At 38.8% G+C, this 455,784-nt stretch carries 553 protein-coding genes, 7 tRNA genes, 3 rRNA genes and 92 pseudogenes (1 of these 655 running past the window's edge); 356 read left to right on the top strand and 299 right to left on the bottom strand.

The window, feature by feature from the left end:
* Positions 1-790: the 5' portion of an MFS transporter gene (locus tag KUH03_RS21085; protein ID WP_257096298.1), read on the bottom strand. The gene continues 44 nt to the left of window position 1, outside the view; 790 of the gene's 834 nt are visible here — the first part of the coding sequence; its start codon is at positions 788-790; its stop codon lies beyond the left edge, outside the window.
* Positions 791-916: 126 nt separating this feature from the next.
* Between KUH03_RS21085 and KUH03_RS21080 the strand changes: the two genes are divergently transcribed.
* Together KUH03_RS21080 and KUH03_RS21075 are read left to right on the top strand one after the other, a co-directional pair.
* Complete coding sequence (locus KUH03_RS21080) at positions 917-1,291, top strand: hypothetical protein (RefSeq protein WP_257096297.1); 375 nt, start codon at positions 917-919, stop codon at positions 1,289-1,291.
* Positions 1,292-1,380: 89 nt separating this feature from the next.
* Positions 1,381-1,821 (top strand): AraC family transcriptional regulator, encoded by a 441-nt coding sequence (locus tag KUH03_RS21075; RefSeq protein ID WP_257096296.1) that lies wholly within the window; start codon positions 1,381-1,383, stop codon positions 1,819-1,821.
* 102 nt (positions 1,822-1,923) lie between these two features.
* Here the strand turns inward: KUH03_RS21075 and KUH03_RS21070 are convergent.
* The 34 genes and pseudogenes from KUH03_RS21070 to KUH03_RS20905 all read right to left on the bottom strand — a co-directional run bounded on the left by KUH03_RS21070 (position 1,924) and on the right by KUH03_RS20905 (position 26,191).
* Positions 1,924-2,651: pseudogene (locus KUH03_RS21070) on the bottom strand (enoyl-CoA hydratase/isomerase family protein).
* Between the two features lie 144 nt (positions 2,652-2,795).
* On the bottom strand, positions 2,796-4,004 hold the full coding sequence (locus KUH03_RS21065) for a hypothetical protein (RefSeq protein WP_257096294.1): 1,209 nt from the start codon (positions 4,002-4,004) through the stop codon (positions 2,796-2,798).
* A complete protein-coding gene (locus KUH03_RS21060; protein ID WP_257096292.1) occupies positions 3,910-4,365 on the bottom strand; it encodes a hypothetical protein in 456 nt (151 codons plus the stop codon). The genes KUH03_RS21065 and KUH03_RS21060 overlap by 95 nt, the downstream gene beginning before the upstream one ends.
* Before the next feature lie 53 nt (positions 4,366-4,418).
* On the bottom strand, positions 4,419-4,676 hold the full coding sequence (locus KUH03_RS21055) for a hypothetical protein (protein WP_257096290.1): 258 nt from the start codon (positions 4,674-4,676) through the stop codon (positions 4,419-4,421).
* Between the two features lie 196 nt (positions 4,677-4,872).
* The gene (locus KUH03_RS21050; RefSeq protein WP_257096288.1) at positions 4,873-5,265 is read right to left on the bottom strand and encodes a carboxypeptidase-like regulatory domain-containing protein; all 393 of its coding nucleotides are present in this window, start codon (positions 5,263-5,265) and stop codon (positions 4,873-4,875) included.
* 125 nt (positions 5,266-5,390) lie between these two features.
* Complete coding sequence (locus KUH03_RS21045) at positions 5,391-6,449, bottom strand: NADH-quinone oxidoreductase subunit N (RefSeq protein WP_306429679.1); 1,059 nt, start codon at positions 6,447-6,449, stop codon at positions 5,391-5,393.
* A gap of 23 nt (positions 6,450-6,472) precedes the next feature.
* Positions 6,473-6,766, bottom strand: coding sequence for a hypothetical protein (locus KUH03_RS46355; RefSeq protein WP_306429678.1), 294 nt, complete (start codon positions 6,764-6,766; stop codon positions 6,473-6,475).
* Between the two features lie 122 nt (positions 6,767-6,888).
* Positions 6,889-7,620 (bottom strand): annotated as a pseudogene (locus tag KUH03_RS21040) (NuoM family protein).
* A complete protein-coding gene (locus KUH03_RS21035) occupies positions 7,583-8,221 on the bottom strand; it encodes a proton-conducting transporter membrane subunit (RefSeq protein ID WP_257096287.1) in 639 nt (212 codons plus the stop codon). The pseudogene KUH03_RS21040 and the gene KUH03_RS21035 overlap by 38 nt, the downstream one beginning before the upstream one ends.
* A 15-nt stretch (positions 8,222-8,236) precedes the next feature.
* A pseudogene (gene nuoL, locus KUH03_RS48885) lies at positions 8,237-10,159 on the bottom strand (NADH-quinone oxidoreductase subunit L).
* Positions 10,160-10,178: 19 nt separating this feature from the next.
* Positions 10,179-10,507 (bottom strand): annotated as a pseudogene (nuoK, locus tag KUH03_RS21020) (NADH-quinone oxidoreductase subunit NuoK).
* Positions 10,507-11,001, bottom strand: a pseudogene (locus tag KUH03_RS21015) (NADH-quinone oxidoreductase subunit J). The pseudogenes nuoK and KUH03_RS21015 overlap by 1 nt, the downstream one beginning before the upstream one ends.
* Positions 11,002-11,012: 11 nt before the next feature.
* A pseudogene (locus tag KUH03_RS21010) lies at positions 11,013-11,521 on the bottom strand (NADH-quinone oxidoreductase subunit I).
* 11 nt (positions 11,522-11,532) lie between these two features.
* A pseudogene (gene nuoH, locus KUH03_RS21005) lies at positions 11,533-12,575 on the bottom strand (NADH-quinone oxidoreductase subunit NuoH).
* Positions 12,576-12,584: 9 nt separating this feature from the next.
* A pseudogene (locus KUH03_RS21000) lies at positions 12,585-13,602 on the bottom strand (2Fe-2S iron-sulfur cluster-binding protein).
* Positions 13,603-13,632: 30 nt separating this feature from the next.
* A pseudogene (nuoF, locus tag KUH03_RS20995) lies at positions 13,633-14,986 on the bottom strand (NADH-quinone oxidoreductase subunit NuoF).
* A 1-nt stretch (position 14,987) separates the two neighbouring features.
* Positions 14,988-15,508 (bottom strand): annotated as a pseudogene (nuoE, locus tag KUH03_RS20990) (NADH-quinone oxidoreductase subunit NuoE).
* Positions 15,501-16,736: an NADH-quinone oxidoreductase subunit D gene (locus KUH03_RS20985; RefSeq protein WP_257097179.1), complete on the bottom strand. Its 1,236-nt coding sequence runs from the start codon at positions 16,734-16,736 to the stop codon at positions 15,501-15,503. The pseudogene nuoE and the gene KUH03_RS20985 overlap by 8 nt, the downstream one beginning before the upstream one ends.
* A gap of 111 nt (positions 16,737-16,847) precedes the next feature.
* Positions 16,848-17,123, bottom strand: a pseudogene (locus KUH03_RS20980) (NADH-quinone oxidoreductase subunit C); the annotation flags it as partial.
* 119 nt (positions 17,124-17,242) lie between these two features.
* Positions 17,243-17,794, bottom strand: a complete 552-nt coding sequence (locus KUH03_RS20975; protein WP_077437314.1) for an NADH-quinone oxidoreductase subunit B — start codon at positions 17,792-17,794, stop codon at positions 17,243-17,245.
* 61 nt (positions 17,795-17,855) lie between these two features.
* Positions 17,856-18,229: pseudogene (locus KUH03_RS20970) on the bottom strand (NADH-quinone oxidoreductase subunit A).
* A 118-nt stretch (positions 18,230-18,347) separates the two neighbouring features.
* The gene (locus tag KUH03_RS20965) at positions 18,348-18,935 is read right to left on the bottom strand and encodes a hypothetical protein (protein ID WP_257096282.1); all 588 of its coding nucleotides are present in this window, start codon (positions 18,933-18,935) and stop codon (positions 18,348-18,350) included.
* Between the two features lie 73 nt (positions 18,936-19,008).
* A complete protein-coding gene (locus KUH03_RS20960) occupies positions 19,009-19,818 on the bottom strand; it encodes a hypothetical protein (RefSeq protein ID WP_257096281.1) in 810 nt (269 codons plus the stop codon).
* Positions 19,800-20,153 (bottom strand): M48 family metallopeptidase, encoded by a 354-nt coding sequence (locus tag KUH03_RS20955; RefSeq protein ID WP_257096280.1) that lies wholly within the window; start codon positions 20,151-20,153, stop codon positions 19,800-19,802. Before KUH03_RS20955 ends, KUH03_RS20960 begins: the two co-directional genes overlap by 19 nt.
* 25 nt (positions 20,154-20,178) lie before the next feature.
* Entirely contained in the window at positions 20,179-20,709 is a 531-nt protein-coding gene (locus KUH03_RS20950) for a PstS family phosphate ABC transporter substrate-binding protein (RefSeq protein WP_257096279.1), read from the bottom strand.
* 35 nt (positions 20,710-20,744) lie between these two features.
* On the bottom strand, positions 20,745-21,116 hold the full coding sequence (locus tag KUH03_RS20945; protein WP_257096277.1) for a substrate-binding domain-containing protein: 372 nt from the start codon (positions 21,114-21,116) through the stop codon (positions 20,745-20,747).
* A gap of 318 nt (positions 21,117-21,434) precedes the next feature.
* Positions 21,435-22,325: an energy transducer TonB gene (locus KUH03_RS20940; RefSeq protein ID WP_257096276.1), complete on the bottom strand. Its 891-nt coding sequence runs from the start codon at positions 22,323-22,325 to the stop codon at positions 21,435-21,437.
* Positions 22,326-22,358: 33 nt separating this feature from the next.
* On the bottom strand, positions 22,359-22,517 hold the full coding sequence (locus KUH03_RS20935; RefSeq protein ID WP_257096274.1) for a hypothetical protein: 159 nt from the start codon (positions 22,515-22,517) through the stop codon (positions 22,359-22,361).
* Entirely contained in the window at positions 22,514-22,915 is a 402-nt protein-coding gene (locus tag KUH03_RS20930) for a biopolymer transporter ExbD (RefSeq protein ID WP_257096272.1), read from the bottom strand. The genes KUH03_RS20935 and KUH03_RS20930 overlap by 4 nt, the downstream gene beginning before the upstream one ends.
* Before the next feature lie 104 nt (positions 22,916-23,019).
* Positions 23,020-23,601, bottom strand: a complete 582-nt coding sequence (locus tag KUH03_RS20925) for a biopolymer transporter ExbD (RefSeq protein ID WP_257096270.1) — start codon at positions 23,599-23,601, stop codon at positions 23,020-23,022.
* A 100-nt stretch (positions 23,602-23,701) separates the two neighbouring features.
* A pseudogene (locus KUH03_RS20920) lies at positions 23,702-24,527 on the bottom strand (MotA/TolQ/ExbB proton channel family protein).
* Positions 24,528-25,036: 509 nt separating this feature from the next.
* On the bottom strand, positions 25,037-25,309 hold the full coding sequence (locus KUH03_RS20915) for a translation initiation factor (protein WP_306429677.1): 273 nt from the start codon (positions 25,307-25,309) through the stop codon (positions 25,037-25,039).
* Between the two features lie 5 nt (positions 25,310-25,314).
* Entirely contained in the window at positions 25,315-25,722 is a 408-nt protein-coding gene (locus tag KUH03_RS20910) for a diacylglycerol kinase family protein (protein ID WP_257096268.1), read from the bottom strand.
* Between the two features lie 35 nt (positions 25,723-25,757).
* Positions 25,758-26,191 (bottom strand): annotated as a pseudogene (locus tag KUH03_RS20905) (diacylglycerol kinase family protein).
* Positions 26,192-26,499: 308 nt separating this feature from the next.
* Here KUH03_RS20905 and metK point away from each other — a divergent pair.
* Positions 26,500-27,752, top strand: a pseudogene (gene metK, locus KUH03_RS20900) (methionine adenosyltransferase).
* Between the two features lie 83 nt (positions 27,753-27,835).
* A complete protein-coding gene (locus KUH03_RS20895; RefSeq protein ID WP_257096266.1) occupies positions 27,836-28,240 on the top strand; it encodes a Dabb family protein in 405 nt (134 codons plus the stop codon).
* Here the strand turns inward: KUH03_RS20895 and KUH03_RS20890 are convergent.
* From KUH03_RS20890 to KUH03_RS20835, 13 genes are all read right to left on the bottom strand, one after another.
* Positions 28,233-28,628: a hypothetical protein gene (locus KUH03_RS20890; protein WP_257096265.1), complete on the bottom strand. Its 396-nt coding sequence runs from the start codon at positions 28,626-28,628 to the stop codon at positions 28,233-28,235. The two genes, KUH03_RS20895 and KUH03_RS20890, sit on opposite strands and share 8 nt — an antisense overlap.
* A complete protein-coding gene (locus KUH03_RS20885) occupies positions 28,625-29,140 on the bottom strand; it encodes a DUF58 domain-containing protein (RefSeq protein WP_257096263.1) in 516 nt (171 codons plus the stop codon). The genes KUH03_RS20890 and KUH03_RS20885 overlap by 4 nt, the downstream gene beginning before the upstream one ends.
* Positions 29,128-29,463, bottom strand: coding sequence for a hypothetical protein (locus KUH03_RS20880; protein WP_257096261.1), 336 nt, complete (start codon positions 29,461-29,463; stop codon positions 29,128-29,130). The genes KUH03_RS20885 and KUH03_RS20880 overlap by 13 nt, the downstream gene beginning before the upstream one ends.
* A 93-nt stretch (positions 29,464-29,556) precedes the next feature.
* A complete protein-coding gene (locus KUH03_RS46350; protein WP_306429676.1) occupies positions 29,557-29,742 on the bottom strand; it encodes a hypothetical protein in 186 nt (61 codons plus the stop codon).
* A complete protein-coding gene (locus tag KUH03_RS20875; RefSeq protein WP_306429675.1) occupies positions 29,712-30,419 on the bottom strand; it encodes a MoxR family ATPase in 708 nt (235 codons plus the stop codon). The genes KUH03_RS46350 and KUH03_RS20875 overlap by 31 nt, the downstream gene beginning before the upstream one ends.
* Positions 30,420-30,540: 121 nt before the next feature.
* Positions 30,541-30,879: a hypothetical protein gene (locus tag KUH03_RS20870; protein WP_257096259.1), complete on the bottom strand. Its 339-nt coding sequence runs from the start codon at positions 30,877-30,879 to the stop codon at positions 30,541-30,543.
* Positions 30,866-31,732, bottom strand: a complete 867-nt coding sequence (locus KUH03_RS20865) for a DUF4350 domain-containing protein (RefSeq protein WP_257096253.1) — start codon at positions 31,730-31,732, stop codon at positions 30,866-30,868. Before KUH03_RS20865 ends, KUH03_RS20870 begins: the two co-directional genes overlap by 14 nt.
* The gene (locus KUH03_RS20860) at positions 31,729-32,139 is read right to left on the bottom strand and encodes a DUF4129 domain-containing protein (protein WP_257096252.1); all 411 of its coding nucleotides are present in this window, start codon (positions 32,137-32,139) and stop codon (positions 31,729-31,731) included. The genes KUH03_RS20865 and KUH03_RS20860 overlap by 4 nt, the downstream gene beginning before the upstream one ends.
* Before the next feature lie 5 nt (positions 32,140-32,144).
* Positions 32,145-32,609: a hypothetical protein gene (locus tag KUH03_RS20855; protein WP_257096251.1), complete on the bottom strand. Its 465-nt coding sequence runs from the start codon at positions 32,607-32,609 to the stop codon at positions 32,145-32,147.
* Positions 32,602-33,138: a hypothetical protein gene (locus tag KUH03_RS20850; protein WP_257096250.1), complete on the bottom strand. Its 537-nt coding sequence runs from the start codon at positions 33,136-33,138 to the stop codon at positions 32,602-32,604. The genes KUH03_RS20855 and KUH03_RS20850 overlap by 8 nt, the downstream gene beginning before the upstream one ends.
* A 140-nt stretch (positions 33,139-33,278) precedes the next feature.
* Positions 33,279-33,512 carry a hypothetical protein gene (locus tag KUH03_RS20845; RefSeq protein ID WP_257096248.1) on the bottom strand — a complete coding sequence of 78 codons (234 nt, stop codon included), beginning with the start codon at positions 33,510-33,512 and terminating at the stop codon, positions 33,279-33,281.
* A gap of 112 nt (positions 33,513-33,624) precedes the next feature.
* Positions 33,625-34,110 (bottom strand): stage II sporulation protein M, encoded by a 486-nt coding sequence (locus KUH03_RS20840; RefSeq protein WP_257096247.1) that lies wholly within the window; start codon positions 34,108-34,110, stop codon positions 33,625-33,627.
* Positions 34,111-34,148: 38 nt separating this feature from the next.
* Positions 34,149-34,403, bottom strand: coding sequence for a hypothetical protein (locus KUH03_RS20835; RefSeq protein WP_257096245.1), 255 nt, complete (start codon positions 34,401-34,403; stop codon positions 34,149-34,151).
* A gap of 88 nt (positions 34,404-34,491) precedes the next feature.
* On the opposite strand from KUH03_RS20835, the gene KUH03_RS20830 reads away from it, so the two are divergent.
* Together KUH03_RS20830 and KUH03_RS20825 are read left to right on the top strand one after the other, a co-directional pair.
* Positions 34,492-34,716 carry a hypothetical protein gene (locus tag KUH03_RS20830; protein ID WP_257096244.1) on the top strand — a complete coding sequence of 75 codons (225 nt, stop codon included), beginning with the start codon at positions 34,492-34,494 and terminating at the stop codon, positions 34,714-34,716.
* 43 nt (positions 34,717-34,759) lie between these two features.
* The gene (locus KUH03_RS20825) at positions 34,760-35,221 is read left to right on the top strand and encodes an RDD family protein (protein ID WP_257096242.1); all 462 of its coding nucleotides are present in this window, start codon (positions 34,760-34,762) and stop codon (positions 35,219-35,221) included.
* Positions 35,222-35,438: 217 nt separating this feature from the next.
* On the opposite strand, the gene fabD is transcribed toward KUH03_RS20825, so the two are convergent.
* From fabD to KUH03_RS20805, 5 genes are all read right to left on the bottom strand, one after another.
* Positions 35,439-36,329: an ACP S-malonyltransferase gene (gene fabD / locus KUH03_RS20820; RefSeq protein WP_257096240.1), complete on the bottom strand. Its 891-nt coding sequence runs from the start codon at positions 36,327-36,329 to the stop codon at positions 35,439-35,441.
* 99 nt (positions 36,330-36,428) lie between these two features.
* Positions 36,429-36,689: a hypothetical protein gene (locus KUH03_RS46345; RefSeq protein WP_306429674.1), complete on the bottom strand. Its 261-nt coding sequence runs from the start codon at positions 36,687-36,689 to the stop codon at positions 36,429-36,431.
* A complete protein-coding gene (locus KUH03_RS20815) occupies positions 36,656-37,657 on the bottom strand; it encodes a pitrilysin family protein (protein WP_306429673.1) in 1,002 nt (333 codons plus the stop codon). Before KUH03_RS20815 ends, KUH03_RS46345 begins: the two co-directional genes overlap by 34 nt.
* A gap of 279 nt (positions 37,658-37,936) precedes the next feature.
* A complete protein-coding gene (locus tag KUH03_RS20810; RefSeq protein WP_257096237.1) occupies positions 37,937-38,965 on the bottom strand; it encodes an outer membrane beta-barrel family protein in 1,029 nt (342 codons plus the stop codon).
* Positions 38,937-40,769, bottom strand: a complete 1,833-nt coding sequence (locus KUH03_RS20805; protein ID WP_257096232.1) for a carboxypeptidase-like regulatory domain-containing protein — start codon at positions 40,767-40,769, stop codon at positions 38,937-38,939. Before KUH03_RS20805 ends, KUH03_RS20810 begins: the two co-directional genes overlap by 29 nt.
* Before the next feature lie 225 nt (positions 40,770-40,994).
* Between KUH03_RS20805 and KUH03_RS20795 the strand changes: the two are divergent.
* Positions 40,995-41,589: pseudogene (locus KUH03_RS20795) on the top strand (ribonuclease HII).
* Between the two features lie 4 nt (positions 41,590-41,593).
* Here the strand turns inward: KUH03_RS20795 and KUH03_RS20790 are convergent.
* The 11 genes and pseudogenes from KUH03_RS20790 to KUH03_RS20745 all read right to left on the bottom strand — a co-directional run bounded on the left by KUH03_RS20790 (position 41,594) and on the right by KUH03_RS20745 (position 49,196).
* The gene (locus KUH03_RS20790) at positions 41,594-43,612 is read right to left on the bottom strand and encodes a YfhO family protein (protein ID WP_306429672.1); all 2,019 of its coding nucleotides are present in this window, start codon (positions 43,610-43,612) and stop codon (positions 41,594-41,596) included.
* 94 nt (positions 43,613-43,706) lie between these two features.
* Positions 43,707-44,012, bottom strand: coding sequence for a hypothetical protein (locus KUH03_RS46340; RefSeq protein ID WP_306429671.1), 306 nt, complete (start codon positions 44,010-44,012; stop codon positions 43,707-43,709).
* Between the two features lie 332 nt (positions 44,013-44,344).
* A pseudogene (locus tag KUH03_RS20785) lies at positions 44,345-44,661 on the bottom strand (YbjQ family protein).
* A 56-nt stretch (positions 44,662-44,717) separates the two neighbouring features.
* Complete coding sequence (locus KUH03_RS20780; RefSeq protein WP_257096230.1) at positions 44,718-45,110, bottom strand: hypothetical protein; 393 nt, start codon at positions 45,108-45,110, stop codon at positions 44,718-44,720.
* On the bottom strand, positions 45,107-45,349 hold the full coding sequence (locus tag KUH03_RS20775; RefSeq protein WP_257096228.1) for an NAD-binding protein: 243 nt from the start codon (positions 45,347-45,349) through the stop codon (positions 45,107-45,109). Before KUH03_RS20775 ends, KUH03_RS20780 begins: the two co-directional genes overlap by 4 nt.
* Positions 45,350-45,404: 55 nt before the next feature.
* A pseudogene (locus KUH03_RS20770) lies at positions 45,405-46,249 on the bottom strand (potassium transporter TrkG).
* A pseudogene (locus KUH03_RS48880) lies at positions 46,228-46,757 on the bottom strand (potassium transporter TrkG). The pseudogenes KUH03_RS20770 and KUH03_RS48880 overlap by 22 nt, the downstream one beginning before the upstream one ends.
* A gap of 73 nt (positions 46,758-46,830) precedes the next feature.
* Entirely contained in the window at positions 46,831-47,175 is a 345-nt protein-coding gene (locus KUH03_RS20760; RefSeq protein ID WP_257096226.1) for a hypothetical protein, read from the bottom strand.
* Between the two features lie 193 nt (positions 47,176-47,368).
* On the bottom strand, positions 47,369-48,268 hold the full coding sequence (locus KUH03_RS20755; protein ID WP_257096225.1) for a hypothetical protein: 900 nt from the start codon (positions 48,266-48,268) through the stop codon (positions 47,369-47,371).
* Positions 48,265-48,693, bottom strand: coding sequence for a hypothetical protein (locus KUH03_RS20750; RefSeq protein WP_257096224.1), 429 nt, complete (start codon positions 48,691-48,693; stop codon positions 48,265-48,267). The genes KUH03_RS20755 and KUH03_RS20750 overlap by 4 nt, the downstream gene beginning before the upstream one ends.
* Entirely contained in the window at positions 48,690-49,196 is a 507-nt protein-coding gene (locus KUH03_RS20745; RefSeq protein WP_257096222.1) for a hypothetical protein, read from the bottom strand. Before KUH03_RS20745 ends, KUH03_RS20750 begins: the two co-directional genes overlap by 4 nt.
* Positions 49,197-49,539: 343 nt before the next feature.
* Here KUH03_RS20745 and KUH03_RS20740 point away from each other — a divergent pair, with 343 nt between their 5' ends.
* The 7 genes from KUH03_RS20740 to KUH03_RS20710 all read left to right on the top strand — a co-directional run bounded on the left by KUH03_RS20740 (position 49,540) and on the right by KUH03_RS20710 (position 52,768).
* Positions 49,540-50,250 carry a hypothetical protein gene (locus tag KUH03_RS20740; RefSeq protein WP_257096221.1) on the top strand — a complete coding sequence of 237 codons (711 nt, stop codon included), beginning with the start codon at positions 49,540-49,542 and terminating at the stop codon, positions 50,248-50,250.
* A gap of 202 nt (positions 50,251-50,452) precedes the next feature.
* Complete coding sequence (locus tag KUH03_RS20735; protein WP_257096219.1) at positions 50,453-50,752, top strand: hypothetical protein; 300 nt, start codon at positions 50,453-50,455, stop codon at positions 50,750-50,752.
* Between the two features lie 115 nt (positions 50,753-50,867).
* Positions 50,868-51,044 (top strand): hypothetical protein, encoded by a 177-nt coding sequence (locus KUH03_RS20730; RefSeq protein ID WP_257096218.1) that lies wholly within the window; start codon positions 50,868-50,870, stop codon positions 51,042-51,044.
* A gap of 107 nt (positions 51,045-51,151) precedes the next feature.
* Positions 51,152-51,523, top strand: coding sequence for a hypothetical protein (locus KUH03_RS20725; RefSeq protein WP_257096217.1), 372 nt, complete (start codon positions 51,152-51,154; stop codon positions 51,521-51,523).
* 23 nt (positions 51,524-51,546) lie between these two features.
* Entirely contained in the window at positions 51,547-51,807 is a 261-nt protein-coding gene (locus KUH03_RS20720) for a hypothetical protein (protein WP_257096216.1), read from the top strand.
* The gene (locus KUH03_RS20715; RefSeq protein WP_257096215.1) at positions 51,804-52,433 is read left to right on the top strand and encodes a hypothetical protein; all 630 of its coding nucleotides are present in this window, start codon (positions 51,804-51,806) and stop codon (positions 52,431-52,433) included. The genes KUH03_RS20720 and KUH03_RS20715 overlap by 4 nt, the downstream gene beginning before the upstream one ends.
* On the top strand, positions 52,382-52,768 hold the full coding sequence (locus KUH03_RS20710; protein WP_257096214.1) for a hypothetical protein: 387 nt from the start codon (positions 52,382-52,384) through the stop codon (positions 52,766-52,768). Before KUH03_RS20715 ends, KUH03_RS20710 begins: the two co-directional genes overlap by 52 nt.
* 86 nt (positions 52,769-52,854) lie before the next feature.
* Here KUH03_RS20710 and rsgA read toward each other — a convergent pair.
* Positions 52,855-53,774, bottom strand: a pseudogene (gene rsgA / locus KUH03_RS20705) (ribosome small subunit-dependent GTPase A).
* Positions 53,775-53,880: 106 nt separating this feature from the next.
* On the opposite strand from rsgA, the pseudogene polA reads away from it, so the two are divergent.
* The 13 genes and pseudogenes from polA (at position 53,881) to KUH03_RS20640 (ending at position 67,361) form a co-directional block, all read left to right on the top strand.
* A pseudogene (gene polA, locus KUH03_RS20700) lies at positions 53,881-56,677 on the top strand (DNA polymerase I).
* An 8-nt stretch (positions 56,678-56,685) separates the two neighbouring features.
* Positions 56,686-57,816 carry a toxin-antitoxin system YwqK family antitoxin gene (locus KUH03_RS20695; protein WP_257096213.1) on the top strand — a complete coding sequence of 377 codons (1,131 nt, stop codon included), beginning with the start codon at positions 56,686-56,688 and terminating at the stop codon, positions 57,814-57,816.
* A 24-nt stretch (positions 57,817-57,840) separates the two neighbouring features.
* Positions 57,841-58,494, top strand: coding sequence for a phosphatidylserine decarboxylase family protein (locus tag KUH03_RS20690; protein ID WP_257096212.1), 654 nt, complete (start codon positions 57,841-57,843; stop codon positions 58,492-58,494).
* 244 nt (positions 58,495-58,738) lie between these two features.
* On the top strand, positions 58,739-58,882 hold the full coding sequence (locus KUH03_RS20685; RefSeq protein WP_257096210.1) for a hypothetical protein: 144 nt from the start codon (positions 58,739-58,741) through the stop codon (positions 58,880-58,882).
* Between the two features lie 25 nt (positions 58,883-58,907).
* Positions 58,908-59,590: pseudogene (locus tag KUH03_RS46335) on the top strand (sensor histidine kinase).
* Positions 59,591-59,680: 90 nt separating this feature from the next.
* A pseudogene (locus KUH03_RS20675) lies at positions 59,681-60,327 on the top strand (DUF47 domain-containing protein).
* A 37-nt stretch (positions 60,328-60,364) separates the two neighbouring features.
* Positions 60,365-61,373 (top strand): annotated as a pseudogene (locus tag KUH03_RS20670) (anion permease).
* A 198-nt stretch (positions 61,374-61,571) separates the two neighbouring features.
* Positions 61,572-63,017, top strand: coding sequence for an OmpA family protein (locus tag KUH03_RS20665; protein WP_373564769.1), 1,446 nt, complete (start codon positions 61,572-61,574; stop codon positions 63,015-63,017).
* Between the two features lie 171 nt (positions 63,018-63,188).
* Positions 63,189-64,613, top strand: a pseudogene (locus KUH03_RS20660) (tetratricopeptide repeat protein).
* A 90-nt stretch (positions 64,614-64,703) separates the two neighbouring features.
* Positions 64,704-65,447: a shikimate dehydrogenase gene (locus tag KUH03_RS20655; protein ID WP_257096208.1), complete on the top strand. Its 744-nt coding sequence runs from the start codon at positions 64,704-64,706 to the stop codon at positions 65,445-65,447.
* 43 nt (positions 65,448-65,490) lie between these two features.
* Complete coding sequence (locus tag KUH03_RS20650) at positions 65,491-66,132, top strand: MBL fold metallo-hydrolase (protein WP_257096206.1); 642 nt, start codon at positions 65,491-65,493, stop codon at positions 66,130-66,132.
* A gap of 251 nt (positions 66,133-66,383) precedes the next feature.
* On the top strand, positions 66,384-66,632 hold the full coding sequence (locus KUH03_RS20645) for a hypothetical protein (protein ID WP_257096204.1): 249 nt from the start codon (positions 66,384-66,386) through the stop codon (positions 66,630-66,632).
* A 315-nt stretch (positions 66,633-66,947) separates the two neighbouring features.
* Entirely contained in the window at positions 66,948-67,361 is a 414-nt protein-coding gene (locus KUH03_RS20640; RefSeq protein ID WP_257096203.1) for an ABC transporter permease, read from the top strand.
* Here KUH03_RS20640 and KUH03_RS20635 read toward each other — a convergent pair.
* From KUH03_RS20635 to KUH03_RS20625, 3 genes are read right to left on the bottom strand one after another with little or no spacing between them, the layout of a single operon-like run.
* Positions 67,358-67,699: a hypothetical protein gene (locus KUH03_RS20635; RefSeq protein WP_257096201.1), complete on the bottom strand. Its 342-nt coding sequence runs from the start codon at positions 67,697-67,699 to the stop codon at positions 67,358-67,360. The two genes, KUH03_RS20640 and KUH03_RS20635, sit on opposite strands and share 4 nt — an antisense overlap.
* Positions 67,680-68,012: a hypothetical protein gene (locus tag KUH03_RS20630; protein WP_257096199.1), complete on the bottom strand. Its 333-nt coding sequence runs from the start codon at positions 68,010-68,012 to the stop codon at positions 67,680-67,682. Before KUH03_RS20630 ends, KUH03_RS20635 begins: the two co-directional genes overlap by 20 nt.
* 50 nt (positions 68,013-68,062) lie before the next feature.
* Positions 68,063-68,338: a NifU family protein gene (locus KUH03_RS20625; RefSeq protein ID WP_028070934.1), complete on the bottom strand. Its 276-nt coding sequence runs from the start codon at positions 68,336-68,338 to the stop codon at positions 68,063-68,065.
* A 327-nt stretch (positions 68,339-68,665) separates the two neighbouring features.
* On the opposite strand from KUH03_RS20625, the gene KUH03_RS20620 reads away from it, so the two are divergent.
* Genes KUH03_RS20620 through coaBC form a run of 3 tightly spaced genes read left to right on the top strand, consistent with a single transcriptional unit; the run spans position 68,666 to position 71,042 of the window.
* Entirely contained in the window at positions 68,666-69,493 is an 828-nt protein-coding gene (locus tag KUH03_RS20620; protein ID WP_373564768.1) for an outer membrane protein assembly factor BamD, read from the top strand.
* Positions 69,490-69,819, top strand: coding sequence for a DNA-directed RNA polymerase subunit omega (locus tag KUH03_RS20615; protein WP_075990346.1), 330 nt, complete (start codon positions 69,490-69,492; stop codon positions 69,817-69,819). Before KUH03_RS20620 ends, KUH03_RS20615 begins: the two co-directional genes overlap by 4 nt.
* A gap of 14 nt (positions 69,820-69,833) precedes the next feature.
* On the top strand, positions 69,834-71,042 hold the full coding sequence (gene coaBC, locus KUH03_RS20610) for a bifunctional phosphopantothenoylcysteine decarboxylase/phosphopantothenate--cysteine ligase CoaBC (protein ID WP_257096191.1): 1,209 nt from the start codon (positions 69,834-69,836) through the stop codon (positions 71,040-71,042).
* 42 nt (positions 71,043-71,084) lie between these two features.
* Here coaBC and KUH03_RS20605 read toward each other — a convergent pair whose 3' ends face one another.
* Genes KUH03_RS20605 through KUH03_RS20590 form a run of 4 tightly spaced genes read right to left on the bottom strand, consistent with a single transcriptional unit; the run spans position 71,085 to position 72,449 of the window.
* Complete coding sequence (locus tag KUH03_RS20605) at positions 71,085-71,402, bottom strand: hypothetical protein (protein WP_257096190.1); 318 nt, start codon at positions 71,400-71,402, stop codon at positions 71,085-71,087.
* A complete protein-coding gene (locus KUH03_RS20600; RefSeq protein WP_257096189.1) occupies positions 71,399-71,599 on the bottom strand; it encodes a hypothetical protein in 201 nt (66 codons plus the stop codon). Before KUH03_RS20600 ends, KUH03_RS20605 begins: the two co-directional genes overlap by 4 nt.
* Positions 71,596-72,186 carry an RsmB/NOP family class I SAM-dependent RNA methyltransferase gene (locus tag KUH03_RS20595; RefSeq protein WP_257096187.1) on the bottom strand — a complete coding sequence of 197 codons (591 nt, stop codon included), beginning with the start codon at positions 72,184-72,186 and terminating at the stop codon, positions 71,596-71,598. The genes KUH03_RS20600 and KUH03_RS20595 overlap by 4 nt, the downstream gene beginning before the upstream one ends.
* Entirely contained in the window at positions 72,177-72,449 is a 273-nt protein-coding gene (locus KUH03_RS20590; protein WP_257096185.1) for a hypothetical protein, read from the bottom strand. The genes KUH03_RS20595 and KUH03_RS20590 overlap by 10 nt, the downstream gene beginning before the upstream one ends.
* An 88-nt stretch (positions 72,450-72,537) precedes the next feature.
* Between KUH03_RS20590 and KUH03_RS20585 the strand changes: the two genes are divergently transcribed.
* Entirely contained in the window at positions 72,538-72,816 is a 279-nt protein-coding gene (locus KUH03_RS20585; protein WP_306429669.1) for an SRPBCC domain-containing protein, read from the top strand.
* A 1,212-nt stretch (positions 72,817-74,028) separates the two neighbouring features.
* Here the strand turns inward: KUH03_RS20585 and rrf are convergent.
* The 5 genes from rrf to KUH03_RS20560 form a co-directional block, all read right to left on the bottom strand.
* A 5S ribosomal RNA gene (gene rrf / locus KUH03_RS20580) occupies positions 74,029-74,140 on the bottom strand.
* A gap of 157 nt (positions 74,141-74,297) precedes the next feature.
* Positions 74,298-77,172, bottom strand: a 23S ribosomal RNA gene (locus KUH03_RS20575).
* Between the two features lie 263 nt (positions 77,173-77,435).
* A tRNA-Ala gene (locus KUH03_RS20570) sits at positions 77,436-77,509 on the bottom strand.
* Between the two features lie 11 nt (positions 77,510-77,520).
* Positions 77,521-77,594, bottom strand: a tRNA-Ile gene (locus tag KUH03_RS20565).
* Positions 77,595-77,714: 120 nt separating this feature from the next.
* Positions 77,715-79,241 (bottom strand): 16S ribosomal RNA (locus KUH03_RS20560).
* Together the 16S, 23S and 5S rRNA genes with 2 tRNA genes alongside form the textbook arrangement of a ribosomal RNA operon.
* A 502-nt stretch (positions 79,242-79,743) precedes the next feature.
* Here KUH03_RS20560 and KUH03_RS20555 point away from each other — a divergent pair.
* The 18 genes and pseudogenes from KUH03_RS20555 (at position 79,744) to KUH03_RS20475 (ending at position 90,413) form a co-directional block, all read left to right on the top strand.
* Positions 79,744-80,094 carry a hypothetical protein gene (locus KUH03_RS20555; protein WP_257096183.1) on the top strand — a complete coding sequence of 117 codons (351 nt, stop codon included), beginning with the start codon at positions 79,744-79,746 and terminating at the stop codon, positions 80,092-80,094.
* Between the two features lie 524 nt (positions 80,095-80,618).
* Positions 80,619-80,870: an HD domain-containing protein gene (locus tag KUH03_RS20550; RefSeq protein ID WP_257096181.1), complete on the top strand. Its 252-nt coding sequence runs from the start codon at positions 80,619-80,621 to the stop codon at positions 80,868-80,870.
* A 107-nt stretch (positions 80,871-80,977) separates the two neighbouring features.
* The gene (locus KUH03_RS20545; protein WP_257096180.1) at positions 80,978-81,271 is read left to right on the top strand and encodes a hypothetical protein; all 294 of its coding nucleotides are present in this window, start codon (positions 80,978-80,980) and stop codon (positions 81,269-81,271) included.
* 31 nt (positions 81,272-81,302) lie between these two features.
* The gene (locus tag KUH03_RS20540; RefSeq protein ID WP_257096178.1) at positions 81,303-81,800 is read left to right on the top strand and encodes a Pycsar system effector family protein; all 498 of its coding nucleotides are present in this window, start codon (positions 81,303-81,305) and stop codon (positions 81,798-81,800) included.
* Positions 81,701-82,276 carry a hypothetical protein gene (locus KUH03_RS20535; RefSeq protein WP_306429775.1) on the top strand — a complete coding sequence of 192 codons (576 nt, stop codon included), beginning with the start codon at positions 81,701-81,703 and terminating at the stop codon, positions 82,274-82,276. Before KUH03_RS20540 ends, KUH03_RS20535 begins: the two co-directional genes overlap by 100 nt.
* 45 nt (positions 82,277-82,321) lie before the next feature.
* Positions 82,322-83,223 (top strand): annotated as a pseudogene (locus KUH03_RS20530) (phospholipase D-like domain-containing protein); the annotation flags it as partial.
* Entirely contained in the window at positions 83,215-83,856 is a 642-nt protein-coding gene (locus tag KUH03_RS20525; RefSeq protein ID WP_373564832.1) for a phospholipase D-like domain-containing protein, read from the top strand. The pseudogene KUH03_RS20530 and the gene KUH03_RS20525, both read left to right, overlap by 9 nt.
* Positions 83,857-83,860: 4 nt before the next feature.
* The gene (locus KUH03_RS20520; protein ID WP_257096172.1) at positions 83,861-84,487 is read left to right on the top strand and encodes a hypothetical protein; all 627 of its coding nucleotides are present in this window, start codon (positions 83,861-83,863) and stop codon (positions 84,485-84,487) included.
* Positions 84,488-84,515: 28 nt separating this feature from the next.
* Positions 84,516-84,755, top strand: coding sequence for an SdiA-regulated domain-containing protein (locus KUH03_RS48875; protein ID WP_373564831.1), 240 nt, complete (start codon positions 84,516-84,518; stop codon positions 84,753-84,755).
* 5 nt (positions 84,756-84,760) lie between these two features.
* Positions 84,761-85,078 (top strand): hypothetical protein, encoded by a 318-nt coding sequence (locus KUH03_RS20515; protein WP_257096171.1) that lies wholly within the window; start codon positions 84,761-84,763, stop codon positions 85,076-85,078.
* Positions 85,054-86,235 carry a hypothetical protein gene (locus KUH03_RS20510; protein WP_257096169.1) on the top strand — a complete coding sequence of 394 codons (1,182 nt, stop codon included), beginning with the start codon at positions 85,054-85,056 and terminating at the stop codon, positions 86,233-86,235. Before KUH03_RS20515 ends, KUH03_RS20510 begins: the two co-directional genes overlap by 25 nt.
* Before the next feature lie 41 nt (positions 86,236-86,276).
* The gene (locus KUH03_RS20505) at positions 86,277-86,594 is read left to right on the top strand and encodes a hypothetical protein (RefSeq protein ID WP_257096167.1); all 318 of its coding nucleotides are present in this window, start codon (positions 86,277-86,279) and stop codon (positions 86,592-86,594) included.
* Between the two features lie 310 nt (positions 86,595-86,904).
* Positions 86,905-87,366, top strand: a complete 462-nt coding sequence (locus KUH03_RS20500; RefSeq protein WP_257096165.1) for a BamA/TamA family outer membrane protein — start codon at positions 86,905-86,907, stop codon at positions 87,364-87,366.
* Positions 87,367-87,379: 13 nt separating this feature from the next.
* Positions 87,380-87,781, top strand: a complete 402-nt coding sequence (locus KUH03_RS20495) for a hypothetical protein (protein WP_257096163.1) — start codon at positions 87,380-87,382, stop codon at positions 87,779-87,781.
* Positions 87,782-87,798: 17 nt separating this feature from the next.
* Positions 87,799-87,969, top strand: a complete 171-nt coding sequence (locus KUH03_RS20490) for a hypothetical protein (protein WP_257096162.1) — start codon at positions 87,799-87,801, stop codon at positions 87,967-87,969.
* 223 nt (positions 87,970-88,192) lie between these two features.
* Positions 88,193-89,503 (top strand): hypothetical protein, encoded by a 1,311-nt coding sequence (locus tag KUH03_RS20485; RefSeq protein WP_257096160.1) that lies wholly within the window; start codon positions 88,193-88,195, stop codon positions 89,501-89,503.
* A 350-nt stretch (positions 89,504-89,853) separates the two neighbouring features.
* Positions 89,854-90,240 carry a trimeric intracellular cation channel family protein gene (locus KUH03_RS20480; RefSeq protein ID WP_306429774.1) on the top strand — a complete coding sequence of 129 codons (387 nt, stop codon included), beginning with the start codon at positions 89,854-89,856 and terminating at the stop codon, positions 90,238-90,240.
* On the top strand, positions 90,237-90,413 hold the full coding sequence (locus KUH03_RS20475; RefSeq protein ID WP_257096158.1) for a hypothetical protein: 177 nt from the start codon (positions 90,237-90,239) through the stop codon (positions 90,411-90,413). The genes KUH03_RS20480 and KUH03_RS20475 overlap by 4 nt, the downstream gene beginning before the upstream one ends.
* Positions 90,414-90,469: 56 nt before the next feature.
* Here the strand turns inward: KUH03_RS20475 and def are convergent, their stop codons facing one another.
* A complete protein-coding gene (gene def / locus KUH03_RS20470) occupies positions 90,470-91,051 on the bottom strand; it encodes a peptide deformylase (RefSeq protein WP_257096156.1) in 582 nt (193 codons plus the stop codon).
* A gap of 394 nt (positions 91,052-91,445) precedes the next feature.
* On the opposite strand from def, the gene KUH03_RS20465 reads away from it, so the two are divergent.
* From KUH03_RS20465 to KUH03_RS20445, 5 genes and pseudogenes are all read left to right on the top strand, one after another.
* On the top strand, positions 91,446-91,721 hold the full coding sequence (locus KUH03_RS20465; RefSeq protein WP_257096155.1) for a hypothetical protein: 276 nt from the start codon (positions 91,446-91,448) through the stop codon (positions 91,719-91,721).
* A 14-nt stretch (positions 91,722-91,735) separates the two neighbouring features.
* Positions 91,736-91,915 carry a hypothetical protein gene (locus KUH03_RS20460; RefSeq protein WP_257096154.1) on the top strand — a complete coding sequence of 60 codons (180 nt, stop codon included), beginning with the start codon at positions 91,736-91,738 and terminating at the stop codon, positions 91,913-91,915.
* A gap of 66 nt (positions 91,916-91,981) precedes the next feature.
* Positions 91,982-93,151: pseudogene (locus KUH03_RS20455) on the top strand (Gfo/Idh/MocA family protein).
* The gene (locus KUH03_RS20450) at positions 93,148-93,738 is read left to right on the top strand and encodes a tRNA (adenosine(37)-N6)-dimethylallyltransferase MiaA (RefSeq protein ID WP_257096153.1); all 591 of its coding nucleotides are present in this window, start codon (positions 93,148-93,150) and stop codon (positions 93,736-93,738) included. The pseudogene KUH03_RS20455 and the gene KUH03_RS20450 overlap by 4 nt, the downstream one beginning before the upstream one ends.
* Positions 93,644-94,099 (top strand): tRNA dimethylallyltransferase, encoded by a 456-nt coding sequence (locus KUH03_RS20445; RefSeq protein ID WP_257096152.1) that lies wholly within the window; start codon positions 93,644-93,646, stop codon positions 94,097-94,099. The genes KUH03_RS20450 and KUH03_RS20445 overlap by 95 nt, the downstream gene beginning before the upstream one ends.
* Here the strand turns inward: KUH03_RS20445 and KUH03_RS20440 are convergent.
* The 7 genes and pseudogenes from KUH03_RS20440 to KUH03_RS20405 all read right to left on the bottom strand — a co-directional run bounded on the left by KUH03_RS20440 (position 94,094) and on the right by KUH03_RS20405 (position 99,771).
* Positions 94,094-95,646, bottom strand: a pseudogene (locus KUH03_RS20440) (ribonuclease E/G). The gene KUH03_RS20445 and the pseudogene KUH03_RS20440 sit on opposite strands and share 6 nt — an antisense overlap.
* A gap of 310 nt (positions 95,647-95,956) precedes the next feature.
* Positions 95,957-96,172, bottom strand: a complete 216-nt coding sequence (locus tag KUH03_RS20430) for a tol-pal system YbgF family protein (RefSeq protein WP_257096151.1) — start codon at positions 96,170-96,172, stop codon at positions 95,957-95,959.
* A gap of 20 nt (positions 96,173-96,192) precedes the next feature.
* On the bottom strand, positions 96,193-96,783 hold the full coding sequence (locus KUH03_RS20425) for a hypothetical protein (protein ID WP_257096150.1): 591 nt from the start codon (positions 96,781-96,783) through the stop codon (positions 96,193-96,195).
* A 17-nt stretch (positions 96,784-96,800) separates the two neighbouring features.
* Positions 96,801-97,085 (bottom strand): HU family DNA-binding protein, encoded by a 285-nt coding sequence (locus tag KUH03_RS20420; protein WP_257096149.1) that lies wholly within the window; start codon positions 97,083-97,085, stop codon positions 96,801-96,803.
* Positions 97,086-97,331: 246 nt separating this feature from the next.
* Positions 97,332-97,574 (bottom strand): hypothetical protein, encoded by a 243-nt coding sequence (locus tag KUH03_RS20415; RefSeq protein WP_257096148.1) that lies wholly within the window; start codon positions 97,572-97,574, stop codon positions 97,332-97,334.
* Between the two features lie 148 nt (positions 97,575-97,722).
* On the bottom strand, positions 97,723-98,286 hold the full coding sequence (locus KUH03_RS20410; protein WP_257096147.1) for a hypothetical protein: 564 nt from the start codon (positions 98,284-98,286) through the stop codon (positions 97,723-97,725).
* A 366-nt stretch (positions 98,287-98,652) separates the two neighbouring features.
* Complete coding sequence (locus KUH03_RS20405) at positions 98,653-99,771, bottom strand: D-2-hydroxyacid dehydrogenase family protein (RefSeq protein WP_257096146.1); 1,119 nt, start codon at positions 99,769-99,771, stop codon at positions 98,653-98,655.
* A gap of 21 nt (positions 99,772-99,792) precedes the next feature.
* Here KUH03_RS20405 and KUH03_RS20400 point away from each other — a divergent pair, with 21 nt between their 5' ends.
* From KUH03_RS20400 to KUH03_RS20375, 7 genes and pseudogenes are all read left to right on the top strand, one after another.
* Complete coding sequence (locus tag KUH03_RS20400; protein WP_257096145.1) at positions 99,793-100,008, top strand: carboxypeptidase-like regulatory domain-containing protein; 216 nt, start codon at positions 99,793-99,795, stop codon at positions 100,006-100,008.
* A gap of 247 nt (positions 100,009-100,255) precedes the next feature.
* On the top strand, positions 100,256-101,179 hold the full coding sequence (locus KUH03_RS20395; protein WP_257096144.1) for a hypothetical protein: 924 nt from the start codon (positions 100,256-100,258) through the stop codon (positions 101,177-101,179).
* Positions 101,176-101,937: a hypothetical protein gene (locus tag KUH03_RS20390; protein ID WP_257096143.1), complete on the top strand. Its 762-nt coding sequence runs from the start codon at positions 101,176-101,178 to the stop codon at positions 101,935-101,937. Before KUH03_RS20395 ends, KUH03_RS20390 begins: the two co-directional genes overlap by 4 nt.
* Positions 101,938-102,129: 192 nt before the next feature.
* On the top strand, positions 102,130-102,693 hold the full coding sequence (locus KUH03_RS20385) for a tetratricopeptide repeat protein (RefSeq protein ID WP_257096142.1): 564 nt from the start codon (positions 102,130-102,132) through the stop codon (positions 102,691-102,693).
* A gap of 7 nt (positions 102,694-102,700) precedes the next feature.
* The gene (locus tag KUH03_RS20380) at positions 102,701-103,264 is read left to right on the top strand and encodes a hypothetical protein (RefSeq protein WP_257096141.1); all 564 of its coding nucleotides are present in this window, start codon (positions 102,701-102,703) and stop codon (positions 103,262-103,264) included.
* A 2-nt stretch (positions 103,265-103,266) separates the two neighbouring features.
* Positions 103,267-103,655 (top strand): annotated as a pseudogene (locus KUH03_RS48870) (histidine kinase).
* Between the two features lie 302 nt (positions 103,656-103,957).
* Entirely contained in the window at positions 103,958-104,707 is a 750-nt protein-coding gene (locus KUH03_RS20375) for a LytTR family DNA-binding domain-containing protein (RefSeq protein ID WP_257096140.1), read from the top strand.
* Positions 104,708-104,822: 115 nt separating this feature from the next.
* Here KUH03_RS20375 and KUH03_RS20370 read toward each other — a convergent pair whose 3' ends face one another.
* From KUH03_RS20370 to KUH03_RS20345, 6 genes are all read right to left on the bottom strand, one after another.
* On the bottom strand, positions 104,823-105,287 hold the full coding sequence (locus KUH03_RS20370) for a hypothetical protein (protein WP_257096139.1): 465 nt from the start codon (positions 105,285-105,287) through the stop codon (positions 104,823-104,825).
* Between the two features lie 10 nt (positions 105,288-105,297).
* Positions 105,298-105,774, bottom strand: a complete 477-nt coding sequence (locus KUH03_RS20365; protein ID WP_257096138.1) for a hypothetical protein — start codon at positions 105,772-105,774, stop codon at positions 105,298-105,300.
* A 140-nt stretch (positions 105,775-105,914) separates the two neighbouring features.
* Complete coding sequence (locus KUH03_RS20360) at positions 105,915-106,166, bottom strand: hypothetical protein (RefSeq protein ID WP_257096137.1); 252 nt, start codon at positions 106,164-106,166, stop codon at positions 105,915-105,917.
* Complete coding sequence (locus tag KUH03_RS20355) at positions 106,166-107,044, bottom strand: hypothetical protein (protein ID WP_257096136.1); 879 nt, start codon at positions 107,042-107,044, stop codon at positions 106,166-106,168. Before KUH03_RS20355 ends, KUH03_RS20360 begins: the two co-directional genes overlap by 1 nt.
* 151 nt (positions 107,045-107,195) lie before the next feature.
* Positions 107,196-107,753 (bottom strand): CPBP family intramembrane glutamic endopeptidase, encoded by a 558-nt coding sequence (locus KUH03_RS20350; protein WP_257096135.1) that lies wholly within the window; start codon positions 107,751-107,753, stop codon positions 107,196-107,198.
* 333 nt (positions 107,754-108,086) lie between these two features.
* On the bottom strand, positions 108,087-108,539 hold the full coding sequence (locus tag KUH03_RS20345) for a LytTR family DNA-binding domain-containing protein (protein ID WP_257096133.1): 453 nt from the start codon (positions 108,537-108,539) through the stop codon (positions 108,087-108,089).
* 904 nt (positions 108,540-109,443) lie between these two features.
* Here KUH03_RS20345 and KUH03_RS20340 point away from each other — a divergent pair.
* The 8 genes and pseudogenes from KUH03_RS20340 (at position 109,444) to KUH03_RS20305 (ending at position 114,363) form a co-directional block, all read left to right on the top strand.
* On the top strand, positions 109,444-109,947 hold the full coding sequence (locus tag KUH03_RS20340; RefSeq protein ID WP_257096131.1) for a hypothetical protein: 504 nt from the start codon (positions 109,444-109,446) through the stop codon (positions 109,945-109,947).
* A 332-nt stretch (positions 109,948-110,279) separates the two neighbouring features.
* Positions 110,280-111,044 (top strand): methyltransferase domain-containing protein, encoded by a 765-nt coding sequence (locus tag KUH03_RS20335; protein ID WP_257096130.1) that lies wholly within the window; start codon positions 110,280-110,282, stop codon positions 111,042-111,044.
* Between the two features lie 215 nt (positions 111,045-111,259).
* Positions 111,260-111,574, top strand: coding sequence for a 7TM-DISM domain-containing protein (locus KUH03_RS20330; RefSeq protein ID WP_306429773.1), 315 nt, complete (start codon positions 111,260-111,262; stop codon positions 111,572-111,574).
* A gap of 127 nt (positions 111,575-111,701) precedes the next feature.
* Positions 111,702-111,953: pseudogene (locus KUH03_RS20325) on the top strand (7TM diverse intracellular signaling domain-containing protein); the annotation flags it as partial.
* Complete coding sequence (locus KUH03_RS20320; RefSeq protein WP_257097159.1) at positions 111,953-112,837, top strand: 7TM diverse intracellular signaling domain-containing protein; 885 nt, start codon at positions 111,953-111,955, stop codon at positions 112,835-112,837. The pseudogene KUH03_RS20325 and the gene KUH03_RS20320, both read left to right, overlap by 1 nt.
* A gap of 53 nt (positions 112,838-112,890) precedes the next feature.
* Entirely contained in the window at positions 112,891-113,199 is a 309-nt protein-coding gene (locus KUH03_RS20315; RefSeq protein WP_257096128.1) for a sensor histidine kinase, read from the top strand.
* A gap of 80 nt (positions 113,200-113,279) precedes the next feature.
* On the top strand, positions 113,280-114,164 hold the full coding sequence (locus KUH03_RS20310; RefSeq protein ID WP_257096123.1) for a hybrid sensor histidine kinase/response regulator: 885 nt from the start codon (positions 113,280-113,282) through the stop codon (positions 114,162-114,164).
* Positions 114,165-114,246: 82 nt separating this feature from the next.
* A complete protein-coding gene (locus KUH03_RS20305) occupies positions 114,247-114,363 on the top strand; it encodes an ATP-binding protein (protein ID WP_257096122.1) in 117 nt (38 codons plus the stop codon).
* Between the two features lie 102 nt (positions 114,364-114,465).
* Here KUH03_RS20305 and KUH03_RS20300 read toward each other — a convergent pair whose 3' ends face one another.
* Both KUH03_RS20300 and KUH03_RS20295 read right to left on the bottom strand, forming a co-directional pair.
* Positions 114,466-114,855, bottom strand: coding sequence for a response regulator (locus KUH03_RS20300; protein WP_306429668.1), 390 nt, complete (start codon positions 114,853-114,855; stop codon positions 114,466-114,468).
* Positions 114,856-114,958: 103 nt separating this feature from the next.
* Positions 114,959-115,615: a family 16 glycoside hydrolase gene (locus tag KUH03_RS20295; RefSeq protein ID WP_257096117.1), complete on the bottom strand. Its 657-nt coding sequence runs from the start codon at positions 115,613-115,615 to the stop codon at positions 114,959-114,961.
* Between the two features lie 125 nt (positions 115,616-115,740).
* Between KUH03_RS20295 and KUH03_RS20290 the strand changes: the two genes are divergently transcribed.
* The gene (locus KUH03_RS20290; protein WP_257096115.1) at positions 115,741-116,607 is read left to right on the top strand and encodes a hypothetical protein; all 867 of its coding nucleotides are present in this window, start codon (positions 115,741-115,743) and stop codon (positions 116,605-116,607) included.
* An 80-nt stretch (positions 116,608-116,687) separates the two neighbouring features.
* Positions 116,688-116,984, top strand: coding sequence for a hypothetical protein (locus KUH03_RS20285; RefSeq protein ID WP_257096113.1), 297 nt, complete (start codon positions 116,688-116,690; stop codon positions 116,982-116,984).
* Positions 116,985-117,103: 119 nt separating this feature from the next.
* On the opposite strand, the gene KUH03_RS20280 is transcribed toward KUH03_RS20285, so the two are convergent.
* The 4 genes and pseudogenes from KUH03_RS20280 to KUH03_RS20265 form a co-directional block, all read right to left on the bottom strand.
* The gene (locus KUH03_RS20280) at positions 117,104-117,880 is read right to left on the bottom strand and encodes a serine hydrolase (protein ID WP_257096111.1); all 777 of its coding nucleotides are present in this window, start codon (positions 117,878-117,880) and stop codon (positions 117,104-117,106) included.
* Positions 117,877-118,155 (bottom strand): annotated as a pseudogene (locus KUH03_RS20275) (serine hydrolase); the annotation flags it as partial. The gene KUH03_RS20280 and the pseudogene KUH03_RS20275, both read right to left, overlap by 4 nt.
* Positions 118,156-118,184: 29 nt before the next feature.
* Positions 118,185-118,466, bottom strand: a complete 282-nt coding sequence (locus KUH03_RS20270; protein WP_257097157.1) for a serine hydrolase — start codon at positions 118,464-118,466, stop codon at positions 118,185-118,187.
* Positions 118,463-118,663 (bottom strand): hypothetical protein, encoded by a 201-nt coding sequence (locus KUH03_RS20265; RefSeq protein ID WP_257096109.1) that lies wholly within the window; start codon positions 118,661-118,663, stop codon positions 118,463-118,465. Before KUH03_RS20265 ends, KUH03_RS20270 begins: the two co-directional genes overlap by 4 nt.
* A gap of 424 nt (positions 118,664-119,087) precedes the next feature.
* Between KUH03_RS20265 and KUH03_RS20260 the strand changes: the two genes are divergently transcribed.
* The gene (locus KUH03_RS20260; RefSeq protein WP_257096107.1) at positions 119,088-119,447 is read left to right on the top strand and encodes a hypothetical protein; all 360 of its coding nucleotides are present in this window, start codon (positions 119,088-119,090) and stop codon (positions 119,445-119,447) included.
* 409 nt (positions 119,448-119,856) lie between these two features.
* On the opposite strand, the gene KUH03_RS20255 is transcribed toward KUH03_RS20260, so the two are convergent.
* Positions 119,857-119,929, bottom strand: a tRNA-Lys gene (locus KUH03_RS20255).
* Positions 119,930-120,149: 220 nt separating this feature from the next.
* On the opposite strand from KUH03_RS20255, the gene KUH03_RS20250 reads away from it, so the two are divergent.
* The 12 genes from KUH03_RS20250 (at position 120,150) to KUH03_RS20195 (ending at position 127,713) form a co-directional block, all read left to right on the top strand.
* Positions 120,150-120,764 (top strand): hypothetical protein, encoded by a 615-nt coding sequence (locus KUH03_RS20250; protein WP_257096105.1) that lies wholly within the window; start codon positions 120,150-120,152, stop codon positions 120,762-120,764.
* 26 nt (positions 120,765-120,790) lie between these two features.
* A complete protein-coding gene (locus KUH03_RS20245; protein WP_257096104.1) occupies positions 120,791-121,282 on the top strand; it encodes a site-specific integrase in 492 nt (163 codons plus the stop codon).
* A 120-nt stretch (positions 121,283-121,402) separates the two neighbouring features.
* Positions 121,403-121,573: a hypothetical protein gene (locus KUH03_RS20240; protein ID WP_257096102.1), complete on the top strand. Its 171-nt coding sequence runs from the start codon at positions 121,403-121,405 to the stop codon at positions 121,571-121,573.
* A complete protein-coding gene (locus KUH03_RS20235) occupies positions 121,570-122,346 on the top strand; it encodes a hypothetical protein (protein ID WP_257096100.1) in 777 nt (258 codons plus the stop codon). The genes KUH03_RS20240 and KUH03_RS20235 overlap by 4 nt, the downstream gene beginning before the upstream one ends.
* A gap of 32 nt (positions 122,347-122,378) precedes the next feature.
* Positions 122,379-122,744, top strand: a complete 366-nt coding sequence (locus KUH03_RS20230) for a hypothetical protein (protein WP_257096098.1) — start codon at positions 122,379-122,381, stop codon at positions 122,742-122,744.
* Positions 122,745-122,785: 41 nt separating this feature from the next.
* Positions 122,786-122,980, top strand: coding sequence for a hypothetical protein (locus KUH03_RS20225; protein ID WP_257096096.1), 195 nt, complete (start codon positions 122,786-122,788; stop codon positions 122,978-122,980).
* A gap of 57 nt (positions 122,981-123,037) precedes the next feature.
* Positions 123,038-123,346, top strand: coding sequence for a hypothetical protein (locus tag KUH03_RS20220; protein ID WP_257096094.1), 309 nt, complete (start codon positions 123,038-123,040; stop codon positions 123,344-123,346).
* Positions 123,347-123,869: 523 nt separating this feature from the next.
* Positions 123,870-124,631 (top strand): hypothetical protein, encoded by a 762-nt coding sequence (locus KUH03_RS20215; RefSeq protein ID WP_257096092.1) that lies wholly within the window; start codon positions 123,870-123,872, stop codon positions 124,629-124,631.
* Complete coding sequence (locus tag KUH03_RS20210; RefSeq protein ID WP_257096090.1) at positions 124,628-124,894, top strand: hypothetical protein; 267 nt, start codon at positions 124,628-124,630, stop codon at positions 124,892-124,894. Before KUH03_RS20215 ends, KUH03_RS20210 begins: the two co-directional genes overlap by 4 nt.
* Positions 124,895-125,287: 393 nt before the next feature.
* A complete protein-coding gene (locus tag KUH03_RS20205) occupies positions 125,288-125,755 on the top strand; it encodes a RadC family protein (protein ID WP_075990389.1) in 468 nt (155 codons plus the stop codon).
* Positions 125,756-127,040: 1,285 nt separating this feature from the next.
* Positions 127,041-127,379, top strand: a complete 339-nt coding sequence (locus KUH03_RS20200; RefSeq protein ID WP_257096088.1) for a hypothetical protein — start codon at positions 127,041-127,043, stop codon at positions 127,377-127,379.
* Between the two features lie 10 nt (positions 127,380-127,389).
* Complete coding sequence (locus KUH03_RS20195) at positions 127,390-127,713, top strand: hypothetical protein (RefSeq protein ID WP_257096086.1); 324 nt, start codon at positions 127,390-127,392, stop codon at positions 127,711-127,713.
* 257 nt (positions 127,714-127,970) lie between these two features.
* Here the strand turns inward: KUH03_RS20195 and KUH03_RS20190 are convergent, their stop codons facing one another.
* From KUH03_RS20190 to KUH03_RS20140, 11 genes and pseudogenes are all read right to left on the bottom strand, one after another.
* Positions 127,971-128,726 (bottom strand): hypothetical protein, encoded by a 756-nt coding sequence (locus KUH03_RS20190; protein WP_257096084.1) that lies wholly within the window; start codon positions 128,724-128,726, stop codon positions 127,971-127,973.
* A 511-nt stretch (positions 128,727-129,237) separates the two neighbouring features.
* The gene (locus tag KUH03_RS20185; RefSeq protein WP_257096082.1) at positions 129,238-129,888 is read right to left on the bottom strand and encodes a hypothetical protein; all 651 of its coding nucleotides are present in this window, start codon (positions 129,886-129,888) and stop codon (positions 129,238-129,240) included.
* Positions 129,889-131,315: 1,427 nt separating this feature from the next.
* Positions 131,316-131,447, bottom strand: a complete 132-nt coding sequence (locus KUH03_RS20180) for a hypothetical protein (RefSeq protein WP_257096080.1) — start codon at positions 131,445-131,447, stop codon at positions 131,316-131,318.
* A 146-nt stretch (positions 131,448-131,593) separates the two neighbouring features.
* Complete coding sequence (locus tag KUH03_RS20175; protein WP_257096078.1) at positions 131,594-131,965, bottom strand: hypothetical protein; 372 nt, start codon at positions 131,963-131,965, stop codon at positions 131,594-131,596.
* Between the two features lie 21 nt (positions 131,966-131,986).
* A complete protein-coding gene (locus tag KUH03_RS20170) occupies positions 131,987-132,418 on the bottom strand; it encodes a hypothetical protein (protein ID WP_257096076.1) in 432 nt (143 codons plus the stop codon).
* A 271-nt stretch (positions 132,419-132,689) separates the two neighbouring features.
* A pseudogene (locus KUH03_RS20165) lies at positions 132,690-133,013 on the bottom strand (S41 family peptidase); the annotation flags it as partial.
* Positions 132,992-133,177: a S41 family peptidase gene (locus KUH03_RS20160; protein ID WP_257096074.1), complete on the bottom strand. Its 186-nt coding sequence runs from the start codon at positions 133,175-133,177 to the stop codon at positions 132,992-132,994. The gene KUH03_RS20160 and the pseudogene KUH03_RS20165, both read right to left, overlap by 22 nt.
* Positions 133,138-134,145 (bottom strand): PDZ domain-containing protein, encoded by a 1,008-nt coding sequence (locus tag KUH03_RS20155; RefSeq protein WP_257096073.1) that lies wholly within the window; start codon positions 134,143-134,145, stop codon positions 133,138-133,140. Before KUH03_RS20155 ends, KUH03_RS20160 begins: the two co-directional genes overlap by 40 nt.
* Positions 134,146-134,209: 64 nt before the next feature.
* Positions 134,210-134,740 carry a hypothetical protein gene (locus KUH03_RS20150; RefSeq protein WP_257096071.1) on the bottom strand — a complete coding sequence of 177 codons (531 nt, stop codon included), beginning with the start codon at positions 134,738-134,740 and terminating at the stop codon, positions 134,210-134,212.
* On the bottom strand, positions 134,737-135,114 hold the full coding sequence (locus KUH03_RS20145) for a DPP IV N-terminal domain-containing protein (protein ID WP_257096069.1): 378 nt from the start codon (positions 135,112-135,114) through the stop codon (positions 134,737-134,739). Before KUH03_RS20145 ends, KUH03_RS20150 begins: the two co-directional genes overlap by 4 nt.
* Positions 135,115-135,236: 122 nt before the next feature.
* Positions 135,237-135,869, bottom strand: a complete 633-nt coding sequence (locus KUH03_RS20140; RefSeq protein ID WP_257096067.1) for a hypothetical protein — start codon at positions 135,867-135,869, stop codon at positions 135,237-135,239.
* Positions 135,870-136,059: 190 nt separating this feature from the next.
* Between KUH03_RS20140 and KUH03_RS20135 the strand changes: the two genes are divergently transcribed.
* Both KUH03_RS20135 and KUH03_RS20130 read left to right on the top strand, forming a co-directional pair.
* The gene (locus tag KUH03_RS20135; RefSeq protein WP_257096065.1) at positions 136,060-136,365 is read left to right on the top strand and encodes a hypothetical protein; all 306 of its coding nucleotides are present in this window, start codon (positions 136,060-136,062) and stop codon (positions 136,363-136,365) included.
* 92 nt (positions 136,366-136,457) lie between these two features.
* On the top strand, positions 136,458-137,576 hold the full coding sequence (locus KUH03_RS20130) for an MFS transporter (RefSeq protein WP_306429772.1): 1,119 nt from the start codon (positions 136,458-136,460) through the stop codon (positions 137,574-137,576).
* 183 nt (positions 137,577-137,759) lie between these two features.
* Here KUH03_RS20130 and KUH03_RS20125 read toward each other — a convergent pair whose 3' ends face one another.
* The 3 genes from KUH03_RS20125 to KUH03_RS20115 form a co-directional block, all read right to left on the bottom strand.
* The gene (locus KUH03_RS20125; RefSeq protein ID WP_257096063.1) at positions 137,760-138,494 is read right to left on the bottom strand and encodes a phosphatase PAP2 family protein; all 735 of its coding nucleotides are present in this window, start codon (positions 138,492-138,494) and stop codon (positions 137,760-137,762) included.
* Positions 138,495-139,375: 881 nt separating this feature from the next.
* Positions 139,376-139,447: transfer RNA gene (locus KUH03_RS20120), tRNA-Arg, on the bottom strand.
* Positions 139,448-139,764: 317 nt separating this feature from the next.
* Positions 139,765-139,845, bottom strand: a tRNA-Tyr gene (locus KUH03_RS20115).
* Positions 139,846-140,243: 398 nt separating this feature from the next.
* Between KUH03_RS20115 and KUH03_RS20110 the strand changes: the two genes are divergently transcribed.
* From KUH03_RS20110 to KUH03_RS20075, 9 genes are all read left to right on the top strand, one after another.
* On the top strand, positions 140,244-140,762 hold the full coding sequence (locus KUH03_RS20110; protein WP_257097154.1) for a peroxiredoxin: 519 nt from the start codon (positions 140,244-140,246) through the stop codon (positions 140,760-140,762).
* 84 nt (positions 140,763-140,846) lie between these two features.
* On the top strand, positions 140,847-141,161 hold the full coding sequence (locus KUH03_RS20105) for a co-chaperone YbbN (RefSeq protein ID WP_257096061.1): 315 nt from the start codon (positions 140,847-140,849) through the stop codon (positions 141,159-141,161).
* Positions 141,142-141,354 carry a hypothetical protein gene (locus KUH03_RS20100; protein WP_257096059.1) on the top strand — a complete coding sequence of 71 codons (213 nt, stop codon included), beginning with the start codon at positions 141,142-141,144 and terminating at the stop codon, positions 141,352-141,354. The genes KUH03_RS20105 and KUH03_RS20100 overlap by 20 nt, the downstream gene beginning before the upstream one ends.
* 412 nt (positions 141,355-141,766) lie before the next feature.
* A complete protein-coding gene (locus KUH03_RS20095) occupies positions 141,767-142,078 on the top strand; it encodes a PIG-L family deacetylase (protein ID WP_257096057.1) in 312 nt (103 codons plus the stop codon).
* Complete coding sequence (locus tag KUH03_RS20090) at positions 142,045-142,458, top strand: PIG-L family deacetylase (RefSeq protein WP_306429771.1); 414 nt, start codon at positions 142,045-142,047, stop codon at positions 142,456-142,458. Before KUH03_RS20095 ends, KUH03_RS20090 begins: the two co-directional genes overlap by 34 nt.
* 2 nt (positions 142,459-142,460) lie before the next feature.
* Positions 142,461-144,218, top strand: coding sequence for an LmbE family protein (locus KUH03_RS20085; protein ID WP_257096054.1), 1,758 nt, complete (start codon positions 142,461-142,463; stop codon positions 144,216-144,218).
* 32 nt (positions 144,219-144,250) lie between these two features.
* Positions 144,251-144,460 carry a hypothetical protein gene (locus tag KUH03_RS20080; RefSeq protein ID WP_104384789.1) on the top strand — a complete coding sequence of 70 codons (210 nt, stop codon included), beginning with the start codon at positions 144,251-144,253 and terminating at the stop codon, positions 144,458-144,460.
* A gap of 97 nt (positions 144,461-144,557) precedes the next feature.
* Positions 144,558-144,929 carry a hypothetical protein gene (locus tag KUH03_RS46325; RefSeq protein ID WP_306429667.1) on the top strand — a complete coding sequence of 124 codons (372 nt, stop codon included), beginning with the start codon at positions 144,558-144,560 and terminating at the stop codon, positions 144,927-144,929.
* The gene (locus KUH03_RS20075; RefSeq protein ID WP_306429770.1) at positions 144,929-146,149 is read left to right on the top strand and encodes a hypothetical protein; all 1,221 of its coding nucleotides are present in this window, start codon (positions 144,929-144,931) and stop codon (positions 146,147-146,149) included. Before KUH03_RS46325 ends, KUH03_RS20075 begins: the two co-directional genes overlap by 1 nt.
* Before the next feature lie 324 nt (positions 146,150-146,473).
* Here the strand turns inward: KUH03_RS20075 and KUH03_RS20070 are convergent, their stop codons facing one another.
* From KUH03_RS20070 to KUH03_RS20025, 10 genes and pseudogenes are all read right to left on the bottom strand, one after another.
* Positions 146,474-147,328 carry an N-acetylmuramoyl-L-alanine amidase gene (locus KUH03_RS20070; protein ID WP_257096052.1) on the bottom strand — a complete coding sequence of 285 codons (855 nt, stop codon included), beginning with the start codon at positions 147,326-147,328 and terminating at the stop codon, positions 146,474-146,476.
* Positions 147,329-147,339: 11 nt separating this feature from the next.
* Positions 147,340-148,401, bottom strand: a complete 1,062-nt coding sequence (locus tag KUH03_RS20065) for a DUF3078 domain-containing protein (protein WP_257096050.1) — start codon at positions 148,399-148,401, stop codon at positions 147,340-147,342.
* A 22-nt stretch (positions 148,402-148,423) separates the two neighbouring features.
* Complete coding sequence (locus tag KUH03_RS20060) at positions 148,424-148,795, bottom strand: hypothetical protein (protein WP_257096048.1); 372 nt, start codon at positions 148,793-148,795, stop codon at positions 148,424-148,426.
* Positions 148,744-149,058 carry a hypothetical protein gene (locus KUH03_RS20055; protein WP_257096046.1) on the bottom strand — a complete coding sequence of 105 codons (315 nt, stop codon included), beginning with the start codon at positions 149,056-149,058 and terminating at the stop codon, positions 148,744-148,746. The genes KUH03_RS20060 and KUH03_RS20055 overlap by 52 nt, the downstream gene beginning before the upstream one ends.
* 185 nt (positions 149,059-149,243) lie before the next feature.
* Positions 149,244-149,543, bottom strand: coding sequence for a LysM peptidoglycan-binding domain-containing protein (locus KUH03_RS20050; protein ID WP_257096044.1), 300 nt, complete (start codon positions 149,541-149,543; stop codon positions 149,244-149,246).
* A gap of 5 nt (positions 149,544-149,548) precedes the next feature.
* Positions 149,549-150,055 (bottom strand): glycoside hydrolase family 73 protein, encoded by a 507-nt coding sequence (locus KUH03_RS20045; RefSeq protein ID WP_257096041.1) that lies wholly within the window; start codon positions 150,053-150,055, stop codon positions 149,549-149,551.
* A 17-nt stretch (positions 150,056-150,072) separates the two neighbouring features.
* A complete protein-coding gene (locus tag KUH03_RS20040) occupies positions 150,073-150,615 on the bottom strand; it encodes a glucosaminidase domain-containing protein (RefSeq protein ID WP_257097150.1) in 543 nt (180 codons plus the stop codon).
* A gap of 87 nt (positions 150,616-150,702) precedes the next feature.
* Positions 150,703-151,022 (bottom strand): annotated as a pseudogene (locus KUH03_RS46320) (O-methyltransferase); the annotation flags it as partial.
* Between the two features lie 485 nt (positions 151,023-151,507).
* Entirely contained in the window at positions 151,508-152,137 is a 630-nt protein-coding gene (folE, locus tag KUH03_RS20030; RefSeq protein WP_104384782.1) for a GTP cyclohydrolase I FolE, read from the bottom strand.
* Positions 152,138-152,165: 28 nt separating this feature from the next.
* A pseudogene (locus tag KUH03_RS20025) lies at positions 152,166-152,577 on the bottom strand (6-pyruvoyl tetrahydropterin synthase family protein).
* A 386-nt stretch (positions 152,578-152,963) separates the two neighbouring features.
* Between KUH03_RS20025 and KUH03_RS20020 the strand changes: the two are divergent.
* The 4 genes and pseudogenes from KUH03_RS20020 to KUH03_RS20005 all read left to right on the top strand — a co-directional run bounded on the left by KUH03_RS20020 (position 152,964) and on the right by KUH03_RS20005 (position 155,353).
* Positions 152,964-153,104, top strand: coding sequence for a hypothetical protein (locus tag KUH03_RS20020; RefSeq protein WP_257096039.1), 141 nt, complete (start codon positions 152,964-152,966; stop codon positions 153,102-153,104).
* Between the two features lie 59 nt (positions 153,105-153,163).
* The gene (locus KUH03_RS20015; RefSeq protein ID WP_257096037.1) at positions 153,164-153,322 is read left to right on the top strand and encodes a hypothetical protein; all 159 of its coding nucleotides are present in this window, start codon (positions 153,164-153,166) and stop codon (positions 153,320-153,322) included.
* Between the two features lie 187 nt (positions 153,323-153,509).
* A pseudogene (locus KUH03_RS20010) lies at positions 153,510-154,494 on the top strand (pyruvate dehydrogenase complex E1 component subunit beta).
* A 103-nt stretch (positions 154,495-154,597) separates the two neighbouring features.
* Positions 154,598-155,353: a DUF6263 family protein gene (locus KUH03_RS20005; protein ID WP_257096035.1), complete on the top strand. Its 756-nt coding sequence runs from the start codon at positions 154,598-154,600 to the stop codon at positions 155,351-155,353.
* Positions 155,354-155,410: 57 nt separating this feature from the next.
* On the opposite strand, the gene gcvH is transcribed toward KUH03_RS20005, so the two are convergent.
* Positions 155,411-155,791: a glycine cleavage system protein GcvH gene (gene gcvH, locus KUH03_RS20000; RefSeq protein WP_120261313.1), complete on the bottom strand. Its 381-nt coding sequence runs from the start codon at positions 155,789-155,791 to the stop codon at positions 155,411-155,413.
* A gap of 165 nt (positions 155,792-155,956) precedes the next feature.
* Between gcvH and KUH03_RS46315 the strand changes: the two genes are divergently transcribed.
* Together KUH03_RS46315 and KUH03_RS48865 are read left to right on the top strand one after the other, a co-directional pair.
* A complete protein-coding gene (locus KUH03_RS46315) occupies positions 155,957-156,148 on the top strand; it encodes a hypothetical protein (protein WP_306429666.1) in 192 nt (63 codons plus the stop codon).
* Positions 156,094-157,084, top strand: a pseudogene (locus KUH03_RS48865) (anhydro-N-acetylmuramic acid kinase). Before KUH03_RS46315 ends, KUH03_RS48865 begins: the two are co-directional and overlap by 55 nt.
* A 1-nt stretch (position 157,085) precedes the next feature.
* On the opposite strand, the gene KUH03_RS19990 reads toward KUH03_RS48865, so the two are convergent.
* The 16 genes and pseudogenes from KUH03_RS19990 to KUH03_RS19920 form a co-directional block, all read right to left on the bottom strand.
* On the bottom strand, positions 157,086-157,757 hold the full coding sequence (locus tag KUH03_RS19990; RefSeq protein ID WP_120261311.1) for a DUF2461 domain-containing protein: 672 nt from the start codon (positions 157,755-157,757) through the stop codon (positions 157,086-157,088).
* A 7-nt stretch (positions 157,758-157,764) separates the two neighbouring features.
* Positions 157,765-158,232 carry a CDP-archaeol synthase gene (locus tag KUH03_RS46300; RefSeq protein WP_306429665.1) on the bottom strand — a complete coding sequence of 156 codons (468 nt, stop codon included), beginning with the start codon at positions 158,230-158,232 and terminating at the stop codon, positions 157,765-157,767.
* A complete protein-coding gene (locus KUH03_RS46295; protein WP_306429664.1) occupies positions 158,184-158,774 on the bottom strand; it encodes a putative signal transducing protein in 591 nt (196 codons plus the stop codon). Before KUH03_RS46295 ends, KUH03_RS46300 begins: the two co-directional genes overlap by 49 nt.
* Positions 158,749-159,263: pseudogene (locus KUH03_RS48860) on the bottom strand (lysostaphin resistance A-like protein). The gene KUH03_RS46295 and the pseudogene KUH03_RS48860 overlap by 26 nt, the downstream one beginning before the upstream one ends.
* Positions 159,264-159,893: 630 nt before the next feature.
* Entirely contained in the window at positions 159,894-160,223 is a 330-nt protein-coding gene (locus KUH03_RS19970) for a S41 family peptidase (RefSeq protein ID WP_257096031.1), read from the bottom strand.
* On the bottom strand, positions 160,220-161,365 hold the full coding sequence (locus KUH03_RS19965) for a PDZ domain-containing protein (RefSeq protein WP_257096029.1): 1,146 nt from the start codon (positions 161,363-161,365) through the stop codon (positions 160,220-160,222). The genes KUH03_RS19970 and KUH03_RS19965 overlap by 4 nt, the downstream gene beginning before the upstream one ends.
* A 120-nt stretch (positions 161,366-161,485) precedes the next feature.
* The gene (locus tag KUH03_RS19960; protein WP_257096027.1) at positions 161,486-162,988 is read right to left on the bottom strand and encodes a hypothetical protein; all 1,503 of its coding nucleotides are present in this window, start codon (positions 162,986-162,988) and stop codon (positions 161,486-161,488) included.
* Complete coding sequence (locus KUH03_RS19955; protein WP_257096025.1) at positions 162,954-163,211, bottom strand: hypothetical protein; 258 nt, start codon at positions 163,209-163,211, stop codon at positions 162,954-162,956. The genes KUH03_RS19960 and KUH03_RS19955 overlap by 35 nt, the downstream gene beginning before the upstream one ends.
* Positions 163,212-163,349: 138 nt before the next feature.
* Positions 163,350-164,101: pseudogene (locus KUH03_RS19950) on the bottom strand (zinc ribbon domain-containing protein).
* Positions 164,101-164,328: a Nif3-like dinuclear metal center hexameric protein gene (locus tag KUH03_RS46290; protein WP_306429663.1), complete on the bottom strand. Its 228-nt coding sequence runs from the start codon at positions 164,326-164,328 to the stop codon at positions 164,101-164,103. The pseudogene KUH03_RS19950 and the gene KUH03_RS46290 overlap by 1 nt, the downstream one beginning before the upstream one ends.
* Before the next feature lie 100 nt (positions 164,329-164,428).
* Entirely contained in the window at positions 164,429-165,154 is a 726-nt protein-coding gene (locus KUH03_RS19945) for a YqfO family protein (RefSeq protein ID WP_306429662.1), read from the bottom strand.
* A 33-nt stretch (positions 165,155-165,187) separates the two neighbouring features.
* Positions 165,188-165,334: a hypothetical protein gene (locus KUH03_RS19940; RefSeq protein ID WP_257096023.1), complete on the bottom strand. Its 147-nt coding sequence runs from the start codon at positions 165,332-165,334 to the stop codon at positions 165,188-165,190.
* The gene (locus tag KUH03_RS19935) at positions 165,316-165,672 is read right to left on the bottom strand and encodes a hypothetical protein (protein ID WP_257096022.1); all 357 of its coding nucleotides are present in this window, start codon (positions 165,670-165,672) and stop codon (positions 165,316-165,318) included. The genes KUH03_RS19940 and KUH03_RS19935 overlap by 19 nt, the downstream gene beginning before the upstream one ends.
* A gap of 19 nt (positions 165,673-165,691) precedes the next feature.
* Entirely contained in the window at positions 165,692-165,913 is a 222-nt protein-coding gene (locus KUH03_RS19930) for a hypothetical protein (RefSeq protein WP_257096021.1), read from the bottom strand.
* 5 nt (positions 165,914-165,918) lie between these two features.
* Positions 165,919-166,446: an alpha/beta fold hydrolase gene (locus KUH03_RS19925; RefSeq protein ID WP_257096020.1), complete on the bottom strand. Its 528-nt coding sequence runs from the start codon at positions 166,444-166,446 to the stop codon at positions 165,919-165,921.
* Between the two features lie 217 nt (positions 166,447-166,663).
* Positions 166,664-167,371, bottom strand: a pseudogene (locus tag KUH03_RS19920) (SAM-dependent methyltransferase).
* A 148-nt stretch (positions 167,372-167,519) separates the two neighbouring features.
* Here KUH03_RS19920 and apaG point away from each other — a divergent pair.
* From apaG to KUH03_RS19900, 7 genes and pseudogenes are all read left to right on the top strand, one after another.
* A complete protein-coding gene (apaG, locus tag KUH03_RS19915; protein WP_223584040.1) occupies positions 167,520-167,906 on the top strand; it encodes a Co2+/Mg2+ efflux protein ApaG in 387 nt (128 codons plus the stop codon).
* A gap of 361 nt (positions 167,907-168,267) precedes the next feature.
* A complete protein-coding gene (locus tag KUH03_RS46280; RefSeq protein WP_306429659.1) occupies positions 168,268-168,612 on the top strand; it encodes an ATP-binding cassette domain-containing protein in 345 nt (114 codons plus the stop codon).
* A gap of 126 nt (positions 168,613-168,738) precedes the next feature.
* Positions 168,739-168,795: pseudogene (locus KUH03_RS46275) on the top strand (hypothetical protein); the annotation flags it as partial.
* Between the two features lie 179 nt (positions 168,796-168,974).
* On the top strand, positions 168,975-169,427 hold the full coding sequence (locus KUH03_RS46270; RefSeq protein ID WP_306429658.1) for an ATP-binding cassette domain-containing protein: 453 nt from the start codon (positions 168,975-168,977) through the stop codon (positions 169,425-169,427).
* A 52-nt stretch (positions 169,428-169,479) separates the two neighbouring features.
* Positions 169,480-170,127 carry an ATP-binding cassette domain-containing protein gene (locus KUH03_RS46265; RefSeq protein ID WP_306429657.1) on the top strand — a complete coding sequence of 216 codons (648 nt, stop codon included), beginning with the start codon at positions 169,480-169,482 and terminating at the stop codon, positions 170,125-170,127.
* A 93-nt stretch (positions 170,128-170,220) separates the two neighbouring features.
* A pseudogene (gene mnmG, locus KUH03_RS19905) lies at positions 170,221-172,079 on the top strand (tRNA uridine-5-carboxymethylaminomethyl(34) synthesis enzyme MnmG).
* A gap of 426 nt (positions 172,080-172,505) precedes the next feature.
* Positions 172,506-173,834 carry a carboxypeptidase-like regulatory domain-containing protein gene (locus KUH03_RS19900; RefSeq protein ID WP_257096019.1) on the top strand — a complete coding sequence of 443 codons (1,329 nt, stop codon included), beginning with the start codon at positions 172,506-172,508 and terminating at the stop codon, positions 173,832-173,834.
* Positions 173,835-173,886: 52 nt separating this feature from the next.
* Here the strand turns inward: KUH03_RS19900 and KUH03_RS19895 are convergent.
* Positions 173,887-174,391 (bottom strand): annotated as a pseudogene (locus KUH03_RS19895) (gamma carbonic anhydrase family protein).
* A gap of 5 nt (positions 174,392-174,396) precedes the next feature.
* Positions 174,397-175,985, bottom strand: a pseudogene (gene nadB / locus KUH03_RS19890) (L-aspartate oxidase).
* Between nadB and KUH03_RS19885 the strand changes: the two are divergent.
* The 3 genes and pseudogenes from KUH03_RS19885 to thiL all read left to right on the top strand — a co-directional run bounded on the left by KUH03_RS19885 (position 175,876) and on the right by thiL (position 181,611).
* On the top strand, positions 175,876-176,229 hold the full coding sequence (locus KUH03_RS19885; protein WP_257098126.1) for a hypothetical protein: 354 nt from the start codon (positions 175,876-175,878) through the stop codon (positions 176,227-176,229). The pseudogene nadB and the gene KUH03_RS19885 overlap by 110 nt on opposite strands.
* Positions 176,230-179,408: 3,179 nt before the next feature.
* Positions 179,409-180,401, top strand: a pseudogene (nadA, locus tag KUH03_RS19880) (quinolinate synthase NadA).
* A gap of 158 nt (positions 180,402-180,559) precedes the next feature.
* Positions 180,560-181,611, top strand: a pseudogene (thiL, locus tag KUH03_RS19875) (thiamine-phosphate kinase).
* 119 nt (positions 181,612-181,730) lie between these two features.
* Here the strand turns inward: thiL and KUH03_RS19870 are convergent.
* The gene (locus tag KUH03_RS19870; RefSeq protein WP_257096017.1) at positions 181,731-182,519 is read right to left on the bottom strand and encodes a ScpA family protein; all 789 of its coding nucleotides are present in this window, start codon (positions 182,517-182,519) and stop codon (positions 181,731-181,733) included.
* A gap of 161 nt (positions 182,520-182,680) precedes the next feature.
* Here KUH03_RS19870 and KUH03_RS48855 point away from each other — a divergent pair, with 161 nt between their 5' ends.
* The 4 genes from KUH03_RS48855 to dnaA all read left to right on the top strand — a co-directional run bounded on the left by KUH03_RS48855 (position 182,681) and on the right by dnaA (position 186,569).
* The gene (locus KUH03_RS48855) at positions 182,681-183,376 is read left to right on the top strand and encodes a 1-deoxy-D-xylulose-5-phosphate synthase N-terminal domain-containing protein (RefSeq protein ID WP_373564766.1); all 696 of its coding nucleotides are present in this window, start codon (positions 182,681-182,683) and stop codon (positions 183,374-183,376) included.
* 49 nt (positions 183,377-183,425) lie between these two features.
* A complete protein-coding gene (locus tag KUH03_RS48850) occupies positions 183,426-184,373 on the top strand; it encodes a 1-deoxy-D-xylulose-5-phosphate synthase N-terminal domain-containing protein (RefSeq protein WP_373564765.1) in 948 nt (315 codons plus the stop codon).
* Positions 184,374-184,428: 55 nt separating this feature from the next.
* Positions 184,429-184,617, top strand: a complete 189-nt coding sequence (locus KUH03_RS48845) for a hypothetical protein (RefSeq protein WP_373564764.1) — start codon at positions 184,429-184,431, stop codon at positions 184,615-184,617.
* Positions 184,618-185,144: 527 nt separating this feature from the next.
* Positions 185,145-186,569 carry a chromosomal replication initiator protein DnaA gene (dnaA, locus tag KUH03_RS19860; RefSeq protein ID WP_077436883.1) on the top strand — a complete coding sequence of 475 codons (1,425 nt, stop codon included), beginning with the start codon at positions 185,145-185,147 and terminating at the stop codon, positions 186,567-186,569.
* Between the two features lie 336 nt (positions 186,570-186,905).
* Here the strand turns inward: dnaA and KUH03_RS19855 are convergent, their stop codons facing one another.
* From KUH03_RS19855 to KUH03_RS46255, 11 genes and pseudogenes are all read right to left on the bottom strand, one after another.
* Positions 186,906-187,121 (bottom strand): hypothetical protein, encoded by a 216-nt coding sequence (locus KUH03_RS19855; RefSeq protein WP_257096015.1) that lies wholly within the window; start codon positions 187,119-187,121, stop codon positions 186,906-186,908.
* A gap of 141 nt (positions 187,122-187,262) precedes the next feature.
* Complete coding sequence (locus KUH03_RS19850) at positions 187,263-187,577, bottom strand: hypothetical protein (RefSeq protein WP_257096013.1); 315 nt, start codon at positions 187,575-187,577, stop codon at positions 187,263-187,265.
* Positions 187,578-187,965: 388 nt separating this feature from the next.
* Positions 187,966-188,334 carry a hypothetical protein gene (locus tag KUH03_RS19845; protein WP_257096011.1) on the bottom strand — a complete coding sequence of 123 codons (369 nt, stop codon included), beginning with the start codon at positions 188,332-188,334 and terminating at the stop codon, positions 187,966-187,968.
* An 81-nt stretch (positions 188,335-188,415) separates the two neighbouring features.
* Positions 188,416-189,107: pseudogene (locus tag KUH03_RS19840) on the bottom strand (tetraacyldisaccharide 4'-kinase).
* Positions 189,059-189,463: a tetraacyldisaccharide 4'-kinase gene (locus tag KUH03_RS19835; protein WP_257096008.1), complete on the bottom strand. Its 405-nt coding sequence runs from the start codon at positions 189,461-189,463 to the stop codon at positions 189,059-189,061. The pseudogene KUH03_RS19840 and the gene KUH03_RS19835 overlap by 49 nt, the downstream one beginning before the upstream one ends.
* Entirely contained in the window at positions 189,463-189,927 is a 465-nt protein-coding gene (locus KUH03_RS19830) for a gliding motility lipoprotein GldH (RefSeq protein ID WP_257096006.1), read from the bottom strand. Before KUH03_RS19830 ends, KUH03_RS19835 begins: the two co-directional genes overlap by 1 nt.
* 54 nt (positions 189,928-189,981) lie before the next feature.
* Positions 189,982-190,452 carry a hypothetical protein gene (locus KUH03_RS19825; RefSeq protein WP_257096004.1) on the bottom strand — a complete coding sequence of 157 codons (471 nt, stop codon included), beginning with the start codon at positions 190,450-190,452 and terminating at the stop codon, positions 189,982-189,984.
* A pseudogene (locus KUH03_RS19820) lies at positions 190,449-190,972 on the bottom strand (stage 0 sporulation family protein). The gene KUH03_RS19825 and the pseudogene KUH03_RS19820 overlap by 4 nt, the downstream one beginning before the upstream one ends.
* 124 nt (positions 190,973-191,096) lie before the next feature.
* Entirely contained in the window at positions 191,097-191,357 is a 261-nt protein-coding gene (locus KUH03_RS19815) for a hypothetical protein (protein WP_257096003.1), read from the bottom strand.
* Positions 191,358-191,367: 10 nt separating this feature from the next.
* A complete protein-coding gene (locus KUH03_RS19810) occupies positions 191,368-192,183 on the bottom strand; it encodes a hypothetical protein (protein ID WP_306429654.1) in 816 nt (271 codons plus the stop codon).
* Between the two features lie 11 nt (positions 192,184-192,194).
* Positions 192,195-192,509: a hypothetical protein gene (locus KUH03_RS46255; RefSeq protein WP_306429653.1), complete on the bottom strand. Its 315-nt coding sequence runs from the start codon at positions 192,507-192,509 to the stop codon at positions 192,195-192,197.
* Positions 192,510-192,717: 208 nt separating this feature from the next.
* On the opposite strand from KUH03_RS46255, the gene dnaN reads away from it, so the two are divergent.
* The 14 genes from dnaN to KUH03_RS19745 all read left to right on the top strand — a co-directional run bounded on the left by dnaN (position 192,718) and on the right by KUH03_RS19745 (position 200,517).
* The gene (gene dnaN / locus KUH03_RS19805) at positions 192,718-193,839 is read left to right on the top strand and encodes a DNA polymerase III subunit beta (protein WP_104384747.1); all 1,122 of its coding nucleotides are present in this window, start codon (positions 192,718-192,720) and stop codon (positions 193,837-193,839) included.
* Positions 193,840-193,853: 14 nt separating this feature from the next.
* On the top strand, positions 193,854-194,492 hold the full coding sequence (locus KUH03_RS19800; protein ID WP_257096001.1) for a DedA family protein: 639 nt from the start codon (positions 193,854-193,856) through the stop codon (positions 194,490-194,492).
* A 46-nt stretch (positions 194,493-194,538) separates the two neighbouring features.
* Complete coding sequence (locus tag KUH03_RS46250) at positions 194,539-194,772, top strand: hypothetical protein (protein WP_306429652.1); 234 nt, start codon at positions 194,539-194,541, stop codon at positions 194,770-194,772.
* A complete protein-coding gene (locus tag KUH03_RS46245) occupies positions 194,709-195,104 on the top strand; it encodes a VTT domain-containing protein (protein ID WP_306429651.1) in 396 nt (131 codons plus the stop codon). Before KUH03_RS46250 ends, KUH03_RS46245 begins: the two co-directional genes overlap by 64 nt.
* A gap of 122 nt (positions 195,105-195,226) precedes the next feature.
* Positions 195,227-195,577: a CAP domain-containing protein gene (locus KUH03_RS19790; protein ID WP_257096000.1), complete on the top strand. Its 351-nt coding sequence runs from the start codon at positions 195,227-195,229 to the stop codon at positions 195,575-195,577.
* A gap of 55 nt (positions 195,578-195,632) precedes the next feature.
* Positions 195,633-195,800 carry a hypothetical protein gene (locus KUH03_RS19785; protein ID WP_257095998.1) on the top strand — a complete coding sequence of 56 codons (168 nt, stop codon included), beginning with the start codon at positions 195,633-195,635 and terminating at the stop codon, positions 195,798-195,800.
* Between the two features lie 93 nt (positions 195,801-195,893).
* Positions 195,894-196,769, top strand: a complete 876-nt coding sequence (locus KUH03_RS19780) for a YicC/YloC family endoribonuclease (RefSeq protein ID WP_257095996.1) — start codon at positions 195,894-195,896, stop codon at positions 196,767-196,769.
* 2 nt (positions 196,770-196,771) lie between these two features.
* Positions 196,772-197,341 (top strand): guanylate kinase, encoded by a 570-nt coding sequence (gene gmk, locus KUH03_RS19775; RefSeq protein WP_120261277.1) that lies wholly within the window; start codon positions 196,772-196,774, stop codon positions 197,339-197,341.
* A gap of 8 nt (positions 197,342-197,349) precedes the next feature.
* Positions 197,350-197,553, top strand: coding sequence for a nicotinate-nicotinamide nucleotide adenylyltransferase (locus KUH03_RS48840; protein WP_373564763.1), 204 nt, complete (start codon positions 197,350-197,352; stop codon positions 197,551-197,553).
* A gap of 606 nt (positions 197,554-198,159) precedes the next feature.
* Complete coding sequence (locus tag KUH03_RS19765; RefSeq protein ID WP_257095994.1) at positions 198,160-198,408, top strand: hypothetical protein; 249 nt, start codon at positions 198,160-198,162, stop codon at positions 198,406-198,408.
* The gene (locus KUH03_RS19760; RefSeq protein WP_257095993.1) at positions 198,372-198,914 is read left to right on the top strand and encodes a hypothetical protein; all 543 of its coding nucleotides are present in this window, start codon (positions 198,372-198,374) and stop codon (positions 198,912-198,914) included. Before KUH03_RS19765 ends, KUH03_RS19760 begins: the two co-directional genes overlap by 37 nt.
* Positions 198,895-199,140, top strand: a complete 246-nt coding sequence (locus KUH03_RS19755) for a hypothetical protein (protein ID WP_257095991.1) — start codon at positions 198,895-198,897, stop codon at positions 199,138-199,140. The genes KUH03_RS19760 and KUH03_RS19755 overlap by 20 nt, the downstream gene beginning before the upstream one ends.
* A gap of 260 nt (positions 199,141-199,400) precedes the next feature.
* Positions 199,401-199,679, top strand: a complete 279-nt coding sequence (locus KUH03_RS19750) for a hypothetical protein (protein ID WP_257095990.1) — start codon at positions 199,401-199,403, stop codon at positions 199,677-199,679.
* A gap of 109 nt (positions 199,680-199,788) precedes the next feature.
* Complete coding sequence (locus KUH03_RS19745) at positions 199,789-200,517, top strand: formylglycine-generating enzyme family protein (RefSeq protein WP_257095988.1); 729 nt, start codon at positions 199,789-199,791, stop codon at positions 200,515-200,517.
* Between the two features lie 26 nt (positions 200,518-200,543).
* Here KUH03_RS19745 and KUH03_RS19740 read toward each other — a convergent pair.
* From KUH03_RS19740 to kduI, 4 genes and pseudogenes are all read right to left on the bottom strand, one after another.
* Positions 200,544-201,307, bottom strand: a pseudogene (locus tag KUH03_RS19740) (SDR family NAD(P)-dependent oxidoreductase).
* Between the two features lie 5 nt (positions 201,308-201,312).
* On the bottom strand, positions 201,313-201,528 hold the full coding sequence (locus tag KUH03_RS19735) for a DUF4861 family protein (protein ID WP_257095986.1): 216 nt from the start codon (positions 201,526-201,528) through the stop codon (positions 201,313-201,315).
* 16 nt (positions 201,529-201,544) lie between these two features.
* Entirely contained in the window at positions 201,545-202,438 is an 894-nt protein-coding gene (locus tag KUH03_RS19730) for a DUF4861 domain-containing protein (protein WP_257095984.1), read from the bottom strand.
* 34 nt (positions 202,439-202,472) lie between these two features.
* A pseudogene (kduI, locus tag KUH03_RS19725) lies at positions 202,473-203,317 on the bottom strand (5-dehydro-4-deoxy-D-glucuronate isomerase).
* A 155-nt stretch (positions 203,318-203,472) separates the two neighbouring features.
* Between kduI and surE the strand changes: the two are divergent.
* From surE to KUH03_RS19670, 9 genes and pseudogenes are all read left to right on the top strand, one after another.
* Entirely contained in the window at positions 203,473-204,282 is an 810-nt protein-coding gene (gene surE / locus KUH03_RS19720; protein WP_120261270.1) for a 5'/3'-nucleotidase SurE, read from the top strand.
* Positions 204,272-204,481 (top strand): hypothetical protein, encoded by a 210-nt coding sequence (locus tag KUH03_RS19715; protein WP_257095982.1) that lies wholly within the window; start codon positions 204,272-204,274, stop codon positions 204,479-204,481. The genes surE and KUH03_RS19715 overlap by 11 nt, the downstream gene beginning before the upstream one ends.
* 131 nt (positions 204,482-204,612) lie before the next feature.
* Positions 204,613-205,480, top strand: a pseudogene (locus KUH03_RS19710) (menaquinone biosynthesis family protein).
* A gap of 324 nt (positions 205,481-205,804) precedes the next feature.
* A pseudogene (secA, locus tag KUH03_RS19705) lies at positions 205,805-209,089 on the top strand (preprotein translocase subunit SecA).
* 20 nt (positions 209,090-209,109) lie between these two features.
* A complete protein-coding gene (locus KUH03_RS19690) occupies positions 209,110-209,457 on the top strand; it encodes a hypothetical protein (RefSeq protein ID WP_257098124.1) in 348 nt (115 codons plus the stop codon).
* Positions 209,403-209,567, top strand: a complete 165-nt coding sequence (locus KUH03_RS19685; protein WP_257095976.1) for an SPOR domain-containing protein — start codon at positions 209,403-209,405, stop codon at positions 209,565-209,567. The genes KUH03_RS19690 and KUH03_RS19685 overlap by 55 nt, the downstream gene beginning before the upstream one ends.
* A gap of 36 nt (positions 209,568-209,603) precedes the next feature.
* Positions 209,604-210,769 (top strand): annotated as a pseudogene (locus KUH03_RS19680) (M20 family metallopeptidase).
* A 9-nt stretch (positions 210,770-210,778) separates the two neighbouring features.
* Entirely contained in the window at positions 210,779-211,351 is a 573-nt protein-coding gene (locus KUH03_RS19675) for a thiamine diphosphokinase (RefSeq protein ID WP_257095974.1), read from the top strand.
* Positions 211,348-211,848 carry a GNAT family N-acetyltransferase gene (locus tag KUH03_RS19670; RefSeq protein ID WP_257095972.1) on the top strand — a complete coding sequence of 167 codons (501 nt, stop codon included), beginning with the start codon at positions 211,348-211,350 and terminating at the stop codon, positions 211,846-211,848. Before KUH03_RS19675 ends, KUH03_RS19670 begins: the two co-directional genes overlap by 4 nt.
* Here the strand turns inward: KUH03_RS19670 and KUH03_RS19665 are convergent.
* From KUH03_RS19665 to KUH03_RS19655, 3 genes are read right to left on the bottom strand one after another with little or no spacing between them, the layout of a single operon-like run.
* On the bottom strand, positions 211,845-212,228 hold the full coding sequence (locus KUH03_RS19665) for a M28 family metallopeptidase (RefSeq protein ID WP_257095970.1): 384 nt from the start codon (positions 212,226-212,228) through the stop codon (positions 211,845-211,847). The two genes, KUH03_RS19670 and KUH03_RS19665, sit on opposite strands and share 4 nt — an antisense overlap.
* Before the next feature lie 2 nt (positions 212,229-212,230).
* On the bottom strand, positions 212,231-212,467 hold the full coding sequence (locus tag KUH03_RS19660; protein WP_257097147.1) for a M20/M25/M40 family metallo-hydrolase: 237 nt from the start codon (positions 212,465-212,467) through the stop codon (positions 212,231-212,233).
* Entirely contained in the window at positions 212,467-213,147 is a 681-nt protein-coding gene (locus KUH03_RS19655; RefSeq protein ID WP_257095968.1) for a hypothetical protein, read from the bottom strand. The genes KUH03_RS19660 and KUH03_RS19655 overlap by 1 nt, the downstream gene beginning before the upstream one ends.
* A 90-nt stretch (positions 213,148-213,237) precedes the next feature.
* Here KUH03_RS19655 and KUH03_RS19650 point away from each other — a divergent pair, with 90 nt between their 5' ends.
* The 3 genes from KUH03_RS19650 (at position 213,238) to KUH03_RS19640 (ending at position 214,495) form a co-directional block, all read left to right on the top strand.
* Complete coding sequence (locus KUH03_RS19650; protein ID WP_257095966.1) at positions 213,238-213,360, top strand: hypothetical protein; 123 nt, start codon at positions 213,238-213,240, stop codon at positions 213,358-213,360.
* Between the two features lie 154 nt (positions 213,361-213,514).
* A complete protein-coding gene (locus KUH03_RS19645) occupies positions 213,515-213,829 on the top strand; it encodes a rhodanese-like domain-containing protein (RefSeq protein ID WP_223584073.1) in 315 nt (104 codons plus the stop codon).
* 126 nt (positions 213,830-213,955) lie between these two features.
* Positions 213,956-214,495: a DUF6358 family protein gene (locus tag KUH03_RS19640; RefSeq protein WP_257095965.1), complete on the top strand. Its 540-nt coding sequence runs from the start codon at positions 213,956-213,958 to the stop codon at positions 214,493-214,495.
* Here the strand turns inward: KUH03_RS19640 and gcvT are convergent.
* The 8 genes and pseudogenes from gcvT to KUH03_RS19595 all read right to left on the bottom strand — a co-directional run bounded on the left by gcvT (position 214,450) and on the right by KUH03_RS19595 (position 218,844).
* A pseudogene (gene gcvT, locus KUH03_RS19635) lies at positions 214,450-215,482 on the bottom strand (glycine cleavage system aminomethyltransferase GcvT). The gene KUH03_RS19640 and the pseudogene gcvT overlap by 46 nt on opposite strands.
* A gap of 130 nt (positions 215,483-215,612) precedes the next feature.
* Positions 215,613-216,430, bottom strand: a pseudogene (locus tag KUH03_RS48835) (hypothetical protein).
* A pseudogene (locus KUH03_RS19620) lies at positions 216,424-217,113 on the bottom strand (pseudouridine synthase). Before KUH03_RS19620 ends, KUH03_RS48835 begins: the two co-directional pseudogenes overlap by 7 nt.
* Position 217,114: 1 nt before the next feature.
* Positions 217,115-217,318 (bottom strand): hypothetical protein, encoded by a 204-nt coding sequence (locus KUH03_RS19615; protein WP_257095960.1) that lies wholly within the window; start codon positions 217,316-217,318, stop codon positions 217,115-217,117.
* Positions 217,294-217,440, bottom strand: coding sequence for a hypothetical protein (locus KUH03_RS19610; protein WP_257095957.1), 147 nt, complete (start codon positions 217,438-217,440; stop codon positions 217,294-217,296). The genes KUH03_RS19615 and KUH03_RS19610 overlap by 25 nt, the downstream gene beginning before the upstream one ends.
* 186 nt (positions 217,441-217,626) lie before the next feature.
* Complete coding sequence (locus KUH03_RS19605) at positions 217,627-218,124, bottom strand: DUF4112 domain-containing protein (protein ID WP_257095955.1); 498 nt, start codon at positions 218,122-218,124, stop codon at positions 217,627-217,629.
* Positions 218,125-218,126: 2 nt separating this feature from the next.
* Positions 218,127-218,369 (bottom strand): SIMPL domain-containing protein, encoded by a 243-nt coding sequence (locus KUH03_RS19600; RefSeq protein WP_257095952.1) that lies wholly within the window; start codon positions 218,367-218,369, stop codon positions 218,127-218,129.
* Positions 218,370-218,499: 130 nt separating this feature from the next.
* Positions 218,500-218,844 carry a hypothetical protein gene (locus KUH03_RS19595; protein ID WP_257095951.1) on the bottom strand — a complete coding sequence of 115 codons (345 nt, stop codon included), beginning with the start codon at positions 218,842-218,844 and terminating at the stop codon, positions 218,500-218,502.
* Positions 218,845-219,004: 160 nt separating this feature from the next.
* Between KUH03_RS19595 and KUH03_RS19590 the strand changes: the two genes are divergently transcribed.
* Both KUH03_RS19590 and KUH03_RS19585 read left to right on the top strand, forming a co-directional pair.
* The gene (locus tag KUH03_RS19590; protein WP_046672593.1) at positions 219,005-219,196 is read left to right on the top strand and encodes a cold-shock protein; all 192 of its coding nucleotides are present in this window, start codon (positions 219,005-219,007) and stop codon (positions 219,194-219,196) included.
* A gap of 116 nt (positions 219,197-219,312) precedes the next feature.
* Complete coding sequence (locus tag KUH03_RS19585) at positions 219,313-219,570, top strand: hypothetical protein (RefSeq protein WP_257095949.1); 258 nt, start codon at positions 219,313-219,315, stop codon at positions 219,568-219,570.
* Positions 219,571-219,624: 54 nt separating this feature from the next.
* Here the strand turns inward: KUH03_RS19585 and KUH03_RS19580 are convergent, their stop codons facing one another.
* The 3 genes from KUH03_RS19580 to KUH03_RS19570 all read right to left on the bottom strand — a co-directional run bounded on the left by KUH03_RS19580 (position 219,625) and on the right by KUH03_RS19570 (position 221,345).
* Positions 219,625-220,095 (bottom strand): DUF805 domain-containing protein, encoded by a 471-nt coding sequence (locus KUH03_RS19580; protein WP_257095947.1) that lies wholly within the window; start codon positions 220,093-220,095, stop codon positions 219,625-219,627.
* 408 nt (positions 220,096-220,503) lie between these two features.
* Complete coding sequence (recO, locus tag KUH03_RS19575; protein WP_257097145.1) at positions 220,504-221,028, bottom strand: DNA repair protein RecO; 525 nt, start codon at positions 221,026-221,028, stop codon at positions 220,504-220,506.
* 38 nt (positions 221,029-221,066) lie between these two features.
* Positions 221,067-221,345 (bottom strand): signal peptidase, encoded by a 279-nt coding sequence (locus KUH03_RS19570; RefSeq protein WP_257095945.1) that lies wholly within the window; start codon positions 221,343-221,345, stop codon positions 221,067-221,069.
* Positions 221,346-221,562: 217 nt separating this feature from the next.
* Here KUH03_RS19570 and rpmB point away from each other — a divergent pair, with 217 nt between their 5' ends.
* The 12 genes and pseudogenes from rpmB to KUH03_RS19520 all read left to right on the top strand — a co-directional run bounded on the left by rpmB (position 221,563) and on the right by KUH03_RS19520 (position 230,133).
* Complete coding sequence (gene rpmB, locus KUH03_RS19565; protein ID WP_046672597.1) at positions 221,563-221,796, top strand: 50S ribosomal protein L28; 234 nt, start codon at positions 221,563-221,565, stop codon at positions 221,794-221,796.
* A gap of 84 nt (positions 221,797-221,880) precedes the next feature.
* Positions 221,881-222,054 (top strand): annotated as a pseudogene (gene rpmG, locus KUH03_RS19560) (50S ribosomal protein L33); the annotation flags it as partial.
* 54 nt (positions 222,055-222,108) lie between these two features.
* Positions 222,109-222,276, top strand: a complete 168-nt coding sequence (locus tag KUH03_RS19555; RefSeq protein WP_257095943.1) for a DUF4295 domain-containing protein — start codon at positions 222,109-222,111, stop codon at positions 222,274-222,276.
* 132 nt (positions 222,277-222,408) lie between these two features.
* Positions 222,409-223,425 carry a signal recognition particle-docking protein FtsY gene (gene ftsY / locus KUH03_RS19550; protein WP_257095941.1) on the top strand — a complete coding sequence of 339 codons (1,017 nt, stop codon included), beginning with the start codon at positions 222,409-222,411 and terminating at the stop codon, positions 223,423-223,425.
* Between the two features lie 90 nt (positions 223,426-223,515).
* Positions 223,516-224,852, top strand: a pseudogene (rimO, locus tag KUH03_RS19545) (30S ribosomal protein S12 methylthiotransferase RimO).
* A 323-nt stretch (positions 224,853-225,175) separates the two neighbouring features.
* Positions 225,176-225,358 carry a hypothetical protein gene (locus tag KUH03_RS46240; RefSeq protein WP_306429650.1) on the top strand — a complete coding sequence of 61 codons (183 nt, stop codon included), beginning with the start codon at positions 225,176-225,178 and terminating at the stop codon, positions 225,356-225,358.
* On the top strand, positions 225,346-226,344 hold the full coding sequence (gene bshC / locus KUH03_RS46235) for a bacillithiol biosynthesis cysteine-adding enzyme BshC (RefSeq protein WP_306429649.1): 999 nt from the start codon (positions 225,346-225,348) through the stop codon (positions 226,342-226,344). Before KUH03_RS46240 ends, bshC (KUH03_RS46235) begins: the two co-directional genes overlap by 13 nt.
* Positions 226,345-226,376: 32 nt before the next feature.
* The gene (gene bshC / locus KUH03_RS46230; protein WP_306429648.1) at positions 226,377-226,763 is read left to right on the top strand and encodes a bacillithiol biosynthesis BshC; all 387 of its coding nucleotides are present in this window, start codon (positions 226,377-226,379) and stop codon (positions 226,761-226,763) included.
* A 187-nt stretch (positions 226,764-226,950) separates the two neighbouring features.
* Positions 226,951-227,799 carry a carboxypeptidase-like regulatory domain-containing protein gene (locus tag KUH03_RS19535; protein ID WP_257095939.1) on the top strand — a complete coding sequence of 283 codons (849 nt, stop codon included), beginning with the start codon at positions 226,951-226,953 and terminating at the stop codon, positions 227,797-227,799.
* A gap of 489 nt (positions 227,800-228,288) precedes the next feature.
* Positions 228,289-229,305, top strand: a complete 1,017-nt coding sequence (locus KUH03_RS19530; protein WP_257095937.1) for a TonB-dependent receptor — start codon at positions 228,289-228,291, stop codon at positions 229,303-229,305.
* 2 nt (positions 229,306-229,307) lie between these two features.
* Positions 229,308-229,928 carry a hypothetical protein gene (locus KUH03_RS19525; RefSeq protein ID WP_257095935.1) on the top strand — a complete coding sequence of 207 codons (621 nt, stop codon included), beginning with the start codon at positions 229,308-229,310 and terminating at the stop codon, positions 229,926-229,928.
* Complete coding sequence (locus KUH03_RS19520; RefSeq protein ID WP_257095928.1) at positions 229,921-230,133, top strand: hypothetical protein; 213 nt, start codon at positions 229,921-229,923, stop codon at positions 230,131-230,133. Before KUH03_RS19525 ends, KUH03_RS19520 begins: the two co-directional genes overlap by 8 nt.
* 148 nt (positions 230,134-230,281) lie before the next feature.
* Here the strand turns inward: KUH03_RS19520 and KUH03_RS19515 are convergent.
* Together KUH03_RS19515 and KUH03_RS19510 are read right to left on the bottom strand one after the other, a co-directional pair.
* Positions 230,282-230,961: pseudogene (locus KUH03_RS19515) on the bottom strand (arginine deiminase-related protein).
* Positions 230,910-231,233: an arginine deiminase-related protein gene (locus KUH03_RS19510; protein WP_257095926.1), complete on the bottom strand. Its 324-nt coding sequence runs from the start codon at positions 231,231-231,233 to the stop codon at positions 230,910-230,912. Before KUH03_RS19510 ends, KUH03_RS19515 begins: the two are co-directional and overlap by 52 nt.
* Before the next feature lie 555 nt (positions 231,234-231,788).
* Between KUH03_RS19510 and gcvP the strand changes: the two are divergent.
* From gcvP to KUH03_RS46220, 5 genes and pseudogenes are all read left to right on the top strand, one after another.
* Positions 231,789-234,660 (top strand): annotated as a pseudogene (gene gcvP / locus KUH03_RS19505) (aminomethyl-transferring glycine dehydrogenase).
* A gap of 397 nt (positions 234,661-235,057) precedes the next feature.
* On the top strand, positions 235,058-235,210 hold the full coding sequence (locus KUH03_RS19500) for a hypothetical protein (RefSeq protein WP_257095924.1): 153 nt from the start codon (positions 235,058-235,060) through the stop codon (positions 235,208-235,210).
* Between the two features lie 25 nt (positions 235,211-235,235).
* Positions 235,236-235,715: a hypothetical protein gene (locus KUH03_RS19495; protein WP_257095922.1), complete on the top strand. Its 480-nt coding sequence runs from the start codon at positions 235,236-235,238 to the stop codon at positions 235,713-235,715.
* 188 nt (positions 235,716-235,903) lie between these two features.
* Positions 235,904-236,326 carry an N-acetylmuramoyl-L-alanine amidase gene (locus KUH03_RS46225; protein WP_306429647.1) on the top strand — a complete coding sequence of 141 codons (423 nt, stop codon included), beginning with the start codon at positions 235,904-235,906 and terminating at the stop codon, positions 236,324-236,326.
* The gene (locus KUH03_RS46220) at positions 236,305-236,826 is read left to right on the top strand and encodes an N-acetylmuramoyl-L-alanine amidase (RefSeq protein ID WP_306429646.1); all 522 of its coding nucleotides are present in this window, start codon (positions 236,305-236,307) and stop codon (positions 236,824-236,826) included. Before KUH03_RS46225 ends, KUH03_RS46220 begins: the two co-directional genes overlap by 22 nt.
* On the opposite strand, the gene KUH03_RS19485 is transcribed toward KUH03_RS46220, so the two are convergent.
* From KUH03_RS19485 to KUH03_RS19435, 12 genes and pseudogenes are all read right to left on the bottom strand, one after another.
* Entirely contained in the window at positions 236,707-237,336 is a 630-nt protein-coding gene (locus KUH03_RS19485; protein ID WP_257095920.1) for an isopentenyl-diphosphate delta-isomerase, read from the bottom strand. The genes KUH03_RS46220 and KUH03_RS19485 overlap by 120 nt on opposite strands.
* 179 nt (positions 237,337-237,515) lie before the next feature.
* A pseudogene (locus KUH03_RS19480) lies at positions 237,516-238,827 on the bottom strand (nicotinamide mononucleotide adenylyltransferase).
* 78 nt (positions 238,828-238,905) lie between these two features.
* Positions 238,906-239,448 (bottom strand): NUDIX hydrolase, encoded by a 543-nt coding sequence (locus KUH03_RS19475; RefSeq protein ID WP_257095911.1) that lies wholly within the window; start codon positions 239,446-239,448, stop codon positions 238,906-238,908.
* Positions 239,449-241,182: pseudogene (locus KUH03_RS19470) on the bottom strand (phospho-sugar mutase).
* A gap of 63 nt (positions 241,183-241,245) precedes the next feature.
* On the bottom strand, positions 241,246-241,407 hold the full coding sequence (locus KUH03_RS19465) for a hypothetical protein (protein ID WP_257095909.1): 162 nt from the start codon (positions 241,405-241,407) through the stop codon (positions 241,246-241,248).
* 126 nt (positions 241,408-241,533) lie between these two features.
* A complete protein-coding gene (locus KUH03_RS19460) occupies positions 241,534-241,785 on the bottom strand; it encodes a hypothetical protein (protein ID WP_257095907.1) in 252 nt (83 codons plus the stop codon).
* Between the two features lie 131 nt (positions 241,786-241,916).
* Positions 241,917-242,384 (bottom strand): enoyl-CoA hydratase-related protein, encoded by a 468-nt coding sequence (locus KUH03_RS46215; RefSeq protein WP_306429768.1) that lies wholly within the window; start codon positions 242,382-242,384, stop codon positions 241,917-241,919.
* Positions 242,385-242,431: 47 nt separating this feature from the next.
* On the bottom strand, positions 242,432-242,632 hold the full coding sequence (locus tag KUH03_RS46210; RefSeq protein WP_306429645.1) for an enoyl-CoA hydratase-related protein: 201 nt from the start codon (positions 242,630-242,632) through the stop codon (positions 242,432-242,434).
* An 86-nt stretch (positions 242,633-242,718) separates the two neighbouring features.
* Positions 242,719-243,180 carry a TonB-dependent receptor plug domain-containing protein gene (locus KUH03_RS19450; RefSeq protein ID WP_257095905.1) on the bottom strand — a complete coding sequence of 154 codons (462 nt, stop codon included), beginning with the start codon at positions 243,178-243,180 and terminating at the stop codon, positions 242,719-242,721.
* On the bottom strand, positions 243,165-243,398 hold the full coding sequence (locus KUH03_RS19445; protein ID WP_257095903.1) for a hypothetical protein: 234 nt from the start codon (positions 243,396-243,398) through the stop codon (positions 243,165-243,167). Before KUH03_RS19445 ends, KUH03_RS19450 begins: the two co-directional genes overlap by 16 nt.
* Positions 243,380-243,682, bottom strand: coding sequence for a hypothetical protein (locus KUH03_RS19440; protein WP_257095901.1), 303 nt, complete (start codon positions 243,680-243,682; stop codon positions 243,380-243,382). The genes KUH03_RS19445 and KUH03_RS19440 overlap by 19 nt, the downstream gene beginning before the upstream one ends.
* Positions 243,683-243,696: 14 nt before the next feature.
* Positions 243,697-243,846 carry a hypothetical protein gene (locus tag KUH03_RS19435; RefSeq protein ID WP_257095899.1) on the bottom strand — a complete coding sequence of 50 codons (150 nt, stop codon included), beginning with the start codon at positions 243,844-243,846 and terminating at the stop codon, positions 243,697-243,699.
* Between the two features lie 151 nt (positions 243,847-243,997).
* Between KUH03_RS19435 and KUH03_RS19430 the strand changes: the two genes are divergently transcribed.
* Positions 243,998-244,147 (top strand): hypothetical protein, encoded by a 150-nt coding sequence (locus KUH03_RS19430; protein ID WP_257095898.1) that lies wholly within the window; start codon positions 243,998-244,000, stop codon positions 244,145-244,147.
* A gap of 16 nt (positions 244,148-244,163) precedes the next feature.
* Here the strand turns inward: KUH03_RS19430 and KUH03_RS19425 are convergent, their stop codons facing one another.
* Positions 244,164-245,315 carry a hypothetical protein gene (locus KUH03_RS19425; RefSeq protein WP_257095896.1) on the bottom strand — a complete coding sequence of 384 codons (1,152 nt, stop codon included), beginning with the start codon at positions 245,313-245,315 and terminating at the stop codon, positions 244,164-244,166.
* A 277-nt stretch (positions 245,316-245,592) separates the two neighbouring features.
* Here KUH03_RS19425 and purD point away from each other — a divergent pair.
* From purD to KUH03_RS19380, 9 genes and pseudogenes are all read left to right on the top strand, one after another.
* A pseudogene (gene purD / locus KUH03_RS19420) lies at positions 245,593-246,865 on the top strand (phosphoribosylamine--glycine ligase).
* A gap of 91 nt (positions 246,866-246,956) precedes the next feature.
* Positions 246,957-247,028, top strand: a tRNA-Glu gene (locus KUH03_RS19415).
* 196 nt (positions 247,029-247,224) lie between these two features.
* Complete coding sequence (locus tag KUH03_RS19410) at positions 247,225-247,455, top strand: hypothetical protein (protein WP_257095894.1); 231 nt, start codon at positions 247,225-247,227, stop codon at positions 247,453-247,455.
* Positions 247,456-247,739: 284 nt separating this feature from the next.
* Positions 247,740-248,411, top strand: coding sequence for a histidine kinase (locus KUH03_RS19405; protein ID WP_257095892.1), 672 nt, complete (start codon positions 247,740-247,742; stop codon positions 248,409-248,411).
* A 29-nt stretch (positions 248,412-248,440) separates the two neighbouring features.
* Complete coding sequence (locus tag KUH03_RS19400; RefSeq protein WP_257095890.1) at positions 248,441-248,683, top strand: hypothetical protein; 243 nt, start codon at positions 248,441-248,443, stop codon at positions 248,681-248,683.
* Positions 248,684-248,768: 85 nt separating this feature from the next.
* Positions 248,769-249,482, top strand: a complete 714-nt coding sequence (locus KUH03_RS19395) for a LytTR family DNA-binding domain-containing protein (RefSeq protein WP_257095888.1) — start codon at positions 248,769-248,771, stop codon at positions 249,480-249,482.
* An 897-nt stretch (positions 249,483-250,379) separates the two neighbouring features.
* A complete protein-coding gene (locus KUH03_RS19390; protein WP_257095886.1) occupies positions 250,380-250,520 on the top strand; it encodes a hypothetical protein in 141 nt (46 codons plus the stop codon).
* Between the two features lie 290 nt (positions 250,521-250,810).
* Positions 250,811-251,173, top strand: coding sequence for a hypothetical protein (locus tag KUH03_RS19385; protein ID WP_257095884.1), 363 nt, complete (start codon positions 250,811-250,813; stop codon positions 251,171-251,173).
* A 389-nt stretch (positions 251,174-251,562) separates the two neighbouring features.
* Complete coding sequence (locus KUH03_RS19380) at positions 251,563-251,895, top strand: hypothetical protein (protein ID WP_257095883.1); 333 nt, start codon at positions 251,563-251,565, stop codon at positions 251,893-251,895.
* Between the two features lie 380 nt (positions 251,896-252,275).
* Here the strand turns inward: KUH03_RS19380 and KUH03_RS19375 are convergent, their stop codons facing one another.
* Together KUH03_RS19375 and KUH03_RS19370 are read right to left on the bottom strand one after the other, a co-directional pair.
* Complete coding sequence (locus tag KUH03_RS19375) at positions 252,276-252,773, bottom strand: DUF6266 family protein (RefSeq protein WP_257095881.1); 498 nt, start codon at positions 252,771-252,773, stop codon at positions 252,276-252,278.
* Positions 252,770-252,934: a hypothetical protein gene (locus KUH03_RS19370; RefSeq protein ID WP_257095880.1), complete on the bottom strand. Its 165-nt coding sequence runs from the start codon at positions 252,932-252,934 to the stop codon at positions 252,770-252,772. The genes KUH03_RS19375 and KUH03_RS19370 overlap by 4 nt, the downstream gene beginning before the upstream one ends.
* Positions 252,935-253,917: 983 nt before the next feature.
* On the opposite strand from KUH03_RS19370, the gene KUH03_RS19365 reads away from it, so the two are divergent.
* From KUH03_RS19365 to KUH03_RS19310, 14 genes and pseudogenes are all read left to right on the top strand, one after another.
* Entirely contained in the window at positions 253,918-255,375 is a 1,458-nt protein-coding gene (locus KUH03_RS19365; protein ID WP_257095878.1) for an IPT/TIG domain-containing protein, read from the top strand.
* Positions 255,376-255,493: 118 nt separating this feature from the next.
* Positions 255,494-256,474, top strand: coding sequence for a SusC/RagA family TonB-linked outer membrane protein (locus KUH03_RS19360; RefSeq protein ID WP_306429767.1), 981 nt, complete (start codon positions 255,494-255,496; stop codon positions 256,472-256,474).
* 97 nt (positions 256,475-256,571) lie between these two features.
* Positions 256,572-257,009: a hypothetical protein gene (locus KUH03_RS19355; RefSeq protein WP_257095876.1), complete on the top strand. Its 438-nt coding sequence runs from the start codon at positions 256,572-256,574 to the stop codon at positions 257,007-257,009.
* Positions 256,961-257,461 (top strand): hypothetical protein, encoded by a 501-nt coding sequence (locus tag KUH03_RS19350; RefSeq protein WP_257095874.1) that lies wholly within the window; start codon positions 256,961-256,963, stop codon positions 257,459-257,461. The genes KUH03_RS19355 and KUH03_RS19350 overlap by 49 nt, the downstream gene beginning before the upstream one ends.
* A 59-nt stretch (positions 257,462-257,520) precedes the next feature.
* On the top strand, positions 257,521-257,961 hold the full coding sequence (locus KUH03_RS19345) for a TonB-dependent receptor (protein WP_257095873.1): 441 nt from the start codon (positions 257,521-257,523) through the stop codon (positions 257,959-257,961).
* 29 nt (positions 257,962-257,990) lie between these two features.
* Positions 257,991-258,542, top strand: coding sequence for a hypothetical protein (locus KUH03_RS19340; protein WP_257095872.1), 552 nt, complete (start codon positions 257,991-257,993; stop codon positions 258,540-258,542).
* Positions 258,543-258,667: 125 nt separating this feature from the next.
* Complete coding sequence (locus tag KUH03_RS19335) at positions 258,668-260,611, top strand: RagB/SusD family nutrient uptake outer membrane protein (protein ID WP_257095871.1); 1,944 nt, start codon at positions 258,668-258,670, stop codon at positions 260,609-260,611.
* 15 nt (positions 260,612-260,626) lie between these two features.
* The gene (locus tag KUH03_RS19330; RefSeq protein WP_257095870.1) at positions 260,627-261,064 is read left to right on the top strand and encodes a DUF4973 domain-containing protein; all 438 of its coding nucleotides are present in this window, start codon (positions 260,627-260,629) and stop codon (positions 261,062-261,064) included.
* A 67-nt stretch (positions 261,065-261,131) separates the two neighbouring features.
* Positions 261,132-261,386 (top strand): annotated as a pseudogene (locus KUH03_RS48830) (BT_3044 domain-containing protein); the annotation flags it as partial.
* Positions 261,387-261,424: 38 nt separating this feature from the next.
* Positions 261,425-261,607 (top strand): hypothetical protein, encoded by a 183-nt coding sequence (locus KUH03_RS19325; RefSeq protein ID WP_257095869.1) that lies wholly within the window; start codon positions 261,425-261,427, stop codon positions 261,605-261,607.
* Positions 261,608-261,666: 59 nt separating this feature from the next.
* Positions 261,667-262,413 carry an aspartate/glutamate racemase family protein gene (locus KUH03_RS19320; RefSeq protein ID WP_257095868.1) on the top strand — a complete coding sequence of 249 codons (747 nt, stop codon included), beginning with the start codon at positions 261,667-261,669 and terminating at the stop codon, positions 262,411-262,413.
* 97 nt (positions 262,414-262,510) lie between these two features.
* Positions 262,511-262,708 carry a hypothetical protein gene (locus KUH03_RS46205; protein WP_306429644.1) on the top strand — a complete coding sequence of 66 codons (198 nt, stop codon included), beginning with the start codon at positions 262,511-262,513 and terminating at the stop codon, positions 262,706-262,708.
* Between the two features lie 37 nt (positions 262,709-262,745).
* On the top strand, positions 262,746-263,222 hold the full coding sequence (locus KUH03_RS19315) for a pirin family protein (protein ID WP_306429766.1): 477 nt from the start codon (positions 262,746-262,748) through the stop codon (positions 263,220-263,222).
* A gap of 166 nt (positions 263,223-263,388) precedes the next feature.
* Positions 263,389-264,033: an MgtC/SapB family protein gene (locus KUH03_RS19310; RefSeq protein WP_257095867.1), complete on the top strand. Its 645-nt coding sequence runs from the start codon at positions 263,389-263,391 to the stop codon at positions 264,031-264,033.
* On the opposite strand, the gene xseB is transcribed toward KUH03_RS19310, so the two are convergent.
* From xseB to KUH03_RS19295, 3 genes are read right to left on the bottom strand one after another with little or no spacing between them, the layout of a single operon-like run.
* Complete coding sequence (xseB, locus tag KUH03_RS19305; RefSeq protein ID WP_257095865.1) at positions 263,987-264,256, bottom strand: exodeoxyribonuclease VII small subunit; 270 nt, start codon at positions 264,254-264,256, stop codon at positions 263,987-263,989. The two genes, KUH03_RS19310 and xseB, sit on opposite strands and share 47 nt — an antisense overlap.
* A 43-nt stretch (positions 264,257-264,299) precedes the next feature.
* A complete protein-coding gene (gene xseA / locus KUH03_RS19300; protein ID WP_257097134.1) occupies positions 264,300-265,160 on the bottom strand; it encodes an exodeoxyribonuclease VII large subunit in 861 nt (286 codons plus the stop codon).
* Positions 265,109-265,471, bottom strand: coding sequence for an exodeoxyribonuclease VII large subunit (locus KUH03_RS19295; RefSeq protein ID WP_257095863.1), 363 nt, complete (start codon positions 265,469-265,471; stop codon positions 265,109-265,111). The genes xseA and KUH03_RS19295 overlap by 52 nt, the downstream gene beginning before the upstream one ends.
* Before the next feature lie 298 nt (positions 265,472-265,769).
* Between KUH03_RS19295 and KUH03_RS19290 the strand changes: the two genes are divergently transcribed.
* The 7 genes and pseudogenes from KUH03_RS19290 to radA all read left to right on the top strand — a co-directional run bounded on the left by KUH03_RS19290 (position 265,770) and on the right by radA (position 270,039).
* On the top strand, positions 265,770-266,174 hold the full coding sequence (locus KUH03_RS19290) for a hypothetical protein (protein ID WP_257095861.1): 405 nt from the start codon (positions 265,770-265,772) through the stop codon (positions 266,172-266,174).
* Positions 266,171-266,395 (top strand): hypothetical protein, encoded by a 225-nt coding sequence (locus tag KUH03_RS19285; RefSeq protein ID WP_257095859.1) that lies wholly within the window; start codon positions 266,171-266,173, stop codon positions 266,393-266,395. Before KUH03_RS19290 ends, KUH03_RS19285 begins: the two co-directional genes overlap by 4 nt.
* Positions 266,395-266,688 (top strand): serine hydrolase, encoded by a 294-nt coding sequence (locus KUH03_RS19280; RefSeq protein ID WP_257095857.1) that lies wholly within the window; start codon positions 266,395-266,397, stop codon positions 266,686-266,688. Before KUH03_RS19285 ends, KUH03_RS19280 begins: the two co-directional genes overlap by 1 nt.
* 47 nt (positions 266,689-266,735) lie before the next feature.
* Positions 266,736-266,909 (top strand): annotated as a pseudogene (locus KUH03_RS46200) (hypothetical protein); the annotation flags it as partial.
* Between the two features lie 146 nt (positions 266,910-267,055).
* Positions 267,056-267,469 carry a serine hydrolase gene (locus KUH03_RS19270; protein ID WP_257097131.1) on the top strand — a complete coding sequence of 138 codons (414 nt, stop codon included), beginning with the start codon at positions 267,056-267,058 and terminating at the stop codon, positions 267,467-267,469.
* A pseudogene (locus KUH03_RS48825) lies at positions 267,466-268,624 on the top strand (dipeptidase). Before KUH03_RS19270 ends, KUH03_RS48825 begins: the two are co-directional and overlap by 4 nt.
* 31 nt (positions 268,625-268,655) lie before the next feature.
* Positions 268,656-270,039: pseudogene (gene radA / locus KUH03_RS19255) on the top strand (DNA repair protein RadA).
* Between the two features lie 189 nt (positions 270,040-270,228).
* Here radA and KUH03_RS19250 read toward each other — a convergent pair.
* Positions 270,229-270,372 (bottom strand): hypothetical protein, encoded by a 144-nt coding sequence (locus KUH03_RS19250; protein WP_257097129.1) that lies wholly within the window; start codon positions 270,370-270,372, stop codon positions 270,229-270,231.
* 65 nt (positions 270,373-270,437) lie between these two features.
* Positions 270,438-270,635: pseudogene (locus tag KUH03_RS19245) on the bottom strand (TlpA family protein disulfide reductase); the annotation flags it as partial.
* Positions 270,636-270,897: 262 nt separating this feature from the next.
* On the opposite strand from KUH03_RS19245, the gene KUH03_RS46195 reads away from it, so the two are divergent.
* The 5 genes and pseudogenes from KUH03_RS46195 to KUH03_RS48820 all read left to right on the top strand — a co-directional run bounded on the left by KUH03_RS46195 (position 270,898) and on the right by KUH03_RS48820 (position 276,747).
* A complete protein-coding gene (locus tag KUH03_RS46195) occupies positions 270,898-271,212 on the top strand; it encodes a hypothetical protein (protein ID WP_306429643.1) in 315 nt (104 codons plus the stop codon).
* On the top strand, positions 271,197-271,907 hold the full coding sequence (locus tag KUH03_RS46190) for an aminotransferase class I/II-fold pyridoxal phosphate-dependent enzyme (RefSeq protein WP_306429765.1): 711 nt from the start codon (positions 271,197-271,199) through the stop codon (positions 271,905-271,907). The genes KUH03_RS46195 and KUH03_RS46190 overlap by 16 nt, the downstream gene beginning before the upstream one ends.
* Before the next feature lie 277 nt (positions 271,908-272,184).
* Positions 272,185-273,987 carry a glucosamine-6-phosphate deaminase gene (gene nagB / locus KUH03_RS19235; protein WP_373564761.1) on the top strand — a complete coding sequence of 601 codons (1,803 nt, stop codon included), beginning with the start codon at positions 272,185-272,187 and terminating at the stop codon, positions 273,985-273,987.
* A gap of 266 nt (positions 273,988-274,253) precedes the next feature.
* Positions 274,254-275,711, top strand: a complete 1,458-nt coding sequence (locus KUH03_RS19230) for a TonB-dependent receptor (protein WP_257095853.1) — start codon at positions 274,254-274,256, stop codon at positions 275,709-275,711.
* A 17-nt stretch (positions 275,712-275,728) separates the two neighbouring features.
* Positions 275,729-276,747, top strand: a pseudogene (locus KUH03_RS48820) (TonB-dependent siderophore receptor).
* 155 nt (positions 276,748-276,902) lie between these two features.
* Here KUH03_RS48820 and KUH03_RS48815 read toward each other — a convergent pair.
* From KUH03_RS48815 to KUH03_RS19205, 4 genes and pseudogenes are all read right to left on the bottom strand, one after another.
* On the bottom strand, positions 276,903-277,070 hold the full coding sequence (locus KUH03_RS48815; RefSeq protein ID WP_373564830.1) for a chitobiase/beta-hexosaminidase C-terminal domain-containing protein: 168 nt from the start codon (positions 277,068-277,070) through the stop codon (positions 276,903-276,905).
* A 184-nt stretch (positions 277,071-277,254) separates the two neighbouring features.
* Positions 277,255-278,805, bottom strand: a pseudogene (locus KUH03_RS19215) (family 20 glycosylhydrolase); the annotation flags it as partial.
* Complete coding sequence (locus KUH03_RS19210; protein WP_257095847.1) at positions 278,745-278,951, bottom strand: hypothetical protein; 207 nt, start codon at positions 278,949-278,951, stop codon at positions 278,745-278,747. The pseudogene KUH03_RS19215 and the gene KUH03_RS19210, both read right to left, overlap by 61 nt.
* Before the next feature lie 127 nt (positions 278,952-279,078).
* A complete protein-coding gene (locus KUH03_RS19205; protein WP_257095844.1) occupies positions 279,079-279,375 on the bottom strand; it encodes a carbohydate-binding domain-containing protein in 297 nt (98 codons plus the stop codon).
* Between the two features lie 176 nt (positions 279,376-279,551).
* Between KUH03_RS19205 and KUH03_RS19200 the strand changes: the two genes are divergently transcribed.
* Positions 279,552-279,621, top strand: a tRNA-Glu gene (locus KUH03_RS19200).
* Between the two features lie 258 nt (positions 279,622-279,879).
* On the opposite strand, the gene KUH03_RS19195 is transcribed toward KUH03_RS19200, so the two are convergent.
* The 7 genes and pseudogenes from KUH03_RS19195 to KUH03_RS19170 form a co-directional block, all read right to left on the bottom strand.
* On the bottom strand, positions 279,880-280,095 hold the full coding sequence (locus tag KUH03_RS19195; protein WP_257095842.1) for a discoidin domain-containing protein: 216 nt from the start codon (positions 280,093-280,095) through the stop codon (positions 279,880-279,882).
* A gap of 5 nt (positions 280,096-280,100) precedes the next feature.
* The gene (locus KUH03_RS19190; protein ID WP_257095840.1) at positions 280,101-280,274 is read right to left on the bottom strand and encodes a discoidin domain-containing protein; all 174 of its coding nucleotides are present in this window, start codon (positions 280,272-280,274) and stop codon (positions 280,101-280,103) included.
* Positions 280,268-280,519, bottom strand: a complete 252-nt coding sequence (locus KUH03_RS19185) for an FN3 associated domain-containing protein (protein WP_257097117.1) — start codon at positions 280,517-280,519, stop codon at positions 280,268-280,270. The genes KUH03_RS19190 and KUH03_RS19185 overlap by 7 nt, the downstream gene beginning before the upstream one ends.
* Before the next feature lie 477 nt (positions 280,520-280,996).
* Positions 280,997-281,883: pseudogene (locus KUH03_RS19180) on the bottom strand (alpha-L-fucosidase); the annotation flags it as partial.
* A 375-nt stretch (positions 281,884-282,258) separates the two neighbouring features.
* Complete coding sequence (locus KUH03_RS19175) at positions 282,259-283,728, bottom strand: glycoside hydrolase family protein (RefSeq protein WP_257095838.1); 1,470 nt, start codon at positions 283,726-283,728, stop codon at positions 282,259-282,261.
* A gap of 676 nt (positions 283,729-284,404) precedes the next feature.
* Positions 284,405-284,572, bottom strand: a complete 168-nt coding sequence (locus KUH03_RS48810; protein WP_373564760.1) for a substrate-binding domain-containing protein — start codon at positions 284,570-284,572, stop codon at positions 284,405-284,407.
* Positions 284,573-284,577: 5 nt separating this feature from the next.
* A complete protein-coding gene (locus KUH03_RS19170) occupies positions 284,578-285,168 on the bottom strand; it encodes a substrate-binding domain-containing protein (protein WP_257097115.1) in 591 nt (196 codons plus the stop codon).
* Positions 285,169-286,253: 1,085 nt separating this feature from the next.
* Between KUH03_RS19170 and KUH03_RS48805 the strand changes: the two genes are divergently transcribed.
* The 8 genes and pseudogenes from KUH03_RS48805 to KUH03_RS19135 all read left to right on the top strand — a co-directional run bounded on the left by KUH03_RS48805 (position 286,254) and on the right by KUH03_RS19135 (position 289,655).
* Complete coding sequence (locus tag KUH03_RS48805) at positions 286,254-286,559, top strand: aldo/keto reductase (RefSeq protein ID WP_373564759.1); 306 nt, start codon at positions 286,254-286,256, stop codon at positions 286,557-286,559.
* 36 nt (positions 286,560-286,595) lie between these two features.
* Positions 286,596-286,898 carry a hypothetical protein gene (locus KUH03_RS48800; RefSeq protein WP_373564757.1) on the top strand — a complete coding sequence of 101 codons (303 nt, stop codon included), beginning with the start codon at positions 286,596-286,598 and terminating at the stop codon, positions 286,896-286,898.
* A gap of 29 nt (positions 286,899-286,927) precedes the next feature.
* Positions 286,928-287,122 carry an alcohol dehydrogenase catalytic domain-containing protein gene (locus KUH03_RS19160; protein WP_257095837.1) on the top strand — a complete coding sequence of 65 codons (195 nt, stop codon included), beginning with the start codon at positions 286,928-286,930 and terminating at the stop codon, positions 287,120-287,122.
* Between the two features lie 40 nt (positions 287,123-287,162).
* Positions 287,163-287,252, top strand: a pseudogene (locus tag KUH03_RS19155) (hypothetical protein); the annotation flags it as partial.
* Positions 287,253-287,939 (top strand): zinc-binding dehydrogenase, encoded by a 687-nt coding sequence (locus KUH03_RS19150; protein WP_257097113.1) that lies wholly within the window; start codon positions 287,253-287,255, stop codon positions 287,937-287,939.
* A 254-nt stretch (positions 287,940-288,193) separates the two neighbouring features.
* Positions 288,194-288,481, top strand: coding sequence for a hypothetical protein (locus KUH03_RS19145; protein ID WP_257095835.1), 288 nt, complete (start codon positions 288,194-288,196; stop codon positions 288,479-288,481).
* Positions 288,478-288,642 carry a hypothetical protein gene (locus KUH03_RS19140; RefSeq protein WP_257095834.1) on the top strand — a complete coding sequence of 55 codons (165 nt, stop codon included), beginning with the start codon at positions 288,478-288,480 and terminating at the stop codon, positions 288,640-288,642. Before KUH03_RS19145 ends, KUH03_RS19140 begins: the two co-directional genes overlap by 4 nt.
* A gap of 14 nt (positions 288,643-288,656) precedes the next feature.
* Positions 288,657-289,655 (top strand): hypothetical protein, encoded by a 999-nt coding sequence (locus KUH03_RS19135; protein WP_257095832.1) that lies wholly within the window; start codon positions 288,657-288,659, stop codon positions 289,653-289,655.
* Positions 289,656-289,787: 132 nt separating this feature from the next.
* Here the strand turns inward: KUH03_RS19135 and KUH03_RS19130 are convergent, their stop codons facing one another.
* The 24 genes and pseudogenes from KUH03_RS19130 to KUH03_RS48785 all read right to left on the bottom strand — a co-directional run bounded on the left by KUH03_RS19130 (position 289,788) and on the right by KUH03_RS48785 (position 303,864).
* Complete coding sequence (locus KUH03_RS19130) at positions 289,788-289,997, bottom strand: PQQ-binding-like beta-propeller repeat protein (RefSeq protein ID WP_257095830.1); 210 nt, start codon at positions 289,995-289,997, stop codon at positions 289,788-289,790.
* A complete protein-coding gene (locus KUH03_RS19125) occupies positions 289,982-290,293 on the bottom strand; it encodes a hypothetical protein (protein WP_257095827.1) in 312 nt (103 codons plus the stop codon). The genes KUH03_RS19130 and KUH03_RS19125 overlap by 16 nt, the downstream gene beginning before the upstream one ends.
* Entirely contained in the window at positions 290,217-290,840 is a 624-nt protein-coding gene (locus tag KUH03_RS19120; RefSeq protein WP_257095825.1) for a PQQ-binding-like beta-propeller repeat protein, read from the bottom strand. Before KUH03_RS19120 ends, KUH03_RS19125 begins: the two co-directional genes overlap by 77 nt.
* A gap of 40 nt (positions 290,841-290,880) precedes the next feature.
* Positions 290,881-291,105, bottom strand: coding sequence for a hypothetical protein (locus tag KUH03_RS19115; RefSeq protein WP_257095824.1), 225 nt, complete (start codon positions 291,103-291,105; stop codon positions 290,881-290,883).
* A gap of 29 nt (positions 291,106-291,134) precedes the next feature.
* Positions 291,135-292,160, bottom strand: coding sequence for a metallophosphoesterase N-terminal domain-containing protein (locus tag KUH03_RS19110; protein WP_257095823.1), 1,026 nt, complete (start codon positions 292,158-292,160; stop codon positions 291,135-291,137).
* A 350-nt stretch (positions 292,161-292,510) separates the two neighbouring features.
* On the bottom strand, positions 292,511-292,993 hold the full coding sequence (locus tag KUH03_RS19105; RefSeq protein WP_257095821.1) for a RagB/SusD family nutrient uptake outer membrane protein: 483 nt from the start codon (positions 292,991-292,993) through the stop codon (positions 292,511-292,513).
* On the bottom strand, positions 292,936-293,970 hold the full coding sequence (locus KUH03_RS19100; RefSeq protein WP_257097111.1) for a RagB/SusD family nutrient uptake outer membrane protein: 1,035 nt from the start codon (positions 293,968-293,970) through the stop codon (positions 292,936-292,938). The genes KUH03_RS19105 and KUH03_RS19100 overlap by 58 nt, the downstream gene beginning before the upstream one ends.
* Before the next feature lie 123 nt (positions 293,971-294,093).
* Positions 294,094-294,657: a hypothetical protein gene (locus KUH03_RS19095; RefSeq protein WP_257095819.1), complete on the bottom strand. Its 564-nt coding sequence runs from the start codon at positions 294,655-294,657 to the stop codon at positions 294,094-294,096.
* A complete protein-coding gene (locus KUH03_RS19090; RefSeq protein WP_257095817.1) occupies positions 294,579-295,064 on the bottom strand; it encodes a hypothetical protein in 486 nt (161 codons plus the stop codon). The genes KUH03_RS19095 and KUH03_RS19090 overlap by 79 nt, the downstream gene beginning before the upstream one ends.
* Positions 294,992-295,372, bottom strand: a complete 381-nt coding sequence (locus KUH03_RS19085) for a hypothetical protein (RefSeq protein ID WP_373564756.1) — start codon at positions 295,370-295,372, stop codon at positions 294,992-294,994. The genes KUH03_RS19090 and KUH03_RS19085 overlap by 73 nt, the downstream gene beginning before the upstream one ends.
* A gap of 26 nt (positions 295,373-295,398) precedes the next feature.
* Complete coding sequence (locus KUH03_RS19080; protein ID WP_257095815.1) at positions 295,399-295,905, bottom strand: TonB-dependent receptor; 507 nt, start codon at positions 295,903-295,905, stop codon at positions 295,399-295,401.
* A 74-nt stretch (positions 295,906-295,979) separates the two neighbouring features.
* Positions 295,980-296,900 carry a TonB-dependent receptor plug domain-containing protein gene (locus tag KUH03_RS19075; protein ID WP_257095813.1) on the bottom strand — a complete coding sequence of 307 codons (921 nt, stop codon included), beginning with the start codon at positions 296,898-296,900 and terminating at the stop codon, positions 295,980-295,982.
* Between the two features lie 19 nt (positions 296,901-296,919).
* The gene (locus tag KUH03_RS19070) at positions 296,920-297,504 is read right to left on the bottom strand and encodes an STN and carboxypeptidase regulatory-like domain-containing protein (RefSeq protein WP_257095811.1); all 585 of its coding nucleotides are present in this window, start codon (positions 297,502-297,504) and stop codon (positions 296,920-296,922) included.
* Between the two features lie 233 nt (positions 297,505-297,737).
* Positions 297,738-297,908, bottom strand: a complete 171-nt coding sequence (locus tag KUH03_RS48795) for a DUF4974 domain-containing protein (protein WP_373564829.1) — start codon at positions 297,906-297,908, stop codon at positions 297,738-297,740.
* On the bottom strand, positions 297,866-298,786 hold the full coding sequence (locus KUH03_RS19065) for a FecR family protein (RefSeq protein WP_257095809.1): 921 nt from the start codon (positions 298,784-298,786) through the stop codon (positions 297,866-297,868). Before KUH03_RS19065 ends, KUH03_RS48795 begins: the two co-directional genes overlap by 43 nt.
* A gap of 157 nt (positions 298,787-298,943) precedes the next feature.
* Positions 298,944-299,480, bottom strand: coding sequence for an RNA polymerase sigma factor (locus KUH03_RS19060; RefSeq protein WP_257095807.1), 537 nt, complete (start codon positions 299,478-299,480; stop codon positions 298,944-298,946).
* A gap of 222 nt (positions 299,481-299,702) precedes the next feature.
* Entirely contained in the window at positions 299,703-300,554 is an 852-nt protein-coding gene (locus tag KUH03_RS19055; RefSeq protein WP_306429642.1) for a nucleotide sugar dehydrogenase, read from the bottom strand.
* Positions 300,551-300,955, bottom strand: coding sequence for a hypothetical protein (locus KUH03_RS46185; protein WP_306429641.1), 405 nt, complete (start codon positions 300,953-300,955; stop codon positions 300,551-300,553). The genes KUH03_RS19055 and KUH03_RS46185 overlap by 4 nt, the downstream gene beginning before the upstream one ends.
* 86 nt (positions 300,956-301,041) lie before the next feature.
* Entirely contained in the window at positions 301,042-301,308 is a 267-nt protein-coding gene (locus tag KUH03_RS19050) for a hypothetical protein (protein ID WP_257095805.1), read from the bottom strand.
* Entirely contained in the window at positions 301,269-301,709 is a 441-nt protein-coding gene (locus KUH03_RS19045) for a hypothetical protein (protein ID WP_257095803.1), read from the bottom strand. The genes KUH03_RS19050 and KUH03_RS19045 overlap by 40 nt, the downstream gene beginning before the upstream one ends.
* Complete coding sequence (locus KUH03_RS19040; protein WP_373564828.1) at positions 301,703-302,098, bottom strand: glycosyltransferase family 2 protein; 396 nt, start codon at positions 302,096-302,098, stop codon at positions 301,703-301,705. The genes KUH03_RS19045 and KUH03_RS19040 overlap by 7 nt, the downstream gene beginning before the upstream one ends.
* 65 nt (positions 302,099-302,163) lie before the next feature.
* Positions 302,164-302,484 carry a hypothetical protein gene (locus tag KUH03_RS19035; protein ID WP_257095802.1) on the bottom strand — a complete coding sequence of 107 codons (321 nt, stop codon included), beginning with the start codon at positions 302,482-302,484 and terminating at the stop codon, positions 302,164-302,166.
* A 409-nt stretch (positions 302,485-302,893) separates the two neighbouring features.
* Positions 302,894-303,430 carry a peptide chain release factor-like protein gene (locus tag KUH03_RS48790; protein WP_373564755.1) on the bottom strand — a complete coding sequence of 179 codons (537 nt, stop codon included), beginning with the start codon at positions 303,428-303,430 and terminating at the stop codon, positions 302,894-302,896.
* A pseudogene (locus KUH03_RS48785) lies at positions 303,318-303,864 on the bottom strand (PCRF domain-containing protein). The gene KUH03_RS48790 and the pseudogene KUH03_RS48785 overlap by 113 nt, the downstream one beginning before the upstream one ends.
* Positions 303,865-304,258: 394 nt before the next feature.
* Between KUH03_RS48785 and pgi the strand changes: the two are divergent.
* Positions 304,259-305,903: pseudogene (gene pgi / locus KUH03_RS48780) on the top strand (glucose-6-phosphate isomerase).
* A gap of 179 nt (positions 305,904-306,082) precedes the next feature.
* Here pgi and KUH03_RS46175 read toward each other — a convergent pair.
* The 3 genes from KUH03_RS46175 to KUH03_RS19010 form a co-directional block, all read right to left on the bottom strand.
* Positions 306,083-306,334 (bottom strand): hypothetical protein, encoded by a 252-nt coding sequence (locus KUH03_RS46175; protein ID WP_306429639.1) that lies wholly within the window; start codon positions 306,332-306,334, stop codon positions 306,083-306,085.
* Positions 306,328-307,926: a heavy metal translocating P-type ATPase gene (locus tag KUH03_RS19015; protein WP_306429638.1), complete on the bottom strand. Its 1,599-nt coding sequence runs from the start codon at positions 307,924-307,926 to the stop codon at positions 306,328-306,330. The genes KUH03_RS46175 and KUH03_RS19015 overlap by 7 nt, the downstream gene beginning before the upstream one ends.
* Positions 307,927-308,119: 193 nt before the next feature.
* Positions 308,120-308,461 carry a phage holin family protein gene (locus tag KUH03_RS19010; RefSeq protein ID WP_257095798.1) on the bottom strand — a complete coding sequence of 114 codons (342 nt, stop codon included), beginning with the start codon at positions 308,459-308,461 and terminating at the stop codon, positions 308,120-308,122.
* Between the two features lie 467 nt (positions 308,462-308,928).
* On the opposite strand from KUH03_RS19010, the gene KUH03_RS46170 reads away from it, so the two are divergent.
* The 6 genes and pseudogenes from KUH03_RS46170 (at position 308,929) to typA (ending at position 314,093) form a co-directional block, all read left to right on the top strand.
* Positions 308,929-309,129, top strand: coding sequence for a hypothetical protein (locus KUH03_RS46170; RefSeq protein ID WP_306429637.1), 201 nt, complete (start codon positions 308,929-308,931; stop codon positions 309,127-309,129).
* Positions 309,114-309,347: pseudogene (locus KUH03_RS46165) on the top strand (DUF2147 domain-containing protein); the annotation flags it as partial. The gene KUH03_RS46170 and the pseudogene KUH03_RS46165, both read left to right, overlap by 16 nt.
* Before the next feature lie 151 nt (positions 309,348-309,498).
* The gene (locus KUH03_RS46160; RefSeq protein ID WP_306429636.1) at positions 309,499-310,134 is read left to right on the top strand and encodes an ABC transporter permease; all 636 of its coding nucleotides are present in this window, start codon (positions 309,499-309,501) and stop codon (positions 310,132-310,134) included.
* Between the two features lie 37 nt (positions 310,135-310,171).
* Entirely contained in the window at positions 310,172-310,744 is a 573-nt protein-coding gene (locus KUH03_RS46155) for an ABC transporter permease (RefSeq protein ID WP_306429635.1), read from the top strand.
* 275 nt (positions 310,745-311,019) lie between these two features.
* Positions 311,020-312,210 (top strand): glycine C-acetyltransferase, encoded by a 1,191-nt coding sequence (gene kbl, locus KUH03_RS18995; protein WP_257095796.1) that lies wholly within the window; start codon positions 311,020-311,022, stop codon positions 312,208-312,210.
* A gap of 78 nt (positions 312,211-312,288) precedes the next feature.
* Positions 312,289-314,093: pseudogene (gene typA / locus KUH03_RS18990) on the top strand (translational GTPase TypA).
* A 278-nt stretch (positions 314,094-314,371) separates the two neighbouring features.
* Here the strand turns inward: typA and KUH03_RS18985 are convergent.
* The 10 genes from KUH03_RS18985 to KUH03_RS18940 form a co-directional block, all read right to left on the bottom strand.
* On the bottom strand, positions 314,372-314,707 hold the full coding sequence (locus tag KUH03_RS18985; RefSeq protein WP_257095794.1) for a SusD/RagB family nutrient-binding outer membrane lipoprotein: 336 nt from the start codon (positions 314,705-314,707) through the stop codon (positions 314,372-314,374).
* Positions 314,668-314,931 carry a hypothetical protein gene (locus KUH03_RS18980; RefSeq protein WP_257095792.1) on the bottom strand — a complete coding sequence of 88 codons (264 nt, stop codon included), beginning with the start codon at positions 314,929-314,931 and terminating at the stop codon, positions 314,668-314,670. Before KUH03_RS18980 ends, KUH03_RS18985 begins: the two co-directional genes overlap by 40 nt.
* Positions 314,907-315,461 carry a SusD/RagB family nutrient-binding outer membrane lipoprotein gene (locus KUH03_RS18975; RefSeq protein WP_257095790.1) on the bottom strand — a complete coding sequence of 185 codons (555 nt, stop codon included), beginning with the start codon at positions 315,459-315,461 and terminating at the stop codon, positions 314,907-314,909. The genes KUH03_RS18980 and KUH03_RS18975 overlap by 25 nt, the downstream gene beginning before the upstream one ends.
* A gap of 113 nt (positions 315,462-315,574) precedes the next feature.
* The gene (locus KUH03_RS18970) at positions 315,575-316,195 is read right to left on the bottom strand and encodes a hypothetical protein (protein ID WP_257095788.1); all 621 of its coding nucleotides are present in this window, start codon (positions 316,193-316,195) and stop codon (positions 315,575-315,577) included.
* Between the two features lie 35 nt (positions 316,196-316,230).
* On the bottom strand, positions 316,231-317,175 hold the full coding sequence (locus KUH03_RS18965; protein ID WP_257097105.1) for a TonB-dependent receptor: 945 nt from the start codon (positions 317,173-317,175) through the stop codon (positions 316,231-316,233).
* A 21-nt stretch (positions 317,176-317,196) separates the two neighbouring features.
* Complete coding sequence (locus KUH03_RS18960) at positions 317,197-317,556, bottom strand: hypothetical protein (RefSeq protein WP_257095786.1); 360 nt, start codon at positions 317,554-317,556, stop codon at positions 317,197-317,199.
* Positions 317,553-317,735, bottom strand: coding sequence for a hypothetical protein (locus tag KUH03_RS18955; RefSeq protein ID WP_257095784.1), 183 nt, complete (start codon positions 317,733-317,735; stop codon positions 317,553-317,555). The genes KUH03_RS18960 and KUH03_RS18955 overlap by 4 nt, the downstream gene beginning before the upstream one ends.
* A gap of 1 nt (position 317,736) precedes the next feature.
* The gene (locus KUH03_RS18950) at positions 317,737-318,582 is read right to left on the bottom strand and encodes a TonB-dependent receptor plug domain-containing protein (protein ID WP_257095782.1); all 846 of its coding nucleotides are present in this window, start codon (positions 318,580-318,582) and stop codon (positions 317,737-317,739) included.
* A gap of 411 nt (positions 318,583-318,993) precedes the next feature.
* Positions 318,994-319,251 carry an ecotin family protein gene (locus KUH03_RS18945; protein ID WP_257095780.1) on the bottom strand — a complete coding sequence of 86 codons (258 nt, stop codon included), beginning with the start codon at positions 319,249-319,251 and terminating at the stop codon, positions 318,994-318,996.
* Positions 319,217-319,501, bottom strand: a complete 285-nt coding sequence (locus tag KUH03_RS18940; RefSeq protein ID WP_257095771.1) for an ecotin family protein — start codon at positions 319,499-319,501, stop codon at positions 319,217-319,219. Before KUH03_RS18940 ends, KUH03_RS18945 begins: the two co-directional genes overlap by 35 nt.
* A gap of 232 nt (positions 319,502-319,733) precedes the next feature.
* Here KUH03_RS18940 and KUH03_RS18935 point away from each other — a divergent pair, with 232 nt between their 5' ends.
* The 25 genes and pseudogenes from KUH03_RS18935 (at position 319,734) to KUH03_RS18800 (ending at position 339,485) form a co-directional block, all read left to right on the top strand.
* Positions 319,734-319,877, top strand: a complete 144-nt coding sequence (locus KUH03_RS18935) for a hypothetical protein (protein WP_257095769.1) — start codon at positions 319,734-319,736, stop codon at positions 319,875-319,877.
* Positions 319,878-319,955: 78 nt separating this feature from the next.
* Positions 319,956-322,740 (top strand): annotated as a pseudogene (uvrA, locus tag KUH03_RS48775) (excinuclease ABC subunit UvrA).
* 233 nt (positions 322,741-322,973) lie between these two features.
* The gene (gene pafA, locus KUH03_RS18910; protein WP_257095761.1) at positions 322,974-324,563 is read left to right on the top strand and encodes an alkaline phosphatase PafA; all 1,590 of its coding nucleotides are present in this window, start codon (positions 322,974-322,976) and stop codon (positions 324,561-324,563) included.
* A gap of 151 nt (positions 324,564-324,714) precedes the next feature.
* Positions 324,715-325,154: pseudogene (locus KUH03_RS18905) on the top strand (Rrf2 family transcriptional regulator).
* Positions 325,155-325,393: 239 nt separating this feature from the next.
* The gene (locus tag KUH03_RS18900) at positions 325,394-325,843 is read left to right on the top strand and encodes an RNA polymerase sigma factor (RefSeq protein ID WP_257095759.1); all 450 of its coding nucleotides are present in this window, start codon (positions 325,394-325,396) and stop codon (positions 325,841-325,843) included.
* Positions 325,818-325,979 (top strand): RNA polymerase sigma factor, encoded by a 162-nt coding sequence (locus tag KUH03_RS18895; protein ID WP_257095757.1) that lies wholly within the window; start codon positions 325,818-325,820, stop codon positions 325,977-325,979. Before KUH03_RS18900 ends, KUH03_RS18895 begins: the two co-directional genes overlap by 26 nt.
* A gap of 150 nt (positions 325,980-326,129) precedes the next feature.
* Entirely contained in the window at positions 326,130-326,633 is a 504-nt protein-coding gene (locus tag KUH03_RS18890) for a hypothetical protein (protein ID WP_257095755.1), read from the top strand.
* 30 nt (positions 326,634-326,663) lie between these two features.
* The gene (locus KUH03_RS18885; protein WP_257095753.1) at positions 326,664-326,897 is read left to right on the top strand and encodes a FecR family protein; all 234 of its coding nucleotides are present in this window, start codon (positions 326,664-326,666) and stop codon (positions 326,895-326,897) included.
* Entirely contained in the window at positions 326,878-327,024 is a 147-nt protein-coding gene (locus KUH03_RS18880; protein WP_257095751.1) for a hypothetical protein, read from the top strand. Before KUH03_RS18885 ends, KUH03_RS18880 begins: the two co-directional genes overlap by 20 nt.
* A 1-nt stretch (position 327,025) precedes the next feature.
* Positions 327,026-327,307, top strand: coding sequence for a DUF4974 domain-containing protein (locus KUH03_RS18875; protein WP_257097101.1), 282 nt, complete (start codon positions 327,026-327,028; stop codon positions 327,305-327,307).
* 82 nt (positions 327,308-327,389) lie between these two features.
* Positions 327,390-327,878 (top strand): STN domain-containing protein, encoded by a 489-nt coding sequence (locus tag KUH03_RS18870; RefSeq protein WP_257095749.1) that lies wholly within the window; start codon positions 327,390-327,392, stop codon positions 327,876-327,878.
* Positions 327,809-328,450 (top strand): TonB-dependent receptor plug domain-containing protein, encoded by a 642-nt coding sequence (locus KUH03_RS18865; protein WP_257095747.1) that lies wholly within the window; start codon positions 327,809-327,811, stop codon positions 328,448-328,450. The genes KUH03_RS18870 and KUH03_RS18865 overlap by 70 nt, the downstream gene beginning before the upstream one ends.
* Positions 328,447-329,349 carry a hypothetical protein gene (locus tag KUH03_RS18860; RefSeq protein ID WP_257095746.1) on the top strand — a complete coding sequence of 301 codons (903 nt, stop codon included), beginning with the start codon at positions 328,447-328,449 and terminating at the stop codon, positions 329,347-329,349. Before KUH03_RS18865 ends, KUH03_RS18860 begins: the two co-directional genes overlap by 4 nt.
* Positions 329,350-329,501: 152 nt before the next feature.
* Positions 329,502-330,008 carry a TonB-dependent receptor gene (locus KUH03_RS18855; protein WP_257095745.1) on the top strand — a complete coding sequence of 169 codons (507 nt, stop codon included), beginning with the start codon at positions 329,502-329,504 and terminating at the stop codon, positions 330,006-330,008.
* Positions 329,981-330,943 carry a hypothetical protein gene (locus tag KUH03_RS18850; RefSeq protein WP_257095744.1) on the top strand — a complete coding sequence of 321 codons (963 nt, stop codon included), beginning with the start codon at positions 329,981-329,983 and terminating at the stop codon, positions 330,941-330,943. The genes KUH03_RS18855 and KUH03_RS18850 overlap by 28 nt, the downstream gene beginning before the upstream one ends.
* A 196-nt stretch (positions 330,944-331,139) precedes the next feature.
* The gene (locus tag KUH03_RS48770; RefSeq protein WP_373564754.1) at positions 331,140-331,676 is read left to right on the top strand and encodes a RagB/SusD family nutrient uptake outer membrane protein; all 537 of its coding nucleotides are present in this window, start codon (positions 331,140-331,142) and stop codon (positions 331,674-331,676) included.
* A complete protein-coding gene (locus KUH03_RS18840) occupies positions 331,652-332,332 on the top strand; it encodes a RagB/SusD family nutrient uptake outer membrane protein (protein WP_373564827.1) in 681 nt (226 codons plus the stop codon). The genes KUH03_RS48770 and KUH03_RS18840 overlap by 25 nt, the downstream gene beginning before the upstream one ends.
* A gap of 97 nt (positions 332,333-332,429) precedes the next feature.
* Positions 332,430-333,356, top strand: a complete 927-nt coding sequence (locus KUH03_RS18835; RefSeq protein ID WP_257095740.1) for a hypothetical protein — start codon at positions 332,430-332,432, stop codon at positions 333,354-333,356.
* 247 nt (positions 333,357-333,603) lie between these two features.
* Positions 333,604-334,620, top strand: a complete 1,017-nt coding sequence (locus tag KUH03_RS18830; protein WP_257095738.1) for a TlpA disulfide reductase family protein — start codon at positions 333,604-333,606, stop codon at positions 334,618-334,620.
* 1 nt (position 334,621) lies between these two features.
* Positions 334,622-335,662: a TlpA disulfide reductase family protein gene (locus tag KUH03_RS18825; protein WP_257095737.1), complete on the top strand. Its 1,041-nt coding sequence runs from the start codon at positions 334,622-334,624 to the stop codon at positions 335,660-335,662.
* 312 nt (positions 335,663-335,974) lie between these two features.
* The gene (locus KUH03_RS18820; RefSeq protein ID WP_257095735.1) at positions 335,975-336,526 is read left to right on the top strand and encodes a carboxypeptidase-like regulatory domain-containing protein; all 552 of its coding nucleotides are present in this window, start codon (positions 335,975-335,977) and stop codon (positions 336,524-336,526) included.
* Positions 336,527-336,560: 34 nt separating this feature from the next.
* A complete protein-coding gene (locus KUH03_RS18815; protein WP_257095733.1) occupies positions 336,561-336,962 on the top strand; it encodes a hypothetical protein in 402 nt (133 codons plus the stop codon).
* Complete coding sequence (locus tag KUH03_RS18810) at positions 336,920-338,764, top strand: outer membrane beta-barrel family protein (RefSeq protein ID WP_257095730.1); 1,845 nt, start codon at positions 336,920-336,922, stop codon at positions 338,762-338,764. The genes KUH03_RS18815 and KUH03_RS18810 overlap by 43 nt, the downstream gene beginning before the upstream one ends.
* Positions 338,761-339,324 carry a GLPGLI family protein gene (locus tag KUH03_RS18805; protein WP_257095728.1) on the top strand — a complete coding sequence of 188 codons (564 nt, stop codon included), beginning with the start codon at positions 338,761-338,763 and terminating at the stop codon, positions 339,322-339,324. Before KUH03_RS18810 ends, KUH03_RS18805 begins: the two co-directional genes overlap by 4 nt.
* A 17-nt stretch (positions 339,325-339,341) precedes the next feature.
* Positions 339,342-339,485 carry a hypothetical protein gene (locus KUH03_RS18800; protein WP_257095726.1) on the top strand — a complete coding sequence of 48 codons (144 nt, stop codon included), beginning with the start codon at positions 339,342-339,344 and terminating at the stop codon, positions 339,483-339,485.
* 201 nt (positions 339,486-339,686) lie between these two features.
* On the opposite strand, the pseudogene metG reads toward KUH03_RS18800, so the two are convergent.
* Positions 339,687-341,726, bottom strand: a pseudogene (gene metG, locus KUH03_RS18795) (methionine--tRNA ligase).
* Between the two features lie 561 nt (positions 341,727-342,287).
* Between metG and KUH03_RS46145 the strand changes: the two are divergent.
* Positions 342,288-342,500 (top strand): hypothetical protein, encoded by a 213-nt coding sequence (locus KUH03_RS46145; protein ID WP_373564753.1) that lies wholly within the window; start codon positions 342,288-342,290, stop codon positions 342,498-342,500.
* Positions 342,422-342,876: pseudogene (locus tag KUH03_RS48765) on the top strand (hypothetical protein). The gene KUH03_RS46145 and the pseudogene KUH03_RS48765 overlap by 79 nt, the downstream one beginning before the upstream one ends.
* 95 nt (positions 342,877-342,971) lie before the next feature.
* Here KUH03_RS48765 and KUH03_RS18785 read toward each other — a convergent pair.
* Together KUH03_RS18785 and KUH03_RS18780 are read right to left on the bottom strand one after the other, a co-directional pair.
* A complete protein-coding gene (locus KUH03_RS18785; protein WP_257095724.1) occupies positions 342,972-343,577 on the bottom strand; it encodes a universal stress protein in 606 nt (201 codons plus the stop codon).
* Positions 343,535-343,774, bottom strand: a complete 240-nt coding sequence (locus tag KUH03_RS18780; protein ID WP_257095722.1) for a hypothetical protein — start codon at positions 343,772-343,774, stop codon at positions 343,535-343,537. Before KUH03_RS18780 ends, KUH03_RS18785 begins: the two co-directional genes overlap by 43 nt.
* 497 nt (positions 343,775-344,271) lie before the next feature.
* Here KUH03_RS18780 and KUH03_RS18775 point away from each other — a divergent pair.
* A pseudogene (locus tag KUH03_RS18775) lies at positions 344,272-344,678 on the top strand (DoxX family protein).
* Between the two features lie 154 nt (positions 344,679-344,832).
* Here KUH03_RS18775 and KUH03_RS18770 read toward each other — a convergent pair.
* The 7 genes and pseudogenes from KUH03_RS18770 to KUH03_RS18740 all read right to left on the bottom strand — a co-directional run bounded on the left by KUH03_RS18770 (position 344,833) and on the right by KUH03_RS18740 (position 349,419).
* Positions 344,833-345,165: a hypothetical protein gene (locus KUH03_RS18770; protein ID WP_257095720.1), complete on the bottom strand. Its 333-nt coding sequence runs from the start codon at positions 345,163-345,165 to the stop codon at positions 344,833-344,835.
* Positions 345,166-345,186: 21 nt separating this feature from the next.
* Positions 345,187-345,579 (bottom strand): universal stress protein, encoded by a 393-nt coding sequence (locus KUH03_RS18765; RefSeq protein ID WP_257095719.1) that lies wholly within the window; start codon positions 345,577-345,579, stop codon positions 345,187-345,189.
* A gap of 311 nt (positions 345,580-345,890) precedes the next feature.
* Positions 345,891-346,391, bottom strand: a complete 501-nt coding sequence (locus tag KUH03_RS18760; RefSeq protein WP_257097100.1) for a carboxy terminal-processing peptidase — start codon at positions 346,389-346,391, stop codon at positions 345,891-345,893.
* Positions 346,386-346,894, bottom strand: a pseudogene (locus tag KUH03_RS18755) (S41 family peptidase); the annotation flags it as partial. The gene KUH03_RS18760 and the pseudogene KUH03_RS18755, both read right to left, overlap by 6 nt.
* Positions 346,895-346,955: 61 nt before the next feature.
* Positions 346,956-348,017, bottom strand: coding sequence for a PDZ domain-containing protein (locus KUH03_RS18750; protein ID WP_257095717.1), 1,062 nt, complete (start codon positions 348,015-348,017; stop codon positions 346,956-346,958).
* Between the two features lie 305 nt (positions 348,018-348,322).
* The gene (locus KUH03_RS18745) at positions 348,323-349,156 is read right to left on the bottom strand and encodes a lipopolysaccharide assembly protein LapB (RefSeq protein WP_257095716.1); all 834 of its coding nucleotides are present in this window, start codon (positions 349,154-349,156) and stop codon (positions 348,323-348,325) included.
* Entirely contained in the window at positions 349,153-349,419 is a 267-nt protein-coding gene (locus KUH03_RS18740; protein ID WP_257095714.1) for a hypothetical protein, read from the bottom strand. The genes KUH03_RS18745 and KUH03_RS18740 overlap by 4 nt, the downstream gene beginning before the upstream one ends.
* Positions 349,420-349,805: 386 nt before the next feature.
* Here KUH03_RS18740 and KUH03_RS18735 point away from each other — a divergent pair.
* The 4 genes and pseudogenes from KUH03_RS18735 to KUH03_RS18720 all read left to right on the top strand — a co-directional run bounded on the left by KUH03_RS18735 (position 349,806) and on the right by KUH03_RS18720 (position 352,736).
* Positions 349,806-351,084: pseudogene (locus tag KUH03_RS18735) on the top strand (replication-associated recombination protein A).
* Between the two features lie 90 nt (positions 351,085-351,174).
* Entirely contained in the window at positions 351,175-351,453 is a 279-nt protein-coding gene (locus tag KUH03_RS18730; RefSeq protein ID WP_257095712.1) for a hypothetical protein, read from the top strand.
* Between the two features lie 204 nt (positions 351,454-351,657).
* Positions 351,658-352,524 carry a S41 family peptidase gene (locus KUH03_RS18725; RefSeq protein ID WP_257095710.1) on the top strand — a complete coding sequence of 289 codons (867 nt, stop codon included), beginning with the start codon at positions 351,658-351,660 and terminating at the stop codon, positions 352,522-352,524.
* A 62-nt stretch (positions 352,525-352,586) separates the two neighbouring features.
* Positions 352,587-352,736: a hypothetical protein gene (locus KUH03_RS18720; protein ID WP_257095708.1), complete on the top strand. Its 150-nt coding sequence runs from the start codon at positions 352,587-352,589 to the stop codon at positions 352,734-352,736.
* A 117-nt stretch (positions 352,737-352,853) separates the two neighbouring features.
* Here the strand turns inward: KUH03_RS18720 and KUH03_RS18715 are convergent, their stop codons facing one another.
* From KUH03_RS18715 to KUH03_RS18660, 12 genes are all read right to left on the bottom strand, one after another.
* The gene (locus KUH03_RS18715; protein ID WP_257095697.1) at positions 352,854-353,537 is read right to left on the bottom strand and encodes a hypothetical protein; all 684 of its coding nucleotides are present in this window, start codon (positions 353,535-353,537) and stop codon (positions 352,854-352,856) included.
* Positions 353,483-353,767 (bottom strand): hypothetical protein, encoded by a 285-nt coding sequence (locus KUH03_RS18710; RefSeq protein ID WP_257095695.1) that lies wholly within the window; start codon positions 353,765-353,767, stop codon positions 353,483-353,485. The genes KUH03_RS18715 and KUH03_RS18710 overlap by 55 nt, the downstream gene beginning before the upstream one ends.
* 121 nt (positions 353,768-353,888) lie before the next feature.
* Complete coding sequence (locus KUH03_RS18705; RefSeq protein ID WP_257095692.1) at positions 353,889-354,389, bottom strand: ATP-binding cassette domain-containing protein; 501 nt, start codon at positions 354,387-354,389, stop codon at positions 353,889-353,891.
* On the bottom strand, positions 354,386-354,631 hold the full coding sequence (locus tag KUH03_RS18700) for a hypothetical protein (RefSeq protein WP_257095690.1): 246 nt from the start codon (positions 354,629-354,631) through the stop codon (positions 354,386-354,388). The genes KUH03_RS18705 and KUH03_RS18700 overlap by 4 nt, the downstream gene beginning before the upstream one ends.
* Entirely contained in the window at positions 354,628-354,807 is a 180-nt protein-coding gene (locus tag KUH03_RS18695) for a hypothetical protein (RefSeq protein ID WP_257095688.1), read from the bottom strand. The genes KUH03_RS18700 and KUH03_RS18695 overlap by 4 nt, the downstream gene beginning before the upstream one ends.
* Before the next feature lie 2 nt (positions 354,808-354,809).
* Positions 354,810-355,364 carry an ABC transporter transmembrane domain-containing protein gene (locus KUH03_RS18690; RefSeq protein ID WP_257095686.1) on the bottom strand — a complete coding sequence of 185 codons (555 nt, stop codon included), beginning with the start codon at positions 355,362-355,364 and terminating at the stop codon, positions 354,810-354,812.
* Between the two features lie 170 nt (positions 355,365-355,534).
* Entirely contained in the window at positions 355,535-355,804 is a 270-nt protein-coding gene (locus KUH03_RS18685; RefSeq protein ID WP_257095683.1) for a PqqD family protein, read from the bottom strand.
* Between the two features lie 304 nt (positions 355,805-356,108).
* A complete protein-coding gene (locus KUH03_RS18680; RefSeq protein ID WP_257095681.1) occupies positions 356,109-356,741 on the bottom strand; it encodes an SDR family oxidoreductase in 633 nt (210 codons plus the stop codon).
* Positions 356,729-357,022: a hypothetical protein gene (locus KUH03_RS18675; protein WP_257095679.1), complete on the bottom strand. Its 294-nt coding sequence runs from the start codon at positions 357,020-357,022 to the stop codon at positions 356,729-356,731. The genes KUH03_RS18680 and KUH03_RS18675 overlap by 13 nt, the downstream gene beginning before the upstream one ends.
* A gap of 748 nt (positions 357,023-357,770) precedes the next feature.
* A complete protein-coding gene (locus KUH03_RS18670; protein WP_257095677.1) occupies positions 357,771-358,076 on the bottom strand; it encodes a S24/S26 family peptidase in 306 nt (101 codons plus the stop codon).
* A gap of 3 nt (positions 358,077-358,079) precedes the next feature.
* Positions 358,080-358,727 carry a DUF5106 domain-containing protein gene (locus tag KUH03_RS18665; protein ID WP_257095675.1) on the bottom strand — a complete coding sequence of 216 codons (648 nt, stop codon included), beginning with the start codon at positions 358,725-358,727 and terminating at the stop codon, positions 358,080-358,082.
* Complete coding sequence (locus tag KUH03_RS18660) at positions 358,709-358,867, bottom strand: DUF5106 domain-containing protein (protein WP_257095673.1); 159 nt, start codon at positions 358,865-358,867, stop codon at positions 358,709-358,711. The genes KUH03_RS18665 and KUH03_RS18660 overlap by 19 nt, the downstream gene beginning before the upstream one ends.
* Positions 358,868-359,334: 467 nt before the next feature.
* On the opposite strand from KUH03_RS18660, the gene KUH03_RS18655 reads away from it, so the two are divergent.
* From KUH03_RS18655 to KUH03_RS18320, 74 genes and pseudogenes are all read left to right on the top strand, one after another.
* Positions 359,335-360,963, top strand: coding sequence for an SLBB domain-containing protein (locus KUH03_RS18655; RefSeq protein ID WP_257095671.1), 1,629 nt, complete (start codon positions 359,335-359,337; stop codon positions 360,961-360,963).
* 17 nt (positions 360,964-360,980) lie between these two features.
* Positions 360,981-361,160 carry a hypothetical protein gene (locus tag KUH03_RS18650; RefSeq protein WP_257095669.1) on the top strand — a complete coding sequence of 60 codons (180 nt, stop codon included), beginning with the start codon at positions 360,981-360,983 and terminating at the stop codon, positions 361,158-361,160.
* A 96-nt stretch (positions 361,161-361,256) separates the two neighbouring features.
* Positions 361,257-361,826, top strand: coding sequence for an SLBB domain-containing protein (locus tag KUH03_RS18645; protein ID WP_257095667.1), 570 nt, complete (start codon positions 361,257-361,259; stop codon positions 361,824-361,826).
* A 79-nt stretch (positions 361,827-361,905) separates the two neighbouring features.
* On the top strand, positions 361,906-362,289 hold the full coding sequence (locus tag KUH03_RS18640) for a hypothetical protein (RefSeq protein ID WP_257095665.1): 384 nt from the start codon (positions 361,906-361,908) through the stop codon (positions 362,287-362,289).
* Between the two features lie 61 nt (positions 362,290-362,350).
* Positions 362,351-362,923, top strand: coding sequence for a hypothetical protein (locus KUH03_RS18635; protein WP_257095664.1), 573 nt, complete (start codon positions 362,351-362,353; stop codon positions 362,921-362,923).
* A 556-nt stretch (positions 362,924-363,479) separates the two neighbouring features.
* Positions 363,480-363,845 carry an oligosaccharide flippase family protein gene (locus tag KUH03_RS18630; protein WP_257097099.1) on the top strand — a complete coding sequence of 122 codons (366 nt, stop codon included), beginning with the start codon at positions 363,480-363,482 and terminating at the stop codon, positions 363,843-363,845.
* 81 nt (positions 363,846-363,926) lie between these two features.
* On the top strand, positions 363,927-364,232 hold the full coding sequence (locus KUH03_RS18625; protein ID WP_257095662.1) for a hypothetical protein: 306 nt from the start codon (positions 363,927-363,929) through the stop codon (positions 364,230-364,232).
* Positions 364,233-364,238: 6 nt separating this feature from the next.
* The gene (locus tag KUH03_RS18620) at positions 364,239-364,481 is read left to right on the top strand and encodes a hypothetical protein (protein ID WP_257095659.1); all 243 of its coding nucleotides are present in this window, start codon (positions 364,239-364,241) and stop codon (positions 364,479-364,481) included.
* A 17-nt stretch (positions 364,482-364,498) separates the two neighbouring features.
* Positions 364,499-364,954 carry a hypothetical protein gene (locus KUH03_RS18615; RefSeq protein WP_257095657.1) on the top strand — a complete coding sequence of 152 codons (456 nt, stop codon included), beginning with the start codon at positions 364,499-364,501 and terminating at the stop codon, positions 364,952-364,954.
* A gap of 1 nt (position 364,955) precedes the next feature.
* Complete coding sequence (locus tag KUH03_RS18610; protein ID WP_257095655.1) at positions 364,956-365,552, top strand: glycosyltransferase family 2 protein; 597 nt, start codon at positions 364,956-364,958, stop codon at positions 365,550-365,552.
* An 805-nt stretch (positions 365,553-366,357) separates the two neighbouring features.
* On the top strand, positions 366,358-367,017 hold the full coding sequence (locus KUH03_RS18605) for an O-antigen ligase family protein (RefSeq protein ID WP_257095653.1): 660 nt from the start codon (positions 366,358-366,360) through the stop codon (positions 367,015-367,017).
* Between the two features lie 21 nt (positions 367,018-367,038).
* Positions 367,039-367,323 (top strand): glycosyltransferase, encoded by a 285-nt coding sequence (locus KUH03_RS18600; RefSeq protein WP_257095651.1) that lies wholly within the window; start codon positions 367,039-367,041, stop codon positions 367,321-367,323.
* A gap of 349 nt (positions 367,324-367,672) precedes the next feature.
* A complete protein-coding gene (locus KUH03_RS18595; protein ID WP_257095649.1) occupies positions 367,673-368,089 on the top strand; it encodes a glycosyltransferase family 4 protein in 417 nt (138 codons plus the stop codon).
* The gene (locus tag KUH03_RS18590; RefSeq protein ID WP_257095648.1) at positions 368,082-368,483 is read left to right on the top strand and encodes a hypothetical protein; all 402 of its coding nucleotides are present in this window, start codon (positions 368,082-368,084) and stop codon (positions 368,481-368,483) included. Before KUH03_RS18595 ends, KUH03_RS18590 begins: the two co-directional genes overlap by 8 nt.
* A 454-nt stretch (positions 368,484-368,937) precedes the next feature.
* Positions 368,938-369,306 carry a glycosyl hydrolase family 28-related protein gene (locus KUH03_RS18585; protein ID WP_257095646.1) on the top strand — a complete coding sequence of 123 codons (369 nt, stop codon included), beginning with the start codon at positions 368,938-368,940 and terminating at the stop codon, positions 369,304-369,306.
* A complete protein-coding gene (locus KUH03_RS18580; protein ID WP_257095644.1) occupies positions 369,300-369,944 on the top strand; it encodes a NosD domain-containing protein in 645 nt (214 codons plus the stop codon). Before KUH03_RS18585 ends, KUH03_RS18580 begins: the two co-directional genes overlap by 7 nt.
* A gap of 90 nt (positions 369,945-370,034) precedes the next feature.
* Positions 370,035-371,112: pseudogene (gene gmd, locus KUH03_RS18575) on the top strand (GDP-mannose 4,6-dehydratase).
* 18 nt (positions 371,113-371,130) lie between these two features.
* Positions 371,131-372,056: pseudogene (locus KUH03_RS18570) on the top strand (GDP-L-fucose synthase family protein).
* Positions 372,057-372,061: 5 nt separating this feature from the next.
* Positions 372,062-372,616 carry a glycosyltransferase gene (locus tag KUH03_RS18565; protein ID WP_257095642.1) on the top strand — a complete coding sequence of 185 codons (555 nt, stop codon included), beginning with the start codon at positions 372,062-372,064 and terminating at the stop codon, positions 372,614-372,616.
* Positions 372,562-372,873 carry a glycosyltransferase family 2 protein gene (locus tag KUH03_RS18560; RefSeq protein WP_306429631.1) on the top strand — a complete coding sequence of 104 codons (312 nt, stop codon included), beginning with the start codon at positions 372,562-372,564 and terminating at the stop codon, positions 372,871-372,873. The genes KUH03_RS18565 and KUH03_RS18560 overlap by 55 nt, the downstream gene beginning before the upstream one ends.
* A 116-nt stretch (positions 372,874-372,989) precedes the next feature.
* A complete protein-coding gene (locus KUH03_RS18555; protein WP_257095638.1) occupies positions 372,990-373,397 on the top strand; it encodes an exonuclease domain-containing protein in 408 nt (135 codons plus the stop codon).
* Between the two features lie 252 nt (positions 373,398-373,649).
* Positions 373,650-374,090 carry an adenylyltransferase/cytidyltransferase family protein gene (locus tag KUH03_RS18550; protein WP_257095636.1) on the top strand — a complete coding sequence of 147 codons (441 nt, stop codon included), beginning with the start codon at positions 373,650-373,652 and terminating at the stop codon, positions 374,088-374,090.
* 6 nt (positions 374,091-374,096) lie between these two features.
* Positions 374,097-375,323, top strand: a complete 1,227-nt coding sequence (locus KUH03_RS18545) for a sugar phosphate nucleotidyltransferase (RefSeq protein WP_257095634.1) — start codon at positions 374,097-374,099, stop codon at positions 375,321-375,323.
* Entirely contained in the window at positions 375,308-375,511 is a 204-nt protein-coding gene (locus tag KUH03_RS18540) for a hypothetical protein (RefSeq protein ID WP_257095633.1), read from the top strand. The genes KUH03_RS18545 and KUH03_RS18540 overlap by 16 nt, the downstream gene beginning before the upstream one ends.
* Before the next feature lie 480 nt (positions 375,512-375,991).
* Entirely contained in the window at positions 375,992-376,213 is a 222-nt protein-coding gene (locus KUH03_RS18535) for a hypothetical protein (protein WP_257095631.1), read from the top strand.
* Between the two features lie 978 nt (positions 376,214-377,191).
* The gene (locus KUH03_RS18530) at positions 377,192-377,665 is read left to right on the top strand and encodes a hypothetical protein (RefSeq protein ID WP_257095629.1); all 474 of its coding nucleotides are present in this window, start codon (positions 377,192-377,194) and stop codon (positions 377,663-377,665) included.
* Between the two features lie 484 nt (positions 377,666-378,149).
* Complete coding sequence (locus KUH03_RS18525; RefSeq protein ID WP_257095627.1) at positions 378,150-378,419, top strand: hypothetical protein; 270 nt, start codon at positions 378,150-378,152, stop codon at positions 378,417-378,419.
* Positions 378,420-378,655: 236 nt separating this feature from the next.
* Positions 378,656-379,243 (top strand): polysaccharide biosynthesis protein, encoded by a 588-nt coding sequence (locus KUH03_RS18520; protein ID WP_257097098.1) that lies wholly within the window; start codon positions 378,656-378,658, stop codon positions 379,241-379,243.
* 29 nt (positions 379,244-379,272) lie between these two features.
* Positions 379,273-379,533, top strand: a complete 261-nt coding sequence (locus tag KUH03_RS18515) for a hypothetical protein (protein ID WP_257095625.1) — start codon at positions 379,273-379,275, stop codon at positions 379,531-379,533.
* Between the two features lie 320 nt (positions 379,534-379,853).
* Positions 379,854-380,411 carry a DegT/DnrJ/EryC1/StrS family aminotransferase gene (locus KUH03_RS18510; RefSeq protein WP_257097096.1) on the top strand — a complete coding sequence of 186 codons (558 nt, stop codon included), beginning with the start codon at positions 379,854-379,856 and terminating at the stop codon, positions 380,409-380,411.
* 20 nt (positions 380,412-380,431) lie between these two features.
* Positions 380,432-380,755, top strand: coding sequence for a DegT/DnrJ/EryC1/StrS family aminotransferase (locus KUH03_RS18505; RefSeq protein WP_257095623.1), 324 nt, complete (start codon positions 380,432-380,434; stop codon positions 380,753-380,755).
* Positions 380,756-380,880: 125 nt separating this feature from the next.
* Positions 380,881-381,498, top strand: a complete 618-nt coding sequence (locus tag KUH03_RS18500; protein ID WP_257095614.1) for an acetyltransferase — start codon at positions 380,881-380,883, stop codon at positions 381,496-381,498.
* Positions 381,498-382,024 (top strand): annotated as a pseudogene (locus tag KUH03_RS48760) (N-acetylneuraminate synthase family protein). The gene KUH03_RS18500 and the pseudogene KUH03_RS48760 overlap by 1 nt, the downstream one beginning before the upstream one ends.
* A gap of 19 nt (positions 382,025-382,043) precedes the next feature.
* On the top strand, positions 382,044-382,511 hold the full coding sequence (locus KUH03_RS46115) for an N-acetylneuraminate synthase family protein (RefSeq protein WP_306429628.1): 468 nt from the start codon (positions 382,044-382,046) through the stop codon (positions 382,509-382,511).
* Positions 382,512-383,672: a UDP-N-acetylglucosamine 2-epimerase gene (gene neuC / locus KUH03_RS18490; RefSeq protein ID WP_257095612.1), complete on the top strand. Its 1,161-nt coding sequence runs from the start codon at positions 382,512-382,514 to the stop codon at positions 383,670-383,672.
* A gap of 2 nt (positions 383,673-383,674) precedes the next feature.
* Positions 383,675-384,079: a CBS domain-containing protein gene (locus tag KUH03_RS18485; protein WP_257095610.1), complete on the top strand. Its 405-nt coding sequence runs from the start codon at positions 383,675-383,677 to the stop codon at positions 384,077-384,079.
* Positions 384,067-384,596: pseudogene (locus KUH03_RS18480) on the top strand (sugar phosphate nucleotidyltransferase). Before KUH03_RS18485 ends, KUH03_RS18480 begins: the two are co-directional and overlap by 13 nt.
* 17 nt (positions 384,597-384,613) lie before the next feature.
* The gene (locus tag KUH03_RS48755; RefSeq protein ID WP_373564826.1) at positions 384,614-384,721 is read left to right on the top strand and encodes a hypothetical protein; all 108 of its coding nucleotides are present in this window, start codon (positions 384,614-384,616) and stop codon (positions 384,719-384,721) included.
* Between the two features lies 1 nt (position 384,722).
* Complete coding sequence (locus KUH03_RS18475; RefSeq protein ID WP_257095607.1) at positions 384,723-385,154, top strand: hypothetical protein; 432 nt, start codon at positions 384,723-384,725, stop codon at positions 385,152-385,154.
* The gene (locus KUH03_RS18470) at positions 385,112-385,615 is read left to right on the top strand and encodes a sialidase family protein (RefSeq protein ID WP_257095606.1); all 504 of its coding nucleotides are present in this window, start codon (positions 385,112-385,114) and stop codon (positions 385,613-385,615) included. Before KUH03_RS18475 ends, KUH03_RS18470 begins: the two co-directional genes overlap by 43 nt.
* A gap of 29 nt (positions 385,616-385,644) precedes the next feature.
* The gene (locus KUH03_RS18465; RefSeq protein ID WP_257095604.1) at positions 385,645-385,908 is read left to right on the top strand and encodes an exo-alpha-sialidase; all 264 of its coding nucleotides are present in this window, start codon (positions 385,645-385,647) and stop codon (positions 385,906-385,908) included.
* Between the two features lie 139 nt (positions 385,909-386,047).
* Positions 386,048-386,233 carry a cytidylyltransferase domain-containing protein gene (locus KUH03_RS48750; RefSeq protein WP_373564752.1) on the top strand — a complete coding sequence of 62 codons (186 nt, stop codon included), beginning with the start codon at positions 386,048-386,050 and terminating at the stop codon, positions 386,231-386,233.
* Positions 386,230-386,664, top strand: coding sequence for a hypothetical protein (locus KUH03_RS18460; protein WP_257095602.1), 435 nt, complete (start codon positions 386,230-386,232; stop codon positions 386,662-386,664). Before KUH03_RS48750 ends, KUH03_RS18460 begins: the two co-directional genes overlap by 4 nt.
* A 138-nt stretch (positions 386,665-386,802) precedes the next feature.
* Positions 386,803-387,432 carry an oligosaccharide flippase family protein gene (locus KUH03_RS18455; protein ID WP_257095594.1) on the top strand — a complete coding sequence of 210 codons (630 nt, stop codon included), beginning with the start codon at positions 386,803-386,805 and terminating at the stop codon, positions 387,430-387,432.
* A complete protein-coding gene (locus KUH03_RS18450; RefSeq protein WP_257095592.1) occupies positions 387,371-388,102 on the top strand; it encodes a lipopolysaccharide biosynthesis protein in 732 nt (243 codons plus the stop codon). Before KUH03_RS18455 ends, KUH03_RS18450 begins: the two co-directional genes overlap by 62 nt.
* Positions 388,092-388,361, top strand: a complete 270-nt coding sequence (locus KUH03_RS18445) for a hypothetical protein (RefSeq protein ID WP_257095591.1) — start codon at positions 388,092-388,094, stop codon at positions 388,359-388,361. The genes KUH03_RS18450 and KUH03_RS18445 overlap by 11 nt, the downstream gene beginning before the upstream one ends.
* Positions 388,362-388,850: 489 nt before the next feature.
* Positions 388,851-389,015: a hypothetical protein gene (locus tag KUH03_RS18440; protein WP_257095589.1), complete on the top strand. Its 165-nt coding sequence runs from the start codon at positions 388,851-388,853 to the stop codon at positions 389,013-389,015.
* A complete protein-coding gene (locus KUH03_RS18435; protein ID WP_257095587.1) occupies positions 389,012-389,881 on the top strand; it encodes a hypothetical protein in 870 nt (289 codons plus the stop codon). The genes KUH03_RS18440 and KUH03_RS18435 overlap by 4 nt, the downstream gene beginning before the upstream one ends.
* 54 nt (positions 389,882-389,935) lie before the next feature.
* Positions 389,936-390,739, top strand: coding sequence for a hypothetical protein (locus KUH03_RS18430; protein WP_257095585.1), 804 nt, complete (start codon positions 389,936-389,938; stop codon positions 390,737-390,739).
* A gap of 534 nt (positions 390,740-391,273) precedes the next feature.
* Positions 391,274-391,846 (top strand): glycosyltransferase, encoded by a 573-nt coding sequence (locus tag KUH03_RS18425; RefSeq protein WP_257095583.1) that lies wholly within the window; start codon positions 391,274-391,276, stop codon positions 391,844-391,846.
* Complete coding sequence (locus tag KUH03_RS46110; protein WP_306429627.1) at positions 391,830-391,967, top strand: polysaccharide biosynthesis protein; 138 nt, start codon at positions 391,830-391,832, stop codon at positions 391,965-391,967. The genes KUH03_RS18425 and KUH03_RS46110 overlap by 17 nt, the downstream gene beginning before the upstream one ends.
* A pseudogene (locus KUH03_RS18420) lies at positions 391,948-392,798 on the top strand (polysaccharide biosynthesis protein). Before KUH03_RS46110 ends, KUH03_RS18420 begins: the two are co-directional and overlap by 20 nt.
* A 73-nt stretch (positions 392,799-392,871) precedes the next feature.
* On the top strand, positions 392,872-393,294 hold the full coding sequence (locus tag KUH03_RS18415) for a WxcM-like domain-containing protein (RefSeq protein ID WP_257095582.1): 423 nt from the start codon (positions 392,872-392,874) through the stop codon (positions 393,292-393,294).
* A complete protein-coding gene (locus KUH03_RS18410) occupies positions 393,291-394,103 on the top strand; it encodes an NAD-dependent epimerase/dehydratase family protein (RefSeq protein WP_257095580.1) in 813 nt (270 codons plus the stop codon). Before KUH03_RS18415 ends, KUH03_RS18410 begins: the two co-directional genes overlap by 4 nt.
* Positions 394,085-394,354: a hypothetical protein gene (locus tag KUH03_RS18405; protein WP_257095578.1), complete on the top strand. Its 270-nt coding sequence runs from the start codon at positions 394,085-394,087 to the stop codon at positions 394,352-394,354. The genes KUH03_RS18410 and KUH03_RS18405 overlap by 19 nt, the downstream gene beginning before the upstream one ends.
* 67 nt (positions 394,355-394,421) lie before the next feature.
* Complete coding sequence (locus KUH03_RS46105; RefSeq protein ID WP_306429625.1) at positions 394,422-395,030, top strand: UDP-N-acetyl glucosamine 2-epimerase; 609 nt, start codon at positions 394,422-394,424, stop codon at positions 395,028-395,030.
* A gap of 53 nt (positions 395,031-395,083) precedes the next feature.
* The gene (locus KUH03_RS46100) at positions 395,084-395,560 is read left to right on the top strand and encodes a UDP-N-acetylglucosamine 2-epimerase (RefSeq protein ID WP_306429624.1); all 477 of its coding nucleotides are present in this window, start codon (positions 395,084-395,086) and stop codon (positions 395,558-395,560) included.
* On the top strand, positions 395,542-396,036 hold the full coding sequence (locus tag KUH03_RS18395) for a hypothetical protein (protein ID WP_257095576.1): 495 nt from the start codon (positions 395,542-395,544) through the stop codon (positions 396,034-396,036). Before KUH03_RS46100 ends, KUH03_RS18395 begins: the two co-directional genes overlap by 19 nt.
* The gene (locus tag KUH03_RS18390) at positions 396,033-396,737 is read left to right on the top strand and encodes a glycosyltransferase family 4 protein (RefSeq protein ID WP_257095575.1); all 705 of its coding nucleotides are present in this window, start codon (positions 396,033-396,035) and stop codon (positions 396,735-396,737) included. The genes KUH03_RS18395 and KUH03_RS18390 overlap by 4 nt, the downstream gene beginning before the upstream one ends.
* A gap of 71 nt (positions 396,738-396,808) precedes the next feature.
* On the top strand, positions 396,809-396,949 hold the full coding sequence (locus KUH03_RS48745; RefSeq protein WP_373564751.1) for an NAD-dependent epimerase/dehydratase family protein: 141 nt from the start codon (positions 396,809-396,811) through the stop codon (positions 396,947-396,949).
* Positions 396,919-397,530: an NAD-dependent epimerase/dehydratase family protein gene (locus KUH03_RS18385; protein WP_257095573.1), complete on the top strand. Its 612-nt coding sequence runs from the start codon at positions 396,919-396,921 to the stop codon at positions 397,528-397,530. The genes KUH03_RS48745 and KUH03_RS18385 overlap by 31 nt, the downstream gene beginning before the upstream one ends.
* Positions 397,531-397,995: 465 nt before the next feature.
* A complete protein-coding gene (locus KUH03_RS18380) occupies positions 397,996-398,238 on the top strand; it encodes a hypothetical protein (RefSeq protein WP_257095571.1) in 243 nt (80 codons plus the stop codon).
* Entirely contained in the window at positions 398,207-398,701 is a 495-nt protein-coding gene (locus tag KUH03_RS18375) for a hypothetical protein (protein WP_257095569.1), read from the top strand. The genes KUH03_RS18380 and KUH03_RS18375 overlap by 32 nt, the downstream gene beginning before the upstream one ends.
* Positions 398,702-398,962: 261 nt before the next feature.
* Entirely contained in the window at positions 398,963-399,184 is a 222-nt protein-coding gene (locus KUH03_RS18370) for a hypothetical protein (RefSeq protein WP_257095567.1), read from the top strand.
* A gap of 78 nt (positions 399,185-399,262) precedes the next feature.
* The gene (locus KUH03_RS18365; protein ID WP_257095565.1) at positions 399,263-399,469 is read left to right on the top strand and encodes an SLBB domain-containing protein; all 207 of its coding nucleotides are present in this window, start codon (positions 399,263-399,265) and stop codon (positions 399,467-399,469) included.
* Positions 399,470-399,661: 192 nt separating this feature from the next.
* On the top strand, positions 399,662-400,081 hold the full coding sequence (locus tag KUH03_RS18360) for a Wzz/FepE/Etk N-terminal domain-containing protein (protein WP_257095563.1): 420 nt from the start codon (positions 399,662-399,664) through the stop codon (positions 400,079-400,081).
* Positions 400,082-400,247: 166 nt separating this feature from the next.
* Complete coding sequence (locus KUH03_RS18355) at positions 400,248-401,777, top strand: polysaccharide biosynthesis tyrosine autokinase (RefSeq protein WP_257095561.1); 1,530 nt, start codon at positions 400,248-400,250, stop codon at positions 401,775-401,777.
* 2 nt (positions 401,778-401,779) lie between these two features.
* Positions 401,780-402,031 (top strand): hypothetical protein, encoded by a 252-nt coding sequence (locus KUH03_RS18350; RefSeq protein WP_257095560.1) that lies wholly within the window; start codon positions 401,780-401,782, stop codon positions 402,029-402,031.
* Positions 402,032-402,214: 183 nt separating this feature from the next.
* Positions 402,215-402,880 carry a hypothetical protein gene (locus tag KUH03_RS18345; RefSeq protein WP_257095558.1) on the top strand — a complete coding sequence of 222 codons (666 nt, stop codon included), beginning with the start codon at positions 402,215-402,217 and terminating at the stop codon, positions 402,878-402,880.
* Between the two features lie 33 nt (positions 402,881-402,913).
* Positions 402,914-403,390 (top strand): formylglycine-generating enzyme family protein, encoded by a 477-nt coding sequence (locus tag KUH03_RS18340; RefSeq protein WP_257095556.1) that lies wholly within the window; start codon positions 402,914-402,916, stop codon positions 403,388-403,390.
* A complete protein-coding gene (locus KUH03_RS18335; RefSeq protein WP_257095554.1) occupies positions 403,333-404,211 on the top strand; it encodes an SUMF1/EgtB/PvdO family nonheme iron enzyme in 879 nt (292 codons plus the stop codon). The genes KUH03_RS18340 and KUH03_RS18335 overlap by 58 nt, the downstream gene beginning before the upstream one ends.
* Before the next feature lie 36 nt (positions 404,212-404,247).
* Positions 404,248-404,571 (top strand): hypothetical protein, encoded by a 324-nt coding sequence (locus KUH03_RS18330; protein WP_257095545.1) that lies wholly within the window; start codon positions 404,248-404,250, stop codon positions 404,569-404,571.
* Between the two features lie 11 nt (positions 404,572-404,582).
* The gene (locus KUH03_RS18325; RefSeq protein ID WP_257095543.1) at positions 404,583-404,987 is read left to right on the top strand and encodes a hypothetical protein; all 405 of its coding nucleotides are present in this window, start codon (positions 404,583-404,585) and stop codon (positions 404,985-404,987) included.
* The gene (locus KUH03_RS18320) at positions 404,927-405,268 is read left to right on the top strand and encodes a hypothetical protein (RefSeq protein ID WP_306429622.1); all 342 of its coding nucleotides are present in this window, start codon (positions 404,927-404,929) and stop codon (positions 405,266-405,268) included. Before KUH03_RS18325 ends, KUH03_RS18320 begins: the two co-directional genes overlap by 61 nt.
* Positions 405,269-405,485: 217 nt before the next feature.
* Here the strand turns inward: KUH03_RS18320 and KUH03_RS18315 are convergent, their stop codons facing one another.
* Complete coding sequence (locus tag KUH03_RS18315) at positions 405,486-405,971, bottom strand: nucleotidyltransferase family protein (protein ID WP_257097094.1); 486 nt, start codon at positions 405,969-405,971, stop codon at positions 405,486-405,488.
* Positions 405,956-406,324 (bottom strand): annotated as a pseudogene (locus tag KUH03_RS18310) (nucleotidyltransferase family protein); the annotation flags it as partial. The pseudogene KUH03_RS18310 and the gene KUH03_RS18315, both read right to left, overlap by 16 nt.
* 801 nt (positions 406,325-407,125) lie before the next feature.
* On the opposite strand from KUH03_RS18310, the gene KUH03_RS18305 reads away from it, so the two are divergent.
* On the top strand, positions 407,126-408,796 hold the full coding sequence (locus KUH03_RS18305; RefSeq protein WP_257095541.1) for a nucleoside-diphosphate sugar epimerase/dehydratase: 1,671 nt from the start codon (positions 407,126-407,128) through the stop codon (positions 408,794-408,796).
* Positions 408,797-409,301: 505 nt separating this feature from the next.
* Here KUH03_RS18305 and KUH03_RS18300 read toward each other — a convergent pair.
* Both KUH03_RS18300 and KUH03_RS18295 read right to left on the bottom strand, forming a co-directional pair.
* Complete coding sequence (locus KUH03_RS18300; RefSeq protein WP_257095540.1) at positions 409,302-409,832, bottom strand: hypothetical protein; 531 nt, start codon at positions 409,830-409,832, stop codon at positions 409,302-409,304.
* A 908-nt stretch (positions 409,833-410,740) separates the two neighbouring features.
* On the bottom strand, positions 410,741-411,241 hold the full coding sequence (locus tag KUH03_RS18295; protein ID WP_257095539.1) for an NAD(P)-binding protein: 501 nt from the start codon (positions 411,239-411,241) through the stop codon (positions 410,741-410,743).
* A gap of 537 nt (positions 411,242-411,778) precedes the next feature.
* Between KUH03_RS18295 and KUH03_RS18290 the strand changes: the two genes are divergently transcribed.
* Together KUH03_RS18290 and KUH03_RS18285 are read left to right on the top strand one after the other, a co-directional pair.
* Complete coding sequence (locus KUH03_RS18290; RefSeq protein ID WP_257095537.1) at positions 411,779-412,399, top strand: hypothetical protein; 621 nt, start codon at positions 411,779-411,781, stop codon at positions 412,397-412,399.
* 109 nt (positions 412,400-412,508) lie between these two features.
* Positions 412,509-412,676 carry a hypothetical protein gene (locus KUH03_RS18285; RefSeq protein ID WP_257095535.1) on the top strand — a complete coding sequence of 56 codons (168 nt, stop codon included), beginning with the start codon at positions 412,509-412,511 and terminating at the stop codon, positions 412,674-412,676.
* Here KUH03_RS18285 and KUH03_RS18280 read toward each other — a convergent pair.
* Positions 412,673-413,059 (bottom strand): OmpA family protein, encoded by a 387-nt coding sequence (locus KUH03_RS18280; protein ID WP_257095533.1) that lies wholly within the window; start codon positions 413,057-413,059, stop codon positions 412,673-412,675. The genes KUH03_RS18285 and KUH03_RS18280 overlap by 4 nt on opposite strands.
* The gene (locus KUH03_RS18275; RefSeq protein WP_257095531.1) at positions 413,056-413,571 is read right to left on the bottom strand and encodes a hypothetical protein; all 516 of its coding nucleotides are present in this window, start codon (positions 413,569-413,571) and stop codon (positions 413,056-413,058) included. Before KUH03_RS18275 ends, KUH03_RS18280 begins: the two co-directional genes overlap by 4 nt.
* A gap of 203 nt (positions 413,572-413,774) precedes the next feature.
* Between KUH03_RS18275 and KUH03_RS18270 the strand changes: the two genes are divergently transcribed.
* From KUH03_RS18270 to KUH03_RS18260, 3 genes are all read left to right on the top strand, one after another.
* The gene (locus KUH03_RS18270; RefSeq protein WP_257095530.1) at positions 413,775-413,960 is read left to right on the top strand and encodes a CsbD family protein; all 186 of its coding nucleotides are present in this window, start codon (positions 413,775-413,777) and stop codon (positions 413,958-413,960) included.
* Between the two features lie 255 nt (positions 413,961-414,215).
* A complete protein-coding gene (locus tag KUH03_RS18265; RefSeq protein ID WP_257095528.1) occupies positions 414,216-414,584 on the top strand; it encodes a DUF4625 domain-containing protein in 369 nt (122 codons plus the stop codon).
* A complete protein-coding gene (locus KUH03_RS18260) occupies positions 414,503-415,123 on the top strand; it encodes a DUF4625 domain-containing protein (protein WP_373564825.1) in 621 nt (206 codons plus the stop codon). Before KUH03_RS18265 ends, KUH03_RS18260 begins: the two co-directional genes overlap by 82 nt.
* A 145-nt stretch (positions 415,124-415,268) precedes the next feature.
* Here KUH03_RS18260 and KUH03_RS18255 read toward each other — a convergent pair whose 3' ends face one another.
* The 3 genes from KUH03_RS18255 to KUH03_RS18245 all read right to left on the bottom strand — a co-directional run bounded on the left by KUH03_RS18255 (position 415,269) and on the right by KUH03_RS18245 (position 417,131).
* Positions 415,269-415,691, bottom strand: a complete 423-nt coding sequence (locus KUH03_RS18255) for an RICIN domain-containing protein (RefSeq protein ID WP_373564824.1) — start codon at positions 415,689-415,691, stop codon at positions 415,269-415,271.
* 142 nt (positions 415,692-415,833) lie between these two features.
* Positions 415,834-416,211, bottom strand: coding sequence for a hypothetical protein (locus tag KUH03_RS18250; RefSeq protein ID WP_257095524.1), 378 nt, complete (start codon positions 416,209-416,211; stop codon positions 415,834-415,836).
* The gene (locus KUH03_RS18245) at positions 416,154-417,131 is read right to left on the bottom strand and encodes a M60 family peptidase N-terminal accessory domain-containing protein (RefSeq protein ID WP_257095522.1); all 978 of its coding nucleotides are present in this window, start codon (positions 417,129-417,131) and stop codon (positions 416,154-416,156) included. Before KUH03_RS18245 ends, KUH03_RS18250 begins: the two co-directional genes overlap by 58 nt.
* A gap of 431 nt (positions 417,132-417,562) precedes the next feature.
* On the opposite strand from KUH03_RS18245, the gene KUH03_RS18240 reads away from it, so the two are divergent.
* Together KUH03_RS18240 and KUH03_RS18235 are read left to right on the top strand one after the other, a co-directional pair.
* Positions 417,563-418,063: a DinB family protein gene (locus tag KUH03_RS18240; protein ID WP_257095520.1), complete on the top strand. Its 501-nt coding sequence runs from the start codon at positions 417,563-417,565 to the stop codon at positions 418,061-418,063.
* Positions 418,064-418,110: 47 nt separating this feature from the next.
* Entirely contained in the window at positions 418,111-418,578 is a 468-nt protein-coding gene (locus tag KUH03_RS18235; protein ID WP_257095514.1) for a DUF1579 domain-containing protein, read from the top strand.
* A 361-nt stretch (positions 418,579-418,939) separates the two neighbouring features.
* Here KUH03_RS18235 and KUH03_RS18230 read toward each other — a convergent pair whose 3' ends face one another.
* On the bottom strand, positions 418,940-419,248 hold the full coding sequence (locus KUH03_RS18230; RefSeq protein WP_257095513.1) for a hypothetical protein: 309 nt from the start codon (positions 419,246-419,248) through the stop codon (positions 418,940-418,942).
* 1,048 nt (positions 419,249-420,296) lie between these two features.
* Here KUH03_RS18230 and KUH03_RS18225 point away from each other — a divergent pair.
* The 10 genes and pseudogenes from KUH03_RS18225 to KUH03_RS48735 form a co-directional block, all read left to right on the top strand.
* The gene (locus tag KUH03_RS18225; RefSeq protein ID WP_257095511.1) at positions 420,297-420,890 is read left to right on the top strand and encodes a TlpA family protein disulfide reductase; all 594 of its coding nucleotides are present in this window, start codon (positions 420,297-420,299) and stop codon (positions 420,888-420,890) included.
* A gap of 228 nt (positions 420,891-421,118) precedes the next feature.
* Positions 421,119-421,331, top strand: a complete 213-nt coding sequence (locus tag KUH03_RS18220; protein ID WP_257095509.1) for a hypothetical protein — start codon at positions 421,119-421,121, stop codon at positions 421,329-421,331.
* Entirely contained in the window at positions 421,306-421,635 is a 330-nt protein-coding gene (locus tag KUH03_RS18215; RefSeq protein WP_257095507.1) for a TonB-dependent receptor plug domain-containing protein, read from the top strand. The genes KUH03_RS18220 and KUH03_RS18215 overlap by 26 nt, the downstream gene beginning before the upstream one ends.
* A gap of 26 nt (positions 421,636-421,661) precedes the next feature.
* Positions 421,662-422,993, top strand: a complete 1,332-nt coding sequence (locus KUH03_RS18210; protein WP_257095505.1) for a hypothetical protein — start codon at positions 421,662-421,664, stop codon at positions 422,991-422,993.
* A gap of 34 nt (positions 422,994-423,027) precedes the next feature.
* Positions 423,028-423,243: pseudogene (locus KUH03_RS48740) on the top strand (TonB-dependent receptor domain-containing protein); the annotation flags it as partial.
* Between the two features lie 50 nt (positions 423,244-423,293).
* On the top strand, positions 423,294-423,656 hold the full coding sequence (locus tag KUH03_RS18205) for a hypothetical protein (protein WP_257095503.1): 363 nt from the start codon (positions 423,294-423,296) through the stop codon (positions 423,654-423,656).
* Positions 423,613-424,023, top strand: coding sequence for a hypothetical protein (locus KUH03_RS18200; RefSeq protein WP_257095501.1), 411 nt, complete (start codon positions 423,613-423,615; stop codon positions 424,021-424,023). Before KUH03_RS18205 ends, KUH03_RS18200 begins: the two co-directional genes overlap by 44 nt.
* Positions 424,024-424,106: 83 nt before the next feature.
* On the top strand, positions 424,107-424,535 hold the full coding sequence (locus KUH03_RS18195) for a RagB/SusD family nutrient uptake outer membrane protein (protein ID WP_257095499.1): 429 nt from the start codon (positions 424,107-424,109) through the stop codon (positions 424,533-424,535).
* Positions 424,532-424,972, top strand: a complete 441-nt coding sequence (locus KUH03_RS18190; RefSeq protein ID WP_373564750.1) for a RagB/SusD family nutrient uptake outer membrane protein — start codon at positions 424,532-424,534, stop codon at positions 424,970-424,972. The genes KUH03_RS18195 and KUH03_RS18190 overlap by 4 nt, the downstream gene beginning before the upstream one ends.
* A gap of 169 nt (positions 424,973-425,141) precedes the next feature.
* Positions 425,142-425,279 (top strand): annotated as a pseudogene (locus KUH03_RS48735) (RagB/SusD family nutrient uptake outer membrane protein); the annotation flags it as partial.
* 211 nt (positions 425,280-425,490) lie between these two features.
* Here KUH03_RS48735 and KUH03_RS18185 read toward each other — a convergent pair.
* The 6 genes from KUH03_RS18185 to KUH03_RS18160 form a co-directional block, all read right to left on the bottom strand.
* Positions 425,491-425,865 (bottom strand): hypothetical protein, encoded by a 375-nt coding sequence (locus KUH03_RS18185; protein WP_257095495.1) that lies wholly within the window; start codon positions 425,863-425,865, stop codon positions 425,491-425,493.
* 233 nt (positions 425,866-426,098) lie between these two features.
* Positions 426,099-426,764, bottom strand: coding sequence for an AraC family transcriptional regulator (locus tag KUH03_RS18180; RefSeq protein WP_257095485.1), 666 nt, complete (start codon positions 426,762-426,764; stop codon positions 426,099-426,101).
* The gene (locus KUH03_RS18175) at positions 426,715-427,071 is read right to left on the bottom strand and encodes a hypothetical protein (protein ID WP_257095483.1); all 357 of its coding nucleotides are present in this window, start codon (positions 427,069-427,071) and stop codon (positions 426,715-426,717) included. Before KUH03_RS18175 ends, KUH03_RS18180 begins: the two co-directional genes overlap by 50 nt.
* 310 nt (positions 427,072-427,381) lie before the next feature.
* Positions 427,382-428,350 (bottom strand): hypothetical protein, encoded by a 969-nt coding sequence (locus tag KUH03_RS18170; protein ID WP_257095481.1) that lies wholly within the window; start codon positions 428,348-428,350, stop codon positions 427,382-427,384.
* 2 nt (positions 428,351-428,352) lie between these two features.
* On the bottom strand, positions 428,353-428,538 hold the full coding sequence (locus tag KUH03_RS18165; RefSeq protein ID WP_257095479.1) for a hypothetical protein: 186 nt from the start codon (positions 428,536-428,538) through the stop codon (positions 428,353-428,355).
* A 14-nt stretch (positions 428,539-428,552) separates the two neighbouring features.
* A complete protein-coding gene (locus KUH03_RS18160; RefSeq protein WP_257095477.1) occupies positions 428,553-428,771 on the bottom strand; it encodes a hypothetical protein in 219 nt (72 codons plus the stop codon).
* 45 nt (positions 428,772-428,816) lie between these two features.
* Here KUH03_RS18160 and KUH03_RS18155 point away from each other — a divergent pair, with 45 nt between their 5' ends.
* The 7 genes from KUH03_RS18155 (at position 428,817) to KUH03_RS18125 (ending at position 432,947) form a co-directional block, all read left to right on the top strand.
* Complete coding sequence (locus KUH03_RS18155) at positions 428,817-429,047, top strand: hypothetical protein (protein ID WP_257095474.1); 231 nt, start codon at positions 428,817-428,819, stop codon at positions 429,045-429,047.
* A gap of 20 nt (positions 429,048-429,067) precedes the next feature.
* Complete coding sequence (locus KUH03_RS18150) at positions 429,068-429,547, top strand: response regulator (protein WP_257095472.1); 480 nt, start codon at positions 429,068-429,070, stop codon at positions 429,545-429,547.
* A 191-nt stretch (positions 429,548-429,738) separates the two neighbouring features.
* Positions 429,739-430,128 (top strand): hypothetical protein, encoded by a 390-nt coding sequence (locus tag KUH03_RS18145; protein WP_257095470.1) that lies wholly within the window; start codon positions 429,739-429,741, stop codon positions 430,126-430,128.
* A gap of 61 nt (positions 430,129-430,189) precedes the next feature.
* The gene (locus KUH03_RS18140) at positions 430,190-430,456 is read left to right on the top strand and encodes a histidine kinase (RefSeq protein WP_257095468.1); all 267 of its coding nucleotides are present in this window, start codon (positions 430,190-430,192) and stop codon (positions 430,454-430,456) included.
* A 1,352-nt stretch (positions 430,457-431,808) separates the two neighbouring features.
* Complete coding sequence (locus KUH03_RS18135; protein WP_257095466.1) at positions 431,809-432,204, top strand: hypothetical protein; 396 nt, start codon at positions 431,809-431,811, stop codon at positions 432,202-432,204.
* 261 nt (positions 432,205-432,465) lie between these two features.
* Positions 432,466-432,684: a DUF5675 family protein gene (locus KUH03_RS18130; protein WP_257095464.1), complete on the top strand. Its 219-nt coding sequence runs from the start codon at positions 432,466-432,468 to the stop codon at positions 432,682-432,684.
* Positions 432,681-432,947, top strand: a complete 267-nt coding sequence (locus KUH03_RS18125; RefSeq protein WP_257095463.1) for a DUF5675 family protein — start codon at positions 432,681-432,683, stop codon at positions 432,945-432,947. Before KUH03_RS18130 ends, KUH03_RS18125 begins: the two co-directional genes overlap by 4 nt.
* Positions 432,948-433,208: 261 nt before the next feature.
* Here the strand turns inward: KUH03_RS18125 and KUH03_RS18120 are convergent, their stop codons facing one another.
* Positions 433,209-433,697, bottom strand: coding sequence for a hypothetical protein (locus tag KUH03_RS18120; protein WP_257095461.1), 489 nt, complete (start codon positions 433,695-433,697; stop codon positions 433,209-433,211).
* 3 nt (positions 433,698-433,700) lie between these two features.
* Here KUH03_RS18120 and KUH03_RS18115 point away from each other — a divergent pair, with 3 nt between their 5' ends.
* Positions 433,701-434,075 carry a hypothetical protein gene (locus tag KUH03_RS18115; RefSeq protein WP_257095459.1) on the top strand — a complete coding sequence of 125 codons (375 nt, stop codon included), beginning with the start codon at positions 433,701-433,703 and terminating at the stop codon, positions 434,073-434,075.
* A gap of 312 nt (positions 434,076-434,387) precedes the next feature.
* On the opposite strand, the gene KUH03_RS48730 is transcribed toward KUH03_RS18115, so the two are convergent.
* Genes KUH03_RS48730 through KUH03_RS48725 form a run of 4 tightly spaced genes read right to left on the bottom strand, consistent with a single transcriptional unit; the run spans position 434,388 to position 436,733 of the window.
* Positions 434,388-434,669 carry a GldM family protein gene (locus KUH03_RS48730; RefSeq protein ID WP_373564749.1) on the bottom strand — a complete coding sequence of 94 codons (282 nt, stop codon included), beginning with the start codon at positions 434,667-434,669 and terminating at the stop codon, positions 434,388-434,390.
* The gene (gene gldM, locus KUH03_RS18110; RefSeq protein ID WP_373564748.1) at positions 434,651-435,925 is read right to left on the bottom strand and encodes a gliding motility protein GldM; all 1,275 of its coding nucleotides are present in this window, start codon (positions 435,923-435,925) and stop codon (positions 434,651-434,653) included. The genes KUH03_RS48730 and gldM overlap by 19 nt, the downstream gene beginning before the upstream one ends.
* Positions 435,926-435,955: 30 nt before the next feature.
* Positions 435,956-436,504 carry a gliding motility protein GldL gene (gene gldL / locus KUH03_RS18105; RefSeq protein ID WP_257095457.1) on the bottom strand — a complete coding sequence of 183 codons (549 nt, stop codon included), beginning with the start codon at positions 436,502-436,504 and terminating at the stop codon, positions 435,956-435,958.
* The gene (locus tag KUH03_RS48725) at positions 436,434-436,733 is read right to left on the bottom strand and encodes a hypothetical protein (RefSeq protein WP_373564747.1); all 300 of its coding nucleotides are present in this window, start codon (positions 436,731-436,733) and stop codon (positions 436,434-436,436) included. The genes gldL and KUH03_RS48725 overlap by 71 nt, the downstream gene beginning before the upstream one ends.
* Positions 436,734-437,219: 486 nt before the next feature.
* Between KUH03_RS48725 and KUH03_RS18100 the strand changes: the two are divergent.
* Positions 437,220-438,202 (top strand): annotated as a pseudogene (locus KUH03_RS18100) (endonuclease/exonuclease/phosphatase family protein).
* 8 nt (positions 438,203-438,210) lie between these two features.
* Here KUH03_RS18100 and KUH03_RS18090 read toward each other — a convergent pair.
* The 8 genes and pseudogenes from KUH03_RS18090 to KUH03_RS18055 all read right to left on the bottom strand — a co-directional run bounded on the left by KUH03_RS18090 (position 438,211) and on the right by KUH03_RS18055 (position 441,314).
* Entirely contained in the window at positions 438,211-438,516 is a 306-nt protein-coding gene (locus KUH03_RS18090) for a DUF4249 family protein (RefSeq protein WP_373564823.1), read from the bottom strand.
* A 35-nt stretch (positions 438,517-438,551) separates the two neighbouring features.
* Entirely contained in the window at positions 438,552-438,989 is a 438-nt protein-coding gene (locus KUH03_RS18085) for a DUF4249 domain-containing protein (RefSeq protein WP_257095451.1), read from the bottom strand.
* Positions 438,990-438,994: 5 nt separating this feature from the next.
* A complete protein-coding gene (locus KUH03_RS18080; RefSeq protein ID WP_257095449.1) occupies positions 438,995-439,363 on the bottom strand; it encodes a TonB-dependent receptor in 369 nt (122 codons plus the stop codon).
* A gap of 107 nt (positions 439,364-439,470) precedes the next feature.
* A complete protein-coding gene (locus KUH03_RS18075; RefSeq protein ID WP_373564822.1) occupies positions 439,471-440,010 on the bottom strand; it encodes a hypothetical protein in 540 nt (179 codons plus the stop codon).
* Entirely contained in the window at positions 439,935-440,630 is a 696-nt protein-coding gene (locus KUH03_RS18070; protein WP_257095445.1) for a hypothetical protein, read from the bottom strand. The genes KUH03_RS18075 and KUH03_RS18070 overlap by 76 nt, the downstream gene beginning before the upstream one ends.
* Before the next feature lie 7 nt (positions 440,631-440,637).
* A complete protein-coding gene (locus KUH03_RS18065; RefSeq protein ID WP_257095443.1) occupies positions 440,638-440,943 on the bottom strand; it encodes a Plug domain-containing protein in 306 nt (101 codons plus the stop codon).
* A gap of 99 nt (positions 440,944-441,042) precedes the next feature.
* A pseudogene (locus KUH03_RS18060) lies at positions 441,043-441,141 on the bottom strand (hypothetical protein); the annotation flags it as partial.
* Between the two features lie 17 nt (positions 441,142-441,158).
* Entirely contained in the window at positions 441,159-441,314 is a 156-nt protein-coding gene (locus KUH03_RS18055; RefSeq protein ID WP_257095441.1) for a hypothetical protein, read from the bottom strand.
* A 482-nt stretch (positions 441,315-441,796) separates the two neighbouring features.
* Between KUH03_RS18055 and KUH03_RS18050 the strand changes: the two genes are divergently transcribed.
* The 6 genes from KUH03_RS18050 (at position 441,797) to KUH03_RS18025 (ending at position 444,789) form a co-directional block, all read left to right on the top strand.
* On the top strand, positions 441,797-442,315 hold the full coding sequence (locus KUH03_RS18050) for an acyltransferase family protein (protein ID WP_306429761.1): 519 nt from the start codon (positions 441,797-441,799) through the stop codon (positions 442,313-442,315).
* Between the two features lie 48 nt (positions 442,316-442,363).
* Entirely contained in the window at positions 442,364-442,735 is a 372-nt protein-coding gene (locus tag KUH03_RS18045) for a hypothetical protein (protein ID WP_257095439.1), read from the top strand.
* 10 nt (positions 442,736-442,745) lie between these two features.
* Positions 442,746-443,099, top strand: a complete 354-nt coding sequence (locus tag KUH03_RS18040; RefSeq protein WP_257095437.1) for a hypothetical protein — start codon at positions 442,746-442,748, stop codon at positions 443,097-443,099.
* Positions 443,100-443,189: 90 nt separating this feature from the next.
* Positions 443,190-443,747 carry a C1 family peptidase gene (locus KUH03_RS18035; protein WP_257095436.1) on the top strand — a complete coding sequence of 186 codons (558 nt, stop codon included), beginning with the start codon at positions 443,190-443,192 and terminating at the stop codon, positions 443,745-443,747.
* Positions 443,729-443,929 (top strand): C1 family peptidase, encoded by a 201-nt coding sequence (locus tag KUH03_RS18030; RefSeq protein ID WP_257095434.1) that lies wholly within the window; start codon positions 443,729-443,731, stop codon positions 443,927-443,929. The genes KUH03_RS18035 and KUH03_RS18030 overlap by 19 nt, the downstream gene beginning before the upstream one ends.
* 71 nt (positions 443,930-444,000) lie before the next feature.
* The gene (locus KUH03_RS18025) at positions 444,001-444,789 is read left to right on the top strand and encodes an HAEPLYID family protein (protein WP_257095432.1); all 789 of its coding nucleotides are present in this window, start codon (positions 444,001-444,003) and stop codon (positions 444,787-444,789) included.
* 124 nt (positions 444,790-444,913) lie between these two features.
* Here the strand turns inward: KUH03_RS18025 and KUH03_RS18020 are convergent, their stop codons facing one another.
* Together KUH03_RS18020 and KUH03_RS18015 are read right to left on the bottom strand one after the other, a co-directional pair.
* Positions 444,914-445,816: a site-specific integrase gene (locus KUH03_RS18020; protein WP_257097087.1), complete on the bottom strand. Its 903-nt coding sequence runs from the start codon at positions 445,814-445,816 to the stop codon at positions 444,914-444,916.
* Positions 445,817-445,845: 29 nt separating this feature from the next.
* Positions 445,846-446,151: a hypothetical protein gene (locus tag KUH03_RS18015; protein ID WP_257095430.1), complete on the bottom strand. Its 306-nt coding sequence runs from the start codon at positions 446,149-446,151 to the stop codon at positions 445,846-445,848.
* A 523-nt stretch (positions 446,152-446,674) separates the two neighbouring features.
* Between KUH03_RS18015 and KUH03_RS18010 the strand changes: the two genes are divergently transcribed.
* From KUH03_RS18010 to KUH03_RS18000, 3 genes are all read left to right on the top strand, one after another.
* Positions 446,675-447,064 (top strand): response regulator transcription factor, encoded by a 390-nt coding sequence (locus tag KUH03_RS18010; RefSeq protein WP_257095428.1) that lies wholly within the window; start codon positions 446,675-446,677, stop codon positions 447,062-447,064.
* A 444-nt stretch (positions 447,065-447,508) separates the two neighbouring features.
* The gene (locus KUH03_RS18005; RefSeq protein WP_257095426.1) at positions 447,509-447,940 is read left to right on the top strand and encodes a helix-turn-helix transcriptional regulator; all 432 of its coding nucleotides are present in this window, start codon (positions 447,509-447,511) and stop codon (positions 447,938-447,940) included.
* A gap of 31 nt (positions 447,941-447,971) precedes the next feature.
* Positions 447,972-448,307: a hypothetical protein gene (locus KUH03_RS18000; protein ID WP_257095424.1), complete on the top strand. Its 336-nt coding sequence runs from the start codon at positions 447,972-447,974 to the stop codon at positions 448,305-448,307.
* A gap of 33 nt (positions 448,308-448,340) precedes the next feature.
* Here the strand turns inward: KUH03_RS18000 and KUH03_RS17995 are convergent, their stop codons facing one another.
* The 4 genes from KUH03_RS17995 to KUH03_RS17980 all read right to left on the bottom strand — a co-directional run bounded on the left by KUH03_RS17995 (position 448,341) and on the right by KUH03_RS17980 (position 451,475).
* Positions 448,341-448,991 (bottom strand): helix-turn-helix domain-containing protein, encoded by a 651-nt coding sequence (locus KUH03_RS17995; protein WP_257095422.1) that lies wholly within the window; start codon positions 448,989-448,991, stop codon positions 448,341-448,343.
* 424 nt (positions 448,992-449,415) lie between these two features.
* Positions 449,416-449,748 (bottom strand): hypothetical protein, encoded by a 333-nt coding sequence (locus KUH03_RS17990; protein ID WP_257095420.1) that lies wholly within the window; start codon positions 449,746-449,748, stop codon positions 449,416-449,418.
* Positions 449,739-451,247, bottom strand: a complete 1,509-nt coding sequence (locus KUH03_RS17985; RefSeq protein WP_257095418.1) for a fimbrillin family protein — start codon at positions 451,245-451,247, stop codon at positions 449,739-449,741. Before KUH03_RS17985 ends, KUH03_RS17990 begins: the two co-directional genes overlap by 10 nt.
* 81 nt (positions 451,248-451,328) lie before the next feature.
* Positions 451,329-451,475 (bottom strand): hypothetical protein, encoded by a 147-nt coding sequence (locus KUH03_RS17980; RefSeq protein WP_257095416.1) that lies wholly within the window; start codon positions 451,473-451,475, stop codon positions 451,329-451,331.
* Between the two features lie 1,186 nt (positions 451,476-452,661).
* Between KUH03_RS17980 and KUH03_RS17975 the strand changes: the two genes are divergently transcribed.
* Together KUH03_RS17975 and KUH03_RS17970 are read left to right on the top strand one after the other, a co-directional pair.
* Complete coding sequence (locus tag KUH03_RS17975; RefSeq protein WP_257095414.1) at positions 452,662-452,835, top strand: hypothetical protein; 174 nt, start codon at positions 452,662-452,664, stop codon at positions 452,833-452,835.
* A gap of 129 nt (positions 452,836-452,964) precedes the next feature.
* A complete protein-coding gene (locus KUH03_RS17970; protein ID WP_257095412.1) occupies positions 452,965-454,461 on the top strand; it encodes a hypothetical protein in 1,497 nt (498 codons plus the stop codon).
* Between the two features lie 214 nt (positions 454,462-454,675).
* On the opposite strand, the gene KUH03_RS17965 is transcribed toward KUH03_RS17970, so the two are convergent.
* Positions 454,676-455,338, bottom strand: coding sequence for a tyrosine-protein phosphatase (locus tag KUH03_RS17965; protein ID WP_257097086.1), 663 nt, complete (start codon positions 455,336-455,338; stop codon positions 454,676-454,678).
* Positions 455,339-455,784: the final 446 nt, after the last annotated feature.

Genomic DNA, 455,784 nt, shown 5'->3' with positions numbered 1-455,784 from the left:
CCGAGCAGCAACAACTGCAATAATTTCCCCTAAATAGATTTCTTTTCTTTAGTTTATTATGGTTTTTATTGGCAGCGTCAATGGTGGCCATGTTTTCGTTAGCATAATAATCACCACCCATCCGCAAAAAGATACGTCTGGCCTCTTCATGTTTTCCTTTGTTGTATAGCCATCTTGGACTTTCCGGGATCAGGAAAAGCAGTAATAAAAAAATAACTGCTGGAATCGCTCCTGCCCAAAACATCCACCGCCAGCCCTGCTGTCCATTCCATGTTGTCGCGATAATCTCGTCAGGTAACACAGGTTTTGCAATTAGCCAATTGACAATTTGCGCAGCGAGTATTCCCAATACGATCGTCAGTTGGTTGATCGAAACAAATTTTCCACGACTCTCCGCAGGTGCTATCTCGGCAATATACATTGGTGCCAAATTGGAAGCTACGCCTATACCTATTCCGCCGAGCACCCGATAGATAATAAAGATGTTAAGGTCAGCAGCCATACCCGTCCCCACCGAAGAAATAATAAATAGAATTGCGGCGGTATAGATCAATGGTTTTCTTCCATAACGATCTGCCAAGCCTCCTGAAAGTAATACGCCGATAAAACTGCCTACAATCGCTGACGACATCGCCCAACCTTGAAGTGCTGGGTCAGATTCCAAATGAAAATATGCCTCATAGAAAGGCTTCGCCCCTCCAATAACAACCCAATCGTAGCCAAAAAGAAACCCACCAATAGCGGCCACAAAAGTGATTAACAGCAAATACGTCGTCGCGGTCTTTTGCATAAGAATTTACATATTTAGATTTATTGACGTAAAATTACAGGAATACTGCGTGAGAATCATGTAAGTGAGCACGATAAACATGTAAAATATTATTATTTTTACAGCATATACCAAATTTCCTAACTTATGATTCGAGATACGGATGTAATTGCAGAAGGATTTAAAGGAGAGAAGGCTATTGTGCTTCCCTATTCCGTGTGCAACTATCAAGCACTGAATAATATCACTTCAAAATTGCACATCACACATATCGGCTACTATCCGACAGCAAAAAAGCATTACCGCGATCGACAGGAAGGCTGTACAGAATATATTTTGATCTATTGTGAGAAAGGACGCGGTTGGATCAAACAGGATGAAATGCTATATAATCTTTCTAGGAACGACCTTTATATCATTCCAAAAATACAACACATTCCTATGGATCCAAAGCCAATGATCCCTGGAGTATTTATTGGATCCACTTTCAGGGCACGGAGGCTTCCCTTTTTGAGAACATAATCGGGCAGATCATTCATATCAATGATACTGACTCAAACAAACATACTGATCGTTTTCAGCTGTTCGAAAGTATTTACAAAAATTTGGAAATGGGGTATAGTCCGGAAAATTTAGAATACACGAGCTTCTGCCTTCAATATTTTTTGGCATCTATCAAATATTCAGCGCAATACGAGGAGAGTAATCGAATTAAACATGATAATATCATTCAGGATATCATCATGTTTATGAAGGACAATCTGGAGAGCAACATTAGTTTAGATGAAATTTCAGCTCATTTCAATTATTCAAAATCCCACTTGATTAACCTCTTCAAGCAAAAAACATCCTATCCTCCCATGGTATACTACAATCAGTTACGCATGCAAAGGGCCTGCTCCTATTTACAATTTACGCTACTGAAAATTAAAGAGATCGCTTTCAAATTGAATTTCTATGATCCATTTCATTTTTCCAAAGCTTTTACCAAAGAAATGAAGATGTCCCCCAAGATTACCGGAAAAAGTATCAGAAATAGTGTTGATTTCTGATAGCCCCATTTAGCATGGGTCTATTTCAGATAGGTTCCTATCTATAGTCTACCTTAGGTGAAAGAAGATCAGCCTAACAATTTATAGCGTTGCTACGTCGCGTTACCCCACAGGTAGGGCTACTTTTACAGAGGAAATTTGGGGATCTTTTTTCAAGAAAAGCGGAAACTCCTTCTTTGAAGTCGTCTGTGCCGAACAAATGACCAAATGCATCCATCTCCACCTTACTACCATCCCGTTTTTTATCTCCGGCGGCATTGATAGCATCAATGGCATTGGCAACCGCAACACGTGACCGTGTAAATATTTTTGAAGGATTTCTTCTGCTCTAGCGATTAGCTTTTCTTGCGGGACCACTTCGTTAACCATGCCCATTTCATAAGCTTTTTGCGCATCAATCATATCGCCGATCAGGATCATCTGCATCGCTCGTCCCTTTCCTATTAACGCGGGCAGGCGCTGTGTACCTCCGTAACCCGGTATTAATCCCAGTGAAACCTCCGGAAGTCCCATTTTTGCATTTTCAGAAGCGATACGTATATGACAGGCTAATGCCATCTCAAGTCCGCCCCTAACGCATAACCATTGATAGCGGCTATAACAGGTTTCGGAGCTGCCTCGATAAGATCTGTAAATATAATATGGCCGCGCTCGCTCAACCAACGGGCCTGAACGACAGACAGGTCGGTAAACTCTTTGATATCTGCACCGGCCACGAAAGCTTTGTGTCCAGCTCCTGTCAAAATAATACCACGCACATGATTATCCGCATTAAAGTGCCTAAAAATCTCCTGTAACTCATCGAGTGTCTCCTGATTCAGGGCATTCATTTGAGGTTCGCGATCGATTATAATATAGCCAATGCTATCTTTAACCTCATATTTTAAGTTCGAATATTGGATCATAAAGCTAAAAATTAAAATGTATGGATGCGGTGAAGGTATCTGAAGGAACCCCATCTCCACCTTTGTAGCTCAATCTTTTTTATACTCTAATCTAAGCAATTTAAATATATTATCCACGCCTACCAAACCTTCAACATAGGGTCTATCGCGGTCTGCTTTAGTTTGAATGATACCATCTTTATCCGCCTCAAACTGAATATTTTCAGGGGTAACAAAAGGATTATTCACGTCGCTTAATTTTCCATAGAAAGCCTTAAAGCCAGTAACTTCACGCCATTTCAGTCTTTTAAACAAAGGGATTCTATTGAAGAAAAAACCGTTCCAATTGTGATAATAGGTCAATTTTAAAAACTGATCCGATGCAAATTCCGAAGTGGCCATCAAATCAAAATTTACCAAAGGCCCAGATTTATCTCTAGTGACTTCGGGAAGCTCTAATAGGGTATATGGCAAATGTTTCTTAGATCCTTCCACCTGAAAACTGAAGATCGGCCTGACCTGCCGGAGATAGAAATAATCTTTTGAACACACTAAATCGCAAAGCATCATAACTATAATCTGCCCCCAAAAGCCTTTTAAACCCTTGTTATATTGAAGAGTAAAAATTGGATATTTGTTTTCTACCGTTCCACGATCCAGATTATGATAAGTAAAATCTTCATTTGGAGCCCAGCGCAAAATGACTTGTAGATCGTTGGTATTTACGCGACGGATAGTGTCTGGATTAGGTAAACTATTCACATAAAATAAATCGCCCCTAGGCTGTCTACGGGTATGTGTAAATGCAGTTCCAATACTAACATGGTTACCGAATTCGATCAGATGATCAAGGCGATAGATATCATTGAATTGCCACTTATTCGGTCTGTTCTTTCCAAAGGACCTGAAAAATCCGTCCCCTTTTAGGAAGCCTAAATTGCGCCCCGGCTCCATGACATCGTGCTGGACGGTAAAGCGCAGGTAGTTCGCGGGGAATTGAACAATACGTTCGCCATTTAATGTAAATGCTGTACTCAGATAATACTTTATTTCCTTGTCTTTATCTCCATAGGCGGTATAACCCTCTATAAATGCTTTCTCGGAAAATAAACGCGTTGTCCGACCACTCAATCGAATACGATTGCCTTCATAGTTATTCCGACTATAGAGATACTCTAATGGTCCGAACTCAACCTTCCCTGCATTATAATATCCCTTGGCCAATAGATAGCCTAATGCTACTAACTGATTGAAAGAACGCATGTTTTGAACGGAGTCGACTTTCTGATAGGCTCCCAATTCTGCCTTGCTTAGTGGTGTAGGTCTGACTTGAACTATTGGGACTTTTGTTGCAGACTGCAGCAGGTACCTTTTTTTCAACAGGGACACCAACAAAATTCTCATTTGAGATTGAATCTGTCCGATGCCCCAGATATTGCGTTTCGCGCCGGCCATATAAAACGTCGGATTTACTTCCTCCAATCAACATTTTCAAATCGGTATGTACCGGAAGCATACTACCATTTTTAAATTCGCTGTACCCCAGATCAATCTGTACATCATTAATCCAGTTGATATTTGCAGTCTTTCCAATATTCAGTGTCGCCTGATGAACAGCATAACGTGTATCATCTGATATCAAAAGTACACCGTAGAACAATAAATCAATCTTTGACTTACCCTCAAAATGAAGTTCGATATAGTCTTTACCAGCTATTTGAATGGTATCCTGTATACGATATTTGTAAAGGCTGTTGCGCCGCTGGCTATTGGACTCAATATACCCTTATTCGTAACCTGTATGGTATTGTCATAGAGATCGACATCTCGAAGTATTGTTTGAAAACGGGTCTGCCAATTGTCGTTATTAAAAAAACGGGGATTTAGTTCGGTTTGATTATGGCTGATAACGATCTTCTTGCTTCGGTTAGGATCATATGAAGAATAAACATTCGCATAATTTTCCTCCAAATAGAATGGTGCTATTGTTACCCCCTAAATACAGCTGAATCTATATTCTCAAAAAGAAACCGAAACGGCTTTGGAAATTTCTTGGCTTTATCTTCAGGGTTTACAAAGCCAAATTGCGTCTTCTCATATTCGTCAAAACGAATTTCAGGGATACGACTATAATGATTTTGTGAGCGATGGGCAATTACCTGCTCTATTAAAGCAATCGCAGGATCTTTCGGCTTCTTATTTTTCTATTAATAACAACCATATCCAAGGTATTATCTTTCGCCGTTAACCGGACAGTCATCAAAGAATCACGCCCACGACGGACATCAACTGTCCTTCGTTCATAAGCCACAGCCCCAAATACCAATTGCTTGTATTGTTTTTTATCCAGAATCTTAAAATAACCAAGCGTATCGCTGACGCCACCGCCATCCTCCCCAACCCAGTTGATGGAGACGCGACTAATCCCCTTTCCTGTCTGTGCGTCAACAACCTTTCCACGGATAAATTCTTGTGCAATTGCTTCTCCTCCCATCAGTAGGAACAGCAACACACTCAAAAAGCTTATTGAAAAATATTTAACACACACTTTAAACACCATCTGCAAACTGATAGGATTTCTTTTTTACAATATACAATTTGTATTCAAGAGTTATATCAATAAATATAAAAAAGCATAGCGAAATCGCTATGCTTTATTAAACAACAAGTATTTTAACAGAAACTTTATATTAATTTTAAAAGACAGTCCGGATATACTCCGATAAGAATTGTCAATCCCACTGCAAGTAGTAGAACAAATGAATAATTCCACTGCACATTTACACAGGATTCTTCACTATCTCGAAAGTACATTGCAACCACCACTTTCAAATAATAGTAAACTGCGATAGCAGCATTAATCACGGCCAAAATCAGCAATACAATGTGGTAATCCTCCATAACCGAAGAGAACATCATAAACTTACCAATAAATCCGGCGGTTAAAGGAATACCTGCTAGTGAAAGCATAGCCACTGTCATAGCAAATGCTAACATTGGATTTCGTTTTCCTAGTCCATTGAACGCCTCAAAATGTTCGGATCCCGTTGTCTTCTTTACAAGGATCAGCCCTGTAAATGCTACAATTGTTGCGAGTGAATAGGCCAGCCCATAAGCAAAGATACTGTTTGCTGAACTCGCTCCGACGGCGATAATTGCAAACAACATATAACCCGCATGAGAGATACTGGAATAAGCCAACATACGCTTGAAAGAAGATTGCATGACAGCCGAAATATTTCCGATAAACAATGTGATAATCGCTATAATCAAGAATACAGGCTCCCAAAAATCTTGTAAAGGAAGTAGACTGTAACTAAATAAGCGTAATAAACCTGCAAAAGAAGCCACTTTGACCACAGTACTCATATAACTTGTTATCAAAATAGGCGCTCCATCATACACATCTGGCGTCCAAAAGTGAAATGGTGCTGCCCCAACTTTGAATGTCAGGCCAACGATAAGCAATAGGATACCACCATAAAATAAGGGTGAGATCGCATGTGGATTATTCACAACATAGGCTTTTATCTCATCCAAATCGAATGAACCTGTGGCTCCATATAATAACGCAATACCAAACAATAAAAATCCGGTCGAAAATGCGCCCATTAAAAAGTATTTCAGTGCAGCCTCATTTGACGCTTTATCCCGTTTACGGATACCGACTAAAATATAAAGCGCCACGGACATGATTTCTATACCCAAAAAGAGCATGGAGAAATTATGATAGCTATTTACCAAAACAGCCCCGGTCAAAGAAAATATCAGTAATGAATAATACTCTGCAACCTGTCCCCTTCATCAAAATACCCTTTTGAAATAATAAATATGCACAAAGTAACGACGATACATAAGACCGAAAAAGCAATCGCGTAATGATCGAAATGAACCATCCCACTGAAAAGAGGTCCCTTGTCAGCTGTCCAATCGTTCAATAGAAAACCAATCGCTACCAAGAATCCAAGGATGGAAACCGGCAAAAGCAAGGCTTTCGCTTTGAACAAGCCAAGATAAAGAACAACTAATGCTAATATTGAAAGTGTAATTATAGCTCCCATACAAATTGATATATCTATTTATCTGCCTAAAAATGTGCTTAAAACTTCCACTGAACCCGCAGAAAGATTCAATAGGAAATTCGGGAATATACCGATATAAAGAATCAAGAAGGAGATCAAACTCAATACAACGAGTTCTCCCCTTTTACATCTTCAAACTGCATCGTCTTGTCCGTTGCTTCTCCCAACATTGTCTGCTGATAAAGGCGCAGCGTATATACAGCCCCTAATATCAGCGTTAGTCCGCCGAAAACCGCAAACCAGAATCCATATTGAAATACACCTTTCAATAACAGAAACTCACCAATAAAACCGTTCGTTAGGGGCAGTCCAACTGCTCCCATACAGATAATCATAAAAAGATCGCTAATTTCGGAGCCTTGCTCGCGATTCCGCCAAGTTCTGAAAGACTGCGTGTTTGTGTACGTTGCTGCACGATATCCAGTACATAAAAAGTCCAATGACCGAAATACCGTGATTTAACATTTGTATCGTTGCACCGCTTACACCATTTGTATTCCAAGTGAAGACCCCCGCACTGATCAATCCAACGTGCGCAATAGAGGAGTACGCGATCAATCGTTTAGCATCGTCCTGTTTAATAGCGATGATAGAGGCATAAACAATTCCAATGACACATAAGATCATGGCAAATTGCCCATACAAAGCTACGCCCGTAGGAACCACAGGCAATAACCAACGCATTAAACCATATACCCCATTTTCAACATAATACCAGCTAACAACATCGTTCCGGCCGCCGGGGCATTTGTATATGTATTCGGCTGCCAAGTGTGAAACGGAAAGATGGGAATCTTAATCGCAAAGGCGATAAAAATGCCCAGAATAACCAACGTTGTGTGTTATCCCCAGCTCCAAAGCGATAAAAGAAGTCCATTCAAAATCGTGGTTTGGTACCTGTTGATAGAGATAAAGAATTCCAATCAACATCAAAAGGCTTCCCAAAAAAGTATAAATGAAAAACTTTAGATTAACCTGAATACGGTCACCTTCGCCCCATAGTGCGCAGATAAAATAAATTGGAATCAAAGCGATTTCCCAACCCACATAGAATGTAAAAGCATCCAATGCCATAAACACAAGCAGTAATCCAGCTTGCATAAAAGCCATCAATGCATAAAAATTGCCCTTATAGTCTTTAGAAAAAGTCGTCGCAATAATGAAAGGCATCAATCCATTGGTCAATAGTATCAGCGGCAAGCTAATCCCGTCTACCCCAAGATGAAAATGAATATGCAAGGCAGAAATCCACTCCCAATTTTTTTCGAATTGCATTCCGCCATTTGGATCAAATTGACAAAGGAATGGGATAGTCAATGCGAGCGATACGATTGATAAAATCAATGCTATTGACTTGGCAGCATTGGTCTTTAATAAAGCTAAAATCAATGCGCTGATTAACGGCAATAAAATAAGTAAGAAAAGGTTATCCATCGATTATACTAAATATTAAAGACTCAAAAATCCATAAACGAAAATAGCAATCACTCCAATTACCATCATCAATAAATAAAACCCAACATTTCCATTTTGAAGCAAGCGAAGTACTTTTCCGGTATCAAATGTTGCTTTACCAGCTCCATTAACAATACCATCAATACCCCGTTGATCCACGACCTGACCAAAGAAAGTCGATAGCCAGTTGATCGGGCGTACAACGACTGCATCATAAAGTTCATCCACATAAAATTTATGGTAGGAAAGATTTGCCAGAAAGCCCCGTGGAGCTTCATCTCCAGCAGGTATCTGCTGACGCTTCACATAAACGTTGTAAGCAAGGCCAACCATAATTAATACACCGACTATAGAAACAGCCATTAACATATATTCGGTGCTATGCTCCAAATGATGTGCCGCAGGAATCAATGCTTTCCCCTCAGCAAATACCGGTGCAAGAAAATTCTCCAACCAATGGTTTCCACCTAGCGCCGCAGGCAAATTAATTGCTCCACCAACAGCAGAAAGCACGGCTAATACCATTAAAGGAATTGTCATGCTTTTTGGTGATTCATGCAGGTGATGTTTTTGCTCGTCAGTACCTCTAAATGAGCCGGAAAATGTCATGAATAACATTCTGAACATATAGAAAGCTGTCATTAACGCTCCCAAAAATCCGAGCCCCATAAGAGCGGGTTGGCAGCAAATGCATTGGCCAATATTTCATCTTTAGAGAAAAATCCGGAAAACGGAGGGATACCTGCAATTGCTATTGTTCCAATTAGCATGGTGATATAAGTAATCGGCATCGCTTTCCTTAATCCACCCATTTTTCGCATATCTTGCTCATCACTCATACCATGAATAACTGATCCTGCACCAAGAAATAATAAGGCTTTGAAGAATGCATGAGTCAATACGTGAAAAAATGCACCCGTAAATGCTCCCACGCCTAGACCGAGAAACATATAACCTAGTTGTGAAACTGTAGAATAAGCCAGTACTTTCTTAATATCATTTTGCGTTATTGCAATTGCAGCAGCCAACAAAGCAGTACAAATCGCTATAATGGAAATCAGCTGTAATGTAATCGGTGAGAGTACAAACAATACATTGGATCGAGCGATCATATAGATCCCCGCTGTAACCATAGTCGCTGCGTGTATCAAGGCCGATACGGGTGTAGGACCAGCCATGGCATCTGGCAACCAAGTAAATAGTGGAATTTGTGCGGATTTACCTGTTGCAGCGATAAATAGCAGTATGGTGATACTCACCACAGCGATGTCACCAACAGCAAAATTCTTTGCCCCTGCAAATACCGTAGAAAATTCAAGTGACCCGAAAGTTCCCAGGATCAAAAATACCGCCAACAAGAATCCTAAATCACCAATTCTATTCATCACAAATGCCTTTTTCGCAGCATTTGCATAGGAAGTGTTTTTATACCAAAATCCGATGAGTAGGTAAGAACAAAGTCCGACACCTTCCCAACCAATAAACATGACTAGATAATTAGAGCCCAACACCAAGAGCAGCATGAAAAAGATAAATAGATTCAAATAGGCGAAAAACTTACCGAATCCGTTATCATGATGCATATACCCAATAGAATAAATATGGATCAAAAAGCCGATACCTGTCACAATCAACAACATAATCGCACTCAATGGATCCACTAAAAAGGAAAGACTTATTTTTAGATGCCCCACTGAGATCCAGTCAAATAGATGTTGTTCGATAACTCCTGCTTGTCCAGCCTGTCTTGATTGATATACTTCAGAAAAAAAGGATACAACTGCAGATAAAAGAAATAAAAACCACGGCACTGCCCAAAGTACCAATCATACCTTTGGAAAATGCATTTCTGCCCAATCCATTTACTATAAACCCGATCAAGGGCAAAAGGGGAATCAACCAAATTAATTCACTCATCGTATTTATTTCTTAAGTTCTACCAACGAAGTTTATTTAAGGAATCGATATCCACAGACTTCGTATTCCGATATACCATAATAATAATAGCCAGACCGACGGCTACTTCCGCGGCTGCAAGTGCCATAATAAAGAAGACAAACACCTGTCCTGATGAATCGCCATGCTGCACCGAAAAAGCTGCTAATAGCAGGTTGACGGCGTTAAGCATCAATTCGATGGACATCATAATAATAATTACATTACGACGGATCAATACGCCGATCACACCAATAGCAAAAATAATAGTGCAAAAATCAAATAATGATTTATCGGTACGCCTTGCAACTGTTGAACAACTGTTTCCATTAGATTTGTTTAGGTTCTTTCTTAGCTAATAAAATCGCTCCTATCATGGCTGTCAATAATAATAAAGAGGACAACTCAAAAGGAAGCAAAAATTCGTTAAACAATACCTTGCCCAGATTTTTCACCAATCCAATTTCAGGATTAACGACAGTCAAGGGGTTGGAGATCTCAAACACACGATATACTCCAAAAAGGTCACCAAAAGACAACAACCGGCAATTACCCCATAAATTTAACCAGATTGGATTTCATCGGTTCGGTATCCTTATTTAAATTGAGCAACATGAGCACAAATAAAAAGAGTACCATGATCGCCCCCATATAGACAATAAAATTGACCACAGCCAAAAACTGGGCATTCAATAAAATGTAATGCACTGTAAATGTGAAAAAGTAATGACCAGGTACAAAACACTATGTACAGGGTTCTTTGTAAAGATGGTCATCAGCGCAAAGAAAATAGACAAGAAGGCTACTAAATAAAATACTGTCATAATTTCTTGAATTAGCTCTTTAATTTGGTAATATCAAAGGTCGGCTCGACCAACTTATCCTTCCCATATATAAAATCCTTACGTAGGTAATCTGCTGTGACATGTGGACCATCCAAATAAATAGCTTCTTTTGGACAGGCTTCTTCACAAAGACCGCAGAAAATACAACGCAACATATTAATTTCATAAACTGATGCGTACTTTTCTTCGCGATAAAGGTGTTCTTCACCTTTTTACGCTCGGCAGCAGTCATAGTAATGGCCTCCGCAGGACATGACAACGCACATAATCCACATGCGGTACAGCGCTCACGTCCCTCCTCATCTCGCTTCAGCGAATGTTGCCCTCTAAAATTCTTCGAATAAGGTCTTATTTCCTCAGGATACTTGACAGTAGGGATTTTCTTGAAAAAATGTCTCAATGTAATCCGTAACCCTCTAACAATTGCCGGAAAATAGATTCTTTCCGAAAAGGTCATTGGTTTTTGTTCGATTACTTTCTTACGATTGCTTAGTTGCATAAAAATCCTTTTTATGATGAGAAATAAGTATCTTTTATCAATGTAAATACACCTGTAAGTACAATATTGGCAATAGCCAACGGAATCAGCATCTTCCAGCCCAGATTCATCAATTGATCATAACGGAACCGTGGTAATGTCCAGCGGACCCACATAAAGAAAAAGATAAATCCAAATATTTTAAGGAAGAATACGATGACACCAATAATTGTGATCCAATTTGCTGACAGCCCTAGGTCATTCATAAAAGGGAAATTATACCCTCCAAAGTAAAGAGATGCCATCAATGCCGAAGAAACAAACATATTAATGTATTCAGAGAACATATAGAGCCCCAATTTCATGGAAGAATACTCTGTATGATAACCGCCAACCAATTCAGTCTCACATTCTGGTAAATCAAAGGGAACACGGTTACACTCCGCAAATGCACAAACCATGAAAATAATAAATCCAAGTGGTTGTGCCCAGATATTCCAATTGACGAAACCAGATTGTTGGGCTACAATCTCTTTAAGGGAGAGACTTTGTGTCACCATCAATAACGCGATAATGGAAAGGCCCATAGCTATCTCATAGCTAATACTTTGTGATGCCGCACGAATTGCTCCCATTAAAGAAAATTTATTATTGGATGCCCATCCGCCCAACATGATACCATATACCCCTAAAGCGATCACACCAAACATGTACAATATACCGACATTGACATCTGCAACCTGTAGAGAGACCACACGATCTCCAATCTGCAATTCCTGCCCCCAAGGGATAACAGCCGAACTGATACAGGCGGTAATGATTGCGATGGTCGGTCCGACAATAAAAAGCACCTTATGTGCACCCGCAGGGATAATCTCCTCCTTAAAAAGAACTTTCCTCCATCACATAATGGTTGCAAGATCCCAAATATACCAGCCCGATCTGGACCATATCGATCCTGCATAAAACCTGCTATTTTACGTTCCGCTAGCGTTGAATACATCGCAATCACCAAGGTAATCACGAAGATCACAGACACCAATATTAATTTTTCTATAACAAAAGACCACTCCATGATTCCTGTTTATTTCAATTTTTCTGTTCTAGCCAACTGTTCGCGATTTTGCTGTTGAAGTATAGGATTTTCCTTCACGACTTTTGGCGGGTTAAATAGTTCATAATGATTGGCCGAGATAACAGATTGCGGATCAATTTCCGTCGGTTCATCCAGGATCCAATCACTTGTTTTTTTCTGATCAAAGCGACAGGTATTACAGATAAATTCTTCTACCTCACCAAATTCATCTTTCCGTGCAGTTACACGGATAACTTCTTCCCCTTATACCATAAAGTCACTTTACCAGAACATGTCGGACAGTCACGATGCGCATCTACCGGTTTTGTAAACCAGACCCGATTTTTGAAACGGAACGTTTTATCTGTAAGTGCTCCAACTGGACATACATCAATAACATTTCCAGAAAAATCATTGTCAATGATATTTTCGATATAAGTAGATATTTCAGAGTGATCCCCACGGCCCAAAATACCATGCACGCGTTGATCTGTCAATTGGTTAGCCACATAAACACAACGATAGCATAGGATACAGCGATTCATGTGCAATTGGATTTTGTCACCTAGATCAATTTGTTCAAACGTTCTTCGATCAAATTCATATCTTGTATCAGCGCTGCCATGTTCATACCCTAGATCTTGTAATTTACATTCCCCGGCCTGGTCGCATATCGGACAATCCAGTGGATGGTTGATCAAAAGGATCTCAACAACACCCTTTCTCGCCTCTACTACTTCTGGTGAAGTGATATTTTGACCTCCATGCCATCCATAACAGTAGTCCGGCAGGATGCCACTAATTTTGGCATTGGCCGAGGATCCTTCTCAGACCCTTTCGAAACCTTCACTAAACAAGTCCGACACTTTCCGCCACTCCCTTCCAATTTTGAGTAATAGCACATTGCTGGCGGAACGATGTCGCCACCAATTTGCCTTGCTGCATTCAATATGGTTGTCCCCGGTGATACCTCCACTGGTATACCATCGATTGTGACCTTAAACTTTACATCTTCCGCTTCTGCCATGATATTTATAATTTATCGTTACAGCTTTTATTATGATACAATTGGTTGCAATGGATCTGCGTAATGTGCCAATCCATAATTTCTTGTTTGTGATTCTTCAGGATGTAGTATATGCCATTCAAACTCATCCCGGAAGTGCCTGATAGCCGCTGCTACTGGCCAAGCGGCAGCATCGCCCAATGGACAGATTGTATTTCCCTCGATCTTGCGCTGTACATCCCAAAGCAAGTCAATATCGGACATCGATCCATGCCCACTTTCAATTTTATGTAACACTTTTTCCATCCATCCGGTTCCCTCACGACATGGCGAACATTGCCCACAACTTTCATGATGATAGAACCGAGCAAAATTCCAAGTGTTGCGGACCACGCATTGATCCTCATCAAATACGATAAAACCACCCGAGCCAAGCATGGTTCCCGTTTGAAAGCCCCATCAGACAACGACTCATAAGTCATCAAGCGACTGTTTCCAGCAGCTGTTTTGAGGATAAGGTTTGCTGGAAGAATCGGTACGGATGAACCTCCAGCCACAACAGCTTTCATCCGTTTTCCGTTAGCTATACCGCCACAGTATTCGTCCGAATAAATAAATTCTTCTACAGGTAGTCCTAATTCAATTTCATATACCCCAGGTTTAACGATATTACCACTGGCCGAAATCAATTTAGTTCCTGTACTACGCTCGACACCGATTTTTGCATACTCATCCCCACCCAAATTAATAATGGGAACGGTTGCCGCAATAGACTCCACATTATTCACGACTGTAGGACAGTTATATAATCCTGCTATAGCTGGGAAAGGTGGTTTAATACGTGGATTTCCGCGCTTTCCTTCCAAAGATTCCAACAAAGCGGTCTCTTCCCCACAGATATATGCACCACCACCTGGTTGGACATAAATCTCCAGATCATAGCCTGAACCCAATATATTTTTACCTAAAAATCCTTTCTCCTTTGCTTCAGCAATAGCACGTTCCAAGATCCTGATCTGTGGCATCATTTCCCCTCTCACATAGATATATGAAGTATGTGCACCCAACGCAAAACTGGCAACAATCATCCCTTCAATCAACGCATGTGGGATATAAGTCATTAAATAGCGATCCTTAAATGTCCCCGGTTCAGACTCATCAGCATTACAAACCAAATAACGTGGTACCCCTTCCGGCTTGGCCAAAAAGACCATTTCATTCCCGTAGGGAATCCCGCGCCACCTCTTCCACGTAATCCAGATTTTTTCACTTCCTCGACCACATCCTCAGGAGACATCGTTTTTATTGCCTTCTCAACAGCAGCGTACCCTCCTTTTTGACGATACACTTCAAAGGTATTAATGCCAGGAACATCGATATGTGTCAGCAAAAGTTTACGTGCCATATTATTCCGTTTTAGCTTTTAAATTATCAATCAATTCATCCACCTTGTCTTCATTCAAATTCTCATAGAATGTATACTCAGGACCAATTTGTAGCACCGGACCAAAACCACAGGCGGCCAAACATTCAACACCACGCCAGGAGAAAAGCCCATCTGCTGTAACCTGTCCCTCTTTTACCCCAAGTTTCTGTTCCAAATGTGTATAATTCGTTCCGCCCCAACTAAGCAACAAGGCCCAGTACGACAGATCTCTAGAACATACTTACCTTTAGGCTCCAACAAAAACATGGTATAGAAAGTTGCAACCTCATAAACCTCTATCGGTAAAATATGGAGATAAACCGCTACCTGATCCATTGCATCGGCGCTAACCCAACCAAATTCTGCTTGGACCAAATGCAAAATAGGCAATAGACCAGATTTTTGCTTCCCTTCCGGATAACGGCTCACGACCTCTCCAAACTTGGCCAATAGTTCTGGGGAAAACGTTACATTTTCATTATGTTGTTTTACACTAAGCATCTAATTCTCCTGCTATAACGTTAAGACTACTCATATTTAAAATTGCATCTGATATTAGCATTCCCGCACTCATCGGTGCAAACATCTGATAATTGACGAAAGAAGGTCGTCTAAAATGAAGACGGTAAGGTGAACGGCCACCATCATGAATCAAATAAAATCCCAATTCGCCATTTGCTCCCTCTACGGAATGATACACTTCAGCTTTAGGTGTATCAACTTCACCCATAACGATTTTAAAGTGATATATAAGTGCTTCCATATTGGTATAAACCTGCTCCTTTGGGGGCAAATAAAAATCGGGCACTTCCGCATGAAACACACCTTTAGGCTCCTTTTCGATTTTTTCCAAAGCTTGCTCAATGATGCGGAGCGATTGCCACATTTCCTCATTTCTGACCATAAATCGATCATATACATCTCCCGTTGCTCCAACAGGCACATCAAAATCAAACTCCTCATACGAACAGTAGGGATTTTGTACCCGAACATCATAATCTACACCTGTTGCTCTTAAAATAGGTCCAGACCAACCATAATCTAATGCCTCCTCTGGAGTAACAGCGGCAACACCTGAAGTTCGCTCGATAAAGATTCTGTTTCGCACAAACATCTCCTCAAATTCTTTCAATACGGGCGGATACCGTTTTATAAATTCACGAATTTTCTCAAAAGCAACTGCATTAAAATCGCGCTCAAATCCACCGATACGCCCAATATTTGTTGTCAGGCGTGCACCACAGATTTCTTCGAAGATCTCATAGATAAATTCGCGTTCTTGCATTACGTATAAGAATCCAGAAAAGGCTCCAGTATCAACACCCAAAATTCCATTACAAATGATATGATCAGCTATACGCGCAAGCTCCATCACAATGACACGCATATATTGTACACGCTTCGGGATTTCGATTTTTAACAGCTTTTCAACTGTCATATGCCAGCCCATATTATTGATAGGCGCCGAACAATAATTTAAGCGGTCCGTCAGCGGAGTGATCTGATAAAAAGGCCTATGTTCAGCAATTTTCTCAAAAGCACGATGAATATAGCCAATAGTGGAGACACCACTTACAATACGCTCCCCATCTATCTGCACTACATTCTGGAATACACCATGTGTAGCTGGGTGAGTCGGGCCAATATTCAGGGTGATTAGCTCATCCTGTGGATCGTTATCATCGAAAACGGGCTGATTAGGTGTTATCTTGCTTATAAACTCGCTCATATCATATAAATTAACGGCCGAAATACAAATCTTTTTATCTACTCGGTTTGGATCCTCCAAAGGATATTCTTTTCGCATTGGAAATACGTCCATATCGTCAACGTTTAGAATTCTTCTTAAATCTGGATGACCTATAAAGTTCACTCCAAAAAAATCAAATGTTTCACGTTCCATCCAATTTGCGCCCTTCCAAACAACTGTTGCCGTCGGAATTTCGGGATTTGGACCATACAAATACACTTTTACGCGTATACGGATATTGTGAATCAAACTATGAATATGATACACAACGGCAAATTCTTTCTCCAGATGAGGATAGTGTACAGCAGTAATATCAGTTAAATGAATAAACTGTAACTCCCTATCTGTCTTTAGAAAACTCAGCACATCGATTATATCATCCACATTTACAAGGATAGTTAGTAAATCATGCGCATCTGGAATTTCTACAATCTTGGCAGGAAAATTTCCTGGAGTTTCTCCAATAAAAAACTGTTCTCCATCCTCTACTTATTAGTATGTATACCGTATTTTTCTAATAGTGCTTTATACTCCGGTGTGTTTCGCCTATTTAACGATTCATTTTTGACAATATCCTGCAAACGCAATACACCATCCAAAATTGCTTCTGGACGCGGAGGGCAACCTGGCACATAAACGTCCACGGGAATCACCTCATCTATACCCTGCAATACAGAATAGGTATCGAAGATCCCGCCGCTGGAGGCACAGGCCCCTACAGCAATCACCCAACGCGGTTCGGCCATTTGCACATAGACCTGTCTCAAGACAGGAGCCATTTTCTTTGCAATAGTTCCCATGACCAATAACATATCCGCCTGACGCGGAGAAAAACTTGGTCGTTCTGCACCGAATCTAGCCAAATCGTAGGTAGAACCCATCGTAGCCATAAATTCAATACCACAACAGGATGTCGCAAAAGGCAAGGGCCACAATGAATTTGCACGCGCCAACCCGATCGCTTTATCCAAGCTTGTCGCAAAGAAACCTGCGCCTTCTACTCCCGGAGGAGCTTCTGCCAATTTTATATCACTCATGAAAAGACGATTTATAAGGTTTAAGTACAATCGGCCATTACAGCCAATGTTACAGGACAATTTAGTCCCAGTTTAATGCTTTTTCTTAATGACATAGATAAAGCCCAACAAGAGCATTCCCATGAAAATAAACATCTCGATCAAGCCTTGAAAGCCCATTTCCCTAAAGTTGACAGCCCATGGATACATGAAAATAACCTCAACATCAAAAATGACAAACAAGATTGCTACCAGAAAATATTTAATTGAAAAAGGTTGCCTAGCATTCCCTATGACTTCAACACCGGATTCAAATGCTCCAAGTTTATTTTCCGTCCTGACTTTCGGTCCGATAAGGTGTGTAATAATTATGGTACCTACTCCGAATCCTACTGCTACGATAAGCTGTATGAATATAGGGAAGTAGTCTATCGGCATACTATTGGCGTGCTCCATCTGAATCAAAATTTATATTGGTAACTGTCTTTAAATATAGAGATTCCAAGACTAAAATCAAAACAAAAAGGCGCAGATCGTACGATCTGCGCCTAATTTAGAATCATTTTACTTAAGCTTATTTGATAGCATCCAAATATGCTTTCGCTCCTTCATTCGTCGGATCGATTTCCAATACTTTCTGCAAATTTTGCTTCGCTTTTGGCATATCTTGCTTCATATAATGGAAAAGACCAATATAGGTATAGGCATCAACTAAATAGCTTTTGTTTTTTTCTTGCGTACCACGTTGGTTGATCGTATCAATCAATTTTTGGAACATTGGCACGAAATCACCTTTTGGACTTTCCAAATTATCAGCAGTTAATGCGGAGAAAGCTTTATAATAAAGGGCATTGACTAAATATTTATCTTGTGCTTCTTTATTATCTGTTGTCTCAATTACCGTTAAGAACCCAATCGCCTTATTCAATGTTGCAATTGCTTTATCTTTTTGTGCTTGATCAACAATTGCGCCTTCTTCATTTTTACTAGCCGCTTCCTCTTTAGATCCTATTTGGAAATAAGCCTCACCAGCATAGTAGTTAGCATCGTATAAGTAAGTTGGATTGTCTTTATATTGACCAACTAACTCAAATAGAGAAGCTGCAGTTTGTAATTCTTGCTCTTGGTATTTCGCAAATGCCAATTCAGCAACCTCACCCAACAACTCCTTATCACCATCAATTGCTTTTTGATATCCGCAATTCCTTTTTGGATATTAGCCGTATTTTCAGGAGTCAAAACAGGCGCAGCAACTGTCGCAGTGCTATCCGCACCAGCGGCTGGTGCTGCAGGTTTCGACTATTAGCAGCAATCTGAGCCATACCCAAATACATATAATCCAAAGGAATCACACGGTCTTTTTCCATCTTGCTGAACATTTGATTCAAATACTCCAGTGCTTTCGAATAATCCTTCGTTTTTTGGAAAGCGATATATCCCAAATAACGATAGATCTTAGGATCAACTGATGGATTCTTTGCTAATTCCTCTGAAACAGTCTTTAGTTCATCATATTGACGTGAATAAACCAAGAAATCCGCATAACGAATTTTTGCTTCCAATGTATTATCACCAGCTGCCTCCAAATATTTCTTATATTGAGCAACACCTTTCTTGTTTAACTCAAGGTATTTCTCATCCGTAGTTCCGGGCATTCTTGACCATTGGTAGTATGTTTCAGCTAACTCACGGTAAGTCGGTGCGTAAGCTGGAGTTTCGGCCGCAATAGCTTCCAATTGTGTTACAGCTTCGTCATAAGCTTGCGCTCCACGAACGATAATTGCCTGACCAACTTTCGCTTTAACCGAGTTTTGATCAATATCCATCGCATCACCATAGCTGGTATACGCCAATGAACCTTCTCTCAAGCCACGGTATGCATCACCTAAAGCTAAAGGAATCGCAATATCTTTTGTATTTTTCGCTTTCGCTTGTGTCAGATATTCTAGAGCTTTCGCATAATCTGGCTCCGGCGTTTCAATATATGCACGACCGATTTCCAATAATGGCTCATAATCTTTTTTACCTAATTTTGCTGTTGCCAAAGCAAACTTGGATTCAGCGCTAGCTTTATCTTTTTCAATAAGTCAACATAACCCAAACCTACATTGTTGATAGTGGCTTTTGGATCAGCAGTCAAACCTTGGTTGAAAATCGCAGCGGCAGAGTCCGCTCTGTCGTTTACCAAATAAACTTGACCCAAATAGAAATAATTATCTCCATTCTTAGGTTGCTTAGTCACTAATTGTTGAAGAATAGTTTTCGCTTTACCATAGTTTTCAGCCTCGATAGCTGCTCTAGCATCTTTCAAACTTTGCGCACTTACTGTGCCCACAGATCCAGCCAATAAAAGACTAAATAATAATTTACTGTTTGTCATAATCTATTTTTGTACTATTTATTATCTATTTAATATAACTCTCATCTCTAATAATGATCTCGCGCCCAGGCATTGTCACAGGGACTAACCCTGCTTTTAATACGATCCGTTGCCCGCGATCTCCTGTCAAAAACGCACTAAAGCCCAAGCCTAGTCCCATGTTCGGCTGGTAATTCATGATGTAAACCGGTCTGATGAACGGATACACTCCGTCGGCTATGGTTGACTGTGATGGCTTATAAAAATGTGCCTTGTCTGCCCCCGCACTAACATTTTCGATGCTCAATGTACGAATTTTATCCAATAATTGCGAATTTTTTTCAACCGCTTTCAAGTACCAATTATAACCGATAACTCCCACTGCATTAGCATTTTCACTAATATACTTCATCACATCCTCACTATCTCTCATTGCTGAAACAGCCTTCGGATCAATTTTATCTATTTTGAAGTAGTCCTTCAAAAAGCGTAAGGTACTTGAATTAGCATTGTCAAAAATCAATCGCTGACCTCCTAAATTACCCTCCAACAAAGACTTAACGTTATTTTGGGACATTATAGTATCAGTACTGTTACGATTATTAATTAGTACTACGGCATCGGAAGCCATCTGGAATATTTTAGGCTGAATCCCCGCTTCTTAAAATAGTCTTCTTCTTGGCTATTTAATTTCCTAGTTAATACAATCACATAGGCTGAGTCTGACAATAAAGCATTAACAGCTTTGATCTCTGGTCTCGCCATAATTTCAAGACTGGAATTCGGATAGGAACTTTCAAACACATCAGCAGATTCCTTAATGATCGGCAGTAATGTCTGATCAACCAACACGGGTAATTTACCGGTTAGAATATCCTCGCTCCCCTTATTACTTTTTGCTCGATCTTTGCAGGACAGCAACAGTCCAACACAAAGGCTAAACATCACAAGAATTACACTATATTTTCTCATACGATACATCATATAATAAGACAATTAAAATAAAAGAATAGTTTAATTTTTGAAGAGAGTTTAATGAAATTTAAAAAGACCGCTAGCAGCTAATTAAAATTGTTTTGCCAAAGTCGGACAAACCGCATAAAAGAATAAAGGATCAGCACGACACCGAAGACTGTTTTGTAAGCTGAATTAATTTCAATGGGAAAATTGTCCCAAAAAATAATCAGCAGGCCCAAAACAAAATAAAAACCAAACATAAATAGTCCTAAAATAGACAGAAACCGCTTTAAAGGCGATTTCTGTCTATAATTAGAATTATTATTCGAATTAAAATCTGTCATTCTATTGTGACTGAAGATTCAAACGAATTGGTAAGGTGTAAGCCACACGAACTGGACGACCATTTTGAATACCCGGTTTCCATTTCTTAGCTTTCTTCAACAACTTAACAGCTGCATCCCCTGTACCATATTTCAAATCGCGTTTTACACTAATATCTGTCAGACTACCATCTCTTTCCACGACAAAGGAAACTTCCACCACACCATTAACTCCACTTTCCTGTGCCGCTTGGGGATAATCATAGTTAGAGGATACCCATGACATAAATGCTTTCATACCGCCTATTGGCTCAGGATTAACCTCTACCGCAGTAAAGATTTTATCTCCATTCGGATCTCCATTTGGATCTCCTTTTGAAACACCAGTGATTCCACCATCTTGTTTCTTGGAACCAAACTCACCACGCGCTACTGAAGTACCTGTTGGACTACCTTTCAAAGTAATACGTGCAGGAGTTTTATTTGGATCCTTCAATTCTTCCTGCGAAGCCACTTCTTCTACAACTTTATTTGCAGGAGCCACTTTCGGCTCAGGAAAACGAATCAAATCCTCTTTCGGCACATCCATTGCCACTTGTTGAGGTTTTTCTTCCGGTTCTTGTGGAAGAGGCTCCTCTTCTGGTGGTTCTGGTGGTTTGATCTCTTCAAGGTCTTCCAAGGTAACTTCTGTTACCTCTGGAGGTGCTTCAACAGGTTTCTTTGGAAAAAGCTTATTTCCATAAACACTAAGGAGACTGGCTATGACTACGATGCCGATAACGACAACAAGCCCTCTATTGGTCGCTTTAGGGGCAAGTTTACGTAGCTCATACGCTCCGTATTCCTTGTTACGTCCCTGAAAAACGACCTCAAGCCATTCTTTCTTAAAAATATCTAATTTTGACCCTATCATATTTTTATACTTTATCGTGCTATCTAATAATGATTAATCATTGTAGATATTATCACGTTTTAAAACCTCCACTTCTTCTGGACTGATTTTAGCAATCATGTAACGTTTGATATCCACGATTTTCATTTCGTCAAGAATGTCAACTAAGTTACGTTGCGTGCTTTTATCACTCGGTCTAATGATAACGATCAAATCCTTGCCGCCAGCAACGCGAGGTACATAGGCTTTTTCTCCATCAATACCTTACGAATACCATCAGCTCCGAAACCAACTGTAGTTGGTCCTTCGATAGGATTTTTTACTTGTCCGTAAATCACAGAGACTTTGTTATCAGATCCCAATAAAACTGTCAATGAACGGTTATCAGCTGTCAATAAATCTGGCTGAGGCTCATCCTTAACTTTATTTTTATCTGGCATCGCCACGTCCATCGCTTGTGGTTTATTTAAAGATGTGGTCAACATGAAAAAGGTAATCAATAGGAAGGCCAAATCCACCATGGCTGTAAGGTCAACCTTACCACCATTCTTCTTGGACCGTACTTTCCCGCCTTTGCCTTTTTTACCACTATCCTGATTTAATTCTGCCATTTTTTGTTCTTATTAAATCGTCAATTATTTTTCCTCAGCACGCATGCCAGTGATGAAACTAAATTTGTTTTGCTTTTGATTACGCAATGTTTCAATCACCTGGTTTACAGAAGGATATTTTCGTTTGCATCAGCTTTGATTGCAATCTTCAAAGGTCCTGGGTGAACAAAGTTCTTATCCGAAGACTCTTTTTCTTTATTTACTTCCTCAGCAGCTAAACGTGTATTTTGAACCCAGTAGTACAACTCATTCGATGTGTTCTCTGTACTGTCAATTGGAATACCAGTCTGTACACCTTTTTCAGTACGCTTGCTACCATCCAAAGCCAACAATCCTTTCAACTTAGACATTGGTACACCGAAGTTTTCCATCAGTTTGAAATGATCATAGTCTTCTTGTGAAAAGCCAATGCCATATTTTGCTGACATTCTTTCTAATGCTTTTACGCGAACTTGCTGATCTGTCGTTCCGAAGAAAACTTTTCCACCATCACCGATCGTAATCATACCCACATTAGAGTCAGGTAATTTATCTTTCGTAGTTGATGCTGGGGTATCCACCGTCAATGCTTCCGGTTGGCGCGCTGTCGCCGTTAATACGAAGAACGTAAGCAGCAAGAACGATACGTCACACATCGCTGTCATGTCGATTGACGTACTGGCTCTTTTTACTTTTGCTTTACCCATTTTAAATTCTTCTTTTTAAATTAAAAACTCAATCTTCTATCCTATGATGCTTTAGTTTTTGATTTCCATAAAATAAAATCAAAAATTTTCATCATAGTTCTTATTTGTGGTTTGCAGCGTATGTTTGTACGATTGAGAAACCAGCTTCGTCGATAGAGTAAGTTAATTTATCGATTTTTGCAGTAAAGATGTTATACAATACGATAGCGAATGTAGAGGTCGCGATACCTGTTGCTGTATTGATCAAGGCCTCAGAGATACCGTTCGCTAATTTAGCTGAATCTGGAGCGCCACCGGTTGCCAATGCCGAGAAGGCTTTGATCATACCTGTTACTGTACCTAATAGACCACATAATGTACCGATAGAAACTAATGTTGCGATTACGTTTAAGTTTTTTCTCTAACATTGGCATTTCTAATGCTGTAGTTTCTTCGATTTCTTTTTGAATTGCAATAGCCGCTTTTTCAGTATTCACTTCAGGGTCTGCTGATACTGCTTTGTATTTCAATAAACCAGCTTTTACTACGTTTGCAACTGAACCTTTTTGTTTGTCACACTCAGCGATAGCTGAATCGATGTTTCCACCATTAATCAAAGATTGGATTTTTCTAACAAAGTTTCCAACGTTTCCTGTACCAGAAGCTTTGTTAATAACGATAAAACGTTCTACGGAGAAAACCCATACCATCAAGAATAAACCAAGCAAAACAGGTACGATAGCCCCAGCGTGGTAAACCATTCCTAAATAGTTACCAGGATTAGGAGCATTTTCAGGATTGTTATCAACGAAGTTAGTTGGATTACCCATTACAAATTTCCATAAACAGAAACCAACGATGAAACAGATGATGATTGCAGCTTGAGCGAAGAAAGATCCTCCGTTGTTGCTTTCTTGTTTTGCAGCAGTTTTAGGTGCGTTTGCCATTTTTCTAATTTTTAGTTTTTTACTGTTGTTTAAATATATAATGTTGTTTAAATTATATGCACTCTTATTCGCTTTCGAAATCAATTTTGCAAAGCAAATTTAATATTTAATGTCAAATTTAAAATATTCATCTCAAATATATAAAAAAATCAAATTTGTTTTTTCAAACTGAACACACCATTCATAGTGTTATTTTTCTCAGCAGTTCCCGTTATATAATCCTTATTACAATGAGCTAAATCGCTTATTAGCAATAATTATTTTACAATGAAAACCATTTTTTTTTTTGATATGCAAGAAAAACGAGGATTTTCAGCGACAAAAAGTAAGTGATTACTCATGTTTTTCATTCCATTCTCATCTCTTTTTTACATCATATTTATCTAATAAACAATTCATTAGATTTACTACAATTAGTACAGATATAGTTGTTTAACCACCAACCAATTTCACACGATACCCTTCTTTAAGTAACAACTCATAGATCTTTTGCTTAAATTCACCTTGGATCACAATCTCCCCATCTTTAACTGTCCCCCTACTCCACACTTCTGTTTCAATAATTTCCCTAAGGCTTCCAAATCTTCTATTTGTCCCACAAATCCAGTGATTAAGGTAACAACTTTACCCTTCCTCATTTTGCGATCGAGTTGTACTTTAAGGTTTTGCTGATTCACTGGCAATGTCTCCAATTCCTGAAAAGAATCAGCAAGCTGATAGTTATAACTGTCATCCGTTGAATATACAACGCCTTCGTAAGACTGTTTCTTATTTTTACTCATGATTTTTAACAAATAATTTTTATCGCCTTTGGCATGATCGAAATATTAAGCTTATCACCGAGCTCGATCGGTTCACCATCCACATGTACTGGTGAAATAGAATCCATTTCAATTTCGATATTCCTTCCCGGTATAATCTCCACATAACTTGACTGGTCAGCAGATTTATTAAACAAATGAAAAATCATCTTAGGCAAGATATATAAAGGGAATTTATGTACAATACAAACATCTAGTATACCATCATTAACCGAAGCCTGAGGTGCGATATACGCATTATTTCCATACTGGGGTGAATTGGCTACGCTAATCATAAAGGCTTGCCTTTCATAAACCTGGCCATCTATCGTTAATTTATAATTCGCTGGTTGATATTTGCTTAGCACATTAAAAACAGATTTCATATAACCCAAAGGTCCACGGATATTTTCGTTGGCAAAATTCTCACTTACTGATGCGTCGAACCCCAGTCCTGCGATATTAAAAAACGACGATCATTAATGACACCACAATCGACCTCAATGGATTCAAAACGATTTATACGGCGGATAGCCGCAGCCTCATTCATCGGAATACCTAAATAAAGTGCCAGACCATTACCTGAGCCCTCAGGAATAATACCCAAAGGTATGCCTGAGCCAACCAAAGCAGATCCTAATTCATTGATTGTCCCATCTCCCCAACGGCAATTACCGCATCATAGCCCTCCTGAATAGCCTTTAAGCCAATTTCGTAGGCATGATTGGGTCTCGCTGTTTGCTGAAATGTAGGATCAAATTTCTGCAAATCCAGCACATCCAATACCTGCTTTTTAAAGGACGTTTTACGCTTTCCTCCTGAAATAGGGTTAATAACAAACAATATTTGTTTACGTTCTGACATATCCAAAGATAGCGGAAATTACCAATTTCTTAAAATAATGTAATCTTTATACCGTTTTAGCATCGCTTTCTACGCTTTTTAAAATTAAAAGACAAATTTGATTTTAAATATCCCACAAAGTATCGTAGCTTTGTCGCAACAAAAAATAGAATGTGGACTGATTTGCGTGCTGTTGCATACACAAAGCAACGACAAGGAGATTGCAACCACAGTAAAAAAGTGCTAAAAACCCTTCGCTATCACGGCTCTTATCACTTTGCTGTAATTTCATTTCTAGCGCGAATCCAATATTAAAATTACGTAAAAGCATGGCTTATTTATTTACGTCAGAATCTGTTTCTGAAGGACATCCAGACAAAGTTGCGGATCAAATTTCAGATGCACTAATAGACAATTTTCTAGCATGGGATGAAGACTCTCGTGTTGCTATTGAGACTTTAGTAACGACTGGTCAGGTCGTTCTTGCAGGTGAGGTTAAATCAAACATATATTTGGATGTCCAGAAAATAGCCCGCTCTGTTATCCAAAAAATCGGCTATACCAAGTCTGAATATATGTTTGAAGCAAATTCCTGTGGTGTGTTATCTGCAATCCATGAGCAATCTGCGGATATTAATCAAGGTGTAGACCGCAAGACAAGACAAGAGCAGGGAGCTGGAGACCAAGGTATCATGTTTGGATACGCAAATAATGAAACCGAAAACTTCATGCCTTTAGCATTAGACCTTTCCCATCGTCTTTTATATGAACTAGCGGAATTGCGTAGAGAAAACAATGAAATAAAGTACCTACGACCAGATGCAAAGTCACAAGTAACATTGGAATATGGCGATGACCATAAACCAAAAAGGATTGATACCATCGTAATTTCGACACAACATGATGATTTCGACAGTGAGCCTGTCATGTTAGATAAAATCACACAGGATATAAAAACAATTTTAATTCCGCGTGTTAAAGCACAATTGAAACCAGAACTTCAGTTGTTATTTAATGATGAAATTAAATTCCATATCAACCCCACGGGAAAATTTGTTATCGGCGGCCCACACGGGGATACTGGGCTTACTGGCCGTAAGATCATCGTAGATACTTATGGAGGTAAGGGTGCACATGGCGGCGGGGCTTTCTCTGAAAAGATCCATCAAAAGTAGATCGTTCAGCGGCTTACGCAACCCGTCACATAGCCAAAAACTTGGTTGCTGCGGGTGTGGCAGACGAACTACTCGTTCAGATATCCTATGCAATTGGAGTGAAAGATCCGATGGGAATTTATGTAAATACCTATGGTACGAGTAAAGTAAACCTGACAGATGGCCAGATTGCTGATAAAATAGCGCAATTGTTTGATATGACTCCTTATGGCATTGAAACCCGTCTTGGTCTTAGAAACCCAATCTATTCTGAGACCGCCGCTTATGGTCACATGGGAAGAACACCAAGAAAAGTAACCAAAGAATTCGAAAGTTCCACTGGAGAAAAGAAACAAATCGAGGTGGAGTTATTCACTTGGGAAAAGTTAGATTACATCGAGAAGGTGAAAGAAGAATTCGGTCTGTAAAGGACTCACCTATCAAAATATAAAAGGGATATAGCAAATGTATCCCTTTTTTTGTACCTTACTATCTCTAAACCGCATCATAAATGAAAAGACGCAATTTTTTGCTTGCACCTATGGTGCTCGCCTCCGCACCAGCATGGGCAAATTCGGCGCAGTCAGATAACGACATGCACCCTAACACAATTATCCACGTTGTCAATTTTTGGCTGAAGGAAGATATCAGTGAAGAACGTAAAAAGGATTTTGTCGGATTTTTTGAAGAACTCAGAAAAATTGAAACAATTAAAACACTCAATTATGGAGTTCCTGCACAAACAACCGCGAGGCCCGTTGTTGATAATAGCTTCGATTATACATTAATTGTAACATTTAAAGACCTTAAAGATATTGGTATTTATGAAACCCACCCAATTCATCTAAAAGCCATTGAGAAATACCAACACTTTTGGACAAAAGTCATGGTGAAAGACACAACCATTATTAAATAAGTCCACGTGCCTTTATTTCTAAATATTTATTGATGGAATTTATAGTCAAATTTTCCGGAGCAGTGTAAATGGTCTGAAACCCATTACGGATCAGTTCCTGTACAATAAGTTGTTTCTCATAGATAAATTTTTCAGCAATAATTTGATTATAGATCTCAATCGTTTTTTTAGGTGAACTTTTAGCCAAATCTTCAACTTCAACATTTTTGAAGACCACCACAACAATGATATGACTCCTGTTTAACATCGACAGATAATTCATCTGTCTTCTTAGCGAGTCTAGCGTTTCAAAATTTGTATAGAGAAAGACCAACGAACGTTTATTAATATGTGCATTTGCATAACTATAAAGTTTCCCATATTCAGGCTCGTCAAATTTTGTAGTCACCTGATATAAAGCTTCCGAAATCTTGAGCATCTGATTATTCCTTTTTCAGCCGGAATAAAAACGTTCACATCTTTTGAAAAGGTCAATAATCCAGCGCGATCTTGCTTTAGTATTGTTGCATTTGAAAGAACCAGGGAGGCATTGATTGCATAGTCCAATAGTGTCAACCCATCAAAGGGCATTCGCATGGCTCGCCCCAAGTCAATAAATGAATAGATCGGCTGTGACTTTTCCTCTTCATACTGATTGACCATTAGCTTTTTGGTTTTTGCTGTTGCCTTCCAATTCATACGACGATAATCATCGCCTTGAACATACTCACGAACATGGTCAAACTCCATTGCAGAACCGATACGGCGGATTCGCTTTATCCCCAATTCATTTAACCGATTGCTCGTTGCTAAGAGCTGATACTTTCTCAACTGAATATACGATGGATAACAAGGAATTTCTTGAACCTGGTTGGTCACAAATCTCCGTTTGAAAAACCCAAAACGTTTCACGAGTGCCATACATCGCCCAAACTGATATATCCCCTTTGTGTTGGCCGCATCAAATAAGAGATTTCCGAACTTTGATACGCAGACAAACGGGTAGAAAATTCATTGTTACGAATTTGAAGTTGTATTGGAAATTCCTCTAGGATCTCTATAATAGTTGGAAATGGATAGAAGGAATTGACGATTAACTTCATCGGATTTTCATCCCCATTGGACAACTTCTCGGGGTATGCCCTTGTGATTTCAATACGGCCCTTGCCTGCAAATAATACAACGAAATCAAAAATCAACACAGCTAACCATAGCCAAAAGACAATCCATGCAACAATAAACAATCCCTTAATAAAAAGGAAATTGCAAAAGTGTTGCTATCCCCAATAGAGAATAGAAAAACTGATTGGTCAGAAAAAGCTGCTTTAATCTTCTCATTATCTTGGAATTTCTACCGTATTAATGATTTGGTCAATAACATAAGAAGTTGTAAAACCCTCCATTTCCCGTTCAGGAGTCAGCATAACACGATGTCCCAAGACCGCGGATGCAACCCTTCTAATATCTTCAGGTGTAACAAAATCTCTTCCACTTAATGCTGCAGACGCTTTGGCAGATTCCATAAGGCAATAGAAGCCCGCGGTGAGGCTCCTAAAGTTAAGCTTGGATTGGTACGCGTCTTTATGATCACCTGAGCAATGTAGCTTAACAATTCTTCGTGTACGAAAATTGATTTGATAAGTCGTTGAAATGAAAAAATTTCTTCCGCTGAAACCACACTATTTACTTGATCCTCTTTATTGGATGCTTTCTGCGCATGATGCTCTTTCAAGATCTCCAGCTCCTGCTCAAGTTCTGGATAATTCACATTGATCTTAAAAAGAAAACGATCTAGTTGTGCTTCAGGCAATCGATAGGTTCCTTCGTGTTCGATCGGATTTTGCGTAGCAAATACAATAAATGGAACTGGCAAAATATAGGTATTTCCATCAACAGAAACTTGATGCTCAGCCATACTTTCGAAAAGTGCAGCTTGTGTTTTTGCTGGAGCACGATTGATCTCGTCAATCAAAACAATATTGGCAAAAATAGGACCTTTGCGAAATTCAAATTCGTTGCTTTTTAGATCCAAGATAGATGATCCCGTCACATCTGAAGGCATCAAATCTGGGGTGAACTGAATACGTTTAAAGTCACTGCTGATTGTCTTAGCTATTAATTTTGCTGATAAAGTCTTCGCTACACCAGGTAACCCTTCTATTAGCGAGTGCCCAGAAGCCAAAATCGAAATCAGTAACATATCAATCAGTTGATCCTGTCCGACAATAACCTTTTTACCTCCAACTTTACTTGAGCCATTTTATCATACAAAACCGAAATATCAATTCGGTTTTCGAAAGATATATATTTATCGAAGTCACTCATATCATTTTTGCTTTATGTTTAAAATCTTCTATAATTTCATTAATCTGCCTTAATCCTGCCACATCATTCTGCTGTATTCCTTGCATGTGAATGATTAATCTGATTAGCTGTTGTGTTTCAGCTAGAGAGACTCCCGATCTCTCTGCCAATTCTTCACAGAAGCCCTCTTCTCTTAACGCTAAGGTATCCATATGAAAACGGGTTCGTATATCGTGTAAGAAATAATCTATTTTCTTATCAACCATATTGGCTGGTGTGCCGTTTTCGTAATATAATGTTGCAATTGTCTCACAAAACTCTTTGGAAAGATTGGGTTCCGGCTTAGCAATTTCCACTGCACGCTGCTCCTTTTGCTCTTAAACGCAAGCAAAAGAACAAGTCCCCCAAAAGCACATACCATGCTTGCCTTAATCCCGGATTGGTCAACAGAACCCGCAATGGAGTACGGTACTGAGCCGTATTCGCCTTAAAATCATACCATACAATAGGTTTATCATTTAAGTAAGATAATGATTTTGCGGCATACGCATATTGAGAGGCTGAATTCAGTAGATAATAATTTCCAAATAAATCTGGGGTCAGGTGCAAATAAAGTCTGCCCTTGCCAATCTGTACCTCAACAAAATTAGGTAGTAAATATTCCTGATAAGTGACCCCGCCCAGAATGGTTACATTCTTGGGTAGCTTACTAAAGACAGTACTTAAATCCGATTTTGCATAATGAATTTTACTATTATCGTTAGTCAGCTTGACTCTTAAATGGCTTTTAATATCAACGCCTTTTTTATAACCATAAAAATCAAATACCTTAATGGCCAAGGAATCCAAAAGATAATAATCAATCGTTTCAGCAATAATCATCGCCTTTCCTCCTCGAGACACATAGTCAAGTAATTTATTTTCCGCTGCTTCACCCAAGGAAAAATATGAAGTATAAAATAGAAGGTTCTTATCCGTTCCTTTCGTACTATCTAGATATTGATATAATGGACGCTTGAGATCCTCATTATGCTCATCAATAATATGTTTTAATTCATTTCTGAGCACGTATCCTCCAAAAGGATTTTTATCTTTCGCATCGAAAGTCCGATCCCAAATAATCGGTTTCTTGCTCGTCATGTCGATGATACCAATCAGTAACAGGACGATTCCCAATAATATCAATCCAAATTTTACTGATCCCTTCATGTAATTTGATTTTGATATTGGTTAAACAATTGTTCATACTGACTGAAATCTGAGGCATTTAATTCAAATTGCCCAAACCAGACATAGTCAAATATTCTGGTACATTCCTCGAATCCCTCACGTAAGGTATTATTCTGTATCTCATTAGCAAATTCAGCATTTGTTTTACTATGCTTCCACTTAATGTAACCTGTTTGCGCCAGTTTTTGAATATTCAATAATTGTAGATAGCGAATGCCCAGAGCATAATTTTTCTGTTCAACAGCATCATTAATATATTGTCTGAGATCGCTGTTCATCAAGTTCCTCTCCACATAAGCCAATGTATCCAAGACATCTTCTTCCCGCTCATGTTTAATGAAATATTGATTTTTATTATATAGCACTTTATAGAGAACAAAAGCCAATGCGATTAACGCAAAAAAGCAAAAACATAACCAAATTCTTTATCAAATTTATACGGATTATCAGGCATTATATCTCCCAGCCATTCCGAAATGCGGGATAAAATACGTTGCAATACGCTTATCTTATCTTTGATATTCTCGGAATACACAAAATCATCACGTTCATATCGTTTGATAATTTCTGGATAGGGATCCATCTTAAATACCCTCTCCTGACTATATTTAGGAATAGAATCAAATAAATGGGGATCCCAAAGTGCATTGTCACTATTGTCAGCTTTTGTCATTGCAACAGAATCCATTGCTGCAGAGTCTAGGGCGATACCCACAGAATCCAACAGGGAGGCAATAGAATCAACTGCCACCGAGTCCACGGTATAAGTTTCCGATTTCTCAGTTGTCGGTTTCGGATCGCAGCCGCCTAGTGACAGCATAAATACAAAAGAAACAACGAATAATATTCTATTCATTCTTGCCTCCAATCTGATCAATTATACCATAAATACGTTCACCAAATTTGAGATCCTTTGCCGTTTCATAAATTATACCATTGGCCAATACACCTGCCATATATAAGAAAAGGGTAAACAATGTAATAAACATCCCTCCCAAAGTCATTAACAGTTTTCCCCAGGACGAATCAAAGAAAGCTGCGTCCAATCCCAAAAAATTGTAAGATATAAGGGAAATAATTATCATGGGAATTATAGAAATCATCATGATGGCCATCTGGAAGATAAAATTGACGATATAGGTCGCAACCCCATATTGGATCAGCTTTTTACTCAGCATAACATAGGAATCAGTAAAACAGCTTCCCAATTCAGAATACCCCTCACGGTAGAACAAAAATGAGCTAAACAACCAGATTCCTACGATTGACATCAATATACCAATCGCAAAACTCCCAATAAACGGAATAAAAGCGGAGAGGATCGCAACAATTGCGAGTGGTATCGAAACAACGATCAACGCCAAAACCATCGCAAATAAAAACATAAAATACCGACCTATATTTGCTCTAAAATTTTGTAGGACCTCTTTTCCTGTAAATAATGTGTTTTTACGTTCTTTCAGAAGAATAAAATATTCAATAGAAATACCATAAACATATAAACCAAGCCCAATTAATGCTAGAATCAGTAATCCGGCCCAAGTGAATCCATCAATATCTTCGAATGAGCTACTGCTTGCAGAAAAGGTGATTTTGTAGAAAGAAAATAATATACCAATGCTATTCCAGCTAACGGCAATGCAGACAGGCCAAATATTGTCGTCACAAAATGTTTATAGATCAATTTAAAAAGGTCTATAAAGTTCTGGACAAAATCGCCTATCTTTCGTTCTTTCTGAAACTCAAATTCTACTTCCATTGAAACCGTTTTGCTAATCGATAGGGGTTAATAACATAAAAGAATAAGATAGCGATCAATGATAGGAGTATGATGAATAGACTAAGCCATATCGACACATCATAGTATCTAGTTACAAAGCCCTCCAATGTGCCCGCGACAATAAAAAGGGTATTGTACTAACCAGTACTTTCATAGCAATCTTTGCTGTCTGAACAAAAGAAGCCATCCGAGTATAAGATCGTGGGAACAAGATACTATTTCCAATCGCCAGTCCACAGCCTCCTGCAACGATGATCACCGAGATTTCGATAGTTCCATGAATCCAAATAGCTGACATTGCTTTTCCCATTACACCATATTGGAAGAACATCTGATGAAAAGCACCCAGCATAATACCATTGCTAAACAATATATAACCCGTGCCAATACTCAGAAACAACCCCAATGCAAAAGCCATAAAAGCGACACGCACATTATTGATCGTAATCCAGATCGCCGAACCGAAATTACTTCCTTTACCATAAACTGCGGCAGGATCACCGGCTTTAATGCTCTCGATCGTTGAATCAACATAAAAATCGCCTAAGATCAGCCGAATAAAATCTATATCATACATCGCTGAAAGAAAGCCAATCGCCGATGCGAGTATAAAAATCAATAAGGAGTAACAAAGCTGCCGACGTATAGACCAAATTGCCTGAGGAATCTCTTCGTTAATAAAAGATTTAAATTTATTGTTAGAGGCCTTGCGATCTTTATAGATTTTTGATGAGCTGTTACAGCAAGTTCATTTAAGTAACTTCGAACCTTACTATCGGGATAAAATGTTTGTGCGTAAGCCAGATCATTTGTCAGCTCAATATAATTTGAAGCCAGTTCGTCTGGATCAACCTGCATATTAATTGACAAATTATTTTCAATTAACGTCCATTTTCTTTATTTCGTTCTACAAATGATGCTTCTCTCATTAATTTTTTTAACTGGCTAAACCAAATATATGAATAAGCTTGAGATAAACACAGCACAAAATGTAAAAATCCAGTATAATCTTGCTAGCCTAGGTTCGAGGATGATCGCATTTGCAATAGATTACTTTATTATCGTGTGTTACTTTTTCTTTTGCATGTTTCTGTTGGATGCATTAGATATCACGAGTAGAGACCCTTATCTTTTCTACGGTATTATTATGGGGATGACGCTACCTGCATTTTTTACACCTTGATTACTGAAACGGCATTTGGCGGTCAAACCATTGGTAAAAGATCATGAAAATAAAAGTAGTGAAGCTCGATGGCTCTCGTGCTGACTTTTATCAGTATCTATCACGATGGACATTATCAATAGTAGATATATGGATGACAATGGGTGGTATTGCGATTACTGCTATTGTCCTATCCAAAAATGGTCAACGCATTGGAGATATCGCCGGAGAAACATCTGTCATTAGTTTGAAGCCTAGTTTGAAGCTCAGTGATACGATTTATGAAGAGACATTTGAAAATCATCCTATTTTATTCCCTCAAGTCATTAAGTTGAGCGACAAAGATGCGAACGCGATCAAAGAGGTTTATCAAACAGCATTTGAAAGAAGAGATGTAGGAATACTGACAGCCTTGGTGCAGCGTCTCGAAACGGTTATGGAAGTTAAACATCCTGAAAAAATGACACCTAATGATTTCGTTTTACAGGTTATGAAAGATCATTACAGCATGTTTAAGGACAAATAGACTTAATAATTTGCTATATAAACTTTGCTTTTAATTAAGCAATTGGTATTAACCAGAAGTACTACGACTTTTATACCCTAGCAACCGAAGAAGCACCTTAGAAGGCAAAGTTTATGCGCCCTCAATTCATGTTTTGTAAAGAAGAAACGGTGAGATTTTAAGTATAAGAAAAGGGCCGAATAATCGGCCCTTGATATCCTTTTAGCTAGGACAACTCTTAAGCTGTTACCGAAGCAGCAGAAGTTTGTACCTGACGATCTACTTTCTTAACTAAACCTTGCAAGACATTTCCCGGTCCGACCTCTACAAATGCAGTAGCACCGTCCGCAAGTATATTTTGTACAGTCTGTGTCCAACGGACGGCCCCGGTCAACTGTGCAATCAGATTTTGCTTAATAATAGCGGGTTCCGTTTGTGGCTTTGCGTCAATATTTTGATAAATAGGGCATCTTGGCGATAAAATATCAGTCGCTTCAATGGCAGCCTGTAATTCTACTTTTGCAGATTCCATCAATGGCGAGTGGAATGCACCACCTACATTTAATTTTAAAGCTCTTTTCGCTCCTGCTTCAGTCAATAAGGCACAAGCTTTATCTACACCCTCAATTGATCCTGAAATAACCAATTGTCCTGGACAATTGTAATTTGCAGCTACAACCACTTCATCCACTTTAGCGCAAATTTCTTCCACAACAGCATCTTCTAAACCCAAAATAGCCGCCATTGTTGAAGGTTGCAATTCACATGCTTTTTGCATAGCATTCGCACGTTGTGACACCAATTTCAATCCATCTTCGAAACTCAAAGCTCCTGCTGCAACCAATGCCGAAAACTCACCTAAGGAGTGTCCTGCCACCATATCTGGCTGAAATGAGTCTCCCAAAGCTTTGGCTAAAATAACAGAATGCAGAAAAATTGCAGGTTGTGTTACATTGGTTTGTTTCAACTCTTCGTCCGTACCGGAAAACATAATATCCGTGATACGAAATCCTAAAATATCATTAGCCTTTTCGAACAAAGCTTTTGTTTCTTCATTTAAGTTATACAGGTCTTGTCCCATCCCAACAAATTGGGCTCCTTGACCGGGAAATACATATGCTGTTTTCATCTGTTATATTTTTTTTTTTAATGGCTGATGAGAGCTCGCAAGCTCGGTTTCATATTTAAGAATTACTGCAACCGCAAATATATAGAATTCTATCAAATATTAATCTTCGGGAACAAAACTCAATGACAGCATCTTCCTGGGATCAAAGACATCCTGGGCAATGGCTAAAAGACTAGTGTTATCTAAATGCTGGATTTTTTCGATCACTTCATCCAATAATATAACACGATTATAATCCATCACATTTTTAGCCGCCGAAATAATCATACTCATCCGATTTTCTTCTGTTAAAGCAATTTGACCGATAAACTTCTGTTTTGCTTTCTTCAGTTTAACATCGGATAGGGATTGATCGCACATTTTAAATAGCTCTTTAAACACCAACTTTTTGCTTTTTCAACCTTTTCTTCATCGGTTCCAAGATAAATACTAAATAACCCTGTATCCGAAAAGATCGTGTAATTAGATTCGATGGTGTAGGCAATTCCATATTTTTCCCGAATGGAGAGATTAAGGATAGATCCCATCCCCATTCCTCCCAACATATTATTCAGAAGTAACAATCCTGTTTTGCGTTCGTCACGATAGTCATAGGCCAATGAGCCCAGCATATAGTGCACTTGATTAATTGGTTTGGGAATTTCAATATGCTGTTCTATAATTGGACTAACATCATTTCTCGTACGCGAAATAGTATTTTGCGTTATTCCTCCAAAGACTTTATGCAATAACTTTTCGACCTCTTTAAGCCTGTAATTACCAGTAATACCGATAACCATTTCATGAGTATCGTAATTAGATTTCATAAAATCTGTAATATCATTCTTTTGTAATGCTAGAAGTTGATCTTCAAGCCCCAGGATGTTATGTCCCAAACCCGATCCTCGAAATACAAGATCTTCAAAATCATCGACGATAGATTCTTCCGGACTATCCAGATAAGATGCCATTTCATCGACAATAACCGATTTTTCCTTGTCCATCTCCACCTCAGGAAAAGTAGAATGAAAGAAAATATCCTCAAATAGATCCAGCGCTCTATTGAGATAAGGCTGTAGTATAGATGCATGAACACAAGTATATTCTTTTGTTGTATAAGCGTTCAGATCTCCTCCGACAGACTCCAAATAATCAATAATCTGTTGCGTTGAACGTTTCTCGGTTCGTTTAAATAAAAGATGTTCAATAAAATGAGCTACACCAAACTTACCCTCGGATTCGTCCCGTGACCCTGCATTAATAACCATACACACATGGGTTATTGGCAAATTTTGATATTGGAACACCACACGGATTCCATTTGAAAGTCTAATGATTTCGTACTCCATTCAGTTTATGAAATTTCTTTAATTGATCTATTCTCACTTCTCTAATGCATTTCCCCCTCACAAACCGGCCAAGCTTTCCTTATTTATGATAATTGGCGAAAAGATCGTCCATCTATATTTACAGTCAGCCCGTTATTGCAACAATAGCGCAAACATATTGTATGCCATAGGTCAAACTTAACCATTTTGGTGAATTTTCAGCAAAACTAGGGATTTTTAAACGCAAAACGGTCATAGCGAAATCACTATAACCGTTTTTTAGCTAGCTTTTTGTTCGGCTTACATACGGGGTCTTCTCATACCTCCATGAAAGTCATCTCCTTGTGGTGTCCCCATTGCAAACTTCTGGAATTTATAGGTGAATAACAGCATGAAATAACGTCCGAGGCGATTCGTGCGACTATCCATGATCATGGATTCGTTCACTGTTCTAGATACATTGGTCTGTTCGTTCAGCAAATCAAATGCCTGCAGACGTATAGTACCGCGTTGTTCCTTTAAGAACTTTTGCTCAACATAAGTATTGATAACAAATGGATTTGCATTGATTCCCGCACCATAACCACTATTAAACTGTTTTGATAGATCTGCCCCAAAAATTGTTGTCGGTGTAATATTTATTGAACCAATCAAAGTCGGTGTCCAAGAAGAAACATTGGTTGTTCGATTTGTCAATGAATTTTCCGTATGATTGTATTGATAACGAACACCAGGATTTATTTCTAGATTTTCGGAAGGATTATACCGAAACATCAAACCCTGATTAAATACAATATTGCGGGCAATATTTTTTTGACCAATATTATCATCCTTCTCCGTAGAAATATAACCTATGTTTTTGTTATAAGAAACTCCTCCCATCAACATAATATTGTAGGTTTTTTCTTTCAGTGATTTCCCATAGTGATAAAAAGAACTAACATTAAATGGTTTGTCATTAGTTTCATTCAAATACCGTGTTTCGGAAATTAAGGTGGAATTTGTTTGTCCCGTCTGATAATCTATTAAATCATCAAAATAACTCTTGCTAAGGCTCACAATTTTATTATTTGTCAGGCCAGCATTGACAAAAGCGAAGAAGTTATTCCCTTTCTGAAAATCATTTTTGCGAAAACGCATATTCAATTGGTGGCTAAACTCGGGATTTAGATTTGCATTACCGATTACTATACTCGTACGATTTGTACTCATATCAAAGGGTAGAATCTGGGTAACTGACGGTTCATTTGGCGTGCCGGAATAGTTCACAGAAATATTGGATTGACGAGAGAACTTATACTCAAATCGCGCAATTGGCATCCAATTCATATTGTTGCGATGTATTGGAACAATTAATCCCGAACTGATTGCATCCCCGCAATTGAGACGGTTGTGCAGCTGCCCCAATGGAATAGGTGATTTTATCGCCATTGTATAAATAATTCGCACCTACTTTATGTGTTGAGAAAGAATAATCATAATTATAGTCAAAATTCAATTTAGGATCATCAGCAATTAGCTCCCCAGCCATATTACGACCTTCCTGTCTATTGGAATTATCATATTTATTCTTGTTGAAATCATAGGTAAACTCTAATCTTCCTTTTTCTGAAAGTGGCTCTGTATAGTTCAATGAAGCCCCTGCGTTCCAGCTTTTATTGCTGGCCTCTAAAATCGTTTTCTCATAAATCGAACTTAAAGGAGCATCTGCATTATTGGGATCTGCCAATAACCTATCCAAGATTGCGTTTTGATCTTTTTCTGTTTTTGCGTTATTGAAGTTCATATTTACAAAAACATTTCTTCCTTTATCATTCAGTTTACGATTGTATAATCCGCTGACACCAAATCGAGGAGCCGTCGAATTAGCGATAATATCCTGTTTTTGTGAATTGTTAAATGCGTTATTGCGATAGGTAGTTGATTCAGAAAATGTTGTTACATCACTTTTATCATAACCAAACTGTGGTGAGATTTTAATATAGTCATTGGCTGAGGGCTTCCACTCCACATTTGCCTCGAAGCGATGACTACCACCAATCGTATTGCTATTAGAAGTAACACTATCTGTTTGCATGATATTGGGAAGCGTATTTTCCTGAAATCGCTGTGACAATGTTGTATTATTGCTGTGGCTATAGCTATAGCTACCATAAGCAGTCAGCTTATCAGAAAAATCTTTGCGAAAATTAAGGCCAATGGAACCTATCTTAGTCAGGCCATCTGAACCACCAAACATACCACCACCACGGCGTCCACCGCCACCTTGACCCCGTCGAGCACCACCACCTGTTGTGTTGAAATCAAACAAGGGTGCATTGGTATTGTTTAAGTTTCCTAGTACAGAAATCTGCTCTCCTTCGCGCATCCCCATCCACATTCCTGTTGCCTGATAACGATCCTCTGTACCATAACCGGCACGGAGCGTTGTCATATGACCTTGGTTATATTTGGGATCGATCTGAATGTTTAGTACTTTTTCGGAATCGCCGTTCTTGTTCCCTGTAATATTGGCCATATCACCATAATCATCGATGATCTGCATTTTCTGGATAATATTTGCGGGAAGATTTTGCGTAGCCGTTTTTACATCGCCACCGAAGAAGTCCTTTCCATTGATACGAACACGCTTCACCGATTCGCCCTGTGCGGTAACATTCCCATCTTTATCTACCTCCACGCCCTGCAATTTTTTTAATGCGTCTTCCGCAACGGATCCCTCGCGCAACTTCAGATCCTTCATCGTGTACTCCAGCGTATCACTTTTCACAACAACGGTAGGCACCCCATCCACAACAACCTCCTCAAGCATCTGCGAATTCTGCTGCAAGGTCAAACTTGGGATAATGTATTTTACCTCTCCCTTAGGAAAATCAAACTCCTTTTCAAAACGTTCAAATCCTAAATTAGAAACGGTAATCTTAAACGTATCCGCCTTGATCTTATCAAAGATAAAAATACCGGCCATATTTGAACCTGCTACCATAGAATCCAATTTTGAAGTCAACTTAACTGTTGCTCCAGCGACAACTCGGTTCTTGTCGTCTTTCAACATTCCTTGTACGCTTCTCGTCTGGCCATATACAGTCCATCCAGTTAACATACTCAACAAAAAAAGCATAAAGCCTCTCATAACATCTATTTTTATATTTCTATAGTTGACAAATTATTTGACCGAATGCCCCAGTTTAAGTTTAACCAAGCCCTCTTCATTTCTATTCACAACAGCGCATTCTAAATCTTTACAAAAGAAGATATTATTAGTGTTAATTAATGTAAAAGGGCATTATTCACACAGAAGTTACAATGCATAACTCTAAATTTATTTGTACTTTCGTTCATTTACAGAACTAGAAAGATGCTATTATCATATTATCAAGATCAACAGGTTGAAGCTGGATGTGACGAGGCTGGCAGAGGCTGTTTGGCAGGCCCAGTCTTCGCTGCAGCAGTAATTTTCCCAGCTGATTATCATCATGAGTTGCTCAACGATTCGAAAAAATTAAGCGAAAAAAACGGATGGCATTGCGTCCGATTATTGAACGGAAGCACTGGCCTATGCTGTAGCGAGTGTTTCAGCGGAAGAAATTGACCGCATCAATATTCACAATGCCAGTTATCTTGCCATGCACAAAGCTTTAGATATGCTACAGATAAAAGCGGAATATATTATTGTGGACGGGAACAGATTTATTCCTTACCAAGAAACACCCCATGCGTGCATCGTAAAGGGCGATGGAAAATATCTTTCTATTGCAGCAGCCTCCATCTTGGCCAAAACCTACCGCGACGAATACATGGACAATATTGCTTCGGATTATCCCGCTTATGATTGGCTTAATAACAAAGGCTATCCGACCATAAAGCATCGGACTGCAGTGCTCGAATATGGTTCGACACCACATCATAGAAAAAGCTTTAGAATAACTGACCCACAGCTCAAATTATTCTAAAGCTTCAACTTTGAAAAAGAAACAGCTTCCTATGCGGCTGTTTCTTTTTTGTCTCCCGTAGTGAGAAGTATGCTGCAGCAGCTATTCCTAATCCGAGGATAATCGATGATATTAAAGTCAAAAGATTACCCATCTTATGTGATTCTGGATCAAAGACAAATTCGACTTTATGTGTTCCTGATGGCAACTGTAAGGCTCTCAACAAATAATCTGCACGGATAATTGGTATTTCCTTTCCATCGACATAAGCCTTCCATCCTTTATCATAAAACACTTCAGAGAATACCGCAAATGCGTCATTGGTAGCCGTATATTCATACTGCATTTTATCAGGATGATACGATGTCAGTTTAATTTCCCCTGTTGTAGCCGCGCTCGAAGTTTTTGCTTTGATTTCATTCTGGTATTGCTGATTCACAAAAGCTTCTTTACGTGGATCAAAAGAGCTGATCGCTTGCATTTCCTCCGCATTTCCTTTTACAAAAGTCACCTTGTCTACAAACCAAGCATTTCCAGCCGCAGTGCTCCGTCGCACAATACGCTGCGATTGATTCTGAGGATCTGTTGTGATCAAATAACGCACATTGAACATATCCAGCACGTCTTCATTAAGCGCCCCATTGAATTGGTTCTCTAAAATCTCCTGAAAACGCATTAATTTAGCAGCATGATAGCCTCCTAACGATTTATGGAAATACGAAGGGCGGGCATCAGAGAATGGATCAGTCGTCAAGTCAAGGACGCGATAACTTGGATCCTTATCCATCAAAATTAATTGATCAACTTCGCGTTGCTGAAATACCTGCTGGGCAGTCGCGCCTTTCTCCATAAACGACTTATCATTCAAAAAGCGTTTATCTACGCTCCACAAATCGAATAAGAATAAGATAAGCAAGGTCCCCAATAAAACGCCTTCATTAAGCTTTTTCTTAAGGTAAAACCAAATAAGTCCGAATGTAAGCAAAATAATCACAAAGGAACGGTAAGCATCTTTACTCGCGATATCCTTACGATCCAAAACCAATTGATTCACCAACTCTGTTGCTATAGATTTATCGCCAATTTGCTGGGGTTGAGCATAGTACTCTATTAAATTATTATGACCTGCATTTCTGAAGTTCAAGAACAAATCCGGCATCAAACCAATCAGCAGACAAACACCCCCCACACCTGCAAAAGTATATAGTACTTTCTTATCCAGATTTGGAATTTCTTTGGCTCGTGTCAGCAGTTCATTCACTGTCATAATGGCCATCAATGGTACCGTGATTGAAACAAGAACCAAGATGGATTCAACAGCCCTAAACTTGTTGTACATCGGGAAATAATCAAAGAATAAATCAGAGACCAATGTAAAATTCTTTCCAAATGACAAAAGTAATGCTAATACCGTGGTCGTTAATATCCACCATTTGAAACGGTCTTTAACAATGACAAGGCCCAATATGAACAGGAAGAAAACACCAGCTCCAAAATACCAAGGCCCCGAAGTAAAACGTTTGTCACCCCAATATGTTGGCATACTTTGCGCTATCTGTCCAGCTTGCACAGTTGACATCCCCTTGTCCGTAAAAAATTTGGCAACATGTGATTTTTCGTCCAATTGACCACCACTAGCTCCGCCATAAGCATTAGGAATCATAAAAGTCATGGTCTCGCCAACACCTTGGCTCCATTCATAAGCATATTCTTTATCAAGTCCTTTTGCTTTTGCATTATTATTGTCAACCTTCGTAATATTCGCATGGCCACGTGTACTTAGCTTACTGTACTCCCAAGTAGGCAATAAAATGGAAGCGTTGACCATTAAAGCAATGATAACCGCAATCACCTGTCTGCCGGAGGCAATAGAGAACTCCTTTATTTGTTTTTGTTTGATTGCATCTACTAAGGCAAAAATAACGTAGACCATCAGCGCCATTAACAAGTAATAAGTCGTCTGTAAGTGATTGACACGTATTTCCAAGGAAAGAAATAACGCCAACAGTACTGGTCCCCATAACTTACTCCCGCGATAACACATAATCACCGCTGCAATAACAGGCGGTATAAAGGCGATTGCATTTGCCCTGGTAATATGTCCAGCTTCAATATAATAAAGTTGTAGGAAGTAAAGGCTATTGCAACTGCGCCCACCGCAGCAAGCCAGGGTTTGATGCGTAATACGCTAAAAAGAAAGTAGGCCCCAATAGATAAAACAACACCGTGTCCATCGGACTTGGAAAGGCAAACTTCACCGCTTTCAACAAGTAGGTACCAATATTATTTTCATTTGCCTGCCAGATTTGATAGGTAGGCATTCCTCCAAACATAGAATTCGTCCATAAAGGCGCCTTTCCATCTTTGGCTTTATAATCAAATAATTCTTTTGTCCAGCTTGCGCCTGTACTACATCTGATTGGGCAAGTGTCTTTCCCTGCCAAACGGGTGTGAAATAAAAAAATACGAGCGCAATAAATACCGCAATAACGATCAAATGTGCTGAATTCGCCTTAAACCAATTTTTCATTTATCCTCTTAGGTTGTTTAAAAGTCTTAAAAGCCAAACTTAGATAAATTTGTTTTTATATACAATTATAATTACGCGCAATCTATTAAATACAGTTCTCTGAGATGATGAAAAGAAAATAAACCTCAAATTGCTATGATTTATCAAAGACAGTCTAGCCTAAAAACGCATGGAAATTGAATAACGATGGATTCGCTCCTGCCTTTTATAAAAAAATGCCCTAATTATATTAGGGCTATCTTGAGTTTATTTCATTTTAACGGCTGTCCCCGTGGCGCCTACCATCATCATTCCCCTGTTCCAACAGTTTGGAAATCCAATCGTACGCCAACGACCGCGTCAGCTCCCAATGCTTTCGCGCGATCTTCTAGTTCACGCAATGCAGCCTCACGAGTCTCCTGAAACGCCCGCTCATAGGAATTGGATCGACCGCCAAAAAAATCTCTAAATCCAGCCATCATATCCTTAATGGCATTTGCTCCCAAAACAACCTCTGAAGAAACAATCCCCAAATAACGCTCGATTTGGTGTCCCTCGATAACACTTGTTGTTGTTAATAACATAATTTTATTCTCCTTTTGAATTAACTTATTGATGTTGGATAATTCACCAAAAACAACTAAGATATCCCCTTCCGCCATGACTGTTTCAGAAGTGGCAATACCAGATGCTTCCTTTTGTTCTTTGGTGATTCCGTCTTTTTCGTTTCTGTAATTTTTACTGTCGTCAGTACAATAATTTTATAAAGATTCGTCAGATTAGCCTCACGTAGCGTCATGCCAACATAACGTTGTGGAACCTTTGTTTCAACAATAGAATACCGATCTGAAACCTTAAAGGAATCAACAATATCGATATTGTCCAACCGCATCGCCAAACGCTCTGCAGCCTCTTCTTCTGGCATAATATACTCATTGATCTCCATCGCTTCCAGAACTGTTTTCTGCAAATCGGATACAATACGGCCGATTATACGCTTGACTTTTAATTGTTTTAGGAGCGCTACAGTCATAAGAGATGCTCCTCATCTTCCCCAATAGCGACAATGACAGCATGCGCATCTTTCAAAGGCAATGAAGATACAGCCTCCCGATCTGTTGTATCCAAACATACGGTATGTGTGATCTTATCTTTGAGCTGCTCCACTATATTTAAACTTTTATCTGCTCCAATCACTTCATGACCGAGTTCAGTAAGATGAACACCCAATGAACGCCCAAAATGCCCTAATCCTAAAACAATATACTTCATAACTCAAACTAAGATAAATTTATTGTATTTACAAGCACAATCACATCCCAGACTATTAAATCAACCTCTTCTCCTCAGCTCCAAATTTATGCTTCAAAAAAATGCTTTTAAAACAGAATCTTTTCTTCTGAAATATGATATTCCGACGTGTCGTATTTTTGATAAAGGCAACCAATAATGTTAACATACCTACACGACCGACAAGCATGGTCACCACAATGATCAGTTTTCCTCCCATACTTAAAGAAGGTGTAATACCCAAACTCAAGCCACAGGTCGTATATGCCGATAACGACTCAAACAACAAATCTTTCATACTTTTATCTGGATCAGTAAATATAAGGACAAAAAAACTGAGCCCAACGACTATAAACGATAATAAAATGATTGCAAAAGCCTTATTGACGGATTCGCCTGCTATTCTTCGTTTAAAAATTTCAATATATTCCTTACCCTTTGCTAAAGAAATAATATTTATAAAAGAAAGCGCTACTGTTGTCACTTTAACTCCACCCCAGTAGACCCCGGAGAGGCTCCTATCCACATCAGTAACATGATCAGAAAAATAGTAGGAGCTCCGACAAAACTCAAATCAATACTATTGTAACCAGCGGAACGAGCGGCATTTGCCATAAAAAAAGACGTAGCCCATTCGCCATCTAAGCCCTTTTCTAAGGAAAGCGTATTCTTCCGTTCTAAAAAGTAAAAGAATAGTGTTGCCACAACAATAATAATCGCATTACAGAGTAGAACTAACTTGGAGTTGAAGCTAAAACTCCAGGCTTTATGTTTGTATTTTTTCTTCGTGATCAAACGGTGGTACCACAGGAATATCGATTCCTTTATATAGGTATAAAAGTTGAGCACGATTCCAAAACCTAATCCTCCAAGAATAAACAACGAGGAAAGAGCCAATTGAAATGGATAGTTGAACTTATACGCATCATTGGTAATTCCCCAGACAAAATAGAAAATCCGGCATTACAGAAAGAAGAAATGGAATGAAAAATTGAAAAGAAAATCATACTACCCATATTCGGGAAGTTAACCCTTTCCAAGGTACTGAAAATTAATAACGCACCAAGAAATTCAAACAACAGTGTTATAAATATCATGGTCAACAATGTCTTAATGACTGATGCCACTTTATTTTCACCCAATATCTCACCAAACATCAGTTGGTTTTTGAATGAAAATCCACCAGAAAAAAAATAACCAAAAATCCTGTAAACGTCATAATTCCCAATCCTCCAACCTGTATCAATACAATAATAACTGTCTGACCAAACATGCTAAAGTTGGTGGAAATATCTGCTACGGACAATCCCGTTATACAAACAGCACTAGTGGCCATAAATAAGGCATCGACAAAACTGAGCGGAGCTTCAATCGTTGTTCGCGGAAGCATCAATAGGACTGTCCCTATTAGGATAAGCACAAGAAAGCTAATAACAAATAGGATGGTAGGATTAAAATAAAAATTATCGAAAAAAAAGTGTGCTTTTCGATAATTCCGCAATAAAAATAATATAGATCCCTAAATAAATCCACTGTTCGCGTGAAAAGACCGATAGTGCATCAATCCTGGCGAAACGAGCAATCAAAATAAAAATAAAATAAATCAGGATAAACAAGCCTGAATAATGTTCAACAGCAATTTTCTTCAGTGCATAGATGGATGAAGATTCCCGCAATGCAATCATAAAGAAAAGCACAAAAAATAGGTAGTGAATGGTTTTACCGAGCAGAGTCCCCAACGTTGGATCTGTTACATAACCAACATTGAAAATAACTATTGCAGCACAAATCATGCTCACATAGAACATGATCTTATCTACAAGACCGTTTTTATATTTGAAAACAAATCGAACAAAACTTAATATAGAATCTACCATTATAAAACGCAAACTAAGATAAATTTGCCTTTATTCAAAAATCTACCAACATCTTATCCCCTAAAAGCACTTTATTTTCACGTGAAACGGAATCTACCAGCGTCTTTCACTACATCTCCTCTTCTTAATCTCCAGGCTTTTCTTTCTCTAATTCCTTTTCAGCCTTCTCTCGATCCCGCTTTCGCTTTTCCTCTATTTTGGCCGCCGCTTTTGCTTCTTCCTCCTTCTCCTCTTTTAGCAACTCTTCAGCGGTTTTATGCTTTTTAAATATCCCTGAAAATAATTTCTTCGCTTTCTCCACACCACTCACGACCTTCTCAACACGATCCGCTGTGTTCATCAATTTCGCCTCCCGCTCTGGCCCTAAACCGACACATTGTTTAATTCCCATCAGCAAACTTTGCCACATCGCCTTAAAGAAAGGATGGGAGGGATCACGATGTTTGTTAATATGCCCAACAGTATATTTACCATAAAGGTCTGGGTTCCCAGGATTAAATAAAACCTGATTGACCATAAATGAAAGGAAGCCCTTCTTTTCTCGACGTCCGTCTTCACCTGTTTCAGAGAGTATGTTGACTTTCAAATCGTTATAATCCATTTTAAAAGTCCCTTTACTCCTGTAGTCATTAGCCCAGACATCAAATACGATTTGTTTTAGATGACCAGATTTAACCTCAACATTCAGCAATGGTCGAATCATTTTATTGACAGCGGTTAAATCCATCTCCCCAAGACTACCTTTATATGTATATGCTCCAACCTTGGAGGTCATATCAAAGACAAAATTGGTCAATAGCTTTCCTGAATTCATAAAATTGGTGCTCAGATTAGCACGCATAAGCTTCTGCTTCAACAGCTTTGTCGAATCATTTGTCACATTCAAAATGGTACCATAGGTATGATCAAAAGTAATAGTTCCAATTTGGCTATATTGATCACTCATCTCAGAATAGGAAATACCAATATTATCCAGAATCAGCGAATCAATTCCCATTCTAGTTGACATTTGCATCAATTTCATGTGCGGTGCATTTCCAATCTGACGGGTAGCAGGACTCTTATAGTGCTTATCGCTATAGATGGAAAGTTGTCCATTTTTAAGAATGCTTTTTGTGCATAAACCTTTTTATCTCTGGAAAGTTGCCCAAAATTGAACCCGGCCAGTTGTAAGGTGTCCATTTTAAAGACGATATAACTTCCTCCTTCCCCTTTCTTCTTATAATAGGCCGCCTTGTTTAATGTCGGCTGATAAGCGACCTTGGTCAGGAGAACATTCCTGTCTCTACTATTGATATTAAGTTTATCAAAATTGATTTTATAAAAACCATCCGGAGTTTTATAAGTAAAGCCAGGCACTTCGATATCGATCATCTTCGTATGATAAAAACGTTGCCTGTCTTGTTCCGAAGTTGAATCAATAAGGACATCATCAATCCGCACTTTCACTTTTTTATCTCAAAATCCTGATGTACACCCTTTTGTACCTGCGTATATTTAAAATCAATATTATTCAAATTGACCGCCTCAACATGAATCTTCTTTAAATTATCTTTTATTTTTTTTTCGTACAAAGGTTTCTTAGGCCCCTGGCTTACAGTATCGTTATAACTATGCACCTCATTGATAATATGTATCATTGGCGTATCTACAGTGACATCGTGTAGGAAAAGCTCTTTATCCATTAATACCTTACGGATGCCAAAGCTTTTAATCTTAAGCTTGTTAATGATTATTGCATATCGATTATCAGGAGCCTTTTTCATAAGCTCTAATTTTTTATACACGACACTATCCGGAATTAAATGAAGGTTATCTATGGTTAGATTTCCAAGTGCAAGATTAACATGAATATCGTCATAGTGAACTGTATACAGACTATCTGTAGCTTGCAAAACCAGCTGTTTTATTTTGGTATCCAACAGCGGTTTCCATTTATTGCTAAAATACATAATGCTCCCAGTCAGAGCCAGGAGGATAAACACAACAATTCCAATGATCCACTTAAAAATAGGCTTCATAAAGTCACAATCTCTTTGTAATTTAGTCTTTATTTATTGAATAGCAAACAAGATCAATTCCCCTTTTGTTTCAAATACTACTAAATAAAGCAAATATGCAGCTCGAATACGACTTTTCTTATTTCTTGTACCGTTTTGGCTACTTATATTCAATTCCTGTTCAAATTCCAAACCCGAAACAGGCTTCTATTTTTGGAAAACAGTCTTTCAACTTGATACTGTCGAAAACCGTGCGCTAAAAGAAGTCGATGCGAAGTCCATATATACTCGAATTATGGATATAGACTTCGATCCTTCCGGTATTCAGGCTGTTCCCATTAGCCCCATTACCTTCTCCCAGCCTGTGCCTAAAGAACAAGCTTTAATACCAGTGGTATTTATCAATCAGCGCATTTTTTCAGAAATGGACAGCCTACAGATAAGGGCCTTAGCCAATAAGATTGTCCCATTTGTCTCTGCAAAAATTAAGCAGGCCGGCAAAGAAAAATTCAACGAATTGCAATTGGACTGTGACTGGACACAATCCTCTCGAGACAAATTCTTCTACCTACTCAATTACCTTCAAGAATTACCTGATTTAAAAGATATTATTATCAGCTCAACCTTAAGATTACATCAAGTTAAGAATACTGTGACAAGCGGTATTCCTCCAGTAAAGAAAGTGACTTTAATGTGCTACAATATGGGCAATTTACGCCAGTTTGGAAACCAAAACTCCATTCTGAATCAACATGATCTAAAGACATATTTAAGTGGTACATTACGCAATTATCCAATGCAAATGGATATTGCACTCCCTCTATTTCAATGGTTTGTGGTTTTTAGAAACAATAGTTACATTGGTATTTCAAAATATATCAGTGAACAGGATATCAATAATAAAGCCCTATTTACACGCAACCCAAAAACTAATTTATATATTTTAATTAACGACCTTCCAAAAGCAAACCTCAAAAAGGAGATGTTGTCCGATTTGAACAGGTAACTCAAGATGATCTTTTGCAAACGGCAAAATTTTTGAGGGGAGAACTGAAAGGAAAAAACATCAGATTATTTTTTATCATTTAGATCAAGCTACATTAGCAAATCATGGCAATGCCGAGTTACAAGAAATTATTCGTGCTTTCTAGCACCACGCTTGCTTTCTTTTTGGAGAGATTGCAACAAATATCGCTTGCGGGCCCGAAGTGGATCCCTATGACAACCAAACAACTTACTATCTTCCGAATCTTGAAGACAATGGATTTTCTGCATTTCAATACATCCCCTATCAATTTCTTTATACCGAAGAAGCTCCAGTCAAGGAAAGCATCGTCAACAGTGAAGCTTGGGCGAAATACCTCGGGTCAGCTGTCAATGTAAAAGATATCGAACAATTGATGTACTACAGCGACTCAGCTACCGCTGATTTGGTCAGTAATCAAAAAGATCATCCTGGAGCAATCTTCCGGATTCTATCAAAGGAAATACATTTTTACAAACTTTAGTTGATGGTAAACATGAATCTGAGCGAGCTTACTTTGTTTTCACAAAAAGCAAGAGCCCATTACAAATGTTCAACACAGTTATTGGGATCCCGATACACGGAATTTTAAAGAGATCGTGCAATATGCTGAATTCGCCGAAGCACAGATCAACAAACATAAGAAAAACAGCTTCCTTTTTGTGCGTTACGCTTATCAAGCCGCACGTTTATATCTATTCGGCCAGGAATATGCCAAAAGTATTGCTGTCTATGAAAAGTATTTAAAGCCTATAAAAGGAACGAAGCTATCTTAAATTGGGCACTTTCCAACTACGCTGGTGCTGTCCGTAAAAATGGTGATGGGGCTAAAGCCGCCTATCTTTTCTCCAAGCTATTTACAGCAAGCCCCGAAAGACGGGTTTTGGCGTACGCTAATTTTCATTATATCACAGCTTCTGACACCGAGATTTTTCAATACGCCAACACGGATGCAGACAACTTTAACATTAATGCCATTATTGGTTTCGGTACAGGAGATCGTACCATGAAATATCTGAATGCCTGTTACAAGCTTGACCCGGCCAATAATGTAAATGCGGTTCTGCTGGGAAGGGAAGTCAACAAAATAGAAGGCGATATGAACGAGTCTTTTTATATCGGTTATGGCGAAAACTACAACTATTATGCTAGGAATGAAGACAAAAGCACCGTTAAACAACATTTGGATTCACTTCGCGATTTCGCATTAAACCTCTATCAAGACAAAAATACGTTCAGCCACAGCTTGGCCTGATTACAGCAGCCTATTTAAGCTGGATGAATAGAGAAAATGATCTAGCAAAAAAATATCTTGCTCAGGTAAAGGAAAATGAATTGAATCCTAGGTTGGGCGATCAGTATCAGATTACAGTGCTGCTTACGCAATTAGCCGATTGGCAAACCAGTAAACAGATTGACCAGCCAAAGCTGGTCAAAACATTAGCGTGGCTGGAGCAGAAAGCCAAACAGGATGGCAAAAATTCAAGTAACAAAAAGAATGGAGCTATAGTGCTTTCGAATACAGCAATTACAGTTTGATTGCTAGAAATATCCTCCAGAACCTTGTCGTCAAACATTATCTCAACACTCAAGATACGGCGATGGCAAGTTTAGCTGCTGTTAAAGCCGACATCTTCTATAATTATGGTGTCGCCAAAGATTCTCTTGAAGACAACATGCAGTGGTCTACCATGCATTTTTGGGAAAATAGCCTCACGCCTAAAACATTATTAAAAATAAGGGCACTCCTGTCAAACAACACACAACAAAATACATTATCCCGCTTTTTATTGGAAGATATCAAGCATTTTAATAGAGATTATTTGACAGAATTACTAGGCACTGCATACCTACGGGAGCTTGATTTTCAAAAAGCAGCTACAACATTACAGGCACTTCCTAAAGATCACAAAGTAAAGGAAATAAGGAATTCGTACAATGAAGATGAAACGGATGTTATCCCCAGTCCATTTATTGTCACCATCAATGACTATCCAAAGAAATATGGAAAAGAGAATACAACTAAATTAAAATATGCTGAGCGTATGGCCCGATTGGAGAATGCCATAAAAAGCGAAAAAAACAATCAGAAAAAGCCGACTATTACTTTCAGATGGCCACAGGCATTTATCAGACCAGCACCTACGGAAACGCCTGGTCGCTAGTGGCGTACGATTGGTCATCCTCAGACAACCATGCTGCCACAACAATTCACTGGCAACGGAATTACTTACAGACAAAATCAGCAAAAGATTGGTATAACAAAGCCCGTTCACTAAGCTCCGACAAAGAGTTTAAGGCCAAATGTACCTTCATGCTCGCAAAATGTGAACAGAAAGATTTTGTTTATACGGATGAAACACGCTGGCAATATTATGACTCCCCATTGAAAAATCCGTTTTACCGCTTTTCACTACAGAATAAATACTTTAAAGAATTAAATACACAATATAAGGATACGCCTTTTTCAAGATGGCTTCAAAGGAATGTACCTACTTGAGAGACTACATAAATCTGACCCAGGCTATAAAATAAAGACGTCTTGCTTAATACAAACAGGGCTTCCATATGGAAGCCCTGTTTGTATTAAGCTCTGCTATCTTCATTGTGATATATACTGAGATAACTATCATAACGTGAAGATTCAATCTCTCCCTCCTCGACGGCTTGCATAATCACACAGCCGGGCTCATTGATGTGCCGACAGTTATTGAACCGGCATTGGTTCATCAACGCACGCATCTCAGGAAAAAAATGGGACAGTTCCTGTTTTTCAATATCCACAATTCCCAGCTCGCGAATACCGGGTGTATCAATCAGTTTACCCTCAAAAGGTAAGTCAAACATCTCTGCAAACGTAGTGGTGTGCTTCCCCTTATCTGACCAATCCGAAATTTCTCCTGTTTTCAAACCATATTCAGGTACAATAGCATTAATCAAAGTGGACTTACCAACACCTGAGTGACCGGACACTAATGTAATTTTATTCTGAAGTAGCCCCTTGACAACATCAATATTCTTTCCCGTCAAAGCCGAGATCTCATAGCATGGATAACCGATTCGTTCATAAATCGCCTTATAGTCGGCCAATATTTCCAAACCTTCATCACTGAAAAGATCAAGTTTATTAAAAATAAGTACTGCAGGTATCCCATAGGCTTCGGTCGTTACCAAAAAGCGGTCAATAAAACCCAAAGATGTTGGCGGGGAAGCCAACGTAACAACCAAAAAGCCTGATCTAGATTCGCACCGATAATCTGCGTTTGCTTGGAAAGGTTCACCGATTTTCGGATAATATAGTTGCGACGGGGTTCAAGTTCTCGAATAACAGCACTTTCAAGATCTGGCTCCACATCAAAATGCACCCAGTCTCCTACAGCCACCGGATTGGTCGTTTTAATTCCTTTGGTACGAAATTTCCCTTTGATCCGGCAATCATATCTCTTGCCATCTTCGCCCAAAACCTGATACCAACTACCTGTGGACTTTGTTACCAATCCTCTCATAGAACCTGTTGCATTAAATGTGTCATAGCACAAAAATCGGAAAAATTTATTAAACTTACGGTTTGATGAATTTCTTACCTTTGTAAGGAGACTAAAATTCAATTTTGTGAAAAAACTATTTCTTTTAGATGGCATGGCTCTTATATATAGAGCATATTTTGCTTTGAGCAAGACCCCACGCATCACCTCGACAGGGTTGAATACTGGGGCGATCATGGGTTTTACCAATACACTGTTGGAGGTATTGAAAAATCAGCAACCTTCTCATATAGCAGTAGTGTTCGACACGGCGGCTCCTACAGCACGCCATATTGAATTTGAAGCCTATAAAGCGCATCGTGAAAAAATGCCCGAAGACCTTTCAGCTTCTATTCCTTATATCTACCGCCTGATTGAGGGATTCAATATCCCCATTATCACAATGGACGGTTATGAAGCGGATGATATCATCGGAACATTAGCGAAAAAAGCAGAACAAGAAAACTTCCAAGTCTATTGTATGACACCGGATAAAGATTTTGGTCAGCTTGTCTCAGACAATATTTTTATTTACAAACCAGCCCGTATGGGGAATGGGGCTGAAGTACAAGGTGTCAAAGAAATCCTCGAAAAATGGGAAGTCACAGATGTGAACCAAGTTATTGATATCTTAGGATTATGGGGTGATGCTGTAGATAATATCCCAGGAATTCCAGGTATTGGTGAGAAAACCGCAAAAAAACTTGTTCAGGAATTTGGGTCAGTCGAAGGAATTATTGCCAATGCGGATCAGCTAAAAGGAAAAATGCGCGAAAACGTTGAAAATTTCGCAGAACAGGGGTTAATTTCAAAAAAATTAGCAACAATTTTGTTGGATGTGCCCGTTGAGTTTAACGAAAAAGCGCTAGAACTTGAGGATCCAAATAAAGACATGCTCGAACCCCTCTTTGCTGAATTGGAATTTAGAACATTGGGAAAAAGAGTTTTTGGAGATGATTTCTCTATACTTGAAAAGAATTCACCTGTAAATGGACAGATGGATTTATTTGCTACAGAGATAACAGCAAATACAACAAGTACAGTAATAGAAGTTTCAAATGAAAATATTGTTCTAAAAAATATTCATAATACAACACACGAATACACACTGGTAGATACAACCGAAGAACAAGAAAAACTCGCCAAGGAACTCAACTCAAAACGCAGCTTTTGTTTCGACACAGAAACAACAGGGTTAGACGCGAATCTTGCTGATATTGTCGGACTTTCATTTTCGTTTGAAACTGGGAAAGCATACTATATCCCTACACCAGCAAATCGGGAAGAAGCCCAACGCATCGTCGATATCTTTAAGTCTGTACTGGAAAATCCAGCAATTGAAAAGATAGGTCAAAATATCAAATACGATATCCTCTTATTGGCAAGATATGGTGTTAAGGTGCAGGGAGCCTTATTCGATACCATGTTAGCGCATTACCTCATTGACCCTGATACGCGACATGGCATGGATGTCCTTGCGGAGAACTATCTGAATTACACGCCAGTCTCCATTACAGAACTCATTGGAGAAAAAGGAAAAAACAAGGAAATATGCGGGATGTTGATTTCGAAAAAATCAAAGAATACGCTGCTGAAGATGCTGATATTACATTACAGCTAAAAAATATATTCCACCCCTTTTGGTAGAAACGGATACATTACAATTGGCCCAGGAGGTCGAATTTCCACTTGTGTATGTACTTGCTGAAATAGAACGCAATGGCGTAAAAGTGGATGTCCCCGCTCTTGGCGAATTTTCCAAAACATTGGAACAGGACATCAAGGATCTAGAGAATGCCATATTTGAAAAAGCTGGAGTGAACTTTAATATTGCCTCGCCAAAACAGTTAGGCGAAGTCTTATTCGACAAGCTCCAACTGGATCCGAAAGCAAAGAAAACAAAAACAGGGCAGTACAAAACCGGTGAAGATGTTTTATTGGCGCTGGCGCACAAATCAGATATTGTCCAGGACATCTTGAATTTTAGGCAGTTACAGAAATTAAAGTCAACTTACGTAGATTCATTACCTGAATTGATCAATCCAGAAACCGGTCTGATCCATACTTCCTATAATCAAGCTGTCGCCGCAACAGGTCGTTTGAGCTCTACCAATCCTAATCTGCAGAATATTCCGATCCGTACGGAAAGAGGTCGGGAAGTGCGGAAAGCATTTATCCCGCGTTCGGAAGATCATGTGATCTTATCCGCCGATTATTCACAGATCGAATTACGCTTAATAGCAGAGTTGAGCAAAGATCAAAATATGTTAGAAGCCTTTACTCAAGGACATGATATTCATCGTGCCACCGCTGCCAAAGTGTATAATATGGCTTTTGAGGAGGTTACATCAGAACAGCGTCGCAACGCGAAAGCAGTAAATTTTGGTATTATATACGGTCAATCCGCCTTTGGTTTATCTCAAAATCTAGGTATCTCGCGTAAAGAAGCTGCTGACATCATCAACGAATATTTCAACCAATATACCGGTATAAAGAAGTATATGAGCGACGCCGTTGAATCTGCTAAAGAGAAAGGCTACGTTGAAACAATTTTAAAGCGTAGACGTTATTTGAGAGACATTAATTCAGCAAACATGACTGTTCGGGGATTTGCTGAACGAAATGCGATCAATGCCCCTATTCAAGGTTCGGCAGCTGATTTAATCAAGATTGCCATGATTGCAATACAAAAGGAAATCGAGCATCAGGGATTGGTAGGGAAAATGATTATGCAAGTACACGATGAGCTGGTGTTTGATGTTCCGAAACAAGAGGTCGAAGCATTCAAAACCATTATTCTGGACAAAATGACAAATGCTATAAAAACAAACGTTCCGTTGATTGTTGAAATCGGAGAAGGTAAAAACTGGCTTGAAGCACATTAATTTTTGTTATGACTAAAAAGATCATTTATATATTGTTATTGTTTTCCTCGTTTTGCTGCCAATCTATTCAGGCGCAAGACGGTAAACCTGTATTTTACGAGAAATTAGATCAAGGCTTAATTCGTTTCTATTTTGATAAGTATTATTATCTGGCGGCAAAAGATTGCGAATTCAAATCAATTGAACGTGTAAGCAAATTTGATTTCACAAAGCAAATTTTCGAAGGCGAGTTTCGTGATTTCGCGCCCAATGGCAACCGTATACTGGTTGGCAATTATAAGGATGGTAAAAAAGAAGGTCTATTTCAAGCTTTTCATCCGAATGGTGTGTTAAAATGGGAAATAAATTTTAAGGATAACTATCCTGTCGGTGATTGCAAATATTATTATCCCGATGGTAAACCGTTATTAACGGTGGCCTATGGTGATTACGGTTATTTCATTAAAGATTATTGGGATAATCGAGGAAAACAGGAAATCGTTGGCGGTGAAGGAAACTATGAATTCGCTATTCCATTCGAAGGGTTCACAGAATTCGGGTATGATTTTTATCTACGTAAAGGCAAAGTAAAAAGTGGTAAACCACAGGGAAACTGGAACACCTACTTTTACAATGTTGGACAGCAACCCATTTACGCGATGACACAACGCTTTGTTGATGGAAAAATCGTTGCTACTTATGATGATAATGGAGAGCTTCCAAGTGAAGATTTTCAGGCTTTAAGTGTTTTGCCCTACGATTATTTTATCCGAGCTGAACTATTAAACAGCAAATCCTGTAGTTTTGATGACTTTTCAAACTTCTATGCGTTCCTTGCTAAACGGTTTACCGATAGGATCAATAAAAGCGGATTCGAAGTCGCAACTCAACTAAATTTCTCCTATGAAGTTGAAGTCAAAAAAACGGGCTTAGCCAATTTGCGAAGTCTTAAATTGAATGTAGACTCCAATAATGAAAATGATCTCACCGTTTTGAATCGAATTGCTAAAAGTGTAGATTTTTATTTTCCAACCTACAAACAAGATCAACCTCAAGACGATACGATTAAAGTTTCTGGGAGTATTGCCACAGGAAGTGATGGAAAAGTCTATACCCATTCAATTAAAATCGAAAGACAAATAGACAATTCGAGTAAATAATTATCTTTGCAGAAATAAATAGATATGAAATTCCATAAAGAAGGATATACCACATTAGCGATTGCTGTACTTTTTATCTTTATCATCAATGCCGTTGCGGACTATTATGATGCACCGCAGTTTGTAAAATGGTTTATTTATGCCCTTTCAGCATTCCTATTCATTACAGTTGTTCAGTTTTTTAGAAGTCCTAAGAAAGTAGTGATTCCACAAGATGGCACAATCTTATGTCCTGCTGACGGAAAAGTTGTAGTCATTGAAGAAACCGAAGAAAATGAATATTTTCATGACAGAAGGATACAGGTCTCTATTTTCATGTCACCCATCAATGTGCATGTGAACCGAAATCCAATCAGTGGTTTGGTGACTTTCTTCAAATATCATCCTGGGAAATTCTTGGTTGCTTGGCATCCAAAATCATCGACAGACAATGAAAGAACCACTGTTGTCGTAAAAGACAAAACAGGCAGGGAAGTTCTTTTCCGTCAAATTGCTGGCGCGTTGGCCCGTCGTATTGTTTGGTATGTAAAGGAAAATGATCAGGTTGTTCAGGGCAACGAGTTCGGCTTTATCAAATTTGGCTCACGTGTGGATCTATTCCTGCCTCTGGGAACAGAGATCAATGTGAATATTGGTGATAAAGTTACCGGAGCCAAAACCGTTATCGGAAAATTTTAACAATTTATTAATATCATTATAAGTAACTTAGGCTCCAATTAGGGGCCTTTTTTATTCAACAAATGAATTTTAGACAATTATTATTAGCAAACTCCGCTGGTGTTGGCATTGCAATATCCACTATCAGCTTTTATTATAAACATGACCTTCAGACTGCACTGATTATTTTTTTGTAGCCTTGGTCATTTGTTTTCTTCTATTCAACTACCTGTTCGAGAAATACATCTACCGCCGTCTTAATACCATGTATAAATTGATTCACAATCTAAAACTCGGTAAGGATCTTAAAGATGCGATTGGTGAACATGTCAGTGAAGATCCCATTACAGATGCAGAAAACGACGTAAAGGCTTGGGCAAAAGATAAAAAAATGAAATTGAACAGCTGAAATCGCAGGAAAAATTTAGGCGTGAATTCCTCTCAATATATCCCATGAGTTCAAAACACCCCTCTTTGCTACCCAAGGGTACATCGAGACATTACAAGATGGACTAATGGAAGAAGACATGGAAATGGCAAAGAATTTCTTAGACAAAGCTGCTCGAAACCTTGACAGATTGAATTACCTCATTCAAGATTTAGATGAAATATCCAAACTGGAATCAGGTAAAATGGTATTGAACATTGAAAAATTCGACATTGTAGATCTTATCAAAGACACCTCGTACTCATTGGAGGACAAAGCCAAACAACATAATATTAAGATTGAGTTCAAACCCAAAACTGGCACGCCACATTGGGTTAAAGCAGATCGCAATAAAATACATCAAGTATTGTATAACCTTATCGATAACTCACTCAAATACGGAAAAGAGGGAGGTACCACCAAAATCAAAATTTTTCCACTTTTTGAACAGGTCTTAATAGAAATCACGGATAATGGTTATGGTATCGAAGAAAAAATCTGAGCCGGGTATTCGAAAGGTTCTTCCGTACGGATAAAAGTCGCTCAAGAGATATCGGCGGATCGGGCTTAGGGCTTGCGATTGTCAAACATATTGTTGAAGCCCATCAACAGAATGTTAACGTACGTAGTACAGAGGGCATTGGAACCACTTTTGGCTTTACTTTGCAAAAAGTTCAGACCGGAGATTAAACAATTGATGACATTTTTGTGTTTAAACAAAACCAATGTTAACATTAACTTAACATTAGGGTATTATTTTTGCAAAAATAAATTTAAGATATGTCTTTAAATAGCATTTTTCAATACTTCGTTCCAAAGGACAAAAAATTCTTCCCTTTGTTTGAACAAGCCGGCAACAATTTGATCGAAATGTCTCAATTGTTAAAAGATATTGTTAACTCAAACAATCCGGAGAAGAAGAAAGAGTTCACTCGTAAGATGGAAGACTTGGAGCACAAAGGCGACAACATCACACATCAAATTCACTTGGAACTAGGTAAAAATTTCATTACACCTTTCGACCGCGAAGATATACACTCGTTAGCAAGCTCATTGGATGATGTAGCCGATTTTATACACGGCGCGGCTAATAGAATGGACTTATACAAGGTAGAAAAAGCTACAGAACCGATGATCGAAATCGCGGATCTATTGGTAGAAGCTACTGAGCACGTTTCAAAAGCAATCCATGAACTTCGGGATTTAAAAACATTCGCAATATCACAGATTCTTGTGTGCGTATCAATAGTGTAGAAAATAAAGCAGACTATATTTTTGATAAGGCAGTAGCTGATCTTTTCGAATTTGAAAAAGACGCTATTTCATTGATCAAACACAAAGAAGTGTTATCCGCAATGGAAGATGCAACAGACAAATGCGAGGACGTTGCTAACGTATTAGAAAGTATTCTAGTTAAAAACGCATAATCATTCGATCATAAGTGCATAAAAATTCTACGAGATTATGATGTCAACATTACTCGTTGTTGTGATTGTCTTAGCAATTGCATTTGACTACATCAATGGATTCCATGATGCAGCCAACTCTATTGCGACAGTCGTATCAACAAAAGTTCTAACACCAGCAATGGCCGTATTATGGGCTGCCATATTCAACTTTGCTGCTTATTTCTACTTTACAGACCACAAAGTAGCCAACACCATTGCCAAAACGGTATTGGAAGAATATATTACCCTAGAGGTTATCTTTGCGGGCTTGCTCGCAGCAATAGGGTGGAACTTGTTCACTTGGTACTACGGAGTACCGTCAAGTTCCTCACACCCTACCCTAATGGTTTTGCGGGGTCAGGAATGGCTTATGCCTTTATTCTCGGCGCAGATCCTATTCACGCTATCAATATCGATGCAACATTAAAAATTATTGCTTTCATCGTGCTGGCGCCAATCATCGGTATGACCATATCTATTATTATTACTTTAATAGTAATTAACCTCGCCAAAAACTCCCGACCTAGTGTCGCTGAAAAATGGTTTAAAGTATTACAATTGGTTTCATCAGCAGCCTTGAGTTTTGCGCATGGTGGTAACGATGCACAAAAGGTAATGGGTATTATCCTTGTAGCTATGGTTGCTGGTGGATATATGCAAAACACAGAACACATGCCAGAATGGATTCCTCTAACTTGTTACGCGGCTATCGCTGCTGGGACAATGAGTGGTGGTTGGAAAATTGTGAAGACAATGGGAACTAAAATCACGAAAGTAACACCATTAGAAGGAGTTTGTGCTGAATCTGCAGGAGCAGTAACATTAGGTATTACAGAGCATTTCGGTATCCCTGCATCAACCACACACACGATTACAGGAGCTATTATTGGTGTCGGAGTTGTTAAACGTGTTTCAGCAGTACGCTGGGGGTAACTATTAGTTTGTTATGGGCTTGGATATTGACAATTCCAGTATCAGCTTTGCTTGGAGGGCTCTCTTTAGTCATTGTACATTATTTACTTTAGAAAGAATTTCTTAATTTTTTTCTAAAAGCTATTGAAACAAAACAAAAATTTGGTACTTTCGTACCGGATTTTTGTTTTGTTGTTTCACATTAAATACTTAATTTAGTACGAAATATCAGGAATTTAAAAATTTAACATAATTTTAAGACTTTGGCACGGCAATTGTACTGTTCCAGATATTAAATAAGATAACAAAGTTTGAAAACAATTAAAATTAATAATAACCTTAAAAACAAGAGTATGAACTATTCTACAATTAAAAAAACAGCTGTTGCTGCTACATTAGTTGCCGCTTTAGGTTTCGCTGATACAGCACAAGCTCAACAAGTATTCGGTGGTAGATCACAATACAGAACTTGGTCTATCGGAGTTCAAGGTGGTATCACTACGCCTAATGCTTTAATTGGTGGTAACAATAACTTTGGTCAAAAAGTTGGTTACTTCCAAAACAAAGTTGGTGAGTACTATGGTTTAACAGTACGTAAACAATTCTCTCACCTATTCGGTTTAGAAGTTGAAGCTAACCGTGGTAAGATCAAAACTTACAACCACAATGAGTCTGGTCCTGCTTTCGAAAACAATTCTGGTTCAAATTTAGGTCGCGCTCAATCAGCTGAAACAAAAGTAAACTGGGCTGCTAGCTTAAATGGTGTGTTCCAATTAGGTACAATTGATTTCTTAAGAAGAGAAAATGCCGTTAACTTCTACGCTAAAGTAGGTATCGGTGCTTTCGCTTACAACCCAACTCAATTCTCTAACAATGACTTCGGTGGAACTGTTGTTTATGATCAAAAATGGGGTGAAGATATTCTTGGAGACCGCTCTCCTTCAAATCCTCGTGATAAAGACTACCGTCTAGGTATGATCGTTCCTGTAGGTGTTGGTGCTAAATTCAAATTATCTGAAGTTGTTGCATTGAACTTAGGTTACACAATGAACTTCACTGATGAGGCATTATTGTACGGACCTGGTAGAAACACTACTACTAAACAACGTTTCTCTAACGTATACGGTGGTTTAGAGTTCACTTTAGGTTCGAAAGACAAACAAAACTTGACTTTTGCTAACCCAGTAGCTACAATGTATGATGAGTTGAAAGACCCTTCATTGAGAAACGAAGTTGAAGCATTAAAACAACGCGTAAGCACATTAGAAGGTACTGTTAACACATTAAGCGCTGACGCTGATGGTGACGGTGTATCTGACAAATTTGATAAATGCCCTGGTACTCCTGCTGGTACTCCAGTAGATGGTTCAGGATGTCCAATCAAATTCCCAGAGCCAGTTGTTGACAACGTTACTTCTAACGGTTACTATGCTCCAATTCAATTCGAATTTGATAGCTCAGTATTGAAAACTTCTTCTTACTCAACTTTAGATAAATTGGCTAAAGAAGTACGTGACAACAATTCATCTGTAACTTTAGACGGTTATGCATCTGCAGAAGGTTCTGAAGCTTACAATATGACTTTGTCTAAAGACCGTGCTAACTCTGTAAAACAATACTTAGTAAATGCTGGTGTTTCTTCATCAAGCATCACTGCTAACGGTTACGGAGAGAAAAAAAACCAATCGCATCTAATTCAACTGAAGAAGGTCGTGTTCAAAACCGTCGTGTTGAGATCAAAAAATAATCGTATATAATTTATACCATTATATTAAAAGCCGGCTCTAGAGCCGGCTTTTTTATTTTGACAGTATTTATCCTTAACTTTGTGGATGATATCCAATTTGTGGAAAATTTATTCAAGCAAATTAGATAAGAAATTAGTATTTTGATTTAAGGAACAGAATACTGGTTTTAAACTTTTGAGAATGGAAGAGGATTTTGAATTTGAAAACCCCGAAGAAAGAAAAATCTCGGTGGACAGATATGAGGAAATGCTTCGAAACGAGGATCAGTATTTTTTTGACTCCAAGGCTTTCGAAGGAATAATAGACTACTATGCTGAAAAAAATGACCCTGTAAAGGCACTACAAGTAACCGAATTTGCAATCAGCCAACATCCCTTTGATATTACATTTTTGTTGAAGCAAGCTCAATTGTTTTCAACAATTCAACAGTATCAGAATGCATTAGCGGCCTTGGACAAAGCGGAACTGCTGGAAGCTTCGGAAGGAGACATATTTCTAATTAGGGGTGGTATTTTGGGGAGCATAGGGCAATTTGATGAAGCATTAGATCAATTATTCAAAGCATTACCCTTATTAGACAATAAAGATGAGGTTTATTTTCATATTGCCATGATTTTTCAAGCGCAAATGAACTACGACAAAGCTATTGTCTATTTAAAGAAGGCGCTTGAGCTCAATATGGACTATCAAGAAGCCCTCTATGAGCTTGCTTATTGTTATGATGTACTTGATAGGCAAGAAGAAAGTATATCTTTCTATAAAAATATATTGACTCAGACCCTTATTCGTACTATGCTTGGTATAATCTAGGCAACTCCTATCATAAAATAAGCAAGTTTGAAGAAGCATTAGATGCATATGACTATGCCATATTAATCAAAGAAGACTTCTCATCTGCTTATTTCAATAAAGGAAATGCACTAGTCAACTTAGATCGTTATCAAGAGGCATTGGACGTATACAAACAAACTTTTGAATACGAACAACCTAGCGCGGATACCTATTGTGCTATAGGAGAGTGTTACGAGAAACTGGAACAAATGGAAGAAGCTCGAAACTACTATAAAAAAGCCGTAAAGTTAGACGCCGAGCTTGCAGATGCATGGTTTGGTATTGGTGTCACGCTCGATTTTGAAGAACGATATTTTGAGTCGCTTCATTTCTACAAAAGGCTTTGGAACTAGAAGACACAAATCCAGATTACTGGTTTGCAATCGCAGATGCTCGGTATAAGCTACAGCAAATTGATCAGGCTGAAGATGCGTATAAAAAGTAGTTGCATTAAATCCATCAGATATAGATGCTTGGCTCGATTATTCTTCGATCTTATTTGAACAGAGTAAAATTGATGAAGCCATCAATGTCATGTCGGATGCGATTACGCAAAATCCCGAAGCGGCGGAATTATATTATCGTGTTGTGGCCTATCTATTTGCAAATGGACAATACAATGAAGCTTTAAACTTTTTGGAACTAGGCTTAGCAACGAATCCGGAAAAACATCATATTCTCTTTGATTACCTTCCTCAATTGCAAGGAAATCAAATTATCACTGAAATTGTAAAAAATATACCAAACCAAAAAATTAAAGTTGAAAATACATAATACCCCAGGCACTCTTTCGGACTTGCCTGGGGTATAAAATGCAATTAGATTAAGCTTACCTTTTCACCCAAAGAAGTACTAAACCATTTAATGAAAAAATTAGGTCTGATAGGATATCCACTAGGACACTCCTTTTCCAAGAAATATTATTTAGAGAAGTTTCAGAAAGAAAATATTCAACATATAGATTATGACTTATATCCAATTGAACGTATATCAGATTTTCCATCTATATTTAAGAATAAGGACTTTTATGGGGTAAATGTGACCATTCCATACAAGATAGAGGTCCTGGACTATTTAAACGAACTATCAGAAGAAGCTAAAGCTATACAAGCTGTAAACTGTATCCGCATTACACATCTAGCAAATGGTGCTCCATACTTGAAAGGTTATAACACTGATGCATTTGGATTTGAAGAATCATTGAAACCACTTTTAACCCATAATGACAAGAAAGCTTTAATTCTTGGAAACGGAGGAGCGGCAAAAGCAGTGATCTATACCTTAGATAAATTAGGGATCAAATACAAGCTTGTTAGCAGAACCAAACAAACGGACAACTACACCTATGATGAATTAGATGCCCTGATTTTAGCTGAATATACATTAATTATTAACTGTTCACCCGTTGGAACATTCCCCAACATAGCAGAGTCTCCGGCCCTACCATATGAACATATCAGTGCTAAGCACCTATTCTATGACCTTATTTATAATCCAGAAGAGACAGTATTCCTAAAGAAAGGTAAAGAAAAAGGTGCTCGAACTAAAAATGGCTATGAAATGTTGCTACTTCAGGCGGAGAAAAATTGGGAAATTTGGAATAGCTAGTCTTTCTCTATATACAGAACAATAAAAAATGTAATTTTACCTTATGCTAACGATCAGAACATTCACTTTCAATCCATACCAAGAAAACACCTACTTGTTGTATAACGAAGAGGGAAACGCCCTAATTATTGACCCAGGTATGTATGGAGAAAAAGAGCAGGAGGAGTTTTTAACCTTTGTCGATCTTCATAATCTCACTCCACAATTACTACTGAATACACATTGTCACATTGATCATGTCTTAGGCAATTATTTTATTCATGAGAAGTTTGATTTACTTCCTCAATTTCACGAAGGAGAACTATCTATATTGGTTGCAGTTCAGAACTATGCTCCGCAAATGGGTTTCCGTTATGACATCTCTCCTATTGGCGAAGTATTTCTAAAAGATGGAGACAAAATACAAATAGACAATGACGAATTGGAAGTGATATTGGCGCCCGGCCACTCACCGGCGCATATCTGTTTTTACTCCGCTTCTCAAAAATTCTTAATTGGTGGAGATGTCTTGTTCCGCAATAGTATTGGTCGTACGGATCTACCCGGAGGAAATCATCAGCAGCTTTTAGACAATATTAAGCAAAGACTTTATACTTTACCCGATGACACCGTTGTCTACCCAGGTCATGGCCCATCCACGACAATAGGTTTTGAAAAGAACTCCAATCCATTTATACAAGGATAAGATATGAACTTACCTTTTCTATTTGCCAAGAGATACCTATTTTCAAAAAAATCGGTCAATGCTATCAATATCATCTCCTCAATTAGTGTGATAGGTGTTACGGTAAGTAGTGCCGCATTAATCATACTCCTTTCCTCTTTCAATGGGATGGAGGAGCTTATTATATCTATGTATAGCAAATTTGCTCCCGAACTAAAGATAGAGCCAAAAAAGGTAAGCTCTTTACAACAAATAAATCAGTCTTTAATGAGTTGCGAAAGAATCCTGATGTTATCCATTATACAGAAGTATTAGAAGAGAAGGTATTACTTCAATATGCAAATCGACAGTATATTTCAACTATCAAAGGAATCGAGCCCAAATCGCTTAATAAGAGTATTGGTGATAGTATTCTTGTGGATGGCGTATATCAGCTCTCCCGTGATTCAACTAATTTGGCTATACTTGGAGCAAGTGTCCAAGCTAATCTTGGCATTTCTATGCAAAATACCCCGATTTAATCCAAGTCTATTCACCAAGAAAAGGCGTCAAAAATACATCTAATCCTGCCGAAGAATTTAATATTAGAGCTATCAGTCCAGGAGGTGTCCTCAGATACCAACAGGACTTTGACAATTTCGTTATTACACCCATTTCGTTTGCCAAAGAAGTACTCGGTGAATATGACAGAGTTTCCGCTATTGAATTTTATCTAAAGGAGGGTACTAACATCAAGCTATTTGAACAAGACCTTCAAAAAAATTAGGTGAAGAGTATCTCGTCAAAAATCGGGAAGAGCAAAACCCAACCTTATATAGAAATGTACGTGTAGAGAGATGGGTTGTGTTTTTATCTTAACATTGATTAGTATCATCGCAATTTTTAATATTGTAGGTTCATTGACGATGTTAGTGTTGGATAAACAAAAGGATATGACAGTCTTAAAAAGCTTAGGTGGTAACAATAGCTTAATTCAACGCATCTTCTTTTACGAGGGGTTGATGATTGCAATTATTGGTTGCATTTTAGGTTTATTAATTGGAGCAATATTCAATTATATTCAGTCAACCTATGGTATAATACGGGTCGAAGATGGTGCTAACGCGATCTTGGATAGCTACCCTATGCTTAGCCGCTGGAGCGACTATGTGTTAGTATTCATCACGGTAACCAGTATTTCGGGATTAGTTTCTTATTTCTCAGCAAAGATAAGTGTAAAGGAGCTGAACAAGCTCAAAGCAACAGATTAATAGCGGGAGTTTTTGGAACGGCTTTGACTTCCCTTCGTTATTTGCTGTATTAAACTTCCCCATGCAAAAGGATTTAATAGCGGGTTTGCGTAACGTTGGTTAATAACTTTATTATTCATTGTATTAAAACTTTGTGCATTATTGATTGAACGCATCTCGTTGCCATCGCGAGGTACTACAGCAGCCATAGCTGATAAAGATTCGTTGGAAAGTGTTCTTTTTGCCCGTACAATATGATCCTCAGATACATCTAAGTTCATAAATGCAATATTAAATTCCTCAATACTCGCCCAGGGATATGGAGTCACCATTGGCAATTCAGTTACTAAATTTTGCATCGATACTCGCTGTATATTTGTCGCCGGCAACTTCAGGTACAGTTACTATGAGCGGATCGAATCCTACAGAGGAAAAACGAAGTGTGTCTCCTACATGAGCTACGAAAGAAAAATAGCCTTCATTATTGGCCGCAATGGCCTCGTTACGGAAAGATAAATTGGTTACTGTAGCATATCCAACAGGAAGCCCAGACCCCACAGTAGTTACAATACCGGAATATTGGACGATCTTCCTTTCTTGCGCCTTTAAAGTCGAAGACTCAAAAATACAGATAAAACTAATAATATAGGGATCAGCAACTTCATAGAACAAATTTACACAAAAGCAGCTGAGCTAGCCGTTAAATTGTGTTAATAGATAAACTAATTGGCCGACGGCAAGGTAGCATCAGGAGAATCCGGATCAGTTAGATTAATTGCTTCAACCGCTGTTACCTCTGGCACAGCTTTTTTAATAGCTTGTTCCAATCCTGCTTTAAAAGTCATAATGCTCATTGAACATGAAGCGCAAGCGCCCAATAGTTTTAATCGCACGACATTATCTGCAGTAATCTCTTCAACACTCACATTTCCGCCATCAGTTTCCAAATAAGGTCTCAAGGTATCCAATGCTTGCTCCACTTTTTCTTTTAAAGTCATACTCTTTATTAAATTCAATGATTGTACATGTAAAGATAATCAAATATTTTAAAATCTATATTTTCCTCTCCTTGCGCAATGGAAAAACAACAAGTTCATGACAATACTGCCACCAAATTGCATCCAACGAGTTAAAGAATGTTAATAAAAAATGTTGTTTTTGGGATCAAATAATTATTAAACTATATTGCGCAGTAAAATTTAATTGATTAGTATAACAAATTCACTTATCTTTGTAAAATGTTTTTAAATAGGCGTATAGCGGCTATCTGTGCCGGCATGATGTTTCTATTGGTGTTTACTGGTTGCAAGAGTAAATTTGAGAAATTGCGCGCAAGCAATAATATCGCTCAAAAGTACGAAGAAGCCGTAAAACTTTATGAGAAAAAGAAATATACAAAGGCGTTAGTTTTGTTTGATGACTTGCGGACAAAATTCCGCGGACAAGCTGAGGCAGAAAATATCTACTATTATTTGGCATTTGCCAATTACCGTTTGAAAGATTATACTTCAGCAGCATACCACTTTAAGGACTTTGCAGATGTTTATCCCAACAGTCCACGGGCAGAAGAATGTCGTTTTATGCATGCTTACTGTTACTATTTGGATTCCCCTCGGTCAACTTTGGATCAGGCAAATACGAAGAAAGCAATCGATGCCCTACAGCTTTTTGTCAACCTCTATCCAGAATCAGAACGTTCTAAAGAGGCAGCAGATCTCATTCAAAAGCTACGGGACAAACTCGAGCTTAAAGCTTTTGCCAATGCTAGACTCTATTATGATATGGGGTTGAATGATGATTATAGAGCTGCTGTAATTGCGTTACAAAATGTTCTGAAAGAATATCCAGACACCAAATACGCTGAAGAAATTGAATTTTTGACGCTAAAGGCGCAATATATATTTGCATCAAAAAGTATTTTGCAAAAGCAAGAAAGCAGATATGACGAAACATTGGATTACTACCGTAGCTTTGCGAGTAACTACCCCAATAGCAAACATATAAAAGAAGCGGAATCTATTCGTCAAGATTCTGAAAAAGGAATTAAGACGGCCGTTTCGCACATGAAAGAATATAATAAAGCTCTTGCTGAGCAAGAAGCATATATCAAAGAACAAAAGGCGAAAAAGAAAAAGAAAATACCCAAAAGATGAGTCAAAAAAATAATAATTCAATTCCAAATTCTACAGTTACACGTGACTTAAGACAATTGGACAAAGGAACTGACAATCTCTATGAATCCATTGTAGTTATTTCTAAACGCGCGAATCAAATTGCAGTAGATATTAAGGAAGAACTAAACGGAAAACTTGCTGAGTTTGCAAGTAATAACGATAACTTGGAAGAGGTATTCGAAAACCGCGAACAAATAGAGATTTCTAAACATTACGAACGTATGCCAAAACCTACTTTGGTAGCAATCGATGAATTTCTACACGATAAAGTGTATTACAGAAATCCTTCTAAAGAGCAAGACTAATCGCAGAATCAACGATGGCTTTAGCTGGGAAAAATATTGTAATTGCTGTATGCGGCAGTATTGCCGCATACAAGATTGCAACTTTGATTCGTTTGCTCGTAAAAGCGGATGCTCAGGTTAAAGTAATTATGTCAGAGGATGCCACAGCGTTCATTACCCCGCTTACACTATCTACGCTTTCCAAAAATCCTGTTTTGGTTGACTATTATCAGCCGGATACTGGAGAATGGAATAATCATGTGGAAATTGCGCTAAATGCAGATTATATACTTGTAGCCCCAGCAACAGCAAACACCATCGCAAAGATGGCGAACGGTCTCTGTGATAACTTACTGATGGCTGTATATTTATCCGCAAAATGCCCGGTCTTCTTTGCTCCTGCAATGGATTTAGATATGTGGAAGCACCCGTCCACGCAATCGAATATCGCTAAACTAGGAGCTTATAGCAACATTATTATCCCGCCTGAAAAAGGTGAATTAGCTAGTGGATTAGTAGGAGAGGGACGTCTCGCCGAACCAGAAGAAATTTTTCATTTCCTAGAAAATTACTCCAACCAGAATCTCCCATTACTTGGTAAAAAAGCGCTTGTATCAGCAGGCCCCACTTATGAGGCAATAGACCCTGTACGCTTTATTGGAAATCATTCTAGTGGAAAAATGGGCTATGCTATTGCCCAACAATTAAAAGACCTTGGGGCTGATGTAACCTTAGTTTCCGGACCAACCGCGCTACCAAAACCTGATCAAATAACGGTTGTTCCTGTCACTTCTGCTGCAGAGATGCTTCAAGCCTGTGAAAAGTACTTTGATCATGCTGCTATAATTGTCATGAGTGCTGCAGTTGCTGACTACACTCCTATTGAAGTAGCATCTCAGAAGATAAAGAAGAAAGAGGATGAATTTTCTATTGCTTTAAAGAAAACAACAGATATTCTCGCCACTTTAGGAGGTAAAAAGAAGAAAGATCAATTACTAATCGGATTTGCTTTAGAAACCAACAATGAGTTCGAAAATGCAAAAGACAAATTGGTCCGAAAGAATCTCGATTTTATCGTTCTCAATTCCATGCAAGATCAGGGAGCTGGATTTGCTACCGATACAAATAAAGTCACAATTATCAACCGTTCAGGCGAAAGCAGCGTATTCCCATTGAAATCGAAGGAAGATGTTGCAAAAGATATCTGTTCGATTATCTTACAGTATATTCCTTCGACAATATAAATTCTCCCTAAATTTAGAGGAATATATGATTTCTATTATCTGTTATAGATTCACAATTCGTAATTCTTTAGGATAATAATTATTGATCCTATTTGGTAATAGTTTCATCCACCCAAGTGACATTCCTTTATATTTAGCAAGCGTCCAGCCTTTCATACCAAAAGATACAGTATCTAGTGTCACGTTTTCCTTTCTAAGGTAGTTTTGAGCCTCCTCAAGCGAAAGTTCAAGACTTTGGAAGCCAGGGTTTAATACATTACTTAACGCCAGTGCGTGGCTTGGAATCAATTCCTTTCGATTAAGTTTTCCAATATTGATTCCAGCATTTTTGAGATAGAGTACGTTCTGGAGATATTTCAAATCATTTTCATATTTTTTGGGAATATATACAGGTCATCATGATGGATAAATGGAAAGAACTCATCAACGTTAACTATCCAAGTGTCCAGAATTCCCTTCGGCACATCTGATTTTTCTGGTTTTATCCGTTTTCTATTAAATGTACCTTGCTCTGCAACTTTCTTCAAAACTGTAATAAAAAAACCTTCCCCACTCAATTTATGTGGATAGAAACGATAGCCATGTGCCCCATGCCCAATCGACTTTGTATGCTCGATCCCCAATTATCATCAATGACAATTTCGATAGATTCAAAATCTCCAGTTTCTATTAGCCAATCGGCAATATCCTCATTTTCCTCTTCTGAATAGGAGCAGGTTGAATAAAGGAGGTAACCACCAGTTTTCAATGCAGCAATACTTTCTGCCAATATTCTTTGTTGTCTTTCGCTACAAAGTTTGACATTAGCTTCTGACCATTCATCTATTGCATCCGAATCCTTTCTAAACATTCCTGATCCAGAGCAAGGTGCATCTACGACCATGATATCAAAATATCCTGGCAATCGGTCAAAAGCTGAAGGATCATTATTGGTAACCACCGTATTTGCATTTCCCCATTTTGTTAGATTATCCTGTAAGATATTTACACGAGTCTTAATTATCTCATTGGCGACAAGTAGACTATTGGGATGTAAGCTACTGTTTAGCAAGGTAGACTTTCCTCCAGGAGCTGCACAGAGATCCAATGCATAAACTGGTTTAGATCCTATTTCGAGCTCATGGATAATATAGTCTATAAACATAGAAGAAGCGTCTTGGGGTAATACCCTCCAGCATGAAATAAAGGATCAAGTGTGAATACGGGGCGTTCGTTTAGATAAAAGGCGTTTTCGCACCAAGGCACCCTTCCTCCACTGAAAAATGGACATTCCTTCAATTTTAGTGGGTTTAACCGTATCGCTGTTGCTCGCTTGCCCTCCTCATGTACTTTAATAAATTCAGCAGTATCGAATAATGGGTTTACACCTAATTTTTTCACTAATGAATTTGGCAGAAAATTACTCATGTCGTCCTAATAGTTTATGCTAAAAATAATATAAATAAAAATGAACTCAAAATAACTAGTAAATTACGGGAAAGAGTAAATTTGCATTATGAAAGATCTTAAGAAATACGCTATTATCCCGGCGACACCAGAAGAACTGTATCTCGCCTTAACAACCGAAATTACGGCCCGTCTGTGGACTGGCGATCTTGTATCAATAGATGCAACAGTAAATGGTGAATTTTCCTTGTGGGATGGTGCAATTACTGGTCGATTCTTGGAATTAGAACCTTCTACCAAAATTGTGCAGGAATGGTATTTCGGAGAAACTGACAGTCCTTCTATTGTTACATTAAAGCTACATGAACACAAAAAGGAACTTCATTAGAGATTAGACAGACCAATATACCAGATGAAGATTATGAAAATATTGCTGAAGGTTGGGAAGATCCCTATATCTCTTCTCTAATTGATTTTTATACTGAAGAAGATTAATTTTTAAATAAGATCAACAGAGAGCCTGGTTTTTTAAAGCTAGGCTCTTTTAATCATTATGCCATTTAACAAAGAATTCTTAAATTCTCCCTGAATTAACCATTCAATATCTTAAATTCAATAGTTTCCTTCCTTCATAATAGATTTTTGAACCACTTTAAATCTTTTCCATATATAGCAGCTATTTAGAAAAGCTGTTCTTCATCTATCTATTGCCAAAGAATCCTCACACCATATGATAATGTAGTACATTTCTATTGTTTAAGTGGTACATTTTTTCAACCTGGTTCAATCTCGAAGTATTTATTTGTAACAATAAATCTTATCGGCTCTTATCAATTCCCTATTTTAACCCTCATATCTTTAGTCCTCAAACAATATATCCTTTAACCCTATCCTCCCATAGCTTATAACTGGAAATATATATTCGAAGCTGTGCTCGAGAAATCTTCCAGCCTATAACAGGCTTAGTTATTATAGCGAATAAGATACCTTCTAAATTTACTTTTATTCATGAACGATTCACATAAAAGCAACTTCACTCGGTTAAGATCATTACAGCAAAAGCCGCAATAACATCGGCTAAGATATAGCCTTAGACGACAAGCAAGATATACACCGGCTTGATAAGGTTTGTCCTACGCCGAATTACCGTTGTGGGGGCATTGATCTGCGTGAAATATATTAAGAGGTAATAATGCAGTACCTCAGATCAGTACCTGGCAAAACCGTATTTAATGGCACCATTTCGGAATCGGATCCTTGGGCATTTGTGGCGGAACCATTGTTTTTTTGGAATCTTTTAGATAGTACCTAAACAGAGTCATAGTGCAGCACCTTAGAGCGGTGCCATACAGGCTTGCACCTGACAGTGCTATTCCTGAGCGGAGTCTTTTGTGTGGCCTTTGGGAGTGGATCCCAGTCTCGCTTTTGGGGCCAGAGCCATACAGCTTTGTACCAGACAATAGGGTTGCCGAACATATGTGCCTCTTTTCCGAGCGTCACCCAGTGGGCTTTATCCCGGCCCCATTGATCTTTGGAACCTTTTGGGAAGTATGTAAACGAAAGAAGCCCTTGACTGTTTCCAGCAAGGGCTTCCGTGTAAAAAAGGCACCGACCTACTCTCCCACCTGTTACGGCAATACCATCGGCTCTGGCGGGCTTGACTGCTCTGTTCGGAATGGGAAGAGGTAGACACCGCCGATATAGGCACCTAAAGTTTTTTTAGAGGTGAGATAGGAGATATGAGTACCGAGATCCTTTCAGGTCCCACATAGCTCTGCTCCATGCACACGTCTAACTGACATATATATTGAAAGAGTTTCGTTTCCTTTGTTTCAAAAATTAAAGAGGAAGACAACAGTGTGTCTCTGCATGAGAAAGCTTCGGGCTATTAGTACCACTTGGCTTTGGTCTCTCAACCTTTACACCTATGGCCTATCAACGTAGTCATCTTCTACGACCCTATAAGGAAGTCTCATCTCGTGGCTAGTTTCGCACTTAGATGCTTTCAGCGCTTATCTATTCCAGACGTAGCTACCCTGCCGTACACCTGGCGGCATAACAGGTTCACCAGAGGTCTGTCCAACCCGGTCCTCTCGTACTAAGGTCAGATCCACTCAAACTTCCAACGCCCACAACAGATAGGGACCGAACTGTCTCGCGACGTTCTGAACCCAGCTCGCGTGCCACTTTAATGGGCGAACAGCCCAACCCTTGGGACCTTCTCCAGCCCCAGGATGTGACGAGCCGACATCGAGGTGCCAAACCTCCCCGTCGATATGAGCTCTTGGGGAGATCAGCCTGTTATCCCCAGCGTACCTTTTATCCTTTGAGCGATGGCCCTTCCATACAGAACCACCGGATCACTATGTCCGTCTTTCGACCCTGTTCGACTTGTCGGTCTCACAGTCAAGCAAGCTTATGCCATTGCACTCCGCGTACGGTTACCAAGCGTACTGAGCTTACCTTTGAAAGCCTCCGTTACCTTTTTGGAGGCGACCACCCCAGTCAAACTACCCACCAAACAATGTCCTCCCCATTAGGGAGTTAGAAACCGAATACAGAAAGGGCGGTATTTCAAGGTTGATTCCACGTATCCTGGCGAACACGCTTCAACATCTCCCGCCTATCCTACACATCCTGTACCCAATCTCAATGTTAAGCTATAGTGAAGGTGCATGGGGTCTTTCCGTCCCGTTGCGGGTAATCGGCGTCTTCACCGATACCACAATTTCACCGAGCTCATGGCTGAGACAGCGCCCAGATCGTTACACCATTCGTGCAGGTCGGAACTTACCCGACAAGGAATTTCGCTACCTTAGGACCGTTATAGTTACGGCCGCCGTTTACTGGGGCTTCGATTCAATGCTTCTCTTGCGATGACATCCCCTCTTAACCTTCCAGCACCGGGCAGGTGTCAGGCCTTATACCTCATCTTGCGATTTTGCAAAGCCATATGTTTTTGTTAAACAGTCGCCTGGGCCTTTTCACTGCGGCTGCTCATCGCTGAGACAGCGCCCCTTCTCCCGAAGTTACAGGGCCATTTTGCCGAGTTCCTTAGCCATGACTCACTCGAGCACCTTAGGATTCTCTCCTCGACCACCTGTGTCGGTTTGCGGTACGGGTCTTCATAACCTGAAGCTTAGCGGGTTTTCTTGGAAGTCTGTTTACCTGCTCTATCAGCGCCACCGAAGCTTTGCTGTACTATTGGGTTTCAGCAGGGTCGGCGGATTTGCCTACCGTCCCTATACCTACGCCTTTCAACGAACTATTCCGTCAGTTCGCGGCAGTGTCACTACTCCGTCACCACATCGCAGTTATGAAGAGTACTGGAATATTAACCAGTTGTCCATCGGCTTGCCCCCTTCGGGTGCGCCTTAGGTCCCGACTGACCCTGATCCGATTAACGTTGATCAGGAAACCTTGGTCTTTCGGTGGGCGGGTTTCCCACCCGCCTTATCGTTACTTATGCCTACATTTGCTTTTCCATACGGTCCAACACCCATTACCAGATATCTTCGCCCCATATGGAATGCTCCCCTACCAGATGCACATAAGTGCAAATCCATAGCTTCGGTACCGTTCTTGATGCCCGTTTATTATCCACGCCCGGCCGCTCGACTAGTGAGCTGTTACGCACTCTTTAAATGAATGGCTGCTTCCAAGCCAACATCCTAGCTGTCTGGGCAACCGGACCTCGTTAGTTCAACTTAGAACGAATTTGGGGACCTTAGCTGATGGTCTGGGTTCTTTCCCTCTCGGCCTTGGACCTTAGCACCCAAAGCCTCACTGCCGGCCATATTTAATAGCATTCGGAGTTCGTCTGGATTTGGTAGGATTTGACTCCCCGCACCCAATCGGTAGCTCTACCTCTATTAAACTCGATGCCGACGCTGTTCCTAAAAACATTTCGGGAGTACGAGCTATTTCCCAGTTTGATTGGCCTTTCACCCCTACCCTCAGGTCATCCGGAAACTTTTCAACGTTTATCGGTTCGGTCCTCCATTACATGTTACTGCAACTTCAACCTGCCCAAGGGTAGATCACAAGGTTTCGCGTCTACCTCATCTGACTATGCGCCCTATTAAGACTCGCTTTCGCTTCGGCTGCGTCCCTGAAGGACTTAACCTTGCCAGACAAGAGTAACTCGTAGGCTCATTATGCAAAAGGCACGCTGTCACAGGACCTGCCTGCTCCAACCGCTTGTAAGCACACGGTTTCAGGTTCTTTTCACTCCCCTGTTCGGGGTTCTTTTCACCTTTCCCTCACGGTATGGTTCACTATCGGTCTCTCAGGAGTATTTAGCCTTACCAGATGGTGCTGGTGGATTCCCACAGGATTTCTCCGGTCCCGCGGTACTCAGGATACCACTATGTCAACATTCTTTACCTGTACGGGGCTCTCACCCTTATTGCGCAGTTTCCCACCTGCTTCCAGTTCATAGCGCTGTACAATGTCGTGGTCCTACAACCCCGACCATGCCGTAACATGATCGGTTTGGGCTCTTTCCCGTTCGCTCGCCACTACTTGGGAAATCATTGTTATTTTCTTCTCCTACGCCTACTTAGATGTTTCAGTTCAGCGCGTTCGCGTATCATACGACTATTCTTCAAATAGTCAGGTTGCCCCATTCGGAAATCTCTGGATCAAGTCGCATTTGCCAATCCCCAAAGCTTATCGCAGCTTATCACGTCCTTCTTCGCCTCTGAGAGCCTAGGCATCCCCGTGTGCCCTTATTTACTTTCTTCACCGGCATAGCCTTTTGCTACTATGCGGCTGCTTTTGATATATATACCGATATGCTACGCAAAGATTCGTTCGGCCTGGACCGAGGGTCTCCTCCCTACATCAGACACATATCAGCATTGTCTCTATACTGTTGTCTTCTCTTGTAATTTTTTTTTCTTTCAATATGTCAAAGAACTCTTTTTTTTAGATAGGAGATTTTAGATCTGAGATATCAGACCTTGTATGGTCTGTTATCTTGCTCTATCTTTCCTCCAAAAAACGTGGAGAATAACGGATTCGAACCGTTGACCCCCTGCGTGCAAGGCAGGTGCTCTAGCCAGCTGAGCTAATTCCCCTCTTTTTTTCGTAGTCCCGAGCAGATTTGAACTGCTGACCCCTACATTATCAGTGTAGTGCTCTAACCAACTGAGCTACGGGACTAGCTATTCTGTTCATCTATCTCTCTCGGTCCTGCTCCTTATAGGGGCGGGCACTTTCTTCTGATGTTTTTCTTTTATTCAATCATATGTACGTGACGAGCACCGATCTTCGATACTCTAGAAAGGAGGTATTCCAGCCGCACCTTCCGGTACGGCTACCTTGTTACGACTTAGCCCCAATTATCGGTTTTACCCTAACACGCTCCTTGCGGTCACATGCTTTAGGTACCCCCAACTTTCATGGCTTGACGGGCGGTGTGTACAAGGCCCGGGAACGTATTCACCGCGTCATTGCTGATACGCGATTACTAGCGAATCCAACTTCATGGGGTCGAGTTGCAGACCCCAATCCGAACTGTGAATGGCTTTTAGAGATTAGCATCATATTGCTATGTAGCTGCCCGCTGTACCATCCATTGTAGCACGTGTGTAGCCCCGGACGTAAGGGCCATGATGACTTGACGTCGTCCCCACCTTCCTCTCTGTTTGCACAGGCAGTCTGTTTAGAGTCCCCACCATTACATGCTGGCAACTAAACATAGGGGTTGCGCTCGTTGCGGGACTTAACCCAACACCTCACGGCACGAGCTGACGACAGCCATGCAGCACCTAGTTTCGTGTCCCGAAGGACGGATGCGTCTCTGCATCCTTCACTAACTTTCAAGCCCGGGTAAGGTTCCTCGCGTATCATCGAATTAAACCACATGCTCCTCCGCTTGTGCGGGCCCCGTCAATTCCTTTGAGTTTCACCCTTGCGGGCGTACTCCCCAGGTGGATAACTTAACGCTTTCGCTAAGACGCTGGCTGTCTATCGCCAACATCGAGTTATCATCGTTTAGGGCGTGGACTACCAGGGTATCTAATCCTGTTCGATCCCCACGCTTTCGTGCATCAGCGTCAATACCAGCTTAGTGAGCTGCCTTCGCAATCGGAGTTCTAAGACATATCTATGCATTTCACCGCTACTTGTCTTATTCCGCCCACTTCAAATGGATTCAAGCCCATCAGTATCAAAGGCACTGCGATGGTTGAGCCACCGTATTTCACCCCTGACTTAATAGGCCGCCTACGCACCCTTTAAACCCAATAAATCCGGATAACGCTCGGATCCTCCGTATTACCGCGGCTGCTGGCACGGAGTTAGCCGATCCTTATTCTTCCAGTACATTCAGCTCTCTACACGTAAAGAGGTTTATTCCTGGACAAAAGCAGTTTACAACCCATAGGGCAGTCATCCTGCACGCGGCATGGCTGGTTCAGGCTTCCGCCCATTGACCAATATTCCTTACTGCTGCCTCCCGTAGGAGTCTGGTCCGTGTCTCAGTACCAGTGTGGGGATTCTCCTCTCAGAGCCCCTAGACATCGTCGCCTTGGTAAGCCGTTACCCTACCAACTAGCTAATGTCACGCGAGCCCATCTCTATCCTATAAATATTTAATAATCCAACGATGCCGGTAGATTATATTATGCGGTGTTAATCTCTCTTTCGAGAGGCTATCCCCTGATAGAGGTAGGTTGCTCACGCGTTACGCACCCGTGCGCCACTCTCACCATCTTCGAGCAAGCTCTCCGATGGATCCCGTCCGACTTGCATGTATTAGGCCTGCCGCTAGCGTTCATCCTGAGCCAGGATCAAACTCTCCATTGTAAAATGAAGTTTTTGATTCCAACTATTTACATAATCAGAATTCTTTTTTATATCTCTGATCTTGGATCGAATTGAACGAATTGCTTGAATTTGTTCATGACTTTCGTTTTGTCTACTCGTCACGCTTACATGATTGTGTTTTCTTAAAGAACTTATCTCGCTTCAACTTCCGTATCCGCTATATTCCGATGAGCATTGCGCCCCTCTTTATCTTTTTTGTTTCCCTCCGTTTCCGTTGGGACTGCAAAGGTAGAAATCTTTTGAACTTCCAAAAAACTTTTGAAGTTTTTTTCTTTTTCTTTTCCCGATTTCCGCGTTTAACTCTCATTAAACCCTTCTTTTTTCATGGTCTCTTCTTTCGAAGTAACCGTCCCTCCCTTGCGGAGTGGTGCAAAGATAGGGAGTTTACTAACAAACTTCCAAGCCTTTTGTTCTTATTTATTTCATTTTGCCGCTAACTCGCTGTGAACTTGGTCGATTGTTTTTCTCCGGACGGGTTCCGGTGGGGTCCCGCGGGCTCCGGGGACAAAAAAGGCGGGTTATATCAGAATATGCACTGGATCTGCAGTGGATAAGCCGTGGAAAGGCGGAGCAAGGGGATGGTGGAACCGCAGCGGATACGCAGTGGAAAGGCAGGATTGCCTATGGGCTAGACTTACGCCACAGCAGCGCAGAACCGGGAATGCGGCGAAAAAGTCGCCGCAAGGCCAGCTATACGCAAAAAAACAGTGAAGGGAGAAAAGTGCATGGGCAGCGGGAATCAGAACCGGAGAATGGACATCTCAGCGAACCCCTGAAAAACAGTTGCCCGGAACAGAAAAAACCCGATGGGACGGTCTCCAAGTCGGGATGACGGACAGGCGGCGGATAGACAGGCCTAAAAACCGCAGCAAAAAAACCCACCACCATAGAAAAACAGCCCGAAAACAGGGGTCTCAGGGTAAGGACAAATCCAGAGTTTAGTTAGGGTTTGTTTAGGTTTAGTTTAGGTATTACTTAGGTTTTGTTTAGATTTTAGCTAAACTAAACCTAACTAAATGCTAGCCTAATCGTAGACTACTACTACGTTAATATTGGAACTATCCCTAAAAAATACCGGAAGTGATATCCCTGAAGGCAAAAGCATTCTGTTTCGGGGTCGTATTCACCCCTCCCTGCTATCTCCTTCGGCTTTTCTCAAACGTTTACCGTCCTTTTCCTATCTTTTGTTTAGGGAAATTCCGGACATGGGAATCGGAAGGGTAAAAACAAGGTCTTTTACTTTCTATCGGGACTATAAAGTTTGATCTAGATTAAAAAATTACGAAAAGGGATTACTTGTATATAAGATGTTAAAGATATTGAATACTTTTATTCTAAATAAACATCATATTAGTCATGATAGATTATAACGCACTTTTAAAACAGGTAGAAGAATTTTCGAACGCTTATATTATACAGAATATCTCCTCGTGTCATTGTTTTCACAACAGTATACATACACATTCAGTAGTACAAGCTGCAGAGGAGATTTCCTCGTTTTATAAGTTAAATGACGAAGATCATTTTATAGTGATCAGTGCAGCCTATTTTCACGATTTAGGTTATGTAAAATCTGACAATGCGATTGGCCATGAAAAAGAAGCGTAGAAATCGCTTTAGACTTCTTAAAGGATAAAGGCGTAACCGAGGAGGTAAAAGAAAAAATCAAAGGTTGTATCCTCGCCACCAGAATGCCCCAAGACCCCAACAATCTATTGGAACAGATCCTTTGCGACGCCGACTTGTTCCATTTTGGAGGAGAGGACTTTGAAAACAGGAATAAACTGATGAAGACCGAAGCAGAGGCTGTACTAGGTAAAGAAATTGATAAGGATGTTTGGCGTGCCGGCACTATAAAGCTCTTAGCAAGCCATCATTATCATACAGATTATGCCCAACAAAAGCTCAACACAAAGAAAGAGGAAAACTTAAAAGAACTTGAACGTAAGCAGGAAAAGTCCAAGGACAAGAAAAAGAAGACAAAAAGAAACAAAGAAAGAGAAAGATAAAAGTGTCAAACCTGAACGTGGTATAGAAACAATGTTCCGGATAACATCGTCCAACAACCAACGTTTGAGTGATATGGCTGATAATAAAGCTAATATTTTATTGACCGTTAACTCTATCATTCTATCTGTCGTTATTGCCGTATTATTCAGAAAATTAGATAGCAACGAACATCTTATATTTCCAACAATTATTCTCACTGTAATTGTTGTGGCCACCATGGTCATGGCTATACTTTCAACTATACCCAAAATACCCTCCGGAAAATTTTCAAAACAGGAGATTGATAATAAATCTGTCAATCTATTATTTTTCGGAAATTTCTATAAAATGAACCTAGATGACTATAATGAAGGAATGCAAAAAGTAATGATTGATTCCGAATTTTTATACGGCATGCTTACAAAAGATGTTTATTCCCAAGGAGTTGTATTAGGCAGGAAATACAAATTATTGCGTTATGCTTATGGCATCTTTATGTTTGGTCTGGTTATCTCTGTTATTTCCTTTGTTATTGCAACACTATTGTAAAACAGATACTCAGCATAAATTCATCATTTTTTAATTATGTTTCGGATGAAAAAGAAGACCTGTACATCAATAGAGATATCAGTTGGCTTTCCTTTAATGACAGAGTACTTACCGAGGCTGGACGTAAGGAGGTCCCGCTATTGGAAAAATTACAATTTCTTGCTATTTTCTCATCTAACCTCGATGAGTTCTACCGCGTACGGATGCCTGTATTAATGGCATGGAAAAAAATTAAAAAGAAGGCAACTGATCAAGTTGTCCCGAATCTTGACATTGGAACGTATAAAAAGGCCTCTAAAATTATCGATAAACAGCAGGAAAAATTTGGATTCCTTTTAACCGATATTATCCATCAGTTAACTGAGGAAAATATTATTCTGATCTATAACCAGGAGATTCCAGTAACGATAAAACCTCTTGTAGCCAACTATTTTTTTAATACGATAGCCTCTCTACCTGCAAATAATCCCCGTTGACGAAGAATTTTCCTTTTTCCGATCAACAACCATCTATACTTTGCAATGACAGGCAATAATACAACAGACTTGTTCATTGTCAACATACCTGCCGATCGCATCAATAGATTTTTCACTTGTCAGGTCAATTCCAAGACTTACGTTGTCTTCATCGATGATATCATTAAGCTATTTTTACCGGGTCCACTACAAAGTAAAAGTTTAAATTTTTATTCTTTCAAAATCACTCGTGATGCTGAACTCAATTTACAAGATGAATTTGATGGTGATATAGCGCAGAAAATAGAGGCAGAGGTCAAAAAGAGAGATCTTGGTTATGCAACTCGATTCTTACATCAACCAGGTTTTCCAGACCAGCTTATCGAAAGACTCGCTATTCTTTTTGACTTAAGAAAAAGTAGCATTGTCACTGGTGGATATTATCATAATTTGAAGGATTTCTTCTCTTTCCCAATAAAAAAGGGAGAATTGTCTTTTCCACCACAGCAACAACTAGAAGCACATCAGGACTTTGAGCATTCCATTTTTGACCAGCTTGATCAGCATGATATGCTAATATGTACTCCTTATGAATCTTTTGATCCTATTCTTCGTTTTTTTAATGAAGCAGCAATAAACCCTGACGTAGCAGAGATCCATACCACGCTCTATCGAATTGCCAGCGATTCGCATATTGCCCAAGCCCTAGCTACCGCAGCTAAGAATGGCAAAAAGGTGAATGTATTTGTTGAGTTAAAAGCACGTTTTGATGAAGCCAATAATATTCATTGGTCAAGAATTATGAAAGAACAGGGGTAAAGATCAGTTATAGTATCCCCAACCTTAAAGTACATGCTAAAATTGCCCTTGTCAAACGAAAAGATGGAAAAGAGAGCGCATTGTTCGGGACAGGCAACTTAAATGAGAAAACTGCCAAGGTATATACCGATTATTTCTTAATGACATCCGATCGCCTGCTGACAGAAGAACTAAGCCTACTATTTGAATTTTTACCCAACAGACAGAAACCGGATAAGCCAACAGATATTCCATTTCAAGAGCTTTTGATAGCTCAATTCAATCTAAAGCAGACTTTTGACAATTTGATTGATGAAACCATTACTCAGGTAAAGATGGGCATCGCCACCTCAATAAAAATTAAGTTAAACAATTTAGAAGAAGAATCGTTAATCAATAAATTATACGAAGCCGGTCAGGCTGGCGTGAAAGTGAAATTATTGGTCAGAGGAATCTGCAGGCTTAAACCCCAGGTAAAAGGACTAAGTGAAAACATTGAAGTAAAACGGATCGTAGGGCGATATTTAGAGCACGGAAGAATCTTTATATTCCAATATGGAGAACATACAAAGGTGTATTTAGGTTCCTCAGACTGGATGAATCGTAATATCTACCATCGGATAGAGACCTGTTTCCCCATTACGGAGCCAGTATTGTCCAACAAGATTCAGCAGCTATTTGAAATTCAATTCGCTGACGACGTTGAAGCAACTTTCCTTGATGAGATGGGGCAAAACATACCTATAGAACATCCGACTGGCAATAAATCACAACAGCAAATTGTTGACTACTTAAACAACTGAATTCATGAAAGACGCTACACAATTAACAGCTCTTGCTCTAGGAATGATTTCCTCGGTATTGCTAGCTTGTAACCCCAGTAATGCGAATAAAGAACGTACGACTAGTGTGACCGACGTTACAACAGATAAACAACAACAGACAATTCCGTATAGATTATCATCTGGCGAAAAGATAAATTTGCCCGATGAACTGCTCGAAATATCAGGTATTGCATTTCTTGAAGGACAAGACCAAGATATCTATGCCATTCAGGATGAACAGGGGCTACTTTTCAGATACAATTTGTCGACTCAAAAGCTCACATTCAATCCATTTGGAAAGGATGGTGATTACGAAGACATTGGCATTAGTAAAACACATTTCTTTATTTTAAAGAGCAATGGGGCTGTCTATTCCTTTCCCATCACGGAGAAAGATAACATACAGACGGTCACCGAACAAAAAGATATTTTACCCAAAGGTGAATATGAGGGGCTTTTTGTAGACAAAACAAGTAACCTTGCCTATATACTCTGTAAAGAATGTCGTACGGACAAAAACAGTCACAAACTACAGGATATATTTTCTCCATTGGAGCCGATGGCAAGTTCAATCCACAAGGTGAATTTGCAATTCAGATTGATGAACTGAAAAGATTTGATCCGAAAATCAAAAAAACATTCAAACCTTCAGCCCTTGCAAAGAAAAAACCGACAGCAATGAATGGTACATTTTATCCTCCATTGACAAGGCACTTGTTGTAACGGATGAAAATTTCCATGTCAAATCTATAACAGCGCTGGATCCAAAGCTATTTCCACAACCAGAAGGCATCAACTTTGATTCAAAATTCAATCTTTACATCATTAGCGAAGCTGGCGATCAAGACAAAGGAATCATTTATAAATTTGAAAAATAATAAGCATGCAACGGGTCTTACCATTCTTTTTACTTTTTCTCGCTACACAAGCTTATTCTCAGCAGAAGAATAAGTCGAATTCGACAATTGACACGCACAAAGAGAAATCGCTGATACAAGCAGTGATTAAAGACAGTACTATTGTTGTAGCAAATGCAAAGTATGGGAAGGCGAGTGGATTTAAGAAGTCATTTCTTGGAGAAAATTATCGTAGAGAATGGGCTGCAGAGACCACCTTACCCCTGTTACAGCTCTCTAGATTATATGGCGGTCTGACCCTATTAAACAGGGCGGAGGGATGCAATCCATTTCGCTCAGGTTGACAGACCCAACAGGTAGAGAATGGGCGCTGCGATCAGTAAATAAACGGACAGAGTCTTTGATTCCAGAGGAATTGCACGGCACCTTTGTACAGGATGTGTTGGACGATGCGACAAGCGCACAACATCCTTATTCCGCATTGATGATTCCAGCGTTAGCTAATGCAGTGAAGGTTCCACATGCACACCCCATTATAGGAGTCGTTGCGCCGGATACAATCCTCGGCGAGTACGCTCCTTTATTCGAAAACACTATCGCCCTATTAGAAGAACGAGAGCCTATGGGCGACTCCGACAATAGTCCAAAAGCCGTGCGCAAGCTTCAGGAAGACAACGATGATGATTTCAAACCCAAGGCATACCTAAGGGCACGTATGCTGGATGTAATCGTCAGTGACTGGGATCGTCATGAAGATCAATGGCGTTGGTATAATGAAAATCAGGATACTGATGATAAAGACAAGGATTATGTTCCGATTCCGCGGGATCGAGATCAGGCCTTACGTGTGACACAGGGTTTCTTGATGAAAGATATTTACCAACAGTTTGTCAACCCCGTTATGCAGGGTTTTACAAAAGGCATTCCAAATATCCGATACTCCCTTTTCAAATCCAGATTTTTAAATGCACATCCAAGCAATCAGCTCTCCCACAAGGAATGGACAAAAGAAGTAAATCAGTTTGTTTCCAGTCTGACAGATTCGGTACTCTGGCAATCTGTCAAAAGCTTACCCCAATCATCCATCGCTATTCGCGGGGAACAGATTTTCCGTACCCTTCAAAGCAGACGCGATGCTTTGCCGGCGGCAATGGAAGAATATTATCGTTTTATCAATAATATTGTCGACATCCATTTCAGTAATAAGAACGAAAAGGTGGAGATTGTCAACACCAAAGATGAGGGATTAAAAATCATGGTGTCCAAAATCAACAAAGATGGAAAGGTGACTAAAACCCTCATGGACAAGACTTATGAAAAGAACTTAACAAAAGAAATCCGACTATACCTTTCTGAAGGTCAGGACTCAGTGTCCATAAATAACGTAAATTCGCCGATAAAACTGCGGATTATTGGCGATAGTCTGCCAAAGACCTATATAGTTAACAATAGTAAATCAAAGATAAAGCTCTACGAAAATACGGCCGGCTCCACTTTTTAGGAGAAAAAGGTCGAATCAGGCTACATCAAGGTAAGGACAGCTTGAATACACAGTTCGTTCCCGTCAATCTATACAATTCTTGGCTCCCTTTGTTAACAGCGGGTTATAACGCTGATGATGGCTTTTCTCTCGGACTTGGTGCTGCATATACACATCAACGGGGTTTTAGAAAAACGCCTTTTACCTATAAACAACAGATTACTGTGGCAGCGGCATTCCGAACAGGGGCCTATAAAATTCATTATCGTGGCGAATGGGAAGATGTAATAGGCAATGCCGACTTTGTCCTCGATGCATTAGCAAAAGCCCCGACAACACGCAGAACTTTTTTGGCGTTGGCAACAATTCCCTATTTCTAAAAGATCAGTATGGCGCGAAATACTACCGTAGCATATTCAATATTTTCAATGTCAACCCATTACTGCGGTGGCACCCTTCGTCTACGCTGAATTATGCTATTGGTCCCCATATCCAGTTCTATCACCTGGATCCAATTGAAAATCAGGACCGTTTCATTTTAAATCCGCAAGCGCTCCATTCTTACGATAGTGTTTCTATTACCAATGATAAAGCTTTCGTTGGACTAAATGCTTTTCTGACGCAAGATACACGTAACCGCAAGATCAATCCAAGTAAAGGATTATTTATCAAGGCAGCGCTACATTCTTTTTGGGCTTAAATAAATATTCCAGAAATTCAGGCCAACTAAGCGCAGAAATGACAGGCTATTTTAGTGCACTGAATGAAGGTATCGTATTCGCAAATAGAGTAGGCGGAGGAACCGTCGTGGGCAATCCAACATTCTATCAATATCTATTTCTAGGAGGTCATGAGAATCTTCGTGGTTTTCGCCAATATAGATTTGCTGGCGAGCAAATGGTATACAACAACCTAGAAGCCCGCGTCAAGATTCATGAGGTAAAAAGCTACGTTCTCCCGGGAGAACTAGGGATCATGGGGGTGTATGATATCGGGAAAGTGTGGGCAAAAGAACATAACAGCAAGACAGTCCATCAAGGACTCGGTGGCGGACTTTATTATATCGTCGCCAATGCATTGCCCCTTCACTTTGTGATGGCCAAATCTAATGAAGGTTGGTATCCCTATTTTAGTACCGGCTTCCGTTTCTAAAAGTGTTCAATAAATGGAAATAAAGAATATACGACTAGCCAAAAGTGAAAGCAGGCTATATAATATCGAGAAGAAGCTCCATTTCGAACCTTTTTTTCGTTATCTAGAGTCATTTACCGAAGGCGATGTATCTCCAGATGGTATGATTCCATTATTTGCTCTGGAACGCATCCGGGAGATTGAGCAGGTTAGTGGCAGGCTGTGTAAGCAAAACTTAAGTGCATATAAAGATATTTTACAGCTCATTTACAGCCTTTCGGTATCGCTAATTGACACCGCCCCAAAAAAATACTGGGCACTTGCAACACCACTCGCCGAAGAAACATTTTATGGCACAGAAGCCTTTTTCGAACTCTGGAAAAATAAGCTGGAGGAACAAGATCTTCAGGATCAGATGCAAGATGGGGCATCCTGAACAATCAGGAAAAACTGATGTATGCCCTTATTTTTGAACGGTTATATGGACTTCCTGCCAAAGAAAATAATACGATCGTTTACTATCACTTAAATGAGCAGGGTGAAATCATTGATTATTATGATTTAAATATAGATTTCAAATTTGTTGATATTAAACCAAAAAGGAACTTCCACAATTTGACGTAGGGCATCTGACCAACAATGCCAATGATACCTCTTTATTCGATTGGAATATTGTTGTCAATACAATTAAGATCGAAGATTTTGAGCTATCTGGATTTACCATCCTCACTGTCAAGAAAAGCAGTTTAGAGCATACTCTTAAGCGGATACAATCTATTTTATTGGATCTCGCAACATACAATTATCACCTCTTCTTATCTGATCTCGAAAAATTATTGCTCCGATCTTGAAGGGATCAGATACAGTTTTCAGCCTGTTTCCATTGTTTCAGCTCAATGGACTACCATTTTTTGATTATTCCATTACCAATAAAAGTATTTTAATTTCGGAAGCTTACGCAAAGAACAGCTATACCAAGATCAATCCAGAAGTCGCCAATTATCTAAAACATCCGCATCTGATCTTCTACAATACAATGGATACTATTAAAAATACCACATCCATTTTTGATGAACGCATCAAGACATCCGGAGTCAAGACCTATCTATGCATTCCGTTGATACATAATCATTCTTTGTCTGGCATTCTAGAGATTTACAGTCATCAACTGGATCAATTGGATAATGAGACGATACACTCACTTCGTGAGCTTGTGCCGCTACTATCCCAATTATCACATGATATCACGACAGAATTCAAAAAACGTATTGACGAGATTATTATTAACCGGTTTACAACAATACAGCCAGCCGTACAGTGGAAGTTTAACCATATTGCAGCGCAATATATTCAGGAATTCGAAAATGATGAACAAAATGCGCATATCAAACCTGTTATTTTTGAAGAGGTATATCCACTCTATGGCGCTATTGATGTCAAAGATTCCACGGTCATCCGTAATGCGTCTATTTTAAAGGATTTTAGTTTCAAAGTAAAACAACTGGCTCTCCTTATTGACGAATTGTCTTTGGATGGCAGACATCAGCTCATTGTTGATTTTTCAAAACGTGTAGATCAGATTACCAGGTCGCTTGACCAGATCTCGTTTGATGAGTCTATGGTCAAGATCATAGAATTCTTCCGAAAGGATGTGCAACCATTTCTCGATGCGGCGAGAAGACAATTCACAACAAAGCATGCTATTATTGAGCATTATGCCCGTCACTTTTTTACCAATCGTGATACAGGTGAGTTTTATAGGAATGAATTTGAAACCTCTTTGCGTCAAGTAAACCATATTATCAGTAAAGAACTCAATCATTTCAACAGCTTCATTCAGGGCAATTACCCATCTTACTTCCAAAAATTCAGAACGGATGGTATTGAGTATGATATTTATGTTGGGGAATCTATTACGCCACAGCAAACTTTTAGCTCCGAGTTTATCAATATCTTTAGGCGGCAACAAATTATATCCATGGCCAGAATTGCATTAAAAGCATATCATGCAAAGCGCGATCTGCCACTGGCGCTAGAGACGACACAACTCATCTTCATCAATCCGCACAGTATTGACATCAGTTTTCGGGAAGATGAACGTCGATTTGACGTAGAGGGATCATTAAATATCCGTTACGAAATCATCAAAAAAGAATAGATAAGATCCGGATAAAACGTACAAAGGAGAGGCTTACTCAGACCAACAAAATAGCAATTGTCTATTTATCGGATGAGATTTTAGAAGACCTAAATCTAAGTATAAAAGCCATTTATGATATGGGAATAATTGAAAGCACTGTAGAACATCTCAAACTGGAAGATGTGCAGGGAATTGTAGGTTTGAAAGCTATTCGTCTTACAGTAAACCTAAACTACAGAGATTTCTCCTAAATTTGTCGAAATCTCTCTTTGCAGTAGAGTAAATAAATAGGAAAAATATTTTAAAAACAGGATTACGATGATAACTGATGCCAACTATTTTTATTTAAGCGATTTGCTTGGCACCTTATTTTTGCAATATCGGGGACTTTATCCGCAAAACGTAAGGATATCGACATCTTTGGAGCAGCTTTTTTGGGCTTTGTGACGGCGATTGGCGGAGGCTCCATGCGTGATGTATTTTTAAACCTGCGTCCCGTTTGGGTCAACGACAGCAATTACCTTATAGCCATATTCCTGGGCATCTTGATCGCTATCGTATTCAATCGGCAGCTCTATGGTTACTATCGCACCCTAACACTTTTTGATGCCATAGGAATCAGCTTCTTTACTATCTTAGGTGTACAAAAATCATTGAACTACGAAAGTAACGTCTATGCAGCCATCATTTTCGGTATGTTTACTGCTGTTTGTGGAGGCATGACAGAGATATTTTGCTCAATGAGACACCATTGATCTTTAAAAAGGAAGTCTATGCAACAGCCTGCTTGGCAGGTGGATTAATCTATATCTTGCTCGTTCATCTTGATCTTGACTTGTCTTGGGCAGCTTTCATTGCTGCAGGTGTTGTCTTCCTCGTTCGGATGACTGCGGTCAAATACAGATTATATCTTCCCCGATTGGATTGAGGGGTGAGATTTGGAAATTATTGCTGTTAACAGCAAAGAAAAAGCGCTAGTATGGACTAACGCTTTTTCTTTTGTTGTGGAAATTTCATTTTATAGCTCACTCGGATATTACCTTTGGCAATTGCATCCAATCTGCTTTTCAACATTGTTTTCTTCAGCGTACTTAGTTTGTCTGTAAACAATTTCCCTTCAAGATGATCATACTCATGTTGAACGACACGTGCTGCCAATCCAGTTAGATCCACCTCATGTTCTTCAAAGTTCTCATCCAAATAATTGATGCGAATATTTTTGTGACGAAGCACATCTTCATTAATATCGGGAATACTTAGGCAACCTTCACCAAAAGCCCATTTTTCACCGGATTCTTCGACCATAATCGGGTTGATGAAAACTCTTTTGAAAGACTTAAGCATTTCTTTATTCTCTTCGTCATCCTCTGCAAATGGTGTCGCATCAATAACAAACATACGTATTGGCAGACCTATCTGTGGTGCAGCAATCCCAACACCATGTGCGGCATACATGGTATCATACATATCATCAATCAATTTTTTTAAATCGGGATAGTCTTCATCTATTTCTTCAGCGACCTTTCTCAATACAGGGTCGCCATACGCCACTATCGGAAGTTTCATAGTACTATTATATTTTGCACAAAGGTACGGATAATTATTAAAAGCGAATATTTCGTCAAAACTTCCATAAAAGTTACATTTGTCTTATGACTCCATCCTTTAAAGACTTGGCTATTCGGTTAAAAATTGGCCTCGAACGACAGCTCGAAGTACAACTAACCCTGATCGAACTTGATGGATTTATACAAATCACCACTACTGAAATAACAAAAATATTTTTATTTACCCTAATGAGCGATTTTTTCGCTATCAGATCTCTGAATCTGGCATTCATATAGATGAAGATCAATTAACGCAAAAATTCGATCTCATCGTACAGCGCATCGTTGCCAAATCAAAGAATAATAGACGCATCTATGCCCGGAAAACTGTCGTTGCCCGCATTGATAAAAAAGTGAGTCAACGGTTCCTCGTGGAACATCATCTACAGACAGCTCTCCCCGGAAAATATCGGTATGGACTATATGAACAAGGTGAACTCGTTTCTATTGCTGTATTTTCTGGCGGACGCCGCATGAATGATAAAAATGAAGAATACCGCTCCTTTGAGTTATTGCGTTTTTGCAATAAATCGGGTTATAATGTGATCGGTGGGCTAAGTAAATTAATCACCGCATTCGCTAAAGATTTCCACCCGGGAGATATCATGACATATACCGACCGAGATTGAGTCAGCATTCCTCATTGGAAAAAATAGGTTTTACAACAAAAGAAATTACGTCTCCTATTAACTTCTGGGTAGCGGGACGACATCGATATACCTATCGCAGCGAAGAAGAGCTACAAGCATTAATGGAGCGAGCACCAACTGGCTTCCCAAAGGAAAACATGGGCAGCATCAAGATGATTTTATATATAAAATAAGCTAAATTGTGTATATTGTACACTGTATTAGTTTGAAAAAAATAAATAATCAAAAATAATAACGTTATGAAGAGAAAACTTCGCATGGGTATGGTCGGAGGCGGAAATGATGCCTTTATTGGAGCCGTACACCGCATCGCTGCTTTTATGGATGGCAAGATTGAGTTGGTTTGTGGTGCATTTAGCATCGATCCACAGATTTCAAAACAATCTGGAGAAGACTTATTTGTAGCCCCAGAGCGCGTCTATCTAAACTACGAAGAGATGATCGAGAAAGAATCTTTGCTTCCTGATGGCGAACGCATGGATTTTGTAACGATTGTTACTCCCAATTTTCTACACTTTGCTCCAGCTAAATTAGCCTTGGAAAATGGTTTCGATGTTGTCGTTGAAAAACCTATGACAGTATCTGTTGAAGAGGCAAAAGAATTGCAGGAGACTGTAGAGCGCACAGGCCGTACACTATGTTTGACACATACCTATTCGGGTTACCCGATGGTAAAACAAGCCAAAGCGATGGTAAAAGAAGGCCACTTTGGTAAAATAAGAAAAATTATTGTTGAATATCCACAAGGATGGTTAAGCCGTTTAACCGAACGTGAGGGCAATGCAGGTGCTGCTTGGCGTGCGGACCCAAAACGCTCAGGCAAATCTTTGGTAATGGGAGATATCGGTACCCATGCGGCTCATCTTGCAGAATATGTTTCAGGATTAAAAATCGAAGAATTATGTGCTGATTTGACAACATTTGTTGAAGGCCGTCTATTGGATGATGATGGATCGGTATTGTTACGTTTCGAAAATGGTGCAAAAGGAGTATTGATGGCATCACAGATCTCAGCAGGAGAGGAGAATGCAGTCCGTATCCGTATTTATGGTGAAAAAGGAGGGTTAGAGTGGGCCAATGAAGATCCGAACAACCTGATCATCAAAATGCTCGATCAACCTCGTCAATTATACCGTACAGGAAATGCTTATGCAGCTCCATATACTTTGAGTTCTTTTGCTACACATAATACGCGTATTCCTGCAGGTCATCCAGAAGGCTTATTGAGTCGTTTGCGAACATTTACCGCAACTTTACCTTGACTGTCACTGCAAAAAGAAGGCAGAACCCCAACGGCTGAACAACAAGATTTTCCAACTGTTTACGATGGTGTAAGAGGTATGACTTTTATTGATACTGTTGTAAAAAATAACGAAGGAACAGAAAAATGGACTAAATTTGTCGTGTGATAGACAGATTAGAACATATACTTTCTCTTTTGGAGCGGACACCTGTTCCAAAAGAGAAAGTAATCGTTATTCTAGGCCCAACAGCCTCTGGAAAAACCAAAGTGGCAGTACAGCTTGCCCAACAAATTGATGCCGAAATTATCAGTGCGGATTCCCGTCAAATTTACAGACGCATGGATATCGGCACAGGAAAAGACCTCACTGAATATCAGGACATTCCCTATCATCTTATCGATATACAAGAACCGGGCGCGAAATACAATCTTGGAAATTTTATCACTGATTTCAATCAGGCCTATCGATCCATTTTAAACAAAGGTAAACATACAATCTTATGCGGTGGGACGGGTTTATACTTGCAAAGCGTTATCCAACGGGCGCCCTATGCATTGATTCCGAGCATCGAAGGATTCAAAGAAGCGCTTTCGGAACAGACTGAATCAGCATTAATGGAACGGATAAGCTCTTATACATGTCCCCAAGACTTTCAAATTGATCATTCTACCAATAAACGTATCATCCGCGCCATCGAAATACTGGAGTTTCTCAGACAAAACAGATTTCAAACCCGAACAGCAAGCGCCTGACGCTCTTGTCATTGGACTAAATCCAGCTCTTGAAAAAAGAAGATCAAGCATCAGTAAGAGACTGAATGAGCGAATAGAAAACGGTTTTCTACAAGAAGTCGAACAACTATTAGCCGACGGAATTTCCCATGACCAACTACAATATTATGGGTTAGAGTATAAATATGCGTCTTTTTATCTACTTGGACAGCTGGATTACTCAACCTTCTTCACAAAGTTAGAAACAGAAATACATCGATATGCTAAACGTCAAATGACTTACTTCCGGAAAATGGAAAAGATGGGATCAAGATCCATTGGATATAAACAAAAAGGGCTAGTATTGCTACTAACCCTTTTCGTTAATCTCTTTCTATTATAACTTGATTTCCTCATCTTTCGCATTGAAGAAGTGGAATTCAGTTAGGTAATATGACGTCATTGGATTTACTTTAATCCATTTACCGTACTTCATAAACCATTTCATTCTTTTAGAAATCAAACCAGACTTAATGTAAGCGTCTATGTATGGGTGAACACATAAGGTCACCTTTTTCTCATTCTGTTCTTGAAGAATAAAACTCAAATTATTCTCAATATCATCCATCAGGACAATACTTGATCGGATTTCACCTGTACCATCACAAGCAGGACATTTCTCGTTTGTGACAATATTCATTTCAGGTCTTACACGTTGACGGGTGATCTGCACTAAACCAAATTTACTTGGTGGCAAAATCGTATGTCTCGCTCTGTCCGACACCATACATTCTTTTAAGAACGTATACAACTCTTTTCGATGATTGGGTTTGTGCATATCGATAAAATCGATGACTACAATTCCCCCATATCACGCAAACGCAGTTGCCGCGCGATTTCTTTTGCTGCTTCCATATTGACCAGCAATGCATTATCTTCCTGATTCTCCTTATTGGCAGAACGGTTACCGCTATTGACATCAATTACATGTAGAGCTTCGGTATGCTCGATAACGAGATACGCACCACCCGGCAATGTAACGGTCTTGCCAAAAGCTGCCTTGATTTGCTTTTCAACTCCGAAATGGTCGAAAATTGGTTCTTTATGTTTGTAAAGTTTTACAATTTTCTCCAGATCTGGAGATATATCGTGTATATATGATTTTGTTTCTTCGAAGATCGAAGGATCATTAACATAAATATGCGAAAACTCATCCGTTAGGATATCCCGTAGAATAGTGGATGCACGATCCATTTCGCCGAGAACCTTTTGCGGTGGTTCAGCATTACGAAGACGTTTGGTAAATAGCTCCCATTTTGAGATCAGGTCCAATAAGTCTCGCTGTAGTTCTTCGACACCCTTTCCTTCAGAGACTGTACGGATGATTACCCCAAAATTAGCTGGCTTAATCCCTTCGACAATCTTTTTGAGGCGGTTGCGCTCGTTACTACCTTTGATACGCTTGGAAATGGAAACAGTACTTGAGAAAGGTACCAAAACGACAAAACGACCTGCAATTGAAAGGTCTGAGCTCAGACGAGGTCCCTTTGTTGAGATGGGTTCTTTGGCGATTTGTACTGGCACGAGCATATTTTTGCTCAAGACATCAGAGATCTTACCAGCTTTATCGATATCCTTTTCAAGTTTTAAACTATTGAGCAGTTTCTCTTGATAACTGCCATTCTTTACTATACGCGTAAGCTTTAGCAAAGATTGAACTTGTGGACCCAAATCTAGATAATGTAGAAAAGCATCCTTTTCGTAGCCTACATCTACGAAAGCCGCATTCAGCCCCGGCATAATCCGCTTGATTCGTCCAAGATAAATATCTCCGACAGCGAAATTGTTATTTGCGGGCTCGCGGTTAAGTTCAACAAGCTGCTTGTCTTGTAGTAAAGCAATAGTTACCCCTTTATCAGGAGTTGAATCGATAATTAATTCCTTTACCAAAAGCTACTCATTTTTGATACCTATGCAATATCCTATCGCAATTTTTGGTATCCGATTAAACATTTAAAGAACGTTGTTACGAAAAAAACAATCTACACACCCATAAAGACATGTAGATCGTTTCGTAAAGCTATCTCAGCAAAATGGGCCAAGATGTTTAAAAGCTTAACACAAGACTATTTTTTCTTGTGTCTATTTTTTCTTAAACGTTTTTTACGTTTGTGAGTAGCCATCTTGTGTCTTTTTCTTTTTTTCCGCTTGGCATAGCTAAATTTTTTAATGATTATAAAATAATAAATTAATTACTTGCTCAATTCCCCGATCTTGCGGTCGATGAATTGTGATAGGGACGGATCAGCTGCCAGCTCTTTACTTTTTGAAAAGCAGTCACGGCCTCCTTTTTCATCCCAATATTTTCATAGCCTGTGGCTAAGTAAAAGTATGACTCTGCATCGGGTTTTTGATCGATAACGGTCTTAAAACGCTCGATGGCTTTGTCAAACTGACGGGACTGTAATGAAAACAATCCCAAAGTTTTATTCGCTTCTAAGTTTTCGGATCAGCAGCAACAACTTCACGCAATAGCGCAATACCTGCCATTGGATTGTTTGTTCCTGATACCATTGCGGCACCTAATCCTGTTTTTGCATCAAGACTACTTGAATTAGCTTTTAACGCCGCCTCATACGCATGAATCGCATTCTGATTAAGAGCTTGAGCTAAAGTAGAATCTTGCAAATTAGTATAAGCAGCACGATAAGCATTACCCGCTTTCAACCAATATTCAAATTGAGGAGAAACCTTTGCCATTTCCTCATACACAAATGCCTGAGGGGCTGGTTTTGCGACATCGTCCCACTTATTTGCCAACTGTTGCAACAGCTTTATCTTATCTTCACCAGAAGCTTTTGCAACTTGGGCCTCAATATCGGAAATTTCTTTGACTAAACTAGCATCTAAACCTTGTTTTGTCATCGAAGAGATATTTTCCAAGTTTACTTCATTGGAAGGTTTCGATTCAGATGCTGCAGCAGTTTGTTTTTCTTTGTCCACCAAACCTTTAATAGGCTGTGCAAATAGCACAGCAACCAAGGCTACTACTGCTCCTATGACTATTATTTGTTTGGTTTTTGCCATTTTAATCTATTTTAAGATTATTTATTGCCGTTTTTTACTTTCTCAACGAAAATTTTAGCTGGCTTGAAGCTAGGAACAAAGTGCTCTGGAATAATGATTGCTGTATTTTTTTGAAATGTTTCTTGCAGTCTTCTCAGCTCTTTTTTGACTACGAAGCTACCAAAACCTCTTACATATACATTTTCTCCTCCGATCATTGCGTTTTTGACAACTTTGAAGAACGCCTCTACGGTCTCTTGAACATCTACCTTCTCTAAGCCAGTTTTGTTAGAGATTTCTGCAATAATTTCTGCTTTAGTCATATCTATTTTACTGTAATTATTTATTTTTCAACCCTTAAGCCAACTAATGTTTGGGGATGCAAAAGTATTGTTTTAAAATGAGGAATGGAAATTATTTAAACACTTTTTGATAAATAAGCTTCCAAAAGCCAAACATTTACAATCAATTAACGAGATTTCACATCGATCAAACCGCTAAATAAGTTTCAAAATTAACAACAATTTCCTAATTTACAACAAGTTGATTCAATGGATGTCATAAAAAAATCAAGATATGCCAATTGCATGACTAATACGTTCCAAATCTTCCCGAGTATGGTGTGCATTGACAACAATTCTATTCAATAATGGATCCGTAGGAAGGGGATAAGGGAAACTAGAGACCAATATACTTGCTTCCATCAGCCTTGCATAGAGACTAATATCACTGGAAGAGAAGACCGGAAAATTAGCGATGGTATTTAAATATCCTTTTGAAAGCGATGCGAAATAAAGAATATTTGCCTGCAATTTCTCAAATTGCTTACGATAGATCTGCTCTCCATTTACAAAAGCATAAAGGCTCGCTGGGGAACTCGGGGAGGCTCCAGTATAAAAATTTGATTTTTAAGCTGTTCTATCCGTTTCTGGCTGGCCAAAATCAGGCCGGCGTCTGTCGCTAAGCCCTTTGCCAGGAGGCCACGACAATCAGCTCCATATTTTCTCTCAAAAAACCACGCTCCAACAGTGAAATGCCATTTTCATGCAGCACACCGATTCCGTGAGAATCATCCAGCAATAGGGTAACCCTTTTAGCATCCGAAATTTCATCAAAAACCGAAAAATCATATCTTTCAGGCTTCATGTTATCCAGGCTATTGCTAACAATAACAAAAGATGTTTCTTTGGATTTATTAATATAATCGACAGTATGGAAGCTCCAATCCCTAAAATCGCCAACTACACCTGGGTTTGCGTCAAGCCACAAGGAAGGATGGCTAGCTGGTGCATAGAGCAATTTCCCCTCTTGCGACAACGTTTTGACAACAAATTGAGTCGCCAAGTAACCGCTTGACAGCAATAATCCATACTCAAATCCAAATCGCTGCGCCGCATATTCCTCGGCTTTGTCAAATATAGCTTGCTGTACATTGTTATTGCGAGAAGTACCGTTATTAACGCCATAACGTCTTACCCCTTCGATGAAGAGTTCGGTATATTCATTATCCGTCGCCAGGCCCAAGTAGGAGGTTCCTCCAAAAAAAGGGATTCCTTTCCATCCAAGTAGATGGATCGTCCAGTCGGTTGATCAAGTTTCGTAAAATTTTTCATTTAAACACTTAGGGGTGTCCTCACAAAGGAAGGACAGTCCATTTTTCATTAATACTGCTCTTAACCCCAAACACGCTTCTTTAAATTTTCAATTACCGAGGGGAGCGCTTTTCCTTTTGGACAGTTTGATTTCAATCAATAATACACATTTGGTTTGACATCTATCCATTGCGGCGGGAACATTTATTTCCTAATCTTTTGATCTACTCATAAACAAAGGGTAGCATTTCAAGTGGCAATTTCTAGCTTACGAACCATCTGTCAATAGACATTCCCATCAGTCCTTCAAAACCTCTGGGTTGGCGATATGTTGTGGTGTTCCTTGCGCAAAAGCAACAATATTTTCAAAAGCTAACTTAAACAACTGTTCGTAGCCATTTTCTTCAACGTAGCCCAAATGGGGTGTACAAATCACATTCGGCAGCTGCAACAATGGATAATTGGCGTCTGTAATAGGTTCTGACTCGTAAACGTCAACCGCAGCTGCGCCTGGTGTCCCACTGGTCAAAGCATCCAAAAGTGCGCCTTGTTCAACCAATTCCGCACGCGAAGTATTTACGAATAGTGCTGATGATTTCATGGAACGCAGATCTTCCAACTTTACGATAGCTCTGGTTTCTGGCACCAACCTCAGGTGCAGTGTTACCACATCCGCAAAATGAAAGAAATCCGACTTACTTGATGCTGCTAAGAACCCGTCTTTTACTGCCTCTTCCCGAGAATTTTCGCTACCCCATACAATCACCTGCGCGCCAAAGGCCTTTGCATACTGGGCAACCCGGCACCCAATCTTTCCGTAGCTCCATATCCCTATGGTTTTCCCTGCCACAGACTGACCAATATTCGACTGCCATTGCCCCGCTTTCATCGCTGCAATTGCTTGTGGCAGCTTCCTCAAACCATTCATAATTAATAGCCAGGTCAGTTCGGCAGGTGCGACCGGGGATCCCATACTTTCTGCAACAGCAACTTTATAAGCACTGCAAGTCGCCAGATCAAGGTGGTTGGAAATCTTACCCGTTTGGCTGATGAGCTGGAGATTTGGAAGTCTGCTGAGCAGATCAGCAGAGATTTTCGTTCGCTCTCTAATCAGCACCAACGCTTCTGTATTTTTAAGCTTTTCGGCTAGTAGAGCCGGATCTGCATAGGATTGTTTCAATATCTGAACATCGTGACCATCAAGTATTTTGAAACAATCCAGCTGTCGGACAGCATCTTGATAGTCATCTAAAATGGTAATTTGCATCTTTCTGTGACTTAATTTACACCGCTCTTTAACACGATCGGTTCTCATTTCAAGCATTAATTTACAGCATAAAATCGGAATACGACATTTCATCATCATATTTTGACATTTCATCCACTCTTTTTCGTGGAAGCAATTGCTCTCTTCCATTTTTGGATAAAAGTCAATAAAATGAAGCTGCTATTAACCTTACTATTTTTAAGTACCACCACCGTTTTCGCACAATCTATTCTCAAAGGCAGGGTAGTAGAGAAAAATGGTAAACCTATCTATTTAGCCAATGTTTATATAGAAGGTACCTACGATGGGAGTACAACAGACTCGCTCGGAAATTTTACTTTTGAAACCAATGAGCGGGTGCCAAGACAATTAAAGCGTCCGTTGTAGGTCGCCCACTGTATAGCAAATTCATTGAATTACCATATAAGGAACTTTTGATCATTCAATTGCAGGGTAGTGAGAATCGATTGCAAGAGGTCAGTATTCAGGCAGGGGTCCTTCAAGCCAACAGCTCAGGCAAAAACACGGTGATGAGCCCCTTGGACATCGTCACGACGGCAGGAAGCATGGGCAACATCATTAGTGCTTTGGCAACATTACCGGGGCACAAGTTGCGGGAGAAAACGGACGTCTCATGGTTCACGGCGGAGATGCCTCCGAGACACAGACTTACATTAATGGAATACGGGTAGCACAGCCCTATACCGCAACCCCAAATGAAGTTCCTGTCAGGGGTCGGTTCTCGCCAATGCTCTTTAAAGGCGTCAATTTTTCTACCGGAGGTTATTCTGCTGAATTTGGTAATGCCTTATCCAGCATTTTGGCCCTTAGTACAGAAAACACCATTGAACAGCCCAAAACAGAAGTTTCCTTATCATCTGTGGGCCTTGGTCTAGGGCATACATTACAATGGGGTAAGAACTCACTGACCTTCAACAGCAGCTATACAAACTTAAAGCCCTATTCAAAAATCATAACTCCCGACATCAAATGGACCAAACCCTATGAAAACGCTTCCGGAGAACTGATCTATCGCCATCAGTTTAGAAAAGGCTTTCTAAATATTTATGGGGCGTACAATTTTGAAAATATGGGGCTTTACCAATCCGACATCAATTACGAGGAGCCTATCCCATTGAAAAAGAAGTCCAACAATAGCTACGCCAACATCACCTATAGTCAAGACTTAGGAAATCGCTGGGCATTCAATTCAGGCGTTGGAATAGGCAATCTGACAGACAAGCTCCATTACAGCGACATTTACCTGCCCAACGACGAAAAGAGCCTCCATGTAAAAGGAACCTTAAGGAAAACCTGGAAAAACAGTATAAAAAGCATTTGGGGAATAGAATATTTTGACAACAATTACAAGGAAGAATACCATCGTCAAGAACTCGCCTACAGCTATGGATACCATAGCAAAATGACTTCGCTGTTTACCGAAACCACTTTTGGCCTATTACCTAACCTTATTGGGAAGATCGGACTGCGGGGACTACCTCCAATTTACAAAACAAGAACACGATCGAGCCAAGGGCGTCCTTGGGCTACGCTTTGAACAAGTATACCCAGCTCTCGCTGGCTTATGGAACGTTTCATCAACAAGCTCCAAGCCCATTTTTAAAATATGATCCTCAGCTGGATTGGCTAGCCGCCAGACATTATATCGCAAATTACTTTTACGAGAAAGGTGGACACCTGTTGCGTCTGGAAGCCTACCATAAGACATACGACAACCTGATAAAATATAACAGCCAAACAGCGAGGTACGACAGTCAATATGACAACAATGGCAACGGCAAGGTCAAAGGCTTTGATGTATTTTACAAAAACACCAGTAGCGTAAAGAATCTTCAATACTGGATTTCATACTCCTACACAGACAGCAAAAGAAATGAAGCGAACTATCCCCATACAGTTACTCCCTCTTATGTTTATAAGCATAGCCTTTTTATTGTTGGAAAATACTGGTTTGCAGACCTCAGATCACAGCTCAGTTTGACAAATTCGTTTGTTTCAGGAAGAAATTACAATGACCCGAACCAAACCGCTTTTATGAATGGTCACACCAAAGGATATAATAATCTATCTATGAGTTGGTCATTCCTCTACAGTCAACAAAAAATTATCCATTTCTCTGTCAGCAATGTCCTCGGAGTTTCACCGATCTATGGATATCAATATGCAGACCGACCAAATACACAGGGTATTTATGATCGTAGAGCTATTGTGCCTACAGCTAAACGCTTTGTCTTTTTGGGCTATTTCTGGACAATAAGTAAAAATGAAAAAGACAATCAACTGGATAATCTATAACAATCAACAACTCATCATCAAAATATGCCGGTTCATCCAAAATTATTCCCAATTGCAAGCAACTATCCGCAATTTCACTGGAGTTCAACAAATATGAACCAGCTATAGAAGAATCAAAAATGTTAACCACTAAACGAAAAATCATGAAATCATTTATTATCGCCATTATCTGCTTCATAAGCAGCAGCACATTTGCACAAAGTAACTACGAAAAAGTATGGGGCAAGCTATGAGCTTATGGCAGTCCGGAGAGATACAGAAAGCATCTGCAGTATTGGAACGAATTGCCCAAGCCGAAAAGGACAATTGATTCCGACCTATTATCAGGCAATGATCCTGACGACAGCCGCCTTCAGGGAAAAGAACAAAGAAACACAAGCAAAATACATAGAATCTGCCGAAGACATCCTGAATAACAGCACGCAGGACAATAACTCGGAATGGCTTGTGTTGCGAGCAATGAATAAAACCGCATTAATGGTAACCGATCCCATGACAAAAGCCAAGGAGCTATCACCAATCATCATTGGTTTGTATAAAAAAGCATTGGCAATCAAACCTAGTAATCCACGCGCGATGTTGGGGCTTGCTGAATTCCAGATGAACGCAAAAAAATATTTCAATCAGGACAGCAGTAAAGAATGTGAGGATGTCAAGAAAGCACTATCTTTATTCAATGAAGAAAAAGTGACTGTTCCCTTTTCTCCTTCTTGGGGTAAAGAACGGGCAGAACAAATACTGAAAGAGTGCAAATAATATTGCTGTGAAGAGATTTCCATTTAAAGCCATTATTCAGGCCATATTAGCAAGTGTGGTTGTCTCCATCTATTTTGTAGTTGTAGCCAAACTCGATCATAAAGACATCCCTTTGTTATCGATCATCTTACACCCTAATATGGTCAGAGGTTTATTGTATGGGTTTTTTCTCTTTCTGAGTCATGGCTATCTATCAAAATGGGTGGCGGATAAGTACCCAAACAGTAAAGACTTTGGGAAAAAAATGGTTGTTTTTTATGGTATCAGCTTTATCTTGACCATACTTGTCGTTTTTTTAGTGAATGCTTTTCTTTCGGGTCTGTTTATCCCTACTGGTTCCAAAGACTTTCTCCAGCGCTTCAATCATTTTATTAATCAGCAGCGTGTTGCTTACTACTTTCAACTTGCGATTATCTCCTGGTTTATTTCAATGCTATTTTTTGGCTTCTATTTCTATAAGAGGTTCAAAGACTATCAGATTAAAGAATCGGAGCAGGAAAAACAACAGATAACAGCCCAATTCGAATCTTTAAAAACCAATTGGATCCGCACTTTCTATTCAACAGCTTAAATGTGCTGAATGGGCTGATTGAAGAGGATCCCAAAAGGCTAGCCTGTTTACAACAGACCTGTCAAGGATATACCGCTATGTACTGGAACACAAGGACAAGAGTCTTGTTAGTTTACAGGAAGAACTCAGGTTTTCAAAAGCCTATTTGAATCTTCTGGGCCTACGGTTTGAAGCAGGTATTCAGATTGATCTACATATTTCTGAAGACGAGATCCATGGTTTTATTTTACCGCTTTCTCTTCAATTGCTCATCGAAAATGTAGTGAAGCACAATGTTATTTCGTTAAAGAGCCCACTGATGTTAAAGATTTATCGTAAAAACGATTATTTGTATGTTGAGAACAATCTACAAAAAAGAAAGTGCTCAATAGCAACTCTGGCATCGGTTTAAAAATATCCAGGAGCGTTATGCATTATTGTCCGATCAACCTGTTTACATTCAGGAAAGCGCTGATTTATTCGCTGTGGGGCTGCCGATTATTGCCGAAACAGTAGCATGAAAGCCAGCTAATTCAAAAACAAGTCAATGCCAGTAGTATTTGATGACAAGGATCAATCCGGTCCAAGAGACCATTAATTAAAACAAAGGAAATACCAGTAGCAATTAAATGTCGTAAGCAGGCAGGGATGACCTGAAGGCGAAATAAATAAATCACTCAGGGATCAGACGATCAATGAGAACGAAAATACGCAATGAAAATATTAATTATAGAAGACGAACTTCCTTCTGCGAGACTGCTCCGAAGAAAATTGGAAGGGCTCGGTTACACGGTGTCAGCCACACTACAGACCGTAGAAGAATCGATTGAATGGTTTAGGTCAAATGACGAACCTGATCTACTTTTTATGGACATCCAACTTGCTGATGGCATATCATTTGAGATCCTCGAGCAGATAAAACCTAGTTCGGCCATTATTTTCACGACAGCGTATGATGAATATATGTTACGGGCATTTAAACAAAACAGCATCGACTACCTGTTAAAGCCAATTGAAGATGAAGAACTGGAAAACGCGATTGAAAAGTTTCTGCAGTTTAGGCGCCCAGTCTCTCCATTTGATCTAGCAACTTTTGAGGCATTATTTAAAAATACCACCCAAACATTTAAGGAACGTTTTACCATCAGGATCGGCCAGAGCCTCAAGGTTGTGACCACCCAACAGATCGAGTGCATTTACAGCGAAAACAAAGGCACCTATTTATATACCAATGAAAATGGGAATTATCTGTTCGACCAAACACTGGATGCCTTAACCCCACAATTATCGCCCAAAGATTTCTTTCGGATCAACCGAAGTGCTATCGTGCAATTTGATGCCATCAAAAACATTGCTGTACACTCCAATGCGAGATTAAAAATATATCTCAAGCATTATGAATCTGACGAGCTGATCGTTTCGAGGGAGAAAGTTGTTGCTTTCAAAAATTGGCTCGATAAATAAGCTCGGATTAAACACACTTTACTATCTGGAAGCTTTTAAATCACATACAAGGATCCAGCTCAATTCATCGAACGAGCACTTAGCAGCAAGGAAAAGAAGAAGATAGTGGAAGAGGTTACATATTGAGCCTATAATTCAATGGAATACTGAATCTCAGAGACACGGCAAACCCCTTCATTGGCCGATAATCTTTTTTGTCTTTGATGGAAAAACCATATCCAAAATCAATATCCAAAAGTGTCGCCAGACTAGCTCCGACTTTAGGGGTGAACGTATAAGGCGTCACTTCTGCGCGCAAAAATGGGGTCAGTACATAGCTTTGCGGATAATATGTTAGCGCCGCTTCTGGAATAACCGCAAATTTCTTTTGCGTCCAGGTGAAGTTAGCAGTGGCATCTGCCCGCAAGATGTTATCACCAATAAATGGAAATGCAAAATAAGCTCCAGTTTTGATGATACTCCCTTTTTGGAACTGGTAACTCAATGTCGGGCCAATCAAATGGTCTTGTGCTGCTGCCTTTTTTCCAAAAGCGAGCAAAATAACCATACAACCTAACCAAAGTATATTTCTATTTTGCATGACTCGCCATTTAATAGATATGAAAATTCAATGGTATATTCACTCCTATGGATACGGTAAAACCATCTATTGGCTTGAAATTTTTCTTTGTATTATAATCGAATCCATAGCCTATACCCAAGTCGACAATTGAAAACAAACTCGCTCCAACTTTAGGAGTAATGGTATAGGGTGTCAATTCAGCTTTGACAAATGGGAACAGGACAAAGTCATTCAGGTAATATGTAAACCCTACTTCCGGAATTACCGTCGTTTTGTTTTCCATCCAGCTAAAATTGGCACCAGCATCTATTTTCATATACTGAAAGTCGTTTGGTGCAAATAAGCCCCAACCTGAAACTTTCAGGAAATTTCCGCTCTGATATTGGTACCCCACAGAAGGTCCCCAGATCCATCTATTATGTTCCTGTAAAGGTTTCCTCTGAGCCTTTACAAGCGAAAATGAACAACATAGTCCGGCAATTAATGACAGTGCTTTTAGTTTCATCCAGCTAAATTACAAACTATAATCTATTTTATGGAATACAACAGGCGCACTCCAGAATAGTTTTACTTAAAACAGAAAATAGTACCTATACGGCTCGGTATCCGCAAATTAAATTAACAAAACTCTCGCTTAGGACAATTTTAATCCTCAAGCAGTTTGATTCTAATAAATTGAGACCTTTCACTCAAGGATCCTTCTTCTCCCCAATACCCATTTATATGGTTTGCCGCGGCATATATATGTCCATCTTTACCCCAAAATAGCAGTTCCTCTTTCCAGGTCGGCATCCATTCTTTAAAACTTACCGAAATCATCGGGATTACTTTCCCTTGTTTCACGTGGAAGAGTTGCAGATCACCTGTCGATTCATAGGGATCAGCGTGCAAAGTCATCAAATATTTTTGTCAGCAGAAAAGAAGGGATAATCACCACACTCCACGATAAGATGCCCATCCTTTCGGTCAAAAAGGCGTACATCAGCACTTTCCCAATAGTTTCCCGCAACGGCAAAGGCATTCAGAAAATCGTAATGACCCATGTACGAATAGCGAGACTCCAGCTCATTGTCAATATCTTTATCTGTAAAAGTCAGCTTTTTCCCATTTTCTAGCGGTAATTCCAGAATCTTTCCATTTTTAGTATAGGACAGCGTATCCTTGATCATATAATTTTTGGCCGTATTTCGGGCCGCTAAAAACGTTTGTTCATCGATCAACTCCACAAGAAGATATTTATCCAAAGGATGCCCTTTTTCGTAATAGCTTTCTTTTCCGTTCACCGTCTGTGAGACAATGATATTTAAATCCTTAGGTGATATTGTAATTTTATCCTGTTTGCCCAATTTAGATTTTGCCACATATACCTTTTCCCATCGTGTTACATCATTGGCTTCGCCGTTAGCCCCTTTATAATCCCGTTGAACACGATCCATCACAGCAATCCACTCACCTTCTTCAGCGATTACATCCAGTTTTGTACCATAAGGATACTTTCCAAGTGTCGGAGCACTTTCATCCGCGCCCTGACGTAACACCACACCAGCACGGTCGATCACATAGAGGTTTTTCAAGACCTTTGTCTGATCATAGTTGATCGGCAATGGAGGAAATTTCTCCGCTACAGCAGTATTCCTGACTGCGACCGAATCCATTTGAGTAGAATCACCCTTTTGGGTATCCGTCTTCTTCGAACCGTCACCGCAGCCTGACATTCCTATGGAAATAGTCCCACCGACCAGTATACACAGAGGTAAAAATAGCAGTCTTTTCATAAAGGTGAAGATAGCGATTCCTGTGCCGAAAAAAATACTGGTATTCAGGGTTCTTACCTCCCCGTATAAATATCAAAAAGCCAGCAGCTTTGGTTCATCGTTATTTGAGTAGCGACCATGGCAATTATTGTCTTTTTCATCCAAAATAATTTTAGCTTTTTCGCCAAAGCGTCTTACGATTCACCTGAAGACCACCATGCATTCTTTTTGCTTTAATTACTGTCAATGTGATAACGATCGCGATCGTCAAAAAGCGGAAAATATTTGCGTACCAGTTTCCTGCTGCAGTATCATCGACATTAAAGAGCATCCAAGCCAGATTCATCAGGATATGTAAAGCAATGGGAACCCAGAGATTAAACCTCCATTCCGTATACAACCAGCCAAACAATACCGATCCTAAAAATGTTGTTGTGAAAATGAGCGCCAATTCCACCGGATCCTGACTTTGATATAAATGCAGTAAGGCAAATACGAAAGACGTCGCCAGGATAGCGGGTATAAAACCCAAGCGCGTATAGCGGTAAACAAGACCAAAAAAATAAGCCCTAAAGATAAGCTCTTCAAAAAATCCAGCAGATACAGTATTAATCATCAAAGAATTGAAATCAGGTTCTTTGATCAAGGAAAACTTAAATGCATACCCGATAAACATCGGGAGTGTTGCCAGCGCACCGATAGCTAGCCCCGAAATAAATGATCCATTCAAACCAGATTTAGAAATCAGGGAGTCCTGATCTTTTGGGTGAAGTAAAAGCGCTCCTATGAACAGGGGAGTAAGCTAAGTCCATAGGTTGACATATGACCCAAGGTTCTGTTGTGAAGGAGACTGGTCATTTTGGAATGGACAGAAGCAAATAATAATTGATCCAAACCAAAGTAAACCCCGAAAAACAAAAACAAAACAAATAAATTCAAATTTGTGCGATTCATAACTTTTTGGACAAAACTATAGGACAATCTCAGGACTGAAAAAAATAAGTGGTGGATAGCAAAGATTAGGGACGAATGGCAAACAGCACCTTAGAGTTTATTAAGCCGGTTAATTCACTAAGTAGGGTTTTACCGAATGAAGCATCGAACGGGACACGAAGGCATACTCCTCCATATTTTCAAAACGCAATAGAAACCCTTGCGCATTGCCCTCTTTGCTCAGTATTCTATCGAAGTTAACTAGATATGATCTGTGACAACGGTGGATATTTGCACCTGTCAGCAGCTCGGCTAGCTTCCCCAGCGTAATACGCACGATCTCCTTTTTTACCCTATTACCTTCGTAGAAATAGACTATGCAATAATTATCCATGGATTTGGCAAATATAAAATCCTGTCGACCAAAATATAAAAACTGGCTTCCATTGGCAACACAAACAATAGCGTTGTCATCAGAAGCAACAACATGCTGCTCTGTTAAACCCACCCGAATCGGAGAAGCTGAATTCTGAGACGTGGGATTGGAGATACGCTGTTCAAGTAAGTTCGCTTGTATCGGCAAAACAGCGTCTAGAGAAACAGGATCTGGAAAAACAGGGGTGAGAGACGGAGTTCGGTATAAGCGGTTCAGATAAACCCGTCGGCACCAGAGTGGCGAGTCTCTGAGGCGCAGCGTTCGAGACTGGCACGGTGGGTTTCGTCCGATTTGTATGTATAATTGCTAAAAAATAGATCAGTCCAATGGGCACATAGAGTGATAGGGTATAAAGCCCCATATATAGCAAGTTAATCCATTGCATGGGCACTTGACTAACAACCAAACTATTGTACAGAAAATTCAATATTGAAGCTGATAGATATACCAATAGCATACGTACTAACTCCTTTCGCATAGTCCATTCCTTCCTGTCAGGTAATACAAAAGAAGCCAATAGGTAAGAAAAAGCGAAAATAACCCCATAACCGGCCAATAGTAGGTACTTGCTCGTATCTTCGAAATTGTAAGTGCCAAAAGGCTGAAAAATAATTAAAAAAGGTAACAGGATACTCCCAGCAAAAAAGCATAACTTAGCGACCGCTGGAGTGAAGATATCCCCGAATGACCTGTTGCCCCTGCCTTAACCATAACGTTAAATTGATCATAATCAGCGACAATTTACTAAAATTTCATCATTTCATATTGTATTTTTCATTCGCGCAGAGACTTTCAAGCTAATTATAACAATTACAGCACCCTGTTTTACGAAGCCCATATCCCGAAAAACCCAATTCCATCGAAGATCTGCCATGGCAGACATAACCTACCCATAACAATAGTTTATAAAACGTTGATATAGCAATTATAGCGCTGTTTAAACCTCTTTTTACATAGCCCTTCTCTGAAAGATACTCTTTTTGTAAAAGGCAGATCATAAAGCTGTTTATTTGATAAACCTATAAACAGCTTTGCTTTTTATTGATTAGTTTTGTGTTTCAACGATAAATTAGAGCATTTCGGTGGCATTATTATTCAACGAGGACGTCCGGTAGTTAGACTAAGAGCATTTCGTGCTATCGACGATCCCAAAACCTGTGAACGTTTTATAGAAGGGCATGCCCATGTCTTGACAGCAATAGGTGTCAAGAAAGTTACTTCATCCAAAAATGACTGGATGTATAATCCGGCATCATTCGTCCTTATTGTAGAGTCACTTGATGGTGAGAAGGTATATGGAGGAGTTCGGATACATGCTGCTGGAGGGAGTGAGCCACTACCGATAGAACAGGCTACAGGCGCTATGGACGCACGTATCTACGATTTGGTATACGACTACGCACTTCACGGTACCGGAGAAGGCTGTGGTCTATGGAACTCTCGTGAGATCGCAGGCTATGGCATCGGTAGTATCTTCCTCACAAGGGCGGAGCAGCAATCAGTACACAGATTGGGATCAAATCCCTGTTTGCACTATGTGCTCCATACACAGTAAAACTGGCTGAGAGTGTCGGTTATCGGATAGATACCAGCGTTGGTAACAATGGAACTTTTTACTATCCCAAATTGGATTTATTGGCAACAGTTATGATCATGAGAAATCTGGATACGTTAACCGAAGCCGATCAAGAAAACAAGGAAGCGATATTTTCGCTTCGAAACAATTCAATATTGTCCGGATAGAAACCTTGCGAAATAAAGAGATTGAAATTCACTATCAAATAGACATTCCCAATTTAGATCGTTGGGATCTTGACGAAGTCATAAAAATTTGCAACACACATCGGCAGATCTCAAAGCAGATCATCGTAATCTAAATATTTTGTAATGGATACTAAACACTATGGTGCTAATTATTTACAGGACACCGGAGACTTTCTCAAGCAACTAAAAATACATTCCTATAGCCCTTTCAACATAATCAAAGAAGGGGTTGTTGCCGATCTGGGCTGCGGTACCGGAATGGACGCTGTTAACCTTGCAAATATGTTAGGAAACAATGTACAGGTCGTTGGCGTTGACCATGACGCTGTATTGATCGATCATGCCAAGTCGGGGAGCAAAGGCGTCAGCAACGTCAATTTCGTACAGGGCGAAGTATATCAGCTTGGTTTTGAGAATGAGAGCGTTTCGGGCGTACGGATGGAGCGACTTGTTCAGCATCTGACTGCTCCGCAAAACATGTTTCAGGAGGTCTATCGCATATTACGCAAAGGGCAACCCTTGGTTATTGTAGAAACAATATGGAATAGCCTGACTTTTTATACACAACATGTGGATATAGAGGCTAAAATATGTCATTACTTGACAGAAGATAAAGTCAATAACGGTTGGGCAGGCAACAAACTGACAACGGATCTCCTTGCAAATGGATTTCAACAGGTTCAACTGCAAACATTCAATATGGTAACACGTTCTAGGGAAGAAGCTAGCCGTTATTTATTTTTGGATAAAATACTATTGGAGATGTTTGAAAAGGGTAAATTAAGTCAAGCAGAATACGACGATTTCCAGCTAACACTGAACCAATTGGATGAATCTGGCTGTTTTTTAGTCTCCATGAATTTAGTAATTGCTCAAGCTAAAAAATAGTATCCTAAAGATGAAGCGCTGGTTTTCCTGATCTGCCTTTTTATTTTCGCATGCCTGCCATCACGTGCGCAGCTCACTATTGATCAATCTGGGCAACGGTTGCTGATTGGCCATATGCTCGAGCGCTATACAGGCCCCGAAACCTCAGATTTTTCAACAGTTTCATCATCATCGGCCTTTCAACCGCTAAACAGTGAGGTGCCTAACCTAGGGACATCCCCGATGCCATCTGGTTACGCCTACCTGTTAAAAATAATACCAAACAAGATTTAGATCTTCTTTTAGAGATTGCCTATCCATTATTGGATGAGATTGAATTGTATAGTCCTAATGAGAATGGTACATATCAATCCATTAGACTGGGAGAACACCAAAATTTCTCACTAAGAAAATACAAAGTCCCCAATTACTTATTTGATATTCATCTGCACTGTCAGTCAGAAAAAGTCTTTTTCTCCGTATTAAAAGTGTTGAGCAAATCATATTGCCGATCTACCTCAGTAGCGAACGCAAATTTATGGCGCAGATGAATAACGATAGCCTCCTTAGTGGTATTTATATTGGTATCGTGTTTATTATGGCGATATATAACCTTTTTCTGTTTTTTCTGTCCGGGACAAGGGCTACCTCTATTATGTCCTATATGTTGTTTGTGCAGGGATCACCCAAATGGGTATCAAAGGCTATAGTTTTCAATATTTATGGCCGAACTGGCCCTATTTTGCGACCAAAGGTCCGATTATTTTCGGCTGTTTGTCTGGACTTAGCGCCTTGCTCTTCGCGGGTTCATTTCTCCAATTAGAGAAGAATGCTCCTCGATCAAAACGTATAATCACGATCTTTATCGTATTATTTGCCGTTGGTACCATCCTCGCATTGATCAATCTGACGCAGTTAGCATTTTTGTGATGCAAGTGACCACCGGTATAGGCTCTTTGTTTGTCCTCTATCTATCCTACCGCATCATGATCAGCGGCTATAGCCCAGCGAAATACTTTGTCTATGGCTGGACAGTCCTATTATTGGGATCCGTAGTGTTTTTGTTAAAGGACTATGGAATATTAGACTACAACAATTTTACCAGCAATTCGGTACAGATCGCTTCAGTTATCGAAATGGCTTTACTTTCATTCGGTCTGGCATACAGTATCAATATACTTAAACAGGAAAAAGATGAGTCCCAAAAACGAGAATTGGCTATTTCTTTGGAAAATCAACAACTTATCCGTGAGCAGAATACGGTTTTAGAACAAAAGGTAGATGAGCGAACACATGAACTGAAAGAATCCAATGCATCGCTGCAGACCACGCTGGCACATCTGAAAGAAGCCCAGTCACAGCTTGTTGAAGCTGAAAAAATGGCTTCTTTAGGACAGTTGACTGCAGGAGTAGCCCACGAGATTAACAATCCGATAAACTTTGTCACCTCCAATGTCGCTCCACTGAAGCGCGATATCAAGATGATCTGGGAAACATTGGACGAAGTCGAACGTGTTGCATTTAATACAGACCTTTCCGATAGCGAAAAACAGTTACAGATCAAAAAATTTAAAGATGATTTGGATATCGGATATCTAAAGACCGAAGTCGATTATCTATTGAAAGGAATGGACGAAGGAGCTCATCGAACAGCTGAAATTGTAAAAAGTTTACGTATCTTTTCTCGTATCGACGAAGACACCTTAAAATTTGCGGATATCAATGAAGGTCTAACGTCCACCATGATCATACTTAACAGTTTGATAAACAATTCGATCGAAGTAGAAAAAATCTTGGAAATCTACCAAGAATAGAATGTCATGCCGGAAAACTGAATCAGGTATTTCTGAATATTATCACGAACGCGGTGTATGCCATAGACAAAAAATTCGGCGGCAACAGTGGAGGGAAACTACATATTGAAACGGGGCTTACAGCTGATCAATCCGCTATTTATGTTAAAATAGCAGACAATGGTATTGGTATCCCAGAAAGCATTAGAGACCGAATTTTTGAGCCCTTTTTCACGACAAAAGATGTAGGTGAAGGAACAGGATTAGGTATGTCTATTGCCTATAATACCATTGCAAAACATCATGGTAAGATTATTGTAGAATCAGAAGTAGGGGAGGGAACAGCTTTTACATTACACATTCCCATACAACAAACAAATTGATGCCAAAGTAAACCCGAATAGTTCGATAAATTATCATTAATTTCGTTCATTTTGGGAAGATAAACCAGATTATAAAAATTATGCAGACGGAGATTGAAATATTATATATTGATGATGAAGCAAATAACTTGGTTGGTTTTAAAGCAAATTTTAGATACGACTATGTTATTCATACCGCATCAAATACAGCCGAAGCCGAAAAAATACTTCTTTCCAATCCAGATATCCGTGTGATCTTTTGTGATCAGCGTATGCCTGGGGAATTGGGAATAGATTTTCTCCACCGCATCAAAAAAGATTATCCGAAGCCAATCCGTATTCTATTGACCGCTTATGCTGACATGGATACGGTTATAGATGCGATCAATAAGGGCCATATATTTCGGTTCGTTCGCAAACCCTGGATGGGTGAAGAAATTATCTCTGCGATCGAAGAGGCGAATAAATTTTATGTTGCAAATTCACTATTGGAGACAAAGAACCAAGAATTGCAGAAGGCATACGATGAGCTCGATAAATTTGCCTATAGTGTGAGTCATGATTTACGTGACCCGTTGACAGGTGTACTCTCTGCGGTAAAACTAGGACTAGAATTTAACAGTATAGACCGCATTCACGAGTTGCTTACCTTGATGGATAGTTCATTGGTCAGTCTGGACGCCTACATCGATAGCTTACGGGATTATTACCTCTTGCGAAGAGGCGAACTTATGTTATCTGAAATTAATTTCGATGAGCTTTTTGACAATGTTAGACAGTTCTATAAAATGTACACACAAAATAAGGATGTAACATTTGATATCTGCGTAGAGCAGAAAGAACCATTTCATTGCGATAAAGCCATCCTGGAATTAATCTTGCACAATCTGCTGTCTAATGCTTTCAAATATCAGCAAAAGAGCAGGCAAATCCATTTGTCAAATTATCGGTTGATGTATCTGATCAACAAGCGATCATTGTTGTGAGGGATAATGGTATTGGAATTTCGCCCGAACATATTAGCGATATTTTCAATTATTTTTTAGAGGCAGTGACCAGGCCAAAGGAATGGGATTTGGCTTATACAATGTACAGAACGCTCTGCTTAAGCTACAGGGTTCAATCGATGTGCAATCGGCACCAAATACAGGAACAACATTTACAGTTAGGATACCGAGCAAATAAGGTTTGCTATCCTAAAAAAACAGCATTTTTAGGATAGCAGCTTTTGCCGTAGCATAAACTCCAATTGATCATTGGACGTTTCGAGCTGGGCATTCGTTTCAATTATTTTTGCCGTTCAGTATACACTTCATAAGCACGTTGAATTGTTTCATCGAGCTCCTTCTCACTCCAAGGCTTATTTAGGTAATGAAATATCTTTCCCTTATTAACGGCATCGACCACTGCAGCCATATCGGCATACCCCGTTAAAAGGATGCGCATTGGAGCCGCATCAATTTTTATGACTTCTTCCAAAAATTCTACACCTGTCATTTCAGGCATCCGCTGATCAGTGATAATGATATCAATGGGGTTATTTTTGACAAGTTCTATCGCCTCGGCACCACTGATGGCCGTAAACACCTTATATTTTAATCGAAATGTTGCTTTAAAGGAAAACAGGTTATTCTCCTCATCGTCAACATACAATATCGAAATCTTCTTATTTTTCATAAACTCGTTACCTCCGGTACAAATTTACGGAATAAATCTTCCGGATTAAGTAACAAGAAAGTAGTTTTATGCGATTAGCACTTCTGTCGATAGCCTCATACATTTAATTTTTAGCAGTAATCGTTAGATTTTTAAAGTCCCCGTCCGATGTATGCCCTGTCCAAAATCCCACTTTTCCATCGGTTTTTCCATGTAATGATTGAACCTGAAGTGCTGGGGTAGTATCCGAATTAAAATAAATTTTGATCGTTTGTCCGATTACAACGAGCTTTACATGAAACCAATTGTTAGGGTCCACCACAGATGTTATGGGTGCTTCGTATTTATCGGGAAACTGCTTTCTCAGATAGGGCCAGTCATTTGTTGGTAGCGCAATATACTGCACCGCATGTTTCTTTCTTATCTGATCCTTTGCATAAAAATTAAATGGGCGGAAATATACGGCTTCGTAAGTTGTATCATTAACCCCGTGAAATGCTATTCCCACAAAGCTCTGTTGCAACAGGTCTTTTCCTCTGACATCGAATTCGATATAACCATTTTTAAAAGAACTATCTTTTATCCATGCGATACCAGCATTGGGCCGACCATTCATATGGACGACAGGTGCTCCTGTACTGTCCTTTTCTACGGTCACTGTCCTGTTGACCGGATATAAATTATCCAAAGATAAATTTGTTTTGACGGGCTCCTGTCCTGATGCTAGAGACAGCAAAGAAAAGAGTAAACCCAAGCAGCATGTAATTTTAAATTTAATCATATTGTTAAAAGATTTGATGTTTATATTAGGTATTGCAAAATATACTTTGATAAAGATAGTTCACAATGGATATATCCTGAATTCATAGCTTGTTCAAATTTGTGCAAGTTTAATCGCGATTAAATATGACTGAAAATCAACACCATATCAACAAATGCAAAAAGCTCATCGAAGAAAAAGTCGGGTGGGGAAGTAGCGCAGGTTGGCAATCGCAGGATTTTGATAACCTAAGTGAATTGATTTATAAGGAAACCAATGTTGTCCTCAGCACAAGCACCCTCAAAAGAATCTGGGGAAAGGTACAATACAATAGCAATCCCAATTTAAGCACACTAGATGCTTTAGCCAAATTTTCGGGATTCTCCAATTGGCGCACACTAACATCTTCCATCCCCTTCGCTGATCAAAACAATAAAGAGGAGCTCAAGAGAAGACCTCATGCTAAAATAGTATATGGCTGCCTTATCCTGTTAATATTAACAGGATTTCTGATAGGGATCAATAGATTTCAAGGAAAATCAACGAATGAATTATCCTATCATAAAATCAGCTTTAGTAGTAAACCTGTGACGACAGGGGTACCCAATACTGTCATATTCGAGTACGATGCAAGTCATTCCAATGCAGACAGTGTCTTTATTCAACAAAACTGGGATTCAAAAAGAAGGATAAAAGTCGATAAAAACCGTCATCAACACGCCAGTACCTATTACCGTCCAGGATATTACCGGGCAAAATTGGTCCTCAATGACTCTATTGTCAAAGAGCATGATATTTTTATAGAATCCGAAGATTGGATGGGCTTCGTAACGAAGGAACCTATTCCAATGTATTTGCCCAAGGAAATGATTGATCATGGGGAGTGGCAGGGGCTGAAACAACAGGATATACCACAAAGTACCAATAACTACAATTCTGAAATACCGGAATTTGTATTAACACAGGTTTCAGGGGATGGAATATCGACAGTAAAAATTTCACTCTATCCCTAGCCATTCAGAATACATATCAGCAACTTAATGCTCCATGCCAACAAAGTGGAATAACACTCTTGGGAACGGATGGGATAATTATGATTCCACTCTCCAAACCAGGCTGTGTCGGCGAACTCCAATTGTGGATTGGAGAACAATTATTGGATGGGACCTCCAACAATCTATCTGCTTTTGGAGTTGACTTCTCTTCACCTGTATCAGTCAAATGTGTATCTAAACTGGGGAATATTAAGATAGAACTGAATGACAAACTCGCCTATCAGGGATTGTTTCCTACCGGAATCGGGAAGATTGTTGGTGTCCGAGTTTTCTTTCAGGGGTCTGGACTTATCAAATCATTTGATATCCGTGATACAGCTGTATTACCCCATTAGAACTTAACCAAACACTGAATAGTAATTATACTTAACATCCCTCTTCGTTGCATCTAAATGTAAAATTTGGACAGCTTTAGTTCTATTTCTTAAGCAAACAAATTTTCCTATTCAGTTATTTAGGGTTTACGACGAAGGTCCAGATCTTGAAAATCAAAGCTAAAATCAATATTTGGAGAAATCCCTTTCATTTTGATGCTTTCGGCCTTTCCTTCTTTATTTAAGGTGAAGGTTGCAAGTACATCACAGTTCATGTCCTGATAATCCCATCGGATAGCGAAAATATCTTTCTCATACATATGCATTACACCATTTAATTTGGGAGATCGAACACTGCGGATCCGAAGTTCCTTATCTTTTAGATAGACTTGTACTTCACCAAACCAGCGATCAGAATAGGAACCAATATATTTCTGAATATCAACCTTCTGTTTTTTTAGCGAATCTACCTTCGCCCATACTTTTGTTGTTGCCTCATCATCCTTACCTTTGTTTTGCGCAAGGAAATTGACACCCATGTCGACCCATTTCAGTTCACTTAAGCCTAAATACTTATCCAAAATAGCGTTTATTACAGCATGATTAAGTGCCCCTCCGGAGTGATCTGAATTATTTAGTATAGTAATACCCAAGTTCAGATCTGGCACCAATATCACCTCAGAATGCATTCCTGGTACATATCCAGAATGTGAAACAACCATACAACCATTTTTATCTGTAAGAAACCAACCGAGCCCATAACCTAAGAAATGTGATTTATAGCGTTTTGATTCCTCTGCCCCCAATGGTGTATGAATTGTCCACATCCGTTTGCTATTGGCTGCAGAGAATAAGGTTGAATCTAAATTATGTCCGTATTTTCCTCGATTCAATTGAACAGACATCCACTTGGTCATGTCAGCAACATTTGAGTAGATTCCCCTGCTGCTGCGGATTCACTGTTTTCGAAAAAATTTATCCTTTTCACTTTATTGGCTATCAAACTATGCGGGCTAGCAGTATTCTCATCTTTCAGCATGGACTTTTTATCCACTTTTGAGCGATTCATTCCCAAAGGCATCAAAATACGGTTTTCGACAAACGTTCCAAAAGGTTGTCCGCTCACACGATGGATTACCTCTCCAGCGACAATATAAAGTAAATTATCGTAGTCAAATTGAGTCCGAAATGCGGAAACGGGTTTAAAATATTGAAAAACTTTTACGACATCCTTTGCATCAAAATCTCCCCATCCGGAAAGAACATGAGATCGCCAACACCAAGTCCAAGTCCACTGCGATGAGTCAACAGATCAGCAATATTCATGTTTTCGGTGACATAATCGTTATACATCTTAAACTCCGGAATGTGATCCTTTACTTTATCCTCCAAGGTAATCTTTCCCTCTTCAACCAAAATTGCCAATGCGACCACGGTAAAAGCTTTGGACGTGCTAGCTATCTGAAAGTTAGTATACTCATTAACAAGGAATGGTGCATCTATATCGCGGGTTCCATATCCTTTTGAATGACTACTTTTCCATCTTTGACAATTGCGATGGCTGCACCCGTTACCTCTAACTTGGCCAATGCGGACTTCATAAGCGAGTCTACCTGAAGCGCTGTTACCTGAGCAATGATTTGCATTGATATTCCAAGGTTGATCAATGCCGTAAATAGAAATCGTTTAAAAATCTTCATGTCATATTTAATATGGATACATCCAGTTTACAATATCATGGTCAGTACTCCTTTTTTAGGAGAAATTGCAATATTCTAATTTACATTAATTATGGGTTTATTTATTATCGATCGAGGCTTACTTACGTAGAAAGTAACGGGTTTCTATTCAATTCTCGAATCTTTTTCCAGTTCTTTGGTTTGTTTTGCTGAGAAAGATTTTCCAAAATTGTAACTCTAACTAAGTTTTAGATACCTTGAGGTCAGTTTATTGATAGATTCTATTGAAAGCACATTATTATTCTTTATCGCCATAATTCCAATCAACACCGAAAAGCACTAAAAATTTTACAACTCTTTTCCATAATTATGTAATAGCACAAACCTCTAGTATACTGACCTTTACTACATATAAATTGAACAACATAACCTCCAATAGAAAAAAATGGCCAATTTATTCAATTTTAAGCCGGGTCTAACAGCGACAAAACCAGAAAAGAAGATACACAGCACTGCGATAGTATTTATTTTTATCACCCTCACAATTGATGTCATTGGTTTTGGCCTTATCATACCGGTAATGCCCAAGTTGATTGCAACGCTTAAAAATATTTCCATTAGGCAAGCCAGTCTTTGGGGCGGTTATTTACTTACAGTATATGCCATTATGCAAATTGCTTTTTCACTTCTTATACGAAACCTGAGCGACAAGTACGGTATGCGACCGATAATACTTATTGCACTACTCGGCTTTTTTGCCGATTATATGTTCCCACGATTGGGAAATGAAAAAACGTGTACTTAGGTTTACTTTTGTATGCACTAGGTATGATATTGTTAGCCATTGCTACCCAAAGTTGGATGCTTTATGCTTTTTGATCCCTTATGTACTAGGAACATTGCTTATCCCACTTTACAGTCACTAATATCGGACAGGTACCACCCAACGAACAGGGTGCGCTACAACGTGGACTGAATAGTATTATGAGCCTTGCGGCAATCTTTGGCCCCTGATGATGACGCAGACTTTTTATTATTTCAGCCAGGGCGACGCGCCAATACATTTTCTCGGCACCCCTTTTATTTGGGGGCATTGCTGATGCTGTCCAGCGCGCTATTAGCCTATTATTTTTTGCACTACAGGAAAGGAAGGCGATAATTTTCCAATAAACAAAAAAGCCATCCTACATTTGTAAAACGGCTTTTTTTGACAGTGACCCCGCTGAGGCTCGAACTCAGGACCCACAGATTAAGAGTCTGTTGCTCTACCAACTGAGCTACGAAGTCATTCGATAATCCAAATGTAAGGTTCACCGTAGAAAAGTCAAGTGGAAAAGAATATTTTTTTGACTTTTATGACATTCAAGCGAGATTTTAGTGTTTTATCAAACCTAAAAGGAGCTTCGAATTACCTGATTTGTTACAGCATTATCATAACATTTATTTATTCATATAACAAAGCGTAATAGATAACATCTATTGCGAGAACAGTGCGAGAACAGCACTCATGGATAATGCACAAATTACAATATCTAATCCCGACGATTTAAAGAAGCGTTCGTATATCTATATCAAGATTGGAGACAAAAAATATAAAGAATATACTGGTGTAAAATTGGGTTTGGACATACAGCCAAACTCTTGTTTAACAGTAAAAGAGAGGATTGAAAAATTAAAGGTTCTAGAATATGAATTTAAAAAAGCTATTGAGTTCGGGAAATACCCTATAAACAAATCGCCAACAAAAATTAAAACCATTGAAAACACCTCCTTAAGAGAATTGTTAGATATGGCTATAGAAAATAAGAAGAAGGCAAATTTGTCAAGCAAATATGTCCACCATCTAGAAAAACTAACCAATAAATTAAAAGCATTTCTAACTAGCGAAGAATTAAATGGGAATATAAACGATCTACAACGGTCGAGAATTCAAGAATTCATGAATCAATTTAATTCGAGTGCTTCCAACTATATGATTTCAAGACGTCATATTAAGGCTGTATTTGGAGAAATTGATAAAGACTTTGAATTTAACACTTCCATTGTTAATAGGACAGATCGAAGAAAGGCAACCCTAAGCTTCATAAAATTTATTCAGAAGATCAATTACCAAAAGTCCTAGAGTTTCTAAAGAGAAATCATACAGATTTGTATCTATGTTGTCTAATCAGTTATGGTTGCTTACTACGACCCCATAATGAAATTAGATTGCTCAAACGCCACCATTTCAAGAATAATGTTACTGAAATACACCTCTCGGGTAATGAGAATAAAGGGAAAAAGATTAGAATAGTACCAATACCGAATTATGTAAGGGAGTTATTGATAAATCGATTAGAAAATCTATCCCATGATGATAATCTCTTTACTGGGGCACCTGATGCCAATAATCCCTACTATTTTAGCACCGCTTGGACTAGAATGTTCAAACTAATGGAGAAAGAAGCAATTATCGAGAAGAACCAAACGATCTACTCATTCCGCCATACAGCTTCTGTAAACGTTTATAAGAAAACTAAAGACCTTCATATACTCCAACAGCTATTAGGACATTCAGATATGATTGTAACGCTTAAATACCTGCGTGGATTAGGTGTTCATAATGCGAATGAATTGAAACACGTGATGCCAGAATTATAATGAGAATTTGAGAATTCATTTTGTTAATTATACCCCTCTAATAAAATGAGTTCTCATTTTCTGTTATCATTCCGATGGTAAATCCAATGGCTTTTATATTTTTGGGTCATGATAGAAGAAATGCCATTCAATATAGATATTAAACTTAATCCATTTCGTTTAAAACAGTGTTACCAAAATGATTATAACACCAAAGACTGGACAGATAACCAACATTTTGCGTTCGAGGTATCTCCTTTGGGGCATATAGACGAAAATGGGGAAAATTCTGGCATGATGACTACTCAATGATCTATGACCTATCTTCAATGCTTTTAAATGAAGAATACGAAAATCTTGATCAATATCATAAAGAGATGATTTTAGCCCTCATCTTTGAAAGCCTATGTCTCATTAATACATATCTTGATTATGAGTGGGAATTGCATTACAAGCTACTGGATAATAAAGAGAGTGATGGAATGAACCATCAAGAATTGGTTAATTGGGAGATTGCAGATGTTGAGGAAATTGTAAAACTGTTGCGAATCCGAGAAAATATCAATCGGAGTGAAATATCCATCAAGCACAGGGACGAAAGAGGAAACTTAATCTCACAGGATAATATTCTTGTTGATCCAGAGAGTTCAAAAGAAATATTGGATAAATTAATTGATGATAGATATTCAAAATTTGACGATAGAATAAAGGGACGTTATAATACGAATTTCATCACTTCCAATTCTATTCTAAGCGTGGCAATTAATGAGGGCCTAGAATACGAATTCACATTGAAATATTTTGTCAGACTGCATGAGCAGATGTCTACTTATAAAATAAGCAAGAATAAATCCGCTAGGAGAATCTTTAGCAGTCTTGTTGCCAAATCTCTCATGAAATTCTTAGATATTTTAATTGTTGAAGCTGAACCCAAGGTTGCCCCTATGATGAAACAAAAGCATCTATATATCTTTTCTGCTATGCGCTTTTTTGGTATGATTCCAATTGATTCACCCAAGCTCATACCTCCATCCGGCAATTATTCGGAAAAGGAGGACTTTATCAAAGATTTGCTGAAAATGTAAATTCCGCCAATATTTTTTCAACCTTATTTTCAATGGGGGTGATCTTTAAAAACGAAAAGATTGCCCCCTATTTCGTTGTTTGCACCTTTGTATTGTCCGAAAGGGATAACACAAAAACAATAAGGCGCCAAGTGTTGATGTGGGAACGAACTGGGTTGACAGAGAAAAAACAAGTTAAAAGAATTCTGAACATGAATATAGTTCAATTAAAATTGAAAAATGCCTCCGTGGAGCAAAAACCACTATTCACTGGTAAAACAAAGAAAACTAGTGCGAAGAATGTGAAATATATACTATCGAATAATAATGTTTTTATTGAAAATCATGAATACTTTGGTGTCTTTACAAAAAGTATTTTAGAGAATTCCATAAAGCACTTACTAATCAACAGCGACTAGAGTTTTGGCTTTTCATTAATAATCTTACAAATGGGATAAAGATGAAAATCTCGGAAGTGCGATTTACACCAAAAGAACGGATTTCTTTTGTTGAAGTGACAACGACTCATGAAGGCAAAGATGTTAAATTCGAAATGTTCTATTTCCGTGGACTACATAAACTATTAAGCTTTGCGTCCTTTGTAAAGTATGACCTAAACCTAAAAGAGCTAATGATTATAGCTACACAAAAATAATTCTTTTCCTAAGCAGGGGGTCTTCCCCTGCTTACCCAAATATTTTCAATAGATATCATGCAAAACGAACCAAAATATATACAAAAGGGACAATTTTTACAGCATATAATGGCTGAAATCCCAACTAATACGATTCTTTTAAAAAATATTACAGGTATTGGTGCAACATATTTAGAGCTAATCTGCGAGCGCAATTCAATTATTATTGAACCTTATGTTCCAGTAATACAAGGAAAATTACTCAAACACAAAAATTGTTTTGGAGTTTACGAAGGTATAACGACCAACAGCATAATCAAATACCTTTCAAAGAACAAAAAACCTAACAAGAAGATTATCACAACACCAGAATCGTTCAAAAGGTAATTGACGCATTTAGTAAATTAAATATTGATTTCCTTAATGACTATTTTATCCTCTTTGATGAATTCGAAAAAATGGCCTCAGATGTCGATTTTAGAGAAATGATCACATACCCAATGGAATTATTTTTTAAATTCAAGGAAAAGCTCTAGTTAGCGCAACAGGGTATATGCCTATCGATCCTAGATTTCAACAACATAATTTTAAAGTCTGGAATGTAATCCCAACATATCAAATTGCAAAGAATATGAAATTGATTACCACTAACTCTGTTTTCGATGCATTTAAGAAACATTTAGATACTTTAAGAAACAGAAAAGTATTCATCTTTTTTAATAGTCCTACAAACATCTCAGATTTTATAAAAACATTAAATATTGAAAAAGAGTCGGCAATCTTCACATCCGTCGAAGAAGTCAATGATTTTTATGACAAAAGAAAAATATAAATCCTGCTCATCTTGGCCATCAATTGCTTGAGAAAAATTACAAAAATATAATTTTTAACATCAAGATATTTTTGCGCATTGGATATAGATATTAACGAGGAAGTTGATGTTGTAATTCTTAGCGATATTGTAAATGCTCCTCATACAAAAATAAATCCAGCAACGGATGCTATTCAAATTGTCGGAAGATTTAGAAAACGAAAGGTCGTAAAGTCATTTACCATAATTTCGAATATTGATCCGAGGTTAAAACACAAAAGTAAAGAGGAATCTATTGCATATTTAAGTGCTTGCAATGCTGTTGTACAATTTCTTATAGGGCTAAAAAAATCCTCTTCCGACCCACATACTGCAGAAGTCATCAACAGTATTATACAGATGTCTGGTCATAAATTATTTATTAACCAAGATTGTTCTCCGAACTACTTTATGTGGGATAATTTTATAGAAGAAAATATAGTAAACTCTTATTATAGATCATCTGATTCGCTTTTTAATGCATATAAATCTGTTTGTATTCTAGACACAGATATCAAATATTTTAATGTTGAACAAGAAAAATATTTAGTTATCAATAAATCAGAACAATTAGACAGAATTAAAACAGCACTTAGTTTTCAAGAGAAACTAGATCAAATTATTATTTTACTCAATAATATTCAAGAAACTAAGAAAAGAAATTATGAAGGCCAGTATATTATAATTGACGATTCAGATAATCTTAGCAAAATGATTCGAGAAAAACACCCTGAAATTTACGATGTATATTATGATGAAGGAGAAAAAGGACTCAGAAAAATTGCTAAAAGTCAGTTAGCCTTAAAAAGCACCATGCCTTGAACTATGGAAAAGATACTTTAGAAAATTTCCCTCTTATCAAAGCACTATATACTAAATTTGACGTTGGTAAAAGCTATAAGAAACAAGAGTTTTTAGACCAATTTATTAAAATCACACGTAATCATAATTCTGATATTAAAAGAAATATTCATGGCGTAAAATCTTTCTTCCAAATAACTGAATCTAAGCCTAGAATCAATGGTGTTCAAATTGAACACATAAAAATAACGTCATTCGTCTATGATATAAATACCAAAAATTGACCTATTAAAAATATGCCCCAAGTCTTTGAGGACGGGGCTATTTTTAATAGAAGACAGGTGTCTTGAAAATGGGTAATATAATAACCTGATCCCATCCGAAAAATATTTCTTTTTCAATTAGAGGGAATTTCTAGTCTAGAAAAGTCATCCGTTTTATTTCACTATATATCAAATAATTATACCTAACTGTTTTTTTATACACGCCGTAAACACCTATATATCTACCTTTTATAAACGCCCCTCTCTAATAGAATAAGGCACTGTCTAGCAAATTGTCCGAAGTTAATGTACAGCCATTGAATCTAATATATGTGTTTTACGCACTACAGGTGTAAATGATCATCCCCGACGTCAACCTACTTGGAAATCATTTATTAAAAACACAATCAAACCATGAAAAATCTACTAAATGTTTCAGAAATTCGGGTCGAGTTCGTTCCCGAATTTAAAATATCAGAATGTCCATTAATTACCAACTCACAGCAAGCTTATAAAATATTGATGCAGGTCTGGGACAGATCAGTTATGAGCTTTCTGGAAGAGTTTAAGGTTATCTTGCTTAACAATGCGAACAAAGTATTGGGAATTATAGACCTAGCAAGAGGAGGTAAGGATTTCGTTCCAGTGGACATGAAAGTTATATTTTCTATTGCCCTGAAAGCATCTGCTTCTAAAATAATACTGGCACACAATCATCCATCGGAGCAATTACAACCAAGTTCTGCCGATAGAGCAATCACAAAGAAAGCAATTGAAGCAGGCAAGTTCTTAGATATCGAAATCTGCGACCATCTGATAGTAACGCCTGACAAATACCTCAGTTTAAAAGATGAAGGATATTTTGACATTGATAATCAATAATTATTTATCTTTGTATTGTATTAAAATATTGAAGAAATAAAGCGTTAGCTTGAAGTTCTTGTGAAAGAGAAAACCTAGGAAATTTTCAATTGCACAACAAGAGCGGATAAGGTGACGTTCTACGCTATATATAAGCGTGGGACGTGCCTATCTGTTTGTTTGTGCAGGGTTCTCCTAGGTACCTCTCTCAGCAATCAGCTCTAGGTTACGTCCCACGCTTTTTTATTATTAACCCATCGAATCGGGACTTTCGATCCAAACACATATTGAACTTATGAAAAGGTTATTAACGCTATGCGGGGTTATTCTACTGCTTGCATTGTCCTCTTGCGCTTCCAAAGTATACTATACCATTGGGATGAGTGAAAATGATTTCCTAAAACAGAATAGAAAAAAAGGTTACAAGCATCAAACATACTCGTAACTACACCATTTATCTGCAAGGAGATGGATATCAAGGTTCGTGGTATTTCTATTTTATCAATGGTGTTCTAGATGAAGTTAATCAAGGCCGACGAAGTTCTGACTTTATCATTGAAAACCGTTAGTAAACTCGAATCGGTAACATGCATATAATAATATTATTGATCGTTTTCGCATCGGTTTTCCTATTCTTCAAATCACAAAAGACGTTAGATGAACCAAGGAACATCATTGTATTAATAATTCTTGGATTTTGTCTTCTCATATCAATTATATCACAATTTGTACAATAATGGCTATCTCATATAAATCACAAGACGAAGGAGTTCATAATGGATGGAAATACAATATTTCCTTAGACTGGAAAGACGATCTTGTTATAAGTATATCTCCATCATATTTTATTCAACTACCTCCGCAGGGTTCACCAAATTACGAGACAATTTCTGTGTTGAGGAACAAGATGATTAATATCAACATGGATAACACGCACAGGTTTACGAAGAAAATTAGGTTTCTAGGAATTTTTTCATCACCAGTTCCACAAACGCACAAAGGTCATGAATTTGCTAGGGAATACATCGATTCCAAATTGGGCAGATTTAATTTCGACCAAGTGTATAGAGCGATACTGGACGACCTTAAAAATACACTTAGTCAATAAATAGCCTTTTCATTTATTGGAAGGCTATTTTATTCCAAGCTTATGGCAGTTTATCAATCTGAAATTGTTTACTACAACAGAAGTTGCTTTTGGTCGATATATCAAGAGGACATAACAACGTCTGCAATTGCTGAAAATATAAAGGAATATTATCCAAATGTAAGTACTAGATGCTGGAAGAGATTCACCGCCACTTGGGTGATTGAAGGTCAACAACTCAATATCTTCAAATTAAGTGGTATTATCAATTATTCTGATTTCAATAATTGTTCTCCTACAAATCAAGATGAGATTATAGATATTGATTTATCACATTGTCTGAATAACTGCAGGATGCATGCTGACTGGTATACTGGCGACGTTCATTTGGTTAGAACTCGATCTCAAATAGAGGACCTAAATAAAGAACGCATTAAGGTCTATATCTTGACCTTTGTTAACGGTCAATTGATAAACGAAGAAATCCGAGTGACAAGAGGTAAGAAGTCTCTTATTACACGTCTATTTGATAAATTCCGTTTTACATTGGCCAATTAAAATAACAGATATGACAGCACAAACACCCGAAGAATTCATTTATAAAGGAAAAAGGTATCAAAGTCTCTATGCTGAACCATTGGATCAATATTTACAAAAACAAAATTTTGAATTTCAACCCATAGCATCTAGTTGTTGGAGGGGTTATAGTGGATTATGGGTTATATCAGACAATAAGCTATTTCTAACTCATTTTTCTGGAGCGATCAGAATTTATCAAACTGAAAAAATGAATTCAGTCCTGACAGATCTTACGAAATCAAAAATATTAGCCTTAATTATCTATTTCCAAATCAGCAGAATGTTTTTGCTAAATGGTTTTCAGGGGAGATAAAATTGGTAAAGCGTATAAAGCTCTCTGGTGATAATTATCACGACACAGTGTACAAAAACCTGATCCAGTTAACCTTTGAAAAGGGTATTATTGTTAACGAAGAGATAAGGGAAAATAAACGATCTTTTTTTTTTCGAAGTGGTTTTACTTTTAATAAGACAATAACTGAAACATCCTACATTTACCTTTATAACTTGCCCTATATCTATCTAAAAATCCCACTCAATTGAAACTTGGAGGGTTTCGTGAGTGGGATTCTATTTAAAAGTCTCTTTTGCATGAAAAATATATGCGATCTCTTTGCCTGTAAGTTTCGACTCCTCTTGCAACAGACTGGCATTTTTAATATTAAATTGAAATAGATCTTTGATCGAGCTTATATAATTACCTGTCGCTACGTTTGTGACAAAATTCACTGTTGCATTCACAATTACTTCCAGTTTTGAATTATTATATTTCATCTTATGGAGATTAAATTGTTTTATATATTCACTATACAAATAATCATATTCCTCCTTTATTTCGGAAATTTTTGAGTTAGAATTGGATGTTCTATTTATCCAATTTATCAATGCCAAATATTTATTTTTTATATCTTCATCAGTTCTAAATTCAATTATATGATCCCATGAGGTATCAGAACTTGGTTCGGGAATATCATTTAATATAAATTGAATTATCTGTGTTTTCTTTTCATTCGACCTTAAAGTATCAATAGTGCGAAGCAATGGGTAATATTCCGAAAATTCATCAAGTTTTCTCAAATGTAATGTGTCCAATCTAATAGATATATCATGAGTAAGGAAAAAATGATGGAAGTATTCTCTCTTCATTTCTTCTAATTCTTCCTGAGTTGGATTTGATATTTTTGAATATTTATCTATTCTCTCCTTCCTAAATAATTCCTCTAATTTCTTTGTCAACTCCAATGTTTCCTCATCTTGTTGATCGAACTTCTCTTTAAAATACGGATATACTTCAACTACATTATTATCCTTTAAAAAAATTCCCATACAGCTTGTTCATAGAATAGAGATCGATTCTCCTCATTCATCTTAGTACTAGACAGATCAGAGATTATATTAAATCGACCATCTCCGACCAGTATTTTATCATAAAATAATGCTAATTTTTTTATTAATGGCTCATCAACAAAATGATTAAAAGTTACATAAGGAAATAGAATATTTTTAGACATATTGTTTGAAATCTAAATTTCTAAATACAAGGCTATTGGATCTATAATAAACTCATAATCTGACTTTCCATTAAAGGTATTTTCGACATTTCCCATATGTTTTACCACATTAGAAATTGCTTCTTTCATACTTGGATTTTCTTTTGCATCACTAAATTTTGCAAAAGTTCTTCTTTACTTTCACGATCTAATTTCTGAGTCAATATGCCAAACAACGTGAATTTTTTTCTGTCTCTCTAGAAAATTTTTTTATCATCGTTTGTTCATTTTCTTTTAGATTCTTTCTATCGAGCTGAGCACTGAATAAATTAAGATCTAAACCATTTCTAAGTATTGGAACTTGAACTTCTAATTGCTGATGATATCCATACCTTAAAAGATATCCAAGATGCTTCAAAATCCTCATCCATCTGCAAACCCTTTTCTTTCAAATAAGTACTAAATGAGGCTTTATTTTTAAGTAAATTATTCAGATGAGCTTTTTTATTTCTGTCTTTAACATCGTTAACACTCTGTTGTATTTCGGCAACTTCATTTTTATATTCTTCCAAACAAGTTATATAACCTAATGCCTCACCTGTTTGATTAAATTGTGACATCGTTTTCTCCAATTCTTGAACGTCGTTAAAAATTATATTACCAGTAATTTTCAAAAAACTATAGTCATCTAATTTTTCGAATACATCATCATCTGTTTCAGAAGAGATTTCGAGAACTCTCCCTTCTCCTATTAAAGTTTCTTCAAAAAGATTATATGAATAATCGTGTAAAAATTTTTTCTCTGTCTGATTAGAGTTTGTTTCTATAATATCCGCTAATACTTTACCACTGAATACAGGTCCTTTTTGTTTTTCTTCTTCCTTGGAAACTGCACTTTCACTTCTTAAAATGTACTCCGTCAAACCTTCAAATAATTGAGAAGATATTGAATACATCTTGTAATTATCTAAGTATAAAAATGATCTTAATTTTTTCATTTATTTCTCTTTCTTTTAATATAATCATTGTAATGTCTTTTGCGTGTCTCCACGATGGTACTTATTGCTATATAGAGACCTACAATCGACGCGATTGCTGTTAGGATTATTATCAAATTATTCATCGTTTAACACGTTTAATTTGTTATACACAGCATAATTGAGGACAAAGTTAACTACAGCTAATAAAATTGCGCATATCTTAATTGAGTTCCTATTCAATTCCTTATTCATATTAAAATCGGAATAAGTTACAATCGCTAGTATTGCAGAAAGAATTAAAATGGAAAAGATTGAAAACCCAATCACCCTTGACTTCCAAACCTTATCTGCAACGATTTTATCCTCTAACTCGTTAATTACTGATAAATTTAATATTAATCCGAAACTGATAAAGTCAATTTCATTAAATAAATAGCCAAAAGATCCCCTTTTATCAAAAAGGACAATGAACACTCTTATAAAGAATGGCATTAAACCTATCAATACTGTATAAATAAGCCATTTAGTTTTTATCATAAGCTTGGTAATATGGCATTCCGTTTCGAATTTATGCCATTAAGATACGCCAAACTTTATAAATATGAAACCTTATTTCATAAAATTTCATATTTATAGCTTCGCTGTTTGTCATACTTAATGTTTTATAAATCCCTTCACTTCATAAAAACTCTTTTGTCTTTTGAATAAGCATTGCATGCACATTCAAAATCCAACCGTTTTTAGAGTTTGGCTCGCCTGCTGTTCTCTCAGGCTTCGCTCTTGTCACTATTTTTGATAAACCCAGGTCACAATCCTCTTTTCAAAAATACCGCCAAGAAGCTTCGTCTATTTCATAGATATCGTTGAATCATCCTTACGGACTTTTCTTCAACGACCTTCGTTCAACTCGCAGGACGGCGAGCAAAAGGGCGGGCTTAATATCTTAGAGGGTATTTAGATAACGAAAAGCTTTCTAATAGAATAGGGATATTACCCGATGGTTTACGTATCCATATTATTTTTGAGGACTATTGAGAACTCATTTCTATATTTTATACCCCTTAAAAATTTTGGGTTCTCACAACTTTCTTGTCTTATTCAATTAGAGAGCATTAGGTTCCCTACTCGTTAAAATTAAAAAAATAAAAAACCTCCTTAACTTTATACAAAGAGGAAGGAGGTTATATTATATAAATTAGCGAGAACAATTGCGAGAACAGAAGCCTGTTTAAGGCTCAAAAACAAGGTTAATTAACAATATTTTTAAACTACTGTTCTAACAATGATTTTATCTAAATGCTTTAAAATGAATATGTTAAATGGGACAATAAAGACTTTAAGTCGTTGATTAAGAGTCTGTTGCTCTACCAACTGAGCTACGAAGTCATTCGATAAATCAAATGTAAGATTCACCAAAGAGAAAGTCAAGTATAAAAGTAGATTTTTTATTCTTTGCCTTTCATTTTTTGCGCCATTGCTTCGATCGCTTTGGATGTGCGTTCGTACATTGGCTCTACAAATTCATATAACATCTTATAACTGTCAAAAACCTCCTCTGCAAAGTCTAGATTCGACATATACGGACCAGATATTTCCTGATAAGCTTCCAAAAAGCCTGCTGATCATCATCGACAGAAACAATATTGGCGGGTTCAAAATTTTCGTAAACAAATGGAGGTAAAATCGGCATACACTAATATTTATTCATCTTAGGAATGTCCTCTTACTCCATAGGAGCAGCTATCTTCCCCATGATCATCGGCCTGACCTCCATCTCTATCGGTTTTTTTATCGCTGTTTTAGCGCCCTTTTTTAAAGGGATGACAACAGTTCGATAGCCGATCATTTCTGCCCGAAGTTCCTGATTCTTGTTCAAGAGCGATTGAGGTACCCAGAGTTGAAAATTACCTTTTTCATCAGCCTGTGTATGGTAGTTTCCTATGGTCACATTGGTACCCTTCATACTTTCCCCGCCAGCAGCACATACAATTTTTCCTGCAATCTTTACTTTACTGCTATCCTGATTTGATGATACCTGCCTGTTGTTACCTCGAAGGTTTGAATTTATTTTCCCCGGCAGATTTACTTGTTCCATCTCCCTTCAATTGGACCACAATCACTTCTCCAGTCGTCTTATTATTAATACGAGGCTCTGGATTTGGTTGCTTTCCGACAGTTTTACTTGCCCCTTTGATTGTACCACAGCGACTTCTCCCGTTGTGAAGGTCTTCTGCGCCTGTGCAGTATGAAAACTCAATGAACCGATCAACATCAGTCCTGCAGCAATACCACTCCATCGATTACGCCATAGCGGATTTTTTGCAAAGGAAACACTGGCATCCAGTTCTAACAGCTGATCTTCATAAAATCGGCCACAAAGCCCTTTACTGGATTTTTTGATCTGATCTACAATTTCCTGATCGCTCATCTCCGAGAAATCAACGACTACCTTTTCACACTTGCCACAAAAGCGTCCCTGTTCCTGTGCTGTCATTTTACCCCAATCTGCTGTGCAGGATTCTTTTACTTGTAATATGATCTTTTCCATGTCTATGTCTTTATGTTTGGTAAGGGATGCACAAAAATTCAAGATTCCACAAGGGCAGAATAAAATAATTTTAAATAGCTGTAAAGAGGGAATAAGGGAAAACAAGTAAAAAAACAGGCTGCATCCGGAAAAAGGTCGGACACAGCCTGTTCACAATATATATTATCGCTTTCAAATCAACTTTGGAAGCTGTTTTTCGAAATCGCCTTTCGATATAGTCTTGCTACAAGCTGGAGCCCCCAGCATGTAGCCATTTATTCATGCTACCGCATTATTTAAGATCAGCTAGGATTTCCTTTATTGCACGCTCTAGCTGCGGATCTTTATTTTCCATACGGTCCTGCACTGTATTTTTCACAAAAATATCCGGTGCAACGCCCGTCTGCTCCAGATCTTGACCATCTAGGGTATAACATCCCCAGGAAGGTAAACGGTAAAAAGAGCCATCGACCAATCCTTTACCGGAGGTAAAAATAATCCAGCGGTAGGTTTCGTTACCGATAATTTTACCCAGTTTCAATGCTTTGAACCCCGCTGCGGTCATCTCCGCATCACTCAGCGATTGCTCATTGATCAACAGCACGATCGGCTTGGATGCAGGCGCAAAATTACTTTGCGGTGCACGCTTTCCTCCACGATATTGCCATTGTAGGTAAGGGCGCTGCGACAAAAGCGCAATACCTCATCATGCACATTTCCACCGGTATTATAACGTAAGTCTAAGATGATACCTTGCTTGTTATTTTCCTGCTCGGCCATATCGATGAGAAAACGTTGCAATTCGCCCCCGACATATTCTTCATGTGCGAATAGGCGATCTTATTATCACTCAGTTTATCCACACGACTGCGATTATCCCTGATCCATTCATCATAAATCAGTTCCCTAAAAGCCGTACTGGAAGCAGGTCGTACATTCGTTTGAACCTCTTTTCCATTACGGCTCAAAGTCAGCTGAATTTCCTCTTCCAATGATGGCCAGGTAAAATAGCTGTCCCGATCTGCTGCAGTATTCAATTTAACACCATTGACCGCAACCAGCACATCTCCTTCTTTGATATCCACCTCTTTCTTAGCCGCTGGTCCATTGGTCACAATGCGAATGATTTTATAAGGATTCTGGCTATCATATTCCACGCCGATTTCGTTGGTCACAAAACCAAATGGTTTACGCTCTTCAGCTCCCATTGAACTGAAGCCCAGGTGTGATGAGTTTAGCTCACCCAACATATCATTCAGGAGAATACGCAGGTCATTCCGATCGTTGATGCCGGGCAGATATTTTTCGTATTTCTTTTTGGTTGCCGTCCAGTCTACCCCGTGGAAATTGCTGTCATAAAAATTCTCTTCCAGATTGGCCCAAGTCTCATAAAACATCTGGTTAAACTCTTTCTCCAGATCTCTATTAAATTTATAGCTCATGGTAATTGCATCGAGTTTGTTTCCCTCCAGGCTGTATTTCTGTATGATACCACGGTTAAGCACAAAATACTTGCCCGCCGATTCCTGTACCTGTCCCATGCCGCCTTCAATTACTTTTTCTGTTTTTGGAGCAGTGAACGGTTCATATACTGTACGATAAGCACTGAACTTGCCCTCATGGTCAGACCCATAGAAGACATAGGTCTTGTCTGCCTTTTGGATCACCAAAGGGTTATATTGTGTCCCAAATGCAGGGCTGACTTGCTCAATACGATCCCGCAAACCCTCAAGATCAAGCTGTACCAAGACGGTTTTCTTTGGTTCTGCACTAGGAGCTGTCGGCTTATTCTTATCTGTATTGGCCTTGCTCTTATCCTTGGCATCGTTTTTTTTTTAGGCGCTGTCGGCTTATTTGCGACCGAATCTTTTTTACTGCCGGTTGAGCAAATAATTCATCAAACTTTGTACTGCGATAAGGTTGGTCAAAATTGGTCAGCGCCATACGGAAGATGCTCGAATTTTGCATTCCGGTAGGGTATGAGGGCTTTGTTCTATTACTTGCAAAATAAATATACTTGCCATCTGGCGACCAATAAGGGCTGGTCTCGGAGACACCGGTATTGGTCAGGTTGGTCGTTTGTCCACTCTTGAGGTTATGGACAAAGATGTCCTGCTCAAAATTACGCATTGCGGTAAATAACAAATAATTGCCGTCTGGCGAAAATGAGGGTGAAGAATTTTGGAATCCCCAGATTTCGTCTTTGACTACGGTCTGGCTCTTGAGACTACCTAGATCCAAGGTACGTACCTCATCACGGCCGCTTAGGTACACCGCTTTTGTCCGGTCGGCATTAAAGGTAATATCACGGTTGTTGCGAAGATCTTGGGTCAGCTGTTTCACTTCACCTTTTCCATCCGCAGTGCGGGAAAACCAATTTTGATAGCCTTGGAATGTTTGGCTATAGAGTAAGGTTTTGCTATCCTTAAGCCATTTGACCTCCATGACGCGCTCTCCTGCCCGGACATCTGACGGACAAACTTGCCCTCGCTATCGGAAACAAAAAGCTCTCCTCGGGATACAAAAGCTATTTTTTTGCCATCAGGCGAGACATCGAAATTACTGATATTACCCGAAATATTGAATTCCTTTAGCTTGCCGAGGACCTGATTGCGGTTTAAAGCAATATTGGGTTGTGTCGTTTTCTTTCCGTTGACATCGTAAATATAGAGCTGATAACCCTTTTCAAATACGATCTTTTCGCCGTTTGCTGACACAAAGGGTCGTTTAATGGATTCAGGAAAATTTGTCAGCGCAGTCTTGGTCTTACCGTTGAGCTGATACAGGTTGTATTCCCCGTTGTTTTCATCCGAAACGTAATATATCGTTCCTTTTTGGTCTATCGTTGGCCATAGGTCTTTTCCGACGTAGTCTGTATATTGTTGAAAGACTTTTGTTTTGGGATTATAGGAGCGGATATCTGGGTTGAACGCTCCTTTATAGCGCTTGCGGTTTGCCGAACTATATCCTTCCCAGCTATCGTTGAACAGAAGCTCTCCTGATGGTGTAGGAACGATCCCGCTGATGTAATTAAAAAATGTGGAAATAGCCTTGTTGCCGTTCCGCCATCTACTGAGACCTGGTAACCTCCCATACGATTATAACGTGTCGAAGTAAAATAGAGTGTTTTACTGTCCCAGCTCCAGCTATCCACTTCATCCGAAGCATCATGCGCGGTCAATTGACGGATGTCTCCTCCCGCTAAGGGCATGACATAGACGTCCATATTCCCGTTTTGATTGGCCGAGAATGCTAACCATTTGCCATCTGGAGAGATTCGGGGATTGATCTCATTACCTTCCATACCAGTAAGCCGGACAGCAACCCCACCTTGGCTTGCTACTTTCCAAAGATCACCTTCATAACTGAATACCATCTCTTTCCCATCGGGCGTTAATGCGGGATGAGACAAGAATGTCGGTTGCTGCGCAACAACATAAGCAGTTCCGCCATAGGCCAGAACTGCACTCAAAAGCAGTTTTTTTATCATTATATCTAGGAGGCTAATAATTGTTTGCCTTTAACAAAAATAGAATAGCTTATTGAAAAACTATTGAAGTATTGCGAATTTTACAATTTTATTGAATTTAGCACCATGTTAATCGGTCCTGTTTGAACATCTTCGTATATTTAATGTAAAGTAGGGGAGATGTGTTCAACATATGGCACCTGATCATAGTCGAGATAAGCAAGGTTTGAATCAGGTACAGACAACACATAGAACGCTGATAATAAACAATTTAAAGCAAACTTATTTATCTCGACAAATGGACGAAGATAATTATCGCGACATATCTGCACCGAAAGCAAAACGAAGGAAGATAATTAGCGTCATTCATGAAGACGATTATCACCTGACTTTAATTGCCGATGACACGCTCGCTCAGCTTAACGAGCTTTTTTCGGTTAAGGCCGGGCCGTCGAATTTCTTTATCGATCCTGTCGTAAAATGGAATACTTATCCGTAACTTCGCACGCTCAAATCAAATACTATGAACGCAACGTTAACTCTCTCAGAAGAAGATCTTTACAATAAGCGCAATCGCATACGGATTGCAGTATCACTTTTCTTTTTTGTCAGGGTATTGCTTTCGCGTCCTGGGCTAGTCGCATCCCTGTCATCAAGGAGCGCCTCCATTTGAGCGAAGGACAACTAGGAACAATCCTTTTGATGCTTCCTGTGGGACAACTGGCGACAATGGCTCTTTCCGGGAAGTTGGTTACCAAATATGGTAGCGCCAAAGTCCTAAGTATCGTGCCGATTGCTTATGCATTGGTCCTGTGCTCCATCGCTTTTGCCCAAAATGCTTGGCAACTGGGGGTTATTCTATTTCTTTTTGGTGTTACAGGTAATATGTGCAATATTTCGGTCAATACACAAGGAGTAGCTACGGAGCAGATCTATAAAAAGTCTATTATGACGTCTTTCCATGGCGCCTGGAGTATTGCTGGTTTTACAGGAGCGCTCGTTGGACTGCTGACCATGAATCTTGGTCTGGATACGCTACCCCATTTCTTGATTATATTGGCTTTCGTCACGGCCAATACATTGATTAATCAGCGGTATCTCGTTCCGGGAAAATCGCCGCAGAAAGAAAAGCGGAGTTTTTTTCCAAACCGGAGGGAAGCCTTTTGCAACTGGGCATCATTGGATTTTTTCAGTATGGCAACCGAAGGAGCCATGTTTGACTGGAGCGGGGTATACTTTAAGGAAATTGTACACGCTCCCGAAAAATTCGTTGTCGTGGGCTATGCCTCTTTTATGATCATGATGGCTATAGGCCGTTTTGTAGGTGATGGTGTAATTCGCAAACTGGGACGCAAAAGAACCTTACAATATAGTGGAATCCTGATGTTTGTGGGCATGATGACCTCGGTTGTTTTTCCTCAATTTATTGTATGTACCCTTGCTTTTATGCTTGTGGGAATCGGTGTTGCCTGTAATGTACCGTCTATCTATAGTATCGCTGGCCAAAACAAAAATGTACCATCGGGCGTGGCATTGGCCATGGTTTCCAGCATTAGCTATCTTGGTTTTTTAATGGGACCGCCGCTGATCGGTTATATCGCAGAGGTCTTTAGTCTCCGTTATTCTTACGGCGTTTTCGCCTGCTTCGGATTACTTATGTTTGGCATGGTCGGAAGACTATCGCTATTTAAGGAAACACAATCTAATTAGTAACTTTATAGACTTTAGATCGGCTATTTTTAGTATGTATCTCTGTCTTCAACCTCCGCTATTTCATTGGTGTTTTACCACCATTCCCTGTGGTGTTTTCGTCCAGCTTAACCATGTCTGCCATGGTCGAAAGATTATCGTTATTTAAGGAAAGGCAGCCAAATTCGTGCTTAACCATGTTCGCTATGGCCTTCGTTCTTGCTTTGACCTATTTCTGTTTATCATGACCGGAAGGACTGCTCCCATCAATTTGATTTGAGGGAATTTAAAGTTGGATACCGGACGTTTATTGAATGAAATCATCGGCATAAGAATAAAATAAATACAGGTAGCCCCCACACCCAATAGTGATCCAAACGCGACATCTTCAAGGAAATGCTGCCCCAAATAAATTCTGGAATAGCCTGTTAACGCGGCTAGAATAAAACAAAACAGACCTATTCTTTTGTCCTTGGAAATAATAGCAACAGTAGCTGCCATAGCAAATGCAGAAGTCGTATGCCCAGAAGGAAAGGAATTGGCGTAGGCCACAGGTAACCAAGAGACAACATGGAATGTCGGGTCCCCTTTAAACATCGCTGCCGGACGCTCTGCATGAAATATACTTTTCAAAACACAGCATACCAAGCCCGAAAAAACATAAGTTCCAAAAATTCCCTTGGCGAAATTCCATTTTTTCAGAAAGCAAAACACAAGAGCTAGGGCTATAATACAGATCCCATCCCCAACATATGTGTTCAATGTCATGAGAATATCTGCCCACAGAGCATGATGACTATTAATAAACTGAAATGATTCGCTCTTTGTAACAAAAAGTAGGATAGAGGCAATCAGTATAAACCATATACCGAAGGTTATGAAAAAGGCACGATTGGTATTATATATCCTTTTAAATTGATTCTGAATCACTTTTATCATTTCACAGGCTTTATCGGACAAATTTAGCTGCCGAATATTAGTAAGTCATTAATTTGTAATAAAATTTAAATTAAGACAATTTTTACCAATACTGAAAATATTATGACAAAAGTCCGGAAATGTTACAGAATTAATGACATAATGAGTTGATTGATGATCAATACCACTTGATATATCTCTTGTTCTCGGAGTTCGACGTTCTATAATGGGGCTATCCGCAATCTTTTTATTTTGAACTAACAGCTGATCATATTTCAGGAACACAGTATGTTTTTTATTCAAGAGCCAATTATTCAAAAGCCAAAAATGTTATTTCATATTGATGGGCGTTTCCAAAAAGTATTCCGGTAAGAATAATATCCATGCAATACTTTATAATAACATCGGTTTTTATTAAATCTGTTATGCGAACAAATTTAAAATCGAAAAGAAAATCAAAATGACAACTTTAATGTTTAACAATATGCCCGGCGGAGAGCAGGTGCAAGTCCTGCACATATCAATTCTTTTTGAGTGTACGCAGCACCGTTGGGCTACTTATTTAAAATCTTCAAAAAGTTATGCGAACACTCAAGAAGCAAATAAGCACACGACCTGAGGTCAAGAGCTTAAAAATCCAACCAACAATCAAGTTTAACCGCTGGAGCCAGAGTAGAGTACCTGTTATCAGGTTAAGCGGTCTCTGGCTAGAAAAATTAGGCTTTACCCCGAAAAGCGGGTCTCTGTCATGACCATGGACAAGCTGCTCATTATCAAATTAGAGGAATAGCACTACAGAATAGCAAAGATGATTATGTCTTAAAATAAAACAGGAGAAATACCTTTTATCGTATTTCTCCTGCATTTGAAAAGCGACACTATTGCTATCACGTATCTCTATGTAGCCCCGAGCAGAATCGAACTGCTATCAAATGTTTAGGAAACATCTATTCTATCCGTTGAACTACGGGGCCCTTTCAAAAGCCAAACTTAGGTTTATTTTATAAATAAGTCAATAGCTACATGAAAATCCGCACTATATTTTTTGCAGCCCTCCATCATTAAGAAAAAAATAGCTCGATGATGATGTTCGACAATGCCTCAACGATCATTGCATGGCCATATACATCCAAATGGTTAATTTGGAATAGCCCTAGATACCCTGAGACAGTTCACTCATAGATATAGACACAACAGTCCAAAGCAGCTATCTTAAACAAATTGCAGTCGGTGCAATGTGCTCATCTATTTAACAGGAAAATTTAAAGTGAATTTTATAAAGAAAAAAATGTGGAGGGAGAAGGATTCGAACCTTCGAAGCCGAAGCAACGGATTTACAGTCCGTCCCATTTGACCGCTCTGGAACCCCTCCAGCATTGCGCTATTTTGAAATAGAACGTCGCAAAAGTAGGTTTTGCATAGCACTTGTGCAACTATTTTGATGCATTAATCTGTAACTACCCCAGTATGAATTGCTTTATTTTTTCGAAACATCCCAGATTCCGTATAAACACATTATCAACCACATATTATTATAATAAAAACTTATTGTTATATTCTAGTCATAATAGATTTTGATGATAGTGTATTGGTAAAATCAATTCGCTTTTTGATCGCAGTTGCCTTATCTTTGTGGCAACAAAAAAGAAAGATATATTATGAGTTTCACAGGTAAAAGTTTTCCAAGCATTACGGTAGATGCAATCGATTATTTAGGCGACAATTTGCAGATCAACATTTTCGAAAAGCAGTTAAAGAAGGTAAAAAGTAATTTTATTCTGGTATCCAAAAGATTTCACTTTTGTATGTCCTACAGAATTACATGCTTTCCAAGAGGCTGCTGCTGAATTTGAAAAACGCAACACAATCTTAATCGGTGCTTCTTGCGACACAAACGAAGTTCACTTTGCTTGGTTAAACACTGCAAAAGATAATGGCGGTATCGAAGGTGTTGAATATCCTATTTTAGCTGATACTAACCGCAACTTATCTAGTGTATTGGGTATCTTAGACGTTCAAGAGGTTGAGCATCCTGAGTACGGTACATTAGCACAAGGATCTGCTGTTACTTACAGAGCTACTTATTTGATCGACGAAACTGGCCGTGTATTCCACGAGTCTGTAAACGATATGCCTTTGGGCCGTAACGTAAAAGAATATTTACGTTTGATCGACGCTTACGCGCACGTACAAAAATTTGGCGAAGTATGTCCTGCAAACTGGGAAGAAGGTAAAGATGCAATGAATGCAGACAGAAAAGGTGTAGCTGACTATTTAGCTAAACACTAACAATAAAAGACCCTAGGTCTTATCAACAGGGCCTTTATCCCGGCTCCTGTTGATTTCTCCATCAATCACCTTAATAATAAAATCATGTTACAAGAATTAGAAAACGATAATTTACAAGAAATTGTAAACAATAACGATATTGTGATGGTTCAGTATGCTGCTACCTGGTGTGGTAATTGCAAAATCATGAAACCAAAATTCAAGAAATTGTCTGGCGAAAATGAGAATGTTCCTTTTATCATCGCTGATGCAGAAAAATTTCCTGAATCACGCAAATTGGCGAACGTCAATAACCTGCCTACATTTGCTGCATTTAAAAATGGTAAATTGGTGAATCAAGTACAAACAAATAAGTTGGACGCATTAGTAGAATTATTCAATGAAGCTGCCGGTAATTAAACATCTTACAGAATTCATCGAACAGAATGATGTCGACTATGTATTGGAGACCATCGAGACATTGGAAGCGCTTACTGAAGCTCCATTGAAAGATGAGGAACTCGACGTGATCGGTGAATTAATTTCTAACCTATACGGAGCAGTAGAGGTTGATAAATTGATAAAAGAAGGCAATCCGAAAAAGATGCCTTAAATATGTTCATGAAACGTGTTTTAGGAGCAATTGACAAATAATTTTGCTTGATTAAACACACTGAAGTGAAACTTTCTTTTCATATTTTTAGTTGCCCAAAAGCTAAATTGTTGACAAAATTTAGCAATGTGGAAAACTAATTGAAGGAATCTGACAGAACTAAATATTTTCTACATATATTTACTATGTTAAAGGTTGCCACTTGGAGCGAAGCGACAAAATAACTATTCTCTAAAAATTCGTTTCAGGAAAAAATATTTTAATTGTTAAACGGAAATTTCAACTTGGTTGGAATTTCCGTTTTTTGTTTTCAGCTGGATTTTAAGCTAACTCCTTTATTTTCGTGGGGTTTCATCCACTTTATGGCGAATAATATACATTAAAATTACAATGTACAACGATGCGGTTTTGGATGAAATCTTTATCTTTAAGCATGCGAAAACCCTTTCTTTCCGTCATTATTCTATTGGCTAGTATGCTGTCAAAATCGACTGTACAAGCGCAAAACCCGCAGTGGAATGCCGCCGAGATTAAGCTTAACCTAGAAAAACTGAATGTTTTAGGCTCTGTCCTGTACTTTGCAGCACATCCGGACGACGAAAACACCCGTCTGATCGCTTGGCTGGCCCAAGAGAAAAAATATAGAACGGGTTACTTATCCCTGACCCGTGGTGACGGGGACAAAATCTTATCGGTACTGAACAGGGCATTGAACTGGGACTGATCCGTACACAGGAACTTCTTGCTGCGCGAAAGATCGACAAAGGGGAACAATTTTTCTCCTCAGCCTATGATTTTGGGTTTTCCAAAACGCCCGAAGAAACGTTTGCCTTCTGGGACAAACAACGGGTGCTCGCAGAAGCAGTATGGTTGATCCGCAAATTCAGACCTGATGTGATCATAACAAGGTTTCCTCCTGATGCTAGGGGCGGACATGGCCACCATCAAGCCTCAGCGATGTTAGCACACGAAGCTTTTAAGGCTGCCGCAGACCCCAAACAGTTTTCAGAGCAGCTGCAATACGTGAAACCCTGGCAGGCGAAACGTCTCCTTTGGAATACATTTAATTTCGGGGACAGGACAACACAAGCGAAGATCAGCTAAAAGTGGATATCGGAAACTATAATGCACTGATAGGGGCTTCCTATGGTGAAATTGCTGCGCATAGCCGTTCCTCCCACAAAAGCCAAGGCTTCGGATCTGCCGCTCAACGTGGTTCATCCATCGAGTATTTTGAATATGTCGACGGTACTCCCGCAAAAGCTTCTCCACTGGAAGGAATAGATACTTCCTGGAAAAGGGTCCCAAATAGCGGAACAGTACAGTCACTGATCGCTAAAGTCAATCAGACCTATCAAATGGACAAGCCTGAATCGGCTTTGCCCGATCTGATTCAGCTCTATAAAGCCCTGGATCAAATCAATGATACGTACTGGAAAAATGAGAAGAAAAAGGAGGAGGTAGAAAAATTAATCTTAGCCTGTGCTGGAATTTGGTTTGAAAGTATCGCAAAAAATCCAGATTATGCGGTAGGTGATCAGATCAATGTCGACAACGCCATTATTGCAAGACGTCCGGATGTTACCGTACAATTGGCAAAGCTAAATGGCAAAGAAATCCATAAAACCCTTGTCAACAACCTTCTTTTAAAAGATGCTACCACCATTAGTGCTACAAATTCAACACAGCCTTATTGGCTAAATGAACCTCACGCCAAAGGAAAATTTAATGTCAGTGATTTCAATCTCACTGGTTATCCTGAAAACCCCAACAATCCAAAAGTACGCTTTGAATTATTGATCAATGGTACTGCAATCGCATTTGACCAAAATATACAATATAAATATACCGACCCCGTTCGTGGCGAAATCTATAATCCAATAGTTGTCCTTCCACAGCTTACAGCAAGGAGTTCAAGCCCATTGGCTTTGACTCAAAATGCCCAATCTGTCAAAGTAAACCTGTTGTTCCAAAAAAATGGACAGGATCCGGCACAATCATTTAATGTAAAGACTATTGGAGCAAAAGGCTGGGAAATATCTCCCGCTTCATTTGACCTCCAGTTTGCCTCTGATGTCAGTACTCTCTCCAAAGAGATCACTATAAGCCCCTTAGATGCCACTGTTTCGTCCATTGATACACTGCTTTTTCAAGTCAATCAAAAGGATAGACTAAAAGAGATAAAAACAATAGCTTATAACCATATCCCGGAGATTGTATATTTCCCTGATGTTGCTATAAAAATGAGCAATATCAATCTAAACAATGAAGTTAAAAAAGTAGCCTATATCCATGGCGCAGGAGATCTCATTCCGGAATCGCTCAGTGCAATTGGCATCAAAGTGGATGTGTTAACAGGCGAACAGCTATTAAAAAGTGATCTCTCAGGCTATGATGCGGTCATCTTGGGCGTAAGGATCTTTAATGTCAATAAAGATATCGCACAGATTCAAAATAGACTATTGGATTATGTGAATAACGGCGGAACCGTGCTCGAGCAATACAACGTAAGCAATGGCTTAGTTTCGAAAACTTTTGGCCCCTATGCTTTTAGTCTTGGAAGGAGTCGGGTTACCGATGAACTTGCCGATGTTCATTTTGATGAAAAAGATCCGGTTTTCAATTATCCCAATAAAATTACAAAAGCAGACTTTGACAATTGGGTACAGGAGAGGGGATTGTATTTCGCTGAAAATATCGACAAGAGATACCGTACACCAATCGCCATACAGGACCCTGGTGAGCCTTTGCATAAGGGATCATTATTGATTACGGACTACGGGAAAGGAAAATTTGTCTATACATCGCTATCTTTTTTAGACAATTACCTGCTGGAATTCCTGGAGCTTACAGATTATTTGTAAATTTGTTATCAAAATCAAAATAAAATATCACAATGGAAAATCAGATTGACAACAACTGCACAACGATAGATGCTGGCAAAGCAAAAGGGATCATCCTTTTGGTCGCTGTAGTTTTTGGTGCATTAATTGGCTTCACTGCAAATGAGACATTTTTAAGCATCATTGGCGGTGCAGTTATTGGATTGATTATCGCTGCGTTTTTTAACAGTGTTATCTATCCTCAAAAGCCTTCAGACAGATAAAATACAGGATGAATAGCTGGAAACGCTACTATTGGATGGTCGTTATCTGGCTATTTATATTTATCCTTTTTCTGTACTTTTTTACGAAACATTATTCATGAGTACAGCAGATTGGGCCGTTCTATTACTAACACTTTTGTCGATTGTCGCCTACGGCATCTACAAAAGTCGAGGGATCAAAAATATTGATGGTTATCTTTTGGGCAATCGTTCTTTGCCTTGGTACCATGTCGGGCTTTCGGTAATGGCCACTCAGGCGAGTGCCATTACTTTTTTGTCTGCTCCCGGATTAGCATACTCCTCAGGAATGAGTTTTGTACAGTTTTATTTCGGTCTCCCATTGGCCATGATTGTACTCTGTATTACCTTTATCCCAATATTTCACAGACTTAAAGTTTTCACTGCCTACGAATTTCTTGAGAAACGTTTCGATGTTAAGACCCGCGGGCTTACAGCACTACTTTTTTAATCCAACGGGGTATTTCCACTGGTATTACCATTTTTGCACCAGCGCTCATCATCTCAACGATTCTCCATATTGATCTGACTTTAACAACTCTGGTCATTGGGAGTTTTGTGGTTATCTACACCACCTATGGTGGTACAAAAGCGGTATCACATACACAATTGCTCCAGATGAGCATAATATTCGGCTCTCTGCTTATTGCGGGCATGCTTGTTATCCATCTTCTTCCGGCGGACATCGGTCTTTCGAAAGCACTGCATATCGCCGGCAAATCGGGCAAAACCAATGCCCTGGACTTCACATTTGACCTGAATAACAATTATACGTTGTGGACTGGGCTGATCGGAGGATTTTTCCTCCAGCTTTCTTATTTTGGTACAGACCAGAGCCAGGTAGGCCGTTATCTCACCGGATCTTCCATAAAGGAAAGCAGAATGGGGCTAATTATGAACGGACTTCTAAAGATCCCGATGCAATTTGCCATCCTGCTGATCGGTATCCTGGTATTTACCTATTATCAATACCACCAGCCGCCGATCTTCTTTAACCAGGTCGAAGTCCAGAAGTTGAAAGAAAGTCCATATGCGGCTTCCTACCAAGAGCTTGAACAAAAACATACTCAGCTATTCCAACAACGTGAATCTCTCGTCAATGGTCTCGGTACAGCACTGGATCAGGATGATCAGGAGAACATCGAGTTCTCCCGAACAGCATTGCATCAACTGAATGCCCAAATGCAACAAGTAAAAGACAGCACACTGACACTTATCAAGAAAAACAATCCTGCAGCTGAGACAAACGACAATAACTATGTTTTCCTTTCGTTTGTAACTAAAGCTTTTCCGAAAGGTCTAATCGGTTTGCTGATCGCTGTTATTTTTCTGGCATCTATGGGCTCCACCGCTAGTGCCATAAACTCACTGGCTTCAACGACAACCATAGATATCTACAAACGTTTTATAAACCGCAACGCAACCGAAAAGCAGGATCTCCTCTGGTCTCGTATATTTACCTTAATTTGGGGCATCTTTACCGTGGTCATTGCACTATATGCTAACAAGCTGGGCAATCTTTTAGAGGCAGTGAATATCTTGGGGTCCTTATTCTATGGCACAATCCTAGGCATATTTATCGTTGCTTTCTATATGAAAAAAATTCAGGAAAGGCTGTTTTCATCGCCGCGATCCTCTCTGAAATCTTTGTCGTTGGCATCTGGTACCTAGACAAAATTCCTTTTCTCTGGCTGAATCTCATTGGCTGTCTGGCCGTCATGATAATTGCATATTTTATACAGCTTTCGCTCAGAAATAATTCGGCTGTACCAAATACAAGCAATACGCAACAGAACAACTTGGAAAAATAAAGTGACTTACTCGCAAATAAGATACCTGATTACGAGGTTGTATTTAATTAGCAGAGGTCTTCTTAATCCCCGCCAATATTAAAAAGTCCGGATTCATAGCGAACCCGGACTTTTTATTTTTATAGACTGAGATGCCAATATCTTATCTAGCATCATCTATCAAAATTCGCATTTTGACAGCTTATTAGTATTTCTTGTAAATATTGTAAAGTACGCTCTTATCATATATGGTCAGCTCGGGTGTTGTATCCCGTACAATAAATTTACGCTTAAATGCAACGATGGCTGCCTTTAGGTTGGATGTATCATACCCGATGATTTTAAGCGCGTCAATGGCATTAAAACTGTCAGGAGGAGCAACCAGTTGGCCCTCATCATACCAGATACCAAATCCTCTGCTCGCAAGCTTCTTCCAGGGGAAGAAAACGCTAGGATCATTCTTTCGTGCCGGAGCGATGTCTGCATGACCAATAAAATTATTGTCAGGTATCAGGTATCGTGATTTTAATGTATCTAAAACGGTCATCAACGAATTGATCTGAGCATCTGGGAAGGGTTCTCTACCATTATTGTCCAATTCAATCCCAATAGAACAAGAGTTCATGTCCACAATCGATCCCCACTTAGCCACACCGGCATGCCACGATCGTACATAATCATTCAACATCTGAATAATTTCACCATTTCGACCAATCACATAATGTGAACTGACCTTGGTGCGTGGAATCTGAAACGTTTTTATCGTCTGACCAACACTATCTTGTGCCGTATGGTGGATAATCACAAAATTTGGCTTACGCACATCATAGTGAATGGCTTCTGCTTGGTGCCAGTAGGGGTGAGTCCCTGTCTTTTGTAAGAAGATGACCTTTCTCTCCTGGGGTGTCAATAGATTGGTGTCGGGTTTGGCGACAACTTTTTCCTCCAGTACAACCGCAGGGGCAAAAGACGCCACCAATGGCTTGGCCACAGCAGCTTGTCCCTTGGACTTACAGCCCGCCAAAGACATAAAAACAGCAAGTATGATCCCAATTGACACTGGTCTAAACATTATTTTGGTAAACTATAAACTATTCCCATAGCCAATGACTGGCTCAATTGAACTCTTGAAATAACATCCGGATCATAGATCATAATCCCGTTTAGATTGACGTTGATTACCCGAGTTACTTTCGCTGTTATTGTGACATCAAGACGATGGGTTGGATCTGAAATTTTTTCGTAATCAGCAAACAGATTATAACGTGCTTTCACATTTAGTTTATCCGTAAAATTCTTATCCAAGTTACCTGTGATCTGGAATGCCAATGCATTGGCAAAAGAACGGTCTTCCTTGACACCAAACCGCTCTCCTGTACCCTTTCGAAGATTTCCCTCTCCCTCTGGTTTATTCATGTCCGGCAACAGATAATAACCATATTTATCATAAAAGCCATCTACCGAACGAGGTTTTACACGCTCATCCAAAATAAAGGTCTGCCGTGCGGTACCCGTACCAAAACGCAACGAAAACTCATTGCTCGGCTTATACTCAAGACCGAAAGACTCGGTCAAATAAGCTGGCGCCATAAATGCATTTTCAATATAATCGATCGTGTCCTTGCCATTCACAGTTTTATACTTATACCCAGCATCAAATTGTGACTCAAAAGTAACCGATGTAAACAAGGCCCAATTAGCGGATAGTTTATAGGATAACTTGTTATCCCAAAATATACGGTCATTATTTTTCTTCGCGATATTACCCTTATTCCTGATCTTTCCATAACGGAGGTCAACTTCAGTCACGAAATTAAAGTTGTCCCGGGTATAGTCTGATTTGTGATTGGCATTGAGACCAATAGCAGTAGAACCGACACCACCTCCTTTCCAATTATCGTTAAAGGATGCTTGGTTTAAATTGATCCCAAATTTGGTCCAATGCTTCCAGTAATCGACCTCAAGATTGAGCTTGGGTACCACCGGACGAATAGTTTTGATATTTAAAGGTTGCTCTTTTTGGACAGAAATTACGGTATCTGGTTTTGCTCTAAGATCTTTCAGATCCTGTGCCTTTATGCTTGTAAAAGAAAGGCAAAGCAAGGCCATGCCGACAAAATTGAATAACTTCATTCTGAAAACGTCTATTTTTTATTTACGGTACTAATTTATAATTAATTGTTGGAAAAGGATCAATAAAATATTGAGAAGGGTTTATTCGATAACGGGAATAGCAATCTTTGATGTAATTTGTTACTTCGTAATCGCTTGCTGCCAGAATGAAAAAATAGGAGGGCCTAAATATTCTCCTAAATCGCTCGGCCTCTTCAAAATTGAGCCCCGTGACCTTACTAATAAGTTCCTTCGTAAATTTATAATCAATTACATTTTCCTTATAATCGTTTTCTATGGTTTTAGTCAGTCTACGCGCTCTTTTAGCCTCCTTACTAAACAGGCTATAAATAGAGTTGATGCTCAGTCCCGCCCCAGTAGGTCCCACCGAAAATACATCACCATATCCTGCCAACCGGTAGGCCTTCTCATAATCTTCTTTGGCTTTTTCAGAATTTCCTCAGGATTCTTTCGTGCTGATACCTGCACCTCATCAATATAGATCGACTCCCGGATTAAATGAAACAACAATAATCCCTTATTGTCAACAGCAAGGGTATCTGAAAAATATTCTTTGCTCATTGCAACAATCTGATCACCTATCCGGGCAGAAAAGTCAAATTCACCTTTTATATTATTATAGAACACCTCTCCCGTCCTTAGATTGGCAAGTTTCACATTTCCGATACGTTGCTTGGTTTTTTTGTCAAATACGATCCCTTCAACTTTCTTTTCTTGGCAAAAAGTAGGGGGTAATGCCTAGTATGGCTACAAACAGAAAAATATAGCGTATTAGTTTCACTTTCGTAAAACTACTATATCGCCATACAAAACTGAAATATTTAACATCTTTTAAAGCGTAACTATTTAGATATAACCAATAGCTGTCCTAGGGACAATGCTTCATCTGTAAGGCCATTTAATGATTTGATCTGTTCGACAGAGACATTATAGAGCTTGCTAAGCGAATAAAGCGTTTCCTGCGCTTTCACCTCATGAATACGCATCGCTAAAGGGCTTTTGATCTCCTCAGTCTTCACAGTAGCAGGAGGGGTCTCCTGAACATTCTGGACAATTTCTTCTTTTACAACCTCTTCACGCACGACTTTCTCCTTAGGAGTCTCTCTTCGGTCATATTGATCAAGATGATATCGTTCTATCATTTCAATCAATAGATCCGGATAGCGGGGTTGGTTGCATATCCTGCAGCCTTCAGTCCCTTAGCCCAGCCCTTGTAATCATCCTTATCCAACTTAAACAAAGCTGAATAACGGGGGCGTAGCAGAAACTCGGAGTGATCCCTAAACGATTGTTGAGGATTGTCATATACACGAAAACAATCATTAATATTGTCGTCGGGACGGGTCACGGATTTACCTTTCCATACGCCGCCGCACTTAATACCAAAATGATTATTTGCTTCACGTGCCAGGTAGCTATTGCCGTTGCCAGACTCCAACAGAGCCTGAGCGAGCTTAATGCTGGCCGGAATACCATATTTGTTCATTTCTGCAATTGCTATATCTTTATATTGAGCAATGTAGTCATTTCCAGCCATGGTGGGTCGGCCTACGGAAGAAGATGAAGAAGTTTTTGAATTGGATCCGGATTTAGAAGACGATAAGGTGCCTCTCCGGCTTGAACATGATGTAATCAACATCATGAATACAATCATGCCATAAAAAAACTTCTTCATGCAATAATGTCGTGCTTATTTTTTTGTTGACGAGAATTTATTTTGCTTGGAATCGTTATCAAACATATCAAGATGATATAGTTTGATCGTTTTAAAAATACTTTCGCTGTCCAGTCTCTACTCGTAGAGTATCCCGAACGAGCTATTGCCTTGACCCAAGCTTCATATTTTTCTCCTGGATGTTTTTCAAAAAGGCTTTGAGTAGTCTTCTTTCTTTTTACTATTCCTACAAAGTCATCATATGAGTCTAATACAGACCTATAACCTTTGTAAGCTGACCGAATAACGGTACTTCTGTTCTTTCCTTTGACACCAAAGTGGTTATTCAAATTCTTTGCTATCCTGCTACCACCATTTCCGCTTTCATGCATGGCGATGGCTAAGATAACCGATGCTGGAACTCCGTGTTCCTCCATCATTTCTTTTGCTATTGGACTGTACTTATCGACATATGCCGCACTTTGAGCTGAAACTTTTGAAATTCCAAAAGTTGCCAAAGCCAGTACCAGTACAAAGCTTTTTAATTGTTTTAAATTCATGAAGAATGTTTTAGTTCTCAAATTACTTCTTGCGCAATGCAAAAGTCCGTCTCGAATCGGTAATATTACCTTTTCTACGCGCTTGTCCTGAGCTAAACGTGCATTCAAATCAATGATCTGCTTTGTTTGGTTGTCTGGTTTTGAATCTAACACCTTACCTTTCCATAAGACGTTGTCAATCAAAATAAGTCCCCAGACGGAACTTGATTTATTATCGTTTCGAAATAATATAAATTTCTCTTTTTATCAGCATCAATAAACACCAGATCAAATGTTTCATTCAATGTGGGTATAATCTCCGCTGCATCGCCAATATGATATCTGATTTTATCTGCGAATTCAGACGCATCAAAATAACTTTGGACTCTTTCCTGTTGCTCTTCATTGATATCAATGGTATGTAAAATGCCATCTTGCTGAAGACCCTCTGCGAGACATAATGTTGCATATCCCGTAAAGTTCCGATCTCCAAAATACGTTTTGGAGCAACCAATTTACTCAATAAAGAAAGAACTCTTCCTGGTAATGACCAGATAACATATGGGGCATTGTTTCCTTCAAATATGTCTCCCGATTTACCCTTTTCAGCAACGAATTTTCATCGTCTGTAGTATGTTCCAAATAGGACTCCAAATCGTTGGCAACAATTTCCATAACCACAAAGGTACCAAAAACATTTTTATGATAAAAATATTTTTTTATAAACAACTGAAAAACAGTTTAATATAATTATCGGTTTGTAAAGGAATTTTTAGTGATTTGCCTTAAAAGCTCAAAAACGCAATATCTACTTTTTTGATTTTTGTATTTATTTCCAAATTTCATCAAAAAATAAGCCCTCGAGAAGACGTGCTTTTCGAGGGACTGTTTTTATTATTTATCGATAAAAACATTAAGCAAGATCTGCTGTGATCAAACGTAAAAATTCAGATCGGGTCACGTCATTTTGAAATGCACCTGTAAATGCCGAGGTTGTTGTAACGGAATTCTGTTTTTGCACACCACGCATGGCCATACACATGTGTTTACACTCCATCACGACCGCAACGCCACGAGCGCCTAACGTTTCCTGGATACAGTCTCTGATTTCGTTGGTCAAACGCTCTTGTACCTGCAGACGGCGAGCAAAGATATCCACGACACGCGGAATTTTACTCAAACCTACAATATGTCCATTTGGAATATAAGCGATATGTGCCTTTCCAAAGAAAGGTAACATGTGATGCTCACATAGCGAGTACACTTCAATATCCTTTACAACCACCATCTGGCTATAATCTTCTTCAAACATGGCTCCTCTCAGTACTTCAGCGGCATCGATATCATATCCATGTGTCAAAAACTGCAGGGCTTTAGCGACACGCTCAGGAGTCTTTACCAGACCTTCACGCTTAGGATCCTCTCCCAGGCATTCCAATATATCTGTATAATGAGAAGCGATGCGATCTACTTTTTCAGTATTGTATTTGTCGATCTTAATATATCCATCCAACTCTTCGTTGTCAAATGAGTGTTGACTCATAGTTTCTACTATTTAAATGTATTAAAGATTAATCGCCAAAATATTCGACGTAGTTATTTTCGGTTTCGTGCAAACGAACACTATGCAATGCCACTCCTTGTTCTTCAAAAAGTGGTTTCAGGATCTTGAATATCTCAATAGCGATATTTTCTGTAGAGGCCATGACACCCTTCATAAAATCAACATCCAAGTTGAAATTACGATGATCCACTTTATCAATGATGCTGCGATTGATAATTTCTTTCATGATCTTCAAATCGATCAAAAAACCAGTTTCGGGATTTACTTCCCCTTGACTGTGACAAAAGGTCATAATTGTGCCCATGCCAATTTGGATTAGAACAAAGTCCAAACACTTGTTCGTTTTGTTCATTGCTCCAATCTTCACGATACAGCTTATGTGCTGCACAAAAACGTTCACGACGAGTTATAAATATCATAATAATACAAAGATACGGCTTTAGGCCCAATTTTAACATTTCTATTTTAGGAATGCCGTCAGAATATGGTAATATAATTAACAAGTAAAGATCACCTGCCAATTTTTATTTTAATGTGCTAAAGACCTCCGCGATAATTCGTAATTTTCGCATACTATAAAAGAAGTCTATCATGAAGATATTAATCGTAGCCGCTACGCAATTCGAAATTCAACCTTTTTGGAGGTTGCCGCCAACTACCCCAATTGTGACACAGTGATCACAGGTGTAGGGATGGTGGCAACAGCATTTGAATTGGGGAGATATTACATGAAAACAAATACGATCTCCTTATAAATATAGGTATAGCAGGATGCTTTGACCGCAACCTGAAAATAGGAGAGGTGGTGCAGGTCACCTCAGAATCGTTTGTAGAATTGGGTGCAGAAGATGATCAGCAATTTATTCCGATTGAACAGTTGGGTTTCGGAAGATCCAAATTCGAGTCTTCTTTGCTTTATGGTGAAAATGTAGTGCTCCCTTTTTAGCCCAAAGACATGGCATTACTGTAAATAAGGTTCATGGGAATACCGATAGTATCGCAAAAGTGCAACAGCTCAACCCCAACAGTTGTATCGAGAGCATGGAAGGTGCCGCTGTTTTCTTTGCCGCGGATAAGATGGATCTTCCGGTGATTGAGCTCCGTGGGATCTCCAATTACGTAGAAAAAGAAACCGTGCCACGTGGAACATTCCTCTGGCAATAATGAATAGTAATAAGGCACTTATACAAACATTGGATTTCTTGCCGGACTTATTTTCCAAAATTTAATACAAAAGTCATCTACTTATTAAAAATGACATAAAACTATACAATTAGGCTAGTCAAATCTTCAAAATATCAATTTTAAATAGTAGATTTGTAATCTAAAAATTGACACTATTTTACAACTGATGAGAGAAATACAATTCAGAGAAGCACTTCGTGAAGCAATGAACGAAGAAATGCGTAAAGACGACAAAATATTTTTATTAGGTGAAGAAGTTGCAGAGTATAACGGTGCTTATAAAGTAAGCCAAGGTATGCTTGATGAATTCGGTGCAAAACGTATCATTGATACACCTATTGCTGAACTTGGTTTTGCTGGTATCGCTGTTGGTGCAGCAATGAATGGTCTAAAACCAATCGTTGAATTCATGACGTTCAACTTTTCACTTGTTGCGATTGACCAAGTTATCAATGCTGCTGCAAAATCCACTCCATGAGTGGTGGACAATTTTCTATCCCAATGGTCTTCCGTGGCCCGACAGGAAATGCAGGTCAGCTAGCAGCACAACACTCTCAAAACTTTGAAAACTGGTTTGCAAATACACCAGGTTTAAAAGTGGTTGTTCCTTCAAACCCTTACGAAGCTAAAGGTTTATTGAAATCTGCTATTATTGATCCAGATCCTGTTATTTTCATGGAATCTGAGGTCATGTACGGTGATAAAGGCGAAGTCCCTGAAGAAGAGTACTACTTGGAAATCGGAAAAGCAAATATCATCCAAGAAGGTACCGATGTTACTGTTGTTTCTTTCGGTAAAATGCTTCCTCGTGTTGTAATTCCAGCAGTTGAAGAATTGAAAAAGAAGGTATCAGTGTAGAATTGATCGATTTGCGTTCTGTACGTCCTATTGACTACCCAACACTTATTGAATCTGTAAAGAAAACAAACCGTCTGGTTATCGTAGAAGAAGCATGGCCTTTGGCATCAATTTCTACAGATTTAGCATTTAATGTACAACGCAATGCATTTGACTATTTGGACGCTCCTGTAATTCGTGTGAATTGTGCTGACGTACCTCTTCCTTATGCGCCAACATTGATTGAAGCTGCTTTACCTAATGTAGAAAAAGTAGTTAAAGCTGTAAAAGAAGTATCTTATATCAAAAAATAATTGGATTCTTTTTTGAATCAAATAAAAATCCCTTTTACTGATTGTAAAAGGGATTTTTTTATATATTTATCTGTCCTGTTATTATTAACAAAAATTCCAATAGATGAAAACACTAAAAACAATAGCTTTGACGGCTGTATTCGCATTTGTAGTCCTATCTGTATCAGCCCAAAAGAAATATACCCTGCGGGTGAACCCTGAAGAGGGGAAGACAATAGCGCAAAATGTGATTATGGCAATGGATATCGAAACTGGCGAACAGAAGATTGTGACAGACTTAACAATGGGCTTTGATATTACAAATACAGCCAAGAAAGACAATTCCTTTCTATTTGAGCTTAAATACACTGGTATCAATATGAAAATGAGCGGAGAAGCCATGGAAATGACCTATGACTCCAAAAATCCGGAAGCAAATGAATTTTCAAAACAGATGCATGCTACAGTAGGCAAGCTAGTAGATAGTAAGATTAGCTTTTCAATAGATCAATTGGGAAAATCTTCGGATATAAAATTGCCGGAAGGCGTCAACCTTCCTTTTGATCGCAGTATGTTTGAAAATATTAGCACCGTATTGCCTGAACATGCCATTGGTATTGGAGAATCATGGAGTTCAAAATCAGAATCGGAAGAATCGGGTCTACTGGTCGAAAACAAAATGACTCTCGCCGAAGTAAATGAACAGGGTTATAAGGTAAATGTGGAAGGAAAAATGTTTGGATCGGACGCAAAACAGGTCGGTAGTATCCAAGGGTTCTATGTATTGGATAAAAAGACTTGTCTGACTAAAATAACGGAGATGACAAGTGATGTCGATATGCCTGAAGCAAAGATCAAAACAGTTATAAAATGCCAATAGATAGCAACAAAAAGGGCTTAATTTTAAAATTAAGCCCTTTTTGTTATCACAACGGTATTAAGCGTTGATTTCTTCTTTGTATTGATCTGCAGATAATAATGCATCTACGTCTGCTACATTATTCAATTTAATACGAACAATCCAGCCCTCACCATATGGATCAGAATTCACCAATTCAGGAGAAGCATCAATTGCATCATTAACTGATAAAATTGTCGCTGCTACAGGCAAAAACAAATCAGAAACTGTTTTTACAGCTTCGATTGTACCGAAAACTTCATTTGCGGCAACTTCTTCACCTACAGTGTTAATGTCAACAAAAACGATGTCACCCAATTCACGTTGAGCGAAATCGGTAATCCCTACAACTGCTTCATCACCTTCAACACGAATCCATTCGTGATCTTTGGTGTATTTCAATTCTGCTGGAAAATTCATTGTATCTAATTTTTTGATTTTTAATGCCGTGAAGTTACAAAATATCTTCAATTGTCAAAAATGATATTCATTATAAGATTTTTGTGTTTATTTTTAGATTATGAATCCTCAAATCGAAAAACTTTATCAGATAGCCCTAAAAAAGAGCGTTTTATTATTGGTTTAATGTCCGGAACTTCATTGGACGGTCTTGATATCGCATTATGCCGTATCGAAAATGCCGGAAAGACCACAAAAATAAGCTTAGAAAAGTTTATCACAATGGATTATGAGGATATATTCAGAACCAAAGTCCGTGAAATATTTGCAAAAGAACCATCGACCAACAGTTACTTTCGGGCCTCAACGCATATGTAGGGATCACCCATGCGAACCTGATCAACCAAGCCCTTGAAAGCTGGAATATTTCATCTACAGAGATAGACTGCATCGCTAGTCATGGACAGACGGTATATCATGCTCCGCAATCGTTGACGAAGGACCTCGGTTGGCCCAATAGCACACTACAAATCGGTGATGGGGATCATATTGCCATACATACCGGTATAATTACACTGTCAGATTTTAGACAAAAACACATTGCCGCAGGAGGAGAGGGGGCACCGTTAGCAGCCTATGGAGACTATCTTCTTTTTCCCATCCCACCGAAAACCGATTTTTACTGAATATAGGAGGTATTTCGAATTTCACCTTTATCCCTAGCCATCAAAGCAATCTGGAAGCCTATGCAACAGATCTAGGGCCGGGAAATACAATGATGAACCAGTATATGAAAGCTCATTTTGACCAAGAGATGGACAGAGATGCCATGATTGCAAAAAAGGGGACGGTTAATGGGCCATTATTAGAGCAGCTCCTGGCGGAAGAATTCCTAACTTTGGAGTTTCCGAAAACAACGGGTCCGGAATTATTCAATCTTGATTACCTGAAAGAGGCTCAAAAACGTTCTGAGACATTAGATCTCTCAGCAGAAGATGTCATGGCAACACTCAATCGCTTTTCGGCCCAAGCGATGATCAACGGCATACGTCGGCAAGCCCTTGGGTTAGCGAATTTCTCGGTATATATCAGTGGCGGGGACTGCATAATCCGCTACTTTTTGAGTACATCAAAGCAAATCTGCCGGACATCAAAGTAGAGAGCTTCGCCACATTAGGGGTTGATCCCGATGCGAAGGAAGCGGTATTATTCGCCTTGCTAGCCAATGAGACCCTCACTGGAAACAAATCCAATGTCGAGCATATAAAAGATTCTCCTGCGGTCTGTATGGGCAAAATTAGTCTACCAGAGTAGACTATTCGCTGTCGATCGCCTCTTGTAAAAACTCTTTGAAGGGTAACATTTTTTTATAAGAGGCGATAATATTATCCAATGCGTTTTTGTTTGACAGGTCTTTGATCGTCAAAGGTTGATCCAGAACAAAGCTTTTTAACTTGATAAAATCAATGTAGGGATTATCTTCGCCATAACCGGCAGGAGCACGTTTTAACAGATCCTCTTTGAAAAGATTTATTTTCCCCTCATCCAACAATCCATTCAGCGTCTTAGCCAATTGTTCGCCACTGTAGTCTATCTCCTGTCTTATAGCCTCCAGATGCGGCTTCTCCGGCCTCCAGTAGCCACAGGCAATAAATGAATTTTCAGCACCGATATGAATATAATATTCAGGGCCACGCAATTTTCTTCCATCAACAGATATTCCGGCTCCAAACCAGGTCTTATAGGGCGTCTTGTCATTTGAAAAACGGGTATCTCTATAGATACGGAACAGACATTTATTGGCTTGTATGGAGGTATTTATTTTAGGATCAAATTCACTCAGGGCAGCTATTAAATCCGTTAGAAAACTCCGTACATCAGCCAATGCGGACTCATATTTCTCCCGGTTATCTGCAAACCATTCTCTTGTATTATTTTCCTTTAATTCGGTCAAAAAATCAAAGGTAGATTTCTGAATGTGACTCATAATTCTTTTAACTGATTAAAATTAAGAAAATATAAACTATCGGTGCTGCCAATAATAAGCCATCAAAACGGTCCAAGAAACCTCCATGTCCCGGTAAGATACTGCCTGAATCCTTAACGTGCAAGCTCCGCTTTAACATCGATTCGACCAGATCGCCCAATGTTCCAACAATACTGATGATCATAGCAACGATAATCCATTGCCACAATGGCAAACTTCCAAAATATTTTTCAAGATTTACAGCTACCACAATAGCTAAAATGAAACCACCGAAAAATCCCTCCCAAGTCTTTTTCGGAGAGATCCGCTCAAACAATTTATGTTTACCAAAACTCCGACCTGCAAGATATGCTCCGGTATCGTTGGTCCAGAGCAATATTAAAAAACCGAGGGGAATATAATGATTATATACACCATTGATAAATCCTAGTTTCGCAAAAAGAAAGAATGGAAATGTGACATAACAGATCCCCAAAAAGTATAGGCTATATCATTAAAGGGAAAACTTCGTTTTTGAAAAAGTGAAATAATATAGGTCAAACCGACCAGTGGTGTAACGAGCCATAGAAATTTAGGTTCCAAAAGGTTCATAGCTACCATAGACCCTACAGCAAATCCCGTCAACGCTAAAATGATCCCTAAGACCTTATTAGGCGCACGTTCTTCGGATGACACAATACCGTAAAACTCATACAGACACCATGCACTCAAGAGTGTAAAAAAGATGCTGTATAGGTATGGTCCAAATAAGGTGGATGCCACCATGACAGCTACAAAAATAGCACCGGTTATCGCTCTTGTCTTCATTTTAGTTCTCTCCCCTACTTCTTCAATCAATCTTTCGGCAGTCTCAACCGAGTTTTCACTAACATATAGTTCTATTTTTCCAAACAGATAAGAAGAATCTTGCTTATTTAATATAACCGCGGGAATACCATTCTCTTCCAGCATTTGTTTTACTATTTCAGCCTGAATAGCATTTGTATATATTTTAATTTTCTTCCAATCGTTCTCCATGGTTTCCTTTTTGTGTTGACAGATAAAATAAGAATACAAAAATAGCAGTAAAAATGAAGCCTACAACATATATCCACCAAGATTGCACTTCAAATGCATTGATTTCAGCGTAACTTTTACCATTTTTTGTATAATAAAAGGCCATGATCGTAGCGCCTGCATTGTTGACGAAATGACCAAAAATAGGCAACCAAATATTTCTGCTCCATAAATAGAGATAACCAAAAATGCACCCAACAACATCCGTGGTATAAATCCAAAAAACTGCAGATGTATGGCGCTAAAAACAATAGCCACAATCCAGATAACAACGTGGGGGTTGGAAATCCATCTTCCGACAATATTTTGAAGAACACCTCGAAATAATAGTTCTTCGCCTACTGCAGGTATCAATGCCAGAACCACCAGATTAAATAGAAATCCGATAAAACTTGTTTCCACGATAATCCCCTTGATCAGATCTCCTGATTCTCGCTCACTACGTTCCATCCATACCTGCACAGATCTCATATTATCAGGCAACTGTAATGACTCGTTCCAATGCCCTATTAAGCTCATCAATGGCATAAAAGCGAGCATTGCGAAAAAAATATACGCAAACTGCTTTGCCTGTGGCGTATATTCCTGTTTAAAATAAGAGATCCCATACCCCTCTCGGGTATTCATCAGGTAGGCGGGCACAACAAAGGATCCCAAGCTACTCAACAGCAATAGAAAACGCATTTCATTCGCTGATCCTTGCATTAGGGTAGCCATTGAAAATGCCTGTCCTGTAAACTTGTAGTAGAAAAAGATGATAAGGATACCGATGACCTGTGAGAGAAAGGTAAATCCGATGACCAACAGGACCAAACGCAATAACGATTGAAAAGGGAAGTAGTTTGCTCGGGGTACATAAATCTAAAATATGCTTTAAAGATAACAATAAAAGCATGTTACTTTATAAAATCACTGCATTTCAATAGCCATTACTTCATTAAAGTAGTGGAAAAAGACCATTTACTAAAAGCCTGACCCCAGATACCTTAAAATAATTATCAAAGCAAGATAATCTGCTCCAAAAACATGCAAAAAGGCTTTGGAAATAGTTTCCAAAGCCCTTTTATCGCTATTCCTTTATTAGTTCACCCGTATTGGATCTGCAGGTTTCTGTAGATTTTTGTAAGGATAGGTTTTCATTTCTTCCAATAAAATCTTCACCGTTCTTTCCAATTGTGGATCACGTCCTTCTAGCAAATCTTTTGGTAATTGCTCAACAAAGATATCCGGAGCAACACCCTCATTTTCTATAATCCAGTTGCCTTTCAGGTCATATACACCAAAGTTTGGTGAAGTAATACGTCCACCATCCAATAACGGCGGGTACCCACTGATACCGACCAAGATTCCCATTGTTGTACGGCCAACCAATTTACCGAGGCCTTTGAAACGGAACATGTACGGCATCATATCACCTCCAAACCGGCATTTTCATTTATGATCATCGCCTTTGGTCCGTAAATACCATTACCTGGAGTCGTAAATCCCTTGCCATCGCGAATACCCCAGCCAGATATTAATTCACGGGATAGTAGGTCAATGACATAATCGGCTACCCAGCCTCCACCATTGTTTCTTTCATCCATCAGAAGGGCCTTTTTATCCATCTGGGAGAAATAATAACGGTTAAAGTAGGTATACCCCTCAGGTCCTGTATTTGGCATGTATACGTAAGCGATTTGTCCATTGCTTAGCTGATCTACTTTTTTACGGTTGCGCTCCACCCACTCCATGCTACGCAAGCTCATTTCGTCTGTAAAAGAAATCGGTTTTACAATGACTTCGCGAGCACCAACCAGAGACGGCTTGGAATTAATTTTTAAGGCTACCTGCTTGCCTACGGTATTATCAAATAGACTATAGATATCCTTATCTTCCGTTAATTCAATACCGTTTACAGCGACAATATAATCACCTTCTTTGATATTCAATCCCGGTTCTGCCAATGGTGCCTTAAAAGAAGGATTCCACTCCAAACGTGTAAATAACTTCGCTATCTGGTAATATCCATTTTTGATCGTATAGTCAGCCCCTAATACACCTACTGACACAGATGGGGTAGAAGGTTGATCACCCGGATAGATATAATTGTGTCCAACAACCATTTCGCCCATCATTTCGTTCAATAAATAGCCTAAATCAGAACGATGGTTAACAAATGGAAGAAACTTCTCATATTTGGTTTTCATGGCTTTCCAATCAGCACCATGCATATTCTCTACATAGAAATAATCTTTCTGCATTGCCCAAACTTCATTGAAGACTTGTTTCCATTCGGCAACAGGATCTACCAATTGTTGGATACCATCCAATTTTATTGCACCTGCAGTTGGAGATGCAACTTTCTGTCCGGCATTTACGATATTATAACCATTCGCTGTCTGATATAACATTTTCTTGCCATCGGCACTGATCACAAAACTGCGGGCATTCTCGACCAATGTCTTATTTTCCAGATCTTTAAAATCGTAGGCCCCAATGGTACCTCCGCGCTGATAGGTCAACTGGTTTGGAACCAAGCCATTCAGATTCCAATAGGTACCTACCGGCAAAGGTAAAGCGACAATACGGTTCTCGATACGGTCAAAATCTACCTGAATGGATTTGTCTTGAGGCTTATTAGCCGGAGCTTCTTCCTTTTTATCTTTTTCGGTGCTTTTTATCGTTTTCTTTTACGCGAGCTGTTTTGTTGTCTTCTTTTTCAGCTGGTTTGTCCGCTTTATCTTCACGAATCTGCTCTTCATCACTTTCATTCTTAAAGAACGAAGGGTTTTACTTGACAAAATAAAGGCATATACAGCATAATCAACATTACGTTGCGTAGCGGACATATGTAGACCGGAATTGGTCAATCCTGTATTGGTACTCGCCGTGAAGAAAAGATATTTGCCATCCTGTGAAAAGGCAGTACTGCGAACAGAACTCATACCATCTGTAATTTGCTGCGTTTTCTTTGTATCCAGATTGTACATAAATACAGCCGGTACGCCGTTTTCCAAAGTACGTGTAAACGAAATCCATTTTGAATCTGGAGACCAGCTCGGTTGAAAATGATTGGATACTCTACCGGTTTGTCCACTCAGCTTATCGTCTGCGACCTTTACAATAGCCTTAGATGCGATATCAATATAGTACAGATTGAGGTGAGCGTCATTATAGAATAATTTCTTCGAATCTGGAGACCAGGTAGGCTCAAAATAAAAATTGGTTTCGCCCAGATTGAAATATAAAGGCTGATCCTTTCCAAATTGATCTACTAAAACCAACTGATAGGAACCTTTTTTATCTGAGATGTAAGAAACCCATTTTCCATTGGGAGACCAATCTGGAAAACGTTCATGAGAACCTGGTGAATTCGATAAATTACGTGCCTCACCTTTCTCTTTAGGCACGGTAAAGATCTCACCCCGTGACTCAAATAGCGCCCGTTGGCCTGTAGGAGAGAGGGCCGCGTAGCGAATGTCCTCTTTGATATTTTTGTAATACGGACGCTTAAACATAGCATCCGTATTTACGCTAATATGTAGGGCGGTTACCTTATTGTTATTGTTTAAGCTTAATGTATTCAATACGCCAGCATATTCAAAAATCAGCTCATTGCCATTTCCATTGAGCGAGCGTACATCGTAGTCTTTGAAATCAGTTAGTTTTTCAACTTTCTTTGATTTGGTATCGTAACTAAAGATGTTTACTATTTTATCACGATCCGATAGAAAATAGACCTTACTGCCTAACCAAAGGGGTTTAACATCGTTGCTTTTCACCTGTGGAATTGCTTCAATTTCCTTGGTTTTTGTATCAAAAATCCAAATAGTAGGTGTACCACCACCTCGATAACGCTTGAAAGCGACACGATCGCGCTCCGTAGGATCAGTATTTTTGATATAAGCCCAATAACGCCCATCCGCAGAAGGGCTTCCTTGGTTAGCCTCAGGCATCAATAAAGCTTTGTCCATACCCAATCCTTGGATATTAGAACTATATAATCGCGGGCTCAGCGCATAGGTAAAATCACGCGATGTTGTATAAAATACCTCGTCATTATTCAACCAGCCACGCAATACATCCGAAGATGGGTGATACGTAATACGCTTGGGCTCACCTCCTTCAATAGGAAGTACATATACATCTGTATTACCATCATAATTGCCTGTAAATGCTACTTTTTTTTCCATCAGGAGAGAACATTGGGTTTTGTTCTACGCCAGGGTTTGTTGTTAGACGTTTTGGATTTGCACCGTTTTTGTCTGCGATCCAAATATCGCCGCCGTACACGAAAGCAATATTATTGGCGCTGATACTTGGATTTCGGAGCAATAAAGTTTCCTGCGCTTTGGCCTGTAGAAATGATGTTCCTACTAAAAACGCAGCAATAAACTTAAAATGAGTTTTATTCATAAATGTTTAGTGGTTAAAATTTATTATGCAAAGCTACTATTTTGTCTAGTACATTGCTTCGTATATCAACAAAGTTGCATAAAAATATCATAAAAAAAGCCCTGCTGTTGAGCAGGGCTTATATACTGTTATCAAAGATTAGAAACCGTATTCTTGTTCGATTTCCAATACAATACCTTCGTCAACCAAAACACGACCGCAATGTTCGCAGATAATGATTTTTTTACGTTGACGAATCTCAGATTGCATCTGAGCAGGGATTTTATTGTGACATCCTGAGCAGCTATCACGATCGATAGAAACGACCGCTAAACCATTTTTGAAAGAATTACGTAAGCGGTAGTAAACTTTTACCAAACGCTCTTCAATATTAGCTTCCGCTTCAGCAGCTTTTGCTAATAAAGCATCTTCTTCCTTTTGAGTTTCGGAAGTAATTGTTTCCAATTCTTTCTTTTTACCCTCAAGTTCGCCTTTGCTATATTCCAGGTTACCTACAGTAGTATCGTAGTTTTCTGTTTTGTTACGAATCTCGAACTCTGCTTCTTTGATTCTTTTTCACAAACCTGAATCTCAAGACCTTGAATTTCAATTTCTTTCGAAATAGCGTCGTACTCACGATTGTTCTTTACCTCATTTAACTGCGACTCGTATTTTTTGATAGCAGCTTGGGCATCCTTAATCATGTTTTTACGCTTAACGATCGAATCTTCTAAATCGTCTAAGTCTGTTCTGATCTTCTCAATACGAGTTTCTAAACCCGCAATCTCATCTTCAAGATCTGCAACCTCCATAGGCAATTCACCACGAACCTGGCGAATTTTGTCTATTTTAGTATGTATGGCTTGCAAAAGCCATAGTGCTTTCAATTTTTGTTCTACGGTTTGTTCCATCAACTGTAGTATTTTATAGGATTTGTATCTATTTCTGTTGTTAAGGTTGCAAAGTTAGGAAATTTTTTCGTAATAATGTCGTACAATAATTCTTGCGTAAATTGTTCGCTCTCAAAATGTCCCGTATCCGCGATGACAATTTCACCCTCGGCATCAAAAAATTCATGGTATTTATAATCAGCTGTCACAAAAAAATCAGCGCCAGATCGCTTTGCTGCACCTAACAAAAACCTCCTGCGCCACCACAGACGGCAACTCTACTGACTTTTCTGCCAAGAAGTGCTGTATGCCGAATAACGTTTAGTTTAAGGTTTTCCTTCAAATAAGCTAAAAATCCCGTTCGTCCATAGGCTCGGGTAAATTCCCGATCATCCCAGCTCCAATTTCCACTGTTGTATTCTGCAAATCGAAAAGATCATAAGCCACCTCTTCGTAAGGATGCGCTTCATAAAGTGCCAAAAGCAGCTTTCTTTCTATTGAACGTGTATAGATCACCTCTATCCGCGTTTCTTCGACACGCTCCTGTGTTCCTATTTCGCCGATAGTAGGTTCGGATCCCGCCAAAGGTCTGAAACTTCCATAACCTGCAGTATTAAAACTACATTGATCATAATGTTTCCCAATTTGGCCCGCTCCAGCATCAAATAATGCTGTCCTGACTTCTTCTACATGACTCCTTGGCACAAACACAACCATCTTGCGCAATACATTGGGTTTCGATTCCAATATCGCCTGATTAACCAATCCAAGTTTATCTGCTATCTTTGAATTGACCCCGCCAGTGACATTATCCAAATTGGTATGTATCGCGTATAGCGCAATTTTATTCTCAATAGCTTTTATGACAGTGCGTTCCACATAATTCTTTCCATTGAACTTTTTTAAGCCTTTGAAAACAATGGGATGATGTGAAATAATTAAATTGCATCCTTTTTCGATCGCCTCCTGTACAACTTCCTCTGTACAATCCAACGAAATTAATATTTTGGTAATCTCCTGATTTGCATTGCCTACGATAAGTCCGGCATTATCATAAGATTCCTGCAAATCCAAGGAGCCAGCTGCTCCAGATATTGAATAACTGCTTTAATTTTCATCGTTTATAATCACCTCCTTTTCTCTAAATTTATCGTGTTCTTCTAAAATTCTACGGTTTGCACTGATATTGAACCAATAGTTGGCCAATGTGACAAAGTGCATAATACCCAAAACACCTAGAATAGAAATCGGCAAGGGATATTTGCAGCCAAATAAATCCATGCATACAATGATCCTTTCCGATAAGTTGGGTTTTCCTCTACAGCTATCTTACGATCATAGAACTCATTGATGAGGGAATCTCTTAGGCGGGAAGCGACCTGAAAATTCCAATAAATATTGACTAATGGAATCGCCACCAACCAAGATTGATTAGGTGTCATCAATCTATTTTCCACCGCGACCAAGTTTAAAGTTTTTCGAATCGTATTCGCAAATAATAACCAAATAATGGTGCGTATAACGATTAGACCTAAAGCCGGATAGAGTATTTCGGGTTTACTTAATTCATTTAATAATTCTTCTTGCGTCATTGAAATATCTTGCTCTTATTTATTTTTCCTGTAATAACAAATCTACTAATTCTTTCAGCTTTTTTATTTGCGGATTATGATCTCCGATCAATTCAACGGTTTTAAAATGACGTTGTTTAGCTTTCGCGTAAAATGGATAAAAGTCATCTTTTTCCATTGCCTTACCTTCTTCGTAGGTCAAGATATAAGTAGCGGGAATTCTCTCCCTTTCTGGGTTTCTTAAACTGATTTTATCAGTCATCGTTTTCAAAGGGTGGGGACGTCCCGCGGAAACTTACTTTCGTCTTTTACCCAAAATGGAATAATAAAACCTTCCTTCTCAAATTTCAAAAGACCATTGTCCCCAGGCTTTACCATCAAACTCAAGACCGATTCCTGATTATCGGGAAGGATGGCGTCTAAATATACCAATTTTTTTATTCTATCCGGAAGACTATCTGCTACACCCGTTATTATCATTCCCCCATAGCTGTGTCCAACCAATACAATATCTCGAAGATCTTCAAATAATATGGTATTGACAACGTCGTTGATGTGGGTCTGTAAACGAATAGAAGTATCCGCTAAATGATAACGTTCTCCCAAACCGGTTAGTGCAGGACGATATACTTTATGTCCTTCTTTCTCTAATTCATTTGCTGTCTTTTTAAATTGCCAGGCGCCACCCCAGGCACCATGTACAACAACATAAGTAGTTTGCTGTGCATAAGCAGATTTTAAGCCTACAACTAATGAAAAAAACAATATAAAACAACCTAATTTATTAAATTTCATTACATTATGTTTATTCAAATTAACACGTCACTCCTCCTAAATCTACTCAACAATTTGCTATGTTCCAATAAGCATTTTTCATTTTGCAGTCGAAAACGATATATGTGAGTAATCACTCATAAAACTGCACCTAGCTTTATCCTTGTTTAAGGATAGATTTCATATTAAAACTGCCCTAACAGATAAAGCAGGGTAGGGGAGAACTCGACACAACTTGTTAGACATACAGCAAAAATATTGTTGGTTTTTATGGAAATCCTCTTTCTGTTTTTTCCATTCAGCAATGGTTAAACTCTTTATAGACTCGTCAGCGGAAGTGACATTACAGGCTACGCAAAGCTGGGTATTGGATTTACAGTTTTTTAGAATATCTTCGAGAAGATGATTGTTTCGAAATGGTGTTTCAATAAATATCTGAGTTTGCTTCTCACGCATAGATTGTAGCTCTAGATCTTTGATTTTCTTTGCACGCTCATTTTTATCAATAGGCAAATAACCATGGAAAGCAAACTTCTGTCCACTAAATCCTGAAGCCATAAGTGCTAATAGGATGGAACTGGGACCAACCAACGGTACCACTTTTATCCCAAGCTGATGAGCACGAGCAACCACAGAAGCACCGGGATCGGCTACTCCCGGACAGCCGGCCTCCGACATCAATCCTACATTTTTTCCTTGCTTCAAGCCTTCAAAAAAATCATTGATATTTCCCTTGTCCCGCGCATGTTTACCATAATCATGTATCGTCAATTCACTTTGAGGAATTTTTAATCCAGCCAGTTTGAGAAACTTTCGCCGTCTTTTCATTTTCCACGATATATTCGTCCAATGCATTGATTGTCTCAACCAAATAAGGAGTAAAAGATTGGAATGCAGCATCATCGCTCAAAGGAACGGGAATTAAATATAATATACCTTTTGCCATATACAAACCTACTAATTAACGACCATTTGGCTATAGTAATTTTAAACTTAGCATAATTTAACCTTTAAAAATGATTAAGTTTGCGAATTTTAAACTCATTATTAGTATTTTAGCATAAGTATTTGTTGCAACAATAAACATCATCCAAATGATCACACAAATTACAGAAGGCGTAAAAATCTCGGTTGAAACCATCTATCAATCGGAGTATTCTAATCCCGACCGTGAACATTTTATGTTTGCTTATCACATTAGCATAGAAAATTTGAGCGATTACACGGTACAATTGATCAGTCGTTACTGGAAAATATTTGATGCAAAAGGCGACTATCGGGAAGTGTCGGGAGAAGGTGTTGTAGGTGAGCAGCCTGTTATCGAACCGGGCCAGGTACATCAATATACTTCGGGATGTAATCTCAACAGTGAATTTGGTTTCATGGAAGGTCATTACAATATGATCCGTTCTTTGGATAATAGCAGTTTCCAGGTTGAAATACCTCGTTTCAATCTGATTGCGGATTATGCATTGAATTAAATTTATCAAGGTAATATCATTATTGCCGATTTATCACACAACGAAGCTTTTTCGCATCGAATAAGAAACTATTTCTTTATTTTTGCGTGCATTCTAAATCAACTTGTTACTGAGATTATGCTGAACAGGATAATTTTGTTCCTCAGCCCATAGTTAAACATAGCATAGAAAGCCATCCATTAGATTTAATTAGTCAGCAATCAAAAAAGATTATTGATTCAATATATAAATAATTGAAAATCAAAAATAATAATATAATTACTTGATTTTCAATACATTAAAAAACCGTCAGGGGTAATAAATTCTTGAATGGAATTTTATTGTATTAAAATGACTAAAATTAATTTTTGGGTGATATAACGTGAGTATTTTAGCTACAGAACAAGTAAGCCATTCCTTCCATGATAGGTGGCTTTTTAGAGATTTACACTTCGGACTCCAAAAAGGAGAGCGGGTGGCTTTGGTCGGAATAAATGGTACAGGCAAATCAACATTGCTTTCTATTTTAGCAGATCGTACCTTGCCAACATCAGGAAAAGTTGTCAAAGAAAAGGGTATAAAAATAGGATTTCTCGAACAAGATCCTGATTTCACAGGATTAAAATCAATCAATGATTTTATATATAGTGCAGACAACGATCAGCAACGTCTAATCAGGGAATATGAAGAACTTCTGGAAAGTACTGATATTGATCAAAAAAATTAGAAGATCTTACCGAAAAATAAGTTCATTGAATGCTTGGGAATATGAGCATAATATAAAGACGATTTTAAATCGTTTAAATATTATGGACTTTCAGCAGGATATAAAAAGTCTCTCCGGGGACAACGTAAAAGACTCGCACTGGCCAAACTTTTGATAGACGAGCCGGATGTATATATCCTGGATGAGCCAACCAACCACTTGGATATAGAAACCATTGAATGGTTAGAAAAGTTACTGACCACTGGCAGCAAGACGGTGCTTTTAGTTACACACGACCGCTACTTCCTCGATAATATATGTACAGAAATCAGAGAACTTGATAGGGGAATCTTTACATTTATAAAGGTAACTATTCCTATTTTTTGGAGAAGAAGTCGGATCGAGAAACGATCGATGCAGTCATGGTCGAGAAGAGCAGAAATCTACTTCGCAAGGAATTGGAATGGATGCGGCGTCAACCTCAGGCAAGAGGTACCAAATCCAAATCCCGCATCGAAGCTTTCTACGATCTAGAAGAAAAATCCAAATCAATAAAAGGAAATGACTCTGTTCAGCTTAGTGTAAAAGTAAGTAGACAGGGTTCTAAAATTCTCGAACTGGAACATGTATCCAAGCATTATGGAGCGAAAGAAATCATAACAGATTTTTCCTACACATTCAAAAAAGGAGACCGTATAGGTCTAGCTGGAAAAAACGGAACTGGTAAATCAACCTTTTTAAATCTTATCACAAAAGAAGAAACTCCAGATGCTGGAACAATAGCAGTAGGAGAGACCACTGTATATGGATACTATAAGCAAGGGGACTTGAAGTAAATGAAAATGATCGTGTACTTGATGTTGTAAAAATGTTGCTGATTATATTGAGATGGCAAATGGAGAAATGATTACAGCATCTCAATTACTCACACACTTTTTGTTTCCTCCAGAGAAGCAATTTGGTTTTGTCAACAAACTTAGTGGTGGGGAAAGAAAGCGTCTTCAATTGATGCGGGTATTAATGAAGAATCCTAATTTCCTTATACTAGATGAGCCATCCAATGACCTGGACATTGACACATTAAATGTATTAGAAGATTTCCTTGATAATTATAGGGGCGTACTTATATTGGTATCCCATGATAGATATCTATTGGATAAGTTGACAGATCAACTTTTCATATTTGAGGGAACAGGTAAGATCCGTATCTATAATGGAAACTATGCCGACTTTAAATCAGAACAAGATGAAATCCAAAAATTAGAAAAGGAAAAACAAAAGAAAAATAGCCAAGACAAAGCTAAACCCGAGGTAAAAGAGGAAAAGAAAAAGCTCTCTTACAAGGATCAACTTGAATACAATAAACTGGAAACAGAAATAGAAAATCTCGAACTACAGGTAAAGGCAAAGACTGAAGAATTAAATCAATTAACAGATCACGTCAAGCTTTCAACATTAGCAGAGGAGATTAAAACTATGCAAGAACAGATAGACCAAAAATCGGAACGATGGTTATATCTTGCAGATTTTATGTAAAATTTTCAATCGGGTTTCACGTGGAACGTAGATAAAAGAGTAAATTTGTAAATAAATAAAAAACCACGTTTCACGTGGAACAAGGATATAGAGATGTTTAAAAAATACAATGTAATTGTAGTAGGTGCAGGACATGCCGGATGTGAAGCAGCAGCAGCAGCAGCTAATCTGGGTTCTTCCACTTTGCTTATTACAATGAATATGGGTGTGATAGCTCAAATGAGTTGCAACCCTGCTATAGGTGGTGTAGCCAAAGGACAAATCGTAAGAGAAATAGATGCGATGGGAGGATACACAGGTATCATTGCAGATAAATCAACGATTCAATTCCGCATGCTTAATCTTTCAAAAGGTCCTGCGATGTGGAGTCCACGTACACAAAATGATCGGATGCGATTTGCAGAGGAGTGGAGATTACAATTAGAATCTCTGCCAAATCTAGATATGTGGCAAGATACCGTCAAGGAGGTAATCGTTAAAAACGGAAAGGCATGCGGAGTCATCACTTCTATGGGAATAGAAATTGAATCGGATGCTGTTGTCCTAACAAACGGGACATTCTTAAATGGCGTAATCCATATCGGTGATAAAAATTTGGAGGTGGTAGAACAGGAGAGAAGGCTGCTACAGGACTGACGGAGCAGCTCGTTTCACTGGGCTTCGAATCAGGTAGAATGAAAACTGGTACGCCACCAAGAATTGATGGCCGTAGTCTTAACTATGGTCTCATGGAAGAACAATGGGGTGATGAAAAGAAAGGACGATTCTCTTATACAGATGTAGAGATGCCGACAGAACAACGCTGTTGCTGGATTACATATACCAATGATAAGGTACATGAAATGCTTCGTACAGGGTTCGAAAAATCACCTATGTTTACTGGACGAATTAAGGGATTAGGTCCTCGTTATTGTCCCTCGATAGAGGACAAGATCAATCGCTTTGCGGAGCGTGAGCGACACCAGATTTTTGTGGAACCGGAGGGATTCAAAACAGTGGAAATTTATGTAAACGGATTCTCCACATCACTTCCAGAAGATGTACAATTAAAAGCGCTACAATTTATACCCGGATTTGAAAATGCAAAGATGTACCGTCCGGGATATGCAATAGAGTATGACTATTTTCCACCAATGCAGCTCGATCTAACATTGGAAACCCAATTGGTAAAACATTTATTTTTTTGCGGGCAGATCAATGGTACTACGGGGTATGAAGAAGCTGCGGCACAAGGATTCCTTGCTGGTATAAACGCTCATCAACGTATCAATGATGACAAAGAACTTATTCTAAAAAGATCCGAATCATATATTGGTGTATTAGTAGATGACCTTGTCACAAAAGGAACAGAGGAACCGTACCGCATGTTTACCTCTAGAGCAGAGCACCGCTTACTGCTGCGTCAGGATAACGCCGATATCCGTCTTACACCATTAGCCTACAAGCTAGGATTAGTCGGAGAGGAGAGACTAGAGAAAGTGCAAGATAAAATAGATAACTCCAATAACATCATTGAATACCTCAAACAGAATTCAACGAATCTTGAAAAGATGAATACGGTATTGGCAGAAGTTGGATCCAGTGCACTTGCTCAAAAAACACGTTTAAGTAATGTACTAGCCCGACCACAGGTCAGCATACAAGATATCGTCAAAGGCGATGAAGCCTTTGCTCAATATGTTTCTCAATTTGATAATGAAACAATAGAGCAGGCAGAAATTAACATGAAATACGAGAGCTATTTCGAAAAAGAAATAGAAATAGTCAATCGCATGAAGAAGATGGAAGATAGAGAAATTAATCCTGATTTCGATTATGGTTTACTAACTTCACTGTCAATTGAAGCAAGACAAAAATTAGCGAAGGTAAAACCTAGAACATTAGGTCAAGCTTCCCGAATTTCGGGTGTATCACCATCAGATATCAGTGTTTTAATGGTACACATGAGTTAATTAATTGATTTACAGATAATTATAAATAAAAATAAACAAGCTTAAAATAAGCGATTTAAGACAATATTCTATTTTTTATGACAACTTCTTTAAAAAGTAATAAAAGTAGTTCAGAAAGGCTAAAAAGTAGCTTAAAAACGAGATTACTTATTTTAAGCATGTTTATAATGCTCATTGGCTTGTCTATACAATGTGCGAGTATACAACAGCCAACAGGAGGACCTAAAGACTCTATTCCTCCAAAAATTCTGCAGGAAAGCCCTACGAACTTTTCGAAGAATTTTACCGAAAAAAAATCGTCATAACTTTTGATGAGTATGTCAAGCTGGCCAATCAGCAAAAAGAGTTTAGCATCACACCGGATATGGGAAGTAATCCCCAATTCAAAGTCAAGAAAAAAATCTGGAAATCACATTACCAGATTCATTGGAAAAAAATACGACTTATAGCATCTATTTCGGCAAGGGCCTAGTAGATTATAATGCAGGGAATGCATTGGTAAATTACGCTTATGTATTTGCAACAGGTGACAAAATTGACTCACTCAGTATATCGGGCAATGTAAAAAGTGCGATGACAAAAGAAGTATTAAAAGAGGTTAAAGTTCTTCTAATACCCACAAGCCAAGATTCTATTTTTGGAAAAAAGAAAGCCAATATTTTTACCATAACAGATACTGCTGGAAACTACAAACTAAATAACCTCCGTGAGGGAACGTATCGTATATATGCTCTTCAGGAAAAGAACAACGATCGGATCTATAATGCACCCGATGAAGAAATAGGCTTTCTAAAAGATTCCATCGTATTAGAACGGGACCTTACCAATATCAATTTAGAAGTATTCAAAGCTGTTCCAAAAAAATTCCGCACGCAAGAAAAGAAATTTGAGAAAAATGGAAGTGTGCTCCTCATTTTCAATAGAAGAGTGGATAAACCAAAGCTTAATATTCTAAACGATGAAGTCAATAATAAGGATAAAATAGTACGATTCTCGAAGAGTTCCGATTCTGCAACGTTGTTTCTTCCCAACCTAAAAATAGACTCACTCAAACTCGTTCTAACAGAAGGTGAGAAACCTTTGGACACTATTCTTGTCAGAAGAGGAAATGTGAAAATAGAGCAGGTTATAGACCCACAATTTACACCAAATAATGGTAAAGTAGATAGGATCAATCATCTTCAGGTATCAGCTTTTACTCCGATAAAAAATATAGATAAAGCGAAGTTAAAGTTCAAAGAAGATTCTCTTATAAGAACGAACTATCAATTGGCAGTGGATACAAATGACTCCAATATTTACCATATCCGTTATAATTGGAGAAAAGATAAAAAATATCAGATAGAATTTACAGAAGGTGCCATAACAGGATATTTTGGGGAACAAAATAAAGAGAAGAAATTCGATCTGACTTACGATGATAGTGAAAACTATGGGGATCTAACATTTGACTTTACGGATCTGGACAGCAATACTACCTACTTGGTCGAATTGATCAATGAGAAAAAAGATAGGATATATAGAATGGATAAGATCAATAGTGTTAATCCATCAGTAGTTTACAAACAGTTTCCAGGAGGAAAATATACCATACGTGTCATCCGCGATGACAATAATAATGGAATATGGGATACCGGAGATGTTGAGAAGAAGACTTTCCCAGAGCCTGTTGTCTACCTAAATAAGGTTTTTACGATACGTGCAAACTGGGAACAAAAAGATAGCTTTTCATTAAGTGGACTCAAAAAGGAATAAAATTGAGACTAATTGTAAAAAACAAGAAAAAAATATTGCTAATACGTTTAAGCTAAAACCAAGAGCTATATAATACATAGTTATGTGGCAGCTGCTGTAAAAGCGCTTTCTGTTCATCAGTCAGCGCTTTTATTTTTTTGCAGGAACTCCAGCATATAGATATCCTGATTCACAACGGGTATTTTCCAAAACAACAGCACCAGCAGCAATAATTACATTGGATTCCACCACTGCATTATCCATTACTATAGCGCCCATCCCGATCAGAACATGATCTTCCACGACACATCCGTGTACCATAGCCTGATGGCCAATATTAACGTAATTACCAATGGTAGTTCCGCATTTTTATAGGTACAATGGATAACAGCACCATCTTGTATATTGGTATAATGACCTATACGAATATAATTAACATCCCCGCGAATTACCGCATTGAACCAAACCGAACAATGGTGTCCAATCTCTACATCGCCAACAATAGTCGAATTGGGGGCCAAAAAGCATTCCTCAGCTATCATTGGAGACTTATCTAAAACAGGTAAAATAAGTGCCATATCTACTAAAATATCGTGTCTTGTAATATATCCGAATGCTGGGGATAATCTGTTGTATAATGCAAGCCCCTGCTTTCTTTTCTAAGCATAGCCGACTTGGTTACAATATAAGCAACCTGGATCACATTCCGCAGTTCACAAAGCTTCACAGAAAGCCGGGTGTTGCGATAGAATTCCTCTGTTTCCTCATATAGTAAATGTAGGCGTTTAAGGGCCCTTTCTAGTCTAAAATCTGATCGAACAATACCAACATAATCACTCATGATCTTCTGACACTCACGTAGATTATGACTGACTAGAATATCCTCATTGGAAAGGGAGGTCTTCGAGTCATCCCATTCGGGAACATCGGAAACATGGTTTATAGCTCCAACGGATTTTGTAGCATCCAAAAGATCCGATGAGCATATACAAGAGCCTCAAGTAAGGAATTAGAAGCCAATCGATTTGCTCCATGCAATCCAGTCGATGAACACTCTCCACAGGCATATAGATTACGTATGCTGCTTCGTCCAAAATCATCTACATAAATTCCACCGCATAAATAATGGGCAGCCGGAGTGACCGGTATAAAGTCTGTAGCCATGTCCAATCCTATAGAAAGACATTTTTCATAAATATTTGGAAAGTGCTTAATAATATCCTTCTTATCCCTATGGGTAATATCCAGATACACATAATCTATACCAGACCTCTTCATTTCGGCATCTATAGCGCGCGCAACAATATCTCTTGGAGCCAAAGAGGCTCTTTCGTCATATTCCTCCATAAAAGGCTCACCATTTATCCTTCTAAGAATCCCTCCGAAACCACGAACGGCCTCCGAAACCAAAAAAGCGGGTGAATCCTTCGGATTATATAATGAGGTCGGGTGAAATTGCATAAATTCCATATTACGCACCTTGCCTTTCGCCCGGTAAACCATCGCTATACCATCACCAGTAGCAATAGTCGGATTAGTTGTACTCGAGTACACATGTCCCGCACCACCGGATGCCATGACAGTCACCTTGCTCAAAATCTTGTCTACGAGATGCGATGAGGTATCAAATGCATAGATACCATAACAGGTAATATCTTCCCTATTCTTATCAACATACTCCCCATATGATGCTGGGTGATCAGATCGATAGCAAAATAATGAGTAACCATTTCGATATTAGGATCGTTGTGTGCTTGCACCAACAACGCTCGTTCGATTTCATACCCCGTTATATCTTTATAATGTAGAATACGATGAGCCGAGTGCCCCCTTCTTTAGCTAGATCATAAACTCCAGATTCCTCCTTGTCAAATGAGGTTCCATAAGAAATAAGTTCGGCAATCCGATCCGGAGCCTCCCGGACCACGTTTTCCACAATTTCCACATCACATAATCCATCTCCAGCTATCTGAGTATCAATGATATGCTTTTCGAAGCTATCTGACTTATCCACAACGGCAGCTACTCCCCCTGTGCGTATTTCGTGTTAGACTCATCCTCATTGGACTTAGTGACTATCAACACTTTACCAAATTTAGAAGCTTTCAATGCAAAGCTCAATCCGGCAATACCTGATCCAATGACCAAAAAATCTACTTTTCTATCTGCCATATATTTTAAAATTCACAAACTATCCCCAAAAGTGATGGTTCAAATTAACGAAAAATGTGGAAAACGTGTAAATAAAAGGTTAAATAAAAATGAAAAGTATTTAACATTCCACAAATCCCCTACTTTCACTACGAATTCCAATTATTTTTCCGCACAAAAATTGGCAGATTTCCACATTTTACAAACATTAACTATTCAACAAAAAAATATGGAAAATAAAAAACAGGAAAAATTAGAATTTTAAAAATCAGCTATTTAATACCAAATTTCTGTTGAAAAATTGTTGAAAACTCTATAAAAACCTAAAATCAAAATCGATTCAAATCAATTTATACCACTTTTCCACACCCTAATAAACAATAAGAGATTCTTTAATTTAAAATATTAGTATTTATTAAAAAAAAAAAGATTGTGGAATACGTTCGAAAATCTTTGTTTAGTTTTGTCAACATCGAATCAAACCTTTTTAGGTTACGATATTTGGAAGTGATTAACTCCCTATTGAAATATCGAAATCTAAACGGGTTTATTTTCGGAAATCAAATTCTTGAGGGATTTTTGAGCTCTTTAGAATTGAATATTTTTTTAAAAATTTAAAAACAAAATTTTATGAGATTATAAAAGAGTTTGTATTGGCATTTTTATGCTTTTTATTATGGAATTTCGTTTTTGAGGCTATTAGATTTGTTTATTTCACTTCTGATAACTTTATTCGGATTTTATCTGAATCTTAATGGGTTTAAAATCATTTTAAATGAAAAAATCTGTTTATTTAGGCCGTTTTGGTTTTAATATTTACTTTTTTTAAGAATTTTCTTGATTTACTAGGTTTAAAATAGTTTAAACGAGCATTTTTTATTGAATTTCGAAAGTAATTTTTGGTGATTTCTATATTTTGAAATTTGAAATTTTTGACCCTTTCAGAATCAGATAAACGATTCGTTAGTATACTTTCGACGTTATATCGGATTCTTACTGGGTTTAAAACAAGAAAAATTTATTTTGAGATCGAATAATTAAAAAAGATAATTTTATACGAGTGAAAATTTTGAAAAATGCAATTTAGTGGTGATTTATTATCGATTTCTTTGAGATATTAAAATTTTTGAAGCATTTATTGGTATTTATGCTATTCTCAGCGGCTTTATTATAAATTTTTGTAATATAGACGCGATTAGAATTGAATATTTACCATTGAATTTTTCTTAAAAATTGTTATTTGATTCTAAATGACATTTTGAAATATACTAATCGAATCGCATGAACCGCGCATTTGATGAGCTTAGTATAATTTCACAGCAGATACACTGAAATCGAATATGATTGTGTTATTTGAAAAAAGTTTATTGAGAAATGAACATTCTTACTATATTTGCGACCCAGTATCGACTGGGCACTTTGGAAATTTAAAATTTAAGTGCTTTAGCTTTTGATAAATGGTATTATTGGATATTGTATATTTTTATGACAATGTCAAGGAGTTTATTTTCAAAATAAGGTCTCTATGAATGCAATAGAATTATATACTTTGTAACATATAAATTTTGGTCGATTCTAAAGGAGTTTATTTGTGCTGGCAGCGGATTCTAAAGGCTTTAAGATTGGCTTATTCGAATTATTGGATTTATGTTTATAGATTATTGAATTCTTAGAGCCTATAAGAGACTTTACAAACTACAATAGTTAATTATAATAAAATTTTATAGTTTTTAAATTATATTAATAATGTTGTTGTAATATAGTTTTATATTTAATTATATAGAAATTTTTTAAATAATATTCCTTTACGCCGATAGAAAGCATAGAAATGGCTATCTTTTCTATATATTTCTGAGTTATTTTGAACGTATTAGTAGACGCTTTTTGTAGAAATACATTATTTATAAACACTTAATTCAATTCTATTCGACTAATAGTTTTTATTGGGCGTTCTAGATTCCGATATAAGCCTATTTTCTATTTATTAAATTGAATAGTTTATCCATAAGGGTCTTGTAAAATAGTAAAGCCTGCTAGACTTGAATAAATTCCGATTTACAGATTTTTCATAAGGATATCCTATTCCTACAGCCTTTATTTAGCTGAATTTTGACCTTATAACAAGACCAAAGCCTCCTAGCTTTCTATATAACTTTTTACTTTCTTATTTTATTAAAAAATTGGATTCTAAAAGACTTTTTATTCCGAATAACCAATATTTGTCTTTCGGAATCGATTTATTTTCAAAATCGATCTGGATTATTTAATCAACTACTTCTGACTGTCTAAACCTATTCATAATACAAATTTTTATTTTCGAAATTATGAGGCATAAAACACTTTACTTGAGAATTTAAAGTCTTCGAGATTTTGCTGCAGCACATTATGTTGACAATGGAGACAGATATTCAATTCTCAGCGACTTTATTTGATAATGGATAGCGTTTAGTTTACGCTTGTTTTACTCTTTTCGATTCGCACATTAAAAAAATGGCTCTATTAAAAAAATAAAGTCTTTCAGGTTTTATTAAAAATTCATCACTAGCTACCAATATGTAAATATTCAAATCTCAGCGGCTTTATTTGAGAATGAATTGTGTATAGATAATCCTTTTCCCTATTTTTTAGATTTTTATTTTTTCAAGAATTGGTTTATTTAGAATAAAGTCTTTCAGGTTTTCGTAAAACTTCAGCGTTTACTGTTAGTACGCGAATATTCAAATCTCAGCGGCCTTATTTGAGGGTGGATTCTGTATAGACAATCCTTTATCAATTTTTTAGATTTTTATTTTTTCAAAAACGGGTCGATTTAAAAATAAGTCTTTCAGATTTTCTTAAAACTTGCGGCTGACTTCCAGTATATGAATATTCAATTCTAAACGACTTTATAGCCGAGGATGCTATTCTCTTTGAAGTCGACATATTTTTATCCTCTATAGCGGCTCGATATGTTAGTTATTAGAAGGCTGGATGGTTCTTGAAGTTTCTTCCTAAATTTCCCTAGACATCAATATTTTTTCCTGCATAAATTCGTTTTTGAATAGTGGATTCTAACGGCTACAAATTTCGATCGGATAGAAAATGTTAATAAATAAAGCTTCCGTTTATGCTATATTTTTCCTTGTTTTGTATCATGCCTAAGAACGTTCATAAGGCTATAAATTTATAGAAAATCGTTTTCTGTGTTAGAAAGATTCTGAAACAAACCCGCTGAGATTTTGATATAGGATATATAGCTTGGTTATTTATAGGATATACGACTCTAAGAGGGTTTAAAATTGAATATTTCTGAAGTTATTTTGTTTTACGATAATAATTTAACTTTAGTTTTTGTATTATTTTTAAATTACGCTATCAACATATTTGATTAATTTGCTTTTTGCTGACTTTTATATATGTAACAATGCTTATTTTTGTTGCTCATAAACTGTTGAAAGTACCCGCATGGAAATTGTAAATTATGAGCTTCAGGCAAAAGGATATAATGATGCTCCGATTGACCCCTCATTGGATTTAGTAGCTGAGATCCAACGATTAAAGAAAGAAAAGAATGCTGTAATTTTAGCACACTATTATCAAGAGTCTGAAATTCAAGATATAGCAGATTATATTGGAGATAGTTTGGGCTTGTCGCAAGAAGCGGCGAAAACGGATGCAGACTTGATAGTGTTTGCTGGAGTACATTTTATGGCCGAGACAGCCAAGATACTTTCACCAACAAAAAAGTTATTTTGCCAGACGCTAAAGCTGGTTGTTCATTATCGGATTCATGTCCACCACATTTGTTTGCTAAGTTTAAAGAGCAATACCCAGATCATTTGGTGATTACTTACGTAAATTGTACCGCTGAATTGAAAGCGCTTTCGGATATCGTATGTACCTCAAGCAATGCTGTACAAATCGTCGAGAGTCTTCCGATAGACCAAAAAATCATATTTGGGCCAGATCGTAACCTTGGGGCGTATGTAAAGAAAAAAACTGGACGTGATCTAGTGTTGTGGAATGGAGCGTGTATGGTGCATGAAATTTTTCTCAGGACAAAATAGATCGTTTGAAAAGCGAATACCCTGAGGCTAAATTTATTGCACATCCAGAATGTGAAGACCATATTTTAGCTAAAGCAGATTATGTTGGTTCCACAGCCGGAATGCTTAAGTTTACACAGACAGATAATGCCCAGTCTTATATTGTTGCCACGGAATCTGGGATTCTTTATCAGATGCAGAAAGCAAGCCCTGAGAAGACTTTTATTCCTGCTCCCCGAACAATGCCTGTGCATGTAATGATTGCCCTCACATGAAGCTTAATACGCTTGAGAAGCTTTATAATTGTTTGAAATATGAATCGCCTGAAATTTTACTTCCTGAAGATGTCATACTTCGCGCACAACGGCCTATTGAACGGATGTTAGAGATATCGGCAAGTTTGGGACTGTAGTAATTTGCATAATTTTTGATAATAATCGATATGATAACAAATTGGTTTTCATATCGATTATTATTTTATAATGCTATTCATCACGTTATCTTGATGAGGATCGAGGGAATATCCTGATAAAGCATTACATGATATTTTGAAATTTTAAATTTTTTAACATGTTTGATTTTGATAATACTGAACGTACCAATTTGGAAGAAATGGGGAGTTTGGTTTAATTGACTATATAAGTAAAGCAGTAGAGCTGACCGAGAAATCGACCATTAAAGGAATTGGTGATGATGCAGCAGTATTGGATTTTGAAGGAAAGAAGACTTTAATTTCTACTGATTTGCTCCTCGAGGGAATTCATTTTGATCTGCGATATGTTCCATTAAAACACTTGGGCTATAAAGCTGTACAGGTAAATTTGAGTGATATCTATGCCATGAATGGAATTGCTTCTCAGATTACATTTTCTATTGGTTTATCTTCCAAATTTCCATTGGAGGCGGTGGAAGAGATCTATCAGGGCGCTTTGATTGCCTGTAAAAAGTATAATGTTGATCTCGTGGGTGGGGATACCTCGGCTTCAGCCCAAGGGCTCGTTATATCAATAACAAGTATAGGCTATGCCGATGCTGAAAAGATCGTTTATCGTAACGGAGCAAAAGAAGGTGACCTATTGTGTGTATCCGGAGATTTAGGAGCAGCATACATGGGATTACAGCTACTGGAGAGAGAAAAAGATATTTATTTAGAAAATCCTAATGTGCAGCCTGATCTGGAAGGTAAAGACTATATCGTGGAACGTCAGTTAAAACCAGAGGCACGAAAAGATATTGTTGAATTATTTGCAAAATTGGGCATTATACCTACGTCAATGATGGATATTTCAGATGGTTTGGCTTCCGAAGTACTTCATATTTGTCGCCAATCTGATAAAGGTTGTAGACTGTATGAGGAAAAAATTCCATTGGATCAGATGACTTATGATACTGGACGTGAATTTGGTATCGACCCAACCGTTGCAGCTCTTAATGGTGGAGAGGACTATGAACTGCTGTTTACAATAGCACAGTCAGATCACGATAAGATTAAGAATTTGCCCGATATCAGTATCATAGGCTATATGACAGCGGCTTCAGAGGGTTGTGAAATGATTTCGAAATCTGGAAATCTATATCCGATTACAGCCCAAGGCTGGAATGCTTTCAAGAAAAAGGATTAAAAAGAAGATATCTAAAAACAAGAAACGAATTTTCCACGAATAAATATTGAAAAAGTTCGATGTGGAATGTTTCGTTAAAGCAAGATAAAAAAGGCTGCCAAACTAATTTGGCAGCCTTTTTATTGCTCTAATTCTTCTTCAAGCACCAAATCTTCTTGTTGTGGATCTCGCTCACCAACATTGAAATTATTGTATCCAAGACCTACTTCTATCTGCAGTAAACGCTGTTGGAGCATCTCTAGTATGGCCAGAAAATTATATACAAACTGAATCTTGTTTTCTGAGTTTTTCAATATCTCCTGAAAATCCAATTTCTTATTGATTTCAATAAGCTCAGCTATCGCCTTTTTCTGTTGTTCGATAGTATAGGGATACTTTACAACAGTATGTGTTACTTCTGCTGGTCTATTGCGAAATTGATACATCATTTGCTCATAGATCATCATTAGTCCATAGAGATCAAAGCTGTCTAGGTTTTCACCTGTTGCATCCAATTGTAGTCGTTGTCGTATATCATATTGGATGTTGCCTCTACTAAATAACTGGAGACGATTTTCTTCCATTACCTTTAAGCCTTCACATACCTCTTTAAATTGTTTATAGAGGATAAGTTTCTGAACGAGGTCTTCTCTCAGATCTATTTCGTTTTCGTTTTCATCAAGATCTGGTCTAGGCAGTAGCATCTTCGCCTTAATACGCATCAATGTAGAGGCTACAAAAATAAATTCGCTGGCCATCTCCATATTGAGTGCCTGCATTTGACTTACGTAAGACAAAAAATCATCGGTAATTTTCGAAATAGGGATATCATGAATGTTCAATTCATCCCGCTCGATAAAAAATAGTAATAAATCAAAAGGTCCCTCAAATTGAGGAAGCTTGATTTCGTAACCTTCTTCTACTTGCATATCTAATACAAATTTACATAATAAAATCTTTTGGAATTGTTCATATAGAAACTATTGGTGCTTTTATTTGTTGTAGCTCAATATGGAAATGCGATTTATTTTAAAGATTAAATAAAATTGTCGTTACTTTGTGTAAACATTTAATGTAAAATAGCAGTACTATGCAATTTGAGGCTGGAGAACTATTAAGTAAAATAAACGATCCCTCTGATCTTAAAAAGCTAAAGGAAGACCAATTAGAACAACTAAGCCAGGAATTACGTCAATTTATTATTGATCAAGTTTCGGTGAATGGTGGTCACTTTGCAGCAAGTTTGGGAGTCGTTGAATTAACCGTGGCATTACACTATGTAATGAATACACCTTATGATCAATTGATCTGGGATGTAGGTCATCAGGCTTATGGTCATAAAATTTTGACTGGACGTCGTGAGATATTTCATACGAATCGCATAGAAAACGGAATTTCGGGTTTTCCCAACCGTTTTGAGTCCGAATACGACGCTTTTGGGGTAGGGCATTCTTCTACGTCAATTTCAGCAGCTTTAGGTATGGCTGTAGCTTCCCAAATAAAAGGAGAAAAAGATCGTCAGCATATTGCGGTTATTGGAGACGGAGCTTTAACTGGCGGTATGTCATTTGAAGCTTTGAACCATGCCGGTATTTCTAAATCTAACTTATTGGTGATTTTGAATGACAATTGTATGTCCATAGATCCCAATGTTGGCGCGCTGAAAGAGTATTTAACAAGTATTACTACATCAAAACGATATAATAGATTTCGGGATGATATAGCTGCTGTGTTGACTAAAATTTCTGAAGTGGGGCCAAATGCGCTTGGTATTGTTAAAAACTAGAGAAAAGCATCAAAGGTACCCTATTGAAGAATGCTAATCTTTTGAGTCATTGAACTTTAGATATTTTGGTCCAGTTGATGGACATGATGTAAAGAAGTTAGCTAAGACGCTTGAAGATCTTAAACATATACCTGGTCCTAAATTGCTACATGTTGTAACAATGAAAGGAAAGGGATTTGCGCTTGCTGAAAAGGATCAGACGAAGTGGCATGCGCCAGGCTTATTTGATAAAATTACTGGGGAGATAAAGAAATCTTCAAGTGAAAAACCTGTAGCACCAAAATACCAGGATGTTTTTGGACATACTATGGTGGAACTTGCTGAAGCAAATGAAAAAATTGTTGGTATCACGCCAGCAATGCCTTCTGGCTCCTCGATGAATATCATGATGAAAGCAATGCCTGACAGAGCATTTGATGTTGGTATTGCTGAACAACATGCCGTCACATTTAGTGCGGGCTTAGCGACGCAGGGCTTATTACCCTTTTGCAATATTTATTCATCGTTTATGCAACGTGCCTATGATCAGGTTATCCATGACGTCGCCCTGCAAAATTTGAATGTTGTGTTTTGCTTAGATCGTGCTGGCGTAGTGGGAGCTGATGGTGCAACACATCATGGAGCTTATGATATCGCTTTTATGCGTTGTGTTCCGAATATGACTGTTTCTGCTCCGATGAATGAAGAGGAGCTTAGAAACTTGATGTATACTGCACAGTTACCTAATAAGGGACCTTTTGTCATTCGCTATCCGAGAGGAAATGGGGTGATGCCAGATTGGCGCCGTCCATTTACGGAAATAGAAATAGGAAAAGGACGAGTGATTACTGAAGGGGAGGAACTCGCTATCTTAAGCTTCGGTGCTATTAATGAAGCCGTCAAAGCCGTACAGCAATTGAATGAATTGGGAATACATCCTGCGCATTATGATCTGCGATTTGCTAAGCCTTTGGATGAAGCCCTATTGCATCAAGTCTTTAAAAATTCAAGAAGATAATCACCGTTGAAGATGGCTGTCTGCAGGGGGCATAGGTTCTGCTGTATTAGAATTTATGGCAGACCATGGTTACAATAGTCAGATTGTACGATTAGGTATTCCTGACCGAATTGTAGAACACGCGGAACAGAATGCACAATGGCGAAGTTCTCATTACGATGCTGCTGCAATTGTCGAAGAGGGAAAAAGATGTGTGACGGAAAATTCACCCATACAATGGTTGGATAGATCCAGTCACTTATAATTTACCAAAAAGGAAATCCTCTACAGGGATTTCCTTTTTTTATGGATTGAAATCGGTTTACTTTCTCATCGACTATGTTACAAAAACGATTGTTCAATGACCCGTCATTATTATACTTTCTTATTTCACAAGGTCTTCAGAATAGAGTAGAAAGATGTTGAGTAATGTTGTTAAGTAGAGTTTAAATTCTTATAAATTTAATATTAAAAATATATGAACTAAAGGTTGTATTTCGCTTTTATTTTGGTTAATTTAGTTCTATACCTTTAAGACTGAGCTGTAGTATGTTTGCTACTTTTTTGTTCTTTTTTTTGAAATAAATTTGGAATGTTAATAATTATTTTTAGAGATCAATTTTAGCGCGAGTTTTCCACAATTTTACAAGGTAATTTGCTGATATATAAGGTTTTATTAATTATTTTATATTTTAGTTTTTTAGCTGATTTTTTTGTCATCTTCGTTCTCAGAGAAAGTTATCAACATATTTTTTGTCGCGTATTGTAAATCAACTTATTAACAATTTTAGAATGGAAAAAACGTATTCAAGTGTCTGGAATAATTGTCTTTCGATTATCAAAGATAATATCCCAGCACAAAGTTTCAAGACCTGGTTTGAACCTGTGAAAGCAGTCCGTTTGGAGGGTGACGTTTTGACTATTCAAGTACCTAGCTTATTTTTTTACGAGTGGTTGGAAGAACACTATGTAGGTATTCTTCGCAAGACCGTAAAGAAGTTTCTAGGAGAACAAGGTAGATTGGAATACAATATTGTAGTTGAGAAGTCATCGGCTTCTCATCCCTATACGACTAATCTTCCATCGAATGGCAATGGGGCAGAGGGTAAGAGACAATCTATTCCTGTGCCGGTATCTTTGAATAGAGATATCAAAAATCCATTTGTTATTCCTGGATTAAAGAAATTGCAGGTTGACCCGCAATTGAATCAAAACTACACATTTGAGAATTTTATTGAAGGTGAATGTAACCGTCTTGCTCGTTCTGCAGGCTACGCTGTAGCAAACAAACCGGGAGGTACTTCATTCAACCCTTTAATGATCTATGGTGATGTAGGTTTGGGAAAGACACACCTTGCCCAAGCTATCGGTAATGAAATCAAAAGAAATCTTCCCGATAAGTTGGTCATTTATGTGTCCTGTGAAAAATTCTGTCAGCAGTTTGTGGATTCATTGAAAAATAACACAATCAATGACTTCGTTAATTTCTATCAGGCAATGGACGTGATCATCATGGATGATGTGCACAATTTTGCTGGTAAAGAGAAAACACAGGATATTTTCTTCCATATATTCAATCATTTGCATCAATCTGGAAAACAAATCATTCTGACTTCTGACAAAGCACCTAAAGATCTAGCTGGTTTAGAAGAACGTTTGCTTAGTCGTTTCAAGTGGGGATTATCTGCAGATATTCAAATTCCGGATCTTGAAACAAGAATGGCGATTTTGAAGAAGAAGATGTATTCTGACGGCATTGAATTACCTGAAAATGTCGTGGAATATGTAGCAACGCAAATCGATAACAGTGTTCGTGAATTGGAGGGAGCAATGGTTTCGCTATTGGCTCAATCTACATTGAACAAAAAGGAAATTGATTTGGGGTTGGCTAAATCGATGTTGAAGAATTTTGTGAAGAATACACATAAGGAAATTTCAATGGATTTTATTCAAAAATTAGTTTGCGAATACTTTGAGGTTCCTGTGGATATGGTAAAGTCAAAGGTCAGAAAACGTGAAATCGTGCAGGCCAGGCAAATTTCGATGTATTTAGCAAAAAGCCACACAAAATCTTCGCTCAAATCGATTGGCGCATTCTTCGGAGGAAGAGATCATTCAACTGTCATATATGCATGTCAAACCGTTGAGGATTTAATTGAAACTGACAAGAAATTTAAAACTTATGTCAGCGACATTATGAAGAAATTGAAATCTTAATGTAGCTTGATATCAAGTTAAAGTAAAAAGGCTGTCTCGATAGACAGCCTTTTTTGTACTCATATATGATGATTGAATAAAAAACCTCTGAATATGCCTAAGCATATCCAGAGGTTTAATACATTCCTCTTAATTTGAATAGAATGATTATTGTTGTTGATTGCTGTTTTCGTTGTTATTTTCTTTTTGTTCTGTTGGCGCCGGAGTGGCAGGAATACTTACTGCAGGTCGCTCCTCAATGTATTTTTTAAAGGCCACTTTCTGCTCATCGGTCAATAGTAGAGCGATCTTGCTATCTGATTCACCTTGAAGCTTCGTAATGCTCTCTTTTTTACATCAGCTGTTGTTGTGGTATCTTGGATAACAGCTGCTATCGCTTTTCTTGATCCAATACAATTGGTGATACAGCAGTTTTTGTTCATCATTCAGTGTAAGCTTTGTTACCAACTCAGTCACAACTTTAGTTGCATTTTCTTCTGGGGTGGTTTGCTGTGCAAACAATAAGGTCATCGCTAGGAAAAAACCTATACTGGTTAAAAATAACTTTTTCATGATGTTTAATTTTAAATGAAATTATTCAATGAATTTATTAATGTCTGTTTTTAATTATTCCAATAAACTGTTAATTAGCACTGGATTCTGTTTTAGAAGGTTCAGTAGGCGTAGGGACAGCTTTTGCTGGCCGTTCAGCAATTACCTTCTGATAAATAGTTTTTGATCTTCTGTCAGTAATTGACTCACCTTGCCGTCTACTTCTGTTTGAAGTTTATTGAGGGTTTCGCCTTTCGCAGCAGCAGTGGAAGAGCTGTCTTTTAAAATCGTTTCTTCTGCCTTCGCCTGATCCAATAGAATGGAGGATACAGCAGTTTTCTGTTCATCATTCAGATTCAGCTTTTGTACCAGTTCGGTAGTAGCTTTTGCAGCGGTTTCCTCAGGTGTAGCCTGTTGAGCGAATGTTAGGCTAAGTGCCAAACACAATCCTATACCTGTTAAAATTAGCTTTTTCATATCTATTGTATTTAAAAAGTTACAACTATGATGTCTTGATATAAAAACTAATAAAGCTGATTTATATTGTATCAAGTATGTTACTTTAACAAAGTTTTAACGCTGCATATTTATGTATCTTATTTATTTTCAGTTGTATATGTATTTTAGGAGCAAGATATAATAGATAATGATTGTTTTGTTTTAAATAAAGCGCGGAGAATCGCTTTTGGTATTGAGGAAAGATATGCTTGCTTGGGAGAATAAATTGCCTTAAAAGACCTAATAATGGTATTATACGGCTTTATAGGTCTAATATGCTATAGAAAGGTACACGCTCTACTATTTTGGCCAACCATAGAATAATTCATAAAAAAGGTCGATTATTTATCGACCTTTTCCATTAAAATTAGTTTTCAGAACGTTTTTTCATTCTATCCTTCATTTTTTCTTGCTGTTCATCGAATAGTTTTACTTGATCCGGATTGAGCCATGATTTTATTTTAGTTGCCTGAGCTTCTTGGAGCTGCTTAAACTTTTCCATATTGGCTTTGCGGTCTCCGCCATCACTTTTTATTTCCGCTCGCTGTTGGGCCTGGCTTAATGTAAGATTATAAATGGAATCTTTTTGCACTTGATTAAGTGTAAGTAGTTTGTCTAGATGTTCCACACGCATCTTCGCTTGATCTTCGGGACTCCGTTGTTGACGTTGCTGGGCAAAAGCTACTGTTGTTGCCAAAAGTAGGCCGCTTATTACCATTAAAGTTTTCTTTTTCATCGCTTTATATTTTAAGTTTACTTTCCTTTTGAATATAAATTTGACGAAAAAGTTTACTAAAATATTAGCCCTTAACAAAATTTAAGGTTGATTAACACTTAATGCTATTGTATCACTTATAATATTACAAAAGTGATCTCTTTGTACTGGATCATTAAATTTAAGTCCTATCGGTAAATAGACGAGTTCTATCGTATCGAAACGATCTTTATATGGTTTTAGCCGCTGATAATCCTTTTCAGTGGTCAATACTATTTTATTGCTGCTATTTAGAGATTGGAAAGCTTTTATGATTTGGTCAATATCGGAGTCGTTAAATGTATGGTGATCTCCAAAAGAGATATGATTGACTGCGTTTGCTTTTTCTTGACATGATCCAGTAATGGCTGTGGTCTGGCTATACCAGTCACTAATATGATATCCTTATCTTCGATATCAATCGATCTCCCATCGCTATTAACAGGTTCAAAATAGTCTATATGGCTAAATGCGATCAAGGCCTCGCTGTTATAACGACGGAGCTTTTCTTCTATACGTATCTTTTCCTCACTGGAAATATTAGGCGGACATTTTGTAATGACTATGATTTGCGCTCGTTTAGATTCAGTGAGTAGGTCTCTGAAATTTCCAGCAGGAAATACAAACATAGGTTGCGAAAAGGATCTGAAATCAAATAAAAGAATATTAAATAAAGGAGATAATTTTCGATGTTGATAGGCATCATCTAGGATAATAAGCTGATGATCCCCTGAAGTTTTTCTATTCCAGTACAACGATCTTCACATACCGCTACTGTGATATTTGGAAGCTTGTTTTTGAATTGCAATGGCTCATCGCCTACATCTATCGCTGGAGAATCTGTTTGCACAGTCCGGAATCCTTTTGTTTTTCGACCATAACCTCTGCTGAGGATAGCAACCTTGTAGTTACTACTAAGATAAGAGACAACAAATTCGGTCATGGGACTCTTACCGGTACCACCAACTGCTAAATTACCAATTACGATGGTCGGAATCTGGAAAGATCGAGCTGGTAGCACATGGGAATCATATAGGCGATTCCTTAACCATACGATTAATCCAAAAATAATGGAAAAGGGAAGAAGGAGATATCGTAGGAAAGTCCACATTATTTTGGTATTACTGTCAATCCAATATCTGTAATTTCCTGCAAAGGATTATCTCGCATATTCTGTTCAATGGATATCGTATATAATCCGGTGTCTGGAAATACGTAATCTTGATGAATGATAGATTGCTGATTGTAAAGACTGCCTGATGATTTTCCAATCCACTTTCCATCTGATTTTGCCAATTTAATTTCCTTACGGAAGGTATTTGTTTTTTTATCTGGGCCCTGCTGGTAAATCAAAACAAAGAGATTAGAAAAAGCATATTCAGGTGTATGGCGTACATCTATAAGTACATCGTATTTTTTTGTCTTGTCGCTAATGTGGAATTGAAAACTAGGATGTGAGGTATATAGCCACGTCTTATTTTCGATAGGTTTATTTTCATTGATAATAGCAGTTTGGTCACAAGATGTCCATAAACCAATACATAAAATTCCAAAAAGAAAAGCCTTTAGTTTCATTTTAAATCTATATAAATAGAATATGCCTAACATTTTAAATTAGGCATATTCGTTTTATTCTGTTTTTGAGGCAGGATTGTTATTGTTGCCTTTGTTTTTATTTCTATGACGATTAAAGCGTTTTTTAGGTTTATTATTTTGACCCTCTTTATTTTCTTTGTTCGTCGTTGCAGGATTTGTATTATCCGGATTGTTTTGCTGTTTGGCCACTACTTGTTTTGGTGGATTTTGTTCAGCCTTATCACTTTTCTGACCGCTTTTGTTTTCCGGTTTAGCATTATTGCTTTTGGTTTTCCGTTTTTTCTTTCTTTTGTTGCGGTCATCCAAACGTGTTAAACTATCTTGACCGACTACATTTTCGTAATCGTAGTTAATAATTTTTTCCTCTCGGATATCTTCTGTTTCTATTGCACTTGATATGGCTTCTGGTTTAATACCCTGCTTATTCATTTCGACAAGTTCTTTGACTTGTTGAACTGGCATAGCAATCCAGTTTTCTGCTCCTGGGAAAGAAAACCACATCATTTTTTTGAAGATATCGGTTTTTTGAGATAAGCCACACCTTTTAGTGTTTCAATACGGTCAATATTGTTAGGAATGTCTTTCAATGCGTCCATATAACTATCCAATTCATAATTGAGACAGCATTTTAACTTACCACATTGTCCAGCTAGTTTTAAGGTATTCAATGATAAATTTTGATAGCGGGCAGCAGAGGTGGATACGGTTTTAAAATCCGTTAACCAAGTAGAACAACATAGTTCGCGTCCACATGATCCAATACCGCCAAGACGGCTCGCTTCCTGACGCATACCGATCTGGCGCATTTCAATCCGTATACGGAATGCTTCAGCCATTTTCTTGATCAATTCACGAAAATCCACACGGCCCTCTGCCGTATAATAAAACGTTGCTTTCGTTTTATCTCCTGATAGTCTACATCCGAAATTTTCATTAATAAGCCTAGATCCAAAGCAAGTTTACGTGCTTTATGCATGGTTTCCCATTCAAGATCTTTCGCTGCATTATACTTTTCTACATCCACTTCATTTGGCTTCCGATAGATCTTTTTGTTACCAATTCAGGGTAACATTGTTCTTTTTAATTGTAATCGAACTAACTCACCTGTCAGGGAAACGTGGCCAACGTCATATCCCCTGTTGAGGGCTCTACAACGACCATTTCCCCATTTCAAGGTAAAGGTTGTCTACATTAATAAAGAAATCTTTTCGAGATCCTTTGAATCGTACTTCTACGATATTGAATGGTTTATAGTTTGATGGCATATCCATATCGGAAAGCCAGTCATATACATCTAATTTATTACATCCGCTAGTCATGCAAGAGCCGTTATTTTGACATCCTGCCGGTGTACCACTTGCTGTGGTAGTACCGCAACCTCCGCCGGATGAGCAACTGCCACATCCCATAGTTTTCTATTTATATATATTGAGTTCCTTTCGGAAACGTTTTGTATTTGTATATTAATGTTAATTGCAAAGATAAATCTAAAAATAATATTTTAGGGTTTGCATTTCTTTCTACAAAATAATGCGTTTCCTCAAATAGATTTATTGTTTCTTCAATTTGTTCTATGCTATAATGTACTGCAAATTTTTGGACAAAATCCAATTCTTTGGCAGGTAAAAATACGAGACTGGAGAGACCTTCCTTAATCAAAATAATCTGCCGCATCATGTTGATCGCGTAAAAAAGAAAGCTCTTTTGATTTTCGCGACCCATTTTGGACAAATCCTCTTCAACTAAAGAAATCATGTTTGTTCCTGCGTCCGATACGATAAATCGTAGCCAGTTTACCAAAATGCCAAAATGATTATTGGTCTGTGTATTGAGTTGATTAAGCGCTTCCTGTAAGTTCCCATCAGCTATAAAAGCTATTTCAGATGCTTCCTGATCAGAAAGATGTTGCGCAGTCTTCAAATACTGTGCGACTTCGGTATGGTCTAGTTTCTTAATTTTGACCAGCTGTGTCCGAGAAATAATGGTATTTAAAATTTTATCTTGATTCTCTGCAACCAAAATAAATAACGTTTTTTCGGGCGGTTCTTCAATCAATTTTAATAATGCGTTGCCTTGGGTATCCAAGTATTCGGGCAACCACATGATCAACACTTTATATTCAGCCTCAAAAGCTTTAAGACTCAATTTCTTGATGATACTATGTGCTTCAGCAATATTAATATTGACCTGTTTATTATCTGCATCCAACTGATTTCGCCAGTATTCCAAACCCATATAGGGATTGGTTAAAAGGACTTTCGCCAGTTTTCAGCATAGTCTGTGGCCGTATCTTCTTTGTGTTTGGCAATAAAAGGATAAGACATGTGCAAATCTGGATGAATCAGCTTGCCATATTTTCGGCAAGAGGCACATTCGCCACAACTATCCGTAGCTTGTTTGTTTTCACAGTTTAAAAACTGAGCATAAGCATAGGCTAGAGCAAGGCTTCCGGAGCCCTCAGGGCCTAGAAATAATTGCGCATGGCTCACACGGTTTTCATGAACCGTACGAACAAGATGTTCTTTGATGTCTTTATGCCCAATGATATCTTTAAACTGCATACACTATTGCTATTATACAAATGTAATAAATATTGTGATTTATCAGGGGAATTTGCTTTCTATACTTTTGAAAGCGTGCTTATTAATTGAAATACAATCGCTTATTTAAGTGCAATAAATCTTCGTATGTGGAAAGAAAGGCATTTACAAATCTCAAAAATATTGATTAATTTGTGTATTATTGCACATAATAATTAGTAATTAGGAAATGAGATTCATTGTATCAACATCAATTTTATTAAAGCAGTTACAAGCTATCAATGGAGCATCTAGTACAAGTACTGTTTTACCAATATTGGAAAACTTTCTTTTTGAAATAAAAGACAATAACTTGACTATTTCTGCTACGGATTTGCAGACGAGTATGGTTACTTCTTTGCAGATTGAAGCAAAAGAAGAAGGAAGAGTAGCTATGCCTTCTAAGATTTTGATAGAAACACTAAAAACTCTCCCAGATCAGCCCGTTGCTTTTTCAGTAGACATGAATACATTGGCTATTGAAATCAGTGCAGGTGATGGTAAATATAAATTGAGCGGAGAAAATGCAGATGATTTTCCTAAAATTCCTTCTATTGATAACGGATCTATTATTGAAATGCCGGCTCCGGTTCTTTCGGAGGCAATCAGTAAGACTATCTTTGCGGTAAGTAACGATGAATTGAGACCAGCGATGTCTGGGGTTTTAGTGCAATTGGCTGAGAAAAATGTGACTTTTGTTTCTACAGATGCACATAAATTGGTACGTTACACAAGATCAGATATCAGTGCTGAAAAACCTGCTTCACTTATTCTACCTAAGAAGGCACTTTCTTTATTAAAATCGTCATTACCTTCGGATGATACAAAAGTATCTATCGAATATAATCAGACTAATGCTTTCTTTAGTTTTGGTAATATCAATCTGATCTGTCGTTTGATCGATGAGCGTTATCCTGACTATGCTGCGGTAATTCCTCAGGTCAATCCAAATAAGCTTACGGTTGATAGATTACTTTTCTTAAACACTTTGAGAAGAGTTGTTATTTTCGCAAATAAGACAACACATCAAGTACGTTTAAAGATATCAGGCAGCGAATTGAATATCTCTGCTGAAGATTTGGATTTCTCCAACGAAGCGCACGAGCGTTTGTCTTGTCAATTTGAGGGAGACGATATGGAGATCGGATTTAACGCTAAATTTTTGGTTGAAATGTTAAATAACCTTGAAAGCGAAGAGGTTGTTATCGAAATGAGTACACCAAACCGTGCCGGTTTATTGATTCCTGCGACGTCTGAAGATCATGAGGATATTTTGATGTTGGTTATGCCAGTGATGTTAAATAACGCTTAATCTTCTTATCGGTTTTGGAAATAATTACACATCTTATTGACTTTATTCTCCATATTGATAAACATTTGGTTGAAATTGTCAATGATTATCAATTATGGACATACCTTATTTTGTTTCTTATCATTTTTGTGGAAACGGGTGTGGTCGTAATGCCTTTTTTACCGGGAGATTCGTTGTTGTTTGCTGGCGGAATGCTTGCTGCACAGCCGAATGAACTGAATGTTTGGTTGATGATATTGATTCTGCTGATTGCTGCAATATCAGGCGACACTCTTAACTATTCCATCGGAAAGCATTTTGGGATGCGATTGACAAAATTCAAACTTTTTGGAAAACAGGTTGTCAAGGATGAACAGATTGCAAAAACACACGCTTTCTATGAAAAGTATGGAAGCAAAACGATTGTCATAGCTCGTTTCGTACCTATTGTACGTACTTTAGCACCATTTGTTGGTGGTATTGGCAAGATGAATTATGGTACTTTCATTACTTACAATATAGTAGGAGCTGTGTTGTGGGTGGGCGGCATTACATTAGCCGGCTATTTTTTGGGTAATATTCCAATTATTCGAGATAACTTTTCGAAAGTGGTACTACTGATCATTTTTATTTCAGTACTGCCTATTATATTTGAGTTGGTAAAAGAAAAATAAAAACTAAAAAGGGAGTTCAATAGGACTCCCTTTTTATTTATCAAATATGGAGATTCTTTCTCAGCTGGTCGATTTTATCCTACATATTGATCAACACCTGTTGCAGATTGTCAATACCTATGCTGGATGGACTTATTTCATTCTATTCTTGATTATCTTTGCTGAAACAGGATTTGTGGTTACACCATTCCTTCCGGGGATTCAGTATTATTTGCATTGGGAGCCATTATTGCCCGACAAGAAAGCAATCTTTCACTGTCACTTTTCCTATTTATTCTAATATGTGCGGCTATTTCTGGCGATTTTGTGAATTATGAGATAGGTAAATATTTTGGAATTCGAGTTTTTAAACCAGACTCAAAAATTTTTAAACCATCCTATCTTCAAAAAACACAAGATTTCTATGCAAAATATGGTACTAAAACCATTGTTTATGCTCGTTTTGTACCTATTGTCCGAACCTTTGCCCCTTTTGTAGCGGGTATTGGCAAGATGCCATACCGCATTTTTGGCAAATACAATATAGTAGGTGGTATATTATGGGTATCGTTATTTATTCTAGCGGGTTACTTTTTTGGGCAGATTCCTTTTTCAAGCAGAATTTTTCCCTAGTTGTATTAGCTATCATATTTATTAGCTTAATACCCATGTTGATACAGTTTTTAGCGGTTAAAAGGTCAAAAAAGATTAAACGTTAAATACTAAAGTCAGTCTTTTAAGGTTAAAGGATTGATATGAAATACTTCATTTTAGCATTTACCTTATTTGTCACACAGCTTGCTTCAGGGCAACGTGTCTCTGTCGATCGGCGTCAAGCAAAAGAGGCTTACGATCTGTTAAATAAAATTCGAACAAATCCTGAAAAATATAAAAGGGAATTAAAACTTTTCAATCTACAAAAGATTACCCGAACAAAGCTTAATTGGAACAAGCAGCTTGCCGAAGTTGCAGAGTATCGGGCTAAAGATATGGCCAAACGGTCTTATTTTGATCATGTCTCTCCTGAAGGCTATGGACCCAATTATTTTATCGAAGAAGCTGGATACGAGTTAAATCAGTCTTGGCTAAAAAAAAAGGAGCGCTAATAATTTTGAATCCATTGCTGCTAATCGTGCTAGTGCAACCGATGCTATTAAAGCATTGATTATCGGAAGAGAAGCGCCAGGTTATCATCATCGTACGCATTTATTGGGTATGGATCAATGGAACGGATCACTATATGATATTGGGATTGGTTATGTGAAGTGTAAGGGAGCCAGTCCTTATGAAAGCTATCTCGTTGTTATTATTGCAAAGCATGATTGGTAAATAAACTATCCTATTTGGAGGTAATTTGAGGAGTATCAGCAATTAATCTATGTTGCGTCTTCAACTTTTATTCGAAAAGTCATACCTTTGCATATGATAAAATCCATGACAGGATATGGCACGGCTTCCAAAGAGAACGGTAAAGTCAAATATAGTGTCGAAATAAAGTCCTTAAATTCAAAATTCCTTGAATTAAATCTTCGTCTGCCCAAAGTAGTTTCGGACAAAGAATTGACCTTGCGTACTGAATGCAGTAAGCTTATTGAACGCGGAAAAGTTAATCTGAACGTAACTGTAGAATATGCTGATCAAACAGCCAAGGCTTCATCTATCAATGCTGATTTGCTAAAAAAATATTATGGTCAATTGCAGCAGATCGCAAATGAGCTAAATGATACGAATGTCAATCTATTCGAATTGGCGTTAAATATGCCTGAAGTTGTCACTAACAATGACGATACCGTTGATGATGAAGAATCAGGAGTATTGATGGATGCTTTTTATGATGCGGTAAGACATTTCAATACATTCCGTGAAGATGAAGGAAATGTATTGGCTCAAGATCTAAAAAAGAGAGCTGAAATGATTTTGACCTATTTGGGCGAAGTGGAAGCACTTGAAGTTGAACGTATCCCTTTGATCAGACAACGTATAGAGCAATTTCTCAATGATAGCGTGGGTAAAGAGAATGTGGATCAGAATCGTTTTGAACAGGAGCTTGTTTACTATATCGATAAATTAGATGTCACTGAAGAGAAAGTTAGGTTGCGTTCCCACTGTAACTACTTTCTAAAAGCCTTTGATTCTGCCGATTCAAATGGTAAGAAACTAGGCTTTATCTCTCAAGAAATGGGCCGCGAAATCAATACCTTGGGATCTAAAGCTAATCACGCCGGTATACAGCAGATTGTGGTTAGAATGAAAGAAGAATTAGAAAAAATAAAAGAGCAGTTGCTCAACGTATTATAAGGATGAGCGGTAAATTAATTATTTTCTCAGCACCTTCGGGCGCAGGAAAAACAACTATAGTAAGAGATCTTTTAAGTAAACATGGTGATAAAATAGAATTTTCTATTTCTGCGAGTACCCGTGATCCAAGGGGACAGGAAGTCGATGGGAAAGACTACTACTTTATGTCCAAAGAAGAATTTTTGCATAAAGTGGCCAAACAAGAGTTTATCGAATTTGAAGAGGTCTATTCAGGTACATTTTATGGTACTTTGCGTTCCGAAATCGAACGCATCTGGAAAGAGGGTAAAAATGTTATTTTCGATATTGATGTCGTCGGAGGATTACGTCTGAAATCTAAATTTCCAGAGCAGGCAATCTCTATATTTGTGCAACCACCATCATTAGAAGTACTTAAAGAACGTCTGACTGGACGTGGGACAGATTCGGAGGAAAAACTACAGGAAAGATTTGCCAAAGCGGAATTGGAACTAACCTACGCGAATAAGTTTGATGTAATCCTGAAAAATTTTGATTTAGCCACAGCTTGCGCTGATGCTGAGGAAATTGTAATGGGCTTCATCAATAAATAAAGGGCGAAATGAAAAAAATTGGTTTGTTTTTTGGTTCCTTTAATCCGGTGCATGTTGGGCATTTGATTATAGCAAATTACATGGCCAATTTTACTGGACTGGATGAAGTTTGGTTTGTGGTATCTCCACAGAATCCATTTAAGAAAAAAATCTACCTTAGCGGACCCCTACGATCGTTTAGAGATGTTAAATCTGGCAGTGGAAGATTGTGAACATTTGCGTGTGAGTGATATTGAATTTCATTTACCAGTACCGTCTTATACAATAGATACCTTAACATATCTAAAAGAAAAATATCCAAATAGAGAATTTGTGCTTCTGATGGGGAGGATATCTTAGAGTCATTGGAAAAATGGAAGAATGCAGAGATTATTTTACGCGATTATCATATTTATGTATACCCTCGTCCGGGTTATGATGGGGAAAACTAAAGGATCATCCTTCCATAACCATGACAGATACACCATTAATGGAACTCTCTTCTACTTTTCTGCGAAAAGCGATCAAAGAGAATAAGAATATTCAGTTTTTACGCCGCAAAAAGTTATTGATTTTATAGATAAAAAGGGCCTTTATTCATAAGGACTGCAAAATATACAATGTGAATCCCTGGATCTCTTAGGAAGTCTGGGGATTTTTGTTTTCTATGTCGTTAGAAAGCTAATTGTGCAGCGCATAGCTTTGGAAAATGTAGGTCTATCGAAAGTGATACCTTTATAGATCAGAAGTAAATGAAATTTATGGTATTAGGTTTAACAAATGGAATTGTTTTTGGTAGGAATAATTTCTTTACTTTTAAATAGCATTATGTATACTTTATGAGAAGTTTAATTTTATTATTTATTTGCCTCGGTAGTTGGACTTGGGCTTTTGCACAGACAGAAAACGAGGAGGGAAGTAATTATATCATGGATCCCGCGGCTATTGAATTCAGGACAAAGATGACAATACCACCTTATGGTTTGGCAAAGGTGAAAGCTTTGATTGCTAAATTATCTCCTGTAGGGGATAAAGATGGGGAGAAACTAGTGTGCTTGCTCTTTCTGCAACGGATTTTAAGAATTTAAGTTTACGCGAAAAATTTACGTATACCATGATTCATGCGGAGGTATATGCCCAGAATTGCGATATACCAGAAAATCAGAAAGCTATTGACAAGAAAATATTTGGTAAGTTGCTTGGTGGTTTTAATGAAGCTTGGTGGTCGGAAAGACAGACCGATTTTTTGCAGGAAAACAGGGATTCGGTTATGAAACTGATTCAAGAGTCTGTCTTGAGAAGCAAACGAATGGGGGTGAATTATAAGGAGACGATTGAACAGATCAATGGCTGGCAAATGATTCCATTTATTATTGAATATGCAAAGAAAACCCCTAAAGATAAGGATGCATTAACTTTGCTGTTGTTACTGATGAAACGTGGCGAGTATAGCGAATTTATGAAGTCTACATCCTTCAAAAAGTTATATGGCGAGACAAGTAATTATTATGCCTATTTGGACTATAATAAGGAGAATGAAGCACTAATATATCGTAGAGCAATGGGGTATTACAATGAAAAAAAAGGTAAATAAAATATGGGCTTGCTGCCTGATCTTGCTAGGCTTTATCAGTACTCCGAGTTTTGGCCAAGAATATCAGGAATATAAAGATGTTGCCTGGAATGAACCTCGGTCAAAAGATTCAGCTTATTATGCGATGCGGGAAAAAGCGAGTATACCCCTTTTGGTCTCAAAAGGTTCAAGGCTTAGTGGAGCAACAATCAAAAAAGCTTCCGGACGGAGCATTGGTAGACTATAACGCAGGAATTTCGAGAGCTGACTTTGATAAGCTGAGCTTTGAAGAGAAGTTTACTTATACAATGATCTATCCCGAAATTTATAGTCAGGCTTGTGCGGAGCGAATGTTTGTATTTAACCCCAAAGTAAAATATTTGCGCAATTGCTTTTTGTTTATAATGGTGTCTTTTGGAGTGAACGACAGCTTCATTTTATGAAGAAAAATAAAAAAGAGTAATAGATCTGATCATAGATCAAGCGAACCGAAACAATGCACTCGGATTGAATTTTAAAACTGCATTAATAGAAATTGACGCTTGGGAAAGTATTCCCTTTTTGCTCAGTTTCTATCAAAAGAATCCAAACGATAAAGATATATTGACTACTTTGCTTCAGCTATTGAAAACGTCAAATTTTGGAACATTTGAACAGTCTAAAATATACAACAAGTTATACGGAGAAAATACGCATTCGGATAGTTGGGTGAATTTTTCAAGTGCCAACGAAGAGTATATTGTTGAATCAGCTCAAGCATTATATAAAAAACGTCAAAATAAGTGAGACAAGCACTACCCATATTGATTTTGTTTCTCTTGAGCTATATATCATTAATAGGGCAGGAGAAGGGGTATGTTTTGATTCCCGGAGGAGATTACCAACTGGGGATACAATGAGTCTGGATAATCCGAAAAGAACAGTACATATAGATCCTTTTTGGATTGCTCAATACGAACTGACCAATGCCGAATTTGAAAAATTTGTACAGGCGACGGGCTATCATACTTTGGCAGAACGATATCATAATGCGATGGTATTTGAGCCAGGGCTTGCAGAATTCAGGTGGCTACAAGACAGCACTGCTTATTGGCGTTTCCCTAATGGGGTAAGCCGTGGTGGTATAGTAGACAAAATGGATCATCCTGTCACTTGTATATCTTTTAAAGACGTATTGGCTTATTGCGCTTGGGCTGATTGCAGGTTACCCAGTTTTGAGGAGTGGGAAGTAGCTGCGCGGGCCGGTAGTGATGGACGTTATTTTGAGGGGATGAATAAAGAAAATATAGGTCAATATGCTAATATATGGCATAGCAGGGATCACCTTAAAGCAGACTATTCGGATGGTTATATGTATACTTCCCCTGTAGGGGCATTCAAACCGAATCCATGGGGACTTTATGATGTATTTGGTAATGTATTTGAATTTTGTTCGGGCAAGCTAAATAGAGATGGGGAGCGTTATGTGGCTCATGCAAGAGGAGGGTCATGGTGGTGCAGTAGAAATAGCTGTTCGGCATTCAATACAGTCTATATTGGTTCTGTTAGCCCGAATGCCTCATTCAGTAATCTTGGATTTAGGATCGTAAAAAAAGCCTTTACCCCGAAGGATAAAGGCTTTTAAAACAAAAAATCTTAAAAGGTTGATTTTTATCTTCCCATCCAGCCACCATCGACAGTAAGGATGGTGCCATGTACGTAATCTGCTGCTTTTGAAGCAAGGAATACCGCTGGTCCTTTAAAGTCTTCCGGCGTACCCCAGCGTCCGGCAGGTATACGGTCCAGGATAGATTTAGAACGTTCAGGATCGTCTCTCAATGCTTCCGTATTGTCCGTTGCAATATAACCTGGAGCAAAACCATTTACATTCACTCCCTTGGAGGCCCATTCATTTGCAAAAGCTTTTACCAATGACCCTATTGCGCCTTTGGAGGCAGCATATCCAGGAACGTTGATACCACCTTGAAAAGTCAATAACGATGCCGTGAATACAATTTTTCCAGTTCCACGTGAAATCATATCTTTTCCAATTTCCCTTGTCAGGATGAACTGCGCATTTTGATTGATTTCGATAATTTCATCCCAGTACTCATCGGGATGTTCAGCTGCTGGTTTACGCAGAATATTTCCGGCATTGTTGAAAAGGATGTCTATGGTTGGATGCTCCGATTTTACTTTTTCAATAAACTGATAGAGTTCGGTTCTTTTGAAAAATCACATTGGTAAGCATAAAAATTCCTTCCTAATGCTTGGATGGATTTTTCTACTGCCGACCCTGTTGTCTCCAGCGATGCCGAAACACCAATGATATCTGCCCCAGCTTCCGCTAATGCTTCGGCTATAGCTTTACCTATCCCTCTTTTACAGCCAGTTACCAAAGCGACCTTCCCGGTCAAATCAAAAGATTGCAGTATGGACATTATTTTGAGTATTTTATCGTTAATGGTTGATTTAAGTTATTTCTAAATTCTTTGACATAGGATTGCCATTGATCAAAACTGGTTATTTTTCCTGCTTTATTGAATGCAGCTCCAGCAAAATAGGTCAAAGGACTGTTGTTTTTGACGGTAGTTGCCAATAAAAACTGTTTTGGACTATCCTTAAATACATATTTTACTTTATTAGGTAAGATCACGGCAGTCCCAGTGATTTTATCCCCTCAGCGGGCTCCCAATAAGCCAAAATACCCTTTTGGTATCGTTTAAGAGTTGAGGTTTATCCTCTTTTCGTTTGGCAACACCAACGACTACAGGGGTGCTGCTTGAAGTCGTATTTTTGATTGCATAACGTATTTTGTTCAGTTGGCTTCCAGCGTCCAGAGAGACTGTTTTTTCAACTTGTATATTTTGACCCTTTACATTTTCTGGCTCATAGATAAGCTTAAACGTAGTGCGTAAAGGACCATTATCTAAGACTTCGTATTGACGATAATGTTTGTGATAGACGACCTGCTGATCAATAAATGGAGTTGCGTCGCCTACTCCTAGCGTTTGACCCACAGAATAGTAATCTAAACCTTTACCATGATCGGCATGATAATCCCCTGTTTTATACCATTCGTCAATAATAAGGTCATTCGTTCTCTTAGACCAAAAATCAAATCCCTGTGCATCTTCAGAGCTCCCTTCCAATGCTTTTCCATAGGCTCTGAATGCAGCAATGTCATTTTCCCAGGCAAAGTCATCTTTACGTTCGGGAACATAACGCGCAAATGTTTTGGTAGCAACGGTTTTTGGATTATTTCCAGTTACACCAAAAGTCAAAGCACTTTTAGGCGCAATAGATACTTGTATCAGTACATTTTGAGGGGTTGGCTGTCCTAGCTTTTCCAATTGGTAAGCCAGTTCCGCTTTATCCTTGCTATCAACAATCGTAAAGACATTTTTCTTCAATTCGAAATGTTTTTCGAACGTTGCATAGGGAATACTGATCAGCTCTGTTCTAGATACAGCTGAAGGATTTTTAACCGTAATCGTCTTATTGTTTTGGGCAAAGGCGATGCTTGAAAGCCCCAGCGTTAAACTTAATATGAATGTTCTTTTCATTTGATAATGGATTAAAGAAAAAGATATCTGAATACTACTTAAGCTCAGTGATAGCGCACTTATCCATATCATCGTAGTCGAGATTTTCGCCCGCCATACCCCAGATAAATGTATAGTTGGATGTTCCAGCTCCTGAGTGAATTGACCAAGGTGGAGAAATGACAGCCTGATCATTATGCATCCAGATATGACGTGTTTCGTCTATCGGTCCCATGAAATGAGATACAGCCTGACCTTCTGGTAGCTCAAAGTAAAAATAAACCTCCATACGACGGTCATGCGTATGCGATGGCATCGTATTCCACACGGATCCTGGCTTTAGCTCTGTCATTCCCATTTGTAGCTGACAGGTCTGTACAACTTTATTCAGCAGCATCTGATTGATGGTACGGCGGTTGGCTGTTTCCAGAGATCCTAATTCTATTTTATTAGCATCTTCCTTAGTGACCTTTTTGGTAGGATAACTCTGGTGCGCTGGTGTTGAGTTTAAATAAAACTTTGCCGGATTCGCACTGTCTTGGCTTGAAAAATAGATATCTTTTGCGCCTTGTCCGATATAGAGCGCTTCTTTGGTTTTAAGTTCATAGAATGTTCCATCTACTTCTACCTGCCCGTTGCCACCGACATTGATAATACCCAATTCTCTTCTAGAGAGAAAGTAAGGTTCTTTTAATAATTCAGGGATTGTTTCTAATTTAATTTTAGAATTTACGGGCATTGCACCACCAGCCATGTAACGGTCATAGTGGGTGTAGACAAAATTAACTTTATCAGTTTCAAAAACTTTTCAATGAGAAAATTATCTCTTAATCCTTGTGTATCTAATGTTTTGTATTCTTTCGGCCCGATTGCATAGCGGGATTCAAAATTAATGCTCATAACGGAATGATTTTTCTTTATTTGAAAGCTAAATTTAGGGCTAATATTTCTCAAAAACGATACAATCTTACGCAATCGATGTCGTACTTATGTAAAGGATCTATTAAGACAAATTTTCTTGCGGTTTTTATTTTTCAGATTTCCTAACTTCGTATATGGTAAAGAAGAAACCGAATATTTTAGTTGTTAATGACGATGGTATCACAGCACCGGGAATTAAGGTGTTGTTAGAAGAAATGCAAAAAATTGGCAATGTGGTTGTTGTGGCACCAGATTCGGCACAATCAGGTATGGGGCATGCGATTACGCTTGGTAGACCACTACGATTGGATAAGATCAATCTCTATGAGGGAGTTGAGATGTACCAATGTTCTGGAACACCGGTTGACTGTGTCAAGCTTGCTGTTAATAAAGTCTTCAAGGGACAGAAGCCGGATATCTGTGTGTCCGGTATTAACCATGGGCTCAACAATTCAATTAACGTGTTATACTCTGGGACAATGTCTGCTGCGGTTGAAGGAGCTATCGAGGGAATACCTTCTGTTGGCTTTTCGTTGGATAATTTTTCCCATGATGCAGACTTTAGCTACTGTAGGCCTTATGTGATTTCCATAACGGAACAAGTTTTGGCCAATGGCTTACCCAAAAATACACTGCTAAATGTCAACTTTCCACAAACACAAGGATTTAAAGGGATTAAAATCTGCAGACAGGCTGGAGGACATTGGGTAGAAGAATTTGATGAACGTATCGATCCACATAACCGTGATTATTATTGGACGACAGGAAAGTTTGTCTTACAAGACCGTGGAGAAGATACGGATAGTTTTGCGTTAGCAAATGGCTATGTTTCAGTTGTTCCTACACAATTCGACATGACTGCACATCATGCTATCCCAGAACTGAATTCATGGAGTTTTGATCATTTGGAAGGTACGACGAAACACAGCAAAGGTGAGAAATAATCTTTGGGTAGGCTCGGGCATAGGAATTGCTTTCCCGTTACTGGCATTTTTGTTGGTGCGTTTTACCGATATCGAACTTCATTTTCTGCCCGAGAAGCCAATGGCAACGTATGCCATTGCCGTATTGATCAATTTGATTTTCTTAAGGTTTGCATACCGTTCAGGTAATGATCAGGTAGGAAAGGAATTATCATCATGACATTTTTGGCCATGATATTATATTTAATTACACATAAAGTGACGGTATAAAACAAAATGTAAAGATATCCGAGCTATACAGCGAAGGTTATTTACGAGTTTTTTATTGTTTATTTTTTTAAGAGGAATAAGATGAAATTAACATTGGGGTTTTCTCCTTGTCCAAACGATACATTTATTTTTGATGCTTTGATTCACCATAAAATTGATACAAAAGGGCTGGATTTTGATGTGGAATATCAGGACGTTGAGACATTAAATTTGAAGGCATTTCAAGGAGATCTGGACATCACCAAACTGAGTTATCATGCTTTTGCTTATGCCGTTGAAGACTATGAATTATTGGATGCAGGTAGCGCCTTGGGCTTTGGTGTAGGGCCTATGCTGATCACAAAAGATGCGACTTTGGCCGAAATGCTCCAAGCGAAGTTAAAAAGTGGTGACGGTTTGGGTGAATTCGATAAGTTAAAGGTGGGATATCCGGGGAAGTTTACGACAGCAAATTTCCTGTTGGGGCTGGCATTTCCGGAATTAACCAATAAAATAGAACTGGTTTTTTCTGATATTGAAGGAGCGTTATTGGATGGTTCTATTGATTTGGGGCTTATTATTCATGAAAATCGGTTTACTTATGCAGAAAAAGGACTGTATAAAGTAGTCGATTTGGGGAATATTGGGAAAGTACGACAAAATTTCCGATTCCGCTTGGTGGTATTGTGGTAAAACGTTCGTTGCCGAAAGACGTGAAAGACACGCTTAATGCAATTTTAAAGAAAGTGTTGAATTTGCTTTTGCAAATCCAAAGTCCGGATTGGAGTTTATCCGTAGTCATGCGCAGGAGATGAGTGAGGAGGTGATGTATAAGCATATTGAACTGTATGTCAATAAATATTCCGTTGAATTGGGTGTCGAAGGACGTAATGCAATTACCAAAATGTTTGAAAAGGCTCAGGAAATGGGTTTTATCCCACATTCGGATAAAAAACTCTTTCTTTCATAACATCATCACTGATATTTAGTAGCCGTATGAGTAGGCCGCTTGTGCAGGAACGGAGTCTACCAGTTTGGTTTCAAATGCGGCTATTTTGGGTTTAGAGAGCAAATAACTCGGATACCGGGCATATGAGATACCCGATAATAGGATAAATTGAACCGTGCAGAATAAGAAGCTAATCCGATAGAAAAAAATAACGCAAAAAAAATAGTGGTAAGCTGTTAGATATCATATCTAATAACTAAATTTGCCCGATTAGTGTCAAATTGTCTGCAATTTTACTTTGGAGTCATTATTGTACAAAATCTTTAGTTGAGATAGAAAAAAATTATGTTAAAGTTTTTAAGTAAATTATTTGGAAGTAAATCCGAAAGAGATATCAAGGGGATTCAGCCAGTTGTAGAGCAAATCAAAGCTGAATATGATAAACTTTCAAATCTAACCAATGACGAGTTACGTGCCAAGACCGCTGACTTCAAAGAAAGAATTAAAAATTACCTTGCAGATATTGACCAAGAAATAGATACGCTTAAAAAAGAGGCGGATCAAGATGAGGACGATATGGCTAAAAAGACTTCTATTTACGAACAAGTAGACAAATTGTCGAAAGATCGTGATAAGAAGTTGGAAGAGGTATTGAAGGATATTTTACCAGAAGCATTTGCTGTGGTGAAGGAAACTTCAAGACGTTTGACAGAAAACGAAGAACTGGAAGTTACTGCCAACGATTTTGACAGAGAATTGGCTGTCTACAAGCCAAACGTTATTATCAATGGTGATAAAGCCATTTGGAAAAACAAATGGATGGCTGCAGGTACAGAGGTAACCTGGAACATGGTACATTATGATGTGCAGTTGATCGGTGGTATTGTATTACATAGCGGTAAGATTGCTGAGATGGCTACAGGTGAAGGTAAGACATTGGTCGGAACTTTGCCAACCTATCTGAACGCGCTTTCTGGACAAGGGGTGCATATCGTGACCGTGAATGATTATCTTGCTCGTCGTGACTCTGAGTGGAACGCTCCATTATTTGAATTCCACGGTTTATCCGTAGATTGTATTGATAAACATCAACCAAACTCACCACAACGCCGTAAAGCTTACCAATCGGATATCGTATATGGTACGAACAACGAATTTGGTTTCGACTATTTACGTGATAACATGGTTCAGACACCTGATGCATTGGTGCAAGGTAAATTACATTTTGCCATGGTCGATGAGGTTGACTCAGTTTTAATTGACGATGCCCGTACACCGTTGATTATCTCAGGCCCGATCCCTCGTGGTGATCAACACGAGTTCTATCAATTGAAACCACGTATTGAGCGTTTGGTACATGTCCAAAAAGCTTATATCAATACTGTATTAAATGATGCTAAAAAAGCGTTGGCTGCAGGTGATTCTGATGTAGAAGGTGGTGGCCTAGCTTTATTAAGAGCTTACAGAGGTCTACCTAAAAATAAAGCCTTAATCAAATTCTTGAGTGAAGGAGCTAATCGTTCTATCTTGCAAAAAGTAGAAAACTACTATATGCAAGAGCAAAATAAAAATATGCCTAAAGTTGATGCGGAGCTTTATTTTGTCATCGATGAGAAGAACAATCAGGTTGAACTGACTGAAAAAGGTATTGAATTGATCACAGCTACAGGAGAGGATCCTTCATTCTTTATTTTACCTGATGTAGGTACTGAGATCGCGGAAATTGAAAAGTCTTCATTGACTTTGGAAGAAAAAGCCGCTCAGAAAGAAGACATGTTACGCGATTACTCTATTAAGGCTGATCGTATCCACTCGATCAATCAATTATTGAAAGCATATACCTTATTCGAGAATGATGTAGAATATATCGTTGATGAGGGTAAAGTGAAAATTGTCGATGAGCAAACAGGCCGTATTATGGATGGTCGTCGTTACTCAGACGGTTTACACCAAGCGATCGAAGCGAAAGAAAATGTAAAAGTCGAAGATGCGACACAGACTTATGCGACGATTACATTGCAAAACTACTTCCGTATGTACCACAAACTTTCGGGGATGACTGGTACAGCTTCGACAGAAGCGGGAGAGCTTTGGGAAATCTACAAATTGGATGTTGTTGAAATCCCTACGAATCGTGGTATCCAACGTCATGACCAACAGGATTTTATTTATCGTACTGCACGTGAAAAATACAATGCGGTGGCGGAAGAAATCCAACGTTTGACAGAGCAAGGTCGTCCTGTATTGGTTGGTACAACATCGGTAGAAATTTCCGAATTATTGAGTCGTATGCTTCAATTGCGGAAGATCAAACACAACGTCTTGAATGCGAAGTTGCACCAGAAAGAGGCCGATATCGTTGCAGAGGCTGGTCAACCCGGCCAAGTAACCATTGCTACGAATATGGCTGGTCGTGGTACCGATATTAAATTGACCGAGATCGTTAAAAACGCTGGGGTCTTGCGATTATTGGTACTGAGCGTCATGAGTCGCGCCGTGTTGACCGTCAGTTACGTGGTCGTGCAGGTCGTCAAGGGGATCCGGGATCATCACAATTCTTTGTATCCCTGGAAGATAACCTAATGCGTCTATTTGCTTCTGAAAGAATCTCCAATATCATGGTAAAAATGGGTGTTGAAGAGGGCGAGGTGATGCAACATAGCATGTTGACCAAATCTATCGAGCGCGCACAACGTAAGGTTGAGGAGAATAACTTTGGTATTCGTAAACGTCTATTGGAATACGATGACGTCATGAACTCCCAACGTACAGTAATCTATGCAAAACGTAAAAACGCTTTGTTTGGCGAGCGTTTAGACGTGGATTTGAATAATATGATCTTTGACGTTGCTGAAGAGATTGTTGCTGAAGCCAAAGAGCAAGGTAATTTTGAAGACTTCCAAATCGAAGTAATCCGTATTTTTGCGATTACTCCAGAAATTACTGCAGAAGAGTTTGCACAAGGTAAGATTGAAGGATTGACAGATCGTCTTTTCGAACAGGCAATTAACGCTTACCATCATAAAATTGACGCTATTGGTGCATTGACTGTTCCAGTATTGAATAATGTGTATGCAGAACGTGGTCAGATTGTTGAAAATGTCGTTATTCCATTTACAGACGGTATCCGCGGTATCCAAGTTTCAGCGAATCTGAAAAAGCAATTGAGACCAATGGTAAAGAGGTTTTCAAATCGTTTGAAAAAGGAATTGTCTTGGCATTGATCGACGAGGCATGGAAAGAGCATTTACGTGAAATGGATGATCTAAAACAATCTGTTCAAAATGCTGTTTATGAACAAAAGGATCCAATTATTATCTATAAAATGGAGGCCTTTAACTTGTTCAAATCTATGTTGGCTTCTATGAACAAGGATGTCGTGAGCTTTATTTTCAAAGGTGAGATCCCTGGACAGGAAACAACTTCATTACAGGCTAGACAAGTAAATCAAGCTCCTGTAAAGACGATTGAAACAAAAGCAGAATTGGTTTCACCAACAGGAGTCAGTGAAGAAGATGTGAATGATGGACCGAAAGAACCTGTTCGTAATGAGAATACAGTAGGACGCAATGACGAATGTCCTTGTGGTTCAGGAAAAAAATAAAAAATTGCCACGGCGCAAATAACTAATCGATAAGAAAAGTTAAACTATGCTGAAGAGAGGATTGATTTTCATACATGCACTTGTGCTATTTACGATTGTTAATGTAAAGGCGCAAGAAAAGGGTGGAGTTATTGTAACCAAAGATTCTTTGATTACACAGCTTCAAAATTTTAGGGCTGCCATGGGAATCAATCCTGTCGAAAGCAAAATCACAACAGTTCCTTCTAAACCCGTTGTACGTTCTGCTGCAACAAGAGTCAAGGTGAGAGGCTTTCGTGTACAGATCTTTGCTGGATCTAGCCGAAATCAAGCTTTTTCGGAGCAAACTCGTTTTCGGGAATGTATAAAGATGTTGATACCTATATCACCTATGATGAACCCAATTATCGGGTGAAGGTGGGCGACTTTAGAAGTCGCTCTGAGGCGAATGCGTTTATGCGTGAGCTGCGTCAATATTTTAGTAACGTTTTCGTATTTTCAGAAAGCGTTTTTGTCTATCAATAAATCAAACAACCTCATGGCAAGTACGAAAGAAAAGTCCTGGCCTTAGCCCATCAATATTTTGAAGATACAGTCGCTAACCGTAGACATCTTCATCAAAACCCTGAACTTTCCTTTGAAGAGTATAATACTTCGGCATTTGTAAAGGCGCAGCTGGATCAATTAGGCATCCCTTACGAAGTAAAAGCAGATACAGGTATTGTAGCTCTAATTAAAGGTGAACTTCCTTCAGATGAAGTAATCGCATTGCGAGGGGATATGGATGCATTACCTATTCAGGAAGTCGAAGGACGACCTTATGGATCCAATAACCCAGGCGTCATGCACGCTTGTGGCCATGATGTACATACCTCCTCGCTTTTAGGAACCGCGAAGATATTACATAGCTTGAAAGCCGAATTTGGTGGTACAGTGAAATTAATCTTCCAACCAGGCGAAGAACGTTTGCCCGGCGGAGCATCCATTATGATCAAAGAGGGGCACTACAAAATCCGGCACCTTCTGCAATAATAGGTCAACATGTAATGCCGTTTATTGAAGTCGGCAAAGTCGGATTTCGTGAAGGTAAATATATGGCTTCCTGTGACGAGTTATTTATGACGGTTAAAGGAAGAGGAGGGCACGGTGCACATCCACATCAGAATATTGATCCGATTGTGATCACAGCACATATTATTACGGCTTTACAGCAGATCGCAAGCCGCTTTGCAGATCCGCGTACACCGACGGTTTTGTCTTTTGGCAAAATCATCGCTAACGGTGCAACAAATATTATTCCTGACCAAGTTTATCTCGAAGGTACATTCCGCACATTCGATGAGCAATGGCGTGCTGAAGCACATGAGAAGATGGTAAAAATGGCTGTCGGAATCGCTGAAAGTATGGATGCTACCTGTGATTTTGAGGTTCGCAAAGGCTATCCATTTTTGATCAATGAGCCAGAACTGACGAAGAGTGCGCGTACTTTTGCGGAGGAATATCTTGGAAAAGAGAACGTCGTGGATTTAGATCTTTGGCCTGCTGCCGAAGATTTTTCCTACTACTCACAAGAAATCAATGCTTGTTTCTACCGACTGGGCACAGGGAATAAAGCGAAAGGAATAACTTCTGCAGTTCATACACCAACCTTCGATGTTGACGAGTCCTCGTTGGAGATCAGCACAGGGCTAATGGCGTATATCACGTTGCGCAGATTAGGCTATTAGATCTTTAGTATGTCATCGCATCATATTGTTCGTGAGAACCAGGAACCTGCTCTGCTGATTGAAGACCTTTTTCTCATAGACGAAGAAGATTTGGGGCAATTGCTTGAATGGAGTCCAACAATTGTTATCGAAAACAATATGGTTGATCCATTGGACGCTAGAGGATACAAGTTTGATATTGTTTTTGCGCAGACCCAAGCGAATCAAGCACAGGAGAATTTAAAAGTAATTCCATATATCGATAATTTTTTGCAATCAGCCATTGGCTATCTCATTAAACATCAGTATAAGGCGGTCAATATTATTACGGATCAAATAAGTCTTGCACACTATCAACACTATTTGGATCTGATCAATGTAGTCTTGTTAGCTAAGGGGGTACGCTACTATTTTGTCACTACAGGTTTTACAAAATGGAAAACAGAGGGTGAACAGCTAAAAATAGATTCCCAAAGTGAAGAAATCACGACAGAAGGGCTTCGAAAAATTGGTGATGATCTTTATGAAACAGTAGCGGATGGCTTATTTACCCTCAGATTTTCGAAATCAAAATATATTTTAATAGGAGAGACAATCTCATGATAACAATAGAATTAGCCGAACAGACAGATATCCGCAGCATTTCTAATATGGCGCATATTATATGGCCTGACGCGTATGGAGAAATACTTTCAAAAGACCAGATTGATTTCATGCTGGAGAAAAGCTATACCATTGAGGGTTTAGCGGAAGGAATGGTCGGTGGACAGTTCTTTTATATTCTGAAGGAAGACGGTATTGGCCAAGGTTTTGTTGCATTGAAAACTCTTGCAGATAAACTTCGTATTGAAAAGCTCTATTTGATGCCCAATGTACAGGGAAAAGGTTTTGGGAAAGCATTGATTGACTTCGCTATCGAAAAAGCGAAAGTCAAAGGCAAGGATATTTTGGAACTCAATGTAAATAGAAATAACCCTGCTTACCATTTCTATTTAAAGCAGGGTTTTCAGGTTATTGAAATTGTTGATATTCCCTATTATAACTATGTGCTCAATGACTATGTCATGCAGCTGGCAATAGATCGTACAGCGTCTTCCTAGTCCTTTAATTTTTCCACACGCGAGGGAGTTTGCTTGCCTTCTACAATACCTGAAGCTCCAATCGCAATCGCTTCGATACTGGAGATAATATTTTGGACGTTTAATGTAGCTACTTCATCCTTTACCGTGTGGTAATATTCATCTTTATCCATTTGGGAAGTTGAGAATGAATGTGCAGGAACACCTTTTGCGGCTAACACAGCATTATCACTTCGATAGAATAAATTTTGCTTTATATAAGGGTCTGAATAAAATTTGAACGTTGTGTTCTTTAGGTTTTCTTGCATTAATTTGCCTAAATCGGATTGATCATATCCTGTTATATAGACCGTATTGGGACCAAATTTTGAATCTTTTCCGATCATTTCCATGTTGATCATTGCTACAACCTGGTTGCATTGATGTGATTAGAAAAATATTTTGAACCATACATGCCGAGCTCTTCTGCTGTAAATGCCACAAAAATAAGCGTCCTTTCATTATTGTTTTTCTTTTTATAGTAGTCTGCAAGCGTCAACATCGCTGTTACTCCCGAAGCATCGTCATCTGCTCCATTGGCAATCGAGTCCTGTCCGACAGCAGGTAATATGCCAATATGGTCATAATGGCCGGAGAAAATTACATATTCATTTGGTTTACTTTTTCCGGGGATAACTCCCGCAACATTAAAAAGCGGAAAGTTTTGAAGATTTCGTTCAATATGAATGTGGAATGTTTTTGGTTTTTCTTTGTCAGCAGATAAACTATTGAGGGTTTTTGTATACTCGAATCTTCAATAAACTTGGGATTGCTGAGCATTTGGCCAAAACGAACAAAAGAGGCTTCAAAGGATGGATCTACCAATACAAGCGTATTTTCCTTGGATAAGGACTGTTCCCGAAAGGCTTGGGCGAAATCCGCATCCGATGTAATATTAACGATTTTAATGGGACTCTTATCATCCCATTTGAGATCCACATGGTTTCCAAGCGATATGATATGTTCGGCAGGAATTGTCTTTTTATTTATAGCTGCAGAATTGCTTTTTGGCGAGAGTTTGTCCAGTTGGAATGACTGTCGGAAAGATTCTTCCGCATAAGGTTTGAGGCCTATTTTTTTCATTTCTCCGGCGATAAAATCTGCTGCATGCTCGATGTCTTTTGTCAAAGCCGATCGTCCACGCATATCATCCGAAGCCAAGGTATTTAAGATACGGCTCACGTCCTCACGTTGCTGGTCGGAAATTACTTGCTGTCCAAATGTCATGGAAGATAGCGCAATTAACGATAAGGCTAAAAATATTTTAGGTGCTGATTTCATAAAGTTAGTAATGTTCGGATGAAGATAATGATTTCGCCCGTAATTTTAGCGGAAATTTGTAGTGCCTTAGCATAAACCCATATCATCTTTATGCTAAAGGTCATGACAGTTGAAATGGAGATGTTAATGAGTCCGGGAAAATATGCTTTCAATAAAACTTTCGTGGCTGCCATTGAATTGGCAACAGGCATGAAAGTTCTTGATGGCCTTTGAAGAAAGACAATTCAGAAAAAAATGTAGTATATTTCCTCTATATTAAAGATTCTCAAGGGTAGAGGAGAGATCGATAAATTCGTTTTTATATGCGACACAATTAAATTGGATATCAAAACTAATTTATCTAAGTTTGGGTATAAATTATTTGACAATGAAAGAAGTATCTGTACAAGAATTAAAGAGCAAGATCGATAATAACGAAGATTTTCAATTGATTGATGTGCGTGAGTCATTTGAATATGAAGTTTCAAATTTGGAAGGTTTAAATATTCCACTTTCGGGAATTTTGATCGAGTCCGATAAGATTGCGAAGGATAAACCAGTTATCGTTCAATGTCGTTCTGGAAAACGTTCAGCACAGGCAATTATGTTGTTGGAGCAACAAGGATTTGATAATCTAGCAAATTTAAAAGGCGGTATCTTGGCCTGGAAAGAGGAAATCGATCCAGAGTTAGACGTTTATTAATATGAAAAACTTGGAGCATCAGACTAAACAAGCTTTCTTGTTTAGTCTTGCTTTTTATATCGTAGCCCTATTAACTCGGCTCTTAAACTTAGGGGTCTTCCTGTATTAGGTAGTCTCTCTATTTTATTGTCCCTCTTATGGGTGATATTGGCCTTGCGGGAAATTATGCTTTCCAGGACTATTTCCAATGGTGAGCGGATGTTGATGGCACTGGCTATTGTACTGCTTAATATTATCGGCGGAATTTTCTATTTCTTTGTGTGGCGACCGCGTGTATTGGGATTAACAAAAAGTAATATGACAAAATATTTTATACTGAATATTGTATTGAACTTGGCCATTGTATTTTTGGCGTATTGTGGATTTGAAGGGTATAAAGCCGGAAATATGTTGGTGACAGGATTGTCTATCGCATTTTTGGTCGTCCTGATTTACCTTAAGGTCGTTTTAAGCAAGCGGATAAAAGTTGTTATCCAAGAAAAGGATCGTGAAAAAAACAGGAATATGCTGCTAAGCAAGCGAAAGGAAAAAGTAAATAAGAGCGGAGTTTCTTACTTATCATATACAAAAGAGCAGAAAACGATAGTCTTCTGCTCTTTTTATATCGCCTACACCTATTCTTATTTGACAAATGGAGGTTTCGTTACCTTAGCTTTAACTTTTTGATTACGGATATGGATAAAGATATCTGTACCGTCTTTTGCGAATGCAGTATCTACGTAACCCAAACCTACCGATTTTTTCAATGTCGGAGATTGTGTTCCCGAAGTAACCCGACCGATTACATTGCCATCAGCATCTACGATTTCATAATCATGACGCGGAATACCTCTGTCGATCATTTCAAAACCAACTAGTTTCTTTTTAAGCCCAGCTTCTTTTTCAGCTTTAAGCGCTGCGGAGTTTACAAAGTCTTTTGTAAACTTCGTTACCCAACCTAAGCCAGCCTCTAAAGGAGATGTATTGTCGTCGATATCATTTCCATAAAGGCAGAAACCCATTTCTAGACGTAATGTATCACGAGCACCCAATCCGATAGGTTTAATTCCGTAAGCTTTTCCGGCTTCAAAAATAGCATCCCAAACTTTCTGCGCATCTTCATTGGCAACATAAATTTCGAAACCACCTGCACCAGTATATCCGGTTGCCGATACCAATACGTTATCTACTCCCGCAAAAGTACCTTTAGCAAAGGTGTAATATTCCATTGGTGCAAGCTCGATATCTGTCAACGATTGTAAAGCATCGGCTGCTTTAGGTCCCTGAACGGCAAATAAAGAAGTCTGGTCAGAAATATTTTTCATTTCTACACCATCAGTATTGTATTTGGAAATCCAGTTCCAGTCTTTCTCAATATTGGACGCATTGACAACCAAAAATAGGTGTTATCGTCTATACGGTATGTTAGAAAATCGTGTCTACAACACCGCCCGTTTCATTCGGAATATAAGCATATTGAACTTTGCCGTCATATAATTTCGATACATCGTTGGAAGAGATTTTTTGAAGAAGGTCCAAGGCTTTTTCACCTTTAAGGATGAATTCGCCCATGTGGCTTACATCAAAAACTCCTACACCTGTACGAACTGTTTCGTGCTCATCATTGATACCAGTATATTGCACTGGCATGTTGAAGCCTGCGAAGGGAACCATCTTTGCTCCTAAAGCAATGTGTGTCTCCGAAAGGGCAGTATTTTTAACATAAAAATTAAGTTTTAATCAGTTGCAAATTTAATAAAATATACGTGATTCCTAGCTTTGATTCTATTTTAGAACAAACGATTTAATTCGTTACTTTCAACGAATACACAGTTAGTTCAGCATCTTCTGTATCAGCATCTTCGCAGAGTAAGAAAATTAAGCCGTTGTCGGTTTTCTCCTTAAGGGTGATTCCCTCAAACTTGTGATTTTCGGGTATTTGAAATACTTCCGGTTTGGAAGACAGATCTGCAGATATTTTGCCAAGTAAAGATCCTGCGATTTCCCCATCGAGATAGGTCGATTTTGCATCTTCTGCAGTTGCGATAAAATAAATGTCATCACCAACAACTGTCGCATCGGAAAAACCAGTACTGATCCCATTTAACTTGGGTAATTCAATAGGAGTATACCGATATTTATCTTCAGCCTTACTGTTATATTCTAAAACAGCATTGATGCCTTTGGGGCCATTCCCTCTATTGAAAAACAATATCCGGTCATCAATATGTACTACACCTTCTATGTTAAAGTCCTCCTTGCTTATCCCAAATTTCTGCATAAAATGCGTATAGATCTTGCTATAGTCTTCCTGTATGACCTTTTTCCGTCCCAGATAAAGCGATTGTTTCTTTTTTCAGTTGACCCTGAGCCATAGAGATAATAACGATTGCCATCGAATGTAATAGATTCAAGGTCCATTTTATTCGCTTTGCTTATATTTTCCATGGGCTCAGCTTCCAATAAGATTGTTTTGGATAAGTGTTGCTGAGCGAGGTTATAGCTATACAGGTAATTGCTATTGTCCGAGACTATATGAAGCTCATCATTGTTGTAGACAATCCCAGATGCTGCCGCGATGCCCGATATGCTGATAAATGCTTCGAGAATTAATTTTAACATAATTCGTGTATGTTTAAGATTCCAAGGACTTTCTGGAAATCGGACTGGATTGCTGCTTTTACATGAACAGTTTCACCCGAAAGGGGATGTTTGAAGGTTAATTCAGAGGCATGCAGTAGCATGGTATCCATCTGGTAGTTCTCTTTCCAGAATTTATTTTGCTTATTACAGCCATGTGGACGGTCACCGATAATGGGATAAAAGATATGCGCAAAGTGACGTCGCAATTGATGCATGCGGCCAGTAAGTGGATTGGCTTCAACAAGACTGTAACGCGAGGTCGGGAATTTTCCGAAAGGAATATCCAGTTCACTTTTAGCTAGCAACCTGAACGATGTCTGGGCCTCCTGTATGGTGCCATTTTCTTTTTCAATGGATAATCAATCAACCCTTCTTCAGGGCGAAGCCTCTCAGTATGGCGAGGTACTTTTTGTCTATTTGATGTTCCTGAAAGCTTTTTGTAAGTATTGATCCGTTTCTTTATTTAATGAAAACAGAAGGACACCTCCAGTTTTACGATCTAAGCGATGTGCCGGATATACCGTTTTCCCTAATTGATCACGTAAGAGTTGAAGGGCGAATTCGGATGTATCACGCGCAATGGATGAGCGATGCACTAATAGACCATGTGGCTTATTAATCGCTACAATGGATTCGTCTTCGTAAAGAATTTCTAAGGACATATTAGATCTTTTTCAATGCAGCAATGATTTCATCTGCTTTTTCATCAATCTTGGGACTCAACCAAATCTGTTTAAATGCACCACCACCTATGATCTGTTCTTTACCTTGCCATTTGATCTTGGTGAGGGAAAAGAGGTAGTAATTGTCCACAACAACAGAATTTTGGACAAAATCATCGACTAATTTGTTTCCAAACAGTTGCATGCCCAATCCAAAAAGGCTTGGTCTTTTGCATGAAGCTGGCTTTTCAATAATTGTTCGGCTTTTGCACGTACAATTTTCTCATGTTCCTCTTTGCTTGGGTTTGTCAGGATGGCCGCCAGCATGATGACAACTAGAAGTAGGGCAAATATTCTTTTTTACTCATTTTTAATGCTAAAATTAGTGTTGATAGATCAGGTCAAAACAGCATATATCGCTATCAAAATTATTAAATAGATATTAGATATGCACAATTGTTTTTGCATGAGGGGATTTGTTGTGGACGGCGAGAGGAGTAAAAAGGCTGGATCTTAAAAAGAAATCCCATTTAGCAAGGAAAATGCCCAGGAAAAGAAAATCCAGATCAGGTAACAAGTGCCTCCTATTAAGATAAATAGTATCAATATGACCGTTAGGACAATACCGATGCCCGAGCCTTTGTGTCGACCCTCATAATAGTGCTCGCGTAAAAGTTTGATATTCTTTTCATTGGCTTTGCTATAGAAATCGAAGATGTTACCTAGAAAGGGGATGCTTCCTAAGATCGCATCAAGGGTGATATTGAGTAGCATACGGATGACTAACTTGGGGCTAGCTCCATTTCGCCACATAGCGATGACCAGAACCAGCGATGTGCCAAAGCCGGCGATAGCACCGCCCAAAGGAATCAGATTCAAGATTGGATCCAATCCGAACCGGAAATTGCCAATCTTGAATTGATTATCCATTAACCAAGATATTCGGTTGATCCAACCGAAATCTTGGTCTATTTGTTTCTTCTTATCTTCTGGAGATAATTCTCTATGCATGATTATAATAGTTCGAAAGAAGCGCTGATTTCGCTGGTCACTTTCATTGGTCTGATATTTAAATCAAGGCCATTTCCACCAGCATCGTCTGCTGCTTCAGCCATGGCGCCTTTAAACATTGCATTACGCATCATTGGTTGAACACCAAAGATAATTTGTTGCGGTGTCTCAGAAAGCACGATCGCTTTACCAATTTTTTGTCCTGCTGCTTCGGCAAGAATTTGCGCATTCGCTTTCGCATCCAATACAGCCTTCGTTTTTAAGGTCTTTTCTAGCTCTTTTTTTTCTTCGAATAATCATATTCACTGATGTAAGTGCTTTGAATACCTGCTTTATCAACCCCATCCAACAATTGATCTAAGTTGTTTAAGTTCGTTACTTTAATGCGGTATTGTCTAGAAAGTAAGATATCCGTATCCTTTTTCTTTTTTTCTGGTGTATTGTAACTCCAGATATTCTGGATCGTAAAATCTTCTTTTTAATACCAGCTTTTGTTGCCGAGTCAAATAAGTCTTTTTCTAATTTGTCGATAGCAACCTTTTTCTTGGTGTTTCCATTGTCATAAAACTCTTTTAGTGTAACATCTATATAGATGATGTCTGGAGTCACTTCTTCTTCTGCGCGACCCACTGTGGATACAAATTCTTTATTTACCATTTGTTGAGCGTTTAGTTTTGTCATCAAACCTAAAAAAGCCAGTCCTAATAATATTTTTTTCATGTTTTACTATCTTAAAGTTTTATAATAATACGATTGCTATTGTCGCATTGCTACAAGATTGGAGCCAAAGTAGACAAAAAGTTTAACGCATAAAAAAATAAAAACGTTAAGATTTTTAATTTTATTTCTATACCTTTAGGGAAATTAATAAAATAGTGCCATGCAAGAAGGTAAAGTAAAATTCTTTAATGAGACCAAAGGTTTCGGTTTCATCATCCCTAATTCAGGCGAGAGCGAAATTTTTGTTCACGTTTCTGGATTAGTTGACAAAGTTCGTGAGAATGACAATGTATCTTACGAAGTTGAACAAGGCCGTAAAGGTCTTAATGCGGTAAATGTAAGAGTTATCTAATTAGATTCAAGATATATTTATTGTGAAAAAGCCTATGCCATCAGCATAGGCTTTTTTATTGAGCAAATGTTTTGGACTGATAATTGTATTGACATGTATCAAATATATAGTTTAACATGAAACGTACTTTAGTATTGATCCTTTCTGTTGTGGTGGCAATTTCGATGTCTGCATGTTATTCCACGCATCATGGGCATGGGCATAGGCACAAAGGTGGATCGAAGGGAATGCCCCTGGTCAGGCAAAAAAATATTATGGAGAACAATCAGCAAAAGATTTTGCTCCTGGACAACAAAAGAAAAAGAAACATAAACATTGATCTCAGGGATTTTTCGCTTTTGCAGAAAATTCCGCAATCAACAAAAAGTGAATAAGAAAAAGAGCTTTCATTTATTAAATGAAAGCTCTTTTTTCTTATTCAGAATAATCTATGCGAATGGATCATTATCCGGAGGAGGAGTTGAAGATGAAGTAGGTGCTTGTGAACTTCCAAATGGATCCTTTGGTTGCGAAGAGCCAAATGGATCTTGGGCTTGATTGAATGGATGACTTGCTCCATTTTCCTCCGCTTTTGGATCGGGACCGTATTGATTGGGTCCCTTGTCACCCTCAATAACCATCAGATAAATCAAGTATAAATTGACTAATGGGATAAGGCCCAATAATAAAAACCAACCCGATTTATTTGTATCATGTAGCCTCCGTACTCCAACAGCAGCGATACCTGGAATCAGTAAAGCTAAGCTTACAAGATAGGAGATGTAAGAAAATAAACTTGCGATTTGTCCGAGTATTCCGAATACAACCCCAATGATAACGTTTGCCAAAAAGAACATCCAGTACTCTTTGCGACGGGCGCGGCCGTTGAAATTTGCATAATTATCCCTTACGACTTTCAAAACCAATCTTTAATTTCCATATAATTTTAAGATTTTTAGGTGAAAAATATGTGTTAGTAAATCAATGTTATTACAATTCTGTTACAATAAATGTACCAATAATTTATCTGATAAAACAATTATTATGGAATGTATCGTTGTTCAATTTCATTGTTGAATAAATAGGGGATGAAAAGACCTTTTCATTTATAGCATATAGTTCGTGCATCCTATTAGCCAGTGACGGCAGTACATGGAGGTTTTGCTTGCTGTAATTTGGGATTGGGTCACAGCACTAAGCACTACCGAAAGATCTCTTCAAGTATATAAAGCGATTTTATCTCCTTGAAATTTGTGCGGTGGAGACGGTAGAAATCCAGTAGCTTTTCCAATAAAAATTGTCGGTCTGTACTGGACATTTTGATATGATCACAATTTGAGTATTCTGCTGTTATTAAATCCCGGAAAATTGAAGTATGTGGTTCCTGGAGCACAAGGGGTGTTCGGGAGACTGTTTGAAAATGTCGCCTCGTGTAGGTTAAAATAGGGCAGAGCCTGTTTGGATGCGGCCGGATAAAAGCCAAGAAAGCGTGTCAGTTTGATTAGAAATACCAGATGAAAATTGGCCAGATTTAAATGGGTTTCATCTAACCACCGGATAGACTGATGGATGAATTCAAATAAATAAGGGTCACTCTCCTGTTCTTTCAATACTTTATACAAGATTTCATTTAAGAAGAGCGCCAGTGAGCTTTTTATAATATCGTAAGGTATTTCTTGCAATACCGGAGTTTGGCGAGCTTCCGAGATGCGCTGTAGTGAACCATTATCCTTGTGTGTTGCTATAATTTCCAACAGATGTAAAGGTTGTAAGATATTGGCTTTGATTTTTGCCTTTGGTTTACGTGCGCCAGTAATGAGATAAGATTGCATGCCAAAGGATTCGGTATATATTTGCGCAACGAGACTGCTTTCCGAATAATTTGTTGTTTTTAAGACGATACCCTAGTTTTGTTCAGCATCTTCTTCCTTATCTTTTTATGAATATCCTCTTTATGAGCCTCTCCACGCATCTCGATAATCGCATTACGGTCCACTTTTCGAATCATTCTATAAATTAATGTAAGGAAACCAATGCTGAAGGTAATCACTCCAACGAGCATTGCTAGCTTATACCAGTTGGATCGTTGTTCCATGAGGTAATAACCGAGGATAACCAATAATACACCAATGATTATTTCTCTTAGACCCTTGCGAAGATATTTGTTCATAAATGTGAATTGTTGAAAACTATTTTTCTTTACAGAGCAAATATAATACAATAAAATGCTTTATTTTTGCCCATACCATTCCTGTGTAGAACTATTTTTAAAAATAATTCCCATAATGTTGTTGCTTATCTAAAAAAAAATATAGATATTTGCAAACTCTTTGCAGAGAGTGCAAAGGATTAACATATTGTAATAAAGACAACAAAAAGATAATATCATGTCAAGAATTTGTGATTTAACAGGCAAAGCAGCGTTAACAGGAAATAACGTTTCTCACTCAAACGTTAAAACTAAACGTAAATTCTATCCAAATTTACAAACTAAACGTTTTTACATTCCAGAAGAAGATCGTTGGATTACGTTGAAAGTATCTACTTCTGCTATCAAGACTATCAACAAGAACGGTATCACAGCTGCGATCAATAAATTTATCGTTAAAGGATCAATTTAATATTGATTTATCGCCTGTTACATTAAGATTATTCATGAATTTCAATCCTATATTAGGATCAAAATAAAGTAAAACAATGGCTAAAAAGGAAATAGAGTACAAGTTATCTTAGAATGTACTGAACACAAAGAAAGTGGTCTTCCGGGAATGTCTCGTTACATCACTACTAAAAACAAAAAGAACACAACTGAGCGTTTAGAGTTGAAAAAATTCAACCCAGTATTGAGAAAAGTTACTGTTCATAAAGAAATTAAGTAATTCACCCATCTTAGCACTTGCAATAGAGGGCTGAGTAAAAATATTTAAAATACCATGGCAAAGAAAGCAGTTGCATCGTTACAAAAAGGTGGCGGTAAAGAATTTACAAAGGTTATTGTTACTACTAAATCTGCGAAAACTGGCGCGTATACTTTCAAAGAAGGTATGATTCACAACGATAAAGTGAAAGACGTAGTTGCAGAAGCTCAAAAAAATAACTAGTAGCATTTTCCTTTTTTAAAGTTTTTCTTTAAAAGAATTCGATAAAAATAGCCGTTTTGGTATCCTACCGAAAGGGCTTTTTTGTTGAGGACATTTGTTTATATTTGGACATCAATTTTCACTAAACACTCCATGGGATTATTTGATTTTTTTAAGAAAAAACCACAAACACAAGAAGAAGAACAAGCCTTAGATAAAGGTTTGGAAAAAACAAAAGAAGGATTTCTTTCCAAGATAACGAAAGCTGTAGTCGGTAAATCGACTGTGGATGACGATGTGCTTGATAATCTGGAAGAGGTTTTGGTTACTTCTGATGTCGGGGTTACAACGACTTTAAAAATCATCGACCGTATACAGGCGCGTGTTGCCAGAGATAAATATGTGTCCACATCGGAGCTGAACAATTTACTGAAAGAAGAGATTCAGACATTACTGGCAGAGAATAATAGCTCAGATTTTGAAAACTTTAATTACGGGGATCATAAACCTTATGTAATTATGGTTGTTGGGGTGAACGGTGTTGGCAAGACCACCACAATCGGTAAACTTGCCCATCAACTTAAACAGGGTGGAAGTAAAGTGGTTTTGGGGGCGGCGGATACGTTTCGTGCGGCGGCTGTAGATCAGCTTAAACTCTGGGGTGAACGTGTTGATGTGCGCGTTGTGGCACAGGCAATGGGTTCAGATCCCGCTTCGGTAGCCTATGATACCATTAAATCTGCTGTAGCGAATGGTGAAGATGTCTGTATTATTGATACTGCCGGTCGCCTACATAATAAGGTTGGTTTAATGAATGAATTGACCAAAATTAAAAATGTCATGCAAAAAGTTGTTCCCGGCGCTCCGCATGAAATTTTACTGGTCTTAGATGCTTCGACAGGTCAGAATGCGATAGAACAATGTACGCAATTCACACAAGCGACAGATGTAAACGCTTTGGCACTGACAAAATTGGATGGAACAGCCAAAGGCGGTGTTGTTATCGGGATATCCGATCAGTTCAAAATCCCCGTGAAATACATCGGTGTGGGTGAGAAAATAGGCGATCTCCAATTATTTAACAAAAAGGAGTTTGTAGACTCCTTTTCAAATAGAATACTAAAACAATTGTCAGAAATAAGGCTTTCATTCTTTACCGGGAATGATTAATGAATAGATTAAGAACATAGGTGAACATATTAATACCTGGTTTCCTTAGTCAAGTGTTCCTTTTGTTTCTCGACAAACCCTTCTAATCATATGAAGACAAAATATACGAAATCTGTCCCTTTGATCAATAAACCCCGTGTGAACGTGGTTACTTTGGGCTGTTCGAAAATATTCACGATAGTGAAGTGCTGATGGGCCAGTTGAAAGGTAATCAGATGGAGGTGGTCCATGAAGCCTCAAATATACAGGAGAATGATATTGTTGTCATTAATACCTGCGGATTTATTGACAACGCCAAACAGGAATCTATTGATGCGATTTTGCAATATTCGGAATTAAAGGATCAAGGTAAGATCAATAAGGTGATTGTTACTGGATGTCTTTCGGAACGTTATAAACCCGAATTGCAGGCTGAAATTCCGAGTGTGGATGCCTATTTTGGGACAAATGATCTGCCTGATTTGCTTTCTTCTATCGGAGCAGACTATCGCCATGAATTACTGGGTGAACGCTTATTGACCACTCCTTCCCACTTTTCTTATTTTAAGATCGCCGAAGGTTGTAACCGCCCATGTTCATTCTGTGCAATACCTTTAATGCGTGGTAAGCATGTTTCCAAATCAATTGATGATTTGGTTAAAGAAGCTAAATTTTTGGCGTCAAATGGCACCAAGGAGTTGATTTTAATTGCTCAGGATTTAACCTATTATGGACTGGATATCTACGGTAAACGTAATCTTTCTGATTTGATGCGCCATTTATCAGATGTGGATGGTATCGAATGGATCCGTTTGCAGTATGCTTATCCTTCTGGTTTTCCTATGGATATTTTGGATGCAATGAATGAGCGTTCAAATATTTGTAATTATCTGGATATGCCATTGCAGCATATCTCTGACCCGATGTTGAAGTCTATGCGTAGAGGGACGACGAAACAAAAGCAGATTGATCTTGTCAATGCCATTCGCGACAAAGTACCGAATATCGCATTGCGAACAACACTAATCTGTGGATATCCAGACGAGACCGAACAAGATTTTCAGGAGATGTTGGAATGGGTAGAGGAAACCCGTTTTGACCGTTTGGGCTGTTTTACTTATTCACATGAGGAGAAGACGCACGCACACACCTTGGCGGACAATGTGCCACAAGAAGTAAAAGAAGAACGTGTTGAAGCGATTATGGAGGTTCAACAAGGCATTTCTTATGAGATTAATCAATCTAAAGTAGGTAATACCTATAAAGTGCTTGTGGATCGTGTGGACGGAGATTATTTTATCGGACGAACAGAATATGATTCCCCAGAAGTGGATAATGAGGTGCTGATTTCGGCAGCTGATTCCTATGCACGGATCGGAGATTTTGTTCAGGTAAAAATAGATCGCGCGGAGGATTTCGATCTCTACGGCGAGATTGTTAGAAAATAATACTTGATTGACCCGCGGTGCTCATGAAGATAGTATACAGAAGAGCCTCCTAGATATAGGGAGGCTCTTTTTTTGAAATTGCTTTTTTATTTGATTTGTATTTTTTCATTGAGGTATTAAAGAGCTCGCTATGCCCAGTTTATTGGTTAGAAAGAATCTTTCGTCGATTTTCATAGTTGTTGGTGTTTGTGAAATGATAGCGGTTTCAGTTGGACATTTGTCAATAGAATGATATAATTTAAAAGTGGAATGAGCTTTTTATTAAAAATCAGTATTTTGTCTGCTCAAACTAAATACATTTGTATATCGTACAATAAGCATATATGAAAGCAACTTATATCGAATATAGTGAGACAAACAGTTTCTCCAAAACATTGCTAGCCTACCTGGCTCATGACGAGGCGCTGAAACCGTTTGTTGGACACTGGCCTACATTTGACGGTTTTGAGAAGCAATTGCACAAAAAAGGCATTTTGGCCACCGCAGCATTCTTGTGGAACGCGTAAAAGCTCAATATGCGACATTGTTGCAGGATTCTCCCACAGTAGCTGCAAATATAGATTTGTTGTTGCAGGAGAATACCTATACGATTACCACAGGCCATCAACTGAATATCTTTACAGGGCCATTATACTTTATATTTAAGATTATGACAGCGATACGTCTGTCAGAGGATCTGCGGGTCAAACATCCGGACAAAAACTTTATCCCGGTATATTGGATGGCGACTGAAGATCATGATTTTGAAGAAATTAATCATACCAAGGTCTACGGAAAGAAAATCGCATGGGAGACACCTGCGGTATCCGCTACAGGACGTATGGATACCACCTCCATTGTCGATGTAGTAAAGCAATACACCAATATTCTTGGGCTTTCAGACAATTCTGCTAAGCTTACACGTATTGTAGAGCAAGCTTATCTGAAACACAAAAGGTTGGCAGATGCGACGCGTTATATGGTGAACGAACTTTTTAAATCCTATGGTCTTTTGATTATTGATGCAGATGATAAAGAACTGAAGGAGTTATTTAAGCCGATTATCAAAACGGATATTTTATCCGAAAATAGTTTTAAGGCCATTACAGACAGATCGAAAGAACTGGAAGCGAAAGGGTTTTCTACACAGGTACATGCCCGGGAGATCAATTTCTTCTATCTGACCGATGAATTTAGAGAACGTTTGGTTCTGGCCGCAGACGGCCGATATGAGGTTTTGCATCAAAATATATATTTTACCAAGGAAGAGCTGGAAAGAGAAATAAATGCCCATCCTGAACGTTTTAGTCCAAATGTGGTGATGCGCCCAATGTATCAGGAAATTATCCTTCCTAATTTGGCCTATATTGGTGGTGGTGCTGAGATGGTCTATTGGATGCAATTAAAATCTAATTTTGATCAGTACCAAATAGATTTTCCGATCTTAATTCCGCGAAATTCAGCCATGATTACCGAAGATAACGTGGCCGCCAAGCTTTTCGTGTCGATCTAACCTTCAAAAGCATTTTTCGCCCTGCGGAGGTTTTGAAGAAAGAGTATGTGCGTCGTCATACGAAGGAAAGATTGAATCTGAATGATGAATGGATGGAACTGAATGCGATCTTTGGAAAGATAAGGTTACGTACACACAAAATTGATCCTAGTCTAGGACCTAGCACCGAGGCGATAAAAGCTCGTTTGAAAAAGGCGATGAACAATCTAGAGAAAAAGTTGATGAAAGCCGAAAAACGAAACCATCAGCATGCATTGGCAGATATTGATAACGTAAAGGAGAAGCTCTTTCCCGGAGGAGGATTACAAGAGCGATCTGAAAATTTTGCCTTGTTGTATGTAAAATATGGTGATAACCTTTTTAGAGATCTCTATAAATACTTTAATCCCTTAGATTTCAAATTCACAATCTTATATTAAAAGTCAGTATTTTACTGACTTTTTTTATGAATATCGGACCAAGCAGGAGGAAGAAACTTTGATTTTTGCTTCGTTATTTTTTTATATAATGTTTTATGATGCTTTGTTTATAATTTCATAATATTTCGTTTAGCTTCTGTTAATACGATCGAAGTAGTTTTGTTGCCGTATTACAACCAACAACTAAATGAAAGAAATATTACTTACGACTTGTGCCATTGCGATAGGAACAGGTTTGTATGCGCAAACAACCCAAGCAGGATTTTCCGGAAAGATTACGGACGAGAATAACAAAGGGGTTCAAGGGGCTTCAGTAGAGGTTCGTAACGAGTCTACAGGTTTTACCACCAAAACATCGACCAACGCCAATGGCGATTTCAATTTTAAGGAACTTCCACTCGGAGGACCATACATTATCAAAGTTACCTTTATTGGTTATGGCGAACAGATTCGTTCGGGCTTTACACTAAACCAGGGCGATATGATTCGCTTGAATATTCCGATTCAAAATGCATCTAACGTATTGGAAACGGTTGAGCTCACAGGAGTAAGTACATTGAAAAATAAAATTGAGAACCTTGGTGCTGCAACTGCGGTGACAGCTCGGGATATCGCAAAACTACCTGTCAATGGTCGTAACTTTACGTCTTTAATGGATCTGTCTCCGTTAAGCAAAGGCGATAATATTGGTGGTCAGTTAGGGTCTTCTACCAATTTTACGATAGATGGTATGAACGCGAAAAACCCAACCTCTGCGGGTTCGACAACAAGTCGGAGTGGTGCTCCCTATTCCATCTCTATCGAAGCCGTTCGTGAATTTAAAGTGGTGACAAACCAGTATGATGTAACCTATGGAAGAGCAGGTGGCGGAACGGTCAGTGCTGTGACCAAACAGGGAACAAATAAAACGCAGGGTAGTGCCTGGTTATATTCTCGAGCAGACTGGTTGTCCAGCCCATATGATATTCGGGGAAACAAACGGAGCAACGATTTTTCCACTTATCAATATGGCTTTACTTTGGGGGTCCCATTATAAAAGACAAACTTCATTATTTTGTTGCCTGGGATCATCAGCAGGACTCCCGTCCTCTGATTATTGCTGATATTAACTCTGAAGCCGATGAAAAACGATTTAATGTTACAAACGCAACATTAGATGAATTTGTCAATATCGGGCGGAAAAAGTACGGATTGGGGAACGAACGCCAATATGGTGCTTTCGATAAAAAAGAGGTTCTGACGCGATTTTTGGACGTATTGACTGGCAGATCAATGATAAAAACTTATTGACAATCCGTAATAACTTTACAAGTGATAACAATAAGCTGGGGCTGCAAGACAACAAGCCAATTACTTTATATGAATCTTACGGGAACGATAAGAATATTGATAATAGCCTATTGGCTACTTTGCGTACCACCATTTCCCTAAGGTAACCAATGAGTTAAAAGTACAACATCTCTATACCTATCAGAAAAGTAGTCCCGGAGACCTTTTACCTGGTCAGAATATTCCTCGTGCAATTGTGGAAGATGCGGTATCCAAAGTTGCAGGGGAAGATAAAAAGACCACATTGCAATTGGGAGGGCATCGTTTTGCGCAGGAATCTTTTAAAAATAATGTATTTCAGCTTGTTGATAATATCTATTACAGTACGGATAATATCAATTACACTTTTGGTGTGGACCTGATGTATACCCATGCAAATTCCATTTACGGAAGTGAGGTTAATGGTCGCTTCCACTTTAGACCAAGTGATGGAAAGACGGCTATGCAGAACTTTGACGACATGAAACCATATGCTTACTATCGTGAAGTTCCTTTGATGAGTGATCCGGCTGTGGTCGGTAAAATATTCAATGCCGGTGTGTATGGACAATTGCAAACCAAGTTAGCGCAGGGATTAGACTTGGTTGCCGGTTTGCGATTGGATTACGGACATTATCCTACTTCTCCTCTGAATGAAGAATTGTTAAAAGAAGTTGGTGTCCGTACAGATCATAAACTCAAGTCTTTTGTGGTGCAGCCGCGTTTCCAAATGACCTGGGATGTGAACGAAGAAAGAAAAGATTTCTTTCGAGTGGGCGCAGGTATATTTGCATCGGATATCAATAATTATATGACGATCAATAACCTTACTTTTGATGGAAAGCATTTTGCTACTGTTGATGTTCGCGGTGCGGATGTACCTACACCAAATTTTGTCGACTACAGAAAGGATCCGTCATCCACACCTACTTTAGCCCAGTTTCAGGTCCCGACCATCAATACTTATGGTCCCGATGCCAAAATTCCGGTCGTGTATAAGGCTAATGTATCTTATACACACTTTTTCACAGAAAAGCTGAAGGCAAGTCTTTCCGGATATATGAATTTGGGACGCAATAATTATATGTATGTCGACCGTAATATGGTGAAAGATCCTTTCTTTAGACTTGCAAATGAAGATAATAGAGGCGTATTCGTTCCTGCCGCATCCATCGTCGATGGAGCTCCGGATTGGAAAAAGGAAGGATTTCCGATAAGTTTGGTCGAGTTTTAGAATTGAATTCTGAGGGGAAAGTCAACCAATTTGCTGTCGTATTTGACGCAAGTTATCAGTATTACAAGGATGGAACGATATCGGTTAGCTATACGTGGAATGATGCAAAAGACAATACCTCCTTCAACGGAAATGTAGCCAATACGGCGACTTTATCCTTAGCTGTGAAAGATGATCCTCGTGATTTAAGCAAGATGAGCTATTCGAACAATCAATTCCGTAATAAGATTGTTATTTACGGAACTTTGCCAACGTTTTATGGTGTCAGTGTCGGCGTTCGCTACTCAGGTATCGGAGGTACACGGTATAGTTTGCTCGCCGGCGGAAATATCAATGGAGACTTTGTTGCCGGAGACAATGATCTGGCCTATATTTTTGACCCGAATAATTCCAATACTTCAAAACAGCTGGTTACCGGGCTGAATAATCTGTTGAATAACCCAGAAGCGAGTCAGAGCCTTAAAGATTATATTAAGAAATATCAGGGTAAAATAGCAGACCGTAATGGTGGAGTGAATGGTTTTTATGGTTTGATTGACCTTCGGATTGCTAAAAATTCAATTTATATAAAAACCATGCTCTGGAAATATCAGGGATCTTTTCAACGTTGCCAACTTGTTTAAGAAAACTTGGGGTGTAAATGAGTCTCTAGGCAATCAAAATCTGTATGCTTTAGGTGGGAAAGATGCTGCTGGGGAAAAGTTGATCCCCTTTGATGTTGCAAAGCAACAGTTTAATTACAATGTAAACAATTCAGGTATCGTTACTCCATCTGGTAACCCATACCAATTCCAGCTGGGATTACGTTATTCTTTTAATATGTTTTAGAAAAAGGATAAGGAGCTGTCACAAAAGTCGATTTTGATAAATGGCTCAAAATAAAATTTTAAAATTCATTAAATCAAATGGGAAAGGACCAAAATTCAGTAAGAATTTGGTCCTTTCCCATTTGATTATCTATAAAAGTGATGAATGCCTAAGCATTCATCACTTTTTCTTTTGGCAGGAATACCTCAGCCATCATATGACGGACACTGCCTCCACCACAGGTTTCAATGACATGTAAATCTTGATGAATGATTTTGCCATGTTTTTCCAATTGTGCCGTTTGGTACAGTGTCAATGAGGACAAAGCTTTATCACTTAGGACAATAAAGCGATTTCCATATTTATTTCTCACCTGAAGGCAATTTGCCGCAAAATTTTCCAGTTGATTTTCGTTGATCTCGATGATTTCCTTACCTGTTTCTTTTAATTTCTTTAGTAGTGCATCACGCTCAGATGCATTATCAATCGCAGTGGGGCATAAAATTGCAAAATCTTCTCCCACAGCCAATACCACGTTGGTATGGTAGATAGGTCTACGTTCGCCATGGACTGTCTGAAATGCATGAAAGACAACAGGGTGTAATTTTCCGTTTTACAGTACTCGTCCAACATGGCTCGATCTGCTCGTTCAGACAGGGCACAATAAGCAATACGATGTGTACGATCTAGTACAAGAGCACCTGTTCCTTCTAAATATTGTCGATTATTTTCGGACTCGCTTAGGTCTTTAATCAACTTTACATAATAACCATTTTGCTTCAATGGCCCCTCAAAGTCTAATAAATGTTCTTTTCGACGGTTGGGGGCAAACATCGGATAAAAGATAATTTTACCATCCTGATGGAAAGAGACAATATTGTTCGGAAATATACTGTCTGGGCTTTCGGATTTTCATCGTCTTGAATGACGGTCACTAAAATACCATGTGATTTCAATTCGTTGACAAGGGCATCAAATTCACCTTGTGCTTCTCTATTTACGTCTTCGCCGCTTAGATTTTCAATATCCTTTTGGAAAAAATTATTGACTGCGGTCTGTTCATTTTTGCGGAAGACAGAGGGTCTTACTAGAAGTACGCTGTCTGTTACCTGTTTTCTCATGATTTATAATCGTTATTCGCTGGTTTATATTTGTTAAAAAGAAATGATATTCTTACTTAAATGAGCCTATTGTATGAAAGAGACAGTGTTTGGTTTCGATATTTTTGAGCGAATCAGCGTATCCCAGAATATGCCTGACATTCGTTTTGAATAATAGTCTTTGTGTCAGCAATCACTTTACAATTGGTACTTATACTAATGTATTGAAAAATCAGCGCCATTGCAAAAAGAATATCTTTAAAAAGAAAAAATGGTGGTTGAAAAATAGTAGTATAATCTTTTGTTTTTTGTCATTGTGTCAATTTATTTCAGGATTGATTAGTACATTTTTAAATCTGATAGTTATTGGTTGTTTTTATTTTAATTTTAATGTAGTGAGGACAATCGATTGCACATTCGCTTGTACTTAAAACTGACTTTTTATACACTTTTTTGCTTCGTTTTCAGTCATTTATTTTACTATCTTTGCTCATCCAAAAAACGACTGTTTATAAGAGAGTTAATTACCTAATTATTATGTCGCTAACTGTCTATAAGCGTTAACTTTTTGCACACATGAGCAATATACACTTCCAAGAAAAATTCGAAAGTCGCCACAATGGCCCAAGTCCAGTTGAAGCGAATGAAATGTTGGCCAAATTGGGCGTATCGTCAATTGACCAGCTAATTGACCAAACGGTCCCTTCTCAAATCCGCGCTCCAAAACCTTTAAATCTTCCAAAAGCATTGTCTGAGGTTGCTTATTTAAAGCGGATAGCGGAAATCGCAGAGAAAAATAAAGTTTTTAAATCTTTTATTGGTCAAGGTTACTATGACGTGATCCTTCCAGGTGTAATTCAACGTAATGTGTTTGAAAACCCAGGATGGTATACACAATATACGCCTTACCAAGCAGAAATTGCACAAGGTCGTTTACAGGCACTGTTAAACTTCCAGACCGTTATTTCTGATTTTACTGGATTGAAATTGCAAACGCTTCATTGTTGGATGAAGCTACAGCTGCTGCTGAAGCCATGTTTATGCTTTACTCAGCACGTAAAAACAAAGATGCAAATGTATTCTTGGTTTCTGAAAATGCTTATCCACAGACGATCGACGTATTAAAGACGCGTGCGCTTTCTTTCGGTATCGAGCTGAAAATTACAGCTATTCAAGAATCAGAATTGACAGATGATGTTTTTGCTGCATTTGTACAATACCCAGCAGCGGACGGATCAATCATTGATTACAAATCATTTGCTGACGCTGCACACGGTAAAAATATTACAGTATGTGCGGCTGCGGATCTAATGAGTTTAGCCTTGTTGACTCCTCCGGGAGAATGGGGGCAGATGTTGTTGTTGGTAACTCACAACGTTTTGGTGTACCAATGGGATTCGGTGGTCCTCATGCAGCATTCTTCGCTACACGTGATAGCTTCAAACGTAATATTCCCGGACGTATCATTGGTGTAACTTCTGATTCAAATGGAAAGTACGCTTTACGTATGGCTTTACAAACTCGTGAGCAACATATCCGTCGTGATAAAGCATCTTCGAATATCTGTACTGCGCAAGCTTTATTGGCTATTATGGCCTCTTTCTACGCTGTTTACCATGGTCCAGAAGGAATCAAAAATATTGCATCCCGTATCAATGCTTTAGCAAATTTATTGGATCAAGCTTTACAGTCTTTGGGTTATACTCAATTGAATAACGCTTACTTTGATACATTACGTGTAGATTTAGGTGGACATGCTGGCGCTTTGAAATCTGAAGCGTTGAACAATGAATTGAACTTCTACTACAACGGTTCACAAGTTTCTATCGCTATCGATGAAACAACAACATATGAGGATATCAAAACGATCGTAAAAGTGTTTGCAAAAATTCAAGGCAAAACATTGAACGATGTAGATTTCGATACGCTAGAAGAAAACTTAAGCTCTTCGATTCCTGCGGAATTGGTTCGTACCTCAGCTTACTTAACTCATCCAAACTTTAATAGCTACCATTCTGAACATGAAATGTTACGCTATATTAAATCGTTGGAGGCGAAAGATTTATCGTTGTGTCATTCTATGATCCCATTGGGTTCATGTACAATGAAGCTGAATGCGACAGCTGAAATGACTCCAGTTACCTGGGCGAGATTTGGTGGATTACATCCATTTGCACCAACAGATCAAACTTCGGGTTACATGCAGATGATCGGTGAATTGAACGATTGGTTATCAGAGATCACAGGTTTTGCTAAAATGAGCTTCCAGCCAAATTCAGGAGCGCAAGGTGAATATGCAGGTCTAATGGTTATCCGTGCTTATCATGAGAGCCGCGGCGATCATGGCCGTAACATCTGTTTGATTCCAGCTTCTGCACACGGTACAAACCCTGCATCAGCTTCAATGGCTGGTCTGAAAGTGGTGGTAGTGAAATGTGATGAACTTGGAAATATTGATATCCCAGATTTAAGAGCAAAAGCTGAAGAGCATGCTGCTCACCTGAACTCTTTAATGGTAACTTACCCATCTACACATGGTGTATTTGAGGAATCTATCATTGAAGTTTGTGAAATCATTCACGCCAATGGTGGTCAGGTATATATGGATGGAGCAAACATGAATGCACAGGTAGGTTTGACTAGTCCGGGCCATATTGGTGCTGACGTTTGCCACTTAAACTTGCATAAAACGTTCTGTATTCCACATGGTGGTGGTGGTCCAGGTATGGGGCCGATCGGTGTTGCTAAACACTTGGTACCTTTCTTGCCAAACCATCAAGTTGTTTCTACTTCAGGAGAAGAAGGAATTACTGCTGTTTCGGCTGCACCATTTGGCTCAGCATCAATCCTGATTATCTCCCACGCTTATATTTCGATGATGGGTGGTGAAGGGTTGACTAATGCTACACGTACAGCAATATTGAATGCAAACTATATTAAAGCGCGTTTGGAGAATGCCTACCCAGTACTTTATTCTGGTAGCAATGGTCGTTGTGCGCATGAGATGATCTTAGATTGCCGTGGATTCAAAAATGTAGGTATCGAAGTTGCTGATATCGCAAAACGTTTGATGGACTACGGTTTCCATGCACCAACAGTTTCTTTCCCTGTTGCGGGAACCCTGATGGTTGAACCAACAGAGTCTGAATCTAAAGCTGAATTGGATCGTTTTTGTGATGCATTAGTTGCCATTCGTCAGGAGATTGCTGCGGTTGAATCCGGTGAAGTAGAACAAGCAAATAACGTGTTGAAGCATGCTCCACATACAGCAGCAGTCGTTACTGCAGATGAGTGGGATAGACCTTACAGTCGTCAAACTGCGGCTTATCCGTTGGAGTACGTAAGAGAGCGTAAGTTTTGGCCTTCTGTAGGTCGTGTAAACGACTCTCAGGGAGACCGTACATTGATCTGCTCATGTCCTTCTATCGAAGAATATGCCGAGGCGTAATAGTCTTAAAATAATATGCTTAAAGCCTCTCCACATCGGAGGGGCTTTAATTTTTACGGAGAATTTAGAAACGGTCATTATATTTTTGTTATACAAAATATATTGACTTTTAGCGTGAGACGAATTGGGGCTAGGCAAATAAAGCATTATACTGTAAAAGGTTTAATCCAGACGAGATTATTTGCAGGAGTCTGGGCAATATTTAAGGGGTTTAAATGAAGCCTTTATAAACCAATAGGATAGATACCAAAGAGTATATAAGTATGATGATCCCCAAACATTCTTAGATAAGTTCAGGAAAAACGAATAGGACTATTTTACGGCTATATTTTAAATAGTTGCGCCAATTAAATCATTTTTTTATCTTTCTAACGTTTTATCTAAAAAACCGATAATCATGAAAAGACAATTGAGCATAATGTCCCTATTATTAGGCGCAGCTATTTTGATCACAAGTTGCGGTAATCGCAACGAATCCAAGGATGGTGCAGGAGATGATAATGAAACAAGTGCGGGAATCTCGGATGTGGTTAAGGGGTATCTAATCTAGATAACCTGACTGATGGTGCAAAAAAATGGAAGAACTTCAGGCCAAACTAAAATCTGAAAAACCATTGAGTTCGGACGAATTAAAAGCATTTCTCCCAGAAAGTTTAGACGGTTTGAAAAGAACATCTTATTCTGCCGGCTCGATGTATGGCGTCAGTGTCGTTTCTGGCGACGCAACCTATACTGTTGATGATCAAAAGGATATTAAAATAAGCATTATTGATGGTGCCGGTGAGACCGCTTCGGCTATCGTTAGTCTTGCTCAAATGGGTTTTATGGTCGATTCAGAAAATATTACTGATACGGAAGTAGAGAAAACGGGTGATTTTGAAGGAAAGCGTGCAAAGACAATGGATAATAAAGGTGTAGAAGGTTCGACACCAAAGAGTTCCGAAATCAGTTACCTTGAAAAAGATCGTTATTTGATCACACTAAGAGGCAATGGGTATAGTTTAGATGAGCTGAAAGCATTCATGGGTAAATTGAATGTAAGCGCTTTAAAATAAAATATCGATACGTTACATCGATCTCAAAAAGTCCAGCTATTCCGTCTGGACTTTTTGATGATCAGCTCTCGTGTGCGGTAAATCGCTCAAGAACAACTGGCCATTTCATTGGAGGCGCCTCTGAAAAGGAAGATTATTGTATCATTTTAGGTACAATCACACCGATATCCTATTTTGGAAGTATATTTGTGTTGAAACATTTCGATATGAGGGTAACATCACGATTCAATCTTTTTATTATTGCAGCATTGATCACATCTTGTGCTGGCAATAAATATGCTAAGACCGAAAAGGTATATAAAAACCAAGCAAAAGAGTTTTCTAATTTGTATCGCCAGTCTCCTGTATCTGGGCAGTTGGAGAAAGTAAATGTCAAAGATCAGCAATGGATCGCCTCCATCAATTTTGGTATCCGAAAACCTAATTTTGTCGTCATTCATCATACAGCTCAGGATTCGTTAGGACAGACAATCCGTACCTTTCACTCTGCGAAAGCAGGGGTAAGTTCACATTATGTTGTGGGGCGGGATGGTAAGGTGGTACAGATGGTAAATGATCTATACCGGGCCCATCATGCAGGTTTGGGTAAATGGGGAATGATACTGATCTGAACTCCTCATCGATAGGTATCGAGTTGGATAATAATGGGACGACAGACCCCTGGACGGATGCACAGATAAATGCGTTGATTCAGCTGCTGAACTATTTGAAAAATACCTATAAGATTCCGCAGGCAAATTTTATTGGACATATGGATCTGGCACCTTCGCGTAAAAATGACCCATCACGATTCCCTTGGAAAAAATTGGCCGATCAGGGATTTGGCTATTGGTATGAGGAATTTTTAGAAACGCCACCAATCGATTTTAATCCAAAAATGGCTTTGCGTATTATTGGCTACGATGTCCGTAATCTGGATGCAGCCATAAAGGCTTTTAAAATTCACTATATTCAACAAGATGTGAATACTGCATTTTTGAATGAAAACGATCTAAAGATTATGTATTCCATCTATAAAAATACTTATAGGGGTTTCTTGATCTGTATAAAAATGAGAGGAGCAATTTATGATAGAATTGCTCCTTTTTATTTGCGGGCTAGCAGATCCTAGAGCTTGTATTAGCGTGCTGTTGATGAAGTGTAGACATGATAAGGATGGTGTCGAAGTCCTTCTATCGCCATAGGGCTTTTTGATGATCCTATTTTTGTATTTGTCCCAATAGGTTTCAAATACACGTTGATAGATGAGTTTGAACCAAGGGGTAAATTTCTCTGGAAAGTGCGCGATCTCATCTTCGATCTGCTGCTGATCCATATATTGTATGGCTGCTACTTCTGCAACATTAAAATTAGACTTACCGTTGAATTTTCCAATAAGCACGTGATCAAATTCATGTTCGGTAAGGCCATTGTCAAACTCGGCTTTGTATACAAACGAAAATGAATCATATAGGTCTGATGCCTTGATCCGGAGTTCTTCCATCAGACGACGTTCGGCAGCATCTAAGTTGCTTTCGCCAAGCCGTTGGTGAGAACAGCAGCTATTAGTCCATAAACCGCCGCAATGATATTTGTCCAAAGCCCTTTGCTGCATGAGCAACTGACCCCTGTTATTGAACAAAAAGACACTGAAAGCTCGATGTAGCAAACCCTTCTCGTGAGCTTCGTATTTTCCATACTTCCAATGACACTGTCATTGGAATCGACTAGTATTACATTTTCTTGCTTCATAAGGCTCAAACATAAATATAGTCCAATTTAACCAAATTGGACTATATAATAAATTATCGCGAAGATTTGTTATACAGTTTTTACAAATTTCTCGTCGTAATTTTCAATATCAATGATGTAACCGTTTTTAATTAAGAATTCAAATAGCGGTTTGGCTTCTTCCGAAACGGGCATATTTTGCGTTGTGATGATTTTATTTTCCTTTTTCAATAGGTATGGATAAGCATAAAGCTTTACATTCTTATTGAACATACCTGATATGTAGGATAATAATTCATTGGTGTAGAGTTCTTTATTGTAATTGTCCGAATTGAAGATGTTCTTTAAGTTATAAACGTTTGTTGCAATCCCGATATTTTTGGGTTTGAAGTTGCTTATAAACTCCGCTAAATGGTTGTTTCTACGGAAGTTGCTGACGATAATGTTATTGCCTGTGGCACATAATTCATCTGCTCTCGACGCAAATTCCTGTAGATCTTCATCCGTGATCTCATGTGTATCTTCCAATACATTACCCATTAACACCTCGATCAATACAATGGTATCGCTGTCCGTTGCCCCTGTATTTTTCTTAAACTGCTCGACGGCAAGGTTAAATAGGTCAAAGTTAGGAAGTGATTTCTGGCGGTATTTTGTGCGAAGTAAGATGATATTCTTTTTGTACAAATAATCCTTGATCTGTACTGCTTTACCATCTGGTTGGAAAATAGCAGCCTTTGCAAATCCTTTGGCAATGAGGTATAAGTTGATCAGTCGTTGGCTGACATTTTCAAACAAAGGACCGTTTAACTTAACTAAATCAATTTCGACAGATCCGACAGATAAATTATCGACCAAGGATTCAATTAAGGTCTGCACATTTTCTGTATAGTAGTAAGCCGCAAACAGCAGGTTTACACCGATAATACCCAGTACTTTTTGTTGCAGCTGATTGTCACTGTCCAAAAGTCTGACGTGGACAATAATATCATTTGTAGGGCCACCGACCTCGTGCTGAAAACGGAGACCAATCCAGCCATGAGGCTCATTGGTTTTGGTGAAGTTAAGCGTGGTAACAGTGTCCGCAAAGGCAAAGAATTTTTGTTGCAATACTTATCGCCATGTAGTCGTTGCGTCAGCAGGTTAAATTCATGGGAAAGCATCTTTTTAAGCGGGTTCTGCTGACATATCTGCCGTCTTCTTCCTCACCGTAAATCGCGTCACTAAATGCCATGTCATAAGCCGACATTGTTTTTGCAATTGTGCCGGATGCGGCCCCTGCATTGAAAAAGTTTCGTGCGACTTCCTGTCCAGCACCGATCTCAGCGAAGGTTCCATAAATCTCAGGATTTAGATTTATTTTCAGGGCCTTGCGCTTGGTTTCAAAAATTTCTCTTGCCATAGCACAAAGGTACAAAAATCAAAAGTCTAGTGAAAATTAAAGTATGAAAGAGAAAAACAGAATAAAATTAGGCTTGTTTTATAACAAGCCTAATTTATTAAAAGCATAGAATAATGCGCTGCTGTGTAATGCCTGACTAAATTTGTTTTCCAGCAACATTGTTTTCGCTTCCTCAAGTGGGATAAGAAAAACTTCAATCTCTTCGTGTTCGTCCAGATCTTGTTCCTGAACTTTCTGTCCACCTGTCATGAGGTAGGTATATGTAATGTTGCCACTTGTCGCGGGATTGGCATAGAGGCTCGCAATCTCTTCAATTTTATCGAACTGATATCCCGTTTCTTCAAGCATTTCGCGGACTGCGGCGTCTAGCGGATTTTCTCCCGGCTCAGTGGTACCAGCCGGAATTTCCAATGAAATGATACCTGCACCATGACGGTATTGCCGGATTACTAACAACTCATCTTGTGCAGTGATGCCGACCATATTGACCCAATCCGGATATTCCAGGACATAATAGTGGTCATTAATTCGCCCATCGGGTAGTTCGCAAGTATCCCTGCGTAATGTTGCCCAAGGTTCCTTACAAATATATTCGAATGATAATCGTTTCCATTTTTCCATTTATCCAACAATATCTTTCATCATACGGTCTACCTTTTCTTCCAATATATTTTGAAGGCTTAGGTAATTACTTTTATCTTGAAGCGTCCCCTTAACGGAGCAATAGAATTTGATTTTGGGCTCTGTACCCGAAGGTCTAGCTGAAATCACGTCACCATCCACAGTGATAAACTGTAATACATCCGACTTTGGAAGAGTAATTTCGCTTTTACGGCCTGTTTTCATGTCCGTTGTTTGGGAAAGCTCATAATCCCGAATTTCTTTGACTTCGATTCCGCCAAGCTTGGTAGGTAGGTTTTGCCGTAGACCAGCCATCATGGCTTGAATTTCCTCGGCTCCAGCTTTTCCTTTTTTTGTTAAGGAGATCAGCTTTTCCTGATAACAGCCAAATTCTTGATAGATATCTAACAAAACTTCATACACAGTCTTGCCTTTTGACTTAAAATATGCAGTCATTTCTGCCAAGAATGCACATGAATTAGGCGCATCCTTATCCCGGACTAAATCACCGACTAAGTAGCCATAGCTTTCCTCTCCACCCGCAAGATATTGTGCTGAATCACCTAGTTTTGTTATCAGTTCACCAATATATTTAAACCCAGTGAGTGTTTCATAATGAGAAACATGGTAATGGTTTGCAATGTCTGCTTGAAGGTTACTGGTTACAATCGTTTTCACAATATAGGGATTGTTGCCCAATTGCTTTAGATCACTTTTTGAACTCAGCACATAATAGATTAACAAACTGCCAATTTGATTACCATTGAGTAATTGAAATTGGCCTTGATTGTTTTTAACCGCGATCCCAACGCGGTCCGCATCTGGATCGGTTGCTAAAACAAGGTCTGCATCAATCTCTTCCCCTTTTTTCTTCGCTAAGGCCATGGCATCCTCCTCCTCAGGGTTAGGATAGATCACTGTAGGGAAGTTCCCATCAGGAGTCGCCTGTTCGGTGACCACAGTAACGTTTTCAAAGCCCCACGAAGCAAGCATTTTGGAACGATCGTAATTCCGGTACCATGTATCGGAGAATAAACTATTTTTAGGTCCTTCTGTGCTTGTACAGCCTCCGGATGTATACTTAATGCTTTATTGGCATCGATATAAATTGGATCAATTTCTTCACCAACAGGAATAATATTTTGGGTATTCCCTTCAAATTTGATGTCTTTGACGCTGGCGATAGCATTGACCTCATCGATCACATTTTTATCATGAGGAGCTGTCAATTGGGATCCATCGTTCCAATAAGCTTTATAGCCATTGTATTCTTTGGGATTATGCGAAGCAGTCAACATGACCCACTTTTACATCCAAAATGGCGGATGGCAAAAGATAGCATTGGTGTAGGACGTAGTTCGTTAAAAAGATAAACCTTGATACCGTTTGCTGCAAATACTTGGGCAACAAGCTGACCAAAGGACTGCGAATTGTTACGGCTATCGTAGGAAACAGCTACTTTTATTTCCTGGTTGGGGAACTGTTTTTTAGATAATTTGATAATCCCTGTGTAGCTTTTCCAATTGTATACTTATTCATACGGTTGGATCCTACACCCATAATTCCTCTTAAACCTCCTGTTCCAAACTCAAGATCCTTGTAGAATGAATCAATAAGTTCTGTCTCTGCCTGATCATCTATTAATTTCTGGACGGAGGCTCTTGTTTCCTCGTCATAACTGGAGGTTAACCAATCGTCGATTTTCTCTAGTATGTCTTTATCTAAATTTCCCATGATCGTTAAATATGGCTAAATGTAAAAAATTCTTTTATGCGTCACAACCTGCATAGGCGCGGTCTATGACTGTAATATACCACTTTTCCCCTCTTTTGTGACATGAAAAACGAAAGGTTCTTCGCTTTCGTTGGAAGTCATGATCGCACGGTAGCTTCTGGTTTCTATATTTCTCAATCGCTGTAATTCGGTTTGATTAATTTTTGCATCTAAAATCTCATTCATGAATTTGGCCGTTTGTGACAGTTCATTCGGACGGACTTCTTATCATAAAAAAACCTAGTTTGTCCCATTTCATTGTTCCACAGTCAAAAGCAGGCAATTTTCCTGCTTTTAGAGGACCTTTGTAACTCAGTTTTTCATACGAATGATATTCTGGTACTGGTTTGGAAAAGTTAAAACTACTTTGATGTACATACGAATCCAATGCCCCGGACGATAGATAATATAGATCCCTAATTTTGGATGGATATAGTTGTTGATTGTTTTACTGTCTTGATCGGTATATGCTTTGGCAATTTTTTCCAATACTTCTTCAAGTGTTTCAGTATTCTCTTTCTTCACTTCTTTTTCGATCGTGTCCGGTTTGCTTATAGTATCCAAAGGGATAGAATCCTGGGCAATTTTACTGCCTTGTCTTCTTTTTTATTGTTTCTACAGGAGATCACACCTATGGAGAGACAGATAAGAACAAAGAAAAAGAGATTTCTCATGTGATTTTCGTTTATTATATATTATTTTTTTGAAGTCAAGTTTTCGATGATCGACTTTAATATAGACCGTGTTGACGGAAGCCACCATTGCTCGAGAATAGCCTGAATGGTTTCTTCTCTATTTTCGCGCAATTTAAGAATTATTTCTTTTCTGAAGTTTAGTTTAGAAGTCTGCCAGGTATTTTGATTAAACTGCGTGATCTGTCTTATCTTCTTTGCGGCGGTATTAAAAAGTATATCCGCTGGAACGACTTCATCCACTAAGCCCTGTGATTTTGCTTCCTGGGGAGAAAGCAGTTTTCCCTCAAGGAGATTCTGATAAGCATGTCGTTTCCCGATCCAAAAAGCATAAAGTTGAAAGATACTTTCAGGAACGATAAGGCCAACAGGTATTTCATTAAGTCCTATGACAAAATTACCCTCAGCCATGATTCTATAATCGCAACATAAGGCAAATACACAACCTCCAGCAGGGCTATGGCCAGATATGGCGGCAGCTATCGGTTTAGGGAAAGAGGCCAGTAGCGAGGTTGCCTCTAAAAAAGATTCCAGAATTCCCGGATTTGATCCTCGTCATAGCCGAACAAGGTTATTAGGTCAAGACCAGCACTAAAAAAGTTCTCCTTACCAATAAGGATCGCCCCACGCACGGCATCGTTTTCTTGGCTAGATTCCAATGTCTCTATAAGCTCTTTCAATAGCAGTGTATCGATGGCGTTAGACTTACCCCGATCCAAAAAAAACTTAAAATATGGTCTTCTATTTTGGTTTTGATATGCTCCATAACGAATTTATATAAATTTATAACGGTTTGTTCGGGTTGCTATTGTGGTTTTACTTCTATTAAATATTCAAGATGGGCAATTTTACCCTCCATGTCAATTCCTTCGATGGTAATTTTATAAGTTCCGGGTTCATCAGAAGTGAAAAAATCAAATTTGGTTTTTCCATTTTTCTCTGTGACCAAATTAGGCTCCCAGGCGATGGTTGTTCTTAGGTCACGCCTAAGTTCCTGCTTTTGTGCGGTATTATATTGTGGTTTGTAGAAGTTACGGTTTACATGCAGTCCTTTGGGCACAATTGTGACAATTCCAGTCGGTGTATAGGACGCTGAGAGTGCCTCGCCAGATTTACTCGTGATAACCAATACACCATTTCCGCCATACATACCATAAATGGCGGTATTGCCTATGCTTCTCAGCACCTCGATACTCGCGATATCCTGAACATTGATCATGCTGATCTGATCAGCTTCAATGTACATGCCATCTAAAACAACCTGCATGGGACTACCCCGTTCATTCCCATCGATCGGGTACTGTAAGGGACTCCATTTCTGAAGATCACGCCTACCAGTCTCCCCGCGAGACATTGCTCCAGGGTTGTGCAGGTCGATAGATCTTCGGCAGATATGACCTGATCTGCATGACCGGGGCCATTGAGGTTTCTTGAATTTTTGTCTGCTTTATTGGCCCTTACCCTGTTCACCTGTACTTCCTCCAATTTAATACTTTTTGAATAATACCAGCAGCTTCCAGTTCCGTCAAAAATTGTTGGCTACCTTTGAGCTGATCGATCAGTTTGCTGTTTACATCATTCGCGATCAATGGCTGGTCTCTGCTCTCATTAACTGCAGGCGCTGTGGTCTCGTCCACAAGTATATCGACTCTATTCTTCTCCTTTGGACCATTCCCGGTTACTATAAATTTAATACTGTCGGCGAATAAGAGGTCCTCAAAAACAAATCGACCATCATTATTTGTCAATGTATCTATACTCAGCATCATATTGCTGGTCGGTACTAGGTCACTTTAGCATTGGGAACGACCGCTTTGCGCCCAGTTTTCTTTACCGTTCCCGAGATCGTGAGACCTTTTTCTGGTGGATACACCGTATTCGTGGTATTGAGATAGTTTTTCCAGTCTAACTTACGCCAACCCTGAATCAACATCAGGTTGTCAAGCTCACCAAACCGGATGTTATTTAAATCTTCAAAATAATAATTGGGTCGTTCTACAAAACCACGGAGATCGGACTTGAGTAGAAGCTCCGAGACTATCGAAGAATAATATTGATCTGTCGTAGAATCGATTTTACTGAGATTGACTACAGCTGCAGAGAGTGCCGCTATTTTTGAGGTATCGCTACTGCCTTCTTTTACAGAGAGGTTTGCGATGACCTGGTCTCTCGTCGCAAAGGAGGACTTATTTAATTGGATCGCTATTGGAAATAATGTTTTAGGAGCATTGTAATTAAAAACGAGTCTTTCTATAAAGGAGTCATCTGTTCATTAAGTACAGATAGTTGAATCACTCCCGAAGGAAGATCCTTTTTGGGAATGTTGAATAGAATCTCCGGTCCATTTAGCTTTTGCTTTACAGCATGTAGTACGATGCCGTTATATTGTGCGATTAGATAAACATCTTTGCCCGTTACCAGATCGCTAGTGGAGGATAATTGGGCTGCAATCTTGTCTTTTAAACCAGCATTGACGGTAAGTACATAGCCGGAGGCTGCAACTGGCGGCAGAGGAGCACTCACAGAATTTCCATCTGGGAAGACTGCCGTGGCAATATATTTTTTCCCAGTGCTTAGAATAAGCGGCATACTTCCCATACCAAGGGCATTGGTCTCAAATTCGATGATCGGTGTCTGGTTTTCCTCCCCGATTTTGATTTTTGATTTTATACCCAAGCCTGCGGGGCTAAGCACTTTGACTCCAGTTTTACTCAAGATATTGTTTACTAATTCACCGCTTTCAGGAAAAATCTGGATACTGTTTTGCTGATTTGGATTTGGGATAGTAAAACTCTTTAAAACACGTCTTTTATCTGAGGAGAGGAATTGCAATGTTAATAGCCCGCCTTTAAAGTTATCTTTGAGTTCAAGTGCTATTGTTCCATTTTCATTGGATTTTAACCGTCCAGTCTTTTCCTTTTGGCCATCTTGTTTGAGGGCATAGCTTACACTACTGTTTATTAGAGGTGCTCCTTGAATTGTTTTTAGATTGATCTGGAAGAAATTTTCATTTCCATTTTTAAGGAATGTGCTTTGGGTTATGACATTATCTGCTCTTCCGTTGGTAATAGGGATAATGCGCTCATAGAAATTGGATATGGAATCATTTTGCATCCAACGGGTGTACGCTCTAATTCTATACGAACCCTCTACGAGGGTGTCAGATAAGCTGAAATCACCAATACCGAGCCCTAATGTTAATGGAATTTTGATGCTCTTGATGACGTTATTTGTTGGGGAGATTAATTCGATATTGGCGATTTTGCTGATATTGCTCAAGTAATTGAAAGGTGCGGTGGTGCAATACATTTTGAACCAAATATTTTCACCGGCCGAATAGTCATTTTTGTCTAGGTGTAGATAAATTTTTTCAGTTACATGATTTTCATGGTAAGACTCCAATGTCTGTAACGTTTGATCAATTTGAGCGAGCGCCCAGAAAGGAAGTAATAGGCAATTGACTAACAACAATATTCGAGCGTACATATAACTAATGTTTCTTGAAAATTAGAAAATATTTTTCCTTTAATCAACTTATAAATCAAAATATTATCGAATTGGAGAAGTTAAATTATTTGTATTGATGCTTTGGAGTTCTTTTAAGCCGGAAAATAAATTTAAAATCCGTTTTTGAACCATCTTATGCCTGAAAATTAGCATAAAAAAATATCTTTGTGCTATGAATATCCTAATAATCGGTTCCGGAGGTCGTGAATCTGCCTTCGCCTATAAGTTGTCGAAAAGTCCACGTTTAGGTCAATTATTTATTGCTCCAGGAAATGCTGGTACAGGAGCATATGGCCAAAATGTCAATATTAAAGTTACTGATTTTGAAGCTATAGCATCCTTTGTGTTGGAAAATGCTATCCAGATGGTAGTCGTAGGACCTGAAGAGCCTTTGGTAAAAGGTATTCATGATTATTTTTTGAACCGTGCAGATTTGAAAGATATTCCAGTAATCGGCCCGCAACAGGAAGGAGCCCAATTAGAAGGCTCAAAAGATTTTTCGAAACAGTTTATGGATCGACATGGTGTACCTACCGCTGCATCACGTTCTTTTGATGTCGCGTCATTGGACGAAGGATTGGTGTATCTAGAGAGCCAAAAGTTGCCTATCGTTCTTAAAGCTGATGGTCTGGCTGCGGGAAAAGGTGTTTTGATCTGTGAAACACTTGAAGATGCCAAAGCGGAATTGAAAGCTATGATTGCGGATTCCAAATTTGGAGAGGCCAGCCGCGTCGTTGTCGTTGAGGAATTTTTAAAAGGAATTGAGCTATCGGTATTCGTCTTGACAGATGGAAACTCCTATAAGGTATTACCTTCTGCGAAGGACTATAAACGGATAGGTGAGGGGATACAGGGTTAAATACAGGTGGAATGGGATCTATTTCTCCAGTACCTTTTGCTGATGAAACATTTTTGAATAAGGTGGAAGAACGTATCATTAAACCAACTGTCGAAGGATTGAAGAAAGATGGTATTCCGTATAAAGGCTTTATTTTCATCGGTTTGATGAATGTTGAAGGAGAGCCATATGTCATTGAATATAATGTTCGTATGGGTGATCCTGAAACAGAATCTGTATTGCCACGGATTGAATCTGATCTGTTGGATCTGTTGGAAGGTGTCGCACAAGGAAATTTGGACCAACGTTCTTATACCGTTTCTCCAAAAACAGCTGTTACGGTGATGTTAGTGGCTGGAGGTTACCCCGGAGCCTATGAATCTGGAAAGGAAATCGCGAATATGGAGAACGTCAAAGAATCTATTGTATTCCAGGCAGGAACCAAGGAGCAGGACGGTAAGGTTGTCACTGCCGGTGGACGTGTGATCGCTGTTACGACATTACAAGACTCCTTTTTGATGCTCTTCAACAGGCTACTGCTGATGCCGGAAGAATTTATTTTGAAGGAAAATACTTCAGACGTGACATCGGTTTTGACCTCATCTAAAAAATATTTAAAATTATTTTTGTAATACTGATTTTAAGGTATATATTTGCAACTCCAAAAACAAGAAAGCTTTTGGAGTTGCATTAAAAATGGCCCGTTCGTCTAGGGGTTAGGACGCAAGATTTTCATTCTTGAAACAGGGGTTCGATTCCCCTACGGGCTACAGAGAGGCTCCAAAGAGAGCCAAAAGATTCAAAATCCGCATTTAAATATATTTAAATGCGGATTTTGACTTTATAGGATACGATGAAATTCACCCTAATTCGATAAATAACCCCAAAAAGAACCACCAACATCTTGTAGCTTTTCACTTTCTTTCTTACTTGTGTTATTGTTTGGTAGTTTAAAATCAGTGGATTATGAGAAGAACGATGAAAATCGAATGTGGTATAAATTTCCGTCTCAGGGAAATGGCAGCCACAAAACCAACGCCAATAACATGCTTCGTGGAGTACAACGGCAAGCCAGTTGTAAAGATCCCTACGGGAACCAAGATACACCTTGTCAAATGTAATCCTGAAAAGGAAAGGCCCATCGAAGAACCGAAAGCACTGGAATCGGCAGAAGCAAACGCAATCATCGACAGGTAACACTGAATTGAAACAGTATGAAGCCGAAAATGAACATAAAATACTCGATCATCTGAAAAATGTCTGTCCGAATGTAAATTTCTAAAAGGCAAATTTGTCAACGACATTCAAAAGGAATCCACGACAGGGCGCTTAGGAGGCTTCTGTTGTGCAAGGCACCGTACATAACATTTCAATGAACAGTGACCCCTCCAATTATTTAACTATATAGCTCATCTGTTGATAAAAAATTTGAATCTATTGAAACCGATTGAATGTTTGAATCTTTAATTTTATATTTATTTATGAAAAGAGTAGAATTGCGAGATACATCTTTGATCCGTATTCAATGGATCTGCTGGATCTGTGTATTTCTTCTTTTGATCGTCTCCTATTTAATAACGGACTATCCAATTATGGTCAGAGCGCTTTACTCGGCCATCAACAATGTTCTTTGCTGGGCAATTATAATTTATGGAAATATGCTTTTTCTGATGCCAAAGTTCTACCAACGGCATAAAATAGGAAGTTATATTTTATTTAGTTTCCTCCTTATTCTGCTTATCAGCGTTTACAGGGTAGAATTCAGAGCTTTTATGATGAAGCTTTTCTTTCCTGGTGCTGTCGACCAAAGTTCAACCTTACAGGTCTATATAGCCGTAATCATCCCATCATTAATGGCGTTCTTCTTCAGCTTTTTGCTAAAAATGGCGCTGGATTATTTTAGGGTCCGGAAGGAAAAGGAAATGTTGGAACAATACACAGCAGAAGTTGAACTAAACCTATTGAAATCGCAGGTACAGCCTCATTTTCTATTCAATACACTCAACAATATTTATTATGTAGCACAGACCCAGTCTCCGGAAACAGCTCAGCTGCTGGCAAAACTTTCCAATATCATGCGTTATTTTGTTGATGAAGCACCGAAAAAGAGATACTGCTGGCTACAGACATTCAGTTTGTTCTTGACTATATAGCCCTCGAGCGGATCCGCTTACGCCATGCGATGAAGGTTGAAATTCAGATCGTCGGCGATACCCAGACGTTTAACATTCCGCCAATGCTCATCATACCGCTTGTTGAAAATGTTTTTAAACATGGTATAGACCGGCGTGGCCTCAATAATCTGTTGCGTTTAAATCTGAAAGTAAATAACTGTGAGCTCCATGTTGAAGTCACCAACCGTATAGTTTCATCCCAAATTCCTGCGACAAGCCACAGCGGTTTAAAAATTTGTGTACCCGATTGAAACTACTTTATGGAGAAAGCTTTCAATTTGAAAAAAAGGAAAGTGATGGTCATTTTATTGTTCACCTGATTATACCATTACAAAGATGATTAACTGTTTGATCCTGGACGATGAGCCCAATGCTGTAAAGCTGTTGGAAGACCATATCCTCAAAGTACCGTTTTTGGTATTAAAACAAAAATGCTATGATGCATTTGAAGCCATTGCTTATCTGAAACAGGAACAGGTTGACCTTATTTTTATGGACATCAACATGCCCCAGATGTCGGGATTGGAACTTGCGGCCCAATTACCCAAAAATCAGTGTATTATTTTTACGACGGCATACTCATCTTATGCCTTGGAAGGATATGAATACAATGCTATCGATTACCTCCTCAAACCAATCACGTTTAAAAGGTTTATACATGCCATTGAAAAAGTTCGAAATTATGTTCTTGTTGATCGTAAAATAGTCACTGACACCTCAAAGGAACGACATTCTGACCACTACATATTTGTCAAATCAGGAAAACAGTATATCAAATTGGACTACCAGTGCATTTTATATTTTGAGGCGCAGAAAGAATATGTAACTGTCGTCAGTACCGACAGACAAATCCTGGTTTATAAAAGGATGAAACAACTGGAAGCAGAGCTGCCGGACTTCTTTATCCGTATCCATAATTCCTTTATTGTCAATATCAAGCATTTGGATCGTATCGTTGACAATCAGGCCGTCATTGGGCAGACGAAAATACCGATTAGTAACAGCTATAGGGATCAATTTTTAAGCCTGATAGCGAAACATATCCTATGATCACTACCATAAACATTTTTCATAACCCATCTTTTAAGACAGCCAATTTTCCTGAATAGAAGACAGGACTTAGGTGGCCGATAATTAAGGTTATTTAAATGTATAGTTTGAACAATTCGCTTATTTTATTAAATATTCTCAACAAACCGTTGAATAGTTTTTCATCTTCAGCATTTATGTACCACATTTATTTTCGTATTGCATCAATCGTGAAGGTGCTATTTTCATTTTGAGTTCAAGACATTCATACCATGATGCAGAAAAAGCAGCTCCGGATCATACTCAGAACCTTTAAGAATAAAAGGGCGTTTATCATTATCAATACCTTAGGATTGGCCTTGGCGATGGCGTCAACTATGCTTATCTCGCTCTGGCTAAATTTTCTGCCCTGGACTTTTATAGAAAAATTGAAATGCTCCAATAATTTATGAGATAACATTTCGGTTCAGATAGTTTAAGAGAAAACTAATAATCCTAGTTATAACCTATTCTGATTGAGTGAAAATCAAACAAAATCAAAATAAATATTTTAAAGCATGAAAAACGCTCGCAAATCGTATTTTTTAATAGCCTATTTTTGGCAGTTCTTCTTGTTAGTGGCTGCTCTAAAAGCAATGACAATTCCGGCAATTCAGCCAGCCCGTATTACTTTACAGTAAATATTGACGGTACAGAAAAAAAAAGCTGAGAATGATAAGCTTCTCGGTATGAAAGCCCAGGTTGTATTTACAGAAGGGTTTGGCAATCAATTGTTAGTGAGTGGCCGGTGGAGAATTTCAACGATCGATCTAAAAAATTTGGAGGAATAGACCTCCTGATCCAACCTTTTCAAAAAAAAGCTGGAGTCTATTCGACCGGCTCGTCGGGGGCTTCAATTCCGTAATATATTGGGTAGATATGAATGCGGAAGACGAGAATGAAGACGTTTATAGTGCTGGTGAGCAGGGGCCTATCGGTAGGATCAGCGTAGTGTCTTTTAAAATGAAGAGATCCGTGGCACATTTGAATGTCCAGTCAAAAATGCCAATGGGAAAATAATAAAACTTGCCGCGGGCAAATTCTATATGCCTGTGGATATGAGCCGGGCACGCTAGATTTCTTTTTGTTATTTACGTTATCCCCCACACAGTCAAGTAAAGTATTCTTAATGCCTGGATACAAAATTATTGAATAAAATACCTTGGGCACTAAATATTTTGGCCAACCTGTTGAACAGTTTTCGATAATCAACGGTTTGTTTCCATTTTTATTCCTGAATTATAACGCTAGTATTCTAGCAGGGAGGCCGAAAACTGCTTCTAGAGTAGGCAAGATAAAAAATGTAAATTATGAATACACTCAAATGTTTATTGGTTATGATGTTAAGTGCTAGTCTTCACAGCGCTCGGGCACAAGACATTTTTGATAAGGTCGACAAATTGCTGAACAAAACTGAAAAAGCGTCAAATCAAACTGACCGTGCAGGGAAAACGGCTGGAAAACTAGGTAAGCTTTTTGGCAAAAAAGAAAAATCCGACCAAAAACTGTTATCAGCATTTCAGGCATTGATTATGCCAAGCTGCAAGATCTACAAGCTCGTATTGAAGGCTGTAGCGGAGTTGCGTCTGCAACTTCAAAGTTCAACAAAGACGGTTCCAAAATTACGGTTATGCATTCAACAACTTCTTCGGATCTTCTCAAGGAAATTTTGAAAAAGCCAATGGAATTGTTACCAAAGAGTCTATTGAAGAAGTGGAGGACGATGCTATTAGTTTTCGCTTACATTAGGCCTATTATTTTAGATTTTGCCTGTCTGGTATTTCCAAGCAGGCAAACCTATAATCGAACAAAATGTACATCTCAACAATGATAAATACCTATATGTGATGGTAGCGATATTAAATTTTGTTAAGGGCAGATCCCAGTTTATGCTAGCCATAGGGATACTGCTTCTGGTCGCTTGTAGTAAAAATGATGGTAAGCCAACAGGAATTAACGAGGAAAGTTTTTAATATGCAAAATCAATGGTAAAGAACGTAAGTTTAATTTCGCTGTCAATGCGAATAGTCAACCGGCAGATTGGAATAAGATCCATTTTGTTGTGATCGCAGGATGGGAAACGAACGATATCGATAAATCGCCTAGTTTTGATATTTCTTTGGTGCTTCCCGATGGAGCAAAGGAAACGACCTATTCCGTGAATGGGAACACATCGTTGGAACTCGACGGCCAGTATTGTGTACAACGCTGGGATGCAGGAGCTCACGTAGATACCGACTGTCATATGGGCGGGCGGAGCGACGGCACCTATTTCACACTCACCATTACAAGCTTAAGTAGATGGGGTGTAAAAGGAAAGTTTTCCGGTCTCCTTAGGAATGGAAGTTCCTTTTTGAAAGTAACAGATGGTGAGTTTGCAGCGCCATACAATTAGGATTACATTTATTGCTTTTGACAGAATTTATATTTTATAATACTAAAATCTCTAATCTTTCCATATGCATATATTTTGAGCTATACGAATTAATGTTAGGCCAGAAATACTGGCTATTATTTCCATGCACCGGTAAGATGGTAATGCTTTGATTATCTCGGGTTGTTTTCCAAGTCGCTGTCCATAGTGAAGATTTTGCACGATACCCATACCTTTACGCAAGAATGTTAATCATTCTGTCCGGATAAAGAAACCCAAAGAAGACTACCATTATAAAAATGTTGCTTTACATTATTATAATGCAATGTTTTATATCCCCTACAGACTACAAAAGAAAACCTGCAAAATAGTAAATTTGTAGGTTTTTAATATGGTACCGCTCAAACCTTTATCTTGCCTAAATGCAGACTGTCTGTATTACCTCCACCATAACTCTTTACAAAAAATATATACACTTCATAAGTCGCTTCCTTTGTATGTTCTGGAATATTAACATCCTGTTTACCAGATGTCAAGCTATTTTTCGATTCGTTCATCAAAAGTGGAAATTCAGCCCCATTATCTTCTGCACTATAGAGGATTAACAAGGAATCGTAAGACCCTGTGTCAAACTTCTTTTCCAGATAGGCATCATATTCCCAGGTAACCTTGAGCATTTGGTTTTCTTGATCGAAATCCATCGCGTAGGAGGTGATGGGGTTGGGGCTTCCTTTGGCAATCATAAATTTCTGCCAGTCAACTACAAAACCGTCTTCTTTCTTGATAAGTGCTTCGTTCAGATTATAAGACATGGCGACATCGTATGCCCGCTTAGGATAGCTGTACGCCTTATAACCAAGATTGATGACGGCATTTAATAGGCTAATATGCGACCTCACAATTTTGAAGCGTGTTCTACTGAGCAGCTGTTCAGGTGTAGGCGCTCGTTTTTAACGCGCGGGAGAGAACGTACATAATTTCCTGTTTTTGTTAACACAAACACAACGGAACCTGCCTTCCCAGAAACAGTTCCATTTACGCCATTTTTGATGATTGCCATAACTAACTGATTATAAAACTAATAGTCAAGATAAGCATTAAAGCTGGAACATCCTAATACCAGATTATATCTAATAACAATTTTCAATCAATGTTTAGACATTGATCAGTCATTGGTTATTCAATCTATACTGAGCGATCACTGAGCAAACACTGAACGAGCACTGAACAAATACTGTGAAAAGATCAAATTTGATCACTAGTTGATCCCAGTGTGTTGTCCCTAAAAGTATCGACAAAAGAAACTAACATTCATAAAGAAAAGGATCCAAGATCTCAACTGGGCCGAAACGAAATAAATCTACTTTTCAAGGACTAAATATCAACTCGCTGATGCGTTGTATAGAAAAAATAAATTCTTAATAAGCTAGTTTATAGATTATTGTGTTATGGATGTTTTGGTTTGATACAAATACGCAGATTATTGAGATAATTCGATAGTCTCAAAATTTTTACGTTCCCTACTTTTGAGTAATCAATTATAAAGCAGAACATCTTAGAGAAGTATTAGAAACCAAAATTTAAGAACTATCCAACAATTTTTTTGAACGAAACAGACAGTACAATGCGAATGATCAGTAGAATGGTTTGAAGTAACTATTAAACGGGGAACAGGGAAGTTTCCAATAAAACATCAAGCCGTGCCATGTTCGGAATTTGAAAAAGGGAAATAGAAAATAATAGAAAAGTAATTTAAATAAATTAGGAAGACTTTGAAGCTATTGCAATAAAGTCTTTTTAGCTGTCAAAAGCTAATACCATTTAGCTTTAATTTTAAATAATCAATTATGTGTAAATTTTTAAAGGAGTTTGCCCTTCAAAAGGGCGGGCATTGATTCGTTCGTCCTAAAATTATGATACCAAGAAAATTAATTAAACCCCTGAGATGCCTTCAAGGAGAGAGCCTAAGATAAAATATCCAGAAGCGATCTACGGGGATACTGAAAAGAGTATTTGAAATAAATTCTAACCAATTAATAACTTATGAGAAGAAAACAAGTAGCGAGTAGAGCCTTGTACCGATTTGGTAGACTCTGGGTCTTTATGATTCTCACCCTTGGTCTTTGGGCCTGCAAGAACGATACAACAGCAATTATTGGAGAATCTAAGCCTTTTGATCCTACAAAACCAGTCGTCGTGTCTGATTTCAACCCAAAATCGGGTGGTATGGGACAACGCTTAATTATTTATGGGCAAAATTTCGGAAATGATCCGAAGAATGTTACTGTGCTTATAGGTGGACAACAAGCAATCGTTATTAATGCTTTAGGTGAGTCATTGTATTGCCTAGTCCCCAAACAGGCTTTCGAGGGCAATATCGAAGTGCGTGTTGGCGGAGCCGAGAAACCTGTCATCGGCCGGGCTGAAGCAAAGTTTGACTATAAACGTAAGCTGGTGGTATCCACACTCGCCGGCTACAGGAATGCCCGCGGTGACGAACCTTGGAAAGATGGCAAGTTTAAAGATGCTGACCAAAACAAAATGGCCAGCGGTTTTTGGCTCTCCTCTTTTATGAAGTTTGACCCCGCGAATCCCAAACATCTGTGGGTGACATTTGATGACAATAATGGCCTTTATCTGGTTAATTTTGAAGATAGCACGATTACCAAAAAGCGCTCCGATTTTAACCGTCCACGTAGTGTAGATTTTTCGGTAGATGGCAAATATATGATTGTGGCGCAAGATCGGGGCGGAGAGAATGATGAGTCTACCCTATTGTTTTCCCGTGCAAAGAGCTTTCTCGATAAAGAAGTACTGACCAAAAGTAGACAATGTAATGGGGCCTCCATTCACCCGGTTAATGGAGAAATGTATTTTAACAGTTATGCGAAGGGAGAGTTCTTCCGGTTTGATCTCAATCAGTATTTCACGGATAAAACGGTAAAAGCTGAGCAGTTATATGTGATTCAGGATCCGGAATGGGAATATCGGGCCTTGATTCATCCGACTGGAAACTACGCGTATATTTTGGTGATTAACCAAGGTTATATTATGCGTGCGGACTACAATTGGGATAAAAAGCGGTTTAACCAACCCTACTTAGTTTGCGGTAAAGTCCGTGAATCTGGCTATAAAGATGGGGTCGGATCCTCAGCCCGTGTCAATCAGCCCTACCAAGGGGTGTTTGTCAAAAATCAAGCCTATGTGGAAGCAGGTAAGCCTGACGTCTATGATTTTTATTTTACAGACCTTATGAATCATGCCATTCGTATGCTTACGCCTGAAGGTGCTGTAACAACTTTTGCCGGCAGAGGTAGTTCAAGCCTGAATACTAATCCTTACGGTTATGTTAATGGAGATCTAAGGGCAGATGCTCGTTTTGATCGACCATCAGGTATTGCCTATAATGAAAAAGAACAAGCTTTTTATATCGGAGACCGGGAGAATAGGCGAATTCGTAAGATCGCACTGGAAGAAATGGATGAAAATGACCAAGATTAACCTGTGATAAGATGATGAATAAAATATTACTAACATGTATGGCGCTTCTCAGTTTCAGCTGGAGTGTGTTCGCACAAGAAATTGTTGAAGTATCAGGTGTCATTGTTGATACTCAGAAATCCCCACTGGTCGGTGTCAGCATCGCTGTGAAAGATACCCCGGTCTAGGGACGACCACGGATAGCAAAGGTAACTATAAGATAAAGGTAGAGCGTTACAAAACACTTGTGTTCTCTTCTGTTGGCTACCAAAAACAGGAAGTACTTGTGAAAGATTCACATATCATTAATGTGAGCTTGAAAGAATCGGAGACCAGTGTATTGGATGAGGTGGTGGTAACAGGTACGGGAACTCAAAAGAAGCTGACATTGACAGGAGCTGCAAGTGGAGTCGATGTAGAAACGATGAAAGCCAACCCGACTTCAAGTATAACGAATGCACTTGCTGGAAATGTACCAGGAGTAATGGCGATGATGCAGTCTGGTCAGCCCGGTAGAAATATCTCCGAGTTTTGGATACGTGGTATTTCTACCTTCGGTGGCGGTAGTGCCGCTTTGGTTTTAGTAGACAATGTCGAGCGCGATATCAATGATATAAATATCGAAGATATTGAAACATTTACAGTGCTTAAAGATGCAGCGATGACCGCAATTTATGGTTCTAGAGGTGCAAATGGCGTTATCCTGATCACAACTAAACGCGGGAAAGAGGGGAAAATTAATATCAATTTTAAAGACGAGACGATTTATAATACACGTACAATTACGCCTGAATTTGAGGATGGTGTAACTTATGCTAACCTACTAAATGAGGCCCGGATCACACGAAATTTTGAACCTATTTATCGTCCTGAAGAATTAGAAATCTTGCGTTTAGGATTGGACCCAGATCTTTATCCCAATGTCAACTGGAAAGATCTATTGTTGAAAGATGGTGCCATGACCTACCGGGCAAACCTCAACATGACTGGAGGCGGGGCTACAACGCGTTATTTCGTGTCGGGAAGCTATATAGATGAGGGGGTATGTATAAAACAGATGAGACACTGCGCAACGATTACAACACAAATGCTAATTATAAACGTTGGAATTACCGTTTGAATGCAGATATCAATGTGACCAAAAGCACCGTATTGAAAGTTGGCGTCGCGGGATCGTTGGACAAACGGAATAGCCCGGGCCTGGGTGATCAGGATCTGTGGGGTTCTTTTTTGGATATTCTCCGATCAGTACACCAGTACTGTATTCCAACGGCCGCGTACCAACAATAGGAGATGGCAATAAGATCAATCCATGGGTCATGTCAACACAGTCGGGATTCAATGAAAATTGGCAAAACAAAGTGCAGACCGATGTCACAATAGAACAGAACTTTGATTTTATTACCAAAGGTTTAAGGCTTAGAGGGATTGTCGGTTTTGATACCTATAATAATAACAATATCACGCGTATTAAATTGCCTGAATTATGGCATGCCGAACGTGCGCGTGATGAGAATGGAAATCTGATTTTTACGCATAAGGCTAATCCCAGAGAAATGGAACAAGGGGGTATTCTGAAGGAAATAGACGGGAGTTTTATGATGTCATGTTTAATTATGATCGCAAAATTGGAGACCATAATTTGGGAGCAGTAGCACGTTTTACAAGAGATGCTTTTACCAAAACAGTTGATTTGGGCAATGATATCAAAAATGGTGTATCACGACGTAACCAGGCATTAGCGGGAAGATTAACCTATAATTGGAAGTCGCGTTATGTTGCTGATTTTAATTTCGGTTATACGGGTTCGGAAAACTTTGCCATGGGACAACAGTATGGCTTTTTCCCTGCTGTAGCGGCAGCATGGAATATCTCCGAGGAGCCTTTTGTCAAGAATAATGTTCCTTGGCTGAATTTGCTTAAAGTACGTTACTCCTGGGGTAAGGTGGGAAATGACCAACTTAAAATAGGTGATAACAACGAACGTTTTCCGTATTTGTATACGATTGAGGAAATCTGGCGTAGAGATGATAGGGGTAACCTGATTCTGGATAGTAATGGTCAGCGGATTCCCGCAGGGGTTATCAATGGGCTGACTACGGCCTAGATCGTCCCTATGGCGGTATTCGCTATAGTCAGGTGGCTTCGCCCTACGTAACGTGGGAAATGGCTACCAAAAATAACCTGGGTTTGGATATCGCTTTATTTCGTGATAAAATTGTCGCCAACTTTGATTTTTTTGATGAAAAACGTACCGGCATTTATATGGAACGAAGATTTTTGCCAAGCATGGTTGGTTTGGAGAGTATTCCCAGAGCTAATGTGGGTGGCGTAAAATCACGTGGTTTCGACGGACGCTTGGAATATAAACAGAAGATCGGTGAATTGAACCTTACAGCACGTAGCAATATCACCTATAGTAAGAACGAAATTACGGCAATTGATGAGGAAAATAACGTATATGGTTATCAAAATCAAAAAGGCTATCGTGTGGATCAGTCTATAGGATTGATCGCTTTAGGCTTGTTTAAAGATTACGATGATATTCGCAATAGCCCGAAACAACAGTTTGATAATAATCCCCCAATTATCAGCCCGGAGATATAAAATATAAAGATGTCAATGGAGATGGCATAGTGGATGATGGTGACCGGGTGGCCATAGGAGCAACGCGGAGACCTAATTTGGTTTATGGTGTAGGTGCTTCAGTGAGTTGGCGGGGATTTGACCTTAGTGTCCATTTCCAAGGATCAGGGAAGTCTACTTTTTCGATTTATGGAAAAACGGTGCAAGCCTTTCGTGAGGGCGAATGGGGGCAGGTAATGAAAGGTGTCATGGGCGATAATCGTTGGATTTCTGCCGACATATCAGGCGATCCGTCGACCGAAAACCCAAATGCATCTTATCCACGTTTAAGTTTTGGAGACAATATTAATAATTTCAGAGAGTCAACATTTTGGTTAAAAAACGGACAATATCTTCGTTTGAAAACCCTGGATATTGGATATACACTGCCAAAACACCTGACCAATCGGATCAAGGCCAATAGTATTCGCCTATTCCTCGTTGGCTCAAATTTATTGACCTGGTCAAAATTCAAACTTTGGGATCCGGAGCTGGCAACACCAAGGGGTGAGGATTATCCCTTACCTAAGTCATTTACATTTGGCATCAATATTAACCTATAAAATTAGAAAAAGATGCAAAGAAAGACATTATATATTGCGTTGATGCTCGTTTTGGGCACGAATGTGATCTCATCCTGTAAAAGGATTACTTAAAATCCGACCAATATTTTAAAGATCGGATCACCTTGGAAAAAACATTTAAAAGCAAGCTGTATTCGGAGAAATGGCTGGCTCATGTATTTGAAGAGTTTAAAGGTGAAAATGCTGATGTCGCCAGTAAAGGCCTGACACCGCACTGCTTCGCGGATGATATGTATTATGGTGATCGGGACAAGGATTATGATCCATCAAAAAATGAACTGTCCTATAATATGTTTAAAATGGGTTTGTATACCGAAACGGATAAACAGGGTACATGGACTCAATCGTATCGCGGGATTCGGAATGCTTCGACCTTTATCCATAATATCTACATGAATACGGAGATGTCCGAGGCCGAAATCGTAGATTATCGGGGGCAGGCACGTTTTGCGCGGGCTTACCTCTACTGGTTATTGCTCCGTAAATATGGACCAATTCCGATACTGCCCGATGAAGGTCTGGATTATACAGATAGTTACGAAGAACTGGCTATTGCGCGAAACACCTATGATGAGTGTGCTGAATTCATCAGCAACGAACTATTAACAGCCGCAAAAGAAATGGAAGCCCTTGGGATGAGACGTGGACAGGATGGTTCTAGCCGCCCTTCTGTGGGGGCAGCATTGGCAGCGAGGGCTAAGGTGCTCCTGTATGCTGCAAGTCCCTTGGCCAATGGGAATAATTCAGGTTACGCTGCCCGGTTGGTAGACAAGCAGATGAAACGTCTGTTGTCTGCCGATTATAAAGAAGAGAAATGGGCGAAGGCTGCAGCTGCTGCACGCGATGTCATCGAACTGGGGGTATATCGGCTGTACACCGCACCTTTTCAGGAAACGGGTGATGATGCAACAGTTAGACCTCCTCAGGATCATAATTTTTCGGATAAAAGCTGGCCAGGAGGTTGGGCGGACATTGATCCTGCCAAATCATATGCAGAGGTCTTTAATGGGACATTGACTGCTTCGGGTAATCCGGAGTTAATATTTACCCGAGGTAACAACCAGCCGAATGAAGGTATCGACCAAATGGTCATCCACCAACTGCCGCGTTCAGCAACGGGATGGAATACGCATGGACTGACACAGAAGCTAGTGGACGCCTACTATATGAATGACGGTACGGATGTACCGGGAAAGGATAAAGAAATCGGCCGTGGAAATGGTTCAAATCGTGTCAGTGGTTTTGTGACCCAGGAAAATTATGACAACAATAAATACAGACCATTGCGTCCCGGTGTGTCCTTGCAATATGCAAACCGAGAACCGAGATTCTATGCTTCGGTGGCTTATAGCGGAAGTTTTTGGACACTGCTTAATGAAACAAAAGAGGAAAACCGCAATAAACAAATCTTCTATTATAGCGCTGACCCGAAAGGAAACGGCTTTAATTCAGCGAATGGCTATTGGTTGCGTACGGGTTTCGGAGTTAAGAAGTTTGTTCATCCCAGTGATACTTATGAAGGTGGAGTTGGCTCTCGTATTATTCCTAAGGCGGAGCCAGCCATCCGTTATGCAGATGTATTGTTGATGTATGCTGAGGCGCTAAATGAATTAAGCGGTTCGTATACGATTCCTTCTTGGCGTGGAGCAAGTTACTCGATCAGCCGTGACATTGCCGAAATGAAAAAGGGTATCCATCCTGTCCGCATCCGCGGAGGTGTGCCTGATTATTCGGCCAGTATATATGGGAATAAGAATGAACTGCGCAAAACATTGAAAAGGGAGCGCTTTATTGAGCTTATGGGCGAAGGCCAGCGCTACTATGATTTACGCCGTTGGATGGATGCGCCTGTTGAAGAAGCATTGCCGGTGTATGGCTGTAACGTTTTGATGAACGTAGAGGAACGTGACCTTTTCTATCAGCCCGTCGCGATCTGGACCTTAAAGACAACCTTTGCCGACAAAATGTGGTTTTGGCCGATTAGCCATACCGAACTTAAGCGCAATAAGAATTTGACTCAAAATCCTGGATGGACTTATAATGATTAACCAAATATGCATTTTATGAACAAGTCATATATACAATTGTTGTTCCTCACTTTACTTGCTGTCTGCAGCTCTTGTAATGATGAATGGAAAGAGGAACAATTCGAACATTACATTTCTTTTAAGGCTCCCTTGGAAAGTGAGGGTGTCGCGAATATCTATGTTCGTTACAAGGATGGGCAAAAGACAACCTTTATGCAGCCGCTGGAAGTCAGCGGATCGACAACCAACGATAATAATCTTTCGGTCAAGGTTGGAGTGGATGCTGATACATTGGGCGTGCTGAATTACGAGCGATTCCAAACGAGGACGGATTTTTATTACAAACAGCTCAGTACGAACTTTTTTGCGATTCCATCAGCGGTGGATATCAAGTCTGGGGAAAATACCGGATTAATGGCCATTGATTTTACATTGAAGGGTATTGATATGACCGAAAAATGGGTGCTTCCTTGACTATTTTGGATGATCCAGGGGCTAAATATAAGGTCAATCCCCGAAAGCATTATAAAAAGCACTATTACGCATCAACCCTTTTAACAATTACTCCGGGACCTATAGCGGGACAGCCCTGAAGGTTGTTATGGAAGGACATGAAAATGAAACCCCGATCGTAAAAAGTCAAATCAAAAGTTATGTTGTCGATGAGAATACGATCTTCTTTTATGCGGGTAATATAGATGAAGAGCGAAAGGACCGGAAGAATTATCAGGTTTTTGCAACATTCAATGACAAGGGTGGGGTAAGCTTTCGTGCCGTAAATCCAAATATGAAATTCGTTGTTAAAAAGATGCAAGTTATACTGTTTCAGAACAGATGGACGCCGTCCGTCCTTATTTATTGCATCGTTATATCACAATCAATAATGTGGATTATGAATTTACCGATTATACGCTTGTTTCTACTACGGCGATCAAATTCAAGGTTTCTGGTTCATTGATCTTGGAGCGTCAGCTCAATACACAGATTCCAGATGAGGATCAAGCCATTGAATGGTAAACTTTATCAAACCATTCGGCGAGCTATTGGTTATATCATAAGGTATAAAAATAGTAGTTATGATTGGTATAGTAGGTGGCCTAGGTCCTTATGCAGGCTTGGATATAGCCAAGAAAATTATAGATGAAACAGTGGCAAGTTCCGATCAGGAACACTTGCCACTGTTATTGTTTTCCTGCCCTAATTTGATTCCAGATCGTTCCGCATATTTATTGGATAAATCGAAGGAGAATCCAGGAAAGGCAATAGCGATGATTTTAAAACAACTGGAACAGGCTGGGGCAACGATTGCGGCAATTCCGTCGAATACAGCGCATGCAGAACCGATTTTTTCAGTTATTCAGGATGAGATGGCACGTTTAGGGAATGAACTGAAGTTGCTTCATATTGTCCATGAAACAGTGCGCTTTGTTCATGAAAATTATCCAGAGAGTACAATAGGTGTGTTATCGACAGCGGGTGAACAAGCCTATAGTCAGTATCGAGAAGCTTTTATGAAAAAGGGATTTCCTATTGTGGAACCTGAAGGGGCAGAGAAGGAAAAGGTAAACAATGCTATTTACGATAAAGATTATGGTATTAAGGCACAACCGGTACCCATAGCCAATAAGGCAAGAGAAGATTTACTAATGGCGATGGATGACTTGAAAAAACAAGGTGCTCAGGTGATTATTTTGGGATGTGCCGAATTGCCGTTGGCCATTCCCGAAAAAGATCATAACGGAATGGTTGTAATCGATCCCAATCGTATTCTTGCCCGAGCGCTGATTCAAACGGTTGCTCCTGGAAAACTCAAAGCACTTTAGTGCTGCTTTGTCAAATTGGCAGATTTTCTAGAGAAATGCTTGTTGGTATGAGTTTTGTCTTCTGATTAGTAGTTATTTATGTAACAGGGAGGAACAGATGCAAAAGATCATACACCGAGAAAACGATCGTGGCCATGTTGATTTTGGTTGGTTGAAAAGTGCCCACTCATTCAGTTTTGGGCAATATTTTGATCCAGAAAAAGTAAACTTCGGGGCTTTACGCGTATTAAACGATGATCAGGTTGAAGGGGGCAAGGCTTTGGTCGCCATTCTCATGACAATATGGAGATTGTGAGCATACCTTTGGAGGAGTACTTTCCCATCAGGACAGTCTGGGCAATGTCCGAAACATTGAAACCGGAGATGTGCAAATTATGTCTGCAGGCAAAGGAGTAAAGCATTCGGAGTTTAATGGCGACCAGAAGGAGCTTGTTAAGTTTCTTCAGATCTGGATAATACCTCAAGAAATGAATCTTACTCCTGGTTATGACCAGAAGTCTTACCTTCATTTGGACCGTCATAATAAGTTTGTAACCATTGTGTCCCCTGATGTTTCCGATTCAGATGCGGTTCATATTCATCAAGATGCATATTTCAATATTGTGGACTTGGATGAAGGGAATACAATCCCGTATACAGTTCATTCTGAAAGAAACGGAATTTATCTTTTTGTATTAGAGGGTAAGGTACAGGTAGCGGACGAAATATTATCGCGAAGAGATGCCATCGGCATCTATGAGTTGGATAACATTGAGATTAAGGCCGAGTACAATGCAAAGCTGTTACTTATTGAAGTTCCAATGTTTTAGTGCTGGAAGCCTACACCTTTCATGATTTGGTAATGCTTGATTTATTGTTCGGCTAGACTAGGGATACATGAAAAAAGAAATATAAAGATCTACTATAAAAATAAGGAGTTCTGTAAAAGGGACTCCTTATTTTTTGTAAATTGGAGTAGGAATAGAAGTAAAACCCATGGAAAATTTATTACATGCTTTTGAGGGTAGGGATGTCTTACTGATTATGTTATCCGTGCTGATTGGGCTGTTGATTGGCGTCGAACGCGAATACCGTAATAAATCTGCTGGATTACGGACTTTTATACTGGTGAGTTTTGGCTCCTGCCTTTTTACTATTATCTCATTGAAGATAGGTGTTGGAAATCCAGATCGACTAGCAGCTAATATTATTACAGGAATTGGTTTTTTAGGGGCTGGAGTAATCTTTAAAGAAGATAATAAAGTTAGCGGAATTACAACAGCAACAACGATATGGGCAACCGCATCTCTGGGAATGTGTGTCGGCACAGGGAATATTTTTTTAGCCTTTATCGGTGTAGGGTTGGTTTTAGTGATTTTGGGGTTATTGACCTATTTACAGACTTATATTGATAATTACCATAAAATTAAAGACTATGAGCTCCAGACCTTATCTGAAGCAGATTTTGAACATACAGAGCAATTGATCAGACAGATGGGGTTTAAAGCAACAATCGTAAATCAACGGTATAATAAGGAAAGTCTAAACACTACCTGGCGATTGACAGGCAACATAAATCAACATAAAGAGCTCGTTAAAGTTTTGCGAAGGGATAAACAAATTGTTGCATATCAATATTAGGAGGGGAGCCAGACTCTGAATCTTGTACAGGCGAGATCTTTTGCAACAACTGATTCACTTCGTCTTCGGTTGCGGTCAATTTTGTCCGACATACCTCAATGAGATCAGATGCACGTTTGATTTTCTCTGCAAGTTCATCAATATTTGTTGTTCCATTCTCAATTTCTTTTACAATCGTTTGTAATTCATTGAAGGCATCGGTATATGTATATTTTTGTTCCATTGTATGGTATCTCTTTAAATTGTTCACGCTAATATAGTTCCGGTTAGTTGTTTTCGGAACTGGCGCTAAGCGTCTTCTTATCCGTTACAGTACTTGTAATTTCGCCATCTTCCACCATCGTTTGGATCAGATCACCCGGAGATATCTGATCGATAGATTGAAGTAATTTGCCGTTGACTTTTGTAATGGAAAACCCTTGTTTAAGCAGCCTCCGCGGATCAGAAAGCTGGATAATCCGTTCGGTATGCGCCAACGCCGTTTTATGTTCATAAAAGCGTAGTTTGATCAGCGCAGCCAGTTCGTGCTGAATCTGTTGAATATTGGCGCGCGCAGTCTGAAGTTCTCTTTTCCCAACCCATTGGATATGCGTTGCCATTTGAGCCAAAGTATTTCTTTCTTCCTTAAAACGAGTAGAGATCAATTGCTGGATGCTTTCAGTTGCTTTGTCAATGGGAACAGAAAAATTATGAAACTTTTGAATGAGAAAATCAGCCAGCTCACTCGGTGTGATTGCATTTTTGTAAGCCACCATCTCACTCACAGTATAGTTGGTAGAATGGCCAATTCCGGTCAATACAGGAATAGGGAAGATTGCTATTGCCCGTGCCAGCAAATAATTATTGTAGCTCGATAAGCCAACCTCACCGCCACCGCCACGAATAATGGCGACCACATCAAATTCAGCTATTTTATCGGCAATGATCGCAAGTTGATTGATGATTGAGGGGATAGATTTATCACCCTGTAAGAGTGCCGGAAATAAGGTGCATTCCAATCGATAACCCCACGGATTTTGATTGATAATCTTGTAAAAATCGGAAAGGCCTTTACTTGTTTCCACCGAAATAATCGCTAGCCTTTTTGGAAGCGTTGGGAACGGAACGGATTTATTAGCCTCGTAAATGCCTTCTTCTTTAAGCTTTCTAATGCTATCCAGCTTCTCTTTCTCCAGTTCCCCAACGTAAAAGTTGGGTCAATATCGACAATCCTTAAGCTCAAACCATACATCGGATCATAGGAAATACTTGCCTGAAACAACATCGTAATACCCTCCCGTAGAGGTTCTTGCGCAATTTTCAGGAAATTGTTGTTGATTCGGGTGAAGTCTGCTTTCCACAAAGTTGATCTGATCTCGGCTACAATTTTACCGTCTTGCTTTTCAACGAGCTCAGGGTAACAATGTCCGGAATGCGTATAATGGTTGAGTTTATTCATCTCCGCCTTGATCCAATATAAGCTCTTGTAACGCTCAGCAAGCGTTTTTGGATACTTTTGCTAACCTCCAAAAGGGAAAATATTGTTTTATCTTGAATCAATTCCGGCATTAACCAAACTTACAGAAAAAAAAGATTTATACTTGCTCATGCCAAAAATCCCTATACTGAGGCTGTAAAAAACTGACGTAACAAAATTGATTTTTTTAAGGAAAGGACTTTGCTTTTTTATTTTATTCGTATTTTTATTTGATAGAACCTAAAAAACGATAAAATCAGAATGAAAAAGGATTTTTGGGGTGTTATTTGCAGGTTTGTTCTGTATTGGCCCCTTGTTCGCTCAATATAAGTCGACCATAAAGAATGAAACCATACTTTACAATAATGTAGATCAGCTGCTTCCTTTGGGTAATCTGGCACAGTTACGTATTGCTGTCGTTGTGCCTCATGCTGAAAAATATGCCGCGTTTACAAGCCAATTGGCACGTTATGCAGCCATTACGCTATTTGGTTTCAGTAAATTTGATGAAGATATCAAATATTATAATACAATTATTGTTGCGGGTAAGGAAGATGATTTGGACGCCGATTGCTTGTCACAGTTAAAGCAGGCTGTACTGAACAATAAAAAGTTGTTCTTTGTCATTTCTTTGAACAAGAACGCAACAAAAGATCATTGTCCGAACATCCCCAATCTGATTTGATCGAATTGTTGGCTCCTTTTACGGAACTTGGTCAACGCAATGCCGCGATGTCTATTTTTGGTGGTGCTGCCATTACTGTAGGAAATGTGAAGACGGCTCAATCGAGACTGCAATACAGTTCAGGTGAAAACTCCAATCTGAATTTGGGTAAATTGACCAAAAAAATTGATGCCATTGCACAAGAAGCTATTGAAAAGCAGGCAACCCCGGTGCAGTTGTGATGATTATCAAAGATGGGCAGGTGCTATTGGAGAAATCCTATGGTTATCATACCTATTCAAAAGACATTCCAACAAAAACAAGTGATATTTTTGATCTGGCCTCAGTCAGTAAAATTGCGGGTACTACACCCGTGATTATGCGATTGACGGAGCGTAATATCATTAATCTCGATAGTACGATGGGGCATTACCTGTGGCAGGCAAAGTATACAAATAAAAAAGATATCAAATTGCGTTCTGTGATGCTGCATGAAGCAGGGTTTACGCCATTTATCCCTTTTATAAATATTTAAAAGCAGGTGATGTTGTTGCCGTACCGGACCAACAACATCAGGTAAAGATGGCTGACAATAGTTATATTCTCAATCATTATTACCGCGATGTGATGTGGCCCGAAATGTTAAAATCGCCTGTTAAGCCAACAGGAAACTATGTCTATAGTGATATTAGCATGTATGTGATGAAGGAGGTTGCCGAACATCAGACGGCCGAACCATTGCAGGATTATGTTCAGGAAAATTTCTATAAACCATTAGGTATGACACATGCAGGATATCTTCCAAGGGAGCGATTTGCGAAGGAACAGATTGTGCCTACCGAGCAGGATACTTCGTTCCGTAAAACATTGTTGGAAGGTTATGTGCATGATCAGGAGCAGCTATGGCCGGCGGTATCGCTGGACATGCCGGCTTATTTGCCACAGCTAATGACCTCGCGATATATGGCCAGCTTTTGCTCAACCGGGGAGAATACGGAGGCGAGCGATATTTTAAGACTGAAACAATCGATCTTTTTACGTCTAAGCAGTCCGCGACAAGCCGAAGAGGATTGGGGTTCGACCGCTGGGATCCAAACCCGAAAAACGAGTATCCCTCTAAATTGGCCAATAGCACTGTCTTTGGGCATACGGGATATACAGGCACCTGTATCTGGGTGGATCCTCAAAACCAATTGATTTATATCTTCCTATCCAATCGCGTGCACCCGCAGGTCAGCACCAAATTGTTGGATCTCAATATCCGTAGCCGGATTCAGGATGCCATTTATGAAACAATTAATGAGGCGAAAAAATGATAGAAAAACTATTGTTGATGGGGCTGGGCATGTTATCTTTAAATAGGTTGGCTTATAGTCAGGATTATAAAAAAGCTCATCAGGATCTGGTTATCGTGGATGGACATAATGATGTAATCTATGAATCAATTTTCGGAGGAAAGGATATTGGTCAGCGATTGAGTACGGGTGCTACGGATTTGCCGCGACTAAAAGAAGGTGGGATCGATGTGCAGGTATTTGCTGTTTGGTCGGATGATGCAAAATGGAAGACCGGAGCCTTTGAGCATGCCAACGCTCAAATAGATGCCCTGGAAAAAATGATTGCTACAAATGCGGAGGATATTGCCTTGGCAAAATCAACCGCAGATATCGATGGCATTCTAAAAACGGGTAAAATTGCTGCGATTATTGGTGTGGAGGGAGGTAATATGATCGAGGGTAGCATAGACAAGCTCATCGAACTTCATAAACGTGGTGCGAAATATTTAACCTTGACCTGGAACTATAATGTGCCATGGGCGAGTTGTGCCGCAATGGAGTCTGGTGCGATGGATTCCAAGGCGAAGGGATTAACTGACCACGGGAAAGCGATTGTCCGAAAAATGAATGAACTTGGCATGCTGGTCGATCTCTCCCACGGTGGTGAGCAGACCTTTATGATGTCCTTGCGGTTTCCAGTAAGCCAATATTGGTGTCTCACAGTAATGCTTATCGTTTATGTCCACATTTCCGCAACCTGAAAGACGAACAATTGATGCCCTGAAGAAAAATGGCGGTGTGATCGGTGTCAACTTTTACTCTGGTTTTTTAGATCCCGAGTATGAGACACGATTAAAGAGAATCTATACACAGCAATTTGGTAAGAATGCCGATACCGCATTGAGTACCTGGAAGATGTATGATAAATTGCCCATAGATGTTAGGTATGAAGTCGATGCACCAATGTCCAAACTATTGGACCATATTGATTATCTCGTCAAGAAAGTAGGGATTGAACATGTTGCCGTTGGATCGGATTTTGATGGCATCGAATCTGCTCCCCAAGGATTAGAAGATGTTTCTAAATTTCCTTTATTGACAAAAGGACTTTTAGAAAGAGGTTACGACAAAGCAGATATCGCTAAAATCATGGGACAGAATTTTCTACGGATTTTAAAAGAAAACGAAGGGTAAAGTAAAGGATAGAAATTTGTAATTTCGTAGAATGGCAAAAACAAAATCAGCATATTTCTGTCAAAACTGTGGCTATGAGGCTCCCAAATGGATGGGACAGTGTCCTTCGTGTAAACAATGGAATAGTTTCGTGGAGGAAGTGGTCGAAAAGTCAAGCTCAAAAGTTCCTGAATGGCGAAGCACCACAACAACAGGGAATACAAAGCGGGCAAACAAAGCAGCTATTATTCATGAGATTGTATATCAGGATGAATCGCGTATCTTGACTCCAGATCAGGAGTTTAATCGGGTGTTGGGAGGGGGAATCGTCCCGGGTCCCTGGTTTTGATAGGAGGTGAACCCGGAATTGGAAAATCCACATTGATGCTTCAGCTGGCTTTGTCCATTCCACAGGTCAAGACCCTCTATATTTCCGGAGAGGAGAGTGAGCAGCAAATCAAGATGCGGGCCGAGCGATTGTCACAATCCTCCAAAGCCAATTGTTATATTCTGACAGAAACATCTACACAAAATATTTTCAAGCAGATCGAGACAGTACAACCTAATGTCATTGTCATAGATTCCATCCAAACCTTGCATTCAGCGCAGATTGAATCGGCACCAGGGTCGGTTTCCCAAGTGCGGGAATGTACAGCCGAATTACTACGGTTTGCCAAAGAAACCAGCACCCCAGTATTTATTGTAGGCCATATTACCAAAGATGGTTCCATTGCAGGACCGAAAGTCTTGGAGCATATGGTTGATACCGTACTCCAATTTGAGGGTGACCGCCATCACGTCTATCGTATATTGCGTGCGGTAAAAAATAGGTTTGGCTCCGCGTCTGAATTAGGTATATATGAAATGCAGGGTTCCGGATTGCGGAGGTGTCGAATCCGTCCGAAATTATGATTTCACAACGCGATGAGCCCGTGAGCGGTGTTTCCATTGCGGCTATGCTAGAGGGGATGCGTCCAATGATGATTGAAGTTCAGGCTTTGGTGAGCAATTCCGCATTTGGAACTGCCCAACGCTCATCTACAGGTTATGATACAAAACGATTAAACATGTTGTTGGCTGTATTGGAAAAGCGATTTGGTTTTCGGTTAAGCGCGCAGGATGTATTTTTGAATATTGCCGGAGGACTTCGCGTTGAAGACCCAGCCATCGATCTGGCAGTTATCGTGGCTATTATTTCGTCACAACAAGATATTCCGATAAAGACCAGCCTGACCTTTGCTGGCGAAGTAGGTTTATCCGGAGAGATCAGAGCTGTCAACCGGATTGAACAACGTATTCAAGAAGCTGAGAAGTTGGGCTTTGATGGGATCTTTATTTCCAAGTTTAATACCAAAGGATTGGATGCCAAGAAATATAATATTGCCATTAGACCAGTAGCTAAATTGGAAGACCTGTTTAGCGCCTTATTTGGCTAATATAGCATAAGAACCATATTAAAAAAACAGGTGCCCGAATTTTCGGACACCTGTTTTTTTCTTTAATATTTCTTCTATTTCCCTATAGCCTCATGGCTAACATTCCTTCTTACTTTAATACTTCTTTTAGCTTGGCACGTAAAGCATCACCATGTAAATTCTTCGCAATGATTTTTCCATTCGGGTCAATCAACACATTTTGGGGATAGATTTCACCGCGTATAATGTACCAACATCATTTTGCCAACGTTTTAAGTCAGAAACATGTTTCCAATGTAGCTTATCTGTGTGAATGGCCTTGATCCAAGAGTTGCGGTCTTTGTCAAAGGATATACCCAGGATTTCAAAGTTGTCTCCTTTGAATTGTTCGTAAGTTTTACAAGATCTGGACTTTCAACGCGACAGTCTGGACACCATGAAGCCCAAAAATCAAGTAATACATATTTACCTTTGAAATCGGATAGTTGTACAGGGGTGCCTGTTGTATCATTTTGTGTAAAAGCAGGCGCAACTTTGCCGATCTGAACAGTCTCTAGCGCATTCAGATATTCCTGAAACTCTTTTCCTTCATTGGAATTCTTTACATTGCCACTCAAGGTGTTATAAAGCGCCTGTAACTCGGTATAGACAGGGTCGTAGCCGCCTACACGACGCAAATCAACTAAAGTTGAGATGGAATCCGGTGTTGCTTTTACGCGGGCGATATATTCCTGTTTGGTCAATTCTTTTTCTGGGCTAAACCAAAGAACGGAAGAACCAAAAAAGTAGTGTGATGTATTTTATCATGTTGCTATTCTTGTATATATTTACAAATATAAGAAAATCCACTAATTTGGTAGATTAATAAAATGTCAAAAAATGAACTTCAACCTAATAGCTAAACTTCCACATGTCGGTACATCGATCTTTACCAAGATGACCACGCTTGCCAATGAGGAGCAGGCGCTGAATCTGTCACAGGGTTTTCCAGACTTTGAGACAGACCCCAAGCTTGTACAATTGGTCTCTGCCGCAATGGAAAAAGGGCACAACCAATACGCACCAATGATCGGTGCACAAAGCCTACGGGAGACGATCGTAAATAAATACAAGGCGGTATATGCCGTGGATATAGATCCGACTGAAGAACTCACGGTTACAGCCGGGGAACACAGGCCATCTTTACGGCTATAGCAACAGTCGTCAGCCAGGGAGATGAAGTAATTATATTCGAACCGGCATACGATAGTTATGCCCCAACGATTGAATTGTTTGGCGGTAAGGTTGTTCCAGTTCGATTATTGGCACCAGATTTTCAAATTGACTGGGATTATGTGGCTACACTCATCAACGAAAAAACGCGATTGGTGATTATCAATAATCCGAATAATCCTACTGGAAAAGTACTCGGAAAAGAGGATCTAAATAAACTTGGGGTGCTATTAGCGGGAACAAACACCCTGTTATTAAGCGACGAAGTTTATGAACATCTCGTTTTTGATGGCGTTTCACCGCAATCTGTTTTAAGTATACCGAGCTTGCGTGAACGGAGTTTTGTTGTTGCTTCCTTCGGAAAGCTGTTGCATACCACGGGATGGAAGATCGGCTACTGTGTTGCGCCAGTTCTATTGATGCGCGAATTTCGGAAAATCCATCAGTTTAATGTATTCAGTGTTAATACACCTATGCAGATCGCAATTGCCGAATATTTGAGAGATATTGTTTATGTGGAGAGTCTTGCTGGTTTCTTTGCGAAGAAGAGAGACTTACTCAAAAATGGATTGGCGCCGTCTCGCTTCAAGATTCTCCTTGTGAAGGGACCTATTTTCTTAATCTCGATTATAGTGCCATTAGTCAGGAGAAGGAGTTTGATTTTGCCTGCTATTTGACAAAACATCACAAAATAGCGACGATTCCGCTCTCTGCCTTTATAAACAAGCTACAGATCAGCAAGTTTTACGTGTTTGTTTTGCTAAGCAGGATGATACTTTGTTAAAAGCAGTAGCGATTTTAAACGAAATATAGTGGGATTTCTATGCTAAAATAAGGGCTAAAAGGATTTATTTAAAATATTGTTAAGAATAAGCCACTTTATTAAAATTTTACTTCAACTTAACTCACTAATTTCATAAATTTGTAATTCACGTTTATCAATATATCCATAAAATGGCTAGATTAAATTTATTGGAAGAAACACGCTTCGAAAAAGTCCCCGTAAGCGTCTATCCAGATCAAAATTCAGCTTCGAAAAACGTTGCAAATCGTATTGCTGAAATTATTCGTGCAAAGCAGGAGAAAGGTGAAAAAGCTGTTCTAGGTCTTGCTACTGGTGCTACACCGGTGAAAGTTTATCAAGAATTGATTCGCTTGCACAAAGAAGAAGGTTTAAGCTTTAAGAACGTGATTACCTTCAATCTTGACGAATATTACCCTATGCAACCTGATGCCGATCAGAGCTATGTGACCTTTATGAACAAGAATTTGTTTGATCACGTAGACATTGATAAGGCGAATGTAAATATTCCTGATGGTACCCTGGCTCCGGATCAAGTCAATGCGTTTTGTGAAGCATACGAACAAAAGATTACTGCTGCTGGCGGTTTAGATATTCAATTATTAGGTATCGGTCGTACAGGCCATATTGGATTTAATGAGCCGGGTTCTGCTCCAAACTCTGGTACCCGTATTGTAACCTTGGACGACTTGACACGTCGGGATGCATCACGTGCCTTTGGTGGTAAAGAAAATGTGCCAAGAAAAGCCATCACGATGGGCGTAGGTACAATTTTCAAAGCACGCGAGATTATCTTGATGGCTTGGACTGAAACGAAAGCCGAGATCATTAAGAAAGCGGTTGAGGGCGAGATTTCGTCAGAGATTCCTGCAACCTATCTTCAACTATCGGATAATGTCGAATTCATCTTAGATGAGGCAGCAGCATCCTTGTTGACACGTTTTGACCTTCCATGGTTGGCAGAAGATGTTACCTGGACGCCAACATTGATCAAAAAAGCTGTTGTTTGGTTAGCACTGGAAATCAATAAGCCGATTTTAAAACTTACAGATGAAGATTACAATGCGCATGGTATGGCCAAGCTGGTTACAGAAACTGGCCCTGCTTATAACATTAATATCCGAATCTTTAATGAGCTTCAACATACAATTACTGGATGGCCGGGAGGTAAGCCGAACGTAGACGATTCACAGCGTCCAGAGCGCGCGAATCCGGCTAAGAAAAACGTGATCGTATTTTCGCCACACCCTGATGATGATGTGATCTCTATGGGTGGAACATTTATCCGTCTGGCTGACCAAGGGCACAATGTGCATGTTGCTTACCAGACTTGTGGTAATACGGCTGTATGGGATGATGATGTGGTACGTTACCTGGAGTTTGCTGAAGATTTAGCAAATCAAATTGGTGCAAATACAGAGGCAGCTCAAATCAATCAGATTTATGATGAAGAAAGAGCAATCTTTGCGACTAAAAAACCAAATCAGATCGATACCGAACTTGTTCGCAAAATAAAGGCATTGATCCGTAAAGGAGAAGCTATTGCCGGAGCTCGTTTAGTCGGGTTGCCAGATGAAAATATCCATTTCCAAGATCTACCATTCTACGATAGACAAAAATTTGCAAAGGATGTATCGTTTGAAGATGATATCCAACAAACGATGGAATTGTTGCGTCAGGTAAAACCGCACCAAGTATTCGCAGCAGGAGATTTTGCAGATCCACATGGTACGCATAAAGTATGTTTCGATATTTTGTTTGAAGCTTTGAGAAGATTGAGCAAAACTGACGAGTGGACAAAAGACTGTTGGTTGTGGTTGTATAGAGGTGCATGGCATGAATATCCGATCCATGAGATCGAAATGGCCGTTCCATTATCTCCACAAGGTATATCGCAAGCGTTTAGCGATCTTCAAACATCAATCCCAAAAAGATCTACCTGTATTCCCAGGTGATGATCCACGTGAATTCTGGGTACGTGCTGAAGACCGTACGAGCGATACCGCAGCAATGTATGACCGATTAGGTCTTGCAAACTATGAAGCGATAGAAGCTTTTGTAAGATGGAAATTTGACTAAAATAGTCTGAATTAATATAGGAAAGCTCTGAATCTTAATTGGTTCAGAGCTTTTTTGTTTTTAGTTGTTATAGCAAGCAAAATTTTTATACCTTTGCTTAACTATTTAGATTAATTAAAAATAATTACCCAAGATTATTAACATGGACAAACACTTACTTGCACTTGCCTCTACATTTTTAATCGGAAGCGCTGTATACGGTCAAACTTCAGGAATCGTAAAAGGAAAGGTTGTAGATGCAAACAACAACCCATTAAGCTCAGTAACCGTTTCAATCGGTGATAAAACAGTACGGACAGACCATAAAGGTCATTTCAGGCTTCAGGGTATCAATCAGAATGCAATCATTCGTTTTACTTATCTAGGTTATCAGGCGACATCGGTTGATTATGTTTTTAGTTCCACTAGCCGTGAGGTCGTCATGAAACCGGTGGTGTTAGTAGGCAATGAGCAAGCCATCGATGAGGTGGAAGTGTTTGGTGAGCGAAATAAAAAGCCGAAGGGGCTTGAGATGATTACCCGTATGCCGTTAAAACCTTCCGATCAGATTCAGAGTATATCGGTGATATCCAATAAAGTAATTCAAGATCAGGGTATATTGACATTGACTGATGCTGTTAGAAATATTCCGGGTGTTACACTATTTGGTTCTTACGGTGGCGTCAAAGAATCCCTATCTACACGGGGTTTCAGGGGTGTACCAGTTTTGAAAAATGGTGTACGTATGGACTCGCAGTTTCAGACAGCTTCTGGCGTCGTTGATATGCAAGGGGTGGAGTCTATCCAGATGATCAAAGGATCTGCAGCGGTGACGCAAGGTGTTATTACTGACCTCGGGAATGCCGGTGGGGTGATTAACGTCGTGACAAAAACGCCTAATTTTACAAACTCTGGTGAGGTTGGGGTACGTGTGGGAAGCTGGGGGCAGTTTCGGCCGACATTCGATTTTCAGACCGTATTAGACAAAAAAGAGACTGTCGCTTTTCGTATGGATGGTGCCTATGAAAGAAATGATAGTTTCAGAAAAGGGCTTTCAGCCAACCGTGTCTATCTGAACCCATCACTGGCCTGGAAACCTACTGAGAGAACAACGATCACATTGGAAGGAGACTATTTCAACGATAACCGTACCCCGGTAAATTCGGCGGTTAACTTAAACCCTTCGCAGAGTATTAATGCTTTATATGTCATACCCAATAATAAATTCTTAGGTATGAATTCTGATAATGTTAACACAGAGATGAAGAGCTTTATGGGGCAGATCAATCATGAATTGAGCGATCGTTGGAGTATTCGCGCCTCAATAGCGACCTCATCTTACCAGGTCGATAACTTGACAACATCGGCGACTCTGATAGAGGACAAAGAGGAAAAGTTCAATACCTTTTCGCGGAAGATGAGTAAGAGCTTAAGAGATGATAAGAATAAGACATTTCAGTTTGATCTGATTGGAAAAGATCTTTATACAGGTAAGGTAAAGCATTTGGTACAGGCGGGAGTTGACTATCGTATCGCCGATGCAACAACAACTTCGTTTGGTACCAAATTGAGTTTGTTGGACAGTAAAGTTCCTTGTCAAAGCCTGATCAGGCAGCTTTAGCCGGTGGTATAATTGACGTGATTGATATTCATGGCGATTGGGCCAACGATTTGACCCAAGTATCTTATGTGGATTCATTGGGGAATAATCAGATAGGAAAGAAGGTGGCTTTTGAGGCTAAAACTCCTGTTAGAAATTACTATTCTTCTGTTGGCTTTATGGCGCAGGATGTTATTGAATTCAATAAATACATTAAGGCAGTATTGGGTTTGCGTTACTCTGAGATGACGACGAAGGATTTTATATCAAACGGAAATAAGAGGGTATCAGCTTGGAATCCGATGGCAGGTGTTATCGTAACGCCTTTCGAGAATTTCAATGTATTCGGATCTTATACGAACTCAACCAGTCTCAGAAGTGCAGCCAATCCAATGGTTGATGGGACCAAGGCGGGTGCTTCAACTACCGAACAATTCGAAGGGGGATTAAATCAGATTGGTTGGATAATAGACTGCGTTTCAATTTAACTTATTTCCATATTTATACATCTGACCTAACGAATGCGGAATATAATGAGGCGAATCAACCGACAGGTCTTTATTTTAAAGCGGGTGATTTAGTCCGGGATGGTATCGAAGCTGAATTAAACGGTCGTGTGTTGGAAAATCTAACGGTTATGTTGGGCTATGCATATTTAGATGCCCGATATAAAAATTCTCCATCCTACATGAATGGCTCTGCTCCAATGAATGCGCCAAAGCATACGGCCAATGCTTGGGTGCAATATGTCTTTAATCAAGGTGCTTTAAGAAATCTGAGCTTAAGTGCCGGAGTGTATTATGTGGGCGATCGTCCAGTAAATGAGTATAGTCTAACACCGCAAGGCCACGGTGAATATTATGGCGAAAAACCATTCAATATGCCAGCTTATACAACTTTAAATGCACAGGTGGGGTATAAATGGCGGAGGTTTGATGCAAAAGTTTTTGTTAACAATATCACCAATGAGATTGGCTTGAATTCGTATTTTAGAGGCGGTTTTATCAATCAGATCGACCCTAGAAATGCTGCCGTGTCATTAAGCTATAAGTTTTAAGCAGAACGCATTTAATCGTGAGTGCAAGTAAAAGGGATGATTTCTATTCGAAATCATCCCTTTTTCCATTTCAGGATTGCTTTAGTTTATAGATTCACCTATGAGCTTTAAGTTGCCTGATAACCCTGTTTTATTGAGATCATGCAGTTTGATTTTTAATAAGCAATAACCTCTCCGGATCTACCTTTGGCATCAAAGACTTTGAATAGGTATTTCTTGCCCGTTTGATAAGGAATTGCACCACTTGCTTCTTTTGATTTCAACGTCGGTGTGCTTCCATTGTCCGTATAATATACTTTGAACCCTGGATAATCGGTGTTGATAAGGAGTTGGTTGCCCTCTTTTTAATACCAAGCTTCGGAAGGCGATAGGTGTAACCCCATCAATAATATCCAGTTTCTTCAATTCATCCTCTCCTAATTTTTTAATAAAGGCTGTGTAGGATTTACGATAGCTTGCTTCGTCATACGAGTTCCCTTTTTCCCAGTCTTGTTCTTGCGCCCAGGCACGATCGGCAATAGCAATTAATCGAGGGAATATCATCTCTTCAAGGCGTTGATCTGTCGATACTTTTTCGGCCCAGAGTGCACCCTTAATGCCGAGCAGATTTTTCTTTCCTTCAGTAGTAAGCTGCTCTTTGTTGGTATAAGCTTCTTTTACAAGATCTTTTCCAGTATCATCTTTACGAAGATTGATAAAGAAGTTTTCCGGTGAGAAAGAATAGGTTCTGTTCAGGTTTACAGTACCTACCCAGCTATGGCCTGGATCTGCAAAGTCGCGGTCCCAAGACATATCCAGGTAGTTGTTTGCCGCGCTGGTATAGACAACTTTATAGCCTGCATTTGCTAAGCGGTAAGCTAAATCCTCCTGTCCTTGACCCGGAAGGTTATTCCATACATTGAGATGGATGCCGGATTTGCCCAATTCAGCATTAACTTCCATTCCTTTCCCTTTATTGCGCATGCCCATCTCTTCCCATCCAGACATCGTCAAACCCTTATCTTGAACGAGCTTGTTAATTTTGGCGATATATATCGGCCAAACATCAAGTACATTACTGATATTATTATCCTTCATGAATGCAAGGATTTTTGGTGATTTTTCCCAGACACCACTCGGTGTCTCATCTCCTCCCAAATCGATAATTTTCAACGGTACTCCAGCTTTTTCATGAATCGTTTTGATTTCATCGACCACTTTGCTCAGGAAATGATATGTTGAAGGTAGGGCAGGGTTCATCACATTGTCGTTCCAGTTTTGTGCGGAGTTATAGATCGATTTGTCATCCGCGTCATCCAACAGGAATTCTTCTGCTTTCTGTTTGTCGCCCGCCTTTGTAAAATGAGCAAAGCGTGCACGCATTGCTTTGATCGCAGCACGGGCATGCCCCGGTGTTTCTACTTCAGGTATCACATCGATATGCCTTGCTTTAGCATATTGTAATATTTCGATATAATCAGCTACGGTGTAGAATTGATGCGCTTTTGCAGTTGCACCAGAGCCGTAAGCAGGTTGAATTCCTTTGCCGTCTTCAAAATTAGCGGTACGGTTGGCCCCCACTGCAGTCAGTTCCGGTAAGGATGGAATTTCCAATCGCCAACCTTCATCGTCAATAAAGTGGAAATGGAATTTATTTAATTTGTAGGCAGCCATCAGATCCAAAATGCGCAGCACCTCTGCCTTGCTATGAAAATTACGGGCCGCATCCAACATAAATCCACGGTAGCCATAACGAGGACTATCTTCTATTTTTGTGTAAGGTAAGGCAATTGATTTGCTCGATTTATTCCATTGTTGATGATTAATCAAGGATTTCAAAGACTGTATGGCATAAAATGCACCGGCCTTATCCGCTGCTTCTATACGGATACCTTTTGCATCGATGTTTAGTCGATAAGATTCAGGTTTCAGATCGTTTGCTTTGACGATAACAACAGCATCTTGTTTTTCAGAGCTAGTTGACAACTTGATACCTGCGTATTTGTTTAGGAAATCTGTCAGAAAGCTTGCTTCGGAAGAGAATTCACTGGCGATAAATACTTTTGTACTAGTCGATATATTGAACTTTGTATTATTGTCAATACTAATATTGCTGGGTAGGGGATAATGGCCTGCGCCTCTATACCCTCGGTAAGTTTATTTTGGTCATATTTATAAGACCAATAATCCGCTTTTTCAGCATCGGATTGAGGTGCTGTTTTCACCGCAGTGTAGTTCTGAATATCTGTTGAAAGCCCAGTTTTGCTATTTTTATGTACAAACCGATTGGCCCGTCGGTATAATTGACGAGTCCTGTTGTGATGAAATCAATATGGATGGTGTCCTGTGATTTTAATAAAAATTGTTTTTCTTAAAGCTTACCTGAAATAGATCGCCATTCCTGTGGTCAATGGCAAATCTTTTATCTACTTTATCAGGATCAATGGATCTGATAAAATTAAACCAGAGGCTCCAATCATTGAGCTGTATCGCGCTTTTACCCTTATTTTTTAGAATGATTGTTGAGACAGGATTTTTGCGGATGTTCTGGCCATCCTTGACCTGCCAGGTGAGTTGCAGCTGTTCTGCAATTGAGCTCGGTTTTTGAGCATATGCTGCTTGGCTCAAAAGTGCCATGCCAAGACCCACATAAAGTAGAGGATTTTTAATTTTTTAAAATTAGTCATGTTGGTTACTTTTTCAATGAGTCTAAATATAGCTATTTTAGAGGGTTTAAGATCTATTTTGAAAAAATGAATAAAAATTTCGATAAAATTTTGACGGATTTAGAAAACTTTCTATATTTGCACACCGAAACAGAAAACGGCCCGTTCGTCTAGGGTTAGGACGCAAGATTTTCATTCTTGAAACAGGGTTCGATTCCCCTACGGGCTACGAGTGGGCAAATCAAGTTTTTACTTGATTTGCCTTTTTTGACCTCTTCAGCTACTTTGTTCACATATCCCAATTTGTATTTTTACGATTTGTTCATCTGTTAGATTTGGTTTTAGCTTTTCATCATAGATTTATCAACACGATTTTTTTAACATATAACTCCTGTTTATAATATACAGGAATTATATGTTAAAATCCCTTTGCACCCTAATTAGTGATTCTCTAACAATTGTATTAAGGAGATAATGCTTTTTTGATCTATTTCTCCCAAAAATCCAATTCAGCAATGGCCAAAGTCTTTTTGTTGCCAGCAATAGTCGTTGCCTTAATCTGAATATATCTGGCAGAGACCTGTTTTTTAAAATAGTGTAACCTTGGTGTTGGATCATTTATGAGATTGCCAAATTCAAAGTTTTCTATGGTCTCCCAGTTTTTGCCATCGTTACTGACTTGTATAATACCTCTTTCCATCATGCCATCTATTTTTTTTCTTTTGGAGGGGTATAAACAAAGGCGTTTAAGTGTTTTTCCATCCCTAAATCTATAGCGATTTGCTTTTTATCCTCAATTAAGGAAAGCCAATAGTTTTCTTTGTTAGCATCGAATGCCATTGATGCATTATTTGTGCTGGCTTCACTACTTACATTTAACAACTTCCAGTTTTCTTGATCAAACCGAATGTTTCCGAGGCTACACTGCCCTTATCCTGATGTGAAATAGCAATGGCTTTAATCTTGTTATTATTAATTAGAACAGGACCTGTATATTTTTTTGATGATATACTAGGTTCTGTGCCGTCTGTAGTATAATAAATCTCAGTTCCTCTGCTTAGATTTTCTGCGGCATTCTGTCCATGGGGTTTCCATCCAAATACATGTATTTTGGGCGATATAGTCAATAGTCCATTAATATCTCTATCGAGCTGTAGCTGAGGAGGTTTTTCATGGTAATAATGCGCTTTAATTGTTGCAATGGCTGGTGATGCTCTAGAGGAAAGTACTTTAAGCCTGAACTTTGAAGCCCGGACCTCCGGAAAACGTAGGATACGCTTATAACCGATATTTGTCGCTGAAGCTACTTTTTGCCACTTATTCGATAGCCAGGCTTCAAGTACGTGTTCCTCTACTCGTTCACCATGAGAAGCTATTGCTTCCTGTAGAACAATTCTATTTATGGTAATTGGGTTTCTAGTGGTGATTTCTATTCTTTTCTCAGCTTTATTCAATAAAACATACGTATTTGGGTTATTATCTAGTACCTGTTTATTACCCTTAGCATTAGCAAATAAATTTTTATCATAGGTTTCTCTAATTCTTTTACCTACTTCAGTCAGTACTTTTACATCTTCAGCGGAGAATTTACCCGCTCTGTTTGGAGGGATGTTTAATAAAAATGTAGAGTTGCCTCCGACAGCTCTCTCATAGATATCAAACACATCATCTGAACTACGTACTTTTTGTTTTTCATCATCGCGGTAAAACCATCCTTCACGTATTGAGGTATTTGTTTCTGCTTGCTGGTAGTGTAAATATTTCCCTTTATATAAATCGTCCCTGCTACCTAAAGATTCTTGAGTTAGGTCCGGAAAATTGGTCGCAGTGTTAGGATTCTCGGGGTAAGGAATTATGTTCCACTCAGTACTTCGTGTTGCACCGGCCTCATTACCACACCAACGGATGTCTTCTCTACCGAAAATAACAGCCTTTGGTGCCAAGGTATGGATCAGTTGCTTCCATGCCGCATAGTTATATTTCTGGCCACCTTTTGTTTTTGGATGGGCGCCGTCGAACCAAACTTCATCAATCTGTCCATACTCCGTTAAAAGTTCAAATAGTTGGTTAAGGAAATATTCATTATAATCATCAACTTCAAATTCAAACCTAGTTTTGTTCGTAAAAGGCTTTCCGCTGATCTGACGTGGAATGCTACGTTTGGTGATTTTACTTAAATTTCCATATAAACCAGTAGGGCTTTCTATCTGGAAAAGGTCTGCCGGCGATAAATAAACGCCTAGTTTTAAACCATTTTTTTTACAAGAGGCTGATAGTTTTTTAGAATATCACCCTTACCATTTTCGAAATCTGTAGACATGATGCCATGATTGGTATAGCGGCTTTGCCAAAGTACAAACCCATCATGATGTTTAACGGTCATAATAACCATCTTCATCCCCGCAGCTTTTATAGCCTGGCACCACTGATCAGTATGAAGTTCCTTTAAATCGAAAATTTTAGGGTCTTCTTTTCCATTTCCCCATTCCATCTGCGTAAATGTATTCGGGCCAAAGTGTATAAAGGCAATAAATTCATTTTTTAGAGCCGCAAATTGATTCTTTGTTGGTACCACATGTGCTGCTTTAGCTATAATAGTAGCCTTGGTGTCATTTTCAAAAACAGGGATTGTATTTTGCGGCTTTATTATATTGCTTTGCGCAGATGCATTTAAATAAAATAAGAGCCCTATTAATATATTGATAATTCTTCTTTTCATTTTAAGTTGATTTTTTTATGTAAAATGCGGTTAAATTTAAGTGTCTGACAGCAGCTGATAACAGCTACAATTTGTGTTGCATTTTCTGTCTCAATAGCAATAAATCATCCGTATATTCATCTGCGTAATTTATTATAAATATGTAGGTTATTCTAACTGTCTTAATATGTCATTTGGAGTAGCTTTAAAATCAAATGTTGATTTATTTTTGTGTTCAGTGATTTGCACCGAAAAATCATAGCTTTTCTCTTTTTCGAACAATTGACTAGTTTTAAGCGATTTTACTATACTTTTATATTTTCCTATAGCTGGAATATAGTCTTCTGCCAGCAGCTTTTTCTGCCCATCAATAGTGGCATACAATTGTACTTTACTTGACTTTGATGCGATTAATCCAAAGTTCTCTATTGTTATTTTTGCTACAGTTTGTTGTGCAGTGGTTTCAAAAGTTGGTCTTCTCGCACTTAAAATAGCGTCATTATAGTTAACCCAGGGTACTCGGGTATAGCCAAAAAGTATTTTGCCAGAACGGTATTTACCAAGCAACTTTGGGGCAAAATCATCCTTTTCTAACTCAAGGCCGTTTATGTTGAAGGTCAAAATCAAGTCTTTCCCAGATTTTTTTGTCTCAGTTACGCTGGCACCTCTCCCGAAATTTACTGCCGTAGATGATCCAAAACGAAGCGAATTAACATCTATTTCAGTTTGTGGGTCAAAACCATCTTCTGCTTTTATCTTAATTTTTATGCTTTTTGTTTTTGGATCTGGGAAACTTTGATTGATCATTGTAATCAAGACACCGGGGTTCAAAGGAATTACAATGGCCTTGGAGCTATGGTTGTCATTGGCCAAATCTTTATCTTTTTCGATGTCAACTACAGCAAAATTCGCTTGGATGGCTCTTCCATGTTTATCTTGAAAAACCCGCATCCTTTCATATTTAAACCAGTTTTCTACATATCCATCTTCGTGAAAGGAAATACCAGGGACGTAGGCTTCACCAGCTTCTGTAACCCAGTTAATTCCATCTTTTGAACGAAGATAGTAAGCAATGCGACCTAGCCAATCATTTACAATTAAATTGTACTGAATATTATCCTTCCATATTACAGGATCTTCAAACTCTCCTTCTATATCTGGGTAAGCCCTTTTGTTTGAGATCTGATTATAAGTTGATATACCAGTTTTACTGATCCAACTACCACCGCCACGACATATCATGAGATAAGACCCATCCTCTCGCTGCGCAAAGGTAAGATTGGAAAGTCCTTCTATAATTGGCCGATCTCTTTCGTCGAATTTAAACTTTCCTTCAACCCATGGTCCATTTTCATTATTGGCGATATAATTTTTATCAATAGCGTACAATACTAATCTTCCATCCTTTAGTGTAAAGGCATCTACATTATGTCCATAGCCAATGGTATCTTTAATTTTGAAGGGGCCAAAAGAACTTTTACTGACAGCATGATAAATAATAGATTTTGGCCATTCGTGATGGCCTTTCGGGGCACTCTCACGCCAACCGGCAACGTACATGTGATACAAATCATCCGTGCCTGAAATAATATCAGCACACCAATAAGACCTTTGGCGGTCTTCAATTCCGTTATCCACATATCGTGGTAGTATATTTTTCCGCCCCAGCTATCATCACTTAGTTTCCCTTTGGGCATGGGTAAAAATCGATCTTTAAAAGCAGCTCCTTTTACTAATTGGCTCCAGTTTGAGGGACGTGGTCTATCAATTATTTGTGCATTAACTTCACTGGTAGTTATGACAACCAACAATAGGTATAATAGTTTTTTCATTATCCGTTTATATTAAGTATTGGTAAAAGCCGACATCGAATATACTCCCAGTGAATGAAAATGTCAAACTTAGCATCTTTAAACCATTCTGGTGTCTGATTTTTTTCAAAGATTCCCAATTAACCTGATAAGATTGTTGTGCTTTTGCCGGAGTTGTTAAACAAATCAATAACAAAAGGAATAATAAATAATTCATAATTTAAATATGGTTAGAAAGATATTTTTTATTTCCAATCAATCTCTAGTGAAGAGAGGAGTGATTAGCAAATCATCAAAAGCGTCAATTTTGTGTTTGATTATACAATAATATAAATTTGGAAATCGATTTCCAAATTTATATTATTGTATACATAGTGTATTGTTGGAAGCTCAATCAAAAATTACTTTTTTAGAACAGCTTTACTTTCTTTTGGAACTATTTCTGACAATAAGTTCACTTTGAATGATTAATCTTTCTCCTCTGCCCTTATTCCCTCCATTTTTCAAAAAAAATTAAAATATAGATTAGCAGTATGCCTACCTAGCGATTTACTATGTTGATCTATAGAGGATAAGCTGGGGGTGGTCAGTGCGGTAAAAAATTCGTTTGCATAACCAATAATTCCTAACTGGTCCGGCACAGAAATCCCTAATTGTTTTGCTGCCCGCAATACACCTAAAGATTGATGATCAGAGGTAACAAAAAAGCATCGGGCGGTTCGGTCGTCGAAAGTAGTTTGACGGCTGTCTTGAAAGCGTTTTCCTCATCAAGTACATCAGAAACAACAAGATCATCTATTAAAACTAATCCATTATCTCTTATTGCATTACAATAACCTTGCTTGCGGTCCTGGTAGATTGAGATGTGATCAGGGCCACCCAAAAAAGCAATGCGACTATACCCTTCTTTAAGCAGTTGTTTAACAGCGCTGTAGGAGTCCTGTGTATTGTTGTTGGTGACACTATATCCTTTTGTACACTCCGATCCTTGATTATATTCGATAGATCTATCAAACTGGATTAGACCAATGTCATGATGAATAATTTCTTCGAGATATTTTGGGGACTGTGTTTCTAAACTAATTGAAATAAAGATGCAGTCTACATTTTGTCGAATCAATGTTTCAATTGCCAAGCCCTCTTTTTTAAAGGATTCATGCGATTGGCAGATAATTAGGCTATGATTATGCTCAAAACATACTTCTTCAATACCAGCGATGGCATCTGAGAAAAAACTTTGATTAATATGAGGCACTATAACACCAATAGTCTTAGAAGAGCCTTGTCTTAGATTAGCAGCTGAAGAATTGTGTTTGTAATTGAGTTCTGCTGCTTTTTCCTCACCATTTCGACAATATCCTTATTAACAGATGGGTAGTTATTTAGAGCTCGGGATACATAAGAAGCTGTGATACCCAGTTCTGTTGCTATATCATATATTGTTACTCTTTTTTACTCATTATTATCAAATTTGACACAAGGTATCCAATTTTCAGTCATATAAAAAAATAAGTATGTATTTATTTGGAAATCGATTTCAAACATTTATTTTTGATCAGAATAACTGAATAATAACAGCAAACGATAATAAATACATTGAGAAAGTGTACTTACTATTGCGCATAAATGCAATTAATGTTTGTTTGCAAGATTAAACCGCTAAAATGACAACAAAATCAAATAATCCTCCTGGTATGGTAGTTTGCATTCTTTTCGTATGCGCAATTGTGTATCACCTGAGCTTTTTGATATCATTTTTAAAGAACTCTTTTACGTTGAATATTGTTAAGACAGCTATCATAGGTTCCAGAATAATACAAAATATGGATATAACTGCGTGCGGGCTGTGTCAGGGGCAAATGAAATAGCACTAGTTTTCAAAAATTATTGAATCTTATAAAGACTAAATTATAAATGAATATTTCAAAATCTTTTATTTGTCCACCAATATTGTGCTATAGTGTGAAATTACGATGACAGCGTTAAATTTACCAAAGGTTATATTAGGGACTAGTTGTCTAGGAAATCTCTACGTTGCACTCCCATACGAGATTAAGTGTGCGATTGTATCAGCATATATCAAAGGTAGCAATCCTGATGAACCCGCTTTTTTGATACTGCTGGCAAGTATGGGGCTGGTTTGGCGCTAGAATGCCTTGGAAAGTGTCTGAGAGATCTTAAAATTGAATCATCGGCAGTATCTATCAGTAACAAACTTGGCTGGCTAAGAACAGAACTTACCGGCACTGAACCAACGTTCGAAAATGATGTTTGGAAAGAATTAAAATATGATGCGGTTCAGAAAATCAGCTATGATGGCATTTTAGAATGTTATGAACAGGGAATATGCTATTGCAAAGCTATCAGGCTAACTCTGTATCTGTACATGATCCTGATGAATACCTGGCATCGGACGCTAAAGGAGACAGCCAAAGATATCAGGATATTATGAATGCCTATGTGGCATTGAAGGAACTAAAAGCTGCAGGCAAAGTAAATTCCATTGGTGTTGGCGCAAAGAACTGGCAAGTTATAGCAAGGATTTGCCAGGATATTCAACCCGATTGGATAATGATTGCGAATAGCATGACTGTACACAGTCACCCAAAAGATTTACTCGGTTTCATTAAAAGAATGAAGTTTCAGGGGTCCATGTGATTAACTCAGCAGTTTTTAATGCTGGTTTTTTAATTGGTGGAAGCCACTACAATTACAGGTATGTCGATCAAAAACACCGGCGGGCAAAAGGTTACACCTTTGGCGCGAGCGTTTTTTAAAGCATGTGCATCTTACAATCTTACTCCAGCAGCAGTGTGTGCAAAATTTGGGATAGCTGCTTCGGGAATAAGTAGTATCGCTTTAAGCGCGAGTTCTCTCGAGCATATTGAACAGAACATTGGTTTGATCCATACCTACATACCTAAAAGTTTTTGGCATCATCTATATCAGGAAAATTTGATTAGCGAGGAAGGTTTAAATATGACGTTTGGCTTTTAGTATATGAATAAGTGTCAAAAAAATAAATTATGAAAACTTTAATTTGTACAGGACCACAAAAACTAGCATACAAAGACGGCACAATGCCAAAAGCCAAAGCTGATTTTGCGATTATAAAAATCCATCGCATCGGGGTTTGCGGCACCGATTTACATGCATTTGAAGGAACGCAACCCTTTTTACTTATCCCCGCATTTTGGGGCACGAGATTTCTGGTGAACTGATCGATACTGGCGGTAATCAAAACTTTGAAGTGGGGAGCCTGTGACATTTATCCCTTACATCAATTGTGAAAACTGCATTGCCTGCTTAAGTAAAAAGCCTAATTGTTGCATCAATATAAAAGTCTGCGGAGTGCATACTGATGGAGGAATGGCGGAGTTTATACAGATTCCTGCACGTTTGTTGGTAAAGGGATGTGGCTTAAGTTTTGATGAACTGGCTTTGATAGAGCCTTTGGCTATAGGCGCCCATAGCCTTCGTAGAGCCCAGATAAAGCCGGGTGAGTTTGTCCTTGTAGTCGGAGCGGGTCCAATAGGACTTGGTATTATTGAACTCGCCAGAATTGCTGGCGCTCAAGTAATTGCGTTAGATGTCAACAACAATCGTTTAAATTTCTGTAGTGAAAAATTAAATCTAAGACACATCATAAATGCAAACAATGAAAATGTAGCCGATAGATTAGCTGAAATTACTGCTGGTGATATGCCTACACTGGTGATAGATGCTACCGGCAACCAAAAAGCGATTAACAATTCTTTTTATTACATGGCACACGGTGGCAGATATGTATTGGTTGGCTTACAAAAGGGTGAATTGATGGTGAGTCATCCGGAATTCCATAAACGCGAAGGGACCCTCATGAGCAGTCGAAATGCAACTATAGAAGATTTTGATCATGTAATAAACTGTATGAAAAAGCGATTGATCAACCCCGAATATTATATTACACAGGGTATTTTTGATGAAGTAAAAACTAAGTTTAAAAGTTGGCTCGACCCATCATCATCGGTAATAAAAGCGATGATATCCATTCGTTGATTTAAGTTAATCATAATTTAGTCCCCATAAAATACCGCATAATATAAATTAATATATTCTATTGAAAACCTTGAATAACCCAAAGGGACTATCAGTACGATCAAAGTAAAAAGTAGTTTATGAAAACAGAGTGATAGTTATACGCAATCATGACATTCAAAATAGCGTGTACAATTTGAATAATAACCATTTTGGTGAGGACTAAGTATAGGTAAAAAGAAAACAAAAGCTTTTGGTATTAAAGAAATAGCGTGATGAATTTAGATAAACAACATTTAGCGGGTATTGACAATCAGGAAATTGAAGTTCCCAAGGAGTCAATATTTACTATGCCGGAACGGGTCATACAATTTGGAACAGGAGCACTCTTACGTGGCCTGCCTGATGATTATATCCATCAGGCCAATCAAAAAGGAATATTTAATGGCCGTATAGTTGTTGTCAAATCAACACGCACTGGAAATACAACTGCATTTGACAATCAGAATGGGCTCTATACTTTGATTACGAGGGGCTGGAGAAAGGAAAAATTAAAGAATTGAAGTGTATTAATGCTTCAATCTCCAGGGTGTTGTCTGCCCATGATTCGTGGGAAGAGATACTTACAACAGCGACTTCTCCTTTGATAAGCATTCTGATTTCAAATACAACTGAAGCTGGACTGTTGGAATTGGGAGGAGCTATTGATGACAGTCCCCGGTAAGCTTTGCGGCAAAGGTGACAGCTTATTTATATCATCGATTTTCCTATTTTAATGGCGATAACTCTAAAGGTCTTGTCATCATTCCTACGGAGTTAGTTTCAGATAATGCTAAAGTACTAAAGCGTAACATCGTCTGGATGGCGGAACAGCAAAAATTAAGCAAAGATTTTATTGATTGGATTGACAAGGCCAATTACTTTTGCAACTCGCTGGTAGATCGTATTGTTCCCGGTAAGGTCTCTGAAGAGGTACTTTCCTATACTGATCAACTTGCAATTATGGCCGAACCGTATAAATTATGGGCTATTGAATCAGATAATCAGGATGTTAAGAATATTTTGAGTTTTGCATTGATTGATAGCACTGTGAAGATAGTTCCCAGCATAGCGCAATATCGAGAATTGAAACTGCGTCTGCTTAATGCTCCGCATATCTTATGTTGTGGTATTGCGCTCTTGTCCAATACAGAATTTGTTAAGGACTTCTTTAATAATGAGATCTTAGACCGTTATATTCAATATTTACTTTTTAAAGAGATAAGTCCAATAGTTGAGCAATCAGGGATCAGTCATGAACTTATTCAACCATTTGGTGAGGCAGTTATTGATCGTTTTAAGAACCCATTTTTATTACACAAATGGCAGTCCATCGCATTTCAGTATACGGCCAAACTTAACATGCGCGTGTGTCCTTTAATTGAACAATGGTATAGTAAACAATCAGAACCACCGATTGGTATTGCTATTGGCCTAGCTGCATACATACTTGTCATATGCAATCAAGCCACAACAGAACCTTCATTTCAAGATGACGCCAGCTTAATAATATCAAGACACCAGGAGTATTCCGATTTTACAACAAGGATATTATCCGATCCTAAGATCTGGGATAAACCACTTCATAATTATCCAGGTCTCACTTCAATAGTTCATACAATAGTTACTCATATAGAGCGGCAAGGTATATTGGCAACCATAAATTATTTTTATAGACTAACCAAAAGTGTCTTTTAATCTAGGATAGATTACAGATTAATTGATTAATTTTTTCATTGATATTTCAGATGGTCTTTTAATTGACAAATAAACAAGACTCCCGAATTTAGGCATTTCCCAGATTCGGGAGTCTTGCAGAGCTATTGTCTATTAGAATTTAAAACAGGAAACATTTCCTGCGAAATCAGCGATATAAATAAAATCGCCATCTACTGTGATTTCTGAAAAAATAGGAGCACCCAGATTAAATTTAGAGAGTAGCTTCCCTTGCTTGTTGAGTGCATAGAAGTAACCATCCGAAGCCCCGAAAAAGAGCTTTCCTTTGGCTTCAGTTACCGATGACTCTACGGTTCCAACCAATTTATGTTGGTCAGGACTACTGTAAGGGAGGTGTATACCAGTGCCTCGCCAGTGGAAAAATGCCATTTCTCTTCTAAAGTCTGAGGGTCGTATGCTTTTATTCCGTTTGTGGATGTCGGCATGACCAATAGGTCCTCAATAATTTTGGGCGAGGCCATGACTTTGAAATCATCTGTTTTGATGCTTTTTTGTGCGATTTCGCCAGTCTTTAAGTTTAGCTTAAATATACCATTGAGCCCCGTTGTATACAGATAACCGTCTTTTGCTGTAACGCCGCCGTCTAAAACGTAGCCCATCTTCCTGACGTTTCCAAAGTAGCTTTCCCGTTTGGATATCATATGCACATAAGGCATTCCAATTGTATCCCGCCAATAAGGTTTGATCTACGACCGATAGCTCTGCTGGAGTCGCTTCCCCGCCCGATGGATCGACACCTTCCCAAAGCACTTTTCCGGTATGGATGTCAATTGCTGACATACGTTTGCCCAGGCCTGCATAATAAATTCCGTTGTCAAGTGCTGGACCAGATACGAATGTAGGAAGACTTGGATTGGATGGTTTTTTTGTCCACAGGATTTTGCCTGTGTTTGCATCGATGGCATATACATTTGTTTCGACGTCAGTTGCGAGCAATATTCCGTCGCTGTAGCGCAGCTTATGTTTGATAGAATTGATTGTTGGCAATGACCACAGCGTTTTGCCGGTGCGTTTATCTAGTGCTATAATGGAATGATTAGTCCCAATACCATCGTCCATCGTCGCAACGAAAAGTTTATCTCCAACAATCAGCGGACTGGTTTTCCAGATGTTTCCGTTTACAGCAGCAGACCATTGTAGTTTCATGGTGCTTTCTGCGCGGTCCACCAAATTAAAAGACTGTTTTTTAATGCTTGTTCACCATTTTCATACTGGATGGTAATAAGGGCATCGTATTGTCCTTTTGTTTACCCAAAGGTACTTTTGCTTGCCATAACCAATCGCCAGAAGGAGACAGCTGAACATTGGCTAGACGTTTACCGGTTTCATGGGCATAGATTTCCATGACCACCTTTAGTATTTGTCGCTCACTGTCATAAGCACTGACCACGATTGGAAGAGTTTCTAGCATATTTATTTGCTGGTCAGCGGTCGGATGTACTAGTTGGATATGGTCACGTAGATTGGTATAAATAGGTTTAATATCTTTGATTCCTTGTTTGTCGATATCGACCACGACAAACTGCGCTGCCGAGTTATCAATTCCTCCTTTATTGGGAGCGTTTGAACAGACAACATAGACTCCCTTTGTTTAAAGACAAAATTGTTGTGCCAATGGCCATAAAACCAAGCTTTCAGATTAAATTGCATCAAGTCAATTTGCTCTTTCTCACCTTTCAGGATAAAGTCTGGACCAGCGAAGAAGTCATGATTGATAAAGATCAAGGGTTTTGATCTGTCCATTGTTGCAAGGTCTTTCTTAAGCCAGGCGATGATCTGGTCGGCTGTGTAACTTGGTTTATAATCTCCATTTGGCATTGGTGTCACGACAAAATGGGCAGGACCAGCATCAAACGAGTAATAGGTGGGACCAAAGAGGTCTTCAAATAGTTTTTCTCCATATTCCCCCTTTACGAGATCATGGTTGCCCACCGTATAATATGTAGGTCTGGCCATCAGTTCGGAGTTTACTTGCTTGGCATGAAAAAGCATACCCGGTTCATAACAGATATCGCCGGTATGCATGATCAGGCTCGCCTTTTGCTGTTGGGCATAATTTCTGACGTTATCTATCCAGGGGCCATAAAGTGGAGTTTCGGTGTCCGTAATTTGGATAAAACGCAAAAAATCAGCTTGCTGCACAGTGTCTTTGGTTAAGGCGAAATCTAAATTTTTAACTTCACCGCGCAATGGGATATAGTGCGTCTTTGTTGCTTTATATCCGCTCGGAATGGTAACTGACAAAAAGCGGGCGTTTGGGTTGTGCGGTAAGCTGTATGTCCCGGTCTTGTCTGTTTTTACTACATCATAACCATCGGAGACAACAATGTTGGCAAGTTGTTTTTCGTTCTGTTCGAATTGATTGTTCGAATTTTGATCTTCAAAAACCCGTCCTGTCCGTTGTTGTGCCAATAAGGGCGAGATCGGGAGTAAAAGGCATGTGATTAGTTTCGTTAATTTCATCATAGTTTTATAAAGTAGAGCCAGCTGCTCCCAAGGGAGAGCTGGCTCGTTTTACTGGTTTCACTGCTTATTAAGCATATTCATCACCTAGACTTATTTACCGAGGTTATGAATGTTGCTTTTTTACAGGTCAAATTCTTCCCAACCTTTCGGCTGTTTCAACTTATTGTTGAGAACAGTTTGCTCGATCGGTATAGGGAAGTAATAATATCTTTGCTCATTAAAACTCCTTGGACGGGTTGTTTTGTCGTCGATGAACATGATTCTTCCTGAATTGTCGTTTTCCAGATAAAATATGCCATCATTGACATAGAATTTAGGGATCTTTTTAAGATCGTCTTCAGGAATACCTGCTATCGGACTGTTATCTCCTTTTTTAGGATGATAATATCCCCAACACCATCGCCGCTCACATCAATAAGTCCCAGCTTAGGAATATACATTCCTCCTGGAGCCTTGGCGAGTATATTGCCCGATTTCCAACGGTAAAGATCATCAAAACGGAATCCTTCACAGGCGAGTTCTACTCGACGTTCGCGACGGATTTCTAACAACACGCCTTTATTGGCACCCGTTACTAAAGAGTATTGATTTGCAAGATAGGCATCTGGCGTTGCGTTGGCGGCTGCGAGATTTAATGCAGGCATTCCTACACGTGCGCGAATCTTGTTTACAGTAGCATCAATATCAGTTTGCGTCAATTTTCCCAATTCCGCCTTTGCTTCGGCATTAATTAATAGCACCTCCGCATAGCGCATGATAGGCAAATCGGTATAATTCAGTTCCCAGCCACCCCGTAGAGCGGGGTCACGCGGATAGAATTTGACCTGAAGCAATCCCCAAAATCCGGACGTGTTATATACGGCGTCCCAGCTACATTGTTACTAAAACCCGGCGGCATAATTGTTTCGGCTAAACGAGGATCACGATCTTTAAATAGGTCCACAAAAGCTTTCTTTTTGTAATCTACTTTGGATGTAAATGTTGTTCCGTCCTTCATCAGGAATTCATCGGCCAGTTCGGCACTCAATGCCCACTGCCAATCCAACACTGTGTGTGTATTGTTGGCAACTCCTAAATCGCGGTCGTTCTTTTGTAAGAAAATGACCTCTTTATTGCCTGCGAGGGTGTTGCTTGAAAAGAGGTTACGATAATCGGTCGCGGAGCTACCTGCAATGGAGAACCCGCCGTTATTGATGATTTCCTGCGAGGCTGATGCAGCTCTTTCCAAAAATGTTGCTGCCGTGTTCTGTAGATTTAATTCCGTGTGGTATTTACGGAAGGTTCCTTCATGAAGGGCTATCCGGGACAATAGTGTCAAAGCACTCCATTTGGTGAAATAACTATTATCTCCACCCGGACGGACATTTGCTGCCGCAAATTCGAGATCTTTCATGAGGGAGTCAACAACAGCAGCACGGGAATCTTTTGCCTTGTAAAGGTCTTCGGATGATGTACCCATTACATGGGAGTACCAAGGCACATCGCCATATTTTTTCACCATTTTATAGTAGAAGTTTGCGCGAAGTAAACGGGCAACTCCGATATAATGATTGATAACAGCAGGGTCACCAGCAACTTTACCCACATTGTCCAGCATATAATTTACATCACGCAGGGGAGCCCAAGTATCTTTATCCCATCCTGTTACAGTAGATGGTGTAAGTGTGCCTGCCAATATAGTTCTAACTTCGGCGTTTTGATCATTGTTGCTCAACGCAATATTATCCGAGTATAGATCTGTATATTGTGCACGCATTTGCTTATATAGACCATTTGTATAAATTGCCAGATCTTCCGTTGTATTAAAAATACTTCTTTGGTTATCGCCGATCCCGAGGTGCGATCCAGAAAATCTTTTTACAGGATGTCCCCAGTAGTATAAGGGATGCCAGTGCGATATAATTGATACGTTTCATTTTTTTAGATTTAGAGATTAAAGATTTACATTCAGACCAAAGGTATACGTCCGCTGGAATGGATATGCAGCTTGCGCCCTGTTACCTGATCCTATCGATTCCGGATCCAATTTCACCTTAATATGAGAGATCTCAAAAACGTTTTCTGCACTGAAGAAGAAACGTACTTTTCGCAATTTGATACGTTGTAATACAGATTCTGGTAGTGTATAACCGAGCGTAAGATTTTTTACCCGCATATAGGCCCCATTCTGCATATAACGCTTGTTTGGAATACCGAGCTGTTGATAATTATCTTCTGCAGAGTAGGCTCGCACAGCAGGGAAATAGCCATGTTCATCTTTTGATTTCCAGTGATCTCCATTTTGTACCGTCGGATTTGTCCATGGTTGTGCATAGACTCCCCAGAAGTAGATATTGGAAGCGCCTGGATACCAATCACGTTTGCCTATGCCTTGCAAGAATACGCGTAAATCAAAGCCTTTCCATCCTGTAGAGAGATCTAGACTATAAGGTAGTCGCGCACTGTTATTGCCAACAATATGCATATCGCCGGCGTCATCCACCGTCTTTTTGCCCATATCAACTTTGCCATCCCCATTGCGGTCAGCGAAGACAGGATCACCAGCATAAAATTTGTATGATTGATCATCCGTTCCCATGGCAGATTGTTTCGAAGCTGCTGCTGCTGCATCATCTTCAAAAAGCCAGTAATATCAGCACCCCAAATTTCGCCAATTTCCCTTCCCACATAATTTCTGTCCCATTGATCGCCCAAGGATTTTGTCGGGTTATCAAAACGAGTGATCCATGAACGACTATCCGCCAGTGTAAAGGCGACATTATACCAGAAAGGAGAGCCGCTTAGCTCTTTGCTATCGCGCCAGCTTAAACGTAACTCCCAGCCTTTTGTTTTTAAGTCACCGGCATTTTGGACGGGAATCTTTGTGCCAAATGGTCCCGGCAATTCCTTTCCTGGTACCAACATATCATTGGTGTAGCGGGTATATTTGTCGAAGTTAACTCCCAATTTGTTGCTGAAAAATTCATATCAATACCTGCATTGACCGTCTGGATTGTTTCCCAGGTAAAATTATCGGAAACAGCTCTCGGAGCATATACCGCTGGTGGTTTGCCATTGCCCAGGATATAGTCCGCCAGCTTGTTGTCCATAATAGGCATATATGGATAGGTGTCATAGTAAGGGAAATCGGAATCATATCGGAACAATTGGTTGCCCAGTGATCCATAAGATCCCCTGATCTTTAGGAAATCCATTGCCAAAGCATTTTTCACCGGTTCGAAAAAATTCTCTTTGGAGATTACCCAACCCGCAGAGGCAGATGGAAAGAAGCCCCATCTGTTATTCTTTGGAAAACGGATGAACCATCGAAGCGACCATTGAATTCCGCTAGATATTTATCTTTATAGCTATAGCTGATACGGGCAAATATACCTTGTACTGCCCAGTCTTTAATGCGTTCATCTTTTGAAATATTTCCCGTCGCACTTCCGATGGAAGGCACCGTTGTGGAGATTAGGTTTAATGCCTGTATGTAATTGTAGTTGTTGTAGTTGTACTCCTGATTATAGCCTGCAAGTGCTTGTATATAGTGGTCTCCAAAATTTTTATGAAAATCAGTGTAAATATTATAGACGTTGTATCGGGTGAGATCATTCTCATTTCTTGCATAGGTATTCGAAAATGTTGGCGTTAGGATAGCCTCTGGTCCCGTTTTGTACTTCGAAGGAACATCATATGACCTTTTTAACCCTGAACTGCGTCTGAAGGTTGCATCAGCATTTAAATCCCAGATGCCTTTGATCAACGCGGCCTTTGCGGAGAATGTGGTTACAAATTCGTTGATACGATTATCATTACGCCCACCTTCTTGTAATGAACCTAATACCTGCGCACCGGCTCTTGTCCAGCTACCGTCTGGGTTTCGGGGTACATCGAGCGAGTTGGTTCGGTTGACTCTCCAAAAAAGCTGTCGCCGGCATCCAAAACGACAGGGGTATCATAATTCATGCTGGTAAGCAATGTATTATTAGATACCTGTAGCCAGTCAGTAACATCAAAATCTACCTTTCCTCTGACATTGTAACGCTTGTAAATATCGTTTCCATATTTTAAAAGCCCATCTTGTCTATAGTAATCACTGGAGAGGTAATAGCCGATTTTATCCGACTTTTTGGCAATACTTAAGTTTGCATTATAGGTTGGAGCAGTTTTATTGTAGGCTTCTTTCAACCAATCTGTGCTGCCTGTATATACCCAATCTTGTCCATTGTCTGATAGTGTTACTGCCGGTAGGGAAGGATCCAAAGAGCGTTTTTTTGCATACTCACGTGCAGATTCTGGGTAGGAGTTGTACAATGGTTTTCCTGCCTCATGTTTAATGGCCATTACTTCATAAGGGTCAGTAATGAATTCAGGCAGTTTACCTAAAGTTCTATACCCAACATTTGTACTGAAATTAACATCAAGTTGACCGCTTTTTGCCTTTTTTGTAGTGATCAATACCACCCCAAAACCACCTCTGGCACCATAAATAGCAGCTGAAGCAGCATCTTTCAATACAGACACGGACTCGACATCATTCGGGTTGATACGTGCAACTTCATCCGGAGAGTAGGGGATATTATCGACCAAAATTAACGGGGCGCCACCATTTAGACTGGTAAATCCGCGTACGTTAAATTCAGGATTTGTAGAAGCACGGCCATTGGAAGTCGTGATATTCAAGTTGGGGATTAACCCTTGTAGTCCAGCGCCGAGATTTGCAATAGGACGGCTTTCCAGTTGTTTTGAAGAGATCATATCGACAGCCCCGTTAGGTTCACTTTTCGCTGCGTACCGTAGCCGACAACAACCACCTCATCCAACTGTGAGTTGCTTGCTTGAGAGTCACGTTTACTGTACGTTGACTTCCTATCTGCACACGTTCTGTGGTATATCCCATATATTGAAATACAAGTACAGCGTTCTCCGGCACACGGAGTTTAAACTGACCATTGGCATCGGTTTTCGTCGAAAGTGTAGTATGGCCCTCAACAGATACGGTAACACCAGCCAGGGCAGATTCTGTACTACGTACAATACCTGTTATTTCGATATCTGTGCGTTGTTTTTCTGAAATGACGATCGTGTTGTTAAGAATCTGATACGTCAGGTTCTGACCTTTAAAAACCTTGGATAGGGCCTGTTGTATAGGGCCGTGATCCATTTGGATACTTACAGGTTGTAAACTGTTCAATAGTTTTTCATCATAGAAAAAGCGGAGATCGGTCTGTTTTGAAATTTCTTGCAGAACTTTCTCTACGCGTACTTTTTTAAAGAAAGATTGACAGTCTGTGCTGTTCCCGAAGCATGGGCTCCAAGTGCGATGGAAAGCAAAGAAAGAGTGCTTAACTTTATCATACATAAAGTTTTAAAGGCCGGAGGGATACGGAATCCCCGATCTTTCTCCTGCCTTTTCATTGGAGAAAAAAATTCATAAATTAGAATGATTTTTAAGGTTTTAAAATTTCTGTTGGTAATCAGTAAAATAAGCCTTGAATTTAACAGGGGATGCGTCAACATCCCCTTTTTTGTTAACCACAAGGCGCTAAAGTTGATGTTTATACCATAGGCCGTTTAATATTTGGGTAATTAGTCTCATTGTATTATAACCTTTCGTCCGATAATATCAAATTTGCGTCCCGTGGCAAGAGCCAAGATCTGCAATACTTCTGAAAGTCTACTATTTCTGCTGATGGAGCCTTTGTAGGTTGAATTTGCTCCGATTATCTCCATATTTTCAAACTCAACATCATACCATCGGGCGATCTGAAGAGAGATATCTTTGAAATTGTTGCCATCGAAATAAAATTCATCCCGTTGCCAGGCTGTATTTTTGTCAGGTCAGTTGCTGTAACTTTGATATCGTTTGTTAGCGATGTTGTTGCCTGTTGGCCTGGCTTGATAATAATTTGGTTGCCTTCTTTAAGGACTTTCACGCTGCCTTCCACTAAAGATGTAGAAACCTCATCGTGATAGGCATTGACATTAAAAGTTGTTCCAAGGACTTCAATTGTGGTACCGTTGGCATTGATCCGGAAAGGTCTATTAGCATCTTTTGCTACTTCAAAATAGGCTTCCCCTGTTAAAGCAACTTGACGTTGATGGGGTTCGAAATGTGTGGGGTAGGATAATTTTGTAGAAGCATTCAACCATACTTTTGTTCCGTCTTCAAGAATAATCATATAAGAACCCGCTTTTGGAACATCAACAAGAAAATTCTTTCCTTGTTGATCGGATGATTGTTCAAGGCGCTGTACAAATGGATCTGCTAGTTGTTTTTCTTCTCCTTTTGGGTTTATAATTTTGGCATAATGCCCTCCAGGAAGGATGTCATTGTGAAAGGCCTGATCCTGTGAAGGTACTTCTGCAGCCAGTTCCAGTGGCTTTTGATCTAGCGAAGAAAATCTGTTGTACATCCAAAGGCTACAGCCCGAAACGGCTACAAGCATCGCTGCCACCATCCATTTGGAGCGAAACCAAGTTAGTCGTCGGACAGTAGGAGTAGATTCACTAAATAGCTGTTCCTCTAGCTTCGTATTGATACGTGATGCTAATCCTGTTTGGTATTCCTTTAATTGCTCCTCCTCGGTTGATCCTGTGCATAAAACCAGTGAAGAACTTGTTGTTCTTCCTCTGGAGTACACTGGCCTTCCAGATACTTTTTGAGCAAAGCTTTAGCTTGATCTGACGATTCTTGTTCCTTCATACAGACCTATAATCGGAGAAGGAGAATAAAAGTACCGAAGAAATTTATGAAAATAGTTTAAGTGCTTGTAAACTAGGTGTATATTTTTTTATTCGTTATTTGAAACGAAGCTTTAGCCAACCCAGGGCTAACGAAATATTGTTTTTCACGGTTTGTTCGGATAGGGCGAGTTCCGAAGCAATATCTTTGATGGACATGGATTCCTTTCTGCTAAGTGAAAATGCCGATTTCATTGTTGTGGGCATTTTTTCTATTTCGGTGTCGATCAATACCGCCAATTCTTTTGCCAGAAGCTCATCTTCGGATGTCGGGGACGCCCCTTGAAAGCTTGCCAGTAGTTTTTCGGCACGGACAATTTTCTTTTGCTCGTTTATTGTCCAGTCGATAATTTTATATTTAGCAGTTTTAAATAGATAAGGGTATAAAGAGTTTTCTATTGTGATGTTAAGACGTTGGTGCCATAGTGAGGCAAATATTTCCTGCAAAATGTCTTCACTGTCCTCATTACAGGAAACACGGCGCTGAATAAAACGGAAAAGTATATCTGAATAGCGATTGACTAATTCAGAAAAAGCGTAACGGTCATCCGCTTGAATTCTGATGAATAGCTCGGTGTCGTCTAACTGTTTCATAAGTACCGCAATTTGTGCTAAATATCCCTTAGTTTAATGAGGTCAAATTTATAATTGTGGTGTTAAGTTAATATTAAAAACAAAAGATTTGATGATGTTTTTTTAAGCAAACGATTGCATAATCTCCATTTATAACAAAAACCATCAGTTTTCTCAATAAATAATAAGAAAACTGATGGTTTAAAAGAATGTTACCAGAAAATAATCTAAAAAAACAGAACCCTACAAGCGTGCGTCCACTAATTTTCGATCTAATATTCCTTTGATATCAAATACAACGGAAGGATTCTTTTTTAAATTTTTGAGATCCAGATGTAAGAACTCTCGATGACCTACAGCAAGAATAATACTGTCATAATTGCCTGACTGCGGAAGAGTTGTTAATAGGTCAAGACCAAAATGTTTTTTTAATTCATCGGGGTTTACCCAAGGGTCATAGATATCGACCTCCAAACCAAATTCTTTGAGATCTTGAATCATGTCAACGACTTTACTATTACGAATATCTGGACAGTTTTCCTTAAAGGTTACACCTAATACTAAAGCTTTGGCACCATCGAATTTGATGTTCTTCTGTATCATCAGTTTGACGACCTTGGAAGCGATGAAAGAAGCTACTTGATCATTAACCTCCCTACCGGATAGGATAACATGGGGATGATAGCCCAACTGTGTTGCCTTTTGAGCAAGATAATAGGGGTCTACTGAAATACAATGTCCACCAACTAAACCTGGTTTGAAGCGGAGAAAATTATACTTTGTTCCTGCTGCATCAAGCACGTCCTGCGTATCTATACCAACGCGGTCAAAGATCAAAGCGAGTTCGTTCATAAACGATATATTGACATCACGTTGTGCATTTTCAATAACTTTCGCTGCTTCGGCCACTTTGATTGAAGGAGCAAGATGTGTACCTGCATGGATAATTTGTTTATAAAGTCCATCCACAACAAGTCCCGCTGCAGCAGTACTTCCGGAGGTTACTTTCATCACTTTTTGCAGTGAATTAACTTTGTCGCCAGGATTTATGCGTTCTGGTGAGTATCCAACAAAGAAGTCCTGATTAAATTTCAAGCCTGAGTTTTTTCCAAAACCGGAACACATTCTTCTTCGGTACACCCGGGATAGACTGTGGATTCATAAATAACCAAATCACCAACTTTTAGGAGTTCACCGATCATTTTAGACGCCGCTAATAGTGGTGATAGGTCTGGTGAATTATAACGATCTATAGGCGTCGGGACAGTTACAATATAGACATTGGCATCTGCAATATCTTGAACGGTTGCACTTGCATCATAGCCTTTGCGCTGTTCCGATGTCGTAAATAGATTTCTAGCACGCGTAAGCTCATCTGCAGGAGTTTCCAGTGTACGGTCTATGCCGGCTTTAAGTTCGTCAATACGTGTTTTGTTGATATCGAAGCCTATCACTGGAAAGAAATCAGAGAAAGCTATCGCTAAAGGCAATCCCACATATCCCTGTCCAATGATGGCAATTTTTTTATCTGAAAGTCTGTCATATTTATATTTAAAGTAAAGATACGTTCTTTACGTTGAAATTAACCTCTTGTCAACCAACCTCTACGTCCAGCAGTAGCAATGGCATAGGGAGTGATCCAAAATAAACTAAAGGCATAAAATATACTGTAGCTATATGCCCAGAATGCTTCTTTCGCATTTGCATTTTTAGAGGCAAAGAAATATGCCTGGATACTTGAAAATATAAGAATACCTACCAAAGTTGAGCTTAAGAACATCAATGGATAATGGAATACTGTCCATAACATCAATAATAGCATAGGGTAGGAAAGCAACACTTTTGCCATTGCATAATCAATAAGATACGTGCACCCCACTTCGGTCCTTTACGAAAGTTTTTAAAGGCAAACTGACTCATCATAATGTTTTCACGCACATTGCTTCGTTCCCAACGGATAAACATTTTATATAAATTTTTATAACGTACCGGAGTATCCGTATATACTAACGCGTTAGACTGGAACAATACATGATATCCTTGCTTCAAAATCATATTGGTCATGGCACGATCTTCTCCAATGTCCGAAGGTTGTCCCATAAACGTTTGGTGAATCCAGTCTTCAAGACAGTTCATCACAGCTTCTCTGCGATATCCAGATAATGCCCCTGGCGTACACATCACAGTGCCTAGCATGCTTTGAGCCGAACGCACAAACTCAAAACTAAAGACGAAACTCACATTTAACATACGTGGTATAATAGCCTTTTATTATTCAATACACGCACATTACCCGCTACAGCACCACATTCCTTATTGGTTACAAATGGGCTGGCCATATTACGGATCGTATCCTTGTTGACCACAGAGTCACTATCTACTGTAATAAATACTTCACCAGTACCTAATTTAAAACCGCGGTATAACGCATGGCGTTTACCCATATTTTTAGGTTGTTGGTAGATCTCTATGCGATCGCCCAGCTCCATTTTGGCACGTTGTATCCAAGCGAAAGTATTATCCTTACTTCCATCATCAATGGCGATAATCTGAAGCTTTTTATCGGGATAATCACTACTTGCCAAGCTATGAAGTGTATCGTAAACCAACTGTCCTTCATTATAAGCCGGAACTATAATCGTACAGGTTGGAAGTTCTTCATCTGAAACAGATGCAATCGGCTTATATTTACGATGAAGTACAATTAAAAGATTAAAAAGCTGATCGCGATAGTGGCCAAAAATATTCCTAAGCCTACTAAAAAGGTTCCACCTATACTATCTAAACGTTGGAAACGTAATGCATCAAAATCTGGTTGGAGCATATATACACCGAAGACCGATGCAAATAGTACGAAAAAGGTCGCTCCAAAAATACCGTATTCCTTTGGTCCAAAATTGCTTTCTTCGACTTTCTCTACCTTGGTCTCGGATTGCTGCTGTTCTTCATTTACGTCGTACATTGCAGGTTCCCATTGTTTAGCCATCTGCTTTGATACGATTGAGTTTTCTTTCATGTAATTCATAGCCATTCTATTTTTAGATATACATTCTTCTTTACTTTCTTTGCTGACTCAAACGAGGAGTCTTTTGTAATGAAAATATTACGAATCCATAAACGCAAAATACATGCCTTTATTTTGTGCCAAAAATTGAGCGAACGACTCTTTTGTAACGTTCTTGATACATTTTTATTGTTTTTAATCTGTTGAATATCAGTGTTTTGTTGCTGTATTGGCGCTTGTGTAATCAAAAATAACAAGCCTATATGAGCAGTAGACATTTAAGGTTTTTAACGTTTTTGGGAATTTTTTTAAGAGAACTTGACAGTTTAAGTGACAAACTGTGTCCGAAAGAAGGCAGTGACTTTGTATGAAAAAGGGATATCAAGCCTTGCTGATACCCCTTTTGATTTTGCAGATTTTTCGCGATAGATTAACCGCCAAATTCCATCAAATAATTTTTTAAGAAATCATTTAAGTCTCCATCCAATACCGCTTGTGTATTTGATGTTTCGTAATTTGTGCGTAAATCCTTGATCAATTTATAAGGATGTAGAACATAGTTACGAATTTGGGATCCCCATTCGATTTTCTTTTTATTTCCTTCGATCGCAGCGGAGGCTTCTTGTCGTTTGCGCATTTCAATCTCATACAATTGTGATTTCAATAGGCGTAACGCATTTTCCTTATTTTGCAATTGCGATCTCGTTTCCTGATTTTTGATAATAATGCCTGTGGGTTTATGGTGGAGTCGTACAGCTGTTTCTACTTTGTTTACATTTTGACCGCCAGCACCTCCAGAACGGAAGGTATCCCATTCGATTTCTGAATCTTTGACGTCTATTTCGATATTATCATCAATCAGGGGTATACATAAACCGAGGCAAAGGAAGTATGTCGTTTTGCATTGAGTCAAACGGCGATATACGAACCAGTCGATGTACTCCGTTTTCACCTTTAAGGTAGCCATATGCAAAGTCTCCAGATAGTTGAAGAGTTACACTTTTAATTCCGGCAACATCCCCTTCCTGAGAATCCTGTTCGGTGACTTTATACCCATTTTCTCCCCCCACATGATATACATCCGCATCAGCATGGCTGCCCAGTCACAACTCTCAGTACCACCAGCTCCGCAGTGATCTGTAAGATTGCATCCAGCTGATCCTCCTCTGCACTGAGCATATTTTTGAACTCCAGTTCTTCGACCTGTTCCAATGCAAGTTTATACTGGTCGTCCAGTTCTTTGTCAGTTGCGTCTCCAGATTGAAAAAACTCGTACATTACATAGGTATCTTCAACCGCTGAAGCAACTTCATCAAAATGATCTGTCCATACTTTCTGGTTTTTGATGGCCAACAGTATTTTCTCTGCCGCTTTGGAGTCATCCCAGAAAGTTGCTTCCATTGTAATGGCTTGATCTCTTTCTATTTCTTCTTTACGGACATCGATGTCAAAGATGCCTCCTCAGGGAAGTAACACGATCCCTCAAGTCTTGAATTTGTTCTTTTGTCATATCTGCTAATGTAGATATTTTTAATCAATAAATCCGTTCTTAAATTCAATATGTTATTAAGACTGTAGCCAGCTATATTAAGAATAACATTATAAGCCGTAGACTTGTACTGCTGGCCGCTAATTCTGCAATACTCTCCACTCAATACTAATATTTGACCTTTTTTTTTAGTTTTGATATCATCAACAGCATAAACCTTCATTTTGCGATCTGTGCAAGGTGTAATGAAAAAATACGGAAGGTTCTTATTAGCGGTTTAAAACAAATAATTTCAACAAAAACAGTATGTTTCCAAAAATTAATTTTACAACAACCAAAGCCTACCAATATTTGGTAGATCATTATATTGATATCAATCAGCAGGACCTCCGTGAGCTTTTCGTGGCAGACCCACAGCGATTTGAGAAGTTTTCGATCCTTTTCGAGGATATTCTTTTAGATTATTCTAAAAATCGCGTAAACGAAGAGACAATGGCGCTGCTGATCCAGTTAGCAAAGGAATGCCAGCTCTCCGAAGCAATCACGGCTATGTTTGCGGGTGAGCGGATCAATGTGACCGAAAACAGACCCGTTTTGCACACCGCATTGAGAAATCAATCCGATCAACCTGTTTTTGTCGATGGAAAGGATGTGATGCCTGCTGTTAAAAGCGTGTTGGCACATGTGAAAACGTTCACAGAGCAGATTCTCTCCGGTGAATGGAAAGGCTATACAGGCAAGGAGATCACGGATGTTGTTAATATCGGTATTGGTGGCTCTGATTTGGGACCAGTAATGGTTACCGAAGCCTTAAAAGCTTACAAGACCAGGCTGAATGTACACTTTGTCTCTAATGTAGATGGTACACATATCGCTGAAACGCTAAAGGAGTAAACCCCGAAACAACCTTGTTCCTGATTGCGTCCAAAACCTTCACAACACAGGAAACGATGGCCAATGCGCATACCGCTAAGGATTGGTTTCTAAGTAAGGGAGCGAGCGAACAGGACGTTGCTAAACACTTTGCTGCGTTGAGCACCAATACGGATGCAGTAAAGGCTTTCGGAATAGACCCACAAAATATGTTCGAATTTTGGGATTGGGTTGGCGGACGTTATTCCCTATGGTCTGCAATCGGACTTTCCATTAGCTTAGCTATTGGCTTTGATAATTTCGAGGAACTCTTAAAAGGTGCATACGATGCTGATGAGCATTTCAGAACCAGCGCCTTTGAGGAAAATATTCCGGTGATATTGGCTTTGCTTGGTATATGGTACAATAATTTCTTTGAAGCCGAAAGCCATGCCATTCTTCCTTATGATCAATACTTACACCGTTTCGCGGCCTATTTCCAGCAGGGGATATGGAGAGCAACGGAAAATATATAGACCGGAATGGCGAGCGTGTAGACTACCAGACGGACCGATCATTTGGGGGAACCTGGAACAAACGGACAGCATGCCTTTTATCAATTGATCCACCAGGGTACAAAATTGATACCATGTGATTTTATTGCTCCAGCAAACAGCCTTAATCCAATAGGCAACCATCATCAGCTTTTATTGTCTAATTTCTTTGCACAGACAGAGGCACTCATGAACGGTAAAACGGAGGAAGAGGTTGTTGCCGAATTACAAAAAGCGGGTAAATCCAATGAAGAGGTGGCGGAATTGAAAACGTATAAAGTATTTGAGGGTAATCGACCAACAAACTCTATTTTATTTAAAAAATGACGCCACGTACACTGGGTAGACTCATTGCCCTGTATGAACACAAGATTTTTGTGCAAGGTGTGATCTGGAATATCTACAGTTTTGACCAATGGGGCGTTGAACTGGGTAAACAGTTGGCCAATAAGATTCTACCAGAATTAGGTGATAATAATCCCATCACTAGTCATGATTCTTCTACCAATGGATTGATCAATACATATAAATCCTGGCGTGACTAAGATGACCGGAAAGTACATGGCATTCAGGAATACTGATACCACTATATAACATAAGCGGCTGACTTTGGGAAAAGTCAGCCGCTTATGTTTTACCGATTTTGCACAGTTTTCTTCTGCTAGCGAATTAGCTTATACAGTTTTATTTTGTATACGGATGGCATTTAGGATCGCCAAGAGTGCTACCCCAACATCAGCGATAACAGCTTCCCAAAGTGTTGCAACTCCCCGGCACCCAAGATCAAGACAATAATCTTTATGCCCATTGCTAGGATGACGTTCTGCCAAACAATATTGCGGGTAATTTTACCAATTTTGATTGCGGATAAAATTTTATGGGGCTCATCATTTTGGATCACGACATCTGCCGTTTCAATGGTCGCATCTGCTCCTAATCCACCCATTGCTATACCTACCTGAGCTAAAGCTACCACGGGGCATCATTGACGCCATCTCCGGCAAAAGCGACATTGCGTCCTTCGTCAATCAGTCTCTGTACATGACTTACTTTATCTTCGGGTAGAAGGTCCCCGTAAGCTTTGTCAACACCAAGTTCCCTCGCGACCTCATCTACTACTGCTGTTTTATCACCGGACAACATGACCGTGTATAAGCCTCGAGCCTGCATAGCCGAAATAACCTCTTTTGCATCAGGCTTATTTCGATCTGCAACGGTAATGTAGCCCGCATATTGATCCGCTATGGCAATCAATACAATGGAATAGACAATTTGCTTTATTTCTTCCGGATAGCGAATGTTGAACTTGTCCAGCAATTTACTATTGCCAGCGAGGACAAGCTTATTGTTGATCGTTGCTTTGAGTCCATGGCCTGCGATTTCCTCAATCCCTTCAGTAATGAATGAGTTGTCTCCCGGATGGTAGCTAGCTATTGCCTTGGCAATAGGATGGGTAGAATTTGATTCAATGGCCTTGGCATAATCCAGTAATGTTGTCGCTTGTCCATTGACAGCGTGTACCTCCTTTACTTCAAAAACACCTTCGGTGAGGGTACCTGTTTTATCCATAACAATAGTATCAACTGTAGTGATGGTATCCAGGAAATTGCCGCCTTTGAATAGTATTCCATTTCTGGAGGCCAATCCTATTCCGCCGAAGTAACCCAAGGGGATCGAGACCACGAGTGCACAAGGACAACTGATCACCAAAAAGACCAAACTGCGGTAAAACCAGTCTCTAAAGCTATAGTCACTGACAAGGAATATAGGGACGATAAGTACCAGAAGTGCCAGCGCAAAGATAATAGGGACGTAGATTTTTGCAAACCTTGAGATAAAGAGCTGTGTTTTAGATTTGCGCGCTGTCGCATCCTGCACCATCTCCAATATCTTGCTCAATTTGCTGTCCTGAAACGAGCTGACTACAGTGATTTCAGCAACTGTTTCTAGATTTATCATGCCTGCGAAAACAGTGTCACCCTTATATTTGGTGTCCGGTTTGCTTTCTCCGGTTAGCGCTGCGGTATTGAACGCCGCCCGTTCATTGATCAGTCTACCATCCAGAGCGACTTTTTCGCCCGCTTTGACGAGGATAATTTCACCGATTTCAACCGTCTTAGGGTTGACATCCACTCGTTTTCCATCTCGCAAGACAGAGACTTTGTCCGGACGGATATCCAATAGTGATTTAATGGATTTTTTTGCGTTGTCCACCGCGGTATCCTGAAACCATTCGCCAATCTGATAAAATACCATGACAGCTACGCCTTCCTCAAATTCCCGTATTGCGAATGCGCCCAAGGTTGCCACGCTCATTAGAAAGAACTCGTTGAAGAAATCGCCACGCTTTGCTTTTCGAAAAGCCATTTGGATAACCGGAATACCTGCCAATAGGTAAGCAATGCCATTTAGAAGGAGAGAGGCGTAAAACGGAAGTGTGATCTTAAATGCGTACTTGAGTATCAGCAGTGTGATCAATATGATGAGCGCTATAAGGAGTTTGCGTTGTGAAATCCACCAAGGTGTATCTTTTTCTGTATGGCTATGCTCGTGATTGTGTTCGCACATATATCGAGGGGTCTATTAAATAATATAAATTTAGCTATTTTAAGCTTAAAAAGCGAGTGGAGGCTTAATAAAAATGGCAGATAAAGAGGCTTTCAAAATAGACGTACCATCAGTAAGACATTCGCCATGCTGAAATAGAAAAGGCTGTTTTTCATATATGAAAAACAGCCTTTTCTATTCAATAAATATAATTTTAGTCTTTTGAAGTACTTCCGATGATCATTTCTAGTATTGCGACAACAATGGCAAATAAGGCCGCAGTCCAAAATCCATCCACATTAAACTTGTCTCCAAGGAGTGAGTCTGAAAGCAAGACCATTAAAACAGTGATAATAAAGGAAACCAGACCCAGCGTTAGCCAGTTCAAAGGAAAGGTGAACAGCCTCAAAATAGAACCTACAGTAGCATTGACAAACCCGATAACCAATCCTGTGACAATAGCCCAGCCAAAACCAGCAACTTTTGCACCCGGTATAATCCAACAAGCGATTGCGACAATAACTCCGGTGAGTAAAAGACTAATAATAAATTTCATAATATGCGCTAATTTATAAACAGTGAATAAAGTAATAATATAAAAACTATCGTGCAAACGCGATGCCAAAATTTAATGTACAAATGCTGATAAACTGGTATTTCGTTTGCTCTTTTCTCACCCTTTGTCCGGATCTGCTTAGATCTTGTTCGGAAGTCAACGATTAATTCGCTACCGTTTCCTTATCGATTCAGTACGTGATCTATAGCGAAACGACAGAAAAAAGGGATAAGATTTACAAAGAAGGGCGTACTAAGAGTCATGCGAGGTTGAATAAGCCCCAAATAAGACTTGATAATGAGGAGTGTAAAGTTAAACCAAAAGCGAATCTTTGTGTCTATTTAAATAAATTGAAATCACAGAATATAAATGTATGCAAGCATAGTAAATATTTTGTATATTTATTTATATTAATAAATAAGAGACTAGCGATCGTTTTTTAGTTATAACTCATAAATAGTAGACCAATGAAGAAAATTATGATGTCATTCATCATGTTACTTGCTACAGTAACATTGTTTGCACAAACAGATCCGATCATCGGAAAATGGGAAAACCCAAGTGGTGAGGGGCGTGTGGAGATTTATAAAAAGGAGACAAATTTTTCGGTAAACTCTACTGGCTTAAATTTCCAAACAATGAGTCCGGACAGCCCAAGAAAGATGTGAAAAATCCTGACAAAGCGCTTCAGAGTAGGGCGGTTCAGGGATTGGAGATCCTGACCAATTTTACAAAAGACGGAAATACCTATGCGGATGGAAAAATCTATGATCCAAAAACAGGAAAGACCTATAGCTGTAAAATGACTTTAAAAGGTGATAAACTTGACATACGTGGCTATGTGGGGTCAGCTTATTGGGCAGGACTGAAACCTGGAAGAGGATAAACTGATAGGTACAAAGCGAGCAACCCAAAACCGACCTTCTTGATGGCAATGGTTTGGTATAAAAAGGCAATTTATTTCATTAGAATAAATTGCCTTTTGGTTTTGTGGAGGAATAACAGTATTTTCATCTGCAAATTATAATAATCGCTGTATGTCCGTAAAAATGTCGTATGTTGAGAACGTAAAACTTGCGCTGCAATCTATTGTAGGCAATAAACTTCGGACATTTTTAACAGCGTTGATTATAGCTATTGGGATGATGGCCCTGATTGGCGTGTTGACATCTATTGACGCCATGAAAAATTCCCTCACGGATTCTTTTTCCTCCATGGGCTCCAACTCATTCAATATTCGAAATCGGGGTATAAATGTTCAGATTGGTACCGGTGGAACTCGATCCAAGGTCTTCGCAAATATAACCTATGCCCAAGCATCCCGTTTCAGACAGAATTTTCATTTTAACGCGATAACCTCCATCAGTGCCAATGTCACCTGGAATTCGACCGTAAAATTTCAATCCAAAAAAACCAATCCAAATATTGGACTCATCGGGACAGATGAAAATTATCTTCAAACCTCAGGATATGTAGTCAGTGAGGGACGGAATTTCTCTGTTCGGGATGTGGAGACCGGTGGAGCCGTGATTATTATTGGTAGCGAGGTCAGTAAAATGCTTTTTAGTGAAATCATAGATCCAATAGGGCAATATATCACAGTCAATAACATTCGTTATCAGGTGATAGGCGTGCTGAAAAGCAAGGGTCCTCTGCAGGTATGGGGGCGATAGAGCGTGTTTTATCCCTTTGGTGAAAGCAAGATCTGTTATGCAGGTCGTGGAACCTTCCTATGTCATCACCGTTTCTTCTAATGATCCAATGCGATTAGAAGCTGCAATTGGAGAAGCTTCCATTGTATTTCGGAATATTCGCGGGCTATCTGCAAGACAAACCAATGATTTTGAGATTACCAAATCCGATGCTGTAGCACAAATGCTTATGCAGAATATGGCGATGGTGACCCTAGGAGCTGTCGTGATTGCTTTTATTACCCTTGTTGGTGCATCTATTGGATTGATGAACATCATGCTGGTGTCGGTTACCGAACGAACACGGGAGATAGGTATACGGAAGGCAATAGGGGCTACACCCAGTGTGATACGTAAGCAATTTTTGATGGAGGCCATTGTCATCTGTATGATGGGCGGCGTCGCGGGTATATTTATAGGCATCCTGATCGGTAATTTATTGGCCCTTCAGCTGGGTACATCCTTTATTATTCCTTGGGCAGCTATTATTCTTGGATTTGCAGTATGTGGTCTTGTGGGGATGTTATCTGGTTATTATCCGGCATCAAAAGCTTCGAAATTAGATCCCGTGGATGCGCTGCGTTACGAATAAACCAAATCTGTATTAAATTAATACATGTTGATCCCTATCAGTTGCTACATTTAACACTCCGCTGTCATGCTGCCCGTGACCCGAGGAGGCTTGCCAGTTATCTATTCCATGATGATGCCATTATTCGTTGCAAAAGGAAGGAAATGAAAGGGTGGTATAAATTTGTGCAAACGGTTTAATGTTATCAAAACATTGATTTGAGGTGAATTCTCAATAAACAGGCTGTTTCCACCAAAGAAAAACTGTAATATTGTATAAAAAAATAAATTCGAATTATGTACAATACATTACAACCAGTTTTACAAAAGGAATTGGAAGCAATCAAAGAAGCGGGATTGTATAAGCAAGAGCGGGTGATTGTTACCCCTCAAGGAGCAGATATTAAAGTGAGCACAGGGCAGGAAGTCATCAATTTTTGTGCAAACAACTACTTGGGACTATCTTCTCACCCGAAGGTTATCGAAGCGGCAAAGCGGGCCATTGATACACATGGTTATGGCATGTCTTCTGTACGTTTTATCTGTGGTACACAAGATGTACATAAAGAATTAGAAGCAAAGATTTCCCAGTTTTTAGGAACAGAAGATACGATTTTATATGCTGCGGCATTCGATGCGAATGGCGGTGTTTTCGAACCATTGTTTGGTGCTGAGGACGCAATTATTTCCGATGAATTGAACCACGCTTCGATCATTGATGGTGTACGTTTGTGTAAAGCGCAACGTTTCCGTTATAAGAATGCAGATATGGCAGATTTAGAAGCACAGTTGCAGGCAGCCTCAGGAGCAAGACACAAAATCATCGTTACTGATGGTGCATTCTCTATGGACGGATCAGTAGCGCCATTGGACAAGATCTGTGATCTTGCTGACAAATATCAAGCTTTGGTGATGATCGATGAATCGCATTGTACAGGTTTCATTGGTGCCACAGGCCGCGGTACGCATGAACTTTTCAACGTGATTGATCGCGTAGATATCATTACCGGAACACTTGGTAAAGCCCTTGGTGGTGCTTCTGGTGGCTTCACATCAGGTAAAAAAGAGATCATTGATTTGTTACGTCAGCGTTCACGCCCTTATTTATTTTCAAATACATTGGCACCAGCAATTGCAGGCGCTTCTGTTGCGGTTTTGGATATGCTGAGTGAGACAACCGCTTTGCGTGATAAACTTGAATCCAATACCAAATATTTCCGTGAAAAAATGACGGAAGCAGGATTTGATATCAAACCAGGTTTCCACCCAATCGTCCCTGTGATGCTTTACGACGCGAAACTTGCACAAGCTTTTGCTGCTAAGATGTTGGACGAAGGTATTTATGTGATCGGTTTCTACTATCCTGTTGTACCTCAGGGAAAAGCTCGTATTCGTGTTCAAATTTCAGCAGGACATGAGCTTGCTCACTTGGATAAAGCTATCGCCGCCTTTACTAAAGTAGGTAAAGAATTAGGTGTAATTAAATAAAATACACATAGTTATAAATTTTATGGTGCAAAATGTTTATCTTTGCACCCTGAATTTAAAAACAAATTTACTTGCTAGATGCAAAATATTAGAAACATAGCGATTATCGCTCACGTCGATCACGGTAAAACTACGTTGGTAGACAAAATCTTACACTTCACAAATCTTTTTAGAGACAATGATGGTACAGGTGATTTAATTCTGGATAATAACGATTTAGAACGTGAACGCGGTATTACTATTGTCGCTAAAAACGTTTCTGTTGAATATAAAGGAGTAAAATTAACGTTATTGATACACCTGGTCACGCCGATTTCGGTGGTGAGGTTGAGCGTGTATTGAAAATGGCTGATGGTGTTGTATTGCTAGTGGATGCTTTCGAAGGTCCAATGCCGCAAACACGTTTCGTTACACAAAAAGCATTATCCTTAGGTTTGAAACCTTTGGTTGTTGTCAATAAAGTGGACAAAGAAAACTGTCGCCCAGAAGAAGTATACGAAAATGTATTTGATTTATTCTTTAGCCTAGATGCTACAGAGGAGCAATTGGCATTTCCAGTATTATATGGTTCTTCCAAACATGGTTGGATGTCAACAGATTGGAAAGAAAAGAAAGAAGATGTATCTGAACTATTAGATGCGATCATCAATCACTTCCCACCTTCACCATTTGTTGAAGGTACATTGCAAATGCAGATCACGTCGTTGGATTACTCTACGTTCGTAGGACGTATTGCTATTGGTCGTGTAGCTCGTGGTATAATTAAAGAAGGTCAACCAATCTCCTTGGTAAAACGTGATGGTAAGATCGTGAAATCACGTGTAAAAGAATTGCATACATTTGAAGGTTTAGGCCGTCGTCGTGTACAAGAAGTTAAATGTGGTGATATTTGTGCTGTTGTTGGTATCGAAGGTTTCGACATCGGTGATACAATCGCTGATTTTGACAACCCAGAGCAATTGGAAGTTATTAGCATTGATGAGCCAACAATGAATATGTTGTTCACGATCAATAACTCACCATTCTTTGGTAAAGAAGGTAAATTGGTTACTTCTAGACATATTCACGATCGTCTACAAAAAGAATTAGAAAAGAACTTGGCATTACGTGTCGTTCCTACTGAATCTCCAGACGCTTGGTTGGTATATGGACGTGGTATCCTTCACTTATCTGTATTGATCGAAACAATGCGTCGCGAAGGGTACGAATTGCAAGTAGGTCAACCGCAAGTAATCTTGAAAGAGATCGACGGCAAGAAATGTGAGCCTATCGAGGTGTTGGTTGTTGACGTTCCTGCAGAAGTTTCTGGTAAAGTGATCGAGTTGGTAACACAACGTAAAGGTGAGCTTTTAGTGATGGAAACGAAAGGTGAAATGCAACATCTTGAGTTCGAAATTCCTTCTCGTGGTATCATTGGTCTACGTAACAACGTATTGACTGCTACAGCTGGAGAGGCTGTTATGGCACACCGTTTGAAAGGATACGAGCCTTGGAGAGGAACAATCCCTGGACGTTTGCATGGTGTATTGATCTCTTTGGATAAAGGTACAACAACTGCTTATTCTATTGATAAGTTACAAGATAGAGGTAAGTTCTTCGTTGATCCAGGTGTGGATATTTATGAAGGACAAATCTTAGGAGAGCACATCCGTGACAATGACTTAACGATCAATATTGTTAAAGGTAAACAATTGACAAATATGCGTGCATCTGGTACAGATGATAACACGCGTATCGCTCCGGCAATTAAATTCTCTCTAGAAGAATCTATGGAATATATCCAAGCGGACGAATACATCGAGGTTACACCACAATCTATCCGTTTGCGTAAAATCTACTTGACAGAAAATGAGCGTAAAGTAAACGCGAAAAAATTTCAATAGTAGGTAACTAAAGATTATAAGACAAAAGCCATCGAAATACTATTTCGATGGCTTTTTTAATATCAGCTTCTTTTTCTTCTTTGCCTTTATATAAATTGAATGGGACAAGCGATCGTATTGATTTTGTTTATTTGATAGACCAGATCACATCATTTTGTGTATCTGATCCGTTAAACTGCCGTTGCAAAGCCTCTTTTAAATTGCTTTCGTTGGTGCTATATTCGTTTTCGGATAAGCCCAGCGTTTAGGGATCTGGTTGTTGTTGGCATTTGCCGGACCTACATTGAACTCCGGTATACCAGTACGACGTTGCTCCAACCACGATTGATCCCTTCTGCAAGCGCAAATTGTACCTCAGAAGCTCCAAGCTGAATGGATGGTAAACCCGAAGGTGAAGCGAGCCAATAGTCAAAATTGATCATGGAAAGCTGGCCCTCGGTTGCTTGTTTCAGGAGGGTGCTTTGTAGGTCACCGGTCTTGCCACCCTGATAGGCCTCAAACGGTTTTGTCGGATCAAATGGTAAAGCAGAGGCTGGTAATGCCTGAACCAGCAATCGTGGATCCCGGGTTGTTTTTAGGATATCCAAGTAGGTTGCTCCCAAGGTATTCCGCACATCTTTTTGATAATCACACCATCAGTAGGCCAGAGCGGATAGGTATTGATAGCATTGTATTGCAACTGGAAATTGTCCCTATTATCAAGAATCAACGGGAACTTTGAAGGATTGGTCAACAACTCTGCAAATCGCTCTTTAATGCGTAGCGCAGGACTATCATCGGCGCGTTTGCTCAGGCTTAACAGTACACGCAGTTTCAGGAGTTGACCAACTTCTGCCATTGTTCCGTCTTTCCGTTATAGAAGAAATCACCCTCAAGTATAGTGCCTTTCTCTTTAAAACCAGCCAGTTCTGTATTGGCCTCCTCTAGCCAGGAGAGCACTTGCTGATACACTTCCAGCTGGGTATTGTACCGAGGTGCAAAGTTGTTGTTGGCCTCTCCCTTTAGCGCATCTGCCATTGGAATATCGCCAAACATTTCGGTTGTGCGGACAAAAAAATAGGCTTTGAAGAATTTGGCTAGCGTGAGGTACACAGCACCTAATTCGGGTGTTTTAGCCGCTTCGATCTCCATCCGATATACATCTCGTAGTACACCATAAGGTGTGTCAAAGGAACCTGTCGTCCAGCTGTATGGCTGCCCAGTATAATAGGCCTCATTTTGGGTCATGTACTGATTGTAACGATGGTCTTCGCTCCATGGGGCATCATGAGATCGCATTAATATACCTGTAAAGAGCAGTTTGGGGGCAGGATCATACACGGCTGCGGGATCCTTTTGTAGGTCTTCGATTTTTTTACAGGAGCTCAACGTGCTGCCAAAGAGCAATAAAAGTAAGACTGATTTAAAGTATTTCATGGTTGAAAATATCTTGATGTGTTAAAATCTTTAAAAAGTTGCATTAATATTTAGACCAAAGCTTTTTACCGATGGAGTCTGGTAATCCGAACTGGCGGCGGTAAATTGATCCAGATCCATGTTTTTGTGCCTTTTCCGGTAAAGTATAATAGATTTCGGCCGACGAGGGATACGCTTGCGCTACGTAAAAATCTAGCGTTTTTCAGTAAACTAGCCGGAAGGTTGTAGCTGAAGACAATTTCCCGTAATTTGACAAATGTCCTGTCTTTTGCACTAATCGGTCCGGATTGGTAATAATTGGTAGCCCAGTTTTGCCATAGAACGGGGATGTCGTTTGGTGCAAACTCCCGTGTATCAGAGATTATTTTACCATCTTGGTCTGTGCTCAATTGGCCTTTGACAATTTTTAGCCCCTCGGTCATGATCGAACCCTTGTAGTCTTTGCTGTCTCTGTTTTCCCAATCTTTTAAGCGATAGCTGTTGGCCGATTCAGGGTGAGTTCCTGAACCCCATTGTTTGGCATCCTGCACATTTTTGATCAATCCTCCAAAGCGGCCGTCGACTAGAAAGCTAAAGTTGAAATCACGGTAACGGAAACTGTTGCTGATACTTGCGGTGAACTTATTATCGCTGTATCCAATCTTGCTGACGTAAGGATTGTAGGCCGGCAGACCATTGGTTCCCACGATTAAATTCCCTTTTTCATCGCGTTGAAAATCATTTACATAGAAGCTGTCCCAGCGTTCTCCGATGCGTACATCCCTGATCGGGTCTGATGGCCATCTATATCGTGCAACCAGGCATGATTGGTCGATGCATTGACCAATACATTCCAGCTAAAGCGTTCACGTTGGATTGCTGTTGCGTCGATACTCAATTCGATTCCTTTTCGCAGTAAAGTCAAGCCGTTGGTTTGTCTTGCTTTTACACCTGAAGTGACCGATGTGGCTAGCTCGATGATTCGGGGACCTTCTAGGTTTCGGAATACCGCTAAATCTACGCCGAGACGGTTGTTAAAGAGACGGGTTTCCAAGCCGATCTCCGCAGTCTTTACACGCTCCGCTACGAGATCCGGATTCGGTAATACATCTGTATAGGTGACACCAGTCATGGAATTTGCCCAGCGACCATAATTAGTATAGGCTGGCAGAAGCTTGTAGATATCATATTGTGCCGTTTCATTGACAAAATCACTGGCAACATTTGCATAGGCACCGCGCACTTTCAGCGATGAGATCACTTTGGGTAAAGATACCATCTGCGATATGACGGCACTTAAGGAAGCAGATGGATAAAAATAGGTGTTATTTTTTATGGGCATGGTCGACGACTTATCAAATCGACCAGTCAGATTTAAAAACAGCATATTTTTGTAGTCAAAATCCACAAAACCATAGGCACTCCCGACTTGGCGCAGTGCACGGTCGTTGGTCGATACGGTTGGCATGACCGAATTGCTTAGATCATAAACTCCAGGGACAGTCAAACCTCGATCCGTACGGGCAAACAAAGATTTTGCACTTACTGTTCGTAAATTTCCGAATACCGACCCCGTGAAGCCGATGTCTTCTGAAATGCGGTTTTGATACTTTAATGAAACTTCGGTGTTATTTTCCCAGAAGGTATCGTACGTCTCTTGGTAACCACCGACACGGCTTCCGCCAATATTGTAATTGTATAAATTGGCCTAGATTGGAATTTTGATGGTTCGGTTCCTGTTCCAGGTACTTGCGCTGGTACGTGCATTGAAAGAGAGATGGCTGTTCCATTTGTAATTAGCGGAAACATAGCCGTAAATATCATCTTTATCATAAGTCCGTAGGTTTTCATAAGCTGTCATCCAAGGGTTGTCATATATCGTGTATTCACGATTGTACTGTTGCACATTTTCTTTGCCTGGTTGCCAATAGTTCCTCAGATCATTAATGTCATAGTCCGCGCCACCCCATAGTGTTAGGATATAAATGGGACTGTTTGGCCCATAGGCGATATTGGGGTAGTTTGGCGAATACTGTTTATTGTAATTGATGCTTGCGTCTATCCTCAATTTGCTTCCGGCATTGATCCCCCTGTTAAATTGATATTTGTGCCTCCGAGTTTTGTATTCGGTGTTGTGCCGCGTTGAAATAGCTGAGAAGCTGATAGGCGAATGTCCCCACGCTCCGTTTTACTTGAAATAGCAATATTGTTGGTGCTTAACAATCCATTTTGAAGGAATTTCTTCAAGTTATCCTTCCCACGAGCTTCCCAGGAAGCGGAACCAAAACGCCCGTTTTAGGATCGATGGGACTGTTGTACTGTGGGATAAGCTGCCCTTCAAATCGAGGCCCCAAATATTATAGTCATTGTCGTTTATTCCACCACCACGTCCATCTTTGAAGGCATATTGAAAATTTGAACCGGGACCGTATTCGGTTTGAATCTTAGGAATCGCATTGTATCCTGTTTGCAATTGTGTACTCGAGTTGAACTCTAGTTGAAAGCCCTTATCCTCCGTCTTCGCTCGTTTGGTCGTAATGACAATGGCGCCATTCTGTCCGCGATTTCCATATAAGGCTGCTGCATTCGCTCCTTTCAATACCGAATAGGATTCAATGTCGTCCGGACTAAGGTTCCAGGAGTCTGTATTGATCGGCATTCCGTCCACAACGATAAGAATATTGCTTCTTCCGCGTAATGTGATACCAGGGTCTCCAAATAGATTTGTGCTTGGCGTAATTGTCAGGCCGGATACTCGGCCAGCAAGGCCAGAGATCGCATTTGGTTCACGGGCTTTTACCAGATCTTTTCCTTTGATCTCCTGTACGGAATAACCGATGGCTTGCTTTTCTTTTTTTATACCTAAGGCAGTTACCACAACTTCATTGAGCGATTGTTGATTGGGAGATAGCGAAATCTGTAGAGGCCCCTGATTTGAAATAATAAAGCTTTTGGGAAGATAACCCATAAAACCTATACGTAAAGTGTCTCCGATTTGCGCCTGAATGGAAAAATTTCCTGCCTGGTCTGATGAAACTAATTTACTCAGATGAGAATTTCGAATGGTTGCGCCATGAATTGCATCCTGACTCACTGAATCAATCAGCTTTCCCTGAAATGTTTGGGATTGGGCAAAACCCTTTGCAGATAACGTCGTTAAGATACACGTGAGTACTGCAATTTTTGGTAGATGTAATGAAGGTTGATTAAACATGATCATTTTATACTTATGTCTGAAAACGTAAGCAATATTAAACTTTGTATATTAATACTAAACTAACCGAGTGTTAAGTTTATAGTATTAAGATCTTTTGGTTGTTGTAATGTCGTGTAAATCATGTTCTTGAAAGTATCCTTGCCAATTTTTGAGAGAAATGTAACGAGAGAAATAATGATGTTGACCTTTTTTAAACAGCATATAAAAAAAAGTCTCCAATTTTTATTGGAGACTTTCCGTCACAAGCAGTGCTTGTTTGCTATTATTTTAAGTAACTAAACTGTATGTTTACTTCTTTTCTCTGACTTCAGCAGCTCGGTAGGTATCCCCATCCGTTGTGTAGATTTTGAATTGCGCTTCATAGCCTTCAGGGACATAAATAACGATAGGCATGCGACCATTGTAACGTACGGTCTCAGGTTGAGCACTTACAAAAAGATTGCGCTTTGCTTGATCTGGGCATGCCATCATTGTGCTTGCTACATTTCCATTCGTTTTAAATACATAGTAATCATAACCCCAGCCTTGAAGATCTTTTTTTCTCAAAGGAACCAGCTAGATTAAAATTGTTACAACCATCTACCTCCATCCATTTACCTACAGAGAATTCAATCTTCTTATTCTTATCATTCTCCGAATACGGAACTTCGATAACCATTTTTTTGTATCCTTTTTCCGCTGCAGGAAAAATATTTAAGTCTATTTTATCAATTACCATTTGTGCTTTACTTACTGTTGTGGATGCGACGAAAACGAATAGCATCATGACCATAACTTTAAATACATTTTTTCTCATAACCTTTTTTTTTATTTTATTCTTTAAACGCAATTTCTATCACTATTGCTACTTTGTTTTGTAAAACTATATTTCTAAGACGACTTAAAATACAGAAGGATTAATTGGTAATGAATAAATATTTAGAATAATTGTTTGTTGACCCAGTGAAAGGTTTAAAAGAGTTCCCTCCGATAAGCTCTGGGTAATGCATTTGTTCATCGTTTGTTTTGTAACAAATCATGGTGCCTTTATGACCTCAACAGGAACGCAAAATCCGTCGCTGACCTATATGGCATTAACAGCTAGAGCCGTAGATTATGCTGTCGCTGAAATGAAAAAGGCGACCTCTAAATTCATAGAACTGTATCATGACAGCGGCTGTATTTTTTCGTGAGAGCTTTTAATTCATAGCGACTATAATCAGCCAAGATTGCGTAACTTTGTGTGAGATAAGGATTATTATGAGTAAAAAGTGGAGCATACTCCAAAAGAATATATTCAAATAAAAGGGGCTAGAGTCAATAATCTGAAAAATATTGATGTTGATATTCCCAAAAATAAATTAGTTGTCATTACAGGAATGTCGGGTTCGGGAAAATCTTCCCTCGCTTTTGATACCCTATATGCTGAGGGGCAGCGACGGTATGTTGAAAGTCTTTCTTCCTATGCACGACAGTTTATGGGACGGATGAATAAACCCGAAGTCGATTACATCAAAGGGATCGCTCCAGCGATTGCGATTGAACAACGTGTTATTACCAGTAATCCCCGCTCTACTGTCGGAACTTCTACCGAAATATACGACTATCTGAAATTACTATATGCAAGGATCGGTAAGACGATTTCTCCTGTATCAGGCAGGGAGGTGACTAAAGATAGCGTGAGTTCGGTGGTAGATTTTGCGCTGAAGTTTGACGAGGGAGAATCTGTCACACTCTTGGCTCCATTGGTGCCTTCCCACGGGCGAAAGCTCAAAGAAGAGTTGTCTCTCTTACTGCAGAAAGGATTTGTCCGTGTCGTTTATCAAGATAAAATGCAAAAAATCGAAAGCATTATTGACGATAAGAGCATGGCCAATGAAACGATTCAGGACGGTGAGGTATTGATCGTAGTGGATCGGGTACGTATCGAGCAGGATGATGATACCATTAATCGATTATCCGATTCCATTCAAACGGGATTTTTGAGGGTAAAGGTGAATTGTATATCGAAGAAAAGGATAAAGACATCATTTCTCACATAAGTTCGAACTCGATGGAATTACTTTTGAGGAGCCTAGTCCCAACTTCTTTAGTTTCAATAATCCCTATGGTGCCTGTCGTCGGTGTGAAGGCTATGGGAAGATCATTGGTATAGACCCAGATCTTGTTATACCAGATAAGAGTCGTTCTGTCTATGATGGAGCTATTGCTCCTTGGCGAGGAGAGAAAATGGGCGAATGGTTACAGGTGCTGGTAAAAAATTCTTTAAAGTTTGATTTTCCGATACACCGTGCCTATTCAGATCTGACCGTAGCGCAAAAAGAATTACTCTGGACGGGAAATAGTTATTTTACAGGGCTTAACCAGTTCTTTGAAGAGCTTGAAGAACAGACTTATAAAATTCAATATCGCGTGATGTTATCACGTTATCGTGGTAAGACCGACTGTCCGGACTGTAGAGGAACAAGATTGCGCAAAGATGCGACCTATGTCAAAGTGGGTGGTAGGTCAATTACCGATATCGTATTGATGCCTCTTGAAGAAGCTTTGGCATTTTTTACAGATTTGTCCCTGGAAGGAAATGAAAAGGTGATCGCCAAACGCCTACTAGCCGAAATTAATAACCGGCTACAATTTCTATGTGATGTAGGTTTAAGCTACCTTACCTTAAACCGTCTGTCCAATACATTATCTGGGGAGAATCGCAACGGATCAATTTGGCCACTTCGCTCGGAAGTTCGCTCGTTGGCTCAATTTATGTATTGGATGAGCCGAGTATTGGGTTGCACCCGCGCGATACACAGCGTTTGATTTCGGTACTGAAATCCTTGCGCGATGTAGGTAATACAGTTGTTGTGGTTGAGCATGAACAGGAAATGATGGAGGCAGCAGATTATCTGATCGATATTGGCCCTGAAGCAGGGATCAATGGCGGAGAGATGGTATTTGCTGGAACCTATAGTGAGATCCTAAAAGATGATAGGAGCTTAACAGGTCAATATCTGAGTGGCAAGAGCCAGATCGAAGTTCCAAAAAAACGGCGAAAATGGTCCAATAGCATTACTGTAAAGGGCGCATGAAAATAATCTTCAGGGGATCGATGTGCAGTTCCCATTAAATACATTTACTGTTGTATCAGGGGTATCGGGGTCAGGAAAGACCTCCTTGGTAAAACGGATTCTTTATCCGGCATTGCAGAAATCAATCGGTAATTATTCTGGTGAACAAACAGGTGTATATGATTCCATAGAAGGCGATATTGCACAAGTAGAACAGATCGAAATGGTTGACCAGAATCCAATCGGTCGTTCTTCAAGGTCCAATCCAGTGACTTATGTTAAGGCTTGGGATGAGATCAGGGCCTTGTATGCTAATCAAGCTGCATCCAAAGCTGCGGGATTGAAACCTGCTGCGTTTTCTTTTAATGTCGAGGGCGGCCGCTGTGATGTCTGTCAAGGTGAGGGGGAAGTGAAGATCGAGATGCAATTTATGGCGGATATCGTACTTCCATGTGAGGCCTGTGGTGGAAAACGTTTCAAACAGTTTGTGCTAGATGTGCAGTATAAAGGTAAATCCGTAGCGGATATACTTGAACTGAGCGTGGATGAAGCCATTGTCTTCTTTGACGATCAGCCTAAGATATTGGCTAAGTTACAGCCATTACAAGATGTTGGTCTGGGGTATGTAAAGCTCGGGCAGTCTTCCAGTACGCTCTCAGGTGGTGAGGCCCAACGGATTAAACTTGCTTCCTTTCTGATCAAAGGTAATAACAGCAAGAAGACCCTGTTTATCTTTGATGAACCGACTACTGGTTTGCATTTTCAGGATATTAAAAAACTGCTAAAATCGTTTGATGCTTTGATTGCTCTCGGGAATAGTATTTTGGTCATTGAGCATAATATGGATATGATCAAGTCGGCGGATTGGGTAATTGATATTGGCCCTGAAGGAGGTAATAAAGGTGGAAAGGTGGTTTTTACGGGACTTCCAGAAGATCTTGCGCATTGTAAAGATTCTTATACAGGGCAATTTTTAAAAACACATTTAAAAGATTAAATCCTACATTAGCATTCGTTATTAAACGAAGGGGCCTGCGCAGTGGCTGCTGAAGTTAGGAACTAAGATTAGTAAAGTCAACGGTTAAAATTAATAAGTAAAAAAGGAGATTTAGGTAAGTCGGAGACTTCGTATTTTGAGCGTCTCAAATCTAATATCTCAATACTCAATACTATAACTATGATTAAAAGATTTTTTTAAGTGTCGTATTTGGAATAGCCGCACTCTCCTCCATGGCACAACAACCGGAAAGACCCAAATTGGTCGTCGGTCTGATGGTGGATCAGATGCGCTGGGATTATTTATATCGTTTTGCGGACCGATATGGAAATGATGGTTTCAAGCGACTTTTGAAAGAAGGCTTCTCCTGTGAGAATACCCTGATCAATTATATTCCGACCTATACAGCTATAGGACACAGTTCGGTATACACTGGTTCTGTTCCTTCAATCCACGGTATTGCGGGGAATGACTGGATCGAGGAGCTTACAGGCAAGAATATGTATTGTACCCAAGATGACAATGTCGTTGGTGTAGGTACTACAGAGAAAGAAGGAAAACAATCCCCACGTAATTTACTGGCATCTACAGTAACCGATCAGTTGAAACTGGCGTCAAATTTTAAATCTAAAGTCATTGGTATTGCAATTAAAGACAGAGGCGGTATATTACCTGCTGGTCACTTTGCGGATGCTGCTTATTGGTTTGAAGCGAAGTCAGGCAATTGGATTACCTCCAATTTTTATATGGATCAATTACCGAAGTGGGTCGTTGATTTCAATAAGAAAAAGTTAGCGGAAAAATACCTAAAGGCAGACTGGAAGCCGATGTACGATGTGAGTACTTATGCAGCGAATAGTATTGCTGATGATAATATCTATGAGGGAAAATATCCAGGTGAAGAGAAACCAACCTTGCCGCGTGCGACATCTAAGTTGATGAAAGACGAAGGTCTTGAGTTGATCAAAACAACACCAATGGGTAATCAGTTTACCTTAGATCTGGCAATGGAAGCCATCAAAAATGAGCAGATGGGAAATAACCCAACTAAAAATACCGATTTCCTTTGTGTCAGTCTTTCGGCGACAGATTATGTTGGACACCGTTACTCATTGACAGCTGTGGAAATTGAAGATATTTATCTGCAATTGGACAAACAACTGGCCGATTTCTTTGCTTATCTGGATAATACTGTTGGTAAAGGCAATTACACCTTTTTCCTGACAGCTGACCATGGTGCTTCTTACAACTCTAGATTCTATATGGATATGAAAGGAAACGGCGGTTATTTCTATTCCCGTCAGATTATTTCGGATCTAAACAAAAAGTTGAAAGAGAAATTTGGACAGGAAAAAATCGTCAAGAGTATGATGAATTATCAGGTTCATTTGAATAATCAAATCATTGATTCGCTTCAATTGGATCGGGATAAAATTAAAGAGACAATTATTCGCGAATTGCGCCACACCGAAGGTGTTGCATATGTCGCAGATATGGAAAAGAGCGAAGGCCTAATGATTCCGGAGCCTGTGCGTGAAAAAATGATCAATGGGTATAATTACAAACGCAGTGGTGTTATCCAAATCGTTTGTGAACCACAATGGTATGATGGTACGCCACGATCTACGGGTACGACACATGGTACTTGGTCGGGATATGATTCCCATATTCCATTGGTATTTATGGGCTGGGGCATTAAGCCTGGTGTGTCCAATACCGAGGTCCATATTGTCGATATTGCGCCTACAATTTCATCACTATTGCATATTACCGAACCCAATGGAAGTATCGGTAAACCCATTACAGCGGTATTGGGCCAATAGCAATTAGATGATCAAATAATATTCGCCCTTAGCATAAGGATATTCAATGGGTAAATTGTGCTAAGGGCTTTTCTTTTACAGGCTAGTTTTATAGGTTTTATTCTATTGAATAAAAAACGTAAATTTGCAATTCAACAGGGGTTAACAAATTATGCTTTCCAAAAAGACAAAATATGCAATTAAGGCACTTATGGTGCTCGGTCGTAACTACGGAAATGAACCTATGCAGATCGTTAAGATTGCACAGGAAGAAAATATTCCAAAAAATTCTTGGAACAGATTCTCCTTGAAATGCGCAACGCAGGGATTCTCTATAGTAAAAAAGGTGCAGGTGGTGGCTATAGTCTAAATAAAGCTCCAGAGGATGTATTTTTATCTCAGGTAATGCGTCTGATCGATGGACCGATTGCTTTGCTCCCTTGTGTCAGTCTAAATTTCTATCGTTCCTGTGAAGAGTGTACCGAAGAGCATGCCTGTGGCATCCGTGATACATTTGTGGAAGTGCGGAATGCGATGCTGCAAATTTTGAATGACACCAGCATTGCACATTTAATCAATAAAGAAAAAGAATTGAATCTAAACGTCGAATAATCGACTTGTTCGATGCCGTCTGCAGACTAGACAAAAAAGCTTGTTTGCAATGAATAGTATAGACAGCAGTGGCGCAAGCTTACTGCTGTTTTTTTATACTGAAGGTTCTAAAAACATATCTTGGCAGAATAAGGCCCTTTAGCATGATGATTTATTGGCATAGACAATAATTGGAGTTTTGCTTTAGAATAAGATAAATTTTATAATTTTAGGGCATTCATAATATACGGACAGATCACTTGAAAAACGATGAAAATGATGAGGTTAAGCTGGTTTCTCTTTTAATTAAGGGAGACAAAATGGCTTTCTCTAAGCTTTATGAACACTATTCTCCCACCTTGTTGCACAAGCTGAACAGATTGCTACCAGACGAGGAGCATGTGTTGGAAATACATCAAATTGCCTTCGTACGATTATGGGATATGCGCGCCAAAATTATTCCCGAGAAAGGTGTTTGGTCATTGCTACATACAATAGCCCGTAACCTGACCATTGATTATTTTCGCCAATCAGCTACAGATGAAGCTGTGCGTAAAGCACTTCTGACACAGGCAACCTTATATTATGAACTGGACGAAGCCAATGATACGTTGGAACAGCTATCTGATGAACTATCAAAAGCGATAGAAAAATTACCCCCAAGCGCAGAGAAATCTTCCTGTTGTGCAAATTCCAGGAAAGAGTTATGAAGAAGCCGCGAAGATCCATGAAGTTTCAGTTGGTACTGTAAAAGATCACATGGCCAAAGCTATGCGTTTTTTAAAACAGGAACTCGGAGCCAAACTGTTTATGCTGTTGATAACACTTTTGGGGCTTCTTAACTAGGGATTTGCTTCACATAAGGCTAGTCTCAAAAGTCTTTTTATCCTCCTTAAACCTAATTTTAAATTTTTTAAAAAAAATGATTTTCTAAGCATAGACTTTCTATGCCTTCTCCGTATTAAGGTTATTAAGGCTGTGATTTGAGCGATTATTATGTACGATAAAAAGGAGATTTTCGAGAAATACTTAGCCGGCACCTGCACGCCGGAGCAGGCCGCTTGGTTGGTAGCATTATTCGCTGACGAATCTTTTCGTGAGGAACTGGAAATGTATATGGATGCAGCAATGGATGATCAGCTGGAGGAAGAGGACATTATTGAGGAACTGTATACCCAATCGAAAAACCAATACCCAATCTTAGAATCGCTGCTCACTGGAGAAGAGATTAAAACGAAACCATCCATTTTGATCCGCTTATGGCCATGGGCGGCCGCTGCGGCAGCAATACTAATTCTTTATGTAGGAGGGTATCAATATAAAGCATATGAGGAAGCTTCAAGCACTACCGCTGTTACTGTCACGAATAAACATATGGAAAGCCCCAAAGTGGAATCACTGATGACATTAACGCTGCCGAATGGCGAGAAAATTGAGTTGACGGATAGTAGCAAAACGCAATACGCTGCTGCAAAACAACAAATGAAGATTCTTTTTTGAAATCAAAAATTTGAGAATGCCTCCGAACCTATGGTACAGGAAATTAACGTTCCAACGGGTAAAACTGGAGCAATCGTGTTGACTGATGGAACCAAAGTTTGGCTCAATACGGGTACTAAATTACGTTACGATGCTAATTTTGTTGGATCCGAACGTGTCGTTTATCTGGAGGAGAAGCTTATTTTGAAGTTTCGCATAATAAGCAGAAACCTTTTGTGGTGGTTTCAAATGATCAAAAATCAAGGTGCTGGGGACGCATTTTAATGCTAAGGCCTATACTGGTAATCGAACCACAACAACATTGATGGAAGGTAGTGTTGCCGTTTCTACTGCATCGAAAGTCCGTATTTTGACCCCGGAGCAGCAGCGTTGTCGATCCTGGGAAGACTAATATCGATGTTTCTCCGGCCTTATTATCCAATGTTAATGCTTGGCGAAATAATGAATTTTCATTTTTTAATGCAGGTTTGGAAGAGATCGGAGCGGAGTTGTCGCACTGGTATGGCATAGATGTTAGGGTACTCGGCCAAGCTGACGACTTGGGCTTTACAGGAGTCATTTCCAAAGAAAAGACATTAGAAGAAGTGTTGTCCATCTTGCGGAGAACAGGACAGATAAAATATCAAATCACTCCTTGGGGAGCAAAAGAAAGGAGGGTGATTCTGATGATGTAGTTTTACCTATGCAATCTAACTAACCACTGCTGAGCGGGGACAGCAGTATACCTTAATTATTTGACCAATAAATTACGACCAAATGAATTTATTCAATTCCAGAGACCTATTGAAAAGGAGGGCTTTGGGCAAACGCACTGCAATTTTATTTGTTGCACTGACCTGTGTGCAGTTTAGCCTGGCGGCTTTTGCACAACGGGTCACTATAAAGAGGAAGGGAGTTCTACTTTCTCAAGTATTTAGTGAAATCAAGAGACAATGCAATTGTGATTTCTTCTACAATGAGTCTCTTGTCAAATCCAATACGGCGGTGGATATCGACATGCAGAATGCTACTGTGCAAGAAGTATTGGATCATTGTTTTAAAGATCAGTCGCTGCAATATAGCATCGATAATAAAACAATTGTAATTACCCCTAAGCCTCGTTCAACCAAACAGCAGAAAGTACAGCTACGTGGCCGTGTAATGGATTATAAGGAAAACCGCTGGTCGGCATTACGGTGGCCGAAAAAGATAATCCAAAGAATGCTGTTGGAACGGATACTGATGGGACGTTTATCCTATCGGTAACAAATGCAAATACAACATTGATTTTCAAAAGTATGGGTTTCCAGACTTTGCAGATATCCATGCAGGGTAAGACTTGGATAGAGGTGCGCTTGACTCCTGTCGAAAATCAGTTGGACGACGTGGTAGTCACAGGCTACCAAAACTTACAGCGCAAATCATTGACCGGTTCGGTCGCTACGGTTAATATGGAGCAGTTAGAAACAATATTTCAGCCGAATATTGATAAACTCCTACAAGGACAGGTACCTGGGCTTATGGTCATGAGTACTTCGGGTGCTCCCGGCGCCATGCCGCAAATTCGCATTCGTGGTACTGCTGCGTTAAGCGGGAATGTGCAGCCTTTATGGGTTGTCGATGGAATTATTCTGGATGACGCGGTGAATGTTTCTGTTGATGATATTATGACTAATAGAAACTTGATCGCTTCTGGTATTGGTGGTGTCAATGTGGAAGATATTGAAAGCATCAATGTCTTAAAAGATGCAGCGGCAACGGCTATCTATGGAACTAAAGCCGCTAATGGTGTCATTGTAATTACTTCCAAAAGGGGCGGGCTGGTAAAACCCGAGTGAATTTTTCAAGCACCTTAACTATGGGAGAGCGACCACAGATAGCGGACGCCTATATGATGAACTCCAAGGAACGGGTGGACGTCAATTTAGAAATGTTGCAGCGGAATTTGTTTAATGCAAACAGCCCTAAACCCGGCGAATATGGTACTGTTACTGATTTTGAACGTTATTTTATTGATGCAAATGATAAGCGGATTAGCTGGGGCCAATTTGAAGACAACATAAAGTACCTGGAAACGGTCAATACCGATTGGTTTAAACATCTATTCAGAAATTCGCTGTCTCAACGCTATAACGTAAGTTTTTCCGGTGGAAATGAAAAGACGACTTTTTATGCCTCAGGAAGCTACAATAATGATCAGGCGACCGCGAAAGGCGTGGGACAGAAAACCTATACTGGATCATTGAAAGCCTATACTTTCTTAACACCCAAGATGCGATTGGGAGTCATGATGGATATCAATGCACGCGACAATAAGAGTTTTTTTGCTGTCGATTCGCGCGAAAACCCCTATGAATGGGCGATCTATACCACACGTGCGCAACCCGCTTTTGACAACAATGGAAATTATAGTTATTTCTACCATAATACCCTGAAATATAACTTTATGGAAAACAGGGGACAGGGCTGGAGAAATGCGAATAACTTCGGACTACGGTCTTCAGTGGATTTTGAATGGAAATTCATGAAGGATCTGACGTTCACTTCCTTGTTTAGTTATACAAAGCAAAATACACGAGATGTAGATATAGCTTTGGAGGACAGTTATTTTGTGCGGAGCCGGAAAAAGATTATTATGATATCGTCGACTATACAGCAGTGCAGATCTGGAAAGATGGAGGTTATAGAAGAGGAAAGGCATCAGTTAACGGTTCGATTACCTTCCGGAATCAAATAATCTATAATCCTCTTTAAAGACAAACATTATTTGAATGTGATGCTAGGGCAAGAGATCCGTAAATCTAAGACTGAGGAGGAAGTAACGCAGGTCTATGGATATGCACATGATCGGGGCCATCAACAAGTGCCACAGTTTGAACTGATGAAAAGATGGGTGTCCCGTATTGGACAGAACGTCTGGATGAAGCTGCTGCGGTATCCTATTACGGTGCACTCAATTATACCTTTGACAATAGATATACTGTAAGTTTTAACGCCCGTACAGATGGTTCCAATAGATTTGGTCTGAAAACTAATCAGTTATTTCAGCCACTATGGGCATTTGGAGCGAACTATCAGATGAAGCAGGAGCGTTTTCTAGATCAGATTGATTGGTTATCCTATTTGACACTAAGAGGATCTTATGGCAGCCAGGGTAATGTTGCTTCTCAAGCCTACTCCGACTTGGTTGCGACGATCGGCGCCGTGAATGTAGATAATCCGGTCAATTATTTAATTATCAACGCACCGAAAAATCCTTATCTCAAATGGGAAAAGACCTATACGACCAATTTGGGGCTTGAATTTGGCTTATGGAAACGCCGTTTAATGGGCTCTATCGAATTTTATAATAAAAAGGCACAGACCTGTTGGGATCAAAACAAGTGTCGCAAGTGACCGGATTCGAATCGCTTCAGGTGAACTGGGCGACAATGCGCAATCGAGGTTGGGAGTTTTCTGCCAGCTCAATCAATATTGATTCTAAGAATTTTAGATGGTCATCAAATATCAATTATGGCTTGAACAAAAATGAGGTATTGGACGTTAATGCCAAGCCAACGGTGGGAAGTCTGACAGAAGCAAATCGGACTAACTATGCATCATCTGCAGTAATTGGCAAGCCACTAGATGGGGTATGGTCTTATCGTTATGCAGGACTCAATACAGATGGTAGAGCTACATTTTATACCAATAAAGAAGGGGAAAAGGTACTCTATGGTATGACGAACTTGGATGGCCTGAAGTACGAGGGACCCAATCTACCAACGACGCAATTGGGGTTTACCAATACGTTCGCCTATAAACGTTTGTCTTTGTCAGCCTTGTTTATTGGTAGTTTTGGTAATGTGATGCGACTGCGCAACCTCTCACAAAACTATGCCTTGACTTTTCCAGAGCCTACACAGAACCTGTCGAGAGAATGGGTAAACAGATGGCGTAAACCTGGGGATGAACTCAATACGAATATCCCTAAACTTGAAGACTCTGCGTTTGAGGCTGCTGTGACAGGTACTTCACCATACAATGGCAGAATGTACGATAACTCTGATCTGAGAACAGTAAAAGGTGATTTTGTGCGCTTGCAGAACCTCTCCATTTCTTATGATTATTTTACGCCTAGATTGCGGGCATTGGGAATCCAGAATATTCGCCTTATGTTACAGGGAAATAATCTCTATGTATGGAAAGATGCTAAACTGAAAGGTCAGGATCCGGAGGCGCAAGGAAGCAAAATGTCTTACGCAGACTCGAGATCCGTTCAGGTATCGTTTGGAAATACATTCCTTCCAGTGCCACGATCATACACAGCATCTTTACAAGTTCAATTTTAAACCTAAAAGCTATGATGAAGACTACATCTAAATATTTGTTGTTGGGTCTGTTTTGTTCAGCAGTAGGCTTGTCATCTTGTACGGGCTTATTGGATATAAAACCCGTCAATAGTATGACCCCGAAACAATCAATGATTATGAATCGATTTTATTAGGCGGGTATCCACGCAGCGATTATTTCTATAAAACCGAATTAATGACCGATAACGCAATGGTCAATCTCAATACGACGTATAAACCCAGTGCTGCTGATGAACCCTGGTTCTTGTTTGCCTCATCGCATTTATTGGACAATAGTCCAAACGATCCTTATTGGGGGCAGCTTTACAAGACTATTTTTTATGCCAATACAGTCTTGGATAAGTTCAAAGAAGTCATCCCTACCGGTGAAGAACAGTCAAACTACGATAGGATAAAAGGTGAAGCATTCGCATTGCGGGCATATGCTTATTTTTATCTGATCAATATGTATGCTGATGTATATGCGGCAAATAACCTGGAGCTTCCTGGGGTACCAATGCCTCTTGATGCCGTCGATGTTAACGAATTCAGCAAGAATAATGTACGCCAACCTTTAGGAAAAGTATGGGGCAGATCGAAGCAGATTTGGGACAGGCCGCAGATCTATTGCGCGGAAAGCCTACGAATGATCGTTTTCGGCTCAATATTACGACTGTGCAATTATTACGCGCCCGTGTGTCATTATTTATGGGACAATATGATCAGGCAATAGCCTTTGCTGGAGAAGTGATGTCAAGTGCAAAGCTCGCCGACCTCAATACCATGCAATCTTATATTGACAGTAAGTCCAATAAGTATGCCTTTTCGGGCAATGTAGGTTTTATTGACACAGATTATAATAGAGAAATACTATTCTTTACAGCAGGAAGAGCCAATAATAATATCTTTTACTATGCTCAGGCAGCATTTAAACCATCCGAAGAGATTTTGGACCTGACTAAAAGAAATGGTAATCTGGTAGATTACAGGCAGTACTTGTTTGATTCATTTGAAGACTTTTCACAGCCTGATGGTGTCATGGTTGGCAAGACGGTGTACCATATGTTTGCCACACAGGAAAAATATTGGTTTTATATTGGCTTTAAAGCCAGTGAGGCCTATGTGATACGTGCTGAGGCCTACGCTAGAAAACAGCAATATAGCAATGCTTTGAAAGACCTCAACGATCTGTTGGTGACGCGTTATAAAAAAGGAACGTTTATCGGGTTAAAGGAAAGTGACTATAGTGATAAAGCAGGTATTTTGAAAAGAGTACTCGAAGAGCGCCGTCTGGAAACTGCATTCGATGGTGGATTGCGATTTTTGACTTACGTCGACTTGGAAAGCCTGAAATCAAGCATGCCTATAAAAATGGACAGGAGTTTGTAATGCGCAAAGATGATCCAAAATATGTCTTGCAGATTCCTCAATCAGAACAGAATAATTCACCAAATATGCCTATTAATCCACGATAATCAATTCATCAATGAAGAAGATATTTTCAATCGGCCTAGTAAGTATGTTGTTACTGGCCAGTTCATGTACAAAAAATGAATCCATCAATTCCTCGGAATCTTTCGGATTTCAAGAGCGTTTTGGCCCAAAAGAAGAGGAGTTACCCGCTGTTAAGGAGATGTTCAAGACCTATGATTTATGGCTGCGTCTTAATTTTAAGGATCCGAAGGAGGTGACAAATAGTATTTTGGTGCAAGATGTCAATAATCGCTATGGAGCAACACCAATGGATGACAAAGCCAAACCAAGTGCCATTATGTTTGTAGATACCCTGCTGCATAATGTTTCTACGGATTTTGTACGGCGTGTATTTCCACGGGAGTTCTTTTTCGTAAAGACCTATAATGGTTCTTGGTGGAAACAGGATATTTATGTCTTGGGACGTTCGCGTTTAATTGTCTGTTGGCCCAATGAACGATTAAATACCCAACCTATTACGGTGCCTGAAACACATTATTACCAGGATTCTGTACTTACGCGTATGGTTTGGGGCAATTTGTCCGGGATGCTCGCGCAGCGAATGGAAGGAAAGGTTCCTGGATTTGAGGCTGCCGGAATGCCTTATGACAATGGAAAGGCACTCGATGAAATTAACAAAAATTTTCCGGGCAATAGTGATGAAGATATTGAAGCTCGTAATCGTGAGGTTTCCAAATTAGCCGCAGAACGGGGTTATATCTCCGGCTCTGGCTCGAGGGGGTACGAAGTTGACTTGGGGCAGTGGTTTAGTCTGTTGACAACCGAATCCTATCAAAATATTAAAAAAGTATACTTAGATACCAGTGAAAAAAGAACCGCTAAATACAAGATATTGACAGATTTTCTCAAGAAGGAATACCATTGGGATATTCAGGCAGCAGGCAATAAGTATCGCCAAAAATTAAATAGTTTTAATTAATGTCACGCCAAACCTTATAGAAATATAATAAAAAAGCCAATTCATCATAGGCGGGTTAAAGACGCTCGTCTATGATGATTAACGAAGTAAACAATTATTAAATACAAGCATCTAAAATCAAATTTGTACACATGAAAATTTTAAAAATGATCGCCTTGTTGGCTCTCCCTAGTGCGGTGATGGCACAACAGTCGGATTTCAGTATTGAGGGAAAATACAGCAGCCCAAAAAAGAAGGACAGGTATTTATGTCTATCCGTACTCCGAATAGTCAGGTACTAGACTCTGTAAAAGTAGATAAGGGTACGTTTACTTTTAAAGGGCAGGCAAATGGACCTACCATGGTTTATATTGTATATGATCAGGAGAATAAAGGTTGGGACAAGATCGGGTACAAAGGGGACATGGTTGGTATTTATGTCGATAAAGGAAAGACAAGTATAACAGCAAAAGATTCTGTTAAAACAGCCGTTATAAAAGGTTCGTCGTTACAGGATGCTCACGCAGCGTATAAGAATCTTATCAAGGAGGCCGAGGATGGAATTAATGCGATCAATCTGAAATACAGCAGCGCTACTGCAGAGCAACGCAAAGACGATGCTTTCGCTGGGCCGCTTCGGGAGCAGTATATGAAATTTGCGGAACAGAAGAAACAGTTGCAACAAGACTATATCGCGAAGAATCCAAACTCTTATTTCAGTTTATTGGCGATTCAGGATCAACTTTATGCTGGGGCCGACATCTTAACTTTGGAACCTGAGTTTAATAAGCTTTCGGCATCCGTACGTAGTTCGGAAAGCGGAGAAGCTTTCGCGAAGCAGATCACGGCAGCTAAATCAACTGCGGTTGGGGTACTTGCACCAGACTTTACACAGCATGATGTCAATGACAAACCTGTTAAGTTATCTGATTTTAGGGGTAAATATGTGTTGTTGGATTTCTGGGCCTCTTGGTGTGGTCCTTGTCGGGCAGAGAATCCCAATGTTGTAGCAGCATATGATAAGTTTAAGGATAAAAATTTTACTGTATTGGGTGTTTCGTTGGATCAACCGGGCAAGAAAGACAACTGGTTAAAGGCTATTGAGGCGGACAAATTAAGCTGGACAAATGTAAGTGATCTGAAGTTCTGGAATAACGAGGCGGCTAAGCTTTACGGTGTCCGCGGTATCCCTCAGAACTTTCTGATCGGTCCCGACGGGAAGATTGTTGCTAAAGACCTGCGTGGCGAACAATTGCATGAAAAATTAGCAGAGCTATTGAAATAACATGATGACGAGATTAAAGTTTATTGCACTAGGAATAGGAACGATTTTATCCTTGTTTTGTGTTTTTGCTCTTCGTGCTCAGACAACTTCTAAGGTTGTTTTTGTAGGAAAAGTTGACCCGAGATTTGATGGTACCAAGATATATCTTTATAACAATATTACCGGCGATAATGATACAGCAACTGTTACGAAAGGAGCTTGGCAAATAGAACGACCATTTACGGTAGCCACCAGGCACATGTTGGCCGCTGAGGCGGAGTCTAAAAAACATGGCGGTTACGCACCCTTTGGTATTCTGGTTGATGCTCCTGCAACAATTCACATTGCGGGTGATCTGGAGTCTTTCTATACCTCCAAGGTTTCGGGATCCAATGCCCATGATGTACTGAATCAGTATTTCACACTTATGCAGACTAAGGGGGCGGATGAAGCTGCGGTGATTACGCAGGTCGTTGCTCAAAATAACAATTCTTTTGGAGCAGCTTTTTTATTGGACCGCTATGGAAAGGCCATGAAACCGGAGGAAGCCTTAAAGGTTTATGAGGGACTGACGCCTGCTATCAAGCAGTCCTATTATGGTAAATCTGCCGGCAATCAAATTCGTGGAGCTTTGTTGTCAAAAGAAGGAGCTTTGGTGGCGAATTTTTCGTTGCCAAATGAAAACGGTCAAAAAATTGACTTCGCTTCTATGAAAGGTTCTTATGTGCTATTGGACTTTTGGGCTTCTTGGTGTGGTCCCTGTATCGAAGAGTTTAAAACACTCAAGGAGATTTACGGAAAATATAAGGGTAAATCGGCGTTTGAGATTTTAAGTATTTCTACTGATAAGAGTGAAAATGCATGGAAGAATATGCTTAAAACCCAACAATTACCCTGGATACAACTGCACGATATTCCGGCGGACAATAGCATTGCAGTCAGTCGATTTGCTGTGACAGCGCTACCTACAACTTTCCTGATAGATCCGAATGGAAAGATTCTTGCTAAAAACCTAAGGGGAGAGGAATTAAAGGCTTATTTGGTTAAGCTATTCGGTTACTAACCGCTCCGTTAGCCAATTTTAAGCGTAAGCGTCAGCATCTGAAAATGCTGGCGCTTTTTTGTCTTGAATAATTAAAGGAATGGAAACTATATTTCTTCTGATATTATTAGGTGTGTCTTATTGGGAAAAGAAAGCTGGTGTAACATCATGCTCTATCCCGTTTTATTGGATATTTCGATTTAATTGGTTGTTTTGCAATCTGTTGTTGTGAGTTTTTGTGTTTTTTTAATTTCTTAATTATTTAACATTATTTTACGAATTTTCCGTAGCAACATTGATATCTTTATTGCGACAATATATAAACGGAAATTTATGAGACTAACCTATACCTTAGTTTTGTTTCTTGTACTTTCAGCCATAAGCTCTATTTCCTATGCCCAACAGAGGCTTACAGGTGTAGTTGTTGATGCCAAAGACAAAGCCAAACTCCATCAAGCGTCAGTTGCTTTACTTAACCCAAAAGATTCTATTTTAATTAAGTTCGATCGAACAAAAGAAAATGGGACTTTCCAAATTGCCAATCTGGATACAGGTATTTATAAAATGGTCGTGTCCTATCCGCAATATGCAGATCTCGTGAAAGATATCCATATTACAGCACAAGGTCTTGATCTTGGTATGATATCGCTGTCAAAGGCAGCATTACTTTTGGAGGAGGTGCAGGTCAATGGACGAATTCCAGTCGTTATTAAAGGAGATACAATAGAGTATGATGCCGGTAGTTTTAAGGTTGAGAAAGATGCTAAGGTTGAAGACCTGCTCAAAGTGCTTCCCGGTATTACGATCGATGGGACAGGGAAGATCACAGCGCAGGGAAAAGAGGTAAAAAGGTACTGCTTGATGGGGAGGAGTTTTTGGGGATGATCCAACCCTGATCACCAAAAATATTCGGTCGGATATGGTGAGCAAGGTACAGGTCTACGAAAAGAAGTCAGATTTAGCTGTTCGTACGGGTGTGGATGACGGAGAGCGTACACAAACTATTGATATAAAACTCAAGGAGGATAAAAAGAAAGGGATGTTTGGTCAGGCAATCGCTGGTGCAGGAACAGATAAGTATTATGGCGGGAAAGTCATGCTCAATAAGTTTAAGGGAGCGCAGAAGATTGCCGCTTATGGTATTTTGGCCAATGATGGCATGGTAGGTTTGGGCTTTGAGGATAGTCAAAAATATGGTGTGGGTGGAAGTGGCAATGTGCAGATGATGGATGGTGGAGGTATCATGATCTCTTCCAGTGGAGACGAAACTGATGGTGGATGGGATGGCCAATACAGGGGTGGAGGGTGCCTAAAGCGTTGAATATGGGGGTAAGCTATTCCGATAAATCTAAAAATGATAAGCACAAAATTAACGTCAATTACAAACGTAGTCAGATCAATGTTGATAATACAAGTACCTATAATGCGCAGAATAACTTACCAGAACGGGCACAAATAGACAGTAATACAACCAGAACGGAAAATGAAAACAGAGCAAATGTTGCTAATTTGAGATATGACTATAAGTTGGACTCGCTAGCTGATTTGACAGTAACCATGGGCTTTAATAAATCCAATAGGGATAATACCTCTGAGGCGGAAGCTTATCAGAAAACATTGAGTGGACAGCCGATTACAAATACCATATCGCGTACGGATCTGAATAGTGATCAGGATAAATTCAATGTGAATGCTATCTTGACGCGACGGTTTAAAAAAGAACGTCGCTCCATCACATTTAATGTCAACGCAAATACGGATCGGAATCTTTCGAAGACACAGTATTTTTCGGAAAACTATTTTGAAAATAGCCGGCGTACCGACACAATCGATCAGTTTAAAAAAGATGAATTCAGAAATAATACGTATGGCGGTTCGATAACCTATACAGAACCCCTTTCGAAAAAGATTACAGGATCAATAGGGTACTCTTTTTCCAGCAATAAATCAGAGACACTAAATCAATCCTTCAATAGAGATCCTATCACACAAAAATATACCGTGCTGGATGAAAGTGTATTGAATGATTTTAATTTTTCCAGTTTAAAAAATAGTATCAATACTTCGCTGAACTATAAAACAAATGACTTGACAGTCAATCTGAGTAACCAAACAGAATTTGAGGCTGTGAAAAGGATATATAATAATTTAAATACCGTATTGCAACGTGATCAGACTTCTTTAAGACCCTCACTTTCGGTAAATTACAAAATTTCTAAAAGTAAAAACATCGGTTTCCGTTACAGTGGACAGACTGCTCAGCCTTCATTGACACAGATTGAACCACTCAAACAAAATGCCCAGCCACTCGTGGAATACTTGGACAATCCAGATCTGAAAGCTGGTTTCAACAATTCCTATTCTGTCAATTATAACTCTTATAAACAGCTAAAAGATCAAAATATGTATTTCTATGTTGGCGCTTATCAGGGAAAACGCAATATTAATAGTAGTGTGCGTTATAATTTGGAAGAGGGTACCCGACAGATCTCCTATGTCAATATTGATAAGGATAATTGGTCTGTGTATGGAGGTGGAAGCTATAGTTTTCCGATACAAAAGAAATGGGGATTAAAGATGAACCTTGGTATGGACCTTAACTATAATAGCCAGTATAGTTATCTTTCTTTATTGAATCAAGAACCACAGCTAAATCGTAACAAAACTTGGAGCGTAGGTCCTAATATAGGTTTTAACCGTTATAAAGCAAATAAAATGGACTTTTATATTAACTTGAGTCCAGGCGTAGAAAAAATGGATTCCTATTTACAACCCGAATTGAATCAGACAACATTTAAATTCAATTCTTATTCGCAAGTCACCTATTACTTACCCAAAGACTTTAAAATTTCGCTATCCATGCAACAGAATTATCAGGCTGCAACAAAGACTTTGCAATCCATTAACATGATGAACATGAATGGCTATATCTCTAAAAAGTTGTTAAAGGACAAATCTTTGGAAGCGCAATTATTTGTCAACGATATATTAAATAAAAATATTGGAGTGCGTCGCTATCAAGATGGTACGGCATTTATCCAGACAAGCAACAATGTATTGCGTCGTTATGGGATGTTAAAAGTGATCTACAATTTTACAACAATGAGAGGAGGTGCCAAATGAGGAAGCAGATAATATTAATGATGTGGCTTTTATGCTTGTCCGTCACTACCATACAGGCACAGCATGCATTCTTTCCGAACAGTGGTACTGTGACTTTCGAACGGAAATTTCATGTACAGAATTACTTGAAACGAACTTATTTAAGTAAGCCAGATCTGGATACCTGGGATAAACTGGGGGTAGAGAATGCGGTCAAAAATGGACCTGTTGAAGTGATCACACATCATACGTTGAAGTTTTATGATACCGAGACTTTGTTTGAAACCGTACAGGAAGATTACCCCACTAACTATCGAAATGTCTCCTGGTATAATCCGGCATTGACTGATTCAAAAACTTATTTGAATTTCAAGAATCAAGAATTCATCAAATTATTGCCTTTTGGCGATGAGCAACTGTTGATGAAAGATTCTCTGCCAACAGTGAAATGGAAGTACACTGATGAGTATCGGAATATCGCCGGCTATGATTGTCGGCGAGCAAATGGAATCATACAAGATTCAATCTATGTTGTCGCATTTTTTGCGGGACAGATTCCGATATCAGGGGGCCAGAATTAATCCATGGGCTTCCGGGCTTGATCTTAGGAATATCTATCCCCAGTATGAATATCAATATGTTTGCAACGAAGGTCGAGATAACCAATACTCCAGTGTCCAATGTACTTACCAAAAAGAAGAAAGTTGTTGCCGAATCTAAAACGGAGGTTATAAAAAGTTAAAAGATACTGTCTATGATTGGATGGATGAGAAAGATTTTAAGAAGAGATTACAGAATGTCTTATTCTAATCGCTCTTGGCTTGGTATCCGTAGCTAAAGCAAATCATTAAAAGGGAATAGAAATACCGGATGGCTTGTGAAAACAAAGAACGCCTGTCTTTTGTGACAGGCATTCTTTGTCCATGCTATATCTAACGTTTAACTAGCGTACGGTGCTACCAACTTTGATCACTGTATCCGGTTTGACGAAATCCAATCTACCATCAGCATCTTCGGCCATTAGGATCATGCCTTGTGAGGTAATGCCTTTGATTTCACGAGGTTCTAGATTTACCAAAATTGAGACCTGGCGTCCGACAATCTCTTCTGGACTAAAGAACTCTGCGATACCAGATACAACGGTGCGTTTGTCAATACCTGTATCTATTGTTAATTTTAGTAATTTCTTTGTTTTCGCAACTTTTTCAGCTTCTAAAATTGTCCCTACGCGGATATCCATTTTGACAAAATCGTCAAAACTAATATTTTCTTTAGCAGGGGCGACCTTCGCGTTGTCCGCAAGATTTTTTAGTTTCGCTTCCGCAAGTTTGTTTAATTGAAACTCCACTTGTTCGTCTGTTATCTTATCAAACAACAATTGGACTTCACCCAACTGATGACCATCCTGAATCAGGCCTTCGTTACCTGCATCGTTCCAATTTCCTTGCGGAAAATTGAGCATTTCAAATAATTTGATTGCTGTTTTTGGTAAAAATGGTTGTGCCAACACGGCAAGGTTAGCAACAATCTGAGACGCTACATTTAGGATCGTTTTTACGCGTTCCTCGTCCGTTTTGATTACTTTCCAGGTTCTTCATCAGCCAAATACTTGTTTCCAAGGCGTGCCACATTCATAAACTCCGCCAGCGCTTCACGGAAACGGAATTGCTCCAGTGATGATTTGATAGACGCCGGATAGGATTTTAACTCATCCAATACCGCTTGATCCACTGCTGTTAATGGAGATCCATTTAATACCTTACCATCGAAATATTTATGGGAAAGTACCATCACACGGTTGACAAAGTTACCAAAGATCGCTACTAGCTCGTTGTTGATCCGCGCTTGAAAATCCTTCCAGGTAAATTCAGCATCCGAGGTCTCAGGTAAAATAGAGGTTAATACATAACGTAATTCATCCTGTTTGTCTGGGAATTCCTGTAGATACTCATGTAACCAAACCGCATGGTTTCTGGATGTCGATAACTTATCGCCTTCCAAATTAAGGAATTCATTTGCAGGTATATTTTCTGGCAGGATATAGTCTCCATGAGCATGAAGGATCGCCGGGAATATGATGCAATGGAATACAATATTATCTTTTCCGATAAAATGGATTAATGTTGAATCATCTGCTGGATTGTCATGAGTTTTCCAATAGTCTTCCCAATTTTTTCCGTGGTCAATTGCCCACTGCTTTGTTGCAGAAATATAACCTATTGGTGCATCCAACCATACATAAAGTTTTTTTCCTTCTGCTTCTTTCAGGGGAACATCTACTCCCCAATCCAAATCTCGGGTCATGGAACGTGGCTGCAGACCGGACTTGAGCCAAGACTGACATTGGCCAAAAACGTTGGATTTAAGAATGTTTTTCTTACCCTCGATTAACCATTTTTCCAACCAAGGTTGATATTTATCCAATGGTAAATACCAATGCTTTGTTTCTTTTAATACGGGAGTTTTCCCACTTAATGTGGAAATTGGGTTGATCAGATCTGTTGGACTCAGTGAGGTACCACATTTTTCGCATTGGTCACCATAGGCACCTTCGGATTTACAGTTTGGACAGGTCCCGGTAATATAACGGTCCGCCAAAAACTGATGGTACTCCTCATCGTAGTATTGCTCCGAAAATTTCTCGACAAATTCACCTTTATTATATAAGTTCAGGAAAAAATCTTGCGACAGTTGGTGGTGAATCGGTTCGGAGGTACGGTGGTAGATATCGAAAGAAATGCCAAACTCTTCAAAGCTTTCTTTGATTTGTTTGTTGTATTTATCAATGATCTGTTGTGGCGTAATACCCTCTTTTTTTTGCGCGGATGGTAATGGCTGCACCATGTTCATCCGAACCACAGACATAGACCACATCTTTTTGATTTAAACGCAAATAGCGTACAAAAATATCACCTGGAATATAAGCTCCGGCAAGGTGTCCGATATGTAAAGGACCGTTGGCATACGGTAATGCCGAAGTAATTGTATAACGTTTTTATCTAGAATACTCAATGCTTGAAAGTATATTAAAGTTTTTACTTGTTTTTTCACAAAGATAATTCAATTTGCGGTATAATACTAAGATAAATTTGTTGTCTCCTCATCCATTGAAAATTTTTATTGGAGGAAACCATCATGAGTTGGAACAAATTACTTTGGGCTAAAATTGAAATGAGTTGGCTAATGATCGCTTCATGGCCATAAAGGATCAAATTATATATGAAACATAATAAATATGTCTAAAATACCTGATTTTCTTAAAGAAGGCGACAAAGTCGCCATCGTTTGTCCTGCAAGCTTTATCCGTGGGAATATTGATATGGGGATTGAAACATTGAAGAGCTGGGGCTTGAAGTCCTGGTGGGGAGACAGTAGGGACATCTTATCATCAATTTGCCGGCGATGACCACTTACGTGCTGCAGACCTCCAATGGGCCCTGGATGATCCATCCATTAAAGCCGTATTTGCTGCCCGAGGGGCTATGGCTGTGTTCGGATTGTCGACGAGATCGATTTTTCTACGTTTGAGCAGCATCCCAAGTGGTTGGTCGGCTTTAGCGATATCACCGTATTGCATAGCCATATCCAACGTAACTATAAAATTGCGACGATACATGGGCAGATGCCCAAATCTTTTGAATCAGGAACCAAATCTTCCTTGGAAACATTAAAAATGCGTTGTTTGGTGCTTCCACAGACTTTAGCTATGAACAATCTGTATTCCCAAACCGCTCCGGTGAGGCTGAAGGCAAGCTAATTGGTGGAAATTTGGCTATTTTATTGTCTGTTTTGGCGTCAGACTCAGATGTCAAGTATGCAAATAAAATTCTTTTCATCGAAGATGTGGGGAAGCTTATTATTCTGTGGATCGGATGCTGTGGGCGCTGAAACGTGCTGGCAAATTCAAAAAATTGAAAGGTCTTATTGTGGGCAGTTTTTCATCCATGAAAGATAACGATCCTACATTTGGACAGACCGTAGAGGAGATTATCTGGGATAAAGTCAAAGAATATGATTTTCCTGTCGCCTTTGGTTATCCAGCAGGACATATAGATGATAACCATGCATTGGTATTAGGCCGGAAAGTGAAATTAGTAACGAGTGCCGATAAAACGGAGCTCATCTATTTATAGCGGTTAATCCTATCGACAATTAAATAATTTTGTCCCGGACAAAATTATTTAATTGTCGATATTTTTATATTATCCCGAATGTACAGGAATAACCATCATGGCTGCCTGACTTTTCCAAGCCATTTTTGCGCGATACTGGTGTTGAAAATCCGGCTAAGTAACCCTTTGTCGCGATGGAATGTAACCATCATATCAATGTGGTTTTCATTAATATATTGATTGATGCCAACGGCAATATCCGAGTGTAAGATATAGCTGTATATGGGATGGTAAGGGGCCAGCATATCGTTCATAATGTTAATCTCTGTGCTGACAACTTTACTGGCAGGATCTTCCTTGGTGACGTGAACCACATAGACCTCACTCTTTCGGAGTACTTCAGCTGCATTGATCAGCAGCCGGTCTAACTTAAGCTTCACTTCTTTGAGATTGGTTGCGATCAGCATCTTTTTAGGAATTCTGAATTCGGCTTTGGCAGGTACAACCAATAACGGCGTGTGGCAATTCTCAATTAATTTTAGTGTGTTACTGCCCAAGAGAAGCTTTTTAAAACCACTTTTTCCAGCAGTTCCGACGACAACAATATCGATATCTTCCTCAGCACAAGTGCGGTTGACACCATAGCTCAATTCATACTCCTCCAGTATCACTTTCCATGCTATTCCCTGCGGAAAGAGTTGCATAAGATCTTCTTGCCACACGTTGAGATCTTTTGTTTTTCTTCTAGTATATCCAAATTGCTGATGACAACAGGCTCTGTTCCAACCGTTGGTATAACCTCATAAGTATGGTACAACACAACCCTTTCTATGCCCCAAAGTGGAGCTAATTTTGCGGCATATTGAGCTGCAGCATAGGCATTGTCCGAGAAATCTGTTAACAAAAGAAGATTCTTCATAATAATTTTATAATCGGGTCTATGAGACTTAAATTACGTATTTAGTATCATAATTGCAATATTTTTCTATCAGCGTCCCTATTTTTCTCTAAATGTACTGTCCCATTTGGACTTTCTTTCTCGCGCTCGAATCGATCAGTTTTGTTGAATTTCTTAATCTATATCAAGGCGAAGTAACACATTTTGACCTAATTTTGTTCTCATTAATGGTGGATAAAGCGCGTAGCATGAAGGAGAAAGTTCACCGATACCACTGTAGGATAAATGGGCACTAACTCTAGAATGAAATGAGTTTATTGATACAATAAAGAAATAAGCGCAAATCGATAACCGAACGGAGTGAGCTCATTGATGCCTTTGAGAAATAAACACAAATCAATAACCGAGCGAAGTGAGCTCATTGATACCGCTGAAAATAGACACAAATCAATAAAATTTGATTATTTTAGAAAGATCAATCAGTAATTAACATTTTAATACATTATAATTTTCTATTTATGGCAATTTGGAATTCATTGGGAAAATATAGGGATACAGGTTTGTTGATCCTCCGCATCGGATTGGGAGTCATGATGATTATGCATGGTTTGCCGAAGTTGCAAGGAGGTCCTGAGCTCTGGGCGGGGTTGGAAAGGCCATGGGCAATATGGGCATCAATTTTATTCCGACATTTTGGGGCTTTATGGCCGCGGCTACGGAAACTATTGGTGGTCTTTTCTTACTATTGGGTCTTTTTTTTAGACCTTCAGCCTTGTTACTTGCTTTTACCATGGTGGTTGCTGGATTGATGCATCTTTCAAAAGGCGATGGTGTCTCTGGCGCATCTCATGCCATTGAATTGTTCTTTGTATTTCTGGGACTCGTCTTTATCGGTCCAGGGAAACATTCTGTAGACAAGAAATAGATCCTGTACATAGAAATCTATGTAAAATGGCAGCGACCCAAAGAGACAAAAAAGTATATCCTGAATATTAGAAGGGAGACTTTAATTGAATATGAATTAAGAAATAGGGGTGTACGGATCCTTCCAGATCTTTTTAGACACCCCTTTATGCTGTTTATGATTTATCCATCGGAATAACTAATAAGTTTGCCGCGCCATTCCAAGCAATTTTTTTAGATATACTTGTTTTAAATAAGCTCGCCAGTAAACCTTGTTTCTTGTGAAATGATAGGATGAGGTCTATATGTTTCTCTTTCGCATATTCTGCTATTCCCAATGTAATATCGTCATGACTGATGTAATCATAGATTGGTTTATATTTGTCCAGCCGTTCATGCAAATATTTTAATTCTTGTGCCAAATCCGCGGCAGATCCTTCTTTCTTTGCAACATTCAAAACATATAACTGCGCTGAAAAAGTGTCGAGGACTTGATCCAGATTAAACAAACTCAGTTTTCTGTCAACTTTTCAGGTCAGTGGTTGCCAATACATTTTTTGAACCGCCGGATTTACCTTATGGGAGACAATCAACATCGGTTTATTGCAGATGTCCATTAGGGTAATGGCATTGCTTCCCACCAGGATCTTGGCGAAACCAGTCTGTCCTGTTATCCCTAACGCGACAAGATCAATATCTTCGGATTTACAGAGGTCATTTACACCTATTGGGAGATCGACATCTTCCATCTTGTGGGACAGTGTCACTTGTGCTGGAAAGAGTGGCCCGATTAGCTCTAACCAGGCATTTAATTCTTTCTCTTTGGCCTCTTTAACTTCGTCATTAACCACAACAATAGGTTCATTGTTTACAATTGTTACACTGTTATAAGTATGGTAAACAATAACTTTTTCAGTTTTCAAGCCTCGGCACATAAGGCTACTTGTTTTGCCGCTAAAAGTGCATTTTCTGAAAAGTCGGTTAGAAGCAGGATACATTTCATTGTGATATCGTTTTAAGGGTAAAATCCATCATTATCCGGACTCTTATTTTATAGATTCTGATGTTGTGAAACAATTGTCAGTTCTATTTTTAAAGTCTCTATGTGTAGAACAATTAATGTTAAGATAAGTTACAAAGAAAAGATGAATTTAGTGTGAAAGGATTGAGATTGTGATGAGTATCATAAAAAAAGGCAACCGTTGTTACGATTGCCTTTTTTTTTCGTGGAATTTTATCCGTCTTTATTTTTGTTCGCAAAATTAATGATATAATCAGTCATTACTTTCGCACTCTCATCTTTTACAAAGTCAAGGTCCATCTTAGGTTGAGGTTTGCCTTCTTCCCATGCCGGTTTACCTTGTAATTTCAATAAAGCATTGATACGTTCTCTGTTTTTCTTGAGATTGTCGTCTTTTTCTTTTTTGAATTTATTTAATTCCAATGAAATTTTGACATCTTCATCTTTTTGAGCCTCTTCAATATCTTCTTTCAAATATTTGTATTCGAGTGAATTTTTAATCCGGGTCTCATGTAGCGTCTCCAGTTTTTTATCCACTCCACTCATATCCGCTACTTTTTTGAAGTTACTGGATTGAATTTGATCCCAAGGAAGAGCAGATTTTTCTGAGCTTTCACCAAATTTCTCTGCAGAGAATTGGGACGGGAATGTAATGTCAGGAGTTACTCCTTTGTGTTGGGTACTGCTGCCATTGACACGGTAAAATTTACCCAATGTGATGTTGATTTGTCCATATTGAGGTGCTCCTTCCGGTGTGTCTGGATCTTTCTCTCCTGATGCTTTTAATAATAGGCGACTTGTAGGGCTAATCACACGCGACATATCGATAGCCGATTGGACAGTTCCTTTACCATAACTTTGTGAGCCAAGGATTACTCCTCTACCATAATCTTGAATTGCACCAGCGAAAATTTCTGAGGCTGAGGCAGAGAAACGGTTGATCATTACACCTAATGGGCCGTCCCATGCTACACCTGCGTTCTTGTCTTCTTCAACATCAATATTATTTTTAGTATCCCTTACCTGTACAACAGGCCCCTTATCAATAAACAATCCGGTAAGATCAATCGCTTCAGGAAGTGAGCCCCGCCATTGAAACGTAGGTCGATGAGTACAGCATCCACTTTGGCTTGTTTCAGCGTGTCTAAGATCAATCTTACATCTCTTGTTGTACTTTTGTAGTTTGGATCGCGTCTTCTGTAAGCCTCAAAATCCATATAAAATTTAGGAATATTGATCACTCCGACTTTATACATTTTCCATCAGCCCCTTTGATGTTCATGATCTCTTTTTCGCAGATTCTTCCTCAACAACGATTTTTTCACGTACTAAGGAAACAATGCGTGGATGCGAGTTCATCGGTTGTCCCGCTGGTATAATCTTAAGCCGTACGATTGTTCCCTTAGGTCCTTTTATTTTGGCTACAGCGGCGTCTAATCTCCAGCCGATGATATCTTCAAATTCGCCATCTTTACCTTGTGCCACAGCGATAATCTTGTCATTCACCTGAATGGTCTTGTCTTTAAAGATAGGTCCACCCGGAATGATCTCATTGATGCTTACGGCCTCATTGTCTATGGTCAATCTTGCTCCAATACCTTCAAATGTATTGGCCATACCTTCATTAAAGGCTTGCGCATAAGAAGGGTTGAAATAAGAAGTATGTGGATCTACAGCATCTGTAAGCGCCTGCATGATGATCTGAAAGGCGTCATTTGAATTATATTTCTTTGTTTGGGAAATTAAATTCACATAACGTTTTTTCAATGTTTCTACCTGTTTAGTTTTTGCACTGTCAGTAGATTTACCACTAGCAGTTTCCAGGTTCAACAAATCGTACTTCACACGTTTACGCCATTGATCGTTGGCTTCGGCATCCGTTTTGAACCAACCTAATTTTTCACGGTTAGGCTGATAATATTCATCTTTGGTAAAATCTTGCTTTTTGTCGATTTCAGAAAGTGCATATTGCATTCTTTCCAAATATCTCTTTTTATAGACATTGAAGATCTGAAAGGCTGAAGAAAGATCTCCTCCTTTTATATCTTGGGCAAGGTTACTCTTGTAAGCCTGAAATGCATCAATATCCGATTGAAGAAGATAATTCTTGCTCTGGTCTAAACCTTTGATCAGATTATCATAGATAATTCCAGATATCGAATCATTCATTTTGACCTTCTTGTAGCTTGCATTTTCCAATAATCCAATCACTTCTTTCGCGATGATCTGATGTTGTGTGCTCGGTTTGAGGCCACCATCATCTGGAAGTGCTACTCGTGGTTTTGAACCACAAGAGACAATAGATACCACAAAAAGTGCAAATATGAGTTTCCTAAACATATTTTCGACAGTTTTAATAATCATTTTATAAACTAAGATAAATTTGCTTCTATATGCAATTTTAAATTAAGCTGAATATAGAACAAATTTATCGTTCTCTCCTTTGCCATCAATAAACTTTTATATAAAGGAAATAAAAATATTCAGCTCTTATTGATAAGCGTGCTAAATTTAGTGAAATTCATAGCACATTATCATAGATTCTAAAAATTTATTTGATTTATCCTTTAATATTTACAAAAAGCTTAAAATACGATTTATTTCTTACTTTCGATTCTTCGGTTGTATTATCTTACGAAGATCAATCAATTGTACAAGTCGTTTTTCAGTTGTGTATAAGCCTTGTAGGTCTGGTCGGCCGAAGGGTAGTCCTTCAATACAAGGTATACTTCGCCCAATTTGTCTAATATCGCCAACGACAACTGTTTGTTATTCTCGTTTGCGGCCAATTCAGCTGCTTGAATAAATTCTTTGATAGACACTTTGTAATTCCCATCCTTTTGCTTGGAAGCGGCAAGCAGATATTCGATCTCCGCAAGTTCACCACTCAGATTTTTTGCATTGGCTAGATCACGTGCCTGCAATAAAAACCATTGTGCCTCGGTGTATTTGTTTTGTTTAAAATAGATCTCCGCCAGCATCTCCCATGCGAATATTTTACCTTCATAAGCCTTTGCTTTATTAAATAAGGGGATAGCGCTTCGGATAATGTTATTTTCGGCGGCCTTAAAGTTTTTTTGTCCTGCACGGGCCATGGCAATTAATAACCAGGCATTGGCCTGCTCGAGATAGCTTTTGCTTACCGTGGCGTAGCTATGATATTTTTGGGCACTTTCTTCGGCTTTGTCGAAATCGCCATGATACAATTGAAAATTGCTCAAGTTCAAGTTGATTGTTGCAATATCATCCTTGTTGTCAGTACGATTTGCTAATGATAATGCATCATATAGAAATTTTGAAGCAGCACTACTATCATTATTCTTAATTGCAAATAGAGCAGCTTCATTGGCTAAGGCATAGCCTGCAATCCAGTTCTCTGCTTTTTTCTGATTTTCGATGGTATTATTCCATGCTGTGGTATTAGCCGGAACGGGATTCATCAGATATTGAAAATGCCCCATATTATTGGTGCTTTTCAACTGCAGTAATAAACGTTGGAATAGCAGTTGCCTGGCGATTTCCTTGCTAAAGCTTTTTTGTTCGAATAATTGTCTTCAATAATTTCGTTTTCAGTCTTTGGAGGAGGTAGGAAATACACCTCCGGACCTACGCCGCTAAATGAAGCATCATATTTTTTTATCGCCCCAGTATAGTCCTTTGGGGTATTCTGTGCCATAACCTTTCCGCTCATTCCAAGGGTCGTGGTTAGGGCAGTCAAAAGTAAGGTCCAGTATCTCGTCATACTCATTCATTATTACGCGTCAATTAGCGTCTAATACAAACTTAGATAAATTGTATTCCAAAAGCAATTTATCGTTTTCTGCTCTGTCATAAACATTTTGAATATAATAGAGCAAACTCAGATAAATTGTATAGTGAAAGCAATTTATCGATCTCTGCTCTGCCATAAAGAACTTTAATAGTAGAGCAAATATGAAGAAAAATTGTGTGAAAAAATGTTAAAGTGTTTTTTGAGTATGAAGTAGTTAGTATTGAGACCTTGGAGGAACAAGCCTTTGGCTTACCGATTATTTTCTTTTTTAGTTACACGCCCACTGCTTGGGTATACTTCATTAGACTACACTAAAATATTTAGTTATTGTAGGGTTTAATTTTTAAATTTGTACTATGGCAACACGTATCCCTCTTGCAGAACGATTACGACCACATCAATTGAAAGATTATGTGGGGCAGCAGCATATTGTTGGTCCCGATGCAGTACTTTATCATGCGATCCAACAAAAGAATATCCCTTCAATGATATTATGGGGGCCTCCGGGTGTTGGAAAGACAAGTTTAGCGCTGTTGATTGCAAAGGAGCTGGATAGACCTTTCTTTGCCCTGAGTGCAATTCAGGCTGGCGTAAAAGATATCCGCGAGGTCATTGATAAAGCCGAGCGACTGATGAATTTCAATCAGGATCAGCCAATTCTGTTTATTGATGAGATACATCGTTTTCCAAATCCCAACAGGATTCGCTACTGGGAGCCGTTGAGCGCGGTTTGGTGACACTGATTGGCGCGACAACGGAAAACCCTTCATTCGAGGTTATATCCGCTTTGTTATCCCGTTGTCAGGTTTATGTGTTGGAGCATCTCTCAGAGGCAGATCTTATTGGTCTGGTTCAAAAGGCGCTTTATGAGGACGAGTATCTCCAAAAACAAGCGATTGCTGTTGAAGAGTATGAGGCGTTGCTGCGCTTGTCCGGTGGTGATGCACGCAAGCTGTTGAATGTGCTTGAACTTGTTGTCAATGCCGCAGTTCTCCATAAGGAACCCATTAGCAATGCTTTTGTGCTGAAGCAGGTACAACAGAATATGGCGATCTATGACAAAGCTGGGGAACAACATTATGATATTATTTCAGCTTTTATAAAATCTATACGGGGATCTGATCCGAACGCTGCCGTATACTGGCTTGCCCGAATGATCGAAGGGGAGAAGATCCTTCATTTATTGCGCGTAGGTTATTGATTTTGGCCTCTGAAGATATTGGCAATGCTAATCCCAATGCGCTCTTGTTGGCGAATAACTGTTTCCAGGCGGTGAACGTCATCGGATGGCCCGAATCACGCATTATTCTTTCGCAAACCGTCATTTATCTTGCAACTTCGGTCAAGAGCAATGCATCCTATGAAGCCATTAATAAGGCACAGGCGCTCGTGAAACAAACCGGCGATCTGTCGGTTCCCTTACACATCCGTAATGCGCCGACTAAACTGATGAAGGAGCTCAACTATGGAGCCGAATATAAATATGCACATGCTTATCCTGGGAACTTTGTGTTACAGGAATTTCTACCCAAAGAGGTTAGTGGTGTAAAATTATACGAACCGGGACAAAATCCTCAGGAGGAGAAGGTCCGACAGAGCCTTCGGGACAAGTGGAAAGAGAAATACAGATATTGAGAAAGTAAAAATGCCGCTACAAAATCTCAATACCCAATACTAACTACTCAATACTAATATCTATATTTGTTTTACAAATTGCTTCAACATATGAACATAGTGCCTCTAAAGCAAGTAGGGCGTTGGGCAGCGATAGCGCTGATCGGACTTACTGTTCTTTCCTGTAAAAAGGATAATCCAAAGCCCGAACCGGAGCCGGAACCAACTGACCGTACCGAAGGTCAGCTTATTAAAGACGATATTTATAAATATTATAAGCTCTATTCCGTATGGGCGGATGGATCTATTCCGGATTATTTAAAAATCCGGCTCAGTATACCGATCAATATGGTTCGGCAAGTAATGTGCTTGATGCACTCAAAAGGCTGACACCTGTCCATGTGGCGGCTGGTTACGCAGGGTTTTTGACCGCTTTTCCTTTATGGAAGGTCTCAATGGTTACAATATCTCCGAGCAGGCCAGTACAAAGATGGATAACAACGAAGGCTATGGCATCTCCGTGCAATGGTTTTCTTTGGATGCAGCTACTGCACGACCTTATATTTCCTTTGTTGAAGGGGCTCTCCAGCGCAATTGGCGGGATTTAAACGTGCAGATATCATTACAGCTGTCAATAATGATAAGGAAAACTATTCGATCGAAGTCAATTGTCCGGATGGGGGCAGAACCTGCGAAGTAAAAGATGCTGCAGCCTATAGTCGATTGAGAAATAAAATCAATTCAGCATTGGATGCAGCAAATCTTACATTGCAGGTGAAACGTGCGGATAATAAGCTGTTCGAAAAAGCGATGAGTTATAACAATTCGTATGTGATCAATCCGATCTACAAGGATACGATCTATCTCAACAGTAATAATAATGTCGGTTATTTGGCCTTATCTTCTTTTGAGGAGATTGGCAGTAACAATCAAAATCAGAAGAATATTGATGCGGCCTTTGCCCAATATGAAGCCAAACAGATCAAAAGCCTGATTGTTGATCTTCGTTACAATGGCGGCGGCTATGTAGATGCGGCTATCTATGTTGCGGATAAGATCGGCGGCGCCAAGACCAAAGGTAAACTGATGCTGACCTATGAAATGAATAAGTATATGCAGTCGGATGCAGCAAAGAACTTAAGAGATCAACTGAATATGCATGATACCTACTTTGACGGACTAAGTACGTTAAATCTTAATAAAGTTTATTTCTTGGTGAGCGAAGAGACTGCTTCAGCGGCTGAGATGCTGGTCAATGTGCTTACTCCGCATCTTCCAGTTCAGATTATAGCCACTGAATCCAGAACCTATGGTAAACCCGTTGGGTTTTTCGAACAGAAAGTCCGGGACAAAGTATCTTATTGGCCAGCTTCCTTTATTCTGAAGAATTCACGCGGAAATCTCGGCGAGAAATATAACAAGGAACTGAATCCGGTCTGCGTGATTATTGGGACGGTCTAGTTCCTGATAAGAGTGGTATCGGTGATGATGTTTCAGCTGACGTCGGAGATCCTAAGGAGAAAATGCTGGCAACGGCTTTAGCTGATGCAGCTCCCACAAGTAAATCACGGGCAGCTATGCGCAGTATTTCTGCACGTACAATCCAAACAGTGGAACAGGGCAAAATGCATACAAGGCCGGAGCGGGGCATGATTAAGACAAGGAGTAAATAAGTTAGTGTTGCTACTTGCGAAGAGAGCAAGTATGAGAATAGCTATGAGAGATATGGAGGTCACAGGATAATTAAGTCATCCTGTGACCTCTTAGTTTATTAGAAATCTCAATACGAATTATTTACTGCCAAATATGAATGAATGACACAGCTGGGCCGCCGCCGCGTCGGGCAAGCATTGTAAATAACCTACCGGTACTTCACCTACAATTTTTTCCAAAATTGTATTCATACTTGCAAAGAGATCTTTATTCCATCGGATTGCCGTGCAACTTGGTAAAACAGCAATAAAGCCTTTGAGTCCCGGTTGCCAGGTAAAGGTATTGGTTGGAGCCTGTTGTAACCGCACGAAGGCTTTTAGCGGTAATCGTTCATTTATATAACAAGGTGTCTTGCCACTCCATGGTGTTCCATAGATAAAAATGCCCTCCGCTGTTATTCGGACAGCCGGATTATCATCATTGAGCAATACAGTGTTGGGAATATGGGTAAGCCATAGTCTACTATGCGTACTTTTTCCGGTTCCACTTTTCCCTAAAAATGCGATTCCAGTACCTTGATGATTGACCACGGAGGCATGGATCATAATGGTATCATGCAGAAGGCTGGCTTGGCCAAATATCATCATGGACATCCAGGTAATTACAGCACTCTGTTCAGCTGCTGAGCTCTCAGGAACATAAATCGTAGATCGCTCAAAGTTGCGGTTGCTATACTGATACCAAGTTCCATTTCCGTTATCATTTACTATTGTCGTAATAAATGTGTCCTCTTTCTCATAAAAACGAAAGCGATCTCCCAAGCAATAGACTCATCTGTCCGCAATAATCCCATATCCGCTGTTACTGGTGCTTTTTCTAGACTGATATTAATTGTAATATCAGCTTTATCGTCAGCAATACCGATCTGAAAATCCCGAAAGGACCCCAGGATATCATTCAACGCAATAGGTGTTGGATGGTTAAACTCAAAGATTAAGTCAGCGATGCGGTAACGGGTTTGAGATAACTCCAGCGAATTTTCTATATTCATAATTCAGTTCCTATGTGAATAAATATATTCATGAGCTCATGTGCTCGGTTCGTCTTTTATTTATTTGTATGTCCGGATTATTTTCATAACTATCTGTATTTTGCGAATCACAGTGATTACTTTAATCGAGATAGATGCGGTGTTGGCATTTATCTGCGAGATGTAAGTCGTGTGTTACAAATAGACATATTTTATGTTTTCCATATTCGAGCAGACGTTGTGTTAGCATATCTGAAGTCGTTCTATCCAAGGCAGAGGTTACTTCGTCAAAGAGCCAGATATCACCATCGTGCATCAGCGCGCGGGCAATAGCGATACGTTGCGCTTGTCCCTCGGATAAACCCATGCCAGATTCCCCTACGAGGGTATCTACCCCGTCCGGAAAGTCAAATACAAATTCGGCACAGGCCAACCATAGCGCCTGATCTATGTCTAGCGCTCCATCTTCTTTCACATGGAGGAGAAGATTTTCCCGGATTGTTCCGCTAAAGAGTGAATTGCCCTGTGGGATATAGGCAAAATTGACGCGATGTTTTGCCTCCAACGATCGTTCTCCATCGATATCTACCAATGTGATATCGCCTTTTTCAGCTTTGAGCAGCGATAACAATAGACGGATCAAAGTGGTTTTCCTTTTCCGCTTGGGCCGATAATTGCTGTTGATTCACCGACTTTTAGCGAAAGGTTTAACTGTTGTAATACCCATTTGTCCTCGTAACGAAAGGAGAGATCACGGATAAGGAGTTCTTGTGTTTTGTTCAGGCGCTCCTGTTTTACTTGAGGTTCAATCTCACCTTCCTGTAATTCCAGTAGCCGATCTGCAGATACCCGAAAGCGAACAAAACCTGGAATATAAGCAATCAATGCAAGAATTGGTGTTTGAATTCGCGCGACCAATTGCAAAAGGCCGTCATTGTTCCAAAAGTAATCTGTCCGGATTGTAGCCGATAGACTCCCCAGATAAAGGCGACCAAATAACCTGCATTCATGGCGACTTTCATAGCGCCTTGGGTATAGGTTGAAAAATTAATCTGACGCATTTTCAGTAAAAAAGCTGCTGTTGACTAGCTGTCAATTTTGCCCTCCTTTTTGGGAAAATGCCCATGGCGCGGATAAGCAAACGGAAACGTAAATTTTCCTGGAGAACTTTTGAGAAATTACTTTCCTCCTCTTTTACCTCCTTGCTCAATTTACGCATTCTGCGGAAGTAAATCTTTGAAAATACAAATAAAGGTGATATGGCAAGAATCATAAGCGCAAGCATCGGATCCATATACCATAAGAAACCGACCGAAGCCAATAGTTGGATAATCGTCAATACAAAGGAAAGCATCGTGCTGGCAATGGTATTGGCAACTTCTTCGCAGTCGGTCTGAATCCGGATCTGGATATCACCTGTATGCCAGTTTTTGATCAGTTTCCATACGGATAACATCTGTGCATCGAGCATAGTCCGTTGCAGTTGGAGTGTAAGCATGAGCTTGACACGCTCCAGAAGACGGCCTGAATAGCCTTTTATAGCCACATTTAGCGTGATACTTCCAATAATACCGATCAACAGCCATTTAAGGGATAATACTCCCGGGGAAGTTGCCACATCAACTGCTTTTTTGGACAGGTATACAAAGGTCAGGAAAGACCGATACAGATCAGCTCCAATACAAAGTATAGGAGCAATCTACCACGGTAGCCTTCGCTGATTGACCATGCCCAGCGCACATGTTGTTTCAGGCTGTTATTATTCATTCGGATAGATCAATGGAAAGGTTATTTTTCCAATAGTCCTTGTTTTTCGAAATCTCCAAGTAAAACTTTAGCATCGGATTGCGCCTGTTCCTCTTCCACCTCATAGTTTTCACAGAGTAGTTTAACGATTGTAGCTGTGTCAAACTCTTTTTCTTTTAATTGCTCCCAAAGCCATGCTGCAGTGCTATTTAGTGTGTATACAGTTGATAAATCGACCATATCCTGACTCGGGTCAACAATTAAATGATCTGAACCAATTGTTCTCAATACTAAATCCGATCTTAATTTCATATATAAATTATCTGTATAAAAGTGTATGCCCTCGATGGGGAAATTATATCTTGCTTGGTTCTCCAACTGTTATGAAATAGCCAAATAATAAATAACAGTGCCCATGATAGACCTATGCATATATAATTTTCTAGCATAAAGGCCTAAAAGCGCGAGTAATAAGTCCAAACTTAACTAAATTGCTCTTTAAATGCAAGGGTATAGCGATGCCTAAAGAGAACAATTATCCTCTTTGCCAATTAATTTGGATATTTCTGTTTTGTAAAACGTCTGCCAAATTTTATGGAATTTTTGAATATAGTTTTTAGTGCCCCTGCTTAAATGATTGTATGGTTTCACGAAGACCCTGTTTTGCCGTTTTGGGCAGTCTCTGAATGGCTAACGCGAGTTTTATTTTTTTATTGGAAACGACTAGATTACTTGTTAATTTTTTGAGGCGCCAAGTGTTTAAAGGCAGTGCGCGACTGTGGTCCCCCAATCTGGAAAGCCAACGGATAATATGCTTAGGTAGAGGAAAGCAAGGAACTTTTAGCCCAGTCTCTTGTTTCATGACGTTAACAATTTCATTCGAAGATAACGTTTCATCGTCTGCAAGATGATAAATGCCTGTACCCATCTTCTCATGTTGTAAGAGAATCTGTTCGATAAAAAAGCAAAAGTTGTCGATTGAAAGAAAAGAACGCTTATTCTTAAATCGGACCAAAGGATAAGGAATACCCTTACTGACTAATTTATATAATTGGTTTAAATTTCCTTTATCTCCTGCACCATGCACCATGGGAGGCCGTAAGATAATTAATTTCTTATTTGGAGGTAGTTTTTGTTGCATCAACCACTCTTCGGCAGCTTGCTTTGATTTTCCATAGGGAGAAACGGAATTATAACCTGCATTTTCTGATAAGGATTTGGAAGATTCTATCTCTTCTATGGCGGCCAATGAGCTAATGTGGATAAAAATTTTAGCTTCCGAGGAGATAAATAATTGAAAGGCTTTTTTGCAAGTTCAAAGTTGGCATAAAAGAAATCTTCTTCCAAGGCTTTACGTGTAAAATCGTGCGCTTTGCCCACTAAATTAATGATGCTCTCCGCTGTAAAATTGTCATCCAGCCAACTCAGGTTTCGCATTGAAACAAATTTACATTCAAATGGATCTTTAAGCTTCCTGCTTAAATGACTGCCTATAAAGCCGGTATCGCCTCCTAAAACTAATACTTTCATGTTATTCCCCTTAATAACTCTTTTTTATATAGCTAAATGAAAATACTCTTCTAACTCCAAAACGGTTTGAGAACAATTTCTTTTTATTTTAATTTGTTAATAAAATAATTTGATAACTGTATGTATTTCCTAATTATTCTCAGCTTGTAGGAGGTGTTTAAATATGGCCTCAGTGCAGAAAAACACAGACGACAATTCAAAATGATTAAGATTCTCCTCATAATCTAGTTAGAATAATTGCTGCAAATATACACATATTTACATGTTTCTATTTACTCAACGTTAAATTAATATAACCTGCTACAGTTTTGTGTTAATTTTTTTAACACATTGATTTTTAAGTAGTTGATAATAAATTTTTCTTATATAAGGAAAATGCCAGACTAACCTAAGCTATTTGTATAGGTTGAAGATTCAATAAAACGGTTATTTTGAGGAAATTTATGTGTGAGTGGCTCCTGGATATGCGTGTATTTTAATAAAATATTTTGTAATTTATTTGTTTCAAATGGTAGATGTTTTTCTTCTTAAAGGGGCAATTATGAGGTAAATTATGCAAAAGCCCATTGCTGACATCATTCACCGAACTAGAATTGTAGCTTTTTTAATTTAGCAACAATCCGCCGAAGTAGCCGGATATGGTACCAGACCAAGCCACGGAATCTTGCCCAGCTGTGATTTAGATTAATTTCCTTCGCCGAATTTTGTGGAAAATGAACCGAAGCGACCGCAATAATATCTGGCAGGTTTATATATTCCTGTAGGACGAGATTTCCATCGCCTGCCAACACGATCTGTGAGTTCTTTTTCCTACATAACGGTGAAAAACATACTTCCCTTCATGCTTGGCCAATACATTACTTCCTAGTTGCAAAGGTTCCCCATAATAAGTCTGTAATATTACGCTATCTCCATCATGAATAAATGGACGCATGCTCCCTCCTTTGATGCGGATACGGACTTCCTTGCCATCGTCTAGCATACGCTGTACTTCGGCAAAATAGAGCACATTGGAGATAATACGTGTCTTATTGTCTTTCGAATGTTCAGCCATAAATTATTGATTGGGTTGAACAAAATATTGAATCACCGGTTGCAGGTAAGTGTCTTTCAATAGGACTTTCTTGTTTTCATCCAAGAGATATATTGTTGGCGAAGCTTTTAGATCGTAAAGATTGAAAGATAAAATTTTGCTATCACTGTCAAAGCCATTGATCCATTTTTCGGACATTTCTGGCATGTAATTTTTCCATTTACTGCGATCTCCCCAAGGGTCGATGGCTAATACTTGCACCTGTAGTTGCGAGAATAACTCAACTAATTGTGGCGTATCGCGGAGTTGGTGGATCGTCTCCTTACAATGGGCACAATCGGGGTCATAAAAGATCAAAAAGGTGAATTTTCCTTTAGTTTGTGATAGTTTCTGTTTTGTTCCATTGGCTAGCTCATAGCTAAAATCCTCAGCGGGTTGGCCTACCTTATTACGTAACACTAACTTGTAGACAGGTCTATAGGCCTCTTTCTCCAGATCCGATAATAAATCTGTTTTGATCATATAACGTAGAACAGACTCGTAGATGATGTCATTTCGCATCGGTGAATTACCATCATAGAGATAACGTTCGTATAGTTTGATAAAGTAGTCGAAACTGGTTCTATTGGATTTGGCTTTGTCTAACATCAGGTCTACCGCTTTGTCCCGCATAGCGGAATCAGGGTTTTTGATAATAATCCGATAAAATCAGCGAGCTGCTGCTCTCCTTTGTCTGGATTTTTAACCTGAGCAGTGTCTTTCATGTCGAATTTATCCCAGAAATGTAACAAGCCACTATCTGCGGCACTCATGGCACCCGCTTTTTGCGGTATTGTTTCGTTACTTTCTTTTTTGATTTATTATTTCCATCACAGGCCCATAAAAGACCTACAATCATGCCTATCGGCAACCAAAAACCAAGAGTTGAACTTTTCATTCTAATTTAATGCTTAACTTTGCTAAGTTAATAAAACTTTCAGGATTCCATTGACAGAATTAAAATGTAGGATGCCTATGTCGTTGCCTACTTGCCTTGATAGCCAGTTAAAATTAATGATAGTTAATATGATTAGGTTTAAAGCGTAGCAAAAGTTTCCTTTTTACGTTAGTCATCTGAATACCGAAAGATTTAAGTAAAGGGAATAAAACTGTTTCCTGCCACAAGAATGCTTTCTGTGTAAATTTTTAAACGATTTAATTAAATAGTTTTACTAATTTTGCGGCAAATGCCAATATATCGAATGAAAAAGTAATTTTATGGTTTTGCATGATCGGATTTGTGGGTTCAGTATACGCACAGACCAATCCTGCTAATATCAAAGTGGATAATCTTACGGATTCCCAGATAGAGCAATATGTAAAACAAGCTGCCTTAATGGGCTATGACGAAAGCCAACTGGATGGTTTCGCCCGTGCACAAGGGGTATCTGCTGTTGAAGTACAAAAGCTAAAAGAACGTTTGGCGAAAATTAAGCGCAAGAAACAACAACCTGATCAATCGCAGCGAACTAAGACGACCGCTACCACAGAGCGGGCAGTTGGTCGTCAAGTGGGTGGCGTAAATACGACAGATTCCTTACAAAATAAACGCAATAATAATCCCGATTCCGTTCAGCATGATGATGGAAAATTGAAGATTTTTGGCGCGGATCTGTTTAGAAATAATAGCATTACTTTTGAACCCAATCTCCGGATGGCGACACCAAGTTCTTATATCATTGGTCCTGATGATGAGATCTTATTGGATATCACAGGTGATAATGAAGCTTCTTATACACTTCCTGTCAGCCCAGATGGAATGATCAAGGTGGAATATGTTGGTCCGATTAATGTTGCGGGCTTATCGATAGCAGCAGCGAAGAGTAAGATTGAACAACGTTTGAGTGGAACCTACCCTGCAATCCGTTCAGGAAGGACCAATGTAAGTGTAACAATTGGTAATATCCGCACGATCCGCGTTACCTTGACCGGAGCTGTTACCAAACCGGGGACCTATAGTTTACCTTCTTTAGCAACAGTGTTCAATGCTCTCTATGCTTCTGGAGGCCCCAATAAAAATGGTACCTACCGTCAGATCCAGGTGATCCGTGGTAATCGTGTTGTCAGCACAATTGATGTTTATGATTTTTTAGCCAACGGTATCCAACAGGGCAATATTAGGCTACAGGATCAGGATATTATCCATATTCCTGTATACGGTGCACGGGTGCAATTTGAAGGTGAAGTAAAACGGCCTGCTATTTTCGAGACTGTAGCTGGAGAATCTTTATCCGATATCTTGCGTTATGCGGGTGATTTTACTGAGAATGCCTATACTGCTAAAATCAAGGTCTTGCAAACGACAGGACGTGAGCGCAGTGTCCAGGATGTATATGCTGATCAGTTCGCAAATTATACCCCTAAGGGTGGAGATCAATATGTTGTCGAGCCGATATTAGAACGTTATGCTAATCGGGTGTCTGTTCTTGGGGCAGTATTCCGTCCTGGTATTTTTGGATTGGAGTCCGGTCTGACACTCAAGCAAGTGCTTGAAATGGCAGATGGTGTGCGTGAGGATGCCTTTTTGGAACGAGGTATCATCAACCGCTTGAAAGCGGATAATAGTTCTGAACTGATCAATTTTAATGTACGCGAAGTATTAGCAGGAACAGTAGCCGACATTCCACTGAAGCGTGAGGACAAGATCGAAATCGCTTCTATTTTTGATCTGCGCGATGAATATAAATTCACTGTTCAAGGCGAAGTGCGTTTTCCTGGTGATTTACCTTTCGCTAGCAATGCAACGTTAGGTGACATTATTCAAAAGGCCGGTGGATTTACCGAGGCTGCAAAAATGCACGCGTGGAGATTGCCCGAAGACTTAATCAGCGCAATGCTGATGATCACAGTTCTTCGCAAACTATTTTAGTTGATATTAAAGATGGTATGCTGACAGATCCCAACATCGCATTGCAGCCTTATGATGTTATTTCAGTCTTGGGCGATGCAGGGTTCCGTACCCAACGACAAGTCGAGATCGAGGGCGAGGTGCTCTATCCGGGTATTTATACCATTTCACGTGAAGATGAACGTATTTCCGATATCATCAAGCGGGCGGGGGATTAACATCTTATGCCTATACAGAAGGTGCTTCTCTCAAACGTACGGGCATGTCCAAATTGAAAGCCGAAGAGAAAAAGAAAAAGAACGCGTGAAAAAGAATTGGAGCAGGATAGTTTGGAGGAAGAGGGAAATAGCAATAAGAAAAGTAAACAAGATAGGGAGACTGAGGAGGAAAATGCAGATAACTCAAAGGCTAAAAATACAGCATTGGCCAAGGTGTCACAGCAAGGAATGTCGGCTGCTGATGTTGAACCAAGTGATCTTGTTGGTATCGAGCTGAACAAAATACTGGAAAATCCTTATCAACGTGGCGATTTATTGGTTTTAGATGGGGATATAATTACTGTACCCAAAGAACTGGAGACAGTGAAGGTTGTCGGTGAAGTCTTGAACCCAAATAATGTGGTATATGTCAAAGGCAAGAGCCTGAAGTATTATGTCAATCAAGCTGGTGGTTTTACCGACAATGCTTTGAAAAAGCGTGTCTTTGTCCAGTATGCCAATGGCGCAGTAAAAGGGAAAGATGGAGGTTACCCTATGGTGAAGCCCGGAGCTGAGATTGTTGTTCCTAAACGTGCACCAAGAGAAAAGCTAAGTTCACAGGCTTGGATTGGTATTGGGACCGGGGTCGCTTCCACTCTAGCGATTATTATTAGTTTATTTAAATAATCAAAATATTGGAAAGTAAAAGAGATCGGTTAATGACCGAGGAGTTGTCAATTGGAGAATTGACATTAAAGATCAAGAGATGGTCATATTATTTATTGCACAAATGGTATATTATATTAACTCTAGGAATCCTTGGTGTCTTTCTCGGTTTTTTTATGCGAAATCAAGTAAAGCAGTTTATACTGCTACCACAACATTTGTTCTGGAATCAGGAGAAAGTGGTACAAGTGGGTTAGGGCAAGTGGCTGGGCTGGCAGCATTGGCTGGAATAGATTTCGGCACTTCAACTGGCGGGATTTTTCAGGGTGATAATTTGTTAGAATTATATAAATCTCGTAAAATGATTGAGGCCTCTTTATTAAGCAGGTTTAATTCGGATTCATCTTTGATCCTGTTGATTGATAGGTATTTGTCGGTAATGGGGTTAAGGAAAAATGGAAGAAGAAGAGTCCTGAATTGTTAGGAATTTCTTTTAGGGAACCTCATCAAAAACGTCAGCTTTGCAACGTGCGAAGGATAGTGTTATGAATAATGTAGTTTCTACAATTAGAGATAAATATTTAATTGTTGATAAGGTAGATAAAAAGCTTTCCATAATTAAGGTGGAGGTGAAGTCGTTTGATGAAATTTTTGCTAAAGATTTTAACAGTGCATTAGTTAAAACAGTAAATGACTTTTATGTGGAAACAAAAACGAAAAAATCACAGGATAATATAAAAATTTTACAACATAAAACCGATTCAGTGCGCGGGATCATGAATGGAGCAATAACTTCGGCAGCCGTTATTGTTGATAATACGCCTAACCTCAACCCGACCAAACAAGCGCAGCGGATTATCCCGACCCAGCGTTCACAGTTTTCAGCTGAAACAAATAAAGCAATACTTAGTCAACTGATTCAGAATTTAGAGATGGCAAAAATGTCCCTCATGCGTGAAACCCCGTTGATACAAGTTATTGATGATCCAGTTCTACCACTATATAAGCAGTCAATAGGCTTATTTAAAGGGGTTTTTCTTGGAGGGATATTGGGTTTAATGCTTTCACTATTTTTTCTAACAGTTTCATTTGTTTTTAAAAGGTCATTGAATGTATAACCGTACAAGTAGATTAAAAAATAATATCTCTTATTCGTTGTTATTCAAGGGTTTGAGTGTTATGGCTACATTGGCTTTGGTACCCGTGACGTTGAATTTTGTGAATAAAGAGCAATATGGATTGTGGTTGGTCTTAAGTAGTATAATTGGCTGGTTTAATTTTTTTCGATATAGGACTTGGAAACGGTCTTAAGACTAAATTAACAGAATCAATCACTGATGGCGACCTTGTTAGGGCGAAAAAATATGTAAGTACTACTTATTTGCTTTTGTTATATATCTCATTAGGATTATTTCTATTATTTATTAGCTGTCAATTTTTTGTCAAATGGCAAAATATATTAAATGCTCATTTTATGACAGAGAGCGAATTGAAAGTTGTTGCATTCGTGATTTTTTTTTCTTTTACCTTTCAATTTGTTTTAAACACTATCATCACTGTCGCAGCTTCAAATCAAAATACTATAGTCGGATCTGTAATTAATCTTTTGATTAACTGCCTGTCTCTTTTTGTGATTTTTTTACTTACGATGTATGTGAAAAAGGCTCATTGGAAATGCTTGCTGTGCCTATGGCATTAAGTCCAGTGATTGTTTTATTGACGGCTAATTTTTTCCTATTTAAAGGAAGATATAAATCCATTTCTCCTAGTTTTTATTCTTTTGATTCGACTTTATTAAGAGATATATTTCAGTTAGGCTGGAAGTTCTTTGTTATTCAACTCGGGTTGATTCTAGTGTACAATATTGATAATTTAATTATTACCCAGCTATTTGGCCCAACTGCTGTTACCACCTATAATATAGCGTATAGATATTTTAGTGTTATAACGATGTTATCAGGAATCGTTATGGCTCCTTTATGGACAGCTTTTGGGGAGGCATATCGGATTGAGGATCATGCATGGATAAAAAAACGATAAAAAAATGCAGTTTTTGGTCTTGGGACTGGGATTTCTCGCTTGCATTATGGCACTTTTTCGCGTTTCGCATATAAATTATGGTTGGGAACTGAAATAGATTCGCCAGTTTTACTTTCATGGATTCTGGCTATCTATACTGTTCTAAATGCATTTAGGACAATTTATATTTATTATCTGAATGGTCTTGGCATAATTAGCCTCCAAGTTATTTTGGTCGTTGTTGTGGGGGTATTGAATGTACCACTTGGGATTCTATTTGGACATTGGCTAGGCCTTTCGGGTGTCGTCTTGGCGACCCTGATCTTAAGTGCGGCCTCAGCTATCGTAGAATATATGCAATATCAGAAGCTGATCGCTGGCACAGCGGTTGGTATTTGGAAAAAATAATCTATTATGGGAGCACTATTATTAACAGGCTGTATTCTTCCCAATGGAATGGTTTTAACAGCCTTACAGGACGCAGAAATGAGAAAGCATCAGTATATAGATGCCATCCGTTTCTACCTGAGAGCGACCGATCTTCCTATTGTATTTGCGGAGAATTCAGGAACAGACATCTCTAGTGCATTTGATGCTGATGAAAAGAAACGTATTGAATTCATTACTTTTTTAGCAACGACTATGATCGGAACCTAGGAAAAGGCTATGGTGAAATGTTGATTTTATTACATGCTCTTGAGAAGTCAAAATTTATAGCGGATGGAACCTATGTATGCAAAATTACGGGAAGGTATCAAATAACAAATATTCAAAATTTACTTGAATCATTTAATCACGAAAAAGTTGATATATATGGATTGGATAAGTTTAATTTTCAATTTATTGATTCACGAATTTTTATTGCAAGAAAAGATTTTTATTCTGATTTTCTATTCAAGTTTTTAAGCCAATTGAATGATAGTGAGGGTGTCTATTTTGAGCATTGTTTGGCCAAGGCTGTATTACATGCTATGGCCTCGGGGTTAATATTTATACCATTCAAATATCTGCCTAGAATAATGGGGCAATCTGGTACTGACGGCAGGTTTTATAACTCTTCTATTTTCCATTGGTTGCCACGAAATTTGATTCAACTACTTCGGTTTTATTTACATAAAATAAATTTATAAAATGAGCGCATTGCCAAAGATATCTATTGTCACCATTGTCTTTAATGATGTAACGAATATTGAAAGAACAATTAAAAATGTATTGTTTGAGCAAGATTATATTAATAAAGAATATATAGTTATTGATGGAGGGTCTACTGATGGAACCTTGGAAATAATTGAGAAATACCGTGATAAGATAGCCGTTTTTATTAGTGAGAAGGATAGAGGAATCAGTGATGCTTTTAATAAAGGGATAAGGCGTGCGTCCGGGGATGTTATTGGCTTGATTAATTCGGGCGATTATTATGAACCTAATATTTTAGAAGATATTGCACGATTGTTCGCTGAAAACAAATCGGGTAAAGACTTTAAGGTTGTTCATGGAAGACTATCTCTATTTGATCGGGAGATAAGTAAAGTTTATGCTCCTAAGGCCTTGGAAACTTTTGTGTTCCAAATGCCTATTTGGCATCCTACTTGTTTTGTATCCCGGAATGTGTATGTTGCATTCCAATATGATCTGAGTTATAAAGTTGCGATGGATTACGAATTATTTTCCCGGATATACGCAGAAAAAGGGGAGTTTTATTTTTGGATAAAACAATCGCTCATATGAACACTGAAGGAATCAGTAACGTAAATGCTGTCAAAGGATTCAACGAGGTTTACAAAGCATCTATCAATAATCTAAATGTTGGTTCCTGGAAAGCTTATCTTTATAGAGAATATAGGAAGACTTTGTTTCTCATTGTAAATCTCAAAAAAGGATATGTTAGGTGTACTTTTTTATTTGTTATATTTTCTGATTATAGTATCCACCGTTTACTTTTTTTTAAAGAAATCAATTGGACTTATATATCCGTTGATTATAACGGCGCAGTTTAATGTAACTTCAATAATAAAGGTTGGCATCACAGTTTCTTTTTTGAATTAAATCTTTTCTACTATTACTTTTAATTCTGTTATTTCAAAAGCAAGATCTGAAAGCTTATTTGGCTAAAACACGTTTGTTTTTGCCTGATTTTATTTGGATCATATTCCTTGTTTTTTCGCTAATTTCTATTATTTTAGGTTCCATAAGGGTTGCATTTGGGGACTTATTCCCCGATCCATATATGAGTCCGATCCCCTCATTAGAGGGCTGATGTCTCTTAATAAACTTTTTGTATTTCTTCCGGTTTTTTTATTGTACGAAACTACCTTATAGAAACATTTGATGTCGAACGGATAAATAGAAATTTTCTAAGGGCTATGATATTAGCAGGCATATTACCGTCAATTGCAGTTCTTTTACAATATTCTGGGATAGGCTTTATATTAATTCATAATAACCCTTCCTTTTCAGAAACATTTAGAATTGAGGATTATTTAGGAGCCAGGCCCGCAGGTTTGACCAATGAAGCGTCTTTTTTGTATACCAATTGTTCTTTTCTAATCTGGCACTTTTTTATGCCTTTAGAAAACGTTTAATTAAATTAAACATATTAATCGCAGTTGGAATATTGTTTTTTATTTGTGTTATTTTATCAATTTCAAGGCTGGGGCAATTGCTATTTTTGATTTTTTATGCGATCGAATTTGGTCGATATATTAACATTTTTAGTTTGAAGGGTGCTATAAAATCCCTATTTGTTTTGCCGGTTGTTTTAGCACTTGTTTATATATTAAGTACAATGTCCATTGGTGGGTTTAATATTGGCGCGAGGTTTATAAGTGCTTTCGAGGTTGAGGCGGATTTGTCCACCATAGAGAGGTATGGAAGCTCCCAGGCTCTTTTTAATTTGCTAAAGGATAAATCTTTACTCTTGGGAGTTGGCATGTACAATTTCCAATATTATATTAAAGATTATCTACCTGCTTATATGGATGTTTTGTACTATCCAAGAGGAGCTAGTCCAGCTTCTTTTAATTTTGTTCTGCAAATGATTGTCGAGCTTGGATTGATTCTCTTTTTGATATATATGCTTCTAACTTGTCTGATTTTGCAACGAACGGCAAATTCTTTTATTAGATTTTGGTATTTTTATCTGTTTTTATTTTCTCTATCTTTCCAAACCTTGAATTTTTCTATCCCTTTTTGATTATGTTTTTTGTTTTTAAAAATGAAGAGAATAGCCTTTGTAATTGATCGGCCTAATTTATATGGAAGCGAACTTCATGTGCTGAAATTGATAGAAATGTTAAAAGAGCATTATGAGATTCATCTTATCGCATTTAGCGAAGGTCCCTTACTTGAGAAAATACCTAAAGATATTTCTGTAAAGGTTATAAAAATGAGCTGGTTTTCTAAAAAATCAGTGACAAGTCTATATAAATATATTAAGCAAAGAGGTTTCGATTATATACATGGGCATCAGCCTAAAGCCATTTGTGGACAGCGATTATAGGCAAGCTGGCTGGTATCAAGGCAATTATTACAGTTCATTCATTACCAGAGAATAACAGGGATTCCCATACAGGCTTTATCAGAAGACTAACGGTATTTACATTTCATACACTTGTTTTATTTTTATCTGAGCTTCTCTCCTATAAAATTATTTACCTTACATCCTTTGGTTTCGCAAGATCCAGCTTTAGATATAAGGCCTCATGTATCCCGAATTGGGTTGTCCCCAATACTTCTGTGTTTAGGATAGATCAAAATGAACCCTTACGATTGATTAGTGTAGGGAGTATAAGCTATCAAAAAGGTACAGATCGAATGCTGGATTCCTTAGGGCTAATAAAAGATTATCAGTGGTCATTGGATATTGTTGGGGAGGTGAAGAGCAATATGTCGAAATGCTAAAGAAACAGGCTTCAAGTTTAGGGATTGTAGATAAAATCAGATTTTTGGGATATAGGTCAGATGTTGATGAACTCTTATCACAATCAGATTATTTTATTCTGTTATCTAGAGGCGAAACATTCGGTATGGTATATTTAGAAGCAATGAATTCAGGTCTATCAATTATTGCATGGGATATTCCGGCTGTAAAAGAGATTGTTCCATCAGAAAATTTAATCATGAATGATATTCGTAATATCAGAAGGCTTTTTGAACCAGGATATTCTTCATTATACCACAATAGGCAGTTGATTAATTTAGCACGTATAAAAGACCGTTTTTCTATAGATTTGGTAAGAAAGGAGTATTGGGAAATTTATGATTAAGTTTTATTTGTTTGTTGTGTTTGAATATTTTCTTCATCTCCTTCATATAAAAAGAGTAGGACGAATTGAAATCCAGAGAAGAGAGAGAAATCCTATTTTAGATAATGAAATAATCTTTCATACCCATGAATGGGCTGGATACTGCTTTGAACGCCATAAGGAGATAAAATATACTGGAAATAAGTTCGTGTGTGGATTGAAATTCTATTTTGACAAATTCAATAGCTATAAAGGAGCTAACTCGATAAAAGGAATCTTGACCGTCTCTGATTTAACTGAACAGTATGAGTCTAGACTTAAACAGCAAGGATTCTATAATGATAAAGTGAAAATTTATGCAGTTCCGAATTGTGGTATGGATTTTAGCGGATATAGTTTTGTGGCAAAAATATAATTGATGCAACCAATAAATATATCTTCTTGACAAACTCATCTGTAAACGGAGAGTCTGACAGCTTTATCGATGACTACATCAGTGTTTTTAACAAAAATCCTAATTTAGGATTATTAGGTATATCCTACAGTTCCAAAGTTTATCAATCTTTGATAAGAAGCAATTATACACCCCATGTTCAGAGTTTTTTCTTATTGACGACGACTGATATCTTGAGGGAAATACTTCTGGCTAATGGGGCGATTTTCCAGGAGAAAAAGAAAGTTTTAAACTATCTATAATAAGATTTGGGAGGCTAAACTGTCACAGATTGTTTCGTCGTTAGGTTACGATATTGGAATAATTAATGAAATGGGGCTACTGCAAATTTTACCATCAATAAAAGATTCATCTTTAGTTGATGGCGATTATCGTCTTTTCGTTAAAAAGCCTAATTTTGTAAATAAAGTTTCTTATGAATAGAGTTTTATTTGTCATTTTTGTTGTTCTTGCAATTTGTAATCTATCTTGTACAGCACAGTCAGACAATAGAACGGAATCGAGAAAAGATATTTCTGATTATGTTTTAAATGTAAAAGACTTCGGAGCACTGGGAGATGGAAGTACTGATGATACAGATGCTCTACAAAAGGCTTTGGATAAGGGAACAGGTAAGTCTGTTTTTTTTCCAAGAGGAGATTATGTAATTAGTAAGCCCTTGGTTATACCTAATTCTGTAAAGATACTCGGTGAAGGAGATGTTGGAGGAGTGGGAGGGATGGTGATTCGGTCGAAAGTCGGCAAAAATTACGAAGTATTTTTACAGCCCAAAAGAATATGCTAGAGGATGTTATTATTGAGAATATAAGAACATTGGGAAGTAAATATGGGATTTACCTAAATGTCTCCCATGAGGGAGCATTTACGAAGGTAAAGATCTATAATAGTGTCTTTCAGGAGCATGATGTCTGTATTTTTGTTGAAGGATCACAGCAATACGGAATGTATGCCAATATTATTCGAGATTCCTATTTTAAATCTTCTCGTATAGGTATATTTTGCGAAGGTGTGTACAACATCAATATTGTAGAGGCTAATGGATTTGAAAATATGCAAGAAGGCTATTTACATCTGGGCGTAAACGGGAAAACAGCTTTGGGGAATACATTTTTACGAAATAGATGTGAAGGTGTGAGCGATTCAAAAAATGGGCTCAGTTTATCTCTTAATAAGGCTACATACGGATTTGACATTACAGGTAATTATTTTGAAAATAGTTTTCAAAATTTACTACAGTTAAATGGGGCTAGAAATGTTCTTTTTAATAACAATATCTCCACTTCGGATTCTGCAGAAGCATTTTATTTATTAAAGGTTGGGAAAGGTCAAGCGTCTATCACAAATAATGTAGGATTGACAGGAATTATCATCGATACTGAACCAGAAGGTTTAATTTCACAAATAGAAGGAAACAGTTTTTAAACTATTCAGAAAGAGTAATTGAAAAGAACGTAGGACGTGTAAATAATATTTATAATAAGAGATTAGATACAGAAAAATAAGAAAGGGGAAATGAAAATAGCATTAATTACGGGGATAACCGGTCAAGATGGCTCCTATTTAGCAGAGCTTTTATTGGAAAAGGGATACATGGTTCATGGTATAAAGAGGCGAGCATCATCTTTTAATACACAAAGAATCGATCATCTTTATGTTGATCAACATGAACAGCATGTTCGTTTTAAATTACATTATGGAGATCTTACCGATTCTACAAATCTTATCCGTATCATTCAGGAGGTCCAACCGGATGAGATCTATAATTTAGAGCAATGTCTCATGTAAAAGTGTCCTTTGATTCTCCGGAATATGTAGCAAATGTAGATGGAATTGGGACTTTACGCATTCTAGAGGCTGTACGTATATTAGGTCTTGAAAAAGAACACGTATTTATCAAGCCTCAACATCTGAGCTATATGGTGGCTTAGCTGCGAATAAAAATGAAAAGGGATTTTACGATGAAAATTCTCCCTTTTATCCACGCTCACCTTATGGTGTTGCAAAAATTTATGGTTTTTGGATTACTAAAAATTATCGTGAAGCGTATAATATATTCGCCTGTAATGGTATTTTATTCAATCATGAATCTCCTCGTCGAGGCGAAACATTTGTCACGCGCAAAATTACAATGGCAGCAGCGGCGATAGCTTTAGGAAAACAAGATTGTCTGTATTTAGGCAATTTAGATGCTAAAAGGGATTGGGGACATGCTAAGGATTATGTGGAAGCAATGTGGCTGATATTGCAGCAGGATCAACCTGAGGACTATGTGATTGCTACAGGTGTAACTACCACAGTTCGTGATTTTATCAGCATGTCTTTTGCGCAGGTTGGAATAGAACTCGATTTTCGCGGAGAAGGTATAGAAGAAAAAGCATTTATCAAAACATGCAGTAATCCTGACTTTAGTCTCGAAATTGGAAAACAGGTCGTTGCAATTGATCCGACTTACTTTAGACCAACTGAGGTAGATCTTTTGATCGGTGATCCTACAAAATCAAAAACCAAGCTCGGTTGGCAACCAAAATACGATCTAGCGGGATTAGTAAAAGAGATGATGGAAGCCGATCTGGATAGATTGAAAAAATAAGAAGAGGAAAAAGAGCTTATGAATAAAAGTGATAAAATATATATCGCTGGGCATCGGGGAATGGTGGGGTCCGCGATAGTAAGAGAACTAGTGAAGCAAGGATATCATAATTTTGTGTCAAGAACATCCGCAGAGCTAGATTTACGTGATTCAAATGGTGTTGCCCATTTCTTTGAGCGAGAGAAACCGAGCTATGTTTTTCTTGCCGCAGCGAAGGTAGGTGGAATAATTGCCAATAATACTTATCGAGCAGATTTTATCTATGAAAATCTGATGATTCAGAATAACGTTATTCATCAATCTTATTTGAATGGTGTGAATAAGCTCATGTTTTTGGGCTCATCTTGTATTTACCCAAAGTTGGCCCCCAACCTTTGAAGGAAGAATATTTATTGACCGGCGAATTGGAACCTACCAATGAGCCCTATGCGATTGCTAAGATTGCTGGTATCAAAATGTGCGATGCCTATCGGTCGCAATATGGATGTAATTTTATTTCCGTCATGCCAACAAATCTCTATGGGCCAAATGACAATTACGATCTGAACAACTCTCATGTACTTCCTGCAATGATACGTAAATTTATTACGGCGAAAAGAGAGCGGCATGACCAAGTTGTGATTTGGGGAAGCGGAACTCCCCTTCGTGAATTTTTGCATGCTGATGATTTAGCAAATGCCTGTGTTTTCCTTATGGAAAATTATAATGGAGCAGGCTTAGTCAATATTGGCGTGGGAGAGGATATTTCGATCTATAATTTAGCTATATTGATTAAGGAAATTGTTGGGTTTGAAGGGGAAATAGTACTCGATAGTACCAAACCAAATGGAACGCCTCGTAAATTAATGGATGTGTCCAAAATCAATGGAATAGGATGGCAAGCTAAAATTTCTCTGCGAGAAGGTATTGAGTCTGTTTATCAAGAGGTAAAATCCAAATTTTAAAATTAATGGTTATTGTAACAGGTTCAATCGTTTTATATCGGAATGAAAGAAATGTTCTCTTGGAGGCTATTGGAAGTTTTCTTCAATCGGGTTTAGTAATAAAGTTATATCTCATTGATAATTCACCTACAGATGAGCTGAAAGATATTGTCATCGATGCGAGAATTGAATATATACACAATCCATCAAACCCTGGATTTGGGGCTGGGCATAATATTGCATTGAAATCGGCTATTCAACAAGGGGTGACATATCATCTTATTTTAAACCCTGATGTTTATTACGCCGAAAGTGTATTGGAAGAATTGACTGATTATCTGGAGAAGAATACAGATATTGGCAATATTATGCCTAAGGTACTCTATCCAAATAATGAGATCCAGCGGCTGTGCAAGTTGCTGCCTACACCCTACGATTGGATAGGCAGAAGGTTTAACCCGTTTAACAAAATGGTCGAACGGAGAAATGATCTTTTGAACTTAGATTTACAGGGTATGACCGTATTATGGATGTACCCTATTTATCGGGCTGTTTTATGTATCTGCGAATCTCGGCATTGAAGGAAATTGGGCTTTTTGATGAAGGAATATTTATGTATGGTGAAGAGACCGACTTATGTAGACGATTAATAGATGCGAAGTATCGTACTGTATTCTACCCGAAAGTTCATATTTATCATCATTTTGAAAAAGGATCACACAAATCGTGGCGGTTGACCAAAATAGGAATGCAATCAGCAATATACTATTTTAATAAATGGGGCTGGTTTTTTGATAAAAAAGAGATATTATTAATAAGAATATATTATCAAAATTAAAATTTTGATAAATCAGAATGATTAAACTTTGCTTTTTTATTTTCAATTTGAAAAGTTAGCTATTGGGGCACAATTAAAAAAGTATTATTTTTACCCCTGTTTTAGGAGGATTATAGATGCAATCAGGATTAAGTTTTACAGCGATAGATTTTGAAACTGCTACTGCTAATCAGAACTCAGCTTGTGCAATTGGGCTGGTTGTTGTGGAGCGGGGAATTATTGTTGATGAATTTTATTCACTGATTCAGCCACCTCAAAACCAATATATGTGGCAGACGACGCGTGTTCATGGGATCAGGCCACGAGATACAGCTGCTGCTCCTACCTTCAAAGAATTATTCCCACAGATCTTTCCACTGATCAATAATCGGTTAATGGTTGCGCATAATGAATTATTTGATCGTGGTGTGCTTCGTAAAACAATGAGTTATTATAATCTTCCTTATGAAAGTTTGGGCTTGAGCGAAAAGTGGGAATGTACCTTTCGTATTTATCAGGAAAGGGTTTCAAGCCCGCACGGCTAAATGCCTGTTGTGAAGTTTTGGGAATTGAGCTTAACCATCACGAGGCGCTCTCAGATGCCCGTGCTTGTGCTAATTTGTATTTAAGACATGTTGACATTCCTTCTTTGGCATGATATTTACGTTGGATTGTAATAGAACGAAAGGTAGTTGTCTGATGTTCTCATTATTAGTTTTATCTTTGATAGATAAAATAGGTATTCTTATTGTTACTTTAAATTTATTGCGATTATGATAACTATCCCAGCCAAGAATATGCGTATTGGTATTACCTTTAGCGCATTTGATTTGCTGCATGCCGGACATATCAAAATGCTTGAAGATGCTAAGCGTCAATGCGATTTTCTAATTTGTGGTTTGCAGACTGATCCAACTCTAGATCGCCCAGAGAAAAACAAACCGGCGCAGACTGTTGTAGAGCGGTATATTCAACTTAAAGGATGCAAATATGTAGATCAGATTGTACCTTATGCCACTGAACAGGACCTAGAAGATATTCTTCGTTCATTTAAGATTGATGTACGTATTGTAGGCGATGAATATCGTGAAAAAAATTTTACCGGTCGATCTTATTGTGAAGAAAAAGGGGTTGAGTTGTATTTCAATAGTCGTGACCATCGTTTTTCCAGCTCAGGCTTGCGTAAGATTGTAGCGGATGCTAATTCAAATGAAGAAACAGTTTTAAAATCTATTTAAAGAAAGATGAAAATAGGAATTACTTTTGGTGTATTCGATCTGTTGCATGCTGGGCATATCATGATGTTGGAAGAGGCCAAGCGACACTGTGATTATTTGATTGTCGGGCTCAATACAGATCCATCTGAGGTGTTCCCGGAAAAGGCAAAGCCAACTCAAACCATCGTTGAACGTTATATTCAATTAGAAGGGTGTCGTTATGTGGATGAAATCATTCCATACGAAACTGAACAAGATCTTATCGATATGATTAAGGCTTTACCGATTCAGGTTCGTATTATTGGTGAGGAATATCGGGATACTGATTTTACCGGTAGATCATATTGTGTAGAAGAAAATATCGAAATTTATTATAATAGGCGTACACATCGTTTTTCAAGTGCGGGCTTACGTAAAGTTGTGGCGGATAAAGAAGCAGAAAAAAATAATATTATGAGTTCAATTATCCATGTGGTACTAACAGGAGGAGTAGGAAGTCGTTTATGGCCTCTTTCACGCAAAAGTTACCCAAAACAATATCTTTCTTTATTCAAAGAGGGGTCTTTGTTTGAGATGACTATTAAACGGAATCAGTCGTTGTGTGGCCAGGTCATTGTGGTAGGTAACTGTGATAATCATAGCTTAAGCCGCGAAGTCATGGAAAACAACAAAGTGGATTACATCGATATTGTGGAGGCGACTCCACGGAATACTGCGGCTGCTATTGCCTTTGCTGCCTTTGCTGCACAGCCTGATGATATATTGATCGTAACACCTTCTGATCATGTGATTGTCGGTGAGCAGGCATATGCAGAAGCGATCAAGGCTGGGATAGAAAAAGCGAACAAAGGTTATATCGTTACATTTGGTATACAGCCAACCCGTCCTGAGACAGGGTATGGTTATATCGAATATAAGGATGATAAGGTGTTGTCTTTTCGCGAGAAACCGAACCAGGATACTGCGGAAGATTTTATCGAGCGGGGTAACTTTCTTTGGAATTCGGGTATGTTCTGTTTTCGAGCGGATACATTTCTTTCCGAACTTCAGACCTTTGAGCCCAAAGTATATGCAACAGCTTTTAATGCCTGGCAGCATCGTAAAGATGGAGAATTGGATTTGCAATTGTCTAAAGAGATTCCTTCCATTTCCATTGATTATGCTGTGATGGAACGTTCCAAAAGATACGTGTTGTTGCGACGAGTTTTCAATGGTCAGATCTGGGGTCCTTTGAATCGATGTACGATTATTTGAAACAAACGGGGCATCCAGTGGACGAAAACGGAAATATGGTGATTGGTACGGATATTTATACCGCTTTTGTTGGTCTACGCGATAGTATTCTGGTGCACACCAAAGACGCTATTCTGGTGCTGCAGAAAGAAAAGTCCCAAGATGTCAAAAAATATACAATACACTTGAACGTCATCAATCCAAATTGATTGACTAAAGTGTAGGGATAATTTTTATACGTTATTTAGTATTGGTCGCTAGATTTGCAAAAGGTGAAAAATACTGGATTAGTGCTTATTATTGGATTCATAAAACAATTTTTTCTATTAGTACACTGTTTTAACGTTTGTTTTTGAATGTATTAATCTATTTTTGGTGGAATAATCTTTTTTCACTATTAATTGGCAAGAATAAATATAGTTGCTAATTAATAGTGAAATTAGGTAATTTTGATAAACTAAAATTAAAACATTTTATGAAAACTTTATTGTTGTTTGTAGCTATGTTTTTGTGCTAGGATGTGCAAAAGATGGAGAGATAGGTCCGCAAGGAGAGCAAGGTATCCCAGGTAAAGATGGGAGTCTTATTTATAGTGGTCCGGGCAGTCCACATATCACTACTGGGAAGATTGGAGATTATTATTTAGATCTTATAAATGGAAATTTATATGGGCCCAAAACCGATGCAGGGTGGGGTTCATTTTTAATTTAAAAGGTGAAAAGGGTGAAAAAGGCGAAGAAGGTCCTAAAGGTGAAAAAGGGGTTAGTCTACTTAGTGGAATTTCTGCGCCTGGAATTAGTCAGGGAAACATTGGAGACTATTTTTTAAATAAGACGAATTTAGAATTATTCGGACCGAAGACTGCTGGAGGATGGGGACCCCGACAAATTTGTCTCCCGATTTGGGTGTGAAAATAATATTTATAAGACCCGACTTTCATAATAATTATAAGGTTCTAAACGATACAGCATACTCTGCGGAAACAAAAACATATGTAATTGATTTGAAAGGTAAGAACTCGCATGCGGAATTCTATTGGACGAACATTTCCAAGGGCTCGAATGAAACACCGGAAACTATGCGAAAGTGGCTGTTAATGGATGGAAGAAGACAATCATCTATAGATTATTCAGGCGTCCTATATAAATATATATATGATGTTGATATGTATTACATCGCTGAATCAATTGAAAAGGATTTACCCTTAAATATTACATGAGAGCAAAACTTAAAGAATGGAGAGGAGATTTCTTAGATGAACAGACGTCATTAATTTACATGGTTAAACTCGTACCGATTGCTAGTTACGAAAGAGTCGCAAAGACATATCGTGATGCTGAGAAGTATTTTAGTTTTTCTACTTATCAGGCTAAAATTATTCATAAGTAGTAGTAAGCAATAATTTAATTTTTGGCAGGCCAATTTTGGCCTGCTTTTATCAGTTTACATTCGGTCGATCCTATATCTCTGGGTCAGGTCTTCCCTGCCATCCATTCATTTTTAGCAGATAAATTTTTTATGTTTTCGTCTTCAGATAGCATTTTCTAAATACCTTTAATCTTGACTCTTTTTTTTTACCGATAAATATTCGGAAGTCGAAAATTTTCTTTTTGTTGCAGCTCCTTCCGAGATAGAGTTGCTGATCTAGGACATTTAAGTGTTGAGAATCTGAAACTTTTTAAGCTAGCTATCGTATATGGATACTATTATTTCTCTTATGGCGCATAAATAAATGAGGCTATTCTGTTGAATTTTAACATGTTGCAAAATGTCCTTTTTTTGTCCCTGCCGATTTAATATTGAATTAACAGTAATATCAGATATTTGGTGAGTGAAAAAAACGCTATATGTGTAGCACTTAGTTGTTTAATTTTAACCAACATCATGATATGATGACCATAGCCATACTTATTATTTTATTTTTAGGGATTTGTTTTTTCTGGAAGAAGAAACAGCAGAAACAACGATTTAATAGAAGCGTTGGAATGACCGTTAGCTATATGTTTCAGGAGCGCCCAGGACAGTATAGTGGGGATAGAAATGTCCGAAGTGGGGTATTTATCTTTAAAGCTGAACGTAGTGATGATAGATTAAAGAATATTGTTATCCGAAAAGTAAGACCATTACATTCCGCTTTGGACGTAAATCTTGAGCAGATTTTGGTTATTCCATTTGAACGGGAAGGCAATAGGCGATCCGATGTTTCCGTTCGTTTTAAGGTAAACAAGCGAACCGCAAAGATTGAAGACCTAACAGGTAGACGTGTAAATGTTTCTGGAGTTCTAAATTTTGAGGAAAGGAGGCCGGAGTCATTTACGACAACTTTATCTATAACGGACTTATATAAAAAAACTGAAGCTTGATTGGTTGATAATAGTACTTGTTTTATTTTTAAGGGTACCTCATAACAGGGTGCCCAATTTTATGTTCATTTGGGTTGATGTTCCACGTGAATTTTAATTTTTAGAAGCTGTTAATTAAGTGTTTGAGCTGATTAAGGTTTAAATGTAAATGCAGCTTCTGTTAATTAACAATTTCTTCATTTGCAGAAGTAAATGGTATTGAGTACTTTTGTTACTCATTAAAACAGTGCCAATGTTAGAATCATTGATTACATCCAAGACTCGTCTCAAATTATTGATCAAGTTTTTGTGTCAGCAAGTAATCAAGGACATTTGCGTGGATTGGCAGATGAATTTCAGGAATCAACTAATGCAATTCGAAAGGAACTGAATCAATTGTCTGAGGCCGGGTATTTAGAAAAAGTACAGATAAGAATAAGATAGTATACCGAGCTAATACCAAACATTCCTTATTTAAGCCTTTACAAAATTAATTCACACCTATTTGGGAATAGATAATATTGTTGAGTTTATTTTACAAAAAGCGGGAGATATTCAGGAAGTTAGCTTGGTTGGAAATTATGCCGAAGGAATAGACTCAGGGAATATAGAAGTATTAATTTGGGGCAATAATTTAAATCAGGCATATTTATTGCAGTTAGCGGATAAAGTTGGGAAGAAATTAAAAAAGAAAATCATTGTTAATTTCGATGAGTTTGTTGGGCATCGCATTGTTTTATTCGACAACAATAGCAAAGCCTATCCGGTAAAATGAAAGTAGATGTTTTCTACGAATGAAGATTAGGGAGTAAGGAACTTATTAAGGGCAAGGTGCAAATAGGGTATGTGCTGTGTTTTGGATGCAGGGCATTTTTGAATAGACAATTATTGATCGTAGATTATACGTATGGATATTTTAAAATTAATTGGAAGAAATCAAGAGTTGTTCAATAATGACATTGAACAGCATGAAAAAAACTAACTGAAATTGTTAGTTCGTCTAAATTTTTGGTGATTGGAGGAGCGGGATCCATAGGATCGGCGACGACAAAAGAGATTTTCAAGAGAAACCCTAAGAAGTTGCATGTTGTCGATATTAGCGAAAATAATATGGTGGAGCTTGTTCGTGATATTCGAAGTAGCTTTGGATATATAGATGGAGATTTTCAGACTTTTGCACTAGATATTGGTTCTACAGAATACGATGCTTTTTGGAATGCAGATGGAGATTATGATTACGTATTGAATTTATCTGCATTGAAGCATGTACGGAGTGAAAAAGATCCTTATACCTTGATGAGGATGATTAATGTCAATATCTTTAATACAGATAAGACAATTCAACAATCCATTGAGAAGGGTGTTAAAAAATATTTTTGTGTTTCTACCGATAAAGCTGCAAACCCAGTTAACATGATGGGAGCCTCTAAGCGAATTATGGAAATGTTTCTAATGCGTAGAAGCAAGGAAATAGATATCTCAACAGCTCGCTTTGCTAATGTCGCTTTTTCCGATGGTTCTCTATTACATGGTTTTAATAAGCGTATAGAGAAGCGTCAACCTATAGTTGCTCTAATGATATTAAAAGGTATTTTGTAATACCAAAAGAATCCGGTGAGTTATGTCTCATGTCATGTGTCTTTGGTGAAAACCGTGATATCTTTTTCCCAAAATTAAGCGAAAACCTTCACCTCATTACTTTTGCTGAGATTGCTGTCCAATATTTGAAAGAAATAGGTTACGAGCCATATTTATGCGAGAACGAAGAGGAAGCTAGAGCATTGATCGATAGCCTACCTTTAGAGGGGAAATGGCCATGCCTCTTTACGAAAAGTGATACCACGGGGAGAAGGATTTTGAAGAATTCTTTACTTCGACAGAAACTTTAGATATGGAGCGTTTCGAAAATCTCGGAGTCATAAAAAACGCACTTAATGAGGATGTCGATAAGATCAATTTATTTGAGGATACAATTAATGCAATGAGAAATTCTGGGACATGGGGAAAGAGGAAATCGTAGAGCTCTTTAATCAGATGATTCCTGATTTTGGTCATAAAGAAACAGGAAAGTATTTAGATGCAAAAATGTAAAAAATGGAAAACATAAATCAACTTATTTCATTTGTAAGGAGCAATACAAAACTGATAAATTCATTCCATTGCATGAACCTAGATTTCGTGGAAATGAAAAAAATATGTTTTAGATACTATTGACTCTACATTTGTATCTTCGGTAGGTGCTTATGTAGATCAGTTTGAGCAGATGATGCAAACATTTACCCAAACAAATAAAGCGGTTGCGGTTGTTAATGGGACTTCCTCTTTGCAAGTTGCGTTAAGGTTAGCTGGTGTCAAAGCAGGTGACGAAGTTATTACCCAAGCATTGACTTTTATTGCTACGGCCAATGCTATTATGTACAATCAAGCAGTGCCAGTTTTTATTGACGTTGACTTAGATACCATGGGACTGTCTCCTAAAGCCGTAGAAGCATTCTTAGAGCAATACGGAGAAATTCGTGAGGACGGTTGTTATAACAAATCCACGGGAAAGAGAATTGCAGCATGTATGCCTATGCATACGTTTGGCTTTCCTGTACATCTTGATGAACTGCTTGCTGTTTGCAAGAAGTGGCAGATCCCCTTAGTTGAAGATGCTGCGGAATCTCTAGGAAGTTATTACAAAGGAAAACATACGGGCTCTATGGGGCTTATTAGCGGTTTTTCTTTCAATGGAAATAAGACCGTTACTTCCGGAGGGGAGGAGTAATCGTAACGAATGATGCTGAGTTGGGAAAACATGCAAAATATTTAACCACAACCGCGAAAAGACCGCATCCATATGAGTTTTTTCATGATGAATTAGGGTATAACTTTAGGATGCCAAACTTAAATGCAGCATTAGCTTGTGCCCAATTAGAAGAATTAGATGGTTTTTTGGCAGATAAAAGAGATTTAGCAGAAGGGTATGCCAATCTATTTCGGGGTTTGGGTATAAAATTCAGGGAAGAATTGCCAGAAGCAAAAGCTAATTACTGGTTGATGTGTGTTGAATTGGAGAATAAAATAGAAAGGAGCATTTCCTTGAATATACAAATGAAGCCGGAATTATGACACGTCCAATCTGGAATTTAATGCATCGTTTACCTATGTATTTAAATTTTCAGCGTGATGAACAAAAAATGCTGAATTTTTAGAAGAACGGATAGTCAATGTCCCTAGTAGTGTTAGATAATAAAATGGATAGAATTGCAATTATAGGATATTCTGGACATTCTTATGTCGTATTGGATGCTTGTTTGAAAAACGACTTACCGGTTCAATTCTATAGTGATTTGTTTGAAAAAGACGAGAATCCTTTTGATTTGCAATATATCGGTAACGAATCGGGTGCGATATTTGACTGGAATCTTGCCGATAGCTATATTTTGGGAATAGGAGATAATAATATTCGAGAAAAGATTTCGTCTAGAATTATTGCCAATGGGAAAAAGATCCTGAATGTTATTCATCCTACTTCTACTATTGCAAATTTCGTACAATTAGGGCACGGTATTTATATAGGGCCGCAAACTATTGTAAATGCTCTGGTGCAGATAGGTGATTGTTGCATTATTAACTCAGGAGCTATTGTGGAACATGAATGTCGGATCGGTAATAATGTCCATTTAGCGCCAGGATCCGTATTAGCGGGGCAGGTAGCAATTGGAAAAAATACATTCATTGGTGCAAATGCAGTTATTAAACAAGGGATAATCATTGGCGATAATGTGATAATCGGTGCAGGAAGTGTGGTTTTGAATAATATACCAACTGGCGAAGTTTGGGTCGGGAATCCCGCAAAAAAATTAAGATAATGAAGAATAATAGAGTTATAATTATTGCAGAAGCGGGAGTTAATCACAATGGAAGTTTAGAAAATGCTTTCAGGTTAGTAGATGCAGCTGTCGATGCAGGTGTTGACTATGTGAAATTTCAAACCTTTAAAGCTGATAAGCTAGTAGCGAAGTCTGCAAAAAAGCGGATTATCAAATCCAGAATACAAAGGATGAAAAGGATTCGCAGTTGGATATGTTGAAAAAGTTAGAGCTTTCGCATGATGATCATGAACAGCTGATTCAGTATTGTAATCAAAAGAATGTTAATTTCTTTTCTACAGCATTTGATCTGGACTCTTTACAATATTTGAAAGATATAGGTTTAGCTTTAGTGAAAGTGCCATCAGGGGAAATTACAAATTTACCCTATCTTCGTATGGTAGCAAAGTTGTTTAATAAAGTAATTCTATCTACTGGAATGAGCACTTTGGAAGATATTCGTTTAGCTATTGATGTTTTTAAAAAGAAGGTATTAAAAAGAAGATATTACAATCTTGCATTGTAATACAGAGTACCCGACTCCAATGCAAGATGTTAACATGAAGGCGATGTTGCATATTGGAAACACATTCGATACTGAAATAGGTTATTCCGATCATACTCTTGGTATAGAAGTACCGATTGCAGCGGTTGCTTTAGGTGCCCGTGTTATAGAAAAGCATTTTACTTTAGACAAGTATATGGAAGGGCCTGACCATGCTGCTTCGTTGGAACCGAGCGAATTGAAAGCTATGGTTTTAGCAATAAGAAATATAGAGCAAGCTATTTCTGGATCTGGATTGAAAGAGCCTAGTGAATCAGAGAAGAAAAATATTGCAATCGCACGAAAAAGTATTGTGGCAAAAGTAGCGATAAAGAAAGGTGAAGTTTTTTCTGAAGAGAACCTTACTGTAAAACGCCCTGGATCTGGTATTTCTCCAATGCGTTGGGATGAGGTTGTTGGAAAGATTGCTAAACAAAACTTTGAAGAAGATGATCTTATTCAAATATAGATGAAAAAGATTTGTATAATAACAGCAACTAGGGCAGAGTACGGTTTGTTAAAACCGTTAATGCATAAATTAAAGGAAAGTAATCAATTCAAATTACAGGTTGTAGTTACAGGTGCTCATTTGTCTCCCGAATTCGGTTTAACATATCGATTTATTGAAGCAGATGGTTTTAGTATAGACGAGAAGGTTGAAATGTTGCTCTCATCGGATACACCATCAGGTATCGTAAAATCTATGGGGGTAGCACAGATGGGATTCGCAGACTTATTTAATCGCTTTGTTCCTGATGCAGTAGTCCTGTTGGGAGATCGATATGAAATGTTATCTATAGCCGCCGCCGCTACAATTTTTACTATTCCTATTATCCATTTGCATGGTGGTGAAATCACAGAAGGGGCGTATGATGATGCGATCAGGCATGCTGTAAGTAAGTTGAGTGCAGTTCATTTTACGTCAACGGAAGAATACCGTCAAAGATTAATCCAAATGGGAGAGAATCCTAACAAAGTCTATAACGTAGGTGCCATTGGTTTAGATAATATTGTTGAGCTTCCACTACTGAATCGGGAGGAACTGGAAGAAAATCTCGGAATTAAATTTAAGAAATATAATTTCCAAGTTACATTCCATCCTGAGACATTGTCTGATATGAGTTCAGAAGAGCAATTTGAGATTTTATTGCAGGCTATACGCCAACAAAAGAATAGTTATTTTATTTTCACAAAAGCAAATGCTGATACCAATGGACGGATTATCAATCAAATGATTGATAAATTCGTGCTTGAAAACAGTAACGTGGCTTCTGCATATGATTCTTTAGGCAGTTTAAGATTTCTGTCGGTGGTTAAGATCTGCGATGCTATTGTTGGAAATAGTTCCAGCGGGATCATCGAAGCTCCTTCTCTACGTACGGCAACAATAAATATCGGGGACCGCCAAAGAGGTCGAACACAAGCTGATAGTATTCTGAACTGTAATGTAGAATTTAATGATGTTTTAAGATGCTTCAAAACTGTTAAAGATGATGGCTTCAAAAAGTTACTTATGAATGTCCAAAATCCCTATGGAGAAGGCGGTACTTCAGATAAAATTGTTCAAATACTCTCACAGTTAGAGTGGGGTGATTTAAAAATAAAGAAATTTCATAACATAGCCATTTAAATATGAATATAGTTGAAAGACATACTATTCTTCAATCTCGATCGGTTCGGGAAGCACTCATAAAGCTTGATAGCTTGGCTTCGGATGCGATCCTATTTGTTGTCGATGATCACAACAAATTATTAGGATCCCTAACCGACGGCGACCTGCGAAGGGTTTTTATCAAGGGGCTGGACTTTAATCATCAACTTGTTGATTTTATTCAAAGTTCACCCAAGTATATTCTCGAGAAGAGTTATAGTTTAGATAAATTGGAGATTTTTAAAGCTAACCATTTTAAAGTCGTTCCAATTGTCAACGAGGATCATGTAATTGTCGATATACTTAATTTTAGAATTCAATCAACTATAATTCCTGCGGATGCAGTTTTGATGGCAGGGGAGAAGGAAAGCGTTTGCGACCTCTAACAGAGACAACACCAAAACCACTTTTAAAGGTTGGAGAAAAACCTATTATCGAATATAATATAGATCGGTTAAAAAAGTAGGAATAAAAAATGTAAACCTAAGTATTAATTACTTGGGAGACCAACTGGTTGAATATTTTGGTGATGGCAATGATCGCAACTTGAATATAAGATATGTGCGTGAAGATAAACCTTTAGGTACTATTGGCTCGATTTTATTGGTAGAGCATTTTGAGCATGATGATATTATCGTAATGAATAGCGATCTTTTGACAAATATCGACTATGCTGATTTTTTCAAAACTTATAAGGATTCCGAATCTGATATGGCAGTAGCTGCAACATCTTACCAAGTGGATATTCCTTATGGTGTCTTAGAAGTTAATGAGTCTAATATTGTTAAATCGCTAAAAGAAAAGCCGAGATATACCTATTTTTCAAATGCTGGTATTTATATTATAAAAAGGGAACTATTAAAGATGATTCCGGAGGATAAGTTTTTGATATTACTGACTTGATAAATAGAGTGATTGAAATGAATCTGAAACTTATTACCTATCCAATAAATGGTTATTGGTTGGACATTGGCAAGCATGATGATTTTAAAAAAGCTCAAGAAGATATTAAACATATAAAATTATAAAATGAAAATTAGAATTGTTTTATTATTGTTTTGCATGAGTTTTATATTTAATTCCTGCAGTAAGAAAGATCCTCTTGAAATCGATTTAGAATATGATGTAGATATTCCAAATGACGGGTTAAAAATCAATATAAAAGATGGCTTAAAAGAAATTAAAGTTGAAAAAACATATTTATTAACAGAGGGACAATATAAAGGTTATAATTATGCATATCCCGAAATAATCAAACTGAATGATACTTCGTTGATGATGGTGGCAAAATCAAGCGTAGCCAATATTCAAGACTTCGCAAATGCTGATTTGATTAAGTTGCTGAGTTTTGACAAGGGAAAACTTGGAGAGAAGGTAATTATACATCAACCCCTTTTCCTGGGGCCATTAATTCATCAATGCCATCTATTTTGCGTATTGATGGGAGTAAACTATTGTTAATTTATCTGGTAAAGTACAGTGATGACCGCATCGATTTGAAGGTGGAAAATTCTGACGACAATGGAAAAACGTGGAGTGTCCCAAGAACGATTTATGGGGATAATCAGGGATACCAGATTATTAATAATTCAAGAGCAATTTTAGTTGGAAAAACTATTTATTTGCCCGTTTGTATCCCAGATGGAGGTACGATGAAAAGTTATTTGAAAGGGAAGACTAGCTTGGCGATTTTTTACTATTATAGTGAGGATTATGGGAAATCTTGGAAAAAGTCTAAAGCTATTAAGTCCCCTCAGTATGATTTATTGGAGCCAGGTTTGACATTCATTAAGAACAAAGAATTACTATATAATATAAGAACAGATAAAGGCAAAGTACTTTTTGCAAGGAGTTTTGATTTGGGACAAACTTGGCGCCTGGAAGAGAGTAATATTAATTCCCTTCATCTCCACAAACAATAAAAAGGATACCAGGTACAGATAAGTTGCTTATGGTCTGGAATGACAGTCAATTAAATGTTTCGACACATGGTGGGAATAGGAGTCCGCTTGCATTGGCTATTAGTTCGGATGGCGGGCGAAACTGGACTAAATTGCTAAACTTGGAGCCTTTTAATAATTCTGTCAAGGATTATGCGTATGTCGCAATAGAGTTTGATAACGAATATGCGTATTTTGCGTATAATGAAAGGGATAATAAAACATCTTCTTTTGCAATTAAAATGTCCAAAGTTAAATTAAGCTCACTTAAATAATTATACTTTAAAGTAAGCTGTTTATGAAAATGGGACTGTAGTATTTATTTGATATAATTTTGAAATCTAAAAATAATAGAATGATTGCGATAATTCCCGCTAGAGGGGGTCGAAAGGACTTCCTGGAAAAAACATTCGGATGCTTAATGGAAAGCCTTTGATTGCTCACACAATAGAAGCTGCTATAAACTCAAATGTTTTTGAACAAGTTATTGTAAATACTGATTGCGTGGAAATTGCAAGAATTGCCAAAGAATACGGAGCAAACATCCCTTTATACGCCCCAGTGATCTTGCTACTGATGAGGCATCATCTATTGATGTGATAAAACATACTATTACCTGGTTTGAAGATAGAAACGATGTTTATAATAATGTTGCGGTACTGCAACCAACTAGCCCTCTAAGAAATGAAGTCCATATTAAACAAGCATTTGAAATTTTCCATGATACAAATGTCAAATCCTTAATTTCATTTGTAAAAGAGCAACATCCGATTTATTGGAACAAGCGTATTAATAATGATGGATTGGTCGAGAATCTTTTTAACGAAGGTGATTCTTTGAGTAGGCAGAATTATATACCTACATATATCCCTAATGGAGCTATGTACATGTTCAAATCAAGTATATTAGAAAGTAATTCCCTTTATACGGATAACACTTACGGATATATCATGGATTTGCAAAGTTCAATTGATATTGATACTCAAGAAGATTTTGATTACTGTGAATTTCTAATGAGGAGAAATGTTTAAATAAACTGTTTTCAAATACTATAAATGCGGTACTATTGGTTACAATGTAGTAGTTGCAAAAGGAGCTATAATCAAATCTGTCCCGTAACAAGATTTTAGTTAGAGTTGTCTCTACTAAAAAGCATATTTAAAATATCGATGATAAAAAGTTTGTTAAGGCATAAATTATTAAAATCCACGCTTATTTATACTTTCGGTAGTGCAATAAATAAAGCTGTTCCATTCTTAATTTTGCCAGTTTTAAGTTATTACCTTCTTCCAGCCCAATTTGGGATAGTAGCAAATTTTAACGTGTTATTTGCTATTTTTGTGATTTTTGCAAATGTAGGATTTGACGGAGCTGTCAGTGCACGTTACTTTTCGATGAATAAAGATAATCTTAAAATTTTTGTATTTAACGGATTACTATTGTCATTGGTTGCTTCAATTGTCATGTTATTAATGATTACGGTATTTAATGGGGTAATTTTTGACTGGTTTAAAATTGACATTAAATATCAAATATTAACTGTTATTTCTGCATTATTTTCTGTTATTACTACTCTAAATTTGACATTGTGGCGTCTCGAGGAACGTCCGTTCCAGTATGGCTTTTATGAGATTTCTCAAACAGTAGTCAATATTTTGATTTCTCTATTACTTGTAGTAGTTCTAAAACAAGGATGGACAGGAAGAGTTGATGGAATATTGATTTCGACTATTTTATATGGTTTGTTTAGTCTTTTTTTTTTTATTTCGAAGAAACTATTTAAAATTTTCAATCAGTAAAAGCGTTATTAAAGGGATTTTACTTTTTGGTATTCCTTTAATTCCACATGCTCTAAGTATTTGGCTTAGAGCTGGGGCTGACAGAATAATCATTACACGACTTGTTAATGAATATTATACGGGGTTATACGCAACTGGTTTTCAGTTTGGAGTGTTTATTTCTTTTATTACTATGGCATTTAATAATGCTTTTGTTCCATTTTTATATAAAAATCTTAGTGAAGCTGATGCCAATATATTATATAGTAACAAATTGAAACTCGTTAAGTTAACATATATCTGCTTAATTGCCTATGCACTGTTAGCCGTGTTTTTTCTTTTTTTCTCCGATATTTTGATTCGAAATCTTTTCTCATCAAAATATCTTGAATCAAAAGATTTCATTATTTGGGCTATTATATCACAAGCTTTTCAAGGATTTTATTTGTTATTCGTTAATTATTTGTTTTTCACGAATAAAACCAAATTATTAGCAACAATTACAATAACATGTTCAATTCTACAGGTAACTTTAAGCTATGTGCTTGTCGATTATTTAGGAGCCATTGGAGCGGCCTATTCGTCTGTTGTCATTAGCTTTATTAACTTTATTGCGGTGATGTTTGCTGCAATAAAAGCTATTGATATGCCTTGGAAATATTGGATTAAAAATAATATAAATGAAAAATAATCATAGTTTGTATTTTATTTCAAAGCCTCTTCAGTATTTTAATGTTACAAATATTGATGATGCTAATAATAAGCACTTAATAGTGATTGATTCTTTTAAAGATTCGAATATTTTAGCCAATAGAGCATCTCAGATTGATTATTGGGAAAAGGTAGAGGTTTTTTCTACATATGAGCAGGCGTTCAAGTCTGTTGATGTAAAAAATATTCGAATCTATTTATTGATAGTGATTACGGTTATAGTAAAACTTCATTTTTAAAAAGGTTTAAAAATATCAATATTAATGTCTATGAAGAAGGTGAGGGAACTTATATAAGTAATATTAGATCAGTTACTGAACGAAATCTTGGAGTCAGTTTTGGGTTAGGAAAAATAAAGAGTTATTTTATCAAATTGTTTTATAGGCTCACCGGTCACCAGGATTTTCACGGTGGAAGTAAGTTTACAAATAACATTTATGTTTATGACATTGACAAATATAAAAATGGAAAATTCCTAAAAGGAAAAATGTTTTAACATTTAAAAATGACTTTGTTGATCACTTACGTTCACCATTGGTACGAAAAGTGTTATACCCTAATGCTATTGATTTTTTGCATTTATATGGACAAGAAGTTTTATTATATGTCTCTAGTTGGAATATTGATATTAATGCAATTGAGCGCGTTGAAAATGAATTTAAAATACATTTTAAGTTGATAAAGCTCCACCCCATATTAAAGTAATTGATAACTCGGCGGAGTTATTGATGTCTAAATTTGATATAAACTTAAATGGTGGTGAAATGCTGGAATTTTTTATTGAATCTTTATTACGCGTTGAATGTAAATTGACCATTTTACATTATGGTACGAGTGCCTTAACTTATTTTGATAAAAATTCATTTTTAGAAATTCAAATAGAAAATAAATGAGTAACGTTAAACACTTAATTCATGCATATATATTTGCTGGCATAACCTTTGTTTTGAGTATTTATGTTTTTCCTTACTATGTTTCGGGAGACCAGCTACATTATCGGCTTTTCTATGAAGAGATCAATAACTTCTCTATTGGCCCTGGTTTTATTGCATATAGGAATTATTTAGGAGCAAGTGAACCAGTTTATTTTTTTATTGTTTATTTTCTAAATAGATTGATTGAAAAGGATCTCTTATTTTCTATAATTAATGGTCTTTTTGCTTTTTTTCTAGCAAAGAATATGTTAAGATTAAGAATATCGATTCCTCTTTTATACTGTACTTTGATCAATTTCTATTTCGTCGTATTGTTGTTCTCAGCTGAAAGGTTGAAATTATCTCTATTATTTTTTCTTATAGCAATATTGTATAAAAATTCACTTAAGCAGTATGCATTTATATCATTTTCAATTTTGTCGCATTTCCAATCGTTAATTTTGGTATATGTTGAAAAGTTTAATGAATTGAAAACTCAAATAGTGAAATATTTTAGACAAGGGAATCTGTTTAAGATTTTTTTAACAATAGCCGCGGCAATTGGTTTTGTAGCAATTCTTTTTGTAATGAGAGGATACTTGCAAGACAAATTGTTAGCCTATTCTGATAGAGGAGGTATTCAAAATGTTATTAAACCAATTGTCTTTTGCTTTTTGGCAATGTATTATAGCAAAGAAAAACTAACAGATGTATTTTTAATGTTTTTGCCGTTGATATTTAGTTCAATCGTAGTTGGCGAAGAAAGGATTGTAATATTTTGTTATGGGATATTTATGTACTTCGCTATACAAGTTAAAGGGGAAAAAAATTGGGGGTACTGCTAACTAGTATTTATTTTATATATAAAGGTTGTGAATTTATCTCTAATATAATGATCAATGGAAATGGATTTGATAATGGTTAAACTGAAAAATTGTATTGTAATTTTGCTGTTGAGCTTACCAATAAGTGGTTTATGCCAGCAGAAAAAGAAATTCAAAGTTTTTGATGCTATTTTGTTTTTAAATAAACCCAATCTATCAAAATATGGATTTAGTAAGATTAATGTTATATATGAAGATGGCATAATATCTACAAATTATCATGAGAAAGATGTTAAGGCATTTAATCGCAGATTTGTAGACAAATCAAAAATTTTAGATAAATCAAGGGGATCTAAGAACAATATCGTGCCCGTTTGTATTGATGTTGAACACTGGAATGTTCAGGATCCTAAAACCAAATCTCAGGCAATAGATAAGTATGTGGAGATTTTAGATACTTATAGAAAGATAGACTCAAAGAATCTGGTATCAGTTTTTCATTATGGTTCCATTTCGAAAGATATTTATAACTCTTCGAATGTAGTTTTTCCAGCCTATTATTCTCATAGTTCAAATTATAATGAATGGGAAGCTATGGTAAGAAATAGTGTAAATGCGATAAGAAAAATGGGTAACAAGCCAATTTATGCATTTATATGGCCTCAATATAATAATGTTCCCTCAAAACATAATTTGGGCTTCACTTTTGTGGATAGTGCAACTTGGAGAAAGCAATTAGAATTAATTTACACGCTTTGTGATGGAGCAGTTATTTGGACTCATTACAATGACAAAGATGGTAACAAGATTTATTTTGATAAAAATATGCCATGGTTTAAGGAGACTTTAAAGTTTATTAAAGAGAAGAATATTAAATAATGAAAATTCTAATAGATAATTCTAATCTTTTTGCCGGAGGTGGGATTCAAGTATCGACATCATTTTTAAAAGATGTTGAAACTTTATCAACAGGACATGAATTTTTTGTTATACAATCTCCAAATTCTGCTAAACAAATAAATCAATCAGAGTTTTCTGAGAGTTTTACTTTTTTGATATTCCGGACGAGATACACAAAAATATTCTTAAAAGATCAAAATTTGTAAAAAATATTGAAGAAAAAATTGCCCCAAATGTCATTTTTACAGTATTTGGACCATCATATCATAGAAGTAATAGGATTAAGGTAGTAGGGTTTGCAATCCCACATTTAATTTATCAGGATTCACCCTATTTTAACCAATTAGGGATATTAGATCGGTTGAAAAACTTTTTATATCGACTATAAAGAGATCCGCTTTTAAGAGAAATAGTGACATTTTAATTTTTGAAAGTCAAGTGGCTCAAGAAAGATTTAAGTTGTATTTTAAGAAACCAACCTATGTTGTCTCGAATACTTTAAATGAAGTATTTTTGAATACAGAATCTTGGAAACCACTGGTATTGCCCAAAAATAATTCCTTTAAAATTTTATGCTTGACGGCAAATTATCCTCATAAAAATTTTCAAATTATTCCTCAGGTTATTGAGTCATTATTAAAATTGGGATTTTCGGATTTCACTTTTTATGTTTCATTAAAGGAGGAGGATTTAGAGCTAAATGAAGCTATTAAAAGACATATTTGTTTTTTAAATCGTGTAGATTTAGTTCAACTTCCGAGTTTATATCAGCAGATGGATTTGTTATTTATGCCATCTCTTTTAGAAGTTTTTTCTACTACATATTTAGAAGCGATGTATATGAAGATTCCCATTATTGCATCTGATATGCCTTTTGCTAGAGACATTTGTGGAGAATGTGCGATGTATGCTTCTCCTTTAAGTGGAAAGGATTATGCAAAACTGATTATTGATCTGTACAATAATATCAGTTTGAGAAAAGAATTAATTTCAAAAGGGGAAAAAAATTTGAAACGTTTTGGGAGCTCACTTGATCGAACAAAGAAATATTTAGAAATATTAGAAAGATATGGAAATACAAAATAAAGTTTTACTAATTACTGGAGGAACAGGGTCTTTTGGTACTGCGGTATTAAATCGTTTTTTACATACAGAACATTTTAAAGAAATTCGGATATTTTCACGCGATGAAAAAAAAGCAAGATGATATGCGCAATTTATATAAAAATGATAAAATCAAATACTATATAGGTGATGTGCGTGATTATTCATCAGTAGAGCCCGCTACAAGAGGGGTAGATTATGTTTTTCATGCTGCTGCCTTGAAACAAGTACCATCATGTGAGTTTTTTCCTATGCAAGCAGTTAAAACAAATGTTGAAGGAACACAAAATGTAATTCGCGCTGCATCATCAAATGGTGTAAAAAAGGTGATTTGTTTGTCAACTGATAAAGCTGCTTATCCTATAAATGCAATGGGAATTTCAAAAGCTATGATGGAAAAGGTTGCGGTGGCTGAGGCACGCAATTTGACAGAAACTGTTGTGTGCTTGACTCGTTATGGCAATGTAATGGCTTCGAGGGGATCAGTTATTCCTTTATTTCTTGCTCAGATTCAAAAGGGCGAGCCTATTACAATAACAGACCCGAATATGTCCCGCTTCTTTATGTCTTTGGAAGATGCTGTGGATTTGGTATTATTTGCATTTGAACACGGTAATTCCGGAGATCTTTTTGTAAACAAAGCTCCTGCGGGCTCTATTGGAGATCTAGCGAAAGCATTAATTGAATTGACAGGTAAAGAGGTCCCTGTCAAAGTTATTGGAACTCGTCATGGAGAAAAGCTCTATGAAACGCTTTGCACCCGAGAAGAAATGATGAAGGCTGAAGACATGGGAGATTTCTATCGTGTACCTGCAGATAACAGAGATTTAAACTATGCTAAGTATTTCTCGGAAGGTGAGCAAGATGTTTCAAAATAGAAGATTATCATTCACACAACACTGAACAACAAGGAGTGGAAGGTTTAAAAAACTAATTTCATCCTTGCCACTTATTAGGAAGGAAGTGTTCGGAGAGGATGTAATGCAATACCCATATTAATTTTACTTATGATAAAATTTATAAAAGGAGGAATTGCGAAGGACGAAAGAGGTCAAATTCGTTTTGTGAATGACTTTGATATGTCACTAGTTAGAAGATTTTACATTATCAAAAATGCGGATACAGAGTTAGTTAGAGGGTGGAGAGCACATCGTATTGAACAACGCTGGTTTTATACGCTTTCGGGTTCTTTTGCTGTTGATATTGTGAAAATTGATGATTGGGATACTGCTTCTTCGGATTTAGCTGTTGAACGAATAATTTTGGATACAAAAGAAAATCAAGTATTGCACCTTTCCAAAGGGTATGGTACCGCATTTCAAGCGCTAGAAGAAAATTCAGAATTATTGGTTTTTTCCGATTTTGGAATAGAAAATGCATCTAACGATGATTATACTTATTCACTGGATTATTTTATAAATAGAAAATGATAAAAATAGGAATTACCGGTCAAAACGGTTTTGTTGGGAGTCATTTATACAATACCCTAGGATTGTTCCCAAAGGAATTTGAAAGAATTGATTTTCATCGAGATCTGTTTGAAAATGCGGAAAAACTAGATGACTTTGTTTCAAAATGTGATGTTATTGTACATTTGGCAGCTTTAAGTCGTCATGAATCAGAGCAGATCCTTCATGACACTAATATTGCTTTAGTGACGAAATTGGTTAGTGCATTAAATAGAACCAAATCGAAAGCGCACGTGTTGATTTCATCTTCAATTCAGGAGAATTATGATAATTTGTATGGTAAATCAAAGAAAGCAGGGCGTGAAGCGCTGATAAATTGGGCTCAGCACAGTGGTGGAAAAGCAACAGGATTAATTATTCCAAATGTTTTTGGTGCTTTTGGTAAACCTTTTTATAATTCTTTTATAGCGACATTCTGTTATCAATTAACACATGGAGGAACACCTTCCATCGCGAACGACGGTGAAGTGAAAATGATTTATGTTCAGGAACTGGTCGATAAGTTTGTTGAACTAATTAGGTCTAATGAGGATGTCGCAGAGTTAATAATCGAACCCACTGCAATAAAGAAAGTTTCTGAAGTATTGGTGTTATTAAATGGATATAAAGCAAAGTATTTTGAAGGAGGGGAAATTCCTGTTATCAATAATGCATTTGAACATAACTTATTTAATACATATCGTACCTATATAGATCATGCAGAGCATTTTCCCGTAAAATTTACATCCCATAAAGATCCTAGGGAGCTTTTGTGGAGGTTATTCGGCTAGGAATTGGTGGCCAATGTTCGTTTTCCACCACAATACCTGGAATTACCAGAGGAAACCATTATCATACTCGTAAGATTGAGCGGTTTGCTGTAATAAAAGGTAAGGCTCTTATTCAATTACGGAAAATCAACACAAATGAAGTAATGGATTTTTACCTAGATGGTGAAGAACCGGCTTACGTTGATATGCCAATTTGGTATACTCATAATATTAAAAATATAGGAGAGGAAGAGCTTTATACGATTTTTTGATCAATGAGCCTTTTGATCCAAAAGATGCGGATACTTATTTTGAAACTGTTTAAGCATTAAACATATCATGAAAAAATTAAAAGTGATGACAGTCGTTGGAACACGACCAGAAATTATAAGACTATCTAGAGTGTTAGCGGCACTTGACGAGTCAGATGCTACTGAACATATTATTGTCCATACTGGACAGAATTACGATTACGAACTGAATCAAATCTTCTTTGAAGATTTAGGTTTACGTAAGCCGGATTATTTTTTAGAGGCTGCAGGAAAAACTGCAACAGAAACGGTTGGTAATATTTTAATTAAGATTGATCCTTTATTAGAAAACTTGCAACCTGATGCATTTTTAGTATTAGGAGACACAAATTCTTGTTTATGTGCGATCCCTGCAAAAAAACGGCACATTCCTATTTTCCATATGGAAGCAGGAAATAGATGTTTTGACCAGCGTGTCCCAGAGGAAACAAATCGTAAAATTGTTGATCATACTTCCGATATTAATTTGACATATTCTGATATCGCAAGAGAATACCTACTTCGTGAAGGCTTGCCTTCAGATCGTATTATTAAAACAGGTTCACCAATGTTCGAAGTGCTGCACCATTACCTGCCTCAAATTAATGCCTCTAAAGTTTTAGAAAAGTTAGACCTGGAGAAAAATAAATTTTTGTAGTTTCATCACATCGAGAAGAGAATATCAATTCGGAGAAAAATTTTCGAGGATTAATGACTTCTTTGAATGCAATTGCAGAAAAATACAAATATCCTATTATTGTTTCAACACACCCTCGTACTCAAAATATGATTGATAAGATGCAAATTAAAATGCATCCTGAAATTCATTTTTTGAAACCGTTGGGTTTCCATGATTACAATGCTTTACAAAAAAATGCTTATGCAGTACTTTCTGACTCAGGGACAATCTCTGAAGAATCTTCTATCTTAAATTTTCGCGCATTAAATATTCGACAAGCACACGAACGCCCGGAAGCCATGGAGGAAGCATCTGTTATGATGGTAGGATTATCTCCAGAACGCATACTGCAAGGATTAGCTCAGGTATTGCAACAACAAGTTGGTGTAGAAAGAAACTTTAGACCAGTAGCGGATTATTCGATGCCAAATGTTTCCCAAAAAGTGGTTCGTATTATTATTTCTTATACAGACTACATAAAAAGAACTGTTTGGTCAGAAGAAATTTAAAGAATGGAAAAAAAGAAAAAATTCTGATACATAGTATAGCTTTCTTTCCAGATGGTGTATCAACAGCTTATCTATATAATGATATAGCTTTAGCTTTTAAGGATGCTGGTTATGAGGTCGTTGTTTTGACAACGACTCCTCATTTCAATGTTGTTCCTGAACAAGTAAAGCGTCATCCGATGAGAAAAAAATTATTTGGGCTTTATTTTGAAGGTGAATATTTCGGTATACCTGTAATACATATTCCTCAGAAAAAATTTAAATCTACTTTTCTAAGATTACTTGGATTCATGTATTGGCATTTGCTAGCTTTGATTTTAGGTTTGTCCGAAAGAAAAGTCGATTTAATTCTATCACCATCGCCTCCATTGACTATTGGTTTGGTTAATTTAATCATTGCTAAATTTAAAGGAGCCAAAGTCATTTATAACGTTCAGGAGATATACCCTGATTTATTAATGGAACATGGGGGTTGAAATCGAAGCCTATTATTGCTGTCCTCAAATTTCTAGAAAAAATTGTTTACAATAAATCCACCGCAGTAACAACGATAGATCAGGTATTTTATAATACGATTGTTCATCGATTTAAGAATAAAAATAAATTGCATATTGTACCTAATTTTGTTGATACGGATTTGTATAAACCTTATTTAGGCAAACTTAATTTGGATCCTGCCATTTTTCCTGAGAATGGAAATATAAAGTTAATGTATGCGGGTAATGTTGGGCACGCACAAGATTGGGAGCCTTTGTTGCAAGCAGCTAGGTTACTTAAAGAAGAACCAATCGAATTTTTTATTATTGGTGAAGGTGTTATGAAAGAATATGTGAAAAATATGGTCGAAAAAAGCGGCTTATCAAAAGTTCATGTTCTTCCTTATCAACCAAGGGAGTTGATGCCAAAGTTATTGGCATATGCCGATATGCAATTTATATTTATGTCAAAAGAAATGGAAGGACACGGTTTCCCATCCAAAGTATATACAATTATGGCATGCGCTAAACCTTTAATTGTTTGCTCAGGCGAAGGAACTCCGATAGTTAATTTCTTAAAAGATTATAATTGCGCAAAGATTATTACTGAAGGTAATGAACAAAAAAATACAAGATATTCTTTCATTCTTGAAAGCGACAAGCCAGAATCAATTATCGAATATGGGAAAAGACGGTTATGATGTTATACAGAGATATTATTCGAAACAAGTTGTTACGGGGAAATATGTGTCAATTGTAAAAGACTTATTAAATGAATAAGATTATTATTACTGGAGCTTCGGGCTTTGTAGGCCAAAACCTTACAACTTATTTACAGAAACGGAATACCGAAGTGGTTGCGTTATCTCTTCGAAATTCAGATTGGAGAAAAAGCTACCTAAAGAGGGATTAGCTATTATTCATCTTGCGGGAAAAGCTCATGATACCAACAAAATATCCGATTCTGAAGTATATTTTAAGATTAATCGAGATTTAACTATCGAGTTATTTAATACCTTTCTTCAATCTAATGTTCGAGATTTCATTTATTTTTCATCGGTAAAAGCTGTTGCAGATAAAGTGGATAAATTTTTGGATGAAAATATTGCTGGTAATCCACAGACACCATATGGTAAATCTAAACTAGAAGCAGAACAATATTTACTAAAGCAGCTATTGCCAGAAGGCAAAAGACTATTTATAATAAGACCATGTATGATTCATGGTCCTGGTAATAAAGGTAATCTTAATTTGCTATATAAAGTTGTTGAAAAAGGGATCCCATGGTTTTTAGCTAAGTTTCATAATGACCGTTCTTTTTTAAGTATAGATAATTTATCTTTTTTACTTGAAAGAATGATTAATGACCAACAGATAAGCTCCGGTATTTACAATTTTGCAGATGATGAAACACTATCCACAAATGAATTAGTAGAGCTAATTTCAAAAGGTTTAGGTAAAAAGTACGATTATTGTTCGTTCCAGTTTTTTTAGTAAAGGCATTTGCCAAAATAGGGGATATATTGCCATTGCCTCTTAACTCTGAACGCTTAAAAAAGTTGACAGAGTCTTATGTCGTATCGAATGAGAAAATAAAGCATAAACTAGAATTACTACCTTACCTCTTACCGCGAGTGAGGGGCTGGGAAAAACAATAGAATCTTTTAAAAAAGAATTAATAAATTTAGAATTTGAAAAATAGTTATAAATGGTATATATAATTATATTTATTGTTTTAATGGTATTGGAGCTTGTATATTTTAGAATTGCAGACCATTATAACATTATTGACAAACCAAATCATCGCTCATCTCATACTGCAGTAACTTTAAGAGGCGGAGGTATTGTTTTTATTTTGGAGCTTGCAGTCTATTTTATTAGGTCTGGATTTGAATATCCTTGGTTTTTTCTAGGACTTACATTGATGACCGTAATTTCTTTTTAGATGATATTCTTTCTTTGAGCAATAAAATTCGATTATTCGTTCATTTTAGTTCTGTGCTACTGATGGCCTATCAAATGCACCTGTTTATGATGCCTTGGTATTATCTTTTGGTTACCTTTATTATTATTGTTGGTGTGATCAATGCGTATAATTTTATGGATGGTATCAATGGCATTACAGCGTGTTACAGTTTAGCTGTTGGAGGACTTTTGATGCTTGTTAATCATGAAAAAGCTTTATGGCACAGGATCTTTTAGCTTTTACTTTACTTGGCGTACTTGTTTTTACTTTTTTAATTTCCGAAATCAAGCTAAATGTTTCGCAGGTGACGTTGGAGCCGTTGCGATTGCTTATATCTTATTGTTTGCTTTGGGGGCATTAATTCTTGCTACAGGCAACCCCATTTATATTTTATTTTTGAGTGTTTATGGAATTGATGCCGTATGGACGATAGTTAGAAGGTTATATCTAAGGGAAAATATATTTGAAGCGCATCGGTCTCATTTATATCAGTTTTTGGTAAATGAGGCCGGTGTGAATAAACTGCTGGTCTCATTTTCTTATGCTATGGTTCAATTTGTCATAGGTTTGCTGGTAATTAAAGTCGCGGACCTAGCTTTATCAGTGCGAATTTTTTTTTCCGTTTCATTGCTCATAATTTTTAGCATTGGTTATTTTTTAATAAAAACATGGGTAATAAAAAAATACGTGAAAGTTTAATGCATTTTACCTGTTGCCAATAGCGCACCATCATGAATATATATTTAGGCATCAAATTTGTGTTATTGACACGAATTTGATTTATCTATTATAGAATGACAAATAATACAAGAAATTTGAGCAAATTAATCTATTTTTGCTCACAAATTAAATCTATCTCATAATTTATATAGCATGCGATTAATTTCAAAATGTAGTTTAGCTATAGGTGTACTTATAGTATTACTCGTAGCCTTCACTTCTTGCGGGTCTCGCAAGAGTATGGTGTATTTACAACCAGATTCTACGCAAATTAAGTCTATTTATGACCAACATGTACCAAAAATTCAGCCTAATGATATTTTGACAATATCTGTTACAGCAGCAGATCCAAAAGTTACAGCTCCTTTTAATTTAATAAGCTCATTGCCAAATACAAACATGTCACAATCGGCAGATTTAGCCTTGCGTCCTACTTATACAGTAGATGATCAGGGAATATAATTTTTCCTCTTTTGGGTAAAGTTAAGATTGGGGATTGACTCGCCTTGAAGCTATAGAAGTGATCCGGGAAAATTAAGTATGTATATCAAGGATCCAGGAGTAAATATGAATTTTAATAATTTTAGAGTTTCTGTGCTGGGTGAAGTGGCTCGCCCCGGATCTTTTATTATGCCGACAGAGAGAATTACTGTCTTAGAGGCCATAAGTATGGCAGGCGATTTGACCTTAAGGGGCGTTCGCGAAAATGTCTTGATTATTCGTGAGGTTAATGGACAAAAACGATGAATCGCTTGGATCTTACTAAACAAGATTTATTAAATTCGCCATATTATTATTTGGCTCAAAATGATGTTATATATATTGAACCAAATAAAGTTCAGATAAATAATTCTAGATTAGAGCTAATACTAATATTATAATTTCAATTGCAGGACTTATTATTACTGTAATTTCAGTTCTGACACGCTAAAATATATAATGGAGAAAATTAACAACATACCAGCTAAAGAAGAGGATAAAGAATTAATTAATCTTCGCCAATTATTTGAACAATATGTATACTATTGGAAATGGTTTGTAATAAGTGTAATATTAGCTTTAATATTAGCTTTTTTTTATTTACGTTATGCTGAGAGTAATTATAGTGTAAATGCGAAGATTTTACTGAAAGATGAAAAGTCCAGTTCTAGTGAATTATCGGGTCTCTCGGAATTGGCTGGCTTAACAGGAATGAAGGGTACACCCGCATTTGTGTCTGATCAAATCGACGTTTTTAGCTCTAGGCGGTTAATGCGTAAGGTTGTGGAAGCTAATAGTTTGAATATTTATTATTTTAATAAGGGGAATTTTAAGACGAGTGAGGTAATGGCCAAAAAGTGCCATTCAATGTTACTTTAATTTCAAATCCTGATAGTGTATATATAAATCTATCTGTAAATGTTCTGGATAACGGGAAACTTTCTGTTGAGAGTTTGTTATCTGGGAAGAAACAAATATGCAATTATTCTGCACCAATTAAAATAGATGGAAAGGAATTAGTATTTAAAAAAATACAGGATCCGAATTGGTAAAGGGGAATAAATTTATCATTACAATTAGTCCTAAAGATGCAGTTATTGATGCACTCCTGTCATCGATTAATATTACGCCTAATAAGGAAAAACAATCATATATAATAAATTTTGAAATGCAGTACCCATTGCGGGAAAAAGCTGAATTGATAATTAACTCTTTGATTGAAACTTATAATGGGGATGTTACAAATGATAAGATGCGTATGACTCGAGCAACATCTGAATTTATAAATAATCGCTTGATGTTAATTTCTAAGGATTTATCTGGGGCAGACCAAGAGGTTGCTGAATATAAATCTGCTAACGCTATGGTAGACATGAATGCAGAAGCTGGGGTTTATCTAAATTCTGTAACAGATAATGAAAAGAAAGTTTTAGAATATAAAACTAAACTCGAGTTACTCAACCATATGAGTACATTTTTGAGGAAAGAAAAAGCTGGCGTTTTAATTCCATCAAATATTGGATTGGAGGATGCTTCAATATCAGAATCTATTTTAGCATATAATAAATTGATAATAGAACGAGACGATCTCCTAAAATCTGCTTCTGACCAAAACCCAACCGTAATTGCTTTAAATGAGAGTATTGAGGAAAGTGGTAAGAATATAAGACTGTCGTTCGAGAATTATCGTAAAGTAACTGAACTTGCATTAAATAGTATACAAGGTAAATCGAATGAGATAAAAGGTAAGATAAATCGTATTCCTAATCAAGAGCAAGGATTTAAACACATCTCACGTCAACAGCAGATTGTCGAATCGCTTTATTTGTTGTTATTACAAAAACGGGAGGAAAATGAAATCAAATCCGCGGCGACTCCTGAAAATCTAAAAGTTATTGATGTCGCTTATGGCTCAAATATACCTGTTTCACCAAGAAAAAGGTTAATTTGGCTAGGAGCTTTTGTTTTAGGATTGCTGGCACCTTTTTCGATCTTGTACCTGAAATTCTTACTCGATAACAAAATTCATTCGCGTAAAGATATTGAGGACATTGTTAAAGTTCCCGTTTTAGGTGAAATTCCAAAAGCAGAGGATACGATTGTTCACCTAAACGATAGATCATCGTTGGCTGAAGCTTTTAGAATCTTGCGTACCAACATGAATTTTATGTTTGGATCAGATAAGAAGGATGCGTCTAAAGTTATCTTTGTTACTTCAACGATTTCTGGAGAAGGTAAGTCGTTTGTGACGACCAATTTAGCACAGATATTGTCCATGTCGGGCAAGAATGTTCTTCTTATCGGGGCAGATATCCGTAGTCCAAAGGTTTTGGATTATTTGGGATTATCTCATCTTCAACATACTAATGTCGGCATTACACAATTCCTGATTAATCCAGATATGGATGTAGACAATATCATTATAAAAAAACCAGGCAGTTATGATTTTGATGTTGTTTATTCAGGTTATATCGCACCAAATCCTGCAGAATTATTAATGAATGGACATTTTGATGACGTAATCAAATATGCACGAGATCATTATGATTATATTTTGGTGGATACCGCCCTGTAAGTTTGGTAACAGATACTTTATTAATTGCGCACAATGCGGATTTAACATTGTATGTTTCAAGGGTTAATTATTTGGACAAGCGCCTACTTCAAGTGCCTAGAGAGCTCTATGTTGATGGTAAATTGAAGAATTTAGCTGCGGTAGTAAATGATGTAGACTTTGCGCGAGGTTACGGCTATGGCTATGGTTATGGCTACGGTTACGGCGATAAGGGAAAAAGAAAACAGGTTTTGCTAAGTTTTGGCAAGACCTAAAGGATCGATTAAATATTAAATAATCAACCTTAAGGTATTTTGGCTTTATTGTTGTTTAAACCCAAGTCGATCACTTCGACTTGGGTTTTTAATTTTATAATAATATCCAATACCAAACGTTTTGATTATAAACTTTTGATATTACTAAACAATTAATATGAGAAAAAACTATTATGCACATTTATGGGATTGTTTTTCCTTGGAATCGCTTCTGTTTACGCGCAGTTTTCAAGACCTATTAGTGTAGGAGCAGGTGCTGGTGCTACACTTAACCTAACGGATTTGGGTAATGTCGAATCGAAGTTTGCATTCTATGGAGAGCTAGATTATTTAATTACACCCTATATATCCGTTGGTCTACACGGTGAAAAGGGTGCCCTAAGCGGAAATGGCTACGAAAGTGAATTTAAAAACCGCTATTTCGCTGGAAACCTAAATGGAAAGGTTCGTTTGGGACAATTTTTGGATCATTCCAACAATTATAGCTACTACACACTGGGAGCAAATACATTTTCACGGATTCTTTCGAATATCTATGTTGGAGCTGGAGCAGGACTGGTGAAAAATCGTATTGCAAGAAGTTTAGACCCTAAGTATGCGAATGGAGTTGTAAGTCAGGGCGGAGAGTTAGCAGAAGATTTAGGTGAAATTCATTTTGTAATTCCGTTTAACGTAGGAGTAGATATTCCCTTTGGTCGAACTTTATATGGGCCGCAATGGGCGATCAATGTAAATTATCAACATACGTTGACCACAAATGATAACTTGGACGGAATTATAAACAGAAATAATGATCAATATGGGTTTGTTTCTGTCGGCTTAAAGTATGCTCTTTTTAATCGCAAATAGATAGCTTAATGTTTCAAAGACAAAATAAAAGAAATGGAAAATAAAATATGCAGACAATTTACAAGTCCAATATTTGGATTTTTGGCCTTAGCAATCTTAATTAGTTTCTCTGCCTGTAAATCAAATTCAGCAATCTATAAAGCGCCAAAAGTAAATGCTTTCCGGGGAGGTAAATTACCTGCGCCTCCAGGTATGATTTATGTTCCTTCAGGCACTATACTTTTTAAGGGGTCACTTGATAGCGGAAATGTCGGTAAAAATGTAAGTGTGAGTGCATTTTTCATAGATGAAGCTGAAGTGACAAATAAACAATATCGTGAATTTGTTAATTGGGTAGCTGACTCAGTTGCAGTCACAGATTATCTACAGGATGATCAATACTTTTTAGAAATAGCCGGTGAACAAGTTGGACAACGCAGAATTAATTGGGCAAAAGTAAAAAAGTGTCTCCGTTGTGGAAAAGTAATGACCCCAATATTCAAGAGCGATTGGCTCCCATGCTGGAAATGAAAGGAAATCGAAGGGCACTCAACCCCGAAGTAATTAAATATCGTTTTTCGTATTTGCAATCAAAAGGTAATGTGAAAAAATCGTATGTTACGGATTCTGTCGCGGTCATGCCAGTGGAAGATATTTGGACGAAAGATTTTCCAAATGCACAATTAGCTTCTTTAGATGCGAATTACTTTACACATCCATCTTTTGACTATTATCCTGTTGTGGGTGTTACTTGGAGACAAGCGCGAGCGTTTACCGATTGGCGTGCCAATGAAATGGCGGCCACGGTCTTAAAAAACTCTTACCTGAATGGTTATCAGTTAAGTTTGAGCCTCCCTACAGAAGCTCAATGGCAATATGCGGCTTCAGGAAAATTAGACCCACAAGATACAATTGTAGGTTCAAGAATGACTATAGATGGTATTGATGGTAAAAAGAAATTAGCTGTAAACTTTAAACAAGGAGATGGTACTTATTCAAGGGATGGTGCAACATTCACATTGCCTGTTAAGTCTTATATGCCAAATGCTTTTGGTGTTTACAATATGGCGGGTAATGTTTCCGAATGGACGTTAGATGCCTACAGCCCCTCTGCAGTCGTATTTGTAAATGACCTTAATCCTGCATTATTATATGACGCTGACGAAAAGGATGGCGATGCACTCAAACGGAAAGTTGTGCGTGGTGGTTCATGGAAAGACAATGGTGAACAACTAAATAGTGAGACACGTAATTATTCGGTGGATTATGAACCGCATTCTTATATCGGTTTTCGTTGTGTGATGTCCGCATTCGAGATGCCTACAGTGCAAAGTAAAACGCGTAAGTATTAATCTTGGCTGTAAAATATAAATTCAATAAAGATGAACATGAAAATATTAATAACAGCTTCCATGACATTGGTCATGGGATCGTTGTTCGCCCAGCAAGAGACGACAATAGATACTGTTCCTAGAAGACAGGATGCCTTAAATAAAGTAATGTCTGCAATACCAGCTGTGTCAGGAGAAATTAATCCCGACACAATCCCTACGACAGATGGTTTTTATCAGGCCAACAATATGGAAGATGCTGTGCCCTTTGCATATCCCGAAGTAAATAAAAAGAATATCCGGTTTTATAAGCGAGTTTGGCGTGATATCGACCTGAAAGATGAAAAAACTATATCTTGGCTATTCCAGGAAATTCCTTAATTGAGGTCGTGATGAAAGCGATTGAAACAGGAAAATTATCCCTATATAGTCCAGATGACGATTCATTCAAAGGACGGCTAAGTGCACAGGAAGGAATGGCTCGCTTTGCGGATAGTGTATTGGTGCCCATCTTTGACGGCGAGGGAAATCAGATCGATTCGAAAATGGCGCTCAATGAATTTGATCCAAGCCGCGTGACCAAATTTCGTGTTAAAGAAGATATCTTCTTCGATAAACAACGAAGTAGATTAGAGACTCGTATTATCGGTGTAGCTCCATTAATGAATATCACCACGTCAGCGGAGCTGGCCGAATCTGTGGGGCGACGCCGGCCTTTTGGCTCTATTTTCCGCAATTGCGCTACAGTTTGGTACAAGTTGATATTTCTGATCCGGATAAAGGGCTCTATGATATGACTATGGACGATTTCTTTGTACAAAATAAGTTTGCAAGTACAATTGTACGCGAATCATCGCCAGGTATGTTGCAAAATGTCAAAGAATCTGAGAATGGTGGACAATTACTGGATGGCAGGAAAGTAGAAGAGAAGTTGGATGCTTATAAAAAGAAATTATGGAGTAACCCAAAGGGAGTCAAAGCTGAGGAATTGGAAGGAAATCAGTCAACTATAAAACAACAGCAAGAAAGTAAATCCACGGATGCTGAAAAGAGTAAGGAAACGGAAGAGAAATTATAAATAAATAATAGGATTTCCTAACAGAAACTCTAGTTTCTGTTAGGAAAACTGCTTAAAGGTTTTAATAAAGGCAGTCCATTGCGAAGTAGGTATGGGCTGCCTTTAACATGTAAATTTTAAATCTAATCCATATCTTTCCCGATAAATTTAGAATATGCCTGTACCCAATAGTAGAAAAGTGCTTCCTGTGGAGCATATTTAAAATAACGGAGGAAATTTAAAAAAGGCGTTTTGAAGCTTTAGGCTGAACCGATATGGTCGATATTGTCTTTCCTCCTTTAAATCTTTCATCATTATAACCGAAACTTCCAGCATACCAGACCTCGTTGATCATCCACGAAATATCTAGATCTTCGGGATAAGGAAATGGAACATAAGATTTTGGCAGTCCAATATAATCAACCAAAATTTTATGTAATAAATGAATCCATCTCAATATACCCGCTTTCTTATAGATCTTTTTTAGAGCGATTGGATCAATTTTGTTTGAAAGGGTATAATAGAGACGGGCGGAATCGCAAAACTGTCGCAGTCCGATTCCAAACCCCAATAAATGCTTCAAAATATGAGAATTTACTTGCAGTAGCTGCATTTCGGGTGCGAGTAATCTGATTGGGATATTCTGAATTAACAATTGGTCATACCTATTGCTATATTTTCTGGAAACTTTTCTTAAATAACTGTATTTTAAAGGACTTCGGATATCAAAAAGTTTTTATGATGCTCGATATGAACACCTTGCCAATCATAATCTAGGCTAAATCCTGCCGTATCTTGAAAAACTATGCCTTCTGTTTTCAATTGATTACGGGCTAAAGAATAACCATCTGCCTCAAAATACCAATCTACATCGCCACTAATACGATGAAGTGGGATGCGGTAACAGTTTGCTACTCCTTGACCCTTTTGCAAGATTGGGCGAAGTCCTAATGCATTAAAAGAATCAAACTGCTTTGCGATAACCTCGTTCATTTGTAGATTATTCCGTTCGACTCGGTCTATTCTTACAGCCCATTTTAACCGTAGCGATTGAGGTGGAAGTTGATTTTCTTCTAAAAAGGAAAGCTGTCGTAAATTAAACCTTCTATCGTATGTTCAATGGCATAACGGTGTATTTCATTCCAATTATCAATAGTTAATGGTTGATCTAATAATAAAGTTCCTTCTCCCCATAAACCTATTCGTAGCAATTGAAAAAATGTATCCTTTAATTGGTTGTTCATTTAGATTCTTCGCAAAAACAATTTGTCCAAAGATAACGATTTTCACTGGTACTCCTACAGCTTTGGACTGTCTAAATTTGTAGCGAATAGCATAAATCTACTTGCATCCATGATAAAGATAATAGCTCAATTAGATACCTTCATCATCGTTTATTTATCTTTTAATTTAGTAGTTTTGCACTGCTAATTATTTTTGAAGACATATAATTGCTTCCTCTGCCGCGATAAAATACACGAGCGACTAGAAATTTTAAAAAAATTATTAATCCTGCTATTTTAGGTACGATAAATGCAATCAGATATTAGGAAACTTTAAAATATTTAATTACGGAAAGGGATACTTTTTAATCGCATTTGGCGATTAAAGTATATAATATCTTTATAGAATTTAAATGGGTAATTTATGGAAAGAAGGCTTGTCCGTCAACAAGCCTCGTTGGATAATTTTGCTGTTAGACATGATCATTGTGGCGACAGCTTTTATTATCAGTTATGTTCTTATATTTAAACATAGAGGGGAAGTAGAGATTGACGACATGATCAGACAGGCATTGCTTGTTTCAGTCGTCTATTTGATCTGGTTTTGTATTTTCGGTACATTTAAGGGGTTGTTCACAAGACGGGTATTCGCGAATTGCAACGTATTGTTCTGGCTATTGGGTTGGCCTATTTTTCTGCTGTACTGATTTGTAAAGGAATAGAGTGGTTGTATCCATCCTATGATGCGATGTTGCCTTTCTCGGATACGCAGCTTCTTTTTCATGCATTAATAGCAGGTTTCGGCATGACCTTTAGCCGGGTTCTTTATCGTGCGCTGTATCATGAGCTGATGTGGGGAAATAAAGATAACCGTATCCCTGTTATCCTTTTTGGGGCGGGTAATATGGGAAATACTACCTTTCACTTTATCCATAATACTTCACGTAATAAATACCGTATCGTGGCCATCATAGACGATAACCCACATCGTATAGGCAACCGTATTCAAGGTTTTAAAATCTATGATATAAACGATTTAAATAAAGATTTTGTACTAAGGCATGGTAAGGCCTCGGAAATTATCATTGCCGTGGATGACCGGAGGCCGGAGCGATTGAATCGGGTATTTAAACTCGCCGAACCGATTCCATTAATTGTTAAAATTATTCCGGATACTGCTCGTCTATTGGCAGGTGAAGTGGCGACAAGACAAATCCGGAGCTTGCGTATTGAGGATTTATTAGGACGAAAAGCGATTGACCTGGATAATCCAACCATTGCTTCTGAGATGAAAGACCAGATCGTGCTGGTAACCGGAGGAGCTGGTTCAATCGGTGGTGGTGAACTGGTGCGCCAGCTAGCACATACGGACTTAAAACAACTTATCGTTGTGGATCAGGCTGAATCCGCTTTATATGATATTCAACAGGAACTGAGTAGTAGCAATCATTTTGCTCGTTGCACCTTTATTGTTGGGAATGTTCGGGATGAATCTTTTATGGATACTTTGTTCCAGTTTTATAGACCTACCTATGTCTTCCATGCCGCCGCCTATAAACATGTACCCCTGATGGAAGCCAACCCTTATGAGTCTATTTTAACAAATGTATGGGGATCTTACAATGTCGCGCTGCTGGCCGATAAATATAATGTTTCCAAATTTGTGATGGTCTCTACTGATAAGGCTGTGAACCCAACGAATGTAATGGGGGCAACCAAGCGCGTTGCCGAAATCGCGATATCAACGGTCAATATAAATTCGAAGACTAACTTTATTGTGACCCGCTTCGGTAATGTATTGGGCTCTAATGGCTCCGTAATCCCATTGTTTGAGAAACAGATGCTCAAGGGCGGGCCATTGACAATTACCGATGAAAATATAACCCGGTATTTTATGACCATCCCCGAAGCCTGCCAATTGGTACAGCAGGCTGCTGTAATGGGTAAAGGTGGGGAGATATTTGTCTTTGATATGGGCGAACCTGTTAAGATTATGGAGCTGGCCAAGCAGATGATTAGGCTCAAGGGATATAATTATCCCGAAGATATTGATATCAAAATTGTCGGTCTTCGTCCTGGAGAAAAAATCTTTGAAGAGCTGCTGGCGAATGGGGAAAATACGGAGAAAACCTATCATGAAAAGATTATGATTGCAAAGGTTAATACACCCGATTTGGAATTGCAGAAGGCACGCGTAGAGCGATTATGTACACTTGTGAAGGCGGCGAACCCGAATGATGATAAAATGAATTTGGTGCAGTTGATTAAGGATATCGTACCCGAATACCGGTCTCAGAATTCGATTTTTTCGGCATTGGACAAATAGCTATTGTAAGGCTGTAAACAGTATTCAAGAATGGATTTATGATAGTTTTAGCTATCGCCAACTTCATTAGACATTCATACTTTTGGGCAAATTCAAGGGACTTTATATCGTTTAGGCGTCTTTAGTAGTGATATTCTTCATAAAATTCCAAATTCTAATAAAAATTAGCATAAGAGAAACACATATAGTCACCTTAAATATGATAGATGTTTTAAGATAAAAATAAGCGGCTAGTGAGCAAATTATGCTCATAATCCAGGATGCAAATATGACCTTAATTTTTGTCATCCCTATGCTTTGAAGACGTAAGGAAAAATGATCTGGGCTACCTTTCCATAAAGGAATTTTCTTTTTCATACGCATAATAATTATAAACAAAAGCTCAAATATTGGAACAGCTGCAGTGAGTATTAACCAAATTAGCCTGTCTATGAAGTGTAATTGATGCCCTACTATTAAGCCGATGGCAGCAAACATAAAACCAAGCATGTGACCCCAGCATCTCCTAAAAAATTGATGCTGGAGGAAAGTTAAAGCATAAAAATCCAAGAGTACTACCTGCTACTATATAACAGAAGATAGTTGTCGTGTGGAAGCAAGTGCTTAATATTAAAAGAGTTATAACCATTATTCCAGCTAAAAGGCCATCACAGACATCAATTAAATTAGATGCATTTACTAATAACACAATCCAAAACAGTGTGATGAACACATCAAGGATATAAGTGGTAACAAAATTCCCTCTTAGCCCTAATGAAATGCAGATAAAAGCAATTACAATTTGAAAAAGCAATTTTGTCAATGCTTTAAATGCTATTTTATCATCAATAATTCCAAGCAACAAATAGGCAGAACTTCCAAAAGACATTGGTATAATATATTGGATTGGGATTGTATCATTTATCGTTTCAAAGTTAAATAAGAAAAATAAAATACTGATAGATATTATACCTCCGAAAATACCAGCCCCGCCTAAATAGGCTATAGGTTTTGTGTGCTGAGGTACAATCGGATTTGGATTGTTTACAAATTTCAATTTTATCGCTAGCGACTTCGCTAAATAGGTAAATATTATTCCACTAATGATTGATAGTATAAACAGTATTAGATTAAAAATCATTGGTTGTTAAAATTAGATGCCCAATTATATCCTTCTTTTATATTTTTGAAGATTGAAGAATATTCCCAATTTCCATATCTTCCCAGCGAGCTAATACCATTTTCCCTAAGATAAGTCCTACATTCATTTATTATTTTTTCCGTTTCATGAGTGAAAATTACATATGCAGGTGTAGCAATCCAACTGTGGATACCTATAATTTCAGAATTGTCTTCTAATAGATCAATTTTTTTATTCCTTCAACAACCGCTTCTTCTATATTAGAATAGTTTTCAATGATATCGTCACAACCGACCGTAACTTCAGCCAATAAAGACCAACCATCTTTGGGGCGTTCAGAGAATCGAATTCCGTCATAAAAATCAATCTCGTAAAAGGTATATCAGGAGATGTATAATATCTCCAAAGCCCTGGATTTTTTGGTCGTTTACCTTTATTGATAAACCAATAGAAATTACTTTCGTATAACGGAGATTTCTACACTTATCCTTTAAGTCTTCAGGAGCATTATCGCACATTTCAATTAAGAAAGGTAGCGGAATTGTAGATAGAAGATTATTTTGATAATTATATTTTATAATTTTTCCATCTTTCTTAGCATACACTGTTTTAGAAAGTGGGTCTATACGGTATATTTCACAGTTATATTCAATATTTTTAATTTTTTTCGGCGAGTGAAATCGACAACACCTCCATGCCTCTGGTCTTTGCACCCTCGGGCGGACGGGGATAAAATGCATCAGAATTATATGTTGTTCTGGTTTGATTTGGATATAGAGTGCCTTTTAAAACTTCTTCATAGGAAGGGCGATGCAAGTTCCAAATTATGTTTCCACATGAAATTTTTTCCAATGGGTATTTATAAAGTTTTTCATTATAAGGGAAGTAAAAAGCTTACACATTGACTCTCCAAATGTAGATTGAAGGTATTCTTTATAATTATTAGGTTTTCTGGGAGACTTATTATAATAAGCTTTCTCATAATCATTCAGGCAATTGATTCTCTCTTCCTCATTATTGATAGCGCCTATGTTTAATTGAAAAGGATATTTTAAAGTTCCAATGGGAGTTACTATCCAAGCCTCAGGAGAACAAGGATGTAATAGATCTCCCATTAGCTCTTTGATTTTTCCCCTTATTTCTTCGTCGTTAAAATGTAACAGATGTAGTACATTGTCGAACCAATATCCTCCATCAAAACATTTTGATTTTACTAAACCTCCTGCTCTATCTTCTTTTTCAAGGATGATAGTTGATGATTTTAGCATTGCACCTGCTGCAAGTCCTGTTACACCAGCACCTAAAATAAGATTTTCTACAGTCATCTATTCAGAGAATGTGGGTTAATTTTTCCAATTAAAGAATTTAGATTTCGTAAACTTATTTTCTTACAATAAGATATTACATAATATAAAATAGGAGACTGATATTCTAGATCTATGAACCCGTTATCACTTGCAGCAATAATTCTATTAAATTTTAATAACATAACTTTAAATAATATGTTAAATTGAAGATACTAAACCAATTTCAATTAAAAAGAGATTTTTTTATCAGTTATACTTTTTAAGCAAAGATGTAAAATAGATCAAGGCCGCAATGGGTAGTCTGTCTAGCGATTGTGGCATTAATTTTCTTTGGTTTTGTTGTTTTTGACACATTTAAAGGAGTTGTTCGTAAAACCGGTATCCATGAATTGCAACATATTATCATTGCAATTTTCAGGGTATATCAAGTCCACCGCTCCCAGAACTCGATGTTTTCGGCATTGGACAAATAACCCTCGTCAGGATGTAAATAGTAAATGGATTTTTAGTTCAAAAATAAGTATATTTATACAACGGGCAATAGATGAGTTTGTTATGAAGCTATTTATTTTTTCTCTATTTTTTACTTTTGTGATCAATACCTGTTTACAAGCACAGGAGAAATTTGATCCTGTTGCTTGGCAAGCTCCATATAGTCTTAGTCTTGACGGCTGGGGAATCGAACGATTTCCGATACCCATGGACTTTGCACCTAAAATTCCTTATAAAGGAGTAGAAGATGTACGTTTTACAACCGGATGGAGTAAGCCCGAGAGTGATGAATACTGGTCTTATGCTTTCTTGTGGTATGTGGAGGGGCTGCAAGCACTCGAAGCAAAAACAATTGAAAAGAATCTGGCGATGTATTTCGATGGACTTGTAAATCGGAACATAGAAAAGCGCGCCCTGCCAAAGGAGCTGATCAAGAAAACTAGGGCACATTTCAAGAAATTATACAAACCGGAAGGGCAGGATGAATCGACCTTTACCGGAACCATCCACATGGTGGATTACATGGGTAAAAAGCCAATTGTTCTACATGCAACTGTTCATTTAAAAAAATGTGCTGGAACAGATCAAACAATTATTTTTCATCAGTTTTCACCACAAGAACGAACTGCTCCTATATGGACAAAGCTAAATGGATTATGGGACAGTTTTCGTTGTGCCCAATAAACCTGCAATGCTAAGATCAAGCATTTCCTACTAAATTAGCTCAAGCTGTCGTTTCCTTCTGGAGGAATGAATACCCTGAAAAATTGAACACCTTCAAGTCCGTTCCCATATGATCAAATATGGCGACATGGCGCTTTCAGTCTCCGAAAACACCGTATGGCTGTATCTGTGCAGTTTATTTGACCTTAACCAGTTCTACGCGACGGTTTTTAGCTCTGTTGTCTTCAGAATCGTTGGCGACAAGCGGGCGTTCGGCGCCGTAACCTTTGGCGCTTAAGCGTGATTTGTCGATTTTTGACCCACTAATGCTGTCAGCACGGCATTTGCACGCTCATCGGAAAGCTTTTTATTGTGCGCTGCATCACCCGTATTGTCCGTATGTCCCTCAATAGCGATTTTGAGGGTAGGATCATTTTTTAGTGCTTCGGCAATCTGAATGACCAGGTCAGTGCCCCCAGTTGTAATGCTGGATTTGTCTGTATCGAAGGTGATGTAAACAATTGATTTTCCGGTCTCAGAAAGATCCTTCGTGATATCTTCAGCCGTGATTTTCCGAATCGTTTGTTTAAAATTATTCTCCTGTAGTATGTTGAGTTTGGCACCGGCATTATTCGCCGTATACTGGATAAAAATATTGCCCTGATTTTTGCTGCGGATCACGTATACACGGATCTGTTCATCGGCATATCCGATATCTCCCTCATCGCCCTTATGGGGATCTTGTTTATGGTAACGTTCATACTCTTCGCTTGTGATGGTTCCGTCAAAAACTTTAACGGCTCCGATCGAAGCAAGATAATCCTCCATGCTTTTTCAAAATAACGTTGCGAATATTGAGTACCCTGTTCATTGGTGATATTCGCTTTATAAAGCCTTCCTTCGTACGGTTTCATGATGCCATTGATCGCAAAAAAGCAGACATCAAAATCCTTATTAATGGGCTGGTTCATCTCCTTATAGCCTTTTGGGGGAGTAAAGAAGGGAAATACGCCGATATCAGCGTCTGAGTAAGGGATACTAGCGAGATCCAGCGTAGCTGTAGTGTCAATTTTAGCGGGCTTCTCAGTTGTTGATGTATCTTGTTGTGCAGGTGGTGCCGTGGTTTCTTTTGGCTTTTGATTACAGGAAGCCATAATCGCTGCGAGTGCAAATAATACTACTGTTCTTTTCATGATCTGTTCTTTTCTTTTTTGAATTGACAAATTTTGTGCCTAAAGCTTTTCCGACTTTTGTTTTTTTATTGGCCTAATGAATTACTGTATAACAATTCGGAGTCGATGCAAAAAGCTGCTGATTTTAACATTTTATAACATTATTCTTTAAACGATTCTGGCTGTAGGCTGTTCTATTCATAAACAACGAAAGGAAAAATATTATGAGTGAATTAACATGGAAAGGCCGTTGGAATGAAATCAAAGGCAAAGTAAAGCAGCAATATGCAGATCTTACGGATGATGATTTATTGTATGCAGAAGGCAAAGAAGATGAATTGCTAGGTAAACTTCAGAAGAAGACTGGAAAAACACAGGATGAGGTAAATAGTTGGTTAAACGGTTTGTAGAAATAAGTGTTTTTTTGTGATAATAGGAAGGCGGTTAACAATGATGTTATCCGCTTTTTTTCGTGCCCAGATTTCCGTGTCTAGGTTAATTTGATTAGATGTGCTGAATTAATAATTAATGCAACTGTATTGCTTTTATTTGTGCGATTGTTATATTTGCACCTATGTTGCATTTGTGTTTGCCGAACAAAAAGATTTTAATCCTTTCTCCTTGGCAGTATGAATAAAACAGCAAAATGTATAAAATCAAAACATATGACCAAGTCAGTAAAAATTCTTCTCGCAATCACGCTCATCTCTGGACTATTTGTTTCTTGCAAGAAAGATAAACAAGAGTCCGAAATTACTCAGCCTACAGCTGAAAATGTCGAAATCGGTTATGCAAATAACAAGCAGGCAATTAGAGGCCGCGATTTTCATTTTAATGCAGATCTCCTTGCCGGAGATAAAATAGAATCTGTTCAGGTCAAGATTTTGCCAAAGGCTGGGCAGACCTATACCTCACCATGGAAAATAGAAATCGCCTGGGATGAGTTTAAAGGATTAAAAATGCCAATGTACATAAACATTTTACCATTCCACAGGAAGCACCCGAGGGAAGATATGATTTCTTCTTCATTGTAAACGATGTAAATGGATCGAAGCTTGAGCTAAGAGAAGATTTTCAGATCTTTGATGCTGCTAATATGCCTGTCGATCCCGTCGTGGACCGTGATATCTTTTCCCGAAACGATGATATGGTTTACTATATGGGTACCTATGCTGAGACCCCGATAGTATTCAAAAAAGGGGATAAGTTTACAGCTCGAGCACAGATTAAACAAATACAGGGTGACGGCATCTTATATACAGCATTGATCAAACGGACGCTGAACCACTTTCCTGAAACCGTTGATAAGCTGGATCTCACGAAAGCTATAATTATTTCCAAAGTGGAGCATAAAGATCTAGGGCCAGCATCTAAAGTTAACACGTATAAGCTAGCCAATGGTGCGATAAGTGGTGATGATATTATTATCGGTGCGGAAAAAGACGGTTTGGGCAATCAAATCACTGGCGACCGACAATGGCAATCTGGTCAGTACAATCTTGTCATTCTATATAAGAACACAACGTTTAACATGAGTACCTTTAAGTCCATCCCCATTACCATAACGTATTAAAATATTCGATTTTATATATAGCCCTTATCCTGAAAAGGATAGGGGCTTTTGGGGCGCAGATATTATCCTAGAAAATTCTGAGATGACACATAGCGTAATTGGCAGTTGTAAGAGTCTGTTAAAAATTCATATTGTTAGGCCGAACTTAAAGCTTTACAAATTTAAATTTCTGATTGTTCCCAGTTCCTGCAGTCCAAATTTGGACTTTTGTTCCGTTGGAAGTATTTGAACTATAGATATCTAAATAAGAGTTTGTCCCGACACTGGATTTCAAGGAAATATAACCATTTCCGCTATTCAACGGCGTCCATTTTTGGGATGCGCCACCATGGTACGTATAAACAATAATCTGTGTGCCATTACTCGCACTTCCACCTTGTACGTCCAGTACTTTGGTGCTGTCTGCGGAAGATCTGAATACAAAAGTCCCGTCTGACTGTTTCCGTGCGATAAACTTTTGATTGTTTGACGCTGGCGTGTTCTTTGACCACAGCGATACGAGTGTGCCATTTGATGGTGCACTGCTGTTCACGTCGATCACACTGGAGTTGTTCAGAGCAGTTAAAATTTGGTAGATCGCGCCATTTTCTAAAATTGGCCTTTCACTATCTGTGAATAGGAGGGATCAACAACGGGCTTAGGCAAATTGAGATTTGCTATTTCAGTGTATATTGTTGGATAATTAAAACCCCATTTTTTAAAGAAAACAGTTAGATCGTAACCCGATATTTCGCAAGCCTTACGCATAAAATATTGATGTTTAGCTGTTGCATTTGCCAGCGTTGGTTTTCCTGTCTTACGATTTTATGTAAGTTATGATAAAAAGTATCTCCAAAGGCATATTTCAATTGGATCAACATTGCAGATCCTAGATATCGGCTTCCTTGCACCCCGCCATCTCCCCATATCGTACTGTAGTCCCTTTCGGCATCCGGTTTATTGAAATAAGCAGCTACGCGTGTCCAGATCGTTGACCAAGCGCCATCACGACCGATTTTATTTGCAGGTAATCCCAAGTTAATATTTGCTGCTACAGCATAAAAATCGGCCATGATCTCGGCATGCCAGTCCCATTTTTGCTGGTGCATATGTCCTGACTCATGTTTCTGGAACCAATAGACATAGCCATCTGTCTCAAAAAGTTTGACACGTAGGAATATCCAGTAGAATAGTTTCCGGCAAGTGCTCCCGCAAATGCAGGTTCCATAATGGTCATGGTATGTGGAATGGGATAGGGCTGATGTATGGCTGAAGAACCATCCAGACCACTCAAACGCTCTTCAGTATCCCAAGCCTCATCAATTTTTTGAATGATATTGTTGTTATTTTGATTGCTAAAAGTATTGTTACTTCTGGGCATTACTAAAAAAACGTTTTGTCCGACAAAAAGAAGATCTTGTACGGCAGTATCAGCGGCTGCAATAGTTGCGGAAAATGCAGATTGAACCGTACGGTTTTTTATATACGTCGGAGTCTTTCTAATATTACCTGAAAAGGTAAGCTTCGAAGTACTCGAAGGTGTATTTGCCGTTCCATATCTTATCCATAGCGATCCTCTTTTAGTAGCAATGATCGTATTGTTCCCTTCCTGTAGCTGTACTTCCTGTGGAGAGGAGTCTTTTCCTAGCCTTTTGTAGGTGCCGACAAGTAATTTGGGTAAAGTGGCGCCTGTGGTTTTTTGAACATTAATTTTCAAGGTATCACCTGGCTTGGCATAAAAACCTGTCGGCAAATAATCAGAAGGTAAGAATGATAGCGCTAACCGATCTTTGGCTGTTGCAGCTGCCGGATATTCCGAAAAGATTTGGGTACCCTGACCGAGAGAATCGATTTGGTAATATGGATTTGTCGGTACGCTACCGTTGTTCAGGTCAACGACGGTAGCTTTCTTATTTGCTGACACGGCTGAATCCAAAGAATCTAAATTTTCTTTCTTACAGGCACTGACTGCAAGGAGACAGACGCTGAGGCTATAAAAGAGCCTTTTGGTTAATTTAATTGAAGTCATAATTTTTAGTTTATAAGGTTTAAGTTATGATAATTTCATTTGAAATTAAATAAATACTTGAAAGCGAGTGCGTTTGTAAAACGTTTTTCTGGCTTTATAGTTGATTTAAATCGATTGTTTAATTTTTTCTTTTTACATCTGAACCCTAGGTATCGTAAGATGTATTGCGTCTTTTAAAAAAGGGTATATTCAAAGAAAGGGCTAGCCAATTGACGGTTTATTGGATTTATGAAGTAGTGATCAGTTATATGTTCAGTCTACATGAAAAGTATTAATTTTCTGACGTATCATTTTATTGGTATAGCTTCAAATCATAAAATTTACTATATTTAATTGGTTAATAGCCAGTGTTTAGTGAGGTTCGGCTGTGCGGTACGCGTCTTTTAATATTTCGCATTTTTAATTATTATTAAATAGAAAATAAGAACAACATGAGTCTAAAAACATCCATTACAAACAGTGTTGATTACAACATTTGGGTCACCGAACAGTTGGTTGCTTGGCTGAGGAACCATCCTGAGGAGTTGTTACAAAAGGAATGTCCATCCAGCTTTACCAGTATAGCAAAAACACTCAAACACATTAGCGATACACAGTTGTATTGGTCATCGATGATCCGTGAGACGGCGACACCAAGCTTTGACTATATCGCTACATCGGTGGATGTTGAAACTGAAATGAACAACATCGTTAACGAAGCCAAACTTTTAGCGGCCTACGTAAAGGAAAATAGTGAAGCAATGAACGAGCCCCATCTCATCGAATCACAATGGTTCTCTTCTAATTTTCCCAAGTATGAATACCTCCAACATTTAATTATCCATACAACCTATCACCGCGGTCAGATAGTTACCATAGGGCATCATGTAGGTGTTCTGAAAGCGCCTATGCTGGATTATAATTTTTGGAATGTGATGCGGCAGCAGCAATAGGGTGTAATATCCTTCGGAATGTGTTTGGAGGTATAACGGAAATAACTATGAAGCTAATAGACATAAATAACAGATACATTGGAGATTGGAAAGGCAACCATCGGTTGATTCTAAGTTGGCTGCCCGATCCTGATTTTAATTCGAATTCAAATTTAGCTATCAAAGCTGTCGCCAATAATAAATTTCTGATGTTGACTTATACTTGGTATCATGAGGGTATGGCCCAGGAGGGAGTACTGTTGATAGGCAACAATAACAACGAAGCAGAAGTTACAGCTTCGTGGATTGATTCCTGGGGTATGGGTGGAAAGATCATGAATTGTTATGGTACGATGAATGAGGCGGGAGATATCTCCTTAAGAGGTTCTTATGAAGTGCCCGATAATCCCGATTGGGGTTGGCGAATTGATATTCCGTTACCCACTGATCATAACCTTCAGATAAAAATGTACAATGTCTCGCCAGATGGTGAAGAATTCTTAGCCGTCGATGCAAATTATACGTTTGCTAGCTAGATGATTAATTTGCCTTATTTGGATAAAAATAGGAAATAAAATGGAAACACGTTCCAAGGCGGATCCATCTGTCGTAATGACTTTACCAGTAAAGATTTTTTGAGCCAGGACGACACCATATGTACTCAGCAAGCTTACTAGTATGAGCATACATCTTTTCATATAAAGACGTTTTTTAGCGTTAGCTAGTCGCTATATATCACTTGTTGTCGACTTTTAACACACATAATTCTTTATTGATAAACTTGAGGCTCTCATTCAATAACATTCAATAAATGTAAGGAACTTAGGCTTTCCTCCAAATTGGAAGGATCAGGCTCCTTGAGGGATAAAAATTAAGCCTCCTGATTTACATCTGAGCCTAGCTATCAGTAAGTTTTTCTTTATATAGTTGTTCAAATGCGGTTTTGGACGTTATACCTTGGGATTTTGCAATGGAAAAAACCTCATAAGCATAAAAATCATCTGCTGTTAGATTTAGTACTTTCGTAAATCTTGTATTTTCAATACATGCTTTTTCTGAAACGTCCGCTTGTGAAGAGACAAATTGAGCAATAAACTCTTGGTATTTGTTTAAGGTCTTCTCTGCTCTCATTTTGTCTTTTGTTTTGTTAAGAATTTTTTTGAGCGGAGTTCGCAATTTCGGATAATGCATATTCACTGTCTTCATCAAAATTATTTGATAAGAGAATTACAGCTTTGTAAAAGACTCTGCCTTTACTGTTGATAAATCACTATTTAATTGCAATGAATCTAAAGGATATTTATTTGAGAGTATAGATTCAAATTCTTTATTTAAGGTTTTTAAATTTATCAAACTTCATTTTGTAGTATTTGTTATAGAGTTATTTGTGTTTAAATCGCAATTTAATTTGCGATAATAGTTTTTATTGTTATCTTTGTTCATAATCAGTTCGCTGATTGTAGTCTCGACAGAAAAACTAGCAATTTTACAGACGCGAGACCACTGGGAGTTTTATCCCTACTTTTGCCTATATTTGCAATCGTAGGATAGGCTCCTGCTGGATGCTGCGTCGTGGTCTTTGCTAGTACCCTCTGTCAGTTGAAGGCAGGAGCCTATCTTATATATCTCCACTTTCTTCCCATGAGACTCTTGTTGATAAACCAACTATTTAATTATGAAGCACAACGAGTCAAGTACATCATCAGCACGAAGACGAATCAAGGATCAGCTAAGTCAACTTGCAGCACTACTGCTCATCAAGAACAAATACAGTCCACCAGAGTAGTATCAAAGAGCTTAAAATCAACAATGCGCAATACCTACAGTATTAAAATGCACATTAAGAAAGGCTCAAAAGCCGTACTTATTGGCATAATGTTGTTGATTTTGCCGGCCTGATTTTTTCAAGATCGATGCCCGACAATTGCCTGATCCTCCATTCTTTTATTCTAGCACCTTAAAAGTACGGAATTCGCAAGTCAGATGCAAAGTTTTAGAAAAGAAATATATAGAATTTCTATAAACAGGGTCGGTTTTTCATTTTTCCAACGGATGCGGTATCGTCTCTATCAAATCATGTGTAATTGTCCTGCACCGCATCTGTAGACCTATTAATAGTTCTATTTATTTACCGGAGTGGCTCAGGCCAGACCCTGGGATGATATTGCTGATTCCGATCGGACAGGATAATCCTTGCCTTAGACCACTCCATTAAAACTTAAAAAATGAGACATTTTTTAGGGCAGGAGAACTCTTGCCCAATCCGAAGACAATCAAACTGTATAGTGCCCTAATATCTATCCTATGGTTTTCTATGTTTAGTTTATCGGCTCAGACGCCCCGCAAGGACAGCGGGGCCGATGGGCCTAGTCATACAGATCCGGTCATGCTCGGGTTTAGAGTGCCCGAGGAGTTTTGGTCCACCCAATTTACAGTTTTTGAGAATGGTACTTATAAAAAGCAGACGCTGGAGAGATATCGCGGTAAACCGTTAATCTTAGATTTTTGGGCCACTTGGTGCACTTCCTGCATGCCTAATTTTCCTAAACTAGATCGCTTTAAAGAGCGCTATGGAGATGATATTAATTTTCTGCTCGTCAATAGTTATGATCGTGATACGGCAAAAGTAGTTGATATCTTTGTAGGTGAAAAATATGCCAAATACCGTACAAAAACACCTTCCATACTATTTGATAGCTACTTAAAGCAACTATTCCCACATCAGGCTGTACCGATATTTATTTGGTTGGATGACTTTGGGCGCTTAGGCGCAACATCGATCTCCGACTTTCTCAATGAGAACCAAATCGAAGTGTTGACCAATAAAAGGAAAGGTAGGAAGAAATGAGACCGATCCTTGTACTATTGATCCTGCTGTTTATAAGGGATGTATTCGGTCAGGTATCGCTATCGGGTAAGGTGCAGAATGAGGCGGAGACCCCATACCACAGGCTATGCTCCGTAATAGCGCAAATGAATTATTGGCGACCACAGACAATGCTGGTTTTTTTCATTCAATGTATTAAAACTGCCAGTCCTGATCAATAGCAATAAGTTTGGATACATTTCCGATACGTTGCTGGTGACAAACGTCGCACCCCTTAGTATTGTGCTCAAACGAAATCATATACAGCTGGACGAAGCAGTGGTGTATAGTGATGGATTTCAAAAATTGCCAAAAGAAAGAGCTACTGGTTCTTTCGAACAGCTGAGTGCTGAATTGCTGAAAAGAAGGGTGTCAACTTCTATATTAGGACAATTGGATGGGGGCGACTGGATTGCAGTTTGATAATCGAAATAGAAGCGCGCAGCTAAATATTCGCGGTCTAAACTCGTTCTCAGGGGCCAACATAGCACCGTTGATTGTCGTTGACAATTTTCCTTTTGAAGGCTCGCTGGATCAGATTAACCCTAATGATGTCGAATCCGTTACTTTGCTCAAGGATGCAGCCGCCACCTCAATCTGGGGAGCGAGGGCTGGAAACGGTGTAATCGTTATTACCACGAAAAAGCAAATAGTAGATTTCAGGCCACTTTTTCTTCCAGTTGGACTCTTCAGGCTCCTGAAGATCTTTATTATACGCCAATTGTAAAAGCCGCTGATGCCATCGATGTCGAAATGATGCTGTTTGATAACGGGCATTATAACAATCTCTTTACTAATCCACTTTCGCTAAGAAAGATCGTTCCATCGCCTGTGGTCAGTATGCTGCAGAAAGCCAAAACCGGCGAGATATCCCATGAGGCAGCGATGCTGTATATCGATGGGTTGAGGGGTAATGATGTGCGTAAAGATAAAGAACGATTTTATCGATGGGGTGGCCTGCAACAGCATTATCTGCGTATAAATAATGGCTCACCTCGGTCTGATCATAGTCTGTCAGTTGGGTGGGATAGATCACTGGCAAATGAATTGATGAAAAGCGATGACCGCATAAGTCTAAGGCAGAATAATCTATTTCGGATTGGTGGTCGACTGCAGATCCAGGCGGATCTTTCCTATGCCACCAAGATGTTGAGATCTTCGCTCGGGATAAGTAACTATGTTACTTATCCGTATACGAGGCTTTTTGACGATAATAGCAATAGCATCATGGTGCCTTATTTATTAAACCCGGATTACGTAAAGAGCCTGACCAAAAGTAAACTGATGGATTGGACACTAAATCCTTTTGATGATTTGGGACAGAGTCAATCCCGGGGTAATATTGATCATATGGCTGCAAATCTGACCACAACTTACAAACTGATGGAAGGGTTAAATATGAAACTATTGTATGGATTGGAAACCCAAAAGTCTAAAGGAAGGGCGCTGTACGAAGAGAATAGCTTCTTTTCCAGGGACCTTATCAATAGATTCACACAGGTTGATAAGGACGGAAATGTAAAATATATTGTGCCAAAAGGTGCTATCGAAGACCGATCGTACAACGAGATGGTCGGACATCGTGTAAGAGCGCAGCTAGATTACGATAAAAATTGGAACGATACGCACAAGCTCAACCTGCTCATAGGATCCGAATGGAGCGATCGCCAGTCGCAGGGCAATTCGTACCGTAATTATGGACTGGATACGGATGTATTGACCGTAAAGAAAGTGGATTATGTCAATTCTTATCCAACTTATGATAATTTGTATAATAATGCTTACATCCCGTATAGTGGCTCCAACAGTGCAAGCGTCCAGCGATTTATATCGCTCTATGCAAATGGAGCATACGCCTATAAGGGGAAATATATATTGACCGGATCTATGCGCAAGGACGGAGCAAATAAGTTCGGGGTAGTGACCAACGAGCGCTGGAATCCGCTGTGGTCAGCGGGAGCAGCCTGGAACTTGTCAAAGGAAACATTCCTGAAAAACTACACCTGGTTAAATAATCTGCGTATTCGAGTACCTACGGTACTAGTGGTAATATCAGCGTTGGAGCGACTCGTGATCCGATTATGACCTATTCCAGTGCTGCTAATTATACAAACTATCCATTTGGTATCATCTCTACTCCCCAAACCCTTATTTAAAGTGGGAAGAGGTACGGACGTGGAATAATGGACTGGATTTCGCAATTCTTAAGAATAGAATTTCAGGTTCGTTTGAATGGTATGACAAATGGTCTATCGATCTGATCGCACCGGATCAGATCGATCCGACGACAGGATTCGCAGAGGTACAGCGTAATATTGGTAAAATTAGGGGTAAAGGTTTTGATGCCAAAATTGAAATTTCGTCTCCTATAACAAGTCGCCTGCAGTGGCGTACTACAATAGGCTTTCTAAGTCGAGTACTGTGGTCAAAGAATATAAAGGCGCACTATATTCGTCTTCTGTGTATGTTGAAAATAACGGTGGAATCATCAATCCGATTATTGGAAAAGAGATGTATCCGATTTTCGCTTACCGATTTGCAGGGTTAGACCCCGAAAATGGCGACCCGCAGGGTTATCTAAAGGATGACTTATCTAAATCCTATACCAAAATGATGAACGATTCATTGCAGTATATGCGATATTATGGTAACGCACTGCCCAAATATTATGGCTTTTTAGGGTATGATTGCTTGGAAATCACTGGTGGTTACATTCTCTGTCAATTACAAATTTGGACACTACTTTAAGAAAAACACAGTGAGCTATGCCGGTACGTCTATCGTGATGGGCGGACATAGTGATTATTACGACCGATGGCAGCAGCCTGGTGACGAAAAGAGGACGACCGTGCCCTCCATGATCTATCCCGGAGATGCGAATAGGGACAGATTTTATCGATATTCCGAAGCTAATGTCTTAAAGGGAGATGTAATCAGGCTACAGGATATCCAGTTGAGCTACGGCCTTACCAAGGTACCGCTGCGGTTTACGGCGTCGGTCAATAATGTGGGGATATTATGGCGGGCCAATAAAAATGGATTGGATCCGGATTATTTTGCTACTCCACCCAGTCGTATTTATGCAATAGGTGTTAATTTAAACTTACAAAAATGAAAATGATATCTTATTGGTCAAGAATTGCATGCACTGTATGCAGCTGTGCAACACTGTTTTTTCTACATTCCTGCAATAAATTTTTGGATAAAAAGGCAGAGAGCGCGCTGGTGATCCCTAATTCATTGCCAGCGCTACAGGCTTTGCTGGATAACAATAATATAATGAATATCTATATGGGATCTGGGCTGGTAGAGGTTGGAGCAGATGATTTTTATATATCTGGGGCTTCGTATAATGCGCTCTCCGAACTAGAAAAGCAAGCCTATACTTGGCGGCCATATGCATACCTCACAGTTGCGGAAAGAAATATGAATTACTCAAATATATACCGTGTAGTCTTTAATGCAAATACGGTACTGGAGCAATTAAAGAAAATAGATGGTGGCAGTAGTGAGATTTATAATTCCATTAAAGGGTCGGCACTTTTTTTCGGGCATATGCATTTTATCAATTGGCTCAAGTATATTGTGAAGCTTATAAAAGTGGCGATGCTGAATATAACAAGTTGAATCTCGGAGTGCCAATAAGGTTAACGCCAGACTTTGAGGAAAGATCGGTCAGGTCTTCTCTAGAAGATACCTATGTCCAGATAGAGAAAGATTTAATGGAAGCTGTCCAACTACTGCCGGACAGATCGGAAACTGCAATGCGTCCTTCAAAATTGGCTAGCTTGGCTATGTTAGCCCGCCTTTGTCTTACAATGGGCGCTTATGATAAATCTCTTCTTTATACTGATCGTGCATTGAATATAAATGATATTCTCATGGATTATAAGGATAGAAATTTTCAAAGTGCGACACCATTTGAGATCTTGAATCCGGAGACGATATTTTTAAGTTATAATGCGACGGTGTTTGCAATAGACCCTAGCATAGCTAATGTCGACACAATACTATACCGCAGTTATGAGGATGACGACCTCAGAAAAGCATTGTTTTTAACCTAAAGTCAGACGGGACGGTGGCTTTTAAAGGTAGCTATATCGGATTTTATAATTCTGTATTTTTTAATGGTATTGCAACGGATGAGCTTTATCTCATCAAGGCTGAATGCCTTGCACGACAAGGCCGGCTTGACATGGCTAAAGCTGCCTTAAAATCCTTACTGGATAAGCGATATCGAAATGGATTTATCTTTCCTGGGGGATACAGCTACAGGATGAGGTCTTGCGCTATATTCTCAACGAACGACGCAAGGAGCTTTTATTTAGAGGGTTGAGATGGACGGATATCAGGAGGTTGAATTATGATAAGCGGTTTAAAAAAGATTTAAGGCGAAATTTTTGTTGGATGGGGAGTGGAAGGCTTATGAGTTACCCGCCAATGATAAGAGGTATGCTTTTCAGATTCCTGATGATGTGATCCAGCTGTCGGGTATACAGCAGAATCCACTTTAACAAAAACAGGTGCTATCCTACTTATTTGGATAGCACCTGTTTAAATACCTCTTGTCTAAGTGTTTCACTTAGTTTGCACGAAAGGACTCGACTGTTTCGTTTGGAGTACTTGATGCAATAGCTGATTGAATGCGTTGTTGTACGCTTTGACCCGTTCCTGGTACCATGTAATTCAGATCTATAATACCCGAGTTGGGACTTGTTTCGGGCGCGTTTAAATTACAAGCCGTTTGTGCCAAACCGGGACATGTTGAACTTTTACCTTCCGAATATTGTTCAGCATTTGTAGGATCATTGTTTGAAGGATTCGTCGCTCCGTCAAAATGCCATTCCTTAAGTTCAGGATCCACTTTATTTACTTTCACTTCTTCCTTTTTATCGTTCGCATTCGCTCCGATAATAATACCTGCGATCAAGGCTCCTGTTCCCAGTGTGCCAATCACTTTTTTACTACTTTGTTCATGTTTCTATGTTTATAATTTTAAAAAAGTTACCTATCCTTATTATCCTCCTGGATCGGCCGTGGAGTTGTTCCTATTGACCGGCCGGTACTACCTGAGCTCAGCCGATCTGTTATCTTATACCAAAGTTAGCGCGGTAATTTTCCATGGATGTATGACTTTTCGGTAGGCCATTGTATGATTTTTCGATCAATAGCTATCGGTCGCCCTCATTTCTATCGGTACCGTAGTCCCCGGAGCGACTCCTGTCTGCTTCTGGAAAAAGTCGAGAAATTTTGCTGATGTCCATAGCCACAATAATTGGAAACCTCTTTGACAGAATACCCTATGAGCAACAAATTTTTGGCCTTTTGGATTAAGAGCTTATTCCAGGTCTGCTTTGGCGTTTCACCGTACGTCGACTTGTAGACTTTGCCCAGTTTACTGATGTCCGTATCCAGTGCATCGGCAATGGCCCGGATCGAACAGTAGCTAAAGGTCTGCAGTACCTGATCGCTGATCATCTGTAAGGCGCGTTCGGCCAGCAGCTCATCCGGATTGATCTTTTCATGCCCCTCAAAATTTTTGTAAATAGCAATATCGTACAGGTCATAGACGAGCTTGATCGCCAGGGCTTCGTTGTCCTTATGATACTTGAAAAAATGTGTTTCAATCTGGGACAGCTGATAGCGGGTCCGCTCTTTGATAGGCCAGATGGCACTCTGATAAAACCGATCTTTATCCCGTAAATGGGCGGATCTGAATTCAGATAGAAAATGGCGCTCCTGGTATATGGCGGGTCTTATATAGCCTATGTCGACCAAAACGCCATATACCAGATACTCGCCGGGGCTAGGTCTGTATGGAGAGCCCCATTGGGAATATAGATATAGCTGGTGCATGCGGAGGAAGCGCTGCCCGGCTGTTACCTGATGCTTGCTCAAGTATGATTTCGGTAGGTGAATGGAGATTGTACAGCAGGTGGTAATCTGCTTTACACGTTTCGATGGATAGCCTGTTGGGTACTTGCACATGGGCCTGCAACCGGTAAAAAATGACGCTATGATAGTCAATGTATTCTTCGACAAGCTGAATGCCTGAATCCTCATACCGCTGTAGCGCTGAATCGGCCAGCTTGGGCAAAAAGGCTTTCACTTGATGGCTAAATTGGTCTACTTCGGGAAGCCTAAAATGGAATGTTTTTTTCATAAATTTTGGTTATTTAATGTGTTTGTTATTACCTCCTTCCTTTGTATCGAGATCCGCTGTCGCTGTTCGCACCTGTAACGTTAGCTCGGTGGTCTCAAGAGGTTTTATAATTGGCTTGGCAATGCAATGTAAGAGGGGATGGTCCCAGGCACAGAGGTTGTACCAGATCATCACACAGGAAAATGGATCAAGCCCATCGTCAGGGCTATACCTATGTGCATCAAGATGATGCCGGTACTGATGTAGATGCGGCTCCTGCGATTGATCCAGAGCAATGGGTATCCCAATTCTAAAAGCAGGGTGGCGATTCCTAGTCCTGCCCAGATAGTCGCAAACTGCTGGGCAGATTCGGGAATAGTAAACAATGCTGGGCCCAAGGGTTGCTGTATGGCTTTCCATATCGCTTCCCATTCCACCAGGTGGGGCCAATGGCTTTACCCAAGCCTGCAAAAAAATACACGAAAGTAAGCTGTAACCTAAAAACTGTGGACCCAAGTCTGGCCCATCTTTGGTGAGGTAGGCCACGACTTTCTAAACAACAGAATATGAAGCCGGTAAACAAACCTGTCTGTGCGAGATAATCTGCTCCGTAGCTCCAGGTATAGTTGGCGATAAAAAAGATAATGCAATATAATGAGCCCCAGCATTGCGGCTCTGCAATAGTGGTCAAAAACAAGGCTAACCCGCAGATGATGTACAGCAAGCCAAAGAAATGGATCCATTCTAGGCTGGCTAGCGTGTACTCCGGTAAATTGGCAATCAGGGTGTGGATAGATGGTGTATCTGGTCTTTGCTGCCATGAAATGCTGTGCTGGTCCAGGAAAATACCCTGGCCAAATAGCATACTGAGGTCTGGCCATAGCCGCCACATGTCTATGGCCAATAGTAGGCCTAGTCCCCTAAACATAATAGGTAGGATCGTATCGGCGCTTAGCTGTTCTTCCTTGTTCATAACCTTAATTTTTGATATACTCAAAAAGAATAATGTATTGGGATGAAAGGAGCTGCTCATCTTTTGGCCTAATGCTGGTATATATTTCGTTATTAAACGACATGAAATGCTGTCGGTAGTCACAATATCGGACAGACTGCCTGTTAGGTTGCTGATTGATGCACGCACCTGATCCTGTAGGTAGGACTGACTGCTGTCAAGAAATGACGAGCCTGATTGAAGATAGCTGTTGAGCCGGAGCATACCGGTAGCACTTTGTATCCGTGGTTCGCCCAGGAAGGTTTGGCTTCCTTCTTGATACTGGATGTATTCAAGCTGCACCTGCATGCCTACGCTGGGACCATAAAATGTATACCCCCACTGAGACCTGCGAGATCCTGATAGCGGGCAACATACCTGAATAGTTCGGGCAAACGATCCGGAAGCTTAAAAATGATGCAGAGATTATAGGCTGATGCCATACTGAAATGCATGACACAGCCTAGTACAAAAATCAGCCTTAACATACGTTTCACTAGAGCAACTGTTGTTATTTAAGTTGATTTGCCAACTGTTCTTTTGGCGAGGCTGGGAAGAATAAGCGGGTAGATAGTCCATCTGGAATGGGGTGATCCAGCGCTTCCAAGTGCAAATAATTTGCGTTTGTTCTGTCCTGTACAGGTGCAGTAGTCGAAGAGGAAGGAATCACATCGGTTGCGAAAAATAGCCCTACGCCAATTAGATAAAAAGATAACTTGAATTTTGTCATGATAATGTGTTTTAATTATTTATTTCTTTAAATTGATAAAATCAGGTGACAACGGGGGTTAACTATTTGTTTGTATCGGATGTAATTATTTACTTTACGGCTATAAGTATTTTTGTGACCAACCGACATAAACCTATTATGCGCAAATTTCCTGTGGTTATAATCGATGATCTGTATGGGGCACTGGAGGATACTGCCGCCGTATTGGAAGAGCTTGGCTTGTTTGAGATAGCGGGTAAGTTTACCTCCGTTAAAGATGCCGAACTGCATTTTTAAATGCGGATGAAAAGGTCTATATGATTTTCTGTGATATTGAAATGCCCGAACATTCAGGCTTGGACGCTATTAAAAGGCTCCGTGATTATTGTTCCCACTTTGTTTTTATTACGGGGTATGCGGAGGAATATGCTTTACAGGGGCATAAAGTGTATGTTGACGGCTTCTTGTCCAAACCAATTGAGGAGGATGAACTGCTGGGCTTATTGAAACATTTACAGCATAAAGCGCCCGCTAGTAACGCTGGTCGGGATATGAGAGTCGTATCCACGATCTTTCTGGATGTTGTAGATCCTAATAGTGAACTCCATCTTGCGCGCAGGAGTGGCCCGCCCATGCGAAAGCATCCGGAAAACAAAAGGACATATGAAAAATTCCAGTCGCACTTGCGAAAATTGCTTATTTGGAAAAATCAAGTAATTATATTCATTTTTACGGGCTTAGGCCGGATGACCAGTTTGTCTTGCTGGGTGTGCTCAATAAAAGGATGCTGGACATAGAAGATACCCTCCGACAGGATCCGAGATTTGTCCGGGTTACCCCGTCAGTATTCATTAATATAAACTATGTTAAAAAGTGCTGCTGGAAGGCGTTTATATCGGACCAAAATTCCAGCCTGTTTCACGATCACGTGCGGAGGAACTCCATAAACGATTGAAGCTAATGGATCCCGGTTTCAAATGGTCAGGTCATGCCGGCTAGAAAACAATTTATGCTGACCTGGCTCAAAAACATCGTACTGTGTATGACGATTGTTTTTGCGCTGGCTTATGTCTTTCTGATCGTGCCCACAGCATTTCAGGACTGGCGTGATCAGCTGGTCGCTTTGCTGCTGAGTACAATGGTTTATGGCCTGTCCCGCTATGTCCTGCTGCCCAATATATTCAAATGGTCTCGATGCAACGCGTATCTGCTAGGTGTCTGGATGACTTTGGTCATGGCCTTTTTGTGGCGATTCCGATTATTTTCAGTCTGTTTACCGGAGCGCTGGTCTTTACTCCGGGAAATGGGAGATCTCCAACTTTTGGCCGGTTATATTCTTGATTCTGCCACCCATGTTGGTCGCTTTCTTTATGTATAGCTGGCAGTTTGGGGTCGATAAGTGGCTGGCGTACCGATCTGTGCAAATCAAGCTTGATGAGATGTCTTTAGATGCGCAAAAGTGGGAGCTGGAGGCGATCGCCAAACACCTTGATCCGCACTTTATCGGCAATAGCATGGCCACTATTCGTACCCTGATTAGGCAGTCTTCGGATCAGGCACTGCATGCGGTGGCGATACTGGGTAAGATCACTACCTTTTATTTAAAAATAGATAACAGGCCCTGGCTATCACTGCAGCTTGAAATGCTGATGATCGATAAATTGGTGAATCTATATGAATTTATAAAGCATCAAAAATTTATATAACGTATGAAAATTGTGTAGACGAAGACTTCTTAGTACCCAAAATGCTCCTGTTCAATCTGGTCGAAAATGCATTGCAATATGGCGAGACATCCGTGAAGACGTACCCTATACGCATAGTGATTACCATGGCAGAGGATAATAGGATGCGGCTTGCAGGTATCCAACCGAGTCGCCGCCAAACCGGTGACAGGTAAGATAAGTCACAATACAACGCTGCAAAGAATTGAGCGCCAGCTGCGGTTAATGGATCCGCAGCATGGCGTTCTGACGGTGTTTAATAATGAATCTGTATTTATGGTGTCGGTCTCTTTTTATCAGCATAGCCAATGCTGAAATAGAGCAGAAAAATGCGTAATTTAAAGCAATTATAAACCTTTACCATCCGTGGGTATTTCCTTTATTTCGCAGGGCTTGGCAGACCTTGAAATAGAGCTGATATTTCTTTGTTTCTGGAAATAACCCTACCTGTGCGTCGATGGTCTTAAACCCATAGACCATGAACCTAAGTGTATTCTTACATACATTAATAGATCGTATAGAAAAATTGACTAAAATTTTAGTCGCGATATACCGCCTGCTGATCACGTTGATCCTCATCCTTAAAGTAAAGAAAGTGGAAAAAAGCCACTACGCGAGCGTAAACTCTGGACACATACCGAAGTGACCGATTATCTCGGTATCAGCGTTTCGACTTATAAACGCCGTGTGCGGGAGGGGTTGCTCAATCCGATGACACTCACCGGCGATGACCGCTACTTTGAAGAAGATCTGATCGAGGCACTCGAACGGAGCAGGCTCAAAGGAAAAATATAAGTTCCGGACTTTTTTGAGGTGGAATACCCACAGGGAATAGTATTTCCGCGCCATACTTTTGCAGTCTTGCCAACCAAAAGTATGAAACAAACGCTTGACTGTTTGTTTTTTCTCCATGGCAGAAACGGAGAGTCAGTCGGCCGATTGAGAAATTCCCTTGACTGATTGGTGCAGTCAGGGGAATTTGCTGTTCAGTCACACGGAAATTTAAAACAAATACCCGTCTGTTTCATTTCCCGCCCGGGGAAATGAACTTTTCACTGGTCTGTTTGTGTCAGTCCTTGGATTGCGCGAATATTTCAGGGGACGGAATCGCTATTTTATTGTGCGAAGCTGAGCAGTCACACCGCAAAATCATCCCTTTCTAGCACTTTGCCGATCAGGTTGGCTCAAATAGGTTCAATTACGTTCAATCTGGGTCAAAACTTCATTTTCGGTCAGTTCCCATGATATGTTTGTGTCATTAGATAATCTCGCGAGGAATATTTAATCGTTAACAAACAGAATATTAAACAGACCTGCCCACATGCATAGTAGAAATGGGAGGTCATAATACAAAGATTATGGCAACAAAAATGAAGGCCCTGATTGGCTTTGGAAAAATGAAAGATGATGAACTAGTCATCAGCTGCAATACAATTATCGGTGCAATGACCGGCAATGCCAAGTACCCGGCACCGACGCCAGCATTGACGGATATACAGACCTTGTTGGATGATTTCACGGCCAAGCTGGCCATTGCCCGTAAACGTGGTTCGCCCGAAGATACTGCTCTCAAAGATGAGAGCCGTAGCCCGCTTATTGTGGTGATGCAGCAGCTCGGATACTACGTCAATTCGGTGGCTCAAGGCCATCTCTCTACGTTATTAAGTTCGGGATTCCCACCAATAGCACCTCCTTTGCCAATCAGGTGCCCCTCAAAGTGGACAATGTAAGGCTCTCGGACGGTCGGCAGTCCGGACAGGTGAAGCTGGACTTTGCGCCCCAAAAGATTGCGACCATTTACGAATACCGCTATCGCATCCGAAGGGATAATCCTTTGGACTGGGGCGACCGCTTTACGACCACTTCGTCAAGGAGTAACATTATCGCGCCCCTGGAAGTGGGTCAGTTCTACGAAGTTCAGGTGCGCGCGATCAATACCCAAGGGTAGGCGACTGGAGTGATTCGGCCAATATCCTGGTGCGCTAATGCATATGTTGCTCAAAAGAGTCAGACAGGGGAAAAATAGTACCCTGTCTGAATTATATGCAGACGGACTGTTTCAATGTTATGTCCTCGAAGACAGTATACGTGACCATAAAATCAAAGGACAGACCTGTATTCCTGCTGGAAGGTATAGTCTCGGGATCAACTATTGGGGCGGAATGAATACCGCTTATAAGAAGCGTTTTCCGGATATGCATCAGGAATGATCGAGATACAGCATGTACCAGCTTTCAGTAGTGTCTATATTCATATCGGCAATACGCATGCGGATACGGCCGGCTGCCTGTTGGTGGGTACTTACTTTCATAGAGACAAGCTCCGCGAAGACTATGAAGTCTATCAGTCACAGCAGGCTTACCAGAATTTATATCAAGTGGTGATCGATCATATAAAAAGCGGCAAGGTCATCCTATCTATCGAAAATAGGCTGATGGGAGGCAACTATGCCAGTTTGAGCCGGGGTGTGTAAATCACCAAAGGTGGCATAAGCCGAGTGAGAAGAGCTCATGAATACCGTTAAAATAAATACTTATAAATAATGCCTTAAAGAAAAAAGATGAGGCTAACACAAAATAAAAAAATATACGGATGAAAAAGTTAATTAATAAAATAGGAAAGGTATTTGGACTAGTACTTGCGGCACCGATAAAGCTGCCTGCAAAGGCATTAAATATCGTCCAGTATTTTTGCTGGGACTTGGGATCATCGAATCGGTCATAAACGAAGACGATCAGATGATAAGTGAAGGGGATAAGGATGAAATAGGACCGGAAGATAAGGAGGAGCGGCTAGGAAACAGGCCCAAGATATGCAAAGGGTAAGCCCCGCAGAGAAAGGAGCGATTGATGAAACTTAGTGATATACGGTTGTCGGCAATTGGTGGAACACTTTGCGGGATATGGGCATCTTTTTCAGTAGGTGACCTACTATACGGGGCATGCACGGCGCTGATAGGGACGCTGGTCAGTTTCCTGTTGAGCCGTCTTTTAAATCGAATATTCCGACGAAAATAGGAGCGGGGCATCTGCCGCGAGTAGATGCCCCAATTTGGACGGTAAAAGTATTTATACGCTTGATCTGTATTAGTACTTTTTATATTTCGATTGATACGGATCTTGTCTTGTGAAGGCTGCGATGGCATAAAGTTTGGATTTGACCTACCGATTTTAATAAAATTTTGACTTACATATACACGTGAACTATGAGAAAATTTATTCAAACTTTGGGATTAGGTATGCTTATTTTGACAGCGGTAATCAGCTTCACATCATGCAGCAAAGATGATGATCCTGCAGACAACAATCTTTTTATCGGTAAATATGAAGGGAAGATCGCATTTGACGACCTGAAGGATAATAGTAAGGATGTCGCTTCTGCAGATGGTACCATTACAGTAACAAAAACCGGTAATACCTATAACTTTGCTTTTGGCAATAGTATTCCCAATCTAAATGGTGTTGACTTCGAAGAGAAAGACAATGTGTTGATTAATATTGGCTCAGCGGGGACAGGAGTGATCCGCATTGATGCTGGCAAATTAACGATCGGTTATACCAAAGATGACAAGGTCTGGACAGCAGATTGCCAGCGTAAATAACAGGAATAGATTGAATTCTTTTTTGAGCCATTGCCATTTTGGGAATGGCTCTTTCTATGTGCATATCCCTTCAGTTAGTTTCTTTTGGCATAAAGAGGCTTCTTCAAGATATGCCACAATTCCTCCTCAGTAGACCGCTTATTGCCGCTTTTGAGCAGATTGAACCCACAGACAAACCATAGTCCTTTCCTCAAAAATGCATTTCGGTCTAACGGCTATGAATTCAGTTCTTTCTACAGGAGTGGATTTTTGTAAAAAAAGCCTTCTCCAACAAAGGAGAAGGCCTCATGTATAAATGTAGGGGTGATTTTTCTAATTTGCTGTCAATGCCACAGCATTGAGCTGTCTGGAGGTTCCATCTGGGCCCACCGCGACGATATTATCAAAGATAACACGAGTGCCTGGGACAATCCCATTTAAAGCCGATGACATGCTTGAGCTCAACTGACCGCCAGAGGTGGACAGTACGATCGCGTCGGCACGCGGTTTGGCGATAATCATGGTAAACTTGGTCACTTTGAACGTAGCGTCAAAATCAAAATTATCCAGTTTCGCAAATAGGGCATTTTGTGCCTTCAGCGCAACTGTTGCCATAGATCCACCCGTTTTCCTGCAAATTTAGCAATCGGGTCTGGGATTCTTTTGACACGAAACTCTGTTGAGCTCAGCGTCTGTGTTTTACCAGGAGCGATTTCGGCCGAGACGGAGATACGAGTTGTGCCGGGCGAACTTACCCGTACATTATATTTACCACCTCCTGCGCTGGATATACTGCCACCTCCGCTCATGTTCACATGAACTTTATCCGTAGGTGTTCCTGGAGCGGAAACCGATATGGGATTATTGACTCCGATATACAGTACATTCATTTTATCCGGAGATACCACCGCCGAAGGACGTGCGACCTGGTAGGTCTGCTGTGGAGTCCGGTATTCTTTAAAGGATCCATCTGTTTGTTTGACCTTGATCACGCCGGTCCAGCTAAAAATACCTTCCCGATTAGTCGGTACCGAGTAGACACCTTTACCATCGACAATCTGTAGGGCCGAACCGTTGACCGAAATAGCTGGTTCGGATTTGGAATCGGATGCAGTCAAAAAGACCTCGGCTTTGTACGGTTGGCCTTGTACCAGATAGGAGGTCGGTGCAACAGCTACAGCCGCAAATTTGTCCAGATTGACTACTGCCTGGTCCATTTTACCTAAGATAATCTTAACAACATCTGACTCTGCATTTTGTGCATCGGTCTGGATCTTTGTGAGGATGGTCATCGCTGCAGTTAATGGTGTGCCACTGCCAAAATTAATTTCTTCCCAGGATTTTTTGCCATTAACAGACTTTTCGGGGTTCTTGGCTTCCAGAGAGAAGGAGACCATTTTCTGCTCCTCCGGGGTAAGCAGTGCCAATAACTTGGCACGGGTGTCATTGATCTTATCCTTGAGGACAGTTCCTTTTTTCTCGTTGATCATCAGATTGGGTGAGATATCCTCATTTTCCCGTTTGACAAGATCTCCTTTTTCTTCATCGTAACCTCCGCCCTGTTTGACAAATTCTTCTTTCAGGGATAGAATATATTTATCCAGTTCGCCAATAATGGCCTGCGCCTTTTTAGCTTTATCGTAAATAGGTTTGGCACGTGCCGGTTCTTCTTTTAACTTGGTATTTTCAAATGCAGCGAACAGCTGTTGTACAGCTGTATTGACATTTGACTTGGATGTTTCGAGACTATTATTGATATTTTTGAATGCATCCAAGATGGAATCCGGTACATTGAGCGCTAATAAGGCCAATAGTACCAGATAGAGGATGCCGATCATCCGCTGTCTTGGCGTTTCTCTTCCTAATGCCATTTTTTCTAATTTAAGTAGTACAAGGGTAAATTATATACGCGGCTGGTTCATAGCACTGAGCATATTGCCGTAGATGGCATTCAATGCATTGAGGTTTTTAGCCAGCTTGCCGACTTCTTCCTTGAACGCTTTGGAGTCGTCCAGGGACTCGTTGAAGTTTTGCATGGTATAGCTCAGGTTCTCGTAAAACTTATTCATGGATTGTAGGTGTGATGCAGAGTCGCGTAGCTCACGTTCGTACATGGCATTCAGCTGCCCCAGATTGCTGGTCAGGTTTTTCACCTGATCATGGTAGTTTGCTGTATCACCAGATGTATTGGACATGGCCACGAGGTTTTCCGAAGCTTTTTCAAAAGCGAGGCTCAGGTTGTCAAATTTGGAGGTTGCTGTTCGGAGTTTCTGTGTAAATTCCTCTGTCGCCAGTGAAACATCAGACAGTTTGTTAATAGCAGATACCTTCTCGCTGAAGTCACGTAACCCGCGGCCCAAGTTTTCGATACTTGCTGGCTCAATATTGGCGTCTGCAAACATTTTGTCCAAAGCGGCTGTGGCAGATGGGCCTGCGGGCTGCGCAACCACTGCTTTGCCACGAACAGGAGTTCGCCATTGAAATTATCGTCCAATTCAGGATAGACACGGCTCCAATCTGGTTCTGGCGCTGGGGATTGAATCCCATTAGAAAAAAAAAAAGTAGTGCCTCAACCCCGAGTCCGATACCGATCATATAGTTGGCTGTACTACCACCGATATGGAGAATCTTGAAAAGTACCCCGATGATGACGATACTTGCTCCCCAGGATATGGCCACATTTAGCCATCTTGAATTGTCTTTTTCTTGCTCATAGTTTTTATGTATGTATTTGGTCTAATTTTTTTTTGAAAGTTTTATTTTCGTTTGACTTCATCTGTATAAAACGGATTTGTCTATTTAATAGTATAGCATTATGCCGATAGTATTTCATTTAGTGTTGATTATTTGATAGATCTGCTTGTTTCAAAAAATATACCAAAGATCCATGTAAGTCTAAACTCTACGTTCTTATTCAATCCATTTGAGATTTGAAATAGACTTTTTTAAATAAAATAAACGTTCGTTGGTCTCAATAGTTATATTGATCATAAAGTGATGTAGAAAGATAGAAAGCCTGTCACTGATATAAAAATATCCCGCTCAAGCAATATCTTTGTAAAGTAAATTTGAAATCAATATGCAGATCTTATTTCTTGTTTTATCAGGGTCTTGATCCTCCTTAGTTTACTGCCTTTTATCCGATGCCAGCACTGGATCTTTCGTGTGGCTGAGTTTGTGAAATTGCAGTTGCTGGTTTTTCAGGTGCCAGTGCTTGCCTGGGGATTTTATCTGCTTGCTGAATCACCATGGATTTGGGCAATACAGATTGTTCAGGCCTTGCTGATTGCTTATCATGTATTTATCCTGGTGCGTTACACTAAATTTTGGCGTAAGGATAAATACGAAAAAGGAAAAGATGCCTCGGATAGCATTAAAATTATATCTTGCAATGTGCTGCAGTTTAATAAAGAACATGAGCGTTTTATCGATTTGATCCGCAAAGAAGAACCCAAGATCTTCCTGACCATGGAAAGTGATGCGGTATGGGAAAAGGCTTTACGGGTATTGGAATCGGACTATCCGAATGCTGTCAAAGTTACCTTGGACAATACCTATGGGATGCATTTTTATACCAAGCTGAAAGTCAATAAAAGTCAGATTCACTATTTTGTTGCAGATGATATTCCAAGTATCGAAGTTGAACTGGAAACGGATGATGGCCATCGTTTTGTCTTTTTTGCGGTACATCCACCGCCACCGAGCCCTACGGAGGAAGAGAATTCCAAAGAACGGGATGGCGATCTGCTCAGTGTGGCAAAAAAGGTGCGCGATTATAAAATGCCCGTGCTGGTTACGGGGACTTTAACAATGTGGCTTGGGCCAGATCCTCCGTCTTGTTTAAGAAAACCAGCAAGCTGATCGATGCGCGGATAGGACGTGGGATCTTATCTACGTTCCATGCTAATTATTGGTTTTTTCGGGTGCCCTTAGATTTGCTTTTCCACAGTCCTAATGTATTTATTGATAAGTTGTTTATTTATCCTTCGGTCGGTTCGGATCATTTCCCCATGGGCTGTACCTTTTTTATCGACCGGTATTCGGATGAACAGGCTGAAGATATCGAACACCTTGAACAGGGAGAAATGTCCGAAGTAAACGAGCTTATCGTCGAAGGCCGTGAGGAGGAAAGTGATAATCGAAAGTAGGGCATACACTACCGCCCTATCTTTAGCTTATATTCTTTTAAAGAAGCAACTGAGAAATAACCCAGTGCATTGTTGGATATATTGGATTTGGGATTACCTGGGGCTGCATTACTCACATTATTATTTTGATATTCGTTCCAGTATCGATATGCTTTTTCATCCACACAGTAACGGCGAACGATGACCTCGTCGCCAGAGGATAAATCTGTCTCTAGGTCGGAGATGTAATGTGTCACTTTTAACCCGTCATTGAACTGGTCAGATTGCGCATCAGCAAAGCGAAATGGGCCATTATTGATAGATAAGGTGTAGATGTAATAATTGGAAACCTTGGCGGGATCTTTAAAAGTCAGTGTTGCAAAAAATAGGTTTTTCCAGTGAGACTTTTTTCTGAAATGCCCGTGGAGTCCACAGCGACATAGCTTGGCATCTGACAGCTCGAGCTGTATTGTTGTTTTTGTACGGTAACGTTCAGAGCATAGGTCCGGCCGGCAACGGGTTTAAAGCTGCGATGGATATAATAACCATCTTTTTCATACTGAAAGGAATAGATCCTATTTTCATTGTCTTTTACCAATACTGTGGCATCTTTGACTCCCGAAGTATTGACGAGATCATTAAATCCAACGGATCGCGAGACGCGTATCCGTTGTACTAAACTGGCGTCAGACAGCTGGGCGTCAATAACAACACGGGCCGCAGCTTTATGGAGATCAAGGTCCATTTTTTCCTCACAGGACGAAATGAGTAATAATAGACAGGATAGGAAAGATTGTCTAGCATTCATGGCGTTTAAAATTTGAAATTCCAGGTAACTGAAGGGACTATACCAAATAAAATTATTTTATAAGCTTCTGTCAGGTTGGGGTTGGTTTTGTTCTCCCGAAAGTCAATAGTATAAGCGTTTTTGCGGTTGTAGGCGTTATATATGCCAATTGTCCAGCTGGAATGAAAACGTTTATTGGTTTTATGTGGATCGTAAGTGGCCGATAAGTCTAGGCGATGGTAGTCCGGCATACGGTAGCCGTTCCGTTCTGTATAGTAGAATAAGGATTTGCCGTTAACAAGGTACTTTCCACTGGGAAAGGTAACGGCATTTCCGGTATTGAAGACAAATGTTCCGCTAAATGTCCAGTGGTTTGAAAGCGCATAATTTGCCACAACCGAGAGATCATGTGTACGATCCTGACGCGCATTGAACCAATTTCCGCCATTGATCCCATTAAATTTACGACGGCTCTTGGAAAGTGTATAGCTAATCCAGCCCTTTAGCCGGCCGCTGTTCTTACGGAGGTAGCCTTCAATCCATAGGCCCGGCCTACACCAAAGAGTAGCTCCCCTTCAAAATAAGCATTGGCCTGTAATGTTGCCCCATTGCGTATATCAATCTGATTGCCCAGACGTTTATAATAGGCCTCGACCGAAAAATCATACTGCTTGTTCGCAATAGTACGAAAGTATCCCAAGACTGCCTGATACACACGTTGTGGTTTGATATTTAGACTGCTGAGGACATATTGGTCAGTAGGTAGGCTTGCCGTGGTATTGGTCAGTTGATGGAGGTTTTGCACGATGCGGTTATAGGAGGCTTTTAAGCTGCTCTGTTCATCGAGCAGCAGGCTGGCAGACAGGCGTGGTTCCAGATTGATATAGTGTTTGGCAATCGGGCTGTTATCCCGTTTTTCAGAAATAGGCTTTCCGTTTTCGTCAAATTGATAGAAAGTCCGTTTGCCTAAGACCATAAAGTCATGGAGATGAATACCATAGTGTACAGATAGATTCGTTGTAGGTTTCCATTCATGGGAGATATAACCCCCAGATCGATCCCGCGCTGGCTTTCGATAGCGGTCGGATTGACAGATTGGCTCTTGTCGGTAGCGAGATTAGCTGGCCGAATGGATTGGGCCAATGCAGCGACACCAAGTCGGATGGTATTATTGGTATTCACATAGTAGGAAAAATCCTGCTTGGCATTGATATTCCGAATTTTGGAGGCAACCTGAAAATCGATCTGCTCGCTGGAAACACCTGCCTGATAATCGAAGCCACTGTAAATAAGGGAAGTGCTGCTGGATATTTTATCGTTGAATCGGTGGTTCAATCGTGCTGTTGCAGTGCTGTTACCCCAAGCAATATTAAAGAGGTCGCTGTACTTTAATCTGTCTTTGCCATGATAACCCGATAAGTATAGGTTGGTCTTCTTCCCAAGGTTAAAACTGAGTTTGGCATTTAAATCATAAAAATACAAGCTATTATTGGCCATATCTTTACTTTTGGCCAGTTTTAAAAAGGAGTCTGCATAGGAGCGACGGGCACTGAATAGAAAAGAACTCTTGTCGCGGACAATGGGCCCCTCTAATTTTAACCGGGAAGCAATAATCCCTAGACCACCTTCGCCGGAAAATTGCTTTTTATTGCCATCCAACATGGAAATGTCAATACAGAGGAAATCCGCCCGCTAAATTGGGCAGGTATACCCCTTTGTAGAGCTGAACATCCTTGATTGCGTCCGAATTAAAAGTGGAAAAGAACCCCAGCAGATGCGAAGCATTATAGACTGTAGCTTGGTCGAGCAGGATGAGGTTTTGTCCACCATCCCCGCCACGTACATTGAAACTGGTCGAGCCTTCTCCACCAGCTTGTACACCGGGCAACAGCTGTATGGTTTTAACGAGGTCCTTCTCGCCAAAGAGTACGGGGATATCCTTAATATCTTTCATACTGAGATGGACCGTACTCATCTGTGGGTCATCGAGCGCTTCACCCTTTTCTTTTGCCGATACAACAACTTCAGCTATTCGATTGGCAGCAGGTTTTAGATCAAAATTTCTTTCACGGGATTGGAATAGTTCAACCGTAACGACCTGTTGCTGATAGCCGATGTAACTAATCGTAAACCGATGTGTTCGTTGAGGTACTGTTATGCTGTAATGCCCCAGTAGGTCTGAGGTGGCGCCTATGCTGTCATTGACGCTGGAAATAATTGCCCCTTAAGCGGCTTTCCGGTGTTTGCATCTCGAATGGTACCACTTAGTACAGCATCTTGTGCTGAGACAATAAAAGGGGAGAGTACAAGAGAAATGGGCAGAAAGTACTGAATTATTGGACGCATTTGTGGCTCTTATCTGAATTGATGTATACAATAAAAAATGAAATGATGTATTAACCCTTTATTAATATTTGTTTTGATAGTTTAAGTGAAGCTCACGGCATAATGTCTCCTATTTCTGTTCGGTTTAGCTATTATGTAACGCTTTTGGTACATTGAATATTGTTCTAAACACGTTATTTGCGCGGCATGTTTACTTGAGGTCAGCATATTGATTTACAGGGCAAGAAACGATATGATGGATATTTATTTAGAAATGTGTAATTTAACCGCTGCTAAACAATATTGTAAATCTAACTAATGGGTAAAGATTATCATTTTAAAATGTCTGCCGAGGAGCTGCAGTCGAAGGTCATCGATTTTTTGCGTTTCCCTCTGATCGTCGGGGTGGTATTTATCCATACCGATTTTTCAGATATTGTAATGGCGGGTGTAAAGCAGATTAGTTTTGTCAATTATCCTGTTTTCTCGCGGATCTTTTTCTTATTCTCCAGGGTTATTTTCGAGGCCTGTGTGCCGCTTTTCTTTTTATTTCGGGTTTTTTTTTTTCTATAAAACGGAGGGGTTTTCCAGGAGGTTTACCTGAAAAAATTAAAAATCGTATTCGATCACTTTTGGTTCCATATATTTTCTGGAACCTGTTGATCATCCTATTCCTTATGCTTGCGCAAACGTTTTTATCGGGCAGCTTGGTTTCTGGTAGGAACAAATTAATAACAGATTATAGTTTATTGGATTGGCTCTGGTCCTTTTGGGATACTTCTCAAGTAAATCCACATATGAAGAAAACCTTGCCGATCAACTCGCCATTTTGGTTTATTCGTGATCTGATGGTCGTGATAGTTTTTTCTCCGATAGTCTATATACTCATTAAAAAGTTGAAGGCTTATGCTGTGATTATATTGGGATTGCTCTGGTTTTTTAATCCTTTCTTTTATTTGCCGGGACTGAGCATAGTTTCTTTCTTTTTCTTTACAGCGGAGAGCTTATTTCAGCATTCATAAAATGAATTTTGTTGAAGTCCTAAAACCAATGTTGCGCGTGCTAGCCCCTTGTATATTTTGATAGTGGCTATGGCGCTCTATTTCGCGGGTGCTGGCTGGTGGTCCTATCTCTATTGTGCAGGGGTTGTTGTGGGGCTTGTTCTCGCAATAACGGTATCCGCTTATTTTATCGAAAGCGGAAAATGGCATTTGAACCCTTTTTTAACCAATGGCAGCTTTTTTATTTATGCCTACCATCGTTTGCCATTGGTATTTGTGATCAAAATTTTATTTAAGTGGCTCCATCCGCGGTCGGATGGAGCATTGTTATTGTTGTACTTAGCTTGTCCGGCTATCGTCATCCTGCTGGGGCTGCTTATCTACAGCCTACTTAGGCAATGGATGCCCCGATTCACGGCGGTAATCAGTGGAGGGCGTTAATACGATCAATATGAAGAGGTCTAAATGGATAATTGTTGTAGTACTGGCGCTATGTCTAGGTGCATTGTCCGTCAAGTACGGCCAAAAGATACTGAATAAAAATAAATACAAAAGAATCAAAACTGAGTATGTATTTACGGACCTTATTAACCTAGGGTGCACTTCGGTCAAGCAGCAGGGAGCAACGAATACCTGCTGGTCCTACACCGGCAATTCATTTTTGGAGTCGGAGATGATTCGGATGGGGAAAGAACCTGTTGAGATTTCTCAGGTCTTTACCGCTAGACAAGCCTATTTGGATAAAGCTCATAATTATGTGCGCCTCCATGGTGGCTTGACAATGGGGAAGGGGGCAATTACATGATGTTTTGAATGTATTCCGCAAATATGGCGTGATGCCTCGATCGGCTTATGCTGGACTGCGTGGTAATCATACCTATAATGATTTTAGGAGATGACCCCATTATTAAATTCAATGCTCAAAGTATTGGTCAAGAGTAGGCCCCTGACACCGAATTGGGAGAAAGCCTATAGCGCTACACTGGATGCGCATCTTGGGGAAGTGCCCGAAAAATTTGATTATAAAGGGAAAACTTATACCGCGCGCACATTTGCAGATCAGGTGATCGGAATTAATCCGGACGATTACATTGGATTTGCTTCTGTGACAGATCATCCGAATTATAAACCTTTTGTGCTCCTGGTACCCGATAATTGGTCCTTTGATCGGTTTTATAATGTACCTATGCAAGAGCTCTCGGAAATTATTGATGGTGCATTACAGCAAGGTTATACAGTTGCCTGGACAACAGATGTGTCAGAGAAGGGGTTCTCATGGCAGTATGGTATAGCCTATGTTCCTGAGAAACCATTTGACAGTATGTCTAATGAAGAAAAAGAAAAAATGTTCGTAAAGCCAATGGCTGAGAAAAAATCACGACTGATGAGCGGCAACAAGCTTTCGACAATTGGGATACCACGGACGATCATGCGATGCATATTGTTGGGCTAGCCAAAGATCAAAATGGTAAAGAATACTATCTTGTTAAGAATTCCTGGGGTAAAGCCAACGATTTTAAAGGGTACATGTATGTCACCAAAGAATTTGTGAAATATAAAACGATTACACTGATGTTACATAAAAATGCGCTCAATCCTGCATTGTTATCTAAAATTAATTTAACAAAACTATAATTATTGCAAAAAAGCCGCAGATGTTGTTGTAATTCCCAATTGTTTCCATAATTCAATGGGATGTTTGTTGTATGAAAAACAACAGCACAATCATACAATTTTCTGGAGCTTTCCTGATAGCCTGGATGCTATTGTGGGTAACGAATGCGCAAGCCCAACAAGGTCGATCTATACCCGATAAAGTGCATCATGCCGAACCGCTATATAATGATCTTGTACGTGATTTGGGCGCAAGGAAGGGTGAGAAAGAGTTTAATATTGGCGCAGATATTAAAAAAATGGGTAAAGCAGATGAGTATGGCTATTTGGCCGAATATGAGTTTGCACCCATAGATCGATTGGGACTGGAAGTAGAGACAGACTTTGCCTATACAAAAAGCAAAATGACTAATGTATCCTCAAGCAATAAACTCGAAAGATTAAGGTTATCATCGCAATATTCCTTCTATGTTTCTAAGCCGCAAGCAACAACATTGGCCGTAGGTTATACCCAAATTTTTAATTTTGTGGATGGAGGAACTGCATTTAATCCCTTTTTCGTAGCTGCTAAGAGCTGGTATAACAATTGGCATACATTGATCTATACAGGACCAGAAATTGCTTATCATTATAAATCACATACAACCGAAATGAACTGGCAGATCAATACTTCCTTGCATTACACGCTACCCCAAACAGACCATTTTATTGGATTGGAGATCAACCAAGAAGTCGCCTCAGGGAGCTTGGAAACGACACTTCGCCCACAGGTGAAATTGGGACTGAATGATAAATTGGCCATCGGTATGGCGGTCGGAATGCCGATAGGAGGAAAGGAAAACGTAATTAGCTCATTTTTCCGTTTGATTTATCAGCTTTAGGACCTCGAAACTCTTTGGGACTTTGGGACAATCGCCGTCGATAATTATCGTCGAATCCTGGTTTGATGATCGTAAATGAACTGCTTTTGCCAAAAATTCCTTCGGTCTATTTGCAATCCTTAGACTAAAAATTTGCTCTTATAAGCTTCATCCAGATAAGCCCCAATGAGCGGGTTCTTTCGGTGTCCGTATTGCTGATATAACGCTGAAACATCAGCTCGGTACTATGGCCTGTTGCTTGCATAAGCAACGGTGTCGGTATCTTTCCGTAAAAATTGGAGGCAAAGCTGCGTCGGCCGATGTGGCTGGTAATGGCTTCCCACTTTTGTATCAGCTTTTCTGTCGACCTGAAACCAGTTCTGGTGCGAACTTTGATTAGGCTATTTATACCGGCAAGGCGTGCGATTTCCTTAATCTGTTCATTGTATTTCTGAGCCGAAAGCTTTGACGGGAAGTTATTTCCGTTGTCGGACATAATATGTATGGCCGTCGGATGTAGTGGTAACAGTATCGTCTTTTGTGTTTTCTGCTGCGTAAAAGAAAGACAGGGTTTTCCGTCGAGGATTTCCATCATATCCAAGTTAAAATTCATGAAATCTGAAACGCGCTGACCTGTGTAACAGCTAATGACCAACCAGTCTTTAGCGGCCTTCAATTCTGGAGGGACAACAGTTTCTTTGATACGAATGAGCTCATCTTCGGTGAGACTGATGACCCGGTTGTATTTTTTGATTTTTGGGAGTTCTAATTCGTAAACGAAGGTCCGTATTCCTCTTTTTTCTAAAAAATTGAGCACAGTACGAACAAAATATATGGTGCGATAAATGGTGCTTGAACTATAGGTTTCCAGTTCACCGAATTTAATAAATTCTTTGACAAAATTGCTGTTTACTTCGTTGAGCATCAGGTGTTTTTGCTGGAAGCCTTCGAAGCGCTTTAGCATGCTGAAAAAGACCTTGTATCTTCGATGTGTATTGCTGGATATGAGGTGCAAACGGCTCTGGATAAAATTCTCGGTCGCCTCCAGCAGACTCCCTTTTGCAAAGGAACTTTCGTTCAGAACGCAGGACTTTTTATAAGGCGGGTGACAACATTGAGCGAGAATTTACGTTGTTTATATGCTACCTCCTTCAGGTAATTTGATACAGCGATTTTGATCGCGTCTAATTTTACATTAAGCTTTTTGTAAATTTTTAGATAAATGTTTTCCGGGCGTTGTTTGTCGGTATTCCATCGGGTAGGATTGATCTTTAAAGTCGTTTTTACAATGAACTCATTTTGTTGTTCATCAATAAATTTTAGGGCAATTATAGAAGTTGAACCTGTTCTCAACAGGGTAAAATTGAAAATCATCGCGTACACTTTTTAGTATTATCTGAGCATAAAGATAATAGTATATACGAATTAGTCTAATTCAGACTACAATTTCACTTACTCAAATATACCATTTTTATTTTAAAGACGTGCAATAGATTGCGTTAAAATAACTGTGAGATTAAAAAAGTTTGTAGTTGCCAACCTAATCCAACACTACAAAAAAATGCAAAATTTATCTACCTGATAATCAATGAAAAATATTTTTTTCTAGTCTGAATTAGACTAATAATGTAAAGTCAAGCCCTTATTAAAAAAACGTTTAGAAATCAATAAACACAAAAAAATGAAAGCCAAACTGAATTATATCCGGCCCAAAGTCTGAATAATACTTGTCGAATTGGAGAAATGTTTTAATAAAAATTCTCCTTACCACCGCGAAAAAAAAAAAAAAGACAAAGGAATTGTAACAAAATGTCAAATGTTAAACTGGTGGAAATGAAAATACTTCCATATTAATCTTTTGATGTTTTGGAGGGGGTCCTATAGTTTAATGCAAAAATAAGCACACATGGAAAACAAGATTAAGTTGATCTTTGCGGATGACTGCAGGCTCCAGCAAAAAATTATTGAGCTGTTTTTAAAGCAACTTGATCTGTTCGACCTGCAATTTATGGCAGATAATGGGAGTGAATTGCTGCGGTATCTTGGGGCTTGCAAAGTACTGCCCCAGATCTGTATTTTGGATCTGCATATGCCTGTTATGAACGGGATAGATACCGTGCGCGAAATGAGCCGCAGATTCCCATCCATTAAAGTATTCGGGTACACAGCCACTGATAGTCTGATCGAAATAAGTGATTTCAGACGGAATGGAGTGCTTGCAGGTTTTTTCAAAACGCAATCCGAAACAGATGTTGGAGGTGATTTGCAGTTATGGAAAGATGGGGACACGATATGAGAGCCCTGTGGTTGTTAGAAAAAATAGTTCAATCATTTCGCATGACAAATCCTGATAAATTGGACAATATGACGACTGCCGGCTTCCGGTTCTTTGCTTTTCGGAACATTCCCGATCAGGACATCGAACAAAATTGGGGGATTTTTTTAGGATATTCAAGACCTTCGAGCCGATTGATATCGTCGTTGAGAAAGAAAAATATCATCTAAGAGCAAACCAGATGATATTTGTTGGTCCGGGTAGGTTCATTGACTTGTCGAATCTGCGCGTGGGCAGAGGTTATTTGCTCTGTTTCACGGCTGCATTTTATGAACGTTCGCTGGAGGATACTGCGACTATTCATTCCCCATTGTTTTTTGGGAGCGCCCGGTACTGTATTATGATTCCTGCTTTGGCGAACAAGTTTTTAATCAGCAGATTACGATCCGTCTTGGTCGGGCACGTATGCAGGGCGATTATATATTTGATCTTGTTGCACACCACTGTGTGGAATCGCTTTTGTTGGATGTGTATCATGAGGTATCGGCCGGCGATCAGATGCCGCAGCCAAAGCACACAACCGATATCGGACTGGTAAACCATTTTTCGATGTTGATTCATAAACATTGCCGGGAATATACCGCTGTACAATTCTATGCCGATCAGCTTCATGTGACTGCACGCAAGCTGACCGGTATATGTTTGGCGATGACTGGAAAAACGGCCAAATCGATGATTTTGTCGGTTTTGCTGCAGCAGGCTGTAAGGTATATCAAGCATACCAATCTGTCCATTTCACAGATATCCTATGAAATGGGGTTTAATGATGAATCCAACTTCCGGAATTTTGTGAAAAGGCAGACAGGTCATATTCCACGTGCGCTGCGGGAAAGTTAGTTCAAATGAAAATCAAGGAAAATGATATCGTATGAAAGTTGACCGTTTCATCTTGGTCGTGGTTATGTTGCTTTTTGGGCTGTTCAATAGCGGGAATGCTATGGCGCAACAAGCTTCATTGACAATTCGATTGGGTAATTTTATCTCGGTAGGCTATGTTACCGAGCATGTTTATTTGCCGTCGGAAGATAGCAGAATAATTTCTTTGGATTTTTTGGTTTTTACAGTTCCTGGACCATTTGAGTTGCGGGTAATTAGCGAACGCATCGATATTGGGAAGGAGGTTGGTAGCGAAACAACAGGGAATAAAAGTCTTATATTTGGGTACAGACCGCCTATAACACAGGATAAGGATGTTAGGGAATAAATGGGCAGGGCAGATAAGGTTTCCGCTTCAACCTCAGACAAATACTTGTGTTTCCATAACTGCATTATAGTCCTTGAGTTTCGGCCGCGGACTTAAAATACAAAAAGGTCTTTTGCTGATGCTACCTTTACATTTGGGTTTGGGTAAAGGTTTTCGTTGCAATACTTCATGCCCCACATATTTTCGTAACAAGCTATAGATCCTTTCGGTGCTAAAATTGATTTTATAATTTTCATGAAAATCATCGACCATCTGTTCGAGTGTCCGGGGTTCGGTAAAATAATCCGAGGCATAAACAACATAGGCGATCAGTTCGCGTTGTCGTCTCAGATCCTCATTGACCGTTTCATTAGTGGGATCAATTTTCTGTTTCAGTAGGAAGTTTTGCTCTTGAGCGGATATTGTTTCTTTAAAGACGCTTAAGCCGGGAAGATTGTCGGTATTTATGATCAGCGCTATTTCTGGATTGAAAAAATCTGCAAGTGGAATGGAAAACGGACTGCATATTTTTGCGACATGTTCGACGGTGATGGTGAGCGTTTTATTGTAATGACTGCGCAGTGGTCCTGCCGTTAAACCGGCGAAGCTGGCGAGACCGTTGAGAGAGAGCCCAGTCTGATTCATAATCTCCGTAATCCGTGATGAAATCAATGTGGCCAATGCATTGTCTGTAACTTTTCCCATTTTATTTTCTGAAATGATTTCCTGTAGCGCAGCGGATCAATTGTTCATCGTGTCACCTCAATCAAATGTCAGACTGCCGATAAGTTAAGAAGTTTCAGGGATAAATCGTCAGCTTCTTATGTTGCAGAGACTGGCAATAGGCGATGTGGGTTTTGAGCTAATGAGCTGGGTGTCAGGTGTAAAAAAATAATGGAACGAACGCCTTCGTTCCATTTTATCCATTAATATTATCAAGTCGAACGCAAAAAAATGACTTGATGGTTCAAAAGTAGAAAATATAATTGGAACTTTTCGTGTGAAAATTGACGTTAATCGTGTTAAAAATAAAAAAAATATTTTGTAGGGAGTAAGCTACAATAAAAAAAAGCGGCTAGATATTATCTAGTCGCTTTCCGATATAAGGTGTTAAAAATACCTCAGTATTTTAGTTTGCACGTACGCAACGTACGTTTTTGAATGTAGTTCTTAGTAGATCTAGACCCAGTAGCTCAACATTCAGAGCTTCAGCTGTAGTTGATGCTTTTATAAATGGATCTCCAAATGGTAACCCTAAAACCGCACGTCTGGTTGTAAACGCATGGTAACCATAGTAACCAACTCTTGTGCCTAAAAGATCTAAAAGAGGGCCTGCTAATACTGGAGAATCTGTCCAGAATGCTGCTGCAGTATTATAGCTATCGCCTAGAATATCTATATTCGTTCCAATAATTCTGAAACCTAATAGATCTGCATTAAGTGTTGATAATCCTAGTCCCAATAAACCTTGTCCACTCGAGCCAATCTGAGTGAGTAAGGCCGTATTAACAATCTGCCCATTGTAGAAAATGCGCATATTGTTTGAGTTTGAAGTAGCATCTCCAAACGCATTTGTTCCAGCAGTACCTCCGCAGTAAACGCATATTGTGCATGGTTGCCACCATTTGTTCCAACAGAAGAGCCTGGTGCAGGATCCGCAGCTCCTAATAACGTTCCTACTAGGTTCAATACATTATTTAATAGCCCTGTTGAAGAAGTTAATGTTGATACTTGCGCCCCAGTAGGCTGTTTCCAAAGACCTTGAGGATATATTTTAGTACATGGATCTCCTTTTTGTGCCAAAGTGGAAGGGAATCTTGCCGCTACTAATGATCCGTAAGAGAAGTAACCGTCCGCCCTACTTCTTTGCGCATTTGTTGCGTAGAATGCGAAATTGCGAAGTGGATCAGCGTTATTTCTGTCGTATAGGTTTGAACGACTCCATTTTATCGCTGTTGCTCCAGAACCTGTGGTTAAAGGTGACTCAACAACATTTAACAATAAGTGGTGACTTTTGCCCAATACAGGTGTAACAGAAAAATTAAAATCCGTTGCTGTAGCGAAATACGTACGAGCCAAACCTCCATCCACATGGTTAATATTTAGGTTTTGAAGCGTTACTTTGATAGCACTTTGTGCAGCAGTTGAGGCAGTATAGACATATGCGATTTTAGCATCGTTGTATAAAGGGTCAACATTTTTGAAATCAGCATAACTAAGAGTGGGCGTAAATGTTGAACCTGCAGTAACCGCACCTGTCAGCAGATCAATACTACCAGTTGCCAAATTCAGACCTGACACAGATACACTTGGATTTCCAGTAATATTACCAAATACACCAATAGTATTTAGTTCTATGCCAACACGTGAAAATGCGTGATTGAAAAGGATATTAATATTCGAACTACTTGCTAAATTAACCGTACCAGTAGCATATAAAACATCCTTATTTTGAGGAAGTGCAATTGCTCCACTCGCTGGGGTTAAGGATGGTGCGTCGACTTTGGAGTTGTAAGAGAGTGCTACCCAAGTGTAAGATCCAGCTGGATCAAGCCCATCAATAGTACCTGCGGTGCCAGACTGCAATTCTTTGGCTGCAACCAATGTGCTTCCAGAGTAGATATACACTACATATTTAGTGTCTTGTTCCATATTCTCTGTAACGCCAGGTGCCACGTCGGCAGCTGTGCCATTTGATCGCGCTGCATGAGCAGTGGTAGTTTTTACAGGAACAGTATTATCCATAGAAACCGCCATATCAACATCGGAGAAGGAATAAATTTTGCTCTCTGCTGTCTTGTTGTATGAGGAAACTCCTGCACGTTTTGTGCCTGTATCATTATCGGTTTTAATACCACCCACTGCGATGGTTAATTTGTTGCTTTTTGTGTCAACAATCGCTGTTTTTGAGTCTTTGGAGCAGCTCGTTATTAACGTACCTGGTATCGCAAGTATTGCCATTGCAACAACCCAGTGAGCTCCTTTTTTTTTTGTAGAAATTTCATTTTTGTGCTTTTCTGTTGTTAATAATTACAATACTTCCTAAGATCCTTCACCGTTATTGGTTTCATCTGCTCCAGCTCCCCAGCCGCTCGATTGTGGAGTGGCGCCCGGTTGTGCTTGTGAACCTGCAGCAATGCCTTGCTCAAGTTCTACAACTTGCTCCTTAATGGACGGAGCAACGTACATTTTTTTGCGTTCTTATTCATGATAATATTATTTGGATAATCCATGCTATTGCTAGCATGGGGTTTAAAATTTAATGGACAATTTAATACCTCATTGTTAAAAAATTAGAAAACTAACGTTTTAATAAGCTGCTTGTCTCTGCGTACAGACAAGTATTGTTGTTATCGCTGCGTCAATTTTAATGTTATAATTCTATTATAAATTTATATATGTCTACTCTTCTTTTTATAGCTTGGCTAACACACTATTCATTTTTGAATTGTAATATTACGACTAAATATCAACTTGTGCAAAAAAATATTGTAAATTATTTTCTCGAACAAAATTCATCTGATTTTTGAATATGTTTCCTTTTCCTCGTTTTATTGTTTGCCTGTTTTTTGCATAACTGTCATTTAACGTAAAACAGAAGTATTTTTAATGCTTTTTTATTGTGTTATATGACTGTAATATTCTGCTTGAACAAAGTTGTTTACCTTTTGTTTTAAACTTGGATAAAATTTTTTGGTAAATTTTTGTTTTATAATTAATGTGTTTGAACAGTTACTTTCTTAATAGTCCGTATTTATACGTGTATGTTGGGCTTGTTTTATTTTTGGAATATATTGAATGTTTTTAATATCGACAATCAATTTCCTAATAATACGCACTTCTTTTTAAAATAAAATATTTGACACAAAGTTCTTTTTATTTTTATTGAAAAACAATTATAGTGATTTATATTTATTTTTTTGGAAAAATAGATATCTATTTAGGTTATTGTTTTATATGTTGTTTTTGTGTTTTTGATTTCATAATAATTAAAGTGTTTAAGCAATTAATGAATTTTTGACTCCCGATGTCAGCTCAATCCTAGGACGCACGGTTTAGTTCTTTCTTAAAATTAGTGCCCAACTCTTTTTGATGGCGAATTTTTCGTGAATCTGATCCTAATTCTCATGGAAATGTCATGGAAATAACTCGTTTTGAGTTGGCTTGTAGTGCTTTAGCTACAGGAAAACAAACATCGTCCGAATTCCTTCGGCTCCTTCAAAATATTATCTACTTTCGTCCAACTTCTCAATAAAGGAGTGTCATATTATTATGTGTTAAAGGTCTTATTATTAAATATATACTTCCTTTTTTTCATAGTGTGTACTAGTTACACAACTATAAATTGCTTTAGAACATTTTAAAAATATAAGAAATGAAAACGAACAAAGAAAACTTGGCTAATCTAAATGGCCGTCTTCCTTATGAAGCGCCTTGCATGAGTGTACAAAATGTCGCATTGGAATATAGCATTGCTGCTGGTTCTGTAAACAGTTCGGTGACCGAATCTTGGCAGACTGAAACGCAGACGCAAGAAATCGATTGGTAATAAGACGAGTTAATTAATTGGTGATATAAACAATCATTTTTCATGAATAAGTTTACAATAAAATTTGGTTTTGCTACAATCTTAGCATGCGCATTATTTATCTCTTCATGTAGTAAAGATAATAATAACGTGATCATTCCAGATGGACCGACCGTACGTTTAAATATAGGACAGGCCTTTGCAGCAGCTGATCCGGTAAAAGCGGCTTCAGTGGGCCGTACCTATGCTTCGGCAGCACAGACAGTAGAAATTCCGTTTGATAATCAATATACATTGGTGGCCACCTTGACCGCTGAAACGACAACGACACCGGGCTTAAAAGCATCTAACCGGGCGGCTACCGTTTCAACTGGTACCGATCAGAAAGCATTGAAACAAGGAACGGTCTATTATGTTGCCATTTTTGATGCAGTGGGTGACTATAGAGAAACAAAAACTTTTACACAGGGAAACAGCGCACAGGATTTTGCGATTGACAAAGGAAAATATACTTTCGTAATTTATGCGTCCGGGACCAATAAGATATTGCCTTCAATTGCCACTGGAGCAAAATTGAGTACCGTGAATTTCGCAGGTCTAACTGCAGATAAGGACTTTATGTTGGATCAGGTTGATTTTGAGGTAAAAGATGGACAGAATCTATTGAATGCTGATCTGGCGCATTTGTTTACCCAGGTAACACTGAAATTTGATGCTTCCCAGTTGGGTTCTGTAAGCAGTATTGCGGGCGCAACAATTGCTCCTTCCAGTGCGGCTGTTGATGTCGCACTTACAAACGGTGCATTGACTTTTACCGGGGCTGCAAATCCCGTAGCCTTCAATCTTAAAAATACAACTGGAAAAGTAATCAATTCCGATTCTACTTTTATCACAACGGCTGCTACAGCAAACGGTACAATTGTACTGTCCGGTGTCTCGATCGCTGGAAGTGCTGCAAAGAACTTGACAAAAGCAGGCTGGAATCTTAAACCGGGCGTAAAATATCAACTGGACATTACTTTGAAGAAACCGATTGAAGTGAATATCGGTGATGAGGTCTGGGCTTTAGGAAACTTGACCTATGCTACGGATGGTAATGGAAATCCAGTGTATGGTTTTGCCAAAACAAATGACACTTACGGAAACTATTGGTTCAATAGCTATGTAAAACCAAAGGTTTTCAATGTCAATAATCAACGTCCGAGCAGAGATGTCAATGGTGTTGATGGTGATCCTTGTGCATTGGTGTTGCCAGCGAATACCTGGAGACTTCCAACAGCTGCAGAAATTAACCAATTGATAAACAACACAAATAGTGGCGGTAAGGATAATCCGAAAGATGTCAATGCCTGGTCGCCGGCTCGTTATGTGGATACGTACGATGGCACTGCTGCTACCAATTTGGGGATGTTCTTTGGTAAACAAGGTAATCCCGGGGCTGATCGCTATAAATTCCTTTACTTACCTTACGGTGGATCCTATAATGATAATAACTCTGGTGATGGAATGGGAACACAAGGTTTATATTTATTGGCCGGTAATCAGCGTCTGCAAATGACTGGTGCAAAGGGAGACAGTGGCTGGTCTATTAATGTAGGTCCTGCGGAGGCAAATTATGCATACCAAGTGCGTTGTGTAAGAAAATAGTTCTTCACCGACACATCGAAGATAATTTATTTGGATAATAAGTTTAATGGAGGCGCATTCCCCAAATCGGGGATGCGTTTTTTATGCGATTTTCTTTATTTTTTTGATTGCAATACCATTTGACCTGTCTTGAATAGAAAATAGGACAGTCCGATTATTTAGCCTGCTATTCCCTGAGATTTATTACTGTCCAGGTGATCCAATAAAGTCTGATTTAAAATGGGGAGGTTTTTAGCATGTCGCGAACGGGATATTTTTCAGCTATATTCTTGAGCGCATCAAGATGTCGCTCATGGTGTAAGTCTGTACCGACAAAATCATACATGCCCGATTTGAGCAATGTCATGGCAATCGCTTTGCTATCTACACCATAATAGCGACTGAGCGATAATAAGTTCAACTGCAATAGACAGCCTGCATCCTTGATCTGTTTGTAGATATTAAAATTTCCATGATAATAGTTGTATCGTTCAGGATGCGCAAGAATAGGTTTATAACCAAGTTTCTGGATGTCTAGAATAATGTGAAAAAGTGCTTTGGATTCGGATAGGTAGGACATCTCTATCAGGACGTAACCACCGGGCATCACACAGAGTTCATCTTGTTGAATAAGCGATGTCAAGCCATCATCGATCATGTGTTCGGCAGCAGCAAAAATATCAGCTCCGTTGCCATTCTCTTTCAATCCTTGAACAAGGGCTGTCTGTGCTTCCTCGATCGTTGACTTATTGTTTGGATGCACGCCTGCCATAATATGGGGTGTACAGATGAATTTCTTTAAACCTAAACGCTGCAACTCTTGAATATAAGCGATAGAATTTTTTACCGAAGTACTGCCGTCATCTATCCCGGGTAGCAGATGGTTGTGCATATCCACTTCCAAAACTCGAGTTGTGCCAAGGGCCGGACGGATGATGGCTTTTTATTTTTAAATAAATTGGTTAAAAAATTCATAATATTACTGTTTAGCTATATGGTTTTGTCTGTCTTACAGGATGTTTTACAAACAATATGCCAGTTTTGACGTTTATCAAAGAGATGTAAAATATAAGAAGGAAAGGGTTTGTTGAATAATAATAAATTTTAGCGGCCTTTTGGTGGTGATTTTTAACTTTTATCATTGATTGTAATATTTTCGGTATAATAGTTGCTTAGTCCACGATGATATGGAGATGGGGATATGGCGCCTACCGTTATTGATTTTTTTAGTAAAAAGACCAAATGATTATCAAATTTTGAGTATCTTGGTCGTCCTTTACAAAATTGAAATAAGCCATATGCGTTGTGCCAACTTCATTGGAGAATATGACGGTAAAGAAATAA

Source organism: Sphingobacterium sp. E70, assembly GCF_019285695.1.
In the GTDB taxonomy this organism is placed as follows: Bacteria; Bacteroidota; Bacteroidia; order Sphingobacteriales; family Sphingobacteriaceae; genus Sphingobacterium; species Sphingobacterium detergens.
Note: the sequence above shows the minus strand (reverse complement) of the source record. Positions and strands in the feature narration are given on the sequence as shown.

Excerpts from the sequence above, each read along its gene's own strand:
- KUH03_RS18040 (WP_257095437.1), top strand. The coding sequence starts at position 442,746 with ATGAAGAGGTCTAAATGGATAATTGTTGTAGTACTGGCGCTATGTCTA.
- KUH03_RS20250 (WP_257096105.1), top strand. The coding sequence starts at position 120,150 with ATGGATAATGCACAAATTACAATATCTAATCCCGACGATTTAAAGAAG.
- KUH03_RS19730 (WP_257095984.1), bottom strand. The coding sequence starts at position 202,438 with ATGAAAAGAACATTCATATTAAGTTTAACGCTGGGGCTTTCAAGCATC.
- KUH03_RS19395 (WP_257095888.1), top strand. The coding sequence starts at position 248,769 with ATGATTAACTGTTTGATCCTGGACGATGAGCCCAATGCTGTAAAGCTG.
- KUH03_RS46355 (WP_306429678.1), bottom strand. The coding sequence starts at position 6,766 with ATGGGAGCTATAATTACACTTTCAATATTAGCATTAGTTGTTCTTTAT.
- KUH03_RS20290 (WP_257096115.1), top strand. The coding sequence starts at position 115,741 with ATGACTGAAAATCAACACCATATCAACAAATGCAAAAAGCTCATCGAA.
- KUH03_RS20420 (WP_257096149.1), bottom strand. The coding sequence starts at position 97,085 with ATGACTAAAGCAGAAATTATTGCAGAAATCTCTAACAAAACTGGCTTA.
- KUH03_RS20760 (WP_257096226.1), bottom strand. The coding sequence starts at position 47,175 with ATGTTCTATGTGAGCATGATTTGTGCTGCAATAGTTATTTTCAATGTT.
- KUH03_RS18615 (WP_257095657.1), top strand. The coding sequence starts at position 364,499 with ATGTTGATTTTATTACATGCTCTTGAGAAGTCAAAATTTATAGCGGAT.
- KUH03_RS20105 (WP_257096061.1), top strand. The coding sequence starts at position 140,847 with ATGTTACAAGAATTAGAAAACGATAATTTACAAGAAATTGTAAACAAT.
- KUH03_RS19295 (WP_257095863.1), bottom strand. The coding sequence starts at position 265,471 with ATGAATAAACTCAACCATTATACGCATTCCGGACATTGTTACCCTGAG.
- KUH03_RS18345 (WP_257095558.1), top strand. The coding sequence starts at position 402,215 with ATGGGATTGTTTTTCCTTGGAATCGCTTCTGTTTACGCGCAGTTTTCA.
- KUH03_RS46325 (WP_306429667.1), top strand. The coding sequence starts at position 144,558 with ATGAGTACAGCAGATTGGGCCGTTCTATTACTAACACTTTTGTCGATT.
- KUH03_RS18855 (WP_257095745.1), top strand. The coding sequence starts at position 329,502 with ATGGGTGTCCCGTATTGGACAGAACGTCTGGATGAAGCTGCTGCGGTA.
- fabD (WP_257096240.1), bottom strand. The coding sequence starts at position 36,329 with ATGAAAACAGCATATGTATTTCCCGGTCAAGGAGCCCAATTTGTTGGG.
- KUH03_RS18935 (WP_257095769.1), top strand. The coding sequence starts at position 319,734 with ATGACCTCAACAGGAACGCAAAATCCGTCGCTGACCTATATGGCATTA.
- KUH03_RS18580 (WP_257095644.1), top strand. The coding sequence starts at position 369,300 with ATGCTAGAGGATGTTATTATTGAGAATATAAGAACATTGGGAAGTAAA.
- KUH03_RS20550 (WP_257096181.1), top strand. The coding sequence starts at position 80,619 with ATGATAGATTATAACGCACTTTTAAAACAGGTAGAAGAATTTTCGAAC.
- kbl (WP_257095796.1), top strand. The coding sequence starts at position 311,020 with ATGTACAATACATTACAACCAGTTTTACAAAAGGAATTGGAAGCAATC.
- nagB (WP_373564761.1), top strand. The coding sequence starts at position 272,185 with ATGGCTAGATTAAATTTATTGGAAGAAACACGCTTCGAAAAAGTCCCC.
- KUH03_RS18870 (WP_257095749.1), top strand. The coding sequence starts at position 327,390 with ATGAATTTATTCAATTCCAGAGACCTATTGAAAAGGAGGGCTTTGGGC.
- KUH03_RS18835 (WP_257095740.1), top strand. The coding sequence starts at position 332,430 with ATGAAGAAGATATTTTCAATCGGCCTAGTAAGTATGTTGTTACTGGCC.
- KUH03_RS19035 (WP_257095802.1), bottom strand. The coding sequence starts at position 302,484 with ATGAATTACATGAAAGAAAACTCAATCGTATCAAAGCAGATGGCTAAA.
- KUH03_RS18640 (WP_257095665.1), top strand. The coding sequence starts at position 361,906 with ATGGTCATATTATTTATTGCACAAATGGTATATTATATTAACTCTAGG.
- KUH03_RS20225 (WP_257096096.1), top strand. The coding sequence starts at position 122,786 with ATGAAAATCTCGGAAGTGCGATTTACACCAAAAGAACGGATTTCTTTT.
- KUH03_RS46205 (WP_306429644.1), top strand. The coding sequence starts at position 262,511 with ATGCAAAAGATCATACACCGAGAAAACGATCGTGGCCATGTTGATTTT.
- gmk (WP_120261277.1), top strand. The coding sequence starts at position 196,772 with ATGAGCGGTAAATTAATTATTTTCTCAGCACCTTCGGGCGCAGGAAAA.
- KUH03_RS20265 (WP_257096109.1), bottom strand. The coding sequence starts at position 118,663 with ATGAAGATTTTTAAACGATTTCTATTTACGGCATTGATCAACCTTGGA.
- KUH03_RS19045 (WP_257095803.1), bottom strand. The coding sequence starts at position 301,709 with ATGTTAAATGTGAGTTTCGTCTTTAGTTTTGAGTTTGTGCGTTCGGCT.
- KUH03_RS17975 (WP_257095414.1), top strand. The coding sequence starts at position 452,662 with ATGAAAACGAACAAAGAAAACTTGGCTAATCTAAATGGCCGTCTTCCT.
- KUH03_RS20540 (WP_257096178.1), top strand. The coding sequence starts at position 81,303 with ATGTTCCGGATAACATCGTCCAACAACCAACGTTTGAGTGATATGGCT.
- KUH03_RS20930 (WP_257096272.1), bottom strand. The coding sequence starts at position 22,915 with ATGGCAGAATTAAATCAGGATAGTGGTAAAAAAGGCAAAGGCGGGAAA.
- KUH03_RS20915 (WP_306429677.1), bottom strand. The coding sequence starts at position 25,309 with ATGAGTAAAAATAAGAAACAGTCTTACGAAGGCGTTGTATATTCAACG.
- KUH03_RS20045 (WP_257096041.1), bottom strand. The coding sequence starts at position 150,055 with ATGATTGTATTCATGATGTTGATTACATCATGTTCAAGCCGGAGAGGC.
- KUH03_RS20295 (WP_257096117.1), bottom strand. The coding sequence starts at position 115,615 with ATGATTAAATTTAAAATTACATGCTGCTTGGGTTTACTCTTTTCTTTG.
- KUH03_RS18485 (WP_257095610.1), top strand. The coding sequence starts at position 383,675 with ATGAATATAGTTGAAAGACATACTATTCTTCAATCTCGATCGGTTCGG.
- KUH03_RS18445 (WP_257095591.1), top strand. The coding sequence starts at position 388,092 with ATGAAAAATAATCATAGTTTGTATTTTATTTCAAAGCCTCTTCAGTAT.
- KUH03_RS19145 (WP_257095835.1), top strand. The coding sequence starts at position 288,194 with ATGAATTTAGATAAACAACATTTAGCGGGTATTGACAATCAGGAAATT.
- KUH03_RS48755 (WP_373564826.1), top strand. The coding sequence starts at position 384,614 with ATGAATCTGAAACTTATTACCTATCCAATAAATGGTTATTGGTTGGAC.
- KUH03_RS20850 (WP_257096250.1), bottom strand. The coding sequence starts at position 33,138 with ATGTTTTTATTTGCGATGGTTTTGGCGTTGATCGTTGTTTCGATACCA.
- KUH03_RS46110 (WP_306429627.1), top strand. The coding sequence starts at position 391,830 with ATGGAAATACAAAATAAAGTTTTACTAATTACTGGAGGAACAGGGTCT.
- KUH03_RS19325 (WP_257095869.1), top strand. The coding sequence starts at position 261,425 with ATGGACGCCGTCCGTCCTTATTTATTGCATCGTTATATCACAATCAAT.
- KUH03_RS19745 (WP_257095988.1), top strand. The coding sequence starts at position 199,789 with ATGAGTCTGGATAATCCGAAAAGAACAGTACATATAGATCCTTTTTGG.
- KUH03_RS17980 (WP_257095416.1), bottom strand. The coding sequence starts at position 451,475 with ATGTACGTTGCTCCGTCCATTAAGGAGCAAGTTGTAGAACTTGAGCAA.
- def (WP_257096156.1), bottom strand. The coding sequence starts at position 91,051 with ATGAAACTTCCGATAGTGGCGTATGGCGACCCTGTATTGAGAAAGGTC.
- KUH03_RS20285 (WP_257096113.1), top strand. The coding sequence starts at position 116,688 with ATGATTCCACTCTCCAAACCAGGCTGTGTCGGCGAACTCCAATTGTGG.
- KUH03_RS18470 (WP_257095606.1), top strand. The coding sequence starts at position 385,112 with ATGCCATCTATTTTGCGTATTGATGGGAGTAAACTATTGTTAATTTAT.
- KUH03_RS19685 (WP_257095976.1), top strand. The coding sequence starts at position 209,403 with ATGTATAAAGATGTTGATACCTATATCACCTATGATGAACCCAATTAT.
- KUH03_RS18085 (WP_257095451.1), bottom strand. The coding sequence starts at position 438,989 with ATGAATGCTAGACAATCTTTCCTATCCTGTCTATTATTACTCATTTCG.
- KUH03_RS18290 (WP_257095537.1), top strand. The coding sequence starts at position 411,779 with ATGAAGCTATTTATTTTTTCTCTATTTTTTACTTTTGTGATCAATACC.
- KUH03_RS48730 (WP_373564749.1), bottom strand. The coding sequence starts at position 434,669 with ATGGCAACAGTTGCGCTGAAGGCACAAAATGCCCTATTTGCGAAACTG.
- KUH03_RS20370 (WP_257096139.1), bottom strand. The coding sequence starts at position 105,287 with ATGCAAAATAGAAATATACTTTGGTTAGGTTGTATGGTTATTTTGCTC.
- KUH03_RS20615 (WP_075990346.1), top strand. The coding sequence starts at position 69,490 with ATGAGTCAAAAAAATAATAATTCAATTCCAAATTCTACAGTTACACGT.
- KUH03_RS18275 (WP_257095531.1), bottom strand. The coding sequence starts at position 413,571 with ATGAAAAGAACAGTAGTATTATTTGCACTCGCAGCGATTATGGCTTCC.
- KUH03_RS18130 (WP_257095464.1), top strand. The coding sequence starts at position 432,466 with ATGTTGCTCAAAAGAGTCAGACAGGGGAAAAATAGTACCCTGTCTGAA.
- KUH03_RS19050 (WP_257095805.1), bottom strand. The coding sequence starts at position 301,308 with ATGGCAAAAGTGTTGCTTTCCTACCCTATGCTATTATTGATGTTATGG.
- KUH03_RS18340 (WP_257095556.1), top strand. The coding sequence starts at position 402,914 with ATGGAAAATAAAATATGCAGACAATTTACAAGTCCAATATTTGGATTT.
- KUH03_RS20590 (WP_257096185.1), bottom strand. The coding sequence starts at position 72,449 with ATGAGTAATTTTCTGCCAAATTCATTAGTGAAAAAATTAGGTGTAAAC.
- KUH03_RS19195 (WP_257095842.1), bottom strand. The coding sequence starts at position 280,095 with ATGATGGAAAGAGGTATTATACAAGTCAGTAACGATGGCAAAAACTGG.
- KUH03_RS20815 (WP_306429673.1), bottom strand. The coding sequence starts at position 37,657 with ATGGAGTACGAAATCATTAGACTTTCAAATGGAATCCGTGTGGTGTTC.
- KUH03_RS18245 (WP_257095522.1), bottom strand. The coding sequence starts at position 417,131 with ATGACTTCAATTAAATTAACCAAAAGGCTCTTTTATAGCCTCAGCGTC.
- KUH03_RS19690 (WP_257098124.1), top strand. The coding sequence starts at position 209,110 with ATGCTGAAGAGAGGATTGATTTTCATACATGCACTTGTGCTATTTACG.
- xseB (WP_257095865.1), bottom strand. The coding sequence starts at position 264,256 with ATGGAACAAAAATATACATATACCGATGCCTTCAATGAATTACAAACG.
- KUH03_RS19070 (WP_257095811.1), bottom strand. The coding sequence starts at position 297,504 with ATGTATGATAAAGTTAAGCACTCTTTCTTTGCTTTCCATCGCACTTGG.
- KUH03_RS18360 (WP_257095563.1), top strand. The coding sequence starts at position 399,662 with ATGGAGAAAATTAACAACATACCAGCTAAAGAAGAGGATAAAGAATTA.
- KUH03_RS19935 (WP_257096022.1), bottom strand. The coding sequence starts at position 165,672 with ATGACGCAAGAAGAATTATTAAATGAATTAAGTAAACCCGAAATACTC.
- pafA (WP_257095761.1), top strand. The coding sequence starts at position 322,974 with ATGGCACAACAACCGGAAAGACCCAAATTGGTCGTCGGTCTGATGGTG.
- KUH03_RS18780 (WP_257095722.1), bottom strand. The coding sequence starts at position 343,774 with ATGAAGAATCTTCTTTTGTTAACAGATTTCTCGGACAATGCCTATGCT.
- KUH03_RS20865 (WP_257096253.1), bottom strand. The coding sequence starts at position 31,732 with ATGAAGGGATCAGTAAAATTTGGATTGATATTATTGGGAATCGTCCTG.
- KUH03_RS18065 (WP_257095443.1), bottom strand. The coding sequence starts at position 440,943 with ATGAGTACGGTCCATCTCAGTATGAAAGATATTAAGGATATCCCCGTA.
- KUH03_RS19780 (WP_257095996.1), top strand. The coding sequence starts at position 195,894 with ATGATAAAATCCATGACAGGATATGGCACGGCTTCCAAAGAGAACGGT.
- KUH03_RS17995 (WP_257095422.1), bottom strand. The coding sequence starts at position 448,991 with ATGGGAAAAGTTACAGACAATGCATTGGCCACATTGATTTCATCACGG.
- KUH03_RS19350 (WP_257095874.1), top strand. The coding sequence starts at position 256,961 with ATGTTTAATTATGATCGCAAAATTGGAGACCATAATTTGGGAGCAGTA.
- KUH03_RS19435 (WP_257095899.1), bottom strand. The coding sequence starts at position 243,846 with ATGTTGATTCAGGGTTGGCGTAAGTTAGACTGGAAAAACTATCTCAAT.
- KUH03_RS19230 (WP_257095853.1), top strand. The coding sequence starts at position 274,254 with ATGGACAAACACTTACTTGCACTTGCCTCTACATTTTTAATCGGAAGC.
- KUH03_RS18265 (WP_257095528.1), top strand. The coding sequence starts at position 414,216 with ATGACCAAGTCAGTAAAAATTCTTCTCGCAATCACGCTCATCTCTGGA.
- KUH03_RS20360 (WP_257096137.1), bottom strand. The coding sequence starts at position 106,166 with ATGACTTTGCACGCTGATCCCTATGAATCGACAGGTGATCTGCAACTC.
- KUH03_RS18650 (WP_257095669.1), top strand. The coding sequence starts at position 360,981 with ATGCTGACAGATCCCAACATCGCATTGCAGCCTTATGATGTTATTTCA.
- KUH03_RS18555 (WP_257095638.1), top strand. The coding sequence starts at position 372,990 with ATGCAATCAGGATTAAGTTTTACAGCGATAGATTTTGAAACTGCTACT.
- KUH03_RS18730 (WP_257095712.1), top strand. The coding sequence starts at position 351,175 with ATGAACATAGTGCCTCTAAAGCAAGTAGGGCGTTGGGCAGCGATAGCG.
- KUH03_RS19765 (WP_257095994.1), top strand. The coding sequence starts at position 198,160 with ATGAGAAGTTTAATTTTATTATTTATTTGCCTCGGTAGTTGGACTTGG.
- KUH03_RS20365 (WP_257096138.1), bottom strand. The coding sequence starts at position 105,774 with ATGAAACTAAAAGCACTGTCATTAATTGCCGGACTATGTTGTTCATTT.
- KUH03_RS18475 (WP_257095607.1), top strand. The coding sequence starts at position 384,723 with ATGAAAATTAGAATTGTTTTATTATTGTTTTGCATGAGTTTTATATTT.
- KUH03_RS19010 (WP_257095798.1), bottom strand. The coding sequence starts at position 308,461 with ATGAAATTTATTATTAGTCTTTTACTCACCGGAGTTATTGTCGCAATC.
- KUH03_RS18590 (WP_257095648.1), top strand. The coding sequence starts at position 368,082 with ATGATTAAGTTTTATTTGTTTGTTGTGTTTGAATATTTTCTTCATCTC.
- dnaN (WP_104384747.1), top strand. The coding sequence starts at position 192,718 with ATGAGATTCATTGTATCAACATCAATTTTATTAAAGCAGTTACAAGCT.
- KUH03_RS18815 (WP_257095733.1), top strand. The coding sequence starts at position 336,561 with ATGGTGAGCAAGGTACAGGTCTACGAAAAGAAGTCAGATTTAGCTGTT.
- KUH03_RS20830 (WP_257096244.1), top strand. The coding sequence starts at position 34,492 with ATGAATAAGCTTGAGATAAACACAGCACAAAATGTAAAAATCCAGTAT.
- KUH03_RS19015 (WP_306429638.1), bottom strand. The coding sequence starts at position 307,926 with ATGTGCGAACACAATCACGAGCATAGCCATACAGAAAAAGATACACCT.
- KUH03_RS20235 (WP_257096100.1), top strand. The coding sequence starts at position 121,570 with ATGATCTATGACCTATCTTCAATGCTTTTAAATGAAGAATACGAAAAT.
- KUH03_RS21035 (WP_257096287.1), bottom strand. The coding sequence starts at position 8,221 with ATGGATAACCTTTTCTTACTTATTTTATTGCCGTTAATCAGCGCATTG.
- KUH03_RS19075 (WP_257095813.1), bottom strand. The coding sequence starts at position 296,900 with ATGATCTCTTCAAAACAACTGGAAAGCCGTCCTATTGCAAATCTCGGC.
- KUH03_RS46170 (WP_306429637.1), top strand. The coding sequence starts at position 308,929 with ATGAAGAAAATTATGATGTCATTCATCATGTTACTTGCTACAGTAACA.
- KUH03_RS20635 (WP_257096201.1), bottom strand. The coding sequence starts at position 67,699 with ATGCAAAATTTAGTAACTGAATTGCCAATGGTGACTCCATATCCCTGG.
- KUH03_RS18070 (WP_257095445.1), bottom strand. The coding sequence starts at position 440,630 with ATGTTGGATGGCAATAAAAAGCAATTTTCCGGCGAAGGTGGTCTAGGG.
- KUH03_RS20745 (WP_257096222.1), bottom strand. The coding sequence starts at position 49,196 with ATGTATTTTAGCAATAAATGGAAACCGCTGTTGGATACCAAAATAAAA.
- KUH03_RS46160 (WP_306429636.1), top strand. The coding sequence starts at position 309,499 with ATGTCCGTAAAAATGTCGTATGTTGAGAACGTAAAACTTGCGCTGCAA.
- KUH03_RS18635 (WP_257095664.1), top strand. The coding sequence starts at position 362,351 with ATGAATAATGTAGTTTCTACAATTAGAGATAAATATTTAATTGTTGAT.
- KUH03_RS20160 (WP_257096074.1), bottom strand. The coding sequence starts at position 133,177 with ATGGCCGAGCAGGAAAATAACAAGCAAGGTATCATCTTAGACTTACGT.
- KUH03_RS20125 (WP_257096063.1), bottom strand. The coding sequence starts at position 138,494 with ATGATAAAAGTGATTCAGAATCAATTTAAAAGGATATATAATACCAAT.
- KUH03_RS20175 (WP_257096078.1), bottom strand. The coding sequence starts at position 131,965 with ATGGAACAAGTAAATCTGCCGGGGAAAATAAATTCAAACCTTCGAGGT.
- KUH03_RS19320 (WP_257095868.1), top strand. The coding sequence starts at position 261,667 with ATGATTGGTATAGTAGGTGGCCTAGGTCCTTATGCAGGCTTGGATATA.
- KUH03_RS19330 (WP_257095870.1), top strand. The coding sequence starts at position 260,627 with ATGAACAAGTCATATATACAATTGTTGTTCCTCACTTTACTTGCTGTC.
- KUH03_RS18235 (WP_257095514.1), top strand. The coding sequence starts at position 418,111 with ATGAAGCTAATAGACATAAATAACAGATACATTGGAGATTGGAAAGGC.
- KUH03_RS19115 (WP_257095824.1), bottom strand. The coding sequence starts at position 291,105 with ATGCTAGAAACTCTTCCAATCGTGGTCAGTGCTTATGACAGTGAGCGA.
- KUH03_RS18660 (WP_257095673.1), bottom strand. The coding sequence starts at position 358,867 with ATGAGTGCCGCAGATAGTGGCTTGTTACATTTCTGGGATAAATTCGAC.
- KUH03_RS18565 (WP_257095642.1), top strand. The coding sequence starts at position 372,062 with ATGGTTATTGTAACAGGTTCAATCGTTTTATATCGGAATGAAAGAAAT.
- KUH03_RS20400 (WP_257096145.1), top strand. The coding sequence starts at position 99,793 with ATGAAGCTGCTATTAACCTTACTATTTTTAAGTACCACCACCGTTTTC.
- KUH03_RS18145 (WP_257095470.1), top strand. The coding sequence starts at position 429,739 with ATGCCGGCTAGAAAACAATTTATGCTGACCTGGCTCAAAAACATCGTA.
- KUH03_RS18005 (WP_257095426.1), top strand. The coding sequence starts at position 447,509 with ATGCAGGGCGATTATATATTTGATCTTGTTGCACACCACTGTGTGGAA.
- KUH03_RS19830 (WP_257096006.1), bottom strand. The coding sequence starts at position 189,927 with ATGAAACTAAAGGCTTTTCTTTTTGGAATTTTATGTATTGGTTTATGG.
- KUH03_RS46255 (WP_306429653.1), bottom strand. The coding sequence starts at position 192,509 with ATGCAGTTTAAAGATATCATTGGGCATAAAGACATCAAAGAACATCTT.
- KUH03_RS18830 (WP_257095738.1), top strand. The coding sequence starts at position 333,604 with ATGTCTATCCGTACTCCGAATAGTCAGGTACTAGACTCTGTAAAAGTA.
- KUH03_RS46315 (WP_306429666.1), top strand. The coding sequence starts at position 155,957 with ATGTCCGGAACTTCATTGGACGGTCTTGATATCGCATTATGCCGTATC.
- KUH03_RS18980 (WP_257095792.1), bottom strand. The coding sequence starts at position 314,931 with ATGGCAGAAGTTGGTCAACTCCTGAAACTGCGTGTACTGTTAAGCCTG.
- KUH03_RS19535 (WP_257095939.1), top strand. The coding sequence starts at position 226,951 with ATGAAAGAAATATTACTTACGACTTGTGCCATTGCGATAGGAACAGGT.
- KUH03_RS19845 (WP_257096011.1), bottom strand. The coding sequence starts at position 188,334 with ATGAAAAAGAAAACTTTAATGGTAATAAGCGGCCTACTTTTGGCAACA.
- KUH03_RS46295 (WP_306429664.1), bottom strand. The coding sequence starts at position 158,774 with ATGGAGAACGATTGGAAGAAAATTAAAATATATACAAATGCTATTCAG.
- KUH03_RS18720 (WP_257095708.1), top strand. The coding sequence starts at position 352,587 with ATGCTGGCAACGGCTTTAGCTGATGCAGCTCCCACAAGTAAATCACGG.
- KUH03_RS18030 (WP_257095434.1), top strand. The coding sequence starts at position 443,729 with ATGCATATTGTTGGGCTAGCCAAAGATCAAAATGGTAAAGAATACTAT.
- KUH03_RS19385 (WP_257095884.1), top strand. The coding sequence starts at position 250,811 with ATGAATACACTCAAATGTTTATTGGTTATGATGTTAAGTGCTAGTCTT.
- KUH03_RS46250 (WP_306429652.1), top strand. The coding sequence starts at position 194,539 with ATGGAGATTCTTTCTCAGCTGGTCGATTTTATCCTACATATTGATCAA.
- KUH03_RS46100 (WP_306429624.1), top strand. The coding sequence starts at position 395,084 with ATGACTTCTTTGAATGCAATTGCAGAAAAATACAAATATCCTATTATT.
- KUH03_RS18330 (WP_257095545.1), top strand. The coding sequence starts at position 404,248 with ATGAAAATATTAATAACAGCTTCCATGACATTGGTCATGGGATCGTTG.
- apaG (WP_223584040.1), top strand. The coding sequence starts at position 167,520 with ATGATCACACAAATTACAGAAGGCGTAAAAATCTCGGTTGAAACCATC.
- KUH03_RS19670 (WP_257095972.1), top strand. The coding sequence starts at position 211,348 with ATGATAACAATAGAATTAGCCGAACAGACAGATATCCGCAGCATTTCT.
- KUH03_RS18295 (WP_257095539.1), bottom strand. The coding sequence starts at position 411,241 with ATGACTGTAGAAAATCTTATTTTAGGTGCTGGTGTAACAGGACTTGCA.
- KUH03_RS20205 (WP_075990389.1), top strand. The coding sequence starts at position 125,288 with ATGAAAAATCTACTAAATGTTTCAGAAATTCGGGTCGAGTTCGTTCCC.
- KUH03_RS20940 (WP_257096276.1), bottom strand. The coding sequence starts at position 22,325 with ATGATAGGGTCAAAATTAGATATTTTTAAGAAAGAATGGCTTGAGGTC.
- KUH03_RS19825 (WP_257096004.1), bottom strand. The coding sequence starts at position 190,452 with ATGATGTGGTTTTCTTTCCCAGGAGCAGAAAACTGGATTGCTATGCCA.
- KUH03_RS18685 (WP_257095683.1), bottom strand. The coding sequence starts at position 355,804 with ATGAAATTAAGATCGGATTTAGTATTGAGAACAATTGGTTCAGATCAT.
- KUH03_RS19410 (WP_257095894.1), top strand. The coding sequence starts at position 247,225 with ATGAGAAGAACGATGAAAATCGAATGTGGTATAAATTTCCGTCTCAGG.
- KUH03_RS18610 (WP_257095655.1), top strand. The coding sequence starts at position 364,956 with ATGAGCGCATTGCCAAAGATATCTATTGTCACCATTGTCTTTAATGAT.
- KUH03_RS19955 (WP_257096025.1), bottom strand. The coding sequence starts at position 163,211 with ATGAATAAAACTCATTTTAAGTTTATTGCTGCGTTTTTAGTAGGAACA.
- KUH03_RS18370 (WP_257095567.1), top strand. The coding sequence starts at position 398,963 with ATGGTGTATTTACAACCAGATTCTACGCAAATTAAGTCTATTTATGAC.
- KUH03_RS19645 (WP_223584073.1), top strand. The coding sequence starts at position 213,515 with ATGAAAGAAGTATCTGTACAAGAATTAAAGAGCAAGATCGATAATAAC.
- KUH03_RS18550 (WP_257095636.1), top strand. The coding sequence starts at position 373,650 with ATGCGTATTGGTATTACCTTTAGCGCATTTGATTTGCTGCATGCCGGA.
- KUH03_RS19090 (WP_257095817.1), bottom strand. The coding sequence starts at position 295,064 with ATGTTGGTACCAGGAAAGGAATTGCCGGGACCATTTGGCACAAAGATT.
- KUH03_RS18135 (WP_257095466.1), top strand. The coding sequence starts at position 431,809 with ATGGGAGGTCATAATACAAAGATTATGGCAACAAAAATGAAGGCCCTG.
- KUH03_RS20655 (WP_257096208.1), top strand. The coding sequence starts at position 64,704 with ATGAAAAAATTAGGTCTGATAGGATATCCACTAGGACACTCCTTTTCC.
- KUH03_RS18750 (WP_257095717.1), bottom strand. The coding sequence starts at position 348,017 with ATGTTTAGGAAACTCATATTTGCACTTTTTGTGGTATCTATTGTCTCT.
- KUH03_RS46105 (WP_306429625.1), top strand. The coding sequence starts at position 394,422 with ATGAAAAAATTAAAAGTGATGACAGTCGTTGGAACACGACCAGAAATT.
- KUH03_RS19270 (WP_257097131.1), top strand. The coding sequence starts at position 267,056 with ATGGCCGGCGGTATCGCTGGACATGCCGGCTTATTTGCCACAGCTAAT.
- KUH03_RS18740 (WP_257095714.1), bottom strand. The coding sequence starts at position 349,419 with ATGACGAGATACTGGACCTTACTTTTGACTGCCCTAACCACGACCCTT.
- KUH03_RS18170 (WP_257095481.1), bottom strand. The coding sequence starts at position 428,350 with ATGCAGGTGCAGCTTGAATACATCCAGTATCAAGAAGGAAGCCAAACC.
- neuC (WP_257095612.1), top strand. The coding sequence starts at position 382,512 with ATGAAAAAGATTTGTATAATAACAGCAACTAGGGCAGAGTACGGTTTG.
- KUH03_RS20840 (WP_257096247.1), bottom strand. The coding sequence starts at position 34,110 with ATGTATGATATAGATTTTATTCGGCTGATCTTAGGCGATTTTTATGTT.
- KUH03_RS19990 (WP_120261311.1), bottom strand. The coding sequence starts at position 157,757 with ATGAGTCACATTCAGAAATCTACCTTTGATTTTTTGACCGAATTAAAG.
- KUH03_RS20405 (WP_257096146.1), bottom strand. The coding sequence starts at position 99,771 with ATGGAAGAGAGCAATTGCTTCCACGAAAAAGAGTGGATGAAATGTCAA.
- KUH03_RS19160 (WP_257095837.1), top strand. The coding sequence starts at position 286,928 with ATGAAAACTTTAATTTGTACAGGACCACAAAAACTAGCATACAAAGAC.
- KUH03_RS20005 (WP_257096035.1), top strand. The coding sequence starts at position 154,598 with ATGAAAACACTAAAAACAATAGCTTTGACGGCTGTATTCGCATTTGTA.
- KUH03_RS18465 (WP_257095604.1), top strand. The coding sequence starts at position 385,645 with ATGGTCTGGAATGACAGTCAATTAAATGTTTCGACACATGGTGGGAAT.
- KUH03_RS20355 (WP_257096136.1), bottom strand. The coding sequence starts at position 107,044 with ATGAAAAGACTGCTATTTTTACCTCTGTGTATACTGGTCGGTGGGACT.
- KUH03_RS20095 (WP_257096057.1), top strand. The coding sequence starts at position 141,767 with ATGAAATCTTTATCTTTAAGCATGCGAAAACCCTTTCTTTCCGTCATT.
- KUH03_RS19855 (WP_257096015.1), bottom strand. The coding sequence starts at position 187,121 with ATGAAAAAGTTATTTTTAACCAGTATAGGTTTTTTCCTAGCGATGACC.
- KUH03_RS20080 (WP_104384789.1), top strand. The coding sequence starts at position 144,251 with ATGGAAAATCAGATTGACAACAACTGCACAACGATAGATGCTGGCAAA.
- KUH03_RS20695 (WP_257096213.1), top strand. The coding sequence starts at position 56,686 with ATGACTAAAAAGATCATTTATATATTGTTATTGTTTTCCTCGTTTTGC.
- KUH03_RS19610 (WP_257095957.1), bottom strand. The coding sequence starts at position 217,440 with ATGCTGGCGGCCATCCTGACAAACCCAAGCAAAGAGGAACATGAGAAA.
- KUH03_RS19060 (WP_257095807.1), bottom strand. The coding sequence starts at position 299,480 with ATGAAACAGTTAGACGACACCGAGCTATTCATCAGAATTCAAGCGGAT.
- KUH03_RS20495 (WP_257096163.1), top strand. The coding sequence starts at position 87,380 with ATGGAAATAAAGAATATACGACTAGCCAAAAGTGAAAGCAGGCTATAT.
- KUH03_RS48750 (WP_373564752.1), top strand. The coding sequence starts at position 386,048 with ATGCTTAATGGAAAGCCTTTGATTGCTCACACAATAGAAGCTGCTATA.
- KUH03_RS20220 (WP_257096094.1), top strand. The coding sequence starts at position 123,038 with ATGCAAAACGAACCAAAATATATACAAAAGGGACAATTTTTACAGCAT.
- KUH03_RS19465 (WP_257095909.1), bottom strand. The coding sequence starts at position 241,407 with ATGAATGAGATTTTAGATGCAAAAATTAATCAAACCGAATTACAGCGA.
- KUH03_RS18675 (WP_257095679.1), bottom strand. The coding sequence starts at position 357,022 with ATGAAAGTATTAGTTTTAGGAGGCGATACCGGCTTTATAGGCAGTCAT.
- KUH03_RS46265 (WP_306429657.1), top strand. The coding sequence starts at position 169,480 with ATGGCAAATGGAGAAATGATTACAGCATCTCAATTACTCACACACTTT.
- KUH03_RS18150 (WP_257095472.1), top strand. The coding sequence starts at position 429,068 with ATGATTTTCTGTGATATTGAAATGCCCGAACATTCAGGCTTGGACGCT.
- KUH03_RS20945 (WP_257096277.1), bottom strand. The coding sequence starts at position 21,116 with ATGATGTATCGTATGAGAAAATATAGTGTAATTCTTGTGATGTTTAGC.
- KUH03_RS19345 (WP_257095873.1), top strand. The coding sequence starts at position 257,521 with ATGGCTACCAAAAATAACCTGGGTTTGGATATCGCTTTATTTCGTGAT.
- gldM (WP_373564748.1), bottom strand. The coding sequence starts at position 435,925 with ATGGCATTAGGAAGAGAAACGCCAAGACAGCGGATGATCGGCATCCTC.
- KUH03_RS19960 (WP_257096027.1), bottom strand. The coding sequence starts at position 162,988 with ATGGAAAAAAAAGTAGCATTTACAGGCAATTATGATGGTAATACAGAT.
- KUH03_RS18840 (WP_373564827.1), top strand. The coding sequence starts at position 331,652 with ATGGGACAATATGATCAGGCAATAGCCTTTGCTGGAGAAGTGATGTCA.
- KUH03_RS21050 (WP_257096288.1), bottom strand. The coding sequence starts at position 5,265 with ATGGTGTTTAAAGTGTGTGTTAAATATTTTTCAATAAGCTTTTTGAGT.
- KUH03_RS19850 (WP_257096013.1), bottom strand. The coding sequence starts at position 187,577 with ATGAAAAAGCTAATTTTAACAGGTATAGGATTGTGTTTGGCACTTAGC.
- KUH03_RS20185 (WP_257096082.1), bottom strand. The coding sequence starts at position 129,888 with ATGAAAAAATTAAGATCATTTTTATACTTAGATAATTACAAGATGTAT.
- KUH03_RS18375 (WP_257095569.1), top strand. The coding sequence starts at position 398,207 with ATGAAAAAGCTTTATGGCACAGGATCTTTTAGCTTTTACTTTACTTGG.
- KUH03_RS20780 (WP_257096230.1), bottom strand. The coding sequence starts at position 45,110 with ATGACTGTAGCGCTCCTAAAACAATTAAAAGTCAAGCGTATAATCGGC.
- KUH03_RS46115 (WP_306429628.1), top strand. The coding sequence starts at position 382,044 with ATGCAAGATGTTAACATGAAGGCGATGTTGCATATTGGAAACACATTC.
- KUH03_RS20375 (WP_257096140.1), top strand. The coding sequence starts at position 103,958 with ATGAAAATATTAATTATAGAAGACGAACTTCCTTCTGCGAGACTGCTC.
- KUH03_RS20690 (WP_257096212.1), top strand. The coding sequence starts at position 57,841 with ATGAAATTCCATAAAGAAGGATATACCACATTAGCGATTGCTGTACTT.
- KUH03_RS19440 (WP_257095901.1), bottom strand. The coding sequence starts at position 243,682 with ATGATGCTGAGTATAGATACATTGACAAATAATGATGGTCGATTTGTT.
- KUH03_RS20050 (WP_257096044.1), bottom strand. The coding sequence starts at position 149,543 with ATGATAGAACGATATCATCTTGATCAATATGACCGAAGAGAGACTCCT.
- KUH03_RS20335 (WP_257096130.1), top strand. The coding sequence starts at position 110,280 with ATGGATACTAAACACTATGGTGCTAATTATTTACAGGACACCGGAGAC.
- KUH03_RS18810 (WP_257095730.1), top strand. The coding sequence starts at position 336,920 with ATGGGATGGCCAATACAGGGGTGGAGGGTGCCTAAAGCGTTGAATATG.
- KUH03_RS20625 (WP_028070934.1), bottom strand. The coding sequence starts at position 68,338 with ATGACTTTAAAAGAAAAAGTGGAGCAAGCATTGGATACCTTGAGACCT.
- KUH03_RS18805 (WP_257095728.1), top strand. The coding sequence starts at position 338,761 with ATGAGGAAGCAGATAATATTAATGATGTGGCTTTTATGCTTGTCCGTC.
- KUH03_RS18515 (WP_257095625.1), top strand. The coding sequence starts at position 379,273 with ATGTCATGTGTCTTTGGTGAAAACCGTGATATCTTTTTCCCAAAATTA.
- KUH03_RS18140 (WP_257095468.1), top strand. The coding sequence starts at position 430,190 with ATGTCTTTAGATGCGCAAAAGTGGGAGCTGGAGGCGATCGCCAAACAC.
- KUH03_RS19835 (WP_257096008.1), bottom strand. The coding sequence starts at position 189,463 with ATGTGGACTTTCCTACGATATCTCCTTCTTCCCTTTTCCATTATTTTT.
- KUH03_RS20810 (WP_257096237.1), bottom strand. The coding sequence starts at position 38,965 with ATGAATTGGATGCCAATTGCGCGATTTGAGTATAAGTTCTCTCGTCAA.
- KUH03_RS18285 (WP_257095535.1), top strand. The coding sequence starts at position 412,509 with ATGATCAAATATGGCGACATGGCGCTTTCAGTCTCCGAAAACACCGTA.
- KUH03_RS18885 (WP_257095753.1), top strand. The coding sequence starts at position 326,664 with ATGGTACAGGAAATTAACGTTCCAACGGGTAAAACTGGAGCAATCGTG.
- KUH03_RS18000 (WP_257095424.1), top strand. The coding sequence starts at position 447,972 with ATGAAAGTTGACCGTTTCATCTTGGTCGTGGTTATGTTGCTTTTTGGG.
- KUH03_RS48855 (WP_373564766.1), top strand. The coding sequence starts at position 182,681 with ATGCAATTTGAGGCTGGAGAACTATTAAGTAAAATAAACGATCCCTCT.
- KUH03_RS18500 (WP_257095614.1), top strand. The coding sequence starts at position 380,881 with ATGGATAGAATTGCAATTATAGGATATTCTGGACATTCTTATGTCGTA.
- KUH03_RS19675 (WP_257095974.1), top strand. The coding sequence starts at position 210,779 with ATGTCATCGCATCATATTGTTCGTGAGAACCAGGAACCTGCTCTGCTG.
- KUH03_RS48840 (WP_373564763.1), top strand. The coding sequence starts at position 197,350 with ATGAAAAAAATTGGTTTGTTTTTTGGTTCCTTTAATCCGGTGCATGTT.
- KUH03_RS19930 (WP_257096021.1), bottom strand. The coding sequence starts at position 165,913 with ATGACTGATAAAATCAGTTTAAGAAACCCAGAAAGGGAGAGAATTCCC.
- KUH03_RS46155 (WP_306429635.1), top strand. The coding sequence starts at position 310,172 with ATGCAGGTCGTGGAACCTTCCTATGTCATCACCGTTTCTTCTAATGAT.
- KUH03_RS18545 (WP_257095634.1), top strand. The coding sequence starts at position 374,097 with ATGAAAATAGGAATTACTTTTGGTGTATTCGATCTGTTGCATGCTGGG.
- KUH03_RS19585 (WP_257095949.1), top strand. The coding sequence starts at position 219,313 with ATGAAACGTACTTTAGTATTGATCCTTTCTGTTGTGGTGGCAATTTCG.
- gcvH (WP_120261313.1), bottom strand. The coding sequence starts at position 155,791 with ATGAATTTTCCAGCAGAATTGAAATACACCAAAGATCACGAATGGATT.
- KUH03_RS20320 (WP_257097159.1), top strand. The coding sequence starts at position 111,953 with ATGCAAGTGACCACCGGTATAGGCTCTTTGTTTGTCCTCTATCTATCC.
- KUH03_RS18440 (WP_257095589.1), top strand. The coding sequence starts at position 388,851 with ATGTCTAAATTTGATATAAACTTAAATGGTGGTGAAATGCTGGAATTT.
- KUH03_RS19925 (WP_257096020.1), bottom strand. The coding sequence starts at position 166,446 with ATGAAATTTAATAAATTAGGTTGTTTTATATTGTTTTTTTCATTAGTT.
- KUH03_RS19590 (WP_046672593.1), top strand. The coding sequence starts at position 219,005 with ATGCAAGAAGGTAAAGTAAAATTCTTTAATGAGACCAAAGGTTTCGGT.
- KUH03_RS20510 (WP_257096169.1), top strand. The coding sequence starts at position 85,054 with ATGCAATCCATTTCGCTCAGGTTGACAGACCCAACAGGTAGAGAATGG.
- KUH03_RS19790 (WP_257096000.1), top strand. The coding sequence starts at position 195,227 with ATGAAATACTTCATTTTAGCATTTACCTTATTTGTCACACAGCTTGCT.
- KUH03_RS20740 (WP_257096221.1), top strand. The coding sequence starts at position 49,540 with ATGGATATAGACTTCGATCCTTCCGGTATTCAGGCTGTTCCCATTAGC.
- KUH03_RS19110 (WP_257095823.1), bottom strand. The coding sequence starts at position 292,160 with ATGATGAAATTAACGAAACTAATCACATGCCTTTTACTCCCGATCTCG.
- KUH03_RS19095 (WP_257095819.1), bottom strand. The coding sequence starts at position 294,657 with ATGGGCAAAAAGACGGTGGATGACGCCGGCGATATGCATATTGTTGGC.
- KUH03_RS18600 (WP_257095651.1), top strand. The coding sequence starts at position 367,039 with ATGAAGAGAATAGCCTTTGTAATTGATCGGCCTAATTTATATGGAAGC.
- KUH03_RS20520 (WP_257096172.1), top strand. The coding sequence starts at position 83,861 with ATGAAAGACGCTACACAATTAACAGCTCTTGCTCTAGGAATGATTTCC.
- KUH03_RS20100 (WP_257096059.1), top strand. The coding sequence starts at position 141,142 with ATGAAGCTGCCGGTAATTAAACATCTTACAGAATTCATCGAACAGAAT.
- KUH03_RS46350 (WP_306429676.1), bottom strand. The coding sequence starts at position 29,742 with ATGGAATCTGCCAAAGCGTCTGCAGCATTAAGTGGAAGAGATTTTGTT.
- KUH03_RS18560 (WP_306429631.1), top strand. The coding sequence starts at position 372,562 with ATGGATGTACCCTATTTATCGGGCTGTTTTATGTATCTGCGAATCTCG.
- KUH03_RS20845 (WP_257096248.1), bottom strand. The coding sequence starts at position 33,512 with ATGGAAGTAGAATTTGAGTTTCAGAAAGAACGAAAGATAGGCGATTTT.
- KUH03_RS20230 (WP_257096098.1), top strand. The coding sequence starts at position 122,379 with ATGGGGGTGATCTTTAAAAACGAAAAGATTGCCCCCTATTTCGTTGTT.
- KUH03_RS18450 (WP_257095592.1), top strand. The coding sequence starts at position 387,371 with ATGGTTTGTTTAGTCTTTTTTTTTTTATTTCGAAGAAACTATTTAAAA.
- KUH03_RS19365 (WP_257095878.1), top strand. The coding sequence starts at position 253,918 with ATGAGAAGAAAACAAGTAGCGAGTAGAGCCTTGTACCGATTTGGTAGA.
- KUH03_RS19555 (WP_257095943.1), top strand. The coding sequence starts at position 222,109 with ATGGCAAAGAAAGCAGTTGCATCGTTACAAAAAGGTGGCGGTAAAGAA.
- KUH03_RS46220 (WP_306429646.1), top strand. The coding sequence starts at position 236,305 with ATGGGGAATGATACTGATCTGAACTCCTCATCGATAGGTATCGAGTTG.
- KUH03_RS18180 (WP_257095485.1), bottom strand. The coding sequence starts at position 426,764 with ATGCACCAGCTATATCTATATTCCCAATGGGGCTCTCCATACAGACCT.
- KUH03_RS20515 (WP_257096171.1), top strand. The coding sequence starts at position 84,761 with ATGCAACGGGTCTTACCATTCTTTTTACTTTTTCTCGCTACACAAGCT.
- KUH03_RS19615 (WP_257095960.1), bottom strand. The coding sequence starts at position 217,318 with ATGCAACTGTTTGGAAACAAATTAGTCGATGATTTTGTCCAAAATTCT.
- KUH03_RS18125 (WP_257095463.1), top strand. The coding sequence starts at position 432,681 with ATGATCGAGATACAGCATGTACCAGCTTTCAGTAGTGTCTATATTCAT.
- KUH03_RS20885 (WP_257096263.1), bottom strand. The coding sequence starts at position 29,140 with ATGGCACTCGTGAAACGTTTTGGGTTTTTCAAACGGAGATTTGTGACC.
- KUH03_RS18890 (WP_257095755.1), top strand. The coding sequence starts at position 326,130 with ATGTACGATAAAAAGGAGATTTTCGAGAAATACTTAGCCGGCACCTGC.
- KUH03_RS19120 (WP_257095825.1), bottom strand. The coding sequence starts at position 290,840 with ATGAAACTACAATGGTCTGCTGCTGTAAACGGAAACATCTGGAAAACC.
- KUH03_RS21075 (WP_257096296.1), top strand. The coding sequence starts at position 1,381 with ATGGGGTATAGTCCGGAAAATTTAGAATACACGAGCTTCTGCCTTCAA.
- KUH03_RS20855 (WP_257096251.1), bottom strand. The coding sequence starts at position 32,609 with ATGAATAGAATATTATTCGTTGTTTCTTTTGTATTTATGCTGTCACTA.
- KUH03_RS18435 (WP_257095587.1), top strand. The coding sequence starts at position 389,012 with ATGAGTAACGTTAAACACTTAATTCATGCATATATATTTGCTGGCATA.
- KUH03_RS20925 (WP_257096270.1), bottom strand. The coding sequence starts at position 23,601 with ATGGGTAAAGCAAAAGTAAAAAGAGCCAGTACGTCAATCGACATGACA.
- KUH03_RS20195 (WP_257096086.1), top strand. The coding sequence starts at position 127,390 with ATGACAGCACAAACACCCGAAGAATTCATTTATAAAGGAAAAAGGTAT.
- KUH03_RS20805 (WP_257096232.1), bottom strand. The coding sequence starts at position 40,769 with ATGAGAGGCTTTATGCTTTTTTTGTTGAGTATGTTAACTGGATGGACT.
- KUH03_RS20280 (WP_257096111.1), bottom strand. The coding sequence starts at position 117,880 with ATGACCAAGTGGATGTCTGTTCAATTGAATCGAGGAAAATACGGACAT.
- KUH03_RS20685 (WP_257096210.1), top strand. The coding sequence starts at position 58,739 with ATGTATAAATTGATTCACAATCTAAAACTCGGTAAGGATCTTAAAGAT.
- KUH03_RS20170 (WP_257096076.1), bottom strand. The coding sequence starts at position 132,418 with ATGGAAAAGATCATATTACAAGTAAAAGAATCCTGCACAGCAGATTGG.
- KUH03_RS19970 (WP_257096031.1), bottom strand. The coding sequence starts at position 160,223 with ATGATGCCGTACATGTTCCGTTTCAAAGGCCTCGGTAAATTGGTTGGC.
- KUH03_RS18055 (WP_257095441.1), bottom strand. The coding sequence starts at position 441,314 with ATGCGTCCAATAATTCAGTACTTTCTGCCCATTTCTCTTGTACTCTCC.
- KUH03_RS19370 (WP_257095880.1), bottom strand. The coding sequence starts at position 252,934 with ATGGCAATCATCAAAAATGGCGTAAATGGAACTGTTTCTGGGAAGGCA.
- coaBC (WP_257096191.1), top strand. The coding sequence starts at position 69,834 with ATGGCTTTAGCTGGGAAAAATATTGTAATTGCTGTATGCGGCAGTATT.
- KUH03_RS19510 (WP_257095926.1), bottom strand. The coding sequence starts at position 231,233 with ATGAGAAAACAGGTAACAGACAGCGTACTTCTAGTAAGACCCTCTGTC.
- KUH03_RS48770 (WP_373564754.1), top strand. The coding sequence starts at position 331,140 with ATGACCGATAACGCAATGGTCAATCTCAATACGACGTATAAACCCAGT.
- KUH03_RS18250 (WP_257095524.1), bottom strand. The coding sequence starts at position 416,211 with ATGCACCAGCAAAAATGGGACTGGCATGCCGAGATCATGGCCGATTTT.
- folE (WP_104384782.1), bottom strand. The coding sequence starts at position 152,137 with ATGAGTCAACACTCATTTGACAACGAAGAGTTGGATGGATATATTAAG.
- KUH03_RS18365 (WP_257095565.1), top strand. The coding sequence starts at position 399,263 with ATGTATATCAAGGATCCAGGAGTAAATATGAATTTTAATAATTTTAGA.
- KUH03_RS18670 (WP_257095677.1), bottom strand. The coding sequence starts at position 358,076 with ATGGCTGAACATTCGAAAGACAATAAGACACGTATTATCTCCAATGTG.
- KUH03_RS19605 (WP_257095955.1), bottom strand. The coding sequence starts at position 218,124 with ATGCATAGAGAATTATCTCCAGAAGATAAGAAGAAACAAATAGACCAA.
- KUH03_RS20065 (WP_257096050.1), bottom strand. The coding sequence starts at position 148,401 with ATGAAGTTATTCAATTTTGTCGGCATGGCCTTGCTTTGCCTTTCTTTT.
- KUH03_RS18665 (WP_257095675.1), bottom strand. The coding sequence starts at position 358,727 with ATGCGGGACAAAGCGGTAGACCTGATGTTAGACAAAGCCAAATCCAAT.
- KUH03_RS18940 (WP_257095771.1), bottom strand. The coding sequence starts at position 319,501 with ATGAGAAAAAATGTATTTAAAGTTATGGTCATGATGCTATTCGTTTTC.
- KUH03_RS46240 (WP_306429650.1), top strand. The coding sequence starts at position 225,176 with ATGAAAGCAACTTATATCGAATATAGTGAGACAAACAGTTTCTCCAAA.
- KUH03_RS20775 (WP_257096228.1), bottom strand. The coding sequence starts at position 45,349 with ATGAAGTATATTGTTTTAGGATTAGGGCATTTTGGGCGTTCATTGGGT.
- KUH03_RS20180 (WP_257096080.1), bottom strand. The coding sequence starts at position 131,447 with ATGTCGAATCTAGACTTTGCAGAGGAGGTTTTTGACAGTTATAAGATG.
- KUH03_RS18630 (WP_257097099.1), top strand. The coding sequence starts at position 363,480 with ATGCTTGCTGTGCCTATGGCATTAAGTCCAGTGATTGTTTTATTGACG.
- KUH03_RS48790 (WP_373564755.1), bottom strand. The coding sequence starts at position 303,430 with ATGGCTACCTTAAAGGTGAAAACGGAGTACATCGACTGGTTCGTATAT.
- KUH03_RS18325 (WP_257095543.1), top strand. The coding sequence starts at position 404,583 with ATGAAAGCGATTGAAACAGGAAAATTATCCCTATATAGTCCAGATGAC.
- KUH03_RS19595 (WP_257095951.1), bottom strand. The coding sequence starts at position 218,844 with ATGAAAAAAATATTATTAGGACTGGCTTTTTTAGGTTTGATGACAAAA.
- KUH03_RS21080 (WP_257096297.1), top strand. The coding sequence starts at position 917 with ATGATTCGAGATACGGATGTAATTGCAGAAGGATTTAAAGGAGAGAAG.
- KUH03_RS20310 (WP_257096123.1), top strand. The coding sequence starts at position 113,280 with ATGCAGACGGAGATTGAAATATTATATATTGATGATGAAGCAAATAAC.
- KUH03_RS20955 (WP_257096280.1), bottom strand. The coding sequence starts at position 20,153 with ATGACAAACAGTAAATTATTATTTAGTCTTTTATTGGCTGGATCTGTG.
- KUH03_RS19500 (WP_257095924.1), top strand. The coding sequence starts at position 235,058 with ATGAAAAGACAATTGAGCATAATGTCCCTATTATTAGGCGCAGCTATT.
- KUH03_RS20875 (WP_306429675.1), bottom strand. The coding sequence starts at position 30,419 with ATGTTACTGATTTCGATTTTGGCTTCTGGGCACTCGCTAATAGAAGGG.
- KUH03_RS19400 (WP_257095890.1), top strand. The coding sequence starts at position 248,441 with ATGAAGGTTGAAATTCAGATCGTCGGCGATACCCAGACGTTTAACATT.
- ftsY (WP_257095941.1), top strand. The coding sequence starts at position 222,409 with ATGGGATTATTTGATTTTTTTAAGAAAAAACCACAAACACAAGAAGAA.
- KUH03_RS20595 (WP_257096187.1), bottom strand. The coding sequence starts at position 72,186 with ATGTTTATAGACTATATTATCCATGAGCTCGAAATAGGATCTAAACCA.
- KUH03_RS19665 (WP_257095970.1), bottom strand. The coding sequence starts at position 212,228 with ATGATCAACATGGAAATGATCGGAAAAGATTCAAAATTTGGTCCCAAT.
- KUH03_RS20710 (WP_257096214.1), top strand. The coding sequence starts at position 52,382 with ATGGCCACAGGCATTTATCAGACCAGCACCTACGGAAACGCCTGGTCG.
- KUH03_RS18430 (WP_257095585.1), top strand. The coding sequence starts at position 389,936 with ATGGAAATGGATTTGATAATGGTTAAACTGAAAAATTGTATTGTAATT.
- KUH03_RS18540 (WP_257095633.1), top strand. The coding sequence starts at position 375,308 with ATGTACGATTATTTGAAACAAACGGGGCATCCAGTGGACGAAAACGGA.
- KUH03_RS19125 (WP_257095827.1), bottom strand. The coding sequence starts at position 290,293 with ATGGGCTACGTTTTAGACGGCGGCGTTACAGCAAAAGACGGTTATCTG.
- KUH03_RS18415 (WP_257095582.1), top strand. The coding sequence starts at position 392,872 with ATGATAAAATTTATAAAAGGAGGAATTGCGAAGGACGAAAGAGGTCAA.
- KUH03_RS20895 (WP_257096266.1), top strand. The coding sequence starts at position 27,836 with ATGAAAAGACGCAATTTTTTGCTTGCACCTATGGTGCTCGCCTCCGCA.
- KUH03_RS20650 (WP_257096206.1), top strand. The coding sequence starts at position 65,491 with ATGCTAACGATCAGAACATTCACTTTCAATCCATACCAAGAAAACACC.
- KUH03_RS19390 (WP_257095886.1), top strand. The coding sequence starts at position 250,380 with ATGAATGCGGAAGACGAGAATGAAGACGTTTATAGTGCTGGTGAGCAG.
- KUH03_RS19810 (WP_306429654.1), bottom strand. The coding sequence starts at position 192,183 with ATGGGTTTGGAATACTGGCGAAATCAGTTGGATGCAGATAATAAACAG.
- KUH03_RS19405 (WP_257095892.1), top strand. The coding sequence starts at position 247,740 with ATGAAAAGAGTAGAATTGCGAGATACATCTTTGATCCGTATTCAATGG.
- dnaA (WP_077436883.1), top strand. The coding sequence starts at position 185,145 with ATGGAAAAAACGTATTCAAGTGTCTGGAATAATTGTCTTTCGATTATC.
- KUH03_RS19280 (WP_257095857.1), top strand. The coding sequence starts at position 266,395 with ATGATTATCAAAGATGGGCAGGTGCTATTGGAGAAATCCTATGGTTAT.
- KUH03_RS18695 (WP_257095688.1), bottom strand. The coding sequence starts at position 354,807 with ATGCGTCAGATTAATTTTTCAACCTATACCCAAGGCGCTATGAAAGTC.
- KUH03_RS18215 (WP_257095507.1), top strand. The coding sequence starts at position 421,306 with ATGGGGGCGACTGGATTGCAGTTTGATAATCGAAATAGAAGCGCGCAG.
- KUH03_RS48845 (WP_373564764.1), top strand. The coding sequence starts at position 184,429 with ATGGCAGACCATGGTTACAATAGTCAGATTGTACGATTAGGTATTCCT.
- KUH03_RS20825 (WP_257096242.1), top strand. The coding sequence starts at position 34,760 with ATGAAAATAAAAGTAGTGAAGCTCGATGGCTCTCGTGCTGACTTTTAT.
- KUH03_RS18035 (WP_257095436.1), top strand. The coding sequence starts at position 443,190 with ATGACCCCATTATTAAATTCAATGCTCAAAGTATTGGTCAAGAGTAGG.
- KUH03_RS18240 (WP_257095520.1), top strand. The coding sequence starts at position 417,563 with ATGAGTCTAAAAACATCCATTACAAACAGTGTTGATTACAACATTTGG.
- KUH03_RS19450 (WP_257095905.1), bottom strand. The coding sequence starts at position 243,180 with ATGCAGGTTGTTTTAGATGGCATGTACATTGAAGCTGATCAGATCAGC.
- KUH03_RS20240 (WP_257096102.1), top strand. The coding sequence starts at position 121,403 with ATGCCATTCAATATAGATATTAAACTTAATCCATTTCGTTTAAAACAG.
- KUH03_RS19870 (WP_257096017.1), bottom strand. The coding sequence starts at position 182,519 with ATGCAAGTAGAAGAAGGTTACGAAATCAAGCTTCCTCAATTTGAGGGA.
- KUH03_RS20755 (WP_257096225.1), bottom strand. The coding sequence starts at position 48,268 with ATGAAATTGATGCAAATGTCAACTAGAATGGGAATTGATTCGCTGATT.
- rpmB (WP_046672597.1), top strand. The coding sequence starts at position 221,563 with ATGTCAAGAATTTGTGATTTAACAGGCAAAGCAGCGTTAACAGGAAAT.
- KUH03_RS19570 (WP_257095945.1), bottom strand. The coding sequence starts at position 221,345 with ATGAACAAATATCTTCGCAAGGGTCTAAGAGAAATAATCATTGGTGTA.
- KUH03_RS20300 (WP_306429668.1), bottom strand. The coding sequence starts at position 114,855 with ATGAAAAATAAGAAGATTTCGATATTGTATGTTGACGATGAGGAGAAT.
- KUH03_RS46195 (WP_306429643.1), top strand. The coding sequence starts at position 270,898 with ATGAACTTCAACCTAATAGCTAAACTTCCACATGTCGGTACATCGATC.
- KUH03_RS20790 (WP_306429672.1), bottom strand. The coding sequence starts at position 43,612 with ATGTGTTATCGCGGGAGTAAGTTATGGGGACCAGTACTGTTGGCGTTA.
- KUH03_RS20585 (WP_306429669.1), top strand. The coding sequence starts at position 72,538 with ATGAAAGATCTTAAGAAATACGCTATTATCCCGGCGACACCAGAAGAA.
- KUH03_RS18820 (WP_257095735.1), top strand. The coding sequence starts at position 335,975 with ATGAGACTAACCTATACCTTAGTTTTGTTTCTTGTACTTTCAGCCATA.
- KUH03_RS20525 (WP_373564832.1), top strand. The coding sequence starts at position 83,215 with ATGACATCCGATCGCCTGCTGACAGAAGAACTAAGCCTACTATTTGAA.
- KUH03_RS20395 (WP_257096144.1), top strand. The coding sequence starts at position 100,256 with ATGGTTCACGGCGGAGATGCCTCCGAGACACAGACTTACATTAATGGA.
- KUH03_RS19815 (WP_257096003.1), bottom strand. The coding sequence starts at position 191,357 with ATGGGATGTGGCAGTTGCTCATCCGGCGGAGGTTGCGGTACTACCACA.
- KUH03_RS18825 (WP_257095737.1), top strand. The coding sequence starts at position 334,622 with ATGATGACGAGATTAAAGTTTATTGCACTAGGAATAGGAACGATTTTA.
- KUH03_RS20135 (WP_257096065.1), top strand. The coding sequence starts at position 136,060 with ATGGCACCTGATCATAGTCGAGATAAGCAAGGTTTGAATCAGGTACAG.
- KUH03_RS48745 (WP_373564751.1), top strand. The coding sequence starts at position 396,809 with ATGAATAAGATTATTATTACTGGAGCTTCGGGCTTTGTAGGCCAAAAC.
- KUH03_RS46345 (WP_306429674.1), bottom strand. The coding sequence starts at position 36,689 with ATGTGCGATCAATCCCTATCCGATGTTAAACTGAAGAAAGCAAAACAG.
- KUH03_RS20040 (WP_257097150.1), bottom strand. The coding sequence starts at position 150,615 with ATGAATTTAAAACAATTAAAAAGCTTTGTACTGGTACTGGCTTTGGCA.
- KUH03_RS18530 (WP_257095629.1), top strand. The coding sequence starts at position 377,192 with ATGATGACCATAGCCATACTTATTATTTTATTTTTAGGGATTTGTTTT.
- KUH03_RS18025 (WP_257095432.1), top strand. The coding sequence starts at position 444,001 with ATGAAAAACAACAGCACAATCATACAATTTTCTGGAGCTTTCCTGATA.
- KUH03_RS18210 (WP_257095505.1), top strand. The coding sequence starts at position 421,662 with ATGATGCTGTTTGATAACGGGCATTATAACAATCTCTTTACTAATCCA.
- KUH03_RS18620 (WP_257095659.1), top strand. The coding sequence starts at position 364,239 with ATGGGAGCACTATTATTAACAGGCTGTATTCTTCCCAATGGAATGGTT.
- KUH03_RS20950 (WP_257096279.1), bottom strand. The coding sequence starts at position 20,709 with ATGTCCCAAAATAACGTTAAGTCTTTGTTGGAGGGTAATTTAGGAGGT.
- surE (WP_120261270.1), top strand. The coding sequence starts at position 203,473 with ATGGTAAAGAAGAAACCGAATATTTTAGTTGTTAATGACGATGGTATC.
- KUH03_RS18160 (WP_257095477.1), bottom strand. The coding sequence starts at position 428,771 with ATGACAAAATTCAAGTTATCTTTTTATCTAATTGGCGTAGGGCTATTT.
- KUH03_RS17985 (WP_257095418.1), bottom strand. The coding sequence starts at position 451,247 with ATGGCAATACTTGCGATACCAGGTACGTTAATAACGAGCTGCTCCAAA.
- KUH03_RS20425 (WP_257096150.1), bottom strand. The coding sequence starts at position 96,783 with ATGGCAAAAACCAAACAAATAATAGTCATAGGAGCAGTAGTAGCCTTG.
- KUH03_RS20720 (WP_257096216.1), top strand. The coding sequence starts at position 51,547 with ATGAATAGAGAAAATGATCTAGCAAAAAAATATCTTGCTCAGGTAAAG.
- KUH03_RS19755 (WP_257095991.1), top strand. The coding sequence starts at position 198,895 with ATGAAAAAAAAGGTAAATAAAATATGGGCTTGCTGCCTGATCTTGCTA.
- KUH03_RS19495 (WP_257095922.1), top strand. The coding sequence starts at position 235,236 with ATGGAAGAACTTCAGGCCAAACTAAAATCTGAAAAACCATTGAGTTCG.
- KUH03_RS18410 (WP_257095580.1), top strand. The coding sequence starts at position 393,291 with ATGATAAAAATAGGAATTACCGGTCAAAACGGTTTTGTTGGGAGTCAT.
- KUH03_RS20985 (WP_257097179.1), bottom strand. The coding sequence starts at position 16,736 with ATGAGCGAGTTTATAAGCAAGATAACACCTAATCAGCCCGTTTTCGAT.
- KUH03_RS20260 (WP_257096107.1), top strand. The coding sequence starts at position 119,088 with ATGGCCAATTTATTCAATTTTAAGCCGGGTCTAACAGCGACAAAACCA.
- KUH03_RS20490 (WP_257096162.1), top strand. The coding sequence starts at position 87,799 with ATGTATGCCCTTATTTTTGAACGGTTATATGGACTTCCTGCCAAAGAA.
- KUH03_RS20305 (WP_257096122.1), top strand. The coding sequence starts at position 114,247 with ATGGGATTTGGCTTATACAATGTACAGAACGCTCTGCTTAAGCTACAG.
- KUH03_RS19655 (WP_257095968.1), bottom strand. The coding sequence starts at position 213,147 with ATGAAATCAGCACCTAAAATATTTTTAGCCTTATCGTTAATTGCGCTA.
- KUH03_RS20640 (WP_257096203.1), top strand. The coding sequence starts at position 66,948 with ATGGGTTGTGTTTTTATCTTAACATTGATTAGTATCATCGCAATTTTT.
- KUH03_RS18230 (WP_257095513.1), bottom strand. The coding sequence starts at position 419,248 with ATGAAGACAGTGAATATGCATTATCCGAAATTGCGAACTCCGCTCAAA.
- KUH03_RS19310 (WP_257095867.1), top strand. The coding sequence starts at position 263,389 with ATGGAAAATTTATTACATGCTTTTGAGGGTAGGGATGTCTTACTGATT.
- KUH03_RS19650 (WP_257095966.1), top strand. The coding sequence starts at position 213,238 with ATGCTAAAGGTCATGACAGTTGAAATGGAGATGTTAATGAGTCCGGGA.
- KUH03_RS20975 (WP_077437314.1), bottom strand. The coding sequence starts at position 17,794 with ATGAGTGATATAAAATTGGCAGAAGCTCCTCCGGGAGTAGAAGGCGCA.
- KUH03_RS18270 (WP_257095530.1), top strand. The coding sequence starts at position 413,775 with ATGAGTGAATTAACATGGAAAGGCCGTTGGAATGAAATCAAAGGCAAA.
- KUH03_RS20190 (WP_257096084.1), bottom strand. The coding sequence starts at position 128,726 with ATGGGAATTTTTTTAAAGGATAATAATGTAGTTGAAGTATATCCGTAT.
- KUH03_RS18175 (WP_257095483.1), bottom strand. The coding sequence starts at position 427,071 with ATGAAAAAAACATTCCATTTTAGGCTTCCCGAAGTAGACCAATTTAGC.
- KUH03_RS18710 (WP_257095695.1), bottom strand. The coding sequence starts at position 353,767 with ATGAATATAGAAAATTCGCTGGAGTTATCTCAAACCCGTTACCGCATC.
- KUH03_RS18010 (WP_257095428.1), top strand. The coding sequence starts at position 446,675 with ATGGAAAACAAGATTAAGTTGATCTTTGCGGATGACTGCAGGCTCCAG.
- KUH03_RS18585 (WP_257095646.1), top strand. The coding sequence starts at position 368,938 with ATGAATAGAGTTTTATTTGTCATTTTTGTTGTTCTTGCAATTTGTAAT.
- KUH03_RS18455 (WP_257095594.1), top strand. The coding sequence starts at position 386,803 with ATGATAAAAAGTTTGTTAAGGCATAAATTATTAAAATCCACGCTTATT.
- KUH03_RS19475 (WP_257095911.1), bottom strand. The coding sequence starts at position 239,448 with ATGGAAAAATGGAAACGATTATCATTCGAATATATTTGTAAGGAACCT.